The sequence below is a fragment of the Weissella ceti genome, from assembly GCF_018394055.1.
Lineage (GTDB): Bacteria > Bacillota > Bacilli > Lactobacillales > Lactobacillaceae > Weissella > Weissella ceti.
Map to the genome: position 1 here is coordinate 230,686 of NZ_CP074441.1, position 461,373 is coordinate 692,058.

Annotated in this window: 425 protein-coding genes, 29 tRNA genes, 9 rRNA genes, 2 pseudogenes, 4 riboswitches and 1 other annotated feature (2 of these 470 cut by a window edge); of the genes and pseudogenes, 350 read left to right on the plus strand and 115 right to left on the minus strand. The window is 40.4% G+C overall.

Annotated elements, in window-relative coordinates:
• The 19 genes from pyrF to KHQ31_RS01230 all read left to right on the plus strand — a co-directional run.
• Positions 1-481 carry the 3' portion of an orotidine-5'-phosphate decarboxylase gene (gene pyrF / locus KHQ31_RS01140; protein WP_213409193.1) on the plus strand. 245 nt of this gene lie to the left of the window's left edge, so 481 of the gene's 726 nt are visible here — the last part of the coding sequence; the start codon falls outside the window, past its left edge; it ends in the stop codon at positions 479-481.
• On the plus strand, positions 474-1,118 hold the full coding sequence (pyrE, locus tag KHQ31_RS01145) for an orotate phosphoribosyltransferase (protein WP_213409194.1): 645 nt from the start codon (positions 474-476) through the stop codon (positions 1,116-1,118). Before pyrF ends, pyrE begins: the two co-directional genes overlap by 8 nt.
• Before the next feature lie 109 nt (positions 1,119-1,227).
• Positions 1,228-2,472: a glycosyltransferase family 4 protein gene (locus KHQ31_RS01150; protein WP_213409195.1), complete on the plus strand. Its 1,245-nt coding sequence runs from the start codon at positions 1,228-1,230 to the stop codon at positions 2,470-2,472.
• Positions 2,465-3,487, plus strand: a complete 1,023-nt coding sequence (locus KHQ31_RS01155; protein WP_213409196.1) for a glycosyltransferase family 4 protein — start codon at positions 2,465-2,467, stop codon at positions 3,485-3,487. Before KHQ31_RS01150 ends, KHQ31_RS01155 begins: the two co-directional genes overlap by 8 nt.
• Positions 3,488-3,489: 2 nt before the next feature.
• A complete protein-coding gene (locus tag KHQ31_RS01160) occupies positions 3,490-4,512 on the plus strand; it encodes a lysylphosphatidylglycerol synthase transmembrane domain-containing protein (protein ID WP_213409197.1) in 1,023 nt (340 codons plus the stop codon).
• A gap of 90 nt (positions 4,513-4,602) precedes the next feature.
• Positions 4,603-6,699, plus strand: coding sequence for an LTA synthase family protein (locus tag KHQ31_RS01165; protein WP_213409198.1), 2,097 nt, complete (start codon positions 4,603-4,605; stop codon positions 6,697-6,699).
• Positions 6,700-7,244: 545 nt separating this feature from the next.
• Positions 7,245-8,822 (plus strand): 16S ribosomal RNA (locus KHQ31_RS01170).
• 92 nt (positions 8,823-8,914) lie between these two features.
• A tRNA-Ile gene (locus KHQ31_RS01175) sits at positions 8,915-8,988 on the plus strand.
• A gap of 7 nt (positions 8,989-8,995) precedes the next feature.
• Positions 8,996-9,068, plus strand: a tRNA-Ala gene (locus KHQ31_RS01180).
• A 199-nt stretch (positions 9,069-9,267) separates the two neighbouring features.
• Positions 9,268-12,184, plus strand: a 23S ribosomal RNA gene (locus tag KHQ31_RS01185).
• Between the two features lie 93 nt (positions 12,185-12,277).
• A 5S ribosomal RNA gene (gene rrf, locus KHQ31_RS01190) occupies positions 12,278-12,394 on the plus strand.
• Together the 16S, 23S and 5S rRNA genes with 2 tRNA genes alongside form the textbook arrangement of a ribosomal RNA operon.
• A 226-nt stretch (positions 12,395-12,620) precedes the next feature.
• The gene (locus KHQ31_RS01195; RefSeq protein WP_213409199.1) at positions 12,621-13,394 is read left to right on the plus strand and encodes a hypothetical protein; all 774 of its coding nucleotides are present in this window, start codon (positions 12,621-12,623) and stop codon (positions 13,392-13,394) included.
• A gap of 352 nt (positions 13,395-13,746) precedes the next feature.
• Positions 13,747-15,738: a methionine--tRNA ligase gene (gene metG, locus KHQ31_RS01200; protein WP_213409200.1), complete on the plus strand. Its 1,992-nt coding sequence runs from the start codon at positions 13,747-13,749 to the stop codon at positions 15,736-15,738.
• Positions 15,739-15,792: 54 nt separating this feature from the next.
• Positions 15,793-17,931, plus strand: coding sequence for a cation:proton antiporter (locus tag KHQ31_RS01205; protein WP_213409201.1), 2,139 nt, complete (start codon positions 15,793-15,795; stop codon positions 17,929-17,931).
• A gap of 55 nt (positions 17,932-17,986) precedes the next feature.
• Positions 17,987-18,793, plus strand: a complete 807-nt coding sequence (locus KHQ31_RS01210) for a TatD family hydrolase (protein ID WP_213409202.1) — start codon at positions 17,987-17,989, stop codon at positions 18,791-18,793.
• Positions 18,793-19,347 carry a ribonuclease M5 gene (rnmV, locus tag KHQ31_RS01215; RefSeq protein ID WP_213409203.1) on the plus strand — a complete coding sequence of 185 codons (555 nt, stop codon included), beginning with the start codon at positions 18,793-18,795 and terminating at the stop codon, positions 19,345-19,347. The genes KHQ31_RS01210 and rnmV overlap by 1 nt, the downstream gene beginning before the upstream one ends.
• Positions 19,347-20,243 (plus strand): 16S rRNA (adenine(1518)-N(6)/adenine(1519)-N(6))-dimethyltransferase RsmA, encoded by an 897-nt coding sequence (rsmA, locus tag KHQ31_RS01220; RefSeq protein ID WP_213409204.1) that lies wholly within the window; start codon positions 19,347-19,349, stop codon positions 20,241-20,243. Before rnmV ends, rsmA begins: the two co-directional genes overlap by 1 nt.
• Positions 20,244-20,291: 48 nt before the next feature.
• Positions 20,292-21,659: a hemolysin family protein gene (locus tag KHQ31_RS01225; RefSeq protein ID WP_213409205.1), complete on the plus strand. Its 1,368-nt coding sequence runs from the start codon at positions 20,292-20,294 to the stop codon at positions 21,657-21,659.
• Positions 21,660-21,822: 163 nt separating this feature from the next.
• Positions 21,823-22,101: a hypothetical protein gene (locus KHQ31_RS01230; protein ID WP_213409206.1), complete on the plus strand. Its 279-nt coding sequence runs from the start codon at positions 21,823-21,825 to the stop codon at positions 22,099-22,101.
• A gap of 72 nt (positions 22,102-22,173) precedes the next feature.
• Here KHQ31_RS01230 and KHQ31_RS01235 read toward each other — a convergent pair whose 3' ends face one another.
• A complete protein-coding gene (locus KHQ31_RS01235) occupies positions 22,174-22,407 on the minus strand; it encodes a Veg family protein (protein WP_213409207.1) in 234 nt (77 codons plus the stop codon).
• Positions 22,408-22,765: 358 nt separating this feature from the next.
• Between KHQ31_RS01235 and KHQ31_RS01240 the strand changes: the two genes are divergently transcribed.
• Genes KHQ31_RS01240 through KHQ31_RS01250 form a run of 3 tightly spaced genes read left to right on the plus strand, consistent with a single transcriptional unit; the run spans position 22,766 to position 25,372 of the window.
• Complete coding sequence (locus KHQ31_RS01240; RefSeq protein ID WP_213409208.1) at positions 22,766-23,254, plus strand: deoxycytidylate deaminase; 489 nt, start codon at positions 22,766-22,768, stop codon at positions 23,252-23,254.
• A gap of 2 nt (positions 23,255-23,256) precedes the next feature.
• A complete protein-coding gene (locus KHQ31_RS01245) occupies positions 23,257-24,213 on the plus strand; it encodes a thymidylate synthase (protein ID WP_213409209.1) in 957 nt (318 codons plus the stop codon).
• 16 nt (positions 24,214-24,229) lie between these two features.
• The gene (locus tag KHQ31_RS01250) at positions 24,230-25,372 is read left to right on the plus strand and encodes an LCP family protein (RefSeq protein ID WP_213409210.1); all 1,143 of its coding nucleotides are present in this window, start codon (positions 24,230-24,232) and stop codon (positions 25,370-25,372) included.
• Positions 25,373-25,456: 84 nt separating this feature from the next.
• Here KHQ31_RS01250 and KHQ31_RS01255 read toward each other — a convergent pair whose 3' ends face one another.
• On the minus strand, positions 25,457-25,699 hold the full coding sequence (locus tag KHQ31_RS01255; protein WP_213409211.1) for a PspC domain-containing protein: 243 nt from the start codon (positions 25,697-25,699) through the stop codon (positions 25,457-25,459).
• 169 nt (positions 25,700-25,868) lie between these two features.
• Here KHQ31_RS01255 and KHQ31_RS01260 point away from each other — a divergent pair, with 169 nt between their 5' ends.
• Positions 25,869-26,705, plus strand: coding sequence for an undecaprenyl-diphosphate phosphatase (locus KHQ31_RS01260; protein WP_213409692.1), 837 nt, complete (start codon positions 25,869-25,871; stop codon positions 26,703-26,705).
• A gap of 102 nt (positions 26,706-26,807) precedes the next feature.
• Here the strand turns inward: KHQ31_RS01260 and KHQ31_RS01265 are convergent, their stop codons facing one another.
• Together KHQ31_RS01265 and cbpA are read right to left on the minus strand one after the other, a co-directional pair.
• Entirely contained in the window at positions 26,808-27,701 is an 894-nt protein-coding gene (locus KHQ31_RS01265; protein WP_213409212.1) for a YihY/virulence factor BrkB family protein, read from the minus strand.
• Between the two features lie 67 nt (positions 27,702-27,768).
• Positions 27,769-28,395 (minus strand): cyclic di-AMP binding protein CbpA, encoded by a 627-nt coding sequence (gene cbpA / locus KHQ31_RS01270; RefSeq protein ID WP_213409213.1) that lies wholly within the window; start codon positions 28,393-28,395, stop codon positions 27,769-27,771.
• Between the two features lie 261 nt (positions 28,396-28,656).
• Here cbpA and KHQ31_RS01275 point away from each other — a divergent pair, with 261 nt between their 5' ends.
• From KHQ31_RS01275 to KHQ31_RS01480, 42 genes are all read left to right on the plus strand, one after another.
• Positions 28,657-30,240 (plus strand): YfhO family protein, encoded by a 1,584-nt coding sequence (locus KHQ31_RS01275; RefSeq protein ID WP_213409214.1) that lies wholly within the window; start codon positions 28,657-28,659, stop codon positions 30,238-30,240.
• A gap of 234 nt (positions 30,241-30,474) precedes the next feature.
• Positions 30,475-31,041, plus strand: coding sequence for an aminoacyl-tRNA hydrolase (pth, locus tag KHQ31_RS01280; protein WP_213409215.1), 567 nt, complete (start codon positions 30,475-30,477; stop codon positions 31,039-31,041).
• Between the two features lie 28 nt (positions 31,042-31,069).
• Complete coding sequence (gene mfd, locus KHQ31_RS01285) at positions 31,070-34,579, plus strand: transcription-repair coupling factor (RefSeq protein ID WP_213409216.1); 3,510 nt, start codon at positions 31,070-31,072, stop codon at positions 34,577-34,579.
• Positions 34,580-34,583: 4 nt separating this feature from the next.
• Entirely contained in the window at positions 34,584-36,149 is a 1,566-nt protein-coding gene (locus KHQ31_RS01290; RefSeq protein WP_213409217.1) for a putative polysaccharide biosynthesis protein, read from the plus strand.
• 39 nt (positions 36,150-36,188) lie between these two features.
• Entirely contained in the window at positions 36,189-36,458 is a 270-nt protein-coding gene (locus KHQ31_RS01295) for an RNA-binding S4 domain-containing protein (RefSeq protein WP_213409218.1), read from the plus strand.
• A gap of 145 nt (positions 36,459-36,603) precedes the next feature.
• Positions 36,604-36,978: an FtsB family cell division protein gene (locus KHQ31_RS01300; RefSeq protein ID WP_213409219.1), complete on the plus strand. Its 375-nt coding sequence runs from the start codon at positions 36,604-36,606 to the stop codon at positions 36,976-36,978.
• A 55-nt stretch (positions 36,979-37,033) separates the two neighbouring features.
• Positions 37,034-38,008 (plus strand): tRNA lysidine(34) synthetase TilS, encoded by a 975-nt coding sequence (gene tilS / locus KHQ31_RS01305; RefSeq protein WP_213409220.1) that lies wholly within the window; start codon positions 37,034-37,036, stop codon positions 38,006-38,008.
• A 109-nt stretch (positions 38,009-38,117) separates the two neighbouring features.
• Positions 38,118-38,714 (plus strand): hypoxanthine phosphoribosyltransferase, encoded by a 597-nt coding sequence (hpt, locus tag KHQ31_RS01310; protein WP_009495377.1) that lies wholly within the window; start codon positions 38,118-38,120, stop codon positions 38,712-38,714.
• Between the two features lie 59 nt (positions 38,715-38,773).
• Positions 38,774-40,885, plus strand: a complete 2,112-nt coding sequence (gene ftsH / locus KHQ31_RS01315; RefSeq protein ID WP_213409221.1) for an ATP-dependent zinc metalloprotease FtsH — start codon at positions 38,774-38,776, stop codon at positions 40,883-40,885.
• Between the two features lie 147 nt (positions 40,886-41,032).
• Complete coding sequence (locus tag KHQ31_RS01320) at positions 41,033-41,920, plus strand: Hsp33 family molecular chaperone HslO (RefSeq protein ID WP_213409222.1); 888 nt, start codon at positions 41,033-41,035, stop codon at positions 41,918-41,920.
• 113 nt (positions 41,921-42,033) lie between these two features.
• On the plus strand, positions 42,034-43,518 hold the full coding sequence (gene lysS, locus KHQ31_RS01325; protein WP_213409223.1) for a lysine--tRNA ligase: 1,485 nt from the start codon (positions 42,034-42,036) through the stop codon (positions 43,516-43,518).
• A 538-nt stretch (positions 43,519-44,056) separates the two neighbouring features.
• A 16S ribosomal RNA gene (locus KHQ31_RS01330) occupies positions 44,057-45,634 on the plus strand.
• Positions 45,635-45,726: 92 nt separating this feature from the next.
• Positions 45,727-45,800, plus strand: a tRNA-Ile gene (locus KHQ31_RS01335).
• A gap of 7 nt (positions 45,801-45,807) precedes the next feature.
• Positions 45,808-45,880 (plus strand) — tRNA-Ala (locus KHQ31_RS01340).
• A 199-nt stretch (positions 45,881-46,079) separates the two neighbouring features.
• Positions 46,080-48,996 (plus strand): 23S ribosomal RNA (locus KHQ31_RS01345).
• A 108-nt stretch (positions 48,997-49,104) separates the two neighbouring features.
• A 5S ribosomal RNA gene (rrf, locus tag KHQ31_RS01350) occupies positions 49,105-49,221 on the plus strand.
• A 4-nt stretch (positions 49,222-49,225) separates the two neighbouring features.
• Positions 49,226-49,298: transfer RNA gene (locus KHQ31_RS01355), tRNA-Val, on the plus strand.
• A 2-nt stretch (positions 49,299-49,300) separates the two neighbouring features.
• A tRNA-Lys gene (locus KHQ31_RS01360) sits at positions 49,301-49,373 on the plus strand.
• Between the two features lie 44 nt (positions 49,374-49,417).
• Positions 49,418-49,490: transfer RNA gene (locus tag KHQ31_RS01365), tRNA-Thr, on the plus strand.
• A gap of 73 nt (positions 49,491-49,563) precedes the next feature.
• Positions 49,564-49,647: transfer RNA gene (locus KHQ31_RS01370), tRNA-Leu, on the plus strand.
• Between the two features lie 8 nt (positions 49,648-49,655).
• Positions 49,656-49,729: transfer RNA gene (locus KHQ31_RS01375), tRNA-Arg, on the plus strand.
• A gap of 38 nt (positions 49,730-49,767) precedes the next feature.
• Positions 49,768-49,841, plus strand: a tRNA-Pro gene (locus KHQ31_RS01380).
• A gap of 30 nt (positions 49,842-49,871) precedes the next feature.
• Positions 49,872-49,945 (plus strand) — tRNA-Met (locus KHQ31_RS01385).
• Between the two features lie 25 nt (positions 49,946-49,970).
• Positions 49,971-50,060: transfer RNA gene (locus tag KHQ31_RS01390), tRNA-Ser, on the plus strand.
• A gap of 33 nt (positions 50,061-50,093) precedes the next feature.
• A tRNA-Met gene (locus tag KHQ31_RS01395) sits at positions 50,094-50,167 on the plus strand.
• 3 nt (positions 50,168-50,170) lie between these two features.
• A tRNA-Asp gene (locus KHQ31_RS01400) sits at positions 50,171-50,244 on the plus strand.
• A gap of 8 nt (positions 50,245-50,252) precedes the next feature.
• A tRNA-Phe gene (locus KHQ31_RS01405) sits at positions 50,253-50,325 on the plus strand.
• A 41-nt stretch (positions 50,326-50,366) separates the two neighbouring features.
• Positions 50,367-50,438, plus strand: a tRNA-Gly gene (locus KHQ31_RS01410).
• An 18-nt stretch (positions 50,439-50,456) separates the two neighbouring features.
• A tRNA-Gly gene (locus tag KHQ31_RS01415) sits at positions 50,457-50,528 on the plus strand.
• Between the two features lie 18 nt (positions 50,529-50,546).
• Positions 50,547-50,618: transfer RNA gene (locus KHQ31_RS01420), tRNA-Gly, on the plus strand.
• Between the two features lie 4 nt (positions 50,619-50,622).
• Positions 50,623-50,696 (plus strand) — tRNA-Ile (locus KHQ31_RS01425).
• Positions 50,697-50,741: 45 nt separating this feature from the next.
• Positions 50,742-50,829 (plus strand) — tRNA-Ser (locus tag KHQ31_RS01430).
• Positions 50,830-50,925: 96 nt separating this feature from the next.
• Positions 50,926-51,402, plus strand: coding sequence for a hypothetical protein (locus KHQ31_RS01435; protein ID WP_213409224.1), 477 nt, complete (start codon positions 50,926-50,928; stop codon positions 51,400-51,402).
• A 119-nt stretch (positions 51,403-51,521) separates the two neighbouring features.
• A complete protein-coding gene (locus KHQ31_RS01440) occupies positions 51,522-52,574 on the plus strand; it encodes an LLM class flavin-dependent oxidoreductase (protein ID WP_213409225.1) in 1,053 nt (350 codons plus the stop codon).
• On the plus strand, positions 52,564-53,253 hold the full coding sequence (locus KHQ31_RS01445; protein ID WP_213409226.1) for an NADPH-dependent F420 reductase: 690 nt from the start codon (positions 52,564-52,566) through the stop codon (positions 53,251-53,253). Before KHQ31_RS01440 ends, KHQ31_RS01445 begins: the two co-directional genes overlap by 11 nt.
• 314 nt (positions 53,254-53,567) lie before the next feature.
• On the plus strand, positions 53,568-54,422 hold the full coding sequence (locus KHQ31_RS01450; RefSeq protein ID WP_213409227.1) for a helix-turn-helix domain-containing protein: 855 nt from the start codon (positions 53,568-53,570) through the stop codon (positions 54,420-54,422).
• A 125-nt stretch (positions 54,423-54,547) separates the two neighbouring features.
• Positions 54,548-56,026, plus strand: coding sequence for a cytochrome ubiquinol oxidase subunit I (locus KHQ31_RS01455; protein ID WP_213409228.1), 1,479 nt, complete (start codon positions 54,548-54,550; stop codon positions 56,024-56,026).
• On the plus strand, positions 56,026-57,036 hold the full coding sequence (cydB, locus tag KHQ31_RS01460) for a cytochrome d ubiquinol oxidase subunit II (RefSeq protein ID WP_213409229.1): 1,011 nt from the start codon (positions 56,026-56,028) through the stop codon (positions 57,034-57,036). The genes KHQ31_RS01455 and cydB overlap by 1 nt, the downstream gene beginning before the upstream one ends.
• A gap of 355 nt (positions 57,037-57,391) precedes the next feature.
• On the plus strand, positions 57,392-59,125 hold the full coding sequence (gene cydD / locus KHQ31_RS01465; protein ID WP_213409230.1) for a thiol reductant ABC exporter subunit CydD: 1,734 nt from the start codon (positions 57,392-57,394) through the stop codon (positions 59,123-59,125).
• Positions 59,118-60,863, plus strand: a complete 1,746-nt coding sequence (gene cydC / locus KHQ31_RS01470) for a thiol reductant ABC exporter subunit CydC (protein WP_213409231.1) — start codon at positions 59,118-59,120, stop codon at positions 60,861-60,863. The genes cydD and cydC overlap by 8 nt, the downstream gene beginning before the upstream one ends.
• Positions 60,864-60,931: 68 nt before the next feature.
• Complete coding sequence (locus tag KHQ31_RS01475; RefSeq protein WP_264336022.1) at positions 60,932-61,543, plus strand: glycoside hydrolase family 73 protein; 612 nt, start codon at positions 60,932-60,934, stop codon at positions 61,541-61,543.
• A 36-nt stretch (positions 61,544-61,579) separates the two neighbouring features.
• Positions 61,580-62,707 carry an ATP-grasp domain-containing protein gene (locus KHQ31_RS01480; protein ID WP_213409233.1) on the plus strand — a complete coding sequence of 376 codons (1,128 nt, stop codon included), beginning with the start codon at positions 61,580-61,582 and terminating at the stop codon, positions 62,705-62,707.
• 52 nt (positions 62,708-62,759) lie between these two features.
• On the opposite strand, the gene KHQ31_RS01485 is transcribed toward KHQ31_RS01480, so the two are convergent.
• A complete protein-coding gene (locus KHQ31_RS01485) occupies positions 62,760-62,879 on the minus strand; it encodes a DUF4044 domain-containing protein (protein ID WP_213409234.1) in 120 nt (39 codons plus the stop codon).
• 193 nt (positions 62,880-63,072) lie between these two features.
• Here KHQ31_RS01485 and KHQ31_RS01490 point away from each other — a divergent pair, with 193 nt between their 5' ends.
• Positions 63,073-63,288 (plus strand): hypothetical protein, encoded by a 216-nt coding sequence (locus KHQ31_RS01490; protein ID WP_213409235.1) that lies wholly within the window; start codon positions 63,073-63,075, stop codon positions 63,286-63,288.
• A 36-nt stretch (positions 63,289-63,324) separates the two neighbouring features.
• Here KHQ31_RS01490 and KHQ31_RS01495 read toward each other — a convergent pair whose 3' ends face one another.
• Positions 63,325-63,765, minus strand: a complete 441-nt coding sequence (locus KHQ31_RS01495; RefSeq protein ID WP_213409236.1) for a GNAT family N-acetyltransferase — start codon at positions 63,763-63,765, stop codon at positions 63,325-63,327.
• A gap of 223 nt (positions 63,766-63,988) precedes the next feature.
• Between KHQ31_RS01495 and KHQ31_RS01500 the strand changes: the two genes are divergently transcribed.
• From KHQ31_RS01500 to KHQ31_RS01550, 11 genes are all read left to right on the plus strand, one after another.
• The gene (locus tag KHQ31_RS01500; RefSeq protein WP_213409237.1) at positions 63,989-64,333 is read left to right on the plus strand and encodes an MmcQ/YjbR family DNA-binding protein; all 345 of its coding nucleotides are present in this window, start codon (positions 63,989-63,991) and stop codon (positions 64,331-64,333) included.
• Positions 64,334-64,498: 165 nt separating this feature from the next.
• Entirely contained in the window at positions 64,499-64,762 is a 264-nt protein-coding gene (locus tag KHQ31_RS01505; protein ID WP_213409238.1) for a hypothetical protein, read from the plus strand.
• 633 nt (positions 64,763-65,395) lie between these two features.
• A complete protein-coding gene (locus KHQ31_RS01510; RefSeq protein WP_213409239.1) occupies positions 65,396-66,838 on the plus strand; it encodes a 6-phospho-beta-glucosidase in 1,443 nt (480 codons plus the stop codon).
• Positions 66,839-66,853: 15 nt separating this feature from the next.
• The gene (locus KHQ31_RS01515; RefSeq protein ID WP_213409240.1) at positions 66,854-68,173 is read left to right on the plus strand and encodes a PTS sugar transporter subunit IIC; all 1,320 of its coding nucleotides are present in this window, start codon (positions 66,854-66,856) and stop codon (positions 68,171-68,173) included.
• Positions 68,174-68,369: 196 nt separating this feature from the next.
• On the plus strand, positions 68,370-68,732 hold the full coding sequence (locus tag KHQ31_RS01520) for a DUF3397 family protein (RefSeq protein WP_213409241.1): 363 nt from the start codon (positions 68,370-68,372) through the stop codon (positions 68,730-68,732).
• A 14-nt stretch (positions 68,733-68,746) separates the two neighbouring features.
• Positions 68,747-68,956, plus strand: a complete 210-nt coding sequence (locus KHQ31_RS01525; RefSeq protein ID WP_213409242.1) for a cold-shock protein — start codon at positions 68,747-68,749, stop codon at positions 68,954-68,956.
• Positions 68,957-68,965: 9 nt separating this feature from the next.
• The gene (locus KHQ31_RS01530) at positions 68,966-69,520 is read left to right on the plus strand and encodes an NUDIX hydrolase (protein ID WP_213409243.1); all 555 of its coding nucleotides are present in this window, start codon (positions 68,966-68,968) and stop codon (positions 69,518-69,520) included.
• A 7-nt stretch (positions 69,521-69,527) separates the two neighbouring features.
• On the plus strand, positions 69,528-69,788 hold the full coding sequence (locus KHQ31_RS01535) for a hypothetical protein (protein ID WP_213409244.1): 261 nt from the start codon (positions 69,528-69,530) through the stop codon (positions 69,786-69,788).
• Between the two features lie 10 nt (positions 69,789-69,798).
• Positions 69,799-70,488 carry a 5'-methylthioadenosine/adenosylhomocysteine nucleosidase gene (locus KHQ31_RS01540; protein ID WP_213409245.1) on the plus strand — a complete coding sequence of 230 codons (690 nt, stop codon included), beginning with the start codon at positions 69,799-69,801 and terminating at the stop codon, positions 70,486-70,488.
• A gap of 27 nt (positions 70,489-70,515) precedes the next feature.
• Positions 70,516-70,860, plus strand: coding sequence for a cysteine desulfurase (locus KHQ31_RS01545; RefSeq protein WP_213409246.1), 345 nt, complete (start codon positions 70,516-70,518; stop codon positions 70,858-70,860).
• A gap of 271 nt (positions 70,861-71,131) precedes the next feature.
• A complete protein-coding gene (locus tag KHQ31_RS01550) occupies positions 71,132-72,175 on the plus strand; it encodes a LysM peptidoglycan-binding domain-containing protein (protein ID WP_213409247.1) in 1,044 nt (347 codons plus the stop codon).
• A 151-nt stretch (positions 72,176-72,326) separates the two neighbouring features.
• Here KHQ31_RS01550 and KHQ31_RS01555 read toward each other — a convergent pair whose 3' ends face one another.
• Positions 72,327-72,779 carry a class Ib ribonucleoside-diphosphate reductase assembly flavoprotein NrdI gene (locus tag KHQ31_RS01555; protein ID WP_213409248.1) on the minus strand — a complete coding sequence of 151 codons (453 nt, stop codon included), beginning with the start codon at positions 72,777-72,779 and terminating at the stop codon, positions 72,327-72,329.
• Between the two features lie 318 nt (positions 72,780-73,097).
• Between KHQ31_RS01555 and nrdH the strand changes: the two genes are divergently transcribed.
• The 8 genes from nrdH (at position 73,098) to KHQ31_RS01595 (ending at position 80,345) form a co-directional block, all read left to right on the plus strand.
• Positions 73,098-73,334, plus strand: coding sequence for a glutaredoxin-like protein NrdH (nrdH, locus tag KHQ31_RS01560; protein ID WP_213409249.1), 237 nt, complete (start codon positions 73,098-73,100; stop codon positions 73,332-73,334).
• A 73-nt stretch (positions 73,335-73,407) separates the two neighbouring features.
• Positions 73,408-75,579: a class 1b ribonucleoside-diphosphate reductase subunit alpha gene (nrdE, locus tag KHQ31_RS01565; RefSeq protein WP_213409250.1), complete on the plus strand. Its 2,172-nt coding sequence runs from the start codon at positions 73,408-73,410 to the stop codon at positions 75,577-75,579.
• Positions 75,580-75,652: 73 nt separating this feature from the next.
• Entirely contained in the window at positions 75,653-76,618 is a 966-nt protein-coding gene (nrdF, locus tag KHQ31_RS01570; RefSeq protein ID WP_213409251.1) for a class 1b ribonucleoside-diphosphate reductase subunit beta, read from the plus strand.
• Positions 76,619-76,932: 314 nt separating this feature from the next.
• Positions 76,933-77,934, plus strand: a complete 1,002-nt coding sequence (gene trpX, locus KHQ31_RS01575; RefSeq protein ID WP_213409252.1) for a tryptophan ABC transporter substrate-binding protein — start codon at positions 76,933-76,935, stop codon at positions 77,932-77,934.
• The gene (locus KHQ31_RS01580; RefSeq protein WP_213409253.1) at positions 77,935-78,819 is read left to right on the plus strand and encodes an ABC transporter permease; all 885 of its coding nucleotides are present in this window, start codon (positions 77,935-77,937) and stop codon (positions 78,817-78,819) included.
• Between the two features lies 1 nt (position 78,820).
• A complete protein-coding gene (locus tag KHQ31_RS01585; RefSeq protein ID WP_213409254.1) occupies positions 78,821-79,591 on the plus strand; it encodes an ABC transporter ATP-binding protein in 771 nt (256 codons plus the stop codon).
• A 21-nt stretch (positions 79,592-79,612) separates the two neighbouring features.
• Positions 79,613-79,984, plus strand: coding sequence for a fluoride efflux transporter FluC (locus KHQ31_RS01590; protein ID WP_213409255.1), 372 nt, complete (start codon positions 79,613-79,615; stop codon positions 79,982-79,984).
• A 1-nt stretch (position 79,985) separates the two neighbouring features.
• Entirely contained in the window at positions 79,986-80,345 is a 360-nt protein-coding gene (locus tag KHQ31_RS01595) for a CrcB family protein (protein WP_213409256.1), read from the plus strand.
• Positions 80,346-80,406: 61 nt separating this feature from the next.
• Here KHQ31_RS01595 and KHQ31_RS01600 read toward each other — a convergent pair whose 3' ends face one another.
• Positions 80,407-80,748, minus strand: a complete 342-nt coding sequence (locus KHQ31_RS01600; protein ID WP_213409257.1) for a VOC family protein — start codon at positions 80,746-80,748, stop codon at positions 80,407-80,409.
• Positions 80,749-80,872: 124 nt separating this feature from the next.
• Between KHQ31_RS01600 and KHQ31_RS01605 the strand changes: the two genes are divergently transcribed.
• From KHQ31_RS01605 to mreC, 3 genes are all read left to right on the plus strand, one after another.
• Complete coding sequence (locus KHQ31_RS01605; RefSeq protein ID WP_213409258.1) at positions 80,873-81,286, plus strand: JAB domain-containing protein; 414 nt, start codon at positions 80,873-80,875, stop codon at positions 81,284-81,286.
• Between the two features lie 100 nt (positions 81,287-81,386).
• Positions 81,387-82,397, plus strand: coding sequence for a rod shape-determining protein (locus tag KHQ31_RS01610; RefSeq protein WP_213409259.1), 1,011 nt, complete (start codon positions 81,387-81,389; stop codon positions 82,395-82,397).
• Positions 82,398-82,477: 80 nt separating this feature from the next.
• Positions 82,478-83,329 carry a rod shape-determining protein MreC gene (mreC, locus tag KHQ31_RS01615; protein ID WP_213409260.1) on the plus strand — a complete coding sequence of 284 codons (852 nt, stop codon included), beginning with the start codon at positions 82,478-82,480 and terminating at the stop codon, positions 83,327-83,329.
• Between the two features lie 70 nt (positions 83,330-83,399).
• On the opposite strand, the gene KHQ31_RS01620 is transcribed toward mreC, so the two are convergent.
• A complete protein-coding gene (locus KHQ31_RS01620) occupies positions 83,400-84,038 on the minus strand; it encodes a carbonic anhydrase family protein (protein ID WP_213409261.1) in 639 nt (212 codons plus the stop codon).
• Between the two features lie 158 nt (positions 84,039-84,196).
• Between KHQ31_RS01620 and mreD the strand changes: the two genes are divergently transcribed.
• From mreD to KHQ31_RS01645, 5 genes are all read left to right on the plus strand, one after another.
• Positions 84,197-84,811 carry a rod shape-determining protein MreD gene (gene mreD / locus KHQ31_RS01625; RefSeq protein ID WP_213409262.1) on the plus strand — a complete coding sequence of 205 codons (615 nt, stop codon included), beginning with the start codon at positions 84,197-84,199 and terminating at the stop codon, positions 84,809-84,811.
• A 34-nt stretch (positions 84,812-84,845) separates the two neighbouring features.
• Positions 84,846-85,073: a binding site (T-box leader), on the plus strand.
• Positions 85,074-85,131: 58 nt separating this feature from the next.
• Positions 85,132-85,776, plus strand: coding sequence for an amino acid ABC transporter permease (locus KHQ31_RS01630; RefSeq protein ID WP_213409263.1), 645 nt, complete (start codon positions 85,132-85,134; stop codon positions 85,774-85,776).
• An 11-nt stretch (positions 85,777-85,787) separates the two neighbouring features.
• A complete protein-coding gene (locus KHQ31_RS01635) occupies positions 85,788-86,426 on the plus strand; it encodes an amino acid ABC transporter ATP-binding protein (RefSeq protein WP_213409264.1) in 639 nt (212 codons plus the stop codon).
• Positions 86,427-86,436: 10 nt separating this feature from the next.
• Positions 86,437-87,261, plus strand: a complete 825-nt coding sequence (locus tag KHQ31_RS01640) for an amino acid ABC transporter substrate-binding protein (RefSeq protein WP_213409265.1) — start codon at positions 86,437-86,439, stop codon at positions 87,259-87,261.
• Between the two features lie 105 nt (positions 87,262-87,366).
• Positions 87,367-89,028: a formate--tetrahydrofolate ligase gene (locus KHQ31_RS01645; RefSeq protein WP_213409266.1), complete on the plus strand. Its 1,662-nt coding sequence runs from the start codon at positions 87,367-87,369 to the stop codon at positions 89,026-89,028.
• Positions 89,029-89,199: 171 nt separating this feature from the next.
• On the opposite strand, the gene KHQ31_RS01650 is transcribed toward KHQ31_RS01645, so the two are convergent.
• Entirely contained in the window at positions 89,200-89,853 is a 654-nt protein-coding gene (locus KHQ31_RS01650) for a phosphatase PAP2 family protein (protein ID WP_213409267.1), read from the minus strand.
• 102 nt (positions 89,854-89,955) lie between these two features.
• On the opposite strand from KHQ31_RS01650, the gene KHQ31_RS01655 reads away from it, so the two are divergent.
• The 60 genes from KHQ31_RS01655 (at position 89,956) to KHQ31_RS01950 (ending at position 151,753) form a co-directional block, all read left to right on the plus strand.
• Positions 89,956-90,795: a sulfite exporter TauE/SafE family protein gene (locus KHQ31_RS01655; RefSeq protein WP_213409268.1), complete on the plus strand. Its 840-nt coding sequence runs from the start codon at positions 89,956-89,958 to the stop codon at positions 90,793-90,795.
• A gap of 2 nt (positions 90,796-90,797) precedes the next feature.
• Entirely contained in the window at positions 90,798-91,148 is a 351-nt protein-coding gene (locus tag KHQ31_RS01660; RefSeq protein WP_213409269.1) for a DUF1634 domain-containing protein, read from the plus strand.
• A 44-nt stretch (positions 91,149-91,192) separates the two neighbouring features.
• A riboswitch (Lysine riboswitch) is annotated at positions 91,193-91,359 on the plus strand.
• A gap of 89 nt (positions 91,360-91,448) precedes the next feature.
• Complete coding sequence (locus tag KHQ31_RS01665) at positions 91,449-92,936, plus strand: amino acid permease (RefSeq protein WP_405196830.1); 1,488 nt, start codon at positions 91,449-91,451, stop codon at positions 92,934-92,936.
• Between the two features lie 181 nt (positions 92,937-93,117).
• Positions 93,118-94,539, plus strand: coding sequence for a pyruvate kinase (gene pyk / locus KHQ31_RS01670; protein ID WP_213409271.1), 1,422 nt, complete (start codon positions 93,118-93,120; stop codon positions 94,537-94,539).
• 108 nt (positions 94,540-94,647) lie between these two features.
• The gene (gene prmA / locus KHQ31_RS01675; RefSeq protein ID WP_213409272.1) at positions 94,648-95,598 is read left to right on the plus strand and encodes a 50S ribosomal protein L11 methyltransferase; all 951 of its coding nucleotides are present in this window, start codon (positions 94,648-94,650) and stop codon (positions 95,596-95,598) included.
• A 1-nt stretch (position 95,599) separates the two neighbouring features.
• Positions 95,600-96,340 carry an RsmE family RNA methyltransferase gene (locus KHQ31_RS01680; RefSeq protein WP_213409273.1) on the plus strand — a complete coding sequence of 247 codons (741 nt, stop codon included), beginning with the start codon at positions 95,600-95,602 and terminating at the stop codon, positions 96,338-96,340.
• 414 nt (positions 96,341-96,754) lie between these two features.
• Positions 96,755-97,189 (plus strand): division/cell wall cluster transcriptional repressor MraZ, encoded by a 435-nt coding sequence (mraZ, locus tag KHQ31_RS01685; protein ID WP_213409274.1) that lies wholly within the window; start codon positions 96,755-96,757, stop codon positions 97,187-97,189.
• Between the two features lie 36 nt (positions 97,190-97,225).
• On the plus strand, positions 97,226-98,170 hold the full coding sequence (gene rsmH / locus KHQ31_RS01690) for a 16S rRNA (cytosine(1402)-N(4))-methyltransferase RsmH (RefSeq protein ID WP_213409275.1): 945 nt from the start codon (positions 97,226-97,228) through the stop codon (positions 98,168-98,170).
• Positions 98,171-98,220: 50 nt separating this feature from the next.
• Positions 98,221-98,577, plus strand: a complete 357-nt coding sequence (ftsL, locus tag KHQ31_RS01695) for a cell division protein FtsL (RefSeq protein WP_213409276.1) — start codon at positions 98,221-98,223, stop codon at positions 98,575-98,577.
• The gene (locus KHQ31_RS01700) at positions 98,578-100,767 is read left to right on the plus strand and encodes a penicillin-binding transpeptidase domain-containing protein (protein ID WP_213409277.1); all 2,190 of its coding nucleotides are present in this window, start codon (positions 98,578-98,580) and stop codon (positions 100,765-100,767) included.
• Between the two features lie 11 nt (positions 100,768-100,778).
• Positions 100,779-101,771, plus strand: a complete 993-nt coding sequence (mraY, locus tag KHQ31_RS01705) for a phospho-N-acetylmuramoyl-pentapeptide-transferase (RefSeq protein ID WP_213409693.1) — start codon at positions 100,779-100,781, stop codon at positions 101,769-101,771.
• 146 nt (positions 101,772-101,917) lie between these two features.
• Entirely contained in the window at positions 101,918-103,249 is a 1,332-nt protein-coding gene (gene murD, locus KHQ31_RS01710; RefSeq protein ID WP_213409694.1) for a UDP-N-acetylmuramoyl-L-alanine--D-glutamate ligase, read from the plus strand.
• 12 nt (positions 103,250-103,261) lie between these two features.
• Positions 103,262-104,371, plus strand: a complete 1,110-nt coding sequence (gene murG / locus KHQ31_RS01715; protein WP_213409278.1) for an undecaprenyldiphospho-muramoylpentapeptide beta-N-acetylglucosaminyltransferase — start codon at positions 103,262-103,264, stop codon at positions 104,369-104,371.
• A 46-nt stretch (positions 104,372-104,417) separates the two neighbouring features.
• Positions 104,418-105,407 carry a cell division protein FtsQ/DivIB gene (locus tag KHQ31_RS01720; RefSeq protein WP_213409279.1) on the plus strand — a complete coding sequence of 330 codons (990 nt, stop codon included), beginning with the start codon at positions 104,418-104,420 and terminating at the stop codon, positions 105,405-105,407.
• A 126-nt stretch (positions 105,408-105,533) separates the two neighbouring features.
• Positions 105,534-106,907 carry a cell division protein FtsA gene (gene ftsA / locus KHQ31_RS01725; RefSeq protein WP_213409280.1) on the plus strand — a complete coding sequence of 458 codons (1,374 nt, stop codon included), beginning with the start codon at positions 105,534-105,536 and terminating at the stop codon, positions 106,905-106,907.
• 25 nt (positions 106,908-106,932) lie between these two features.
• Positions 106,933-108,207: a cell division protein FtsZ gene (ftsZ, locus tag KHQ31_RS01730; protein WP_213409281.1), complete on the plus strand. Its 1,275-nt coding sequence runs from the start codon at positions 106,933-106,935 to the stop codon at positions 108,205-108,207.
• Between the two features lie 10 nt (positions 108,208-108,217).
• The gene (locus tag KHQ31_RS01735; protein ID WP_213409282.1) at positions 108,218-108,643 is read left to right on the plus strand and encodes a cell division protein SepF; all 426 of its coding nucleotides are present in this window, start codon (positions 108,218-108,220) and stop codon (positions 108,641-108,643) included.
• A gap of 19 nt (positions 108,644-108,662) precedes the next feature.
• Positions 108,663-108,932, plus strand: a complete 270-nt coding sequence (locus KHQ31_RS01740; RefSeq protein WP_213409283.1) for a YggT family protein — start codon at positions 108,663-108,665, stop codon at positions 108,930-108,932.
• Positions 108,925-109,707, plus strand: a complete 783-nt coding sequence (locus KHQ31_RS01745) for a YlmH family RNA-binding protein (RefSeq protein WP_213409284.1) — start codon at positions 108,925-108,927, stop codon at positions 109,705-109,707. Before KHQ31_RS01740 ends, KHQ31_RS01745 begins: the two co-directional genes overlap by 8 nt.
• Positions 109,708-109,715: 8 nt before the next feature.
• Positions 109,716-110,381, plus strand: a complete 666-nt coding sequence (locus tag KHQ31_RS01750; protein WP_264336025.1) for a DivIVA domain-containing protein — start codon at positions 109,716-109,718, stop codon at positions 110,379-110,381.
• Between the two features lie 236 nt (positions 110,382-110,617).
• Positions 110,618-113,410, plus strand: a complete 2,793-nt coding sequence (gene ileS / locus KHQ31_RS01755) for an isoleucine--tRNA ligase (RefSeq protein WP_213409285.1) — start codon at positions 110,618-110,620, stop codon at positions 113,408-113,410.
• A 131-nt stretch (positions 113,411-113,541) separates the two neighbouring features.
• A complete protein-coding gene (locus KHQ31_RS01760) occupies positions 113,542-114,207 on the plus strand; it encodes a histidine phosphatase family protein (RefSeq protein ID WP_213409286.1) in 666 nt (221 codons plus the stop codon).
• Between the two features lie 22 nt (positions 114,208-114,229).
• Complete coding sequence (locus KHQ31_RS01765; RefSeq protein WP_213409287.1) at positions 114,230-114,871, plus strand: tetratricopeptide repeat protein; 642 nt, start codon at positions 114,230-114,232, stop codon at positions 114,869-114,871.
• 1 nt (position 114,872) lies between these two features.
• On the plus strand, positions 114,873-117,377 hold the full coding sequence (gene recD2 / locus KHQ31_RS01770) for an SF1B family DNA helicase RecD2 (RefSeq protein ID WP_213409288.1): 2,505 nt from the start codon (positions 114,873-114,875) through the stop codon (positions 117,375-117,377).
• Between the two features lie 90 nt (positions 117,378-117,467).
• Positions 117,468-118,190 carry a YebC/PmpR family DNA-binding transcriptional regulator gene (locus tag KHQ31_RS01775; RefSeq protein ID WP_213409289.1) on the plus strand — a complete coding sequence of 241 codons (723 nt, stop codon included), beginning with the start codon at positions 117,468-117,470 and terminating at the stop codon, positions 118,188-118,190.
• Positions 118,191-118,300: 110 nt separating this feature from the next.
• Positions 118,301-119,158: an ATPase, T2SS/T4P/T4SS family gene (locus KHQ31_RS01780; RefSeq protein ID WP_213409290.1), complete on the plus strand. Its 858-nt coding sequence runs from the start codon at positions 118,301-118,303 to the stop codon at positions 119,156-119,158.
• On the plus strand, positions 119,143-120,096 hold the full coding sequence (locus KHQ31_RS01785; protein ID WP_213409291.1) for a type II secretion system F family protein: 954 nt from the start codon (positions 119,143-119,145) through the stop codon (positions 120,094-120,096). The genes KHQ31_RS01780 and KHQ31_RS01785 overlap by 16 nt, the downstream gene beginning before the upstream one ends.
• Before the next feature lie 27 nt (positions 120,097-120,123).
• Positions 120,124-120,435 (plus strand): competence type IV pilus major pilin ComGC, encoded by a 312-nt coding sequence (locus tag KHQ31_RS01790; protein ID WP_213409292.1) that lies wholly within the window; start codon positions 120,124-120,126, stop codon positions 120,433-120,435.
• 17 nt (positions 120,436-120,452) lie between these two features.
• A complete protein-coding gene (locus KHQ31_RS01795; protein ID WP_213409293.1) occupies positions 120,453-120,818 on the plus strand; it encodes a hypothetical protein in 366 nt (121 codons plus the stop codon).
• Positions 120,808-121,074, plus strand: coding sequence for a hypothetical protein (locus KHQ31_RS01800; protein ID WP_213409294.1), 267 nt, complete (start codon positions 120,808-120,810; stop codon positions 121,072-121,074). Before KHQ31_RS01795 ends, KHQ31_RS01800 begins: the two co-directional genes overlap by 11 nt.
• A gap of 65 nt (positions 121,075-121,139) precedes the next feature.
• A complete protein-coding gene (locus tag KHQ31_RS01805) occupies positions 121,140-121,571 on the plus strand; it encodes a hypothetical protein (RefSeq protein ID WP_213409295.1) in 432 nt (143 codons plus the stop codon).
• 6 nt (positions 121,572-121,577) lie between these two features.
• A complete protein-coding gene (locus KHQ31_RS01810) occupies positions 121,578-121,730 on the plus strand; it encodes a hypothetical protein (RefSeq protein WP_213409296.1) in 153 nt (50 codons plus the stop codon).
• Positions 121,731-121,818: 88 nt separating this feature from the next.
• A complete protein-coding gene (locus KHQ31_RS01815) occupies positions 121,819-122,811 on the plus strand; it encodes a class I SAM-dependent methyltransferase (RefSeq protein WP_213409297.1) in 993 nt (330 codons plus the stop codon).
• Positions 122,812-122,929: 118 nt separating this feature from the next.
• Positions 122,930-125,350, plus strand: coding sequence for a primosomal protein N' (priA, locus tag KHQ31_RS01820; RefSeq protein ID WP_213409298.1), 2,421 nt, complete (start codon positions 122,930-122,932; stop codon positions 125,348-125,350).
• A gap of 19 nt (positions 125,351-125,369) precedes the next feature.
• Positions 125,370-126,332, plus strand: coding sequence for a methionyl-tRNA formyltransferase (gene fmt, locus KHQ31_RS01825; protein WP_213409299.1), 963 nt, complete (start codon positions 125,370-125,372; stop codon positions 126,330-126,332).
• Positions 126,316-127,713, plus strand: a complete 1,398-nt coding sequence (gene rsmB, locus KHQ31_RS01830) for a 16S rRNA (cytosine(967)-C(5))-methyltransferase RsmB (RefSeq protein ID WP_213409300.1) — start codon at positions 126,316-126,318, stop codon at positions 127,711-127,713. Before fmt ends, rsmB begins: the two co-directional genes overlap by 17 nt.
• Before the next feature lie 46 nt (positions 127,714-127,759).
• A complete protein-coding gene (locus KHQ31_RS01835) occupies positions 127,760-128,500 on the plus strand; it encodes a Stp1/IreP family PP2C-type Ser/Thr phosphatase (protein ID WP_213409301.1) in 741 nt (246 codons plus the stop codon).
• Entirely contained in the window at positions 128,500-130,212 is a 1,713-nt protein-coding gene (gene pknB / locus KHQ31_RS01840; RefSeq protein WP_213409302.1) for a Stk1 family PASTA domain-containing Ser/Thr kinase, read from the plus strand. Before KHQ31_RS01835 ends, pknB begins: the two co-directional genes overlap by 1 nt.
• A gap of 18 nt (positions 130,213-130,230) precedes the next feature.
• The gene (gene rsgA / locus KHQ31_RS01845; protein WP_213409303.1) at positions 130,231-131,145 is read left to right on the plus strand and encodes a ribosome small subunit-dependent GTPase A; all 915 of its coding nucleotides are present in this window, start codon (positions 130,231-130,233) and stop codon (positions 131,143-131,145) included.
• A gap of 26 nt (positions 131,146-131,171) precedes the next feature.
• Positions 131,172-131,831 (plus strand): ribulose-phosphate 3-epimerase, encoded by a 660-nt coding sequence (gene rpe / locus KHQ31_RS01850; protein ID WP_213409304.1) that lies wholly within the window; start codon positions 131,172-131,174, stop codon positions 131,829-131,831.
• Positions 131,831-132,472, plus strand: a complete 642-nt coding sequence (locus tag KHQ31_RS01855; protein WP_213409305.1) for a thiamine diphosphokinase — start codon at positions 131,831-131,833, stop codon at positions 132,470-132,472. Before rpe ends, KHQ31_RS01855 begins: the two co-directional genes overlap by 1 nt.
• Positions 132,473-132,606: 134 nt before the next feature.
• Positions 132,607-132,807 (plus strand): 50S ribosomal protein L28, encoded by a 201-nt coding sequence (gene rpmB / locus KHQ31_RS01860; RefSeq protein WP_009495880.1) that lies wholly within the window; start codon positions 132,607-132,609, stop codon positions 132,805-132,807.
• Positions 132,808-132,958: 151 nt separating this feature from the next.
• Positions 132,959-133,321 (plus strand): Asp23/Gls24 family envelope stress response protein, encoded by a 363-nt coding sequence (locus KHQ31_RS01865; protein ID WP_213409306.1) that lies wholly within the window; start codon positions 132,959-132,961, stop codon positions 133,319-133,321.
• Positions 133,322-133,347: 26 nt separating this feature from the next.
• Entirely contained in the window at positions 133,348-135,021 is a 1,674-nt protein-coding gene (locus KHQ31_RS01870) for a DAK2 domain-containing protein (RefSeq protein ID WP_213409307.1), read from the plus strand.
• A gap of 60 nt (positions 135,022-135,081) precedes the next feature.
• Positions 135,082-137,118: an ATP-dependent DNA helicase RecG gene (gene recG / locus KHQ31_RS01875; RefSeq protein ID WP_213409308.1), complete on the plus strand. Its 2,037-nt coding sequence runs from the start codon at positions 135,082-135,084 to the stop codon at positions 137,116-137,118.
• Between the two features lie 78 nt (positions 137,119-137,196).
• Positions 137,197-138,243: a phosphate acyltransferase PlsX gene (plsX, locus tag KHQ31_RS01880; protein WP_213409309.1), complete on the plus strand. Its 1,047-nt coding sequence runs from the start codon at positions 137,197-137,199 to the stop codon at positions 138,241-138,243.
• A 16-nt stretch (positions 138,244-138,259) separates the two neighbouring features.
• Positions 138,260-138,496, plus strand: a complete 237-nt coding sequence (locus KHQ31_RS01885) for an acyl carrier protein (RefSeq protein ID WP_213409310.1) — start codon at positions 138,260-138,262, stop codon at positions 138,494-138,496.
• Positions 138,497-138,680: 184 nt separating this feature from the next.
• On the plus strand, positions 138,681-139,382 hold the full coding sequence (rnc, locus tag KHQ31_RS01890; protein ID WP_213409311.1) for a ribonuclease III: 702 nt from the start codon (positions 138,681-138,683) through the stop codon (positions 139,380-139,382).
• Positions 139,383-139,409: 27 nt separating this feature from the next.
• On the plus strand, positions 139,410-142,958 hold the full coding sequence (smc, locus tag KHQ31_RS01895) for a chromosome segregation protein SMC (protein WP_213409312.1): 3,549 nt from the start codon (positions 139,410-139,412) through the stop codon (positions 142,956-142,958).
• 17 nt (positions 142,959-142,975) lie between these two features.
• A complete protein-coding gene (gene ftsY / locus KHQ31_RS01900; protein WP_213409313.1) occupies positions 142,976-144,253 on the plus strand; it encodes a signal recognition particle-docking protein FtsY in 1,278 nt (425 codons plus the stop codon).
• Between the two features lie 2 nt (positions 144,254-144,255).
• Positions 144,256-144,597: a putative DNA-binding protein gene (locus KHQ31_RS01905; RefSeq protein WP_213409314.1), complete on the plus strand. Its 342-nt coding sequence runs from the start codon at positions 144,256-144,258 to the stop codon at positions 144,595-144,597.
• Between the two features lie 4 nt (positions 144,598-144,601).
• Positions 144,602-146,041, plus strand: a complete 1,440-nt coding sequence (gene ffh, locus KHQ31_RS01910) for a signal recognition particle protein (RefSeq protein WP_213409315.1) — start codon at positions 144,602-144,604, stop codon at positions 146,039-146,041.
• 102 nt (positions 146,042-146,143) lie between these two features.
• Positions 146,144-146,416 (plus strand): 30S ribosomal protein S16, encoded by a 273-nt coding sequence (gene rpsP, locus KHQ31_RS01915; RefSeq protein WP_213409316.1) that lies wholly within the window; start codon positions 146,144-146,146, stop codon positions 146,414-146,416.
• Positions 146,417-146,585: 169 nt separating this feature from the next.
• Positions 146,586-147,089 (plus strand): ribosome maturation factor RimM, encoded by a 504-nt coding sequence (gene rimM, locus KHQ31_RS01920; RefSeq protein ID WP_213409317.1) that lies wholly within the window; start codon positions 146,586-146,588, stop codon positions 147,087-147,089.
• A gap of 1 nt (position 147,090) precedes the next feature.
• Complete coding sequence (gene trmD, locus KHQ31_RS01925; RefSeq protein ID WP_213409318.1) at positions 147,091-147,828, plus strand: tRNA (guanosine(37)-N1)-methyltransferase TrmD; 738 nt, start codon at positions 147,091-147,093, stop codon at positions 147,826-147,828.
• Positions 147,829-147,943: 115 nt separating this feature from the next.
• The gene (gene rplS / locus KHQ31_RS01930; RefSeq protein WP_213409319.1) at positions 147,944-148,297 is read left to right on the plus strand and encodes a 50S ribosomal protein L19; all 354 of its coding nucleotides are present in this window, start codon (positions 147,944-147,946) and stop codon (positions 148,295-148,297) included.
• Positions 148,298-148,420: 123 nt separating this feature from the next.
• Positions 148,421-149,371 carry a YitT family protein gene (locus KHQ31_RS01935; RefSeq protein WP_213409320.1) on the plus strand — a complete coding sequence of 317 codons (951 nt, stop codon included), beginning with the start codon at positions 148,421-148,423 and terminating at the stop codon, positions 149,369-149,371.
• 33 nt (positions 149,372-149,404) lie between these two features.
• Positions 149,405-149,590, plus strand: coding sequence for a 2-hydroxymuconate tautomerase (locus tag KHQ31_RS01940; protein ID WP_213409321.1), 186 nt, complete (start codon positions 149,405-149,407; stop codon positions 149,588-149,590).
• Between the two features lie 95 nt (positions 149,591-149,685).
• Complete coding sequence (glpK, locus tag KHQ31_RS01945; RefSeq protein WP_213409322.1) at positions 149,686-151,191, plus strand: glycerol kinase GlpK; 1,506 nt, start codon at positions 149,686-149,688, stop codon at positions 151,189-151,191.
• Between the two features lie 112 nt (positions 151,192-151,303).
• A complete protein-coding gene (locus KHQ31_RS01950; RefSeq protein ID WP_213409323.1) occupies positions 151,304-151,753 on the plus strand; it encodes an NUDIX hydrolase in 450 nt (149 codons plus the stop codon).
• A gap of 51 nt (positions 151,754-151,804) precedes the next feature.
• Here KHQ31_RS01950 and KHQ31_RS01955 read toward each other — a convergent pair whose 3' ends face one another.
• A complete protein-coding gene (locus KHQ31_RS01955) occupies positions 151,805-152,449 on the minus strand; it encodes a deoxynucleoside kinase (protein ID WP_213409324.1) in 645 nt (214 codons plus the stop codon).
• Positions 152,450-152,621: 172 nt separating this feature from the next.
• Positions 152,622-152,996, minus strand: a complete 375-nt coding sequence (mscL, locus tag KHQ31_RS01960; RefSeq protein WP_213409325.1) for a large conductance mechanosensitive channel protein MscL — start codon at positions 152,994-152,996, stop codon at positions 152,622-152,624.
• 135 nt (positions 152,997-153,131) lie between these two features.
• Between mscL and KHQ31_RS01965 the strand changes: the two genes are divergently transcribed.
• The 10 genes from KHQ31_RS01965 to KHQ31_RS02010 all read left to right on the plus strand — a co-directional run bounded on the left by KHQ31_RS01965 (position 153,132) and on the right by KHQ31_RS02010 (position 160,902).
• The gene (locus tag KHQ31_RS01965) at positions 153,132-153,974 is read left to right on the plus strand and encodes a Cof-type HAD-IIB family hydrolase (protein ID WP_213409326.1); all 843 of its coding nucleotides are present in this window, start codon (positions 153,132-153,134) and stop codon (positions 153,972-153,974) included.
• Entirely contained in the window at positions 153,967-154,179 is a 213-nt protein-coding gene (locus tag KHQ31_RS01970; RefSeq protein ID WP_213409327.1) for a hypothetical protein, read from the plus strand. The genes KHQ31_RS01965 and KHQ31_RS01970 overlap by 8 nt, the downstream gene beginning before the upstream one ends.
• On the plus strand, positions 154,163-154,873 hold the full coding sequence (locus KHQ31_RS01975) for a CPBP family intramembrane glutamic endopeptidase (protein WP_213409328.1): 711 nt from the start codon (positions 154,163-154,165) through the stop codon (positions 154,871-154,873). The genes KHQ31_RS01970 and KHQ31_RS01975 overlap by 17 nt, the downstream gene beginning before the upstream one ends.
• Positions 154,874-154,909: 36 nt before the next feature.
• Positions 154,910-155,428: a hypothetical protein gene (locus KHQ31_RS01980; RefSeq protein ID WP_213409329.1), complete on the plus strand. Its 519-nt coding sequence runs from the start codon at positions 154,910-154,912 to the stop codon at positions 155,426-155,428.
• A gap of 8 nt (positions 155,429-155,436) precedes the next feature.
• A complete protein-coding gene (locus tag KHQ31_RS01985) occupies positions 155,437-155,865 on the plus strand; it encodes a phosphate-starvation-inducible PsiE family protein (protein WP_213409330.1) in 429 nt (142 codons plus the stop codon).
• A gap of 68 nt (positions 155,866-155,933) precedes the next feature.
• Complete coding sequence (locus tag KHQ31_RS01990; protein WP_213409331.1) at positions 155,934-156,629, plus strand: adaptor protein MecA; 696 nt, start codon at positions 155,934-155,936, stop codon at positions 156,627-156,629.
• Between the two features lie 207 nt (positions 156,630-156,836).
• Positions 156,837-157,673 (plus strand): VOC family protein, encoded by an 837-nt coding sequence (locus tag KHQ31_RS01995; RefSeq protein ID WP_213409332.1) that lies wholly within the window; start codon positions 156,837-156,839, stop codon positions 157,671-157,673.
• A gap of 213 nt (positions 157,674-157,886) precedes the next feature.
• Entirely contained in the window at positions 157,887-159,698 is a 1,812-nt protein-coding gene (gene pepF, locus KHQ31_RS02000) for an oligoendopeptidase F (protein ID WP_213409333.1), read from the plus strand.
• Between the two features lie 86 nt (positions 159,699-159,784).
• On the plus strand, positions 159,785-160,141 hold the full coding sequence (locus KHQ31_RS02005; protein ID WP_213409334.1) for a DUF948 domain-containing protein: 357 nt from the start codon (positions 159,785-159,787) through the stop codon (positions 160,139-160,141).
• Positions 160,142-160,173: 32 nt separating this feature from the next.
• Positions 160,174-160,902 carry a hypothetical protein gene (locus tag KHQ31_RS02010; RefSeq protein WP_213409335.1) on the plus strand — a complete coding sequence of 243 codons (729 nt, stop codon included), beginning with the start codon at positions 160,174-160,176 and terminating at the stop codon, positions 160,900-160,902.
• A gap of 103 nt (positions 160,903-161,005) precedes the next feature.
• On the opposite strand, the gene KHQ31_RS02015 is transcribed toward KHQ31_RS02010, so the two are convergent.
• Entirely contained in the window at positions 161,006-162,106 is a 1,101-nt protein-coding gene (locus tag KHQ31_RS02015) for a M24 family metallopeptidase (protein WP_213409336.1), read from the minus strand.
• A 176-nt stretch (positions 162,107-162,282) separates the two neighbouring features.
• Here KHQ31_RS02015 and ccpA point away from each other — a divergent pair, with 176 nt between their 5' ends.
• A complete protein-coding gene (gene ccpA / locus KHQ31_RS02020; protein WP_213409337.1) occupies positions 162,283-163,284 on the plus strand; it encodes a catabolite control protein A in 1,002 nt (333 codons plus the stop codon).
• Between the two features lie 142 nt (positions 163,285-163,426).
• Here ccpA and KHQ31_RS02025 read toward each other — a convergent pair.
• The 5 genes from KHQ31_RS02025 to KHQ31_RS02045 form a co-directional block, all read right to left on the minus strand.
• Positions 163,427-163,515 (minus strand) — tRNA-Ser (locus KHQ31_RS02025).
• 111 nt (positions 163,516-163,626) lie between these two features.
• Positions 163,627-163,698: transfer RNA gene (locus tag KHQ31_RS02030), tRNA-Glu, on the minus strand.
• A 20-nt stretch (positions 163,699-163,718) separates the two neighbouring features.
• Positions 163,719-163,790 (minus strand) — tRNA-Glu (locus tag KHQ31_RS02035).
• Positions 163,791-163,802: 12 nt separating this feature from the next.
• A tRNA-Glu gene (locus tag KHQ31_RS02040) sits at positions 163,803-163,874 on the minus strand.
• A gap of 21 nt (positions 163,875-163,895) precedes the next feature.
• A tRNA-Glu gene (locus KHQ31_RS02045) sits at positions 163,896-163,967 on the minus strand.
• 173 nt (positions 163,968-164,140) lie between these two features.
• Here KHQ31_RS02045 and KHQ31_RS02050 point away from each other — a divergent pair.
• The 29 genes and pseudogenes from KHQ31_RS02050 (at position 164,141) to KHQ31_RS02185 (ending at position 194,816) form a co-directional block, all read left to right on the plus strand.
• On the plus strand, positions 164,141-165,682 hold the full coding sequence (locus KHQ31_RS02050; protein ID WP_213409338.1) for a helix-turn-helix domain-containing protein: 1,542 nt from the start codon (positions 164,141-164,143) through the stop codon (positions 165,680-165,682).
• A gap of 170 nt (positions 165,683-165,852) precedes the next feature.
• The gene (gene coaBC / locus KHQ31_RS02055) at positions 165,853-167,046 is read left to right on the plus strand and encodes a bifunctional phosphopantothenoylcysteine decarboxylase/phosphopantothenate--cysteine ligase CoaBC (protein WP_213409339.1); all 1,194 of its coding nucleotides are present in this window, start codon (positions 165,853-165,855) and stop codon (positions 167,044-167,046) included.
• A 1-nt stretch (position 167,047) separates the two neighbouring features.
• Positions 167,048-168,217, plus strand: a complete 1,170-nt coding sequence (locus KHQ31_RS02060; RefSeq protein ID WP_213409340.1) for a hydroxymethylglutaryl-CoA synthase — start codon at positions 167,048-167,050, stop codon at positions 168,215-168,217.
• 29 nt (positions 168,218-168,246) lie between these two features.
• On the plus strand, positions 168,247-168,690 hold the full coding sequence (locus KHQ31_RS02065) for a nucleoside 2-deoxyribosyltransferase (RefSeq protein WP_213409341.1): 444 nt from the start codon (positions 168,247-168,249) through the stop codon (positions 168,688-168,690).
• Positions 168,691-168,850: 160 nt separating this feature from the next.
• Positions 168,851-169,723, plus strand: a complete 873-nt coding sequence (locus tag KHQ31_RS02070) for an N-acetylmuramoyl-L-alanine amidase (RefSeq protein ID WP_264336030.1) — start codon at positions 168,851-168,853, stop codon at positions 169,721-169,723.
• Between the two features lie 282 nt (positions 169,724-170,005).
• Positions 170,006-171,313 carry a histidine--tRNA ligase gene (hisS, locus tag KHQ31_RS02075; RefSeq protein WP_213409342.1) on the plus strand — a complete coding sequence of 436 codons (1,308 nt, stop codon included), beginning with the start codon at positions 170,006-170,008 and terminating at the stop codon, positions 171,311-171,313.
• Between the two features lie 4 nt (positions 171,314-171,317).
• Positions 171,318-173,123, plus strand: coding sequence for an aspartate--tRNA ligase (gene aspS, locus KHQ31_RS02080; RefSeq protein ID WP_213409343.1), 1,806 nt, complete (start codon positions 171,318-171,320; stop codon positions 173,121-173,123).
• Positions 173,124-173,178: 55 nt separating this feature from the next.
• Positions 173,179-174,060: a YitT family protein gene (locus KHQ31_RS02085; protein ID WP_213409344.1), complete on the plus strand. Its 882-nt coding sequence runs from the start codon at positions 173,179-173,181 to the stop codon at positions 174,058-174,060.
• A gap of 131 nt (positions 174,061-174,191) precedes the next feature.
• Positions 174,192-174,377 (plus strand): 30S ribosomal protein S21, encoded by a 186-nt coding sequence (gene rpsU / locus KHQ31_RS02090; RefSeq protein ID WP_213409345.1) that lies wholly within the window; start codon positions 174,192-174,194, stop codon positions 174,375-174,377.
• Positions 174,378-174,474: 97 nt separating this feature from the next.
• Positions 174,475-174,918, plus strand: a complete 444-nt coding sequence (locus KHQ31_RS02095) for a GatB/YqeY domain-containing protein (RefSeq protein ID WP_213409346.1) — start codon at positions 174,475-174,477, stop codon at positions 174,916-174,918.
• Positions 174,919-174,998: 80 nt separating this feature from the next.
• Positions 174,999-175,481: an rRNA maturation RNase YbeY gene (gene ybeY, locus KHQ31_RS02100; RefSeq protein ID WP_213409347.1), complete on the plus strand. Its 483-nt coding sequence runs from the start codon at positions 174,999-175,001 to the stop codon at positions 175,479-175,481.
• On the plus strand, positions 175,465-175,869 hold the full coding sequence (locus tag KHQ31_RS02105; protein ID WP_213409348.1) for a diacylglycerol kinase family protein: 405 nt from the start codon (positions 175,465-175,467) through the stop codon (positions 175,867-175,869). The genes ybeY and KHQ31_RS02105 overlap by 17 nt, the downstream gene beginning before the upstream one ends.
• 19 nt (positions 175,870-175,888) lie before the next feature.
• Positions 175,889-176,797: a GTPase Era gene (gene era / locus KHQ31_RS02110; RefSeq protein ID WP_213409349.1), complete on the plus strand. Its 909-nt coding sequence runs from the start codon at positions 175,889-175,891 to the stop codon at positions 176,795-176,797.
• A gap of 32 nt (positions 176,798-176,829) precedes the next feature.
• On the plus strand, positions 176,830-177,642 hold the full coding sequence (gene recO, locus KHQ31_RS02115; RefSeq protein WP_213409350.1) for a DNA repair protein RecO: 813 nt from the start codon (positions 176,830-176,832) through the stop codon (positions 177,640-177,642).
• 130 nt (positions 177,643-177,772) lie between these two features.
• Entirely contained in the window at positions 177,773-177,904 is a 132-nt protein-coding gene (locus KHQ31_RS07860; RefSeq protein WP_264336031.1) for a hypothetical protein, read from the plus strand.
• A 273-nt stretch (positions 177,905-178,177) separates the two neighbouring features.
• Positions 178,178-179,107 carry a glycine--tRNA ligase subunit alpha gene (gene glyQ, locus KHQ31_RS02120; protein WP_213409351.1) on the plus strand — a complete coding sequence of 310 codons (930 nt, stop codon included), beginning with the start codon at positions 178,178-178,180 and terminating at the stop codon, positions 179,105-179,107.
• A gap of 1 nt (position 179,108) precedes the next feature.
• Positions 179,109-181,187: a glycine--tRNA ligase subunit beta gene (gene glyS, locus KHQ31_RS02125; RefSeq protein WP_213409352.1), complete on the plus strand. Its 2,079-nt coding sequence runs from the start codon at positions 179,109-179,111 to the stop codon at positions 181,185-181,187.
• 272 nt (positions 181,188-181,459) lie between these two features.
• Complete coding sequence (locus tag KHQ31_RS02130; protein ID WP_213409353.1) at positions 181,460-182,056, plus strand: HAD family hydrolase; 597 nt, start codon at positions 181,460-181,462, stop codon at positions 182,054-182,056.
• Positions 182,057-182,069: 13 nt separating this feature from the next.
• A complete protein-coding gene (fba, locus tag KHQ31_RS02135) occupies positions 182,070-182,948 on the plus strand; it encodes a class II fructose-1,6-bisphosphate aldolase (protein ID WP_213409354.1) in 879 nt (292 codons plus the stop codon).
• 279 nt (positions 182,949-183,227) lie between these two features.
• Positions 183,228-183,923: an MIP/aquaporin family protein gene (locus KHQ31_RS02140; RefSeq protein ID WP_213409355.1), complete on the plus strand. Its 696-nt coding sequence runs from the start codon at positions 183,228-183,230 to the stop codon at positions 183,921-183,923.
• 354 nt (positions 183,924-184,277) lie between these two features.
• A pseudogene (locus KHQ31_RS02145) lies at positions 184,278-185,883 on the plus strand (L-lactate permease).
• Positions 185,884-185,974: 91 nt separating this feature from the next.
• Positions 185,975-186,145 carry a hypothetical protein gene (locus tag KHQ31_RS02150; protein WP_213409356.1) on the plus strand — a complete coding sequence of 57 codons (171 nt, stop codon included), beginning with the start codon at positions 185,975-185,977 and terminating at the stop codon, positions 186,143-186,145.
• A gap of 162 nt (positions 186,146-186,307) precedes the next feature.
• A complete protein-coding gene (locus KHQ31_RS02155) occupies positions 186,308-187,264 on the plus strand; it encodes a TerC family protein (RefSeq protein ID WP_213409357.1) in 957 nt (318 codons plus the stop codon).
• Positions 187,265-187,370: 106 nt separating this feature from the next.
• Positions 187,371-188,393 (plus strand): lactonase family protein, encoded by a 1,023-nt coding sequence (locus KHQ31_RS02160; protein WP_213409358.1) that lies wholly within the window; start codon positions 187,371-187,373, stop codon positions 188,391-188,393.
• Positions 188,394-188,511: 118 nt separating this feature from the next.
• The gene (locus KHQ31_RS02165; RefSeq protein WP_213409359.1) at positions 188,512-189,027 is read left to right on the plus strand and encodes a tRNA (cytidine(34)-2'-O)-methyltransferase; all 516 of its coding nucleotides are present in this window, start codon (positions 188,512-188,514) and stop codon (positions 189,025-189,027) included.
• 8 nt (positions 189,028-189,035) lie between these two features.
• Positions 189,036-191,759 (plus strand): DNA translocase FtsK, encoded by a 2,724-nt coding sequence (locus KHQ31_RS02170; protein ID WP_213409360.1) that lies wholly within the window; start codon positions 189,036-189,038, stop codon positions 191,757-191,759.
• Between the two features lie 145 nt (positions 191,760-191,904).
• Positions 191,905-192,804, plus strand: coding sequence for an ABC transporter ATP-binding protein (locus KHQ31_RS02175; RefSeq protein ID WP_213409361.1), 900 nt, complete (start codon positions 191,905-191,907; stop codon positions 192,802-192,804).
• Positions 192,804-194,039 (plus strand): ABC transporter permease, encoded by a 1,236-nt coding sequence (locus KHQ31_RS02180; protein ID WP_213409362.1) that lies wholly within the window; start codon positions 192,804-192,806, stop codon positions 194,037-194,039. Before KHQ31_RS02175 ends, KHQ31_RS02180 begins: the two co-directional genes overlap by 1 nt.
• Before the next feature lie 15 nt (positions 194,040-194,054).
• The gene (locus KHQ31_RS02185; protein ID WP_213409363.1) at positions 194,055-194,816 is read left to right on the plus strand and encodes a glycerophosphodiester phosphodiesterase family protein; all 762 of its coding nucleotides are present in this window, start codon (positions 194,055-194,057) and stop codon (positions 194,814-194,816) included.
• 72 nt (positions 194,817-194,888) lie between these two features.
• Here the strand turns inward: KHQ31_RS02185 and KHQ31_RS07865 are convergent, their stop codons facing one another.
• Positions 194,889-195,023 carry a hypothetical protein gene (locus KHQ31_RS07865; protein ID WP_264336032.1) on the minus strand — a complete coding sequence of 45 codons (135 nt, stop codon included), beginning with the start codon at positions 195,021-195,023 and terminating at the stop codon, positions 194,889-194,891.
• A 285-nt stretch (positions 195,024-195,308) separates the two neighbouring features.
• Between KHQ31_RS07865 and KHQ31_RS02190 the strand changes: the two genes are divergently transcribed.
• The 5 genes from KHQ31_RS02190 (at position 195,309) to KHQ31_RS02210 (ending at position 201,142) form a co-directional block, all read left to right on the plus strand.
• Positions 195,309-195,953, plus strand: coding sequence for a hypothetical protein (locus tag KHQ31_RS02190; protein ID WP_213409364.1), 645 nt, complete (start codon positions 195,309-195,311; stop codon positions 195,951-195,953).
• A gap of 153 nt (positions 195,954-196,106) precedes the next feature.
• Positions 196,107-197,906, plus strand: a complete 1,800-nt coding sequence (gene uvrC / locus KHQ31_RS02195; RefSeq protein ID WP_213409365.1) for an excinuclease ABC subunit UvrC — start codon at positions 196,107-196,109, stop codon at positions 197,904-197,906.
• A gap of 101 nt (positions 197,907-198,007) precedes the next feature.
• Positions 198,008-199,306 (plus strand): GTPase ObgE, encoded by a 1,299-nt coding sequence (gene obgE / locus KHQ31_RS02200; RefSeq protein ID WP_213409366.1) that lies wholly within the window; start codon positions 198,008-198,010, stop codon positions 199,304-199,306.
• A gap of 156 nt (positions 199,307-199,462) precedes the next feature.
• Entirely contained in the window at positions 199,463-200,374 is a 912-nt protein-coding gene (locus KHQ31_RS02205; RefSeq protein ID WP_213409367.1) for a TSUP family transporter, read from the plus strand.
• 87 nt (positions 200,375-200,461) lie between these two features.
• Positions 200,462-201,142, plus strand: coding sequence for a YigZ family protein (locus tag KHQ31_RS02210; protein WP_213409368.1), 681 nt, complete (start codon positions 200,462-200,464; stop codon positions 201,140-201,142).
• A gap of 74 nt (positions 201,143-201,216) precedes the next feature.
• On the opposite strand, the gene KHQ31_RS02215 is transcribed toward KHQ31_RS02210, so the two are convergent.
• Both KHQ31_RS02215 and KHQ31_RS02220 read right to left on the minus strand, forming a co-directional pair.
• Positions 201,217-202,065, minus strand: coding sequence for a PhzF family phenazine biosynthesis protein (locus tag KHQ31_RS02215; protein WP_213409369.1), 849 nt, complete (start codon positions 202,063-202,065; stop codon positions 201,217-201,219).
• Between the two features lie 185 nt (positions 202,066-202,250).
• A complete protein-coding gene (locus tag KHQ31_RS02220; RefSeq protein WP_213409370.1) occupies positions 202,251-203,474 on the minus strand; it encodes an MFS transporter in 1,224 nt (407 codons plus the stop codon).
• 135 nt (positions 203,475-203,609) lie between these two features.
• A riboswitch (purine riboswitch) is annotated at positions 203,610-203,709 on the plus strand.
• Positions 203,710-203,785: 76 nt separating this feature from the next.
• Between KHQ31_RS02220 and guaB the strand changes: the two genes are divergently transcribed.
• From guaB to KHQ31_RS02360, 28 genes are all read left to right on the plus strand, one after another.
• Positions 203,786-204,934 (plus strand): IMP dehydrogenase, encoded by a 1,149-nt coding sequence (gene guaB, locus KHQ31_RS02225; protein ID WP_213409371.1) that lies wholly within the window; start codon positions 203,786-203,788, stop codon positions 204,932-204,934.
• 130 nt (positions 204,935-205,064) lie between these two features.
• Positions 205,065-205,661, plus strand: coding sequence for a Holliday junction branch migration protein RuvA (gene ruvA / locus KHQ31_RS02230; RefSeq protein WP_213409372.1), 597 nt, complete (start codon positions 205,065-205,067; stop codon positions 205,659-205,661).
• Between the two features lie 9 nt (positions 205,662-205,670).
• Entirely contained in the window at positions 205,671-206,669 is a 999-nt protein-coding gene (gene ruvB, locus KHQ31_RS02235) for a Holliday junction branch migration DNA helicase RuvB (RefSeq protein ID WP_213409373.1), read from the plus strand.
• Between the two features lie 36 nt (positions 206,670-206,705).
• Positions 206,706-207,749, plus strand: a complete 1,044-nt coding sequence (gene queA / locus KHQ31_RS02240; RefSeq protein WP_213409374.1) for a tRNA preQ1(34) S-adenosylmethionine ribosyltransferase-isomerase QueA — start codon at positions 206,706-206,708, stop codon at positions 207,747-207,749.
• 112 nt (positions 207,750-207,861) lie between these two features.
• A tRNA-Gly gene (locus KHQ31_RS02245) sits at positions 207,862-207,933 on the plus strand.
• Positions 207,934-208,201: 268 nt separating this feature from the next.
• Positions 208,202-209,779: ribosomal RNA gene (locus tag KHQ31_RS02250) — 16S ribosomal RNA — on the plus strand.
• 92 nt (positions 209,780-209,871) lie between these two features.
• Positions 209,872-209,945 (plus strand) — tRNA-Ile (locus tag KHQ31_RS02255).
• 7 nt (positions 209,946-209,952) lie between these two features.
• A tRNA-Ala gene (locus KHQ31_RS02260) sits at positions 209,953-210,025 on the plus strand.
• A gap of 199 nt (positions 210,026-210,224) precedes the next feature.
• Positions 210,225-213,141, plus strand: a 23S ribosomal RNA gene (locus KHQ31_RS02265).
• 93 nt (positions 213,142-213,234) lie between these two features.
• Positions 213,235-213,351, plus strand: a 5S ribosomal RNA gene (gene rrf, locus KHQ31_RS02270).
• A 6-nt stretch (positions 213,352-213,357) separates the two neighbouring features.
• Positions 213,358-213,430 (plus strand) — tRNA-Val (locus KHQ31_RS02275).
• A 112-nt stretch (positions 213,431-213,542) separates the two neighbouring features.
• Positions 213,543-214,691: a tRNA guanosine(34) transglycosylase Tgt gene (gene tgt / locus KHQ31_RS02280; RefSeq protein ID WP_213409375.1), complete on the plus strand. Its 1,149-nt coding sequence runs from the start codon at positions 213,543-213,545 to the stop codon at positions 214,689-214,691.
• A gap of 21 nt (positions 214,692-214,712) precedes the next feature.
• Entirely contained in the window at positions 214,713-215,018 is a 306-nt protein-coding gene (yajC, locus tag KHQ31_RS02285; RefSeq protein WP_213409376.1) for a preprotein translocase subunit YajC, read from the plus strand.
• A gap of 58 nt (positions 215,019-215,076) precedes the next feature.
• Positions 215,077-216,186: a DNA polymerase IV gene (gene dinB, locus KHQ31_RS02290; RefSeq protein ID WP_213409377.1), complete on the plus strand. Its 1,110-nt coding sequence runs from the start codon at positions 215,077-215,079 to the stop codon at positions 216,184-216,186.
• Between the two features lie 54 nt (positions 216,187-216,240).
• Positions 216,241-217,185, plus strand: a complete 945-nt coding sequence (locus KHQ31_RS02295) for a DHH family phosphoesterase (RefSeq protein WP_213409378.1) — start codon at positions 216,241-216,243, stop codon at positions 217,183-217,185.
• Positions 217,185-218,537 carry a DEAD/DEAH box helicase gene (locus KHQ31_RS02300; RefSeq protein WP_213409379.1) on the plus strand — a complete coding sequence of 451 codons (1,353 nt, stop codon included), beginning with the start codon at positions 217,185-217,187 and terminating at the stop codon, positions 218,535-218,537. Before KHQ31_RS02295 ends, KHQ31_RS02300 begins: the two co-directional genes overlap by 1 nt.
• Positions 218,538-218,704: 167 nt before the next feature.
• Complete coding sequence (locus KHQ31_RS02305; protein WP_213409380.1) at positions 218,705-219,301, plus strand: sugar O-acetyltransferase; 597 nt, start codon at positions 218,705-218,707, stop codon at positions 219,299-219,301.
• Positions 219,302-219,599: 298 nt separating this feature from the next.
• Positions 219,600-222,236: an alanine--tRNA ligase gene (gene alaS / locus KHQ31_RS02310; protein WP_213409381.1), complete on the plus strand. Its 2,637-nt coding sequence runs from the start codon at positions 219,600-219,602 to the stop codon at positions 222,234-222,236.
• A 21-nt stretch (positions 222,237-222,257) separates the two neighbouring features.
• Positions 222,258-222,509: an IreB family regulatory phosphoprotein gene (locus KHQ31_RS02315; protein WP_213409382.1), complete on the plus strand. Its 252-nt coding sequence runs from the start codon at positions 222,258-222,260 to the stop codon at positions 222,507-222,509.
• The gene (gene ruvX, locus KHQ31_RS02320; protein WP_213409383.1) at positions 222,510-222,944 is read left to right on the plus strand and encodes a Holliday junction resolvase RuvX; all 435 of its coding nucleotides are present in this window, start codon (positions 222,510-222,512) and stop codon (positions 222,942-222,944) included. It begins immediately after the preceding gene.
• Between the two features lie 16 nt (positions 222,945-222,960).
• Positions 222,961-223,239, plus strand: a complete 279-nt coding sequence (locus tag KHQ31_RS02325; protein ID WP_009765495.1) for a DUF1292 domain-containing protein — start codon at positions 222,961-222,963, stop codon at positions 223,237-223,239.
• Between the two features lie 50 nt (positions 223,240-223,289).
• On the plus strand, positions 223,290-223,565 hold the full coding sequence (locus KHQ31_RS02330) for a DUF1292 domain-containing protein (protein WP_213409384.1): 276 nt from the start codon (positions 223,290-223,292) through the stop codon (positions 223,563-223,565).
• 63 nt (positions 223,566-223,628) lie between these two features.
• Complete coding sequence (locus KHQ31_RS02335) at positions 223,629-224,318, plus strand: helix-hairpin-helix domain-containing protein (protein WP_213409385.1); 690 nt, start codon at positions 223,629-223,631, stop codon at positions 224,316-224,318.
• Between the two features lie 197 nt (positions 224,319-224,515).
• On the plus strand, positions 224,516-226,507 hold the full coding sequence (locus KHQ31_RS02340) for a DNA internalization-related competence protein ComEC/Rec2 (RefSeq protein ID WP_213409386.1): 1,992 nt from the start codon (positions 224,516-224,518) through the stop codon (positions 226,505-226,507).
• Positions 226,508-226,577: 70 nt separating this feature from the next.
• Entirely contained in the window at positions 226,578-227,603 is a 1,026-nt protein-coding gene (holA, locus tag KHQ31_RS02345; RefSeq protein ID WP_213409387.1) for a DNA polymerase III subunit delta, read from the plus strand.
• A gap of 134 nt (positions 227,604-227,737) precedes the next feature.
• Complete coding sequence (gene rpsO, locus KHQ31_RS02350) at positions 227,738-228,007, plus strand: 30S ribosomal protein S15 (protein ID WP_213409388.1); 270 nt, start codon at positions 227,738-227,740, stop codon at positions 228,005-228,007.
• Positions 228,008-228,061: 54 nt separating this feature from the next.
• Positions 228,062-228,316, plus strand: coding sequence for a 30S ribosomal protein S20 (rpsT, locus tag KHQ31_RS02355; RefSeq protein ID WP_213409389.1), 255 nt, complete (start codon positions 228,062-228,064; stop codon positions 228,314-228,316).
• A 237-nt stretch (positions 228,317-228,553) separates the two neighbouring features.
• Positions 228,554-228,991, plus strand: coding sequence for a hypothetical protein (locus KHQ31_RS02360; protein ID WP_213409390.1), 438 nt, complete (start codon positions 228,554-228,556; stop codon positions 228,989-228,991).
• 95 nt (positions 228,992-229,086) lie between these two features.
• On the opposite strand, the gene KHQ31_RS02365 is transcribed toward KHQ31_RS02360, so the two are convergent.
• Positions 229,087-230,268: a DUF998 domain-containing protein gene (locus KHQ31_RS02365; RefSeq protein WP_213409391.1), complete on the minus strand. Its 1,182-nt coding sequence runs from the start codon at positions 230,266-230,268 to the stop codon at positions 229,087-229,089.
• 236 nt (positions 230,269-230,504) lie between these two features.
• On the opposite strand from KHQ31_RS02365, the gene KHQ31_RS02370 reads away from it, so the two are divergent.
• From KHQ31_RS02370 to rbfA, 25 genes are all read left to right on the plus strand, one after another.
• Positions 230,505-232,463: a ribonuclease J gene (locus tag KHQ31_RS02370; RefSeq protein ID WP_213409392.1), complete on the plus strand. Its 1,959-nt coding sequence runs from the start codon at positions 230,505-230,507 to the stop codon at positions 232,461-232,463.
• A 61-nt stretch (positions 232,464-232,524) separates the two neighbouring features.
• Positions 232,525-233,424, plus strand: a complete 900-nt coding sequence (locus KHQ31_RS02375; RefSeq protein WP_213409393.1) for a hypothetical protein — start codon at positions 232,525-232,527, stop codon at positions 233,422-233,424.
• A 197-nt stretch (positions 233,425-233,621) separates the two neighbouring features.
• A complete protein-coding gene (gene tuf, locus KHQ31_RS02380) occupies positions 233,622-234,809 on the plus strand; it encodes an elongation factor Tu (RefSeq protein ID WP_213409394.1) in 1,188 nt (395 codons plus the stop codon).
• Between the two features lie 201 nt (positions 234,810-235,010).
• Entirely contained in the window at positions 235,011-236,720 is a 1,710-nt protein-coding gene (locus KHQ31_RS07915; RefSeq protein WP_319606724.1) for a mannose/fructose/sorbose family PTS transporter subunit IIC, read from the plus strand.
• Positions 236,721-236,949: 229 nt separating this feature from the next.
• Entirely contained in the window at positions 236,950-238,239 is a 1,290-nt protein-coding gene (gene tig / locus KHQ31_RS02395) for a trigger factor (protein WP_213409395.1), read from the plus strand.
• 161 nt (positions 238,240-238,400) lie between these two features.
• Complete coding sequence (gene clpX, locus KHQ31_RS02400) at positions 238,401-239,645, plus strand: ATP-dependent Clp protease ATP-binding subunit ClpX (RefSeq protein WP_213409396.1); 1,245 nt, start codon at positions 238,401-238,403, stop codon at positions 239,643-239,645.
• A gap of 12 nt (positions 239,646-239,657) precedes the next feature.
• A complete protein-coding gene (yihA, locus tag KHQ31_RS02405; protein ID WP_213409397.1) occupies positions 239,658-240,260 on the plus strand; it encodes a ribosome biogenesis GTP-binding protein YihA/YsxC in 603 nt (200 codons plus the stop codon).
• Between the two features lie 59 nt (positions 240,261-240,319).
• On the plus strand, positions 240,320-240,547 hold the full coding sequence (gene zapA / locus KHQ31_RS02410) for a cell division protein ZapA (RefSeq protein ID WP_213409398.1): 228 nt from the start codon (positions 240,320-240,322) through the stop codon (positions 240,545-240,547).
• Positions 240,547-241,053 carry a CvpA family protein gene (locus KHQ31_RS02415; RefSeq protein ID WP_213409399.1) on the plus strand — a complete coding sequence of 169 codons (507 nt, stop codon included), beginning with the start codon at positions 240,547-240,549 and terminating at the stop codon, positions 241,051-241,053. Before zapA ends, KHQ31_RS02415 begins: the two co-directional genes overlap by 1 nt.
• Positions 241,054-241,061: 8 nt before the next feature.
• Positions 241,062-243,446 (plus strand): endonuclease MutS2, encoded by a 2,385-nt coding sequence (locus KHQ31_RS02420; protein WP_213409400.1) that lies wholly within the window; start codon positions 241,062-241,064, stop codon positions 243,444-243,446.
• Between the two features lie 49 nt (positions 243,447-243,495).
• On the plus strand, positions 243,496-243,810 hold the full coding sequence (gene trxA / locus KHQ31_RS02425) for a thioredoxin (RefSeq protein WP_213409401.1): 315 nt from the start codon (positions 243,496-243,498) through the stop codon (positions 243,808-243,810).
• A 332-nt stretch (positions 243,811-244,142) separates the two neighbouring features.
• Complete coding sequence (locus KHQ31_RS02430; protein ID WP_213409402.1) at positions 244,143-244,559, plus strand: hypothetical protein; 417 nt, start codon at positions 244,143-244,145, stop codon at positions 244,557-244,559.
• Between the two features lie 198 nt (positions 244,560-244,757).
• The gene (murI, locus tag KHQ31_RS02435; RefSeq protein WP_213409403.1) at positions 244,758-245,588 is read left to right on the plus strand and encodes a glutamate racemase; all 831 of its coding nucleotides are present in this window, start codon (positions 244,758-244,760) and stop codon (positions 245,586-245,588) included.
• Between the two features lie 9 nt (positions 245,589-245,597).
• On the plus strand, positions 245,598-246,203 hold the full coding sequence (locus KHQ31_RS02440; protein ID WP_213409404.1) for an XTP/dITP diphosphatase: 606 nt from the start codon (positions 245,598-245,600) through the stop codon (positions 246,201-246,203).
• A gap of 2 nt (positions 246,204-246,205) precedes the next feature.
• Positions 246,206-246,724, plus strand: a complete 519-nt coding sequence (locus tag KHQ31_RS02445) for a YfcE family phosphodiesterase (RefSeq protein WP_213409405.1) — start codon at positions 246,206-246,208, stop codon at positions 246,722-246,724.
• Between the two features lie 135 nt (positions 246,725-246,859).
• Positions 246,860-247,468 carry a GTP pyrophosphokinase gene (locus KHQ31_RS02450; RefSeq protein ID WP_213409406.1) on the plus strand — a complete coding sequence of 203 codons (609 nt, stop codon included), beginning with the start codon at positions 246,860-246,862 and terminating at the stop codon, positions 247,466-247,468.
• 4 nt (positions 247,469-247,472) lie between these two features.
• Entirely contained in the window at positions 247,473-248,285 is an 813-nt protein-coding gene (locus KHQ31_RS02455) for an NAD kinase (RefSeq protein ID WP_213409407.1), read from the plus strand.
• A complete protein-coding gene (locus KHQ31_RS02460) occupies positions 248,285-249,190 on the plus strand; it encodes an RluA family pseudouridine synthase (protein WP_213409408.1) in 906 nt (301 codons plus the stop codon). Before KHQ31_RS02455 ends, KHQ31_RS02460 begins: the two co-directional genes overlap by 1 nt.
• 31 nt (positions 249,191-249,221) lie before the next feature.
• Positions 249,222-250,616 (plus strand): magnesium transporter, encoded by a 1,395-nt coding sequence (gene mgtE, locus KHQ31_RS02465; protein WP_213409409.1) that lies wholly within the window; start codon positions 249,222-249,224, stop codon positions 250,614-250,616.
• Positions 250,617-250,758: 142 nt separating this feature from the next.
• Positions 250,759-251,460: a ribosome maturation factor gene (locus KHQ31_RS02470; protein ID WP_213409410.1), complete on the plus strand. Its 702-nt coding sequence runs from the start codon at positions 250,759-250,761 to the stop codon at positions 251,458-251,460.
• Between the two features lie 15 nt (positions 251,461-251,475).
• Positions 251,476-252,603 (plus strand): transcription termination factor NusA, encoded by a 1,128-nt coding sequence (nusA, locus tag KHQ31_RS02475; RefSeq protein ID WP_213409411.1) that lies wholly within the window; start codon positions 251,476-251,478, stop codon positions 252,601-252,603.
• A gap of 23 nt (positions 252,604-252,626) precedes the next feature.
• Complete coding sequence (gene rnpM, locus KHQ31_RS02480; protein WP_213409412.1) at positions 252,627-252,923, plus strand: RNase P modulator RnpM; 297 nt, start codon at positions 252,627-252,629, stop codon at positions 252,921-252,923.
• The gene (locus tag KHQ31_RS02485; protein ID WP_213409413.1) at positions 252,916-253,257 is read left to right on the plus strand and encodes a L7Ae/L30e/S12e/Gadd45 family ribosomal protein; all 342 of its coding nucleotides are present in this window, start codon (positions 252,916-252,918) and stop codon (positions 253,255-253,257) included. The genes rnpM and KHQ31_RS02485 overlap by 8 nt, the downstream gene beginning before the upstream one ends.
• 11 nt (positions 253,258-253,268) lie before the next feature.
• Entirely contained in the window at positions 253,269-255,482 is a 2,214-nt protein-coding gene (gene infB, locus KHQ31_RS02490) for a translation initiation factor IF-2 (RefSeq protein ID WP_213409414.1), read from the plus strand.
• 30 nt (positions 255,483-255,512) lie between these two features.
• Positions 255,513-255,863, plus strand: coding sequence for a 30S ribosome-binding factor RbfA (gene rbfA, locus KHQ31_RS02495; protein WP_213409415.1), 351 nt, complete (start codon positions 255,513-255,515; stop codon positions 255,861-255,863).
• Positions 255,864-255,988: 125 nt separating this feature from the next.
• Here the strand turns inward: rbfA and KHQ31_RS02500 are convergent, their stop codons facing one another.
• A complete protein-coding gene (locus KHQ31_RS02500) occupies positions 255,989-256,315 on the minus strand; it encodes a DMT family transporter (protein WP_213409416.1) in 327 nt (108 codons plus the stop codon).
• A 316-nt stretch (positions 256,316-256,631) separates the two neighbouring features.
• On the opposite strand from KHQ31_RS02500, the gene KHQ31_RS02505 reads away from it, so the two are divergent.
• The 30 genes from KHQ31_RS02505 (at position 256,632) to KHQ31_RS02645 (ending at position 292,330) form a co-directional block, all read left to right on the plus strand.
• On the plus strand, positions 256,632-257,666 hold the full coding sequence (locus KHQ31_RS02505; protein WP_213409417.1) for an alpha/beta hydrolase fold domain-containing protein: 1,035 nt from the start codon (positions 256,632-256,634) through the stop codon (positions 257,664-257,666).
• A gap of 190 nt (positions 257,667-257,856) precedes the next feature.
• Positions 257,857-258,363: a GNAT family N-acetyltransferase gene (locus KHQ31_RS02510; RefSeq protein WP_213409418.1), complete on the plus strand. Its 507-nt coding sequence runs from the start codon at positions 257,857-257,859 to the stop codon at positions 258,361-258,363.
• A gap of 9 nt (positions 258,364-258,372) precedes the next feature.
• A complete protein-coding gene (truB, locus tag KHQ31_RS02515) occupies positions 258,373-259,284 on the plus strand; it encodes a tRNA pseudouridine(55) synthase TruB (RefSeq protein ID WP_213409419.1) in 912 nt (303 codons plus the stop codon).
• Positions 259,285-259,349: 65 nt separating this feature from the next.
• Positions 259,350-259,940, plus strand: a complete 591-nt coding sequence (locus KHQ31_RS02520) for a pentapeptide repeat-containing protein (RefSeq protein WP_213409420.1) — start codon at positions 259,350-259,352, stop codon at positions 259,938-259,940.
• Positions 259,941-259,995: 55 nt separating this feature from the next.
• On the plus strand, positions 259,996-260,928 hold the full coding sequence (gene ribF / locus KHQ31_RS02525) for a riboflavin biosynthesis protein RibF (protein WP_213409421.1): 933 nt from the start codon (positions 259,996-259,998) through the stop codon (positions 260,926-260,928).
• 63 nt (positions 260,929-260,991) lie between these two features.
• Positions 260,992-262,698, plus strand: coding sequence for an NFACT RNA binding domain-containing protein (locus KHQ31_RS02530; RefSeq protein ID WP_213409422.1), 1,707 nt, complete (start codon positions 260,992-260,994; stop codon positions 262,696-262,698).
• A gap of 283 nt (positions 262,699-262,981) precedes the next feature.
• Positions 262,982-263,107 (plus strand): hypothetical protein, encoded by a 126-nt coding sequence (locus KHQ31_RS07870; RefSeq protein WP_264336035.1) that lies wholly within the window; start codon positions 262,982-262,984, stop codon positions 263,105-263,107.
• A gap of 36 nt (positions 263,108-263,143) precedes the next feature.
• Positions 263,144-263,386, plus strand: coding sequence for a hypothetical protein (locus tag KHQ31_RS02535; RefSeq protein ID WP_213409423.1), 243 nt, complete (start codon positions 263,144-263,146; stop codon positions 263,384-263,386).
• 10 nt (positions 263,387-263,396) lie between these two features.
• Entirely contained in the window at positions 263,397-263,687 is a 291-nt protein-coding gene (locus KHQ31_RS02540) for a hypothetical protein (RefSeq protein WP_213409424.1), read from the plus strand.
• Between the two features lie 636 nt (positions 263,688-264,323).
• Complete coding sequence (locus tag KHQ31_RS02545) at positions 264,324-264,959, plus strand: copper homeostasis protein CutC (RefSeq protein WP_213409425.1); 636 nt, start codon at positions 264,324-264,326, stop codon at positions 264,957-264,959.
• Between the two features lie 168 nt (positions 264,960-265,127).
• Entirely contained in the window at positions 265,128-266,018 is an 891-nt protein-coding gene (locus tag KHQ31_RS02550) for a DegV family protein (RefSeq protein WP_213409426.1), read from the plus strand.
• A 48-nt stretch (positions 266,019-266,066) separates the two neighbouring features.
• Positions 266,067-266,912 carry a DegV family protein gene (locus KHQ31_RS02555; RefSeq protein WP_213409427.1) on the plus strand — a complete coding sequence of 282 codons (846 nt, stop codon included), beginning with the start codon at positions 266,067-266,069 and terminating at the stop codon, positions 266,910-266,912.
• A 502-nt stretch (positions 266,913-267,414) separates the two neighbouring features.
• Entirely contained in the window at positions 267,415-269,097 is a 1,683-nt protein-coding gene (dld, locus tag KHQ31_RS02560) for a D-lactate dehydrogenase (RefSeq protein WP_213409428.1), read from the plus strand.
• Between the two features lie 248 nt (positions 269,098-269,345).
• On the plus strand, positions 269,346-269,567 hold the full coding sequence (locus KHQ31_RS02565; RefSeq protein WP_213409429.1) for a YozE family protein: 222 nt from the start codon (positions 269,346-269,348) through the stop codon (positions 269,565-269,567).
• Positions 269,568-269,583: 16 nt separating this feature from the next.
• Positions 269,584-270,462 carry a ribosome biogenesis GTPase YlqF gene (gene ylqF, locus KHQ31_RS02570; RefSeq protein WP_213409430.1) on the plus strand — a complete coding sequence of 293 codons (879 nt, stop codon included), beginning with the start codon at positions 269,584-269,586 and terminating at the stop codon, positions 270,460-270,462.
• Entirely contained in the window at positions 270,452-271,216 is a 765-nt protein-coding gene (locus tag KHQ31_RS02575) for a ribonuclease HII (RefSeq protein ID WP_213409431.1), read from the plus strand. The genes ylqF and KHQ31_RS02575 overlap by 11 nt, the downstream gene beginning before the upstream one ends.
• Before the next feature lie 65 nt (positions 271,217-271,281).
• Positions 271,282-272,118 carry a DNA-processing protein DprA gene (dprA, locus tag KHQ31_RS02580; protein WP_213409432.1) on the plus strand — a complete coding sequence of 279 codons (837 nt, stop codon included), beginning with the start codon at positions 271,282-271,284 and terminating at the stop codon, positions 272,116-272,118.
• A gap of 190 nt (positions 272,119-272,308) precedes the next feature.
• The gene (locus KHQ31_RS02585; RefSeq protein ID WP_213409433.1) at positions 272,309-275,665 is read left to right on the plus strand and encodes a mucin-binding protein; all 3,357 of its coding nucleotides are present in this window, start codon (positions 272,309-272,311) and stop codon (positions 275,663-275,665) included.
• Between the two features lie 399 nt (positions 275,666-276,064).
• Complete coding sequence (gene topA / locus KHQ31_RS02590) at positions 276,065-278,257, plus strand: type I DNA topoisomerase (RefSeq protein ID WP_213409434.1); 2,193 nt, start codon at positions 276,065-276,067, stop codon at positions 278,255-278,257.
• Positions 278,258-278,265: 8 nt separating this feature from the next.
• Positions 278,266-279,186 carry a tyrosine recombinase XerC gene (gene xerC, locus KHQ31_RS02595; protein ID WP_213409435.1) on the plus strand — a complete coding sequence of 307 codons (921 nt, stop codon included), beginning with the start codon at positions 278,266-278,268 and terminating at the stop codon, positions 279,184-279,186.
• 316 nt (positions 279,187-279,502) lie between these two features.
• On the plus strand, positions 279,503-280,108 hold the full coding sequence (locus tag KHQ31_RS02600; protein WP_213409436.1) for a YoaK family protein: 606 nt from the start codon (positions 279,503-279,505) through the stop codon (positions 280,106-280,108).
• Between the two features lies 1 nt (position 280,109).
• Entirely contained in the window at positions 280,110-281,045 is a 936-nt protein-coding gene (locus KHQ31_RS02605) for an NAD(P)-dependent oxidoreductase (RefSeq protein WP_213409437.1), read from the plus strand.
• Positions 281,046-281,462: 417 nt separating this feature from the next.
• Positions 281,463-282,854 carry a hexose-6-phosphate:phosphate antiporter gene (gene uhpT / locus KHQ31_RS02610; protein ID WP_213409438.1) on the plus strand — a complete coding sequence of 464 codons (1,392 nt, stop codon included), beginning with the start codon at positions 281,463-281,465 and terminating at the stop codon, positions 282,852-282,854.
• A 420-nt stretch (positions 282,855-283,274) separates the two neighbouring features.
• Positions 283,275-284,168, plus strand: coding sequence for an AraC family transcriptional regulator (locus KHQ31_RS02615; RefSeq protein WP_213409439.1), 894 nt, complete (start codon positions 283,275-283,277; stop codon positions 284,166-284,168).
• 140 nt (positions 284,169-284,308) lie between these two features.
• Positions 284,309-285,481 (plus strand): MFS transporter, encoded by a 1,173-nt coding sequence (locus KHQ31_RS02620; RefSeq protein ID WP_213409440.1) that lies wholly within the window; start codon positions 284,309-284,311, stop codon positions 285,479-285,481.
• 94 nt (positions 285,482-285,575) lie between these two features.
• Positions 285,576-286,481 (plus strand): ROK family protein, encoded by a 906-nt coding sequence (locus KHQ31_RS02625; protein WP_213409441.1) that lies wholly within the window; start codon positions 285,576-285,578, stop codon positions 286,479-286,481.
• 50 nt (positions 286,482-286,531) lie between these two features.
• The gene (locus KHQ31_RS02630; RefSeq protein ID WP_213409442.1) at positions 286,532-287,989 is read left to right on the plus strand and encodes a glycoside hydrolase family 1 protein; all 1,458 of its coding nucleotides are present in this window, start codon (positions 286,532-286,534) and stop codon (positions 287,987-287,989) included.
• A gap of 359 nt (positions 287,990-288,348) precedes the next feature.
• Entirely contained in the window at positions 288,349-290,196 is a 1,848-nt protein-coding gene (locus KHQ31_RS02635; RefSeq protein ID WP_213409443.1) for a collagen binding domain-containing protein, read from the plus strand.
• 131 nt (positions 290,197-290,327) lie between these two features.
• A complete protein-coding gene (locus KHQ31_RS02640) occupies positions 290,328-291,248 on the plus strand; it encodes an amidohydrolase family protein (protein WP_213409444.1) in 921 nt (306 codons plus the stop codon).
• 170 nt (positions 291,249-291,418) lie between these two features.
• Positions 291,419-292,330 (plus strand): aldose 1-epimerase family protein, encoded by a 912-nt coding sequence (locus KHQ31_RS02645; protein WP_213409445.1) that lies wholly within the window; start codon positions 291,419-291,421, stop codon positions 292,328-292,330.
• A gap of 270 nt (positions 292,331-292,600) precedes the next feature.
• Here KHQ31_RS02645 and KHQ31_RS02650 read toward each other — a convergent pair whose 3' ends face one another.
• Both KHQ31_RS02650 and plsY read right to left on the minus strand, forming a co-directional pair.
• The gene (locus KHQ31_RS02650; RefSeq protein ID WP_213409446.1) at positions 292,601-293,782 is read right to left on the minus strand and encodes an MFS transporter; all 1,182 of its coding nucleotides are present in this window, start codon (positions 293,780-293,782) and stop codon (positions 292,601-292,603) included.
• Between the two features lie 324 nt (positions 293,783-294,106).
• A complete protein-coding gene (gene plsY, locus KHQ31_RS02655) occupies positions 294,107-294,736 on the minus strand; it encodes a glycerol-3-phosphate 1-O-acyltransferase PlsY (protein WP_213409447.1) in 630 nt (209 codons plus the stop codon).
• A gap of 187 nt (positions 294,737-294,923) precedes the next feature.
• On the opposite strand from plsY, the gene parE reads away from it, so the two are divergent.
• The 9 genes from parE to KHQ31_RS02700 all read left to right on the plus strand — a co-directional run bounded on the left by parE (position 294,924) and on the right by KHQ31_RS02700 (position 303,418).
• Positions 294,924-296,957: a DNA topoisomerase IV subunit B gene (gene parE / locus KHQ31_RS02660; protein WP_213409448.1), complete on the plus strand. Its 2,034-nt coding sequence runs from the start codon at positions 294,924-294,926 to the stop codon at positions 296,955-296,957.
• Positions 296,950-299,421 carry a DNA topoisomerase IV subunit A gene (gene parC, locus KHQ31_RS02665; RefSeq protein WP_213409449.1) on the plus strand — a complete coding sequence of 824 codons (2,472 nt, stop codon included), beginning with the start codon at positions 296,950-296,952 and terminating at the stop codon, positions 299,419-299,421. The genes parE and parC overlap by 8 nt, the downstream gene beginning before the upstream one ends.
• A 123-nt stretch (positions 299,422-299,544) precedes the next feature.
• Positions 299,545-299,892 (plus strand): toxin-antitoxin system HicB family antitoxin, encoded by a 348-nt coding sequence (locus KHQ31_RS02670; protein WP_213409450.1) that lies wholly within the window; start codon positions 299,545-299,547, stop codon positions 299,890-299,892.
• Positions 299,893-299,910: 18 nt separating this feature from the next.
• Complete coding sequence (locus tag KHQ31_RS02675; protein ID WP_213409451.1) at positions 299,911-300,255, plus strand: hypothetical protein; 345 nt, start codon at positions 299,911-299,913, stop codon at positions 300,253-300,255.
• Between the two features lie 52 nt (positions 300,256-300,307).
• Positions 300,308-301,129, plus strand: a complete 822-nt coding sequence (locus KHQ31_RS02680) for an SPFH domain-containing protein (protein ID WP_213409452.1) — start codon at positions 300,308-300,310, stop codon at positions 301,127-301,129.
• Between the two features lie 117 nt (positions 301,130-301,246).
• Positions 301,247-302,173 (plus strand): manganese-dependent inorganic pyrophosphatase, encoded by a 927-nt coding sequence (locus KHQ31_RS02685; protein ID WP_213409453.1) that lies wholly within the window; start codon positions 301,247-301,249, stop codon positions 302,171-302,173.
• Positions 302,174-302,257: 84 nt separating this feature from the next.
• The gene (locus tag KHQ31_RS02690; RefSeq protein WP_213409454.1) at positions 302,258-302,866 is read left to right on the plus strand and encodes a DUF3885 domain-containing protein; all 609 of its coding nucleotides are present in this window, start codon (positions 302,258-302,260) and stop codon (positions 302,864-302,866) included.
• A 57-nt stretch (positions 302,867-302,923) separates the two neighbouring features.
• Positions 302,924-303,124 carry a hypothetical protein gene (locus KHQ31_RS02695; protein WP_213409455.1) on the plus strand — a complete coding sequence of 67 codons (201 nt, stop codon included), beginning with the start codon at positions 302,924-302,926 and terminating at the stop codon, positions 303,122-303,124.
• A gap of 117 nt (positions 303,125-303,241) precedes the next feature.
• A complete protein-coding gene (locus tag KHQ31_RS02700; protein WP_213409456.1) occupies positions 303,242-303,418 on the plus strand; it encodes a hypothetical protein in 177 nt (58 codons plus the stop codon).
• A 121-nt stretch (positions 303,419-303,539) separates the two neighbouring features.
• Here KHQ31_RS02700 and KHQ31_RS02705 read toward each other — a convergent pair whose 3' ends face one another.
• On the minus strand, positions 303,540-304,169 hold the full coding sequence (locus KHQ31_RS02705; protein WP_213409457.1) for a TrkA C-terminal domain-containing protein: 630 nt from the start codon (positions 304,167-304,169) through the stop codon (positions 303,540-303,542).
• Positions 304,170-304,368: 199 nt separating this feature from the next.
• Between KHQ31_RS02705 and KHQ31_RS02710 the strand changes: the two genes are divergently transcribed.
• From KHQ31_RS02710 to KHQ31_RS02740, 7 genes are all read left to right on the plus strand, one after another.
• Positions 304,369-305,559 (plus strand): quaternary amine ABC transporter ATP-binding protein, encoded by a 1,191-nt coding sequence (locus KHQ31_RS02710; protein WP_405196831.1) that lies wholly within the window; start codon positions 304,369-304,371, stop codon positions 305,557-305,559.
• Entirely contained in the window at positions 305,559-307,262 is a 1,704-nt protein-coding gene (locus tag KHQ31_RS02715; RefSeq protein WP_213409458.1) for an ABC transporter permease/substrate binding protein, read from the plus strand. Before KHQ31_RS02710 ends, KHQ31_RS02715 begins: the two co-directional genes overlap by 1 nt.
• Positions 307,263-307,449: 187 nt before the next feature.
• Positions 307,450-309,216, plus strand: a complete 1,767-nt coding sequence (locus tag KHQ31_RS02720; protein ID WP_213409459.1) for a hypothetical protein — start codon at positions 307,450-307,452, stop codon at positions 309,214-309,216.
• A gap of 10 nt (positions 309,217-309,226) precedes the next feature.
• On the plus strand, positions 309,227-309,424 hold the full coding sequence (locus KHQ31_RS02725; RefSeq protein ID WP_213409460.1) for a hypothetical protein: 198 nt from the start codon (positions 309,227-309,229) through the stop codon (positions 309,422-309,424).
• Between the two features lie 131 nt (positions 309,425-309,555).
• On the plus strand, positions 309,556-310,071 hold the full coding sequence (locus tag KHQ31_RS02730; RefSeq protein ID WP_213409461.1) for a GNAT family N-acetyltransferase: 516 nt from the start codon (positions 309,556-309,558) through the stop codon (positions 310,069-310,071).
• Positions 310,072-310,507: 436 nt separating this feature from the next.
• Complete coding sequence (locus KHQ31_RS02735) at positions 310,508-310,858, plus strand: iron-sulfur cluster biosynthesis family protein (protein ID WP_213409462.1); 351 nt, start codon at positions 310,508-310,510, stop codon at positions 310,856-310,858.
• Between the two features lie 56 nt (positions 310,859-310,914).
• Positions 310,915-311,607 (plus strand): YjjG family noncanonical pyrimidine nucleotidase, encoded by a 693-nt coding sequence (locus KHQ31_RS02740; protein WP_264336037.1) that lies wholly within the window; start codon positions 310,915-310,917, stop codon positions 311,605-311,607.
• Positions 311,608-311,692: 85 nt separating this feature from the next.
• Here KHQ31_RS02740 and KHQ31_RS02745 read toward each other — a convergent pair whose 3' ends face one another.
• The 3 genes from KHQ31_RS02745 to KHQ31_RS02755 all read right to left on the minus strand — a co-directional run bounded on the left by KHQ31_RS02745 (position 311,693) and on the right by KHQ31_RS02755 (position 313,940).
• On the minus strand, positions 311,693-311,908 hold the full coding sequence (locus tag KHQ31_RS02745; RefSeq protein WP_213409463.1) for a hypothetical protein: 216 nt from the start codon (positions 311,906-311,908) through the stop codon (positions 311,693-311,695).
• A 124-nt stretch (positions 311,909-312,032) separates the two neighbouring features.
• On the minus strand, positions 312,033-313,724 hold the full coding sequence (rnjA, locus tag KHQ31_RS02750) for a ribonuclease J1 (RefSeq protein ID WP_213409464.1): 1,692 nt from the start codon (positions 313,722-313,724) through the stop codon (positions 312,033-312,035).
• 3 nt (positions 313,725-313,727) lie between these two features.
• The gene (locus KHQ31_RS02755; RefSeq protein ID WP_213409465.1) at positions 313,728-313,940 is read right to left on the minus strand and encodes a DNA-directed RNA polymerase subunit epsilon; all 213 of its coding nucleotides are present in this window, start codon (positions 313,938-313,940) and stop codon (positions 313,728-313,730) included.
• A 187-nt stretch (positions 313,941-314,127) separates the two neighbouring features.
• On the opposite strand from KHQ31_RS02755, the gene KHQ31_RS02760 reads away from it, so the two are divergent.
• The 23 genes from KHQ31_RS02760 (at position 314,128) to KHQ31_RS02870 (ending at position 337,595) form a co-directional block, all read left to right on the plus strand.
• Positions 314,128-314,628, plus strand: coding sequence for a hypothetical protein (locus KHQ31_RS02760; protein WP_213409466.1), 501 nt, complete (start codon positions 314,128-314,130; stop codon positions 314,626-314,628).
• A 31-nt stretch (positions 314,629-314,659) separates the two neighbouring features.
• Positions 314,660-315,247: a peptide deformylase gene (gene def, locus KHQ31_RS02765; protein WP_213409467.1), complete on the plus strand. Its 588-nt coding sequence runs from the start codon at positions 314,660-314,662 to the stop codon at positions 315,245-315,247.
• A 5-nt stretch (positions 315,248-315,252) separates the two neighbouring features.
• Positions 315,253-315,534, plus strand: a complete 282-nt coding sequence (locus KHQ31_RS02770; protein WP_213409468.1) for a UPF0223 family protein — start codon at positions 315,253-315,255, stop codon at positions 315,532-315,534.
• A 1-nt stretch (position 315,535) separates the two neighbouring features.
• A complete protein-coding gene (locus tag KHQ31_RS02775; RefSeq protein ID WP_213409469.1) occupies positions 315,536-316,306 on the plus strand; it encodes an inositol monophosphatase family protein in 771 nt (256 codons plus the stop codon).
• A gap of 99 nt (positions 316,307-316,405) precedes the next feature.
• Positions 316,406-318,253 carry a translational GTPase TypA gene (typA, locus tag KHQ31_RS02780; RefSeq protein WP_213409470.1) on the plus strand — a complete coding sequence of 616 codons (1,848 nt, stop codon included), beginning with the start codon at positions 316,406-316,408 and terminating at the stop codon, positions 318,251-318,253.
• A 102-nt stretch (positions 318,254-318,355) separates the two neighbouring features.
• Positions 318,356-319,594 carry an FtsW/RodA/SpoVE family cell cycle protein gene (locus tag KHQ31_RS02785; RefSeq protein WP_213409471.1) on the plus strand — a complete coding sequence of 413 codons (1,239 nt, stop codon included), beginning with the start codon at positions 318,356-318,358 and terminating at the stop codon, positions 319,592-319,594.
• Between the two features lies 1 nt (position 319,595).
• Positions 319,596-319,910, plus strand: coding sequence for a YlbG family protein (locus KHQ31_RS02790; RefSeq protein WP_213409472.1), 315 nt, complete (start codon positions 319,596-319,598; stop codon positions 319,908-319,910).
• Complete coding sequence (gene rsmD / locus KHQ31_RS02795) at positions 319,910-320,461, plus strand: 16S rRNA (guanine(966)-N(2))-methyltransferase RsmD (protein WP_213409473.1); 552 nt, start codon at positions 319,910-319,912, stop codon at positions 320,459-320,461. The genes KHQ31_RS02790 and rsmD overlap by 1 nt, the downstream gene beginning before the upstream one ends.
• Before the next feature lie 2 nt (positions 320,462-320,463).
• Positions 320,464-320,937, plus strand: a complete 474-nt coding sequence (gene coaD, locus KHQ31_RS02800) for a pantetheine-phosphate adenylyltransferase (protein ID WP_213409474.1) — start codon at positions 320,464-320,466, stop codon at positions 320,935-320,937.
• A gap of 3 nt (positions 320,938-320,940) precedes the next feature.
• Positions 320,941-321,993, plus strand: a complete 1,053-nt coding sequence (locus KHQ31_RS02805; protein ID WP_264336038.1) for a SepM family pheromone-processing serine protease — start codon at positions 320,941-320,943, stop codon at positions 321,991-321,993.
• A 158-nt stretch (positions 321,994-322,151) separates the two neighbouring features.
• Positions 322,152-323,489: an MFS transporter gene (locus tag KHQ31_RS02810; RefSeq protein ID WP_213409475.1), complete on the plus strand. Its 1,338-nt coding sequence runs from the start codon at positions 322,152-322,154 to the stop codon at positions 323,487-323,489.
• A gap of 117 nt (positions 323,490-323,606) precedes the next feature.
• Positions 323,607-325,472, plus strand: a complete 1,866-nt coding sequence (gene dnaG, locus KHQ31_RS02815; protein ID WP_213409476.1) for a DNA primase — start codon at positions 323,607-323,609, stop codon at positions 325,470-325,472.
• 10 nt (positions 325,473-325,482) lie between these two features.
• Positions 325,483-326,616, plus strand: coding sequence for an RNA polymerase sigma factor RpoD (gene rpoD / locus KHQ31_RS02820; protein WP_213409477.1), 1,134 nt, complete (start codon positions 325,483-325,485; stop codon positions 326,614-326,616).
• A gap of 202 nt (positions 326,617-326,818) precedes the next feature.
• Positions 326,819-328,042, plus strand: coding sequence for an MFS transporter (locus KHQ31_RS02825; RefSeq protein WP_213409478.1), 1,224 nt, complete (start codon positions 326,819-326,821; stop codon positions 328,040-328,042).
• A gap of 95 nt (positions 328,043-328,137) precedes the next feature.
• Positions 328,138-328,848, plus strand: coding sequence for a response regulator transcription factor (locus KHQ31_RS02830; RefSeq protein ID WP_213409479.1), 711 nt, complete (start codon positions 328,138-328,140; stop codon positions 328,846-328,848).
• A 9-nt stretch (positions 328,849-328,857) separates the two neighbouring features.
• Positions 328,858-330,219 carry a sensor histidine kinase gene (locus tag KHQ31_RS02835; RefSeq protein ID WP_213409480.1) on the plus strand — a complete coding sequence of 454 codons (1,362 nt, stop codon included), beginning with the start codon at positions 328,858-328,860 and terminating at the stop codon, positions 330,217-330,219.
• Positions 330,220-330,288: 69 nt separating this feature from the next.
• On the plus strand, positions 330,289-330,918 hold the full coding sequence (gene udk / locus KHQ31_RS02840) for a uridine kinase (protein WP_213409481.1): 630 nt from the start codon (positions 330,289-330,291) through the stop codon (positions 330,916-330,918).
• 20 nt (positions 330,919-330,938) lie between these two features.
• Positions 330,939-331,580, plus strand: a complete 642-nt coding sequence (gene ytpR, locus KHQ31_RS02845; RefSeq protein WP_213409482.1) for a YtpR family tRNA-binding protein — start codon at positions 330,939-330,941, stop codon at positions 331,578-331,580.
• 19 nt (positions 331,581-331,599) lie between these two features.
• Positions 331,600-332,148, plus strand: a complete 549-nt coding sequence (locus KHQ31_RS02850) for a hypothetical protein (RefSeq protein ID WP_213409483.1) — start codon at positions 331,600-331,602, stop codon at positions 332,146-332,148.
• 133 nt (positions 332,149-332,281) lie between these two features.
• Complete coding sequence (gene murC, locus KHQ31_RS02855) at positions 332,282-333,622, plus strand: UDP-N-acetylmuramate--L-alanine ligase (protein WP_213409484.1); 1,341 nt, start codon at positions 332,282-332,284, stop codon at positions 333,620-333,622.
• A gap of 73 nt (positions 333,623-333,695) precedes the next feature.
• Positions 333,696-334,406: a Bax inhibitor-1/YccA family protein gene (locus KHQ31_RS02860; RefSeq protein ID WP_213409485.1), complete on the plus strand. Its 711-nt coding sequence runs from the start codon at positions 333,696-333,698 to the stop codon at positions 334,404-334,406.
• A 96-nt stretch (positions 334,407-334,502) separates the two neighbouring features.
• Positions 334,503-337,187, plus strand: a complete 2,685-nt coding sequence (polA, locus tag KHQ31_RS02865) for a DNA polymerase I (protein ID WP_213409701.1) — start codon at positions 334,503-334,505, stop codon at positions 337,185-337,187.
• A gap of 201 nt (positions 337,188-337,388) precedes the next feature.
• Complete coding sequence (locus tag KHQ31_RS02870) at positions 337,389-337,595, plus strand: CsbD family protein (protein WP_213409486.1); 207 nt, start codon at positions 337,389-337,391, stop codon at positions 337,593-337,595.
• Positions 337,596-337,735: 140 nt separating this feature from the next.
• Here KHQ31_RS02870 and KHQ31_RS02875 read toward each other — a convergent pair whose 3' ends face one another.
• Together KHQ31_RS02875 and KHQ31_RS02880 are read right to left on the minus strand one after the other, a co-directional pair.
• Positions 337,736-338,062, minus strand: coding sequence for a hypothetical protein (locus KHQ31_RS02875; protein WP_213409487.1), 327 nt, complete (start codon positions 338,060-338,062; stop codon positions 337,736-337,738).
• A 76-nt stretch (positions 338,063-338,138) separates the two neighbouring features.
• Positions 338,139-338,549, minus strand: coding sequence for a hypothetical protein (locus KHQ31_RS02880; protein WP_213409488.1), 411 nt, complete (start codon positions 338,547-338,549; stop codon positions 338,139-338,141).
• A gap of 377 nt (positions 338,550-338,926) precedes the next feature.
• Between KHQ31_RS02880 and mutM the strand changes: the two genes are divergently transcribed.
• From mutM to KHQ31_RS02995, 23 genes are all read left to right on the plus strand, one after another.
• Complete coding sequence (mutM, locus tag KHQ31_RS02885) at positions 338,927-339,763, plus strand: bifunctional DNA-formamidopyrimidine glycosylase/DNA-(apurinic or apyrimidinic site) lyase (RefSeq protein ID WP_213409489.1); 837 nt, start codon at positions 338,927-338,929, stop codon at positions 339,761-339,763.
• Positions 339,763-340,356 (plus strand): dephospho-CoA kinase, encoded by a 594-nt coding sequence (gene coaE / locus KHQ31_RS02890; RefSeq protein WP_213409490.1) that lies wholly within the window; start codon positions 339,763-339,765, stop codon positions 340,354-340,356. Before mutM ends, coaE begins: the two co-directional genes overlap by 1 nt.
• A 20-nt stretch (positions 340,357-340,376) precedes the next feature.
• Complete coding sequence (locus KHQ31_RS02895) at positions 340,377-341,696, plus strand: DnaD domain protein (protein ID WP_213409491.1); 1,320 nt, start codon at positions 340,377-340,379, stop codon at positions 341,694-341,696.
• 3 nt (positions 341,697-341,699) lie between these two features.
• Entirely contained in the window at positions 341,700-342,650 is a 951-nt protein-coding gene (dnaI, locus tag KHQ31_RS02900) for a primosomal protein DnaI (RefSeq protein ID WP_213409492.1), read from the plus strand.
• Positions 342,650-343,753 (plus strand): YibE/F family protein, encoded by a 1,104-nt coding sequence (locus KHQ31_RS02905; protein ID WP_213409493.1) that lies wholly within the window; start codon positions 342,650-342,652, stop codon positions 343,751-343,753. The genes dnaI and KHQ31_RS02905 overlap by 1 nt, the downstream gene beginning before the upstream one ends.
• Positions 343,750-344,514 carry a YibE/F family protein gene (locus KHQ31_RS02910; protein WP_213409494.1) on the plus strand — a complete coding sequence of 255 codons (765 nt, stop codon included), beginning with the start codon at positions 343,750-343,752 and terminating at the stop codon, positions 344,512-344,514. Before KHQ31_RS02905 ends, KHQ31_RS02910 begins: the two co-directional genes overlap by 4 nt.
• Positions 344,515-344,595: 81 nt before the next feature.
• Positions 344,596-345,288: a response regulator transcription factor gene (locus KHQ31_RS02915; protein WP_213409495.1), complete on the plus strand. Its 693-nt coding sequence runs from the start codon at positions 344,596-344,598 to the stop codon at positions 345,286-345,288.
• A gap of 16 nt (positions 345,289-345,304) precedes the next feature.
• Entirely contained in the window at positions 345,305-346,744 is a 1,440-nt protein-coding gene (locus tag KHQ31_RS02920; protein WP_213409496.1) for a sensor histidine kinase, read from the plus strand.
• Between the two features lie 18 nt (positions 346,745-346,762).
• Positions 346,763-347,767 carry a nucleoid-associated protein gene (locus KHQ31_RS02925; RefSeq protein WP_213409497.1) on the plus strand — a complete coding sequence of 335 codons (1,005 nt, stop codon included), beginning with the start codon at positions 346,763-346,765 and terminating at the stop codon, positions 347,765-347,767.
• Positions 347,768-347,838: 71 nt separating this feature from the next.
• Positions 347,839-349,323: a glutamate/gamma-aminobutyrate family transporter YjeM gene (gene yjeM / locus KHQ31_RS02930; RefSeq protein ID WP_213409498.1), complete on the plus strand. Its 1,485-nt coding sequence runs from the start codon at positions 347,839-347,841 to the stop codon at positions 349,321-349,323.
• Between the two features lie 137 nt (positions 349,324-349,460).
• Positions 349,461-350,609, plus strand: coding sequence for a trans-sulfuration enzyme family protein (locus tag KHQ31_RS02935; protein ID WP_213409499.1), 1,149 nt, complete (start codon positions 349,461-349,463; stop codon positions 350,607-350,609).
• 28 nt (positions 350,610-350,637) lie between these two features.
• The gene (locus KHQ31_RS02940; RefSeq protein ID WP_265583742.1) at positions 350,638-350,994 is read left to right on the plus strand and encodes a VOC family protein; all 357 of its coding nucleotides are present in this window, start codon (positions 350,638-350,640) and stop codon (positions 350,992-350,994) included.
• 179 nt (positions 350,995-351,173) lie between these two features.
• On the plus strand, positions 351,174-352,484 hold the full coding sequence (locus KHQ31_RS02945; RefSeq protein WP_213409500.1) for a Y-family DNA polymerase: 1,311 nt from the start codon (positions 351,174-351,176) through the stop codon (positions 352,482-352,484).
• The gene (locus tag KHQ31_RS02950; RefSeq protein ID WP_213409501.1) at positions 352,481-352,876 is read left to right on the plus strand and encodes a hypothetical protein; all 396 of its coding nucleotides are present in this window, start codon (positions 352,481-352,483) and stop codon (positions 352,874-352,876) included. Before KHQ31_RS02945 ends, KHQ31_RS02950 begins: the two co-directional genes overlap by 4 nt.
• A gap of 119 nt (positions 352,877-352,995) precedes the next feature.
• Complete coding sequence (abc-f, locus tag KHQ31_RS02955; RefSeq protein ID WP_213409502.1) at positions 352,996-354,501, plus strand: ribosomal protection-like ABC-F family protein; 1,506 nt, start codon at positions 352,996-352,998, stop codon at positions 354,499-354,501.
• 130 nt (positions 354,502-354,631) lie between these two features.
• Complete coding sequence (locus KHQ31_RS02960) at positions 354,632-355,558, plus strand: DMT family transporter (RefSeq protein WP_213409503.1); 927 nt, start codon at positions 354,632-354,634, stop codon at positions 355,556-355,558.
• A gap of 541 nt (positions 355,559-356,099) precedes the next feature.
• On the plus strand, positions 356,100-357,164 hold the full coding sequence (locus tag KHQ31_RS02965; protein WP_213409504.1) for a YdcF family protein: 1,065 nt from the start codon (positions 356,100-356,102) through the stop codon (positions 357,162-357,164).
• Between the two features lie 429 nt (positions 357,165-357,593).
• Entirely contained in the window at positions 357,594-358,217 is a 624-nt protein-coding gene (locus KHQ31_RS02970; RefSeq protein ID WP_213409505.1) for an NAD(P)-dependent oxidoreductase, read from the plus strand.
• Positions 358,218-358,435: 218 nt separating this feature from the next.
• Positions 358,436-359,884 (plus strand): catalase, encoded by a 1,449-nt coding sequence (locus KHQ31_RS02975; RefSeq protein ID WP_213409506.1) that lies wholly within the window; start codon positions 358,436-358,438, stop codon positions 359,882-359,884.
• Between the two features lie 199 nt (positions 359,885-360,083).
• Complete coding sequence (locus tag KHQ31_RS02980) at positions 360,084-360,932, plus strand: GH-E family nuclease (protein WP_213409507.1); 849 nt, start codon at positions 360,084-360,086, stop codon at positions 360,930-360,932.
• A gap of 18 nt (positions 360,933-360,950) precedes the next feature.
• Complete coding sequence (locus tag KHQ31_RS02985; RefSeq protein WP_213409508.1) at positions 360,951-361,505, plus strand: ankyrin repeat domain-containing protein; 555 nt, start codon at positions 360,951-360,953, stop codon at positions 361,503-361,505.
• A 277-nt stretch (positions 361,506-361,782) separates the two neighbouring features.
• Positions 361,783-362,880, plus strand: a complete 1,098-nt coding sequence (locus tag KHQ31_RS02990) for an alpha-hydroxy-acid oxidizing protein (RefSeq protein WP_213409509.1) — start codon at positions 361,783-361,785, stop codon at positions 362,878-362,880.
• A gap of 260 nt (positions 362,881-363,140) precedes the next feature.
• Entirely contained in the window at positions 363,141-364,616 is a 1,476-nt protein-coding gene (locus KHQ31_RS02995; RefSeq protein ID WP_213409510.1) for a helix-turn-helix domain-containing protein, read from the plus strand.
• 1,026 nt (positions 364,617-365,642) lie between these two features.
• Here the strand turns inward: KHQ31_RS02995 and KHQ31_RS03000 are convergent.
• From KHQ31_RS03000 to KHQ31_RS03155, 31 genes are all read right to left on the minus strand, one after another.
• Positions 365,643-366,752 (minus strand): IS30 family transposase, encoded by a 1,110-nt coding sequence (locus tag KHQ31_RS03000; protein WP_213409511.1) that lies wholly within the window; start codon positions 366,750-366,752, stop codon positions 365,643-365,645.
• Between the two features lie 34 nt (positions 366,753-366,786).
• Entirely contained in the window at positions 366,787-367,221 is a 435-nt protein-coding gene (locus tag KHQ31_RS03005) for a helix-turn-helix domain-containing protein (protein ID WP_213409512.1), read from the minus strand.
• 81 nt (positions 367,222-367,302) lie between these two features.
• Positions 367,303-367,482, minus strand: coding sequence for a type II toxin-antitoxin system RelB/DinJ family antitoxin (locus KHQ31_RS03010; protein ID WP_213409513.1), 180 nt, complete (start codon positions 367,480-367,482; stop codon positions 367,303-367,305).
• 66 nt (positions 367,483-367,548) lie between these two features.
• Positions 367,549-368,082 (minus strand): GNAT family N-acetyltransferase, encoded by a 534-nt coding sequence (locus tag KHQ31_RS03015; protein ID WP_213409514.1) that lies wholly within the window; start codon positions 368,080-368,082, stop codon positions 367,549-367,551.
• 673 nt (positions 368,083-368,755) lie between these two features.
• Positions 368,756-369,430, minus strand: a complete 675-nt coding sequence (locus tag KHQ31_RS03020; protein ID WP_213409515.1) for an ABC transporter ATP-binding protein — start codon at positions 369,428-369,430, stop codon at positions 368,756-368,758.
• 2 nt (positions 369,431-369,432) lie between these two features.
• Positions 369,433-370,497, minus strand: a complete 1,065-nt coding sequence (locus tag KHQ31_RS03025) for an ABC transporter permease (protein ID WP_213409516.1) — start codon at positions 370,495-370,497, stop codon at positions 369,433-369,435.
• A 19-nt stretch (positions 370,498-370,516) separates the two neighbouring features.
• Positions 370,517-371,041, minus strand: a complete 525-nt coding sequence (locus KHQ31_RS03030; RefSeq protein WP_213409517.1) for a TetR/AcrR family transcriptional regulator — start codon at positions 371,039-371,041, stop codon at positions 370,517-370,519.
• A gap of 715 nt (positions 371,042-371,756) precedes the next feature.
• The gene (locus tag KHQ31_RS03035; RefSeq protein ID WP_213409518.1) at positions 371,757-372,290 is read right to left on the minus strand and encodes a GNAT family N-acetyltransferase; all 534 of its coding nucleotides are present in this window, start codon (positions 372,288-372,290) and stop codon (positions 371,757-371,759) included.
• Positions 372,291-372,435: 145 nt separating this feature from the next.
• Positions 372,436-372,858 carry an arsenate reductase (thioredoxin) gene (arsC, locus tag KHQ31_RS03040; RefSeq protein ID WP_213409703.1) on the minus strand — a complete coding sequence of 141 codons (423 nt, stop codon included), beginning with the start codon at positions 372,856-372,858 and terminating at the stop codon, positions 372,436-372,438.
• 30 nt (positions 372,859-372,888) lie between these two features.
• Positions 372,889-373,809, minus strand: a complete 921-nt coding sequence (locus tag KHQ31_RS03045; RefSeq protein WP_213409519.1) for a hypothetical protein — start codon at positions 373,807-373,809, stop codon at positions 372,889-372,891.
• Positions 373,810-373,852: 43 nt separating this feature from the next.
• Positions 373,853-374,305: a thioredoxin family protein gene (locus KHQ31_RS03050; protein WP_213409520.1), complete on the minus strand. Its 453-nt coding sequence runs from the start codon at positions 374,303-374,305 to the stop codon at positions 373,853-373,855.
• The gene (locus KHQ31_RS03055; RefSeq protein ID WP_213409521.1) at positions 374,305-374,913 is read right to left on the minus strand and encodes a hypothetical protein; all 609 of its coding nucleotides are present in this window, start codon (positions 374,911-374,913) and stop codon (positions 374,305-374,307) included. Before KHQ31_RS03055 ends, KHQ31_RS03050 begins: the two co-directional genes overlap by 1 nt.
• On the minus strand, positions 374,900-375,472 hold the full coding sequence (locus KHQ31_RS03060; RefSeq protein ID WP_213409522.1) for a hypothetical protein: 573 nt from the start codon (positions 375,470-375,472) through the stop codon (positions 374,900-374,902). Before KHQ31_RS03060 ends, KHQ31_RS03055 begins: the two co-directional genes overlap by 14 nt.
• Positions 375,473-375,494: 22 nt before the next feature.
• On the minus strand, positions 375,495-376,670 hold the full coding sequence (locus KHQ31_RS07875; protein WP_265583743.1) for a phage tail tip lysozyme: 1,176 nt from the start codon (positions 376,668-376,670) through the stop codon (positions 375,495-375,497).
• 213 nt (positions 376,671-376,883) lie between these two features.
• Entirely contained in the window at positions 376,884-378,938 is a 2,055-nt protein-coding gene (locus tag KHQ31_RS03070; protein ID WP_213409523.1) for a midas domain-containing protein, read from the minus strand.
• A gap of 71 nt (positions 378,939-379,009) precedes the next feature.
• A complete protein-coding gene (locus tag KHQ31_RS03075; RefSeq protein WP_213409524.1) occupies positions 379,010-379,561 on the minus strand; it encodes a hypothetical protein in 552 nt (183 codons plus the stop codon).
• Positions 379,562-379,623: 62 nt separating this feature from the next.
• Positions 379,624-380,424, minus strand: coding sequence for a hypothetical protein (locus tag KHQ31_RS03080; protein ID WP_213409525.1), 801 nt, complete (start codon positions 380,422-380,424; stop codon positions 379,624-379,626).
• Entirely contained in the window at positions 380,421-380,627 is a 207-nt protein-coding gene (locus KHQ31_RS03085; RefSeq protein WP_213409526.1) for a hypothetical protein, read from the minus strand. The genes KHQ31_RS03080 and KHQ31_RS03085 overlap by 4 nt, the downstream gene beginning before the upstream one ends.
• A gap of 512 nt (positions 380,628-381,139) precedes the next feature.
• Positions 381,140-383,488, minus strand: coding sequence for an isopeptide-forming domain-containing fimbrial protein (locus tag KHQ31_RS03090; protein WP_213409527.1), 2,349 nt, complete (start codon positions 383,486-383,488; stop codon positions 381,140-381,142).
• An 11-nt stretch (positions 383,489-383,499) separates the two neighbouring features.
• Positions 383,500-383,901, minus strand: a complete 402-nt coding sequence (locus KHQ31_RS03095) for a hypothetical protein (protein ID WP_213409528.1) — start codon at positions 383,899-383,901, stop codon at positions 383,500-383,502.
• 16 nt (positions 383,902-383,917) lie between these two features.
• Positions 383,918-384,631: a class A sortase gene (locus KHQ31_RS03100; RefSeq protein WP_213409529.1), complete on the minus strand. Its 714-nt coding sequence runs from the start codon at positions 384,629-384,631 to the stop codon at positions 383,918-383,920.
• Between the two features lie 177 nt (positions 384,632-384,808).
• The gene (locus KHQ31_RS03105; RefSeq protein ID WP_213409530.1) at positions 384,809-387,361 is read right to left on the minus strand and encodes an ATP-binding protein; all 2,553 of its coding nucleotides are present in this window, start codon (positions 387,359-387,361) and stop codon (positions 384,809-384,811) included.
• A gap of 89 nt (positions 387,362-387,450) precedes the next feature.
• Entirely contained in the window at positions 387,451-387,948 is a 498-nt protein-coding gene (locus tag KHQ31_RS03110) for an antirestriction protein ArdA (protein ID WP_213409531.1), read from the minus strand.
• Positions 387,949-387,996: 48 nt separating this feature from the next.
• Positions 387,997-388,512 carry a hypothetical protein gene (locus tag KHQ31_RS03115; RefSeq protein ID WP_213409532.1) on the minus strand — a complete coding sequence of 172 codons (516 nt, stop codon included), beginning with the start codon at positions 388,510-388,512 and terminating at the stop codon, positions 387,997-387,999.
• 378 nt (positions 388,513-388,890) lie between these two features.
• Entirely contained in the window at positions 388,891-389,109 is a 219-nt protein-coding gene (locus KHQ31_RS03125; RefSeq protein WP_213409534.1) for a hypothetical protein, read from the minus strand.
• Positions 389,110-389,136: 27 nt separating this feature from the next.
• The gene (locus KHQ31_RS03130) at positions 389,137-390,144 is read right to left on the minus strand and encodes a conjugal transfer protein (protein ID WP_213409535.1); all 1,008 of its coding nucleotides are present in this window, start codon (positions 390,142-390,144) and stop codon (positions 389,137-389,139) included.
• Between the two features lie 89 nt (positions 390,145-390,233).
• A complete protein-coding gene (locus KHQ31_RS03135; protein WP_213409536.1) occupies positions 390,234-390,548 on the minus strand; it encodes a hypothetical protein in 315 nt (104 codons plus the stop codon).
• Positions 390,549-390,647: 99 nt separating this feature from the next.
• Complete coding sequence (locus tag KHQ31_RS03140; RefSeq protein WP_213409537.1) at positions 390,648-391,859, minus strand: replication initiation factor domain-containing protein; 1,212 nt, start codon at positions 391,857-391,859, stop codon at positions 390,648-390,650.
• Entirely contained in the window at positions 391,846-392,202 is a 357-nt protein-coding gene (locus KHQ31_RS03145) for a hypothetical protein (protein WP_213409538.1), read from the minus strand. Before KHQ31_RS03145 ends, KHQ31_RS03140 begins: the two co-directional genes overlap by 14 nt.
• Positions 392,203-392,559: 357 nt before the next feature.
• Positions 392,560-393,921 (minus strand): FtsK/SpoIIIE domain-containing protein, encoded by a 1,362-nt coding sequence (locus KHQ31_RS03150; RefSeq protein ID WP_213409539.1) that lies wholly within the window; start codon positions 393,919-393,921, stop codon positions 392,560-392,562.
• A gap of 161 nt (positions 393,922-394,082) precedes the next feature.
• Entirely contained in the window at positions 394,083-394,694 is a 612-nt protein-coding gene (locus KHQ31_RS03155; RefSeq protein WP_213409540.1) for a hypothetical protein, read from the minus strand.
• A 1,512-nt stretch (positions 394,695-396,206) separates the two neighbouring features.
• Here KHQ31_RS03155 and KHQ31_RS03160 point away from each other — a divergent pair.
• Positions 396,207-396,794, plus strand: coding sequence for a hypothetical protein (locus KHQ31_RS03160; protein ID WP_213409541.1), 588 nt, complete (start codon positions 396,207-396,209; stop codon positions 396,792-396,794).
• Positions 396,795-397,972: 1,178 nt separating this feature from the next.
• On the opposite strand, the gene KHQ31_RS03165 is transcribed toward KHQ31_RS03160, so the two are convergent.
• The 8 genes and pseudogenes from KHQ31_RS03165 to KHQ31_RS03200 all read right to left on the minus strand — a co-directional run bounded on the left by KHQ31_RS03165 (position 397,973) and on the right by KHQ31_RS03200 (position 408,153).
• Positions 397,973-398,599: an NAD(P)-dependent oxidoreductase gene (locus KHQ31_RS03165; RefSeq protein ID WP_213409542.1), complete on the minus strand. Its 627-nt coding sequence runs from the start codon at positions 398,597-398,599 to the stop codon at positions 397,973-397,975.
• Between the two features lie 379 nt (positions 398,600-398,978).
• A complete protein-coding gene (locus KHQ31_RS03170) occupies positions 398,979-400,508 on the minus strand; it encodes an Ig-like domain-containing protein (RefSeq protein WP_213409543.1) in 1,530 nt (509 codons plus the stop codon).
• Positions 400,509-401,131: 623 nt separating this feature from the next.
• Positions 401,132-403,195, minus strand: coding sequence for a DNA topoisomerase (locus KHQ31_RS03175; RefSeq protein WP_213409544.1), 2,064 nt, complete (start codon positions 403,193-403,195; stop codon positions 401,132-401,134).
• 216 nt (positions 403,196-403,411) lie between these two features.
• Positions 403,412-405,123 (minus strand): annotated as a pseudogene (gene ade / locus KHQ31_RS03180) (adenine deaminase).
• A gap of 566 nt (positions 405,124-405,689) precedes the next feature.
• Entirely contained in the window at positions 405,690-405,902 is a 213-nt protein-coding gene (locus tag KHQ31_RS03185; RefSeq protein ID WP_213409545.1) for a hypothetical protein, read from the minus strand.
• Positions 405,903-406,215: 313 nt separating this feature from the next.
• Positions 406,216-406,965 carry a WxL domain-containing protein gene (locus tag KHQ31_RS03190; RefSeq protein ID WP_213409546.1) on the minus strand — a complete coding sequence of 250 codons (750 nt, stop codon included), beginning with the start codon at positions 406,963-406,965 and terminating at the stop codon, positions 406,216-406,218.
• Between the two features lie 151 nt (positions 406,966-407,116).
• A complete protein-coding gene (locus KHQ31_RS03195; protein WP_265583744.1) occupies positions 407,117-407,287 on the minus strand; it encodes a hypothetical protein in 171 nt (56 codons plus the stop codon).
• A 53-nt stretch (positions 407,288-407,340) separates the two neighbouring features.
• A complete protein-coding gene (locus KHQ31_RS03200; RefSeq protein WP_213409548.1) occupies positions 407,341-408,153 on the minus strand; it encodes a DUF916 domain-containing protein in 813 nt (270 codons plus the stop codon).
• A 98-nt stretch (positions 408,154-408,251) separates the two neighbouring features.
• Between KHQ31_RS03200 and KHQ31_RS03205 the strand changes: the two genes are divergently transcribed.
• On the plus strand, positions 408,252-409,202 hold the full coding sequence (locus tag KHQ31_RS03205; protein WP_213409549.1) for a LacI family DNA-binding transcriptional regulator: 951 nt from the start codon (positions 408,252-408,254) through the stop codon (positions 409,200-409,202).
• Positions 409,203-409,624: 422 nt separating this feature from the next.
• Here the strand turns inward: KHQ31_RS03205 and KHQ31_RS03210 are convergent, their stop codons facing one another.
• The gene (locus tag KHQ31_RS03210; protein WP_213409550.1) at positions 409,625-413,149 is read right to left on the minus strand and encodes a bifunctional glycosyltransferase/CDP-glycerol:glycerophosphate glycerophosphotransferase; all 3,525 of its coding nucleotides are present in this window, start codon (positions 413,147-413,149) and stop codon (positions 409,625-409,627) included.
• Between the two features lie 238 nt (positions 413,150-413,387).
• Here KHQ31_RS03210 and trhA point away from each other — a divergent pair, with 238 nt between their 5' ends.
• Positions 413,388-414,041: a PAQR family membrane homeostasis protein TrhA gene (gene trhA, locus KHQ31_RS03215; protein ID WP_213409551.1), complete on the plus strand. Its 654-nt coding sequence runs from the start codon at positions 413,388-413,390 to the stop codon at positions 414,039-414,041.
• Positions 414,042-414,200: 159 nt separating this feature from the next.
• Here the strand turns inward: trhA and KHQ31_RS03220 are convergent, their stop codons facing one another.
• The 19 genes from KHQ31_RS03220 to KHQ31_RS03310 all read right to left on the minus strand — a co-directional run bounded on the left by KHQ31_RS03220 (position 414,201) and on the right by KHQ31_RS03310 (position 431,137).
• Complete coding sequence (locus KHQ31_RS03220; protein WP_213409552.1) at positions 414,201-414,740, minus strand: biotin transporter BioY; 540 nt, start codon at positions 414,738-414,740, stop codon at positions 414,201-414,203.
• Positions 414,741-415,466 (minus strand): biotin--[acetyl-CoA-carboxylase] ligase, encoded by a 726-nt coding sequence (locus tag KHQ31_RS03225; protein ID WP_213409553.1) that lies wholly within the window; start codon positions 415,464-415,466, stop codon positions 414,741-414,743. It lies immediately after the preceding gene.
• Positions 415,466-416,266 carry a carboxyltransferase subunit alpha gene (accA, locus tag KHQ31_RS03230; RefSeq protein ID WP_213409554.1) on the minus strand — a complete coding sequence of 267 codons (801 nt, stop codon included), beginning with the start codon at positions 416,264-416,266 and terminating at the stop codon, positions 415,466-415,468. Before accA ends, KHQ31_RS03225 begins: the two co-directional genes overlap by 1 nt.
• Before the next feature lie 5 nt (positions 416,267-416,271).
• Positions 416,272-417,117, minus strand: coding sequence for an acetyl-CoA carboxylase carboxyltransferase subunit beta (locus KHQ31_RS03235; RefSeq protein ID WP_213409555.1), 846 nt, complete (start codon positions 417,115-417,117; stop codon positions 416,272-416,274).
• Positions 417,118-417,148: 31 nt separating this feature from the next.
• Positions 417,149-418,519, minus strand: coding sequence for an acetyl-CoA carboxylase biotin carboxylase subunit (gene accC, locus KHQ31_RS03240; protein WP_213409556.1), 1,371 nt, complete (start codon positions 418,517-418,519; stop codon positions 417,149-417,151).
• Positions 418,520-418,522: 3 nt separating this feature from the next.
• Complete coding sequence (fabZ, locus tag KHQ31_RS03245) at positions 418,523-418,954, minus strand: 3-hydroxyacyl-ACP dehydratase FabZ (protein WP_213409557.1); 432 nt, start codon at positions 418,952-418,954, stop codon at positions 418,523-418,525.
• Between the two features lies 1 nt (position 418,955).
• Positions 418,956-419,426, minus strand: coding sequence for an acetyl-CoA carboxylase biotin carboxyl carrier protein (locus KHQ31_RS03250; RefSeq protein ID WP_213409558.1), 471 nt, complete (start codon positions 419,424-419,426; stop codon positions 418,956-418,958).
• Entirely contained in the window at positions 419,427-420,665 is a 1,239-nt protein-coding gene (gene fabF / locus KHQ31_RS03255) for a beta-ketoacyl-ACP synthase II (protein ID WP_213409559.1), read from the minus strand. It lies immediately after the preceding gene.
• An 18-nt stretch (positions 420,666-420,683) separates the two neighbouring features.
• Positions 420,684-421,406, minus strand: a complete 723-nt coding sequence (fabG, locus tag KHQ31_RS03260; protein WP_213409560.1) for a 3-oxoacyl-ACP reductase FabG — start codon at positions 421,404-421,406, stop codon at positions 420,684-420,686.
• A gap of 1 nt (position 421,407) precedes the next feature.
• On the minus strand, positions 421,408-422,328 hold the full coding sequence (locus tag KHQ31_RS03265) for an ACP S-malonyltransferase (protein WP_213409561.1): 921 nt from the start codon (positions 422,326-422,328) through the stop codon (positions 421,408-421,410).
• A gap of 2 nt (positions 422,329-422,330) precedes the next feature.
• Positions 422,331-423,293 carry a DUF561 domain-containing protein gene (locus KHQ31_RS03270; protein WP_213409562.1) on the minus strand — a complete coding sequence of 321 codons (963 nt, stop codon included), beginning with the start codon at positions 423,291-423,293 and terminating at the stop codon, positions 422,331-422,333.
• Positions 423,294-423,312: 19 nt separating this feature from the next.
• Positions 423,313-423,552 carry an acyl carrier protein gene (locus KHQ31_RS03275; protein WP_213409563.1) on the minus strand — a complete coding sequence of 80 codons (240 nt, stop codon included), beginning with the start codon at positions 423,550-423,552 and terminating at the stop codon, positions 423,313-423,315.
• 66 nt (positions 423,553-423,618) lie between these two features.
• Positions 423,619-424,590, minus strand: coding sequence for a beta-ketoacyl-ACP synthase III (locus KHQ31_RS03280; RefSeq protein ID WP_213409564.1), 972 nt, complete (start codon positions 424,588-424,590; stop codon positions 423,619-423,621).
• A complete protein-coding gene (locus KHQ31_RS03285; RefSeq protein ID WP_213409565.1) occupies positions 424,591-425,058 on the minus strand; it encodes a MarR family winged helix-turn-helix transcriptional regulator in 468 nt (155 codons plus the stop codon).
• Positions 425,059-425,078: 20 nt separating this feature from the next.
• A complete protein-coding gene (gene fabZ, locus KHQ31_RS03290; RefSeq protein ID WP_213409566.1) occupies positions 425,079-425,507 on the minus strand; it encodes a 3-hydroxyacyl-ACP dehydratase FabZ in 429 nt (142 codons plus the stop codon).
• A gap of 154 nt (positions 425,508-425,661) precedes the next feature.
• Entirely contained in the window at positions 425,662-427,536 is a 1,875-nt protein-coding gene (locus tag KHQ31_RS03295) for an acyltransferase family protein (RefSeq protein WP_213409567.1), read from the minus strand.
• Positions 427,537-427,875: 339 nt separating this feature from the next.
• A complete protein-coding gene (locus tag KHQ31_RS03300; protein WP_213409568.1) occupies positions 427,876-429,222 on the minus strand; it encodes an FAD-dependent oxidoreductase in 1,347 nt (448 codons plus the stop codon).
• A 322-nt stretch (positions 429,223-429,544) separates the two neighbouring features.
• Positions 429,545-430,051, minus strand: coding sequence for a TetR/AcrR family transcriptional regulator (locus tag KHQ31_RS03305; protein ID WP_213409569.1), 507 nt, complete (start codon positions 430,049-430,051; stop codon positions 429,545-429,547).
• Between the two features lie 18 nt (positions 430,052-430,069).
• The gene (locus KHQ31_RS03310) at positions 430,070-431,137 is read right to left on the minus strand and encodes a YdcF family protein (protein WP_213409570.1); all 1,068 of its coding nucleotides are present in this window, start codon (positions 431,135-431,137) and stop codon (positions 430,070-430,072) included.
• Positions 431,138-431,461: 324 nt separating this feature from the next.
• On the opposite strand from KHQ31_RS03310, the gene KHQ31_RS03315 reads away from it, so the two are divergent.
• Positions 431,462-431,842 carry a YxeA family protein gene (locus KHQ31_RS03315; protein WP_213409571.1) on the plus strand — a complete coding sequence of 127 codons (381 nt, stop codon included), beginning with the start codon at positions 431,462-431,464 and terminating at the stop codon, positions 431,840-431,842.
• A 180-nt stretch (positions 431,843-432,022) separates the two neighbouring features.
• On the opposite strand, the gene KHQ31_RS03320 is transcribed toward KHQ31_RS03315, so the two are convergent.
• The 14 genes from KHQ31_RS03320 to KHQ31_RS03385 all read right to left on the minus strand — a co-directional run bounded on the left by KHQ31_RS03320 (position 432,023) and on the right by KHQ31_RS03385 (position 446,718).
• The gene (locus tag KHQ31_RS03320) at positions 432,023-432,652 is read right to left on the minus strand and encodes a TenA family protein (protein ID WP_213409572.1); all 630 of its coding nucleotides are present in this window, start codon (positions 432,650-432,652) and stop codon (positions 432,023-432,025) included.
• Positions 432,639-433,454 (minus strand): bifunctional hydroxymethylpyrimidine kinase/phosphomethylpyrimidine kinase, encoded by an 816-nt coding sequence (thiD, locus tag KHQ31_RS03325; protein WP_213409573.1) that lies wholly within the window; start codon positions 433,452-433,454, stop codon positions 432,639-432,641. The genes KHQ31_RS03320 and thiD overlap by 14 nt, the downstream gene beginning before the upstream one ends.
• A gap of 2 nt (positions 433,455-433,456) precedes the next feature.
• Positions 433,457-434,596: a glycine oxidase ThiO gene (gene thiO, locus KHQ31_RS03330; protein WP_213409574.1), complete on the minus strand. Its 1,140-nt coding sequence runs from the start codon at positions 434,594-434,596 to the stop codon at positions 433,457-433,459.
• Positions 434,586-435,383, minus strand: coding sequence for a thiazole synthase (locus KHQ31_RS03335; RefSeq protein ID WP_213409575.1), 798 nt, complete (start codon positions 435,381-435,383; stop codon positions 434,586-434,588). The genes thiO and KHQ31_RS03335 overlap by 11 nt, the downstream gene beginning before the upstream one ends.
• Entirely contained in the window at positions 435,383-436,039 is a 657-nt protein-coding gene (gene thiF / locus KHQ31_RS03340) for a sulfur carrier protein ThiS adenylyltransferase ThiF (RefSeq protein WP_213409576.1), read from the minus strand. Before thiF ends, KHQ31_RS03335 begins: the two co-directional genes overlap by 1 nt.
• Positions 436,040-436,092: 53 nt before the next feature.
• Positions 436,093-436,290, minus strand: a complete 198-nt coding sequence (gene thiS / locus KHQ31_RS03345; protein WP_213409577.1) for a sulfur carrier protein ThiS — start codon at positions 436,288-436,290, stop codon at positions 436,093-436,095.
• 75 nt (positions 436,291-436,365) lie between these two features.
• Positions 436,366-436,477, minus strand: a riboswitch (TPP riboswitch).
• Positions 436,475-437,104: a thiamine phosphate synthase gene (gene thiE, locus KHQ31_RS03350; protein ID WP_213409705.1), complete on the minus strand. Its 630-nt coding sequence runs from the start codon at positions 437,102-437,104 to the stop codon at positions 436,475-436,477. (Overlaps the previous riboswitch by 3 nt.)
• A gap of 167 nt (positions 437,105-437,271) precedes the next feature.
• Positions 437,272-437,363, minus strand: a riboswitch (TPP riboswitch).
• A 336-nt stretch (positions 437,364-437,699) separates the two neighbouring features.
• Positions 437,700-439,778, minus strand: coding sequence for an Ig-like domain-containing protein (locus KHQ31_RS03355; RefSeq protein WP_213409578.1), 2,079 nt, complete (start codon positions 439,776-439,778; stop codon positions 437,700-437,702).
• A gap of 416 nt (positions 439,779-440,194) precedes the next feature.
• The gene (locus KHQ31_RS03360) at positions 440,195-441,994 is read right to left on the minus strand and encodes a glycerophosphoryl diester phosphodiesterase membrane domain-containing protein (RefSeq protein WP_213409579.1); all 1,800 of its coding nucleotides are present in this window, start codon (positions 441,992-441,994) and stop codon (positions 440,195-440,197) included.
• A 99-nt stretch (positions 441,995-442,093) separates the two neighbouring features.
• Positions 442,094-442,273, minus strand: a complete 180-nt coding sequence (locus KHQ31_RS03365; RefSeq protein WP_213409580.1) for a hypothetical protein — start codon at positions 442,271-442,273, stop codon at positions 442,094-442,096.
• Positions 442,274-442,434: 161 nt separating this feature from the next.
• The gene (locus KHQ31_RS03370; protein WP_213409581.1) at positions 442,435-443,325 is read right to left on the minus strand and encodes a CHAP domain-containing protein; all 891 of its coding nucleotides are present in this window, start codon (positions 443,323-443,325) and stop codon (positions 442,435-442,437) included.
• 332 nt (positions 443,326-443,657) lie between these two features.
• Positions 443,658-444,482 carry a Cof-type HAD-IIB family hydrolase gene (locus tag KHQ31_RS03375; RefSeq protein WP_213409582.1) on the minus strand — a complete coding sequence of 275 codons (825 nt, stop codon included), beginning with the start codon at positions 444,480-444,482 and terminating at the stop codon, positions 443,658-443,660.
• A gap of 124 nt (positions 444,483-444,606) precedes the next feature.
• Positions 444,607-445,527: a GGDEF domain-containing protein gene (locus tag KHQ31_RS03380; RefSeq protein WP_213409583.1), complete on the minus strand. Its 921-nt coding sequence runs from the start codon at positions 445,525-445,527 to the stop codon at positions 444,607-444,609.
• A 282-nt stretch (positions 445,528-445,809) separates the two neighbouring features.
• On the minus strand, positions 445,810-446,718 hold the full coding sequence (locus tag KHQ31_RS03385; protein ID WP_213409584.1) for an ADP-ribosylglycohydrolase family protein: 909 nt from the start codon (positions 446,716-446,718) through the stop codon (positions 445,810-445,812).
• A 113-nt stretch (positions 446,719-446,831) separates the two neighbouring features.
• Here KHQ31_RS03385 and KHQ31_RS03390 point away from each other — a divergent pair, with 113 nt between their 5' ends.
• Positions 446,832-447,260 carry a DUF2507 domain-containing protein gene (locus tag KHQ31_RS03390; protein WP_213409585.1) on the plus strand — a complete coding sequence of 143 codons (429 nt, stop codon included), beginning with the start codon at positions 446,832-446,834 and terminating at the stop codon, positions 447,258-447,260.
• 115 nt (positions 447,261-447,375) lie between these two features.
• On the opposite strand, the gene trmB is transcribed toward KHQ31_RS03390, so the two are convergent.
• From trmB to KHQ31_RS03405, 3 genes are read right to left on the minus strand one after another with little or no spacing between them, the layout of a single operon-like run.
• A complete protein-coding gene (gene trmB / locus KHQ31_RS03395) occupies positions 447,376-448,047 on the minus strand; it encodes a tRNA (guanosine(46)-N7)-methyltransferase TrmB (protein WP_213409586.1) in 672 nt (223 codons plus the stop codon).
• 4 nt (positions 448,048-448,051) lie between these two features.
• A complete protein-coding gene (locus KHQ31_RS03400) occupies positions 448,052-449,131 on the minus strand; it encodes an ABC transporter permease (protein ID WP_213409587.1) in 1,080 nt (359 codons plus the stop codon).
• On the minus strand, positions 449,131-449,814 hold the full coding sequence (locus KHQ31_RS03405; RefSeq protein WP_213409588.1) for an ABC transporter ATP-binding protein: 684 nt from the start codon (positions 449,812-449,814) through the stop codon (positions 449,131-449,133). The genes KHQ31_RS03400 and KHQ31_RS03405 overlap by 1 nt, the downstream gene beginning before the upstream one ends.
• A gap of 132 nt (positions 449,815-449,946) precedes the next feature.
• Between KHQ31_RS03405 and KHQ31_RS03410 the strand changes: the two genes are divergently transcribed.
• Both KHQ31_RS03410 and KHQ31_RS03415 read left to right on the plus strand, forming a co-directional pair.
• Positions 449,947-450,375, plus strand: coding sequence for an HIT family protein (locus KHQ31_RS03410; RefSeq protein WP_213409589.1), 429 nt, complete (start codon positions 449,947-449,949; stop codon positions 450,373-450,375).
• Positions 450,376-450,388: 13 nt separating this feature from the next.
• Positions 450,389-450,676: a hypothetical protein gene (locus KHQ31_RS03415; protein WP_213409590.1), complete on the plus strand. Its 288-nt coding sequence runs from the start codon at positions 450,389-450,391 to the stop codon at positions 450,674-450,676.
• A gap of 135 nt (positions 450,677-450,811) precedes the next feature.
• Here the strand turns inward: KHQ31_RS03415 and uvrB are convergent, their stop codons facing one another.
• The 8 genes from uvrB to KHQ31_RS07880 all read right to left on the minus strand — a co-directional run.
• Positions 450,812-452,824 carry an excinuclease ABC subunit UvrB gene (gene uvrB / locus KHQ31_RS03420; protein ID WP_213409591.1) on the minus strand — a complete coding sequence of 671 codons (2,013 nt, stop codon included), beginning with the start codon at positions 452,822-452,824 and terminating at the stop codon, positions 450,812-450,814.
• Positions 452,825-452,845: 21 nt separating this feature from the next.
• Complete coding sequence (locus KHQ31_RS03425; protein WP_213409592.1) at positions 452,846-453,487, minus strand: YfbR-like 5'-deoxynucleotidase; 642 nt, start codon at positions 453,485-453,487, stop codon at positions 452,846-452,848.
• A 215-nt stretch (positions 453,488-453,702) separates the two neighbouring features.
• On the minus strand, positions 453,703-453,972 hold the full coding sequence (locus KHQ31_RS03430) for a hypothetical protein (protein WP_213409593.1): 270 nt from the start codon (positions 453,970-453,972) through the stop codon (positions 453,703-453,705).
• A 179-nt stretch (positions 453,973-454,151) separates the two neighbouring features.
• A complete protein-coding gene (locus tag KHQ31_RS03435) occupies positions 454,152-455,339 on the minus strand; it encodes a CamS family sex pheromone protein (protein WP_213409594.1) in 1,188 nt (395 codons plus the stop codon).
• 239 nt (positions 455,340-455,578) lie between these two features.
• Complete coding sequence (gene ligA, locus KHQ31_RS03440) at positions 455,579-457,612, minus strand: NAD-dependent DNA ligase LigA (RefSeq protein ID WP_213409595.1); 2,034 nt, start codon at positions 457,610-457,612, stop codon at positions 455,579-455,581.
• A gap of 19 nt (positions 457,613-457,631) precedes the next feature.
• Positions 457,632-459,923: a DNA helicase PcrA gene (gene pcrA, locus KHQ31_RS03445; protein WP_213409596.1), complete on the minus strand. Its 2,292-nt coding sequence runs from the start codon at positions 459,921-459,923 to the stop codon at positions 457,632-457,634.
• 511 nt (positions 459,924-460,434) lie between these two features.
• On the minus strand, positions 460,435-460,620 hold the full coding sequence (locus KHQ31_RS03450; RefSeq protein WP_213409597.1) for a hypothetical protein: 186 nt from the start codon (positions 460,618-460,620) through the stop codon (positions 460,435-460,437).
• A gap of 140 nt (positions 460,621-460,760) precedes the next feature.
• On the minus strand, positions 460,761-461,373 hold the 3' portion of the coding sequence (locus tag KHQ31_RS07880) for an N-acetylmuramoyl-L-alanine amidase (protein ID WP_264336068.1). It continues 266 nt past the right edge of the window; the window shows 613 of its 879 coding nt (coding positions 267-879); the start codon falls outside the window, past its right edge; its stop codon occupies positions 460,761-460,763.

A 461,373-nucleotide genomic window follows, 5' to 3' on the forward strand; every position in this document is an offset into this window, starting at 1 on the left:
TGATTATTTGACGGTTCATGCAGCGGGTGGAAAGCGAATGATGGAAGCAGCGGTAGCTGGAGCAAATGAGGGTGCGCGTACATTGGGAGTGACGCCACCTAAGTTGCTTGCAATTACGCAATTAACATCATTTAGTGAAGCCGAAATGCAAGAAACACAAATGGTAACTGCGTCATTGAATGATTCAGTGGTGCACCTCGCTAAGCTAGCAAAGAGTGCGGGTATTGATGGGACAATTTCATCAGCGTTTGAATCACAAATGATTCATGATGCTGTAGGGGATGATTTCTTATCAATTACACCGGGAATTCGTTTGGCTGGAGATAGTCAAGGTGATCAAAGTCGTGTGATGACGCCAGAACGTGCGGCTGAAAAAACAGCGGATGGTCTGGTAGTTGGGCGATCAATTACGCAAGCCAGTCAGCCGGTTAATGCATATCAACTAGTGGTTAAAGGATTTGAGGGGGTTAAACATGGTTAATTATCAACAAGCAGTCGCGGGTTCATTGTTAGAAATAGGAGCAGTTAAATTCCAACCAAATGAACCATTTACCTGGGCATCTGGATTAAAGAGCCCAATCTATACAGACAATCGTCAAACGATTAGCTATCCAGAGGTACGTGATTTAATCGCAGAAGGATTGGCCAAATTGATTCGTGAAAAGTACCCAGAAGCCAATGTAATTGGTGGGGTTGCAACTGCGGGAATTCCACACGCGGCCTGGGTTGCCCAAGTGATGGGATTGCCAATGATCTATGTTCGCTCAAAGCCAAAAGATCACGGGGCTGGAAATCAAATTGAAGGTCGTGTTGATGAAAACAGTCGTGTTGTCTTGATTGATGACTTAATCTCAACTGGAGGTTCTGTCTTAGGGTCAGTCGAAGCAGTACGCAAAGCAGGGGCGGCTGTTGACGGTGTGGTATCAATCTTCTCTTATGGATTGCCTGCTGCAGATGAAAACTTTGCTGCTGCCAACACTGAATTTGCACCATTAACAACATATGCAGAATTAGTTGCAGTTGCTGGTGAAAAGGGTCAATTAACACCTGATGAAATGGCAACATTAACTGAATGGCGTAAAAACCCACGTGCATGGAGTGATGCACACCAAGCATAATTTTAAGAAGACGCTGAAAAGCGTCTTTTTTTAATGGTTAAATTTACAATGCATGTTCTTTCTTGTTAAAATGAAAGGAATATTATTTTTTTATGAAAGGTGCCTAGTGATGAAAATTGGATTGTTTACAGATACCTACTTTCCACAAGTGTCGGGGGTAGCGACGTCAATCAAGACATTAAAAGAGCAACTGGAAGCGAAGGGGCACGAGGTGTACATCTTTACATCTACTGATCCAAAGGTTAAAAAGCCAACAATTGAACCACATATTTACCGTTTTTCAAGTATGCCTTTTATTGGGTTTAAAGATCGACGTATTACTTACCGTGGTGGCTTCCAAGCATTACAAATTGCCAAGAAGTTACAATTGGACTTGGTACATACACAAACTGAATTTTCTTTGGGCCTAATTGGGAAGTTTGTTGCCCGTCAATTAAAGATTCCAGTGGTACACACATTCCACACAAATTATGAAGACTATTTGCATTATGTTGCGAATGGTCGTTTGATTCGTCCGGCGGATGTGGCATTGATTGCACGATACTTCTTGAACAGTATGACGGCGATTGTTTCTCCGTCACAACAAACATTTGATACGCTAACAAAGTATAAGGTAAAAGCCCCTATTGAAATTATTCCAACTGGAGTAAAAGTGGCGCATAACCAAGCAACAGACAACAGTGATGAACTACGTTCAGAATTAGGGTTGGCACAAGATACACCAGTACTAATGTCAATTGGTCGTGTAGCCTTTGAAAAGAATATTGATCAAGCACTATCAGTCTTCGCTGAAGTGTTGAAGGATGTTCCCGACGCAGTATTCGTTATTGTTGGTAATGGACCTGCCATGGCATCTTTGAAGGATCATGCTGAGGCAATTGGTGTCGCCAGTTCAGTTATCTTTGTTGGAGAGGTGAACCATGATAACGTCTACGGCTACTATCGCTTAGGTGATGTATTCGTCTCAGCCTCAACGTCTGAAACGCAAGGATTAACATTTATCGAAGCGATTACGGCCGATACACCAGTTGTGGCGATGCACAGTGACTACATGGATACAATCGTGGTTGATGACAATATCGGAACGCTGGTTGATGATGGATCAGAAATGATTGAACCAATTGTGCGCTACCTATGTGCTAAGCAACAAGGTGAGACTGTGGGGAATCCTGAGAGTCGCGCTGAAATACTACACGAAATTGACGAGCGTACATTCGGAAAGCGTATTAACGACTTTTACGAATTTGCCTTCTCGCTATACCATGCGGAAGCAGAAACTGATGAAGAAGATGATGACGATGCCGAATACGCACGTTCATTCTTGCATCCTTTTAGGAGAGACTCAAATGATTAAGATTACAATGTTCTCAGCGGCAGAAACAGTTCCAGGTCAAGGGGTTGGGTCTGCTTACCGTGAACTCGTGAATTTGTTGCAACGTAAGTTCCCAGAAGAACTAGAGCTGCAATTTAATACCCTAAAGTCAGCTGATATTAGTCATTACCATACGATTAATTTGCAATACTTCTTAAGTACGTTCTTGCCAAAGCGTGGACGTAAGTTGGGTTATGTACACTTTATTCCTGAAACATTGGAAGACTCAATTAAGCTTCCTAAACCAATTAAGAAAATTTTCTACTGGTACTTGATGACCTTTTACAAGCGTATGGATCATTTGGTAGTCGTTAACCCAACCTTTATCGATAAGTTAGTTGATTTGGGTGTAAAGCGTGAGCGTGTCACATACATCCCTAACTTCGTGGCTAAGGAAACATTTTATCCAATGTCAGCTGAAGAAAAGGTAACTGTTCGGGAAGAATTAGACATTCCACAAGATGCATTTGTTATCTTGGGTGTTGGTCAAGTTCAAGAACGTAAGGGTATCTGGGATTTTATTGCCTTAGCTGAAGCAAATCCTAACTGGCACTTTATTTGGGCAGGCGGATTCTCATTCGGCGCAATGACCGCTGGATATGAAGAATTGAAGAAGGTAGTGGATAATCCACCAGCTAATCTACACTTCCCAGGAATCGTTGATCGAAGCTTGATGAACAAGTACTACAATGCGGCAGATGTGTTCTTGTTGCCTAGTTTTACTGAACTATTCCCTATGTCAGCACTTGAAGCCTTTAGTACAGGGACACCAACGGTTTTGCGTGATATCGATTTGTATCGTGCAATTTTGGATGGATACTATGTGCCAGCTGATGGGCGTCCGGGGATGCAAGATGCATTACAACGTCTATCCGAAGATGCTGATTTTTCTGCAGAACTATCTAAAGAAGCTTTGGCTGCATCTGATCGTTATTCTGAAGCTAATGTTGCTGAAATTTGGCTAAAGTTTTATGCAGAACAAAAGCAAGAGGTATAAACATGTCACGCCGTAATTTAACTATTTTTGTCGTGATGTTGTTATTTGGTGTTTTGATTTTTGCATGGTCATTCCGTGATATTAGTTTGCATCAGTTTATGCTGGATATGCAATCAGCAAATCTATGGTGGTTGTTGGTGGCATTGTTGTGCATGTTAGCCTACTTGCTGCTTGAAGCAGCCGTAGTCAAGCTGTTCATTGACGAAGAAGGACAAAAATTATCATGGCGTGATGCCATTCGTGTCCCAATGGTTGAACAACTAGGAAATGGGATTACACCATTTGCTAGTGGTGGGCAACCGATGCAATTAATTGCATTGATGCAAGCGGGAATTGATGCCGGTAAAGCGGGTTCAATTTTGACAATGAAGTTCATCATCTACCAAGGAATGATTGTTGTAAACTTTATCTTGGCGTTAATTGTGGGATATCAATATATTCACGATAAGCTGCAAGATTGGTCAACAATTGTCTGGTTTGGATTTGGTATGCACGTCATCGTTGTCGCAGCTTTATTGGCACTGATGTTTTTACCACGACTAACTAACTGGCTCGTTGCCGTGAGTTTTAAGCTTATTGGTGTGTTCTCAAAAACTAAGGCTGCTGAATGGCGTCCATCGGTTGATGAACAAATCGAAGGATTTCATCAAGAAAGTTTGGTCATGAAGGCTAACTTACGCTATGTCGTTGGGGCATCAATCATTACATTTATCCAATTGATGTTCTATTACATGATTCCATACTTCATTTTGCTAGCACTAGGTGCGCAAGATGTGGATATTATTTTAATTTTGGCTCTACACATCTTAATTGTAATGGTCATTTCATTATTCCCAATTCCGGGTGGATCAGGGGGCGCAGAAGTTGGGTTTGCGGTTTTGTTCCAACAATTCCTACCAACACATGCGAAGTTGATGTTGGCCATGCTGTTGTGGCGTCTAATTACGTACTACTTCGGTATGTTTGCCGGTGTGGTTGCATTTGGGATTCCAACAACACGTCAAAAGGCGCAAAACCAGCGCTAATTTAGGTTCGATTAATACGCCGTTGTTACAATTGAATATTGGAGCACGGCTTTTTTAATAAATAAACAAAAATAAATGGGGTATATCATCATGAAAAAGGTTGGAGCAGCGCTGAAGCGCGGTGTATTAACAACAACCATGGGATTCTTTATCCTAAATGTTTTCTTGGTGTGGCTAAAGACATACTGGTCATACAATGAAAACTTTTCTTTAGGGGTAGCAGGACCAACACAGCAATTTTTGCTATTCTTTAATCCGATTCCAACAGCAATTATTTTAATTGGTATTGGACTATACTTCCGCGGTAAGGTTGCTTACTGGATTATGCTGTTGATGAACTTAATCCAATCAATTTGGTTGTTCTCAAACATGTTGTACTACCGTGAATTCTCAGACTTCTTGTCAATGAACATTATGACGTCTGGTGGATCAGCTGGGGACAACTTGTCAAAAGCACTAGGTGGATTGATTAAAGTATCTGACTTCTTGGTCTTTGCAGACATTATTATCTTAATTGCATTGCTAGCATTCCATGTGATTAAGATTGATCATGTCCGTGTACGTTTACGTGCATCACTAGCGACGACTGTGTTGGGATTTGTCTTGATGTTTGCTGGATACGGTTTGGCTGAAAAGGACCGTTCTGGTTTGTTGACACGTACTTTTGACAATAATTACATTGTTAAGTACCTAGGTTTGAACGAATATGCAGCCTACAACATTTACAAGACACAACAAACAGCCAAGGTTCGTAATAAAGCCAAGGAAGCCGATCTAGAACCAGTAGAAGCATTTGTAAAGAGTAACCAAACAACACCTAATCCAGAATACTTTGGTAAGGCCAAGGGAAAGAACGTGATTATGTTCCACTTGGAATCATTCCAACAATTCTTGATTGATTACAAAGTGGATGGGGAAGAAGTAACGCCTAATCTAAATAAGTTCTACCATGACCAACAAACATTAGCATTTGATAATGTGTATAACCAAGTTGGACAAGGTAAGACTGCTGATGCCGAAATGATGCTAGAAACAGGTTTGTTTGGAACAGCTTCTGGTTCAGCGATGGTTAACTATGGAACAACCAATACATTCCAAGCCGTACCTGGTCTGTTAGGTAAAGAAGGATACACATCTGCATCATTCCACGGCGCTGGAGCTAGTTTCTGGAACCGTGATAACACATACAAGTCATGGGGTTACGACTTCTTCTTTAGTAAGCCATTTTACAAGTATGCAGAAGATGAAAAGAATAACTATGGTTATGGTCTAAAGGATAAGTTGTTCCTAAAGGAAACGGCTGGTTACTTGGACCAAATGCCACAACCGTTCTATTCAAAGATTATTACTGTCTCAAATCACTACCCATATGATTTTGATGACCAAAATATTTCAATTAAGAAGACAAATACTGGTTCAAAGACTGTAGATGGTTATGTTCAAACAGCACGCTACTTGGACCAAGCTTTCGGTGAATTCTTACAATACTTGAAGGACTCAGGACTGTACGATAATACATTGCTAGTTTTGTATGGTGATCACTACGGTATTTCTGAAAACCACCCAGCAGCTATTGCGACCTTGCTAGGTAAAGACTCAGTAAATGATGTGGACTTAATGAATTGGCAAAAAGTCCCATTCATGATGCATGCTAAGGGACTAAAGGGATATGAAGACCACACTTATGGTGGGGAAATTGATATCATGCCAACGGTTATGCACTTACTTGGACAATCAACTAAGGATAATATTATCTTCGGGCAAGACATGTTGGCCAAGGATAATAAGCAAATTGTGACTTTCCGTAATGGAAATTGGGCAACAGATAAGTACCTACGTAGTGGAAGCAAGTATTACGATATGCGCACACAAAAGGAAATCTTCCCAGATAACAATGCTAAGTTGAAAGAAGAAGTAAAGAAGATTCAATCACATGTGGATCAAACGCTAACAAATTCAGACGCAGTGCAAACAAGTGACCTACTTCGTTTCCACTCTTTGAAAGATTTTTCAGCGATTAAGCCAAGCGATTACTCATATAAGGTAGACGCAACAATGGATAAGTTGAAGAAACTAGAAGAAGATCATCCAACTGTGATGAAGAAGAACAAGGGAAAGACAACACCATATAAGACGGATGCACCGGAATTAGGTGGTAAGCCACAAACAATTAAGGACAGCAAGTAACACTTGTTTTTAAACCCTTATATAGTAATAAGTGATAAACCAATTTGCAAATCGCAAATTGGTTTATTTTTTTTGCAAATATTGTTGACATTTGGCGTTTCAATCTATAATATTAATCAAGTTGTTAAGGGCGCTACGGCGTCTGAAACGACGCTAATTGATTCAAAAAACTTTTTCAAAAAAGGTGTTGACAATTAGCTCGCTCGTCTGTAATATTATACGAGTTGTCAAAGGCAAAACGATTCGCTAACCCTTAGGGGCGCAAGTCATTAGCCGATTCGCTTCTGAAAAAAGTTCTAAAAAACTTTTGAAAAAGCGTTGACATTCATATCGGTTCACGATATGATAATTAAGTTGTTTCAGGGAGATGCAAATCACCTAAACGAAACAACGAAGTAGATCATTGAAAACTGAATATCGTTTCGATGTAACAAATGTGTAGGTCGACCAACTATTAGTTGGTCCAAACATTTGCGAAGTCAATTCGCTAGTAAATTCGTTTAACATCTGTTAAACAACAAAAAAATTGAGTTATACTCAAACTTCAAATTGAGAGTTTGATCCTGGCTCAGGATGAACGCTGGCGGCGTGCCTAATACATGCAAGTCGAACGCACTGTGGTTCAACTGATTTGAAGAGCTTGCTCTGATATGACGATGAACATTGCAGTGAGTGGCGAACGGGTGAGTAACACGTGGGAAACCTACCTCTTAGCGGGGGATAACATCTGGAAACAGATGCTAATACCGCATAACACTAGCAACCGCATGGTTGCTATTTGAAAGATGGTTCTGCTATCACTAAGAGATGGTCCCGCGGCGCATTAGTTAGTTGGTGAGGTAATGGCTCACCAAGACGATGATGCGTAGCCGAGTTGAGAGACTGATCGGCCACAATGGGACTGAGACACGGCCCATACTCCTACGGGAGGCAGCAGTAGGGAATCTTCCACAATGGACGAAAGTCTGATGGAGCAACGCCGCGTGTGTGATGAAGGGTTTCGGCTCGTAAAACACTGTTGTAAGAGAAGAATAGCATTGAGAGTAACTGCTCAGTGTCTGACGGTATCTTACCAGAAAGGAACGGCTAAATACGTGCCAGCAGCCGCGGTAATACGTATGTTCCAAGCGTTATCCGGATTTATTGGGCGTAAAGCGAGCGCAGACGGTTATTTAAGTCCGAAGTGAAAGCCCACAGCTTAACTGTGGAAGTGCTTTGGAAACTGGATAACTTGAGTGCAGTAGAGGAGAGTGGAATTCCATGTGTAGCGGTGAAATGCGTAGATATATGGAGGAACACCAGTGGCGAAGGCGGCTCTCTGGACTGTAACTGACGTTGAGGCTCGAAAGTGTGGGTAGCAAACAGGATTAGATACCCTGGTAGTCCACACCGTAAACGATGAGTGCTAGATGTTTGGGGGTTTCCGCCCCTAAGTGTCGCAGCTAACGCATTAAGCACTCCGCCTGGGGAGTACGACCGCAAGGTTGAAACTCAAAGGAATTGACGGGGACCCGCACAAGCGGTGGAGCATGTGGTTTAATTCGAAGCAACGCGAAGAACCTTACCAGGTCTTGACATCCTTTGACCACGCCAGAAATGGCGCTTTCCCTTCGGGGACAAAGTGACAGGTGGTGCATGGTTGTCGTCAGCTCGTGTCGTGAGATGTTGGGTTAAGTCCCGCAACGAGCGCAACCCTTATTACTAGTTGCCAGCATTCAGTTGGGCACTCTAGTGAGACTGCCGGTGACAAACCGGAGGAAGGTGGGGATGACGTCAAATCATCATGCCCCTTATGACCTGGGCTACACACGTGCTACAATGGCAAGTACAACGAGTCGCTAACCCGCGAGGGTACGCAAATCTCTTAAAGCTTGTCTCAGTTCGGATTGTAGGCTGCAACTCGCCTACATGAAGTCGGAATCGCTAGTAATCGCGGATCAGCACGCCGCGGTGAATACGTTCCCGGGTCTTGTACACACCGCCCGTCACACCATGAGAGTTTGTAACACCCAAAGCCGGTGAGGTAACCTTTTAGGAGCCAGCCGTCTAAGGTGGGATAGATGATTAGGGTGAAGTCGTAACAAGGTAGCCGTAGGAGAACCTGCGGCTGGATCACCTCCTTTCTAAGGAAAATCGGAAACCTACACATTCGCATTGAAACGATATTTAGTTTTGAGTGGTTTACACTCAATGTAATACACGAGAGAAGAACCTCGGGACTGTAGCTCAGCTGGTTAGAGCGCACCCCTGATAAGGGTGAGGTCGGAGGTTCGAGTCCTCTCAGTCCCATTCTAACGGGGAATTAGCTCAGCTGGGAGAGCACCTGCTTTGCAAGCAGGGGGTCATCGGTTCGATCCCGATATTCTCCATTGCCACTCACGTGGCAGTGACTTAGATCTTTGAAAACTGAATAATATTGTAAATTTTAAATTCATTTCAAATTAATTATTTAATTAAATTGAGCCGAAAAAAATACACCGCGTAATTTTTTGAGTTTTTTAAATTAGTTTAAATCGCATGTGGCCTTGAGCCACATACTCAAACTTGAATCATCAACGTAAGTTGATAGGTTAAGTTATTAAGGGCGCATGGTGGATGCCTTGGCACTAGGAGCCGATGAAGGACGGGACTAACACCGATATTCCCCGGGGAGCTGTAAGTGAGCTTTGATCCGGGGGTTTCCGAATGGGGGAACCCAGCTTGTGTATGCAAGTTATCACCTGATGAATACATAGTCAGGTTGAAGGTAGACGTTGTGAACTGAAACATCTCATTAGCAACAGGAAGAGAAAGAAATATCGATTCCGTCAGTAGCGGCGAGCGAAAACGGAAGAGCCCAAACCAATGTGCTTGCACATTGGGGTTGTAGGACTGTCGTTGTGGAGTTACAAAGTTGTTTGTTAGCAGAATCAGCTGGGAAGCTGAGCAGGATAGGGTGATAGCCCCGTATGCGAAAACGAACAACCTCCCGTACAGGATCCTGAGTACGGCCGGACACGTGAAATCCGGTCGGAATCCGCGAGGACCATCTCGCAAGGCTAAATACTCCCTAGTGACCGATAGTGAACCAGTACCGTGAGGGAAAGGTGAAAAGCACCCCGGAAGGGGAGTGAAAAAGTTCCTGAAACCATGTGCCTACAAGAAGTCAGAGCCCGTTAATGGGTGATGGCGTGCCTTTTGTAGAATGAACCGGCGAGTTACGATAACGTGCAAGGTTAAGGTGGAAAGACCGGAGCCGTAGCGAAAGCGAGTCTGAAATGGGCGCTTGAGTACGTTGTTGTAGACCCGAAACCAGGTGACCTACCCATGTCCAGGGTGAAGATGCGGTAAAACGCATTGGAGGCCCGAACCCGTGCATGTTGAAAAATGCTGGGATGAGGTGTGGGTAGCGGTGAAATTCCAATCGAACTTGGAGATAGCTGGTTCTCTCCGAAATAGCTTTAGGGCTAGCCTCGGAATGAAGCGTGTTGGAGGTAGAGCACTGTTTTGGTGCGGGGCCCATCTCGGGTTACCAAATTAAGATAAACTCCGAATGCCAATCACGTATGTCCGGGAGTCAGACAGTGAGTGATAAGATCCATTGTCGAAAGGGGAACAGCCCAGATCGTCAGTTAAGGTCCCTAAGTGTGTGTTAAGTGGAAAAGGATGTGGAGTTGCATAGACAACTAGGATGTTGGCTTAGAAGCAGCCACCATTTAAAGAGTGCGTAATAGCTCACTAGTCGAGTGATTCTGCGCCGAAAATGTACCGGGGCTAAACACACCACCGAAACTACGGGTGCCACGTAAGTGGCGCGATAGGAGAGCGTTCTATGGGCGATGAAGTCAGACCGTGAGGACTGGTGGAGCGCATAGAAGTGAGAATGCCGGTATGAGTAGCGAAAGACAGGTGAGAATCCTGTCCACCGTATGACTAAGGTTTCCTGGGGAAGGCTCGTCCTCCCAGGGTTAGTCGGGACCTAAGGCGAGGCCAAGAGGCGTAGTCGATGGACAACAGGTTGAGATTCCTGTACCAGGTGAACATGTTTGAACGATGGAGGGACGCAGAAGGCTAACAGATCCCAGCTGATGGATATGCTGGGTTAAATCATAAGTCTTAGAGTGAGTTAAATGCTTGCTCTTCCAAGGACAAGTGATGATGAGGACCGAAATAAAGTAGGGAAGTCTGTGATGTCACGCTGCCAAGAAAAGCTTCTAGTTAGTGTTTACCTGCCCGTACCGCAAACCGACACAGGTAGTCGAGGAGAGCATCCTAAGGTGAGCGAGTGAACTCTCGTTAAGGAACTCGGCAAAATGACCCCGTAACTTCGGGAGAAGGGGTGCTCAGCGAAAGCTGAGCCGCAGTGAATAGGCCCAGGCGACTGTTTATCAAAAACACAGGTTTCTGCAAAATCGTAAGATGACGTATAGGGGCTGACGCCTGCCCGGTGCTGGAAGGTTAAAAGGAGTGCTTAGCGCAAGCGAAGGTACGAATTGAAGCCCCAGTAAACGGCGGCCGTAACTATAACGGTCCTAAGGTAGCGAAATTCCTTGTCGGGTAAGTTCCGACCCGCACGAAAGGCGTAACGATCTGGGCACTGTCTCAACGAGAGACTCGGTGAAATTTAAAGACCCGTGAAGATGCGGGTTACCCGCGACAGGACGGAAAGACCCCATGGAGCTTTACTGTAGCTTGATATTGAGTGTTTGTGCAGCTTGTACAGAATAGGTAGGAGCCGTTGAGATCGGAACGCTAGTTTCGAAGGAGGCATCAGTGGGATACTACCCTCGTTGTATGACCACTCTAACTCACATCGCTTATCGCGATGGAAGACAGTGTCTGGCAGGCAGTTTGACTGGGGCGGTCGCCTCCTAAAAGGTAACGGAGGCGCTCAAAGGTTCTCTCAGAATGGTTGGAAATCATTCGTAGAGTGTAAAGGCACAAGAGAGCTTGACTGTGAGACTTACAAGTCGAGCAGGTACGAAAGTAGGACTTAGTGATCCGGTGGTTCCGCATGGAAGGGCCATCGCTCAACGGACAAAAGCTACCCTGGGGATAACAGGCTTATCTCCCCCAAGAGTCCACATCGACGGGGAGGTTTGGCACCTCGATGTCGGCTCATCGCATCCTGGGGCTGTAGTCGGTCCCAAGGGTTGGGCTGTTCGCCCATTAAAGCGGTACGCGAGCTGGGTTCAGAACGTCGTGAGACAGTTCGGTCCCTATCCGTCGCGGGCGTAGGAAATTTGAGAGGAGCTGCCCTTAGTACGAGAGGACCGGGGTGGACGTACCTCTGGTGTATCAGTTGTTCCGCCAGGAGCATCGCTGAGTAGCTATGTACGGATGAGATAAACGCTGAAAGCATCTAAGTGTGAAACTCGCCTCGAGATGAGATTTCCCATTCTTTATGAAGTAAGACCCCTCAAAGATGATGAGGTAGATAGGCTAGAAGTGGAAGTGCAGTGATGCATGGAGCGGACTAGTACTAATGGTTCGAGGACTTAACCAAGTTGAACAAAACGTGGTGTTAAGGCTCAATTAAAGAGTGAAGTAAAATTTACATATTATTCAGTTTTGAGAGACGTAAGTCTTGAATATACCGTGTTGTGATGATGGCATTGAGGCCACACCTGTTCCCATACCGAACACAGAAGTTAAGCTCAATAGCGCCAAAAGTAGTTGGGGGATCGCCCCCTGCGAGGATAGGACGTCGCAATGCAACCGAAAATACCATCAGAAATGATGGTATTTTTTTTGTTTAAATATGAAATAATACATAGAGAGATTTCTTATTTTACAATGTTCTATAAATCGACCACTAATAAAACAGCTAAAGCCTATCAATACTAGGTTTTAGCTGTTTTTTCGTTGTTTTGACGGGTTATTGAGACGTTTGGTAATCTTGTGAAGGGTCACAGGTCGCGGTCAATAACTAAGGGGGCGTTATGGCGAAACAACTTGCGAAGTTCTGTCAGAAGACAATGTTAGTAGTCTGTATGATTAGCTTACTAGTACCAATGGGATTAGAACCATTAGTATCAAGTAACACATTAACGGGGGCGCAGATATTAGAACAGTGCCAGACACATAGGGCAGAAACGCAAGGAACTGAGACACGTAAGATAGATGAAGAAAATCTAGCTGTAATGGAACCAGTTATGCTTGATGTACAACGAATGAACCAAGTACAGAAGCAAAAGGTCGTTAAGACGGTCCATGAGGCAGTAACCGCCTTAAAGCTACCGACACAACAAGATGAATTTGTTTATGAGGAAGCTGTTTTGTCAGTGTTTGATTCAAAGTCAATCAATTATCAAAATGTACAAGGTGCAACAAATACATTGATCAAACAATTGACGGAAAACCACAAGACCATTTTTGATGGTTTGACGGGTGAAAAGATTTTAGCAGCTAAACACGGTGCGATTTCGACATCATTCTTAGGGACTGTATTGGATGTGGCAATTGGTATGGCGTTAGGTGGTGGATTAGGGGCAGCTTTAACCTTAGCGCGTCGCAAGGGCGTGAAGTATGTTAAAAAGCGTTTGATGTCTCGCCTAAAAGGGACATTGGCGAACATTGGATTAAAACGAGCTAGTAAGTTTATTTTAGCGGGATTAGAGATTGCCTTAGGTCACTATAGTCCTGGAAAATATTTAGCACGTTGGGTAGATCGTCGAGATAAAATTCGGAATAATGGATGGATTGAATTGTGGTAATGAAGAAACGTACAAAATTTGGCATTTTATTTTTAGGTAGCGTCATGTGTGTGGCGGGGACACATATATTTGCAGAACATTATCAATTTATGCGATACGTTATCTATGGAGTTTCATCATGGATAATCGTTGAAGCTTTCGCTAAGGAGTAGATATGAGAGATAGAGAAGATAGAGTCAGAAATATTGAGATAAATAATCGATAGCTGTGACCCAGATACCATCAGAAATGATGGTATTTTTTTATCCTGAAACGAAATAAAAAGTCAAGAATTTTGCTATAATAGAGAGTAACCGCCATTTCATGGCAAAAATTTAGAACCTTACTCATTTGTACGGTCGGAGGTAATCACATGACTGAAAATAAAACATTCTATATCACTACACCTATTTATTACCCATCAGGAAAGCTACACATCGGAAACACTTACACAACTGTTTTAGCGGACGCAGAAGCTCGCTACCACCGTTTGTTGGGTGAAGATGTTTACTTCCTTACAGGGACTGATGAACACGGTTTGAAGATTGAACAAAAGGCTGAAAAGCTAAACATGACACCAAAGGCATACGTTGATGGTATGGCTGCGGACATTCAAAAGTTGTGGGATTACTTGGACATCACAAACGATGGCTTCATCCGTACAACTGATGAACAACACGAAAAGGCTATCCAACGTATCTTTAAGCAATTCGTTGACCAAGGTGACATCTACAAGGGTGAATATGAAGGTTGGTATTCAGTTGATGACGAAGAATACTTCACTGAATCACAACTAGAAGAAGTTTACCGTGACGATGCTGGTAAGGTTATCGGTGGTAAGGCACCGTCTGGCCACGAAGTTGAATTGGTTAAGGAAGAATCTTACTTCTTCAAGATGAGCAAGTACGCTGACTGGTTGACAGAATACTACGAAACACACCCTGATTTCGTACAACCACACTCACGTATGAACGAAATGATGAATAACTTCATCAAGCCAGGACTAGAAGACTTGGCCGTTACACGTACAGCCTTCAAGTGGGGAGTACCTGTTGCGGATGATCCAAAGCACGTTGTCTACGTGTGGATCGATGCTTTGTCAAACTACATCACAGCATTGGGATATGGTTCAGATGATGATGCATTGTTTGAGAAGTTCTGGCCTGCAAATGTTCAACTAGTTGGTAAGGAAATCGTTCGTTTCCACGCTATCTACTGGCCAATCATGTTGCACGCTTTGGGACTACCATTGCCAGAAAAGTTGATGGCCCACGGTTGGTTGACTATGCGTGACGGTAAGATGTCTAAGTCAAAGGGTAACGTTGTCTACCCTGATACTTTGGCTGACCGTTACGGTGTCGACGCTGTGCGTTACTACTTGTTGCGCGCAATGCCATTTGGTAACGACGGAATCTTTACACCTGAAGACTTCGTATCAAAGTTGAATTACGACTTGGCCAATGACTTGGGTAACTTGTTGAACCGTACAGTTGCCATGATCAACAAGTACGAAGATGGTGTTATCCCAGCCTTGAACACTGGTAAGACAGAATTCGATGCTGACCTAGTTCGCGTTGCGAACGAAGCTATTGAAGGGTACAACGACCACATGAGTGGCGTACGTACTTCAGATGCGTTGGGTGAAGTTTGGAAGTTGATTTCACGTGCAAACAAGTACATCGACGAAACAACACCATGGGCGCTTGCTAAGGACGAAAGCCAAGCTGAAACTTTGAGCTCAGTTATGGCCCACTTGGCTGCATCATTGCGTGTTGTGGCAATCATGCTACAACCTGTTTTGACTAAGGCACCTGCTAAGATCTTTGAACAATTGGGATTGGCAGAAACAAACTTGCAAATTACTGGTTTGAAGTTTGAAGACCTTGTTTCAGGTGGACGTGTTGTCGCTAAGGGAGAACCAATCTTCCCACGTGTTGACGTTGAAGCTGAAGTAAAGTACATCCGTGAAGAAATGACTGGTGTAAAGCCAGCTGCTGAAACACAAGTAGAACCAACACCAGAAGTAGAAGGAAAAGCTATGATTGAATTTGACGATTTTGATAAGGTTGAAATGCGCGTAGGAAAGATTGTTGACGTCACTGAAGTTGAGAAGTCAAGCAAGCTATTGCGTATCAAGCTTGATGACGGTACTGAAAATGGACGTACTATCTTGTCAGGTATTAAGAAGTTCTATCCAGAATTTACAGAACTAGTTGGTAAGAACATTGCGTTCGTTGCTAACTTGAAGCCACGTAAGATGATGGGCGAATTGTCTGAAGGGATGATTCTATCAGCTGAAAAGGATGGCAATGTTACATTGACATTCTTGCCAGAATCTATCGAAGCTGGATCTGAATTGGGATAATCACTCAGGCCGCCATTTCGATGGGGGCCTGATTTCATTATTGGGAGGATTTTTATGAGTCTATTTGGAGCTATATCATTAGTTTTAATGGCGATTATTGGCGCCAATTTGTTAGCACAAATGTATCCAAAAATCCCACAAGCGTTTTGGCAAATTATAATGGGAATATTAATTGCCTTTATTCCGGGAGTGGGGGCACAGTTAATTATCCATCCGGATTGGTTCTTGGTGTTGATCATTGCACCCTTATTGTTTTATGAGGGGCAACAAACACCAATTAACGTGCTATCTAAAAACTTTGGTTCAATTATTCGATTAGCCGTGTTGCTATCGATTGTTTCAGTCGTTATTGTGGCTGTCTCAGCTGAACAAATCTTATTGTGGCCAATTCCGCTAGCCGTTGCGTTAGCGGCGATTGTCACACCAACCGATGCAACAGCCTTGAATTCTGTTACGGCAGGTGTTGAGGTGCCAGACGACCTACAAAAAGCATTGACGCTTGAATCATTGTTTAATGATGCGGTTGGTCTGGTCGTATTGGAACTAGCCCTACTATGGCTATCTACAGGGCGCTTCTCATTCTGGGAAGGAACATCTGTCTTTATGGTCGCCGCAGTTGGTGGGGTGATTGTCGGAATAGTATTGGCCTTAATCTTGGTCTACATTCGACAACATTTATTGAAGTACCAATTGAACGACATTACGGCCCAATTATTGTTACAAATTTTGAGCCCAATGTTCATTTATTTGATTGCCGATGCCTTACACGTATCAGCCATTATTGCGGTTGTTATTGCCGGAGTTGTGCACAATGAAGAACGTGAAAAGTTACAATTCATGTCAACGAAGTGTAGTAATCTGTCTAACCAAGTATGGACATTGATTTCACACGTCTTGAATGGGGCTGTGTTCGTGTTACTAGGTTCAGGACTAGTTCGTATTCTAGCTGACAATGAAAACACACCTTGGCCAACACTAATTTGGATGACTTGGGTCAGTCTAATCATCTACGCAGTTATGTTAGTGGTACGTTTCTTAGCGCGTATGCGTAACCAACGTAAAGCCAGTGGTGCAGGATTTAAAGAACACAAAGCAGAAAACTACAAAGATGCCATTATCTTTTCAATTGGTGGGGTTCACGGAGCTATGACGATGGCCATGGCTTTGTCAGTACCATTCGTCTTAGAGACAGGTGATGTCGTACCATTCCGTGATGAAATTTTGTTCATTGCAACTGTCGTGATTATCTTGAGTTTGGTTGTGCCTTTGATTGCTTTGCCTCGTATTTTGCCAACAATTAAGCCTGATTACACACCATCAGAGTTTAAAAAGGCACATTTGCGTATGATTCAAGCGGGAATGAAGTTTGTTAAGGCACAGGATGTGCCACAAGCAACCAAAACGCGTATCTATGGTCAATTAAAGCGCCAAATGGGATATGAACAACGTTTTGAAAAGAATGTTTGGACAAAAGCCAACAACCATCTGGCTGATACCAACATCAAAACTATTAAAGAAGCGCTAGCGGATGATCAAATTTCATCAGATGCATTAATCTTGTACCAACGTATGATGGCACAAGAACAACATAAGCTTGGTATGTCACGCTTCCGTATCATGGGACGGAAGTTAATGTTGCATACGATTCATTTCTTTGAAAAGATGATGAGCAAGAATAAACGAAAGAAGCGTCAGCGTGATCGTGTAAAACGTTTCATGCAATTCGAAGAGGATCGTATTAAGCGTTTGCCAGAAGATAAACAACCACAAATGATGGCGCTACTAGATCGTCAACGTGAATACATGAAAAGTGCGACTGAAAATGATTGGAAACAACACCTATCTGACTATCGCGATCATGAACATGAACGTTGGCAACATGCTGCTGATGAATTGAACAATTTGTTGTCACCGGCAGTAGATATGGAAATTGCAGTGTTGGAACAAGATCCGGAAAACACGCAATTGATTATCGCAATGCGTAATATCATGGAACGTCGTCAACACAATGTGGAAACGGCCGTTAAGACTGACAAAGACGCAAACCGTATTATGTTTGCAGCGTTACAAGCTGAACTAAATCAAGTGATTGATAGTGTAGCTAACCATGAAATTCCACAAAGCCTAGCAACAACGCTATGCAGTGAAATTACTGCTGCGCAGGCTTTGATTATGGATACTGAAGAAGGTTAAAAAGACTTAGTGATAACTAAGGAACAGAACAACAACTAATAATGGAGGTAAACAAATGGCGATTTATGATCCAACTAAGCGTCCAGCCGATGGTTACGATACCCACACACATTTGAATGAAGATGTGTTTTGGCATGATGTAGCCGCGTACTGGGCACGTGCACGCGAATTCCGTATCGTTGAAATGAACAATGTTGGTTTCAACCGTGAAGGTAACGAACGTGCGATTGAACTAGCCCATGAATTTGAAGGTATGCATGCGATTATCGGATGGCAACCGGAAGATGTGGCTGCGTTCACAGATGAAGAATTCGAAATTCTAAAAGTCCAAGCGCAAGATGATGCGGTTGTTGGACTTGGTGAAATGGGCTTGGATTACTATTGGGACATAAACCCAACACCTGAAGTCCAAAAGGCGGCATTTTCACGTCAATTGAAGTTGGCTAAGGAATTAAACTTGCCCGTAACGATTCATTCACGGGATGCTTCAGATGATGTCTATGAACTACTAAAAGAACATGACGTTGCAAGCTTTGGTGGTGTCATGCATTCATTCTCAGGGGATGCAGAAGAAGTTAAACGCTTCGTCGATCTTGGCATGTACATTTCATTCTCAGGGATGGTGACATTCAAGAATGCTAAGGACATTAAGGCAGCCTTGCAAGTCGTACCACTAGATCGTTTGCTAGTGGAAACAGATGCGCCATTCTTAGCACCAACACCAATGCGTGGTAAGCAAAATGAACCAATGTTGGTTCGCTTCACGATTGAAAGCGTTGCGGAACAATTGGGGATGACATATAACGAAGTAGCAGAGCTAACAAAGGCAAATGCACATCGTTTGTGGTTGGATAAGAAATAATGATTAAAGAAGTCATTGTCGTTGAAGGGAAAGCAGATACGCAAGCCATTCAACGCGTCATTGACGCCGAGACGATTGAAACAAATGGTTCAGCGCTTTCTGACGAAACACTCCGCTTAATTAAACAAGCTGCGAACACTCGCGGTATTATTGTGTTTACTGATCCTGACTTTAATGGTGAACGATTGCGTAAGATGATTACAGAAATCGTGCCAGACGCTAAACATGCGTTCTTAACAAAAGATGAAGCAGGACGACAAATTAAGCATCACAGTTTGGGCATCGAGTACGCGACTGATGAAACGTTGCAACAAGCATTGGCTCATCTATCAACTGTTGCGGCTGACACATATGAATCTGATATCACAAAAGCAGATTTAATGCGTTTAGGTTTGTTAGCCGGGCCTGATTCAGCGAATAAGCGACAAGCTGTTGCTGAAAAGCTAAATCTTGGCTATGTAAATGGAAAGCAACTTTTGAAGCGACTTGAAATGTTTGGCATTACCCATGCTGAACTTGAGCAAACACTCACACAGATAAGGAAGGAACCTTAATGAACGAACGACCAGATATTGCGACGCCAGTGCGTACGCAAGCCATCATGAACGAATTCGGTATCAATACAAAGAAGTCACTTGGACAAAACTTTTTGACTGATATCAATATTTTGACAAACATCGTTGCTGCTGGGGATGTAACTGAAAATGACAACGTCATTGAAATCGGACCTGGTATCGGAGCTTTGACAGAACAATTGGCACGTAATGCTAAGCAAGTTTTGGCTTTTGAAATTGACGATCGTTTGATCCCAGTTTTGGCCCACACATTGGCACCATACGATAACGTTACGGTTATCCACGAAGACATCTTGCAAGTTAACTTGGCTCAAGAAATCCAAGAACGCTTCGATGATCCAAGTGCACCATTGAAGTTGGTTGCCAACTTGCCATACTACATTACAACACCAATCTTGATGCAAGTTCTACAATCAGGCGTTGATTTCGCTAGCATTGTTGTTATGATGCAAAAAGAAGTTGCTGATCGTATTTCAGCGGCACCGGGAACAAAGGATTATGGGGCACTAACACTTGCGATTGAATACCGTATGAATGCTAAGTTAGCATTCACAGTTTCACGTAAGGCCTTCGTGCCAAATCCTAATGTTGATTCTGCTATTATTGCATTGACACCACGTGAGCCATTGGCTGTTTTGCCTAAGGATGAAGCTAAGATGTTCTCACTATTCAAGATTGGATTTGCAATGCGCCGTAAGACATTGTGGAACAATTTGATTACAGCATTTGGAAAAGATGAAGCAACAAAGGAAAAGCTAACTAATGCCTTGGCAAAGGCAAACATGGATCCAAAAATCCGTGCTGAAAAGTTAACTCTTGAAGATTTTATCAATTTACACAATGCTTTATTTGACGAAGGCGTGTATAGCGCTTAATATAGAAACATAACAATAAAAATATAAATTTTTGAAAGAAGGTATCTCATGGATTCTGGTCCGTCTATAATCTTAAACGTTGTCGTTATTACTGTCATTTTGCTGTTGGCTATTCTGTTCACTCTTACAGAATACTCATTGGTTAAGGTTCGTCCTAGTGCATTGCGTGCAATGCAAGAAGAGGCTGATAAGCCTTCTCCAAAGGTTGAACGTGCCATCTACATGGTGGAGCACTTAACTGAATACCTTTCAACAGCTCAAGTCGGAATTACACTAACTTCTTTGATTTTAGGTTGGTTAGGTGAAAGTTTCATTGCTGGATTGATTATGTCAGCTGACATTCTACCTGCACACATTGCTAAGTCAGTATCATCAATCGCCGCTATTTTGCTTTTCACATTTATTCACGCCGTCTTTACTGATTTGGTGCCTAAGAACATCGCGATTGATAAGCCAGTTCCGGTTTTGATGGCCATCGTGCGTCCGGTTCTATTCTTCCACATCTTGCTTTACCCAATGATTTGGATGTTTGACCGTACAGCTGCTGTCGTAACGCGTATGTTGGGATACAGCCCACATCCAGATGAAGACATTTACTCTGAGACAGAAATTTTGTCACTTTCTTCTGATTCCGTAAAGGCAGGGGAAATTGATCAAGAAGATCTTCAATTCATGAAGCGTGCCTTCGAAATGAATGACAAGGTCGCTGAAGATATTATGATTGACCGTACACAATTGGTTGTTGTCGACGTTACTGACACAATTAAGGATGGGTTGAACACATATCTAGAAGCTAAGTTCTCACGTCTACCGGTTGTTGCAAACAATGACAAGGATAAGATCCTTGGTTATGTTTATGCATACGACATCGTGCGTCAAGGACGTATCAACGATGGTGCGTCACTACGTACTATCTTGCGTAACTTGCCAAACGTGTCAGAAAACCAACCAATTACTGACGTGTTGCAAGAAATGATCGAACACCGTGTTCCAATGGTTGTTGTTAAGGACGAATATGGTGGAACATCAGGTATCGTTACTGACAAGGACATCTATGAAGAATTGTTCGGAACAGTTCGTGATGAAATTGATGATGTTGCCGATGATTTGATCGAAAAGATTGCATCTGATGAAGCAGGACAAATGCACTACAAGGTATCTGGAAAGATGACTTTGTATGACTTTGAACGCTTCTTCCAAGAAACAATTCGTTCATTTGAAGAATCAGAAATGGTTACTTTGACTGGTTACGTATTGGACTTGGACCCTGAACCTGAAGTAGGTAAGCCAATTCGCATTGCGAACTTTGACATTACGCCTTTGGACTTCAAGGACGCTTACATTAATGAATTTGAAGTTGTGCAATATCCATTGGATGTTGCGCCAAGTGACGATGTCATTGGTGTACACGCCTAATTAATAAAAAAGATCGTACTAGTTAGTCTAGTACGATCTTTTTTTATTCTATCGGTAATGTAACTTGATATGTAAAGTGTTAGGTGCAACAAAAAGCGAAGTAAATTGATAAAATAAATGAACAGGAATCTTTATTACGTTTATTCTAAAGGAGGAATATGATATGACATCACTAACCGATATTAGTTTGTTCATTATTATCGCAGGGATTTTTGGGCTGCAATATGTATGGGGGTATTTGAATTTAAAATTTATTCCATGGATTCTACCGGTAGTTATTTTAGGTATGATTGCTTACATGATTTTTAATGGTCAATTTGCTGGTGTGAAAGATATCATCTTTTCGGCATTGGCGTTGTTAATTGCTATGGGAAATTACTGGTCAGGGTTAGATGCCCGTAAGAAGAAGCAAACCCGAAGCAGTACAGATATTGAGGGATAACATAGCTGAAAATCCAGGTAAAGCAAAAAGACCTATGAGATGTATCTCATAGGTCTTTTTACATCACATCGTTTATAGGAATGTGATTTCAATGTTTTCAGTTAGCACATCAGCATAGCTGAATGATGCACGATTAAATTCGTTTCCTGGTTGTTTCAAATCAAGAACAAATACTGCTGGGAAAGTTTCACGTACAACAGCATCGTGTTCAATAGTACGGTGACGACTTTCGTGAGTTACCAATCGGATTTCACCCCCAATGTGATCATCCAATTGTTGTTTGATTTCTGTTAGAGCTAAAGGCATACACATACTTCCTTTCGCGAGACCCTCTCGCATCTCAACTTCTCGGAGTTGACTTATGAACATCGTTTTAAAAACAATAAGCACTTGTATAAGTATAACACAAAACAACTACAAATACAATTGTGTCAGATGTGAGCAGAATGACCTTGGCATAAAAAAATGCGTGAAAACCATTACATAATTTATTTTGTACAAGACGTATACATATAAAAGGATAGATATTCAGTGTTTAAAGTATACTTTCTTTCTGTGTGAAACTGATTCAAGTGAGGCGAAAGGGAGTCATGAAATTATAAGGTATAAATTGGCATAAAAAATGCTATGATAAGGATAATAAATTTTTGAAGAGGTATGACGGATGAGCGAACGAATTGATTGGCCAACGTATTTCATGGTTCAAGCAATCATGACGGCGTCCCGTGGAACTTGCCCACGCTTACGCGTGGGAGCAGTCTTGGTAAAGGACGGTCGTGTTATTGGTAGTGGCTTTAATGGATCTGTTGTTGGAACACCGCATTGTGATGAAGTGGGTGATTTAATGCGTGATGGTCATTGTATTCGTGCTGTACACGCAGAACAAAATGCATTGATGCAATTGGCTAAAATGGGGATTATGGCGGAAGGTGCTGAAATTTACGTAACGGATTTCCCGTGTGTTTACTGCACTAAGTTGCTACTACAAGCCGGAATTAAGAAAATCAACTATCTACGCAGCTATCGTCCAGACGATTTTGTGATGGAATTGATCCAACAAAAGAATGTTGATTTACAACAAGTTTTAGTACACGAATCAGATATGCACAAGTTAGATCTTACTAGCTATGTATTACCAGATGAAGGAGAATAACAATGAGTCAGAATGAACAAATGTATCTAGATACAATCAAAGATATTTTAGAGAATGGAAATGTAAAGGGGGATCGTACAGGTACAGGAACGCGTTCTGTATTTGGTCGTCAAATGCGTTTTGATCTTGCTGAAGGGTTTCCATTGCTAACTACTAAGCGTGTACCATTCAAGCTGGTGACAAGTGAATTGCTATGGTTCTTAGCTGGCGATACAAATATCAAGTTCTTGTTGGAAAACAACAACCATATCTGGGATGAATGGGCGTTTAAGAACTGGGTTGAATCAGATGAATACACAGGGCCAGACATGACCGATTTTGGTCGTCGTGCGCTTGTGGATGAAGAATTCGCAGCAGCATATGATGAACAACGTCAATTGTTCATCGAACGTGTGTTAAATGACCAACCATTCGCTGACAAGTATGGTGAACTAGGTGAAGTTTACGGTGCGCAATGGCGTCACTGGCGCAAGGTTCAAGGTGGCTTCATTGATCAAATCGCGGAAGTGATTGAAATGATCAAGAAAACCCCAGATTCACGTCGTTTGATCGTGTCTGCTTGGAACCCTGAAGCGGTGCCAACACAAGCTTTGCCACCATGTCACTCATTGTTCCAATTCTATGTGGCTGATGGTAAGTTAAGTCTACAACTATACCAACGTTCAGCAGACATGTTCCTTGGGGTACCATTTAACATTGCCTCATATTCATTGTTGTTGCACATGGTTGCGGCACAAACTGGATACGAAGTTGGCGAATTCGTGCACACATTGGGTGATGCGCACGTCTACAGTAACCACTTTGATCAAGTAAATGAACAATTGTCACGTCCAATGGTTGAATTGCCTACACTTTGGTTGAACCCAGACGTAAAGTCAATTTTTGATTACACAATGGACGACATTAAGATTGAAAACTACCATCCCGGAAAGACAATCAAGGCGCCGGTAGCCGTTTAATCAATTGGGGGATATCATGCAAAATTATCCAGAACACGAGCAACAACGTGTCTCAGGAGCTGAACAGCGTGGGCCACGGGAACGGCCACATGCATACCGTAGTCGTCATATTATGTTTGCCGTAGTGATTGTTCTGTTTATCTTCGTTTTAGGATTTGGCATTCGCGCTTTTGTTAATGCGCAAAGTGCTTTGGACAAGGCTTACGAAAAAACAGAGATGAAGAAGACGCGAAATGTTTCAGACTTGCTGAAAAAAGGGGAGCCTTTTTCAGTGTTACTATTAGGGACAGACACCGGTGAATTAGGTCGTAAGTATAAAGGACGTACAGACTCTTTGATGATTGCGACTGTTAATCCTAAGAAGGAAACAACAACGGTTATCTCTATCCCACGTGATACGATTATCGCACCCGTTGGTTATGAGGAGAAATTCCCATTAAAGATGAATGCTGCGTATGAAGTTGGATCAGCTAAAACATCAATGGAAACAGTGCAACAATGGTTGAATGTACCTGTTGATGCGTATATGTTGGTTAACATGGGTGGCTTAGAAAAAATTGTGAATGAATTAGGTGGGATTAAAGTTGTTTCACCACTAACATTTAAGTACAATCCCGATACTGCACATGAAGATAAAGGAAACCTGTACTCTTTTAAAAAGGGAGAGACAACGTATCAACATGCGGGTAAGGATAATGTGATGAAGATGTATACAGAAATGGATGGGGCAGCAGCCTTAGCCTTCTCTCGTATGCGTTATCAAGATCCTACTGGTGATTATGGTCGTCAAAAGCGCCAACGTTTAGTCTTACAAGAAATTGCCAAAACTGCGGTAACCAATCCGATCGCACTAACAAGTAAATCTACGTTAGCAGTCGTTGGTGATTCGACAAAGACAGACTTAACATTTGATGATATTCAACGCATTGCCGGACGTTATATCAGTGCGGCAAAGAATATTAAGACAGATAACTTTACAGGTCGAGAATATAGTAATCTACCGTCAGGATCTTCTGAATTTATTGGGCCAATTGAAAAGCAACGTATTACTAATATTTTACGTGCCCAATTGGAATTGCCTATCGAGGACAGTGGTCCATTGTATGGTGGTGAGGTTACTGCTGCGCAAATTAATGCTTATCAACTACCGTTGCCGTAATAAGTAGGGTTATAAATAAAAATAAACAGGGCCACTAGTGAAAACTAATGGCCCTGTTTACTTGTTTAAGTGACATATAACAAACTATTTGTCTGTGTAGTCGCCTTCTTGGATATTGTCACGATTTGATTGATTGTATGTGTGACGGGTTGGCATGATGATCGCCGCAATGATATAGAAAGCAATCATTGGGAATCCCCATGTAACTAGGAATAGACCGATGAAGATTAAACGCATAACATTAGGATCAATGTTAAAGTAATCTGCGAATCCTCCTAAAACACCGGCAAGAACACGGTCGTTTGACTTATATAACTTCTTTTTCATGAGGGATCTCCTTATTTATTAGTGTATAACAAAGTATATTATATGATAAATAATAACGCAAGTAGCATAAACGTTTTTTAAAAAGCACTAAAGGCAGCGTTTTTTTAGGGCGTTAAATGTTGATTTCTGATAAGGTAGAGGAAGTTATAAAAAGAGGAGATCAATTATGATTATCGAATTATTGAAATCAATGATTATTGGTATCGTTGAAGGAATTACAGAATTCTTGCCAATCTCATCAACGGGACACATTATCATTACCCAAGCCTTTCTGAACATTCCTGGTGGAGACTTGTGGACTGAAGCCTTCGCACACATGTACGAATATGTTATCCAACTTGGGGCAATTATGGCTGTTATTCAGTTATACTTCCATAAGTTGAACCCATTCTCACCAACTAAGTCTTCATTGGAACGTAAGCAAACTTGGAGCCTATGGTTCAAAGTTGCGGTAGGTGTGTTGCCAGCCGTTGTAATTGGTTTCTTGTTTAACGATTACATGCAAGACAACATTTGGATTGTTGCAACAATGCTAATCCTTTATGGTGTCTTGTTTATCGTAATTGAAAACTATTTGAAGAACAAGAACCCATTGGTCACAGACATTAACCAATTGACTTATCAATTGGCTTTGTGGATTGGATTCTTCCAAGTGTTGGCAATTATTCCTGGAACATCACGTTCTGGAGCCACAATCTTGGGAGCCCTTTTGCTAGGGGCCTCACGTTTGGTTGCGGCAGAATTCTCATTCTTCATGAGTATCCCAGTTATGTTTGGGGTGACAATTTTGAAGATGGGAAGCTACTTCAAGGATGGTGGATCATTTACTGGACCACAAGCCTGGGTATTAGCAGTCGGATTCATCGTTTCATGGATTATTGCTTACGTAGCAATCAAGTTCTTGTTGGACTACATCAAGAACAATGACTTTAAGGTCTTTGGTTACTACCGTATTGCATTAGGACTATTCGTCATCTTGTTAGGTGCAATTGGTATCCTACACTAATCGCCAATTAACGATTAGGATAAAACAATAATAAAATGAAAAGGACCGCCTCTAACGAGGCGGTCCTTTTTCGTATGAACAGTAAATTAATTCGATAAAAAGTCAGGCTTTTTCCTTTTTAATATGCATTTTTTGTGAGATTTGCACAATCTTTTGACGACTATTTTTATCAACAGCTGGCCAAATATGATTTAGAATCGCAATGATGGTTGTGCCAAGTAGGCCTACAAATGCTAAGAAATTCATCCAAACCATGGTAATGATCACTGAGTTAATTGCTTGATAGAATGAGTATGCTTGGGTAATAAAGCCCACGTAAAGACTGAACAAGTGCGCCAATCCCATCATACACAATACTTCAAACGTAGTACCAACAACTGCCCACGGTAACCAAGGCTTTTTAGTCGGTAATAACCAATTGAAGAGCGTTAATGTAATAAACAATCCAACGAAAACGATTAATGGTTTAGCAGACTTCAATAGGCGGACAGTATCATCATTAATCGGCAGCACATCCAAAACATTTGATCCAATAGCTGCAAACAATAACAGAATAGCCGCAGTTGCAAGAATTAAAACTAACCAGAAAAGAGATACAAAACGATCAATGATGGCGATATGTTTTGCCGGTACGCCATAGATTTGGTTTTGCGAAGTTCTAATTGAGGCGATTAAACGGGTTACGGACCATAATGTCACTAACAACGAAATTGACAACACACCTAATCCATTTTGAAACAAGATTGATTCAACGATAGGCTGTAGGATGTGTAAAATTGATTCTGGTAAGAATGTTGCTAGGAAATTGATAACGGTGTCTAACTCTAAACCAACAATAGAAAGAAGATTACCAATCACAATTAGCATTGGAAATATTGATAATAAAGAAAAATAAGCAATTGAGGCGCTAGCATAGCCAAAATCGATCCGACAGAAATAATCAATGATAATTTTGACGTATTGATTTTGCCAAATACTATTCCAAACTTTGTGCATGAGTCATCTCCTTTCTTATGATTTTGGCTAGAATATAAAAAACATCAATATAAATTGATGTTAGTGACTACAGATTTTCAAGAGATTCGAGATGGAATCCGCGACGAGATAGTTGGCGAATAATTTTTGATAAACGTGCTTCATCGACTGCCATTGGTAACGTTACAACAACACGTGTTGTGCGGATGTTTTCGTCTGGATCAAATGTTACAAGAGATAGAATATCTGTGTAACGGGCAATGATTTTTGAGATTTTTTCTAGACTACCACGTTCACCATCAGTCAAAATTGTCATGACATAACGACCAGAACTAGGTGTCCATGAGTTTTCAAATACTTCATTTAAACGATTGTTAGTAATAATCCCAATAAAATGATGACGATCGTCTAAAACAGAAATAAATGGTAAATCGCGAAGTGCGAAAATCAAATCAAAGAATGAAGCGTCAATGTTAATAAACTTTGTCATGTTACGCATCAAAGTTGTTACTGGTTGGCTCATGTCAGCTTGCTCTGACAAATGCTTATACAGGTGCAGCTTGTAAATGACACCACGGAACATTTGACCATCAGCGTCCAAAATAGGTAACGCACGTAGGTTTTCAGCTTCTAAGATATCGAATGCTTCTTGTAAAGTCGTATTACTAGTGATGGTAATAATATCGGCACGGGGCTTCACTAAAGTTTCAAGCATTTGATTAAATCTCCTTTTTGTTTTCTAATCTAATTATCATAACATGTTCTTATACTATTTGGCATGTTTGCATGCATCTAAGTAGATTTTTCTCTTAAACATTAGAGAAATCGAACGAAATATGAGAATTATAAGTGTTCACCCGGAAACGCCTGAGAGTAGGAAAGTCGTGCATACAGGTTAAAAATTAGGTACTATTAACACTTGAGTGTCTTTTTAGGCAATTTGGTGTTTTTACATAGAAGTTATTGAGGGTGCAGTATGTTTGATGTGAAATATAAAGAAGTTATACATAAAAGCATTATGTCCATGCTAGTCATTATGATGTTGGCATTTCTATCGACGTATGTGGTGTTTTTTGGACAATATTTTGATTCTAGTGCAGATGGTTTGTTCCATATGAGTCGTTTTGAATCCGTCTATCAAAGTTTTGCAGCCGGACAATGGCCGAGTCGATTTAATTTTATCGGTTTTGATAATCAAGGATCAGTTATTTCAGGGATGTACCCGTGGATTACGTCGCTAATTTTTATTTTGCCACGATTTATTGCGGAGCCGTTTACGGCATTAGCAATTGGCTTCTTCATCATGAATCTTCTAACGATGATATTTACGTGGTTATTGATGCGTCGATTAACCAATCAACGTCTCCTACAATGGTTGGGGATTTTGTTGTATCAATTTAATGGCTACCACTTCATTGTGATGTATTCTCGTGTTGCGATTGGTGAAGCAATTGGATATATGGTATTACCTCTGGTATTACTAGGATTGATTGATATCTGGCACCAACGTAAGTGGGGGTGGGTAACGTTAGGGATAGCTATGGCAATTGTGGCGAATGGTCATGTATTGTCATTGATTTTATGCACAATGATGGTTGTTGTGTTTGAGTTGTATCGTTTGATGACGAAAAAAATGTCTTGGTCTGAAATTTGGCAATTGGTAAAAGGTGCCATGCTAGCCGTTGTATTAGCCGGCTATTCATTGTTCACTATCTTTCAAATTGTGACACAAAACACACTAACGCCACCCACCGTACGTTGGACTACGATGACACCCCTAAACTACATCATCGTTACCGCAACCAATGATTTTAAGGAATATCGTGACACAACGATGGGCTTGGTTATTGGTGTATTGTTAATTTTGTTTTTAGTACTAGCCTTGAAGCAAAAAGAAGGTCGCTGGCGTCGTTGGATCATTGCGGCTAACGTAGTATTGATGGGCTGCTTTAATTTCATTTATTGGCCGGGGATGGTTAACACACCATTAGGAACAATCCAATTTAGTATGCGCTTCTTGATGTTCTCAGGCTTATTCTTAGCTGTTGGAATTGTGATGTATTATCAGGAACATGCATTAACGAACAAACGTCGTCATTGGGTAATTATCACAATGGTTGCCGTGACATTAGGAAGTTTAATCGGAATGATTCGACATGATCGTAAAAATTATGATTACTTGAAACGTGTTACGCCAAGTACGTATGCTAACTGGATTAGTTGTAATCATAGTCGCGACTATGTTGTGCTAGACGATAAGTTTAAGCGACGTGACCATGATATTTCGACAGAACAAGGGCGTAAGGCACTTAATTCTGCGACAATGTATGATCCTAAAATTCGTCAAAAATTTACCTACAAGGGAAGCACGTTCGATTCCGTGGCTTGGGCACAAGAAACAAAGATGACGGGGATGACTAAATTACCTGTTGTTGGGTACAAGGGTGTAAAGTACAAGGTTCTAGTGAATGGCAAAGAAGTTAAGTTTGAATGTAAAGAAGGTCACTTGTTTGTACCGCTAACAAAGGGACATAACGATATTGCTGTCTCAGCTCGTTAGAGCTATTGTGTAAAAAATAATTAATAAAAGCGAGCTCCTTAGGGAGCTCGCTATTTCTTTTGTCTTAGTTTAAAGACCGCCATCTGTTCAATAGCTATTAATGCCTGCTAGATGGCACTTTTTTAAAGTTAGCGGTATAATATGCATAGATAAAGTTCACATGAAATGAAACGGGGAGAGTCACTTGATTCTCCCCCTTTCGTGTAGATATAAACAATTTGAAGAGGAATAAACATGAAATTAATTGTCGGTTTGGGTAACATCGGTCGTGAATACGAAAACACACGCCACAACATTGGATTTATGGCATTAGATGCTTTAGCAGAACGCGAAAGTTTAACTTTTAAGATGGACAGTGCGCACCATGCAATGGTTGCAGACTGGCGTTACAAGGGTGAAAAGATGTTGTTGGTTAAGCCAACAACATACATGAATGAGTCTGGACGTGCAGTTGGACCGTTGATGAAGTATTACGATTTGGAAAATGAAGATGTCTTGGTCATTCATGATGACATGGATATGGATCTAGGTCGTCTACGTATTCGCGCAACTGGTTCAGCTGGCGGACACAATGGTATTAAGAGTTTGATTCAAGCGCTAGGAACGAAGGAATTTACACGTCTAAAGTTTGGTATCTCACATCCTAAGCATGAAAGCCAAGCTGTTATCGACTTTGTACTAGGGAAGTTTACAAAGGATGAAATGCCAGAAGTGATGACAGGAATTGATCGTACAATTGAAATTATTGAAGGATTCGGAGCCGGTGAAGAAGCACAAAAGCTAATGAATCGTTTTAACTAGTAACGGGGGTTACTATTGGGAGGGAATTATGCAACTGATTGACTTAATTGCGCAAAATGAAGACTTACAAACATTAGCGCAAGCATTGCCTGAAGGTGGGCGACATGTTATTTCTGGACTGACTGGAACAGCACGTACAACCTATCTAGGGGCTTTGCATAAACAGGTCGCAGGACCAACACTATTAATTGCGGATAATGCGTATCATGCAGATCAAATTTTTGAAGATTTGGTCGGTTTATTAGGAGAGTCATCAGTTTATATCTTCCCAACTGAAGATACACTTGCGACAGAAACAGCTTTAACATCACCAGATGTATTGATTGCGCGTGTTGGCGCATTACACGCGTTACGTCACCAAGCAGATGCAATCATTGTGACGTCTACGAGTGGTGTGCAACGTTATTTGCCACCAGTTGACATGTTTGATGCTGCTGCATTGACGATTGACTTCGACCATGAATTTGAACTCTCAGAATTACAGAGTCAATTCATGGAGATGGGCTATCAAAAGACGGCGGCTGTTGAACAAGCGGGTGAATTTGCGGTTCGTGGATCAATCGTCGACGTCTTTCCAATGGATGCTGCATATCCAGTCCGAATGGACTTCTTTGATACTGAACTAGATTCATTACGTTCGTTTGATATTGCGACCCAACGAAGCCAGGATAACTTGGAAAACGTGACGATTTTACCGGCAACGGATTTAATTGCGGACGCAGGACGCCGCCAAGCGTTTACAACTGATTTGGAATTGATGCTAACTGAGCAACGTGATGCATTAGAAGGAGCAGCGAAGCGCCATCTAACCGAAGGTGTACAACCTTTGTTAGATATGTTGGCAGACAACCAGATGCCAGGGGCTGTACGCGCATATTTGGATGTCCTATATCCAGAGCAAATCAGTATTTTGGATTATCTACCGACTGATGGAGTGGCAATTTTCGATGATTATCCACGTGCATTAGAGAATGCTGCACAATTTGAAGTCGAAAATAAAGAATGGTTATCAGAACAAGCGGAATCTGGCCTTGTTTTGCAACCTAAGTCATTCGGACTAAAGTTGGCAGAGTTAGCCCGTGATGTGAAACAAGCCAGCGTGATTACGACGACGCTGCAACGTGGAATTGGTAATTTACGTCAAACAAGTTTGACAAACGTCACTGTGCGACCAGCCCAACAATTCTTTGGGCAAATGCCATTGTTGAAGAACGATGTGAGTCGTTGGCAGAAACAAGGATATACAATCTTGTTTTTGGCTAACACACCTGAACGTGTTGAGAAAACAGAAGGCACATTAAATGATTTTGGTGTTGCAACCAATGCTGTGGCAGCTGATGCTTTAGTGACTGAGCGTACGCAAGTGACCGAATTAGCATTGAGTGCTGGATTTGAATGGCCAGCCCAAAAAATGATGGTGGTCACAGAACGTGAACTCTTCCAACAAGTGAAGAAGAAAGCGCCACGTCGACAAACTTTATCTAACGCTGAGCGTATTAAGAGTTACAACGAATTAAACGTCGGTGACTATGTTGTACACACAAACCACGGTATTGGTATCTATGAGGGGATGGAAACCATTGAACGTAATGGGGTTAAACAAGACTACATTACGATTGGTTTCCAAAAAGATGCAAAAATCTTTATTCCGGTGACACAACTAGATCTTGTCCAAAAGTACGTTGGTGCAGCAGAAAAAGCGCCTAAGATTAATAAATTAGGTGGAACTGAATGGCAGAAGACAAAGGCTAAGGTTGCCAAGAAGGTTGAAGATATTGCGGATGACCTATTAGCACTTTATGCTGAACGTGAATTACGTAAAGGATTTGCTTTTAGTCCTGATGGTGATGCACAACAACGTTTCGAAGCAGCCTTTCCATATGCTGAAACACCAGACCAAAGCCGCTCAACAGAAGAAATTAAGCGTGATATGGAGAAGAAACGTCCCATGGATCGTTTGTTGATAGGTGACGTTGGGTTTGGAAAGACAGAAGTGGCAATGCGTGCAAGTTTCAAGGCGGTCAATGATCATAAGCAAGTTGCTGTGTTGGGCCCAACGACCATCCTTGCGCAACAACACTATGAATCATTTGTCAGCCGCTTCGCGGGAACAGATGCAAAGATTGGTGTTTTGTCACGATTCCAAAGCACAAAGCACCGTCGTGAAACGCTAGAAGCGTTGGCGCTCGGTGAAATTGATGTCGTCATTGGCACACATCGCCTATTGTCTAAGGATGTTCAGTTCTCAGACCTAGGACTATTGATTGTCGATGAAGAACAACGTTTTGGTGTGAAACACAAAGAACGTTTGAAGGAATTACAAGCGAACGTCGATGTTTTAACATTAACGGCGACACCAATTCCGCGTACATTAAATATGTCGATGGTTGGGGTACGTGACTTGTCTGTTATTGAAACACCGCCGGCTAATCGTTACCCAATTCAAACTTATGTGATTGAACAAAACGGTCAAACGATTGCGAGTGGAATTGAGCGTGAGTTGTCACGTGGTGGGCAAGTTTTTTACCTACACAACCGTGTGGATGACATTGAAAAGACGGTGGATTACATTCAAACGCTCGCGCCTGAAGCGCGTGTGACGTATGTTCATGGTCAAATGACTGAAACACAACTAGAAGGTGTGTTGGTCGACTTTATTAATGGTGAATACGATGTCTTGGTCACAACAACGATTATTGAAACTGGGGTAGATATCCCTAATGCGAATACATTGTTTGTTGAAAATGCAGATCACATGGGCTTGTCACAACTTTATCAACTACGTGGTCGTGTTGGTCGTTCAAATAACTTGGCCTATGCGTACTTTATGTATCCAGGAACACGTTCGTTGAGTGAAGAAAGTGAAAAGCGTTTAGAAGCGATTCGTGACTTCACAGAACTTGGGTCTGGATTCAAGATTGCGATGCGTGATTTGTCTATTCGTGGGGCAGGTGATTTGCTAGGGCAAAGCCAGCATGGATTCATTAACACGGTTGGTTACGACCTATACATGCAGATGTTGAATGAGGCAGTTGAAGCCAAACGTGGTAAGAAACAAGTTGAAAAGACTGATGCAGAATTGGATCTACAAGTGCAAGCATACTTGCCACAAGACTACATCAGCGATGGACCACAAAAGATTGAAATCTATCAACGCATTCGTAAGTCTAACAAGCCAGAAGAATTTGCTGAAATTGTGGATGATTTGTTTGATCGCTTTGGTGAATTGCCAGAAACAGTGGAAGCATTGATTGAAGTTGGTCAATTAAAGGCAAATGCAGACTATGCGATGATTACGCAAATGAAGCGACCTCGTCAAAACTTGAATCAAGTGGTGATGAGCTTTGACGAAAAGTTTGTTGATATGGCAATGGTCCAAAACGCACTTAAGAAAGCGCATATGCCAGGCCAAGTAAAGCAAATTAACCAATTAGAATTAGTCGTGCCAATCCAAGCGGCACAAAGTGAACTTGAATGGTTGAAGATGTTGAATAGCTTTGCAGCAGAATTACGTACAATTCGAACAAAGGAAAAGTAAGCTTATGGGAAAACAAAAAATGTTGGCTGGGGCAGGTGTCTTAGCGGCAGCTGGAATCTTAGCCAAAATTTTAAGTGCCCTATACCGGGTTCCTTTTCAAAATTTAGTTGGTAATACTGGGTTTTACGTCTACCAACAAGTCTATCCAATTTATGGTATTGGAATGGTCATGGCCCTAAGCGGGTGGCCATTGTTTATATCAAAGGTAATTGCAGAACAACCTAGTGCAGTAGCACGAAAACATGTTGCCTGGCGCTTGTTTTGGTTGTTGACTATCTTAAGTGTTATTGTGTTTGGCGTGTTATTTTTCGGAGCACCGATGATTGCCCAATCGATGGGGAATGACTTACGTCTAATACCAGAAATTCAAGCCGTATCGTGGTTGTTTTTGGTCATGCCATTCTTGGCGGTGGGCCGTGGTTATACCCAAGGTATGATGGATATGGCACCAACTGCGATTTCGCAAGTCTTAGAGCAATTAGTTCGGGTTGGCTTAATCATTGGAATTGCCTGGTATGGTGTCATGCAAGGTTGGTCCGTTTATAAAATTGGTACTTGGGCAATGTTCGCCGCTACTGCGGCAGGATTAGTCGCTGCACTATATCTAGCTTGGTACATTCGTCGTCTACCGAAACAAACGGTGGTTGAAGAAACAAGCAAGTTAGGTTGGCGTCAATTAGGTGGTCGCCTTTGGCGTGAAGGTGGCATTTTAGCGATCGTGGCGGCATTATTAGTGCTGATGCAATTGATTGATTCATTCACCGTAACAACGCTCTTACAAGATTTTGGTCAAACAATTGACCAAGCTGCAATTGAAAAAGGAATTTATGATCGTGGACAACCATTACTACAATTAGGTATGGTAATTGCGACAGGATTAGGAACAACGTTGATTCCGGTGATGCGTGAAAAATGGTTAGCGCAAAATCATGATGGACTCCGTTATGATTTCCAATTAACGATGCGACTAGCCTTAGTAAGTAGTGCTTTAGTTACTGCTGGATTGATTGCAATTATGCCAAGTTTGAACCAAATGTTATTTGCAACACCTGCAGGTAGCAATACGCTGCAGTGGTACATTTTGACGATTGTACCTGCAACACTGATTGTGGTGATGATTAGTATTCTGCAAAGTATCGATCAAAGTCATGGCATTGCGAAGTGGTTAGTTCTAACGCTCTTGTTTAAGTATGTTGGGAATGAATTGTTTATCCCAACTTCGGGTACGACCGGTGCGGCGATTAGTACAGCCTTTAGTCTGGTGCCGATGGCGATCATCGTGTTACGGCGTATTCCAAAAATATGGTGGCAGGGGATGGATTGGTCCCGTTGGACGCGTCATCTGTTATCATTAGTTATGGTTGTTGGCTTCAGTGCCATGGCAGCCCGTAGCTTGTTACACGCTATGGGATTCGGATCACGAAGTATGAGTGTGATGGTAACCATGATTAGTATTGCCGTTGGATTGATTGCTGCATTCGTCGGGATGCGTCGTTGGCCAGTATTTGCACCAACGGACTGGAAGCATATTCCTAAGGGTGAGAAGATTCAAAAGAAGCTCCAAAAATAAATAACAAAACAGTGCAGAAAAGAAAGTAGAGAAAATATTATGCGTTTAGATAAGTTTTTGAAGGTGTCACGTTTGATTAAGCGTCGTACAGTGGCAAAGGAAATTTCAGACCAAGGTCGTATTGATATCAATGGTAAGGTAGCCAAGTCATCAAGCGATGTTAAGGTTGGAGATACATTAACAATCCGTTTTGGAAACAAGACAAGTGAAATTCAAATTGACCGTATTATGGATGTCACTAAGAAGGATGAAGCAGAACGTATGTACACAATTCAAGGTGAAACATTCGCGACAGAATCTGCAGAATAAGGAATCAGTTGGTTTGTTAAGTAAGGCATATTAAGAGTTTATTAAGTAATGTATAAATCTCTTTTAGAGAAGTCACTGTTTTAGGTATAGTTACACTAGATTATTGGGAAAAATCATGAGTGAAACTAATTTTGGGAGAATCCAGATGGCATACATGAACAGACAAACGAATATCCAAGCCTTAAATGATGCTGGACGTAATGAAATTGCATTTCGTCAACAAGAGTTGGCGTACCAACGTGCAATTCATCGTCGTCGTATCGTCATCTGCGGACTAACAATGTTGGTGTTCACCATTGTTTCTATGGTTCAATACCATGGCCAATATGTGAAATACACAGCAGCCGTTCAAAGTAACGCACAAATGCAAAAAAACTTAGAGAAGGCGGAAGCCGATAATAAGCAATACGTGCAGACTGCTAAAGATTTGCAAAAGGACGACTATTTGCAAAAGGTTGTACGTGAACGTCATTTGTACACTAAGGATGGCGAAACGGTATTTAACTTACCAACTAACTAAATGATGAATGAAATGGTCGAGAATTTCTCGGCCATTTTTCTATAAGGAGAGATTTATGCAAACACGCGTGTTGAATGCTAATTTAATCCAGTCGTTACGCCAAAAACAGTTATTTAATAAAGATGATCATGTTTTAGTCGCTGTATCAGGTGGCGAAGATTCACTGAACTTACTCCATTGGTTAACAAGCGGCAAGTTACCTGTGGATGTACAACCCACAGTGAGTGCGGCGTATATTAATCATCAATTACGTGCGGATTCAGCAGATGAAGAAGCATTTGTTCAGCGCGTGTTTGAGAATACGCATAATTTAGAACAGTGCTTAACGCAACGTTTGAGTTGGGACGAACAACCAACTGCAGCATTAGAGGAACTGGCACGAAAAGGACGCTATGACGCATTGATTGAAATGGCTAATCAGATTGGTGCGAATATTTTGGTGACAGCACATCACGAAGATGATCAAGCCGAAACGATTTTATATAAGTTGATTCGGGGCAGTCGCTTATCTCAATTGCAGGGGATGCAAGAGAAGATGCCGTTGTCTGAAAATCTGACGTTAGTACGTCCGTTTTTAGGGCTAACTAAAGAAAATATCCGTACACTTAATAACCATGAAGTGCTTGATTGGGTATCTGATTCTTCCAATGAGGATGTGAGCTTTGCTCGTAATCGACTACGACATGTCATTTTGCCAGAAATGGCGCAAGTAAATACACAAGTGAATCGACATTTGATTGAGTTGGGTGACCAATTAGCGGGCCAACAAGCATTATTAGTACCGGTGCTCGATGATTATGTGCTAAAAATCCAAAAGGGACAGTTTGATTGGCAATTGCCAGTTGAAAGTTGTATTTTGATTTTGCAACATTGGCTAGCGTCTAATGAGATGTTTGATATTAGTGATCGTCAACTCCGCCAGGTGGTCACGTTAATGCGTAATCAGAGTACGAACAACGGGGTTGTCATGCTAAGTGGTGGCCGAAAATTCGTCCGTCGAGGAACGTTGTTGACAATTACGGAGAATTGACTGAAAGCGGACTAAAACTTTCCGTGACAAGTACTAAACAATCGACTTAAATCGTGTTATCTTAGTACTGTGTATCAATTTAAAAAGATGAACTTGAGGAGAAACCAAGATGACGCAATGGGACATGAATAACGATATTGAACGTGTACTTTATAGTGAGGCAGATATTGCGGCCGCTGCAAAGCGTGTCGGAGAAGAATTAGCTGCGGATTATGAAGGACGAACACCAATGATCCTTTCAGTATTGAAGGGGGCTGTATTGTGGACAGTTGACGTTATGCGTCACATGCAATACTCAGATGTCGAATTCATCGACGTTTCTAGTTATCACGGTGGAATTGCTTCGTCAGGTGAAGTAGAACTAAACATTGACTTGCAAACTGACATTAAGGGTCGTGACATTATCATCATGGAAGACATCGTCGATACAGGACGTTCATTGAAGTTCATGATTGAATTGTTGGAATCTCGTGGTGCAGCATCAGTTAAGGTTGCCAGCTTGTTGGACAAGAAGGAAGGTCGTGTTGTTGAAGCGAACGTAGATTACGTTGGATTCGATGTACCAAAGGCTTTCGTTGTTGGTTACGGACTTGATTACAAGCAACTTTACCGTAACTTGCCATACGTTGGGATTTTGAAGCGTGAAGTATACGATACTGCGCACGCTGATTTGGTGGATACAGCAGATATTACATCTGAACACTAAGCATTAATAAATAAAAGAGTGAACAAGAGTAATTGGGCTCTTGTTGAGGGGGACTAGGCATGAAGAATCCACAAGGTAGTGGCAATTTTGTGCGTAATAGTGTGTTTTATGTGGTAGTTGTCTTAGGCCTATTGGGACTTGTGTACTGGGTTGCTGGTCCAAACCAAGCGACACAAACACAGACGATTAACACGTCAACATTTATGACGCAATTGCAAGACAAGAAGGTTAAGAGCATTAGTGTCCAACCAGGAGCAGGGATTTTTGAAGTTTCTGGTGAATACTATGAAGAGCAAGAACCTGAAAAGAAAGACAAGAAGAACGAAAGCAATGCTTTGGGAAGCTTGTTAGGCGAAAAGCAAAACAGCAAGGTTAAGAAGTTCACGACACAAATCGTGGGTAGCGACCAAGTGATTTCAAACGTCCAAAATGAAGCAGATAAGGTGAAGACTGAAGTGACAGCCTTGCCAGAACCATCTAACTTCCTTGGATCACTATTGATGTCAATGTTGCCTATCTTGATTATTGTTGGTTTGTTCTACGTGATGTTTGGACAAATGGCACAAGGTGGTGGTGGTCAAGGTGGCCGCGGTAACATCATGGGTGTTGGTAAGTCAAAGGCTAAGCCTGCAGACCCAGCCGACAACAAAGTGCGCTTCTCTGACGTTGCGGGAGCCGAAGAAGAAAAGCAAGAATTGGTGGAAGTCGTTGAATTCCTACGTGATACAACGAAGTACACAAAGCTTGGTGCACGTGTGCCAGCGGGTGTTTTGCTTGAGGGACCTCCCGGAACAGGTAAGACTTTGCTAGCGAAGGCTGTTGCTGGTGAAGCACAAGTACCATTCTTCTCAATTTCAGGATCTGACTTCGTCGAAATGTTCGTCGGAGTTGGAGCAAGTCGTGTCCGTGACTTGTTTGAAAATGCTAAGAAGGTTGCCCCTGCGATTATCTTTATCGATGAAATCGATGCGGTTGGTCGTAAGCGTGGAGCCGGTACTGGTGGTGGAAACGATGAACGTGAACAAACATTGAACCAAATGTTGGTTGAAATGGACGGATTCTCAGGTAATGAAGGAGTCATCGTGATGGCTGCTACTAACCGTGCGGATGTTTTGGACCCAGCTTTGCTACGTCCAGGTCGTTTCGATCGTAAGATTTTGGTTGGTCGTCCTGATGTTAAGGGTCGTGAAGCAATCTTGAAGGTGCACGCTAAGAACAAGCCATTGGCTAACGACGTGGATTTGAAGATGATTGCCAAGCAAACACCTGGCTTCGTCGGAGCTGACTTGGAAAACTTGTTGAATGAAGCTGCGCTTTTGGCTGCTCGCCAAAACCACACTGAAATCAACGCAGCTGATGTTGATGAAGCGGAAGACCGTGTTATCGCTGGTCCAGCCAAGAAGGATCGTGTTGTTTCTGCTAAGGAACGTGAAGTCGTTGCTTACCACGAAGCTGGACACGCCATTGTTGGTTTGGTCTTGAACGATGCTCGTGTTGTGCACAAGGTGACAATTGTCCCTCGTGGACGCGCTGGTGGTTACGCAATCATGTTGCCACGTGAAGATCAAATGTTGCTATCTGCTTCAGATGCAAATGATCAAATCGCTGGTTTGATGGGTGGACGTGCTGCCGAAATGTTCAAGTGGAAGCAACAATCATCAGGGGCTTCTAATGACTTTGAACAAGCAACACAATTGGCTCGTGCCATGGTTACTGAGTACGGAATGTCTGAAAAGTTGGGAATGGTTCAACTTGAAGGGCCTAACACGCCTATGATGGGTGTAAACTACTCACAAGACACTGCATCAATGATTGATTCAGAAGTGCGTGACTTGACTGCCAAGGGATACAACAACGCCATCTCAATTGTGGCGCAATACGAAGATAAGTTTGATGCAATTGCGCAAGCATTGCTTGAACACGAAACTTTGGATGAAAAGGAAATCTTGAGCTTGTTTGAAACAGGTAAGATGCCCGAATCAAAAGAAGTGAAGTCTGACGATGAAGTTGTACCAATGAGCTATGATGAAGCTAAAGCTGCAGCAAACGAAAAGTTGGTTGAAGCTGAAGAAGAATCAAAGAAAGCACATGAAAATGAATCTGGTGAAGCAATTGAACCAGAAAATACTGATGTGATGCCAGATGCGGACAAGAACCGCGATGATATCTAATCAAGCGTAAAAGCTAGCCAATCTTGGCTAGCTTTTTTGCTTGTCTGAGTAATCGTGCGTATAATGGACTAACGAATGTATGTCTCATCATATGAGTACATTGAAATAGAAATTCTTATATAAAGAAGATAGAAAAGAGTAAACGAGATGACAGATAAGTTGATTCGTGCCGTGACAAATGATGGAGCCTTCCGTGCCATTGCAATTGATGCAACAGAAATGGTGCAAGTAACAAGTAAGTATCACTCAGCATCAACCCTTGGCTTGGTTGTTTTGGGGCGTGCTTTGATTGGTGGGCTATTGCTAGCCAATGCTTTGTTGAAGGACAAGGAACGCTTGGTAATGACTATTAACGGTGGTGGTCCAGTTGGTAAGGTTGTTGTTGAAACGTCTGCCGAAGGACATGTCCGTGGTTATGTCGAAAACCCAACGGTTGAATTGCCGCTTAAGGCTGATGGTCAAGTCGACGTCGCTGGTGCCGTTGGAACAAACGGATTTTTGACAATTACTAAAGACATGGGCGAAGATATGGCACCATTCAGTGGACAAGTGCAATTGGCGACTGGTGAAATTGGTGATGACATTGCCTACTACTTAGCTAAGTCAGAACAAATCCCTTCAGCAGTTGCATTGACAGTTGATGTTACTGAAGCGGGTGTATCTGTTGCCGGTGGATTTATGGTTTCAGCATTACCTGATGCAACAGAAGACGACATCATGGGCTTGGAAGGTGAGTTGCAAAACCTACCATCAATGAGCGACATCTTGGGTGCAAATCACGAACCAATGGATGCACTTAAGGGATTGTTTGGTGATGACGCAGTGAAGTTGTTGGACACAATGCCGGTTGTGCCATACCCAGAAACAACTAAGATGGACTACACAAAGATGTTGGCAACATTGCCAGTTTCGCAATTAACAGAAATGCTAGAAAACGATCATGGGCTAGAAGTAGTTGACCGTTTTACTGGCCGTCGCATTCAATTTAGCGAAGCTGAATTGGCAGCAATCATTGAACAAGTGAACGCACAATAGAAAAGATGATAATCTCAGCCTAATTAACACTTGTAAAAGTCGTAGATGATTGGCAAAATAGGTATTGAGATGATTAATTAACATTAGATATTAAAAGACAAGAGGGGCATGACATGGCAAACCAACCAGAGTCACTTAACGATCAAATGATTGCTCGTCGTGAGAAAGCAGAAGAAATGCGCCAAGCAGGGATTGATCCCTTTGGACACCGTTTCGAACGCACACACACGGCAGCTGAACTACACGAACTATTCGATGACGTCGATGCAGAAGTTTTGGAAGAAGCACAAAACCGTGTGAAGATTTCAGGACGTATGATGACTAAGCGTCGTTCAGGAAAGATTAGTTTCGCGGACATTAAGGACCTTTCAGGTCGTATCCAAGTGTTCGTTCAAAAGCCAGTTGTTGGTGAAGAAGCCTACGAATGGTTCAAGAAGTCTGACTTGGGAGACATTATTGGATTCGAAGGTACAGTTATGAAGACTCGTGCCGGAGAACTTTCAATTAACGTTGAAGTGATTACACACTTGTCAAAGGCTTTGCGTCCATTGCCTGATAAGTACCACGGTTTGACAGACGTTGAAACAAAGTACCGTCAACGTTACTTGGACTTGATTGCTAACGAAGAATCATACGACCGCTTTATTAAGCGTTCACAAATCATCGCAGCCATCCGTTCATACATGAACCAAGATGGTTTCATTGAAGTGGAAACACCAATGTTGCAAAATGAAGCTGGTGGAGCATCAGCTCGTCCATTTACAACTCACCACAACGCGTTGGACATCGACATGTACCTACGTATCGCTTTGGAACTACACTTGAAGCGTTTGGTTGTTGGAGGGATGGAACGTGTCTACGAAATTGGACGTGTATTCCGTAACGAAGGTATGGACCCTAAGCACAACCCAGAATTTACTGTTATGGAATCATATGCAGCATACTGGGACTTTGACGACGTTATGACACAAACTGAAGAAATTTTCCGTGCAGCTTCAAAGGTTGTTTCAGAAGATGCTAAGGTTGTGTACAACGATGTTGAAATTGATCTAGGAAAGCCATTTGCTCGTAAGCACATGGTTGACTTGGTTAAGGAAGCAACTGGAATTGACTTCTGGCAAGAAATGACGCTTGAAGAAGCACGTGCATTGGCAGATGAAAAGGAAGTTAAGTACGAACAATACTGGGGAATTGGACACATCATCAATGAATTCTTCGAAGAATTCGTTGAAGACACATTGATTCAACCTACATTCGTGTACGGACATCCAGTTGAAGTGTCACCATTAGCTAAGAAGAACCCTGAAGACGGTCGTTTCACTGATCGTTTTGAATTGTTCATTATGGCTGGTGAATACGCAAACGCCTTTACTGAATTGAATGACCCAATTGACCAACGTGAACGTTTCGAAGCGCAAGCTGCAGAACGTGCCGCTGGTAACGACGAAGCCGAAGGTGTCGACGATGACTTTATCGAAGCGCTTGAATACGGTTTGGCACCTACTGGTGGATTGGGAATCGGAATTGACCGTCTAGTTATGTTGTTGACTGACGCAGATTCAATCCGTGACGTTTTGTTGTTCCCAACAATGCGTTAATAATAACCAATAATATAGAGAAAACCACGCAATTTAACGTTGCGTGGTTTTTTTGTAAAAAAGATACGAAAAAGCGTTGACTTTTGGTGTCTCAGTCTATAATATTAATCAAGTTGTTAAGGGCGCTACGGCGACTGAAACGACGCTAATTGATTCAAAAAACTTTTTCAAAAAAGGTGTTGACAATTAGCTCGCTCGTCTGTAATATTATACGAGTTGTCAAAGGCAAAACGATTCGCTAACCCCTAGGGGTGCAAGTCATTAGCCGATTCGCTTATGAAAAAAGTTCTAAAAAAACTTTTGAAAAAGCGTTGACATTCATGCCGGTTCACGGTATGATAATTAAGTTGTCTCAGGGAGATGCAAATCACCTAAACGAAACAACGAAGTAGATCATTGAAAACTGAATATCGTTTCGATGTAACAAATGTGTAGGTCGACCAACTATTAGTTGGTCCAAACATTTGCGAAGTCAATTCGCTAGTAAATTCGTTTAACATCTGTTAAACAACAAAAAAATTGAGTTATACTCAAACTTCAAATTGAGAGTTTGATCCTGGCTCAGGATGAACGCTGGCGGCGTGCCTAATACATGCAAGTCGAACGCACTGTGGTTCAACTGATTTGAAGAGCTTGCTCTGATATGACGATGAACATTGCAGTGAGTGGCGAACGGGTGAGTAACACGTGGGAAACCTACCTCTTAGCGGGGGATAACATCTGGAAACAGATGCTAATACCGCATAACACTAGCAACCGCATGGTTGCTATTTGAAAGATGGTTCTGCTATCACTAAGAGATGGTCCCGCGGCGCATTAGTTAGTTGGTGAGGTAATGGCTCACCAAGACGATGATGCGTAGCCGAGTTGAGAGACTGATCGGCCACAATGGGACTGAGACACGGCCCATACTCCTACGGGAGGCAGCAGTAGGGAATCTTCCACAATGGACGAAAGTCTGATGGAGCAACGCCGCGTGTGTGATGAAGGGTTTCGGCTCGTAAAACACTGTTGTAAGAGAAGAATAGCATTGAGAGTAACTGCTCAGTGTCTGACGGTATCTTACCAGAAAGGAACGGCTAAATACGTGCCAGCAGCCGCGGTAATACGTATGTTCCAAGCGTTATCCGGATTTATTGGGCGTAAAGCGAGCGCAGACGGTTATTTAAGTCCGAAGTGAAAGCCCACAGCTTAACTGTGGAAGTGCTTTGGAAACTGGATAACTTGAGTGCAGTAGAGGAGAGTGGAATTCCATGTGTAGCGGTGAAATGCGTAGATATATGGAGGAACACCAGTGGCGAAGGCGGCTCTCTGGACTGTAACTGACGTTGAGGCTCGAAAGTGTGGGTAGCAAACAGGATTAGATACCCTGGTAGTCCACACCGTAAACGATGAGTGCTAGATGTTTGGGGGTTTCCGCCCCTAAGTGTCGCAGCTAACGCATTAAGCACTCCGCCTGGGGAGTACGACCGCAAGGTTGAAACTCAAAGGAATTGACGGGGACCCGCACAAGCGGTGGAGCATGTGGTTTAATTCGAAGCAACGCGAAGAACCTTACCAGGTCTTGACATCCTTTGACCACGCCAGAAATGGCGCTTTCCCTTCGGGGACAAAGTGACAGGTGGTGCATGGTTGTCGTCAGCTCGTGTCGTGAGATGTTGGGTTAAGTCCCGCAACGAGCGCAACCCTTATTACTAGTTGCCAGCATTCAGTTGGGCACTCTAGTGAGACTGCCGGTGACAAACCGGAGGAAGGTGGGGATGACGTCAAATCATCATGCCCCTTATGACCTGGGCTACACACGTGCTACAATGGCAAGTACAACGAGTCGCTAACCCGCGAGGGTACGCAAATCTCTTAAAGCTTGTCTCAGTTCGGATTGTAGGCTGCAACTCGCCTACATGAAGTCGGAATCGCTAGTAATCGCGGATCAGCACGCCGCGGTGAATACGTTCCCGGGTCTTGTACACACCGCCCGTCACACCATGAGAGTTTGTAACACCCAAAGCCGGTGAGGTAACCTTTTAGGAGCCAGCCGTCTAAGGTGGGATAGATGATTAGGGTGAAGTCGTAACAAGGTAGCCGTAGGAGAACCTGCGGCTGGATCACCTCCTTTCTAAGGAAAATCGGAAACCTACACATTCGCATTGAAACGATATTTAGTTTTGAGTGGTTTACACTCAATGTAATACACGAGAGAAGAACCTCGGGACTGTAGCTCAGCTGGTTAGAGCGCACCCCTGATAAGGGTGAGGTCGGAGGTTCGAGTCCTCTCAGTCCCATTCTAACGGGGAATTAGCTCAGCTGGGAGAGCACCTGCTTTGCAAGCAGGGGGTCATCGGTTCGATCCCGATATTCTCCATTGCCACTCACGTGGCAGTGACTTAGATCTTTGAAAACTGAATAATATTGTAAATTTTAAATTCATTTCAAATTAATTATTTAATTAAATTGAGCCGAAAAAAATACACCGCGTAATTTTTTGAGTTTTTTAAATTAGTTTAAATCGCATGTGGCCTTGAGCCACATACTCAAACTTGAATCATCAACGTAAGTTGATAGGTTAAGTTATTAAGGGCGCATGGTGGATGCCTTGGCACTAGGAGCCGATGAAGGACGGGACTAACACCGATATTCCCCGGGGAGCTGTAAGTGAGCTTTGATCCGGGGGTTTCCGAATGGGGGAACCCAGCTTGTGTATGCAAGTTATCACCTGATGAATACATAGTCAGGTTGAAGGTAGACGTTGTGAACTGAAACATCTCATTAGCAACAGGAAGAGAAAGAAATATCGATTCCGTCAGTAGCGGCGAGCGAAAACGGAAGAGCCCAAACCAATGTGCTTGCACATTGGGGTTGTAGGACTGTCGTTGTGGAGTTACAAAGTTGTTTGTTAGCAGAATCAGCTGGGAAGCTGAGCAGGATAGGGTGATAGCCCCGTATGCGAAAACGAACAACCTCCCGTACAGGATCCTGAGTACGGCCGGACACGTGAAATCCGGTCGGAATCCGCGAGGACCATCTCGCAAGGCTAAATACTCCCTAGTGACCGATAGTGAACCAGTACCGTGAGGGAAAGGTGAAAAGCACCCCGGAAGGGGAGTGAAAAAGTTCCTGAAACCATGTGCCTACAAGAAGTCAGAGCCCGTTAATGGGTGATGGCGTGCCTTTTGTAGAATGAACCGGCGAGTTACGATAACGTGCAAGGTTAAGGTGGAAAGACCGGAGCCGTAGCGAAAGCGAGTCTGAAATGGGCGCTTGAGTACGTTGTTGTAGACCCGAAACCAGGTGACCTACCCATGTCCAGGGTGAAGATGCGGTAAAACGCATTGGAGGCCCGAACCCGTGCATGTTGAAAAATGCTGGGATGAGGTGTGGGTAGCGGTGAAATTCCAATCGAACTTGGAGATAGCTGGTTCTCTCCGAAATAGCTTTAGGGCTAGCCTCGGAATGAAGCGTGTTGGAGGTAGAGCACTGTTTTGGTGCGGGGCCCATCTCGGGTTACCAAATTAAGATAAACTCCGAATGCCAATCACGTATGTCCGGGAGTCAGACAGTGAGTGATAAGATCCATTGTCGAAAGGGGAACAGCCCAGATCGTCAGTTAAGGTCCCTAAGTGTGTGTTAAGTGGAAAAGGATGTGGAGTTGCATAGACAACTAGGATGTTGGCTTAGAAGCAGCCACCATTTAAAGAGTGCGTAATAGCTCACTAGTCGAGTGATTCTGCGCCGAAAATGTACCGGGGCTAAACACACCACCGAAACTACGGGTGCCACGTAAGTGGCGCGATAGGAGAGCGTTCTATGGGCGATGAAGTCAGACCGTGAGGACTGGTGGAGCGCATAGAAGTGAGAATGCCGGTATGAGTAGCGAAAGACAGGTGAGAATCCTGTCCACCGTATGACTAAGGTTTCCTGGGGAAGGCTCGTCCTCCCAGGGTTAGTCGGGACCTAAGGCGAGGCCAAGAGGCGTAGTCGATGGACAACAGGTTGAGATTCCTGTACCAGGTGAACATGTTTGAACGATGGAGGGACGCAGAAGGCTAACAGATCCCAGCTGATGGATATGCTGGGTTAAATCATAAGTCTTAGAGTGAGTTAAATGCTTGCTCTTCCAAGGACAAGTGATGATGAGGACCGAAATAAAGTAGGGAAGTCTGTGATGTCACGCTGCCAAGAAAAGCTTCTAGTTAGTGTTTACCTGCCCGTACCGCAAACCGACACAGGTAGTCGAGGAGAGCATCCTAAGGTGAGCGAGTGAACTCTCGTTAAGGAACTCGGCAAAATGACCCCGTAACTTCGGGAGAAGGGGTGCTCAGCGAAAGCTGAGCCGCAGTGAATAGGCCCAGGCGACTGTTTATCAAAAACACAGGTTTCTGCAAAATCGTAAGATGACGTATAGGGGCTGACGCCTGCCCGGTGCTGGAAGGTTAAAAGGAGTGCTTAGCGCAAGCGAAGGTACGAATTGAAGCCCCAGTAAACGGCGGCCGTAACTATAACGGTCCTAAGGTAGCGAAATTCCTTGTCGGGTAAGTTCCGACCCGCACGAAAGGCGTAACGATCTGGGCACTGTCTCAACGAGAGACTCGGTGAAATTTAAAGACCCGTGAAGATGCGGGTTACCCGCGACAGGACGGAAAGACCCCATGGAGCTTTACTGTAGCTTGATATTGAGTGTTTGTGCAGCTTGTACAGAATAGGTAGGAGCCGTTGAGATCGGAACGCTAGTTTCGAAGGAGGCATCAGTGGGATACTACCCTCGTTGTATGACCACTCTAACTCACATCGCTTATCGCGATGGAAGACAGTGTCTGGCAGGCAGTTTGACTGGGGCGGTCGCCTCCTAAAAGGTAACGGAGGCGCTCAAAGGTTCTCTCAGAATGGTTGGAAATCATTCGTAGAGTGTAAAGGCACAAGAGAGCTTGACTGTGAGACTTACAAGTCGAGCAGGTACGAAAGTAGGACTTAGTGATCCGGTGGTTCCGCATGGAAGGGCCATCGCTCAACGGACAAAAGCTACCCTGGGGATAACAGGCTTATCTCCCCCAAGAGTCCACATCGACGGGGAGGTTTGGCACCTCGATGTCGGCTCATCGCATCCTGGGGCTGTAGTCGGTCCCAAGGGTTGGGCTGTTCGCCCATTAAAGCGGTACGCGAGCTGGGTTCAGAACGTCGTGAGACAGTTCGGTCCCTATCCGTCGCGGGCGTAGGAAATTTGAGAGGAGCTGCCCTTAGTACGAGAGGACCGGGGTGGACGTACCTCTGGTGTATCAGTTGTTCCGCCAGGAGCATCGCTGAGTAGCTATGTACGGATGAGATAAACGCTGAAAGCATCTAAGTGTGAAACTCGCCTCGAGATGAGATTTCCCATTCTTTATGAAGTAAGACCCCTCAAAGATGATGAGGTAGATAGGCTAGAAGTGGAAGTGCAGTGATGCATGGAGCGGACTAGTACTAATGGTTCGAGGACTTAACCAAGTTGAACAAAACGTGGTGTTAAGGCTCAATAAAAAATGGATTTAAGACTTGACAGTATTATTCAGTTTTGAGATAATTAAATCTCGTACTGATAATTTAATATCATCGTGTTGTGACGATGGCATTGAGGCCACACCTGTTCCCATACCGAACACAGAAGTTAAGCTCAATAGCGCCAAAAGTAGTTGGGGGATCGCCCCCTGCGAGGATAGGACGTCGCAATGCATCTGGACGTTTAGCTCAGCTGGGAGAGCACCTGCCTTACAAGCAGGGGGTCACAGGTTCGATCCCTGTAACGTCCATTGGGCCGTTAGCTCAGCTGGCAGAGCAGCGGACTTTTAATCCGTGGGTCCTGGGTTCGATCCCCAGACGGCCCATTGTCAGTAACATCATATTCCGCCAGGCTGATATATTTTATATCGCCGACTTAGCTCAGTTGGTAGAGCATCGCTCTTGTAAAGCGAGGGTCGAAGGTTCGAGTCCTTTAGTCGGCATCCTGCGATAACTAATGGTTAGTGGTTCTTATGTCGATAAGAACCGATAGGTTCGATTCCTATTTTTCGTTTTGCCGGCTTGGCGGAATAGGTAGACGCACAGGACTTAAAATCCTGCGATGGTAACATCGTACCGGTTCGATCCCGGTAGCCGGCATATATAACGCACCTATAGCGCAATTGGATAGAGTGTCTGACTACGAATCAGAAGGTTGCAGGTTCGACTCCTGCTAGGTGCATTGTGATAGCAATATCACACTTATAGAATTAAATTGTTCGGGACGTAGCTCAGCTTGGTAGAGCACCTGGTTTGGGACCAGGGGGTCGCAGGTTCGAATCCTGTCGTCCCGATTGTAACAATATAATATATGTTATAAGATTCGCGGTGTAGCTCAGCTGGCTAGAGCGTTCGGTTCATACCCGAAAGGTCGAGGGTTCGACTCCCCCCGCCGCGATTGATATTTTTCTAAAATATCTATTGGAGAATTACCCAAGTCTGGCTGAAGGGAACGGTCTTGAAAACCGTCAGGTCGTGAAAGCGGCGCGTGGGTTCGAATCCCACATTCTCCTTTAAACACGAAAGTGTTTATCCATAATAATTATCGCGGGATGGAGCAGTCTGGTAGCTCGTCGGGCCCATAACCCGAAGGTCGTAGGTTCAAATCCTGCTCCCGCAATTTGGTCGCATGGTCTAGGTGGTTAGGACGCCTGCCTGTCACGCAGGAGATCACGGGTTCGAGTCCCGTTGTGACCGTTTATTATGGCGCGATAGCTCAGTTGGTAGAGCATACGATTGAAGCTCGTAGTGTCGACGGTTCGATTCCGCCTCGCGCCATTTATTTATAAAATTAAATAATTGCATTTATATTTTATAATGCGGATGTAGTACAATGGCTAGTGCTCCAGCCTTCCAAGCTGGGAATGCGGGTTCGATTCCCGTCATCCGCTTTTTTTGAAAATAATAATGCGGATGTAGTACAATGGCTAGTGCTCCAGCCTTCCAAGCTGGGAATGCGGGTTCGATTCCCGTCATCCGCTTTTCTTAAAATTAATAATGCGGATGTAGTACAATGGCTAGTGCTCCAGCCTTCCAAGCTGGGAATGCGGGTTCGATTCCCGTCATCCGCTTTATGGGACTGTAGCTCAGCTGGTTAGAGCGCACCCCTGATAAGGGTGAGGTCGGAGGTTCGAGTCCTCTCAGTCCCATTATTAACATATTCGTGTGTTAATAATGGGTTTTATTATAATGATGGGGACATACTCAAGAGGCTGAAGAGGCGCCCCTGCTAAGGGTGTAGGTCGGGCAACCGGCGCGAGGGTTCGAATCCCTCTGTCTCCGTACGAATTAAAAAACCGATATCTCTACGAGGTCTCGGTTTTTTGTTAAGAAAGTTTGGGAACGCAATAAATAAAAGGAAAGTGGGATAAGTGGTTTATGAGTGAAGAAGATCTGAAAAAGCATGCTATCTTTATGTGCATGGTTACAACGATGATGTCGATTAGTTTTTTTAGTACCTTAGGTGTCTCATGGCAAACAATGATGCATATCTCATTGATGCTATTGATCATGTGGCCAACTGTATTTGGACTAAAAGAATTGATTACCGCACCCATTGTTAAGAAGCTTCATGATCATGTCTTATGTAAGATATCTCATAATAAGCGACACACATATCCATTCTTCACCATCTTCATTAACTCAGGATTAGTGACTTTGCTACTGTTAGTTGTGGCACAAATCTACCCAAACAACTTTTTAGCGACTTTCTTAGATAACTGGGAAAAGAAGTTGATTGTATTAATTCCATTATTTTTTCTTGTCCTACGACCAACAATTGAATGGTTGTTTAACAATGAGAAACATCAACTAGTCAAGTTGATCGAAGAGAAATCAAATATCAATAAAAAGTAAGACATCTAGGGGAACTTAGGTGTCTTTTTTTATATATTTGATATCATTTATAAAACTTGACGATAAATCAGACTTTCTGTACACTTACTTATAATAAGTAATTAAAAAGGGGAAGCGACATGAAAGCAACTGAAATTGAATTGGGATTAGATACTTTTGGAGATTTGGCTAAAGACAATGATGGGAATGTCATGAGCTATGCGGCGTCATTGCGACAAGTAGTAAAAGAAGCTGTGATCGCAGATAAAGTTGGTGTAGATGTTATTGCATTGGGAGAACACCACCGTGACGAATTTGCAATCTCAAGTCCAGAAACAGTACTAGCTGCGATTGCAACACAAACTGAAAACATTCGTCTTGCTTCAGGGGTTACTGTTTTGAGTTCTGATGATCCAGTTCGTGTATACAAACGTTTTGCGACAGTTGACGGATTGTCAAATGGACGTGCAGAAGTTATTTTGGGACGTGGATCATTTACAGAATCATTCCCATTGTTTGGATATAACCTTGAAGATTATGATGACTTGTTTGAAGAAAAGATTGCGATGTTCTCAAAAATCTTGGAAGAAAAGCCATTAACATGGGAAGGTGAATTCACACAAAAGATTACAGACACACAAATTTACCCAAAGACTGAATCTGGTCACTTGAAGACCATGGTCGGGGTTGGTGGTTCACCTGAATCAATTATTCGTGCCGCACGCTACGATTTCCCTGTAATCCTAGCGATTATTGGTGGAGATCCTGCACGATTCCACCCATACGTAGAATTGTATAAGCGTGCCGCTAAGCGTCTAGGAAACCCAATTCACCCAATGGCTATGCATTCACACGGATTCATTGCGGATACGCAAGAAGAAGCCGAAGAAATGGCTTGGGAGAACATTAAGATGGCATTTGATAAGATTGGTAAGACACGTGGATGGGCACCTATGACACGTGAACACTTCAATCGAGAAATGGAATCAGGCTCAATGTATGTAGGAACGCCTGAAGTTGTGGCACAACGTATTGCTAAGTCAATTCGTACCCTAGAAGTCGGACGTTTTGATTTGGTTTACGGAGCCGGAGAACAACCTGCAGCAGCGCGTGAACACATGATTGAATTGTATGGAACAAAGGTTATTCCTCGTGTACGTGAATTGCTTGTGGAGGCTGGATATGCAGAATAAAACGATAGGTATTTTGGGTGCTGGTAAGGTCGGCATTGTTTTTGCCCAATTAGCTATTCGTGCTGGATATAATGTTTTGATTGCTGGATCAGGTAGTGTTGAGAAAATTGATCTAACGATTGAAGTTTTAGCACCTGGTGCGAAAGCGGTGACGGCTGCAGAAGCAGCTAGCGAAGCAGATATTGTGATTTTAGCGTTACCATTGAGTAAGTATTTGACGATTGAACAAGAACCACTTAAGGGTAAGATTGTGATTGATGCTATGAATTATTGGTGGGAGGTGGATGGCTTCCGCGATGATTTAACAAATCCCTTACAATCATCAAGTGAATTGATTCAAGAATACTTGCCAGAAAGTCGAATTGTTAAAGCATTCAACCACATGGGATACCATGACTTGCTAGATGAATCCGTAGCAGCAGGGACTGCCGGACGTAAAGCAATTGCGGTTGCTGGAGACGATAAAGAAGCTGTCGGGATTGTAGAACAGGTTGTGGATGAATTAGGATTTGATCCAGTATATATTGGTGGCCTAGATCAAGGACAGAGTTTAGAACCTGGTAGTGATGCATTTGGTGCTAATGAGACACGTGAAGTGCTATTAAACATGATAAATGCCTTTGATGAAACAGAACGCGGTAAGCAGATTAAAGCTGCGCGAGCTGCAAAGAATAACTAATAGAATTAGTAAACCACTCATTTGAGTGGTTTTTTTATTGTCTTATCAGATATGATAAAAACATTTTTTTGTGACAACTTGTCTAGAAAACTTAAAGACGTTTACTAAGTTATAAAAGGTCATCCGCGTAAAAGATAATGAACGAATTGATTACACCTTGGTCAGGTATTGGTTTTCGGAATTAAGAAAATATACACTCATAGAGAAAGTTGATAGTGATAATTAATCCACCTGTTAACAGTCAATGGCGTGTGCTTGTTGTTTAAGAATGCTTCACATAAACTAAATTCATAAAACGATATCGGGGGGATTGAATGATTGTAGATGGGGCATTATTAAAACAGCGACGAGAACAATTGGGAATATCTCAGGGGCAATTAGCACAGGGGATTTGTCACCAATCATTAATATCACGTTTAGAAAAAGACAATCATATAACCAGTATGACGATCTTGCAAAACTTGTGTGCACGACTACAAATTAATGTATCAACATTGGTTACTTTTGCAGATCAAGAACATATGCCATTGAACGTTATTCGGGAATTAGTAGATGCGCATCAATATACACGAGCGAAAGTATATTTACAGGCAAAGCGTTTAAAGAAGTGTTTACCAGAATTTGCATTACCGGAATATCATTTATTACGTGGAAGGGTTCATCTAGGTTTGAGTGAAATTTCGCAAGCAATGCAAAGTTTACATTTAGCATTAGGAGAAGTTGGGCGTCATCAATCACAGTTAATGGTTGAAATTTTTACTGAAATGGGTGCCGTCTGGTTAGTACAAAATGAAATTGTCAATGCGACAGAATGTTTAGAACGCGCATGTAGTATCATCCGTGATTTAAACGATACACAAACATCGAGCTTAAACATGGTGATTGTTTACACATATCGTCGACAAGCAGAATTGTACATTAAAGTGGGTGATGCGACTAAAGCATTGAAACGAGTTAAAGATGCAATGAATTTATTACCATCTGAAAATGTCTATCATGAGATGGTTGCTTTGCAAGAATTACGAATTCAATGTGCAGATATACTGAAATTAACTGATGATAAAAAAGATGCGATGGTCTTAGCCTATGCCGCGGCTAAGTTTTCACGAGATTCGGAATTAGAAGAAACTGTAAAATCATATCAAGATTTAATACTTACTTCACATTAGTGACGATTATGACACCGTGTCATTTATTTGAGGGTTAGACTAGCTAAAACACTTGATTATGTTTATAATATATTGTATAAGCGCAAAGCTTGGGTATATTTAAAATTGAGTAGGAGGCAAGTTTCATGAACTTGATGACAGGTCTTTCCATGTTAGACTTGGCGCGTATCCAATTCGCGATGACAACAGTGTTCCACTTTTTCTTTGTGCCACTGTCAATCGGATTGGGATTAATCGTTGCAATCATGGAAACTATGTATGTGATTAAGAAAGATGACACATACAAGCGTATGGCAAAGTTCTGGGGACGTATTTTCCTTTTGAGCTTCGCAGTTGGAGTTGTGACTGGTATTATTCAAGAATTCCAATTCGGAATGAATTGGTCACAATACTCACGTTACGTTGGGGACATCTTTGGACCTGCGTTGGCCGTTGAAGCCTTGGTAGCGTTCTTCATGGAATCAACATTCCTTGGACTATGGATGTTCGGATGGGATAAGTTCAATAAGGGCCTACATTTGGCCTTTATCTGGATTACAGCTGTAGGTTCTGCATTCTCTGCATTGTGGATTTTGGCAGCGAACTCATTCATGCACAACCCAGTTGGTTACGAAATTGATAAGGTAATGGATCGTGCCGTTTTGGTCGACTTCCCAGCCTTGTTGACTAACCACCAACTATGGTTGGTATTCCCTCACGTATTCTTTGCAACATTCCTTGCAGGGTCATTCGTGGTTATCGGGGTATCAGCATTCTCATTGCTACGTAAGACAAAGGAATTGAACTTCTTCAAGAAGTCAATCCACGTTGCATCAGCTGTTGCGATTGTTGGAACATTTGGAATTTTGGTCACAGGTGATTTGCACGCATATAACCTACAACATGACCAACCAATGAAGTTTGCGGCTATGGAAGGAATTTCAGAAGACATTGGTGGTGAAGGCATTTCACAACCATGGGCAGTTCTGGCATACACGAACCCAGAAACGCATAAGACAGAATGGTCACTTGAAGTGCCATATCTATTGTCAATCCTTGGAAACCACTCATTGACTGGTTTCAACAAGGGTACTGAAACAATTAACAAAGAATTGCATGAAAAATATGATGATCAATTCGGAGAAGACATGAGTTACTGGTTGCCAGCTAACACATTGTTCTACGCATTCCGTATTATGTCAGCATCAGCTATGGCATTCCTTGCACTAGCAGCATACGCATTCTGGTTCACTCGTGAAAAGGCTGACTTCAGCTTCTTCTACAAGTACCGTTGGATTTTGTGGATCTTCGGATTGGCTACATTCTTGCCATTCGTTGCCATTACATCTGGTTGGTTGGTAACAGAATTGGGACGTTTCCCATGGGTTGTTTACGGCGTATTGACTATCGCCGATGCCGTATCACCTAACGTATCATGGATGTCATTGATGATTTCAAACGTATTGTACTTCTTGACATTCTCTGTTATCGGGGGAATCATGGTCTTCTTGTCACGTCGTGTGATGATTGAAGGACCTGAATCAGTCGATGCAGAAGCAATTGAAGATGCTAAGGAAGCAACAGATCCATATGCAGCAGATTCATTTGAAGGAGGAGCAAAGTAATGACATTTCTACAAATTCTTTGGTTCGTCCTTGTCGGTGTTTTGTTCGCTGGATTCTTCTTCCTAGAAGGATTTGACTTCGGGATTGGGATGTCTGTAAAGACAGTTGCTAAGAACGAAGAAGAAGAAGATGCATTGATTGAAACAATCGGACCTCACTGGGACGGAAACGAAGTTTGGTTGATCACTGCTGGTGGTGCCATGTTCGCGGCTATTCCATTCTGGTACGCTTCGTTGTTCTCAGGATTCTACTTGGTACTATTTATCATCCTATTGGGACTAATCTTCCGTGGGGTATCATTTGAATTCCGTGAAGCAATGCAAACAGCTAAGTACCGTAACCTTTGGACTACTGTATTGGCAGTGTCATCATTCATCGTACCGTTCTTCTTCGGTGTAATGTTTGTCGACGTTGTCCAAGGTATGCCAATCGACGCAAACGGTGACTTGATGGCTGGATTCACTGACTACATTAACGTATTCTCACTAATCGGTGGGGTTGCCTTGTCATTGATTTCATACATGCACGGATTGAACTACATGCGTTTGAAGTTGGTACCTGGTGTATTGACTGAACGTGCTGGAAAGCAACTACGTGTCTTGTACCCAGTCTTGTTGGCCGGTGAAGTTGCCTTCGCTGTTGGTTTGTACTTGAACACAGACTTCTTCACACAAAAGCCTGTTATCACAACAATCTTGCTAGCCTTGATCGTTGTATTGACAGTTATCGGTTGGTGGTCTGAATCAAAGGCTAAGGAATTACTTGCATTCCTTGCTTTGGGGCTAACAATTATGACATTGGTTGGATTGTTGTTCACTGGATTGTTCCCGCGCGTTATGATCGGAAACGACCCAGCAACTTCAATCTTGCTACAAAACGCAACATCAACACCATACACACTTGTATGGATGTCATGGATCGCTTTGATCATGGTGCCAATTGTCTTGGGATACCAAGCATGGAGCTTCTGGATCTTCCGTAAGCGTATCAGCGTTAAGCACGAAAACTAAAATGTTTATTTAGATAAACTAAACCGTCATCCAAATTGGATGGCGGTTTTTATTTTATAAACTTTATACCCATTTATATGACATCTAGGAGGAGTTAAAGAAGTTAGGTGGTCTATGAGTTATCTAATTCATTTGACTGCGTTAGATAGCTTGTGAGAGACGATACAAACGGTTTGTTAACGGGGGTAATTAATCTAAAGTAAGGTGGGGCATTTTTTAATAGCATTTATACTGTATTTATAGGGTAGTAGCGTTTTTGACGGGGCATGAATAGATGCTTATAATAGAATTAGTTCACAAAGGATCGGGCGATGACCGGTCCTTTTTATTCAGTTAAAAGCGCAGGGAGAAGTGTATGATTGACCGTCGAATATTTAAATTTGCAAATGCTAAAAAGGTCTTGTTAGTATTGGCCGGCCTAACAGGTATTCAAGCTATAATTATCGTTCTACAAGGATTGTTTTTGAGTACAACTCTGACAGGACTTTGGAATATGTGGCCACTACAACAAGTGTTATTACCATTGGTTATTTTTGCTGGGGCATTTGTGATGCGTCAATTGTTAGGTGTGGCGAAAAACTATGTATTAGCACCATTCGCTGATAATGCAACGAATGAATTACAAGAAGCGCTAATCAAGAAATACACGAAATTAGGACCATCTGTGATTGCGAAACATGGGACAGGGAAGTCAGTTGTGTTGGCTGTGGAAGGAATTGATCAAGTACACGATTACTTTTCACTTGTGCTGATCAAGCTGTTTGATATGAGCATTATCCCATGGGTGATTTTGGCGTATCTGACAACACTGCAATGGAAAGAAGCGGTGTTCTTGTTTGCCATCTATCCTGTGATTGTCTTGTTCATGATTTTATTAGGATTTACTGCTCAAGCCAAAGCTGACAAAGAATATGATCGTTTTAACCGACTATCAAATCACTTTATTGACACACTACGTGGATTAACAACTTTGAAGCAATTAGGTTTGTCTAAAAAGTACGCCAATAATATCTATGAAGTATCAGAAGATTACCGTAAAGCAACGATCGGAACGTTGAAGATCGCAATTCTATCTAGTTTTGCTTTGGACTTCTTTACAACACTATCAATTGCGATTGTGGCGTTGTTCCTAGGAATGAGTTTGATGAATGGGACCTTGATGCTTTTACCAGCATTAACAATGTTGGTATTGGCCCCAGATTATTTCTTACCAATCCGTAACTTTGCGAATGATTATCATGCAACTTTGAATGGTAAGAATGCCTTGGCCGATATTTTTACAATTTTGGATATGCCAGAACCTGAAGGGCAAGAAACGTACCAACCAACAAATGGACAATGGCAAAAGGATAGTACCTTGTCATTAAAGCATGTTGATTTTAAATATGATGACGGTAGCGAAAATGCACTATCAGATATTAGCTTAGACATGACAGGCTATCAACGTGTTGGACTTGTGGGAACATCTGGCTCAGGAAAGTCTACTTTGTTGAACTTGATTGGTGGCTTCTTAAATGGAAATGGTCAAATTGCCATTGATGGACAAGACGTACCACATTTGGCTCAAAAGAATTGGCAACACATGTTACAAGTGATGCCACAAGATCCTTATATCTTCCATGAAACTGTACGTGAAAATTTGGCGTTCTACGCGACTGATGCTTCGGATACAGACATTATTGCTGCAATTGAGACTGTTGGATTGCGTTCATGGTTTGATGGACTACCAGAAGGCCTAGACACGGTTATTGGAGAAGGCGCTTTACAAACATCTGGTGGGCAAGCACAACGTATTGGCTTGGCTCGAATTATCTTAGACACACAACGTCATGTGATACTACTAGATGAACCAACGGCGCATTTGGATATTGAAACTGAGTATCGTCTAAAAGAAACGATGTTACCAGTATTTGAAGATAAGTTAGTGGTCTTTGCAACACATCGTCTACATTGGTTAGCGCAAATGGATAATATCATTGTGATGCGTGATGGGAAGATTGTTGAACAAGGTACATTGCCAGAATTAATGGCAGCCAACGGCTACTTTGTCGAATTACAAGCAGCAATGCGAGGAGTGGCAAATGACTAAATATAAAGAATTAATCAAAAAAGACAGTTGGGTATTTCCGTACCTAACGAAATATTCAGGGCTATTAGCTTTAGTTATTTTTCTAGGCTTTTTAACAGTATTCTGCGGTGGGGCTTTGATGTTTACATCTGGGTATTTGATTTCTCGTTCAGCGCAACGACCTGAAAATATTCTATTGATTTACGCACCAATTGTTTTGACGCGTGCCTTTGGAATTGGACGTCCAAGTTTCCGTTACTTAGAGCGCTTAGTATCACACAATTGGGTATTGCGTATTGTTTCAAACTTCCGAAAGCGACTATATCAATTAGTGGAAGTTGGAACGAAAAGTATTCAAGCGAAAGTACAAACAGGGCAAGTCTTTAACGTACTAGCCAATGATCTATTTAAAATTGAAAACTTCTATCTACAAATGTTGTTCCCAACAATTATTGGATGGTTAATCTATTTGGCAGGATCATTTGCAGTAGGCCTATTTAGTCCACTAACTGCAATTTTATTGCTATTAGTGCTAGGGTTAAACACGATCTTGTTACCGTTGATTACCGTACTAATTAAGGGCGCACGTGATTTTGAACAAAAGCAATTAGAGGAACGCATCTATACTGACTTAACTGACGCAGTTTTGGGACTACAAGATTGGGTCTTGTCAGGTCGTACGGATGAACTATTAAAGAAACAAAATCGCGACTTCAATCGATTGAATGCTTTAAAAGAAAAAGATAATCATTTCGATTGGTGGCGTGGCTGTGTTGCAGAAATTGTCATCGCCGTAACGGCGGTTATTTTGATTGTGTTCGCGAACGCAACCTTTGGTGGTCAAACTGATACAGTTAGTTGGATTGCGGCCTTTGGATTAGTTATGTTCCCATTAGCCGATTCATTAGTTAGCATTAGTGCTGGTTTTGGTGAGTGGCCACGATATGCTGACTCAATTCAACGTTTAAACAAGTTGGAAGAACAAAGTACGACAGAAGCTACTTTTGATGCACAAGCATTACCAACGGACTACACAATTCAATTTGAGCATGCTAGCTTTGGTTATGAAGCTGATCAACCAGTGTTGACAGATATTAACCTAACCATCCCAGCAAAGAAGCATTTGGCAATTTTGGGACCTTCTGGGGCCGGGAAATCAACATTATTGAAGTTATTGTTAGGGGATGAAACGCCTACAAGTGGTTCAGTAACTGTTGGTGGTCATGTTGCAACAAGTTATCAAAATGAACGTGCTGCCTTGATTGCGGTGTTAGATCAACAACCCTATCTTTTTGCGACTTCAGTGGCCAATAATTTGCGTTTAGGAAATCTACATGCGACTGACGAAGAAATTTGGTCAGCACTAAAGAAGGTCCAATTAGATACATTAGTAGCTAGTCTACCTGGTCAATTAAAGACTCCCATGAATGAAGCGGGAAAGCGTTTTTCGGGGGGAGAACGTCAACGTTTTGCGTTAGCACGTATTCTCTTGCAAGACACACCTATTGTAGTTTTGGATGAGCCAACAGTGGGGTTAGATCCTGTCACTGAATTAGCAGTCTTAAAGATGATTTTCGATGTTCTAGCTGACAAGACAATTATTTGGGTTACACACCATTTGACTGGGATTGAGATGACCGATGAAGTTGTATTTATTGATCATCAAGGCATTAACTTACAAGGAACGCCAAAGCACTTGATGGACACGGAACCTCGATTTGCTAAGTTATTAGCAATGGATCATGGTGATTTGTTATAAAGTTGACTTAATTTTATTTAAAGTCCGAGTGGCTATACTCACAAGACTAAAATAGAATGAGAAGATATATGCAAAAACAAAAATTAACACCTAAATACAAGCACAAACCATATTGGCTATTATTACCGTTAAACTTTCTAATTGGCATGTGCATGCTCTTTGGATTAGTGATCATAGGTGTATCAAACAATGAGGATAAACCGTCTGAACAAGAGTTACAACGTGCTGCATTTTTGACTGAAATTGGGCCTGCTGCAAAACGTATTCAAGCCGCATATGATATTCCAGCCTCAATCATTATGGCGCAAGCTGCCTTAGAATCTAATTTTGGCCAAGCTGAACTCGCGGCTAAATACCATAATCTATTTGGTGTTAAAGCAAGTGCAGGGATGGACCAAGTCACATTAGCAACGCAAGAATTTGTAAATGATGAGTGGCATACTGTGAACGCAGCATTTCGTAACTATCCGGATTGGACAGCATCGATGATTGACCATGCGCAATTAATTCGTAAGGGTACATTGGATAATCCAAATCGATATCAAAACGTGACAGCAACAGGTGGGTATGAAGCGGCTGCACACGGATTGGTCAGTGGTGGTTATGCAACTGATCCAAAATATGCAGATAAATTGATTTCAATGATTGAAACATACGACTTAGACACGTATGATAAGTAAAAGACACAAATTTGACATGAAAGGAGGATAGCCACCATGGCATTTCATTTATTACCAGGTAATACAATTGGTATTATGAGTGATGATTTAACTGGACAAACTTTGGCTCAACATGCGCATGACATGGGATTTAATGTGGCAGGCTTCAGTGAATTTCCTGATGCACCTGTTTTATCTGAAGCCGATGAAGCGTTCATTGGCCAAGAGCAATTAGAAGAGTTTAAAGCTAAATCAGACGTTATTACGTATACGGCCCCGTGGTTGTCTCCTGATTTAATTGACCAACTACAAGGAACAGTACTGCCGCAAGGACTAGATCTTGTATCGATTACTGGTGATCATGCCATTAGTCGTGCGTTTAATGAAGCCTATGCGGTGAATATTTTGCCGTATCGCATTGCGACTTCATTAGATGATGTAGAAGAGTCAGGGCGTATTTTAGGATACCCAGTTGTTGTAAAACCAATCTTTAAGCATAAGCATCATGATGAAACCGTTATTCTACATGGTATGTGGGACCTAGGATTAGTTGCACCTATGGTAGATGGTGGAACGATGCTAGTCGAAAATTGGTTGGATCCTGTTAGGGAATTTTCTGTTACAGCAGTTCGAAGTGAACAAGGGGATGTGCAAGCATTTCCGATTCGCGAAACGAAAAAGCAAATGCAACACTTACGTCAAGCATGGACTGTAGATGATTTGGATGCTGACTTAATTGAAGCAATCCAAGATGTGTTAACACGAATTAGTACAGCGTTAGATTATGTTGGTGCCTTTTCGGTTAACTTCTTCTTCAGTGCCGAAGGTAATCTATACGTGCGTGATGTATTGCCAGGACTACATGCCACAGATGGTGTGTACGAAGGAATTACATCTATCTCTGTCGCCCAACAGCATCTGCGTGCGATTACTGGGCAACCACTTCAAACGATTAAACAGTTTGGTGCAGCAATGTATCTACCTGTTACAGCACGTGAACGTACGAGTGTGATTTGGAACTGGGGTATTCAAGATACTTGGTCAGTGAACTTGTATCGTAACCCAGGGACTGCGTTAAAGATTGGACATGTAAATATCATTGGATCAAATACAAACGACTTGCTTCAAAAAGTGAGTGCAACTCAAGTTTGGAACATTGATAAAGACGAAGAAGATTCTGAATGATAACGTAAAAAAGCGCCACAGACGAATTGTCTGTGACGCTTTTTTGATTCATTTAGAATTGAATTGCTGATAACAACACAACAAGTGAGCTTAGGATCATTAGTGCTAGCATGAACACAACGAACACTTGAATAATTTTTTGCATTGTTGACTTACGCTTTTTAACAGCCATATGTTTGTATCTCCATTTGTCTTTAATCTATATTGTCCAGTATAGCAAACTTTGCCGATGATGTAACATTAGTGTTTTTAGAAGTACTAATAAATAGATATTTACAATAATTCAATAATGCCTATATATTTACAAAATTAAAAATGTCGTGTATTTTAAATAATATAAATCATTTACTATATGAGGGGATTATATGTTAAAAGGAAAGTGGATTGACATTCTTGAAATTGTTTTTGCAGTTATTGTTGTGAATATGTTTGGACGAGCATTATTAGCGTACTTAGATGCGCATTGGGATCTTGGGCTACTAAACATCTTGATTATGTTAATTATGTCAGTAATCTTTGGCTTTGGGCTAGTCGTTACACAAGCAACAATCCGAGTAAAATTACAACAAAGTAGACAATAAAAAAAGACCAGCCTCGGCTGGTCTAACGAGCATTATTTAGCTTCTGGTAGTGGCTAGGTGCAGAATAGGGTATGGACGCCCTTCACCATCAGTTTCTGAACGGCTAACTTGTTCAAATCCTTGCTTGTGGTAGAATTTTACCGCGTTAGGATTGTCTTCGTTAACATCCACAGTTGTGATATTCTTGTCTTCAAACAAGCGTTGGATAATTTGTGTTCCGTATCCCTTCTTAAAGTGAACAGGGTCGATAAACAACATTTCCAGTGATTGATCGTAGATACCAGAGAAACCAATTAGTGCATCTCCGTCGTACCATAGTTGTGCATCAACTTGTGCAAAGTATGATGGAATCTCTTCATGAAGGGCATTGAAGTCTTCTTCAGTTAGAAAGTGGTGTGTTGCTTTAACAGCGCGTGCCCAAATGTCTACCGCAGTGGGGTAAAATTCAGGGGTCATAGGCTTATTTGATACAGTCATATGTATGCTCCTTAAATCGTACAAAATATAGGGGTAATTATACCATATTTCAAAAAATCAACCAATAAATAGTAAGTACATAGAAGAGGGTAAATGAATGTTTGAAGTGTTTAGTATACTTGGTGATTTATTCGCAACTATTGCCGCATGCCTGAATGGGTCTGATATGGTTAAAAACAAAAATAAAAACAAGTAGATTATTGATTGAGAAGGTGGAAGATTTATGATGAAATTAGAGGATTTAACACAATTAGTTGTTGATATGAGTAATGGATTCGAAAGTTTTCCTTTTAATAAAGATATGACCAAACATAAAATTATTTGGCATGTTGTCAAACATCAGCATAATCAAAAAATTTATGGCATGGTGTTTGAAAAAGAGCAAAAGTTGTTTTTAAACGTTAAATTAACGACAGAGCATGGACAAGAACTACGTGAATTACGTGGTGTGACACCAGGGTATCATATGAATAAAAACCATTGGAATACCATTGAAATCAATAATACAGAATTGAGTTATGCTGAAATTAAAGGTGTTATTCAAGAAAGTGCGCAGTTAACGCAATAAGAGATAACGCGCATTGATTAGAACTAAAACGAATGCTTTTTGGCAAGCAAAATCGGTGATAAGAATAATTATTTACGGTTATTTTTAATTTGCAAATATATATTTGTTATAATAGAACGATAAGTTGAAAAAATATTTTCAACACACATAGAGGAGGGCTTCATAGTGGAACCTGAAACACGTTCAAGTCGGCATGAGAATAAACCAAAAGTACACTCACCACACTTATTTTTGGTTCTTATGATCGGTGCAATTGTCATTTTCTTTGCAGGCATCATGATTACATTTGTTCTAAGAACTGATGGTGTGATTAGAGAAGCGCCAGAATCAACGATTTCAAGAGTTGAATCAGAGTCTAAAGCAGCCTCAGAAGCGGCTGCAAATACTGAAATGAGTGCAGACGAAAAAACATCAAATATCGTTGAATAAAGAATTAAAGATACATACAGTTATCCAAATATACATTCGAGACAGCTTTTAATTAATGATGAGTTGGTTATAAAACCACTGATGATTAATTAAAGGCTTTTTTTATGCACAGAATCAAACATTAAAAACTGGCAACTTAATAAAAAATTAATAACTTTGAAAAGGTTATTTGAGAAGGGAATGCATAAAACGTTTAATGTATTATCAGATATGGTTTTGTGTCAAGAAATACGCGAAACATACAAGTCAGCGTTTAAAAATGATAAACGTTTTACCATCATAAAAATATCAAGCCAATAAAAAATAATCGCACTTGATGTTGAAAACGCTTTCAGTGGAGTGATAACATTTAAGTACGCAGAGGCGAATAAAATTTAGGCTGAGCGATGTAGGACATGGGTGATATATCGATACGGTGGATTAATTATAAATCCGACAAAGAACAAAGCTGCTTGGCATTCTGCCATAGGGAGAGGGGTTGCGTTTTATTGATAGAGAGCCCATGAAATTGTAGAAGATGTCTAAAGTGACAATGTCGACCAATATGTCGTTCAGAGCTGTTCATCAACGAACAGCTAATGATTTTGCATTGGCATGAGGCATGTATAGTTTATGAGTAAAGGGAGAAGTATAATGACTGAGAAGATGGATCGCACGATGCCTGATGATTTTCTATGGGGAGCAGCTGTTTCTGCTCATCAATTAGAAGGTGCATGGAATGTAGATGGTAAGGGAGTATCAATTGCGGACGTAATGACTTACGGAACGGCAAAGGTACCACGTCAATTGATGGACGACCCTAACTTGGATGAAAATTTTCCAAATCACCGTGGGATTAACTTCTATGAAACATATCCTGAAGACGTAGCGATGCTAGGTGGTATGGGTATGAACGCCTTCCGTATTTCAATTGCTTGGAGTCGTATTTTCCCACAAGGGGATGAACTAGAACCTAATGAAGCAGGGTTAGAATTTTACGACGGCTTGATTGATAGCATTATTGAAAATGGCATGGAACCTGTGATTACATTGAGTCACTTTGAAATGCCACTGCACCTTGTTCAAGAATATGGTGGTTTTTCAAATCGTAAGTTGGTTGGTTTCTTCACGCGCTTTGCGGAAACGGTTATGAGCCGTTATGGTGATCGTGTAAAGTACTGGATGACATTTAACGAAATTAATAATCAAATTGACTGGGAAAGCAACCATCATATGTTGCAAGACTCAGGAATTAAGAATCATGATGCTGCCGATGCACATCGTTTGATGTACCAGGCATCACACTATGAATTGTTAGCATCAGCGCAAGTAACTAAGTTCGCACATGAACACTTCCCAGAAATTCAAGTGGGTTGTATGATTGCGATGAACTCAATCTATCCTGAAACATCAAAGCCAGGAGATTCAATGATGGCAGAACGCGCGATGCAATCTCGTTACTACTGGGGAGATGTTCAAGCACGTGGTGAATATCCAAATTGGTTGTTGAAGTTCTGGGAACACAAGGGCTTTGATTTGGACATCACAGATGACGACTTGGCAACAATGTACGACAACACTGTGGATTTTGTTGGATTCTCTTACTACATGTCTTGGAACGTTAAGGACATGGGTGATCCTTGGTTTGAATACAATGAAACAGAAAACCACCGCAACAATCCTAACCTTGAAAAGTCTAGCTGGGGATGGCAAATTGACCCAATGGGTGTCCGTTGGTCAATGAACTGGATGTGGGATCGTTGGCAAAAGCCTTTGTTCCTTGTTGAAAATGGCTTCGGTGCGTATGATGAACTAACTGAAGAAGGTGAAGTTCATGATGATTACCGTATTGATTACTTGCGCAAGCATATTGGTGCCTTAGAAGATGCTGTACTATTAGATGGTATTCCAGCATTGGGATACTTGACTTGGTCAGGAATCGATATCATCTCAGCTTCAACTGGAGAAATGGCTAAGCGTTACGGTATGATCTATGTTGATATTGATGATGAAGGCAACGGAACTGGTAAACGATACCGTAAGGACTCTTACAACTGGTATGCGAACTTAATTGCGACTAATGGTCGTGAACTGTAAGCGAAGGAGTTTCTGATGAATAACTTTATCAATAAGAAAATTCTGCCACCAGTCATGAAGTTGGTTAATACCCGACCAATGCAAGCGCTGAAAGATGGAATGGTCTTTCCGTTACCATTTATTATCGTTGGATCAATTTTCTTGATTTTGGCACAATTTCCATTTGCTCCAGTTGCGGACTTTTTTCAAAGTATTGGATTAACCGCATTCTTTAACCAAGCCTACGGTGGAACCTTTGCCATCATGGCTTTGTTTGCAGCATTTGGAATCGCTTATTCTTGGGTTAAGCATGCTGGCTATGAAGCAACAACTGCTGGTATGTTGGCAATTACCGTCGATATTATTTTGCAACCAAGTGTTTTGACAACAGTATCAAGTGCGTTGAACCCGGCAGAAACATCAACGGCATGGCAAGCAACTAATGTGATTAACAAAGCTTGGCTTGGTGGGGAGGGAATGATCCTTGCGATCATTTCAGGTCTATTAGTTGGGTGGATGTACACATGGTTTATGAAGAAGGAAATTACAATTAAGATGCCTGATTCTGTGCCAGCAAACGTGTCTGGTTCATTTACAGCCTTGATCCCAGCGTTTGCGATTGTTACGACAGCGATGATCATTTATGGTGTATCAATGTTGATCGGACAAGTATCATTCGTTGAATTGATTTATGGTTTGATTCAACAACCATTGCAACACGCAACGGACGGCATTGTTGGGGTGCTATTGATTAGTTTCCTACCAGTGTTCTTCTGGTTCTTTGGGGTCCATGGTGCCACATTGATTTCCGGATTGATGATGCCGTTGATGTTGGCTAACAGTGCTGATAACTTGAAGTTGTACCAAGCTGGTAACTTGAGTATGGATGGTGGAGCCCATATCGTGACCCAATCATTCATGGATCAATTTACAACGGTTACTGGATCAGGAATGACCATCGGATTGCTAATCTTTATGTTGATTGGTGCAAAGTCTGAACAAATGAAATCAATGGGAAAGTTGAGTTTAGGACCGGCTATCTTCAATATTAATGAACCAATTTTATTTGGAACGCCAATTGTTTTGAATCCGTTGTTCCTAGTACCATTTATTATGATGCCGGTTGCAGCCGGATTAGGAACATATGGTCTAATCTCTCTAAACATTTTGCCGCCATTAAATGGATTGATGGTTCCTTGGACAACACCAGTTATTATCTCTGGTTTCCTTGTTGGAGGATGGCAACATGCTTTGTGGCAAGCAGCATTGATTGGGATTTCAACATTGATGTACTGGAACTTCGCGAAGAAGTATGACCATACATTGGTTGCCCAACAAGAAAACAAAGCGGCTTAATAAAGCAACTTGGATAAACAAGTACGCAGCATCATGGCAAGTGGGGCTGTGAGTTAAAAAGAATCTCTGAAGATCGGACGCCATTGATCTTCAGAGATTCTTTTTTAATTTTCTACATGTGCCACTATTACAAGGAATTGGTTCACCGGGAACTATGATATAATGGCATATAATACATATAAGAGGAAGTGATGAAATGGCATCGATTGTAGCTTGGCCAATAACTATTTTAATAACCGTCATTATTGGGGGAATCTTATGGGGCCTACAACGTTTTGTTGTGAAAACTGCGTGGCCAGTTTGGCTACAACCAATTGATGTTGCAACCATTATTGCTTGGTGGAGTATTCAAAGTATTTCTTACCAAGTTTGGGGGCATTCATTCTTATTACCATTACTATTAATGCTTGTTTTGTGGGGAATTGCGGTTGCGCTTTATCAGACATTTTTACAACAGACATTTACGGTACAACGTTTTGGACGTCAATGGTTTCGCATTATAAATATTACGACATTCGCAATTTTAGTCATCTTTGCATTACTAGGTTGGCTACTTTAATTAAGGAGATACACATGGAAAAAGTTTTAGGTACAGTAAAGAGCTGGGATAAAGGATTTGGTTTCATCGAAATTAAGGGTGAACCAGACGTATTCGTACATTACTCACAAATTGAAACACAAAACGTTCGTCGTTTAAATGAAGGTCAAAAAGTGGCTTTGATGGTTGTACAAGGATTACGTGGCCCACAAGCTACGGGTGTAGAAGTTATTAAGGAAGGGTAGTTGCCATTTATGGATGAACAATATCGTGAAGAAGTTCTAGAAGAAAATGTGAAATATGATGGGAAAATCATTAAGGTCACACAACAAATCGTTAAATTGCCAAACGGCGCTGAAGCGACACGCGATATTGTCTATCACAGTGGCGCAGTTGCTGTGATGGCGCTGACACCTGATGATAAAATGATTTTGACACGTCAATGGCGTGCGCCGATTAAGGCGATGTCCCTTGAAATTCCAGCGGGTAAATTAGATGAACGTGATCGTCAAAAACCATTGCATGCGGCGGAACGCGAATTAAATGAAGAAGTGCGCATGCAAGCAGCAAGTTGGCAAGAAGTAGCTAACTTCTACACATCAATTGGATTTGCAGATGAGCACATGACATTGTTCTTGGCTACTGACTTGTCACAGGTTGAGAATGAACTACCGCAAGACGATGATGAAAACTTAGACTTGTTATACGTGTCATTTGATGAAATGACTGCTATGTTTGAAGCTGGGCAATTACAAGATGCGAAAACGCTAATGGCATACTTCCACTGGCAAACATTGCGTCAGAAATGAGGGTAAGATGAGTCGTTTAAAGTCTTGGTGGGAAAAAATTCGTCCTGCACGTAAAAAGGCATTGGATGAAATGCCAGAAATTAATGGTCGTCCGATTACACGAGCTGAATATCGCTTGAGTGGAAAGGGCCGTTACGAACTAGATAAAGAAACTGGTCTACTAACAGATGCCGGTAAAACTGATCGATTAAAGCATCGCTTAAATTTAGTAATTGGTTGGCTGGTTATCTTAATTATTATTGTTTACATTTTATTATTCACACTATAGGAGAAAGAACATGCGTTACGGTGTAATTAATGCGATGCCTGAAGAAAAGGCAGCATTGCTTGAAGCAATGACAGATATGGTAAAGATTGAAAAAGGATTAAAGGAATTCCATACTGGAAAGATTGGTAACGCTGATGTCGTTGTCGTCGAATCTGGTATTGGTAAGGTTGAAGCAGCTGTTACAACTGCTTTGTTGATTAACGAATTTGACGTTGATGCAGTTATCAACTCAGGTTCTGCTGGAGCCCTTGGTGCAGAATTGCGTATCGGCGATGTCGTTATTGCTGATAACTTGGCTTATGGGGATGCTGATGCACGTGCATTTGGATACGCCTATGGACAAGTGCCACAACAACCAGCAACTTTTGTTCCTGATGAAACATTGTCAGGTGCTATGGCCGATGAATTTGGTAAGACAGCCAGTGGTAAGCTATACCGTGGTTTGATTTTGACATCAGATTCATTCATTGCTGGACCAGAACAAAAGGATGTCCTACTTGGACACTTCCCACATGCAAAGTCAGCTGAAATGGAAGGAGCTGCAATTGCGCAAGTAGCAACAATGTACAACAAGCCTTTTGCAGTTGTTCGTGCTATTTCAGATAACGCTAATGGTGAAGCCGGTCCTACATTTGATGAATTCATCGTTGATGCAGGACGTCAATCTGCAGATGTATTGATTAACTTCTTTAACAAATAGGCATAAACGTAATAGGAGGTATTGAAAATGGCTTTTGAAACAACAGTAACAGTTCCTGGAGACAAGCAAACATATATTTTTAATCCAAATATGCGTAAGTACGCATTAACAGACTTAGGGTTTATTACTAACAATGCTGGGACATATGTTATGGAACGTGCATTGCAACCAATGAAGGGGCTACAAGCCTCTATTAAGTTGAAGGTAATGGTAGATAAAAATCTAACAGGTATTAAGATTAAGACGATGAATCCAGCTGGAAATGATCGTGTAGACATCTTTAAAAATCCAGATAATGCCGAAATGGTAGAGTTGTACAACTACTACTTAAACGAATTAGTATCACGTGACGTGATTAAGATTGCTGAATAAATCAAAGAAAGAGAATACTTAGGTATTCTCTTTTTCTTTTTCTTAATGAAACAAAAATGTGACATAACATGACAAAATGCTTACTTTTCCTTAGTTTTCCTTTAAATTTTTTGTAGGAAGATTTAGAATAAGTTAAGAATCCTGTTGTCACCAGTAGGTTGTTTGTTGGTAGATGCTAGGATGAAGCAGGCGGTACTGTTAGTATCGTCAAAATGTCGATTCATGAAGCCGTCAAATAGAACGTTAGCTATAACTAAAGGAGAAGCGCTAGATGAATAAAAAGTTGATGTCAACGGTGACCGTTGCAGGACTTGCCACTCTTGGTGGTATTACAGATGCCTCAGCAGACACCAAATACACAATTGAAAAAGGTGACACATTGTCTCACATCGCATTAGAATATGCGACAACAGTCAATCAAATTGCTGCCGAAAATAACATTGCCAACCCAGATTTGATTTTTGCTGGGGACACACTATGGATTAACGGGGTGCCAACACCAGTACGTCCATCAGGCTCAGTAGAAGCACCTGTGGCGCCAGTACAATCTGTACAAGCACCTACAGTTGAAAAGTCAGCAGCACCAAAGGTAGAAGCACCAAAGGTTGTTGAAGTGGAAACACCAGCACCAAAGGTCGAAACACCAAAGGCTGTTGAAGTGGAAACACCAGCACCAAAGGCAGAAACACCAAAGGCTGTTGAAGTGGAAGCACCAGCACCAAAGGTAGAAGCACCAGCACCAAAGGTAGAAGCACCAGCACCAAAGGTAGAAGCACCAAAGGTTGTTGAAGTGGAAGCACCAGCACCAAAGGTAGAAACACCAAAGGCTGTTGAAGTAGAAGCACCAGCACCGAAGGTAGAAGCACCAAAGGTTGTTGAAGTGGAAGCACCAGCACCAAAGGTCGAAACACCAAAGGTTGTTGAAGTAGAAGCACCAGCACCAAAGGTAGAAGCACCAAAGGCTGTTGAAGTGGAAACGCCAGCACCAAAGGTCGAAACACCAAAGGTTGTTGAAGTAGAAGCACCAGCACCAAAGGTCGAAGCGCCAAAGGTTATTGAAAGCCTATCTGTTTACGATCGCTTTTTGAATGCTGGTGGAACAGAAGCGTTGTGGAACGTAATTGTTATGCCTGAATCTGGTGGAAACCCAGATATTGTTTCACCAAGTGGTTACCGTGGTTTGGGACAAACTAAGGAAGCTTGGGGAATGGGAACAGTTGAAGAACAAACAGCAGGAATGTTGAACTATGCTGAACAACGTTATGGTTCTGTAGCCGGCGCCGTGGCATTCCGTTTGGCAAACGGATGGTGGTAAGCTAACTCGCATGTGTTAGTTATATTGACCCAAACAAAAAAGCAGGAAGTACTTGGACATCGTGTCGGGTACTTCCTGCTTTTTTAGTGAAAGGGTAATTGATGTGCCATTAAATTTAAAATGACACGCTTTTATGTATAGAACACAGAGTTTATAGTAGATCTTTGTCCACTAAGCGTTGAATTAGAATGTCATAAATACGTGTGACATCTTGTGGCATACCACGTAACTCAAAGTCAGCCAACATAGGAACACCGTATTTCTTAGCGTAGCGATTGGCAGTAAGGGTGTATTGGATATTAAAATTCTTGTTACCAGATCCAATAATGCCTAAAATTTGACGACTGTTATTACCGTAATCTAAATATTCGCCTAATGCGTTTGTTAGTGTTTCGGTAACACCGCTATCGATTCCGTTACCACCGTCTAAATAAGTGGGAACAAATGCGAAATAAGGAGTTGTTTCAAAATCGTCAGGTGTTGCATCAGAGATTTCTACGGGTGTAAAAGTAACGCGGCCTAGAGCATTGGCGTGTGAAACTAGGCGATTAACAAACGCACGTGTATTTCCTGATTGTGAGATATAAAGTAGACGTATTTCCATGGTAAACTCCCTTAAAGTTGATACATATTACGTTAGAACAAATTGGTCAGAATAACAATGGTAAAAACTAGCTTTTTTTGTTAAAAAAAGCTTGCCAAATGACCTGAATCGTGGTTATGGAAAAACGATTTTCTAACAATGCGTTAGATTTTAAAGAGATTGTAATATTAGCTCTAAACGGCTATATAAAGCGTTTTATTGTGATTTTACATGAAAATAATGAGTGAATTGCCTTGCAATGAGTTAGTTAATTCACTATACTCATTTCTATTGAATAAATTCGATCAAAAATATAAGTAAAAACAGAGGAGAAAAACCATGAATCCAGTAACAATTTATACAAAAAACCAATGTGTGCAATGTATGATGACAAAGAAGACTTTGGCACAATATGGAGTAGATTTTGTTGAAAAGAACGTAGAAGAAGATGCAGAAGCATTAGAATTCTTGCGTGCACAAGGTTTCCAATCAGTACCCGTTTTGTTTGCTGAAGGTATGGAACCTGTTCAAGGATTCCGTCCTGACGTTTTGACAACTTTGGCAAAGGCTATCTAGATTTAAATCGCTAGACTGTTTACATTTGCCTACTGTTATTTAAGTAATAAATTGAGAAATATGAGGAGAGACCATGTCATTGTTGGACCTAGATCAAGACAAAGTAACGTACTTTGACTTAAACAACGAATTGAATATTCCAAAGGATAATACAATTCAATTGGGAAAAGATAAGGAAGCGCTAGAAGCCTTTCTTGCAGAAAATGTTGAGCCCAACACCCTAAAGTTTGCGACTCTCCGCGAACGTTTTGACTACTTGTTAGAAAACGACTTCGTAGATCCAGCGCTTCTAGCACAATATGACTTTTCAGTAATTGAAAAGTTGTACGCTTACTTGGAAGCCGAAAATTTCCACTTCAAGTCATTTATGGCTGCATACAAGTTCTATGCACAATACGCTATCAAGACCAACGATGGCGCTTTCTATGTAGAACGCTATGAAGACCGTGTTGTGATGAATGCGTTGTTCTACGCAGCTGGAAACGAAGAATTAGCAATGCGTTTGGCTGATGAAATGGTTCACCAACGTTACCAACCGGCAACACCATCATTCTTGAATGCTGGACGTTCACGTCGTGGTGAATTGGTATCATGTTTCATCCTACAAACAAGCGATGACATGAACGCGATTGGACGTACAATCAATTCAGCGTTGCAACTATCAAAAATTGGTGGTGGTGTAGGAATCACACTATCAAACTTGCGTGAAGCAGGAGCGCCAATCAAGGGAATTCAAAATGCTGCATCAGGTGTTGTGCCTGTTATGAAGTTATTGGAAGACTCTTTCTCATACTCAAACCAAATGGGACAACGTAACGGAGCAGGTGTTGTATACCTATCTGTTTTCCACCCAGACATCATGGCATTCCTTGCAACAAAGAAGGAAAACGCCGATGAAAAGGTCCGTATTAAGACCCTTTCAATGGGTGTAACAGTTCCTGATAAGTTCTACGAACTAGTTAAGAACAACGACAAGATGTACTTGTTCTCACCATATGACGTTGAACGTGTGTATGGTAAGTCATTCAACTATGTTGATATTACTGCTGAATACGACAACATGGTTGCTAACCCAGATATCAAGAAGACAGTGATTAACGCACGTGATCTTGAAAATGAATTGTCAAAGATGCAACAAGAATCTGGTTACCCATACATCATTAACATTGACACGGTTAACCGTGCTAACCCAATTGCGGGTAAGGTTGTTTCATCTAACTTGTGTTCAGAAATCCTACAAATTCAAAAGCCTTCTGTTATTAACAACAAGCAAGAATTTGATGTACTTGGAACTGACGTTTCATGTAACTTGGGATCAACAAACATCGTTAACATGATGGAAAGTGATAACTTCGAACAATCAATCGATACAATGGTCCGCGCGTTGACATTCGTGTCAGACAACACGTCATTGGACATCGTACCTCCAGTTCAAAATGGTAACCGTCAAGTCCACGCAATTGGATTGGGTGCCATGGGATTGCATGCTATGTTCGCTAAGAACCACATGCACTATGGAGATGAAGAAGCTTTGGACTTTACGAATGCTTACTTCTTGATGTTGAACTACTACACATTGAAGGCATCTAACGAAATCGCCAAGGAACGTAATGAAGCGTTCTACGAATTTGAATTGTCAGACTATGCTAGTGGTCAATACTTCGACAAGTATGTTGAAGCTGATTGGACACCAAAGACAGAAAAGGTGCGCGAATTGTTTGCAAACCACAACTTCCCAACACAAGCTGATTGGCAAGCGTTGAAGGAATCTGTTATGAAGCACGGTATTTACAACGCATACCGTATGGCTATTGCACCAACTGGTTCAATTTCATACGTTAACGATTCAACTGCTTCATTGCACCCAATCATCAACAAGATTGAAGAACGTCAAGAAAAGAAGATTGGAAAGATTTACTATCCAGCACCTTACTTGGATGCGTCAACAATCCCATACTACGAATCAGCGTACAACATGGACATGCGTAAGGTAATTGATATCTACGCAATCGCGCAACAACATATTGATCAAGGAATGTCTTTGACATTGTTCATGCGTTCAACGTTGCCTGAAGGATTGTACGAATGGAAGAATGGTCGTACTGATAAGATGACAACTCGTGATCTAAACATTCTACGTAACTACGCCTTCAACAAGGGTATTAAGTCATTGTACTATGTACGTACGTACACAGATGATATGGAAGAATTCGGCGTTAACGAATGTGAAAGCTGTTCTATCTAAACATAATAAATAAACGAAACAGTCATTGGTTATTACCGATGACTGTTTCGTTGAATTGCAGAGGGGAAGAAAAATGGCCGAAAATTACAAGGCAATTAACTGGAATCAAGTTGAAGATGCGATTGACAAGGCAACTTGGGAAAAACTAACTGAACAATTTTGGCTAGACACACGTATTCCATTGTCAAATGACCTAGATGACTGGCGTCAAATGACATCAATGGAACACAACTTGGTTGGTAAGGTGTTTGGTGGTTTGACCCTTTTAGATACATTGCAATCACAAGACGGAATGACTTCATTGAAGGAAGATAGCCGTACACAACATGAAGAAGCTGTGTTGAACAACATCGAATTCATGGAATCAGTGCACGCCAAGTCATACTCATCAATTTTTGAAACGTTGAATACTGAGCGTGAAATTGATGAAATTTTTGAATGGGTTGATGAAAATGAGTACTTGCAATACAAGGCTCAAAAGATCAACGACATCTACCACAATGGAACACCAATGCAACGTAAGGTTGCCTCTGTATTCTTGGAAACATTTTTGTTCTACTCTGGGTTCTACACACCGTTGTACTACCTAGGACACAACAAATTGAACAACGTCGCAGAAATCATTAAGTTGATTTTGCGTGACGAATCAGTTCACGGAACTTACATTGGATACAAGTTCCAAGTTGGCTTCAACCAATTGTCAGATGATGAACAAATGGAATTGAAGACATGGATGTACGACTTGATGTTTGATTTGTACCAAAACGAAGAAAAGTACACACACGAATTGTACGATGGTGTTGGTTGGTCAGACTCAGTTTTGACATTCTTGCGTTACAACGCAAACAAGGCTTTGATGAACTTGGGACAAGATCCATTATTCCCAGACACAGCTGCGGATGTTAATCCAATCGTGATGAACGGAATTTCAACAACAACATCTAACCACGATTTCTTCTCTCAAGTTGGTAACGGATACCGTTTGGGTGAAGTTGAAGTCATGGAAGATGATGATTACAACTACGGACTAACAAAATAACACCTTGACCAGTCCTGGGCAGAGTGCTATATTAAGTTTATTCTTATAGATTGAGTGGAAACAGACATGACAAATTTAACAACACAATTAAATGGTTGGTGGCGCAGCTAGCGCATTTGAACTGTAGTACGTACAGTTTCGATGCGCGCTTTCGATGAGCGTAAGTATCGATTCTGTGCTGACATGTTTCCGTTAACAACGAAAGGTCCGCATGGGAAGCCAGCGGACCTTTTCTTTTGCCGTAAGAAGAGCCGAGGGCTTATCTTACGGCTTTTCTTTTACAACGGTGAACCCAAGCCAAAGAGGAATCAAGAATGAATACGAAAATTAAAGTAACAATCGCAGGACTAGGACTAATTTTATTAGCAGGTTTATTTACAGAAACACAACCGACGGTCAAAAAAGCAGGGGATGTGGCCCATGTCGGTATCCTACAGTTCACTGCACATCCCGCGTTAGATGCAATTAATAAAGGCATTCTGACAGAACTAGAAGCAGAAGGATATAAGCCAGGTAAGAACTTAGAAATTACCCAATTAAATGCGCAAGGTGATCAATCTAATTTGCAAACGATGGCGACTAAATTGTCATCACAACACAATGATGTAAATGTGGGGATTGCAACACCAGCGGCCGTACCGCTAGCGAATACAATCAAAGATGATCCTGTTGTGTTCGCAGCTTCAACTAATCCTGTAGGTGCTAAGTTGGTTAAGTCAATGAAAGTACCTGGTGGCAATGTGACAGGAGTGTCAGATCAAGCACCATTGCCTGCTCAATTAGCGCTAATGAAATCATTTGTGCCATCATTAAAGACATTAGGTATTATTTACACTTCTTCGGATGATGCAGCATCCACGGAAGCAAAGCGTATGGATGCATTAGCTAAAAAGGCTGGTTTAGCAACTAAGATGTACACAATTAGTTCATCGAACGATTTAAATCAAACCGCACAACAATTGGTTGCTAATAAACAAGTACAGGCAGTATTTGTGCCGACTGACAATACCATCGCTGGCGCATTTTCAACATTATTGAAACAAGCCAACGAAGCTGGCGTACCAATCTTTCCAACGGTTGATACAATGGTCGCTAGTGGTGGTGTGGCGGCGGTATCAATTAATCAAACTGAACTTGGTCGCATGACTGGAAAGCAAATTGTTGAAATTTTAAAGGGTAAAGCACCAAAAAATATGCCTGTTGATTTTATTAAAGAAGGACAGGTTGTTGTGAATGACGAACAATTAAAGCATTTAAAGATGACGGTCCCAACGGCCTATCAAGATGCAAAATCTGTGAAAAGTGAGGGCAAATAAATGGCAATGTTAATATCAGCAATTGGACAGGGTTTGATTTGGGCTGCGGTTGGAATTGGTCTTTATCTAACATTTCGAATTTTAAATTTCCCGGATATGACTGTGGAAGGAACCTTCCCATTAGGAGCTGCAACAGCGGTTGTATTGATTTCTAGTGGTATGAACCCATATTTAGCAACGCTATGCGCTATGGGAACTGGGGCAATTGCCGGTATGATTACTGGTCTGTTGTATACAAAAGGACAAGTACCAATTTTACTTGCTGGAATTTTAACGATGACAGCAGCTTACTCAATTAACTTACGTATTTTAGGGCAAGCAAATCGATCATTGTTGCAAATGCCAACGGTGTTTTCAAATGAAATACTACAAAAATTACCAACGAATTATCCAGTGATTGTCGTTGGATTAATCTTAGTAATTGTCATAATTTTACTATTGAGTGGTTTCCTAAAGACGCAATTAGGACAAGCTTTTGTGTCTACTGGAGATAATGCCACAATGGCCCGTTCAATGGGGATTAACACAGACACAATGACTATCTTGGGACTAATGCTTGCCAACGCTTTAATTGCGTTGGGTGGTGCATTAGTCGCGCAAAATAATGGTTTTGCTGATGTAAATATGGGGATGGGAATCATCGTTGTCGGACTTGCATCAATCATTATTGGAGAAGTCTTGTTCGGTGGTGAATTAACCTTGATGGAACGCTTAATAACCGTAGCGATTGGATCAATCCTATATCGCTTTGTTCTAGTATTAGTACTATATATCGGCTTTAACGCAGACGACTTGAAGTTAGTTAGTGCTATCATTTTGGGATTAGCTTTGATGATTCCAAAGTTCGGCAAGCACTTGAACATCAAATTCCGAAAGGGGGCTTAAGATGAGTGATATGAGTTTAGAATTAATTGATGCAACTGTAACTGTGAACCAAGGGACACCAGAAGAACGCAATATTTTAAATCATGTTAACCTGCAAATTGCAGCGGGTGAGTTTGTGACTGTTTTGGGTTCTAATGGAGCCGGAAAGTCAACTTTGCTAAATGTTATTGCTGGGAGCTTGAAATTGACGAGTGGTGAAATTTGGCTTGGTGGTGAGAACGTCACTAATCTAAATGATCTGCAACGTACGAAAACACTAGCACGTGTATTCCAAGATCCTAAGTTAGGAACTGCACCACGAATGACCGTTGCAGAGAATTTGTTGTTATCGCAAAAGCGTGGTCAACGTCGTGGATTACGTAATCGTGGTTTAACTGCTGAGAAGAAAGCGGAATTAGCCACAATTACTGAAACGATGGGAAATGGTCTAAGCCAACGTCTTGATGTACCAACTGGTAAGTTATCAGGTGGGCAACGTCAAGCACTATCATTCTTGATGGCAACACAAGTTCGTCCAGATGTCTTACTATTAGATGAACATACAGCCGCGTTGGATCCAAAAACTAGTCAACAATTGATGACGCTAACGAATGAAAAGATTCGTGAAGCCAAACTAACAGCGATGATGATTACACATGATCTAAACGATGCATTGATTTATGGTGACCGTTTATTGGTTATTGAAAACGGTGGTATTGGTCAAGACTTTGATGCACTAGAAAAGGCTAAGTTGACTGTGGCTGATTTGTTGGCATACTTCAACAAGTACTAAACGATTAGGGGGGGATAAATCATGCAACACCGAATTGTGACACAAATAATGGCCGTCTTTCTGGGTGGTTTAATTGGTGGCGCGATGCGTGAACTATTAATGTTAGGGATTCGTCTAGATAACTTTCCATTAAATACATTGGTGGTTAATTTAACAGGTGTATTTCTAACTGTGTTGGTAACCACACAATTATGTCGCCGTTGGCATCGATTTAAATATGTCCATGAATTTATGGATGTAGGTGTCTTAGGAGCTTATACGACTTATGGGACAATTATTGTAGATATTTCGACACACCAAGCGTTATTCACAAATAGTGTTTATTTACTACTCACAGTAGTAGGTAGTGTTGTCATGGTTTATCTGGCACGACTTGTTGGACGGGGGCGATAAAATGGTAATGATTATAGTGGCAAGCCTTGGGGCCGCTGTCGGGTCAGTTGCCCGTTTTCTGATTCAAGCACGTTTTACAGCATATGCTGAACGAACTATTTTAGGAATTAATTGGTTAGCAGCATTTTTAGCTGGAATAATGGTGAGTTTACATTTATCACCAGTTCTGCATACTTTGATGTTGGTTGGACTGATTGGTGGATTTTCAACATTTTCGGGACCAATTATTAAACTTGCGGATTCTTTGGGGGATGCCTCAAAACGTTTGAGAGCAATCCGAGATATTGTGATCTTATTTGCGGGTGGAATTATCCTATTCGATTTGGGATATTTGCTAACAGCATATGTTATGGGACATTAGTCAAATAAAAACATAGAAAAAAGACCTAACAAGTGTGCTTGTTAGGTCTTTTTATGTTTACTTATTTATTAGCAATTACGTTGATTTGGTTGCCTTCAGGGTCATCTAAATGGAAGATAACATGGCGACCATCAGGGTCAACAGTCATTGGTTCTGCTTGTTTAACATAATAGTTAAGCAAGTGGTTTTCAACTGTCTCTTGATGATCACGAACAACTACTTCAACGGTGATACGTTCAGTGTTTTCGGCATCAAAAAAGATGTCTTCATCATGGAATGATAATTGACGACTTTCGTTGGCACCGAAAGTTGTTGGTAGATCAAAAACTTCTCGGTAGAAACGAGTTGCTCGTTCAACGTTTTGAACGGGGATGTTTAATGGGGCAAACTTACGAACACGCATATAAGACTCCTTTTAATTGTTATGTTTTAAGGTAAGTATACACGTCTATGAAATGAGTTAAAAGAATTTTAGAAGATTACCGTGTTAGGTACGCTTTAAGGATACTTGTTTATAGGAGGAATCCATGAAAATAACATCAATTGAAGGGTTAGGCAATCAACTATACCGACAATATGGGCATGAACCGCAAGAACATTGTTGGGTTTTGAGTGTGAATACGCAAATGGAAATATTAGACTACGTGCAAGTTGCGTTAGGAACAATAAATCATGTGACGATTCATCCACGAGACGTTTTTCGTCGCTTGGTTTCAGTGAATGCGTATGGATATATTTTAGTGCACAATCATCCAGGCGGAGGGTTAAATCCTTCGGAAGCAGACATGCGTATTCTGCAACAATTTGTTGCGTGTAGTGCGTTAATGCAAATTCATTTATTGGACTTTATGATCATTAGTAAGAGTGGTTATTATAGCGTTCGAACCAAACAGGAATGGCCTGAAATCTCGTTGAATTCATTACTCGATTTATGGACGTAAACTGTCCGTATATGATAAGATGAATGAAGGTATTTTGTTTAAGACATAGTCAGAGCAAATTTAGATAAAATAAATAATTAAAGAAAAGGGAACTAGTGCCATGTTTTCATTTGGAACGCATAATATTGGAATTGATCTTGGGACAGCAAACACATTGGTTTATATCGAAGGAAAGGGTGTAGTACTTCGCGAACCATCAGTGGTTGCTCGTAACATGAAGACGAACGAAATTGTCGCTGTTGGTGAAGCCGCGAAGGAAATGTTGGGACGTACGCCTGAATCAATTAAGACAATCCGTCCAATGCGTGACGGAGTTATTGCTGACTACGAAACAACAGTCGCAATGCTTAAGTACTACCTTGAAAAGGCGATGGGTGGACGTATTACTGGAAAGCCATACGTAACAATTGGTGTACCATCAGGTGTTACAGCCGTTGAACGTCGTGCCGTTAAGGACGCTGCTAAGGTTGCTGGTGCACGTGATGCCTTCGTTATCGAAGAACCATTTGCTGCTGCAATCGGTGCCGGTCTACCAGTTATGGAACCAACAGGTTCAATGGTTGCTGATCTTGGTGGTGGAACTTCAGATATCGCAACAATTTCATTGGGTGGAATTGTTTCTTCACGTTCAATCCGTATGGCTGGAGATAAGTTGGATGAAGCGATCATGACTTACATCCGTCAACACTTCTCAATCTTGATTGGAGAACAAACTGCAGAACGTTTGAAGACAGAAATCGGATCAGCTGACATTGAAGCTGCTAAGAGCATGGCTGGAAGCACTGCACGTGGACGTGATTTGGTAACTGGATTACCAAAGACAGTTGAAGTGCCTGCTGTTGATATCGCAACTGCAATTAGTGATGTTGTTTCAGAAATCATTGTTGCCATTAAGGAAACTTTGGAAGAAACTTCACCAGAAATCGCAGCGGACGTTATCGATCATGGTATCGTTTTGACTGGTGGTGGTGCTTTGTTGAAGAACATCGATGAAGTTATCTCACGTGAAACACAAGTGCCTGTATTCATTGCTGCAGAACCTTTGGATGCTGTTGTAGTGGGTACTGGAGAAGCGTTGAAGTCAATCGACGTTTTGAAGGATACTGAATAATTTCTAATCAAGACGCCCACACGATTACGTGGGGCGTTTTTGTTATCAAGAGTTCTCATTAAATGAAAGGGGGCTGTCGTATGAAAAAACTTTTCACATCTCGACGATTAGTTGTCGGTGTCATACTGGTCATTATTACGATTGGGATGATTACGTTAAGTTCACGCGCACGTGCTAATCAAGAAAATCCAGCGTTACCAGTACGTATTGTCACTGACATTTCTAGTTGGATGTCTGAAGTCGTAAATACGCCCCTAAAGGTCGTAGGTAACGCTACAGAAGCAACGACAAAGTTGTTTAAGACGTATCAAGAAAACGAACGCTTGAATCAACGTATTGATGATCTAGCGGCTACCAAAGTTGAATTGCAAACTGTTCGTAAGGAAAATGATGCCTTAAAGGAACAACTAAAAATTGGTAAGACATTAACAGATTACCAAATGGTTAATGCAACAGTTGTATCTCGTTCACCAAATAATTGGCAATCTGAATTGATTATTAATCAAGGTGCTAAAGCTGGTATCAAAAAGAACATGGCTGTGATGGGTGGCGGAAGCGTGATTGGACGTGTGTCTGAAGTTGATACAACAAATGCGAAAGTCGAATTGTTGTCTGACAATAGTCAAACGAATAACCGCTTTGCTATTCGTATTACCAATAAAGATAGCCAAACCGTGGATGGTATTATCACGAAATTCAATCAAACACGTAACTTGATTGAAATGAAAAACGTAACATCTAATACCAAGGTTAAAAAGGGTGATAAGGTTTCAACGAGTGGTCTTGGGGGTGTGACACCATCAGGATTATATGTTGGAGAAGTTGAATCAATCGATGATGATGATTATGGATTGACAAAGACGATTTATATTAAGCCAGCAACTGACTTTAACAACATTCCGGTTGTTAGTGTTGCGATTCCAGGTGCTTAATAAGCATAAATAAAAATAGGTGACCAGCTAATAATGCTGGTCACCTATTTTTTGTTATAACAATTTAATTTTAATCTTGTTCATAGTATTGAACGACACGTGTGTGTAATGGTTGAATATCACGATTGTTACCAATATAGAATTCTTTAAAGCGTTCCAATTGATCTGCGGATACAGCTAAAGGCTCATCCAAGATATACCATTCAACGTTTTCAGTTAAAGGTGGTGTCGTTAATGAACCAAGGTATTGATAATAGTTACGAGACTCAGGTAATAGTGCCATAATATCTGTTTGGAAAGGTACATCAGTTGGCATGTGTGCAAGAATATCACGTAATGGCGTCTCACCATTCGGCGTAATCTGTAGTAGGACAGCAACGACCCCTAAGCGACCATCCGGTGCTTGGTGGACGAAATGCAATTCGCCATCGAATTGACGCCCGCGTAGTGTGTGTTCACTGGGGAAATGTAGATGACCTTGTTGTGGAGAGAATGGTCGGTGATTTAACCAGACTTGTGGTCCAGTCAAACCAAATTCAATACCACGACCAGTGTCATGAACATAAGGAACAGTTTCTTCGTATTGTAGCTTCAAAGGGGCGTCATAGCCAATTTGATGAGTTTGAGAAGGCTCAATGTTGATTGGTGATTGCATATCACCCGCCACGAATGACCATTCTTCTTGGTGCATATAGTTTAAGTAGGGCATCACAGGTACCTCTTTTACAAAATTTTAATTATGGTATCAAATCTATCTGAAAAAGTCAAAATTCATGTCAGGTAACCCGTCATGAGTAATGTTTGACGGGGTAGACCAGACACGCTAAAATGAATAGATATATGACATAAATTGATGGGGAGAATTGCATGCTTAAATACATTCATACAACTTGGCTTCATGTTATCTTAGCCATTTTGGCCTTGTTTTTGGATGGCGGCATTGCTTTCCAATTTGCAGGGACACTATTTCAATTACCAATCTCAGCAAGTCCATACTTGTGTTTACTAGTCTTACTAATGCCGGTGTTATCTGGAACGAGTAAGAATCAAGTTCGTATGCGCTGGTCATACGGTGTGGCGGCTTTAATTGGTCTTTTGTACGACATTAATTACATTGGTATTATTGGAATTTCTTTTGTTGGTTTCCCATTAACAGTGTGGATTACAGCCAATATTAAAAAATATTTTGCCAATACAATGACCTGGGCATTAGCAACATGGTTCTTGGCACTAACGATTTTCTTAATTTATGATTACTTTGCTTTTAGTATCATTAATATGGCTAACATTAGTTTGCCAGGCTTTATTATTTTCCATCTATTCCCAACTTTGTTGGTGAATTTGATTCTATTCTTCTTGTTCTATGGTTTATTCGATTATTTGTATCGTTCAACACGTCAACTAGACGGTTCTTCATACAGTTTGGAAGGACATCAATTAGATGCGACAATGCCATTGCGACGACGTACTCGAAAATATTAATTGACTTTAAACGTATACTCGCTTATAATTTCTAATTAAAGATATGAACGAACGAGTAACCTAATTGTTATTGCAAAGAGAGTCACGCTGAAGTTGAGAAGTGATCAATGCATTAGGTGAACCACATTCGTGATCATCGACATATTAAACCTATGTCCGGTTAGCACCGTTAACTGCCTTGCCTTGGATACAAGGTGAATGAGTGTTAGGGAGTAATGCCTAACAAAATTGAGGTGGAATCACGAATTTTATCGTCCTCAAGTCATCCATTAGGGTGGCTTGAGGACTTTTTTTATTATCTGAAAATGGAGATAAACGCTATGACATACATGCTTGAAGTATTACCGAGTTTATTAGAAGGATTAAAAATGACCTTAGGTGTATTTATCCTGACACTACTGGGGTCAGTACCATTAGGGATTTTCATTGCATTAGCACAAAAATCACCATTAATGGTCGTGCGTTGGTTAATGAATGCCTATGTTACGATTATGCGTGGTACACCATTGCTATTACAAATTGTTTTTGTGTACTATGGACTTAGCTTAGCTAACATTGTAACTTTACCTCGATTTGAAGCTGCTGTATTAACGTTCGTATTGAATTATGCAGCTTACTTTGCAGAAATTTTTCGTGGGGGAATGCAATCAATCAACAAAGGGCAATTTGATGGTGCGAAGGTATTAGGCTTTAGCCGTGTACAAACGATGCGATACATTGTCTTGCCACAAGTATTCAAGACGGTTATGCCTTCAGTAGGAAATGAAGTAATTAGTCTTGTTAAGGATTCATCACTTGTTTATGTGATTGGTTTGGGTGACTTGATGCGTGCAGGTAATATTGCTGTTGCACGTGATATTACGCTTGTACCATATTTGATGGTCGGTGCATTATACTTACTATTAACAGTATTCTTAACAAGTGTTTTGCGTACGATTGAAAATCGATTGAACTACTATAATTAAGGAGGTCCAACATGTTAGAAATTAAGAATCTAAATAAAAAATATGGAGAACGTGTCATTTTTAAAAACTTAAATTTGACGGTTGAACCAGGTGAAATTATGACCATTGTTGGGCCTTCTGGGATTGGTAAGACGACGTTCTTACGCATCCTTGCTGGATTAATGGCCGCAGACTCAGGTGAAATGCTCTTGGCAGGGCACCAAGTGGATGTGACTGGTAATCGACTAGGCGCCGAAGTCGGTGTTATTTTCCAAGACTTTAATCTATTCCCGCAATATACAGTGAAAGAAAACATTGGTTTGGCACCAAAATTGGTAGCAGGTATGTCTACTGACGAAGTAACAAAAAGTGTCGATACTTTAATGGAACAATTAGACCTCACATCATATCAAGAACAATATCCACATGCATTATCTGGCGGACAAAAGCAACGTGTTGCAATTGCACGTGCTTTAGCAATGCAACCCGGTGTCTTGGCTTACGATGAACCAACATCAGGGTTAGATGAAGCCTCAACTGCGCGTGTTGTTGATGTGATTAAAGACTTGCAAGCACAAGGTGTCACGCAATTAATCGTGACACATGACTTAGCTTTTGCAAATCAATTAAATGGACGTGTCTTTGATTTTGCAACAGATGTTCAACGATAAGGAGGTAATTATGACGACAGAGATGCAGAAAAAGCGCCGTAATAACATCATTTGGAACACCATTTTGGTTCTTATCTTACTGTTAATCGGTGGTGGGCTATGGTATAAAAGCACACAAAAAACTGATTCATGGGTGAATGTTAATCAACGTCAAAAAGTCGTTATCGGATTAGATGATACCTATGTGCCTATGGGATTCCGTGATGATAAAGGACACTTAATAGGCTATGACGTTGAATTAGCTGAAGCAGCCTTTAAAAAATTGGGCCTAGTTGCTGATTTCCAAGTCATTGATTGGTCAATGAAGGAAACTGAATTGATTACTCAACATATCGATGTTATCTGGAATGGGTACACAAAGAATGCTGAACGTGAAGAGAAAGTGGCCTTTAGTGACCCATATCATGAAACACAACAGGTTTTGCTTGTCCGGGAGAATGGCGTAAAAAACATTAATGACATGAAGGACAAGCAGTTAGGCGTCCAAACGGGATCTGCTGGTTTGACGATTTTCTCAGCTGAACCTAAAGTTTTGAAAGACAAACTGAAGCATAAGCCAATTCAATACGATACGTTCGACAAAGCAATTAATGATTTACAAGTTGGTCGATTAGATGCAGTGTTGATTGATGAAGACTATGCGAAGTATTACTTGGCGACTGAAAAGTTAAACGCCAAGTTAACAACCCTTGCGACGAATTACTCAAAGGATTCGTATGGGGTGGGAATGCGTAAAGAAGATAAAATTTTACGTGAAAAATTAAATAAAGTATTAGCAGAATTAAAATCGGATGGTACAGAAGCACGTTTAGCTGAAAAGTATTTCGGTAAATAATTCATATAATAAATGTCTGATGATAAAAGCGACCTTTGGTCGCTTTTTTTATTGGAATGGGCTAAACTGAGAGTACATTAAGACCTTAGATGGCGGAGGAATATTATGAAAAGCGATATTCAAATTTCAAAAGAAGCAACGTTATTACCAATTGATCAAATTGCACAAAAAGCCGGCCTAACAATGAATGAATGGGAACCTTACGGACGCTCTAAAGCTAAGGTTTGGTTAGATGATGAACGTGAACAAACAGCAGATATGGGGAAGTTGATTTTAGTGACTTCTATCAATCCAACGCCAGCTGGAGAAGGAAAGTCAACCGTGACCGTTGGGTTAGCAGATGCTATCGCCAAAGAGCACAACACAATGATTGCTTTACGTGAACCTTCATTAGGCCCTGTTATGGGGCTGAAAGGTGGCGCCACCGGGGGTGGTTACTCACAAGTTATTCCAATGGATGAAATTAACTTACATTTTACAGGGGACTTCCATGCCTTAACTAGCGCGCATAATACGTTAGCGGCATTGATTGATAATCATCTATATCAAGGCAATGAACTACGTCTAGATCCTCGTCGCGTTCTATGGAAGCGCGCCTTAGACGTTAATGATCGTGCTTTGCGTAATATTACAATTGGTCTTGGTGGACCAACCAGTGGTGTTCCGCGTGAAGATGGGTTTGATATTACGGTTGCGTCAGAATTGATGGCTATTTTGACGCTATCTAAGACATTAGATGAATTACAAGCACGAATTAACAAAATTGTGATTGGTTATACGTATGATAAAGAACCAATCACAGTTAAGGAGTTGGGGGTTGGTGGTGCGTTAACAGCATTACTAAAGGATGCCTTGAAGCCTAATTTGGTGCAAACAATTGCGCACACGCCAACGCTTATTCATGGCGGCCCATTTGCCAATATTGCACAAGGAACGAATTCAATTTTGGCCACACGAACGGCGTTGAAGCTGGCCGATTATGTTGTGACCGAAGCTGGTTTTGGTGCAGACTTGGGTGCAGAAAAATTCCTAGATATCAAAGTGCCTTTGCTAGAGAAGCATCCTGATACGATTGTGATTGTTGCAACAATTCGTGCCTTGAAGATGCATGGTGGTTTGGCTAAAAGTGAATTGACAACCCCTGACTTGGCAGCGCTAGAAAATGGATTAGCCAACCTAGGACAACATATTAAGAGTATGAAGCGTTATGGTGTGCCAGTTGTGGTAGCCATTAATCAATTTACTGCCGATACAGATGCTGAAATGAAGTTAGTTAAAGAATATGTGGCACAATTTGATGTTCAAGCGCATGTCGCTGATGTTTGGGGACAAGGCGGGGATGGCGCCACTGAACTAGCGTCCGCAGTTGTTAAGGCAACCAATCAACCAGCTGACTACACACCGTTGTATGCTCGTGATGCACCAGCTGAAGAAAAATTACAAACAATTGTTGAAACCATTTATGGTGGTGCGAATGTTGAATTATCAACGAAAGCGCAACGTCAATTGAAAGACTTTGCCAAGTATGGTTGGGATAAATTACCGATTGTTGTTGCTAAGACGCAATATTCATTGTCAGATGATGCTAATCGTTTAGGTGCCCCAAAGGATTTTACAGTTCATGTTCGTGAATTTGTTCCTAAGTTAGGTGCCGGTTTCTTGGTGGCATTAACAGGAAATATTCTAACAATGCCAGGATTACCAAGTGATCCAGCTGCAAACCATATTTCAGTTGATGCACATGGTGAAATTGACGGTATTTTCTAAGCAATTGTCAGCCGAATTGACTTTGAGCTAAACAATTAATTGATTTAAAATAAGACTGTTTTAACGATGACATAAATAAAAGACCTCGTAGAATCTGGCCGGTTAAGTAATCGACAATTCTATGAGGTCTTTTATTTATTAGAATGGTTTAACGATGATTAGTCGCGTGAATTAGTACCAAGAATTGTAGAAAACAGGCATTTTAATGGCAATGGGGACGTAACGAACATACAGCATTTCACTAGCCTCCAACCACATTACTGCTAAAAACCAGCCAGCTAAAATATCACTAAAAGCAACATTTGGTTGGAAAAGGCTGTACAACATCGTGATAAGCCAAGCCACAACCCAAAAGCTTGCTAATCCCCAACGCCAACGCTTACGTAGGATTGTTAATTCTGGTTGTATAAAAATAACCCAGTAAGAATAAATCAAAGTAACCCAAAAAGGAGCATGAGCTGGATAAGTTAAGCTTAATCCTGCAACGTGATGAGGGATGATTAAGTTAACTAACGAAAGTACAATGAATCCAGCAGCGCTTGTAAAACCAATCCAAGCGGCAGGAATTTTGAACTTAAATCCCCACAAAAAGAATGCCATGAGGAAGATAACGATAAAGGCAAGGAACCCAGTATTAAAACTGTAAATGATGTTGAATAAAAAATTGATCAATTTAGGTAGCATTTTTGTGTTCAACTGTGCGGTAACTGTGTCAAGTAAACTAATCCAAGGATTGTGGAACAACATAAAAAGCGTCAAACTAACAAAGCTGAACGCGCTCAGGCCTAATAGCCATTTTTGTGTTTGTAAGTTACGAATGATCATGACTAACTCCCTAACGAATAGTAATTATATTTAGTTTAAACCATTAAAGGGGTTTATAATTAAAAATACAGAGTTTATTAAACACTTTTTGAGGGAGAAATTATGATTGAACAATTAATTATCATGTTAATCACAGGAATCGCAGCAGGGATTTTTGGGTCTTTGTTGGGATTAGGCGGTGGCATGATTGTGACGCCAATTTTAACTGTTTTTCTGGGAGTTGATATAAAAACGGCGATTGGAGCTAGTATTATTGCAGTTATTGCGACTAGTTCAGGATCAGCGATTGCCTTTTTGAAGGACGACATCGTGAACTTACGTGTTGCAATGTTTCTGGAAATATTTACAACTATCGGAGCGTTGTTAGGGGCAATTCTTTCTGGATATATGAAGGCGACATGGTTGTTCTTTTTATTTGGAGCCTTATTACTCTTCCAAGTCTGGAACATGATTAATAAAATTCGACATCCAAATACAGATGCCATTTTAAATCGTAAAGATCCTATTGCAACTAAATTGCAGTTAAATGGTGCTTATTATGATAAACAACAAAAAGAAACAATCACCTATACTTTGGAACACGTACCAGCTGGATCAAGTGTTATGTTTGGGGCAGGGATTGCATCTGGTTTGTTGGGGATTGGATCCGGTGCGTTTAAAGTAATGGCAATGGATGGTGTGATGAAAATGCCACTAAAACCATCATCTGCTACATCTAATGTGATGATGGGAGTTACGGCAGCTGCCTCAGCTTTAGTATATTTCTTCAATGGTTTGTTACAACCCTTGATTGCAGTGCCCATGGCATTAGGTGTGGTTGCAGGTGCTGCAGTTGGGTCACGCTTGATGCAATATTTACCAGCCAAGCTGTTGCGTTATATTTTTGTGCCGGTTGTCTTAATCATGGCGATTCAATTATTAATGAAGGGATTCGGTCTATAATAATGAAAGAAACACAAGAATCTTTACAATTAATGGAAAAGCGAATTGCAGTTATCATGCGAATTGGTGTGGGGATTGCAATGACGCTGATGATTATTGGTTTGGTTATGTTCTTATGGCAACCAATTACGTTTACCGATACCTCCGTTTCAGCAATTTGGATAAATATGTGGCAAGGTAATGGTGTGGCATGGATGATGATGGGGTTGTTTGTTTTAATTCTAACGCCCGTGTTACGAGTTATCAGTACAATTGTTTATTTTATGCACGCAAAGGATGTAACATACACGATTATTACGACAATTGTATTGTTAATTTTGATTATTGGTATGTTTTATGGCGCAATGCATTAAGGTTGACTTTAGTTCAAGAGCCATGCTATATTCAGTATTGTAAATAAATGAATAGAGGTTGCAGTCAACAAGAGTAATCGATCAAACCGGTGGGTAATGCGATTGATGAAAGGGGCGATTGCCGAAATGACAACATGACAATGTTGTTCGTTGGTCCAAACATTAACAGTGGTTGGATTGTCGCAAGAAATTGCGGAGCGCTATCGATGATATACTATAGGAATGAAACCCTTAGTTTATGCGCTTTTGTATAGACTAAGGGCTTTTTTATTAGCTTATTGGGACAGTGCCTCACATAAAATGGAGGGAAGAAAGATGGAAGAACAAGTAAACAATGGCGAGCTAAAGCGTACGCTTAAGACACGTCATCTATCAATGATTGCACTTGGTGGAACGATCGGAACAGGATTGTTTGTGGCATCAGGAGCAACAATTTCTCAGGCTGGCCCATTAGGTGCCTTAGCAGCTTATGCCATCACAGGGGTCATGGTTTACTTCTTAATGACAAGTCTAGGGGAAATGGCGACGTATATGCCAGTATCTGGCTCATTTTCAACTTATGCCGATCGTTTTGTTGATCCAGCGTTTGGATTTGCGATGGGGTGGAACTTTTGGTTGAATTGGACGGTCACAGTAGCCGTAGAAGCGGCAACTGTGGGTGTGGTCATGCGTTATTGGTTCCCGGATATTCCGACTATCATTTGGTCTATTGGTGTTTTGGTCTTAATCATTGCGATTAACTTGCTTTCAACAAAAGCTTTTGGTGAAGCTGAATTCATGATGGCATTAATTAAAGTTATTGCGGTGCTAGTATTTTTGGCTGTTGGATTTGCCATGATTTTGGGAATTATGACATACAAGCCAGATGTTACCCACAATTTGAGTGCCGGATCACATGGATTTGTTAATGGTTGGAATGGTATCTTGGCCGTGCTAATGGTTGCAGGATTCTCATTCCAAGGAACTGAATTCGTTGGAATTACAGCGGGTGAATCTGAGACACCAGAGACATCAGTTCCCAAAGCAATTAAGCAAGTCTTTTGGCGAATTCTACTATTCTATATCCTATCAATCTTTGTTATTGGATCTGTGATTTATTACACAGACTCTTCATTATTAAATGCGAGTGAAAGTAATGTTGCTGTATCACCCTTTACTTTAGTATTTGAACGTGCCGGATTAGCAGGGGCTGCATCTATTATGAACGCAGTTATTTTGACATCAGTTATCTCAGCCGCTAACTCAGGTTTGTACACATCGTCACGAATGCTTTACTCAATGTCTCGTGAAGGGATTGCCCCTAAGTTCTTTGGTAAGTTAAATGTTGGGACAGGAATTCCTGTGCCTGCTTTGATCGCAACGGTATTCGTTAGTTTGTTGGTGTTCCTAACAAGTGTTGTAGGCGAGCACGTTTACTTATACCTTGTGGCAGCATCAGGTTTGACTGGTTTCATTACGTGGATTGGAATCGCTATTTGTGATTATCGTTTCCGCCGTGCTTTTAAAGCACAAGGCCATGACATCTCAGAATTGCACTATCATGCGAAGTGGTTCCCATTAGGACCAATCTTGGCACTGGTTATGTCTGTAATCATTGTCATGGGACAAGATGTTGCTTCATTCCAAGGAGCAATTAGCGAATGGAATTGGCAAGCAATCATCACGACTTATGCAGCTATTCCAATTTTCCTTGCTTTGTATTTCGGATATAAGGTGAAATATCGAACAAAGTTGCGTCCTTTGACAGAAGTTGATTTAGAAACTGACGCACGTCCATTTAAAAAATAATAAAAATAAGCACCTTTCCAGCCGGAAAGGTGTTTAATTTTTTAAACAAAAAAATACGAAAAAATTGTAAGGGGTTACATTCTAAAAACCTTGTGATTGCCTGTATTAAAACGTTTCGAACTGGTGTACAATAGGTTTTAGTTAATACTAGAAATTGAACCAAAAAGGAGATTTTTCAAAGATGAAAAAGACGAAAATTGTTGCAACCCTTGGCCCTGCCAGTTCTGATGTCGAAACGATTGCTAAGCTTGTAGAAGCTGGTGCAAACGTTGCACGTATGAACTTTTCACACGGTGATCACGAAGAACACCTAGGACGTATGAACGCTGTCCACGAAGCTGAAAAGATGACTGGTAAGACTGTTGGTATCTTGTTGGATACTAAGGGTGCCGAAATTCGTACTACTGTTCAAGAAACAGGAAAGATCGAATTCAACATTGGTGATGTGGTACGTATTTCAATGGATTCTTCACTAGAAGGAACTAAGGAAAAGGTTGCCGTAACTTACGCTGGATTGTTCGATGACGTTCAAGTTGGTGGACACGTATTGTTTGACGACGGTAAGTTGGACATGGTCATCACTGAAAAGGATGACGCAACTCGCGAATTGGTTACTGAAGTACAAAACCACGGTTGGCTTGGTTCACGTAAGGGTGTTAACGCACCTGGTGTATCAATCAACTTGCCTGGTATCACTGAAAAGGATGCTGAAGACATTCGTTTCAGTTTGAACGCAGGAATCCAATACATCGCCGCTTCATTCGTACGTAAGGCTGCGGACGTTTTGGACATTCGCGAATTGTTGAAGGCTGCTGGTAAGGAAGAAGTAATGATCTTCCCTAAGATCGAATCTCAAGAAGGTATCGACAATTTCGCCGAAATCTTGGAAGTTTCTGATGGTTTGATGATTGCTCGTGGAGACATGGGTGTTGAAATTCCAGCCGAAAACGTGCCTTTGGTACAAAAGAAGTTGATCCGCATGATGAACAACGCTGGAAAGCCTGTTATCACTGCGACTGACATGTTGGACTCAATGCAAGAAAACCCACGTCCTACACGTGCGGAAGCATCCGACGTTGCCAACGCCGTATTTGACGGAACTGACGCAACTATGTTGTCAGGTGAATCAGCTAACGGTGCATACCCAGTTGAAGCTGTTGCTACTATGGCACGCATCAACGAAAAGGCTGAATCAGCTTTGGCAATCAACGGTCGTCACTCAGCTGACTTCGAAATTGACAACGTAACAGAAACTGTTGCTGCATCAGTTGCGAAGGCTGCTAACTCATTGAACGTTAAGGCTATCGTTGCCGCAACTAACTCTGGTTACACAGCTAAGTTGATCTCAAAGTACCGTCCAAACGCTGACATCTTGGCTATGACATTTACTGAAGAAGTACAACGTTCATTGACAATTTACTGGGGTGTTCAACCAGTTATTGCAGAACCAGTTGCAACTACTGACGAAATGATCGAATCAGCTAAGAAGACTGCTCTTGAATCAGGATTGGCAGAAAAGGGTGACACAATCATCGTTACTGCTGGTATTCCTGTTACAACTTCAGGAACAACTAACTTGATGACTATCGTTACAATCGACTAATTATCAAGCTATATAAAAACCACCTAACTTTGGTTAGGTGGTTTTTTGTATGTCTTATTCGTGCTAAGATAGTAGCAATTAAAACAACCGAAAAAGAGGATGAAATCCATGAATTGGCAAGAAGTAACAGTGACAACACAATCTGAATCTGTTGAAGCAATTAGTAATATTTTGATGGAAGCGGGTGCAGAAGGTATTCAAATTGAAGATGCAGCTGACAAGGATAATTACGAACCAGCTGATGAAACAGTTTGGGTGGAATGGGACAAGCTTGATCGCTTAGAATCTGGCGCAGTAGTATCAGGATTCTTCCCTGGTGACATCCAAGTGCGTGAAATGTTGGATGAACTACGCGTTAAGGTATTGGGATTAGCTGAATTTGGTTTAGATCCTCTACCTGGGACTGTTCAAATGGCGGATGTTAAAGATGAAGATTGGGCGACTGAATGGCAAAAATACTATCATCCAGTACGTATCACGCGTGATCTAACTGTTGTGCCTAAGTGGGAAAAGTACGAAGTTACAAATGCAGACGAAAAGTTGATTGTCTTGGATCCAGGTCTAGCCTTTGGAACTGGAACACATCCAACAACACGTTTGATGTTGCAAGCGCTAACATTTGTGATGCGTGGTAATGAACGTGTCTTGGACGTTGGTACTGGATCAGGTGTTTTGGCCATTGCAGCCAAGCATTTAGGTGCTGATTACGTCTTGGGAACGGATATTGATGAAGTTGCAGTTCGTTCAGCGCAAGGGAACTTGGACTTGAACCCAGTTGCTGAAGACATTGACGTACAAGTTAGTGATCTATTGAAGGATGTTGAAGAAAAAGACTTTAATGTGGTAATTGCCAACATGTTGTCAGAAGTCTTGTTCCCATTGATTCCAACATTGCCAGAAGTATTGCTACCAGGTGGTACATTGTTGTTGTCAGGAATTTACGAAGATAAGATTGAAGCGATTAAGGAATTGTTGATTGCACAAAATTATACAATCGATGAAATCTTGCAAGCCGGACCGTGGTTTGGTGTGATTGCACGTCGCTCAGTGGAGGGTTAACATGCAACGCTATTTTTTGACGGAAGAACCAGCGGATCAACGCTTTGTTTTGCCAGAAGATATTGCACATCATTTCATGACAGTTTTACGTGGTGAAGTTGATTCGCAAGCTGAATTTGTTTTACCTGATCGCCAGCGTGTTGTCATTGCAAAAGTTGTTTCTGTTGATGGTGAACAAACCACGATGGAGATTGTCTCTGAACGCCAAAGTGATGTTGAATTACCAGTGGATGTGACTTTAGTATTAGGTCTAACTAAGGGTGATAAACCCGAATTGGTGGTTCAAAAAGCAACAGAATTAGGGGTTACAAACATTGTGTTTGTTGAAACAGCTTGGTCTGTTGTGCGTTGGGGCATGAAAGTTGATAAGAAGTTAGCCCGTTTGAATAAAATTGCTCAAGCAGCTGCAGAACAAAGTCACCGTTTGCACATTCCGGAAGTGACGTATGTGCCAAAGATTTCAGCATTAGAATTGCCAGAAGGTGAACGTATTGTCGCTTGGGAAGAAAGTGCGAAACAAGGTGAGGCAAGCCAACTAGTTAAATCATTACAAGGTTTAAAAGCGGGTAGCCATTTAACAGCATTGGTTGGACCTGAAGGTGGTTTGTCACCTGAAGAAATGACGGAATTAGCGGCATTAAACTTTAAGCCAGCTGGATTGGGACCACGTATTTTACGTGCTGAAACGGCGCCCTTATATATCTTGAGTACCGTAAGCTTTGCGCTAGAACTAGAGCGCTAAATTACAGAATAAGAAGACGTTATCAATTGATAACGTCTTTTTTTTGTATATTTGAAATTTCATTAGATATGATTGAGTATTCTTAACAAATAACAGGGTTTATTTAAGGTTTTATCTCCCACCAAGGAAACTGATGGGCTGAAATACGCCGTTTAAAAGGGTTTTAAAGGAGTTGTTAAGCTTTTTCTCTACTCTAAAGAAAATCTTAATAATTCTTAAGGAATTGAGTGGAAAGCCGATATGACGGGCTTTATCAAGTGGTATACAGATGACACATTGTGGTGGGTGGTGGGGAGTGGTGGTAGAAAGTGGTAGAAAGTGGAGGAATGTGGTAAATTATTACTATTGAAACATGAGAAAGAGTAGCATTGGGATCAAACTGTTATCACTGACTTTGAAAGGGGGACTTGGGCGATGTTCATGGGAACGTATCAACACACAATCGACACGAAAAATCGTCTAATTATCCCGGCAAAGTTCCGTAATCAATTGGGAGATTCCTTTGTTGTGACACGATGGATGGATCATTCATTACGTGCCTACACCCAAGAGGGATGGATTGAATTCTCAACGAAGCTTCGCAAGTTACCCGAAACAAATGCACAAGCGCGTCAATTTAAGCGTTTTGTGCTGGGTGGTGCGCAAGAAGTCGAGTTCGATAAACAAGGTCGCATTAATTTAGCGCAAAATTTGCGTCAATATGCGGAGATTGAAAAAGAAGCAACAATATTTGGATTGGGTGAAGACTCATTCGAAATTTGGAGTGCTGAACGTTGGCAAGATTATGAAGATATGACGGCAGACAACTTTGATGCTGTGGCAGATAGCTTGGATGGCTTGGACTTCTAACTCATTTCAATATTAAAAGGTAAAAAAGGTAAATAAATGGCAGAATTTGATCACACGACAGTCTTGTTACACGAGGCAATTGATAATTTGAATGTACAACCAGATGGTACTTATGTTGATGCCACACTTGGTGGTGGAGGACACTCAGGTCTCTTGGCAAGTCAATTAACAACTGGAAAGTTGTGGAGCTTTGATCAAGATATTACAGCGATTCGTTACAACCAAGAAAATTTGGCTGATGAATTAGCTGCTGGGAAGATTGATTTTATTCAAGATAACTTCCGTAACTTGGCTGCTGATTTGGCAGAGCAAGGTGTGTTTGGAATTGATGGAATTGTCTATGACCTGGGTGTTTCATCACCGCAATTCGATGATGGACAACGTGGTTTTTCATATAACTACGATGCGCCATTAGACATGCGTATGAATCAAGATCAAGAACTAAATGCGCGTACAGTTGTGAATGAATGGTCATTCCATGAATTGCTACGTATTTTGAGTCGTTATGGTGAAGAAAAGTTTGCGAAGCAAATTGCACGTGCGATTGAACGCCAACGTGAAATTGCGCCAATTGAAACAACGTTTGAATTGGTTGAAGTGATTAAGTCAGCAATTCCAGCGCCGGCGCGTCGAACTGGTGGTCACCCAGCTAAGAAGAGTTTCCAAGCAATTCGTATTGCGGTTAACGATGAATTAGGTGTGGTTGAAGATTCATTGCAACAAGCTCTAGAGATCTTGAACGTTGGTGGACGTATTGCAGTGATTACTTTCCATTCATTGGAAGATCGTTTGGTTAAGACAATGTTCAAGGAAAAGACAAGTATTCCAGAATTACCAGCTGGGTTGCCAATTATTCCGGATGAAATGCAACCAGATTACAAGTTGGTTTCACGAAAGCCGATTTTGCCTGGCGAAGTTGAAATGGCTGAAAACCACCGTGCTCATTCAGCTAAATTACGTGTAATCGAACGTTTACGATAAAAAAATAATGTCTATCTAAATAATCTGATATAGCGAGAAAGGAACAGACGATGGCTGCGATTCCACAATATAAAACAAATCCAACTCCAAAAAATCAACCGCTTAAAAAGCGTCATGTGCAACGTAAATATGCGGCGCCTAAGTGGAATTTAATGGACAAGGTAATGGCAGGCGCAGTAGGTCTGACCATTCTATGCATGATGTTGTTAGTTATTTCGATGGCTGATAGAGCCGCATCAGCAAACAACACATTATCAATGACAACGGCTCAATATGACAAACTTGAAAACGAAAATAACGACTTGAAGCAAGAGATCAATGATTTATCTAGTCCTGGTCGTTTAGAGAAGATTGCCAAGAAGTATGGCCTATCAATGCAGAACAATAATGTTAGGAATGTAAAATAAATGGCAGATAAAAAACGGACACCTAAAAATCAATTAGATCGTAATAGTCGCAATGCAGGGAGAATCCTAGTATTGGCCATGCTACTCGTCTTAATTGTATTGGGTGGCCGTTTTTCTTATGTAGCCATCACACAACAGGTGCGTGGTCATGACTTAGGTAAAGTAACCCAAAAAATTTATCAGAATCAAAATATTGATCGTGCCCGACGAGGAACTATTTTTGACGTCGATGGGAATGTGATTGCCGAAAATTCAACGGCATACACAGTTATTGGAGTAATTGATGAACGTCAAGTTGGTTTGGATGGATCAAAACAATATATTGCACCAGAAGATGATAAAGAAGTTGCTAAAAAAATGGCCAAGATTTTAGGTGATAAACCTAAGTACTATGAAAATATCTTGACCGATGGACGAAAGAATAAATTGAGTCAAGTGCAATTTGGTGTACGTGGCCAAAGCTTGAATGCCTCTAAGTATAAGGCACTTAAAAAATTAGATATTCCAGGAATTGACTTTTCAAATAACCTAGTACGTTTTTATCCAAATGGTTTCTATGCATCAGATTTAATTGGAATGGCGCAAAAGAAAGAAGACGATAAGACCGGTATTAGCCAATTGAAAGGAACAATGGGAATTGAAGCGAATTGGGATAAAGACTTGTCAGGTAATGATGGTATTAAAACAACCAACATGCCAAAGAACGAAGAAGCCAAATTGCGTAATGCTGCCGCAGAAAGCGGACACGATATTTATACAACGCTAAACAGTAACTTACAAAAGTTATTGGAAGGGCAAATGGACAAGCTAGCGAAGGAAACAGTCCCATATTCTGCTACTGCAACTGTGATGGATACACAAACTGGAAAGATTGTTGCCCAAACACAACGTCCTAGTTATAATCCAGAAACTGGAAAAGGAATTGGCGATTTGTGGTCCAATGAATTGGTTGAAGCCCCATATGAACCAGGATCAGTTATGAAGGGGATTATGGTAGCTGCCGCAATTGAAAACGGGACTTGGAAACCCAATGATACATTCGCCTCTGGTCGTTTACGAATTGGTGATAAAGTCGTGAATGATTGGAACGAAGGACAAGGTTGGGGGAGAATCACTTATAGTGAAGGTCTAGCTCGCTCATCTAACGTTGCAATGGCAAAAACCGTAGAGAAAATGGGAGCTGATGTCTGGCGTGATTATATTGATAAATTTGACTTTTTGAAGTCAACTAATTCCGGTTTAACAACTGAAGAGGCTGGAAGTATTCAGTATAAGTATCCCATTGATCAAGCAAGTACAGCCTTTGGACAAGCCATAGCTGTTACACCAATTCAAATGTTACAAGCTTATTCAGCCATTGCAGGGAATGGAGAAGTCCTGAAGCCACAATTTATTGAAAAAATTGTTAATTCAGAAAAAGATGAAGTCCTATTTCAAGCGAAGCGTCAAGTTGTGAGTCATCCGATTAGTGAAAAAACTGCTAAAGCAACTCGTAAGCAATTAGAAGATGTTATTTATTCACCGGCTGGAACTGGTAAGGAATATGCAATTCCGGGTGTTCGTACGAGTGGTAAGTCGGGAACGGCCCAAATCTCTACAGCCAATGGATACAGTATGCCTGGAGATACATCTAATGAAATTCATTCATGGATGGGGATGGCCCCAGCTGATAAGCCACGCTATGTCATGTACATTGTGGTTAAGAAGCCAACCAAGAATGGTGGTAATATCAATAAGTACTTAGCAGATGTATTTGTGCCCGTTATGCAACGTGCCTTAACGATGTCAGAGGATGATAATAAAATTATTGTCAGCAAAGACCAAGAATTTAAGGTGCCAAATGTAACAGGTCTGGGGACAAATGAAGCAAAGAAAGTATTAGAAAAATCAGGATTACAATCAGTGGTGATTGGTGATGGACCAACGGTTAAACAACAAAATCCACCGGTTGGGCGTAAAACGTTGGCAAATCAGCTAGTTGTCTTACAAACAGACAGCAACTCAGTGACCATGCCGGATATGCGTGGTTGGTCTAAGAGTGATGCTCTTGCTTGGGGAAAATTAGCAAATTTGGAAATCCGAACCAAGGGTGAGGGATTTGTCACCAGTCAGTCAATTGATGTTGGGACAGAACTGGATGATAGCGTTAAAGGAATTGCAATAGAATTGAAAATGCCTAAGGGTAATTAGAGGAGTAAATGATGGTTGTTTGGATGATTGGTTTATTAGTTGGTATTGTGGCTTCATTAATTGCGGTACCAACAGTTCGTGAATATTTTAAGAAGAAAAAAGTTGAGCAATTAGTGATGCGTACTGGTGAATTTGGACCAGATCATGCAGCTAAGGCTGGAACACCAACAATGGGTGGTGTTGCATTTATTGCGGTTGTAGTTCTTGGATACATCGTTGTTGGATTTATGACAAAGTCATATGATGCGACAGCTTGGGCAACCTTAAGTGCTATTATCTTGTATGCAATTGTTGGTGCGATTGATGATAGTGTTAAGATCTTCAACAGTCGTGATGAAGGCTTGCGTTTCATTCCTAAGTTGAGCGTTGAAATTATTGCAGCAGTATTAGCTGTTGGTATCTTATACGTAAATGGATTTGAATTTAGTTGGCCAATGCCATTTGGTCTAGATCCAATCCAAAACATTGCGCTATACACAATGCTAGTGATTGTGTGGCTAGTTGGTTGGTCAAATGCAACTAATCTAACAGATGGACTTGATGGATTAGCAACAGGGGCAAGTATCATTGCCTACACAGCCTACCTAATTATTGCGATGCAATCAGGTAACGCATCAATGATGTTGCTAGATGCTTTGATGATTGGTGCATTACTAGGATTCTTTATGTTTAATCATTATCCGGCATCTATCTTTATGGGTGACACAGGGTCACTTGCCCTAGGAGCCGGGTTAGCATTGAACGCGATTGTATTGCACGTTGAATGGTCATTATTGTTGATTGGGATTGTTTTCTTTGTGGATACATTGTCGGTGATTATCCAAGTTGGAAGTTTCAAGCTACGTGGTAAGCGTGTTTTCTTGATGACACCAATTCATCACGGATTTGAAAAGGGTGGTCTAACAGGAAACGTTGAGAAGCCATGGAACGAATGGCAAGTGGATGCCTTCTTCTGGGGAATGGGCTTGCTAGGGGCAATCGTCTACTTCGGATTATTCCACTAAGCTACTAGTCAGAAGATTTAAACCGGGAGGAAACTCCCATACATATTGTACGATCGCCTGAATTATTGGGAAGTATGCCAGGCATTCCAGAGGACTTAGCCTCTGTACATACAGAACTCACTACAGAGAAAGGATGTTAAAGAATGATGAAAGCATTGGTAATTGGATTTGCACGTTCAGGTGCCGCCGCTGCGGCATTGTTACAAGCCGAAGGTGCACAAGTCGTTGTATCTGATCCTAAATTAGACGCAAATGATGACAAGGTAAAAGAATTAGAACAAGCCGGGGTGGTCTTTACAACAGAACAAACAGAAGATTTGTTGGAGCACGTAGACGTTGTGGTAAAAAATCCTGGAATTCCATACCATATTCCTATTTTACAAGCGGCAATGACTCGAAACATTCCGATTGAAGTTGAAGTGACTCGTGCCCAAGCCTATATCAAGGGACCGTGGATTGCATTGACTGGTTCAAATGGTAAAACAACGGCTACTAAGATGATTGCCAGTGTACTTGAACGTAATGCAGATGCAACACATCCAGTTAAGGTAGCGGGAAATATTGGTACACCGGTCAGTGAATTAGCAAGAACGCTGTCTGCAGATGATACATTGATTACGGAATTGTCATCATTTCAATTGATGGCAATGCCAAATGCACAACCTAATATTGCGGTAATTACAAACATCTTTTCATCACATCTCGATTTTCATGGTACGCGCGATGAATATGTTCGTGCTAAGTTGAACATTACAATGCATCAAAAGCCAACGGATTTCTTAGTGATGAATTATGACCGTCCAGAATGGATTGAGATGGTGAAAGAATCACCGGCACAAATTGTGCCATTTAGTCGTCAAAATGTAACCCAAGATGGAGCGTATCAATTGGATGGGCGCCTATACTTCCGTGATGAGATGATTATGGACGCTGATGAAATTGGTGTACCAGGTGATCACAATATTGAAAATGCATTAATTGCGATTGCGGTTGGTAAATTGCGTGGTGTTGACAATGAAAAAATTGCGAGTGCTTTACGTCAATTTGGTGGCGTTGAACATCGTTTGCAAAAAATTGGCATTTATGAAGGATGTACGGTCTTTAATGATTCGAAAGCAACTGATATTGAAGCAACCGAAAGCGCATTGTCTGGCTTTGAACAACCGGTAGTATTGCTAGCAGGTGGCCTTGATCGCGGAGACGATTTAATGCGCTTAATCCCGGCAATGCAAGGGAAGGTGAAACAAATGGTTGTCTTTGGTCAAACGGCAGAGCAATTGATCACCGTTGCCGAAGCGGCTGATATTAAAGTCGTGAAGACACAGGATGTCACAACTGCAGTACCATTAGCTTTTGAAAATAGTCAAGCGGGGGATGTGATCTTACTATCACCGGCAGCAGCTTCATGGGATCAATATCCAAATTTTGAAACGCGTGGTGATATGTTCATTGACGCAGTTAAACAATACGTAAAATAGAAAGGAAACATTATGCGAATTGTAGTATCAGGTGGTGGAACCGGAGGGCATATTTACCCAGCCCTAGCAACAATCAAAAAAATGCAAGAGCGTGATCCAGAGCTAGAAGTACTATACATTGGTGGTGAACGTGGTCTTGAAAAAGATATCGTTCCTGCAGCAGGTGTTAACTTTAAAGCAATTGCAATCCAAGGATTTAATCGTTCAGCGGTGCTGGATAACTTTAAGACAGTTAAGTTATTCTTAGCAGGAACAAATAAAGTTCGTAAGATGCTCCGTGAATTCCAACCAGATGTTGTGATTGGAACAGGTGGTTATGTTTCTGGGCCTGTCCTATATGCGGCGCAAATGTTGAAAATTCCAACGGTTATTCATGAGCAAAATTCAGTGGTCGGTGTGACAAATAAGTTTTTGTCACGTAAAGCGACCAAAGTCGGTGTAGCCTTTCCGGCGGCTATGAGTGCTTTTAAAAAGGGACAAGCCACAGTTGTTGGTAATCCACGTGCACAAGAAGTCGTTGAGGCAGGTGGAGATTTTGATTGGAACGCATTAGGTCTTTCAGAAGATTTGCCAACCGTCTTGGTTTTTGGTGGATCACAAGGTGCATTGAAGTTAAACCGCGCGATGTTGGATTCAGCAGTTCGCTTTGCTGAACGCGATTACCAAGTTATTTTTGCGACAGGAACAAACCGTTTTGAAGAAGTAACGGCTGAGATTTTGAACGAAGAAATTACCATTCCAGCAAATATGTCAATTGTGCCGTACATTAGTAATATGCCGGCATTGATGCCGTTGGTTGATTTGGTTGTCGGTCGTGCTGGAGCAACAAGTTTGGCGGAACAAACAGCGCTGGGTAAGCCTATGGTTTTGATCCCAAGCCCATATGTGACGAATGATCATCAAACGAAGAATGCCCAAAGCTTGGTCCAAGCTGGTGCAGCAACAATGCTTACAGAAGCTGAGTTAGCGGGTGATACATTATTTGAAGCTGTTGATAACATTATGTCAAACGTACCAACACGCCAAACAATGGCTGAGCAAGCAAAGAAGTTGGGTGTGCCTGATGCGGCGGATCAATTTGCAAACCTTGTTGAATCAACGTTGACAGACTATCAAGCATAAAATATAAAATTATTATTTAGAAAACAAATCGTTAGGAGGCCAACAGATGACGAATGAATCTGATGAAAAACAAGAACAGAATAAAACATCGCATATTCAAGACCATCTGAATCAATTGTTGGCTGAAAAAGATGGCCTAACGAATGAGGAAGATGCCAAAAGTGAACAAACTGTGGCATCAGTACATACAACTGAGCAAGAAAAACAGTCATTTGGAACACGGATTGTTAAAAGTATGCGTTCGTTTTTTAGTGATGAAGATGGTGGAGGCTTCCGTTTTGTTACACCCGCAGAACTGAAGGAAAGCGTAGAATCAGTAGACTGGCGTGGGCGTTGGACGCTAAAGAATTTAAATGATATGGAGCGCCAAGGGTTACTAGTCATAACTGGTCTAGTTGTTGTTGCGTCAGTTCTTGGCTTTTTAGTCTCGCCACTTGGATCTATTTCTACGTATAACGTGAAAGGGAATCAAGAAGTCTCAACCAAAAAATTATTGTCAGAGCTGCACTTAGACCAAGGCCAATCTTCGTTGCTATTGCTAACCGAATCACGGGCATTGGCAAAAAAAGCACATGACATGGATCCACAAATTCAAGATTTGAAACTAACTTTGAAGTCACCAACAGTAATGGACGTTAAAGTAGTAGAAATTCCCAGTGTTGGGTACCTAAAGGATGGGGGGAAATATATTCCGCTGTTGGCTGATGGTACACGTTTGACCAAAGAGGCTAAAAAATGGCCGGATGAATCTTTCCCAGTTTATACGGGATTTAAAGATGATGAAAAATTTGACAATGTCTTACGTTCATTTGGAACATTATCATTAGCATTGCGTCAAGCAGTATCAGAAGTTATTTGGTCACCGACAAGTGAAAATAGTAGTCGTTTAGTATTTATAATGAATGACGGAAATCAAGTTTTAGCCAACTCAGAAAACTTTGAAACAAAATTCAAATACTATCCTGGAATGGCAACGCAATTGAAGAAAAACGGTGTAATTGATTTGCAAGTTGGTGCTTACGCAAAACCCTATTAATTCCAGTGTTTAATCTTATTATTTGTACACAAAGCCTAGTGAAATCAAGGTTAAGTATGGTATTATCATAGAGAAAGTTTTATTTTCGAATGGACTAATGGTGAGTATGTAAAAAGGAGGGGACAAATGGCCAATCATGGGATGATTGTAGGGCTCGATGTAGGAACTAACACAGTTAAAGTTCTTGCAGCCGATGTCCGTGATCAACAAGCGAATATTATCGCTGTCGGTCGTTCTGTTTCACATGGGGTGAACAAAGGTGTTGTTGTTGATATCGACGCAACAGCAAATGACATTCGACAAGCGGTCGCACAAGTGAATGAACAAGCAAGTGAAGCGGTCACGGAAGTGATTGCTTTATTGCCTGTAAAAGATATTCAAATGAGTCATGTAGAAGGAACTGTAACGGTCGAAGAAAGCCAACACATTTCATACTATGACGTTGAAGCAGTTGTACAAGAAGCTTTGAAGGGGCAAGTTAGTCATGATCGTGAAGTGATTGAGATGTTCCCAGAAGAGTTTATCGTGGATGATTTTGATGGTATTCAAGATCCAAATGATATGGTTGGAATGCGCCTGGGAATGCGAGCCACTGTATATTCAGCGCCACGTAATCTAGTACGTAACTTGCGCCTAGCAATCGAAAAAGCAGGATTAAATGTTCGCGACATGGTACTAACACCAGTTGCGGAAGGGAAAACTATTCTTAGCGATGCTGAACAAGAATTTGGAACTATTTTGTTGGATATGGGAGCTGGACAAACAACAGCAACGGTTATTCAAGATCGCATGACCAAATTCATTACAACGTTCCCGGCTGGTGGTGACAATATCACGCGTGATATTAGTACAGTATTATCAATCGGTGGTTATGACGCAGATATGTTAAAGCTAGATGCCGGTGTGGCTTTGGTTGAACAGGCTAACTCAGAGAATCAATTAATGATTCAAAAAGTAGGAGAAGATGAACCAGAACGTATTTCAGAGAAACATCTTGCTGAAATCATCGAAGCACGCACGATTCAAATTCTAAGCAAGTTACAAGAACCTCTGGCAGAAGCAGAAGCGCTAACTGTTCCAGGAGGCGTAACGTTAATTGGTGGCACATCTACATTACGTGGCATGACCGATGCGGTTAGTGCTGTGTTTGGTACAAAGGCACGCCAATTTACACCTGATGATATTGGCTTACGTCATCCTGGTATGTCAGGTGTCTGGGCAGTTGTTCAATATGCCGCTTTGCAAACACCAGTTCAACTGATTGTTAAACAAGCGTTATATGGATTGCCGCTATACGTTGTGGGTAAGCCGCAAGTTGGTGCGCCGTTCAAAGCTGAACGTAAGGCATTCTTTGAGCCAAAGCAACCAGCACGTACAACCCAAGCAACACCAGAAAACGAAACAAACATTGAAACTAACGAAACAAATACAGATAATCAAAATGATGAAGAAAAAACAGGTGCTCGCGCCGTTAACTTCTTAAAAGGATTTTTTGATTAACAGGTAAATAAACGAGGAGCTCAGTATGGATTTCCAAATGGATACAGGCGCAAGCCAAGAATATGGTGCAACAATCAAGGTGATTGGTGTCGGTGGTGGTGGTGGAAACGCCGTTAACCAAATGGTAAATGCCGATGTTGAAGGCGTTGATTTTATCGTGGCAAATACTGATGCGCAAGCATTGGAAAGCTCAGCCGCAGAAATCAAGATTCAAATCGGAACAAAGGCAACCCGCGGACTTGGTGCTGGTGCAAAGCCAGAAGTTGGTGAAACTGCTGCCAAGGAAAGTGAAACAGAAATTGCAGAAGCCCTTGCTGGCGCAGACATGGTCTTTGTTACAGCTGGAATGGGTGGAGGTACTGGAACAGGTGCCGCTCCTGTTATTGCACAAATTGCTAAGGAATCTGGTGCGCTAACAATCGGTGTGGTTACACGTCCATTCTCATTTGAAGGACCAAAGCGTGGTAAGGCTGCTGCTGAAGGTTTGGCAAAGTTGAAGGAAGCAGTAGACACATTGATTGTTGTTTCAAACAACAACTTGCTAGAAATCGTTGATAAGAAGGCGCCTATCATGGACGCTTTCCGCATGGTCGATGATGTCTTGCTACAAGGTGTGGCTGGTATTTCAGACTTGATTACAAAGCCAGGAATCATCAACTTGGACTTCGCTGACGTTAAGACAGCGATGGCAGATCAAGGAACTGCATTGCTTGGAATTGGTAGTGCCACTGGTGAAAACCGTGCGGCAGAAGCCACTAAGCAAGCCATTGCTTCTCCATTGCTAGAAGCTAAGATTGAAGGCGCAAGCAATGTCTTGCTATCAATCAAGGGTGGAATGGACATGTCATTGTTCGAAGCACAAGAAGCATCAGAAGCCATTGCACAAGCTGCTGGGACTGATGTGGACATTATCTTCGGTACAACAATTGATATGGAAGTTGAAGGCGAATTGGTCGTAACTGTTATTGCTACAGGTATTGATAAGCCAAAGCAACAACCTGTTCGTCCTGAAATTAACTTGGGTGCAACAGCAACTCCAAGTCCATTTGAACAAATGTCAGAACAACAAGTCGCACCACAACCTGTTGTTGAAGAAACACGTCAAACAACTGCTGCTGACCCATTTGAAAACTGGAACATGTTGAACAAGGCTGGAAACACACCAGCACCAGAACAACGTGTCGCAGAACAACCAGCTACGCAACAAGCTCCTGTAACACCACAAACAACAGTTTCTGCTGGTGAAGAAGAATTGGAACAACCTCCATACTTCAACTGGAACAAGCGTAACGAAAAGTAGGTAAATAAATATGGCATTTAATATTAAAGAATTATTCATCCCTGCGGATGAATACGATGAAGAGGTCGTCGACCAAGCTGGTTCTGATAATATGGAAAATGCTGATGTGAAAGAGCCCGTTAACCGAAGCAAGAAAGTGCAACGGAACGTCATCAGCATGGACGGTAATCGTGCAGCGCCATCTAAGATTGCGCTATATGAACCACGCACATATGCTGACGCGCAAACAATTGCAACGCAAATCCTGCAAGGGGAAGCGGTTATTGTTAACTTTGGTGGTATTGACGAACGTAATCAATTGCGTGTCTTAGACTATATCGCTGGAGCAGCATTTGCAGTTGATGGCATGGTTGAACGTGTGGGAGAACAAATCTTCCTAGCGACACCACATAACTTCGAAATTACTGGATCTATTTCACAAAATCCGAATCAATAAATAAGGAGAGACAACACCAATGGGTATGATATTTTATGGCTTAAGCCTAGTGCTACAAGCATTTCAAATTATTATTGTCGTTTGGGCGTTGTTATCTTGGCTCCCTGGTGGTCAACAATCTGGTTTTGGTCAAGCACTAGGGCGTTTGGCTGATTTGGTTGTTGGACCAATTCGTCGTATTTTGCCAACTGTGGGCATGTTCGACTTTTCTCCGCTAGTCGCAATTTTATTGCTACAAGGAGCTCAATACGGTCTAGTTAATATCGCACGGACGGTCCTTTATGGATGAGCTTAAACAGCATTTTCGTCCAAGTGAAGTAGCTTTTGTGAATCAAGCTCAAGGATGGGTTAATCAGGCAAGTAAAGAATACCGGCCAATTTTAACCTCGTTCTTAAATCCCCGACAACGTTACATTCTCACCACTTTAGTTAACCGTCAAAATGAGCTTCGTTTAGAAGCAAATGGGATTTTTTCCGATGCTGAAAGTCAACGTGTGTTGATTATGCCTGATTATTATGAGGCACAATCATCAGACTTTGACATGACGTTGATGGAAATTGAATACGCACAAAAGTTTGCGACTTTGCAACATCGAACAATTTTAGGTGCACTAGTCCATAGTGGCCTAAAACGAGAGAGCTTTGGCGATATCGTTGTTGATGAAAATCAACGTTGGCAAATCGCGGTATCAAATAGTATTGCACCGTTTGTGCAGCAAAATTTGGTGCGATTAGGCCGCCAGAAAGTTAAAGCTATTCCTGTAAATGATGATCAAGCAATCACGTTGGTTCAAGATTGGGTCGAATCAGATGTCACTGTAACATCATTACGATTAGACACGCTCGTTGCCCAAGCGTATCGTTTGTCTCGCACACAGGCTAAAGAATTAGTCGAACGTGGACTTGTCAGAGTCAATTGGACGGAAATTATTCAACCTGACTTTACAGTTGCAACAGGCGACATGTTGTCTGTTCGTGGCTATGGTCGTGTACGTTTAGTTCAAGACAACGGTATCACGAAAAAAGAAAAGCATCGCTTGACGATTGCTGTTATTCAAAAGTAGAGGAGTAAATGAAGATGATCACCCCACAAGAAATTCATGCAAAGCAATTTACTGAACGTTCAAATAAATGGTTTGATAAGTCTGAAGTAACAGACTTCTTGGATCAATTGGCGATTCAATTAGAAGAAATGCAACAAGAAAACAACAACTTGCGTACACGTGTTAGTGATGCTGACCAAAACTATGCACAAGTTGAAGAAATGAAGCAATCTGTTAACTCTTCAATCTTGATTGCACAAGAAGCAGCGGAACGTTTGAAGCGTCAAACTGAAGCGGAAGCAGAAGCTACGTTGCAACAAGCGCAAATTGAAGCGCAAAAGATTGTTATGGAAGCCAATGTTAAGGCCAATGCTTTGTTGACTGAAAGCCAAGTTGCAAATGAAGAATTGGCAAAGCACCATGAAGGATTAGAAAACGAAATGGCTGCCTTTAAGTCACACGTTGAATCATTGATTGGAAATGTTTCAGAAATGCTATCTTCTAAGGATTGGGCTGAATTCCAAACTAAGGGACGTCAGGCAAGTCTTGCTATCGTGCCAGAAATGGAAACACCAGTTTATGAAACTGAAGCAGCTGTTGCTGAAGCGCCAGTAGTCGAAGAAGATAAAACTGAAACTATGGTTATCTTCCCGGATTTGGAAGAAAATAACGAAAACTTCTTGAATAAAGACTAATAATTCGTTATTCTTCTATATGTAGTTCTTTAATCAAACGGTAGTTAGTATTCCAGAAAGCGACTTAGGGATGGTGTGAGCCTAGGATGGTGCCGCTAGCTATTTATCAGTAAAGAAAATATTTGAATAAAACTGTTGAGGCGACATTGTCGCAAAAACGGGTGGTACCACGTTAATTAACGTCCCGGGTCAGTATTATACTGGCCTGGGACTTTTTATTTAGAAAGGGTCTCGTAATGAAAATTAAAGAAACGCTGAACCTAGGAAAGACAAAGTTCCCAATGCGTGGGAACTTGCCACAAACTGAATTGCAACGTGAAAACGTTTGGTTCGAAAACAAGGTTTATGAAGCACGTCAAAAGTTGAACGAAGGAAAGCCTTGGTTCATGTTGCATGATGGACCTCCATATGCCAACGGAAACATCCACATTGGACACGCAATGAACAAGATTTCTAAGGATATCTTGGTACGTTACAAGTCAATGAACGGCTTCAATGCACCATTCGTGCCTGGTTGGGACACACACGGTTTGCCAATTGAACAACAATTGACAAAGGCGGGGAAGGACCGTAAGAAGGTTGGACCGGTTATCTGGCGCAAGATGGCGGCTGAATTTGCTGATAAGCAAGTTAAGAAGCAAAAGGATGACTTTAAGCGTCTAGGAATTTCTGCTGAATGGGATAAGCCATACTTGACTAAGGACCAAGACTTCGAAGCTGCTGAAGTTCGTGTCTTTGGTAAGATGGTTGCTCGTGATTTGATTTACCGTGGTAAGAAGCCTGTTCTTTGGTCATGGTCATCAGAATCTGCTTTGGCATTGGCTGAAATCGAATACCACGATGTTACATCAACATCAGTATCATTCTCAGAACGCGTTGTTGATGGTAAGGGTGTCTTGGATAACGATACATACTTCGTTGTTTGGACAACTACACCATGGACAATTCCAGCATCACAAGCGATTGCTGTTAACCCAACATTTGAATATGTTGTGGTAAAGCCTGCTAACTCAGACAAGAAGTTCGTTGTTGCGAACGCTCGTTTGGCTGGCGCAGCCGCTGACTTCGGTTGGGAAGAATACGAAATTGTTAAGACAGTTAAGGGATCAGACATTGATCGCGTAACTGCACAACACCCATACTTGGATCGTGAAATCTTGGTTATTAATGGAGATCACGTTACTGATGAAGCTGGAACCGGACTAGTTCACACAGCACCCGGATTCGGTGAAGATGACTTCTACGCAGCGCAAAGCTACGACTTGCCAGTTATCATGAACGTTGACGGGCAAGGTAAGTTGACTGCGGAAACTGGTGAAGATTTTGCTGGTGTCTTCTACGAAGATGCGAACGAAATTTCATTGGCTAAGTTGGCTGAAAACGATGCCTTGGTTAAGGCACAAGAAATCACACACAGCTACCCATTTGACTGGCGTACAAAGAAGCCAGTTATCTACCGTGCGGTACCACAATGGTTTGCATCTATCGAACCATTCCGTCAAGAAATCTTGGATAGCTTGGATGAAGTTGACTTCCAACCTGCATGGGGAAAGAAGCGTCTAGGAAACATGATCCGTGACCGTGGCGATTGGGTTATCTCACGTCAACGTGTTTGGGGTGTTCCATTGCCAATCTTCTACGCAGAAGATGGTACACCAATCTTGGATCCCGCTTTGATTGATCACGTGGCGGACTTGTTTGCAGAAAACGGTTCAGACATCTGGTTTGAAAAGGAAGCGGCTGACTTGTTGCCTGAAGGCTACTCAAATGAACACTCACCAAATGGTGTGTTCACTAAGGAAACAGACATCATGGACGTCTGGTTTGACTCAGGTAGCTCACACGAAGGTGTGTTGAAGGAACGCGAATACTTGAATTTCCCAGCCGATGTTGTGCTTGAAGGTTCTGACCAATACCGTGGATGGTTTAACTCATCATTGATTACATCAGTGGCTGTTAACCACAAGGCACCTTACAAGCGTGTTATCTCTCAAGGTTTCGCCTTGGACGGTAACGGAGACAAGATGTCTAAGTCAATTGGTAACACAATTGTGCCAGAAGAAATCGTTAAGGACATGGGTGCCGAAATCATCCGTCTTTGGGTCACTTCTGTAGACACATCCGCTGACGTACGTGTATCTAAGGAAATCTTGGCTAAGACTTCTGACACATACCGTAAGATCCGTAACACAATGCGTTTCTTGTTGGCTAATACAGATGACTTTAACCCTGAAACTGATGCAGTGGCATTTGCTGACATGACACCAGTTGACCAATACTTCTACACACGTTTCAACGAATTCGTACGTGAAGTGAAGGCTGCCTACGATGCTTACGACTTCCAAGCAATTAACAAGTTGATCATCAACTTCATCAACGTTGACTTGTCAGCGTTCTACTTGGACTTCGCCAAGGACATCTTGTATGTTGAAGCACCGAAGGGACAACTACGTCGTTCACTACAAACTGTCTTGTACAAGATTGTGGTTGATATGAACAAGTTGTTGTTGCCAATCTTGCCACACACAGCAGAAGAAATTTTCGAATACTTGCCATTTGAAACAGCAGACTTTGCCTACCTAACAGAAATGGCTGAAGTCGAAGATCTAGGTGATACATCAGCCTTGATCGCTAACTGGCAACAATTCATGTCATTGCGTGATGCAGCCAACAAGGCTCTTGAAATCGCACGTGATGAAAAGTTGATTGGAAAGCCTGCTGAAGCAGCGCTAACAGTTTACTTGACTGATGCACAGGCTGAATTGCTAAACGCTCTTGGCCAAGATGTACGTGGACTATTGCTAGTTTCACAACTACACCTTGAAAACATTGCGGACGCACCAGCTGAAACAGCCGTCTTTGACGACTACACAATCGCAGTGGCCCATGCTGAAGGTGAATTGTCACCTCGTGACCGTATGTACCACACTGATTTGGGTGCTGATGCTGACTTCCCAATGTTGTCAGCCCACGAAGCACAAATCGTGCGTGAAAACTACCCTGAAGCATTGGCTGAAGGGCTAGAATAAGCTTTAAACGCTCCTAGAAATAGGGGCGTTTTTTGTTATCAACTAAAAGAAATTTATGTCGAAAAGCGGAACCTGTGGCATAATTGAACTATATATACAAAGCGAGTTTTTGCGGAAAAGGATGAACAAACATGACGAAGTTATACTTTATTCGCCACGGTAAAACAGAGTGGAATCAAGAAGGACGTTTTCAAGGTAAAGATGGTGATTCACCATTACTGGCGGAATCCTTTGAACAAATTAAGTTGTTAGGGGCATCTTTGAAAGATGTAACATTTAAGCATGCTTTTACGAGTCCAATTAAGCGTGCATGCGACACAGCTGAATTGACACTTAAAGCGATGGACGCAACTGACGTTCCTTTGACCAAGTTACCAGGATTAGCTGAATTTGGGATGGGTGTCTGGGAAGGCATGCGGTTTGTGGACGTAGAAGCTGGTTGGCCTGAAATGCTATACGCATACCGTCACCAGCCCAATCTATTTGATGCAGCGCAAGTTGATGGTGCAGAATCATTTGCCCAAGTGCAAGGCCGCTTTACTGAAGCAGTTAAGCAAGCTGTAGCTGAATTTGGTGGTGAAGATGTTAATTTGATTTTCTTTAGTCATGGGATGTCTTTGACTGCTGGAATGGCCGCATTGGTTAAAATTCCATTGGCAGAAACCCGTGCACGTGGTGGATTGTCAAACACAAGTACATCAATTCTAGAAACTCATGATGGGGAAACCTTTGTAGAATTGACACGTAATGACACAACATATTTAAACTTAGGAGATGACCAAACAAATACGGTCTAATCCAACTTGAAGGAGAACGGCAATGACAAATGCAATGGAGAAAAGTATCAGTGAACTTGTCCAATTGATTGAGCAAGATGAAAAGAATTGGTCAGCGTATGTTGATCTGATTGGGGCGTTAGTTCTTGCAAATGCATTGCCAGAAGCAGAAGAACTGGGCTTAAAAAGTTTGACTTTGTTTGCAGAGACACCAGAAGCGACCCAACATTTATTGTATGCGGTTGGGAATGTCTATTACGCTGCCGGTGCATATGATCGCGCCCAACATTTTTTTGATCAAATTACGAACCCAGAGCTACATTCAGACGCTTGTTTGATGCAAGCACAGAGTTTATATGGTCAAAAGAATTATCAAAAAGCCTTAGCCTTTGCGCTAACTTATCATGAAGATAAGCCAGAAGATATTGATGGTCTAGTGCTATTAGGCCGAATCTGGTTAGCTTTGAATGATCTGGCAACTGCAAAAACATTATTTGACCAAGCACTAGCCCTTAATGCAGATGATTATGCAGCGAACTTTGCACGTGGGGTGGTTGCGGTTGCAATGGATAAAGAACCGAATAATGCCTGGCTAACACATGCACAAGCGCTTGATGCCGCACAATACAAAGCAGACGCTGAACAATTAGACGCCTTATTGACTGCAATAACAGGAGGTATCTAATATGACAGGGGATGCTACACAAGCTACGGTACAAGGACGTGTCGAACATATTGTATTTGCCGCACAAGATTCTTTCTTTAAAATCTTGGCCATTGAAGTTGATGATAATAACTTTGATTATGATGATACCGTCTTAACTGTGACGGGAAATTTCGGTGATATTCAAGTTGATGGTGAATATGAATTCTTTGGTCGACTAACAACGCATGCAAAGTATGGCCGGCAATTCATTGCAGACAATTATCAACGTATTTCTACCGGAACGATTTCAGGATTGGTCCAATACCTATCAAGTGAACGTTTTAAAGGAATTGGAGAAGCAACGGCACAAAAAATTGTGGATGAGCTAGGGATTAACGCCGTCGAATTGATTCTAGATGATATGTCTGTGCTAGACACACTTGATGTCAGTGATAAAGTCAAAAAGACGTTATACCAACAATTGCAACAATCTGATGGAATGGAACGTGCCATCTATGCCTTGAATACATTTGGTTTTGGAACAACAATGGCTACTAAAATCTATGAAAAGTATCAATTAGAAACATTGCAAGTTCTAAAGGCTAACCCCTATCAATTAGTTCAAGATATCGACGGGGTTTCATTTAAACGTATTGATCAAATGGCCCAAGAACAAGGGATTGCTTTTGATGATGAACGTCGTATTCGTGCTGCTGTTATTGCTGCATTGAATGCGGTGACATTTGATTCCGGCGATACCTTCATTGATGTGAATCAATTAAAGCAAGCAACGCAACGTTTGTTAGGTAGTCGCGTGAGTGCTGAACAAATTGAAGATGCATTTGAAAACTTATTGGCCAATGAGTACATTGTGCAAGAAGGTGAACACGTCTACATCGAAGCAATTTATGAAGCAGAAAAAACGATTGCTCAAAAGATGCTGCGCATGACCAAGTACAATAAAGTGTCATTTGATCGTAAGACCGTGGTGAAAGAACTAGGAATCGTTGAAGGGAATAATAAATTTGCTTATGATGAAGATCAAAAAGAAGCGATTATTTCTGCCTTAACAAACCGTCTGTTTATTTTGACAGGTGGACCCGGAACGGGGAAGACCACTATTGTTAACGCAATTGTATCAACGTACAAACGTTTGCTACGTGCCGAAGGCATGAAAGAAGATGCGGTGCAAGCGAATATTTTGCTTGCAGCACCGACGGGTCGTGCCGCTAAACGTTTGTCAGAAGCGACGGGGATGCCAGCGTCTACGATTCATCGTTTATTAGGAATTACTGGGCGAGAAAACTTAGATGCGTTAGACATTGAACAACTTGAAGGACGCTTATTAGTTATTGATGAGATGTCGATGGTTGATACGCAATTGTTTGCCTTATTAGTTGAAGCCATTGCAGCAAACATGCACGTTATCTTGGTGGGTGACAAAGACCAATTACCTTCTGTTGGACCAGGTCGTGTCTTTTATGACTTGTTGGCAAGTGGTCTATTGAGTTATCGCGAATTGGAGATTATTCACCGCCAAGGTAAAGGGTCAACGATTATTGAATTGGCTAATGAAGTAAAGCAAGGGCGCCTACCAGGTAATCTGACTGAACGACAACCGGATCGTTCATTCTTTCCCGCCTCTGGTAACCAAGTACGAGATATTGTGCAAAAGATTGCAGAGACTTGGCAAAAGCGTGGCTTTAGCGTCGCTGATATGCAAATTTTGTCACCGATGTATCGTTCAGCAGCTGGTGTAACGGAATTAAATGAAGTAGCCCAAGAAATCTTTAATCCATTAACGCCTAAAAAACGTGAAATTGTGATTAAAACTGGGGAAGCACCCACGAGTTTCCGTGTCGGTGACAAGGTCATGCAGACGGCTAATGATCCAGAAAACAATGTCTTCAATGGTGATATTGGATATATTAAGACAATTATGTATGCCAAGGACAAAGAGAATGATGCTAAAGAAGACATGGTTACCGTTGAATTTGATACAGGGTTCGTTGATTATCCACGTCAGAACTTGATTCAATTACGTTTGGCTTATGCAACGACAATTCATAAGGCACAGGGTGCCGAGTACAAATTAGTCATTATGCCAATGATCAATGCCTTTTCACGCATGCTGCAACGAAACCTTTTATATACGGGATTAACGCGTGCTAGTGAATCGTTGGTATTGATTGGTGAAACATCAGCTTTTGTCCAAGCAGCACAAACTGAAGGTATTAAACGACAAACAACTTTGAAGGAACGTTTGTTGCAATCTGATTTGGGTGAAGTTGTAGAAGTCGCTTCAACGCCTAAAAAGGTTGAGCAACCAAAGGTGGCACAACCTAGTGCATCAGAAGAACAGACTAAGACTGAGCGTCCACAATCAGTAGAACGCAATGTTGAACAAGTAAAGACACAACCAGCAACGTCTGCACCTGAAGCAGAATATCAAGGACTATTAACGGCTGAAATTATTATGGCAGAGATTATTGATCCTAATATTGGGATGATGGGGATGACACCAAGCGATTTTAAAGATGTTTAGTATCGCACAATCTTCATGAAAAACTAGGCACATAAACCGAATTATGATAAAATAAGTTGATAAAATTTTCGAAGGAACGGGGTTTTTGATATGTCAGGACACAGTAAATGGCACAATATTCAAGGACGTAAGAACGCCCAAGATGCAAAGCGTGGAAAGATCTTCCAAAAGATCTCACGTGACCTATATACAGTAGCGAAAGATGGTGGGGCAGATCCTGCTTCAAACGCTTCATTGCGTTTGGTTATGGACAAGGCTAAGGCCGCTAACATGCCTAAGGAAAACATCCAACGTGCATTGGACAAGGCGTCTGGTGCTGGTGGGGCAAACTACCAAGAATTGACATACGAAGGATACGGACCAGCTGGTTTGGCCGTATTGGTTCAAGCATTGACGGATAACACAAACCGTACTGCTGCGTCAGTTCGTTCAAGTTTCAAGCACTTCGGTGGGGAACTTGGAGCTACTGGATCAGTTGCTTACCAATTCGAACGTAAGGGATACATTGAAATTCCTCGTGACGAAGACACTGAAATCGATGAAGACCAATTGTTTGAAGACATGCTTGAAGCAGGTGCTGAAGACATGAAGACTTACGATGACCAATTTGAAATTTACACAGAACCTAAGGCTTTCCCTGAAGTTCGTGATGCCTTGACTGAAAAGGGCTACACTTTGGTTAACGATGAAGTGACAATGATTGCTGAAAACCCAATGGAAGTTCCAGCGGACAAGCAAGAAACATTGGCTAACTTGGTTGATGAACTTGAAGCAAACGATGACGTTGTTGCCGTATTCACAACTGCTGAATAATTAAATTAACGTTATTAAAAGAAACCTTGAATGGATGAAAATCTGTTCAAGGTTTTTTTGTACATTCTTCTCTTTACGTTTGCTTTTTATGGAGTGAAAGGAGGAGAAGTATGAAGACACAAATTCAGGAGTTGGTTCAAAAAGCCTATGAACAACAGGCCAGTGATATTTATATCATCCCCGCTGTTAACGGGTATCGGATAGGATTTTACACACGCACCGGGATTGATTGGCAAGAGATTATTCCGCAGCAAGACGGCGAGCATTTGATTCGTTATTTGAAATATAAAGGGGGGTTAGATTTGTCGGATGGCCGGCGTCCACAAGATGGTCGAATTAACTTTGATTTAGCAGAATGCATGATCTATGGACGTATTTCATGTGTGGGTGATTATCAATTGCAAGAAATGTTGGTACTACGACTCGTCTATTCGCTACAGGCGAAGTGGTTAGAATGGGCAAATATGGCCGAACTAGATGCTTTAGGGCAGCAATTGCAGGTCACAAATGGCTTGATTTTATTTGCAGGGAAAATGGGCAGTGGTAAAACAACGACCATGCATTATATGCTGCAAACATATCTGCGAAATCAATTGGTACTCACGATTGAGGATCCGGTTGAAATTGTTCAACCGACTTTCATGCAACTAGAAGTGAATGAGTTGGCTGGTATGGGATACGAACAGCTCCTCCGTGTCGCTTTGCGTCACCATCCAGAAGTACTTGTAATTGGTGAAATTCGTGATGTAGTCACCGCTATTTGTGCAATTAAAGCCGCGCTAAGTGGACATCTTGTGTTAGCAACGATTCATGCCAAATCCGACGAAGATATTCAAGCTCGATTAGAAACATTAGGAGTAGAACCTGGTTTAGTCCAACAAGCCCTAAGTGCCAGTATTTTTACAAGTAAAGTTGCTGAAACACAAACGGTGTCAGTAGAGGTGAATCGTAAATGCAGCATGCTGTGAAACGATGGTCGCGTAATCAAGAACAACAATTCTTTGCCAATGTAAGTGACCTACTCAGTAATGGGTATTCACTTCATCATGCTTTAGGTGTTATGCAAGCAACGTGTCCAGCTATTCAACAAGATTTAACTGTCATTCAACAATGCTTAAATGAAGGACAGACCTTAGCCGTGAGCCTCGACACATATATCCGTCCCAATCTGCAGGGGGAACTGGCTTTAGTTGAATTGCATGGTTGTCAATTAGCCTTATTACATGCGATTAGTGAGCGTGAACGCCAATATCAACAACAATTTAAACGACTACAAAGTGTCATTTATTATCCAGCACTATTGTTGCTGATGTTGGGGATGGTTGGTGGTTATATTGCCATGGTTGTTAGTCCACAGTTAGGTGCAACATTATGCACTATTCAAAATTACAGTATTTGTGCGGCTACATTGATTGGCTTAGGGGGCTTGTGGGGATGGTATAAACGGCAATCACAATTATCAAAATACCAATGTCTAATGCGCATCCCCATTATCGGTCCGATTGTACAACTATTTGTTCAACAAGCCTTATACATGCAACTGGGGTATTTATTGCAAAGTGGTGTCGGCTTACGGGATGTTGTGGAATATTGTCAGCGCCATACCAGCTATTGGTTATGCGAACTGATTAATGAACCAGTTAAAAACGCCTGGGAACAAGGTGAGACGTTAGAAACAGGCTTAAATCAGGTTCAGTATTTAGCATTGGAAGCGAAACTATTGTTTATGCGTGGCAATTCTTTAGCTCAAACGGGACAAGATTTAATTCAATTAGCCAGGTATCTACAAACCCGACAAGAACAGCGGATTCAAATGGGCGTTGCCCTAGTACAACCCATCTTTTTTTTGTGTGATTGGTGTAGGGATTGTGGGATTGTATATGCTACTGTTACTACCAATATATGATCAAATGTTTACTATGGGAGGAATGAAATGACCAAAAAACGGCGCGGTTTTACTTTAATTGAAACAGTCACAACCTTGTTTATTGTGTCCTTATTGGCCATGTTAATTATGCCTAATATTGCCAATGTCCAACAGACAGCAAATAAACGCCAAGCCGAAGCAATGGTGCATATGATTCAAGGACAAGTTGCTTTATATCAAGAAGAAAAACACGAGAAATTAGTTTCCTATAACGAACTCATTTCGGCGGGGTATTTAACTGACGCTCAAGTACAAGCGGCAGAAGCCGCCAAAATTCGTCTGCAAAATGGCCAAGTTGTCCAAAGTACAACTAAGTAATGCGTAGGGGATTCATTTTGCATGAATGGTTGATTGCATTAGCAATTATTGCTGGAATGGGCGCATGTGTCCCGGTGGCAGGACCGTATATTGAAGCTCTCCAATGGCAGCAATTTAAGCAAACAATTCAACAAATCCAACACCATGGGTTAATCAATGAACGATTGCATCCCCATAAAAATTACCTTTGGATTACCGATAATGTCGTGCAACTTAATCGTGGGTTACCTAGCTATCTGCCAAACGGTTGGCGAGCAGAACGTCCAACTCGGCTCTTAATATCAAAACAGGCGCCACAAGCTGGGACGATAGTCTTGACCAATGGACAGTATAAGAAGCGACTAACCTTTCAAGTCGGGAGTGGTACTTTTGATGTTCAGTAAACGACAAGGATTTATCCTGTATGAAGCAATTTTAGGGTTATCAGTATTTTGTTTGGCTATTCAATTATGTATGGGGATGTTGCAAAACTGTCAACGAGAAATGATTTTAGAAGAAACACGACTAGCCAGTTTAAGATCCCATTTTGAGCGGTTGGACAGTAAAAGTAACGAAACAGATAAAAAAGGACAGCAAAAACGCACTAAGGTTTATCGCACAAAACGTGAAATACTGCATTCAAAAATACGTGTAGATTAAGATATCACGTAGTGTGTATGGGGAGTGAGGCAAATTAATCCTGATGAAGGCTAGGCTAAGCATCGATGCAAAAATTAAGACGAGGAAGTATTTTACTTGAGTTAATAGTCGCCTTGTTGGTATTTGGAGGCATCATATCGTTAAGTACACATATGCTGGCGTATCTCCGACAAGATGTGCAACAATTGACCCGTCAGGCACGAAAACGGGAGGTACAAGATTTAGTAGATCGGATTGCAACGTTGGGTAAAAATATGACGCGGATTGGGACTACAACTGGGGAAGCAATACGATTTGATAATGCGAAGCATGAACGTTGTGATATCAAATTACATGGTAATCGATTAATCTATCAAAAAAAGGGTGCTGGGTATTATGTTCTCGCGACGAATGTTAAGACTGTCTATTTTACGGTTAAAGATCATATCGCTTTATACATCAAAGTTGAATTCGAAGATGGTGTCTGTGAAAGTGGACAATTCAATATATGGAGGTGATTAATTATGATCACGACAAAGCGGCGTGGGTTTATTCTCATCACAAGTCTGGGATTGAGCGCTTTAATTGTCATTTATACATTGGGTGTTTTACCAATGAAGCATCATGCTTTATTAAGTATTCGTGAACAACGGCAAAGCTTAGAAAAACGACTATAATTGTGTCCGCACTTAATGATTAGGCATTGAGTCATGCCAGAAAATTGTTACAATGGAAGTAACTATACTGACTAAAGAGGGTGATGCTATGTTTGAAGCAATCGAAAAAACAATCAAGCAACTACAAAAAGTACAAGAAATGATTGGGGAAGTTGTAGAAGGCCCTGCAATTGAAGCACATATTGGTGTCTATGAACTATTGTTGGGACAACCTGACATCTGGTTTACTGACTTGCCAGAAGATGTGCAAATAAAAATTCAAGACGCATTGAACGAAAGTGGTTTCTTTGACTTAAATGCAGAACAACGTCGTCAAGTCTTGCAATTACAATTGGTTGCGACAATGCGTGCTGATGGATTGCCTGCCAACTACCAAGTCACACCTGATGCAATTGGTTTGTGGTTTACTGTCTTAGCAGAAACATACTTTGCTAAGCAAGAAACAGCCCAAATCATGGATGTAACCGTGGGGACAGGAAACTTATTGGCAACTGTTGCATTGAGCTTGCAACAAAAAGATAAAGAAGTTATCGCCAGTGGGATTGAAAACGATGACACAATGATCACCATTGCGAGTGGTGTGGCAGCATTAACTGAGATGGATTGGAATTTGACCCATGCAGATGCGATGACTGTGTCAGCACCAAATCAACAAATGATTATTGGGGACTTGCCAGTTGGCTACTACCCAGGTGAAGTAGCTGATGATTTTGTCACAAAGGCGACTGAAGGGCGTTCATTGGTGCACCAAGTATTGATTGAACAAGCTATGCGCCAACTACGTGTAGGTGGATTAGGACTATTCCTAGTACCTGTTAATGCGCTAGAAAGTAAAGACTTATTGAAGTACTTTGCGGACGAATCAGTTCACTTCCAAGGAATGGTGCAATTACCTGAAAAGTTGTTCACTGACGCAAAGCAAGCTAAGAGTATCTTGATGTTGCAAAAGGCTGGCCAAGGGACGCAACAAGCATCCCCAGCCATGCTAGGGCTTGCGCCTGAAATGCGTGACTTAGCTGGAATTCGTGATTTCGTGAAGCAACTACAAACTTGGATGATTGAAAACAACATTCAAGCCTAAAAGAACCGTAAACAGTTGATAATTAAGGGATAACAAGCATATTGTTATCCCTTTTTTTTCGTTTCGAGTAGTTTTTTGGTATAATAGTAAAGTGTACCGAAAAAGGAGGATTAATTGTATGCAAGCTAAGATTGTAGTTGATGTACCAACCATGCAAACTAATCAACCTTATACCTATCAAATTCCAACACATTTGGCGGAAATGGTAGAACCAGGTATGCGTGTTATCGTTCCTTTTGGAAAAGGTAACCGCCGTGTCCAAGGCTTCGTGGTGCAAACGGGCATCATCGAAACCGACATGACTAACAAAATAAAAGAAATTGATGAGGTGCTGGATTTAGCACCAGTATTAAATGCTGAATTGTTGCAATTAGGTGAATGGATTGCTAAAGAGACATTTTCTTTTCAGATTAATGTCTTTCAAGCGATGCTACCTAATGTTATGCGCGCGAAGTATTCTAAGACATTGCAGTTAATAGAAGGCGTTGAATTAACTGATTATCCTGAGATTGCCGATTTGTTTGTGGATCGTTATGAAATCCCATTTGATGCGGATGAAGTCGACCCAGAACTTTGGCCCTTGTTGCAACGTCTACAAAAGAAACAATTGATCCAATTTGGGTATTACGTTGATGATCGCGCCCAAGCCAAGTTGGTCACAGCTTTACGTCCTGTGCAAGACACCATTTTTTATGAAAATGAATTGGGGAAGTTACGGGCAAACGCAGTGAAACAAGCCCGATTATTACGTTATTTAATGACGTCAGAACCGGTATTTGTGCCACAACGTGATGTGATTGCGAATTTGGAAGTTGATTACGCCAGTATTCAAAAAGCTGAAAAGAATGGTTGGCTAGAGCGTACCGAGATTGAACAATATCGACTACCTAAATTGACAAGTCCAATTGAGCCAACTGAACCATTGGTATTGAACCCAGAACAAGACCTGGCGTACCAAGCAATTACGCATAGTTTAAATCATGATGCCAAGACATTCCTATTAGAAGGAATTACTGGCTCAGGAAAAACAGAAGTTTATTTGCAGAGTATTGCGGCAACGTTAGCACAAGGAAAGACAGCGCTAATGTTGGTGCCTGAAATTACCCTGACGCCACAAATGGTCCGTCGTGTGAAAGGCCGCTTTGGTGAACGTGTTGCGGTGATGCACAGTGGTTTGTCTGATGGTGAACGCTTTGACGAATGGCGCCGTATTGAGCGTCAAGAAGTTGATGTTGTAGTGGGCGCGCGTTCCGCTGTATTTGCCCCATTAGAAAACATTGGACTAATCATTATCGACGAAGAACACGAATCGACCTATAAGCAAGATGAGAATCCACGCTACCATGCACGTGATGTTGCATTAAAGCGTGCGGAAACTTATCAAGCGGTGTGTGTTCTGGGATCAGCGACGCCGTCATTAGAGAGTCGTGCACGAGCCCAAAAGGGTGTTTATGAATTACTAACGTTGACAAAACGCGCAATGAATAACCCGTTGCCAGCAACGACGGTGGTCGATATGCGTGAGGCGATTAAAGTGACGGGGGATGATTTATTCTCACCAGAACTTTTAACGGCTATTCAACACCGGCTTGATCATCAAGAACAAAGTGTCTTGATGTTGAATCGCCGTGGTTTTGCTAATTTCGTCACGTGTCGTGATTGTGGTGAAACGCCTTCTTGTATCAATTGTGATCTAGCCTTAACCATGCATGCGCAACAACGTCAATTAGTGTGTCATTACTGCGGATACAGTCAACCGATTCCAACGGTTTGTCCATCGTGTGGATCGAACCGCATTCGACCATTTGGAACAGGGACTGAAAAGGTCGAACAAGAATTGAAGGAACGTTTTCCAGAAGCGCGAATTCTTCGAATGGACGCTGATACAACACGTCGTAAAGGCGCAAGTGATGCATTACTGGAAACCTTTGGTTCGGGTAAAGCTGATATTCTGTTAGGAACCCAAATGATTGCGAAGGGGTTAGATTTCCCTAATGTCACGTTAGTGGGGGTCTTAAACGCTGATACAACATTAGGATTGCCTGACTTTAGAGCCGCTGAGCGAACTTTCCAATTATTGACGCAAGTATCCGGTCGTGCCGGTCGTGCCGATAAATTAGGTGAGGTTGTGATTCAAACCTTTAATCCAGAGCACTATGCGATTCAATTCGCACAGTTACATGACTATGAAGGTTTTTATGGTCAAGAGATGAGTTTACGTCGTGAGTGGCGTTACTCACCGTACTATTACACGGTGCAAATTAAAATTGGGCATCAAGACGAAGCCCATGCGGCTAAAGTTGCGTACCAATTAGCTGAATGGTTAAAGCCGCAAATGGATGAGCAAACAATTTTGTTGGGCCCATCAGCTGGTTCAGTTGCCCGTTTAAAAAATAAATATTATTACCGTTTAGTCTTGAAGTATCGTCACGGGGACCATCTGTTCCACGCCTTGACGGAATTAATGCAAAAAGGCCAAACATTACAAAGAGAGCAAGTCACCTTAGTCATTGATCGCGATCCGGTTAATTTCATATAGGAACATAGAAGGAGTCAATATGACACAAAAGATTATTTTCATGGGTACACCTGATTTTTCAGTGCCAATTTTGAATGCACTTATCGCCGCACCAGAATATGATGTGATTGCGGCTGTGACACAACCTGATCGTCCGGTTGGGCGTAAAAAGGTGCTACAACCAACACCGGTGAAGGCTGCTGCATTGGCTGGTGATGTCCCTGTTTTCCAACCAGTGAAATTAGGTGGATCAGAAGAATTAGATCAATTGATCGCCATGGAACCGGATTTGATTGTAACAGCCGCCTATGGACAATTCTTGCCAACGCGTTTCTTGGAATCTGCTAAGATTGCCGCAATTAATGTTCATGCGTCATTGTTGCCTAAGTATCGTGGTGGAGCACCTATTCATTACGCTGTGATGAATGGGGACGCCAAGACTGGTGTATCAATTATGTACATGGTGAAGAAGATGGATGCGGGTGATGTTTTGGCGCAAGCTGAAATTGCAATTCCTGAAAATGCGACAACTGGTGAAATGTTTGCTGAATTGAGTACACTTGGTCGTGACACATTGTTGGCGACTTTGCCGGGCTTGATTGCAGGTGATATTGTCGGAACACCACAAGATCCAGATGCTGTGAGCTTCTCACCAAACATTGCGCCAGAAGAAGAAGTGCTAGACTTCAATGGATCAGCGCAATCAGTGCATAATCATGTGCGTGGATTGAATCCATTCCCAACTGCACACACAACCATCAATGGTGTGCGTACAAAGATTCAAAAGACACATTTGCCAGCCGAAGCAACTGATTTGCCAGCTGGAGCAATTGTTAAGAAGACGAAAAAAGAACTATGGTTAGCTGCTGGGGATGGACAAGTCATCGCGATTGATGAACTTCAACCAGCTGGTAAGCCAAAGATGGCCGTGGCCGCATACTTAAATGGACATGCGTCATTCAACGAAGGAGATATTGTAATCACTCATGACGAATCAAAGTAATGGTAAGATCCCACAATGGGAAAAGAATAATGCACGTGCACTAGCCGTTCGTACCCTTGAAAAGGTCCAAAACGGGGCTTACTCAAACCTACAATTGAACGCTATCATCAAGAAGTCAGAATTAGATGGCCGTGATGTGGCCTTCATGACAAACATGGTGTACGGCGTTATTCAACATCGCCTAACATTGACTTACTGGTTGAAGGACTTTGTCGCTAAGCCAGAAAAGTTGGACCCTTGGGTTCGTGAATTGTTGTTGATTTCAATGTTCCAAATGGTGTACATGGATAAGGTGCCTAAGCACGCTATCTTTGATGAAGCGATTGAATTAGCTAAGCGTCGTGGTCACGCTGGACTACGTAAGTTTGTGACTGGTGTCCTACACGCCATTGATCGTAAAGGCTTGTCTGATTTCTCAGAACTAACTGATTTGAAAGAACGTCTATCAGTACAATACTCAATGCCTGAATGGTTGGTTGAAAGCTTCTTGAACGATTACGGTCAAGAACGCACAGAAGCTTTGTTGACAAGCGTAAACGAAGCGCCAAAGCAATCAGCGCGTGTCAACACAGTGATGAACACGGTTGATGAAGCGATTGAAACATTGACTGATGAAGCGATTGAAACATTGACTGCTGAAGGATTTGAAGTTGAACGCTCAGCAGTTAGCCCAGTTGGTTTGTTATTGACTGGTGGTCACGTCGCTAGTTCTGATGCCTTTGCGAATGGTCTTGTAACGTTACAAGACGAATCAGCTATGTTGATGGCCCCAGCCCTAACCATTGAACCCAACATGCAAGTTTTGGATGCAGCTGCTGCGCCAGGTGGAAAGACAACACAAATTGCAACTTACTTAGACCCAGAACAAGGTGGTAAGGTGACGGCACTTGATATTCATGAACATAAGGTTGCCTTGATTGACGACAATGCGGCGCGTTTGGCTGTTGCCAAGCAAGTTGATGCCCGCTTGTTGGATGCCCGTAAGGTTGATGAAGTATTCGAAGATGGTTCATTTGACCGTATCTTGGTCGATGCACCATGTTCAGGATTTGGTTTGCTACGTCGTAAGCCTGAAATTCGTTACGACAAGTCAATTGATGACAGCAAGAACTTGCAACGTATTCAATTGGCGATTCTTGATGCCGTTTCACGTAAGGTGAAGGTTGGTGGCGATGTCGTCTACGGAACTTGTACCATTTTGGCAATTGAAAACACAGACGTTGTGAATGCTTTCTTGGCTGATCATGATAATTTTGAGGTTGTGCCAACTATGTTGGAAAATGATTTAGATGTTCGAACAGCAGATGGTAGTGTCCAAATTTTACCAGATGACTTCGGTTCAGACGGATTCTTTATTGCCACACTACGTCGAACTAAATAGTTCGATATAACTTAGTAATAAACGCGTTACACAGAAAGGAACAATCATGAAAATTTCATATGCGACAGATATTGGCCGCGTGCGAACAAATAATCAAGATTATGTCGGTGTGTACATGAATCAGTTTGGTGCCCAACTGGCCATCGTTGCTGATGGGGTTGGCGGAAGTCGTGGTGGCGATGTTGCCTCAAATATGTTGGTAACGGATCTGGGCGAACGCTGGCAAAAAACAGATTTCTCAAGTGCGAATGAAGCACATGAATGGATTTCACTTGAAACAAGTGAAGCCAATGATCATATTGTGGAAGTGTCTAAACAATCAGAAAACTTAGAAGGCATGGCCACAACAATGGTGCTTGCAGCCATTTTTGAAAAGTCAGCTTTGATTGCAAATATTGGGGACTCACGTGCTTACTTGATTCGACAAAATGTACTGCATCAAATTACGGAAGATCACAATTTGGCTGCAGAACTTTTGAAGCAAGGGGCCATTACAGAAGAAGAAGTTGAGGTTCACCCAGGTCGTAATGTGATTACGCGCCAACTTGGTTTGGATGACATGGTGGACTTAGACTTGTTTGGCGTTGAATTAGAGCCTGATGATTTATTGTTATTAACGACGGATGGGATGTTAAAGCATTTGTCAGAAGAAACAGTCATGGACACAATTAAAGAAAACTCAGATCTATCAGCAAGTGTTGAACAGCTAATTTTGCAAACAAATGCAGCTGGAGGAACAGATAATGTTACTGTGCTGTTAGGACACCAAGAAAGCGAGGATCAATAATGAATGCTGGACATTTAATTGGTGATCGTTATCGTGTGATTTCTCGACTTGGTAAAGGTGGGATGGCAAATGTCTATCGTGCCTACGATACGATTCTAGAACGTGAAGTTGCTGTCAAGTTTATGCGTTTGGATTTGAAAGATGATCCAATGGTACAAAAACGTTTTGAAAATGAAATTCGCTCGTCTTCGGAATTAGTGAATGAACACATTACGCAAGTGTATGACTATGGTGAGGAAAATGGGAGCCAATACTTGGTCACTGAATTCGTGGATGGTAAAGACTTGAAGCGTTATGAGTTGACTGAAAGCCCCATTCCATTGACTAAAATTGTTGATTTGATGTCACAAATTTTAATCGGAGTTGAGGCTGCCCATGATCAACGCATTATTCACCGTGATTTGAAGCCACAAAATATTTTGGTTTCAAATGAAGGCGAAGCTAAAATTACTGATTTTGGCATTGCACGTGCGCAATCTAGCTATGGCATGACCCAAACAAATACTGCGATTGGTTCAGTCCACTATATGGCACCAGAACAGGTCCGTGGTGAAACAGCCAGTGTGCGTAGTGATATCTACTCATTAGGAATCATGTTATTCGAGTTATTAACTGGGGATGTACCATACACTGGTGAAACATCAGTTGCAGTTGCAGTTAAGCACACAACAGAAAGCATGCCATCTGTACGAGAACAAGATCCGCGTATTCCTCAAGCGTTAGAAAATGTGGTGTTGAAAGCTACCGCCAAACATCCGGCAGATCGTTATGCGAGCGCGGCGAAAATGGCGGAAGATTTAGCAACAGTGTTATCACCAGAACGTGTGAATGAAGCGAAGTGGGTTGCATCACATACTGATGAAGATGCGACGGTCACAAAAGTGTTGCACTTATCAGGTGCCGACCATAATGGTCAAGCAACACAAATGACAACTACAATCGCAACGCAAGTCGTACCAGAAGCTGTTGAGTCTGTGGCCACACCCTTTGTGGACGAAAATAATCGTCAACCTAAAAAATCAGGTAAACGTTGGTTCATCTGGTTAACATGCTTGCTAGTATTGGTCTTAGCTGGTTTTGGCTTTGCAGTTGCTAGTCAACCACAAATGTATACTGTGCCGGATGTTAAAAACATGAGTGTGACAGAAGCGAAGCAAACGTTGGCAGATAGTAACCTTGATTTGGGGGATGTGACGCAAGAATATTCATCCACTTTAGAAAAAGATATGGTTATTGGTTCTACGCCGGGTTCAGGTAAAAAGGTGCGTAAGGACGCCAAGGTGGACTTAGTGATTTCTCGTGGACCTGAGCAAGTCCGTTTCGGGGATTATGTGAACGCGAAGTATTCCGATGTATCAGAAGATTTGAAACGCAAAGGTTATTTGATTGATCACGATTATTTGTACAGTGATGTATACCCGAGTGGTTATATCATTAGTCAAAGTATCCAACCAGATGCTAAAGTGATTCCAGCCGATACCAATGTAACGTTTGTGGTATCTAGTGGTCCGATGCCCGTGGCACCAACCTTGCCTAAGGCCGATTCTGATAGTGAATCGAAGGAATCATCTGAATCAAAGAGTAGTAAGAAATCTGAATCAAAGTCTGAATCTAAGGCCACTAAAGAAGACGATTCCGATGACAAGTCTGATGTAGACACACCCACAGAAACAGACAAACCCAATAAAAAAGCAGAAACAAACAAAGACTAATTAAAGAAGGAGGAACATATGCCAAATTATCATGGACAAATTCAATTATCATTAGCTGGCTTCTATGATGTCATGACTGATGATGGTCAATTGATTCGTACACGTGCACGTGGAAACTTCCGTAAGCGTGATATTAAGCCAATGGTTGGTGATTTTGTTGAATTTTCAGTAGAACCACCCCAAGATGGATACATTCTAAGCATTGATGAACGTCGTAACAGCTTAGTTCGTCCACCTGTTTCAAATGTCGATCAAGCATTCGTTGTAACCTCAGTTAAAATACCTGAATTCTCAACAAATCTGTTGGATCGTCAATTGGTTGCTTTGGAAGAAAAAGACATCGAACCAGTGATTTATATCTCTAAAACTGATTTGTTGTCACCAGAAGAATTTGCGGAACTATCGGAAATTATTGATGGGTACCGCGCGGCTGGTTATGACGCAATTTTGCCCGACAGTTCATTTGATGAAGCAAGTCTGGCGGAAGTAAAAGAACGCATGCCAGGTCAACTAACGGTCTTGATGGGACAAACAGGGGCTGGAAAGAGTACATTGTTGAACCACTTGGTACCAGGTCTAGAACTAGAAACTGGCGAAGTGTCTGAAGCATTGATGCGTGGAAAGCACACAACTCGTCAAGTTGGTTTGATTGAAATGTTTGACGGTCTAGTGGCCGACACCCCTGGATTCTCAGCGTTTGAAGTCTTTGATATGGATGCGCGCGATTTGACGCACTATTTCCGAGAATTTAACCGCTTGAGCCCAAACTGTAAGTACCGTGGTTGTGTTCATTTGAATGAACCAGCCTGTGCGGTCAAAGAAGCATTAGAAGCTGGCGAGATTATGCCTTCACGTTATAAGAATTACACAGAATTTTATGATTTGATTGAAGGCCGTCGTCCGGTTTATAATAAACACGATAAGAAACATTAACTTTTATTCTGAAAGAGGTAGAAATTATGGCTATTAAGGTTGCTCCATCAATTTTGTCAGCAGATTACATGAACTTGCAAAAGGACGTTGAACTAGTTGAACAAGCTGGTGCAGAAATGCTACACATCGACGTTATGGATGGTATGTTTGTCCCATCAATCTCATTTGGTCCAAACTGGGTTAAGGGATTGAAGGAATTCGCAAACATTGAATTGGACGTTCACTTGATGGTTGAAGAACCTGGACGTTACGTAGATGTCTTTGCTGATGCTGGTGCCGATATTATCGGTGTACACTACGAAGCCACACAACACATTCACCGTGTGCTACAACAAATCAAGAACCGTGGATTGAAGGCCGAAGTTGTTATCAACCCTGGAACTTCTGTTGAATTGTTGGCCCCTGTTTTGGATATGGTTGATCAAGTATTGATCATGACTGTTAACCCAGGATTTGGTGGACAAAAGTTCTTGCCATCTTCAGTTGCAAAGATTGCTCGTTTGCACGAAATGAAGGTTGAAGGCGGATACGACTTCGACATTCAAGTTGATGGTGGAATTAACGATGAAAGTGCTAAGCTAGTTTACGATGCTGGTGCAACTGTTGCTGTTGCTGGATCATACGTTTACGATAAGGTAGACCCTGCAGCCAAGATTGCACGTTTGAAGGAAGTTACGGCTAACTAATGCAACGCATTCGTCTGTTAGCAGGTGGCCCAACCACAGAATGGCCAGCTGAACTTGCTCAGGGGCGTTTAGAAGGTCCTTGGGCAGGCGCAGACCGTGGTGCCTTACGTCTGTTGGAATTGGGGCATCAGCCAATTATGGCTGTCGGTGACTTTGATTCATTAACAGAAGCAGAGGCGGCAGTTGTTTTGCCACAAATTCAAGATGTATTTCGTTCAAATCCGGAAAAGGACTATACAGATACGGAACGTTTAGTACGTGAAGTAGATGCAATGTACCAACCGGATGAAATTGAAATCTATGGTGCAACTGGTGGACGAATTGATCAATTGTTATCAAATTTGTTTGTCTTTGCAACGCCTGAATTTCATGATATTGCACCTAAAGTGCGGTTAATTGATCGACAAAATGACATCCGTTTCTACTTACCTGGTGAGCATGCTATTGCTAAAACGCCAGGAATGAAGTATGTTTGTTTCATGCCCTTGACGCCAGTTGAAGAGTTAAACTTAATTGATGAGAAGTATCCATTGCGTTGGTCAGGCAATCCATATGCCTGGTCTTCAAATGAATTTACGGCTCCAATTAATCATTTTAGCTTTAAAACTGGCGTGGTTGCGGTGATTCAAAGCCGTGATTAAAAGAAGTTTCCTGTAAAGTAAAAATACTTTACACAAAACCCTTGCACAAGGGTGATTGGTTTGATATTATTATTCAAGTAAATAAAAGCACTGAATGTAGAAATTTAAGAGCTTAAGATAGGAGGGGTTAACTTATGGCAGTTGATGCAATTACTGGAAAGCGTACTCGCTTTGGTAACCAACGTTCACACGCCCTTAACTCAAGTCGTCGTAGCTGGAAGCCAAATTTGCAAAAGGTAACCGTTAAGATTAACGGTTCTGCACCAAAGAAGGTTTACTTGTCAGCTCGTACTTTGAAGGCTGGATTGAAGAACGGTTCAATCGAACGTGTTTAATAGATAAAGCTACCAATTTTGGTAGCTTTTTTCTTTTTATAGGGTAAAAGTCTTATTTCACCGAAAAGTTCCGGTAATCTCGTGACATTGTTTTACGTCCGATTTAAGGATGTGATAAAATAGACTATAGTCTAAATGGAGGTCATTAAACATGGCAGTTAAAATTCAAATGAGTCAAGGAACGATTGAAATTGAAAATGATGTCATCGCAACGATTGTGGGAGCGGCTGCAACAGATAACTATGGTGTTATTGGAATGGCCAGCCAAAACCCTTTGCGTGATGGCTTCAACCAAATTTTGAATGGGGACAACTTCGCCAAGGGTGTTGTTGTGCGCCAAAATACAAATGGGGTCGCCGTTGATGTTTACATCATCACTGGCTATGGGATGAAAATTTCTGAAATTTCAAAGAGTGTACAAGCACGTGTCAAGAATGATTTAAACGTGATGCTTGGCATTATTGCAGATGAAGTTAATGTTATTGTGCAAGGTGTGCGCATGTTAGAAGATTAATGCCAACACCATAAGGAGTTTAAATCGTGGAAGTTTTGACGAATATTACTGATGTTGAATTCAGTAAGATGATTAAAGCTGCAGCCGGTGCGTTGCAGGAAAATGCTGAAAAAATTAATGAATTAAATGTGTTCCCTGTGCCGGATGGTGACACAGGAACTAACATGATGCTTTCAATGGCTATCGGTGCTGAATACGAAGAATCAGAAACTGGTACAACAGTAGGCCTATTAGCGAAAGCAACATCAAAGGGATTGTTGATGGGAGCACGTGGTAACTCAGGTGTTATCTTGTCACAAATCTTCCGTGGTTTTGCAACAAGCGTTGCTGACAAAGAAGTTTTGACAGCCCGTGATCTTGCAGACGCCTTCATGGGTGGTGCTGAAACAGCGTATAAGGCTGTTATGAAGCCAACTGAAGGAACAATTTTGACAGTTATCCGTGAGGGGGCTGCTGCGGCTAACCGCTCAGCCAACCAAACTGATAACGTTATCGAAGTGATGCATGCAACTTTGGAAGCTGCTGAAAAGGCGCTAGCCTCAACCCCAGATCTATTGCCAGTTTTGAAAGAAGTTGGTGTTGTGGATTCAGGTGGACAAGGTTTGACAATTGTTTTCCAAGCATTCTACGCTGCATTGTCAGGTGAAGAAGTGTCATACAAGGTTGCTTCAGCAAACCTTGATGCACAAGTGAAGGAAGTTCACGGTGGTGCGCAAGCTGCCATTAACCCTGAAGACATTGAATTCAGTTACTGTACTGAAATCATGGTCGGAATTGGTGAAGGAACAACTTACACTAAGGACTTCGACTACGATGAATTCTACGCTCACCTAGCAGACCTTGGAGACTCATTGTTGGTTATCAACGATGATGATGTCGTTAAGGTTCACGTTCACACTGAAAACCCAGGAGCTGTTATCTCATGGGGAACTGAATTTGGGGACTTGCAAAAGGTTAAGGTCGACAACATGCGTGAACAACAAGTTGACGCAACTGGTGGACAAGCTAAGAAGGCCAATGCACATGACAAGAAGGAAGCTGTTGATCTAGCGATTGTTACAATTGCTAGTGGAGCAGGATTTAACGACTTGTTTACGGCAGCTGGTGCAACTGTTGTGCTTGATGGTTCAAGTGCCCCATCAACGCAAGACTTGGTTAAGGCCGTTAACGCGACTGGTGCCAAGCGTGCGATCATCTTGCCTAACGATAGCAATATCTTTATGGCTGCTGATCAAGCAGTTGAATTGACTGATATCCCGACAGCTGTTGTACGTACACGTACAGTGCAACAAGGATTGACATCAATGGTTGTTGGTTACAACCCTGAAGGTGAACTAGAAACAACTGTTACGGCTATGACAGGGACTCTAACAGACATCCAATCAGGTGCTGTGACAACTTCTGTTCGTGACACAACGTTGAACGGTTTGGAAATCCACACAGGTGATGCCATTGGATTGCTAGACGGTAAGATCATTGTTGCTGTTCCAGATGCAGACATCATGGAAGCCGCAAAGCAATTGATGGCTGAAATGCTAGACGAAGATTCAGAACTAGTAACGATTTACTACGGTGAAGAATCAAGCCTAGAAAAGGCGCAAGAACTTGAAGATTACGCCGTTGAAGTTGATGAAGAATTGGAAGTTGAAACATACGAAGGTGGACAACCACTTTACCCAATTTTGATGTCAGTTGAATAAAGCTAAAAAATGTAAAGAGTTAGCCTTGGCTAGCTCTTTTTTTGTAAAGTAGGTGAGTATATGATGAGTTTAATGGACTCAGTTGCTGAACTGAGTGGTGTGGGACCCAAACGTGAACAAGCGTTAAATGCGTTAGAAATCTATACAATTGCTGATTTGTTGAGTTATTATCCGAAGCGCTACACAGACTTAAGTGAGAAAACACCCGCCGAAACACAAAACGGTGAAAAAATTACGTTTAAAGGTGTTGTAACTTCAGAACCAGTCATCGCACGCTTCGGTCGAGCGAAAGCGCGTGTGACTTTTCGCTTAACTGTATCGCCGGACACGATTAGTGTGGCCTTCTTTAATCAACCATGGATTGCCAAGCAATTAGAAATTGGCCAAGAAGTAGCTGTTTATGGGACTTATGATAAGGCCCGTCAAAGTTTGAGCGGGATGAAACTAATGACCACTGATGCGGAAGATAGTCTGCAGGGCGTTTATCCATCATCAAAACAAATCAAAGCAGGAACAATTAAAGAATTAGTCCAACAAGCCTTGGGGCGTTATGATCAATTAATTCGTCAGGAATTTGTGCCTAAAGCCATTCGTGAACAATTTAAATTGATGGATCATTACACAATGGTGCATACGATGCATGAGCCACAGGACGCCTATACCTTGGAACAAGCGCAACGCACAGCAAGTTTTGAAGAATTCTTTATCTTCCAAATGCGTCTACAGTTAATTAAACAAATGAATCAAGCCAATCAAGGGCGTTCGGTGTTATTTAATAACGACACATTGAAATCCTTTATTGCCACGCTGCCGTTTGAACTAACTGATGCGCAGAAGAAAGTCGTGAATGAGATTCTCCGTGATATGCGTCGTCCGTTACATATGAACCGCTTGTTACAAGGTGACGTTGGGTCTGGTAAGACCGTTGTTGCAGCACTAGCGATGTATGCTGCAATCACAGCTAACATGCAAGCGGCAATGATGGCGCCAACGGAAATTTTGGCACAACAACATGCTAAAACAGTTGGTAAGTTTTTTGATCCACAAGAAGTGCGCGTGGAGCTATTGACTGGTTCAACGAAAGCAGCAGCGCGTCGTCAGATTCTAGCGGATTTAGAAGCGGGTGAAATTGATATTTTAATTGGAACACACGCGCTAATTCAGCCAGATGTGGCTTTCCATAACTTAGGATTAGCCATTATTGATGAACAGCATCGGTTTGGGGTTAAGCAACGTGCCGCTTTGCGTGAAATTGGGATGAATCCAGATGTATTAGCCATGACGGCGACACCGATTCCACGTACATTGGCGATTACAGCCTATGGTGAAATGGATGTGTCAGTGATTGACCAACTACCAGAAGGACGAAAGCCAATTCAAACGAAATGGGTACGTCATCATCAATTGGAAGAAACGCTGCAATTTGTTCGTGGCCAACTAGATGAAGGCGCCCAGGCTTATGTCGTGACGCCATTGATTGAAGAATCTGAAGTGCTAGATGTTCAAAATGCACAAGCGATGTATGAAGAACTACAGGCAGAATTTGCACCCAAATATAAGGTTGGTCTTTTACATGGTCGAATGACGAATGATGAAAAAGAAGCTGTGATGGCGGCCTTTAAAGCTAATGAATATCAAGTCTTAGTTTCAACGACTGTTATTGAAGTTGGAGTGGACGTACCAAATTCATCGGTCATGATTATTCTGGATGCGGATCGCTTTGGTTTGTCACAATTACACCAATTACGCGGGCGTGTTGGTCGTGGTTCAAGGCAGTCGTACACATTCCTAGTGAGTGATCCAAAGACACAATATGGAATAGAGCGAATGGATGCGATGGTTGGCACAACCGATGGCTTTGTATTGGCCCAAAAGGACTTAGAATTACGTGGAGCCGGTGACATCTTAGGTAAGCGTCAATCAGGGGTGCCTGAGTTCCGCGTGGGTGATCCAGTGCAAGATATTCAAATGATGTCTGTGGCCCAAGAAGAAGCGATTACTGTCGTTAGCCAACCAGATTGGGATAAAGATCCAGAAATTGCAGGACTAGTTGAATTGCTCGATGAGACCATGGTTCGTTATCGAAACTTTGACTAATGGGCGCCCAGTTTATATAATTAAAGTTATTAATCAAAAGAGTTATTGAAATTTCGCAGAAAAGGTTGAGGAAAAGACATGTTTAAAATTGCAGTTGATGCAATGGGGGGCGATAACGCTCCGGCAGAGATTGTTGCTGGTGTAGAACTAGCGCGCGATGCCATGCCTGATATGGCGTTCCAACTTTACGGTGATCAAGCACAAATTGAAGCCGTGTTAGAAAACAATGATCGCATTGAAATTATGCACGCTGAAGAAAAAATCGAAATGGCTGAAGAACCTGTTCGCGCCATTCGTAAGAAGAAGCAAAGTTCATTGGTTTTGGCTGCGCAAGCGGTTAAGTCTGGTGAAGCGGATGCTTTGTTCTCAGCTGGAAACACAGGTGCCTTGTTGGCAGCGGGAATCTTTATCGTTGGACGTATGAAGGGAATTGACCGTCCAGCTTTGATGACAACTTTGCCTGCCTTTGATGGGCCACACCAAGCATTTACAATGATGGACGTGGGTGCCAATGCTGAAAATAAGGCAACGCACCTTTACCAATACGGTATCTTAGGCTCATTCTATGCGCGTGAAATCTTGAACTTCGAAAACCCACGTGTGGGACTTTTGAACAACGGAAGTGAAGCGGATAAGGGTGATTCATTGCACAAGGAAGCACACGTCTTACTAGCCCACGGTGGTGAAGCTGGCTACCTAAACTTTATTGGTAACGTTGAATCACGTGATCTATTGCAAGGGGCTGCGGATGTTGTTGTGGCTGATGGCTTCTCAGGTAATGCAACCTTGAAGGCCATTGAAGGAACAGCGAAGACAATGTTGCGTGTGCTAAAGAGCACAATCATGGATGCCGGTTTGCGTGAAAAGATTGGTGGCGCTTTGTTGAAGCCTGGTCTAAAGCGTGTAGCTGCTCGTTTGGATTATTCTGAATATGGTGGTGCTGTGGTGATTGGAACAAACCAACCGGTTGTGAAGACCCACGGTTCTGCTTCTGGGCAAGAAGTTATGAACACAATCAAGCAAATCCACACAATGTTGGATGTTGATTTGACTGGAAAGATTCAACGTTTTGTGACGGATCACGCTGATGAATTGGCTGCCCGTCCTGATACTGAAGAAAAATAATTAAGGAGTCTCACACATGAGTCGCGAAGAAATTTTTACAAAAGTTGCTGGTTTGATTGCAGATCATTTTGAATTGGATGCAGACAGCATTCAAGGATCAATGGACTTGATGGTTGACGTTGATGCTGATTCAATTGACTTTGTTGAATTGGTTTTGGAAATGGAAGATGAATTTGATGCTGAAATTTCTGATGACGATGCCGCAACACTAAAGACTGTTGACGATATCGTTAACTACATTGCTAGCAAGTAATGATTAAAAAGACATGACCATTTGGTCGTGTCTTTTTTTGTGCGCCAAGATCATCAAAGCATCCCCAAGTAAATGAAAAATAAAGGGGGTTTTTAATGGTGGTATTTTTAGTGAATCCCGTAATCTAATGCTGATTTCTGATATAATTAAAGGTATCTATAAATTGAAAATGGGGGTAGTTTAGATGTTTGATGCATTACAAGCAGACTTAGCAACAAAGTATGATATTCACTTTAAGAATGAGGCGTTACTAGAAGAGGCATTTACACAAGCAAACTATATTAACGAGCACCCAGAATACTTGGGAAAAGATTACCAACGTTTAGAATTTTTAGGCGATGCTGTGATGCAACAATCCACAGCTGTTTATCTATTTAAGCGTTACCCTGAATGGGATGAAGGTCGCTTGACAGAGTTGCGAATCTCAATGGTTCAAACACGATCATTTGCAATTTTGTCACGTGAGCTACATCTTGATGAATACATTCGTCTGGGCCGTGGTGAAGAAATGTCAGGTGCGCGTTCAAGAGATTCATTGTTAGAAGATATCTGGGAAGCATTCATTGGTGCTCTTTACTTGGACCAAGGTTCTGATACAGTGATGGCATTCTTGGAAAAGATTATGTTTGCTAAAATTGACGAAGGATTCTACGAACAATTTGTGGACTACAAGTCAAAGCTACAAGAACTTTTGCAAAAACAAGGTGCGGTGGTCATTAAGTACACAAAGATTGCGGAAGAACGAATTGAAAACAATAATCAATTGTTTACAGTATCAGTGACATTGGATGACAAGGAATTAGGTACAGGACAAGGTAAGTCTACTAAGGCTGCGGAAAAAGATGCGGCACGTCAAGCATACCAACGTCTGAGTCAAGAGGCATAATTATTAGTCGTTAGCGTTAGGGAAATCATGAAACTTAAAAACTTAGAAATTAGTGGTTTTAAATCTTTTGCGGAACGTACCAAAATTGATTTTATGCCAGGAATTACAGGTGTGGTTGGACCGAACGGTTCAGGTAAATCAAATATTATCGAAGCCATTCGTTGGGTCATGGGAGAACAATCTGCCCGTGGGCTACGTGGTGATAAGATGGCTGACGTTATCTTTGGTGGAAGTGGTAAGCGTTCGCCATTGAATCGTGCCGAAGTCTCAATTACATTTGATAATTCCGATCGTTATTTAAAATCAGAATATAATGAAATTCGTATTTCACGTACGTTGTATCGCAATGGTGATTCAAAGTATCAAATTAATGGGACGACAGTTCGTTTACGTGATGTTCAAGAACTATTCATGGACTCTGGATTGGGACGCGAAAGCTTCTCCATCATTTCACAGGGACGTGTTGAAAGTATCTTCAGTGCTAAACCAGAAGAACGTCGAACAATTATTGAAGACGTTGCGGGGGTATACAAGTACAAGAAGAACAAGGAAAAGGCGACCAAAGAATTGGATAGCGTGCAGGATAGCCTGACACGTGTTGAAGATATTTTGTTCGAACTAGCTCAACGAATTGAACCATTGGCAGAACAAAGTGCCATCGCCCAAGATTACGTGGATCAAAAGGCGAAGTTTACAACGCTTGATCAAGATCGTCTGGTGTTGTCATTGAATACTTGGCACTCAGAGTTACGAGAATTAAAAGATGGTGTGATAGCGCAAGCGCAACAACGTCAACAAGCGACTGAAGATGTTACAAGTACTGAACAACAGTTGCGAGAACATCAAGCGCAACAAGAAGCGCAAGAAGAAAAGTTAGCTGAATTGCAACAAGCTTTGTTGGCATGTACAGCACAAGTTGAACGTTTGAGTGGTGACTTGAATCTCCAAGCCGAACGTCAAGCTAATCGTGAACAAGTACGTCAAGAATTAGAAGCTAAGTCAGCGAATGATACGGAAGATTTGGCTAACTTGGCTAATTCAATGGCAGCATTAGTCGAACAGATGAATGCGACCAATGATGAAATTAACATGCTAAGTGCTTCTTTGAATGACCTGCGCGTTTCACACCCGCAACAAAAAGTCGCACAATTGAATCATCAAATTGAAGCAGTACGCAGTGATTTGGTTGAAACATTGCAGGCGTTGGCAACTGCTAAAAACCAGCAACAACATTTAACGCAAGAAAACCAACGTCAAGGGGCGCAAAGTGATCGTCTGATTCATCGCCAAGAAACACTCCAAGCCCAAGCGCAAAATGCCCAAATGACGCAAAACGAATGTATTGCCGCTGAAGAAGCAGCACAAGCTGAATTAGCTGGTGTGCAAAGTAGTTTGGACGATATGAAGGCTACTGGTAAAAAGCTACAAGATACATACCAAGAAACACGTAAGCAATGGTATGAAGGCTTGAATGTGCAACAACGTTTAGAATCACGTCATGAATCATTAGTTCGTTTGACTGAAAACTATGACGGTTACTACCAAGGGGTTAAGCGTTTGATGCAACAACGTGAAAACTTTACGGGAATTCATGGTGTCGTGGCAGAAATGATGTCAGTGGCGCACGAAAACCAAGTCGCAATTGAAACAGCCCTAGGCAATGCCTTGCAACAAATCATCGTTGATACAACGCAGACAGCTAAAGATGTGATTCGCTACATGACACAACATCGTTTTGGACGTGTCACCTTGCTGCCAGTTGAAACGATGCAAGGTCGTCAACTGCGTCCAGATCAAATTGCGACAGCGAAAAACCAAGCAGGATTTATTGGCATTGGATCAGATTTAGTAAAGACTGAAGAAACCTATGCTAAAATCATGGAGAATTTGCTAGGGACAACTATCATTATGGACACCATGGACCATGCGGTTGTTGCGAGTCGTGCTTTGCAACAACGTGTCCGTATTGTCACGTTAGATGGTCAAGTCATGAACCCTGGTGGATCAATGACTGGTGGAGCGAATAGGCAAAACGGTAACGGTCTACTAGCCCAACAAAGTGAAGCTGACAAGCTACTTGCTGAATTAGAAAAGCAAAAGCTAGTTGTGCAAGAACTAGAAGAAGCAGTGCGTGTAGCGGAAGTAAAATTGAATGAAGCGGCGGAAACGTACCAAGCTGCGCAAAGTAATGTCATGACGATGCATGAACAAGCACAACAATGTGCGACGAACTTGCAAGTTGGGGCAGAACGTTTAGCGCAATTAGAAAAAGAATTAACAGCCGTTAATTATGAATTGCGACAAATTCAAGCGACGACAGAAGATGCGGATCTAGCATCTAATCTGGATAACATTGCGAAGTACACGCAAGAACAAGACGACTTGCAAGCTAAATTGGATAACCTGCAAGAGCAACGTCAACAAGCTGAACGTGATGTTGAATCAGTTGATGAAGCGATTGCGACCATGCAGACAACGATAGCGACTGCGAAGGCTAATCTGGCTGCGCAACAAGATCGGTTGAATGATTTTGAACGTCAAGAAGCGAAGTTGCTAGACATGCAGGCCAATACAGCCCAACAATTAGCAGATTTGACGGCTAATCAAGCAGACGTTGAAGCACGTATTGCGCAAGAGTTACAAGCAGCGCAAGAACGCCGTACACAATTACTGCAAGAGCAAGAAACAACGGAAGCAAGTTTAGTTGCAAGTAAGCAATTAGGTAGTGAGCTGCAAATCACCTTGCAACGTATGCAGCATCAATTGCAACAACAACAAGGGGATGAGAATGCCCTGCAAGTTAAGTTGACACAGCGTACAACCCAATTTGAATTAGCCCAACAAGAATTGTTGGATAACTACGAACTAACATTTGATCAAGTGGTGGGTACATCAGTTACTGATAAGGCTTTACCTGAAATTCAACAAGAATTGAAGTTAATCAAGCGTGGTTTAGCTGATATTGGGGATGTTAATATTGGTGCGATTCAAGAATATGAAGAAGTGAAATCACGTCATGACTTCTTGCAACAACAAAAAGATGATTTGATTTCAGCACGTGGTAACTTGCAACAAACGATGGATGAAATGGATCAAGAAGTGGAACGTCGTTTCGCAGAAACATTCCATGCTATCGCAGCGGCCTTTGAGTCTATTTACGTGAAGATGTTCGGAGGTGGGCAAGCCAAATTGATTTTGACTGATCCAGATAACCTCCTAACAACAGGCGTAGATATTAAAGCCCAACCGCCGGGGAAGAAATTCCAACAAATGAGTTTGTTATCAGGTGGAGAAAAAGCCCTAACGGCAATCAGTTTGTTGTTTGCGATCTTAGCTGTCCGTCCAGTACCATTCGCGGTGTTAGACGAAACGGAAGCTGCCTTGGATGAAGCGAACGTTGATCGATTTGCGGAATACTTGCATGAAGTGAATGACAATACACAATTTATTGTGATTACACACCGTAAGGGAACCATGACGAATGCCGATGTCCTATATGGGGTAACGATGCAAGAGCCAGGAGTCTCAACGATGGTATCTGTTGATTTAACAGATGTAGCCACACAAAATAATTAGAGAAGAGGATACTAAACATGGGATTATTTGATTTTTTTAAAACACCAAAGGAACCAGTTCAACCTAAAGTAGAAGTTGAAATTTTGTATCCACAAGCATTAGCACAACCAGAAGTTGATGTAACACCCGTTGTTGAAGTGGTTGAATTGCTACCTACACCAGGAATGGCCGTAGAAATTAAATTACCAACACAAACCGTTGCAGCAGAACCAGCGATTGCTGATACTCTAGAAACAGAAACAGAAACAGAAACAGAAACAGAAACAGAAACAGAAACAGAAACAGAAACAGAAACAGAAACAGAAACAGAAACAGAAACAGAAACAGAAACAGAAACAGAAACAGAAACAGAAACAGTTGTTAGTGATACAAATCTAGAAAATGGTTTGAAGAAGACACGTAAGACTTGGTCAGAACGTTGGAACCAATTCATGGCGAATTTCCGTTCAGTCGATGAAGACTTCTTTGATGACTTGGAAGAAACGTTGATTGGTGCCGACGTTGGGGCACAAACAGCGTTGAAGTTGACGGATGAACTACGTGATGAAGTGAAGCTACAAAATGCCAAGAGCAAACAAGAAGTTTCAAAGATCATCATGGATAAGTTGATCGAACTTTACCAAGCCCAAGGTGTTAACGAAGACACAAGCATGCACTTTGCGCCAGAAGGGCCAACAGTCATTATGTTTGTTGGGGTTAATGGAGTTGGTAAGACAACAACGATTGGTAAGATGTCAGCGCGTTACAAGGCTGAAGGTAAGAAGGTTGTCTTGGCTGCGGCCGACACATTCCGTGCGGGAGCAACAGAACAATTAGAAGAATGGGGACGTCGTAATGATATTCCTGTTGTGAGTGGTAAGGCACAAGCTGATCCAGCTTCAGTTGTCTACGATGGTGTTCGTACAGCTATCGATACAAACGCGGATGTATTGTTTGTCGACACAGCTGGACGTTTGCAAAACAATGTGAACTTGATGCAAGAATTGGCTAAAATGAAGCGTATTATCTCACGCGAATTGCCAGCCGAACCACAAGAAGTCTTGCTAGTATTGGATTCAACAACTGGGCAAAACGCTTTGCAACAAGCCCGTTTGTTTAAGGATTCAACTGACGTAACAGGAATTGTCCTAACAAAGCTAGACGGAACAGCCAAGGGTGGAATCATCTTGCCAATCCGTAATGAATTACACTTACCAGTTAAGTGGGTTGGTTTGGGTGAACAAGTGGGTGATTTGCAACCATTTAAGGCTGATGAGTTCACTAAGGGCTTGTTTAGTGGTTTAATTGAGGAGTAGACATGGAAATTGAAAAGACGACGCGATTAAATGCGCTATTTGATTTCTATCAACCACTTTTAACAACACGTCAAAAGGATTATCTACAACTGTATTATGCGGATGATTTCTCATTAGGAGAAATTGCGGAAGAGTTTGACGTGTCACGTCAGGCGGTTTACGACAACTTAAAGCGTAGTACACAATTACTGGAAGATTATGAAGCTAAGCTACACATGTTTGAAGATTACTTGAAGCGTGAAGCAGCAGCGACAGAACTAACAGATTACATTAATGATAACTATGCCGATGATGCACAACTAGCTACGCTAGTCGCAGAATTGGGATTGCTAGAAGAGGAGTAATGCGATGGTATTTGAAGGATTAACAGAACGCATTCAAAATGCGATGACAGGTCTTCGTCGTAAAGGGAAGGTTACTGAAGCTGATTTACGTGAATCATTACGTGAAATTCGTATGGCCATGTTGGACGCCGACGTTAACTACACAGTTGTTAAGGAATTTATCCGTAACGTCCGTGAAAAGGCCGCGGGTGCTAAAGTCCTTGATGGATTAAACCCAGCCCAACAAATCGTTTCTATCGTTAACGATGAAATGGTTGCGATGATGGGAGAAACTGACGTCCCATTGAACAAGTCACCAAAGATTCCAACTGTTATTATGATGGTTGGTCTACAAGGGGCTGGTAAGACAACAACAGCTGGTAAGCTTGCTTACAAGTTGAAGGAAGAAAACAAGGCGCGTCCATTTATGATCGCAGCCGACATTTACCGTCCAGCCGCCATTGACCAATTGAAGGTCCTTGGATCACAAATGGATGTGCCAGTCTTTGACTTGGGAACAGACGTTGACCCACGTGAAATCGTGCGTCAAGGTATGGAAGCTGCGCGTGAAGCGAAGGCTGACTACGTCTTCATTGACGCGGCTGGTCGTTTGCAAATCGACGAAGCGTTGATGCAAGAATTGGCTGACATTAAGGAAATCGCCCAACCAGATGAAATCATGTTGGTTGTTGATGCGATGACTGGGCAAAACGCCACAGAAACAGCTGAAGGATTTAACGCTCGTCTAGGTATCACTGGGGTAACGCTAACTAAGTTAGATGGTGATACTCGTGGTGGGGCTGCCTTGTCAATCCGTGCCGTGACTGGCCAACCAATCAAGTTCGTCGGTCAAGGTGAAAAGATGACTGATTTGGATGTCTTCCATCCAGATCGTATGGCAAGCCGTATCCTTGGTATGGGTGATATGCTGACTTTGATCGAAAAGGCCCAAAAGGACTTTGATGAAAAGCAAGCACAAGCTACAATGGAAAAGATGAAGGACAAGACATTTGACTTCAATGATTTCCTAGACCAAATGCAACAAGTGCAAAACATGGGACCAATGGAAGACATCTTGAAGATGATTCCGGGGATGGCTAACAACCCAGCTTTGAAGAACGTACAAATCAACGACAAGGACATGGCACACATTAAGGCGATTGTTTACTCAATGACACCCGCTGAACGTGAAAACCCAGACTTGTTGAACCCTTCACGTCGTCGTCGTTTGGCTGCTGGTGCTGGACGCCCAGTAGTTGAAGTTAATAAGCTAATCAAGCAATTTAACGAAATGAAGAAGATGATGGGTCAAGTTATGAACGGTAACATGGCCGGGATGGAACAAATGATGGGTGCCATGGGAATGGGCGGTCAAGGTTCTGGTATGAAAGGCAAGATGGCTAATATGGCGATGAAGCAAATGGCTCGTCGTGTCCAAAAGGCCAAGAAGAAGCGCAAGCGCTAATAAATAAAAACTTTTTTACAAGTGTAAAGGAAAAACACTTTACACGCATGGAAAGTCCTGTTATATTATTACTTGTAGAAAAATTACTGGAGGAAATTACACATGGCTACAAAGATCCGTTTGAAGCGTATGGGTTCAAAGAAGCGCCCATTTTACCGTGTTGTAGTGGCTGACTCACGTGCACCTCGTGATGGTCGCTTTATCGAAACTGTTGGAACATACAACCCATTGACTCAACCTGCTGAGGTTAAGTTTGATGAAGAAGTTGTACTTTCATGGTTGAGCAAGGGTGCTCAACCTTCAGATACTGTTAAGAACTTGTTCTCTAACGCTGGTATCATGAAGAAGTTCCACGAATCAAAGCTTGCTAAGTAATTAGTTGCTTGATTTAAAAAAAGAGTTACTCATCTGAGTAGCTCTTTTTTTGTGCCTTTATATCAGTAAATAAATCATAACCAGTATCTTTTGCCAGGTATCTAAAATGTCGAGATAAGCATTTTGTGCTATACTGAGATACATAATTTAAACGCATGAAGGAGCAATTATGACTTTATATAAAGTAGGAAATATCGTGAACACACACGGTATTCGTGGCGAATTGAAAGTAATGGCAACAACTGATTTCCCGGAAGAACGTTTCGTTAAGGGGCAAGAATTGGTCATTGATGGACAAACACCTTTGAATGTCACTATTCAAACAGTTCGTCAACACAAGCAATTCTTCTTGATCTCATTCAAGGATATGCAAAACATTAATGACGTTGAAAAGTACAAGGGTCGCGAATTGATGATTGATGGGGAAGAACTTCAAGATCTTGATGACGACGAATTCTACTACCACGAAATCGTTGGTTTGACTGTTATCGATAACGAAAACGGTGAAACACTTGGAACGGTTAAGGAAATCATGGAATTACCAGCCAACGACGTGTGGGTTGTTAGCCGTAAGGGACATGATGACATTTACTTGCCATACATCGAATCTGTTGTGACAGAAATCGATTTGGATGCCAAGACAGCTCATGTCACACAACTAGAGGAAATCTAACATGCGTATTGATGTTTTAAGTTTGTTCCCTAATATGTTTGCGCCAATGCGTGAATCAATTATTGGGAAGACAATTGAAAAGGGCTTGGTTGACTTTAACGTGGTTGACTTCCGTGATCACACAGACAACAAGCACAATAAAGTAGACGATGAAATCTACGGTGGTGGACAAGGAATGCTTTTGATGCCACAACCAATTTATGCAGCAATGGATGCCATTGAAGCAGAGGCAGGTTCACGTGGACGTGTTATCTTGCTAGACCCAGCAGGAGAAACATTTACACAAGCCAAGGCTGAGGAATTGGCTAAGGAAGAACACCTAACATTTATCGCTGGACACTATGAAGGATACGATGAACGTATTCGTGACTTGGTGACTGACGAAATTTCACTAGGTGATTTCGTGTTAACTGGTGGTGAACTAGGAGCCATGACTGTGATTGATGCAACTGTTCGTTTGTTGGATGAAGCATTGGGTGATCAAATGTCAGCCGTAGATGACTCATTCTCAACTGGTTTGTTGGAATACCCCCAATACACACGTCCAGCTGACTTCCAAGGTAAGAAGGTTCCAGAAGTCCTAACTTCAGGACACCATGCAAACATTAAGAAGTGGAAGCAAAAGGAATCATTGCGTCGTACATACCTACGTCGTCCTGATTTGTTAGACAATTATGAATTGTCAAAGGAAGAAGCAAAGTTGTTGGCGGAAGTAAAAGCGGAAGAATCTGCAGAATAATTCCTTGCACTTTAATTCTAGAAGCGGTATATTTGTATATGGTTCTTTGGAACCAAAAATAAAACCCAATGATCCGCTGGCCGAATGGTGAAAGATTGTTGATGAGGAGATTAACATGCGTCAAAATGCTTTGTTGGAAAAGTTAACTGCATCACAACTACGTACGGACTTGCCTGAATTCCGTGCCGGAGACACTGTACGTGTTCACGCTCGTATCGTCGAAGGATCACGCGAACGTGTGCAATTGTTCGAAGGTGTTGTTATTAAGCGTCAAGGGGCTGGAATTCAAGCTACTTACACTGTTCGTAAGATTTCAAGCGGTGTTGGTGTTGAACGTACATTCCCTCTACACTCACCACGTGTAGACAAGATTGAAGTAGTACGTTACGGTCGCGTTCGTCGTGCCAAGTTGTACTACCTACGTGCATTGCACGGTAAGGCTGCTCGTATTCCTGAAGCACGCCGTTAATCCTAGGATTAACAAGAGCCATCTCAGCAATGAGGTGGCTTTTTTATTTGATTTTGATAAAAGACTAGCCCGAAATACAAAAGTATTGCATAATGAATTAATGACTAAAAGTGAGGTGTCTTTATGGACTTTCTACATTTGAAAACTTGGCTAACACGTATTGCAGTCTTTATTTTCTCAGGCGTAATCGTGGCCATTGCGATGAACAATTTTTTGATTCCTAATAACATATTCTCAAGTGGCTTTAATGGGGTGGCGCAATTGATGGCGCTATTCATCGAAGCCGTGTTCCATACTAGTGTGGACGTTGGGGTTATCATCATGATCTTTAACTTGCCAATTCTATTGATTGGGTTAAAGTTTGCGGGTAAGCGATTCACATTGATTTCATTTATGAATAGCTTCTTCATCTCATTCATGATGATTGTCATGCCAAAGGGATCAGTCGTTGATCATGAACCCATCCTAGCAGCCTTGTTTGGTGGTCTGTTGGTTGGAATTGCCATTGGATTAACATTTAAGTTTGGTTTCTCAACTGGTGGGATGGACATCATTGCGATGGCTGTACAAAAGGCCACTGGGAAGTCAATTGGAAGCATTAGTATGTTTATCAATGGCGCCATCGTTATTATTGCTGGAGCCTTTATTGGTTGGCAAAACGCGATGTACACAATTATTGGTATTTACGCGACATCAGTTGCGATTGATTCAATTCACACACGTTATCAAAAGTTGACCGTGTTTATTGTGACACGTCGTGCAAATGAAGTTGCGGAAGCGTTGCAAAACCGCTTGATTCGTGGAATCACAATCATGCCATCAATGGGTGCTTTCTCACACGAAGCATCATCAACATTGATGATGGTTATCTCAAAGTACGAAGTTGCGGAAGTGACTGAAATGACGAAGCTTGTTGATAAGGATGCCTTTATTAACATCGTGGAAACTGTACAAGTACCACAAAACTTCTACAATGAAGACTTACAAGCCCAAATCTTGAAGGAACGCCAAGCGGCGCGTAACCAAATTGATGCGGCTTTGAGTGTTGATGAAGCCGTTGAACAAGGTCAATAAAAATTTAATTTAAAATAATTAGAGGTAAATGATATGCCATTTGTACACGTAGAACTTGTTGCTGGGCGTTCTGATGAACAATTGAAGGCCATGATGGCTGATATTACAACAGCTGTTGAAAAGAACACAGGTGCCCCACGAGAGGCGATTAAGGTTATTGTTAACGAAATGGCCCCAGATCGTTTTATGGACGGTGGAACTTTGCGTTCAGAGAAGTAATTCAGTACAATAAAGGAGTTAGTCTTTTGACTAACTCCTTTTAATTTTGTGAAAATAAGTACATAAAAACTGATAAGAAAAGTAGGAGTAACTCCATGGCTGATCAATATATTCTATCTATCGACCAAGGTACGACTAGTACACGAGCCATTTTGTTTGACCATGATGGTCAAGCAATAGCTAGTGCACAAAAAGAATTACCACAAATTTTTAAGCAACCGGGTTGGGTTGAACATGATGCAGAAACAATTTGGGATGACACGCGTCAAGTCATGGCGGAAGTCATCATTAAAACAAATATCGAACCGTACAAAGTGGCTGGGATTGGTGTAACAAACCAACGCGAAACAACTGTTATTTGGGATCGTATCACTGGTGAACCAATTGCGCCTGCTGTTGTTTGGCAATCAAAGCAAAGTGATGCATTTGCTCAAGCGTTGAAGGATGCGGGCCATGCTGAAATGATCTACGACAAAACAGGTCTTTGGGTCGATGCGTACTTCTCAGCAACTAAGATTATGTGGTTGTTGGACACTGTACCAGGTGCCCGTGAGCGTGCTGAACGTGGTGAATTATACTTTGGTACAATTGATACTTGGATTCTATACAAGCTAACAAATGGTCAAGTACACGCAACTGACGTATCAAATGCGTCACGTACAATGATGTACAATATCCACACGCTTGAATGGGATCAAGAGCTGTTGGATTTGTTTAACATTCCAGCAGCAATGTTACCAACTGTTAAAGATTCATCTGGCTTCTTTGGACACACGGCTGATTTTGCCTTCTTTGGATTACAAGTACCAATTTCAGGAATTGCCGGAGACCAACAAGCGGCACTATTTGGGCACAAAGCATTTGAGGCAGGAGATGTTAAGAACACGTACGGAACTGGTTCATTTATCATGATGAATACCGGTGATAACATTCCGCGTTCAGATAATGGTCTTTTGACAACCATCGGATACGGATTAAATGGCCAAGTAACTTATGCGTTGGAAGGATCTGTCTTTATTGCTGGGGCAGCAATTCAATGGTTACGTGATGGATTGGAATTGATTTCAGATGCCCGTGAGACTGCTGAATTGGCCACTGTATCACGTGAACGTCATCCAGAACGTATTTACATGGTTCCAGCCTTTGCTGGACTAGGAGCGCCCTACTGGGATCACAACACACGTGGGGCTATGTTTGGACTAACACGTGCAACTTCAAAGGCTGACTTAGTTCGTGCAACCATTGAAGCATTGGCCTATCAAACAAAGGATGTTTTGGTGGCAATGGAAAATGATACAGACTTGCACGTGGGAAGTCTGGTCATTGACGGTGGTGCTGCTGCAAATACTTATCTGCAACAATTCCAAGCAGACTTGCTAAATGTGCCTGTGCAACGCCCAGCGCATTTAGAAACAACGGCATTGGGAGCAGCATTCCTAGCTGGTGTAGGTGTCGGGTTCTGGAAGGGACTAGATGACCTACCAACTGCAACTGGTAGTCAGTACAGCGAACCAGATACAGATCGTGAAGAAGAAATGACTAAGGCGTACAAGGGATGGCAAAAGGCTGTCACGGCTGCGCGTACATTTCAAGTAGATTAATATTGATTTAGAAACTACAAGATCATTGCATCTTGTAGTTTTTTTGATGATATAATCATGCTAAATGGTAGAGTGTTTAGGGTATTATCAGGCAATATAATGGGAGAGCTAGATGACACATTTTAAAAATTTTTCTGCAGTATACGCACTAATCTTTGATGATGCAAAAGAGCATATTTTAGTCCATGAACGTGTTAATACAGGAAAACGAGATGGATATTTAGACGTCGCAGCGTCTGGGCACGTTGATGAAAACGAATCAATGTCAGAAGCTTTGATTCGCGAAATTAGAGAAGAAATTGGCCTTGAAGTCAATGTCGAGGATTTGTCATTTGCGGTCATGATACATCAAAAATATGGCACATCCGAGCTGACTTACTACAATGGCTACTTTGTCGTGAATAAATATGAGGGGACGCCTCAAGTACAAGAACCCCATAAAAGTGCAGGCTTACAGTGGGTACCAATTAATGATCTACCAGATAATTTTATTCCAGACCGGAAATTAGCTTTAGATGCATATTTTAAAGGCATTCCATATCTGGAAAATGGATGGAAATAACAAAAAACGAGACCGACATAGTTGTCAGTCTCGTTTTTTCGTACGTATCGATTACTTGTTTTCAGTATCCAATTCAGCTAAACGCGCATCAATTTCAGCCAAAATAACGGCTTGGTTTTCTGGATCTTCAAGATCATACTTTTGCAAATCAACCATCATCTTAGGTGAGGCATCATATTCTTCATACCATTGTTGGTAAGCAGTCCACATCTTGAAGTAGTAGTCGCGCAATTCTTCGTTATCGTCGAATTGTTCGTAATCACGACCACGCTTCTTGATACGGTACAAAATTGTTTCGAAGTCAGCGTTCGCAAAGACCATCAAGTCAGGGCGACGCTTATCCATTGTTTGAAGTTCACCCATCATGTTGTCTAGCAACTTCATGTAGACGTCCATTTCAGCGTCAGAAATGTTTCCTTCACGATGGTTTTCCTTCGTGAACAAGGCATCTTCGTAGATTGAACGATCAAGAATGTTGTTATCTGCGGCCAACGCCTTCTTGATCATTGCAAAACGCTTGTTCAAGAAATAAATTTGTAGCAAAAATCCGTATTGCTTTGGATCTGCGTAGTAAAGAGGGAGAACAGGGTTTTCGCCAACAGGCTCAAAAAACGCTTCCGTTCCCAAATGTTCTGCCAATAGACCTGTTAATGTTGTCTTACCGACACCAATCATCCCAGCTGTGATAATCACCATGGTCGACCTTCTTCTTTTAAAATTTCGCTTTGATTATGTGAATGAATCAATTCGTTGTTCTTATCTTAGCTAAAAGAAAAGTGGAATACAATTCTTGACATTAAAAAAAGGTACTGGTTCATCGAACCAATACCTAGTTTATGCGATTTGTTACAAGTAACAAATTTAAAAATTAGTTTTTACGTGCCAATTCATCACGGATTTCAGTTAGCAATGCAACTGTAGGATCAATTTCTTCTTCTTCTTCAACTGGCTTACGAATTGTGTTCAAAATCTTTACCATCATGAAGACAACAAATCCAGTCAAGACGAAGATGATCGCATTACTCAAAAATGAACCAATCTTCACTTCAGCAGAACCAACAAGCCAAACGATGTCGTTCAACGCAATTGAACCTGTCACAATACCAATAAATGGCATGAAGATATCGTTAACAAGTGATGTTAGCATCACTTGGAATGCGCCCCCAATGATAACGGCAATAGCCAAATCCAACATACTTCCTTGTGTAAGGAAAGTTTTGAACTCTGAAATAAACTTACGCATAATAAACTCCTTAGTATCTAGAATATATAGTGAAATATAACTTTATCAATTTTAAAACAAATGAGCCTAAATGCCAAACTAAACCTTAATTTCTGTTAAAATAGATATTAATAGAACAATGTTGGGGGAATTGAAATGACTTATAAAATGTTGGTTTCAGATTTGGATGAAACATTATTGAATAATGATGGCAGTGTGCACGAAGAAAATGTTCGTGCGATTAAGCAAGCGATTGCACAAGGATTTAAGTTCGTGCCAAATACGGGACGTGCATTTAGTTCAGTCCAAGCGTTATTGAAGACGTTAGGTTTGTATGACCAAGCTGGGCAATACGTGATTTCATACAATGGTGCAGCCATTGTTGAAAACAAAGGGAACGAAGTGTTGGTAACACGTGGGATGACGTTGCCATTGGCACAACAAATTCTAGATGCTGGATTGATCAATGATACGGTAGATGCACATATCTATACCGTTGATACATTGTTTATCTACAATATCTCTGCATCTGATGCCAAGTACATGGCCGAACGTGGTGTTGCTTACAAGGAAGTACAATCATCAGATTTGACATTCCTTGAAAATGAAGCGCCGGTGATGAAGGTTATTTTTGAACATGAAGACGCTGACGTACGTGAAGCCATTAAGGCTGCCGTATTAGCCGCTGTTGGGGCTGAAACAGTCGAAGCAACATTCTCATCAGGACGCTATATTGAATTCAACATGGCCGGTGTGGATAAAGGAAGTGCTAGCCTAATGTTGGGAGAACGACTAGGGATTAAGCAAGATGAAATTATTGCGGCTGGTGACAACAACAATGATTTGGCGATGCTAAAGGCTGTCGGATTAGGGGTCAGTGTCGCAAACGGAATTCCAGCAGTACAAGAAGCCGCAGATGTTGTCACAGAACGAACAAATAATGAAGGTGCAATTGCTGAAATTTTGGATCGTTTTGTATTGGATGGTGCACATGATTAAACTTGTTTATTTCCTATCAAGCATGCTAACCGTGTTTATTTTGGTGAGCGTAGCTTTGTTTGGTAATCAACATGGGTGGCCACCGGTGATGTTCATGAGCATGATGTTTATTACGGTTGTTGGGATGACTGTGTTGATGACCTTGACAACAATCATCTTACAACGTCGTAAAAAGGAGTGTGACGATTATGACGTCGAAAATTAACTGGATGACAGGGCTCTTGTGGGTTGTAACCGGTATTATCCTAGATTTTTCGATTCAAATTTTCGGTGTGACGGGAAGTAAAACGTTAGCAGTCTTGCTAGGGCAACCTGTAAATGGGCTAGTCGCGACTGGTTTACTGGTGGTGATTGTGGCTGTGTTGACAGTTGCGGTGACAAAAGTATTACTATACGCAGTTAGACAAGCGGATCCCGACTTACGTCTGCATACTGTCACTTGGGAGAAGTTAAGCTATGTGTTTGTTGGTTATCTAGCGATCATTTTTGGTCTAATGTTCATTAATTTAGCCCGTGAATTCGTGGTTGGGCACATTGCAATTGCGAACAATCAATTAACTTTGCAAAACACATTTAGCCAAGGAATCTACGGGATTGTATTTGTAGGTTTCCTAGCAGTTGTCGTTGCACCGATTGTGGAAGAGTTAATTTTCCGTGGCATCGTGTTGAACTATTTCTTTACGAACAAGGGTTGGTGGTGGAATATTGTGCTATCAGCCGCAATGTTTGGTTATTTCCACGTTTATTCAGCTTTTAATCCATTTGATTTCTTACAATATGCCCTAATGGGTGGTGTCTTAGCGTATGTTTACAAAAAAACACAACAAATTCAATATGCGATGCTTACGCACGCACTAAATAATGCTATTTCTTTCTTTGCGATGCTATCTATGCTTTAGAAATTTGGCATAGCTGAATAATAGAGGAGGTCTATCATGACAGAATATCTTTATACAACATTTGGTAGTGAAGAGGTGCTACAAAGCGTACGTGAAGCAAATTCTTCACGTAACTTGATGCTAACTGTGGATGATACAGATCCATTGCGTTACCAATTACTAGATAAGACAACTGAATCATCAATTTTTAACACGCCAACGAGTTATGAAATCTTGTCACAACATGGACAAGCACAAGAAATTCGTGGTTGGATGAATTTTACATTTATTACTTTATCAGACCAAGAACGTGCGAATTTTATTCGTCGTTGGGAAACATACCAAGCGCATGGTTTTGATAATGTGAGTGGATTTATGAGTGGTTTCTTATTACAACGTACAGATGAACCTAGTCAATTTGCGATCCTAACAACATGGACTTTGAAGGACTACTGGACAATCTGGGATGATGAAACAGAGACACCATTGACAATTTATGAAGCATCACCATTGCGTTATGGTGTGCGCCACAGTCAATACTCATTTGCTGCATTTACGAAGCAATCGTTAAGTTAAGGTATATTATGAAAAACATTGTTAAAGTATTTTACAGCCATATTCTTGAATGGGGAATGTTGGCATTAGGAATCATTTTGCTGGGATTTTTCTTCCGTGATACGGTCTTGCTTGCCAAGCTTGTATTTACAGCAAGTATGCCAGCTGATTTCTATACAATTAGTGAATTGATTCTAGAAACGTTTTTGTTTTTTGAGTTTATTGTCTTAACACGTGAGTATGTCGTGACTAAGCACATTTCACTAAAGAACTTTATGTACATTGGAATTACAGCGATGTTACGTAATCTGTTGGTTAATCATGCAGATGCAACAGAAGTGCTGATTCAAGCCTTGGCAATTGTAGTCCTTTTGCTTGGTTTGATGGGATACAGCTGGATGAACCAACATTTGCGTCACTTACAAAATTCTGATGAACGTGATACCATTGATTTTTAAATAAACATGTAAGTGATGTTATCGAACACACAAAAGTGGTCCAAACAATCACTGAAAGGAGCAGCTAAATGGATTTTGAACGAATTAATGAAGATACGATTCGCGTCATGATGACACAAGAAGACTTGTCAGATTATGATGTTGTCGTAATGGACTTGCTAGAGAGTCAAGAGAAGATGGAGCGCTTCTTTTATGCAGTATTGGAAGATGTGGACACTGATCATGACTTTATGGATAACGATGCGGTGACATTCCAAATCTTACCAAGTGGTCAAGGGTTAGAGCTATTTATCTCTAAGAACCTAGAAGACCCAACAGGGATGCAAAAGGCCGTTGCCAAAGCATTACATCAGCGTGAAGGTGTTGAACCAGACGATGATGTCAAGGAAGAACTCCTAAATCGTTTGCTAGGTTTTGATGATGCAACACCTAATAAGGATGAGCGTCAAACTGAAATTGCAGATGACATGGTGGATACACAAATCCAAGTTGAATTTGCCAGTTTCGAAGACGTGCTTAATTTTGCCCAAATGCAACCTAAGCTTTATGCTGAAGAACAATTGTTCCGTTATCAAGACAAGTATTACTTGGTCATGACGTTCGCAGATACGCATGATATGGCAACAATTAAAGACAGTACCGCGATTGCACGTGAGTATGGAACGGTTAGTCCGATTTCAGCCGACGTCTTGCAAGAGCATGGTGAACAAATTTTTAATCAAGAAGCGACATTGCAATTGCGTCACTATTTTGAACAAAATTAAATCAATCAAAGAAAATCGCCTTAGGGCGATTTTTTTATTTACATATTAAAGTCTAAAACCTTAATTTACGGACTTTCTATCTTGTGTTATCCTTACTTTATGTAAGTTAACGCATTGAGTGAAAGAGACTTACTGAATAGGCACAATAATAAACAGTTGATACATAAAAGAAAGATGCACTGATAAGTGGATTACGGAGAAGAGACCATGAACGTCAAAGAATATGAAATTGCTCATCTGACGATACTAGCGCACGATGAAGTTAAAATGCGTGCTTTTTATCGGGACTTGTTTAACGCTGTGGAAGAACAAACCGGTGACCAACAATATAGCTATGCATTCACAGCTGGTGAAGCGCCATTTCTAACATTGCAATTTGGTGGACCAGCACAATCAGAACGACAAGAGGGAATGTATCACTTTGCGCTATTATTTCCAAATGCTGCTGAATTAGGAGCCTTAGTACAACGTTTATTAGCGGTACAGTATCTGATTGGCGCAGGTGATCATCAAGTGAGTGAAGCAATTTATTTAGATGATCCAGATGGGAATGGGATTGAACTATATCGTGATCGTCCAAGTGACAAATGGGCATGGCATGATGGGCAAGTAGAAATGGGAACATTTGATGTCGATATTCATGGCTTATTGGGTAAAGTGAGCCGCGTATGGGATGGTTTTCCTACGGGGATGAAGATTGGTCATTTGCATTTTTCAGGTCGTGATTTAGCTGTTGCGGATAACTTCTTCAACAATGTACTACAGTTAGATACTGTGTTAGATTTACCAGAAAATGCCCATTTCTACTCACATAATCGTTATCACCATCATCATGCATTGAATATCTGGGCTGGTCGTGACTTAGTTCCTAAAAAAATGGATGAACAAGGTTTAATTGCTTGGCAAGTAAATGTTGATTCGGAATATTTTGACACAGTTCGTTCAAACTTAGACAATGTGACAGAAGTATTTGAAGAAACAGTAGATAAGCTTGTGATTCAAGATGTTGTTGGTAGCAAGCTGACAATCGTTCGCAAGAACTAAGGCATAAGACATTAACATAAATCATAAGCATGCCACTATGAACAATTTGTTTTTAGTGGCATTTTTGCTTATATATTTGAAACGATATCTGTATAAATACCTAATAATAGATAATTAGACCAATTTTCATGCTTTACAAGTAAACTCTTTAAGAAGAAAATTATCAAAAATGTTACAATACTATCAATAAATAAAATAGTGGAGGATCAAACCATGAGCCAAGAACTTTTACAACGAGATGAACTTCCAACGACAATGACGTGGGACCTATCAACAATTTTTCCAAATGATGATGCATGGGAAGATATGTTTGAAGATGTTGCTGAACGTCTAGAATCAGCAGACTACTTTGCTGAGACAGTTACGAATTCAGGACCACAACTATTAGGGGCACTACAATACGGATTGAACCTAATGCGTGATTTAGAAAAGGTCTATGTATATGCATCAATGAAGAGTGATCAAGATACAGCCAATGGTTACTACCAAGCTTTGAACAATCGTGCTGAAGCATTGGCAGCACAAGTTGGAGCAGCGATTGCGTTTTTTGATCCAGCCATCTTGGCTTTATCAGAAGATGAATTGGCCGCATTGTTTGCTGAAACACCTGAATTGAACCAATTTGAACACTACTTTGAAAGTTTGTTGACGCAACGTGGTCACGTACTACCTGCAGAACAAGAAACATTGTTGGCTGCTGCGGGGGACATTTTTGGTGCATCACAACGCACATTCAGTGTCTTGGATAATGCGGACATTCAATTTGGGCGTGTAGAAAATGCTGATGGTGAATGGGAACAACTGTCAAACGGTGTTTACTCAAAGTTATTGGAATCAACTGACGGACGTGTTCGTCGTGATACATTCCAAACATTCTACGAATCATACATTGCACTAGAAAACACATTGGCTTCAACATTGGCTAGTCATGTAAAGGGCCACAACTACATGGCCCGTGTGCATAACTACGAAACAGCACGTCAAGCATCATTGGCAAACAACCATGTGCCAGAAGCTGTTTATGAAACATTAGTTGATGAAACTAACAAAGCATTGCCATTGCTACACCGTTATGTTGCATTGCGTAAGCGTTTGTTGGGTGTTTCAGAACTACATTCATACGACTTGTACACACCAATCTTGGGTGAACCTGATTACGCAATTGATTACACATCAGCGCAAGCAACTGCGCTAGAAGCATTGCGTCCGTTAGGGGATGATTACTTAGATATCGTTAACAAGGCATTTGATGAACGCTGGATTGACGTGCCAGAAAACAAGGGAAAGCGTTCAGGTGCTTACTCAGGTGGTTCATATGACACAAACCCATTCATTTTGTTGAACTGGGTGGATAATTTGAACAACTTGTACACATTGGTTCACGAAATGGGACACAGTGTACACAGTTACTTAACGCGTCAAAACCAACCTTATCACTATGGTGATTACCCAATCTTCTTGGCTGAAATTGCATCAACGACAAATGAAAATCTCCTAACTGACTACTTGTTGGATACCATTGAAGATAAGGCGTTGCGTGCCTTTGTCTTGAACCAATACTTAGACGGTGTGAAGGGAACAATGTTCCGTCAAACACAATTTGCTGAATTTGAACAATGGATGCACCATCAAGATGCACAAGGTGTACCGTTGACTGCGGACGTCCTAAATGAAGCATACGCTGAATTGAACCAACGCTACTACGGTCCAGCCCTTGAAGTTGATCCAGAAATTGCGAATGAATGGTCACGTATTCCACACTTCTACTACAACTTCTATGTCTTCCAATACAGTACTGGTTTTGCAGCCGCAACTGCGATGGCTCATGAAATGAAGACAAAGGGAACTTCAGCAGTAGATGCCTACAAGCAATACTTGAAGGCTGGTTCATCAGCGTTCCCGATTGATGTTATGAAGAAGGCTGGCGTTGACATGATGCAACCAACTTACTTGCAAGAAACTTTCGATATTTTTGAAGAACGCTTGAATGAGTTTGAAGCATTGGTAAATGAATTAGATATGTAAGCGCTCTGTATTTTGCAGGTATTGGCTTGTTCCGTACTCGATAAACATGTAAAATTAAGCGTATAAAAGGTAATGGAGGACTTTGTATGACACCGGGAGAAATTGCGTGGCTGATTGTCGCGGTTGCGATTTTGTTGTTTTTGGGATCAATTAGCTTCTTGATTTTCCGTATCACACAACCATTGAAGAACGTCTTGAAGGACGTGGACATCATTGCACGTGAAGCGGATGATTTGTTGGCAAACACAAATGTTTTGCTAGAAGATGTTAATGGAAAGGTTGAAGTATTAGACCCAGCCTTCCAAGCGGTTGCGGATTTGGGCGAATCAGTTTCTGGTTTGAACGACGCAGCACGTAACTTAACAACACAAATGGGTACAAGTAACATGTCAAAAATGGGATCAATGTTTGCTACATTTAATGGCATGCGTAAGAGATCATAAAAAACTTTTACAGGAAATTGGAGGGGTAAAACATGGCACACGGATTTATTAAGGGATTGCTAGTTGGTGGTGCTGCAGCTGCAGCTGGTTACGCAGGATACAAGATGTTGAATGAAAACCAAAAGAAGGAAGTTAACCGTAAGGTAGCAGAAACAACTGATGCTGTGGTTGAATACATTCTTGAAGCTGAAGCTATTGCAAGTGCAACTTTTGCCGCTGCAAAGGAAAAGGCCGAAGATTCATTTGAAGATGCAGGTTTGGAACGTAAGCTTGACTCATTGAAGGGGCAAGCAGAAGGTTTTGTTAACCAAGCAATGGATAAGGCACAAGCGTTTAAGAATGATGCTGATTTGGTTCAAGCTGTAACTGAAGCAGATATTATTCTAGATGCAAGTGACTTGGCTGAAGATGCTATTGCACCAGAAAAGGTTGAAATAGAAGTGCTTTTGCCCGAAGCTGAACTAAAGGCAACTGCTAAGCAACAAGTTAAGAGTCTTGCTAAGTCAGGAAAGAAGCCATTGTCTGAATCAAAGAAGACTGGTTTAGTTGCTGAAGTAGAAGATGAAGACAAGAACAAGTCTGCAGCAAAGTCAAAGTCTACTAAGAAGTCAAGCACACCTAAGAAGAAGGCGTCAAAGACATCAAAGGACACATTGGCTAAGACAGACCGTCCAGCTTTGTCATCAAGCGAAAAGTCATTGGCTGATACTGACAAAAAGGGATTAGCTGAAACAAAGAAGGCTGATAATTCAGCTAAGTAATTGATACACCAATATCATTACTAAAATGAATACAAAAGAGACACCTAGCTATGAGATAGTTAGGTGTCTCTTTTTCTTTATAAATTGATTTTGATCATTGAATTTAATCGATAACCAATAGTTCTTTAGACGTGTGTGTAAATGATTCTGAACCAGTTTCAGTCACGACAATTGAATCCTCGATACGAATTCCTAAATCACCGGGGATGTAAATTCCAGGTTCAATTGAGAAAGTCATCCCAGGTTCTAGAATCACGTCATTGCCAGCGGCAATTTGGAGTGATTCGTGCACTGATGCACCCAAACCATGACCTAGACGGTGAACAAAGAAATCACCAAAGCCACCTTCAGTAATGATATCGCGGGCAATCTTATCTAGACTACCAGTTGTAATACCAGGTTTGACAGCGGCTTGTGCTTCGCGTTGTGCCTTTAAGACAAGCTGGTAAAGATCACGTTGACGGAATGAAACTGAATTAAAAGCGACTGTACGTGTTGCGTCAGAAACGTAACCATCATGAATAGTTCCTAGATCAAATAGGACCATTTGACCACCCTTAAGCTTGGTGTTATTTGTTGCACCATGTGGATCAGCGGCATGAGGACCAAATTGCACCATCGTGTCGAACGACATGCCAGTAACACCGCGCATCTTTAACTTGTATTCAAGTTCGGCTTGGACACTTAGTTCTGTTTTACCAGCTGCTAAGGCGGCGAAACCATATTCAAACGCTAAGTCAGCATCACGACCAGCTGCGTGCATCTTAGCAATTTCGTCAGGGGTCTTGATCAAACGCATGCGTTCAATGATAGGTGACAAATCAGTTGTGAACTTTAAATCAGGAAAGGCTGTTTGCAAAGCACTAGCCTTATCCATAGTTAATTGTTGTTTCTCAACGGCCCAACGGGTTGTATTTGTTGTTACATCTAAGATATGTTCACGAATCAATGCAAATGGATTTTGCGCATCTTGATAACCATAGACAGGGTATGGCCAACCACTTTCTTTTACGGCTGATACTTCTAGGGCAGGCGCAAAGATAAATGGGTCATGTTGTGGAAAAACAATTAGGGCCAAAATTCGTTCAATTGGGTCTGATTCGAATCCAGTCAAATATGCGATTGAATGGAAGTCAGAAAAGTAAGCAACGTCAACGCCTTCAGCGTTTAGCAAGGTTTGAATCTCTGTTAAATGTGTCGTCATATTGGAGCTCCTTTTGTGTTATTTATCTCTATTGTACTCTTTTAATTAAAAAATGTTTGTGCTAAAATTAACTTTTGTCTTTGAAAATACATATGAAAACATGATATACTCATTAAGTAAGCGCTTTCTGAAATACTCCCCCAGACAAAAATCTTAGGGAACAAGGAGAATCGATAATGGAAAAACAAACAGTAACAATTTATGATGTAGCGCGTGAAGCCAACGTTTCAATGGCGACAGTGTCACGTGTTGTGAATGGGAATGCTAACGTTAAGGCGGGAACAAAGGAAAAAGTTCAAGCCGTAATTAAGGAATTGGGATACCGTCCAAATGCAATTGCACGTGGATTGGCCTCTAAGCGTACAACGACGATTGGTTTGATTTTGCCAGACTTGGCTGATCAATACTATGTTGAACTTGCACGTGGAATTGATGATGTTGCGAAGATGTACAAGTACCAAATCATCTTGACTAGTGCAGGGGAATCAAACGAAAAGAACCTAGAAGTTATTGATAACTTGTTGGGTAAGCAAGTTGATGGAATTATCTACATGGGTAACCATATTGATGCAGCTGTCGACGAACGTTTGGACTCTATTGATGTGCCATTGGTATTTGCTGGATCTGTTGATGAAGAAAACCAACATCCATCAGTTAACATTAATTACGTGCAAGCCTTTGAAGATGCGACACACTTGTTATTGAAAAATGACCATGAAAAGATTGCCTTTATTTCTGGTGATTTGGAACACGCCATCAACAAGGATCACAAGTTGAAGGGGTATCAAGCAGCTTTGGCAAAGAAGGGATTGGATTTGGATCCAACACTTATCTTCCAAGGAAGCTATGTTTACGAATCTGGTTATGCAATGGCTAAGGATATTATCGCAACCGGCGCAACTGCTGCCGTCGCAGTAAATGATTCCATGGCAGCGGGTGTCTTGAATGGTTTGACTGATGCTGGGGTTAAGATTCCGGCTGACTTTGAAATCATCACAAGTAACAATACTGCGTTGACTAGCATGACACGTCCACAATTGAGTTCAATCACACAACCAGTTTATGACTTGGGTGCGGTTGCCATGCGTGTGCTAACAAAGTTGTTGGATCGCGAAGAATTGGCTGAAAAGCAAATTGAATTGCCACACGGCTTTATTGAACGTGCGTCAACAAATTAAACATATATAATTTAAAGAGATTCTTAGCGTTTTTAATGTCTGAGGATATCATGATATGAAAAAAGCCCTCAAATCGCTGAGAATGCGATTTGGGGGCTTTTTTGTTTATCTATAACACGAGGAGACTCCGATAGAATAGAAAAGGAGACAACGGGATTTGAACCCGTGCGCCAGCTCAACACTGGTTCGGCGGATTTCGAGTCCGCTGCATTACCACTCTGCCATGTCTCCATAATTGAATAGATACATTATAACGAGGGGGAGAAAGTGATTTCAAGTATGGAAAAGGAAAGTGTTAGGAGATTTGAGCAAAAAAAAACAACGCCTAAGCGTTGTTTGCGATAGTCCATCAGGGAATTGAACCCTGGATGCCGGTGTGAAAAACCGGAGTCTTAACCACTTGACCAATGGACCAGGTTTGTTTAAAAACAAAATAGCTCATCAGGGAATTGAACCCTGGATGCCGGTGTGAAAAACCGGAGTCTTAACCACTTGACCAATGAGCCAAAATAATACAATAGTCCATCAGGGAATTGAACCCTGGATGCCGGTGTGAAAAACCGGAGTCTTAACCACTTGACCAATGGACCAATATTTTGTTTTTGAAACAATAGCTCATCAGGGAATTGAACCCTGGATGCCGGTGTGAAAAACCGGAGTCTTAACCACTTGACCAATGAGCCAGAAACGTTTTTGCGTTGTTTGTTTTAACAACAGGAATTAATATATCAAGTTTTTTGATGAATGACAACCCTTTTTTCAAAAAAAAATTAAATCTCTTAGTTGCGTAATTTCTTTTTCTTGCTTACACTGATAACAAAGTCAAAAGTGTGTAAAAAAGGGACTAGGGAAAATTATGAATCTTTTACGTTGGATGTTGGACCGACATGAACAAGAAATATTAGAATTGCATGACTATCTGATATTACATGAAGGGGAAAAACTGTTGCTTAAAACGGTGATCGAAGAGTTGGGATGGTCACGTTATCGTGTTGTAACAGCTTTTAATAGCTTGATTGATGATTTAAATTTGGTTCATCAACATGCTGTTTCCGAAGAAAAATTTGTTTATGACACGAAATATATTGAAGTAAAAAAACAAAATCAAGCAGCAGTTCTAGAATTGGAACATTATTATCGCCAAAATTCGGTTGTTTGGTGGTTCTTAATTGACAGCTTGCTGGAAAATGTTACTTCATATGAGAATTTTGCGGTTAAACATAATACAAGTGTGTCGGTTATTCGTTCATCTAAAGAACGTGCAACTGAAGCATTAGGTAAGCATGGTATTAAAATTACAAAGAATAACCATTTGGTTGGTGATGAAGCAACGCTTCGTACTTTCTTTGTTCATATTATGAATCAATATCATAGCTATACAGAAATGCCGTTAAATGAAATTGAAAATGCGGAGATTGAAGAGATTGTCGATGCAATCATGGATATTTTTGACATTGAAAATCGTCAATCATTACGTCAATCATTACGTACGCAAGTGATGATTCTGTCAGTTAGAATTCGTAACGGCCATTATTTGCGTGACGCAGATTTACCAAAATTTGTGCGTCCTTGGCAAGACTGGCCAGAAGAAGATCAAGAGAAATACAAGGCATTCCGAGAATTGTTCCAAGAATTGTTTGAATTACCAGAACATATTGAACGTACGGAAGTCCTATTTTCTATCTTGGCACTCTTTGTCAGTGGTGTCGTTCGTAGCGTGCCACGTGCAATGATGACTGATAAGGTCGGAAATAATTTTTCAGAAGATCGAAAGCGTTTTGTTTCTATATTTGAACAATTCTTTGGTACTGAATTGCCAACAGAATATCAAAAACAATTGGGGCTAGCGATTGTTGGACCAAATATGCGTCAAGCGTACTTTGAAAGCACGTATGATCGTAAAAAGACTAGTATGCAATTTTTGGAAGAAAACTTCCCAGTGCAATCTCATTTTGTTGATTGCGTGATGGAGGACTTTAAGCGTCAACGCTTAATGTGGACACCAAATGCAGATGAAAAGATTGCAAATCTTTCACAAGAACACTTTAATGCGGTGGTTGCGATTATTCCTGCAAACATGATTTTGCCAAAGATTCATGTTTCTTTGGATTTTGTGTATTCACCAGGACTAGAAACAGTCTTGCATCGTATTTTAGAAAGCCAATGGCAAGTTAATTTTGTCTTTAACGAGAGTGACGCACCGGATTTCTACATTTCAGATATGGAATTAGATTCATTTGATGCCTCAAAAGCCTTTGTCTGGACAACATTTCCAGATGCAACTACGTTGAGCCAATTTATTAAAGAAGCAATGTCATTGAGTGAAAAGAAATTCTTGGCCAGTCGCCACGTGTCTGATTGGGACGAATTAAAAGAAAGTATTCATGTTGAAATTTAAAGCGTGAAAAAAAGCACCAAACCATTTCTGGGTTGGTGCTTTTTCTTATTTTTAAGTTTTTTTGTCTAGGATAGTGTGATGTATTTCAGGGGATTAAGCTTAGCGTTTGGCGTTTATCAAAAGCGTGGTAGAATATAGAAATAGAAATATTTTAGATAGGAGATCATTGTATGTTTAAAGATAAAAAAATTGTGGTTATGGTCAGTGGCGGTGTAGCTGCATACAAAGCCGTTATTTTAGTACGTGGACTCCAGAAATTAGGGGCACATGTTCGTGTTGTCATGTCACAAGCGGCAACAGAATTTGTCACGCCAAAAACATTCGCAGTATTAACAAACGAAACCGTCTTAACAGATTTGTTTGCATCACAAGATGAACAAATTGGCCATATTGATTTATCTGATTGGGCTGATTTGATGGTTGTGGTACCGGCCACTGCTAATATTATTGGGAAAATGGCCAATGGGATTGCGGATGACGCCATTAGTTCTGTTCTAAGCGCACGACATGTGCCGACATTTGTAGCACCAGCAATGAATGTACACATGTTTGAAAACTCAGCCTTACAACGTAATTTAGCCTTGCTTGAAGCCGATGGCGTCCATATTATTGCGCCAACGACAGGCCTATTAGCTGAAGGCTATGAAGGGAAAGGTCGCTTACCCGAACCTGAAGAAATCATTGCACAAATTGACGCTTACTTAAACACAGAACAACGTTTAGTCGGTAAGCATATCTTGATTAGTGCAGGGGGAACTATTGAACCAATCGATCCAGTACGATTTATTGGGAATCGTTCATCAGGTAAAATGGGTTATGCATTAGCGGATGAAGCTCGTAAAATGGGCGCAGATGTAACTCTTGTATCTACTGTAGATCGTCAAATTGATTCGTCAGTACATGTTATTCATGTTGAATCAGCAACTGAAATGGAAGCTGCTATGCAAACGGCATTGCCGAAGATGGACGCAGTTATTATGGCAGCGGCTGTTGCGGACTTCCGTGTTGCTGATGTTGCCGACCACAAAATTAAAAAGACAGATGATTCTGATACAATGACTTTATCATTGGTGAAGAATCCTGATATTTTAGCTGGACTAAGTCAACTGAAAACAACACAAATGATGGTTGGTTTTGCGGCTGAAACACAAAACGTGATTGATTATGCACAAAGCAAACTGGCAAAGAAAAATGTTGATATGATCGTTGCCAATGATGTGTCACAAGAGAATGTTGGCTTTGCACATGATACAAATGCTGTTAGTCTAGTAACGAAGGATAAGGTAGAAAACTTACCTTTGGCTGACAAACATGATATTGCCCGCGCTATTTTAACGCGTATTAGTGAAAGGTTAGAAAAGTAGCATGAATATTGGAATTGATAAAATTAATTTCTTCTCCCCAAATCTATATGTAGATATGGTGGACTTGGCAGAAGCTCGTGGCGAAGATCCAAACAAGTATTTGATTGGAATTGGTCAAACACAACAAGCTGTTATTCCAGCCACACAAGACATTGTGACAATGGCGGCCAATGCAGCTGACAGCATGTTAAGTGATAGTGACCGTGAAGACATTGAAGAAATCATTGTCGCCACTGAATCAGGGATTGATCAATCAAAGTCGGCTGCTGTTTATGTTCAAAGTCTACTTGGGATTAATCGTTTTGCACGTACAATTGAAATGAAGCAAGCATGTTATGCTGGAACTTATGGACTAATGCATGCGCGTGATTTTGTCGCTGCACATCCGGATAAAAAAGTGCTCGTTATCGCAAGTGACATTGCACGTTACGGCCTAGAAACGGGTGGTGAAGTGACTCAAGGTGGTGGTGCTGTTGCAATGTTGGTATCAGCAAACCCACGTTTGGTGACAATTAACCCCGATAGTGTCTACATGACTGCAGATATTATGGATTTCTGGCGTCCGAATTACACAAGCGAAGCGGTCGTTGATGGGAAGTTCTCAGCTAATATCTACCGTGATTTCTTTGGCGAATTGTGGAATCGATACAAGGAAAAGAATGGGGCATCATTAGATGAACTATCAGCCTTTGTTTATCACCTACCATTTACAAAAATGGGCTTAAAGGCATTGCGTGACATTTTGCCAGAAGTCAATGAAGACAAGCAGGCAGAATTGTTAGCAGCGTTTGAAGATAGTCGTGACTATAACAAGCAAATTGGTAACCTGTACACTGGGTCAACTTACTTGAGCCTATTGTCATTGTTAGACAACACAACAACCCTTAAGGCTGGTGATCGTATTGGCGTATTCTCATATGGATCAGGGGCTGAAGGTGAAGTGTTCTCAATGACTGTACAACCTGAATTTAAAGCTGCAGTATCAGAAGTTGCTTTCAAGGACATGGTTGCAGCACGTCAACGTGTATCAGTGGCAGAATATGAAACAATTTTTAAGTCAGTGCTATCAGGTTCTGCAGATCGTGAACTAGATATTAGTTCTGATCCAGCACGATTTGTATTGCAAGGATTAAAAGAACAACAACGTCAATACGTTGATCAACAAGGTTAATAACAGAATAAATAAGGAGTACGTATCACATGACAAAGATTTACCTAGCAGGACCATTTTTTGATGAAGACCAAATTGATCGTATCAGCCGTATGGAAGAGGCTTTAACAGCTAATCCAAAGGTAGCATCATTCTTTAGTCCACGAAAAGCAGAATTCAAAGACTTGGTAATGGGTACGCCTGAATGGGCAGCGGCTGTATTTGATATTGATCGTACCAACATTGATGCTGCTGATGTTGTCACAGCTGTGATTGACTACGAAGGAACTCATGTTGATCCTGGAACTGCGTGGGAAATTGGATATGCTAATGCAATTGGTAAGCCAGTTATCTTGGTAAAAGAAAAGCCAGCTGGTAGTGTTAATCTGATGATGGGTGTCCCAGCACATGCTGTTTTGACAGATGTAGCGGAGATTGAAACATATGATTTTGATGCCATGCCTGTAAGTTCATGGCAAGGTGACATGTTTTAACCTTTATTTTAAATAAAAACAAAGAATCTTTGACAAACGGAGTGAAAAAGTTCCGAGTTAAGGGTTCTTTTTTGTAGCGATTAGATTAAAATAGAATAATGAATTAAGTACGGGCGGATATGGTGATATCTAGTTGGGAACGTGCGGAGAAGGGGTTCTTGTGGGGGAGAAGATTAAACAAAAGTTAATTGAATATACAATTCCATTGTTTATTTCAAGTATCATGATTGGTTTAGCTGCATGGCTAACCATGTTTTTGTTGTATCAACAACAAGTAACGGTGCAGGTTAATGAAGTGCCAGTACGAGCAGAACGAGGGTACAAAGCGAAACAATTGGGAACCTTGAAGCAAGGCGAACACCTGCAAATTTTGCAAACCAAGGATAATTGGTATGAAATTCGTCGCGAAGATGAATCAAAGGGATGGGTTGCGAGTTGGTTAGTTGAACGTAAGCAACCTCTTGATAAGGTAACGCCTATGTCAGAAATGACAGTTGTTATTGATGCCGGTCATGGTGGAACTGACCCAGGTTCATCAGCGAATGACGGATCTGAGGAAAAGAAGTACACGCTACAAACCGCATTAAAGATGCAAGCTGATTTAGAAGCACGTGGTGCCCATGTGGTTATGTCACGCCAAGGGGACACAGATGTCCTGTTGAAGACAATTGCTGAATTACCAAAGAAGACGGCGGCTGACTTGTTCGTTTCAATTCATTTTGATGCGGTTAAGAAGAACCAAGCCCGTGGATTTACTACTTTCTACTATCATGATGATGGTTCAATCGAATTTGCTGAAGCGATTAATAATGAACTAGAAAAGCGTGTGCCAGACAAGATGCCTAATCGTGGAAATGATTTTGGGGACTATTATGTCCTTCGTCGTAACACGGTGCCAGCTGTCTTGATCGAAGGTGGTTACATTGATTCTGATAAGGACTTTGCCTACATTAAGGATGAAAAGTATCAAAACAATGTGGCTGATAGTGTAATCGCTGGAATTGATGCATTTACAGCTAAAAACGTTAAGTAGTAGCCTTGACGTCTACTCAAGGATATTAGATAATAAAAGACGATATATAACCAGTGAAGAAATGAATTCTACACGTTACATTTTAAGCGAGCAGGGGATGGTGAAAGCCTGTATTGTGAATGTAGAAGGGACACTTCTGAGGTCGCGTTGCGCGGATGTACACCGTTATCGTACGTTGAGAACCAAAACAAGGTGGTACCGCGCGTGAATGCGCCCTTGATAACAATGTTGTTGTTATCGAGGGCTTTTTTTATAGCCTGGTGCCGTGAAAGGACTTTAATTATGGCAAAATCAAATTTTCAAAAGCCAAAGGGAACAGCTGATCTGTTGCCAGGAGAATCATACAAGTGGCATTTCGTCGAAGAAACAGCCCGTCTATTGTTCTCTGATTACCAATACCAAGAAATTCGCACACCATTGTTTGAAAACTTTGATGTCTTTGCGCGTTCAGCAGGAGACACTTCAGATGTTGTAACAAAGGAAATGTATGACTTTTACGATAAGGGTGAACGTCACATTGCCCTTCGTCCAGAAGGAACAGCTGGAGTAGTTCGTTCATTCGTTGAAAACAAGTTGTTTGGGCCTGAATTCCAAAAGCCATACAAGGCGTTCTACATCGGACCAATGTTCCGTTACGAACGTCCACAAGCAGGGCGTATGCGTCAATTCCACCAAATCGGTGTAGAAGCATTGGGTTCAGAGTCACCAGCCCTTGATGCAGAAACAATCGCCATGGCCGTTGATTTCTTCCAAACACTTGGATTGACGGACTTGAAGGTGACGATTAACTCACTTGGTGATCCAGAATCACGTGAAGCTTACCGTCAAGCTTTGATCAACTACCTACGTCCATTGGCTGATGAATTGTCAGCTGATTCAAAGCAACGTTTGGAACAAAACCCACTACGTGTTTTGGATTCAAAGGATGCACATGACCAAGAATTGGTTGCGGACGCACCATCAATCTTGGATTACCTAACACCAGAAGCACAATTGCACTGGGATAAGGTCCAAACTTACTTGGATGCATTGGGGTTGGATTACGAAATCGATGCAAACACAGTTCGTGGACTTGACTACTACAACCACACAATCTTTGAAATCATGACACAAAGCGCAGTACTTGGTCGTGGTTGGACAACGATTGCTGGTGGTGGTCGTTACAATGGGCTTGTGCAAGAATTTGGTGGACCAGAAATGCCGGGTGTTGGATTCGGTATTGGACTAGAACGTTTGATGCTTTTGTTGAACGACATGGACGCTAACTTGGGGATGGCACCAAAAGTTGATATCTTTGTGGCTAATCAAGGTGAAGGAACTGATGTTGCAGCGATGCAAATGTTACAAGCAGTTCGTTCATTCGGTTACAGCGCTGAACGTGACTACCAAGACCGCAAGTTGAAGGGACAATTCAAGGCAGCTGATCGTATGCAAGCACGTTACATGATTATCATCGGTGAACGTGAATTGGCAGATCAAGTCGCGAACTTGAAGGACTTGGAAACAGGAGCCGAACGCACAGAAAAGCTAACTGACTTGTACACTGCATTGCCTGATTTGTTGGAAACAACTGTAATTGATGGAGAATAATAAAATGAAGCGAACTAACTATGCTGGACTAATTGATGAAACATACCTAGGACAACACGTTACACTAGATGGTTGGGTGCAAAAGCGCCGTGACTTCGGTGGTGTTTTGTTCGTTGACTTGCGTGATCGCGAAGGACTAGTGCAATTGTCATTCTCAGACGAAATCAACGCAGAAGCGAAGGCAATTGCGGATGATATCCGTACTGAATACGTGATTGAAGTACAAGGAATCGTTAAGGAACGTATCGAAGGGGCACAAAACCTAAACCTACGTTCAGGTAAGATTGAAGTCCAAGTTGACCACATCGAAGTTTTATCAGCTGCAAAGACAACACCATTTGAAATTGAAGATGGCATTGAAACGTCAGACGAACTTCGTTTGAAGTACCGTTACTTGGACTTGCGTCGCCCTGAAATGCAACGTAACTTGTTGATTCGTTCAAAGGTTACTGCAGCGACACACGAATTCTTGGATGACGCTGGATTTATCGATATTGAAACACCAATCTTGGCTAAGTCAACACCTGAAGGAGCCCGTGATTACCTAGTGCCATCACGTATCTACCCAGGTTCATTCTACGCTTTGCCACAATCACCACAATTGTTTAAGCAATTGTTGATGGGTGCTGGATTTGACCGTTACTACCAAGTTGCTCGTGCGTTCCGTGACGAAGACTTGCGTGGAGACCGTCAACCTGAATTTACACAACTAGACCTTGAAACATCATTCATGTCACAAACTGAAATCATGGAATTGGTAAGCAACTGGGTTGCGCACATCATGAAGAAGACAGTTAACTATGACTTGAACGTTGACCAAATTCCAACATTGGAATGGGCCGAAGCCATGGAACGTTTTGGAACAGACAAGCCTGACATGCGTTTTGGTATGGAACTACAAAACTTGACTGACTTGATGGCTGACTCAGACTTTGGTGTGTTCTCAAACGCTGTTAAGGCTGGCGGACAAGTTAAGGCACTCGTTGTTCCTGGGGGAGCAGATAACTACTCACGTAAGGACATCGACAAGATGGCACAATTCATCGAACGTTTCGGTGCAAAGGGATTGGCATGGTTGAAGGTTTCTGAAGCGGGAATCGAAGGACCAATTGCTAAATTCTTGACTGAAAAGGCAGATGACTTGTTGGCACAAACGCAAGCACAACCAGGAGACTTGTTGTTGTTCGCTGCTGACCAACCTGGTGTTGTTGCGGCAAGTTTGGATGCTTTGCGTCGTTCAGCAGCTGAAAAGTTGAACTTGATTGACGAATCAAAGTGGGCCTTTGCCTGGATTACGAACTGGCCACTATTTGAATACCAAGCTGAAGAAGATCGTTGGATTTCAGCGCACCACCCATTCACAATGCCAAATGAAGAAGATTTGCCATTGATGGATACTGTAGAAGGTGCTCACAAGGCCAAGGCACAATCATATGACTTGGTTTTGAATGGTTACGAACTTGGATCAGGTTCAATCCGTATCCACCGTATGGATGTGCAACAAAAGATGTTGCAAGCGCTTGGATTTACACCTGAATCAGCTAAGGAAGCCTTTGGCTTCTTACTAGAAGGTATGGAATTCGGCTTCCCACCAATGGGTGGTATCGCACTTGGTTTGGACCGTTTGGCAATGTTGCTTGCTGGACGTGACAACATTCGTGACGTTATTGCGTTCCCTAAGAACTCAAAGGCCACTGAACCAATGACTGATGCACCTACACCAGCAAGCCGACAACAAATCGTTGAAGATCTTGGCTTGGTTTCGCCAGTGTACTCAGAAACTGATGCACCAAACATGGCTGAAGAGTAAGCAAATCGATTTATTGATGATCTAATGCCTACTTGTGAGTGAAAATGGGGGAAACATGAGCTCGATTATTAAGTTTTTTGATCGCCATGAATCAGCTTCTCGTGTCTTTACAGCCTTACTATATGCAATCACTTCTGCGGTAGCGTTGAATTTCTTCTGGATTCCTGGAAACATTTATTCATCTGGATTCACTGGACTAGCGCAAATTGTGAACACGATTAGTAATCGCTATATGGGCTTCGACATGCCGATTAGTGTGTTGATTATCTTATTGAATGCGCCATTGTTGATTTTGGCGTATATCAAGATTAGTAGGCGCTTTGCCTTGTTTACGACAGTTGCCCTAGTGGGTGCGTCTATCTCAATTCACTACATTACCGGACCAGCAGTACCATGGAGCACAGATCCATTAGTATTGGCCATCTTTGGTGGTGCCGTGAATGGATTTGGAACTGGAATGGCTTTGCGTAACGGAATTTCAACGGGTGGCTTGGACATCATTGGAATTGTCGTGCGTAAAAAAACGGGCATGCGTATGGGGGCAGTTAATCTGACCTTTAATGCATTCATCGTTTTGACCGCCGGCTTCTTATTTGGACCACAATTTGCACTTTACACAATTATTAGTTTGGTTGTGAATGCCAATGTGCTTGATGGTGTGTATACACGTCAACAACAATTGCAAGTGATGATCGTGACAGATAAGCCAGCGCAAGTCATTGAAGTCGTACAAAAAGAATTGCGTCGTGGTATTACAATCGTGCACGGAGCCGAAGGTGCATATACACATGCGCCAAAGGAAGTATTGTTCACTGTTATTTCAGCGTATGAACGATATGAATTTCGTGATGCATTAGCAGAAGCTGATCCACATGCTTGGGCGTCTACATGGCGCATTGAACGTACAATTGGGCGATTCTTTGAGCCTAAATTGTAATCCCAAATTAATTTAATCAAGTCAGTGTTTTTCTGTTTGACATTGACATTTAACCTGTATAGAATAGTAAAGAACAAAGTGTGCAACGTTAAATGGTTGAATTTTTCACACGGGAAGGGAGGGTAAACATTATGACTATGACTGTTGTTCGTAAGAATGAGTCACTAGATGATGCACTTCGCCGTTTCAAGCGTGGAGTTTCAAAGGATGGTACTCTTCAAGAATACCGTAAGCGTGAGTTCTACGTTAAGCCATCAGTTCAACGTAAGTTGAAGGCTGAAGCTGCTCGTAAGCGCAAGAACAAGAAGGGACGTTAATTCGTTCTAGCCGGACTACCGTTGGGTGGTCCGGTTTTGTTTTATATTCTGTTAAAATTAACTTATAAAATGTTGTATCAAAGAAAGGAATTTAATCATGTCATTAATTGAAACACTATCAGCAGATATGAAGACAGCCATGAAGGCTAAGGACAAGCAAACACTTGGTGTTGTGCGTATGTTGAAGTCAGCATTGTCAAACGAACAAATCAAGTTGGGAGCCGACTTGACAGAAGAGCAAGAAATTGCCGTTGTATCACGTGAAATGAAGCAACGTGTTGAAGAACTTGAAGGAAACCAAGCTGCTGGTCGTGATGACTTGGCAGAAGAAGTTCAAGGTCAAATGGACGTTTTGAAGCGTTACTTGCCAGAACAATTGTCAGACGAAGAAGTTGAAGCCATTGTTGTGGAAACAATTGCGCAAGTTGGTGCTTCAAGCAAGGCTGACTTGGGAATGGTCATGGGCGCATTGATGCCTAAGGTTAAGGGGAAGGCCGACGGTAAGTTGGTTAACCGCTTGGTTATGGAAAAGCTTGCCTAATCACGGAATAAGACATGTTCCCGATACAGACAGGTGCGGTATAATAATAGTATTCAGGAAATTAATGGAGGAATAAGTCAATGGATGTTGCAATGATCGACCAATCAACCCCTGGGTTGACGACTGAACAAACTGCTTTAGTTACTGATATTTTAGATTTTGCAGGTAAGTTTCTAGAATTACCAGAAGATACTGAAATGTCAGTAACATTTATGCATAATGATGAAATTCAACGTTACAATCGTGAGTACCGTGATAAGGATCGTGCTACGGACGTTATTTCATTTGCCATCGAAGATGATGACGAAGATATGCCGTTGATGTTTGATGAAGACATGGAAGCTGACTTGGCCAAGAATCTTGGTGATATTTTGGTTTCTGTGGACAAGGTTGCGGAACAAGCTAAGGAATACGAACATTCATATGAGCGTGAACTTGGCTTCTTAGTTGTTCATGGTTTCTTGCACTTAAATGGATATGACCATACATTAAGTGAAGCCGATGAAAAGGAAATGTTTGGCCTACAAACAGAAATTCTGGATCAATATGGACTGGAACGCTAACGAGCACCAAACTGAAAAAAACACACGATTTCTACAAGCCTTTGGTCATGCATGGGATGGCGTAAAAGTGGTATTAGAACGAGAACGTAATATGCGTTTTCATCTGCTAGCAACCATTTTAGTTGTCCTAGGAGGTTTGTGGTTAGGTATTGGCCGTTCAGATTGGATCTGGATTACCATTGCAGTGTTTATTGTCGTCGTGGCAGAATTTACTAATACAATGGTAGAAGCCATCGTCGACTTGATTGTCGGAGAAACATACGAACCGTTAGCGAAAGTTGCCAAAGACGTCGCTGCTGGGGGAGTTTTGGTTTCTGCAGGTACGGCAATGATTATCGGTAGTTTAATTTTTCTACCATACATTTTCCAACTATTTGGTTGGAAATAACGAAAGTTAAGGAATAAATATGAGCGAACAAGCATTTAAGTCTGGTTTTGTGGCCATTGTTGGACGTCCAAACGTTGGAAAGTCAACTTTGATGAACGAAATGATTGGTGAAAAGATTGCCATCATGTCACCAAAGGCGCAAACAACACGTAACAAGATTCAAGGAATCTACACTAATGATGAAGGGCAAATCGTATTTATCGACACGCCTGGAATCCACAAGCCACAAAACGGTTTGGGTGACTTCATGGTGAAGACAGCGATGTCATCACTTGGAGAAGCTGACATGATCTGGTTTGTTGTGAACGCAGACCAAAAGCGTGGAGCCGGTGACGACTTCATTATTAACCGTTTGAAGACAGTGGACACACCAGTTTACTTGATCATCAACAAGGTTGATTTGGTACACCCACAAGATTTGTTGGTTATCATTGATGACTACCGTCAACAAATGGACTTTGCTGAAATCTTTCCAATCTCTGCGTTGGATGGAGATGGTGTGCCACACTTGTTGGACTTCACTATGGGAAACATGGAAGAAGGCCCACAATACTACCCTGAAGACCAAATTACTGATCACCCAGAACGTTTTATTATGGCTGAATTGATCCGTGAAAAGGTTCTACAATTGACACGTCAAGAAGTGCCACATTCAGTTGCGGTTGTTATCGAAACAATCGAACGTGAAGGTGATGCTAAGTTGCACATCCAAGCAGCGATTGTTGTTGAACGTCCAACACAAAAGAACATCGTTATTGGTAAGCAAGGCTCAATGATCAAGGAAATCGGAACTCGTGCACGTAAGGATATCGAACGTCTAATGGGTGAAAAGATTTTCCTTGAACTATGGGTTAAGGTTGAAGATCGTTGGCGTGATAAGCCACAATCTTTGAACGCCTTTGGTTACAACGAAGATTCAGAAGTTTAATATAAACATGCCGTGTTTGGAAGGAGGGGCACATGACAGAAGTATTTGATGCGATTGTGATGTATCAACGTCCTCATAAAGAACACGACTTGATGGTTAAAATGTTAACGAGAGAACATGGTAAACGAATGTTTTATATTCGTCATGGGAAATCGAAAAGATATGCGTATGCGGCTGATGTATTACCGTTTACCATTGGACAATATGAAGGAACGATTAATGCCACGGGACTAAGTTTTATGAATGATGTGAAACAAAGTCACGTTGCACGTGTTTTTCTAGAAGATGTCAATAAATCTGCCTACATGACTTACATCATGGGGTTAGTGGATGCTGCGTTTGTAGATAATCAACCATTAACGAATTGGTATGATGAGGTCGCTTTAGCGATTGAAAAGATGGAGACGGGCCTTAGCCCGATGGCCTTAGCCAATTATTTTGAACTAAAGCTCTTACCTGCTTTTGGTGTGCACGTCGATTGGGAACGTTGTGTGATATGTGAAGGAACAACGCCTCAAATGGACTTTTCAATGACACTAGGTGGGCTTTTGTGTGCCAAACATTTTGGTCAAGATGAACATCGTATGCATATTGCGCCTAAAGCGCTATATATCTTAAAACAATTTAGCCAAGTGCATTTAAAGCAGATGCATTCGTTAAGTGTTAAAACAATGACCCTACAAGAAATGAGTCGTGTATTAGATGCGATTTATGACGATCAAGTAGGGGTTCAATTAAAAGCGAAGTCTTTTATCAAACAATTGCAGAGTTGGGACCAACGTTTACAATCGAGAACGCCTACCTCTGAAACGACAGATAAAGATGATAGTAGTGGACATGCTTAATATGATTAAAAATCCCTGAGGAGGAATCCTTAGGGGTTTTTATTTTATTTTCATAAAAAGTTTTAAATTTTAAATTTGACGAAATATCTTACTTTCGATATAATTAACGTCATAAACAAAAAGGAGATTTATGATTATGAACCCATGGCTAGACATTAACCACTGGCAACACATTGGAGTTGGTATTTTGATGGAAATCAGTACTTGGACTTTCTGGACTGCAGCAGCTGTTGAAACTGGATTCCACGCCATCTTTGGTTAAGCAATTCTGCTTGACTTTTACAAGGCTTCCCGTAAAATATTAAGTATATGCATTGAGGATAGAAAAAATTTTAAGACCTGTATGAGCGAGTTACCAATGGTGAGAGGGTAATCATGGTTGATGAATGGGGAGCTATCTGAGCAACAACTTAAATTAAGCTGCCAGTCTAACTGGAAGTAGGGTGGAACCGCGATACATATCGTCCCTACATCAATCACGCAATGTGGTTGGTGTAGGGATTTTTTTCTGCACTGCCACAGAAAGGAACTAATAATGAGCACAAAAATGAGTGTCCAAGATATTATTTTAACTTTGCAAACATTCTGGGCTAAGCAAGGTGCCATGTTGATGGAAGCCTACGATACTGAAAAGGGTGCGGGGACAATGAGTCCTTACACATTCTTGCGTGCCAATGGACCTGAACCATGGAATGCAGCTTATGTTGAACCATCACGTCGTCCCGCGGATGGACGTTACGGGGATAACCCAAACCGTTTGTACCAACACCACCAATTCCAAGTGGTTATGAAGCCTTCACCAGATAACATTCAAGAATTGTACTTGGAATCATTGGTTGCTTTGGGGATCAACCCATTGGAACACGATATTCGTTTCGTTGAAGACAACTGGGAAAACCCATCAATGGGTGCCGCTGGTATCGGTTGGGAAGTTTGGCTAGATGGAATGGAAGTCACACAATTTACGTACTTCCAACAAGTCGGTGGAATTCCTGTTGATGCAGTTACTTCTGAAATCACATATGGTTTGGAACGTTTGGCATCATACATCCAAGACGTACCAACTGTTTACGATTTGGAATGGGGTAACGGTGTTCTTTACGGGGATATCTTCAAGGAACCTGAATTTGAACACTCAACATACTCATTTGACACATCAGATGCAGACATGTTGTTGCGTCACTTTAATGAATACGAGGCTGAAGCAAAGCGTGCGCTAGAAGCCGGTTTGGTTCACCCGGCGTACGATTACATCTTGAAGGCATCACACACATTCAACTTGTTGGATGCTCGTGGAACTGTGTCAGTTACTGAACGTGCTAAGTACTTGAGCCGTATCCGTAACATGGCCCGCACAGTTGCGAAGGCCTTTATCGCTGAACGTAAGAAGCTTGGATTCCCACTATTGAAGGATGAAGCATTACGTGAAAAGTACCTACCAGCTCAAGAAGAGGAGGCTAAGTAACATGGCAGATTTTCTATTAGAAATTGGACTAGAAGAAGTACCAGCGCACTTGGTTTCACCAGCGCGTGAACAATTGGTTGAACGTACTGAAGCATTCTTAGCTGAAGCACGTTTGGGATTTGGGAAGGTCGAAGCTTTCTCAACACCACGTCGTTTGGCAATCTTGGTTCGTGACTTGGCTGACAAGGCTGAAGACATGGAATTTGAAGTGAAGGGGCCAATCAAGCGTGCTGCTGTGGACGCTGATGGTAACTACACTAAGGCTGCGGAAGGATTCGTTCGTGGACAAGGTATGACAACTGATGACATCATCATCAAGGAATCAAACGGAAACGAACACATCTTCGTTGCGAAGTTTGAAGCTGGTCAAGTTGCAGCGGATGTTTTGCAAGGATTCAACACTGTTGTTGAAGCAATGCAATTCCCAACTGAAATGCGTTGGGGACGTCACAGCTTCCAATACGTTCGTCCGATTCGCTGGATGGTTGCCTTGTTGGATGACAAGATTGTGCCATTCAACGTTTTGGATGTTGAAACTGGACGCACATCACGTGGACACCGTTTCTTAGGACAAGATGTTGAAATTAAGTCAGCAACAGAATACGTTGCTGCGCTTGAATCAGTTGCTGTTTTGGCTGATGCACAAGCACGTAAGGACACAATTTGGGCACAAATCGAAGCGATTGGGGCATCAAATGGTTGGACTGTTGTGCCTGATGCCGACTTGTTGGAAGAAGTTAATAACTTGGTTGAATTCCCAACAGCCTTCAATGGTAATTTCGATGCAAAGTACTTGGATTTGCCGGATGAAGTATTGATTACTTCAATGCGCGAACACCAACGTTTCTTCCACGTTGTTGATGAAAATGGGGCTTTGTTGCCACACTTTATCTCAGTACGTAACGGAAACGACCAACACTTGGACAACGTTATTGCTGGTAATGAAAAGGTTTTGATTGCCCGTTTGGAAGACGCTGTCTTCTTCTACGGTGAAGATCAAAAGCATGATATTGCTTACTACAATGATAAGTTGAAGAATGTCTCATTCCACGCTAAGTTGGGATCAGTTGCTGATCACACACGTCGTGCGCAATTAATGGCTGCCTTGCTAGCAGATCGTCTAGAACTAGACGAAGATGCACAAGTGAAGCTGGCTGAAGCTGCATCAATCTACAAGTTTGACTTGATGACTGGAATGGTTGGTGAATTTGACGAATTGCAAGGTATCATGGGTGAAAAGTACGCTTTGTTGTTCGGTGAAGCGCCTGAAGTAGCTGCTGCAATTCGTGAACACTACATGCCAATTAGTGCAGGTGGGGAATTGCCAGCAACTGACCTAGGTAAGATTTTGGCTTTGGCTGATAAGCTAGATACATTAGTATCATTCTTCGCCGGTGAAATGATTCCTTCTGGATCAAACGACCCATACGCATTGCGTCGTGCTGCTTCTGGAATCATGAACATTCTTCGTGCTAACGACTGGACATTCGACTTGAACGAATTGTTGGTTGAATACGTATCAGCCATTACTGAAAGTGAAGACCATGTTGGTTTGCCAGAAGAGGTTGTTGCACGTTTGGTAGCCAGTGTGTCAGATATCAATGATTTCTTGACAGACCGTGTTATCAAGGAATTGCAAGATCAAAATGTGCGTCATGACGTGATTAATGCCGTGACACAAGCTGGTCTAACAAGCACAAGTCAAATGTTTGATTCTGTTGCAGCGTTGTTGGCTCATCAAGATGATGCTAACTTCCGTGATGGTGTTGAAGGATTAACACGTATCATGCGTTTGACAACTAAGAACTCAACAGATGCAGAAGTATCTACTGACTTGTTTGAAAACGAAGCTGAAGCAGCGTTGTATGAAGCAACAGTAGCTCTTGATGCAGAAACAACTGATGACATGTTGGTTGATTTGTTGGCTTTGTCAGATAAGATTGCCGCTTACTTCGACGTAACAATGGTTATGGTTGAAGATGAAGCTGTGAAGCAAAACCGTTTGGCAACACTTGCAACTGTAAGTGAAATGGCCGGACAAGTTGCTAACTTCATGGAACTAGATGTGAAGAGCAAGTAATTTGTTAGTTTAATAGATAGACCAAAAGGACGTAGCTGATAGCTAGGTCCTTTTTTCGTTGTCTTAAATCAGATATACCAATATTGTGAAAAAATTTAAAATAAGTTAAACGTTGATGTCATGCGGAATATGCCAATCATTTGTGAAAAACTCTGAATTTTAGTAAGTAGTTTTCGTGATTGACTGTTTACAAGATACGAAAATTGTTGAATAATAGACATATATTTGAAAATTGTAAGCGTTTACCAAAAAGTTGTAATGGAGGAAATAACATGAATAAGCCAAAGTTGTATTTAGATATGGATAACGTGTTAGTAGATACATTGCCCATTTTAAATGCTTATGCAGAAGAGCATCCTGAAGTGGCAAAGCCAGACCGTGTAGCTGGTATTTTTGCAGACCTACCGATTAAGCAAGGGGTTAAGGATGCAGTTGCTACGTTGAATGAATATTTTGATCTTTATATCTTATCAACAGCACCTTGGCATAACCCAAGCGCTTGGCAAGATAAAATTGTTTGGTTAGAGAATCAATTTGGTGCAGGGGAAGGTAATCCTTTCTACAAAAAGGTTGTGATGGCGCACGATAAAGGGCTAGTTCATGGAACTGGTGGTATTTTAGTTGATGATCGTCCATACCACGGTGCAAGTGCATGGTCTGATACAGCTGCTAATAGTGAATGGATTCAATATGGTTACACTGAGCATCTGACTTGGGAAGACAAGTTAGTGCCATTCTTAGTTGAAGTTGCAAAGAACTATCAAGAGACAGCCAATGGCTCAATCAGTGAAGCAATTAAAATGAGTAATATTATCACTGGTCCTGTCCATGGTGATTTAGTTCATTTTGAAAAGGCAAATTGGGAATAAGGGGGAGATAGACATGATTACAAGTAGTACAGAGATGTTGAAAAAGGCGCGTGCAAATGGCTACGCAGTACCAGCATTCAACGTAAACAATCTTGAATGGGTCAAAGCGATTTTGATGGCGGCTGAAAAGACGCAATCACCAGTTATTATTCAAGTAACTGGTGGCGCTGCTAAGTACATGAGTAGCTTCAAAGTTGCTCGTGACTTGGTCGTAGACATTCATGATGCACTTAAGATGACTGTTCCTGTGGCGATTCACGTTGACCACGGAACATTTGAAGAAGTGCAAGAAGGAACGGCAGTTGGCTTTACGTCTGCCATGTTTGATGGATCATCATTACCAATTGATGAAAACGTGCGAAAGACAATGGAAGTCGCTAAAACAATCCATGCCAAGAATATGTCTTTAGAAGGTGAAGTAGGGACTATTGGTGGTGAAGAAGACGGTATCGTCGCTGATGGTGAAATTGCACCAGTAGCTGATGCAGTTCGTATGGCCGAAGCAGGTGTAGATATGCTTGCGGTTGGAATTGGAAATATTCACGGCCCATATCCAGAAGATTGGAAGGGACTTGATTTCAAGCACCTAGAAGACATTTCTAAGGCTGTTAAGGCAGATACGGGGAAAGACTTGCCATTCGTATTACACGGTGGCTCAGGTATCCCTGATGAGCAAATTCAAAAGGCGATTTCTCTTGGTGTTGCCAAGATTAACGTGAACACGGAAGGGCAATTAGCGTTCCATAAGGCTACACGTGAATTTGTCCTTTCTAACAAGGATCTAGAAGGTAAGAACTACGATCCGCGTAAGTTCTTGTTGCCAGGAACTGAAGCGATTGAAGCCATGGCAGTTGAGCGTATTAATGTGTTTGGTTCAGCAAATAAGGCGTAATTAATTAAAATTAGTAAGCATCAAAACTATTGAGTTGGAAACATACAAATATATTGCGTCTTGGACCAATATAAGTATGATTCATCACAAGGTTTTGATGCTTTTTTATATTGTTTCGCAAATAACTAATATTTAATAAGAAAGTGCATATGATTTGTTTCGTTTTTTAATAAATAAAAGTATGTTTAAATTTGTTTGGTTGTGATATTATGAACAAGTTGAATCGATTTAACGATGAAACATCTTCGTTTTTAAATATAAATTAGGGGTACACATACGATGACACGTAAGATTTTTGGGGAAGTAGTTGGAACTGCTTTGTTGATTTATCTGGGAACAGGATTGGTTTTGTTTGGTGGCGTATATGCAGATTTGTTAGGTCCAGCGCTTGGTTGGGGGCTAATGTTTACCATGTTGGTTTACACATTCGGGCCATTATCTGGTCCGCATTTGAATCCGGTGGTTACTCTGATGGTATACCTTACAAAGCGTATGCCAGGTCAGGAAGCCGTTGTTTATTTCATTAGTCAACTTGTGGGTGGACTACTAGGAGAACTAGCATTGGTTGGAACGTACAATGCCTTTTTGTCAAAGCAAGGGATCAGTTGGGAATCAGCAATTGCAGAACATCATCTAGGTAGCACGATGCATCCTAATTTAACCTCTGGTGCAGCATTCTTTGTGGAAATGATGATTACGACAATTCTATTGACGGTTTTGTTGGTCTTCATGAATCGTTTGACGAATGAGTTTGCCGGACAATCTCCAATTATTGTTGGGATTACTGTCTTTGCATTGGTAATGTTCAGTGGTAACTTGACTGGAACATCAATGAACCCAGTTCGTTCTTTGTATCCCGCATTATTTGCTGGAGGGACCGCATTAGAAATGTTATGGGTATACCTAACAGCGCCATTTGTGGCCGTGATTTTTGCGATCTTGATTGATAAGTACATTTTGGCGGATGATAAATAATTAAATGAATTTATGATAGGTGATCTTTCTAGATCACCTATTTTTATTCGTGTGACGTTTATGGAAGAGCGCAATGACTGTGTCAGATATTATCGACAAGAAAAGCAACGTTCAATAAAACGTTTTAACAAAAATATATTGCGTAACAATATAAAAAAGATATATAAAGATAAAACCGTAGAATGTTAATAATTCTACGGTTTTTCTGTTGTTTTTAAAATATTTAAACGCTAAAGTTGGTCATTATAAAGTTTTTTTGCTTTTTTTAAATAAACACCTATTAATGTATGCGGTTTCATGTATAATAAAACAGGTAATTAAAGACATAGATATGTGAATGTTTAGGAGGGAATTATGACAATATTAATTTCAATATTGCCAATTATTTTGCCAGTTATTCTATTAGGGATTTTGAATATGCCGGCGGTAAAAGGGATGTCAATTAGTGCACTAGTTGTGACATTGGCTGCGTTTTTCTATTGGGGAGTACCAGGGAATGCAATTGGTGCGTCGATTTTGCAGGGGATTCATAAGAGTTTGCCGATTGCCTGGATTTTGCTAGGAGCAATGCTTCTTTTGAAGGTACTACAACACACAGGTGCTATTGATCGAATTAACCTAGGGTTCATGAACCTAACACAAGACATGCGTCTACAAGCTGTTATGATTGCGTTCTTGTTTGGTTCATTGATTGAAGGGGTATCTGGATTTGGAACACCAGCCATGGTTACAGGTCCATTATTGATTGCGTTGGGATTTAAGCCATTGTCAGCGGGTTTTCTTGGCATTGGTATCAGATTCTACAGCTGTTTCATTTGGAGCCGTGGGAACGCCATTAACGGTTGGATTAAGTAATGCAGTGCCTGCTAATGAATTGGGACAAGTGGCAGCGCAAATTACACAAATCGAATTGTTTGTTGGAACATTCTTACCATTGATTTTGATTGGAATGTTGATTATGGTCTTACCTAATCAATATAAGACAAACCGTTTGAAGAGTTTGTTGGAAGTGACACCATGGTTGATCTTGATTGGATTAACATACACGGGAACTAGTTACATGGTTGTTCACTTTATCGGCTACGAAATGGCATCTATTATTTCACCATTGGTTGCAATTGGTGTGAGTGTGCTAACGATTAAGTTGGGCATCTTGGTACCTAAGTCAGCCAAGGAAAACCCATGGCGTCAAGATGCTAAGACTGAAGAAAATGAAACAACTGTACACAGTGATATGCCATTGCTACTAGCTTGGATGCCATACATCTTGGTGGTGGTAGCATTGCTAGCAACGAAGTTTATTGCACCATTGAAGGCGTTTATTAACACAGCATTTGATTTGTCATACCGTAACATCTTAGGCTTTGAAACCATTAAGTCAGATTGGTTAATCTTAGCTAACCCAGGAACAATTTTGATCTTGGTAGCGATTATTACGCTGTATCTACAAGGTGGTCGCTGGCGTGCGTTCCAACCTAAGGCTGTTGATGTGATCAAGGGAATGAAGGGAACCATGACAGCCTTGGTTGTGACGCTGATCATGGTTCAAGTCTTTACAAACTCTGTTTATAACACAAATGACTTGGTAAGCATGCCACTATACCTAGCCTCAACATTAGCTGAATCATTAAGCGGTGTTTGGATTATGATTGCTCCAGTATTGGGTGCATTAGGGTCATTCATCACAGGAAGTGCAACAGTATCTACATTGACATTCTCATCAATCCAAGAAAATGTGGCTGTAGGAGCTGGGTTGAACCAATACCTAATCTTGGCATTGCAAGTTATTGGATCAGCAGTTGGTAACATGATTTGTATCCACAACATTGTTGCAGCGGGTGGAGCTGTTGGCCTAAGTGGTAAAGAAGGAGATATTCTTCGTAAGACAATTATTCCAGCCGTTATTTACATCAGCTTATTGATTATTGTTGGTCTAGTATTTGGGATGTTTGTTGGATAATAATTTGAACATTTAGTTACTTTTGCTATAATGGTAAACATCAAGTTACCAATGTTAATACACAGGTCGATATTAGACCGGCGGGAGTGCTATGTTAATTTTTAGTTTTATTGGAATATTCTTTGGCTTCATCTTCCTAGGAGCAGGTGCTTACTTTTGGAATACTGAGCTAGTTGCTAAAGAAAACAAAATTGAATTCGTTATGATGGGAATTGGTGTCTTGCTACTATTGCTTAGTGCATTCATGATGTTCCGAACATAATGAAAAAAGATAAACAATATGATTCACAACAATGTGAGTTGTATTGTTTTTTATTTATATAGAACGTGTATATTTAGTTTGGTTTAAGTTTCACTCGTTACTTTCAATAGGTTAGGAATAATTGTGGAGATTCCTTGTGTCAAAATGAAAGATGAGTATTTCATGGAAGTTAGTATTGGTTATTGGATTGGATTTTTTGCGTTTGTGTTAGTTATGTTGGCCTTGGATTTGGGGGTCTTTCATAAAAATAATGAAGCACCAACAATGAAGTCATCCTTACTTTGGAGCGCGTTTTGGATTGGTTTGGCATTCGTCTTTGCGGGTGGTGTCTGGGCAATCGGGGGATCAGCTCCAGCAATTGACTTTGTGACAGCGTATCTGTTGGAAAAGTCATTAAGTATTGATAACTTGTTTATCTTTATTCTAGTCTTCACATTCTTCGGAATTGAAGCGAAGTATCAACACCGTTTGTTGTTCTGGGGTGTCTTTGGGGCGCTAGTTATGCGTGTCATTTTCATCTTCGGAGGTGCAGCATTGCTACACCAATTCGCTTGGTTGATGTACATCTTTGGAATTTTCTTGGTCTTTACTGGCTTCAAGATGTTCTTCGAAAAAGAGGGCGACCAAGACTTGAATGACAGTAAGATGATCAAGTTCTTCCGAAAGTTATTGCCACTAAAGGAAGATGTTAAGGAACCGCATTTCGTGGTTCGTGAAAACGGGAAGCTATATGCAACGCAATTCTTGCTAGCATTGTTGTTCATCGAAGCATCTGACTTGTTGTTCGCCGTTGATTCAATCCCAGCTGTATTGGCTGTGTCACAAGATACATTCATTGTTGTGACATCTAATATCTTTGCGATCATGGGATTGCGTTCACTTTACTTCGCCTTAGCAGGTATCTTGCCAATGTTCCGCTACATTAAGTACGGATTGGCTGGAATTCTATCATTCATCGGATTGAAGATGATTATCAATGAAGGAAGTAAGATGTTCGATTTGCCATTCTATATCTCAAACGTTGTCTCATTGACAGTGATTGTCGTATTATTGGCAGGTTCAATTGGTGCATCAATTTGGGCAACCAAGCAAGAAGAAAAAGCAAAGCAACAATCTTAATTGTTAATTTGGAAAAAACAGCCTTCGGGCTGTTTTTTTATTAGTGAAAACGCTTCAAAAAAATGATATACTAAGTTTATATTTTAAGAGATGAGGGGTTTTTGTTATGTCAGAGAAGATTTTATTTGGAACTTACACGAAGTCAACATCAAAGGGAATTTACCAAGCAACATTTGATGATGCCACAGGAGAAATGGGACCTGTTGAATTGGTTGCTGAAGTAGGATCACCAACCTATGTTGCCTTGAGCAAGGCCAACAAGTTGTACGCTGTTGACCGTAATGGTGATCAAGGTGGGGTTGCTACTTTGGATTACGCAGAAGGAAAGGCAACAATGGAACAAGAAGTTCTTGAACCAGGAGCCTCAGCAGCCTACGTTGCAGTTGATGAAGATCGTCAATTCGTATATACAGCCAACTATCACCGTGGTTTGGTGCAAGTTTTCAAGATTGAAGCTGATGGGCAATTGACTGAAACTGACCGTTACCAAGCTGAAGGTAAGGGACCTCGCCCAGAACAAGGATCATCACACATGCACTTCTTTAACGTTGCGCCTGATGGTCGTTTGGTCGCTGTTGATCTTGGTTCAGACAATGTTGTGACATTTGACTTGTCAGATGACGGTAAGTTGACTATTGCGAACACATTTGTCACAGAACCAGGTTACGGACCTCGTCACATTCGTTTCAGTGCTGATGGCAAGTATGCTTACCTACTAGGTGAACTATCATCAAAGTTGACTGTTATGACATACAACGCCGATGGTTCATTCACACCATTGCAAGTTGTTTCTACAATCCCAGCTGATTGGACAGAACACAACGGAACTGCTGCGATTTACTTGTCAGATGACAACCGTTTCTTGTACAGCACTAACCGTGGTCACAACTCAATGGCCGTGTTTGCGATTCAAGAAGGTGGTGCAAAGGTTGAATTGATTCAATTGATTAGCACAGAAGGTGACTTCCCACGTGATTTCGCCTTGTCACCATCAAACAAGTTCTTGATTGCTGCCAACCAAAATACAGATAACGCCACAATTTACGAACGAAATGCTGAAACAGGAATGTTGACGCTAAAGGAAAAGGATATCTTTGTTCCTGAAGGTGTTCGTGTTGTCTTTATCTAAGAGCTAAAGGCTTTAATAAGATTCAATCAATAGCACGGATGACAATGTCATCCGTGCTATAATTTTTTTAAATGAGTATTTTTACATAAATAACTCGACACCGTTGGAGGAAAGATACATGAGCACGAATCACATTGTTTTATTTGAACCACAAATGCCAGCTAACACGGGAAATATGGCCCGTACGGCTACTGGAACAAACACAAAGCTACACATCATCGAACCAATTCCTTTTGAACTAGATGACAAGCACGTTAAGCGTGCAGGATTAGATTACTGGGATACTGTGGATATTACCATTCACAAGAACCTACCAGCTTTTATGGACACATTGAGCGAAACCGATCAACTATTCTTGATCTCAAAGTTTGCGCCACAATCATACCACCAAGCTGATTACACAAACCCCGACCATGATTACTACTTCATGTTTGGGAAGGAAACAACAGGGTTACCAGAAATGTTCATGAAGGAACATGCTGAAAAGGCCTTGCGTATTCCACAAAACGATACTCACATTCGTTCTTTGAATGTGTCAAATACAGCCTCAATCATTATCTATGAAGCATTGCGTCAACAAGGATTCCCGAACCTAGATCTTACGCATGATTACGACTACGACAAGTTGAAGTAGGAGGGGTTATGGCTGCGAAAACAACGAAAACAAAAAAGCCAGCGGCCAAGCGCAAAACAAGCAAAAAGAAAACACAGAATGATTGGTTGTCTCAACACTGGGGGCAACTAACAGCGTTAGCTTTAACGTTATGTACTGTGTTTGCGATTTTGCAAGTAGGACTATTAGGTAAGTTCTTTGCGAATTGTGTTCGCTGGATCGTCGGTGGAAGTTATCAATTCCTGCTTTTGATTGCTTTGATGCCTTTATTAGTCCTAGTGGCATATGCCCAATGGCCTAAGCGTTTCAAGACACATCATTACGTTGGATTTGCGATCTTCTACGCAGGTATTATGTTGGTGAATTCAATTTTGTTCTTTTCACCAAAGCATATGTACATTGATTTAGCATCAAAAGTGACACAATTCATTAACCAAGACTTTGCCAATCATTCTAGCGCTACACCGGTTGGTGGAGGAGTCTTGGGGGCTCAATTCTATGAATGGACGCATATGATTGCTGGAAACTTCGGCGCTTGGTTAGTTGCTATCTTGATGTTGATTGGTGGATTTGTTGTGATGTTCAAGGTACCAGTACGAGAAGTATTCGATAACTTCTTTACCCTTGCGGAAGGGACTGGGGATTTTGTGCAAACACAAGCAAGTCAAGTACATGATGTGGTAACAGAGAAGGTAACAACTTTCCGTGAAAACCAACGTCAAAACATGACAGATGTGTTTAAAGATAATCCTTTCAGCACAGAAGCTGAAAAGGCCGAAGAAATATCTGCTAGTGCAACCAAGGGTGCAAGTATCACGAAGAGTAAGAAGCGTAAGCCGGACTTCGAACAGGAAGTAACGACAACAGGCGCTGATTATTCACCGCCTGAAATTATTGCACCGGAACCACAAGTCGCTAAGGTACAATCTGCTCCAGTGACAAAACCACAAGCAGTACCGGTCACAAATACAATGAAGTCTATGGATTTGCCACCATTGCCGCCAGAACCTATCTATGATGATGACTTTGTTCCTGGGGATGTGATTCAATCTGCTGATGAAATGGTTGATCCAATTACGATTCAACCTGATCTACCAGAAGCCGCAATTGATGATACGTTATCACATGCAGCAATTTTTGGTCATGATGATGCAAAGACATCACCTAAGACAACGGCCAAGCCAAATAGTTTTGGTCACGTTGAACCTACGACGCAAACGATGCCGACTGTAGACGTCGATGCAAGTGGATTAGGGAATGTTATTGATGATCGAGACTATGATCTACCAACAACAGACTTGATGACAGAAATTGGTTCTACTGATCAATCAGCTGAACGTGATGCATTGAATGAAAAGGCGCGTCTACTGCATGAAACATTGAAAAGCTTTAATATCAATGCAACCGTAGAAAAGGTTGTGCTCGGACCAACGGTTACACAATACGAAATTAAGCCCGCTGTTGGGGTTAAGGTATCTAAGATTCAAAATCTTGCCGATGACCTTGCCCTAGCATTGGCAGCTAAGTCATTACGTATTGAAGCGCCAATTCCTGGTAAGAATGTTGTTGGAATCGAAGTTGCCAATGATCAACAAGCAACTGTTGGTTTCCGTGACATGATGGATGAAGCGGGCATCGATACTGAAAACCCATTGGTTGTGCCAATTGGTCGCGGAGTAACAAGTGGTGTCGTTAAGATGGACTTGACGAAGATGCCACACTTGTTGATTGCCGGATCTACTGGATCAGGTAAGTCTGTTGCCATCAACGGTATTCTAGCGTCAATCTTGCTACAAGCGAAGCCAAGTCAAGTGCGGTTGATGTTGGTTGACCCAAAGAAGGTTGAATTGTCTGTTTATAATGACATCCCACATTTGATTACACCAGTTGTGTCAGACCCAAAGAAGGCGTCATTGGGATTGAAGAAGGTTGTTGCTGAAATGGATCGTCGCTTCAAGGTTTTGGCTGAAGAAGGGGTCCGTAACATTGATGGATACAACCGTTTTGTGCAAAAACATAATGCCACAAGTACTGAATCTGTCTTACAAGAAATGCCATACCTAGTCGTTATTATCGACGAATTGGCTGACTTGATGATGACATCTTCGGTTTCTGGCGATGTTGAAAATTCAATTGTGCGTATTGCCCAATTGGGGCGTGCCGCTGGAATTCACATGATTGTTGCAACACAACGTCCGTCAGTTGATATCATTACTGGATTGATCAAGGCCAATGTGCCATCACGTATGGCCTTTGCTGTTTCATCTGGAATTGATTCGCGAACTATTTTGGATTCTAATGGAGCTGAAAAGTTGCTAGGACGTGGAGACATGTTGTTCTCGCCAATTGGTTCAAGCGGACCACAACGTGTGCAAGGAGCCTTCTTGAGTGATGAAGATGTTGAGAATTTGACAGACTTCATTAAAGCACAAGGTGAGGCACAATATGATGATGCAATGACTGTATCTGAAGCTGAAATGCAAAGCCTAGAACAAGGTGATTCAGGGGATGGGAATGATTTAGATGAGCAATGGGACGATGTACTTGAATTTGTACTTCGTGCGAATGGCGCATCAACGTCATCTATCCAACGTCACTTTAAGATGGGATATAATCGTGCAGGACGTATTGTTGATGATATGGCTGATCGCGGCTTGATAGGGGGACCGAATGGTTCTAAGCCACGTGAAGTACATTTCACCGCTGAAATGTTGCCATCATTACGACGTAATGCGCAAAACAAACCTATGTAATTAAGAACCAGATATCTTAGGATATCTGGTTTTTCTTTTTGATTATTTGTTAAGGTTACATACTAAATGTCTCAAAATTTAAAAGTATGAACTGATAAATGGTATAATTAGGCAAAATATATGAGAAGTGAAGGGAGTAGTCACAGTGATTGAATTAACACACTTAACAAAACACTTTGGCGACAAAGTTGCGGTCAATGATCTAAACCTAACGATTCAACCAGGTGAAGTGATGGGACTGATTGGACAGAATGGTGCGGGAAAGACGACAACTTTCCGTATGATTTTAGACTTCATTACGCCAACAAATGGAACAGTTCTATGGGATGGACAACCACTTGATGCGCACAAACGTCAAAAGCTAGGTTTCTTGCCAGAAGAACGTGGTCTATATCAAAAGCAGACAATTGAAAATCAAGTGGTCTACTTCGCTGAATTACATGGGATGAAGCGTCAAGATGCTAAAATTGCGTTACGTGATTGGATGAAGCGCCTAGACGTTGTTGGGAAACCAGAAGATAAAGTGCAATCTTTGTCAAAAGGAAATGCGCAAAAAATCCAACTCATCTCAACGGTTATTTTTGAACCAGAATTCTTGATTTTGGATGAACCATTTTCAGGATTGGATCCAGTGAATACCGAACTGATGATGCGTGAAATTAAGCGTTTGAAGCAGAATGGGGCTAAAATTCTATTTAGTTCACATGATATGTCAGGAGTTGAACATCTTTCGGACAAAATCACAATGTTGCGACACGGAGACACGGTTTTACAAGGAACGCCCGTAGACATCCGCGAATCATTTGGACGTAGTGAAATCTACCTTGAGTCATCAGTTACGAATGAACGTTTGCTTCAAATCAATGGCGTAGATAACATTGAAAATGAAGGGGCCGGACGTAAGATTCATTTGACCGATCCAGAAGTCGGGAAAGATGTCTTTAAACTTGTGGCTGAAGATGGATATGTACCAGTCTTTGCGCAAACACCACCGACAATGGATGAAGTTTTCCGTCGTGAAGTCGCTGCAGGAGGTGATCAATAATGTTTATGAGACAATTATGGTTAGTCATGAAGCAAACATTTATGACCCGTGTTAAAACAGGTGGTTATTGGATGTTGGTGCTATCACCTTTGTTGATTGTTGCGTTTATTGGCGGTATAACATTTGTGACGAATGCAATGAACAGTTCTGATACGCCAACTGTGGCAGTAGTCAATCAACCTGCATTGACGAAGGTTCTAAATGCAGATAAAAATTTAGATGCGAAGTTAGTAGATGTTTCATCTAAAACGGCTGCTGAAAATGATTTAGCTGCTAAAAAGATTGATGGTTTGTTGACTGAACAAGATGGGAAATACACGTATTCATATACATCAGAATCACACACAATTGATCAAAATAACCTTCAGGTGTCCCTGAACCAATTTACGATGATGAATAAAGCGCAGGGTCTAAAGTTGACGACTGAAGAATTAACATCTTTGATGACCCCTCCCGCACTAAGTATGGTTATGCAAAGTAACAAAGGGCAAGCTGATGGTGGATTAGCAAAGGCTGCTAATTTTGCATTAGCTGGGGCGTTAGGTATTCTTATTTTTGTGTTTTTGAGTGCTTATGTAAGTATGATTGCCCAAGAAATTGCGAACGAAAAATCATCACGAATCATGGAGATTTTGTTGGCAATGACTTCACCAGCTGTACAATTTTTTGGTAAGATTAGTGGAATTGCCTTATTGGCGATTTTACATGCTGCGATTTATGTTGCTGTTGGAATTGGGGTCGCTATCGTTGCGCCCAAAAATGAAATGTTGCTAAAAGCAAAGTCAGTTGTTGCCGGTGTCGATTGGGGCTTTGGTGTGATGACTATTGCGATTGTGTTTGTAGCCATCGTGTTATATATGGTCTTGACTGCCATGATTGCAGCAATGGTAAATGATTTAAGTCAAGTGCAACAAGCAGTGTCACCAGTGACATACTTATCAATGATTAGTTATATGTTAACGTTTATGTTGAGTGGTAACTCACATAACATTATTTTGCAAGGTTTGTCATACTTGCCGTTCTTCTCACAAACACTAATGCCTGCGCGTCTAGGTTTGCAATATGCAACTATGACAGATGCAGCTGTTGCGTTGATACTAGAACTTCTAGCATTAATTGTGTTGGGATACTATGGATTACGCGTATACAAGAAGAATGTGTTAACGTATCAAGAGGGAAGTTTGTTTAAGCCGATTTGGCGAGGAATGACACGTATATTTAAGAAAAAGATTTAAGAGGAGTAGGAACATATGGCATTAAAAATTTTAGCCCACCGTGGATTGCCTGCAAAGTTGCCAGAAAACACAATGCGTGGTTTTCAAGCAATTGCAGACTCTGATGTGATGTGGATTGAAACTGATGTGGCAATTACAAAAGATGGGAAGTTGATTCTGATTCATGATGATTTTTTGGATCGTACAACTGATTTAACTGGTGAAGTGACGGCGCTAAATTGGGATGAAATGGCAAATGCTGACGCTTCAGCGAGATATGGTAAGAAGTTACGTGGGGAACACTTACCAACAATGGATGAATTTATCGCATTTATTAATGAGCAAGGTATCAACATTAACTTTGAATTGAAGGGTGTCTCTGGACCGAATGGCTTGCAACTATCTAAGCAATTGGTCCGCCAAATGATTACGTACTTAGAACAATTAGATCCCATTGTTGAAGTGCAAATTTCAAGTTTTAATCCAATTTTGTTAGGGATGATGCGTCAGGCGTATCCGAATGCAACTTATGCATTACTATTTGATAAAAATACATTTACGCCAGACTGGCCAATGCTTGCACAAGCTTGCGAAGTAACAGAAATTAGCGTAGAAGACACTAACTTAACAGCTGACACTGTTGCTGAAATTTTAGATCAAGGCTATCTGGTGAATGTCTGGACTGTAAACTCAGGGCGTCGTATTAAAGAGTTGTTCAGTTGGGGCGTTACAGGGGTGTTTACCGATAATGCACCAAAGTTTTTGAAGTTAGCAGATAAATTAAATGCCACTAAATAATTGAAGATAAAAATCCGCTACGAATCAAGCGACTCGTAGCGGATTTTTATGTTTATTTACGACAATTATAGGTTATTTGTCGTCATTTTTCTTGGTACCAAGAAAGCGCAATTTGTCATCTTGGTTAGGTGTATCTAGCGTGGGAATGTCAAAAAGATCATCCATATCACGACTATGTGTATCGTTACGACGCGTTAATAATCCCATAAGGAATCCTCCCAAATATTGTATTTAATTTAGTATAACACCATTTTTGGTTTTTCAGAAAAGACCAGATAATGGTATAATAACTAAATATACAAACAATAGACTTAAATTATCGTCGATTTTTAACGATATCAAGATTAAATCGTGATATTAACCGCTATCTTATTCATGGGATAGCGCTTTTTGTGTGTTTTATGCGTTAGATAAACGCATCACAAATGTAGAATCAAAATATTCATTACGTCCAGATAGGAATGACGCTAAAAGCTAGAATAGGAGCTATGTATGAAAGTTGTGTTTAGTAAGTACAAAAAACACATGCTGGTTGGAACTGTTGTTGGAGTCATCTTGCTAGGGGCAGGATTCACTGCAATGAATTTTTCAAAGTCTTTGGTGAGCGATGCTGCAGAATTTGAACTGCGTTCAGGTGTGAAGGTTACGTCTGAAAACCAAACTGACAATGCAGAAGCTGCTAAAAAGAGTGAGCCGGTAAAGCCAAAGCCTGTATCAAAGAAAGAAGCCATGATTAATGCTTTTAATGACAAGCTAAGTTCTGAATTCGGTGTACGAGTGGATTATGCCAAAAAGAACTATCCAAACTTTGTCTGGGCACGTTCTATCAGTAAGGTCGAATATGCTGATAAGCCTATGCCTGGTGTGAAGATTACATTAAGTGAATCAGGATCTAAGTTATCTAAGGGTGATTTATTTAAAGTGACAGAACATGCGCATAATTTTGCAACTGGGGTCTTCTACAATGTTGCCAGTTCTAAGCATAAAGAGTTTAAGGATACTGATTTAGAAAAGCTTTTTGACATGGATAATCGCCAAAAAGAAATTTACGCTGTTGTTGTAGATCAAAAAGGGAAAGTATTACATAAAACTAGTGGGACAACACGTGTCTTTGTTGAAAAAGACTTTAAGAAATAAGTACATATCATTGCATATGTTTAGACCATAACTTGGTAGTTACTCTGGGTTCGATTCCCACTATGGTCTGTTAAAACGCCCACAAGGTAGAGAAGATAATAACTGAATTAAAAGTGATATAATAAAGACAAATGTTTAACGGAGGAGGCGTGTATGGCATCTACCCATATTGAACAAAAGTTAGCGCTTTTACCTGATCAACCGGGATCTTATCAAATGAAAGATATCAATGGGAAGATTATCTATGTTGGTAAGGCTAAAAATTTAAAAAATCGTGTGCGTTCTTACTTTAAAGGTGAGCACACAGGGAAAACGGCACAATTAGTTGAAAATATTGCCGATTTTGATTTCATTGTGACATCGTCAGAAAAAGAGTCGTTGTTATTGGAAGTAACTTTGATTCAAAAGTATCAACCGTACTACAATATCCGTCTTAAAGGTGGAACGGGCTATCCCTACATCAAAATCACAAATGAACGTGATCCAAAGATTGAATTAGCCAACGAAGTCAAAAAAGATGGTGCACATTATTTTGGGCCGTATCCAAACGTATATGCTGCGCAAGAAACACTACATTTCTTACAAAAGACCTATCCATTACGTCGATGTAATGGATACCAAGGGCGCCCATGTTTATACGCTAATATGGGCCAATGTTTAGGACCATGTTATCGTGTTGTGCCCGTTGAAGAATATGATGCACAAATTAAACGTATTCAAGCGTTCTTGAATGGACGTACCAAAGAAGTAACGCAAGAATTAAAAGAGAAAATGATGGTGGCTTCAGAAGAAATGGCTTTTGAACGGGCTGCTGATTTGCGGGATCAACTGAAGTTCATTGAAGCAACAGTCGAAAAGCAGAAGATTATTTCAAACGATGGAACACCACGTGATTTAATCAACTACTATGTTGATAAGGGCTGGATGTCCGTTCAAATCTTCTTTATTCGTCAATCACGGCTGATGAAGCGCGAAAAACGGGTGTTTGCAATTGTGGAAGAGGCAGAAGAAGAGCTAACACGTTTTATTCTGCAATTCTATCAACGTGATAATACGGTGTTGCCAAAAGAATTGTTGGTACCTGCTGGTCTAGATGTAAAAAATATCGGTGAAGTCTTAGGTATTCCTGTCCGTACACCACAACGTGGTGAAAAGCGTCAATTGTTAGAGTTGGCAGAGAAGAATGCCAAAATTGAATTAGATGAAAAATTCCGTTTAATGGAAATGAACGTTAACAAGACAAGTGGGGCATCACAAGAATTAGCTGATGCGCTTGGTATTGATGAGATTCATCGGATTGAAGCGTTTGATCATTCGCATATTAGTGGTCAAGAAATGGTATCAGCCATGGTTGTGTATGAAGATGGGGTCCCTAATAAGAACCTATATCGTAAGTACAAGACCAAGACAGTTGAACATGCGGATGAACGTGCTGAAACGATGGAAGTTATTCGTCGTCGTTACAGTCGCTTGCTGAAGGAACATGCTGAAATGCCGGATCTAATTCTCATGGACGGTGGTGAAATTCAATTGAATGCAGCCAAAGAAGTTATCGAAGATGAATTAGGGTTAGATGTACCGGTTGCGGCGATGGTTAAGAATGATCATCACAAAACGGCCGATTTGCTAGTTGCGGCAGGAGAACCACCGGTCGTCTTAGATCACAAGTCACAAGGATTCTTCTTACTACAACGTATCCAAGAAGAAGTGCACCGTTTTGCGATCACATTCCATCGTCAATTGCGTTCTAAAACATCATTAGGGTCTCGTTTAGATGAAATCAGTGGGGTTGGACCTAAGACACGTCAAAAACTTTTGACAACCTATGGGTCATTGAAGAAAATCAGGGAAGCTCCCATTGAAGATTTGCAAAAACTAGGCGTTAGCAAGAAGGTTGCACAAAATATTAAAATCTCCTTACAAGCAAGTGATACAGATTCTAGTATAAAATAGCTTTCGCTAGTTGGAATTTACCGTTATATACTGTAAACTAGAAGTTACTGAATTTCGCGTGTAAACTTAACTCTGCAATAAAAGAAAGTGAGGTCATAAACATGGCGTTTGTCGACCAAGTTAAAATTAATGTTAAAGCAGGAAAGGGTGGCGATGGTGCCGTCTCTTTCCGTCATGAAAAGTATATCGATCGTGGTGGTCCTTTTGGTGGTGACGGTGGTCACGGAGGAAATGTTGTGATGGTCGTAGACGAAGGTCTACGTACTTTGATGGATTTCCGCTACAAGCGTATGTTTAAGGCGCAACCAGGACAAAACGGTGCAACTAAGGGAATGACTGGACGTTCAGCTGAAGATTTGATTATTCGCGTGCCACAAGGTACAACAGTAACTAATGCTGAAACTGGTGAAATCTTTGGTGACTTGACTGAAGCTGGCCAAGAATTGGTTGTTGCTAAGGCTGGACGTGGTGGACGTGGAAACATGCGTTTTGCGTCATCAAAGAACCCAGCGCCTGAAATCGCTGAAAACGGTGAACCCGGTGAAGAATTTGAAATCGGACTAGAACTTAAGGTTTTGGCCGATGTTGGATTGGTTGGATTTCCATCTGTTGGAAAGTCAACATTGTTGTCAGTTGTTACTGCGGCTAAGCCTAAGGTGGCGGAATACCACTTTACAACATTGAAGCCTAACCTAGGAATGGTTCGTCTTGATGATGGACGTGACTTCGTTATGGCTGACTTGCCTGGTTTGATTGAAGGTGCCTCAGAAGGTATCGGTCTTGGAATTCAATTCTTGCGTCACGTTGAACGTACACGTGTTATCTTGCACATGATTGACATGTCTGGAATTGATGACACACAAGATCCATTTGAAAACTACATGAAGATCAATGCTGAATTGGAAGCATACGATCCAATGTTGTTGGAACGTCCACAAATCATCGTACCTACGAAGATGGATATGCCAGATGCTGCTGAAACACTAGCAACATTCGAAGAAAAGATGGCTGAAGCTGGTATCGATGCTGATATCCGCCCAATCTCATCTTTGACACGTACTGGCGTGGAAGACTTGATGCAATACACAGCCAACCTGTTGGATGAAACACCAATGTTCATCCCTAAGGATATGGAACCACAAGATGAGACTGCCTTGTACGAATTTAATGAAGATAAGCCAGCCTTTGAAATTGCACGTGAAGAAGACGGAACTTGGATCCTTTACGGTGAAGAAATTGAACGTCTATTCCAACGTACAAACACAAACTTTACAGAATCAATGATGCGTTTCGCGCGTCAATTGCGTTACATGGGTGTCGACACAGCTTTGCATGAAGCTGGTGCCCAAAACGGAGATACTGTTCAAATTCTTGATTTCCAATTCGACTACGAAGTTTAATCAGAAATCAATTAAAGACGCTTATATTAACTCTCAAGTTAGTATGGGTGTCTTTTTTGTTTGCGCAGGGTCTGCGAATCGGTTAGAATTATTAAATGCCTTTACTAATGGTATAGCCATTAGTGAAGAAAGCGCTGATTGAATGTGAGAGTACATATGAACGAAGAAATGATTTTAAATATCTTGAAATTTGTGTTGATTGCAGCCTTGATTGGAATTGCAATGATTATTGTTTACCAAATTCGCAAACGTAAAGTTGAAGTGCGCGAACGTTTTGGTAAAGGGTTCTTAATTGGATTGTTCGCTGATTTTGGTGACACATTAGGAATTGGTTCTTTTGCGACAACGACAACAATCTTTAAGGCCACAAATTGGTTAGATGATGATCGTAAGTTACCGGGAACTATGACTGTAGCACATGCCATTCCGGTATTCATGGAGGCATTGCTATTCCTAACAGCTGTTAAGGTTGAGGCATTGACGTTGATTTCAATGACATTAGCTGCGGTTGTCGGAGCGTTTGTTGGAACTCGCGTTACGGCTAATTGGAACGTACGTAAGGTGCAACGTTTCTTGTCAGTTGCTCTTGTTGTGGCTGCGGTTGCGATGTTGATTAAATTGATTTTCCACCCAGGAATGGATGCATCTACTGATATTCATGGCTTACACGGATGGTTGTTAGTGCTGGGGATTAGCGTCAATTTCTGTTTGGGTATCTTTATGACGATGGGATTGGGTAACTACACACCTGAATTGATTTTCTTCTCACTTGTGGGGATGAATCCATTGGTTGCGTTCCCGATTATGATGATGGATGCGGCGATGATCTTTATGACATCAGCGGTGGCGTTTATCCGTTCTGGTCGTGTTGAATGGCGCGGAGTACCAGGAATTATCATTGGTGGGGTTATTGGTGTGTTATTAGCGGTACAAGTCGTGAACTACATTGATATTACAATGTTGTCATACTTAATTGTTGGTTTGTCAGTATACACAGCATCAACACTTTGGCGTGACTCAAAGAAGCCATTACCGGAAGCAACTGACGAAAAGACGTCTTTGCATTAAATATGAAATGGTTAGATTAAAGTCCTGACTTTTGTCAGGGCTTTTTTTGATGTTATACTAATTAAAAATCAAAGAGGAGTGGTGACAATGGCAAATGAACAATATTTAAATCTAACAATTTCACCACAAGTGGCAACGTGGGAACAAGATATTAAAAAGTCACAGTTTATTCTAAATGTGGCTCGGATTAGTAACGAAGAAGAAGCACGTGAGTTTGTTGCAACAATCAGCCAACAACATCGTAAAGCGAATCATAATGTTTGGACATATGTATTAGGTGATCATGATGAAGTGCAACGCTATTCTGATGATGGTGAACCAGCTGGAACTGCAGGGGTACCGATGTTAGAAGTGTTGAAAAATAACCAAGTACATAATGTTGTTGCGGTAGTAACGCGTTACTTTGGTGGAATTAAGCTCGGTGCTGGCGGTTTAATTCGTGCATATGCGGGAACCGTTGCTGATGGATTAGTCGACGTAGGGTTAGTTGAACTAGTGACACGTCAAGCAATTATCATTAGTGTCGGCTATCCTTCATACGATAGTTTGAAGTATTGGTTAGACACAAACGAATACATGATTAGTGATACGCAATATACAACAGGTGTGGATGTTACTGTTCCAGTATTGCCTAGTGATATTGAATCATTTGAAGCGCAGGTTAGTGACTTGTTGAATGGACAAGTAACGTTTGAGCATGGGGATGAACAATTGTTTGAAATGCCACATGACCGTAATGTAAGTGCGGCGACTTCATCATTGAAATAATGCGTTTGTAAAACAAGTTTCAAAAAATCTTATAACCAAAAGAAAAAGACCAACATATGATTGTTGGTCTTTTTTTAGTGCACAGTTAAGGTACGTAATTCAGTGAAATTCCCCGTACCGCCTACTTGAACACGAGTTATCTGATGTTTAGCGTCGGTTGTAAGATGGACTTTTATTTCTGAAGGTGCATTTAATTCATATCCTTGCTCAAAGATATAGTCGTTTTGACGTAGAATATCATGATTGTAAAGATACGAGGCCAATGCAGCGTTAGATGTACCAGTAGCTGCTTCTTCATTAATATCATACAAAGGAGCGAAGTTTCGGCAAATAATGCGATTGCCTTCAATGGTGAATAAATGCATACCAATGACGTTATATGTGGCACTAATATTTTCAATTTCTTGGAAGTCAGCAGTTAACTGACTTAGTGCGGCGAAGGATTTGATAGGTACCATAATATCACGTAAGCCAGTTGAAACAATTTGGATGGGGTAGGCACCCTCTAGCAGCGCTAAGTCGAATGAATTGGAAATGCTCTCTGGAACGAGGGATACATCAAAGATGGGGGTGTTTTGCTGCATTAAAATAGTGGATTCGTGAATAGTAATATCTAGAATGCCGCTATTGGTTTCAATTCTATACGTATCCTTCGTTAAGTTACCTAAATAATCGAGTGTTGTAAAAGTTGCAATTGTTGCGTGCCCACAAAGATCAACTTCTTCCTTGGGTGTGAAATATTCTAACTTGTAATCAGCTGATGAGGATGACGTGACAAAAGCAGTTTCAGCGAAACCTAGTTCGCGCGCGATTGACATTTTTTGTTTGCTTGTTAGTTTAGTATCCATGAAGACAACCCCGGCTTTATTTCCGCCAAGATTGTCTTTGGTAAATGCGCTTGCGATATATACTTTAATATCCATCTTGAATTCCTCGCTAACGATTGTTTGTCGTAATGATAAAAAGCTCATGTTTAAATCAACTATAACATTTATTGGTCAAATTAACGCTAGAGATGATCCGAGGTTGTGTAAGAAAAAATAAAACAGCCCTGATTAGTTTAGGTTACCAACTAATAGGGCTGCTTAAGTATAAGTGATTTGTTCAATTAAGCTGCATTACTCAAATCAACGTCTTTAGTTACGCGGCGGAAGACAAATGCTGTAGCACCAACTAGTAGTGCAGAAGCAATGAAAATCCCTTGGTAACCGAAGTAGAATGCGACTGCTGTTCCAAACATTGGACCAGCAACTGATCCAATCGCTTGGAATGATTGGTTATATGCGAAGATACGACTTGTAATCGCCTTAGGTGTTGTCTTAGACAATAGTGTCTGGACCGCAGGTAACATTGTGGCATCGGCAATTCCAATCAAGAAACGGAATAGGGCCAATTGCCAAACAGCGGTTACGAAGGCGGTAGGAACTAGTACTAAGACGGTTAATAGGAAGCCTAGCATGACCATGCGTTGCGTACCAACTTTATCACCTAACGCACCAAACTTTGAGGCAACCAATAGAGTCGCAATACCTGGCATCGCCGCAACGACCCCAGCTAAGAAAGTAACACTAATTGGTGTGTTGTTTAGTTGACGGACAAACAATGAAATAATTGGTGTGATTGAGAAGTTCACAATTTGAATCATCATTGTTGTAATGAACAAACCTAATGTTAAACGTGCATGAGGTAATTGTTGTACAACTTGCTTAAGTGATGGTGCGTCTTCTTTTAATGTTGGGACGAACTCTTCGTGAATACCAAACAACACAAGTAGGAAGACTAAGAAGAAAATAACACCAGTCACAAAGAAGGTCATTCGGAAACCTGTCAAACTGGCAAGTGTTCCACCGATGAATGGACCGATTAATTGCCCAGCAGTTGTTCCAGTTACGACAACTCCCATGGCATATCCGGTATGATCTTTAGGGGTTTGTGTGGCAACTAAGGCAGTTGCGTTGGAAATGAATCCACCGAACACACCTTGAATGGCACGTAACAAGATTAAATGCCAGACTTCAGTTGCTGTTCCCATCAGTGCGAAAATAATTGCCATTCCTAATGATGCGCGTAGCAACATTAGCTTACGTCCTTTGGCATCTGCTAAACGCCCCCAAAGTGGAGCGGTGAATGCAGTTGTTAGGAAGGCGATTGAAAAGATTACCGCACTATAGAAGTTTAGTTGATTAGTTGTGAAATCGCCTAATGTGTCAATATACAGTGACAAGAAAGGCATGACTTCACTAAAGCCGATTCCCATCATGAAGACACCGAACCAGAGGATCATCAAATTTTTCTGCCAAAGCTCAGTTGGCTGTTCTCGATGTCTGAACATACGTTACCTCCATATTCAAATTTTTATAATTTATTACTTACTATTTTAGGCTTTTTAATTAGAAACAACAAGCATCAACAAAGAGTTAGCATAAAAGGGTTGCAAAAAAATTGAAACAAGGTAATATGTGTAACAAGACTTTTTAATATAAATGCAGATTTAATTGTTGGAAAATGGCCAACAAGTCTCTACCACCGACCGAATTTTGGTGACAATCCGCAAATGTTTCGTGTACACTTATGCGTCATTTGTAGGATTTTCAGCGATTTTGGTCAAGCACTTAAAACTTACCAAACCCGGAGGATAAACATATGACTTTTGCAGCAGATAAGGTAACAAAACTAGGATTAACATTTGACGACGTACTTTTGGTGCCAGCAGCATCAAACGTATTGCCAAATGACGTAGATTTGAGTGTTGAACTAACACCAACATTGAAGCTAAACATCCCTGTATTGTCAGCTGCGATGGACACTGTTACTGAAGCTCGTTTGGCTATTCGTATGGCACAATTGGGTGGAATGGGTGTTATTCACAAGAACATGTTGATTGAACAACAAGTTGCTGAAGTGAAGAAGGTTAAGGCTGCTGCGATTGAATACGGAACTTTCCCAAATGCTGCTACTGACGAAAACGGGCAATTGATTGTTGCTGGAGCTGCTGGAATTACTTCAGATACAATCAAGCGTATTGCTGCTTTGGTTGAAGCTGGTGCCAACGCAATCGTATTGGACTCAGCACACGGTCATTCAGAAGGTGTTTTGCGTAAGATTCGCGAAGTTCGCTCAGAATTCCCTGAAGTAAACATCATTGCTGGTAACGTAGCAACTGTTGAAGGTACACGTGCTCTGTACGAAGCAGGTGTTGACGTTGTTAAGGTTGGTATTGGACCTGGTTCAATTTGTACAACTCGTGTTGTTGCCGGAGTTGGTGTGCCACAATTGACTGCTGTCTTGGATGCTGCTGAAGTAGCTCGTGAAATGGGTAAGTCAATCATCGCTGACGGTGGATTGAAGTACTCAGGTGACATCGTTAAGGCCTTGGCTGCTGGTGGAAACGCCGTAATGCTTGGATCAATGTTGGCAGGAACTGCTGAAGCACCTGGTGAAGTATTCACTGACGAAGCAACTGGTGAACAATTCAAGTCATACCGTGGTATGGGTTCAATCGCAGCCATGGAAAATGGTTCAAAGGACCGTTACTTCCAAGGTGAAGTTAATGAAGCGAACAAGATGGTTCCTGAAGGAATCGAAGGACGTACAGCCTACAAGGGATTGTTGGATGATGTTATCTTCCAAATTCTTGGTGGACTACGTTCAGGAATGGGATACACTGGCTCACATTCAGTTGCTGAATTGATTGAAACAGCACGCTTTGTTCAAATCACAAACGCTGGTTTGCTTGAAAGTCACCCACACGATGTTCAAATTGCTAAGGCAGCGCCTAACTACGCGAACTAATAAATGAAATAATTAATGAAGGTTGTCGCATCAGCGATGACCTTTTTTCTTTGGTTTGATTTGTGTTCGTTTAAACTTAATATCTGCTATACTATTATTATCTGATGTTTTGAGAAGAGGGGAACAACATATGTACGAATATTTAAAGGGAACGATTGAAGCGGTAACGCCTAGTTACATCGTGGTTGATGTACAAGGGGTGGGGTACCGTGTCATGACTGCGAACCCATATGTGTTTACACAAAATCAACCAACAACCGTGTATGTGGAACAAATTGTACGTGAAACTGAACAAACTTTGTATGGCTTCGCGACACTAGATGAAAAGACATTGTTCCAAAAGTTGTTGGCAGTATCAGGAATCGGCCCAAAGTCAGCGTTAGCGATTCTAGCAAGTAATGATCATTCAGGATTAGTACAAGCAATTATGGATAACAACGTAACATTCTTGACTAAGTTCCCAGGAATTGGAAAGAAGACAGCGCAACAAATTATTTTGGACTTACAAAATAAGTTGGCCGATTTACCATTCCAAAGTAACGTTGAAATTACACTAGATGTTCCTAAGCCTGAAGAATTAGAAGGTGCATTGGGTGAAGCGATGTTAGCGTTAGAAGCGTTAGGATATGCCAAGCGTGATTTGAAGTCAGTTGAAAAGCAATTAAGCAAGATGGATTTTGCCACAACGGCTGAATACGTAAGTGCTGGATTGAAGTTACTACAATAGAGGTAAGTTATGCCAGATGATTTATTGCGGGATGTATCCGCTGATATAGAAGAAAAGTCATTACGTCCAACGCGTTTGAGTCAATATATTGGACAACCAGCGTTGAAGAAACGAATGAACATTTATATCGAAGCAGCCAAGCAACGTTCTGAAACATTGGATCATGTGTTGTTTTATGGACCGCCAGGACTTGGTAAGACAACGATTGCGATGATTATTGCCAATGAAATGGGTGTTAATATTCGGACAACGACTGGACCAGCGATTGAAAAGTCAGGTGATTTATTAGCCTTGCTAAATGAGTTGGCACCAGGGGATGTTTTGTTTATTGACGAAATTCATCGTTTGCCAAAGACGGTCGAAGAAATGTTGTATTCTGCAATGGAAGACTTTTATGTTGATATTATTGTGGGTGAAGGGCCTACTGCTCATCCAGTTCATTTTCCATTGCCACCATTCACATTGATTGGGGCAACGACCCGTGCGGGGATGTTATCACAACCATTGCGTGACCGTTTTGGGATTGTGGAACATATGAATTATTACTCTAAGGATGAATTGGCTGAAATTGTTACGCGTTCTGCCGAGGTCTTTGGGACTGAGATTCAACCTGAAGGGGCACTAGAATTGGGATTACGATCACGAGGTACACCACGTATCGCTAATCGTTTACTACGTCGGGTCCGAGACTTTGCTATGGTACAAGGGTTAGATGTCATTGATAATGGGATTGTTGATTTTGCTCTAGATATGCTAAAGGTCGATAGTCGTGGGTTAGACCAAATTGATCATAAAATTCTAACGACGATGATTTCCTACTATCAAGGGGGACCAGTCGGTGTAAATACAATTGCAGCGAATGTGGGGGAAGAAGTTGATACGATTGAATCAATGTATGAACCATACTTAATTCAAATTGGTTTCTTGCAACGTACACCACGTGGGCGTGTTGTTAGTGCAGAAGCGTATGAACATTTAAATCTACCATTTCCAGAAATGAAGAAATAACGATCTAGTATTATAGAAGAAAATGAGAGAAGATAAATGCGAACAGATTATACATTAGATGACTTTGATTACGATTTACCAGAAGAACTAATTGCGCAAACACCATTATTGGATCGCTCAAGTTCTCGTTTGTTAGATGTTAATGCTGTGACGGGTGAAGTTGCAGATAAACACTTTTACGATATCGTCGACTATCTGAATGAAGGGGATGCACTTGTGATGAATAATTCACGTGTCTTACCTGCTCGTTTATACGGAACACGTCCTGGTACCGGTGGTGGGGTAGAAGTGTTATTGCTACGCCAAGATAATGGTGATGTATGGGAAACACTGATTAAGCCAGCTAAGAAGTATAAAGTTGGGCAAGAAATTGTGTTTGGAGATGGACAACTAACCGCTGTGGTCACAGAAGAGTTGGAACACGGTGGTCGAATGGTTGAATTCCGTTATGATGGCATCTTCTTAGAAATCCTAGAATCATTAGGTGAAATGCCATTGCCACCATACATTAAAGAAAAGTTAGATGACCAAGAACGTTATCAAACTGTTTTTTCAAAGGTCAATGGATCTGCGGCTGCCCCAACTGCAGGACTACATTGGACACCAGAACTGTTAGCCAAGGTAGAAGCAAAGGGTGTGAAGATTGTTGAATTAACGCTTCACGTAGGTTTGGGAACATTCCGACCAGTGGAAGAAACCAACCTGGAAGATCACAAGATGCATTCTGAATTCTATCAATTGTCACAAGATGCGGCAGATACATTGAATGAAGTGCATGCAAATGGTGGTCGTATCGTTGCGACAGGGACAACTTCAATTCGTACTTTGGAAACAATTGGTCAAAAAAACGCAGGGCGCTTAGTGGCGGACTCTGGTTGGACAGATATCTTCATTAAGCCAGGATACCAATGGACGGTTGTTGATGCATTTATCACGAACTTCCATTTGCCTAAGTCAACGTTGGTGATGTTGGTTGCAGCCTTTACAGGGCGTGAACACATTCTAGGTGCGTATGAACATGCAATTGCACAAGGATATCGCTTCTTTTCCTTTGGGGATGCGATGTTTGTACACAAATAACACGAAAAATAAAACTTTTTAACAAAACGCTTGACCAAACGTTGTCAGCGCGGTATATTATTACATGTCCTAACGACAGCAAGTTGTTTCGGCGCTAAGTTAAAACGTTTTTGCGGATGTAGTACAATGGCTAGTGCTCCAGCCTTCCAAGCTGGGAATGCGGGTTCGATTCCCGTCATCCGCTTTGCAGAAATGCAACGATGAAAAATAACTTAAACAAGTTGTTGACATTCATCGCATACCGATGGTATGATAATTAAGTTGTCTCAGGGGGATACAAATCACCTAAACGAAACAACGAAGTAGATCATTGAAAACTGAATATCGTTTCGATGTAACAAATGTGTAGGTCGACCAACTATTAGTTGGTCCAAACATTTGCGAAGTCAATTCGCTAGTAAATTCGTTTAACATCTGTTAAACAACAAAAAAATTGAGTTATACTCAAACTTCAAATTGAGAGTTTGATCCTGGCTCAGGATGAACGCTGGCGGCGTGCCTAATACATGCAAGTCGAACGCACTGTGGTTCAACTGATTTGAAGAGCTTGCTCTGATATGACGATGAACATTGCAGTGAGTGGCGAACGGGTGAGTAACACGTGGGAAACCTACCTCTTAGCGGGGGATAACATCTGGAAACAGATGCTAATACCGCATAACACTAGCAACCGCATGGTTGCTATTTGAAAGATGGTTCTGCTATCACTAAGAGATGGTCCCGCGGCGCATTAGTTAGTTGGTGAGGTAATGGCTCACCAAGACGATGATGCGTAGCCGAGTTGAGAGACTGATCGGCCACAATGGGACTGAGACACGGCCCATACTCCTACGGGAGGCAGCAGTAGGGAATCTTCCACAATGGACGAAAGTCTGATGGAGCAACGCCGCGTGTGTGATGAAGGGTTTCGGCTCGTAAAACACTGTTGTAAGAGAAGAATAGCATTGAGAGTAACTGCTCAGTGTCTGACGGTATCTTACCAGAAAGGAACGGCTAAATACGTGCCAGCAGCCGCGGTAATACGTATGTTCCAAGCGTTATCCGGATTTATTGGGCGTAAAGCGAGCGCAGACGGTTATTTAAGTCCGAAGTGAAAGCCCACAGCTTAACTGTGGAAGTGCTTTGGAAACTGGATAACTTGAGTGCAGTAGAGGAGAGTGGAATTCCATGTGTAGCGGTGAAATGCGTAGATATATGGAGGAACACCAGTGGCGAAGGCGGCTCTCTGGACTGTAACTGACGTTGAGGCTCGAAAGTGTGGGTAGCAAACAGGATTAGATACCCTGGTAGTCCACACCGTAAACGATGAGTGCTAGATGTTTGGGGGTTTCCGCCCCTAAGTGTCGCAGCTAACGCATTAAGCACTCCGCCTGGGGAGTACGACCGCAAGGTTGAAACTCAAAGGAATTGACGGGGACCCGCACAAGCGGTGGAGCATGTGGTTTAATTCGAAGCAACGCGAAGAACCTTACCAGGTCTTGACATCCTTTGACCACGCCAGAAATGGCGCTTTCCCTTCGGGGACAAAGTGACAGGTGGTGCATGGTTGTCGTCAGCTCGTGTCGTGAGATGTTGGGTTAAGTCCCGCAACGAGCGCAACCCTTATTACTAGTTGCCAGCATTCAGTTGGGCACTCTAGTGAGACTGCCGGTGACAAACCGGAGGAAGGTGGGGATGACGTCAAATCATCATGCCCCTTATGACCTGGGCTACACACGTGCTACAATGGCAAGTACAACGAGTCGCTAACCCGCGAGGGTACGCAAATCTCTTAAAGCTTGTCTCAGTTCGGATTGTAGGCTGCAACTCGCCTACATGAAGTCGGAATCGCTAGTAATCGCGGATCAGCACGCCGCGGTGAATACGTTCCCGGGTCTTGTACACACCGCCCGTCACACCATGAGAGTTTGTAACACCCAAAGCCGGTGAGGTAACCTTTTAGGAGCCAGCCGTCTAAGGTGGGATAGATGATTAGGGTGAAGTCGTAACAAGGTAGCCGTAGGAGAACCTGCGGCTGGATCACCTCCTTTCTAAGGAAAATCGGAAACCTACACATTCGCATTGAAACGATATTTAGTTTTGAGTGGTTTACACTCAATGTAATACACGAGAGAAGAACCTCGGGACTGTAGCTCAGCTGGTTAGAGCGCACCCCTGATAAGGGTGAGGTCGGAGGTTCGAGTCCTCTCAGTCCCATTCTAACGGGGAATTAGCTCAGCTGGGAGAGCACCTGCTTTGCAAGCAGGGGGTCATCGGTTCGATCCCGATATTCTCCATTGCCACTCACGTGGCAGTGACTTAGATCTTTGAAAACTGAATAATATTGTAAATTTTAAATTCATTTCAAATTAATTATTTAATTAAATTGAGCCGAAAAAAATACACCGCGTAATTTTTTGAGTTTTTTAAATTAGTTTAAATCGCATGTGGCCTTGAGCCACATACTCAAACTTGAATCATCAACGTAAGTTGATAGGTTAAGTTATTAAGGGCGCATGGTGGATGCCTTGGCACTAGGAGCCGATGAAGGACGGGACTAACACCGATATTCCCCGGGGAGCTGTAAGTGAGCTTTGATCCGGGGGTTTCCGAATGGGGGAACCCAGCTTGTGTATGCAAGTTATCACCTGATGAATACATAGTCAGGTTGAAGGTAGACGTTGTGAACTGAAACATCTCATTAGCAACAGGAAGAGAAAGAAATATCGATTCCGTCAGTAGCGGCGAGCGAAAACGGAAGAGCCCAAACCAATGTGCTTGCACATTGGGGTTGTAGGACTGTCGTTGTGGAGTTACAAAGTTGTTTGTTAGCAGAATCAGCTGGGAAGCTGAGCAGGATAGGGTGATAGCCCCGTATGCGAAAACGAACAACCTCCCGTACAGGATCCTGAGTACGGCCGGACACGTGAAATCCGGTCGGAATCCGCGAGGACCATCTCGCAAGGCTAAATACTCCCTAGTGACCGATAGTGAACCAGTACCGTGAGGGAAAGGTGAAAAGCACCCCGGAAGGGGAGTGAAAAAGTTCCTGAAACCATGTGCCTACAAGAAGTCAGAGCCCGTTAATGGGTGATGGCGTGCCTTTTGTAGAATGAACCGGCGAGTTACGATAACGTGCAAGGTTAAGGTGGAAAGACCGGAGCCGTAGCGAAAGCGAGTCTGAAATGGGCGCTTGAGTACGTTGTTGTAGACCCGAAACCAGGTGACCTACCCATGTCCAGGGTGAAGATGCGGTAAAACGCATTGGAGGCCCGAACCCGTGCATGTTGAAAAATGCTGGGATGAGGTGTGGGTAGCGGTGAAATTCCAATCGAACTTGGAGATAGCTGGTTCTCTCCGAAATAGCTTTAGGGCTAGCCTCGGAATGAAGCGTGTTGGAGGTAGAGCACTGTTTTGGTGCGGGGCCCATCTCGGGTTACCAAATTAAGATAAACTCCGAATGCCAATCACGTATGTCCGGGAGTCAGACAGTGAGTGATAAGATCCATTGTCGAAAGGGGAACAGCCCAGATCGTCAGTTAAGGTCCCTAAGTGTGTGTTAAGTGGAAAAGGATGTGGAGTTGCATAGACAACTAGGATGTTGGCTTAGAAGCAGCCACCATTTAAAGAGTGCGTAATAGCTCACTAGTCGAGTGATTCTGCGCCGAAAATGTACCGGGGCTAAACACACCACCGAAACTACGGGTGCCACGTAAGTGGCGCGATAGGAGAGCGTTCTATGGGCGATGAAGTCAGACCGTGAGGACTGGTGGAGCGCATAGAAGTGAGAATGCCGGTATGAGTAGCGAAAGACAGGTGAGAATCCTGTCCACCGTATGACTAAGGTTTCCTGGGGAAGGCTCGTCCTCCCAGGGTTAGTCGGGACCTAAGGCGAGGCCAAGAGGCGTAGTCGATGGACAACAGGTTGAGATTCCTGTACCAGGTGAACATGTTTGAACGATGGAGGGACGCAGAAGGCTAACAGATCCCAGCTGATGGATATGCTGGGTTAAATCATAAGTCTTAGAGTGAGTTAAATGCTTGCTCTTCCAAGGACAAGTGATGATGAGGACCGAAATAAAGTAGGGAAGTCTGTGATGTCACGCTGCCAAGAAAAGCTTCTAGTTAGTGTTTACCTGCCCGTACCGCAAACCGACACAGGTAGTCGAGGAGAGCATCCTAAGGTGAGCGAGTGAACTCTCGTTAAGGAACTCGGCAAAATGACCCCGTAACTTCGGGAGAAGGGGTGCTCAGCGAAAGCTGAGCCGCAGTGAATAGGCCCAGGCGACTGTTTATCAAAAACACAGGTTTCTGCAAAATCGTAAGATGACGTATAGGGGCTGACGCCTGCCCGGTGCTGGAAGGTTAAAAGGAGTGCTTAGCGCAAGCGAAGGTACGAATTGAAGCCCCAGTAAACGGCGGCCGTAACTATAACGGTCCTAAGGTAGCGAAATTCCTTGTCGGGTAAGTTCCGACCCGCACGAAAGGCGTAACGATCTGGGCACTGTCTCAACGAGAGACTCGGTGAAATTTAAAGACCCGTGAAGATGCGGGTTACCCGCGACAGGACGGAAAGACCCCATGGAGCTTTACTGTAGCTTGATATTGAGTGTTTGTGCAGCTTGTACAGAATAGGTAGGAGCCGTTGAGATCGGAACGCTAGTTTCGAAGGAGGCATCAGTGGGATACTACCCTCGTTGTATGACCACTCTAACTCACATCGCTTATCGCGATGGAAGACAGTGTCTGGCAGGCAGTTTGACTGGGGCGGTCGCCTCCTAAAAGGTAACGGAGGCGCTCAAAGGTTCTCTCAGAATGGTTGGAAATCATTCGTAGAGTGTAAAGGCACAAGAGAGCTTGACTGTGAGACTTACAAGTCGAGCAGGTACGAAAGTAGGACTTAGTGATCCGGTGGTTCCGCATGGAAGGGCCATCGCTCAACGGACAAAAGCTACCCTGGGGATAACAGGCTTATCTCCCCCAAGAGTCCACATCGACGGGGAGGTTTGGCACCTCGATGTCGGCTCATCGCATCCTGGGGCTGTAGTCGGTCCCAAGGGTTGGGCTGTTCGCCCATTAAAGCGGTACGCGAGCTGGGTTCAGAACGTCGTGAGACAGTTCGGTCCCTATCCGTCGCGGGCGTAGGAAATTTGAGAGGAGCTGCCCTTAGTACGAGAGGACCGGGGTGGACGTACCTCTGGTGTATCAGTTGTTCCGCCAGGAGCATCGCTGAGTAGCTATGTACGGATGAGATAAACGCTGAAAGCATCTAAGTGTGAAACTCGCCTCGAGATGAGATTTCCCATTCTTTATGAAGTAAGACCCCTCAAAGATGATGAGGTAGATAGGCTAGAAGTGGAAGTGCAGTGATGCATGGAGCGGACTAGTACTAATGGTTCGAGGACTTAACCAAGTTGAACAAAACGTGGTGTTAAGGCTCAATTAAAGAGTGAAGTAAAATTTACATATTATTCAGTTTTGAGAGACGTAAGTCTTGAATATACCGTGTTGTGATGATGGCATTGAGGCCACACCTGTTCCCATACCGAACACAGAAGTTAAGCTCAATAGCGCCAAAAGTAGTTGGGGGATCGCCCCCTGCGAGGATAGGACATCGCAATGCATATATGGACGTTTAGCTCAGCTGGGAGAGCACCTGCCTTACAAGCAGGGGGTCACAGGTTCGATCCCTGTAACGTCCATCACGAAACCACTCCTCGAGAGTGGTTTTTTTGTCTATTCAGGACAAAATTATTTGATATACTATAGTAATACTGATTTTAGGCGTTAGTCTAGAAGGAAGAGGGAATCAAAATGGCTGAAGATTATGCAATTAAATATGAGCTTCTTCACGTTGAAAAGGATACGGGAGCTCGTTTAGGAAAGATTACAACACCACACGGTGAAGTGATGACACCAATGTTTATGCCGGTGGGAACACAAGCAACTGTTAAAAACGTGTCACCACGTGAACTAAAAGAAATTAACTCACAATTTATTCTGTCAAACACTTACCATCTATGGTTGCGCCCAGGTGATGAATTAATCGCTGAAGCAGGTGGATTGCACAAGTTTATGGGATGGAATGGGCCTATTTTGACTGATTCAGGTGGATTCCAAGTTTGGTCATTGGCCGCAAACAATAGTATTAAAGAAGAAGGGGTAACTTTCAAGAACCATTTAGATGGAAGTGAAATGTTCCTATCTCCTGAAGTGGCAATGCGTATCCAAAATAACTTGGGTTCAGATGTGATGATGCAACTGGACGAAGCAATTCCATACTTTGAAACATATGATTATGTGAAAGAATCTGTGGAACGCTCAGCGCGCTGGGCTGAACGTGCGATCAAAGCACATAAGCGTCCACATGACCAAGCTTTGTTTGGAATTGTGCAAGGGGCTGGATTTAAAGACTTACGTAAGCAATCTGCGGATGCGCTTGTAGCCATGGATTTGCCTGGATATGCCGTTGGTGGTCTATCAGTTGGAGAATCAAAGGAAGAAATGAATCGTGTGCTGGACTTTACAGTACCTTGGTTGCCTGAAAACAAGCCACGCTACTTGATGGGAGTGGCTGCGCCAGACTCATTAATTGACGGTGCCATTCGTGGAATTGATATGTTTGACTGTGTGCTACCAACACGTGTTGCTCGTAAAGGAACTTTGATGACAAAGTATGGGCGTATTGTGATTACCAACGCGAAATACAAGAACGACTTTTCACCATTGGATCCAGATTTAGACGATTACGGATCAACACACTTTACCAAGGCATACTTGCATCACTTGTTTAAGGCAAATGAACTATTGGCACAGAATATTGCCAGTGTTCATAACCTACGTTATTTGTTAAAATTAATGGAAGACATGCGTACAGCTATTGCGGAAGATCGCTTGCTTGATTTCCGCGCAGAAGTCATGGAAAACTATGGTTACAATAAAGCCAATGCACGTTTATTCTAAAACCCTCGGAGGATTTTGATCATGCAACAACAACTACTTTTAATCGCTCTTATGTTCGGAGCAATGTACTTCTTTGTGATTCGTCCACAAAAGAAGCGCCAAACTAGCCACCAAGAAATGATTAACAACTTGAAGGCCGGTGCCAAGATCATCACTATCGGTGGTTTGCATGGCGAAATTAAGTCAATCAACGAAGAAGCAAAGACTTTCTACTTGGATGCGGATGGTGCCATCTTGAAGTTCGAAATGTCAGCAATTCGTACTGTTGTGCCTGCAGAAACAGCTGTAGAAAACAACGTCGTTGAAGACGATACAGAAGAAAAGTAATCTTGAAGAATTCAAAGTCACCAACGACTTTGAATTTTTTTGTTTCTAGGAGGTGAGTATGGCTGACTTATTTGAAATTCCAATTCAATTAGAAACTCACCGGACGATTCTACATGTTGATATGGACGCCTTTTATGCGCAAATTGAAATGCGTGATCATCCTGAATATCGAGATCAAGCAATTATCTTGGCACAAGATCCACGTAAAAATGGTCATCGAGGGGTCGTTGCGACAGCGAATTATCATGCTCGTCAATTAGGCGTGCATTCTGCTATGAATGCAAATGAAGCATTGAAATTAGCACCAGATGCACTATTTGTGGAGCCGAATTTCACAAAGTATCAAGCAGTATCAGCACAAGTTCGTGAAATTTTTAGTCGTTTAACACAGAAAATTGAACCTGTTGCGTTTGATGAAGCGTATTTAGATATCTCTGATTTAGAGGGGAATCCACTCCATTTAGCACATAATTTGCAGCAAACAATCTATGAAGAACTATCTTTAACTTGTTCAGTAGGTGTCTCATTTAATAAGTTTTTAGCCAAACTGGCTTCCGAGCATAATAAGCCAGCCGGGTTTACGTATATCCAAGAGGAAGATATTCGGTCATTTTTAGATCCTTTACCAATTGAAGATATCCGTGGCGTAGGGAAAAAGACCGCTGAAAAAATGCATGAATTAAACATCGAGACTGGATACGATTTATATCAAGTGGACCAAAGTGTATTACGTCTTGAATTCGGTAAACTTGGCTTTAGTTTGTATGAACGAATTCGTGGCATGGATTTAAGACCAGTTGAATGGGAGCGCGAACGTAAATCTATTGGTAAAGAACATACGTATGGTTCAGTCGTTGATACGGAAGAAGAAGTCCTACAAGAATTGAAATTAATCGCAAGCGAGTTAGCAGATAACTTAGAACGTAAAAAAATGCATGGGCAAACACTGGTGTTAAAGGTTCGAAGTGATTCTTTTGTTACACGAACGCACCGGGTCTCATTTAATGATCCGGTGGAAAACGACAGCTATGTTATTTGGCGCTTGGCACAAGATATTTGGGAAGATTTAGGTGGCTATCAGGAACCATTACGACTAATTGGATTAACGATGACGAACTTAACCCCAATAACGTTTAAAAATATTAGTCTACCTTTATATCAGGAGTAGCGTTAAATATGGTATACTAAAGGGAAAATTGTTCAGTAAAGGAAATTAGAAAATATGAGTGCGCAAACACAAATCATGGCTCAAATTGAAGCCGCTTCAAGCATTGTGATTCACCGTCATCAACGTCCTGATCCAGACGCGGTTGGTTCACAACAAGGGCTTGCTAACATTTTAAAGACTACTTTCCCTGAAAAGAAAATTTATTCTGTAGGGAAGCAAGTTCCAAGCATGGCTTGGATGGGCGAAATGGATATTATTCCAGATGAAGTCTATGATACGGCGCTTGTAATCGTGACTGACACGGCCAACGAACCGCGTGTTGACGATCGTCGTTATGATTACGCAAAGACATTGATTAAGATTGATCACCATCCAAATGACGAACCATTTGGTGATTACTCATGGATTGATGACACAGCGTCTTCAACATCTGAAATGATTTACCGTTTCTACGATGAATTTTCTGATAAGTTAAAGATGACTCGTGAAGGGGCATCATACCTATATTCAGGAATTATTGGTGACACTGGCCGCTTCTTGCACGCCACAACACCAACAACAATGGAAACCGCTGCGGCATTGATGCGCTTTGGTTTTGATTGGACAGCAATGACACAACGTATGGACACTATTACACCTGAAGCAGCCAAGGGGACTGGTTACGTCTATGACCACATGACACTGACACCAGAAGGTGTGGGTTACATTATTCTTGAACATGAAACACTAACCGAATTTGGTTTGGGTGATTTCAGTACAGCATTTATCGTGCCAGTACTTGGAAGTATTGATCAAGCGAAGGCATGGGTTGTCTTTGAAGAACAAGAAGAAGGCTTCTATCGTGCCCGTTTGCGCTCACGTAATATTGTAATTAATGATATTGCGAAGCGTCATGGTGGTGGTGGACATAAGTTTGCTTCTGGTGCAATTGCAGAAAACATTGATGAAGTACATGACATAATCAATGAGATGAAAGAGACAGTTAAGGAGCAAGCCTAATGGCTAAATTTACAGATTATAACTTACGTCCCGAAATTTATCGTGGACTTGAAGCAATTCGCTTCACAACACCAACTCCAGTTCAAGAACGTTTCATCCCAGTTGTCCTACAAGGACGCTCAGTGGTGGGACAATCACAAACTGGTTCAGGTAAGACACACGCATTTTTGATTCCGATTTTCCAAAAGTTGAACATTGAAGCAAAGCAAGTGCAAGCAATTATCACAACACCTTCACGTGAATTAGCACAACAAATTTACGATGCTAGCCAAAAGATGGCTGACGCCTTCCCAGAAGACGCACGTCCAAAGGTAGGGGTATACGTTGGTGGAACTGACAAGGCACGTCAAATCCAACAATTGCAAGCGAACCAACCACAAATCGTGATTGGAACACCTGGTCGTATCAAGGACTTGTACAAGAGTGGGGCTTTGAACATCCACACTGCCAAGACTTTGGTTATTGACGAAGCGGACATGACAATGGACCTTGGGTTCATGCCTGAAGTTGACGCAATTGCGGGTGCATTGCCAGAAGATCTACAAATGTTGGTCTTCTCAGCAACTATTCCACAAAAGCTACAACCATTCTTGAAGAAGTACCTATCAAACCCAGTTGTGGATGAAATTCCAACTACAACAGTTATTGCCCCTACAATCGAAAACATCTTGTTGGAGACTAAGGGTAAGGAAAAGGATCAAGTGATTTACGATCTTTTGACAATGGGAGATCCCTACATGGCTTTGGTGTTCACAAACACTAAGGAACGTGCCAAGCAATTGTCACGTAGCCTAAAGGAAAAGGGATTGAAGGTTGCGGAAATTCACGGTGGCATTCAACCACGTGAACGTCGTCGTACAATGAACCAAATTCAACACTTGGACTACCAATATGTCGTTGCGACTGACTTGGCTGCCCGTGGAATTGATATTCCAGGTGTATCTTTGATCATTAACGATGGTATTCCAAATGACCTAGAATTCTTCGTTCACCGTGTTGGACGTACAGGACGTAATGGTATGGAAGGTCGTGCCATCACATTGTACTCACCGGATGAAGAAGGTAAGGTTGCGGAAGTTGAACAACTAGGTGTTCACTTCGAACCGATGGAATTGAAGAAGGGTGAATTGAAGCCTGGATTTGACCGTCGTCGTCGTAAGCAACGTTCAAAGTCATCTGAAAAGCTAGATCCAACAATGATTGGAATGGTTAAGAAGAAGAAGAAAAACATTAAGCCTGGTTACAAGCGTCGCATCAAGAACGAAATCGCTCGTGATGCGAAGTACAAGAAGCGTATTGAACAACGTCAAACTGACCGTGCAACACGTAAGGCTCGTAAGCAACAAGGTTAATCAATCAAGCTGACTTAGGTCAGCTTTTTTTGTGCCTGAAAACCCAGATGGTCCAGACCATTCGATACCATCAAAAGTGGATATTCAAAACTTTTTAAGGTTAACTATGCTATACTTGTAAAAAAATATTAGTACATAAGTAAGCATTCGGGAAAAGGGGCAAAACAATGAAGGCGCACTCGCTGTCAGATAAAGAAAAAGCAGAAATGGGACAACTGTATAATTTCGATAAATCTAAGGAATTGAAGGAATTACGTTTAATCGCGCAGAACCGTTGTTTCCAGTTTAATCAACTCTTGCCAGTTCAAGTTGATGCACAACAAGCCTTGTTATCAGATTTCTTTGCGCAAGCAGGGGATGATTTGACTATTATGGCACCATTCCATTGTGATTATGGTGAAAATATCTTTGTGGGTAAGAATTTTTATGCACAATATAATTTGGTTATCTTGGATGCAGCCACTGTTAAAATTGGGGATAATGTGGTGGTTGGTCCTAACTGTACATTTACAACGTCAGGCTATCCGTTAGATGTGGAACAACGTGAATCAGGACTTGAATATGCCTACCCAATTACAATTGGGGATGATGTTTGGATTGGAGCTAACGTGGTGATTAATCCGGGTGTAACTATTGGGAACGGTGCGGTGATTGGTTCTGGTGCCGTCGTCACACACGACATTCCAGAGAACGTTGTTGCAGCCGGTAATCCAGCTGATGTTATGCGTGAACTCCGTTATGAAGATAAGCTAAAATATCAATAAACGACTGTAAAAGAGTATGCAAGCTAACAAATGTGTGTGGTATAATAAATTTGTTGGATAGGAAATTTAGTTAGTAGAATTCAGAGACGTTGCGGTTGGTGCGAGCAACGCTACTTAAATTTCTTGCTCCCAATGGCATGACCGACTATGAAAGTAGTCCGCTTATCAGCGTTAACGATCTATTAAGAGGTAATGATGACAGACAATCATTGCAAACAGAGTGGTACCGCGTTGAAGCGTCTCTGATTTGTAGTGGTTTTCTGTCTTTTTTTATATATTTAAGAAGTGAGGCCGCATTATGAAAGAATTATCATCCGCACAAACACGCGAGATGTTCTTACGTTTCTTTGAAAGTAAAGGACACAGTATTGAACCGTCACAACCATTGATTCCAAAGGACGACCCAAGTCTATTGTGGATCAACGCTGGTGTGGCAACATTGAAGAAGTACTTTGATGGAAGTGTTATCCCTAAGAACCGTCGCATTACAAACGCCCAAAAGGCGATCCGTACTAACGACATCGAAAACGTTGGGCACACTGCTCGTCACCACACATTGTTTGAAATGATGGGTAACTTCTCAATTGGTGATTACTTCAAGGAAGATGCTATTCCATTCGCTTGGGAACTATTGACTAGCCCAGAATGGTATGACATTGATCCAGAAAAGCTATACGTTACTGTGTACCCAAATGACACAGAAGCTAAGCGTATTTGGCTAGAAGTTGTTGGGATTGACCCAACACACGTCTACGAAGAACCAGATAACTTCTGGGATATCGGTGAAGGACCATCTGGACCTGACTCAGAAATTTTCTTTGATCGTGGATCACGCTTTGACCCAGAAGATGAAAAGGAAAACTACCCAGGTGGTGAAAACGATCGTTACCTTGAAATCTGGAACATTGTGTTCTCACAATACAACCACTTGCCTGGTTTGACAGACAACAAGGACTACCCTGAACTGCCTAACAAGAACATTGATACGGGGATGGGACTAGAACGTTTGGTATCAGTATTCCAAAACGCTGACACAAACTTCGAAACAGACTTGTTCATGCCAATCATCAAGAAGGTTGAAGAACTTTCAGGTGTTAAGTATGGTGAAGATGCAGAACGTGACGTGTCATTCAAGGTTATTGCTGACCACGCACGTGCCGTAACATTTGCTATCGGTGATGGTGCTTTGCCATCTAACGAAGGTCGTGGATACATCATCCGTCGTTTGCTACGTCGTGCCGTTTTGCACGGTCGCAAGCTAGGAATTGAACAATCATTCATTAACGAATTGGTCCCAGTAGTTGCTGACATCATGCACGCATACTACCCAGAAGTTAAGGAAAACGAAGAATACATCACTTCAATCGTTGTTGCCGAAGAAGTTCGTTTTAACAAGACATTGACTGCTGGTTTGGCCTTGTTGTCAGACGTTATGGCTGATGCCACTGACATGATTGATGGTTCTGTTGCGTTCAAGATGTATGACACATACGGATTCCCATACGAATTGACTGTTGAAGCGGCTGAAGAAGCAGGTTTGACTGTTGACCGTGCAGGATTTGATGCTGCTATGAAGGAACAACAAGAACGTGCACGTGCCGCTCGTGGAACACAAGCTTCAATGGGTGTGCAAAACGAATTGTTGACAAGCCTAGACACACCTTCAACATACGTTGGTTGGTCAGAATTGGTTGTTGAAGAAGCACAAGCTGTTGCCATCATCGTTGATGGTGACTTGGTTGATGCAGCTTCAGAAGGAACTGCGCAAATCATCTTCAACACAACACCATTCTACGCAGAAATGGGTGGACAAGTGGCTGACCACGGTGTCGTACTTGATGCTGAAGGTAACGTTGTTGCCAACGTCTTGGACGTTAAAAAGGCCCCTAACGGACAACACTTGCATGAAGTTGAAGTTGTGTCAGAAATTGACAACAACGGTGTTTACCGTTTGGAAGTTGATCAAGCATACCATGCTGCAATTTCTAAGAACCACACGGCAACACACATGCTTGACCAAGCAATCCGTAACATCTTGGGGGAACACTCATCACAAGCTGGATCATTGGTTAACGCAGATGGTCTACGTTACGACTTCACTTACAATGGAGCCGTTCCAGCTGAAAAGTTGGCTGAAATTGAAGACCTAATCAACCAAAAGATTATCGAAAACTTGCCAATTTCATGGGTAGAAACTGATATTGAATCTGCTAAGAAGTTGGGAGCTGTTGCTGTCTTTACTGAAAAGTATGGTGAAAAGGTTCGTGTTGTTTCCATTGGTGACTTTAACATTGAATTTGACGGTGGAACGCATGCGTTGTCTACTGCTGAATTGGGAATGTTCAAGATTACTAGTGAACAAGGAACTGGAGCAGGAATTCGTCGTATCGAAGCCGTTACAGGTCAAGGTGCCATGAACTTGTTTAAGCAACACGATGCATGGTTGAACAAGGCCGTTGAACAAGTTAAGGCCCCACAACTAAGTGAAGTAAATGACAAGATTGCAGCACTTCAAACAGCTTTGAAGGATGCAGAACGTCAAGTACAAGCACTTGAACAAAAGTTGGCCAACCAAAGTGCCAACGATGCGTTCACACACGTTGTAGAAGCTGGATCATTCACATTGATTTCTGCTGAATTGGCAGTTGAATCAATGGATGCCTTGCGTGCAACTGCTGACAATTGGAAGCAAGAATACCCATCTGACGTCTTGGTCCTTGCGGCTAACTTGGGTGATAAGGTAAACTTGTTAGTAGCAGCATCACCAGACGCTATCAAGCAAGGTGTTAAGGCCGGTGACCTAATTAAGGCTATCGCCCCAGCAATTGGTGGTGGTGGTGGTGGTCGTCCAGATATGGCACAAGCAGGTGGTAAGAACCCTGCTGGTATCTCTGCCGCATTTGAACAAGCAAACGATTGGTTAGCTGCGAAATAACAGCTAGGAAAGAGGTGTTTTATGAACTCGCTAGATCACACAACTTTATTCAATGTAAATCGTAATGAAGATCACGATGTACGTAAGATGTTGGAAACAGTATACGAAGCACTTGAAGAAAAGGGATACGACCCAACAAGTCAAATTGTTGGTTACTTGATCTCAAATGACCCTGCATACATTCCTCGTGTGAACGATGCGCGAAACATGATTCGCAAATTCGAACGTGACGAAGTAATTGGTGCCTTGGTTAAGAACTACTTGGGGAAATAAATGGGACGCTTACTAGGTTTAGATGTTGGTTCACGAACTGTAGGTGTTGCTGTTTCTGACGTATTCGGTTGGACATCACAAGCACTTGAAATTATCCGTATCAATGAAGATGAAAAAGAATTCGGTATTGAACGTATGAAGGAAATTGTTGCTGAACAACAACCAACTGGATTCGTATTAGGACTACCCAAAAATATGAATAACACATCAGGTCCTCGTGTTGAAGCTGCTGAAGCTTATGGGGAACTGTTAAAAGAAACATTTGGTTTACCTGTTGATTATCAAGATGAACGCTTAACAACGGTTGAAGCGGAACGTATGTTGGTTGAAAAAGCCGATGCGTCTCGTAAGAAGCGTAAGCAAGTTATTGATAAGCTAGCAGCGGCCTTGATTTTACAAAACTATCTTGACCGTAAGGGACCTTTGGTCAAGTAATTAAAGGAGCTATAACATGAGCAATGTAAACGAAGAACAAGATATTATCTCATTGTTTAACGAACAAGGAGACGAAGAATTATTTGAAGTGTTGTTCTCATTCCACGATGATGACTACAACAAGGATTACATCTTTGTATACCCTGCAGGCGCTGACTTGGATGAAGGTGTTGACATCTTCCCATTCATCGTTAACAGCAAGGATACTGAAGGTACATTCGACGAAATCGAAGATGACGCCGAATTTGAAATGGTAAGCGAAGCTTTGAACCGTTACTTGGACGAAGCTGAATAAGTAAAATTGAGCCACTGTTTGGTGGCTCTTTTTTGTCAGGAGATATAAATATGCTTGATGCACAAAATGAAGAAATCTTTGTCCTAACAGACGATGACGGAAATGAACAAACATTCGTTGAAATGTTCTCATTTGATTCAGAAGATTATGGTAAGTCATACATCGTATTGGCCCCAGACGTAGACACAGGGGAAGACGTAACTGTTTTGCCGTACATCTACAACCCAAATGATGAAGATGAAATGCTACAACCTGTTGAGACACAAGAAGAATTCGATATGATTGAAGAAGTTATGAACACTTTGTTCGCTGATGGACACATCTAATCAAATAATTTGAATAACCAATAAAAACCGCGTCTTTATCTAAATGGTAAGGAGGCGGTTTTTATGTTGGAATATTTACAAAATAAAGTAACTGATTTTGTTGGCAAATATCGTTGGTTTCTCGTGGCACAGCTAATTGTGATTGTTTGTTGTGGGCTGTGGGGTCTTAATAGTACAAAAATTATTGAGACCAAGCAGAATGAGACAGAAAATTTGCGGGTTAATACCTTAGAAAATTTAAATGGAGATAAGTCAGGCACGATGATCGAGCAAAGTAGCCAATCAACCGAACGGAGTAAAGAAAAGGCGGTAGTCAATAATAATGATGGATTAGGATTTGTGGATATTAAGGGCGCTGTTCACAAGCCAGGCATTTATCAAGTATTACTCACTGAACGTATTGTCGATGCGTTGAAAAAGGCAGGTGGTGTGACATCTGATGCAGACTTAGCACAATTAAATCAAGCAAGTAAAGTAGCAGATGAAATGGTTATTTACGTCCCGAAAAAAGGTGAGAATATAAGGGGGATGCTGGGGGGAACCTCAGTACAAAGTACAGAAGATGCGTTAGTCAATCTAAATACCGCATCTGAACAAGAGTTAATGACCTTACCAGGGGTAGGACAAAAACGTGCCCAGGATATTATAGCTTATCGAGAAGATAAAGGATTTCAGGCAGTATCAGATTTGGGACACGTTCCTGGTTTTGGTCCTAAAATGTTAGCGAAGTTAGAGGCTTTGGTGCAAGTGTGAACAATAGTTTCTGGTTTTGGTTAAGTATTGTTTGTGGAAGTTTGAATTTAGGGTTCTTGAACACTAACATCTATGGTGTTTGGTTACTATCGATATGGGCCTTTATTGTGATTTGCTATTACTTCCCGAGTAAAATTAACTTGAGTGTCGTCATTGTTGTGCTGTGTGTGACATGGTGGCAGTATCGAGAATATCAATTGGCACAACAGATAACTAAACAAGGAACGTATAACACAACTCTGACGTTACATCGTGATGATTTCAAATGGCAGGCTGGTTATTTAACTGGTACAGCTAAGTTGAGCTCAGGGGAAATGGTTAAAATAAAAGGCAAAACGGCGATGCCGCCTGATGAGATGACAATGGAATTATCTGCGGAGATTAGTTGTACGGCAATTGAATCTAATCGGAATCGATTCAATTTTAATCCGCAACAATATTGGCATACGAAAGGGATTGTATTAGAGGTGTTGCTCGTACGTAATGTCATATGGCAATTAAATAATGACGGGGCGCTGGAAGCATACGTTAAAAGTATTCATTATAATTGTGTGCAGTGGTTTGAACGACTGCCAGCAGGGTTACGAGACTATGGTCAAACACTATTGCTTGGATACACACGTTCAGAATTTTATGAAGATAATAAAGGGATTCAGCGTTTAGGACTGGTTCATTTATTTAGTATTTCAGGTTTTCAAGTGACGTTGTGTTTCAACATCTGGTTCACGTTGGCACGATATTTTCGACTCTACCGAGAAGATGCACAAATCGGGTGGTTTGGTGGGCTACTGTTTATCTGGCTATTTGCTGGAGGTGTTCAAAGTCTGATCCGGGCCATTTTAGCGAGCGGTGTAAGTACGTACAATCAATTAACCCACAAACTAATTTCGGGTGTAGACGTATGGGGTATCGTGCTAATTGGTAGTCTGATTATTGAACCCGGTGTATTACATCAACTGGGTGGTCAATTATCATTTCTATTGAGCTTTGGCTTGTTATGGTTGCACAAAGTTTCTTTTTGGCAAGTGAATTTGATTTTAAATCTATTAATTGCCCCCTTGTTGTTAGTGCATACGTATGCTTGGCAGCCAATTGGCGTTTTAGTTAACTTTTTTGTGATTCCAATCTTCGCGTTTATCGTAGTGCCAATAGTGTTTGTGGGCGTTCTGGCGAGTATATTACATTGGCAAATGATTCGAGATTGTTGTGAATCTGTGGTGTGTTTTGTCCAATATGGCATCAAGTTAGGTGATGCCATACCTGGTGAAATTATGAGTGGGCAACCTGTGTTGTGGTGGGTAATCATAACGATTGGGTGTACGGCTTACATGTTAGTGAAACACAATTGGCAAGCCTATGGGCTAGTTGGGGCTTGTTATGGATTCCTGATATGCGGTGTTGGTGCACCAAATCAGACATTTGTAGCCTTTATTGATGCTAAACAAGGTGATGCAACTATCTGGCGCACAAAGGCGCAGGAAGTATATATGATGGACGTGGGTGGTCAATTTGATCGTCCAAACGATCGACACAAGAGAAAGCCAAATGTGGTCGCCAATCAATTATGTACAGTCTTGAAAGGGTACGGGATTCGAAAAATTGATCATCTGATTTTAAGTCATCAAGATATTGATCATATCGGTAATTTTGCGAGTCTCGTAGAAAAATGCCATGTACAGAATGTCTATGTTCCGGCGGGGATGAAAGCCACTAAAAATTTTAAAACATTGATTCAGCCGTTTTTGACAACAAATACCAGCGTGCACGAGGTGTTGGCTGGCCAGAAAATAGGTCGTGCGAGTGTCATTCATCCATTCAAGATGGGGATGGGTAAGAACGAAGATTCAATTTCGATTGTCCATGAAGTTCTGGGGAAGCGATTCTTACTGACCGGTGACTTGGACGTTGCTGGTGAGGAGACAATGTTAAAGCAGTTCAATCTTGGACGAATTGATGTACTGAAATGTGGTCATCATGGCTCTAAAACAAGTACCTCTGATGCATTGTTAGATCGTATCCTGCCAGAAGTGAGTATCGTGAGTTCTGGCAAAGATAATCGGTTTAAACATCCACACGAAGAAGTATTAGCGAAATTACGAAGGCATATGATTCCACTTTTGAATACGGCAGAGGTGGGAATGATTTATTATGAAGATCAACGATGGCAGACAATGCTGAGGAAAACTTAGATAGCGATTGTATTATCGCGATTGATGTGGCACGATAAAAGAAGTGATTAAAACAGTTGGGGAGAATGGCATGGCGATAACGTTAAAAGAACTAAAGAAAGATTTGGCTAATCAAAATAGCGCTCCAGTATACTTAATTCAAGGTACGGATCAATATTTGTTGGATCAGACACGTACATTGTTTACAGACTTGATTCCTGAGGAAGATCGTACGATGAATTTCGCGCAATTTGATATGCGTGAAACTAATTTAGCTGTGGCTTTAGATGATGCACGTGCAGTACCTTTTTTCGGGGATAAGCGTGTGGTGTTAATCGATAATGCTTATTTCTTAACGGGTGAAACAACGCGCGGTAAGATTGAACATGTGCCAGAAGAATTGATTAATTATGTGCAACAGCCAGAACCGCAAACCATCTTGGTTATTTTTGCGCCATATGAGAAGTTAGATGGACGTAAAAAGGTCACAAAGTTATTGAAGGAACGCGCTGGCTACCTAGCGTTTGGCGAATTAACTGAACGCGATATTCATCAAATTGTGCAACAACGCGTTGAAGAAGCGGGGTACGTTATAGTACCTGCTGCGGAACAAATGTTGTTTCAACGAACAAATTTGTCATTAACGCAAATCATGATGGAATTAGAAAAACTATTACTATATACGTATGACACGAAACAAATCACGGCAGAAAGTGTTTCTGAAGCAGTCACAAATACTCTTAGTCAAAACATCTTTGATTTGATTGAGGCACTGTTAAATCAGAAATTGCGTCAAGCGGTGGAGTTGTATCACGAATTGATTTTAAATGGTGAAGAGCCATTAAGATTACATGGTGCTATGATTGGACAATTCCGCTTATTGCTACAAGTTAAGTCAATGACACTTAGTGAACAGGGGATAGCAACCGCTTTAAAGGTTCATCCATATCGTGTTAAGTTGGCGAAGCAAACAGTACGTAAGTATAGTTATGGCGCCTTAGCGCAAGCCTTTTTGGGGTTAGTCCAAATGGAAGAACAGCTGAAATCAACAGCTCGTGATCCAGAGTTGTTATTTGAATTATTTGTTTTGCGTTATCAAGAAACATCTGCAAAATAAGACTTGAATTCACATAAGTGTTTCGTTATACTAATTAAGTACATTTGTACATGACCTCATACGATGTTTGACGGTTCACCGTCGTTTTACGTTGTATGTGGCGACTAATAAATTATGAAAGGTGGATATCCAACATGGCAATTTCTGCACAACGCAAGAATGAAATCATTAAGGAATTCGCACGTCACGAAGGTGATACTGGTTCAGTTGAAGTTCAAGTCGCAGTTTTGACTGCTGACATTAACGAATTGAACGCTCACATGTCAGAACACAAGCATGACTTCCACTCACAACGTGGGTTGATGAAGAAGATCGGTCACCGTCGTAACTTGCTACGTTACCTACGTGATAACGAAGTACAACGTTACCGTGAATTGATCCAAAAGCTTGGATTGCGTCGTTAATTTTTTAATTAACCCGTACGTATTTTTTGACACTTATCTCCGGAGGAAAAAGCGATGCCAATTATTGAGTCATCAATCCAACGTGCCCGCTTGAACAAGGTACAACGCGAACGCAACGTTCAACAATTGAGTGCTTACCGCACTGAAGTGAAGAAGTTCCGTAAGGCTGTTGAAGCTGGATCAGACAATTTGCAAGAATTGTTTGCCAACGCCTCAGCTGCTATCGACCGCGCTGCATCAAAGGGCTTGATTGCTAAGAACAAGGCTTCACGTGACAAGTCACGTTTGTCAGCTTTGTTGAACAAGTAATCAACGTTGATAAAAAAAGAAACAGCTAACTTAGGTTAGCTGTTTTTTTGTGCAGTTTTTAAGTATACCATTAGTAAAATAATGTTATTGAGTTTAAAAAATCGAATTGTTATACTAAGTTAAGTTTAAATTTCAATATTTTTAACTAATGGGTATGTTGAGGTCATGCTCATAAAGAATGTTTGAAATGGCGACGATTAGGGGATATGAGAAAAATGTTTTTATGGGGGGAGCCTAATGGAACGTACAATATTGTTAGAGTTGGAGCAATATAAGGACATGTTGGATGAAGAGTTGATTACACATGATCAATATAATGCGCTTGAGAAAAGCTTGTTGTCGTTGGAAATTAGCCATCGATTAATGGGGAGTGTATCAGAAGAGTGTCTATCTTCAGTGAAAAATGATATGGTACTTGCAACTGAGTCATCAGTAGAAACGCGTGCTGAGCATCATCAAAAAAGTATGTTTAATTTTGAAAATGTCATGTGCATGTTTTCGGTGGTTTTTGCAGTTATTGCAATTTTTTTGGTACCGGTCTTTTTTGGGACGATGGGGATGATTTTAGGCGTGTTAGTTCGTGATAAAACGCGCGCAATTGGAAATGCGTTGATTATTCTGAATATTGGAATGACGATGTTAGGAATGGGTGTAGGGACCCTGTCCGTCTGGTAATGGATACACAATCAACATAAACCAGCTCGTTAATTATTATTAACCATAAAGAAAAAGCCTTAGAGGACTCTCCTCTAGGGCTTTTACTATACATCTTATAATTTCGTACTTGATTCTTTATCCAATGAAACGATGTTGGCTTGGAACGATGAAGCAGGTAATGCGATACTGCTCAAATGTGAAAGTAGCAAGATTAACCAGAAGAATGCCAATGCACAGGCTACGATTTCAAAACCAGTTAATGACAAGAAGTGGAACTTTTGGAAGAAAATTGTGACCACGACTAGTGCGCCTCCAATAGCATAAGACATGTAAATGAATTCACGCCCCGCATTAGGCAAGAACCATTTGATGCCAACAATCATTAATAGAATAATAACCACCAATGTCTGGGCAACGTAATCATGCACAACATTTGTCCATCCAGGATTGTTTGGGAACAAACCAACACCAGCCAGGGTGATGGCTAATAAAGCAAATAAGATACGTAGTGCGAATAAACGACGGTTGTGGGTCATGCTGGCTTTTAGACTAGTAAATAGGTAATCAACCAAAGTTAACATAATCAAACCTGAGAAAATCAAGGTGAAGTTGAAGTACATCGCGTTTTTAACATGGTCAGTACCTAAATAACTAAAGTTGAATTGCCACCAATCAGGCTGTCCACTGGTTAGCATTGAGAATAAAATACCACCGAATAAAGTTGCGACTAACACACCTGTGATTGTTGAAAAATCAATGTTTCGTGACGCAATCATCAAAATGTATGAACTAATACCAACGATTAAGCCAATTAAAATGGCTGACGTGTATTGATCCAAATGTAGGCCAATGAAGGCGCGTGAGAAAATACGGAAGAAAATCGCAACGATGGCGAAATATAGAATGCCGTAGGCGAGGGTCAATGTGAAAATATGACGCCAACGTAAATTCCATTTTTGTTGGGTACGATTCTTGGCTAGGGTGATTAAGAAACCACCACAACCAAAGAATAAACTCAAATAAATTGAAATTTGTGCAATTGAATTGGCGCCTGATAGTGGCACCTGTGGGGTTTTTTGAATCAAAAAATTGATGAACGCCAGAATCCCGCTAATAATAGCAGCAAAAGCAAAGTATCGAATTAATACTTTTTCATCATGACGATCAGTATCGATGTTTTCGAATGTGATATTGCCGTCTGCATAAATCGCAGTTACGTGGGTATCCTTTTTGAAAGCACCTTTGTCAACCATCTCTTGTGGAATCTCCAAATATAGATGTTCCTTTGTGTCCATGGGAGGCACTCCTTTTCTAACTCGGCATAATTGCCCGTCTTTTATACAATCAAAATTAATTATATATGAAGATAAACCTTTAGGGAATATGAGTTATGCGTTGAACGTTGATTTTGTACAATCGTTGCTTGCCTATTGGTTAGCATCGCATTTTGTGCTATATTATAAGTTAATAAAAGGAAGTTGGGATTTTGATATCCTGTTAAAAATAGACTACAGAAAAGAATAGGGAAATTATGAACACGACATTAAACATTATGCCGTTTGGTGGTGTCCGTGAAAACGGAAAGAACATGTACGCTGTAACGGTAAACGAAGACATTTTCATCTTGGATGCAGGGTTGAAGTACCCTGAAAGCGATCTATTGGGTGTGGATGTCGTTATTCCAGATTTTAACTACTTAGTAGAACATGCTGATCAAGTACGAGGAATCTTCTTGTCACATGGACACGCAGATGCTATTGGTGCTTTGCCATACTTGTTGAGCAAGATGCAAGTGCCAGTCTTTGGGTCAGAATTGACATTGGAATTGGCAAAGTTGGCCGTGGAAGCTGAACCTTTGGCTAAGGGATTTGATGACTACCACGTCGTTAACGAAAACAGTGAAGTTGCGATGGATGCAGTAACTGTATCTTTCTTCAAGACAACACACAGTATTCCAGAATCATTGGGAATTAACTTGGAAACACCTGAAGGCCAAGTTGTCTACACTGGGGACTTTAAGTTTGATACAACAGCAACACCAACATACCAAACTGATTTGGCCCGTCTTGCCGAAATCGGAAACAAGGGTGTTATCGCATTGCTAGCCGATGCTGCTGGAACAGCTAACACAACTGTAACTGATCACGAAATTGATTTGGGCAAGTATGTGCTTGAATCATTCCGTGCACATGCAACTGAACGTATTATCGTGGCAACAGTTGCCTCAAACATTCTACGTATCCAACAAGTCATTGATGCTGCATTCAAGACAGGACGTCGTATTGTCTTGTCAGGAAATGACATTGAAAAAGTTGTGCGTACTGCCTTGCGTTTGAATAAGCTAGACTTACCAATGCGTGAAAATGAATTGTTCGTCTCAATGAAGAACATGGATAAGTTGGCGCCTGAAGAAACAGTAGTTCTTGAAACTGGGCGTATGGGAGAACCTATCCGTCATTTGCAACGTATGGCACAAGGTGAAGACCGTAACATGCAAATTCAAGAAGGTGACTTTGTATTTATTGCAACAACACCCGCAGTTGCAATGGAAGGTTTCGTTGCCCGTACACGTGACGTTTTGTTCCGTGCTGGTGCCTCTGTACAACAAATTAGTACAGATAAGAAGTCTTCAGGACACGCCAGTCGTGACGACTTCCAATTGCTATTGAACTTGTTGAAGCCGCAAAATGTAATTCCCGTACAAGGTGAATACCGTGTCTTGAATTCAGCAGCTAAGGCAGCTTACGCAGTTGGTTACACACCTGAACATGTTTTCTTGCTAGAAAACGGAGACCGTTTGAACTACTCAGAAGGTCAAATGGAATTAGGTGGGTCAATCCAAGTGACATCAACCATGATTGATGGATCTGGAGTTGGTGATATTGGCTCAATTGTCTTGAATGACCGTCGTATCTTGTCAGAAGATGGTGTATTCATCGCCGTGGTGACAATCGACCGTAAGAAGAAGAAGGTTGTGGCCAAGCCTAAGTTGGATTCTCGTGGATTCGTCTACGTGAAGACATCTCGTGACTTGATTCGTGAAGCAAGTGAACTTGTTGAGAAGACTGTTACCGACGGCATTCAAAACACGAAGGAATTTGATTGGTCAAACTTGAAGAACTCAGTGCGCGATGTATTGGGGAAGTTTTTGTTTGAACAAACACACCGTAAGCCAGTGATCTTGCCAGTTATTATGGAAGCAAACCAAAATGGTCGTCGTCGTAAGAAGACACCAGCTAAGAATGCTAATAACAATAACGCCCAAAAGAAGCAAAACAATGGTGGAAATGCGAAGGATGGTCAAGCAAAGCCAGCCAAGAAGCAAGCACCTAAGAAAAAGCAAGCGCCAAAGGCACAAGGAAACAAGCCAGCGGACCAAAACAACCAAAATAACAAGCCTGAAGGAGCAGCTCCAAAGAAGCGTCGTCGTCAACGTAAGCCAAAGGCTAAGACACAAACGCCAGCTAATGAAGCACCAAAGGCAGAATAGTAAACCAGCTGGGATCTTATTTCTTATAATAAGGTGCCAGCTTTTTTACAAGGAGAAACCAATGACCATTGCAGAATTAGAACAAAGTGGCCAAGTTGCATATCAAGAGCAGGACTATAATAAAGCAGTTGAATTATTCGAGGCTGCCTATGAAATGAAACAAACCATTGCACTTAATCAACAATTGGTTGCGAGTTTAGACGCAGCCGAACAATTTGAACAAGCTTTTCGGATTATGACTGAGCTCTCTTGGGCAGCATATACAACATTGGATATGCAAACACAGTTTATTCATATAGCGCTTCATGCGAAACGACCAATTGCGGCACGAAAGATGTTGCAACAGGTGATGACAAACCATGACGCATTGGAAAGTGAAATAAATGGGCTTGAAGAGAAGTTACGAGTGGAAGAAACGGTTAAAATCAAACAAATGACCCGTGATTTCTACCATTTAGGGGATGCTAGCTTAAATGATCAGAAACAACGCTTAACTGAGTTTGAACAATTGCCACTTAAAGAATATGAATTTGGTGCACAAGGAGTGTTAACGGATCCGTTTTCAAGTGCATTGATTCGTTCAACTATCTTTGACAGTCTGCAACGATTGGGTATCAACCATACAATCGATATGGTATCTGTGCTTGGTGAAACACAAGTAATTGTTCCTGCTGAAGTTGGACCGCTAACCAACATGCATACGTATCAAGCGATTATGCGTGTGTTAGATAATATAGAAGCGGACCTAGACCCAATGTTATGGCAAGGGGTACGCCAACAGGCAGAAGTGCTGTTGCAAATCATGTATCCGTTTCTTGATGATGGCATTGAGGATCCAAGGGTTTGGGTCCAAGACTTGTTAGGTTTATTAACAGGGATGAATGAGGGGCAATCAAGTCCAAAACAGCAGCAATGGTTACAAGCGAGTTTAAAGGCAATTGAAGAAGCTTTCGGATTTTAAATGAATTCATTTTGCCTAGTTTACAAACCGCATAATGTTTTATATAATTATGTCATCTTCTCAAAGGAGTGTTACTTTTTGCATGCATTTTTTGTGTGTTTTGGGTTTCATTCCATTTGGGAATGTTGTATACTTAAAAGCAAGCATGAAAGGTTAATCCCAAGGGGTTAACTTGCGAAATTTAGGAGGATAAGCTTTTGGCTAAAGAAAATTTTGAGCGCACTAAGCCTCACGTTAACATTGGAACTATCGGTCACGTCGACCACGGTAAGACAACTCTTACTGCTGCAATCTCTAAGGTTTTGGCCGACAAGGGACTAGCACAACAACAAGACTTCGCCGCAATCGACGCTGCGCCTGAAGAACGTGAACGTGGTATCACGATCAACACTGCACACATCGAATACGAAACTGAAGCTCGTCACTACGCGCACATCGACGCCCCTGGTCACGCGGACTACGTTAAGAACATGATCACTGGTGCTGCCCAAATGGACGGTGCTATCTTGGTTGTTGCCGCTACTGACGGTCCTATGCCACAAACACGTGAACACATCTTGTTGGCACGTCAAGTTGGTGTTGACTACCTAGTTGTCTTCTTGAACAAGACTGACTTGGTGGACGACGAAGAATTGGTTGAATTGGTTGAAATGGAAGTTCGTGAACTGTTGTCAGAATACGATTTCCCAGGGGATGATATTCCTGTTCTTCACGGTTCAGCTTTGAAGGCCCTTGAAGGTGACGCAGCTAACGTTGCAGTTATCGAAGAATTGATGGACACAGTTGACTCATACGTTCCTACACCAGAACGTGAAACTGACAAGCCATTCTTGATGCCTGTCGAAGACGTATTCACAATCACTGGTCGTGGAACTGTTGCTTCAGGACGTATCGACCGTGGAACTGTTAACTTGAACGATGAAGTTGAAATCGTTGGTTTGCACGAAGACGTTCGTAAGACTGTTGTTACTGGTATCGAAATGTTCCGTAAGTCAATGGACCAAGGACAAGCTGGAGACAACGTTGGAGCATTGTTGCGTGGTGTTGACCGTTCAGAAATCGAACGTGGTCAAGTTTTGGCAAAGCCTGGATCAATCCAAACTCACAAGAAGTTCTTGGGTGAAGTCTACGTATTGTCAAAGGAAGAAGGAGGTCGTCACACACCATTCTTCACTAACTACCGTCCACAATTCTACTTCCACACTACAGACGTTACTGGTGTTGTTCAATTGCCAGAAGGTGTAGAAATGGTTATGCCTGGAGATAACGTGACATTCGACGTTGAATTGATCGCTCCTGTTGCCATTGAAAAGGGATTGAAGTTTACTGTTCGTGAAGGTGGCCGTACTGTTGGTGCCGGAACTGTTTCAGAAGTCTTGGACTAATCTGAATTTTCAGTAACGAAAATCTTATTAGCTTATAGCAATATGAGTTAATTAAAAAAACCGTTTGATTCTTATGAGTCAAGCGGTTTTTTTGTGCTTAAAATACAGATACGACCCTTGAAAATGTTTGCAACCGCTTTCATGAAAGTCTACAATGGAATTGTATTAATGTTTTAGAAAAATGAATAAGGGGATAGGTATATGTTAAGTACTATAATGATATTTATTATCGCGTTACTTGCCGGTATGGAAAGTGTGCTAGATTCGTGGCAATTCCATCAACCGATTTTAGCTGCAACGTTAATTGGGATTGCGTTTGGGCATCCGATTGAAGGATTGATGTTGGGAGGATCCTTGCAGTTGATTACCTTGGGATGGATGAACGTTGGGGCAGCCATGGCACCAGATACGGCGCTTGCGTCAATCGCCAGTGCTATTCTGGTTACTGGGCCAACTCAATTGTCAGTTAGTGAAGGAATTGCGATTGCGATTCCATTAGCGGTCGCAGGACAAGTTCTGACAATCTTCTTGCGTACACTTTTGGTGTCATTTGCGCATATGGCTGACGATTATGCCAAACAGGGAAAAGCAAAGGCAATTGAAGCACTTCACTTTATTGGACTAGGGTTGCAGGGCCTACGTGTAGCAATTCCAGCAATGTTGATTTTGGCGTTGCCGGCTGAAGCTGTCACTAACGCAATCCAATCAATTCCACCAGTGATTACAGGTGGGTTGCAAGTCGCAGGTGGCTTCATCGTTATTGTTGGGTATGCGATGGTTGTTAATATGATGGCATCAAAGACGCTTTGGCCTTTCTTGTTCTTGGGATTCGCTTTGTCAGCTCTGACAGAATTGAATTTGACCGCGATGGGAATCATTGGCGCGGTCTTGGCGTTGATTATGACGCAACTAACACATTATGACAGTCAAGACATGTCTACCGATGATGATCCGCAACTAGCTGGTCAAAATGGACCAGTTAGCTTGTTGACGCGTAAGGATCAACGTCAGACATTCTTACGTCAAGGTTTCTTGCTAGGATCATTCAATTATGAACGTATGCAAAACATGGGCTTTGCGTACATTATGATGCCAACTTTGAAGCGTTTATACGCTGATAAGCCAGTAGAGTACGCACAAGCGCTACGACGCCATTTGGAATTCTTCAACACACAACCATACTTAGCAGCGCCAATTGTTGGTGTGTCTATGGCGATGGAAGAACAACGTGCACAAGGGGCAGAAATTGATGATGCCACGATTTCATCCGTCAAAGTTGGGATGATGGGGCCGGTTGCTGGAGTAGGAGACCCCTTATTCTGGGGAACATTACGTCCCGTAATTGGTGCCTTAGCAGCATCTTTCGCTGCGCAAGGATCAATGATCGGTCCGATTTTATTCTTCGTCGCCTGGAACGTGATTCGTTTAGCAACCTTATGGTATGGACAAAAAGTTGGATACGAACAAGGAACGAACATTGGTCGTAACTTAGCCGGAGGTTTAATGCAACGAGTCACACAAGGTGCCTCAACTATGGGTATGTTCATGATGGGAGTATTGGTGCCTCGTTGGACGACAATGAATTTCCCGTTGATTATCTCAACGATTAAGACCGATGCAAACCAATTCATTAACTTTGATGGTATCCAAGCTAAAATGGCTGAAGGCACATTGAATGGATCAGACGTTTTGGATATTGCTAATCAAATGATGAGTGGAAAGGTCTTTGATGCAGAAAAGGTAACGACTCTAGGAGATTTGTTTAATCAATTAATTCCAGGGTTGATGCCAATGATTGCATTGTTTATTGTCTTAGCACTACTACGAAAGCGCGTATCACCAATTACAATTATTTTTGGCATCTTTGCCATTGGAATTCTTGGATTCGCTTTGGGAATTTTCGGCATTTAACATTAAAATGAATTTGAGGAATGTCTAGGTAACTAGCATTCCTTTTTGTTTGGTTGAAGGTATTCACAGTAAAGTCGAGATAAATCAGGTGTTTAGTAAGTATTAATCAGTGAATTCACGACATTTTATAGTTCGACGGTACAAATGTTCTGGCTAATCTGCTATAATTATCTGGTATGTAAGATAGTAATTAAATCATAATTCAATTGTGATGTGGAGGAATTTATAAATGGCAAATGCAGTATTCACTAAGGGTGATGGAAACAACGGAACGTTGACATTCGACGTACCAGTTGACGTATACGAAAAGGGAATCGACCAAGCGTTCCAAGACGTGAAGAAGGACGTTTCAGCTCCTGGATTCCGTAAGGGAAAGATGCCTAAGCAAATGTTCATGCAAATGTACGGTGAAGAATCACTATACAACGAAGGTTTGAACAAGGTTTTGCCAGAAGTTTTCGACAACGCAATTGTTGAAGCCGGTGTAACTATGGTTGGACAACCTAAGATCTCAATCGTTTCAATGGACAAGGGACAAGACTGGAAGATTTCTGCTGAAATCGAACTTGCACCTGAAGTTGAATTGGGAGACTACAAGGGACTAACTGTTTCTAAGGTAGACTCAACTGTTTCAGAAGAAGAAGTTGCTGCTGAATTGACACGTTTGCAAGAAGACCAAGCTGAATTGGTATTGGTTGAAGCTGCTGCTCAAGACGGTGACACTGTTGTTATCGACTTTGATGGATCAGTTGACGGTGTTCACTTTGATGGTGGAAAGGCCGAAAACCACAGCCTAGCTTTGGGATCAGGATCATTCATTCCTGGATTCGAAGAACAATTGGTTGGGGCAAAGGCTGGGGACTCAGTTAACGTTAACGTTACTTTCCCTGAAAACTACCAAGCAGAAGACTTGGCTGGTAAGGACGCTTTGTTCGAAGTAACTGTTCACGAAGTTAAGTCAAAGGAAACTCCTGAACTTGACGACGAATTCGCCAAGGATGTTGATGAAGAAGTTGCTTCATTGGCTGAATTGAAGGCTAAGATCGCTGAAGGGCTACAAGCTCAAAAGGATGCTGAAGCTGAAAACAAGAAGGAAGACGAAGCTATCAACGCAGCCGTTGATAACGCTACTATCGTTGGTGGATCATTGCCACAATCAATGATTGACGAAGATGTAGAACGTCAAATGAACCAATTCTTCGCTTCAATGCAACAACAAGGAATTACACCAGAATTGTACTTCCAAATCACTGGAACTTCTGCTGAAGACATGAAGGCACAATACGTTGAAGGTGCAGACCGTCGCGTTAAGACTAACCTTGTGTTGGAAGCCATCGTTAAGGCAGAAAACATCCAACCTTCAGAACAAGAAATTGCTGCTGAAGTTGCTTCATTGGCTGCACAATACGGTATGGAAGAAGAAGCTATCCGTAACGCATTGTCAGACGACATGTTGGCACACGACATTGCTATCAAGCAAGTTGTTGCTGAAATCGTTAAGTCAGCGGTTGAAAAGTAATTTAACCTCGCTTAACTTGAAAAAGATCCGGACTTGTCCGGGTCTTTTTTGTTTCTATAATAAATGAGAAGTGTTATGACATACCCTTAGCAATTAGCCCTAGGTCTGTTATAATTGAAGGTAACCGTATTAATAACACGAAAAAATAAGGGGGTAGCAGTGTGTTTAATCCTAATGATGATACAACAGGCATTGCTTACTGTTCTTTCTGTGGTAAGTCATCCGATGAAGTAAAGAAGTTGGTTGCTGGCCCAGGAGTTTATATTTGTAATGAATGTGTGGCTTTGGCCCAAGAAATTATTGACGAAGAAATCCAACAAGATGCGATGGATCTAACCCTAGATTTGAAGACACCACGTCAAATCGTGGATACTTTGAACGCGTATGTTGTTGGACAAGATGATGCAAAGCGTACGCTTGCTGTGGCTGTATACAACCACTACAAGCGTGTTAACGCAATGCTAGAAAACACTTTGGACGAAGACGGTGTTGAACTACAAAAGTCTAACATCGCCATGATTGGACCAACTGGTTCAGGTAAGACATACATTGCCCAAAGTTTGGCAAAGATTTTGAATGTGCCATTTGCAATTGCTGATGCCACGACATTGACAGAAGCTGGATACGTTGGGGAAGACGTTGAAAATGTTATCTTGAAGTTGGTACAAGCCGCTGATGGTGACGTTGAACGTGCTCAAACTGGAATCATTTACATCGATGAAATTGACAAGATTGCCAAGAAGGCTGAAAACGTGTCAATTACGCGTGACGTTTCTGGTGAGGGGGTCCAACAAGCGCTTTTGAAGATGATTGAAGGAACAATGGCTAACGTGCCGCCACAAGGTGGACGTAAGCACCCGAACCAAGACTTTATCCAAGTTGATACAACAAATATCTTGTTTATCGTTGGTGGAGCCTTCGCAGGGATTGAATCAATCGTTAAGGAACGTGTTGGAGCCAAGGTGATTGGATTTGGTACAACTAAGGAAGCTGGCAAGTTTGATGATACACAATCAGTGATGTCTCAAGTATTGCCAGAAGACTTGATGCGTTTCGGATTGATTCCAGAATTCATTGGTCGTTTGCCAATTTTGACTGCGCTTGAAGAATTAACTGAAGAAGACTTGGTTCGTATTTTGACAGAACCAAAGAACGCTTTGGTTAAGCAATACCAAGAATTGTTCAAGCTTGAAGATGTAAAGTTGAGCTTTACAGATGATGCACTAGCAGCGATGGCTCATTTGGCCATTGAACGCGAAACAGGTGCCCGTGGACTTCGTTCAATTATGGAAGAAGTGATGCGTGACATTATGTTCGAAGTGCCATCAGAAGATGATATTAAAGAAGTTATTATTAACGCCGATAACGTAACGGCTCACACAAGCCCAAAGGTTATCAAGAAGTAAGAGGAGAGCACTATGCAAGTCCATAACGTGGATCTTAAGATTTCGGCTGTACGCCCAAATCAATATCCAGATGACGGGTTCCCAGAAGTTGCCTTGGTTGGTCGTTCAAATGTTGGTAAGTCATCATTGACGAACACGTTGATCAATCGTAAGGCTTACGCCCGTACATCTTCACAACCAGGTAAGACACAAACTTTGAACTTCTACAACGTTGAAGACGCAGTTTACTTTGTCGATGTGCCTGGATACGGATACGCTAAGGTATCTAAGAAGGAACGTGAAAAGTGGGGACAAATGATTGAAACCTACTTGTCACAACGTAAGCAATTGCGTGGTGTTGTTTCTTTGGTTGATGCCCGTCACGCACCATCAGAAGATGACATTAACATGTACAACTGGTTGTTGTACTACAACATTCCAGTCTTAGTTGTTGCGACAAAGGCCGACAAAATCTCACGTGGAAAGTGGAATCAAGCTGAAGCTATGATTAAGCGTGAATTGGATTTCGATCCGAGTTCTTCAGAATTTACAATGTTCTCATCAGAGACAAAGTATGGAAAAGAACGTGTGTGGGAATGGATTGAAGCCCGCATGGAAGAGCCAGAACGACAATAATTAAGAAGTACCTGAGAATATTCTTGGGTACTTTTATTTTAAAAAAGAGGAGAAATGATATGAACAAGACACGTTATAAGGGAACTATTTTGGGCGAAGAAGTTGTGATTTCTGGAACAAAAGAAGAAACACACATGGATGCAGTTTTTGAAATTGTGAACAAGCAATTGAAGGAATTGTCACACATTAACGAAAACTTGAGTCGTGAAGACATGTTGACGCTAATTGCGATTAACGCGGTTTCAGACCAAGTAACCATGCAAGCAGAAATGGACGCTGAAAAATAATGATCTTATCAATTGTCATTGCCTTAATGCTAGTGATGAGCTTTAAGACAGGATACTACTATGGGTTTGTCCGTAGTATTGTCCGCATGACTGGTCGTTTTGTTGTATTGTTGTTTGCGACAATCTTAACGCTACCAGTTAGTACCTGGTTAGCAACAACAGTATTTAATGAACCAGCTGCAAATTTCTTGTTTAAAACAATTACTTTCGGTGTGTTGATGACGTTTGGTGGCTCAGTTTGGCACCGTTTTGAACGTGTGATGCACATCTTTAACAAGATTCCGTTGATTGGTTTCTTTAACCGTTTGACTGGTTCAATCGTATACGTTGCATTAGCATACCTAATGATCTATATCCTATTGTTGGTGACCAAAGATTGGTCAATTGATTGGTACCAAATCCAATTGCAACATTCACACCTTGCACAATGGATGTTGAATGAAACACCAACGTATACAAATGGATTAACAGATTGGTTAATGACGCAAATCCGCCGAATCGGATAGGCTGAATTATGAATGAAAAAATTTTAAAAACGTTAGAATATAATGCGGTGAAGCAACAAATTCAACCGTATGTCGCAACTGAATTGGGAAAGAAGTTGCTGCAACAACTAGAACCTACATCTGACTTAGATACAATGCGTACTTGGCTAGCTCAAACATCAGATGCAAGTAAGGTATTACGTTTCGAAGGTGGTTTAACAATTCCACGTTTGGAAGATGTGACACCACACATGAAGCGTGTTGAAATTGGTGCCGCGTTGAGTGGAACTGAATTGGCACAAGTTGGTCGTGTCTTGTTTACCACAGGGCAAATGCATGTTTTCTTTGAAAACTTCATTGCTGATCGTGGGGATGATTTGCCAGCGTTGAAGCCATACTACACACGTTTGGTGACCATGCCTGAATTGACGAAGCAATTGAATGTTGCGATTGATGCAGATGGTCGTGTAACTGACGAAGCATCTGTTGAACTACACCGTATTCGTCAAGCAATTACTGGTACTGAAAATGGTATCCGTCAACGTATGCAAGACTACACACGTGGTAAGATGGCGCAATACCTATCAGATCCAATTGTGACGCAACGAAATGATCGTTATGTTGTGCCAGTTAAGGCAGAATACCGCAGTAAGTTTGGTGGGGTTGTGCACGATCAATCACAAACTGGTCAAACGTTGTATGTTGAACCAGCTGATGTAGTAGACATGAATAACCGTCTACGTGAAAACATTGTGAAGGAACGCCATGAAGAAGCGCGCATCTTAGCTGAATTATCAGCCTTGTTAGAACCAGTGGCACAAGATATTACGGCTAACGCTGATATCTTAGGGCAATTGGACTTCGTAAACGCGAAGGCACGCTACGCCATGACAAGTAAGTCATTGGAACCCGAAGTGAGTGCTGAAAACAACATTCGTTTGTTAGAGGCGCGTCATCCATTGCTAGATATCAAGAAGGCTGTGCCGAACGATATTATCTTAGGTGAAGACTATCAAGCCATCATCATTACAGGGCCTAACACTGGTGGTAAGACAATTACCTTAAAGACCCTTGGGTTGCTACAATTGATGGCACAATCAGGTTTGTTTATTCCAACGGCAGAACACTCAACAGTTGGAATGTTTGACCAAATTTTCGCCGATATTGGGGATGAACAATCAATTGAGCAATCACTATCAACGTTTAGTTCACACATGGTTAACATTGTGTCTATTCTTGATAATTTGACGGCTAACTCATTGGTTCTATTTGACGAATTGGGAGCTGGAACTGACCCGCAAGAAGGGGCCGCTATTGCGATGTCTATCTTGGATGCGGTTGGTCAATCTGGTGCCTATACCGTGGCCACAACTCACTATCCTGAGTTGAAGGTTTACGGCTTTAACCGTACAGATACCATCAACGCGTCAATGGAATTTGATGTTGAGACTTTGCGTCCAACTTACAAGTTCTTGTTGGGAATTCCTGGGCGTTCAAATGCCTTGGAAATCTCACGTCGTCTAGGTTTGGATAGTACGATTATTGATAATGCAGCATCATTGGCTGATGACGAATCACAAGAATTGAATGATATGATTGCAGACTTGGTGGCACGTCGTAATGCCGTCTTGACGCAACAAATCGAATTGAGTGATCAAATCGCTGAAAACCGTCGTATGAAGAATGAGTACACAGATAAGCTTGAAAAGGTTGATACTGTCCGTGCGCAAACCCTTGAAAAGGCCAAGCAAGAAGCGAACCATATTGTGGCAGATTCAAAGAAGAAGGCTGACCGTATTATTAGTGATCTGCACAAGATGCAACGTGATGGTGCACAAATCAAGGAAAACAAGTTGATTGATGCGAAGGGTGCCTTGAATGCCCTAGAACAAAAGCCATCTGCGGAAAATAACCGCGTTCTTAAGCGTGCTAAGCAAGCTAAGGACCAAGGAATTGCTAAGGGTGACACTGTCTTGGTTACTGAATATGGACAACAAGGAACTGTTCTACGTGTCCTAAAGAATGATCAATACGAAATCCAAATGGGGATTTTGAAGATGGTTTTGGCTGGGGATGAAATCCAAAAGCAAGCTGCACCTAAGGAAACACCATCAGCACAAAAGTCAAAGAAGCGTACAGCAGTTAAAGCCACAACTAACAAGGCTGTTAACCGTCAAGAAGCTTCTGTGACATTAGACCTACGTGGTCAACGTTACGATGCTGCGATGCAAAAGTTGGATCAATTCATTGACCGTGCTTTGTTGAACAACTTGTCTTCAGTGGAAATTATCCACGGTAAGGGGACAGGGGCAATTCGTCAAGGGGTGACGCAATACCTTGGTTCACACCGTGGCGTAAAGTCATTTAGCTTTACGGGTCCTGACCAAGGGGCAACTTACGCTGAGTTGAGCTAATTTAAAGGCAAGCGTATAATAATAACAAGAGAAAAAAGGAGGAAATATTATGGCAACTCAAGATATTACTGATGTAAACTTCGCGCAAGCAACAAGTGAAGGGGTTACTTTGACCGACTTCTGGGCACAGTGGTGTGGACCTTGTCTTATGCAATCACCCGTCGTTGAGCAATTGTCTGAACAACGTTCAGATGTTTCTTTCTTGAAGATGGATATTGATGAAAACCCAGAAACTGCACAAGGGATGGGTATCATGGCAATTCCAACTTTGATTGTTAAAAAGGATGGGGAAATCGTTGAACGTCTAACTGGTTACACGCCAGCGGCTGAATTGAACCGTATCCTGGATGAATACGCTAAGTAAGAATATGATCAATAATTGACCGTGTTTTAGTTCATATACTACATTTCGGTCAAGAAAGAACGGCTTGTACCGTTCGCTCACCTAAGATATATCGTCGAAGGTGGTTTACAAGTTAAGGGCAACCAGCATTTTTGCTGGCTGCCTTTTCTTTTTGTTCATTTTTCGAAACGGTAGTATTAAGGCAAGCGTGTGACAGCTATGACATGTGTTATAATACCGAGATATAGTACAGCTGATGCTTTTTAAGCGAGAAAAAAGTTGTATTGTGTAAACTTAATAACAATAATGTAACGATTAAATCATACATAACGAGAAAATTGGAGAAAAACTAAATGAAACGATTGAAATTAGCGTTAATTGCGTTGGTAGTCGGAGGGATGTTGATGCCGGCGTTACCAGTAGATGCTAAGATGCGTGGTGGCCGTATTACTGCACCGCGTTCAACGATGCGTCAAAAGCAAGCCTTTGGTACTGGTGATCGTCAAAATAAGACCGGCCAAAAGCAAGCAAACAAGAATGATCAAAAGCAACAAAATAAGCAAACACAAAAGTCACCAAGTAAGATGGGCGCCTTCTTCTCTGGAATTGCGGGAGCCATTTTTGGTGGGATGTTATTCCACTGGTTAGGCGGATTGTTTGGTGGCCAATTTGGTGGCTTCTTCATGATTCTGCTAGGTGTACTGTTGGGTGTTGTCATTGCGCGCTTCCTAGGACGTAAGAAGCGTCGTAACGAACAAGATTATTATTAATAACAAATGAAACCAATTTCTAGCCTGTTTATGTAGGCAAGGGATTGGTTTTTTACTACTTCATGTAATCCGCTATTTAGGCAGCTTATTTAAACATCATGTACAGGACACGCACAGTCATGCGTAAATCGTATGATATAATGGAAAGATATAAACAGAAGCATTACCATTGTAGGTGATGAGAAAGTGGGGCGCGGGATGGATAATCGTGCGATTGGTTACTTTGATTCAGGTGTCGGTGGTTTAACTGTGGTTAAGCAAGCCTTACATCAATTACCAAATGAACAAATTAAATATATTGGTGACACAGCCCGTATGCCGTATGGACCTCGTACGCCGGAAGAATTGAAGCAATTCTCAATGGAATCAGCGAATTTCTTGGTGGGACAAGACATTAAGTTGTTAGTGGTGGCATGTAATACCGCGACTGCGGAAGCATTGCCAACCTTGCAAGAAAAATTGGACATTCCAGTCGTTGGTGTTATCCATCCAGGAATTCAAGCTGCTTTGGAGGAAACCACTAATAATCATATTGGTTTGATTGCGACACAAGGGACAGTAAAGTCAAATGCTTATTACAATGGTTTATTAGCCATTCAACCACATGCGAAAGTGACGCAATTAGCAACGCCTGAATTAGTTCAAATTGCAGAACATTGTGATCTGTCACTACCAGAAACGCATGAAGCGATTGAGACCGCAGTGGCCCCATTAATCGATTCAGACATTGATACGTTGATTATGGGGTGTACCCATTTCCCATTAATGGCTGATAGCTTGCAACGCATCTTTGGGGATGATGTCACTTTGGTTGATGCCGGGGCGGAAGCAATTAATATTGTGGAGAAGATTCTGGATGAACAACATGCCCGTCATGAAATTGTGCCAATGGTAAATCACCAAGATGATAGTTATTTCACCACAGGTGATGTAACGGCCTTTGAAGAAATTGGAACCAAGTGGTTAGGATTGCCCATCAATGTGGCGCAATTAACAATCAATGCGCATGGATTAGAGAAAGTAGACTAGGTAGAGATAATGACTGAAATGAATAAGATGATCTTGGCAACGAAGAATGCTGGTAAGTTGAAAGAATTTCAAGCCTTTCTAGCGCCGCACAATATTGAAGTGGTGAGCTTAGCTGATTTTGACAATGTTCCTGAAATTATCGAAGATGGCACAACGTTTGAAGAAAATGCCGCGATTAAGGCTAAAGTTATTTCAGAACACTTCCAACTACCCGTTGTGGCAGAAGATTCTGGTTTGATGATTGACGCGCTTGACGGTGAACCGGGCGTGTACTCAGCGCGCTATGCTGGTGATCATGATGATGCGGCCAACATTGCAAAGGTTCTTGAAAAGTTAAATGGTGTTTCAGAAGCAAAACGTACAGCAGCATTTCACACAGCCATTGTTGCGATGAAGCCAAATGGTGATCGTTTGGTTGCCCATGGCCAAGTAGATGGCCTTATTTTAGAAGCTGAGCGTGGAGAAGATGGTTTTGGATATGACCCAATTTTCTTCTACCCACCATACAACAAGTCATTTGCGGAATTGACGACTACTGAAAAGAATCAAATTTCACATCGTGGACGTGCGTTGCAAAACTTTATTACTGAATTACCAACTTGGTGGGAGGTATAAACATGGATTATCTAATCGTTTCTGACGCACATGGTGACATTGGTATCTTACGAGAATTATTTACCCATTACCGTTCTAAGGTCAGTGCCATGTTTTATGCTGGTGACTCAGAACTAATGGCCAATGATCCAGTTTTTGCAGGGGTGCAAACAGTTCGTGGGAATATGGACTTTGATGCTACTTTCAAGAATGAACGTGTTTACAATGATGAAATGACGACCATTTTTATGGCACATGGTCACCTATATGACACAAACTACACATTAACGAATTTATTACGTGCTGGCCAAGCGAATCACGCCGATGTCATTGTGACTGGACATACCCATCAACTAGGTGTGGAATGGTTTGATAATACGTTGATTCTAAATCCAGGCTCAATTAGTGCGCCACGCGGTCAATATCGTGATATTGGTGGGACGTACGCAATTTTATCAGTGACTGAAACAACAATTGGTGTTACTTTTTACAATCGTCAAATGCAGGCGGTGCCTAACTTGTCATTTAACTGGAAAAAATAACACACATTTTAATTAAAGTGCCAAAAATGCTGAAACGATTGGGGATTCCTCAGTCGTTTTTTGTGATTATGGCGCACTTAAAGCCGATATTTGGTACAATAGGGAGATGAATAATTAGTGAAAAGGAGATTTGTTATGGATAACAAAGATTGGGAACTCCGTCTTCAACCGTATGAACAAACATTGGATGAACTAAAGGTGAAGCTACGTGGTATGCGTACAGAATTTAATTTGGCAGGGGTACAAACACCTGTGGAATTTGTGACTGGACGTGTGAAGTCAGTACCAGCCATTATTGAAAAGTTAGACCGTCGTCATATCGAATTGGACCGTTTGGAACAAGATATGGAAGACTTGGCCGGTGTGCGTATTATGACGCAATTTACAGATGACATTTATAAGGTGGTTAATCTATTACGTCAACGTAAGGATATGACCATTTTAGAAGAACGCGACTATGTGATGAACGCAAAGCCATCTGGTTACCGTTCATACCACATTGTGATTGAATACCCATTGCAATTGATTACGGGTGAACGTTTGGTTTTGGCCGAAATCCAAATCCGTACGATGCAAATGAATGTATGGAGCACAATTGAACACGAAATCAATTACAAGTACGAAGGCGCTGATCCTGAAAACATGAAGGAACAATTGAAGAAGGCTGCAGACTTATCTGCAGAAATTGATTCAATCTTTGCGGCGTTACACCATGCGGAAGCAGCCCAACAGGCAACGGAGTAAACACATGAAATTGTCGATTTATAGTAATGACACACCAAAATCAAAATCAGCAGAGGAAACTTTGCGCGCAACCATTGCGCAATACATGCCATGCAGCATTGTCTTTGATGATCAACATCCAGATATTGTGATTGTGATTGGTGGGGATGGGACACAATTGTCCGCCTTTCATCATTATGAATCACAATTAGACAATGTGCGTTTTGTCGGGATACATACTGGACATTTAGGTTTTTATGCAGATTGGCAAGTCTTTGAAATTGAGGACTTAGTTAAGAGCTTGGTGCAAGATGAAGGTAAAGAAGTGACATATCCATTGTTGGAAGTCACGATTCACGCGGTAGATGGACAAGAAGCAACTTGGTTAGCATTGAATGAAGCCACGATTAAATACCATTTCGGTACGTTGGCTGCGGATGTGCAACTAAACGGTGGTTTCTTTGAAAGTTTCCGTGGGGATGGTTTGTTGGTTTCAACGCCAACAGGATCAACCGCTTATAATAAGGCGATTGGTGGGGCCGTGATTCATCCAACGCTGGAAGCAATGCAGTTAACGGAAATTGCCTCTGCGAATAATCGTGTCTACCGGACGTTAGGAGCACCAATCGTATTGAGTCATGCAGATGATGTACGTATCGTGGTCGATCCAGCAACAACCAAGCCAGATATTGCCGTTGATAATATCTTGGTGCCAATGGACAACGTTGAATGGATTGCATCACGCGTGGCAAAGCAGAAGATTCGCTTTGTTGAATACCGCCATATGAATTTTTGGCAACGACTACAAACTAGCTTTATTGGCTCGGAGGAAAATTAGTGGCGAGTTTTGAATGGACAAATACAGGGGATGAAGCCCTGAAGATTAAAACCTTTTTAGCACACCAAGGTGTATCACACCGTATGTTCTCATTAATCAAACGTGGTGGTGGATCTGTGCTATTGAATGGAAAGCAAGTACGCACGGTTGACGAAGTACAACCAGGTGAAGCAGTTAAGATTAACTTGCCAGCTGAAGAATCAAATGAAATCGTGGCGATGTCAGATGAACCACTAAGCATTTTGTACGAAGATGATAACTGGTTACTAGTTGATAAGGTAGCGGGGATTACATCAGTGCCTGGTAAAGCTGATCGCGAACACACAATGGTTAACCGTGTAAAGGGATACCTTTACCGTAGCGGGTCTACTGACTTGGTGCCGCACGTGGTGACACGTTTGGATCGTTTCACGTCAGGAGTTGCCTTGCTGGCTAAGCACCGTTTCGCCCATGGTTTGCTAGACAAGCAATTGCAAGAGCATTCAGTTAATAAGCGGTACTATGCTTTAGTTGATGGTGTCTTAGCAGATGATCATGGCATTATCGAAGGACCAATTGGTCGTATGGACGATGATTTCATTCGTCGTGAAGTACGTCCTGATGGTCGTGAATCAACAACAGAATACTGGGTTAAGGCACGTATGGATAATCAAACATTGGTTGAAGTGCAATTGCATACTGGTCGTACACACCAAATTCGTGTGCATTTCCGTCACATCGGACATCCGCTGGTTGGGGATGAAATTTATGGGGGACCAATGGACCGTGGGATTACACGCCAAGCTTTGCATGCCTTCTCACTAACGTACTATGATCCATTTGATCAAGTTGAACGTAATGTGAAGAGTCCAGTACCAGAAGATATTCGCGCTGTTTTGGGTGAACACGCAGATTTAATTAAGTAACAGATGTAAAACAGGAGTTGGGAGGCTGAGTATGGCAAACGAGACAAATGATCCAATGGACATCACAGAAGATCTACGTGATGAAATTAGTGAACAAGCGCAACAATTAGTCAATGATATTCGCAATGGACAAGAAGCAGCTTTTAAAGCTGGTTTTGAAGAACTGCACGGATTTGACCAGGCGCAATTTTACTTGAACTTACCATCACATTTCCGTCAACAAGTGATTGATTGGGTTGCACCCACTGATATGGCTGAAATCTTTGACGAAATGGACATGGATGAAGTTGACATTGATGAGCTTTTGCAAGAAATGTCACCACAATATGCCGCTCAAATGATTGATCAGATGTATTCTGACAACTCAGTTGACTTGTTGACGGGGTTGAAGTCACAAGACCTAGATATGTATCTGGACTTGATGCCAAATAAGGATGCCCAAGAAATCCGTCAATTGTTGGAATATAAAGAAGACACTGCCGGGGCGTTGATGGGACACGAATTCGTGTCGGTTAACGAAAAATTGACGATTAAAGAAACAATGGAAGCGGTCAAGAAAGCCGCCGAAGAAGCCGAGCAAATCACGTATATCTATGTTGTAGATGATACAGATGATTTGGTCGGGGTTGTTTCATTACGTACGTTAATTTTGGCCCAAGATCAAGCGTTAGTTTCTGATGTAATGGACACCAACATCATTTCAGTTGAGCCAGATGAAGACCAACAAGACGTTGCGCGTATCATGGCCGACTATAACTTTACGTCATTACCCGTTGTGACTGATAATAAGCTGCTTGGAATTATCATGGTCGATGACATTGTCGACGTTATTGATGAAGAAGCGGCCGAAGATTACTCACGTTTGGCCGGGGTTGACGTTGTGAACATGGAAGGTAATCCATTAAAGTCAGCGATGCGTCGTTTACCATGGTTGATTGGTTTGATTTTCCTTGGAATGGGAACCGCATCCGTAATTGATGGTTACAATGACTTGGTACAAATTGCGCCAATTCTAGCCGTATTTATTTCATTGATTACCGGAACTGCAGGTAATGCAGGGACACAATCATTGGCCGTGGCGGTTCGTCGTCTGGCTTTGAATGAAACGTCAAATCTATGGCGTATGTTGTTAACAGAAGTGTTGATTGGGTTAATCATTGGTGTTTCAGCTGGGATCACTATTTTTGCAGTGGTTTCTGTTTGGAAACAAAACACACTATTAGGTGTGGCTGTTGGATTAGCAATGGCCGCTGCCATCCTGGTGGCCAATGTGGCCGGAGCCTTTATTCCGTTGATTATGGATTCAATTGGTGTTGACCCAGCGGTCGCATCAGGACCATTTATCTCAACACTATCTGATTTGACGTCTGTCATTATCTACTTCAATATTGCTAAACTGTTTATTGATTACTTTAGTGCTGTGTAATTTGCACCACTTGCAATTGTATGGTATACTTATTTTGTTGAAAATAAACTCTTAATTGAGTGGCCGAGTGAAAGCTCGACCACTTATTTTTTTGGAGATTTATACAAATGAATTAGGTGATGCAGCGAAAGGAGCATGTGCGATGAGTGAAATTATTAATCAAGTACGTGACGTCTTAGAACAACCATTGACCGACGCTGGCTTTGATTTGTGGGACCTAGTCTACGAACCACAAGACGGTGATATGGTATTGCGCGTTCTAGTTGACCGTTTGGAAGGCTCAATCAGCATGGATGATTTGGTCTTGTTGACAGAATTAATTAGTGATCAAGTGGATTCAATCCAACCAGATCCATTCCCAACAGCTTACATGATGGATGTTTCTTCTCCAGGAGCAGAACGTCCGCTAGTACGTGATCATGATTTTGCTTGGGCCATGGAACAAAAAGTCGTTGTGAAGTTGAAGATGCCTGTGGACAAAAAAGACGAGTTTGAAGGTGTCTTGGTTGCCATGGACGATGAAACAATCACAGTGATGATGCCAGTTAAGGGTAAGCAACAAAAGATTGCGCTTGACCGTGCCAACATTAAACTAGCCAAGATGGCTTTGAATCAAGACCGTATCTTAGAAGCGGACGAAGATTTTGCCTGGGCTTTGAATAAGTTTGTGCATGTTTCTACCTATAAGAAGATTGATGGCGTGAAGGACTTTATGGGTGAACTATTAGCGTTTACTGATGAAGACTTGACGATTTCAATGAGTGATGAAACGGGAGAAGATGCAACAGAAGTTGTTCTTCCACGTGACGTCATCGCGAAAGCGCGACAAACAAATAATTTCTAATTTTGGAGAAAAACAATGAGCAAGGAAATGTTAAACGCTCTTAACATTCTGGAAACAGAAAAGGGCATCAAGAAGGAAGTCCTAGTTGCGGCAATTGAAGAAGCCCTAACAAAGGCTTACGAAAAGCACTATGACGAATCAAGCAACGTTGAAGTTGTCTTTGATCAAAAGAAGGGTAACGTTAAAGTTTACTCAGTTATGAAGGTTGTTGAAGATATCTACGAACCTTACGAAGAAATCACTTTGGAACAAGCCTTGGAAGTTAACAAGGGTTACGAAATTGGTGATGACGTTAAGTTCGAAGTAACGCCTTCAGACTTCGGTCGTTTGGCAGCGCAAACTGCTAAGCAAATCATCATGCAAAAGGTTCGCGAAGCAGAACGTAACATTGTGTACGATAACTTCATCAAGCACGATGGTGAAATGTTGACTGGTGTGGTTGAACGTCAAGACCCACGTCACCAATACGTGATTTTGCCTGGTAATCAAGAAGCGGCTATGGAACAAAACGACCAAATGCCAAACGAAAAGTACGTTATGGGTGAACAAATCAAGGTATTGGTTTCACGCGTCCAAAACGAAAAGAAGGGTCCACAAGTCTTCGTTTCACGTACTGCGCCAGGTTTGGTAAAGCGTTTGTTCGAAGCTGAAGTTCCTGAAGTATTCGATGGAACTGTTGAAATCAAGGCAATTGCTCGTGAAGCAGGAGACCGTGCGAAGGTTGCGGTTTACTCACACAACGAAAACTTGGACGCCGTTGGTACAATGGTTGGACAACGTGGACAACGTGTACAAGCAATTGTTAACGAATTGAGCGGTGAAAACATGGACATCGTTGAATGGACTGAAGACCCAGCACAATTCATTAAGAATGCCTTGAACCCAGCTGAAGTTATCGACGTGATCTTCGATCCATCTGACGAACGTGCCGCAACAGTTATTGTGCCTGATTACCAATTGTCACTAGCAATCGGTAAGCGTGGACAAAACGCTCGTTTGGCCGCTCGCTTGACTAACTTCAAGATCGACATCAAGCCAGAAAGCGAACGTGCCGCTGTTGTTGAAAACATCAACAACCCAGCACCTGCTGCTGTTGAAGAAGATGTTTTCGCAGATGTTGAAAACGACGTCTTCGGAGACTAGGACTAAGTCAGAGGAGGAATATCATGAAACCACGTAAGGTTCCGATGCGCAAGGATATTGTCACCGGTGAAATGGTGCCAAAGAATGATTTAGTACGAATTGTTAAGACTCCTGAAGGGGAAGTTCAACTTGATCCAACAAACCGAGCAAATGGGCGTGGCGCATATATTTCACTTGACGTCGCAGTAGCGAATAAGGCCAAGAAGAAGCGTACATTTGATCGAGCTTTTGATACAACACTAGATGATAAGTTCTATGATGACCTTATTGCCTATGTTGATCATCAAGCAGCTCGTAAGGAGCTGTTTAGCAATGACTAATGAATCAACAGAAACAAACGAATTAAATGAATTAGATAAGCAAAAGTTACTTAACTTGTTAGGCTTGGCCCGCCGAGCTGGTAAGTTGGTAACCGGGGAAGACTTGGTACTAGGTGCCATCCGTAATGGTAAAGCAGCATTGGTGTTTTTCGCCGCTGACGGTGGTCAAAGTAGTTTGAAGAAGTTTTCAAACAAGACGACATCATACAATGTGCCGTTTACAACAAGTTTGACACGAATCGAAATCGGAGATGCCACAGGGCTTGCACGTAGTGTGATTGCTGTTGCTGACCGCGGTTTTGCTAAGAAAATGCGAGAATACTTAAATAAATAGGAGGATGTTACATGACTAAGCGTGTTTATGAATTAGCCAAAGAGCTAGATGTTACATCAAAGAAATTGGTCACAGACGCCCAAGCAATGGGAATCGATGTGAAGAACCACATGTCAACATTGGACGATTCAGATGCAACTAAGCTTGCAGGTTCAGTGAAGGGTGGAAACAAGTCAGCTGCCCCTAAGAAGGAAGCTGCACCAAAGAAGACTGAAGCACCTAAGGCAGCCCCAAAGAAGGCTGAAGCTAAGCCAGCTTCAAACAACCAAAACCGTCCTGCTGGACAAGGTCAAAACCGTAACAACAACGGTGGAAACCGTGGTGGACAAGGTCAAAACCGTGGTGGTTGGAACGGAAACGGAAACAACCAAAACCGCGGTGGTAAGCGTGGTAAGAAGGGTCAAAACCGTAACCAACGTAACAACAACGAACCTCGTAAGGAAGCTCCACAACGTAAGGAACAACCATTACCAGAAGTGTTGGTTTACACTATCGGAATGAACGTGCAAGATATTGCTAAGTTGATTCACCGTGATGCAACTGAAATCATCAAGAAGTTGTTCATGCTAGGTATTATGGTTAACCAAAACCAAAGCTTGGATGCTGACACAATCGAATTGTTGGCAACTGACTACGGTATTGAAGCCGAAGAAAAGGTTACTGTGGACCACTCAGACATCGACAAGATCTTCGAAGAAGAATTGAACAACGATGCTGACTTGGAAGCACGTGCACCGGTTGTTACAATCATGGGACACGTTGACCACGGTAAGACAACATTGCTTGACTACCTACGTAACTCACACGTTACTGATGGTGAAGCTGGTGGAATCACACAACACATTGGTGCCTACCAAACTCGTCTAGATGGACGTACAATTACGTTCTTGGACACTCCTGGTCACGCGGCCTTTACAGCAATGCGTGCCCGTGGAGCGGACATCACAGACATCACTATCTTGGTTGTTGCGGCCGATGACGGTGTTATGCCACAAACAATCGAAGCGATTAACCACGCTAAGGCTGCTGGTACACCAATCATTGTTGCGGTTAACAAGATTGACAAGCCTGGGGCTAACCCAGACAACGTTATCAACCAATTGATGCAATTCGAATTGATCCCTGAAGAATACGGTGGGGACACAATCTTTGTTAACATCTCAGCTAAGTTGGGACAAAACATTGATGAATTGCTAGAAATGGTTCTTTTGACAGCCGATGTTTTGGACTTGCAAGCTAACCCTAACCAACGTGCTGCTGGATCAGTTATCGAAGCGCGTTTGGACAAGGGACGTGGACCTGTTGCAACTGTATTGGTGCAACAAGGAACAATGAACGTTGGAGACCCAATCGTTGTTGGTAACACATTCGGTCGTGTTCGTACAATGAGCGATGATCACGCACGTCGTGTGAAGTCAGCGGTACCTTCAACGCCAGTTGAAATCACTGGTTTGAACGAAGTACCATCTGCTGGTGATCGTTTCGTTGTCTTTGAAGATGAAAAGACTGCTCGTGCCGCTGGTGAAGAACGTGCTAAGCGTGCTTTGCTTGCTGATCGTAACCGTAACAACGTTGTTTCTGTTTCAGACTTGTTCGACAAGATGGCTGAAAAGGAAATGAAGTCAGTTCCTGTTATCATCAAGGCCGACGTACAAGGTTCAGTTGAAGCCTTGGCTGGATCATTGCAAAAGATTGACGTTGACGGTGTTAAGGTTGATATCATTCACCGTGCCGTTGGTGCGATTAGCGAATCAGACATCACTTTGGCAGAAGCTTCTGGTGCGATTATCGTTGGATTCAACGTGCGTCCTACACCACAAGCAAAGTCACAAGCTGAATCAGAAAACGTTGATATTCGTCTACACAACGTTATCTATAACGCTATCGATGAAATCGAAGCAGCCATGAAGGGTCAATTGGATCCTGAATACAAGGAAGAAATTGTCGGAACTGCTGACATTCGTGAATTGTTCAAGGTTTCTAAGATTGGAACTATCGTTGGTGGAATGGTTATGTCTGGTAAGATTACTCGTGAATCTTCAGTTCGTTTGATCCGTGACGGAATCGTTATCTACGATGGTAAGTTGGGATCACTTCGTCGTTACAAGGATGACGTTAAGGAAGTTAAGAATGGTTACGACTTCGGTTTGACTATTGAAAACTACAACGATGAAAAGATCGGTGACGTTATCGAAGCGTACGAAATGGTTGAAATCAAGCGTTAAGCTTGAGGCATAACATAAGGAGGCGCTCAAATGGCACAACAAAATCACCGTGTTGGACGTTTAGAACAAGAAATTCAACGTGAAGTGAACGATATTCTTTTGAAGAGTATCCGTGACCCTCGTGTTGAAGATGTAACAATCACTGGAGTACAAGTTACTGGTGATTTGCAACAAGCCACAATTTACTACAGCTTGTTGTCAGACCTTGCATCTGTTAACCAAAAGGCTGCTAAGGGTCTTGAAGCCGCTAGTGGCTTGATCCGTAAGCAATTGGGTTCTCGTCTAACAATTTACAAGACACCTGAATTGAAGTTCGTTAAGGACGAATCAGTCCAATATGGTAACCATATCGATGACTTGCTTCGCCAATTGAACAAGTAATTTATAATTAAGCGTTATCGTTTCTATAAAGAGCGGTAGCGCTTTTTTAGTACAAGTAATACAAAAACACGCCCGCTCAAGATAGAGTAGGCGTGTTTTCTTGTATATAGGTTGTTTTATGACGATTAGTGCCCTGATCCAAAGACGTTGACCATGATAACCCCAACAACGATAAAGCCAATACCAATAACTGTTGGTAGATTCATGTGTTGGTGGAAGAAGAAAACAGAAATGAAGCTCAAGACAACAATTCCAATGCCACTCCAAATGGCATAGGCGATGTTAACTGGCATATGGTGAACTAATGCCATGGATAGGCAGTAGAAGGCAACACCGTATGCTGAAAGTGAAATAGCAGTTGGTACCAACTTAGTAAAGCCAGCCGCGTAATTTAGAAATGATGTTGCAATTAACTCCGCAACAATTGCGATTGCAAGATATAAGTAAGCCATGAATGTTTGTCTCCTAGATTTATGTAAATAATTGGGTATTAAATATATGTCATTGTTTCAGTGGATTATTAATTGAAAATAATAATATACCATAAAACAAATCATTTGAAACGCAGTGAAATTTAAAAGAGGATTATCCTTGGGATTATGACATTGTTTTGTGATTAATCGTTGTTTTAAGTTGCGTGCAATAAAAAGATAAACATATACATATTGTCAGAAATTAACGCGCATAATTAAATGTAAGCGATTTCTATGTTAAGATTGTATAAATTTATTGCTTATGGGAATGCAAAAGAAAAGCGAGGACTGACAAATGTTAGAGACTGTATACAACCGTGAATTGGGAAACTTGGTTAAGTTGGTACCTAATGAGTCTAAGAGTGGTGTCTTAGATCCACGCGCACGAGAAGAATTGATACAAAGTATGATGACCGAACCAGTGGAAGCACCAACCGGAATTCCTGACGTAGAAGAGCTACGTGCCAGTATGGGATGGCCAGATTCAAAGGACATCAGTAAACATGAATTAGTCATTGAAAATCATGAGACAAAGTATGGTGTTCATTTCCGCACATATGTGAAGAAGACACTGTTAGATAAAAAAGTCCCGGTGGTATTCTTCTATCATGGTGGTGGTTTCTTTGGTGGGTCAATTGATAATGTTGAAAATCCGGCTCGCGCAGTCGCTTACTTAGGTGATGTCATGGTTGTTTCAGTAGATTGGGCGTTAGCACCTGAAAATCCAGCGCCAATGGGGTTGATTGAAAGTTATCAAACGTTATTGTGGGTATTGCGTGATGGTGGCTTTAAGATTGATACCAAACACGTTGCAGTGATGGGCGACTCAGCTGGTGGCAACTTCGCCTATACATTAGGCTTGGTTGATCGTGCCTTTGGAACGAATGTGATTACCAAAATTGTATCTTTGTATCCAGTGACATACTTAGGAAATGGACCATTAAAGACCCAACTTCATAATTTAGCACAATATGATATCGCAGAAGAAGATAAGCAATACTTGGAGCCTTACATCAATGGATTCAATGGCAGTACTGGTTTAATTGATTTCTGGTACATGAAGGAATCAAATGCAGAGATGCCATTCCTATCGCCTATTATGGCAAGTGAAAAAGCTTTGAAGGACTTACCAGAATCCTTATTGATTGTCGGGGAATATGACCCACTTCGTTTCGAAGGGGAGGCAATGTGGCAAAAGATTAAGTTAGCTGGTGGCAAGTCTACTTACATTCGTTATAACGGTATGACACACGCCTTTATGGATAAGGTGGGAGATTTTGAACAAGCAGATGATGCTATTGCAGAAGTAGCAAAGTTTTTGAAGCCATAAAACATAGATGAATTGAATAAGCGTTTGAAACAGGTGACTTATTAGTTGCCTGTTTTTTTAATACCTCCACGCATAAAATAGCATGTTGTGATGGATTTAAACAAATAGTGCCAATCGGTATCCTTGCCACTTTTAGCGTGTTTTTGTGATAAAATAGTAGTTAACTGTATAGACTGAGAAGGAGAGTATCATGCGTTTACGACCATTAGAAAAAAGAGATTTGCCACACATTTACAAACAAGAAAATGCCCGCCGAGTAATGGCTTTGTGGTTTGAAGAACCCTACACATCATTTGATGAATTAGAATTGTTGTATGACAAGCACGTGCTTGACCAATCAGAACGTCGTTTCGTAATTGATATTGATGGTGAATTTGCTGGGGTGGTTGAATTGATGTATATCGATTATCTGCACCGTAATACAGAAATTCAAATTATTGTTGATACGCCTTACCAAGGACAAGGTTTGGCACAAGAAGCGTTAGCAGCTGGTATTGAATATGCGTTCCAAGTGATTAACATGCACAAGGTTTATCTGTATGTGGATGTTAAGAATGAAGCAGCGATTCATATTTACAAGAAGGCTGGTTTTGCCTTAGAAGGTACACTAAAAGAACATTTCTTCGCAGAAGGACGTTACCACGATAGCCACATGATGGGTATGTTGTACGCGGACTACATGGCGACTAAAAACTAGGAGTTAGACATGGACGGAATTTTACCCGTATACAAAGAAACAGGCATGACATCACATGATGTTGTGTTTAAGCTACGTAAGATTTTACGTACCAAGAAGATCGGCCACGCCGGAACACTTGATCCAAGCGTTGATGGTGTATTGCCTATTGCAATTGGTAAGGCCACAAAGACAATTGAATTCCTACAAATGGGTGGGAAAACATACACTGGTTCAGTGACATTCGGTTTTGCTACAACGACAGAAGACCTTGATGGGGATGTGATTAGTTATGAACCCCTAAAGACACCTTTTACGGATGAACAAATTGCAGATGCAATGGCTGGTTTGGAAGGTGATATTATTCAAATTCCACCAATGTTCTCAGCTGTTAAGGTGAATGGTCGTCGTCTATATGACTACGCCCGCGCTGGTGAAACAGTGGAACGTCCTAAGCGCAATGCAACTATTTTCCACTTTATTCGTACTAGTGATGTTGTCTTTGATGCTGAAAAGGGCCTACAAACATTCAACTTTGAAGCAAAGGTCTCAAAAGGAACGTACATTCGTACATTGGCTGTAGATCTAGGTGAAGCACTTGGTGTACCAGCAGTCATGAGTCAATTAACACGTCAATCAGCAGGTGGTTTTGAACTGGCTGAAAGTCATTCATTGGCTGAAATTGCCGACAAAATGGCGGAAGAAGAAAGTCTTGGTGACTGGTTAGCACCATTAAGTCAAGCGGTAGCGGAATACCCACAAGTCGAATTGGATGATGAGACTTGGGCTAAGGCACAAAATGGTGTTGGTTTTGGATCAGAAGTTGACGATACAAAGGCCGACCGTTTAGTTGTGACGTACAAGGGTGACGTTAAATCAGTCTATACATGGTCAGACAGTAAGCAAATGTACCGACCATACCGTACGTTCAAAATTAATTAAAAACGTTTAGAGCGGCTTAAAACGGGAATTATAGATTAGAACAGATAACGAAGGAGAGTGACGGAATGGAAATACGTGATGCTCGATTGGGAATTGATGATATCGAATACGGCAACACATACATTGACTGTCACTTTACGTATTCAAATCAAGCAGTTCGTTTAGAACAAGTGACCTTACAACATTGTAGTTTTGACCAAAGTGATTTTAGTCAAAGTGAGTGGCAAGATTGTGTCATTGAACAATGTGATTTTTCACAGGCTGATTTTAGTGAAGCAATCGTTTATCGATCAACTTTCAATCAAACAAAGTTGATGGGGGCTAATTTTACAAAGAGTCGTTTTAAACAAACAACAATTAAATCTACGATGGCGGACTATGCAATTTTTGCGGAGAGTGATTGGCAAGCCGTAACATTTAAAGATGTTAATTTGCGGGACACATCATTTCAAGCAACTAAGATTCGCCAGGGGCTAGAATTCATTGATTGTCAGTTAGATGATGCGGATTTTTATGAGACACCACTTAAAGGTGTGGACTTTAGCCGCAGTCATTTCACCTCAATTCGTTTTACAATGGCGCAAGCACAAGGTGCAATTATGAGCGCGGAACAAGCGATACAAATCGCTTTAAATCAAGGGATAACAGTAGTGTAGAGTTATTAAATGAACGTTTGTTTACTTAATGAACGTAAGAAAGTGAGGATCAAAAATGGAGATTGTTAAGCTACATCATCCAATTGATCATGGAATGATTTCAGACGAACCAGTCGTCTTAGCAATGGGTTTTTTTGACGGTATGCACGCTGGTCATCGTCAAGTTTTGGCAGTAGCCAAAGCAAAAGCAGAAGAATTAGGACTTAAGCTAGCAGTGTTAACATATGATCATCATGCGTCAGTTGTGTTTAAGACTTATCCAACACCATTACAATACCTAACGACGCTGCCACGTAAGTTAGAGTTACTTGCCGAAGTTGGGGTTGATAAGACATATGTGATGAACTTTACAGCAAGTTATTCATCACAAGCACCACAAACATTTGTCGACAATTACATTGTGGGCTTGAATGCCAAAGTTGCAGTTGCAGGTTTTGATCACACGTATGGGTTGGTTGATGCAGATATGGCGCATTTACCAGAATACAGCCACGGTCGTTTTGACGTGATTGAAATTCCAAAGGTATTGAGTGATGGACGTGAAAGTGCCTCACGTGATGCACGAGCATTGTTAGATGAAGGTGAGCTACCAACATTGAATACTTTGTTGACACGTCCATACCAAACGTCAGGGACTGTAGTACATGGTGAAGCGCGTGGTCGTGAATTAGGTTTCCCAACCGCTAACATTGAGACACCTAGTCTGGAACGTTTGCCAAAGGTTGGTGTATACGTAGTCCGGTTGCGCATTGGTGATAATTGGTATCCAGCAATGGCGTCAATTGGCTACAACGTTACTTTTGGTGAAAATCGTCCTAAGACGGTCGAAATCAACATTCTAGACTTTAACCAAAATGTCTATGGTGAAGCGGTCAACGTAGAATGGTTATTGTATCTACGCGGCGAGGTAAAGTTCACGTCCGCCGAATCCTTGATTGAACAATTGCATCAAGATGAACGTGATACACGTGCATACTTTGCTGACTAAGAACGAAACAGATAAAGTCACGACTTTATTGATTAAAGAAAATACATGAAAGAGGTGGGCTAAATGTCATTTGATGGTTTATTTACACATGCCATGATTAATGAACTAAACGAAAAATTGGCTGGTGGACGCATTATGAAAATCCACCAACCATATCCAAATGAAATTTTTTTGGTGATTCGTAGTAATCGTAAGAACTACCCACTCTTATTGAGTGCGCATCCGTCACTAGCGCGTATGCAAATTTCAGAAATTAAGTATAAGAACCCACAAACAGCACCAAACTTCGCGATGATGCTACGAAAGCATCTTGAAGGGGCACAATTACTACGTATCGAACAAGTTGAAAACGATCGTATTGCGCGCTTGGTTATTTCTGGACGTAATGAAATGGGTGATGCTGAAAAGACAGTCTTGATTTTGGAAATGATGGGACGTCACTCAAATCTATTCCTTGTAGATGGTGAATCAGATCGTATTATCGATTTGATCAAGCACGTTCCAGCAGATCAAAATCGTGTGCGTACATTGATGCCAGGTGGGCAATACATTTTGCCACCTAAGCAAGATGTGGTGAATCCATACACGGATTTAACTGGATTGGCGAACCTTATTCTAGATATTCCTGATACAGCTGAATTAGCTAAGGCTATTCAAAAGCGTTTCCAAGGGTTTGCACGTGATTCAGCGCTTGAATTGGCAACTGTTGTGCAACAACCTGGCGATGCAATGGCGCATGCTAAGGAATGGTTAGCTCATTTTGAAAAGCCAGAACCAATGATTGTGACGGACGAACAAAAAATGACGTTCGTACCATTCAAGTGGTTAACAGTACCAGGACAAACACGTAGTTATGAAACACTAAGTGAATTACTAGATGCTTATTATTCTGGTAAGTCAGAACGTGATCGTGTTAACCAACAAGCGTCAAATGTGTTACGTGTGGTTCGAAACGAATTGAAGAAGAACCTAACGAAGATGGAAAAGCAACAAAAAGAATTGGATGCAGCTGCAGGGGCAGATGAATTCAAGGTTAAGGGTGAATTGTTGACGACGTACATGCATCAAATCGAACGTGGGATGACCAGTATTGAATTGCCAAACTACTACGATAACAATGAACCTTTGACAATTCCGTTGTCTAACCAATTGGGACCATCTCAAAATGCGCAACGTTACTTTACGAAGTACAATAAGTTGAAGGCATCTGTTAAGTTCTTGAATGAACAACGTGCAATTGCACAGACAGAAGTGGATTACTTTGAAAACCTATTGGCACAAATTGAAATTGCGAGCCCTAAGGATATCGAAGAAATTCGTCAAGAATTGGTCCAAGGTGGTTATTTGCGTGAACAAACCAAGAAGAAGCAAAAGCCACAAGCAAGTCAACCAGAAAAGTTCTATGCCACTGATGGTACGTTGATTGAAGTAGGAAAGAATAACCTACAAAATGAACGTCTATCAATGAAGACATCAGCTAAGTCTGATATCTGGATGCACACTAAGGACATCCCCGGTTCACACGTTATCATTCATGATGATAACCCTAGTGATGAAACACTAACTGAAGGGGCTATGTTGGCCGCGTACTTCTCAAAGGCCCGTGAATCAGCGCATGTACCAGTTGATTACTTGCCAGTTCGTCGTTTGCGTAAGCCAAACGGGGCGAAGCCTGGTTTTGTGATCTTCGAAGGACAAACAACAATTTCAGTTACGCCAACGATTGCCGCAATTGAACAATTGCGTGCGAATAAGCCGGCTGCTGAATAATGCATGATTCGCGATGCAGCGCTTAATGGTGTTGTTGATTGTAAAATTTAATAAGTAAGAACCTAACGTAGGCAGCTAATTTCCATTTGAAATCAGCTGCCTTTTGTTTATGTTTTGATGTAGAGAAGCAAAGCGTTAAGCAGATTTGTTTACAATTAACGTCAAAACGTTACCAGGAAATTAAAACGCAGATACAGGCAGTTCTTAATATGGAATATAAACTTACTCATGTAAATAAAAAGAAAACGTTTACAAAAAACGCGTATGCGAGGAGGATTAAGTTATGAATATTAAGAAAATTGTAGTAACATCTATTGCAGGGTTGATGCTAGGAGGAGCGCCCTTAGTATCTGTTGCTAATGTATCAGCGTCAGGGGTAACAACCACACACACTACAGATACTATCTAAGGAGCTGATAAGTTTACACAACCAGAAGCTCGAGGAATGAAGAAAAAGGCGATTGTGTGGGCATTGAAGAATAGCTCGGGAATTACTAAGATTTTTTCACCGCTACTATCAAAACAAAACATGAAGTACTTGAATAAGCATGCTTGGGAAATTGGAGATAAGCTAGATAAACTTGATAAATACGGTCAAGATAAGTTGGCTAGTTTCTTAATGACTCTAGGTATTCCATCAACCGCATCACGTACTATTGCATTTATTGTCTTTTTTGTAGCTTTCTAGGAGGGGTACCATGAATGAAGTAGAACAAGCAAAAAATAAATATCATCATCAATTATTGTTGATTATTGCAACATCGGTAAATAAAGAAGAGACACGTTTTTTTCAAAATGTTGTTGCGTTTGATTTGGATGAAGAAGATTCAAAAAATATTCTTAGATTAGTGCAGTCTGAAGACATAAATGGATTAATATCATTCATGGATAAACTAAAGAGCGGCTATGAAATTGAGTATTTGTTAAAAGATCTTATAGCTCAAGAATTATTAGATGAATCAGCGCAAAAATTGTTAGATTCAATTTAGATAGGGTTCAATGGTACTGACAACGAGGGGGATAATTACGCGTGTACAGCAATCAATAAAAATATGGTAATCTATGGATGCTTATTTTGTACGGTGTTTGGAGTGTCATTTTTCTTAACTGATATTTTTGATAAGGTATACATGGTTAGATGGGTTTTAATCATATTGTTTATTGCTTGATGTAGTGGAGATTTCTTCCGGGAAGTAAAGTGTCAGAAAAGAATACATAAATTGAATAATGAAATAAAAATCCTTAGATATCTGATAATTAAAATCAGGCGTCTAAGGATTTTTTGTGTTCTATTGTAGATTTTGATGGAAATATAATAAGAAGAACAAAGAACTAGTTCGTCGGCCCTGTGTTGAAGTGAGACATGTAGTTATGGATCGCGCTAAAATGTTTAGAGGTTGAAATACTACAGAGTAATACTGACAAGTAGGATAGAAATACATCGATGAATGGCATAAGTGAATTTAACCCAATAGATATACTTTGGCAAATATTGCGTAAATAGTTTGTGTTTCTGTGTGGGACTGCCAATTATCTAGATACCTTAAGCCTAATTTTTGTTAATTCACGCCAAAGTCTGGTATGCTGAATGAAAGAAAGCGCATACACATAGACGAGGAGAGGTTATGATTCGAGAAATCGCAGTGGCAGATATTGAAACAATTGAAGCAGCTATCAAAGCTGGTGTTGAACGAGTTGAATTGAGTGCTGATTTATCGGTTGGTGGGATTACACCGTCAATTGATACGGTTTGTGCTGCGCTAACGTTAACAAATGCAGCCGGGATTGATCTAGTTGTTATGGTGCGGCCGCGTGGTGGTAACTTTGTTTATACGCATGCTGAGGTGAATGAGATGATGCTGACGTTGAAGGCTTTTAGAGCAATTGGCGTCCATTATGTAACGTTTGGCCTGTTGGATGCACTCGGGCATTTGGATCGCTGTAATATGGTAAAACTCCTTGAAGCAGCACAACCCATGCAGGTTGTCTTCCATATGGCATTTGATGACATCCCCGATACTTATCAAGAACAAGCCTTAACATGGTTAGCCCGTAATAAAGTTATTCGGGTCTTAACGCATGGTGGCCAGTTAACAGAATCTATTGATGATTGCATGGATCATTTATCTGACATTATTAAATGGACGCCGCAGGGGATGGCAATCTTACCTGGTGGTGGCATTACCTATCTGAATGCACCAGCAATTGCCAACCAGTTACACGTTAATGAAGTTCATGGTAGTCGAATTGTGAAAATGTAGTGATCGTTTAATCTTCTTTGAAATTAATATCGAAAACAAATTGTTAATGACGTAACCTATTTGTTTTTATTTCATAGCGTCTTTATGGTATTATATAGGATAAGGGCAATACGCCAGACACAACTGTGTAAAGCATGTTGTGATTTAAAATTATAAGGAGATTTTGTGATGACACTCGCAATCGTAACTGATTCAACTTCATATTTGACAGAAGATGAAGTTAAAAAGTTTAACATCAACGTGATGCCAATTCCTGTTATTATCGACAATAAGATGTATAAAGAAGGCGTTGACCAAACGACTGATGAATTTTATGAATTACTAGCATCATCAGCTGAATTTCCTAAGACATCTCAGCCAGCCACAGGGGAATGGCTAGAATTGTTTGAGCAATTAAAGGCTGATGGATATGATGAAGCATTGGTAATCAATCTATCATCAACTATTTCTGGAACAGTTAATACGGTGGCTAGTTTGGCTGATGCCGTTGATGGATTTAAAGTACATAGTTATGACTCAAAGCTAACTGTACGTATTATGGGCTTGCTTGTCTTGAAAGCTGCGCAAATGGCTGCTGAAGATAAGAGCCTTGATGAAATCCTTGATGTATTGAACCAATTGACACCAACAATTGATGAATACTTTGTAGTGGATGATTTGCAAAACCTAGCTCGTGGTGGTCGTCTATCAAACGCGTCTGCTATTTTGGGATCAATGTTGAAGGTTAAGCCGATTTTGACTTTCGATAACGAAACAAACTACACTTTCGATAACGAAACAAACTACATTGTGCCATTTGAAAAGGTGCGTTCAATGAAGAAGGCGCTAGGTCGTGCAGAAGAATTGTTCGTCCAAGCCAAGGAAGAAGCGGATTACCCACTACATGGTTTGGTTGTTCATGCGAACAGTCCAGAAGCTGGTGCAAAGTTCCGTGATGCCATGCAAGAAAAGTATCCTGATGTGCCATTTGACTTGTCTTACTTTGGACCAGTTATCGGTACACACTTAGGATCTGGTGCAATTGCACTAGCTTGGATGCGTGAACCCGACTCACTATAACTATCAATTGAGATGCATTAATCGCAGAAATGATGAGGATTTAAAATAATGGCAAACGTAAAAATTGTTACTGATTCAGCTTCTATGATTCAACCGGAAGAAGCCGCAAAGTACGGAATCACAATCGTCCCACTAACTGTGATGATTGATGGTAAGATCTACCAAGATAACGTAACCATCACACGTGAAGAATTCATGGAAAAGATGGCCGAAGCAGAAAACCTACCAACAACATCACAACCTTCATTGGGTGTCTTCACAGATGCATACGAAAGTATCATTGAAGAAGGTGTTGAAATTGTGTCAATTCACTTGACTAAGGGATTGTCAGGAACTGCCAACGCTGCTGAACAAGCGGCTCGCATGGTTAACGCCGACATCACAGTGATTGATTCTGACTTTATTGACCGTGCCGAAGGATTCCAAGTTTTGGCGGCAGCTGAAGTTGCGGCTAATGGTGGAACTAAGGAAGAAGTCTTGGCAGCCATTAAGGATGCCCATGATAAGACAGAACTTTACTTGACTGTTGCTGATTTGCACAACTTAGTTGCCGGTGGTCGTTTGTCAAAGACTGCTGGATTTGTGGCTGGTTTGATTAACATTCAAATTGGGGCACATGTGCAAGAAGGAAACATTAACGTTGAAGTTAAGGGCCGTGGGGCTAAGTCTACAAAGAAGTACTTGAACGGTGTCTTGGAAGAAATGAAGAACATTGAATCTGGCATTAAGGCTGCTCACATTTCACACGCAGATGCGTTGGATAAGGCCGAAGCATTCGCTGCTGAATTGAAGGAAGCTTTCCCAGAAGCAACAATCACAGTCAGCCAAACATCACCAACAGTTTCAACTCATACTGGACCAGGTGCACTTGGTTTCAGTTATGTTGCAAACTAATTATTGATTGTAAATAGGCAAAGTCCAATTGTGAAAACGGTTGGACTTTTTTGTTGTCTTTTTTATCCGTGTATAATAAAAGTATATAATTTCATCCTAATACTAGACGTTAAATCAAAAGAAATAAGACGTGGTATGGATTATAAATAGTGTCCGTCTACATCGTACAATAAAGTTTTTTTCACAAATTTTTTTAATGGTACATACCGGTTTGTTTGGTTTTTAATAATTTCAAAAAACGGGCGATTTGCACTAAAATGACTAGATTATGTCTTGTTTTTGTTTTAAAAATTTAAAATAAATCAAGGTAAAAGGTTGTGTTTTGTTGTTATTTTTAAAGTTTTAGACGGTTTTTGGTCAGTGATCTGCTTGACAACAATAAGGAAAACGTTTACATTTATATGGTCTGGTACGTCGTATAATCAGCGTTCGGCGTACATTACTATTTATTTTATATGTGATTGTTTAAATATTAGGGAATCGTAAGGATAGGGGAGAAAAAATGTCAGTTTTATCAGAATTAAGTGCTGTCGTTGGTAAGAAGCACGTTATTAGTAATGAAGCCAAGTCTCTACGTTACCGTAAGGGATACCGTTCAGGTAAGGGACCTGCTTTGGCAGTGGTCCAACCAGGAACAATGATGGAATTATGGCAAGTTCTACAAATCTTGCACAAGAATAACATTGTCATCATCATGCAAGCAGCTAACACAAGTTTGACTGAAGGATCAGTCCCAACAACTGGGTATGACCGTGAAGTTGTGGTTGTTAACGGAATCCGTATTGCCGGTGTACAATTGATTAACGAAGGTCACCAAGTTTTGGCTTTCCCAGGAACAACTTTGTTTGCTTTGGAAAATGAATTGAAGCCATTGGAACGTGAACCACACTCAGTTATCGGATCATCAACGTTGGGTGCCACAGTTATTGGTGGAATTAACAACAATTCAGGGGGAGCCTTGGTTAACCGTGGACCTGCCTACACAGAATTGGCCTTGTATGCACGTATTAATGAAGATGATGAATTGACTTTGGTTAACCACTTGGGTATTGAACTAGGGGATACACCAGAAGAAATCATTACAAACCTTGAAAACCGTGCATTTGACATTGATGCAGTGCCAGCGTCAGAACATGCTGCCCACAACAAGTCATACCGTGAACGTGTTCGTGATGTGGATGCTGATTCACCAGCTAGTTACAATGCAGATCCAAACCAATTGTACGAAGTATCTGGGGCGTCTGGTCACGTGGCAGCCTTTGCAGTGCGTTTGGACACGTTTGAAAAAGAACCTGAATCAAAGATGTTCTATATTGGAACGAACAACACCCTAGTACTTGAGGAAATTCGTCGTCAAGCGTTGAGTGAATTTAAGACAATGCCAGTTTCAGGGGAATACATGCACCGCGATGCATACGATATTGCCAAGAAGTATGGTAAGGACTCATTGGTTGTGATTGACAAGCTAGGAACTGACTTCTTGCCATTCTTGTTTGGGATGAAGGCTGATGCAGAACGTATGTTGGATCACATTCCATTCTTTAAGCCATACTTCCCAGACCGTTTGATGCAAAAGATGAGTTACGTTTTGCCAAACCAATTGCCAGCAAAGATGGAAGATTACCGTAATAAGTATGAACACCACTTGCAATTGAAGATGTCTGGGGCAGGAATTGAAGAAGCACGTGAATACCTAACAGCTTTGTTCCAAGAAGCAGAAGGTGACTTCTTTGAATGTACACCTGCAGAAGAAAAGAAGGCATCATTACACCGTTTCGTTGCCGCTGGAGCTGCCATTCGTTTTGAAGAAGTGCACCAAGATGAAGTTGATGATATCTTGGCACTAGACATTGCTTTGCGTCGTAATGATCACAACTGGTTTGAAGTTCTACCAGAAGAAATTGATAAGCAAATCGAACACAAGTTGTACTACGGTCACTTCTTGTCACACGTTATGCACCAAGACTACATCGTTAAGAAGGGTGTTGACGCTAAGAAGTTGAAGGAACAAATGCTTGAAATTTTGGACCAACGTGGAGCCATCTACCCAGCTGAACACAATGTTGGACACATGTACCATGCTGCACCAACATTGGTCGCGCACTACAAGAAGAACGACCCAACTAACAGCTTTAACCCTGGAGTTGGTAAGACAACAATGCACAAGTACTGGCAAGAATTCTAATTTCTTGTTTCGTAACGACTTGCGTTTAAGATAATAGCCAAAAGTAAAAGCCATTAAGAGATTAAATTCTTTCTCTTAGTGGTTTTTTTGATGGGCGTAATCCTATTAATTACCCTAACAACATCTAATTGAGCAATTTATCCGCAACAACAAATCAAGCATTAAACGTAAATCTCACTGACAATCGCTTATTTAAGGTGAAATGTGCTAAAATTAGTCAATACATTTGATTATGAAGGAGGCTAAGTATGCGCCGTCCATTTTACAGCTGGCTGATGACAGAACAGAATCCAATTGCACTCACTGACGTGCAGCAATTCGCAAATGGTGCATTCTATGACTTGCAATTTCCAAAGCAAAGTCAAGATTTCGATGAAATTTCTAATTACTTAGAAGTTAATGCACCATATTTACACAGTATGACAACCTTTGATGAGGCTTGGGAAATGTACCAAGCGTCTGAAGGATAGGAAAGGATTTACACACATGGCACAAATTATTCAATGGTACCCAGGTCACATGGCGAAGGCCTTCCGTTTGATGCGCGAAAACATGAAGCACGTAGATATCGTGTTTGAATTGGTTGATGCACGTATTCCGGTTTCTTCACGTAACCCAGAACTTGATAAGGTTTTGGGAAACAAGCCACGTTTGATGATTATGACAAAGACTGACTTGGCTGACCCAGATCGTACAAACGAATGGCTACGTTACTTCCGTCAAAACGACATGAACGTTGTGGCCTTGGACACACGTAACCACAAGACACCACAAATTATCACAAAGGCAGCGCGTAACGTCTTGGCAGATAAGTGGGAAGCGTTGGCTGAAAAGGGTGTTAAGGATAAGGCTATCCGCGCACTTGTGGCGGGGATTCCTAACGTTGGTAAGTCAACATTGCTTAACCACCTTGTGACAAAGAACGTAGCCATTACTGGAGACCGTCCAGGGGTTACTAAGAAGCTACAATGGTTGAAGACACCAACTAACCTTGAACTTTTGGACACCCCAGGGGTGCTTTGGCCAAAGTTTGAAGACAAGCGTGTTGGGCAACACCTAGCAATGACTGGGGCCATCAAGGACCAATTGATTAACCTAGACGATATTGCGTTGGTAACGTTGAAGTTCATGCGTGATTATCACCCAGAGGCGATCGTTGAACGTTACCACTTGCCTGAAGACGCGTTTGAAACAATGTCAGACGTTGATATCTTGTTGTTGATCACAAAGAAGCTTGGCTTCAAGGATGATTACAACCGTGCAGCTGAACGTATGTTGATTGACTTGCGTCGTGGTAAGTTGGGAACATACACAGTTGAATTGCCATCTGACAACATTGGTGAGGTGCAAGAAGATGCCGACTGAGACAATTGCGAGCATTAAAGCGCAATTAGCAGCAGGTGCATCTGAAGCAGATTTAGCTCGTTGGCGAACAGATGAACGCCAAGGAGTCCAAAAACTGTTAGTGCAACAAGAAAAGAAGGCCGCTAAGGCGGCGGCTGACGCCAATGCTTTTCAAGAACGTCTATCATTTGAACGTGATGCTTGGCAACGTGGGTTAACGGTAGCTGGTGTTGATGAAGTTGGGCGTGGACCATTAGCAGGACCGGTTGTTGCGTGTGCAGTGGTAATTGATGACACATTTGATTTAATCAGTGTGCATGATTCAAAGCAATTATCACAAGTTAAGCGTGAAGCACTGGATGCAGATATCAAAGAACAAGTGGTAGCTTATGCATTTAGTGTTATCGATGCAGACATTATTGATGATGTGAATATCTATGAAGCAAGTCGAATTGCAATGAAGGAAGCGATTGAAAAGCTGCCAACGCAACCAGATGAATTGTTATTAGATGCAATGACGGTGGATTTACCACAACCACAAGAAAAGTTGATTAAAGGGGATGACCGTAGCATTAGTATTGGTGCGGCTTCAATCCTGGCAAAAAACTATCGTGATGAATTGATGACTAAGTACGCCGAACAATATCCGGGGTATGGATTTGAACAACATGCCGGATACGGAACCAAGCAACACTTAGAAGCGTTAGCAACATTAGGTGTGACACCGATTCATCGTAAGACCTTTAGTCCGGTCATGAAGTATCTAAACGATTAATAATCTAACAAATAAAAAATCATGTATGATTCACCGTCCTTTCTTACTAAAGAGAGGGGATAGCGATGAACGTACATGATTTTTTATTTTGGCTTGTTTCCTTAGGATCATTGTCTCCGAAGAAACGAACGCAGTTATGGCAGTTAGGTTACCAACTAACCGATGACGATCGTGCGAAGTTAGTATATACATTAAGTAGGCAAGGTAAAGTACAAGCACCTAATCAATTATTGATTGATCAACTGAAAAGCCAACAATATGTTTCCATTTTAGATGATCATTATCCACGATTATTAAAAGAAATCGCCCAGCCGCCGTTGGTTTTATTCTATCGGGGCGATATTAGCTTGTTGAAGCAAAAAAGCGTCGCAATTGTTGGATCGCGAAAGCATACAAGTTATGGTGCTATGCTGATTCAGCGCTGGATTCCAGAAATCGTTAAAAAAGATATTGTAACGATTTCTGGTGCTGCAATTGGTGTGGATGGATTGGTTCATAAGGCTACTTTAGCAGCGAAAGGAAAAACGATTGCTGTATTGGGGCATGGATTTTCTCATGCATATCCTAAAGAGCATTACGGTTTATTGCATATGATTGCTAAACAAGGTTTGGTTGTTACCGAATATGCACCGTGGATGGTACCAAAGAGTTGGCGTTTTCCTGAACGAAATCGAATTGTTGTTGGATTAACCCAGGATGTCTGGGTAGTTGAAGCGCAGTGTAATTCTGGGTCTTTAGTAAGTGCAAATATTGCATTAGATGAAAACCGAGAAGTTTGGTGTGTGCCTGGCGATATTTCGCGCACACAATCACAAGGGACCAATCAATTGTTTCAAGATGGTGCGAATGTATTATTAGATGTTTTTTCACTTGTTGAATCAATTGAAAAAGCTGATGGATAATTCCGTGTATCTACCATAATTAATGAAAAACTGAGCAAAAAGAATGGGGAATTACCCGTTTTTTTACTCAGTTTTTTCATTGACTTTGCTTTAAGCTTACTTTAAAGTTGTAAATTGAGTTACAAAAATATAATGAATAAAATATATCTTTGTCGTGAAATAACATTTTTTATCATCAGGGGGGATGACAATGGATCATAATTTCAAAAAAACACGTTTCAAAATGTACAAGTCTGGAAAGATGTGGGTGGTCATGGGAGCAACCTTTTTGGGAGTTAACGTGACAACTACGGCATCAGCCGATGTTAATGCAGCTTCTAAACAACAAGCTGGTAATATTCACAAAGTTGCAGATGCAAAACAAGACACCAAATCAGCTGAAAAGATAGTACATATTAAGCCAACTGAGCAAGGCGACAAGCCAAAGGCAGACATTAAAAAGTCAGAACGTAAGGTTGCTGACAAACTTAATGATGAAGCAGTACATAAGGTTAATGATAAGCAAGTACATAAATTAGCTCAAAAATCTAAGTCTACACATAATGAATCAGATAGTAAAAAAGTTACAGAAGTAGCTAAGAAGAACGAAAAAATTGGATCAAAACTAGCTAAGCATGATAATCGCGATAAAGATAAGCATTCTGATCACGATAAAAACAAAGACAAGAATAACCAAGGATTAACAATTAGTGACGCTGATTATCCACAACAAATGGATTTGGGTAAGTTCGAGAACAAAGCCGAATACAAATTCCAAATGTTGATGAGCTCTGATAAGCGCCGTAAGCTAATTTTGACGTCAAATCGATCTGCAGATGGTGTTATTCATGTGTACTACATGGTTTGGAACGGTAGTCGTTGGGATCACAAAAACCAATACACATTAGAAAAACACCGTTCAGTTTCTCGTAGTAACGGTTACTACAATGAATTTACAATCCATAATGATGATTTTGGTGGATTGATTCAATTTACGGATCGTTGGTCTCGAGCCTTTGACTTTGGAGCGTATGATCCTAATCAATTGGTAAATAATATTACATTCTTTGTGCCTAAGGTTATCCAACAACGCGTTCATTATGTGGATGAAGCGGGAAAGACAATCTCAGAACAATTAATTCAAAAAGGATTGACTGGACAAAAGTACACGACACCACGTCCAAAGAAGATTGAAGGATATGACATCGAAGAACCTAAGAATGCGGATGGTACGATGTCTCAATTTGGAAAAGTTGGGGCTAAGTACGAGCGTAATTTCCACGATGGAACAAAGATTGTCTTTACTCAATTAGATGAAGACGGAACAATGCAAGCAGACGTGTTTGATAACAATGACCCGTATAACCGAGGACAACGTGCATCACACTCTGTCATTGTTAAAAAGGGTGAAACAGCTCGCGATAAGTACTATAAGTTTAATAGCTGGGGAGTCCAACAACGTAATTACTGGTTGTTAATTGTTAATCCATACGTTCAGCAAACACAAGATATTAAGTACGTTTATAAGAAGCGTACATTAGAGAAACAAGTACATAAGGTTAAGCGCACAGTAAAACCAGTTGATAAGCAAGGTAATCAAGTTGCACCAGATATTGTCGAAGAAGTTACCTTTGAACGTGAAGGAATTAAGAACAATGTAACTGGTGAAATTGAATGGAATGATTGGACATCTACTAATGATACGTTAGGGGATGTTAAAGCGCCTAAGGTTGAAGGAATGATGCCAGAACGTCAAGTTGTACCTGGACAAAAAATCACGCCTGATATGACAGATTTCGTTGAACATATCGTTTATGATGATAAGATTTCAGAAGTTAAGGAATCAAAATCAGTTGAACGAGTAATCAAATACATAGATAAGCACGGTAAGGAAGTCGCGCCATCAACGAAGGAAATCATCGAATTCAACCGAACAGGAACAAAGAACGATGTAACTGGAGAAATCGAATGGAACGACTGGATCGCTAGTGAAGAAGGATTCAAGTCAGTAGATTCACCTAAGGTGAATAACATGACACCTTCTCGTCCGAAGGTTGACGGAATCACAGTCAAGCCTGGCGATAAGGATATCTACGAAGAAGTTATCTACGAAGATAACCACTCAGAAGTATCAGAATCAAAGAAGGTTGAACGTGAAATCAAGTACGTCGATAAGCACGGTAAGGAAGTCGCGCCATCAACGAAGGAAATCATCGAATTCAACCGAACAGGAACGAAGAACGATGTGACTGGAGAAATTGAATGGAACGACTGGATCGCTAGTGAAGAAGGATTCAAGTCAGTAGATTCACCTAAGGTGAATAACATGACACCAAACCGTCCAACTGTAGATGGACAAAAGGTTCAACCAGGCGATAAGGATATTAAGGAAGAAGTTATCTATGAAGATAACCATTCAGAAGTATCTGAATCAAAGAAGGTTGAACGTGAAATCAAGTACGTTGATAAGCATGGTAAGGAAGTCGCGCCATCAACGAAGGAAATCATCGAATTCAACCGAACAGGAACGAAGAACGATGTGACTGGAGAAATTGAATGGAATGACTGGACATCAACGCAAGATGGCTTTGATACGATCACGTCACCAGAAGTAGAAAACATGACACCTTCTCGTCCGAAGGTTGATGGAATCACAGTCAAACCAGGCGATAAGGATATTAAGGAAGAAGTTATCTACGAAGATAACCACTCAGAAGTATCTGAATCAAAGAAGGTTGAACGTGAGATCAAGTACGTCGATAAGCATGGTAAGGAAGTCGCGCCATCAACGAAGGAAATCATTGAATTTAATCGAACAGGAACGAAGAACGATGTGACCGGAGAAATTAAATGGAATGACTGGACATCAACGCAAGATGGCTTTGATTCAGTGGATTCACCTAAGGTGGATAACATGACACCTTCTCGTCCGAAGGTTGACGGAATCACAGTTAAGCCAGGCGATAAGGATATTCAGGAAGAAGTTATCTACGAAGATAACCACTCAAAAGTATCTGAATCAAAGAAGGTTGAACGTGAAATCAAGTACGTCGACAAGAACGGTAAGGAAGTTGCCCCATCAACGAAGGAAATCATCGAATTCAACCGAACAGGAACGAAGAACGATGTAACTGGTGAAATTATCTGGAATGACTGGACATCAACGCAAGATGGCTTTGATTCAGTGGATTCACCTAAGGTAGACAATATGACACCAAACCGTCCAACGGTAGATGGACAAAAGGTTCAACCAGGTGATAAAGATATCTACGAAGAAGTTATCTATGATGTGCAAGTTTCTGAACTTCCTGCACCAAAAAGTCATGAACGTGACAACAATCGTGGAGACAAGCAAGACAAGCAAGACAAGCAAGACAAGCAAGACAAGCAACGTAAGACTGATAAGTCTAACAAGCAAAAGACTACGACGAACCAATTGAAGTCAACACAAAAAGAATTGCCAAATACTGGCGAACGCGAAAATGAAACAATTCGTGTAGCGGGTATCATCGGACTATCTGCCATGATTGGTATGATGGGGAAGGCGATGACCCGAAAGCGCAAGTAATTTGCCATACATGTGTAAGAACATCTATCGACCGAGAGATTGTGTCGTTAGATGTTTTTTCATGTGATACGTTGATTTTAGAGATGTTACAAAGGCATATTGGTTGTTTTTCGTCATTTGTTTAAGGAAGAAAGAATAATATCAGATCTATAGTTAATAGCGGGTGGTCGAAACAATGTGTTTTTCAGTTATTTAATAGTAGGAAAATGTCATAAAAAAACAGTTTCTTGTCTGACATTGTGTCAATAATGTTGCAAAACATTAGCTAGTCATGCTACATTATTCAATTGAATGGTGTAAAATGAAAAAGCCTAACGTAATAAAAGGCAGATTAACACACAAATTACATCAATATAATGAATATAAAAAAGACAATTTAAAAGAAAGAGGTACGTGCAAATGGCAGAAAAAGTAGCCAAAGAAAAAAAAGCACCCGTAAAACGTGCCGCAACAAAAAAGAAAACAACCAAGGGTAAGAATCTGGTTATCGTGGAGTCACCATCTAAGGCAAAAACAATTGAAAAGTACTTGGGAAGTACTTATAAAGTTGTTGCTAGTGTGGGACACGTTCGTGACTTGCCTAAATCACAAATGGGGGTTGATGTTGAAAATGAATATAACCCAAAGTACATTAATATTCGTGGTAAAGGTGATCTAATTAAGTCGTTGAAGAAGGAAGCTAAGGCCGCTAAGAAAGTGTACTTGGCATCCGACCCGGACCGTGAAGGAGAAGCCATTGCTTGGCATTTGTCTCACATCTTAGATTTAGATATTGAATCAGGTGAAAACCGTGTTGTCTTTAACGAAATTACAAAAGATACAGTTAAGGATGCATTTAAGCACCCCCGTTCAATTGACATGAACTTAGTCGATGCGCAACAAGCACGTCGTATCCTTGATCGACTAGTTGGGTACTCAATTTCTCCTATTCTATGGAAGAAAGTTAAAAAGGGATTGTCAGCAGGTCGTGTTCAAAGCGTTGCCCTAGGCCTTGTTATTGACCGCGAAAAGGAAATTCAAGCGTTTGAACCAGAAGAATACTGGACATTGGATTCAGAATTCAAGAAGGCTCGCACGAAGTTCAAGTCAGTATTCTGGGGTGTAGATGGTAAGAAGACAGCACTACCAGATAATGAAACTGTTCAATCTGTTATGGCTCGTATCGACCGTGAAGCACAATTTGAAATTTCAAAGGTCGAAGCTAAGGAACGTAGTCGTAAGCCACAATTACCTTTTACAACATCTACGATGCAACAAACGGCTAACAACCAATTAAACTTCCGTGCGCGTAAGACAATGATGGCTGCGCAACAATTGTATGAAGGAATTAATTTGGGTGGTAAAGATGGTTCAGTTGGGTTGATTACGTATATGCGTACTGACTCAACACGTCTTTCAGATACAGCTAAGAATGATGCTGCTAAGTTTATCCATGATGAATATGGTGAAGAATACGCTGCAACAAAGCCAGCAACTGGTAAGTTACAAGAAGGGGCGCAAGATGCCCACGAAGCAATTCGTCCAACTTCTGTATTCCGTACACCTGCTTCAATTAAGGATAAGTTGACAAATGATCAATTCAAGTTGTACCAATTGATTTGGTCACGTTTTGTGGCTTCACAAATGACACCTGAAATTTTGGATACAATGGCAGTGACTATTGAACAAAATGGTGTGCAATTCCGTGCTAATGGATCAAAGACTAAGTTTGCTGGGTTCACAAAGGCTTATCCAGCAGCTAAGGAAAAGGAAAACAAGTTGCCGGACCTACAAGTTGGTGACATGGTGGACCTTGTGCAAACAAGCCCAGAACAACACTTTACTCAACCACCTGCGCGTTATACTGAAGCCGCGCTAGTTAAGGCGTTGGAAGAAAACGGTGTTGGCCGTCCATCAACATATGCGGCAACTATCGAAACGATTCAAAAGCGTGCCTATGTAAAGATGGATGCTAAGAAGTTTGTGCCAACTGAAATTGGTGAACTTGTTCAAGCTACAATGGATGAATACTTCCCAGACATCACAGATGTTGCCTTTACAGCTTCTGTCGAAGAAAAGTTGGATGATGTTGAAGAAGCCAAGGAGAAATGGGTTGAAGTTGTTGATGAATTCTACAAGCCATTCTCTAAGGAATTAGAAACAGCCGAAGCTGAAATGGAAAAGGTTGTTCTAAAAGACGTCCTTGCAGATGAAGATTGTGACGTCTGTGGTGCACCTATGTTAATCAAGTTGGGTCGCTATGGTAAGTTCAAGGCGTGTTCACGTTTCCCAGACTGTCGTCGTACAGAGACTATTGTGACTGAAATTGGTTTGGCATGTCCAAAGTGTAAGGTTGGTCAAATTGTTCAACGTAAGACACGTCGCGGTCGTACATTCTATGGATGTTCACGTTACCCAGATTGTGACTTTGTCAGCTGGGATAAGCCGACTGAAAAGACACTTCCTGATGGAACAACACCTAAGGAAGGTGAAGAAGCTGCAACAGATGCTAAGGATGATGCCAAGGCAACAAAGAAAACAGCTTCAAAGTCTAAGACAACTAAAAAGCCGGCTGCTAAAACTAAAAAAGCAACTAAGACAACAAAGAAGTAGGTTAGATAATGCAAGCGCAAGCGTATATTGATTTGTTTATGGATTATCTACGCGTAGAACGTCAATATTCTGAGGATACGCAAGCTGCATATGCCGCCGACTTCAAGCATTTTGTTACTTTCTTAAAAGAAAGTGGTGTGGATGATCAAGTTGACTTAATGGCTGTTACAGCGAATGACGTTCGTGTGTATTTATCTTATTTATATGAACAAGGGAATAGTTCAAAGACGATTGCTCGTCGTGTGAGTTCATTGCGTTCTGGTTATAATTTCTGGGAACGAAATCAATTTATTGAGAGCAATCCCTTTGCTAATGTCCAATTAAAAAAATCAGGTCGTCATTTACCTCGCTATTTCTATGCGAAAGAAATGACGAGTTTGTATGAAACATTGCAAGCAGATGCCAGTCCAATTGGACAACGTAATCTTGTAATTGTGGAAATGCTGTATGGAACTGGTGCACGTGTGTCTGAGATGGCGAATATGCAAATTAAAGACATAGACCAACGTGCCAGAGTTGTGACGATTATTGGTAAGGGGAACAAGACACGTATTGTGCCTTTTGGTCAATATGCAGCAGATGCCTTAGATATTTATCTAAATGATGGACGTTTAGTATTGATGCAAGCAACCCATGCAGTTCATGATACGTTATTAGTAAATAAGCGTGGTGAACCAATTACACCAGCGGGAATTGAATACGTGTTAAAAAGTGTCGCTAAAAAATCGGGGTTAACGCAAGATGTGTCAGCCCACATGTTTAGGCATACGTTTGCAACAGATATGTTGAATAACGGTGCTGATTTACGTACAGTGCAACAATTACTGGGTCATTCAAGTTTGAGCACAACGCAAATCTACACACACGTCACAACTGATAGTTTGCAACAAAGTTATCGTAATTTTTTTCCACGTGCGACTGATAAGTAATAAGTTGCTACTAAAGAGTCTTTAGAAATGAATGTTTCTGAAGGCTTTTTTTGTTACGTTGATGAACGTGCTCGAAGTAGAACAATCAGTTAATATTTACAATAAGTATCTAATTGATAGTACGATGAGATGACCAACTAAGACAAAAGAATGCGAGATATTTAAAACTCTTGATACGTTCAAAAAAATTTATGTATGTGTTGCTGATTTAAGGAATTATATACTGGGTGTATGATGGGTGGGGAAACTAAATATAATGCTCTAATGTAAATTGCGACGTATTTGGTGCGTGAAAATGTGTGAAGTAGGGTGAGTAATGAAGAAACAAGAATTGTTTAACATGATTATGGTTACGATGTTTGCAGGGATTATAGATGCAAATATTTTTAACCATAATCAGGCGATGAGTTCACCGCAAACAGGGAATTTAGTTCAATTGGGATCAGGAATTGCCCATGGGTCCATTGAGACCATCATAAATAGCGGCATGATTTTATTATCATTTATTATTGGTGTTTTTATCATGCAAAAGTTGAAGAATCATGAAGCTAAGCTGTATATTGGGCTTAATGTATTAGCGTTGTTGGTGATGCAAGCTAACATGGGAAATGCAGTAATGATTGTGGCATGTAGTGTCTTACTGGGAGCGCAGTTAGAGATGTACCGGAAAGTGTGGGGTGTTGCAGTAAATAGTACGATTATGACTGGTAATTTGCGAAAGGCTGTGGAACCATTTTCCGGGCAGGCGCCATACAATAAATTTAATGCTTACTTGCCTTTAATTGTCATTATCAGTTTCTTGCTAGGGGCAATTATCGGTAGTATAGAAATAATAGTATTAAATCTTAGTATTGTTAGCTACAGTATTTTAGTTAATATTGTGATTCAAATCATCACAATGAGAAAGGTGAAGGGACAGTAATATGTATAAAGTGGTTGTTACGACAGAACTACCCAAAGAAACGATGCATCGTTTAACAGAACAATCTTTTGAGGTTGTTTATGCTTTAACAAAAGATGTTTTAGAAAAAGAAATTATTGATACCGATGTGATTATTTCTGCTGTTAATGTTGAATTAGATACTGAACTATTGCAACGTGGTCAAAAATTGAAATTTATTGCTAATATTGGGGCAGGATATTCAAACATTAGTACTGAAATTGTTAAAGAAGGTAACGTCAAGGTCGCCAACACACCAACGCATGATGCTATTCAATCAACGGCAGAATTGACAGTCTTGCTATTGTTGGCGGTAGTTCGTCAATTAAAAGCAAGTGAGCAAATCGTTGAGCAGAATAACTTTGAAGGTTGGCGTGTGACTGGTTACTTAGGTGGACACCAAGTCAGTGGAAAAACAGCAACCATTATTGGATTTGGTCGGATTGGGCAAACAGTTGGTCGCTTACTTGCTGCCTTTGACGTTGAGGTTCAATATGTGGATCCAATCCCTGCTAAAGAAACGCATGCAAAGCGTGTAGACTTAAATACTGGCTTGCAAACAGCGGATTTTGTGATTCTAAATGCTTCATTGAATGAAGATAATCATCATATGATTGATGCAGATCAGTTCAAGTTAATGCAAAAGCATGCATATTTAGTTAATGCTGGCCGAGGACCATTAATACATGAAACCGCCCTTGTTGATGCGTTAGATAAACAAGAAATCGCGGGTGCCGCACTAGATGTACATGAATTTGAACCTGAGTTTACTGTCGCCTTAGAAAATCGTAGTAATGTTGTTTTGACTCCACATATAGGTAATGACACATATGAAGCACGACTTGAAATGGCTAATAGCGCTTTAAACCAAGTGATTCACTTTATAGAAGGTGAGTATACGTCAATTGATTTTGTCTAATAATTCATAATAGGTACGATGAAAAGCATCTCAATCGAGGTGTTTTTTATTAATATCAATTTATTGATAAGGCTATAAATTTTGAGTTAAGTAGTTTTGAAAGATGAGGATTTTTCTGAATGTGTGAATCATCAATTGATGAAAACAAAGGATAAAAATAACTTTTCAAATTTTTGAAATTCACAAAGTCGTTAAATGCTGATTTTTCACAAAGTTTTTCAGTTCTTTTTAAGGGTGTTTGGTATATACCGAAGATGTTTTTTGGGTGTTTTGGTGAAGTTTATGCGATTTTGTTTATACTATTTCAATTAAAATGAAATGTAACCGGTTTCTTTTTAGATTGTGAAAATGCTATAATCATACATGTAATAAAGTTTGATCGCTTTAAATATATTAATTTTTACAGGGAGTAAGGTTATGGGGATTCGCGAGTTTTTTAATCATCAAGTTAAGCCAAACATTGGGTTAACTACTGCAGAAGAGCGTAAGCGTTGGCTAAAAGAATTTTTGAAGACATTCTTTGTTATCTTTATCGTTTATGCAGGAATGTACTTGATTCGAAACAACTTTAAAGCTGCGGGACCGTTGTTGATTGAACAAAATGGTTTCACGACCACTCAATTAGGGGTGATCGGTGTTGCGTTTTCATTCACTTATGCGATTGGGAAGACCCTACTAGGGTACGTAGTGGATGGACGTAATGCGAAGAAGATTATGTCATTCTTGTTGGTACTAGCGGCAATTATTGTTGGTATCATGGGAATTATCTTGTTTGAAACAAAGCAATACAGTGCTTTCCTAATTATTCTTTGGGGATTGAACGGATTCTTCCAAGCCCCAGGTGGACCAGCTTCATATTCAACGATTTCTCGTTGGACACCTAACAAGCAACGTGGTCGTTGGCTAGGATTCTGGAACGTGTCTCACAACTTGGGTGGTGCCGTCGCCGGTATGCTAGCTTTGTGGGGAGCCACAACATTCTTTGATGGAAATGTTGCTGGGATGTTCATTGTGCCCGCAGTGATTGCTGGAGCAATTGGTATCTTTGGAATGTTCTTTGCGAAGGATGACCCATCAGAATTGGGTTGGGATGATGCTGAAACAATTTTTGAAGAACCAACAGCGCCTGAAGATGCCGCATCTGAAGGAATGACAAAGGGTGAAATCTTTAAGAAGTTTGTTGTGCGAAACCCAATGGTTTGGATTCTAGCCACAGCTAATATCTTCGTCTACATTGTTCGTATCGGAATTGACAACTGGGTGCCAGTTTACTCATCACAAGTGCTTGGTTTTACAAACAGTCAAGCCGTGCAAACATTGTTCTACTTTGAAATGGGTGCGATTTTAGGTTCCGTTTCATGGGGATTGATTTCTGACTTCCTAAAGGGACGTCGTATGGCGACTGCCATGATCTCAGTTGTCTTGGAATTCTTAGCAGTCTACATCTATTCAATTGTGCAAACACCAATGGCATTGTATGCCGTATTGTTCGTACTAGGTTGGTTGGTCTTTGGTCCACAACTTTTGATTGGAGTTTCAGTTATCGGATTCGTGCCTAAGGCGGCAGCGTCAGTAACCAACGGAATTGTGGGAACATTCGCTTACTTGTTTGGAGACTCATTGGCAAAGGTTGGATTGGGAATGATCGCCGACCCAACCGGAAGTGGATTGACTGTTTTGGGACGTACATTCCACGGATGGGGTGATACCTTTACAATCTTCTATGTCGCATTGCTAATTGGTGGTATCTTGATGACCATTGTTGCGTTTGCCGAAGAAAAGAAGATTCGTGCAACGTCATTAGATTAAGTAGTGGAAAAATAGCTTTAAATAATTAACTAACACATAAAAGACGGTTGTTCTATTATAGAACAATCGTCTTTTTGTATATGTAGAAATTTATGACATATTGTATCTGATTAAAATGTGATGCTTTTACAACTTCTGAATCATTTTTTAAATCTTAAAATTAGGTTGATGTAAATTAAATAAAAGGATCTATTTGAATTAATGTTTTTGTTATAATAAAAGGTGTAACTAGCTACGTTTTTTTGTAAATTTAGAAAGTTGTGTGATATTTCTAAGGCGATGGGACGGAACCAGAAAAGATTGAATCTTTCTGGTTTTTGCGCCGAATAAAAAGTGTATGGCGTGATGTTGTACCATGAAATGCGCAACGAAATTGTTAGTAGGTGTGGTAGGGAAACATTATAAAGAGGGATACATAATATGGTAGAAATTTATAAGCATGAAGAACTTTTAAATCACGAACGTGTTGAGCGTGCAGATTTTGATTTACCTATGCATTGGATTCATGTGCATAATAACGAACCTGGCTGGATTGTGCCGGATCATTGGCACGAAGAATTAGAAGTTAGTTTTACGGTCAATGGTTCCCTAAAAGGGTACCGAATTAATGGAGAAGAATTCAATACGCGTCCAGGCGATGTCTTGCTGGTACGACCAGGTGATGTACATTGTGTGGCAACTCAAGCACCTGATCCAGAACGAGATATTTTGACGATTTTTTTTGATTCCAAAATCTTATTGCAAGATGTACCAAATATTAAGCAATTAAAATTTTATCTTCATCCTAATTCAGTCAATAAAGAAGAAGCAAAAAAATTACAAACCGATTTGATGGCCTTTTATCATGCGATTCATCGAGATGAAACCGATCCAACTCGTAAATTAGAATTGAAAAAATTAATGTATGATTTGTTGCATCGTATTGTCACATCGTTTGGCTATGTCAGTGAAGACAGTAATTTGCGAATAGATAGTACAGGAATGTCATCAGAATTAATGCAAGACATTGTGCAGTACATTAAAGAACATGTACAAGAAGATATACGCGTGCAAGACTTAGCGGATGAATTTAATATTTCACCTAGTTATTTGACGCGTAGCTTCAAACGTTATCTTGATCGGACACCGACAGCCTACATTCAATTAATGAAGATAAATGTGGCAACACAGTATCTGATTAATACGGATCATTCGGTCCAATATGTGGCGGATTTATCTGGATTTGGTAGTTTACGTAGCTTTGAAAGAGCTTTTAAAGAACAGTATGATCGTACGCCAACAGAATATCGTCGCGAGAGAAAAATCAACATATAAAGACTAACGGTCATAAAATGGCGTGTTTTTCGTCATAAAATGACAAATGAAACACATTGAAAGCGTTTACAATTACCTTGTAAGTTACTTAGGAGGGAAAAGATATGAGTACAAATACATGACAACCACAAGATGGCTTCATGTTTAAAGTAGCGATGTTATCAATCGCCTTACTATTACAGATTCCGGCGGTTATTTCACCAACACTACCGTTGATTGGGGCTAGTTTCCCAGAACAAAGTCTGGCGCAAATCGAAATGATTAGTACTATTTCAAACTTTGGAATTTTGTTGTTTGTTCTATTGAGCGGATTTGTAATTCGTTATTTAGGAACATACAAGACGATTTTAATTGGATTGATTTTGGCGTTAGTTTCTGGAATCGTGCCAGTGTTTAGTGATAACTACACGGTTATCTTGGTATCACGTTTCTTGTTGGGTGGTGGAATTGGATTGTTCAACGGACTTTCATACAGTTTGATTCTTCGTATCTACACTGGGGACACACAGAAGCAATTGCTTGGCTTCCAAGGAGCCGCAGCCACATTGGGAATGACAGCGTTAACATTCGTTGTTGGTGGTTTGGTTGGATTTGGTTGGCACACGGTATTCTGGGTATACCTAATTGCGCTACTACCATTAGTTTTGATCTTGATCTTCGGACCACAAATTGGTCGCTTGGCCGATGCGGCTGAAGGGGTTGATGAACAACCTAAGGTCAAGGAAAAGACAAACTTTGGTGTGATGCGTTATGGTATCCAAGCCTTTATCGTCTTTACGTTTTTTGCGGCTACACAATTGAAGATTACAAGTGTCTTGACTGATACTGGGTCTGGTGATGCAGCAGTAGCTGCTTCATTGCTAGGAATTGCAACATTAGTTGGAATCTTGGTTTCAATTGCTTACGGGTCAATTTACAAGCTTTTCAAGCGTTACACGATGACTGCTGGTTTGATTGGAATGGGAATTGGTTTAGTTCTGATCTCAGTTGGTACTAGTTTGCCAGTGATTGCCCTAGGACAAATCTTGTTGATGGGAACATTTGTTATCGTTGCACCAAGTTTGTTTGCAGGAGCGGCTGAAGTACAACCAGAAGGATCTGACAACTTAACATCTATCGTATTGCTTGCCTGGATTAACATTGGTGTATTCTTGGCGCCACGTACATTGGCTGCTATTCAAAGCATCTTTAATGTATACGATGCGGGTTCAGCCCAATTCGTCCTACGAATTGGTGGTTTCATCTTACTAGCGTTGGCAATTTACCTTGGCGTAAAAACAATGCTGTCTAAGAAGTCTGTAGATAACGCATAATTAATGAACTAACAGAAATAAAAACAAACAGTGTTGAGAGTGAATTCTTTCTATAATAAATAAGATATCTCAGGCATTGAAGGGAGACAAAACTATGAGTTTGGATTATCTAGCAATTGATATCGGTGGGACTAACCTTAAATACGGAATTGTTAATCGTGCGGGAACATTAATTGAAAAGCACACAACGCCAACTAATGAAGAAAGTTTAGATGCATTTGTTGCCCAATTAAAGGGTATTGCAGATGAATTTAAGGATCGTATCAAAGGAGTTGGAATCAGTGTCCCAGGTAAGGTCGATCAAAACGATGGTGGAACAATTCACGGTGGTGGAGTTTTGCAATTCCTTGATGAAGTGAATCTACCAAGACTGCTTGACCTAGACATCCCCGTCGCAGTTGAAAACGATGGAAAGTCAGCGGCATTAGCTGAACTTTGGCTAGGAACTTTGAATGGCGTTAAAGATGGCGCTGCCTTAGTACTTGGAACTGGTGTTGGTGGAGGTTTGATCATCAATGGTGAACTATATACGGGTGGTCATTTCCAAGCTGGTGAAGTAAGTCTAGGGTCTCAAAGTACGTCAATGACCACAGAATCATTGGTTGGCCGTATTGGGAGTGCGGTTATGATGGTTGAACGTGTGGCAACGGCGTTGGATCTACCTGACAAGCATGATGGTTTGGCCGTATTTGAAGCTATCAATGCGCATGATCCAGTGGCTTGGCCAATCTTTGAAGCTTACGCTGAGGAAATTGGTTTGATTATCCACAATATTCAAGCCATTATGGATTTGGATCGTTTCGTTATCGGTGGTGGTATTTCTGCCCAACCGATTGTGGTTGAAACAATCAATGAAGCGTACATGCGAATTTTCAATACACATTTCGCTATTCGTACGACACTAACACCACCAGAAATTTTGCCTAGTCGTTTTAAGAACGATGCCAATATGTATGGGGCGGTCTATCGTCTATTGTTAGAAGTGAATCAAGAAGTGTAAATTACTCGGGATCAAGCATAATGCTAATCAATCAATAAAGGAGCTTAACTATGACTTATCAAAAGCAAGTACCAACTGGTTTTCCATCTGATTTTCTATGGGGTGGTGCAACAGCGGCCAACCAAATTGAAGGTGGCTGGAATGTTGATGGCAAAGGAATTAGTACTGCGGAAGTAATTCCTAAAGCGGAAGGACGTAAGTCTAATCTAGGTAGTGTCACTTTGGAATCAATCCAAAAAGCGATTGAAGACCCAACTGATGAAAATTACCCTAAGCGTCGTGGAGTTGATTTCTATGATCGTTACGAAGAAGATATTGCGCTTTTGGCAGAACTTGGTTTGAAGGCATTCCGTTTCTCAATTGGTTGGGCACGTATCTTCCCGGAAGGGACAGAACTAGAACCTAACGAAGCCGGATTAGCTTTCTACGATCGCATTTTCGACTTGTTGGAAAAGTACAACATTGAACCAGTCGTGACTCTGTCTCACTACGAAATGCCAATTAACTTGACACTTAAGTACAATGGTTGGTTGAGTCGTGAAACAATCGAGCACTTCACACGCTTCAGTGAAACAGTCTTCAAGCGTTACCAAAACCGTGTGAAGTACTGGATGACCTTTAACGAAATTAACACAGCGCAATGGGGATTCCACACAACTGGGGCCGTAGATTCACACTTGTCACCAGATGAACAATTGCAAGTACGTTACCAATCAGTGCACCACCAATTTGTGGCGAGTGCGATTGCCGTCAAGCAAATTCACGCCTTGAACCCAGATGCACAAATCGGAATGATGTTGGCTCGTATGCAAACATACCCACTAACACCTAAGCCAGAAGATGTGCGTGCCGCCCAAAAGAGTGATCAATTGAACTTGTTCTTTGCAGATGTTCAAGTACGTGGAGAATACCCTAACTACATGAACCGTTACTTTGCAGAACACAATGTGAATATTGAATTCGCGCCAGAAGATGAAGCGCTATTGAAGGAAGGTAAGGTTGATTACCTAAGCTTTAGTTACTACAGCTCAAGTACAACGAGTGTGACTAAGGAAGACGTTACAGACGCTAATATGGCGGTTGCTGGGGTTAACTCATACTTGAAGGCATCTGAATGGGGATGGCAAATGGATCCGATCGGCTTGCGTGTCACTTTGAACATCTTGTGGGATCGTTATGAAGTGCCATTGTTTATCGTTGAAAACGGTTTGGGTGCCGTTGACGAATTAACTGACGACAAGCAAGTGCATGATGATTACCGTATTGACTACTTGCGTCAACACGTGCAACAAATGGAAGAAGCGATTAAGGATGGTGTTAACTTGATTGGATACACAATGTGGGCCCCAATCGACATCATTAGTTTCAGTACATCAGAAATGAGTAAGCGTTATGGTTTCATTTACGTTGATCAAGATGATGAAGGAAATGGAACGCTTGATCGTTACAAGAAGGATTCATACTTCTGGTACCAAAAGGTGATTGCCTCTAACGGAAAAGAAGTGTAAATTGGTATAGATAAAAAGTAAGCAAACTAAACGTCGTTAACTATTTTTTCGGATAGATTATTCTATCTGAAAAAGTTAACGGTGTTTTTTGGTTAAAAATATTACTTTTAGAATAAATTACTTTTAGTTAGGGGGTTGCGGAAAAACACTTTAAAATTTTAAAATACAAAAGCATGTTGATTTGTTTTTAACATAAAACAACTGTTTATTAACGTTTGTATATATCATTTAAATTTCTTGTGTTTTATTTTTTTAAAAACGTTTAAAAAAGTCGGGTCAAATCAGGAATTAATATGGTATATTTTTTTCTAACGATGTGACAACGCATCAAATACATAAAACACATAGTAGGTAGACATATGAAGATTAAAAAAATGATTATGTTGGCTGCGGTAGGGATGAGTTCTCTTGCTGCGCCAGTTAATGGTATAGCTAGTTCTCAAGTTGTTAGTACTGCTGATCAACGCATTGTAAAGAAGATTTCTTACACAACCCAAAACAATGCGGATGCTCGTAAGGATGAAAACGTTAAAATTCGCGTTGACTTCAGTGAAGACTTCCGTAACCACCAAATTAAGCCGGGTGATAAGCTGGTATTTACATTACCAACCCAGCTTAAGGGTGTTAATAAGACAATTCCGTTGGAACAAGACCAAAAAGGGATTTTTGGGTCTGTTGTGATTACGAATGGACAAGCTGTTCTTGAATTTAATGAAAAAGTGAAGGCGTACGATCACATTCATGGGTTCTTTGAAATTGGAACACGTGTTATTGCAGATATCACGCCAGGTTCAAGCGTACAAGTACCGATGAACTTAGGAACATCTGTACACGTACAAAGCTTGAAGATTACGAATCCGGTTGGAGGGGACAACCCGAATCCGCTTAGCTACAAGGTTGGAACGCAAGACATTGATGATCCAGAGCACATCAAGTGGTTCATTAATTTGAATTCAACCAATGCGCGTATCCAATCTGACATGGTCATTACTGACACTGTTGGTAAGGGACATAAGTTGGAAATGGATTTATTGCGATTCCACGATGGTCATTTCACAGAAAAGAATTACAAGCAAGCTGTTGTAGATGGTGATATGACAGTTGACTACATCAATGAAACTGGATTTAAGCTAACGATCAAGCAATCAAAGGCTGGTGGGACACTTAAGTACACCACTAAGATTGATGCTAACGCACATAAGCAAAAGGAAATGCCAAACTACTTTAAGGTTCAAGCTAACGCCGAAGGACACCGTGAAAGTGTTTGGGAAGGTAACCGCTCAGTGAAGAACATCCTAGCGCTTGAGGGTGGTATTGATGGTGATCAAGAAGAACACCACGCTACTGACGGTATACAAGATATGCCTGAAGAAAACGTTGATGATATTAAAGACGTTGAAGAAGGACATGTTAATGGATCAAACGTTAAGGATGAAACAAACAAGCTAGACAACACAAAACCACGTGTTGAAAACGGCGTTAACGTTCAAGAAGAAACATTGCCTGAAGAAAACGTTGAAGGCATCAAGGATATTGAAGAAGGTATCGTTACTGAGTCTGATATCCAAGACGAAACTCACAAGTCTGAAAAATTGCCATTGATTGAAAACAATGGTGACGTTATCGAAGAAATCACACCAGAAGAACAATTGGAAATCATCGAAGAAATTATTGAAGAACACACTGATGTGAACGAAATCGGAGATGAAACACATAAGGTCGAAGAATTACCATTGATTGAAAACAATGGTGAAGAAGTCGAAGAAGTCACGCCAGAAGAACAATTGGAAATCATTGAAGAAATTATCGAAGAACATACTGATGTGAACGAAATCAAAGATGAAACAAACAAGATTGAAGACAACACACCTTGGATTGAACATCACATTGATGTAATTGAAGAAGTTGTCCCTGTCGAAGAAGTCGAAATTATTGATCCAATGAAGCCAGCGCCAAAGCATAACGTAAAGCCAACACCAACACCAGATGTTAAGCCAATGCCAGCGCCGAAGCCTGACGTAAAGCCAACCCCGGCACCAAAGCAAGAGGTTAAGCCTACTCCAGAAAACAAGGTAGTAGATACTAAGAAGAAGTCTGAATTACCAAACACAGGATACAAGAACGATAACATTCTAATCTGGTTTGGATTAGTAGCACTACTTGCTGCAGCCGCTTGGTTGTTCAAGAAGTCAAAGACACGTAAGTAATATAAAGGACACCATTCACATATTGTGGGTGGTGTTTTTTCATGTCTTGACTGTAACTTGTTGTTTGATTGGCTTTTGTGTATGGTTAAATAAACGAAAGAAAAAGATGGAATATCGATGGAGGAGATGGGATGAAAAAGATTGATGGACATCTACATTTAGTACGTAGTATTGCAGGGTTTAACGCAAATGGTCGTTTAAATCCACTAGGAAAAGGACGTGCTGTATGGGATACCGGCGAAGAACTCCAATTGATTCCTGAAGGATATGGGGATGAGGCGTTTCTTGTGGAGGATGCAATCAAGTTAATGGCAACGGGTGGCGTTGAACGTGCTGTCTTGCTGCAAGGATCGTTAAATGGGTATCAGAATGCGTATACGTATCAGGTGACACAGTCCTACCCAGAGCGCTTCGTAGGGGCCTTTGCGATTGATCCATATACTCATAACGTTGAACAAATCGTTAAGCATCACGTTGAAGATCTAGGTTTTCGTATCATGAAGTTAGAGATGAGTGAGGGTGGTGGGTTACAAGGTTATCATGAAGCTTTCAATCTAGCAGAAATGTCAGTTCTCCAAAATGTGTTTGCGTATTTAGCAACTTATGAGGGCGTAACGGTGGTTGTGGATTATGGGGATGGTGATCAAACAAGCCATCAACCAGAAAGCATCGTTAAATTAGCGGAACTTTATCCAAAGATGACATTTGTGGTGGCACATTTATCGTTTCCACATGTCGACCAATTAGAGGAATTACAAGAAACGTTGGAGTTGTTTAAGCCATTTAACAATATTTATTTAGATTTATCTGCTATTCAAGACATCGATGATGATACTGAGTATCCATTTCCAAAATCGCAAAAAGTTGTTCAATTAGCCGTCGATATTGTGGGTTCTGAAAAGTTGATATGGGGTTCTGATGCACCATTATCAGCCACTTTTAACCCATATGAATCCTTAGCAAATTGGTTAGAAGATAGTGGACTTTTTACAAAAAAACAATTAGAAGATATGTATTTCAACACTGCTGAAACAGTATATTTTAAGCGTTAATGGATGTGTATATAAATAAACGACTATTCATTTACCATATTGTTGAAATCGGTTCCAACGTGATTGGAATAGCATTATAAGTATACCAATGACTTTTGAGATATGGTTCACAATATGGTATTATGGAAGAAAGATAAAAGACATTGGGTAGGACCGGAAAGAGGTTGGACATGGCAGTAAAGTTAGATAATGGTAGTATTGTTGTCACGATTTCTGAACAAGGCGCAGAATTGCAAAGCGTCAAGAATAAAGAAAGTGGCTTAGAATATATGTGGGAAGGTGACCCAGCTATTTGGGGACGTCACGCACCTAATCTATTTCCAATCGTTGGTCGTTTAAAGGGAGATCGATACAAGTACCGTGATAAGACATATTTTATGACTCAACACGGATTTGCTCGTGACAACGAATTCGATTTAGTTGAAAAAACAGCATCTACGGCACGTTTCCGTTTGACAGATAGTGAAGAAACACGTGCTATTTATCCATTCCGTTTTCAGTTTGACGTATTATATCGTTTGACAGAACAAGATACATTGGGAATTGTATACATTGTGACAAACATTGACCGTCATGATATTTTCTTCTCTGTCGGTGGGCACCCTGCGTTCCGTGTTCCTTTGAGTGTTGAAGGGGCTGAAGAAACTGCCGAAGATACATCAGATAGTTTCTCAGATTACTACATTAACGTTGATCCTCGTCGCACTTACCAACAAGCTAAGTTGGTAGGTCCACACTTGGATAACAACATTGAAGGGTACTTTGATGCGAACATCCCCATGCGTTTACGTCGTGATGACTTTAAGGATGATGCAATTATCTTGCGCTTAGATGAAAACCCAACTTCTGTGGTTCTTTCAAAGCGTACAGAATCACATGGAGTCACAATGCACCTACAAAACGCGAAGTATGTTGGACTTTGGACACCATATGCGAAAGATGCACCATTCGTATGTATCGAACCATGGTGGGGAATTGCGGATACAGTAGACGCAGATGGTGATTTGACACACAAGTTTGCGATTAACAAGCTTGCGCCAGCGCAAACATTTACAGGATCATATTCACTAACATTCTTCTAAATCTTTATATGTACAGAAATGTAGTATTAGACGTACGTAGCATTAGAGTATGGATATTGATGTATGTTTAAGAGTATGTAATTTCAAAATTAAATCAAATAATATAGCACTCAAACCTGATTCTCGCGGGTTTGAGTGCTTTTTTGTATGGGTGCATATATTTAAAATATTGAATGTGTTTTTTGTGTGTTTGAAGATAAAAGAAAAAACTTACCAGAAATAGATGAAATCTAAGTCTGATAAGTTAATGAAGTGACAATATGACGTTAATTAAACGTCTTTTAAGTGCTTTTTTAACGTAATTCCAACACCAATGGCAATTAACACCATTAGAATGCTGAATAATGGTGTGGCTGATAGACCAATGCTTGAAGACACTAAGCCACCAATTGTTGAACCAGATGCAATCCCGATGTTAAAGGCTGAAATGTTCAATGAAGCAGCAAGGGTCATATCTTCAGGGACGAGTTTATTTGCTTGATCCATAACCATTAATTGTAGACCAGGCACTGTCATGAAGGCGAATAGGCCCATTAGAAGTACTGCAACTAATCCTAACCAATGCATGCTTTGCACGAGCCATAAGATGGCCATCACACCAACGAGCCCAATCAAGATACGAATTAGAACTGTTAAAGTGTCATTGTTTGCCCACTTACCACCAAGTGTGTTGCCAATCGCGACCATAATACCGTAAACAACGAGGATAATCACAATCGCAGACATTGACCAACCCATTTGGGTATTCAAAAGAGGCGTTAGATAAGTGTAAACCACAAAGGGGGCACCATAACCAAAAATAGTCATTAATAAGACTGAACGAATAGCAGGTTGTTTAAGGACACGCATAAGCCCCTTTGGATCTGCCTTACCTGGAATAGGAAGTGACTTTGGAATTAAGAACGCATTCGCAATCAAACCAATCAAGCCAATAATGGTAATAAAGATAAATGACCATTGCCAACTAGTTTGTTGACCAATAAAAGTACCAAGTGGCACACCAGTCACGGTTGCGACCGTTAGACCAGTAAACATAATTGCAATAGCACTCGCACGACGATGTTCAGGTACAACTGCGGCCGCAATTAATGATGAGACTGACATGAAGAGCCCATGCGCTAATGACGCGATGAAACGACCAACTAATAAGATCATGAAGGTAGGTGCAAAGGCCGTCACAATATTCCCAAGAATAAAAATGGTCATTGTCAAAATCATTAAGGTACGACGATTAAGTGTCCCGGTTAGTAACGTTAGTAAAGGCGCGCCAATCACGATACCAATTGCGTATAACGATACCGTTAAACCAGCTTGTGATAATGTGATGTTAAAATCTTGTATCAGCATCGGAATTAAACCGACACTAATGAATTCAGTTGAGCCAATCGCAAATGCGCTAATGGCTAAAGCTAACAAGGTAAGGTTAGCCCGTTTATTTGATAAAGCAGTCATGATGTTCTCCAATCAATTGATAAATTACTTTCATTTTATAAGTGTGGGTTACTGAATGTCTAGTAGGTACTTTGACGAAACATAGGCACCAAAAAGTAACTATGAACTTGTATATCACCTATGAACTTGTTTATCACTTATCTAATCTAACTCATGATTTTGGATAGGAAGATGCGTTATGACTTAAACCCGTGGACATAATAAAAACGCCTCATCGCAAGTGACAAGACGTTTTAAGATTTTATTCATAAGTGAGCAACACAATCAATGTGTTTGGGGATGCTAACAAATGAATCATGCAATTGTAGGTGTTAATTGACGTGCTTACTTCTTTGATGCCCAGTAGACTAAACCAAAGGGCACTTTGCTTTCTGTACCGTGTAGAATACGCTTAATGTTTTCACGGTGACGGTAGAAGACAAAGATTGTTAGTAGTAGGGCAATGATAAATAGGACCCAGTCACCAACAATCGCTGACGCAACTGTGACGATTGCGAAACCAGCCATTGAAGCAATTGATACGGTACTTGTTAGGAAGATACCTGATACGAAGATCAAGCACGCAAACCAGAACATTCCAGGGTTATACATTAGTAGTACACCAACTGATGTCGCCACCGCCTTACCACCCTTGAAGTTAATCCAGAATGAGTAAGTGTGTCCTAGGATAGCTCCTAGTCCAACTGCGAAGAACCACCAAGTTTCCCCAGCGGGTAGTGGGCCCCAGATCAATGCCATTGTGGCACCAGCGCTTCCTTTAAGAATATCTAGAATCATTACTGATGTACCAGCCAAAGGACCTAGATTACGGAATGTATTTGTCGTACCAATATTACCTGAACCCATTTGAAGCAGATTCTTCTTGAAGAATACGCGACCAATCCAATAGCCAACAGGTGTGGCACCAATAATATAAGCTAAAACAAAACTAATTAAAAAATGAATGATAGTCATTCTAAACTCCTTTTGACGTTTACACGTTTTTAACTCAGTGCCTTCATTTTAGCATGACTTAGCAGTTTAGCGCGTTTTTATTTGTGTAAATGTTGGTTTGTTCTTGCCCACCTTTCAACATTAGGCTAATATGTAACTTGAATGTTGAAAAATTTCGACACTAGTTATCAGTAAAAGGGGAACGTCCATGACAAACAAAAACACTTATTCGGATGATTCCATAACAGTCCTTGAGGGACTTGAAGCGGTGCGTAAGCGCCCGGGGATGTATATTGGGTCAACTGATGGGAAAGGACTACATCATTTAGTCTACGAAATTTTTGACAATGCGGTCGATGAAGCGTTGGCAGGATTTGGTAACGAAATCAACGTCACGATTCATGCGGACAATAGCATCACCGTTGTGGACCATGGGCGCGGGATGCCAGTGGGAATGCACGCATCTGGTAAGCCAACACCAGAAGTTATTTTGACGGTGTTGCACGCTGGAGGTAAGTTTGGACAAGGTGGCTACAAGACGTCTGGTGGATTGCACGGAGTGGGTTCATCAGTCGTTAACGCGCTATCTGAAAGCTTAACAGTGACGATTATTCGTGACGGTGTAAAGTACCAAGAACACTTCATTAATGGTGGACACCCAGATGGGACACTTGAAAACTTAGGCAAGACTAAGGCCGGTAATGGAACAACCATTACATTTAAGCCAGATCCAACTATCTTTTCAACAACTATTTACAATTTCAACACACTTGCTGAACGCCTACGCGAATCAGCCTTTCTATTGCGTGACGTAAAAATTACGCTAACCGACGAACGTGCCGGTCAAGAACAAGAAGAAGTGTATCACTATCCAGAAGGAATCCGTGCGTTCGTTTCTTACTTAAACGAAGAAAAAGATACACTTGGGGATGTTATGTACTTTGATGGGACTGACAAGGGCGTTGAAGTCGAAGTAGCTGCGCAATACAATGACGGTTACTCAGAAACAATGATGTCATTCGTTAACAATGTGCGTACACCAGATGGTGGAACCCATGAAGCGGGATTGCGTTCTGCATGGACGAAGGCCTTTAACGAATATGCCCGTAAGGTGAACTTGTTGAAGGAAAAGGATAAGAACCTAGAAGGAACTGATGTTCGTGAAGGTCTATCTGCCGTTGTTTCTTTGCGTATCCCAGAAGACCTTCTACAGTTCGAAGGGCAAACTAAGGATAAGCTAGGGACACCTGAAGCGCGTTCAATCGTTGATGGTGTTGTGGCAGAACAACTTGGTTTCTATTTGATGGAAAACGGGGAATTCTCACAAAACCTAATTCGTAAGGCGATTCGTGCGCGTGAAGCGCGTGAAGCAGCCCGTAAAGCCCGTGAAGAGTCACGTAATGGTAAGAAGAAGGGTAAGCGTGATCAACTCCTTTCAGGTAAGTTGACACCAGCCCAATCAAAGAATGCCAAGAAGAACGAATTGTTCCTAGTCGAAGGAGACTCAGCCGGTGGGTCTGCCAAGCAAGGTCGTGACCGTAAGTTCCAAGCTATCTTGCCATTGCGTGGTAAGGTCTTGAACACTGAAAAGGCTAAGTTGGCTGATATCATGAAGAACGAAGAAATCTCTACAATCATCTACACAATTGGTGGTGGTGCCGGAGCCGACTTCAACATCGAAGATATCAACTACGACAAGATCATTATTATGACCGACGCGGACGATGACGGAGCACACATCCAAATCTTGTTGCTAACATTCTTTTACAAGTACATGCGTCCACTGATTGAAGCCGGTAAGGTATATATCGCTCTACCACCTTTGTATATGCTACGTGGTAAGGGAACTGGTAAGAAGAGTCAAGTTGAATACGCTTGGACAGACCGTGAACTAGAACAAGTGAGCGATAAGATGGGGCGTGGCTACACATTGCAACGCTTTAAGGGACTTGGTGAAATGAATGCGGACCAACTTTGGGCCACAACAATGGATCCAGACCACCGTACATTGATTCGTGTCATGATCGATGACGCCATGGTCGCTGAAAAGCGCGTGACGACATTGATGGGTGATAAGGTTGAACCACGTCGTAAGTGGATTGAAAACAACGTTGCCTTTACATTAGGGGATGAAACTGATTCATTGCTAAATGATGCAACACATGAAGGAACAGGCGAAGAAGTGGCCATGCCATTAGACTTACCTGGTCTAGATGACGATAAGGGGGATGCAGATGCCTGATTCAAGTCATATTGAAGAGCTTAGTCTTGAAACTGTCATGGGTGACCGTTTTGGTCGTTACTCAAAGTACATTATTCAAGAACGTGCGTTGCCAGATATCCGTGATGGATTGAAGCCCGTACAACGTCGTATCTTGTTTGCGATGCATAAAGATGGAAATACGTTTGATAAGCAATTCCGTAAGTCAGCTAAGTCCGTTGGTAACGTAATGGGTAACTTCCACCCGCACGGTGATTCATCAATCTATGAAGCCATGGTGCGTATGTCACAAGACTGGAAGCTACGTGCACCATTAATCGAAATGCACGGAAACAATGGATCAATTGATAATGATCCGCCAGCTGCGATGCGTTATACCGAAGCACGTTTGTCAAAGCTTGCTGGGGAAATGCTACGCGACCTAGATAAAGAAACTGTCGACATGGTTTTGAACTTTGACGACACTGAATACGAACCAACTGTGCTTCCTGCTCATTTCCCAAACCTATTGGTGAATGGAGCAACAGGTATCTCTGCTGGTTATGCAACTGAAATTCCACCACATAACTTGGGTGAAGTGATTGATGCCTTGGTACACTTACTAAGTCATCCAAATGCACCGTTGGCAGACTTAATGGGCTACATTAAGGGGCCTGACTTTCCAACTGGTGGAATTATTCAAGGGTTAGACGGAATTAAGTCTGCTTATGAAGATGGTCGTGGTCGTATTATCGTGCGTTCACGTACTGAAGTGAAGCCACTTAAGGGTGGAAAGTCACAAATTGAAGTGACAGAAATTCCTTACGAAGTGAACAAAGCATCACTTGTTAAGAAGTTGGACGAAATCCGTTTGAACAAGGATGTGGCCGGAATTACCGAAGTGCGTGACGAATCTGACCGTGAAGGTCTATCAATCGTGATCGAACTTGGCAAGGAAGCCAACGTCGAAGGTATCCTAACATACCTATTCAAGAAGACTGACTTGCAAATTGCTTATAACTTCAACATGGTGGCGATTCACAACCAACGTCCTGAACGTGTCGGTTTGAAGCAAGCCTTAGCCGCTTTCTTGGAACACCAAGTTGAAATCATTACCAAGCGTACTGAATTCGACTTGAATAAGGCGTTGAACCGTCAACACATCGTAACTGGTTTGATTAAGATGATGTCTATCTTGGATCAAGTTATCGCCGCAATTCGTGCCTCAAAGGACCGAAAGGATGCGAAGGCTAACTTGGTACAAATGTTTGACTTCACTGAAGTACAAGCCGAAGCAATCGTGACGATGCAATTGTACCGTTTGACAAATACCGACGTTACCCAACTTGAAGCTGAAAATGCGGAACTAAGTGCCAAGATCGAGCACTTTAACCTGGTCCTTTCAGAGCCAAAGGAATTACGCAAGGTTTTGCGTGATGAACTGAAGGCCATCAAGAAGGAATACGCAACACCACGTTTGTCTACGATTCAAGCTGAAGTTGAAGAATTAAAGATTGACCAAAACGTAACTGTTGTGACTGAAGATGTCATGCTATTGGTATCTAAGGCAGGTTATGTGAAGCGTTCATCAATTCGTTCATACAATGCGTCGGGGGATGATAATGGTTTGCGTGAAGATGACGATGCTGTCTTCTTGCAAGAAGTTAACACACTGCAACATGTCTTCATGTTGACGGATCGTGGAAATGTGATTTATCGCCCAGTTCATGAAATTGCAGAAATGCGATGGAAGGAACCAGGAGAACACTTGTCACAAACAATTACAAGTTTGAATCCGGATGAACTAATCATTGATGTTAAAGTGGTAACGGATGTTGATAAGTTAGCTGGTGAGTGGCTAGTTGCAACTCGTAGTGGTTTGATTAAGCGGACACAATTTGCTGATTTGGCCCCACGTAGTAACTACCGCAAGAAGGCAACGCCATTCATTAAGCTAAAGACTGAAGATGACTTAGTTGTTGGTTTGCAATGGTTTATGCCTGAAGAACACATTGGCTCAACGGTGCTTTTGACATCATATCAAGGTAATGGTTTGCGCTACGATGTCAGTGAAGTCCCAACTACTGGGGCACGCACGGCTGGTGTTAAGGCTATGAGCATTGATCTTGAAGATGATTACATCACTGGTATGGGAGTTGCTGATAAGGGTGATGACCAAGCCTTAGCGTTGGTCACTAACCGTGGTGCCTTTAAGTGGATGGCGCTTTCAGAAATTCCAACAACTAGTCGTGCTCGTAAGGGAGTTGCGATTATGCGTGAATTGAAGAAGGAACCACATCGTGTGGTTGCCTCTGCAGTTTTGGATCAAAAAGCGCCAACACCATTAGATGTATTAACAGATAAAGATAAGATGTTTACAATTAATCCACTAGATCATCCATTGAACCAACGTTATAGTAACGGAAGTTTTGTGATTGATGCGGCTGTAGATGGTGCACCAATTGCGATGGAAAAGATGGTTAGTGTGCCTGTTTTAAAGGCTTAAAAGTAAAATAAATCGCTTAAAGACTTTGATTTCTTATGAAATCAAAGTCTTTTTTTGAAATTTCAACATTTTCATAAAAACAATGTGATATTACAGTGATAGCATATGTGCTACAATTAAGTCATGGAAGAGAAGAAATACAATGGTTTAATATCACTACGTTTAGACAAAGACTTACACAAGCGTGTAGCTGAAGCTGCCGAGGCCGATGATCGAAGTGTTAATAACTATATTTCATTGGCCTTGGAACGCCAATTGACACCAAAAGCTGTTGCTAAAGAATCATTTGAACAACGTCAATTCGTTGGTCGTACGATCCCAGGCGATCGAATTACACCAGAAAACGGATTAGTGTTGGTAGATGGGATTTATTACCGTTATTTGATTGATGGTAATGGAGAAGCTGACACAACACATGACTATGTGATTATTGAGGCGAATGGGAACATCTTAGTCTTACGTGAAATGTAGTTCAGAGAGGAGTTTTGTATGGCACTTTTAGACATATTAACAACGTTAATTGAAGATCTCGATTTTGAAGGTGAAGATGAATTTACAGAGCAACCTAAGCAATCTGTTAATCATGCACAGCAAACACGTTCAATGACGCCACCGCCTTCACGTGTGAATGATAATCACCGTGGGGCTGTCCAACCAGGGACAGCGTCTTACATAGCCAAAGATGGTGGCTTTGGCCAGAATAAAAACGCTAAGAAACAATACAAGCGTCTACAAAAAGGAGTCACACGTGGTCCGGGGAAGAATCGTCAGGATAACCTACGAATTGTCGACCAGTTGAAGCCATGGCTAACGGATGGTGTATCTAAGCCATAAGACGTGGACTTGTTATTAAATATTGAGTAGTTAAAAGAAAAGAGGAATTAAGATGCCATTAGGAATTGCAATCGTACCCCAAAATAATGTTGGTCTTCGTGAAACACTAGGTCGTTACACAACAACAGTTGATTCAGGTTTGAAGTTTTACATCCCAATTTTCCAAAAGATTAAGAACGTTAGTTTGGCGATGGAACCATTGCGTTTGCCAAATTACTCAGTGATTACAAAGGACAATGCGGACGTTTCAGCCAGTGTTACTTTGAACTATCACGTCACAGATGCTGTTAAGTACATGTATGAAAACACGGATTCAGTTGAATCAATGGCTCAATTAGTACGTGGACACTTGCGTGACATTATTGGACGTATGGACTTGAACGAATCATTGGGTTCAACAGCCAAGATTAACCAAGAATTGAGCATCGCCATTGGAGATTTGACGAACACTTACGGAATCAACGTTGATCGTATTAACATTGATGAATTGACACCATCACGTGCCATTCAAGAAGCCATGGATAAGCAATTGACTGCGGACCGTGAACGTGTTGCGGCAATTGCGGCAGCCGAAGGGCAAGCCCGTTCAATTGATTTGACAACAAAGGCGAAGAACGATGCGTTGATTTCAACTGCGCAAGCGGAAGCGAACGCGACAAAGACACGTGCCGACGCTGAATTGTACCGAATCGAAAAGGTCCAAGATGCCTTGAACAATGCTGACGATCGTTACTTCCAAAACCAATCAATTAATGCATTTATTGAATTGGGTAAGAACCCAGCCAATACAATTGTTGTGCCAAGCGAAAAGGTTGGTGAATTTGGACAATTGCCAGTGGTTGGTAAGTTGCTTGAAGAAGGTATGAAGAAGTAATAAATCCTTGAAAAGTCCTGTTGATACAGGGCTTTTTTCTTATGAAAGCGTTGAACTATTAGATAGATAAGCTATACTATTAGTTAGACACAATAAATGAATTGGAGAAACATGATTATGGCAAACATGCTTGTTTTCGGACACAAGAATCCTGACACAGATACTGTTGCATCAGCAATGGCTGCGTCATACTTGATCAACCACATCTACCACCTAGATTCAGAAGCAGTTGCTTTGGGAACACCAAACGCTGAAACTGAATTTGCTTTGAACCACTTTGGTTTGGATGCACTTCGCGTTATTGATAACGCAGATACAGAAGAAGTATGGTTGGTTGACCACAATGAAACTGCACAATCAGTTGATAACTTGGCTGATGTAACAGTTAGTGGAATCTTTGACCACCACAAGATTAACTTCCAATCAGCTGCTCCAATGTGGTTGATCAACAAGCCTTTGGGATCAGTAGCAACTGTATTGTTCTACGAATACCAAAACGCTAAGTTGGACATTCCTGCTAACTTGGCTGGTATGATGGCTTCTGCGATCATTTCAGACACATTGTTGCTAAAGAGCCCAACAACAACTCCAATGGACAAGCCTGCGCTTGAAGCATTGGCAGAAATTGCTGGAATCGCTGATTACGAAGCATACGGACTAGAATTGTTGAAGGCTGGAACAGACCTTTCATCACGTTCTGCAAAGGACTTGATTGATGGAGACGCAAAGTCATTCGACATGAACGGTCAAACTGTTCGTATCGGACAAGTAAACACAGTTGACGTTGAAGAAGTCTTTGCACGTCGTGATGAAATCGTTGCGGCAATGACTGAAGAAATGACTGCTGACAACTACGACACATTCATCTTGGTTGTAACAAACATTCTTGACTCAGATTCAGATATCTTGGTCTTGGGTGAAAACTTGGCAACTGTTGAAGGGGCCTTTAACACAACTTTGACAGACGGACGCGCATCATTGCCTGGTGTTGTATCACGTAAGAAGCAAGTTGTACCACCATTGACTGACGCTTTTAACGCGTAAGCCTAAATGAAAGACAAAGTCTTGATTCAGTTAATGCTGATTCAAGGCTTTTCTTTTTGTAACATAATGATTGAGGAGTGGGGTATGACGTTACTTGAACAATATTGGAATACGCCATATATTAGCGATGAAATTGACTGGCCAATGATAGATATTGAGTTTGCTGCCAACATTTCACCGTTCAAAGCACATAATACAGATACGTACAATGAAGAGATGTTTATACAAGCTACCTTACAAATGACAGAGCGATTCCAGAGCTTATTTCCTGAGGATACTGAGGTAGAAATAATCTTTAATATCCAACTAAACGAAGGGTATGACAGTTTAAATCGTGTTTTACAAGCAATGAACGTATTTGGTCCCGCTAAGCATAGTGTTTCTTATACAGAGAGATTTGCAGATCCGGTAGCAAATCAAGATATGGAAGCGGAATCAAAACAATTCTTTTTCGATAGTCATGTGGAGACTATTTTAGCTTCAGATATTTTTAAAGCGATTGCGAACAAGGATTTTCCGGATCGGTTACCGCAATTGTTTTCAAAAGAAATCGGCGAAGACTGGCAGGTGTACTTTGTTACGGCTGAGTTGATTTATTTCCCGTATGATGATCGTGGAGCAAACGTTATTTTTAAATCAATTGAAAAAAGAAATCGATATATTGCTGAAAATCCGGATGTTTTTATGGTGTAAGCGCTTGCTATATTTATTTTAGTCAGGTTAAAATAAATATATTGGGAGGACTTACGTATGGATAATAAAATGAGAGCTAAAATGACAGCCGTTATTATCGCAACTTTGATTGCGACGGCAGTATTTTTTCTGATAAAACCTAATTTGAATCGTTCAACCCATGAAGAACCAACCCAGGTCTTGCTTGAGAGTCCCATTGATGAGACAACAGCACAAGAGAAAGAAATGATATCTAGTGTGCAAGACGACAAAGATTAAGTTATTGTGCAATAAACTCTTTGAATGCTATAAATAGTGTTTGAAGGGTTTTCTTTTGTGAATAGCGTACTAAATAGGTGTCAATATATGAGAGAAAACGAATGGGAGTGCAAGTAAATGACATTTAAGCGAGCCTTTATCATTGGTTTTTCAGCCAGTTTAGTATCAAGTTTAACCGCTTGGGGCATAGGTGATTCACTCACTCGTGGTTGGAAAGCAGTTTGTTGCGCTGGAATTGGTGCATTATTTGGATTTGCACTAGATAAATTTTTATCCGGTGTGTTTAGTTCGTAAGCCTGAAAGAACATTCGCAGCATTCTTTTGAATACATAATAAAAACCACCAGGACCTTAGTTCTGGTGGTTTTTGTTTATTTAATTTGTTTTACGTAACTCGCTACGACATGTATTTAAATCTAATCGTTTAGATTGAAGAGGAACGCTTCAACTTTCGCAGCTGCGTTAATATCACCAATAAAGTAAATTTTGTCACCAGGCTCTAAGGTTGCGTAGGGGCCAGGTGAGATTGTTAATTGTTCATGGCGTAGAATCCCAACTAGGGTTGTTCCAGTCATGTACCAAAAGTTTAATTCACTTAAACTCTTACCGTAAGCGTCTGAAGGTTCAATCAGATCCAATTCAAAAGGCGTAAGTGGATTTTTATGTTGGAAAGACTGAGATTGGTTAAAGAACTTTGTCAAACTATCTTGCATACTACGTAATGTTGCTTGTTGTTCTGTAATTTGGTTCATCAAATCTGTTTTCAAATCAGTCAAAGTGTTTTTATCATCTTCTGCGCTAATAAAGTCGACTGCTTTTTCATACGATGTAATCACAGTACCGCTACCTTGACGTGTCTCAACGATTCCAACGTCCATTAAGACGTTAATCGCACGTCGAGCGGTTTCAGGAGAGACGTTATATTTAATGGCCACAGTAGAACGGGCCTGGACTTTATCACCAATATTTAAATTTTTGTCCACGATATCATGTGCAATATTGATTGCAATTTGGCGGTATCGAGGTGTTTGTTTAACTAATGCCATATGCAACTCACTTTCTTTTTCTTACATATATGTATTAACTAAATTATACGGCGGAAATTAAGTTGTGCAAGACCTAAAAATTGAAAAACAGAAAAGTTCAAGCGGGTAAACCGCTTTAAATAGGCATTTGACAATGTGACAACCATGTGTTTAACTAGTAGTTGTCACTTAGGGGGATAAATGAAGTTGGGAGGAAATTATGTCAAAAGTGAAAATTGAACACCTAACCAAAATTTTTGGTAAAAAGGTGAAGCCAGCTTTGAAGTTGGTAGAAGAAAATGTTTCTAAGACAGAAATCTTGGAAAAGACTGGTTCAACTGTTGGTGTATATGATGCCAACATTGAGATTGAAGAAGGTGAAATCTTCGTTATCATGGGTCTATCAGGATCTGGTAAGTCAACGTTAATCCGTTTGCTTAACCGTTTGATCGAACCAACATCAGGATCTATTTTCCTTGATGGAGAAGATATCTCTAAGATGGATAAGGAAGCACTCTTGAATGTTCGTCGTCAAAAGATGAGCATGGTCTTCCAAAACTTTGGATTGTTCCCACAACGAACAGTTCTAGAAAACACTGAATATGGATTGGAAGTACAAGGTGTTGCTAAGGAAGAACGTCAAGCCCGTGCCGAAAAGGCATTGGATAACGCGAACCTATTAGCATTTAAGGATCAATATCCTAGCCAATTGTCTGGTGGTATGCAACAACGTGTCGGGCTTGCTCGTGCGTTAGCTAACGACCCAGAAATTCTATTGATGGATGAAGCGTTCTCAGCGCTTGACCCATTGATCCGTCGTGATATGCAAGATGAATTGTTGGAATTGCAAGAACGTTTCCGTAAGACAATCATCTTCATTTCCCACGACTTGAACGAAGCATTGCGTATTGGTGACCGTATTGCCATCATGAAGGATGGTAAGGTTGTCCAAGTTGGTACTGGTGAAGATATCTTGACTAACCCAGCAAATGATTACGTACGTGCGTTTACAGAAGATATTGACCGTTCAAAGGTTTTGACTGCTGAAAACATCATGATTCAACCATTAACAACTAACATCAGCGTCGATGGACCTAATGTTGCGTTGAAGAAGATGGCAACTGAAGAAGTTAGTGGATTGGTTGCGGTTGATCGTAACCGTCAATTCAAGGGATTCCTAACTAGTGATGCAGCGCTTAAGGCACGTCGTGAACAAATTCCGCTAACTGATGTGTTAGTAGATATGAAGACAGTTTCACAAGATATGTTGGTGGCTGATTTGATGCCATTGATTTCTGATTCACCGTCTCCATTGGCTGTTGTCGATGGTGGACGTTTGAAGGGTGTGGTCATTCGTGGTCGCGTGCTTGAAGCCTTAACCGAGAATTTGGAAGAGGAGGATAACGCATAATGGATTATCAAATTCCAATTGCCCAAACTGTTGAAAATATTGTTGATTGGATGACATCAAGTTGGGCTGGATTCTTTAATGTCATTCAAGCTGGTGGTCAAGGGGGAATGGATGCCATTTCAAACATGTTGTTAGCAGTGCCTGCATTGTTGATGATTGCTGGAATGACTATTTTCGCTTTCCTTGCCAGTGGTAAGAAGTACGGTTTCCCGTTGTTTACATTGGGTGGACTATTGTTGATTTGGAACCAAGGTTTGTGGTCAGATTTGATGCAAACAACAACATTGGTTATGATTTCAAGTCTTGTGGCGATTATCATTGGGGTTCCATTGGGAATCTGGATGGCTAAGTCAGATACAGTTGCTAAGATTGTGCAACCATTGCTTGACTTCATGCAAACAATGCCTGGATTCGTTTACTTGATTCCAGCCGTTGCCTTCTTCGGTATCGGAGTTGTGCCGGGTGTATTCGCATCATTCATCTTTGCTTTGCCACCTACAGTGCGTATGACTAATCTAGGTATTCGCCAAGTGCCAAAGGAAATGACTGAAGCGGCTGATTCATTTGGATCAACACCAAAGCAAAAGTTGTTTAAGGTTGAATTGCCACTAGCCAAGTCAACAATCTTGGCTGGTGTTAACCAAACAATCATGTTGGCATTGTCAATGGTTGTTATTGCCTCAATGGTTGGGGCACCTGGTCTTGGACAAGGTGTTCTAGCAGCCGTACAACACGCTGACGTTGGTAATGGATTCGTTAATGGACTTGCCTTGGTTATCTTGGCAATTATCATTGATCGTTTCACACAAAAGTTGAACCCTGAAAAGGCGCCAACAAATGATAAGCCAGCTGCGTGGCGTAAGTGGTTGGGTTGGTTGACAGCCGCTGCTTTGGTTATTGGTGGTTTGAGCAGTGTCTTTGCCTCAACTGACCAAAATGACAAGCATGTTAACTTGGCATATGTACAATGGGACTCAGAAGTTGCCTCAACAAACGTTTTGGCCGAAGTTCTACGTGAACAAGGAATTGATGTGACAATGACACCGTTGGACAACGCTGTTATGTGGCAATCAATTGCGCAAGGGCAAGCCGATGCGTCTGTATCAGCTTGGTTGCCTAACACACACAAGCCACAATACGATAAGTACAAGTCAGATATTGGTGTGATTGGACAAAGCATGGAAGGTGCCAAAGTTGGACTAGTTGTTCCTTCATACATGGACGTTAAGAGCATCTCTGACTTGAAGTCACAAGCTAATAAGACAATTACTGGTATCGAACCTGGTGCCGGAATTATGACTGTTGCTGAAAAGACGATGGAAAAGTACCCTAACTTGAAGGGCTGGGACCTACAAGGTTCATCAACTGGTGCAATGACTGTTGCGCTAGGAAAGGCTATTCAAAACAAGGAAGAAATCGTGATTACTGGATGGACACCACACTGGATGTTCTCAAAGTATGATTTGAAGTATCTAGAAGATCCTGAAGGAACAATGGGAACTGCTGAAACAATCAGTACTATTGCTCGTAAGGGATTGGCAGATGACCAACCAGAAGCCTTTGATATTATGTCTAAGTTCAACTGGACATCAAAGGATATGGAAAAGGTTATGTTGGCTATTCAAGATGGAAAGTCTCCTGAAGAAGCTGCCAAGGATTGGATCAAGGATAACCAATCTAAGGTTGATGAATGGACTAAGTAATAATACGATTAAATAAATTGAAGCCTAACGCACATACGTTATATATGTGCGTTAGGCTTTTTATGTACAGTTCCCGCTATTCTTGATAAAATTGAATTTGTGTATCCAGGATAGAGTATATGAAACAACATTCTGATTTGTATATTTTGCTGATTAAATTTTTAAAACATTCTATAAGGAGTAATATATGTTTCAGCTGATAAAAAAATGGTGGCCAGAGGCGATGTTAATCGTGCTACCGGGGTTATTGATGTTACCACTGATGCTAACACATCAAATTCATTATAAAGTGGACCTATGGTTTCAAATGATGCGAATTCAGGAGATGAATGGGTATTTTCAGAATTTTACGTGGCCAGGATTAGGTAATATCTATTCATTTGGTCAATCAGGACAATTGATCCAAGGTATGTATCCTTCCTTTACATTAGGGATACTCGTATTGGTTACGGGATTCTTGGGAGCGATGAATCAAGTTTATGCCATTATTCTATTGATGATTATTTTGATGAGTATGTCATACTATTGGTTCTTTAATAAAATGTTGAAAAATGAAGTGATTTCATTTTTCTCAGCTATTATCGTTACGTATCCAATGGCGTTTATTTGTGCCATTGAACGTGGACAATTTGGCCTAGTATTAGCCAGCGTTTTCTTGCCCTTGGTATTTTGGGGATTTTACAAAATGCAAGACACTGATGACAAAACAGCTTATTGGTGGATTGGGTTAGGCGTTGGTTTAATCTGGCTAACGCACGTGTCATCAGGAATCTTCGTTGTCGTACTTGTTATGATTATGGGAACTGTTGATTTAGTTCTTGGACGTAAAAACTTTTTGAAGTATGTTTACTCTGGAATTATCGCCGGTGTTATTGCTTTACCAACGTTATTAAAACTAGTGACACTAAAGAGTAGTATGTTAGGTGTTGTAGAATATGGCTTAGATGCGAAAATTACATTATTGAATATCTTTAGTCCACTTTGGACTGGTGGTCGTGATTTCATGACCGTTTTGCCGATGGTTGGTCTAATCTATGTAATTGCAACCGTGTACAAAAATACGAAGTTTAAAGGATTGAAAGCAACAGCCATTATTATGGCACTAATGTGTAGTACTGCCGGATACCTTGTATTCTTTAGGCCACTACAATTTCCAGACCGTTTTTTGGCATACGCATTGCCATTAGCAATGTTTGTCATGTTGTTAGAACTGCCAACCATGATGAAAAAATGGTCAAAAGAAAATCAACGTATTTTATACCTAGTACTTGTCTTTATGGCAATTGTACCCGCAGCCAATAGCGCATTACGTGTTCGTGATTTTGTGACGAAGCATCCAACGTGGCAAAGTGAACAAAACTTCTTGCGTACACGTACGACTGCAGATAAGGATTCATTGTTAGATCAAAAATTCCGATTTGCTCGTACGTATACTGATTACACGCCAATTCAGCAACAAAAAACGGCTGAAAAAGGTGCTGAAGCCTACATTGGTTCAAAACAAATGCGAGATGTAAATGAAGCGCAATCCGTTCGATTAACTGGATTTGATAGTTCTGAAATTAAAATGAAAATACCGAACGCACCCAAGCATCTGGATAATGAAATCGCAGCCAAGAACTATGTGATTCCTTATCAACCAGCCACAAATATGCATGCAGAAAAACGTACCCTAACAATGGATGTAAACGTAAGTAAAAAAGGACTGTATGATTTGCCGTTTTGGATGTACCCACATATTAAATATACTGTCTTAGTAGATGGACAAGCAGTAACACCACATGCATCAAATCAAGGGCGCATGAGTGTGCCGTTGAAAACGGGGAAGCAAACTGTATCCATCACACAAAACTTACCAATTTCAATCATTGCAGCATATATGATCAGTTGGGGAATGTTAATAGTAGGCGTTTATTTCCTCGCACGTCCTAAAAACCGTAAACAAGGGGCGTAAAGAAGTGATTATGACAACTATTAAAAAATACGCTGGTATTATTTCATTGACAAGCTCGCTAATATTGTTGGGATTGTTGTGGTTATCTGTTGCTATGGACGATACTAATGTTCGATTAATTACAACAGGTTACATGATTGTCTATTTGATGTTTGGTAAGTGGTTAAAAAAGCAACGTCAAGAAGAAAAACAAGAAAATAAAAATTAATCATTATCAAAAAATTTAGAAAGAGTCAGTTTAACTGGCTCTTTTTTTGTTGTTTTTAAAATGAGTCCTTTGGTAAAGTGAGTAGTTTTCAGGTATAATATATATAAATGATTAAAAAGGGGATACAACGTATGCATTTAGTAGAAATGGATTCAACAAATGAAACATATTGGTGGTCAGTCTATGATGCTGCCTTCCCACCACATGAAAAATTGCCATTTGATCACATGAAAAAGATGGCTCGTCGTGCTGAAGAAGTGCACATGGCAGTGATCATCAATGACGAACAATCAGTCGGGATTACATTGTATGTCACATTAGCAAACGATGAAGTGTTTATTCTATTCTTGGCGATTGATCCAGCATTACAAGGACAAGGTATGGGAAGCCGTGTCTTGGACATGTTGAAGACAACATACCCAGGTGGTGTGATGCTTGAATGTGAGCAATTAGGTTTGAAGTCAGATAATGAATTGCAACGTGAACGTCGTTATGCATTTTATCAACGCAATGGTCTGCTAGATTCAGAATACATTACGGATAATCCGGCAGGGACTTTCCATCTAATGCGTTCAAATCCTGCGATGACAACGGTTAGTTTAAAGGATGCGATGTTATTATTAGGACTAGAAACAAAAGTATATTAATTAACGAGGGATATTTACGATGCTGCAGTTCAACGACATAGGCCTAATATATGCCATTATCTGTGGAATAAACGTCTTACTTGTTATCTTATGTATAAGACAAATCCGAGTAAATGTTATTCAACGAAATTGGACTTCAGCTTTAGTGTTCTTTTTGAATTTAGTAGGCTTATTGTTGGTCTTATATGTATTTGGTGAATCTGCGCATTTGATTTGGTTTTAACAAGTAGTCGTTTAAGAAAAGACAATCATTATGATGAGTATCTGGAGTACTACTCGCGAGATAAAGGCGTCAGCTGTGACGTGAGTCTTTGCTTATAAGTATGATACAGAGTATTTCGATGAGAAATGCTTTGTTAATAACATTTCGTCTTTCACGATAGAATTGTCGTGGATTTTATCAGATTTTAAATGATGTATAGGAAAGAGGGAAATCATGGAATTAACTTTTAAGGATGCCGCAAAAGAACGCATTGAAAAGCGTTTGAATGATGACACAAAGCTTGTATTGGACTTTGATGATGGTGTTGGACCATTTTCAGATGCAGCTTCATGCACATTGGACGTTGCGTTCTCACTAGTACTTTGTCGTCCTGACCAACTAACAGCTGATTACGACGAACATTTCACAAGTAACTTGGGTGATGTGTACTACAAGGGCTACGCTGACACACAACTTGATGGACACATGATTGTTGATGTTGACAAGATGTTGCGTTACAAGTTGAGCGGTGACAGTGGGGTTATCGACCCTAATATGTTGCTTCGCGACGTACAAGCAAATTAATAATGTAAAAAGACCCATTTTGTTAATTAATGGGTCTTTTTTATTAGGAAATGGATATGATGAAATATAAATATTTGATTTTTGATTTAGACGATACATTGTTGGATTTTCAAACAGGTGAACACGAAGGTCTAGTGAAGGTTATGTCAGACGCGCAAGTACCTGATATGACGGATGCTCTTGCCAAATATGCGGTCATTAATCGTAAACTTTGGCAAGCGTATGAACAAGGTGACATTACCAAACAGCATATTCAAAACACGCGTTTTGAGGCTTTGTTGGAAGAACTTGGCATGGACGGTGATGGGCTTGCTATGGAAAAGGCATATCGCCAAGAGCTAAACAATAATAATCATGTCTTACCTGGCGCAGAAGCGTTATTACAAAAGCTGAAGGAACAAGGATATATCTTAATAGCTGGTACAAATGGTGAAACACAAACACAGAAATCTCGTTTGAAAAATACTGGCTTTGGACAATACTTTGATCAAGTCTATATATCAGATGAGTTAGGTGTCGCAAAGCCAAACATTGGGTTTTATGAACCAATTTTTAAAGCGAATGCTGATATGAACACAGACAACACCGTCATGATTGGTGATGGGATTCCATCGGATATGCGTGGCGGTATTAATGTAGGCCTTAACACTATCTGGGTTAATTTGAAAAATGCGACATTGCCAACTGATATGAACGTAACGTCTGAAGTCCATTCATTAACTGAGTTGGGACAATTATTGGGTGTATAACCATTTCATAGGTATATATAAACAACCAGGTTGAAGAGCTAAAAAAAGAGCCGATACGATTATGTATCGGCTCTTTTTTGTGAAATTAGTCAGCCAATTCGTTCATCAACTTCTTAACTTCAAGTGTTGAAAGTTCTTCAACAACTTCTTGTAGGGCTTCAAAGTCTTCGCGATCCCATGCGCGACGCAACTTCTTGTTCAACATCTTTTCTTCCAAGGCAGTTTGGTTAGCTTGGAACAAACGGTAGGCTGCGTAACCAGTTGCACCAGCAACGGCAGCAGTTAATAGTAACTTCTTCATAATGAAAATCCTCCTGTGTGTATACTTATATTTTATCATGACTTTATAAATAATACGATATGAATTGGAAAATAATAAAAACCCCTTAGTCATTGACTAGGGGGTTCATTTAATCTTGATAATGTTAATCGCGATTGATCATGATGAACATAGGTAAGATCAATGGACGACGGTGTGTCTTTTCAAACATGAAACGTTGTAGATGAGAAACAACTGCATTACGCAAGCTGTGTTCACTAGCGTTTTGTTCACGCATCGCACCAAGAAGGGCATGGAAAATTTCCTTACGACCTTCAGTAATCAATTCTTCAGATTCACGCATGTAGATAAATCCACGAGATAGGATATCTGGACCAGCAGTGATTTCTTGGTTCTTCAAGTCAATGGTTGCTACAACAACAACTAAACCGTCTTGAGAAAGCATCTTACGATCACGTAAGACAGCCGCTCCAATATCACCGATTCCATTACCGTCAACATATGTGTCTTCAGCAGGGAAGTGATCAGCAACACGGGCAGAATCAGCAGTCAAAGCTAAGACGTCACCGTTATCCAACACGAATGTGTTTTCTTTTTCAACACCGACATCATGAGCCAAACCTTCGTGCACTTTAAGCATACGGTATTCACCGTGAACAGGCATGAAGTACTTTGGCTTAATCAATGACAACATCAATTTTTGTTCTTCTTGACCACCGTGACCAGAAGCGTGGATGTTATTGATCTTTCCATGAATAACAGTTGCACCAGCTTCTTCTAATTCGTTGATAACACGGTTAACAGAACCGGTATTACCTGGAATAGGAGAGCTAGAGAAGATAACTGTGTCATCTGGTTGAATCTTGATTTGCTTGTGAGTTCCATTTGCAATACGCGCCAATGCGGCCATTGGTTCTCCTTGAGAACCAGTAGACAAAATCAAGACTTCGTTAGGTGGAAGCTTGTTGATTTCATGTGCATCGATTAGCATTTCTTGTGGAATGTCCAAGTAACCTAGGTCCATACCGTTCTTCACGGCACTTTCCATTGAACGACCAAAGACAGCAATCTTACGTCCGTGAGAAAGGGCAGATTCAACGGCCATTTGCACACGAGACATGTTTGATGCGAATGTCGCAAAAATAATACGACCTTCGATTTCATCAAACAACTTGTTGATGGTTTTCCCAACCCATCGTTCTGACTTTGAAAATTCATCTTTTTCAGCGTTAGTTGAATCAGACATCATTAGCAAAACACCTTCAGAACCAATACGAGCCATCTTTTGTAGGTTTGGCAATTGGTTAGTAGTAGGTGTTAAGTCGAACTTGAAGTCTCCAGTTTCAACGATAGTTCCAGCAGGTGTCTTAACTGCAACACCAAATGTGTCTGGAATAGAGTGAGTTGTACGGAAGAATTCAGCTGTCATGTGTTCAAATTCAAGAACAGTATCTTCATCAATTTCATTAAGGGTAACATCACGTAACATATTACGTTCGTCCAACTTGTTGCGAATCAAAGCCATCGCAAGTGGGCCAGCGTAAACAGGTACATTTACTGCGTCCAAGAAGAAGTGAATTGCACCAATGTGATCTTCGTGTCCGTGGGTAATAATCAAAGCTTTGATTTTGTCACGGTTTTCCTTCAAAAATGTGTAGTCAGGAATAACATAATCGATTCCTAACAACTCATCTTCGGGGAACTTAACACCAGCATCAATGATGATAATTTCATCACCGAACTGAATCCCATAAGTGTTTTTCCCAACTTCGCCTAAACCACCAAGGGCATAGACGGCCACTTCGTCAGGACGAATGGCTAGTTCTGATTTAGTCATAGATTAAAACTCCGTCAACTTAAAGTCAGCACTTTGTTGTTCGTAAGCCAAGGCCTTTTCTGAAAGTTGTTCGATGTGTTCGATGTGGTGAGCTGTTTGTGATTCAGCTTGCACACGAACAGTTGCTAGGTCAGGAGCGTCAACATACATTGATTGTGTTTCTTCACGCTTAGGGTTTTGAGTCTTTGTTTCTTGATAATATACTTTGAAAATCATAATGATTTCTCCTTTAAAATAATTACTTGTATCGTACATACTTATTTATCTATTTTATCAGACTAGTTGCGTAATTACTAGATACGAACGACTTCCGTCTTTGAATAAATTTAGGGTCTTTTAGAGACAGCAATGCTATGATAAATAATGAGTTAGCGATAGATGAATAGAAGGTGAGGTACTCAACATGAGTTGGTTATTTATTTTAATAGCAGTTGGTGTCATTTTAATATTTTCAGTCATTAGATTAATGAATCAACGTTCAGCAGAGCAGCGCTTGCGTGACTCGCAAACGCTTGTGAATGAAGCAATGCGGATTGTTTTACCCAGCCTAAGCGAAAAGCTGAAACTGGCAGATAACGGGGCAGTAAAATCTGCCTTGGTGTCAGATGCATGGGGACGTGGTATTTTGGCATTTGAATTTACAATGCCAGTCACAGCACAAGTGTCAAAAGAAATTATCTACTATGAACTAAGCACAATTTTAAAGTCATATGCCACCGGGCATGAAATTGAACGTTTAAGTGATAATGTACCTGCGTTCGTTGTGTCTGATATTTGGTACGATGAAATGGCATCTACTTTGCACGTAGATGTAGCTCATGTCTTAAATGATGCTACCTATGGATACTTGGCAGATTTAAAAAAAATAAATCAACACCAATTTGACGTCAAAAAGAGTGTATAATTAATAGCATTAAAACTAAGGAGGCAATGATATGTATTTAATGGATGATATCGTCCGCGATGGAGACCCTGTGTTGCGCCAACAAGCAGCGCCAGTTGTATTTCCACTTTCAGATGAAGACCAAGAAATTAGTGAAAATCTACTTGAATATTTAATTGCAAGTCAAGATCCAGATGAATCAGAAGAATTAGGACTACGTCCAGGTGTTGGGATTGCGGCACCGCAAGTCGGAATTTCAAAGCAAATGACCGCAATTCTGATCCCAAATGATGATTTTGATGAAGACCAAGAAGAATCAGATGAAAATGATCCTTACGTATTTGCTGGTGTTATTTATAACCCAGTAATTACTCGTCAATCTGTTAAGCAAACAGCTTTGGCAACAGGTGAAGGTTGTTTGTCAGTTGATGAAGACATTCCTGGATTTGTTGAACGTTCACAACGTATTACTGTGCGTTACCAAGACGAAGAGGGTGACACATACGAATTAAAGTTGAGCGACTATCCAGCGATTGTTTTCCAACACGAAATCGATCACTTGCACGGAACTTTGTTCTACGATCATATTGACAAGGAACAACCTTGGGATCGTAAAGAACGTACAAAGTACATTGGGTAATTCATATGGCTGACAAGATGTTTAATTATCCATTCTTATCAGGATGGTCAACTGATGATGTGATTAAAGTAAGTCACTTGTACACAATGGTGTCAGATGCTTATGAAAAGAACGTTAATCGTGAACAATTACTAGCAGCCTATGCAGATTTTAAGACTGTTGTACCGTCTAAGTCTGAAGAAAAGCAACTTGATCGTAGTTTTGGGCAAGTTTCTGGTTACTCAATTTACCGTACTGTGCAAACAGCACGTAATTTAACATTTAAGACATTTAAAATGGAGCCTTAATATGCTGGATTTACAAACAATTGATACAACTGTTCAAACATGGATGGCTGAAATGCGTCACCTCGTTTTAGCGGAATTAGATAAACCACGTGAGATTTCCCATAAAAAGGGACCTAAAGATTTAGTAACAAACGTTGATCGATTGGTTGAACGTTTCTATGTCGAAAAAATTCACGCGCTAATGCCTGATGCTAAGATTAAGAGTGAAGAAGGTTTTGGCGATGATGTTCAGGACATGTCAGGTGACGTTTGGTTTGTAGATCCGATTGATGGAACCACTAATTTTGTTGCGCAAAAACAAGAATTTGCGAGCATGTTAGCTTGGTACCGTGATGGTGAGCCCATGATGGCATGGATTATGGACGTCATGGCCAATGAATTGATTCATGGTGGGCCACATTCAGGCGTTTACTTAAATGAACGATTATTAACTAACGTGCCAAACATACCATTAGAACATGGATTAATTGTTGTTTCAGGATCACGTTTATTACGTGGTGAAATGCATTTACCAGAAATTGCGCGTGCCTCATTAGGCTACCGTGTATATGGTTCAGCAGGAATGACATTCATTCATATGTGTTTAGGCCGTTCAGTTGGATATTTAACAAACATGCAACCTTGGGATTTTGCTGCAGGAATTATGTTGGCAGAAGCTTTAGGTTTCAAAGTCGGAACTGTTGACGGTGATGCAATAAATATGCTATTATCGGGAACAGTCCTTGTGGCCACTCCACTTGCATTTGATCAGATTGTTTCAATCAATGATTAATTGAAAACTATCCTACAATTGTCATAAACATATTGTGACGATAGGGAGTGTGCCCAAATTAGCGATTATAATTAACAGAGGTTTAAGGAGAACAGAATTTTGGCAAAACGCGAAAACTTACGTAACATTGCGATTATCGCCCACGTCGACCACGGTAAGACTACTTTGGTTAACGAACTTTTGAAGCAATCAGACACACTTGATATGCGTACTGAATTGGGCGACCGTGCGATGGACACAAACGACATCGAAAAGGAACGTGGAATCACAATCTTGGCTAAGAACACAGCCGTTAAGGTTGGAGACCGTCAAATCAACATCATGGACACACCTGGCCACGCCGACTTCGGTGGTGAAGTTGAACGTATCATGGGAATGGTTGATGGAGTTCTTTTGGTTGTTGACGCCTTTGAAGGTACAATGCCACAAACTCGTTTTGTTTTGAAGAAGGCCTTCGAACAAAACTTGACACCAATCGTTGTTGTTAACAAGGTTGACCGTCCAGGAGCCCGCCCAACAGAAGCTGTTGACGAAGTTTTGGACTTGTTCATCGAACTTGGTGCCGATGACGAACAACTAGAATTCCCAGTGATCTACGCTTCAGGAATGAACGGAACATCATCATTGGACCCAGATGTTGAATCACAAGAACACACAATGGCGCCTGTTTTCGATACTGTTTTCGAAACAATTCCAGCTCCAGAAGAAAAGTCAGAAGAACCACTTGCATTCCAAGTTGCTTTGCTTGACTACAACGACTTCGTTGGACGTATTGGTATCGGTCGTGTGTTCAGTGGAACAATCAAGATTGGTGACCAAGTTACAGTTATGAAGTTGGACGGATCAAAGGCTAGCTTCCGTGTTACTAAGTTGTTTGGTTTCATCGGTTTGGACCGTGTTGAAATCGAAGAAGCTAAGGCGGGAGACTTGATTGCTGTTTCAGGTATGGACGAAATTTCAGTTGGTGAAACTGTTGTATCTCCTGATCACTTGGAAGCTTTGCCAATCTTGCGTATTGACGAACCTACTTTGCAAATGACTTTCCGTACTAATGACTCACCATTCGCTGGTCGCGAAGGTAAGTTCGTTACTGCACGTCAAATCGAAGACCGTTTGGGACGTGAATTGCACACTGACGTTTCTTTGCGTGTTGAACCAATCGAAGGTGAAGCAGGAGCATGGCTTGTATCAGGTCGTGGAGAACTTCACTTGTCAATCTTGATTGAAAACCTACGTCGTGAAGGCTTCGAATTGCAAGTTTCACGTCCAAAGGTTATCTTCAAGAACATCGATGGTGTTGACTCAGAACCTTTCGAAACTGTTCAAATTGACACTCCTGACGAATACACTGGATCAGTTATCGATTCATTGGCACAACGTAAGGGTGAAATGCGTAACATGGAACCAACAGGAACTGGAACTACTCGTCTAGAATTCCTTGTTCCTTCACGTGGGTTGATTGGATACTCAACTGAATTCATGTCATTGACACGTGGATACGGTATCTACAACCACACATTTGAAGCATACGGACCACTAGTTAAGAACTGGAACCCAGGTCGTCGTAACGGAGCTTTGGTTTCAATTAACCAAGGATCAGCTACTAACTACGCTATGATGGGTGTTGAAGACCGTGGTGTAATGACTATTCACCCTGGTGATGACGTCTACGAAGGAATGGTTGTTGGTATCAACAGCCGTGACAACGACATCTCAGTTAACGTTACTAAGGCAAAGAACCAAACTAACGTTCGTTCATCAAACAAGGACCAAACTGCTTCTATCAAGGCTCCTAAGGATATGACTCTTGAAGAATCACTAGAATTCTTGGATGAAGACGAATTGGCTGAAGTAACACCAGAAAGCGTTCGTGTTCGTAAGCAAATTTTGAACACAAGTGAACGTGAAAAGGCCGCTAAGCGTCGTAAGATGTCAACTCAAGGCTAATTTAATGATCTAGAATTAAACTGCTTTCCCTCGGGATAGCAGTTTTTTCTTTTGTTTTTATGATAAAATAGGACAATATATACTCGTTAAAGGAAGGCAATCATGAAGAAAAGAAAGCGACAAAAAAAAGCGAAAAAGCCGATTAATTTTGGGCATACTATTCGCAATTGGCAACAGCGATTCAAGTTTTTTGATGGCTGGCTCTTTTTAGGTATTGTTATTGTCATGATGTTTGGGTGTGCAATGGTGTATACCGCTAGTACGAACATGGCGACTGGAAGTGCGTTAAATTTCTTCATCAAACAAGCTGTATTTGGTGTTATTGCGGTGATTGCATTAATCACGATTTATCTTTTCCCGATCAATTGGGAGTCAGAGCAATATCGTTTCTTTGTTAATGCACTCACAATTCTATTGATTTTTGTGCTGTTTATTACATTGATGTTTGGACCAGTTACCAGTGGTGCCAAAGGATGGCTTTACTTTATGGGATTTGGTTTTCAACCTGTTGAATACTTTAAAATCGCCTTGATTTTGTATTTGTCATGGCGTTTCTCAAAAACCGTGCGCAATTATAAAGCTATCCCTGGCGGCAAGACACTACGTGCTAAGCTATGGAGTGTGCAAAACTTAACTTTTCCAGTTGCGGGAATGGGCTTAACTGCTTTAATGCCTGACTTAGGTGGGACAGTTATCTTAGGATTAATTTTTTTGATGATTTCTTTTACTGCAGGAGTAGGCGTTGGTTATCTATTGACACTAGTTTTATTGATTATTGGAACGCTGCTTATTATGCCAATTCTATTGCCATTACTTGAGCAATACGGTTTCTTGCAAACGTATCAATTAGCTCGTTTTGAAGCTTACATTGATCCATGGTCTGTGGGTGATGGCGCGGGACATCAATTGATTAATTCATACTATGCACTAAGTAATGGTGGTTTTTTTGGTCGAGGCCTGGGAAATAGCATTCAAAAATTAGGCCTATTGCCAGAACCAAATACGGACTTTATTCTAGCGATTATTGGTGAAGAATTAGGCGCTATAGCTGTCTGTGCGCTCTTAATTTTCATGGGAGTCATCACATTACGCTTAATGTGGTATGGCATTAATACCCGAAACCTACATTATCGTTTGATTTTGTTTGGTATTGCTGCTTATATCATTATCCAAATCTTTATTAACTTGGGTGGAGTAACCGGTCTATTACCAATTACTGGAGTTACGTTCCCATTAATTTCTTATGGTGGATCATCACTATTGTCATGGGGGCTGACCTTTGGCTTGGCCTTTAATATTATTGGTAAACTACGTCAAGAGGCGTATGAACGAGGAGAATAACATGTCGTTTGAAAAAACAAATCGACGTTCATTGATTGTATACTTGAAGAATGTACGACAAGCACGTCAATTACGTCGTTTTGGAATCGTTAACTACGTTTCTGAAAAAATGAATTATGCAACCATTTATATGGATGAAAAAGACATCGCAAGTAAAAAAGCTTTGATTGAACGATTAGGTTTTGTTGATCATGTAGTTGAATCAGAATGGCCTAATGTGGATACAACAGTTGGTGGTGAAAGTGATGGCATTGATTTCACTGTTGTAGCAGATGAAGAACTAGCGTTAGAACCGGCGGAAGACGAGGACCTATAATGCGAATTGTAAGTGGTACATTTGGTGGCCGTCGTCTAAAGGCGGTTCCAGGGACAAAGACACGTCCTACAACAGATAAAGTAAAAGAGTCAATTTTCAACATGGTTGGACCCTATTTTGATGGTGGCCGCTCATTAGATCTATATGCTGGATCTGGTGGTCTATCAATCGAAGGAGTTTCACGTGGGATTGACCATGCGGTATTAGTTGACCGTCAATTTGAAGCGATTAAGACAATTAAAGAAAATATTGCGGTCACAAAGGCTGAAGACCAATTTACAGTGATCAAAAGTCGTGCAGATCAAGCAATTGAACGACTAGCTGGCGGTGAAGCCTTTGATTTGTTGTACTTCGATCCGCCATATGCAAAGCAAACAATTGCTGAAGATGTTAAAAAATTAGCAAACTTGGGATTAATTGCAGAAGATGCCATTATCATTGCGGAAACCGACCAAGTTGCCGATTTACCAGACAATCTATCTGGATTTACACAAATTAAGCAAAAAGATTACGGTATTACTGTAATCACGATTTATGAAAGTGAGAACTAGATATGAAACGCGCACTTTTTCCAGGAAGTTTTGATCCATTTACAAATGGCCATTTAGATATTGTGACGCGTGCGTCACATATGTTTGATGAAGTTGTCATTGGGATTGGTATTAATTCAGCAAAGACAGCAATGTTTACTGACAGTGAAAAAGTTGACCTAATTGCTTCAGCAACTAATCATCTAACGAATGTGCGTATTGAACTGATGCAAGGATTAACGGCCGAATTCGCCAAAAAGATTGATGCAGAATTCCTTGTCCGTGGTATTCGAAATGAACAAGACTTTTTATATGAACGTAACATTAGTGAGATGAATCATTTATTGACTGAAATTGAAACGGTATTTTTCATGGCACGACCAGAAAATCAAATGCTTGCTAGTAGTGTGATTAAAGAAGTTGCTAAAGCAGGAGGCTCTGTTGATAAATTCTTACCCGCACACATTGCGACAGCCTTGAAAGAGAAGATGAGTTAACGGATGCGTAAAATAATTAATTATTTTGAAATCCATGGGCTAAAGCTAATGCTAGCTTCGCTGGTTATTATCATCATTAGTATTCTTTTACCGTTACCAGTGTATGTTGAACAGCCTGGATCAGCCAAAGACTTATCAGATAACGTTGAAATCTCGGATAAAAAACCGGATTTGAACGGTGAATATATGATTACGTCAGTTGGCATTAAACGTGTTAATATTTGGGGCGTTGCATCTGCAATGATGTCACCACATAAAACACTGTTGTCTGAAGATGATGTGTTAGGTGGGGCAACGATGCAACAAGATCAAGCATTAAATGCACTATATATGAGTGCATCAATTAATCAAGCTAAAGTGAATGCTTATCATGAAGCCAAGATTCCGTACAAGCGTGTGTTTCAAGGTATCTATGTCTTGAATATTCAAGCAAATTCAAACTTTTCTGATGTCTTATCATTAGGTGATACGATTACTGCCGTTGATGGTAAAAAATTTACTAATACGGTTGATTTTCAAAAGTATATTCAATCGAAAAAAGTTGGTGAGAACATTAGGCTAACCTTTGAACATGCTGGTGAGGAACAAACGGCCACACGCAAAACAATTGGTATTGGTGAAAAGCAAGCTGTTTCAGGGATTGGAATTGCGTTAGCTGAAGATGCATCAATTGAAGGGAGCCCAGACATTGATGCAGACATGGGGTCAATTGGTGGTCCATCAGGTGGCTTGATGCTAACGCTTGAAATGACGGATGCGTTAACAGACCAAGATCTGGCACGTGGCCGTAAAATTGCGGGCACTGGAACGATTGATAATGATGGAAATGTCGGTGAAATCGGTGGTATAGATAAGAAAATCATTGCTGCTCGTGACGCTGGCGCAACAATTTTCTTGGCGCCATATGTTGCATCTACAAAAGCTTATCGTGAAGAAACCGGAAATACGCAAACAAACTATGAAGTAGCAAAAGCAACCGCTAAAGAATATGCACCAGATCTAACGGTTGTGCCGGTTAAAACCTTAGCTGAAGCAATTTCTTATTTACGCAAATAGTTGACACGGTTTTTGTATTTTGATAGGCTAGAATGGTTAGTTCGTACAGATAGCATGTCTTATACATGCCGAAGAAAGAGGCGAGACACTACACCGGTTTTCGGGGTAGCGTCTTTTTTTGTGAGAAATAGCGAAAACAAGCGAAGGAAACTTATAATATGAATAAAAAAGATTGGCACGTTCTAGGTGCCGTAATTGCTGCCGGCTTGATGAGTTTTGGTGGTGTTCTAATCGAAACAGCGATGAACGTGACGTTCCCGCATTTGATGCAAGAATTTAATACTGATGCAAGTGGGATTCAATGGGTGACAACGGGTTACTTGCTAGCCATTGCCATCGTTGTGCCAATTTCCGCTTACCTAATCCGTAACTTTTCTATTCGTAACTTGTTCTTAGTTGCGGAAATGATGTTCTTGATTGGTTTGACAATGAACGCTTTTTCACCAAACATGATGATGTTGTTGTCAGGGCGTGTTTTGCAAGGGATTGGAACAGGTATCGCCATTCCATTGATGTTCCACATTATTTTAACGAAAGCACCACTTGAAAAGCGTGGAGTCATGATGGGAATCGGAACAATGACAACTGCCATTGCGCCTGCTATTGGACCTACGTATGGTGGTATTTTACTTAGTTCACTAGGATGGCGTAGTATTTTCTGGTTCTTGATTATCATCGTGATGGTATCACTATTTATTGGGTTAAAGAGTATTCCTGCAGAAGATGTTAAGTGGGATGAGAAGTTCAACACCGTTGCCTTTTTAACATTGGCAGCAGGGCTTTCAATGTTATTGTTGTCTGTTGAACAAATGTCATTGAAGTGGTTGCTACTAAGTTTTGTCGCTTTGATTGGTTTCTACTTTGCTAACAAGAAGCGTATGTTGTTAAACCTAACAATCTTCAAGTTTAGCCAATTTGATATGTTGATGTATTCACTATTGGTGTACCAAGCATTATTCTTGGGATTGTCATTCGTGTTACCAAATTACCTACAAATGGGTATGGGAGCTACATCAACTGAAGCTGGACTATTCATGTTCCCAGCAGCCGTTATTGGAACAATTTTGGCGCCGGTTTCTGGACGCTTGTTGGATTTATTCGGACCAAAGTGGCCAATTACAATTGGATTAACAATTGCTACTGTCGGAACAGTCTTTATGGCGCTTGCTTTCCAAAGTCTGAACTTTTGGACTTTGATGGCTGCGCAATGTTTCATGATGATTGGAACGGGATTGTCATACAGTAACTTGATGGCTGTTACACTTGGAAGTCTACCCGAAGAATTGAAGGGTGACGGAAACAGTATCGTAAATACAGGTCTACAATTTATGGGTGCCAGCGCGACTGCGATTGTTGCTCAAATTTTGGGTAGTGCCACACAAAACGACGCTGTTAATGGTGTAGTGATTGGGGCACAACAAGGAGTCGTGTTCCTAGCGGTTATGATTGTTGTCTCATGGTTGCTATTCTTAGTTGCACGTCGCAATCTAGCTTAATTAAATCAACGTTAGAAAGACCAATGTTTAAACATTGGTCTTTTTTTCAACTCTTTTCAAAATACATCTTTAAGCGTATAATAGTAGGGACTGAAAAGAGCAAAGGAGGAAATGTCAATGGCCACACGAATTCCAGAAGCCGTAGTTACAGAGATTCGGGAACGCGTTAATATTGTTGATGTGATTTCTCCATATGTTCAATTAAAAAAACAAGGACGTAACCTGTTTGGTAATTGTCCTTGGCATGAAGAACGTACACCGTCATTTTCGGTGAATGAAGAAAAACAAATTTTTCATTGTTTCTCATGTGGCCGTGGGGGAAATGCTTTTAGTTTCTTAATGGAACTAGAGAATCTCTCTTTCCCACAAGCCGTTGCAAAGGTTGCTCCTTTGGCGGATGTGACACTGGACGCGTCTTATTTATCAGACACAAAGTCAGAGTCTGTAGATCCACAAATTAAGGCACTACGTGAATTATATGATGATGCGAATAAGTTATATCATCACTTATTAATCAATACTGCCGGTGGAGTAGATGCATTAACCTATCTACAACAACGTGGTCTTGATGATCAAACGATTGATGCATTCATGCTGGGGTATGCCCCTAAGAATGATGTGTTGTTGGAATATTTCCAAGGTAAAGGTGTTGATTATCAATTACTACGAGCATCTGAATTGTTCGTTGAATGGGATGATGGATCATTACATGATCGTTTCAATGATCGTGTCTTATTCACCATTCGTGATCAAGCAGGACATCCGATTGCATTTTCAGGTCGTCGTCTAAGTGCCGATGATCAACAACCAAAGTACATCAATAGTCCAGAAAGTCTATTGTTTAATAAGTCTCGTGAACTTTTCAATCTAGATTTAGCGCAAAATGATATTAAGCAATCAAAGCACGTTATCTTGTTTGAAGGATTCATGGACGTTATTGCAGCGTTTCAGGCTGGTGTACGTAATGGGGTTGCCTCAATGGGAACGTCATTAACGGTTGATCAAGTCCAACGTCTTGATCGCATCGCCACTGACATTACAATTGCATATGACGCAGACGCTGCCGGTCAAAAAGCCACAAAACGTGCCTTAGACTTGTTAAGTCACAATAGTCGTATGCAAGCAAGCGTGGCACATATTCCAGACAATCAAGATCCAGATGAGTATTTACGTGCTCATGATGCAAATGCATTTTTGGATTTAATGACCCGTCATACGGAAGACCCCATTTCATTCAATATGCGTTTCCTACGCCAAGATCGTAATTTGAATAATCAAAACGAAGTTGTTGGCTATGTGAATGATGTATTAGGTGTTCTAGCAAAGTTAGATTCTAAAGTGATGCAAGATATGTATCTGCATAAGCTATCTGAAGAATTTAACATCAGCTTAGATGCCTTAAATGGGCAAATGCGTCCCATGCAATTGCGTAATGTCGTGGATCGTGGAGAGTTTATCGAACCTCCAGAAGAGCCAGTGGAATTTGGTGAGCCAGTTGATTCTAATTGGCAACGCTTAACCGAACATCGTCAAGAAACACGAACGCAAAAAGCTGAACGTATGTTATTAGCTTGGATGTTACGTGATCCAGATGTTTGGTTGATGGTAACACAACATCCTGACTTTAGTTTTGCGGATGTATCATATGAAACCTTGTATCAATTAACTTCGGCATTCCGTGCCGAAGGGCACACACAAGGGGCTATTGATCCGCAAGCATTAATGGATTTTGTCCAAAAACCAGAATTAAACCAAATTCTTGCGACGTTTAGTGCAATTCCAGACGACTTATTCCAAGATACGGATCAGGTTACGGCATATATGCAAGTAATTATGATGGATGAGCCAATGGCTCAACGTATTACAACTATTAAACAACAATTAGCTGATGCCCGCGCAAGGCACGATACAACACTAGAAGCTCAATTGAGTGTCGAACTTGTTAATGCGTTACGTGAGCAACAGTTAGCAAAGAAACAATAGGAGATCTTTCATGACTGAAGAAAAAGCACAAAATGTAAGTAACTTCTCAAAGGCAGACTTAGACAAGGCTGTTAAGAAGATTATTAAAGAATTCAAAAAAGACAAAGAAATTCGTGAAGATCTATTGGAAACAACTTTGTTGAACCCTTTGAAGCTTGATGAAACACAAGTTGAAGAAGTGTATGCTGAAATCGAATCTTCAGGTATCTCAATCGTTGATGAAAATGGAGAACCTACAGAACGTGCATTGAAGAATCGTAAGACTGCTTTGTCTGCTAAGGAATTGAAACAAGCGGCTGATGCACCAACTGGAATGAAGATTAATGACCCAGTTCGTATGTACTTGAAGGAAATCGGACGTGTGTCACTTTTGACTGGTGAACAAGAAGTGCACTTGGCTGAACGTATCGAAGAAGGTGATGAACTTGCCAAGCAAGAATTGGCCGAAGCTAACTTGCGTTTGGTTGTCTCAATTGCCAAGCGTTATGTTGGTCGTGGAATGCAATTCTTGGACTTGATTCAAGAAGGTAACATGGGATTGATGAAGGCCGTTGAAAAGTTTGACTACCGTAAGGGGTTCAAGTTCTCAACATATGCCACATGGTGGATCCGTCAAGCGATTACTCGTGCAATTGCTGACCAAGCTCGTACAATTCGTATTCCTGTGCACATGGTTGAAACAATCAACAAGTTGATTCGTATCCAACGTAACTTGCTACAAGACCTTGGACGTGAACCAACACCTGAAGAAATCGGTGCGGAAATGGATATCCCAACTGAAAAGGTTCGCGACATCTTGAAGATTGCTCAAGAACCTGTTTCATTGGAAACACCAATCGGTGAAGAGGATGATTCACACTTGGGAGACTTCATTGAAGACAATGAAGCCATTTCACCAGCTGATTCAGCTGCATACGAAATGTTGAAGGTCCAATTGGAATCAGTTTTGGACACATTGACACCGCGTGAAGAACAAGTTTTGCGTTTGCGTTTCGGTCTTGATGATGGACGTACACGTACACTTGAAGAAGTGGGTAAGGAATTCGGCGTAACACGTGAACGTATTCGTCAAATTGAAGCAAAGGCCTTGCGAAAGCTACGCCACCCATCTCGTTCAAAGCAATTGCGTGATTTCTTAGACTAAGCCACGTGATTTTTTACGTTAAGTAAGTTAGAATAATAGATAATGAAAAGAACCAGCATTTCGCTGGTCCTTTTTTATTATATGCAACTATTTTAAGTAACATTATTGTGGCAAAATCTTGTGTATATCGCCTAATAATGTTTGTGAAACGAGTAGTAGGATAACATTGAAAATGTAAATATATGGGAATGGAGGATGTTGTATGAATACACAAGAAAGACAAGATAAATTGGCCGACTTTAGTTGGCCGGTACTTATCTCAAATTTCTTCTCAGTTTTTGGAGAAGGGGTATACCGATTTGGTTTAAATTGGTTCATCGTATCTACATACGGTGATGCGCGTTTGCTTGGATGGCTGACGGCATTTGGATTTATTGTTTATTTGGCCAACGACATGTATGTTGGGGCCGTATTAGATCGCTTTGATCGTAAGAAAGTATTGGTGGTGGCCGATCTGTTCGGCGGAATAGGATTGTTGATTTTATCAATGTTCTTAAATCCCGATTCACCACAACTATTTATCTTGTTTGCACTAACGTTTATTATGAACGTTGATATCTCTTATGCATATCCAGCCGGACGTGCTGTATTACCTGATGTTATCAAAAGTCGTTCAATTCCGCGTTTCAATGCTTTCGTCAGTGCAGCCTTTTCAGCTGGTCAAGCCGTGGGTCCACTGGTGGGTGGATTCTTATTGCATCTAAATTGGATTAACCTACAAAGTTTCATGATTTTGTATGGTTTAATGGTTGTGTTGACTGCCTTAGTCAATATGATGATTAAATCCGTTCCGGAAGAAAAAGAAGATAAAGAACCCGAACCATTTATTGAAAGCTTAATTGATGGTTATCGTTATGTCGCACGTAAGCCAAAATTGTTTGAATCAATGTTGCTAACGGTATGGGGGAACTTCTGTTTTGAAGGATTCATCATCGCAATGCCATTTTTGATTCAGCGTGTCTATGGTGGCTCAGCCACGGACTATTCAAGTGCATTGACAGTTGCAGCTGTTTCTGGAATTGTTGCGGGCTTAGTCTTGGCTCAAAAGCCGGCCTGGAATAAAATACGAACACTTTACTGGGATTTTTATGCATTAGGTGTAGTATTCGTATTGGCAGCGTTTGTGAATACTTTGTGGGCATTAGTCATTGTGATTATCGTAAATGGACTAATGCGTGCATCATTTGTGATTAAGATTAATACCGTTCGACAAGAAGATAGTGCACCTGAGTACTTAGGGCGTGTCTTTGGAATTTCATTCTTTGCCACTGACTTATTTGTTCCCGTCATTACGATTTCATTTGGTTATGCAATCAGTGCCGTTGGATCTTGGATTCTATTAATTATTGGAATTATGTTATTGGCTGGATTTGCTATCATTCGCATTTATTGTCATCATCGCGAAGTTAAACTAGGCCTAAGTTAAAACGTCTAAAAACCACTCATTTGAGTGGTTTTTTTCGTATGTCACAGCTTTTTCATGGTAAAATAAAATTAAGAGAAATATGTAGGAGACGTGCCATGACAAAAGTATTAGTCGTTGATGATGAGCCAGCACTGGTAACGCTGACGACCTACAATCTAGAACAAGCAGGATATACGGTTATTTCCGCTAACGATGGGCAAAATATTCTCACAACGATTCAATCAGAAGCGATTGATTTGGTCTTGTTAGATGTGATGTTGCCATACAAAAGTGGGATTGAGCTATTACGTGAAATTCGGGCTGAAAAATTAACGGTTCCAGTAATTCTATTAACGGCCTTAGATGCTGAAGTGGATAAAATCGTGGGTCTTGAAATGGGCGCTGATGACTACATTACTAAACCATTTAGTCCTCGTGAATTATTGGCCCGTATTAAAGCGATTATGCGTCGCTTTGAAGCTGGCAAAGAAAACACGAAACAAGCATCTAATATGCAAGCCTTTGATTCATTGACGATTAACTATGATCACATGTCTGTCACGAAACATGGTCAATTAGTAAAACTTACCCCAAAAGAGTATGAGTTGTTAGTATACTTGACCAGCAATGTTGGTCGTGTTTTAGAACGGGAAACAATCTTACATGGTGTCTGGGGATACAGCGATGCTGGGTCTGACACACGAATGGTTGATATGCATATGTCCCATTTACGCGATAAAATCGAAGACAATCCAAAACAACCACAGTACCTACGTACGGTGCGTGGGATTGGTTATCGTTTTGATTTACCAAACGCGTCGAAGTAGGGCCAAATTATGAAGAAATTAGTCTATCATTTTAGTGTAACTTTCATTGTGTTTACGCTTTTAAGCTTAGCCATGAGTTATTTATACAGCATCGTCAAAGTGGATTTTAATTTTGACTGGGGTTATGTCATATTTTCAACTGGTATTTTGAGTTTAGTATTCGTCCTTTGGACGACCTGGTTACGACATCAACGAGCCCGTCATTTAGAGATATTTATCCAAAAGTTGCAAGCGATGCAAACAAATAGTACTTCAATGGGGCAAGTATTACTACGACCAGATGAAGAATTTGCGCCACTAGCAACCGCGGTTAATGCTGTGCAACAAAGTAATCAGCAACGCTTAGCACTATTGCACCAACAATCACAAAAGTTAGCTGCGTTAGTAAATAATATGCCCTTAGGGGTATTACGGATTAATGCACAACGGCAAATTGTTGAAATCAATCCTTTAGCTTTTGACTTACTACAACTTGACCGACGTGTTGTAGGCCAACCATTCGATAATGTCTTCAAAACACATAAGCTGGTAACGTTAGTGAATCAAGCTTTTACCCAACAGACTGATGGCCGCGAGCGTATTTCAGTTGATCCATATTTGATTGATATTTCTGTGATTCATTTTCAGGCTAATCCACGCGAGCAAAATATTCTGGTGTTGTTGTATGATGTAACACAACTCACGCAAATTCAGGATATGCAGGCAGATTTCTTAGTTAATGCTTCTCATGAATTGCGTACACCATTAACCGCTTTGTCTGGATTTACCGAAACTTTATTAGCAGGAGCCAAAGATAATCCTGAAACGGCAACACAGTTCTTAGAGATCATGCAAGGGGAAGTTGATCGTTTAATCAGCCTAACCGAAGATATCTTGACCTTGTCTCGAGTACCTAAAACAGCCGTTGCTGGGCAATCAATTCATTTAAAATCATTAGTCGATGAGATTTTGAATCAGCAAATTAAGTTAGCAGATAAATATGAGGTAACCTGCTACAACGAGGTAACAGAGGATATCCAGGTTTGGCAAGATGAACAAGATTTACGTCGTATCTTGCTAAACTTAGTGGTGAATGCAATGAAGTACAATCGCCCCAATGGTGAAGTTCACATTCGTGCATCTCAAAACACAGAAGGCATGACATTAATCGTTGAAGATTCAGGCATTGGTATTTCTAGTGAGCAACAAGCGCGTATCTGGGAGCGTTTCTATCGCGTCGATGAGTCACGAAATCAGAAAATTCCCGGAACTGGATTAGGATTATCAATCGTTTCAGAAATTGTTGAAAACCGTTTTGGAAACATTGAACTTACGAGTCAAGTTGGCGTAGGTACAACAATTACAGTTACTTTACCTAAGTTAATTAAATAAGAATGAACAATCATTCTTTAATAAAAGCAATATTTAGAAATAATTAAAACAATAAAAGAGGCAGATATCATGGAAAAGAAGCGTCCCGTATTAATTGGAGTTACTGGTGGTTCAGGATCAGGAAAAACAACAGTAAGTAAGAACATTTTTGAAAAGCTTGCTGGTGAATCAGTCACAATGATTCCACAAGATGCTTACTACAATGACCAAACAAACATGACAATGGACGAACGTAAGGCTGTTAATTACGATCACCCGGACTCATTTGACACAGCATTGCTGTCTGAACATTTGAAGCAATTGTTAGATGGTAAGTCAGTTGAACAACCAACTTATGACTACAAGGATTACAACCGTGCGGAAGAAACAGTCACAATCGAACCAACTGACGTGATTATCGTTGAAGGGGTGTTGTTATTCGTTGAACCAGAAGTACGTGACCTACTAGACATTAAAATTTACGTTGACACCGATGATGACATTCGCTTTATCCGTCGTATGCAACGTGATTTCGTTGAACGTGGTCGCTCAACTGAATCGGTGGTTAACCAATACCTAGAAACGGTTAAGCCTATGTATCATCAATTCGTTGAACCAACAAAGCGCTATGCCGATATTATTTTGCCTGATGGTGGTGAAAATATTGTTGGAATCGGGATGATTGAAGCGCAAATTCGTGCTATTCTAGAAGATAAGTAAACAAATACAAGGAGACCTATATGTTGATTGCAACTTATAACCAAGTTGGTATGGGAAATGTCTTGATGCTTTTGACAGCACAAGCTGAAGGGACTGTAACTGCAGAACAACGCGGAGATGTTGTTCGTTTGATGGACGCCCAAAACCAAGTGGTTGGATTCAATATCTTAAATGCAACTGACCACATCGATGGCCTAACAGGTGCCGGACAAGTGAACTTGTCAGAAATGCAAGTGGCAGCGATTAATAATGTGATGAAGGCGAGTGATTTTTCTGATGAAGTCGTCGCTGATACTGATCCAAAATTTGTGGTTGGATACGTTGATAGCGTAAAGCCACATCCAGACTCAGATCATCTACAAATTACAGATACATTGGTTGGGGACGACGAACACGTACAAATCGTTTCCGGTTCACCAAACATGAAAGCTGGTATCACAGTTGTTGTGGCGAAAGTTGGTGCGATGATGCCATCAGGTTTGATCATTTGGCCTGGTGCACTTCGTGGGGAAGCTTCCAATGGGATGATCGTTTCAGGACGAGAACTTGGATTGCCAAATGCACCACAACAACCAGGTGCAATGATCTTGCCAGATAACTTTGCGCCAATCGGGACACCATTTGATCGTACATCAGATGAAGCCCAAGCGATTTTTGACTAAACAGATAGGGAGAAAGCGTATGGCTGAACAACGACCAATTGTCTACTTTCAGCGACTAATGGGAAATTACGATCGACAAGTTGCAGAAATTATGAAGGCAAAACGTGAATACTTAGTATTCGCCGATGAAGAAGACGTCTTGGAACCTGTAACCGTTGACCGTGAGCCAGTGATGGTTGAAGTATTGACACCAAAGCCAGTACCAACACAATTAAAGCCTAAGCCAATTGTTGAATTAAACGCGCCACTTGAAGAGCGCGAGTTAGAATCAGTTGAAGACCCACAAGAAGAACCAGAAATGGCGCCTACTGTGGTTGAACCTGAACCAACACCCATTGTTCAACCGGCAGAAGTTGTTACACCGATTGTGATGACACCAAAGGCATCAACTGAAGTGAAGGCCGTTTCAACAAGCATGCCTGAGCCAAAGCCTAAGCCTAAGGTAGCTGAAAAGAAGGTTGAAGAAGAAGCACCAAAGACTAAGCCAATGACTGGACTAGGGTTGAACCTTGATTCAATTTTTAACGAGGAGTTCTCGGCAGAACAAACAGGTTACTTTGGTAAATAATGAAAAGACTAGGCAACTAGTCTTTTTTTGTATCTTGCGATCCATGAAATGTCGGCGAAAGACTAATAATATGGCGTTTTTTTTGGTAAGATAGAAGTACAAGTATCACGAATTATGACAGTGGAGAGAAGATATGAACAAAGAGACAATGTATTATTTTATTGGAATCAAGGGTTCTGGTATGAGCTCACTTGCACGTATTCTGCATGACCAAGGATATCAAGTATCTGGTTCAGATATCGATGAATACACATTTACCCAAAAGCCATTGGAAGACGCTGGTATTGAGATTAAATCATTTGATCCAGCTAATCTACATGCAGGTATGACCGTTATTCGTGGAAACGCGTTTGATGATAATCACGTGGAAGTTGCGGCAGCACTAGCAATGGGTGATGCTATTACACTAATGACATACCCAGAAGTTGTGCAATCTTTGATTGAACAATTTACATCAATCGGTGTTGCAGGAGCCCATGGTAAAACATCTACAACTGGGCTATTAGCCCACGTGATGTCTGGAATCGCACCAACATCATACCTTATTGGTGATGGTAGTGGACGAGGTGTGCCAGATGCACGTTTCTTTGTCTTTGAAGCCGACGAATATCGTCGTCACTTTGAAGACTACCGTCCAGACTACGGAATCATGACCAACATTGACTTTGATCACCCTGACTACTTTTCAGGCATTGACGATGTTCGTTCAGCGTTCACAGATTACGGAAACCATGTAAAGAAGGCTATCTTTGCTTGGGGTGATGATCCACATTTGCGCGAACTAGCAATTGAAACACCAATGTACTTCTACGGAACAAACCCTGAAAAGGATGACTTCTACGCAACAAACATTCGTCGTTCAACAACAGGTTCATCATTTGATGCTTACTACCACGATGAATTCTTGGGTAACTTCGAAGTACCATTGTTTGGTCAACACGGAGTCTTGAACTCATTAGCCGTTGTGGCGGTCAGCTACTTCGAAAAGATGGATGCCGACTTGGTTAAGGAAGAATTAGCGTCTTTTAAGGGTGTTAAGCGCCGCTTTACAGAAAAGCAAATTGGCCCCGTGACCGTCATCGATGATTACGCACATCACCCATCAGAAATTAAGGCAACAATTGACGCAGCACGTCAAAAGTACCCAAATCGTAATATCGTGTCTGTTTTCCAACCACACACATTTAGCCGTACGATTGCGTATCAAAGTGAATTTGCTGAAACACTGGACTTGTCAGACGATGTTTATCTGACTGAAATCTTTGCGTCAGCACGTGAAGAACGTGGAGATATTCAATCAAAGGATCTAGGGGATAAGATTAGCAAGTTCCGTGGCATTGTTTCACCTGAAAATGTGTCACCATTGTTGGATCATGAAGATGGTGTCTTCGTCTTTATGGGGGCCGGTGATTTGCAAAACACTGAATTCGCTTTTGAAAAGCTATTGGCAAATACACAAAATAACCTACAATAATGCATTTCCGCTAGGTTTAAGTTTCATTTGCTAATATATATAATAAGAATTGAATAGAAATGAGGAGTAGTATATGGATAATTATAATTACGAAAATCCACGTGTTGTGAACCAAGACAGCGCTGGATTAAATGCCTTCTTCCGTAAGGTATACACTTACATGGGATTGGCTCTGTTGGTTACATTCGTGACTGCATACATTGGTGTCACAGTATTTCCAGTGCAAATTGCGGCCATCTTTACTAGCACAGCATCATCATTGATTATGCTAGCTATCATGATTGGATTTGTTTTCTTGTTTAGCCGAAAGGTTATGACAAATCCTGGAGCAGCCTTTGGTATGTTGATGGGATTCGCCGTTTTGAACGGGGCAACATTCGCTGTAATTGGTTTGACTGTTGATATGACATCAATCATTTACGCTTTCCTAACAACTGTTTTCTTGTTCGTTGGAATGGCTGCTTATGGATTCCTAACAAAGAAGTCAATGGCTTCAATGGGAAGCATCTTGTTCGGAGCGGTAATTGCTTTGATTGTGGCGAACATCATCAACTTGTTCTGGTTTAACCAAACAATGTACCTAGTTGTATCTGTAATCGGTGTTGTTGTATTCGCTTTGTACACAGCCTACGACATGAACATGTTGAAGGAAATGTACTACGAATTCGGGCAAACTGATGCACGTACAACACAAGGGTTGGCAGTATCTGGAGCTTTGTCATTGTACATGGACTTCATCAACCTATTTATTTACCTAATCCGTCTATTCTCAAGTCGCGATTAGTCAATGAAACCCACGTCTTTACGTTAAAAGACGTGGGTTTTCTGTTATGATGGATATAACGAATAAAATGATGATTACATCAAGAAAGAGTGTATGATGGCTAAACCAACTTTACTATTAATCGACGGAAACTCACTTGCATTTCGTGCGTACTTTGCATTGATTAATCAAGTCGAACGTTTTGTAAGTCACACTGGATTGCACACAAACGCATTGGTAGGATTCAATAATTTACTAGATGGTATTGTAGATCCTTTCCAACCTGATCTAGCGCTAGTTGCATGGGACGTCGGTAAGACAACTTTCCGTACAGAAAAGTTAGAATCATATAAGGGAACTCGTAACTCAACACCTTCAGAATTAGTGGAACAATTTCCATACTTACGTGAAATGGTTGAGCTACACGGAATCAAGAGTTACGAATTAGCTAATTATGAAGCCGACGACATTATTGGAACAACGGCGCGTATGGGAGAAGCAGCTGGTTATCAAGTAACCATCGTAACTGGAGACAAAGACTTAACTCAATTAGTCACAGATAACACAACGGTTCGGGTGACTAAGAAGGGGATTTCTGAAATTGAAAAGTATGACCCTGCTTTAGTTGCTGAAAAGTTTGATGGGCTTGTACCCGAACAAATTATTGAACTAAAGGGGCTGCAAGGGGATACATCTGACAATTACCCAGGAATCGCTGGAATTGGACCAAAGACGGCGGTTAAGTTGATGAAGCAATTTAATACGATTCCAGAAATGTATGAACGTATTGATGAATTGAAGCCATCAAAGCAAAAAGAAAAGCTTATTGCTGGGGAAGCAGATGCCCGTTTGTCCCGTGACTTAGCAACCATTCGTACAAACGCACCCGTTGAATATGCATTGGAAGATCTTGCTTATCGTGGACCAGACTACGTGAATATCGTACCGTTCTACGAACAACTAGATTTCAAGTCAAACTTGGCTAAGTTAGCAAGTCAAGGACACGTGGGTAGTCAAACCGAAGGGGAAACACCTACACAACAAGACATTGCATACACCGAACTAACAACAGCGAACTTAGATTTGTTGACGAAGTTCACGAAAACAATTAGTGTTTTTGTGGAATTGGATGATGCTAATTATCACACTGCCGCACCAGTTGGGATTGTGATTGGAAATGATGATGAAGGGTATGTTGTAACCCGTGATGTGAACATGTTGATGGAGTCACCTGAAGCAAAAGCATTATTGGCAGACGAATCTATTAAGAAGAATGTCTTCAATGCGAAGTCAACGATGATTACATTGGAACGCTTGTCACTACCAATCGCTGGTATCCAATATGATCTACAATTGATGACTTATTTGACTGACACTAACGACAATTCAACAGATTTGGGCATTTTAGCGCAACAACATGATTACTACGGTCTACAACCCGATGCCGATGTTTACGGGACCGGGGCCAAGTTCGAAATTCCTTTGGATGACGATGTGTTCTTTGCGCACTTAGCACAAAAGGGACATGTACTTGGTTTTGTGCCTGAAAAGTTGGCGGAAGACTTAAAGTCACGTGAACAATTTGGTCTGTACGAAGAAATGGAATTACCACTAACAACCGTTTTGGCTAAGATGGAAATGGCTGGTATTACCGTTGATAGTAACCTATTGTACGAAATGGGAAGTAAGATGATTGAGCGTTTAGCTGAATTAGAACAAACCATTTACGCGCAAGCTGGTCACGAATTTAACATTCAATCACCTAAGCAATTAGGTGTGATCTTGTTTGAAGAAATGGGTTATACGCCAATTAAGAAAACAAAAACTGGTTACTCAACAAGTGTTGAAGTATTAGAACAAATGGGTGATGTACCGATTGTGGAATCAATTTTGGCCTACCGCCAAATTGCAAAGATTAAGTCAACATACGTTGATGGACTACTACGTGTGATTCATGGTTCTGATTCAAAAGTACACACACACTATGAACAAGCCCTAACACAAACTGGTCGTCTAGCCTCAAATGATCCAAATCTACAAAATATTCCCGTACGCGTTGAAGAAGGCCGCCGTATTCGTCAAGCATTTACTGCTAGTCACGAAGACTGGGTCATTATGACATTTGACTATTCTCAAATTGAACTGCGTGTGTTAGCTGATATTACTGGTGATGAAAACATGCAAGCCGCATTTAAGAGTGGGGAAGACATTCACGCAGATACAGCACGTCGTGTCTTCGGCTTAACACCTGACCAAGAAGTTGATTCTGATATGCGTCGTAAGGCAAAAGCCGTTAACTTTGGGATTGTCTATGGTATTTCCGACTTTGGACTTGCTAAGAACATCAATGTATCACGCGCTGAAGCCAAAGATATGATCGAAAAGTACTTCGAACAATACCCAGGTATCAAGCGCTGGATGGATGAGATTATCACTTTTGCGCAAGAAAATGGTTATGTTGAAACGTTGGCGCATCGTCGTCGTTACTTGCCAGATATCAAGGCTAAGAATTTCAATGTCCGTAGCTTTGCGGAGCGTACGGCGATGAACTCTCCAATTCAAGGTTCTGCGGCGGATATTATTAAGATTGCGATGTTGAATGTACAGAAAGCATTAGATGATGAAGGACTTGAATCAAAGATGCTACTCCAAGTACATGACGAATTGATCTTTGAAGTGCCGCGCAATGAAGTAGCGCGTATGCATACTTTGATTCCAGAAGTGATGGATTCTGCGATGGCATTAAATGTGCCGTTAAAAGTTTCTTCTCATGAAGGATCAAACTGGTATGATGCCAAATAATATAAGTAAATAAAACCAGGAAGCAGTTACTTTTGGTAACGTTTTCTGGTTTTATTTGTTCTTTTTATCCTGTTTTTATATATAATATGTCAGAATTATTGGCATTTTATTTGAACTTTCTTTTTATAAGCGTTACAATATATGTATACCAAGTAACATATACGGTATTAACACAACATACAACGCAAGGAGGATAGTATTATGGCTTTAGACGAAAAGATGGATGGACTAAAGGATCAAGCAACTGGTAAGGTGAAGGAAGTTTCAGGTGCAGTTACTGGAGATACTAAAACCGAAGTTGAAGGTAAGGCTGAAGGACTATTGGGAAAAGCTAAGAATGCTGCTTCTGATTTGAAGGACAAGGCTGCCGACGTTGTAGAAGACGTTAAAGAAAAGTTTGATAAGTAGTCTATAAAACTTATCCCACTCACAACGATTCATTGCCCCCTATAAATGAAGTTCGCGAAGATTGGGATAAAAAAACACGTAGCCAAGAGGTTACGTGTTTTTTTGTCTTTGCAGAAGTTATATGAATCATGTTAGTAGGGCTAGTTAATAAAAGTTGTATTCTTTGCTTTCCAGTCTTCTAACTTAATGCTTACCCAGAATCCATAAATACCTAGGGTAATAATTATCAATAGTAGCCACTTTATCCAATTTACAAATAAACCAATCGCTGAGCCATTAAAGCGCATACGATGTCCGTCAATAACCGTATGATTAATTTTCCAACCATATACTAAACAAAGTGCCCAAGGGTACAATAATCCAAATGAACAAATCGTCAAAATGCCACCAAGAAGTGACCACCCAATCAACGCAAACAGACCACCGTCAAAAAAAGATTGACGACCATATTTCATCTCAGGTCCCATAACAAATCTCCTAAACATATTTTTTATGAAACTTTATTATACCGGAAAATCAACCTAAAAGTGATCATTTATATCCTTAATTTAAAGTTGTATACATCCGTGGATTATTAACTCTGAGATCTTTTTTAATGTGCTTTTTTGCATCCACATTCTCAAATACTGATAAGTCACCAGGGTATTCTCGAATAATTGCAAAGGCATATTTAGCGATGTCTTCTTCAGTGAGATGATGTTTGTCTAGTTTTGAACGAGCGATGACAACATTAAGCACACGATTGTGTTGTTCAAATTCCACAATGGCCGCAGCATATTCTTCGTCATCAATATGCGGGTGAAATTCTTTAAACCAATGATTTAATGCGTGAACTTGTCTATCAGCTAGATGATTAACATCTTTTGGCGCATTTGGCTCACTACCGATGGCAAAGTACATTACCAATAAAATAACGACTGAAAAAATTAAGCCGCTAATTTGGTCCTTATTCATATGTAAACTCCTAATATGTTTGTAACTCTTAATATCTATGTATGTCATTAAGTAGGGAAGGGCGTCGTGTCTAAATTAGCACGCATTTGTCTATTATAGAGCATAAAGTGTTGTTATTTTAACTTTTACATGAAAACTTTAAAATAACATTGAAAGCAGAAGACATGTTTCAAACATAGGAGCATACGAAATAGCATTTAGGATATTGTTCAGTTTATAATCACGTCGGTGTCTATATGGGATAGGACAGGGCTTTATGATATAATGAGAACTATTAAAATCTAAGTTTTGCACATAAATTGCAATCAAAACGTATCCATATAAAGTCAAAGGGAATGACCAATGGATAGACGTTATCGCTCAGAGAGGAGAAACACATGCCTGAACTACCCGAAGTCGAAACTGTCCGTAAGGGATTGAATCGTTTAGTCCAAGGAAAGACAATTGAATCCGTCGAGGTGCGCTGGGATAAAACGATTTCAAATATGAGCCCAGAAGAATTCGATGCTGAGATAGCAGGTCGTGTTATTGAAGTTGTTGAGCGCCGCGGTAAGTATTTATTGTTCCGTCTTTCTGGTAAACAAACCATGGTATCGCATTTACGTATGGAAGGTTCATACTACACGATGCCTGCGGGAACTGAACCTGGTAAGCATGACTTAGTGACTTTCAAATTAGATGACGGCGTTGATTTGTTCTATCGTGATACCCGTAAATTTGGGCGTATGACTTTAGTGCCAAATGAGGCCGTCATGACGGTTGCTGGATTAGCTAAGATTGGGCCTGAACCAACAGTAGAGGATTTGAGTCTTGAATATATGACCCAAATTTTCGGTAAATCAAAGACAGCCATTAAGCCTTTCTTATTAGACCAAAGTAAAATCGCTGGGATTGGCAACATTTATGCCGATGAAGTTTTATGGCAAACAATGATTCATCCACTGACAAAAACCAACGATGTTACGCCCACAGAACTGGCAGAGTTACGCCTAAACATTATTAATGAAATGGCACGTTCAATTGCCCATCACGGAACAACCGTACATAGTTTTACTGATGCCTTTGGTGAAGCTGGTGAATTCCAAAATGAACTTGAAGTATATGGCCGTAATGGCGAACCTTGTCTGCGCTGTGGGACACCCTTGGTAAAGATAAAAGTTGCACAACGCGGAACAACATTCTGTCCCGTTTGTCAGATACAAAAGGAGTCATAATGTATAAGCTAGGATTAACGGGTGGAATCGCGACTGGAAAGTCTACCGTTAGTGATTATTTACGTCAACAAAACATTCCAGTTATTGATGCAGATGCCGTATCACACGACGTCCTGAATACGGATCAACGCGTCTTAACCGATTTGCGTGAAACTTTTGGCGATAACATTTTTATTGACGGAAAATTATCACGACCACAATTGGGTAAAATCGTCTTTGGTAATCTAAAAGCCTTAGACAAACTAAACAAAATTACGCATCCTCGTATTTTTGAACGTATTAATGAAATCGCTGAAGAATTAGCTTTAGCTGGCAACACGTTTATTGTGTACGATTTGCCTCTGTTGTTAGAATCCCCAAGTCCGGTCACATTTGACGGTATTATGGTCGTGACAACCAATGCAGACCATCAACTAAAGCGCCTAATGGCGCGTAATAATTTATCACCAGAAGATGCGCAAAAGCGCATTGATTCACAAATGCCCATCGCTGAGAAAGTGAAACTTGCAGACTTTGTCATTGACAATGATGGATCAATTGATGAGACCTATAACCAAGTGCAACAAGTACTAGAACAAATTACACATGCATAAAGAAATCTGAGGAGGTCAGTATGGCTGCTTTTGCTTTACATCAACGTTATCATTTACAGCACTCAGCTGACTTAACTACCGAACAAATCACGGCTTTAAGCCAAGTATATCTACCAATTATTGGTCACGATGCATTTGTCTTATATATGTACTGGCAAACAATGCCAAAGCAAGCCGGTTTATTGAACCACACCCAATTGATGAATATGACCAATTTAGGTCTAAAAACTTTTGAATCAAGTCGCCAACAATTAGAAGGGTTGGGGTTATTAAAAACCTACCAACAAGACTTATCAAACGATACACAGTGGACATATGTTTTACAATCACCCATGACAATGCCACAATTTTTATCAGATCGTTTATTGACAAGCTTGTTAACCCATTATGTTGGTGAAACGACCGTGCAACAATTAGTTACGATGGTACAAAGCCAAGATGTAGTCCCATCTGGTAAAAACGTTTCGCGTTCATTTTTCGATATTATCGGAGATAATGCTTTTACACCGCTACAACAAGCACCAATGAATCATCAAGTCACGCCAACAGTGACAAAAGTATCTACTAGCAACCAACTTGATCTTAAATTGATGAGCCAAATGTTGGCATCTTTTGCTGTGCCAATGACTGAATTAAAGGCCAAAGAAAATGAACTCCTGATTGAAAAGAAGCTATACGGTTTGTCAGACACTGAACTAGTCCGATTGATTCAACAACATTTAACGGTTGATCATACAATCGACATTACCGCATTGCGTAAGACACTACAAAAGGGTGTCACAACGGGACAGAAGAAACCTTTGTCATCAGTTCAACTCAATACACCTGACACAGAAGTAACGACAGAACCTAGCGTGCAACCGAAAAATGCAGCCGAAGCGTTAATGCAACAAGTCCGAACGGCTAGTCCCATTAGTTTCTTACAAGCATTGCGTAAGCATAATAACGGATTCATTACAGATGCCGAAGTTAAATTATTAAATGACATTGCGCAATTGAATACACTTCCTAACGAAGTGATTAATGTGTTGTTGTATGAATTGACTGTTACTCAAAAGAAAACAACGATTAATCGCAACTATATGCAAGCAATTGTTAATGATTGGGCACAAGCACAGATTAAGACTGCACCAGCAGCCTTCGAATATCTAAAAGCTCGCTCAACAAAGCAACGTGAGCAGATGCAACAGCCTAAAACTTACTATAAGCAACCAACTCGTCGTCATGTACAAGAAAAACGCCCCGATTGGTCAAAACAAACTGTTGCGAAAGTTTCATCAGCTGATAAAGAAGCAGCAGCTAAGTTAATGGCTGAATTCCAAAACGAGAAAAAGGAGTAACCTATGGCAGATCAACAACTGACTAATATGGGTGATGCACTAAAGACTATTCTAAGTACGAACAACTTAGGCGGTCGTTTTGCAGCCATTCAAGAAAAAGTACTATCTGACACTGAAGTGGTTTCATTTTTAGAAGCACACGCAGACCAAATTACCCCCGATATGATTCGCCGTGATTTCTCAGTCCTGTTTGAATTTGTCGATCAACGTGACCGCGCAAAAAATGGTCAATTTGTCGTTCACCGTGGGTATAAGCCTGTCTTGTCGTTCAATGAACATCAAATTACGGTTCTTTACCAACCAGATGAAGAAACAATCAACAAGCGATTGCATGAACAAACAGGTAACATGGTTAAAACAGTCGCCATGTCTGACAAAATGGTTAGTCGCGCTAGCTTAAATGATTTTTCAGTTGATGATGATGATCAAGCGCTGGCGTTAGTTGGTGTATTAAACTTTATTCGTCAATATGATCCAAAGTCACCAACCTATCAAAAGGGACTTTATTTGCAAGGTCCGTTTGGGGTTGGTAAGACACATTTGATGGCAGCCATGGCCAATGCATTTGCCAATAAGGGTGTGCCAGTTACATTAGTGCATTTCCCGAGCTTTATTAACGAACTAAAGGCAAGTTTTGATAAGCCAGGTGTCAGTTTAACTGATCAATTAGCCGCTATTAAACAAGTGCCAATTCTTGTCTTGGATGATATTGGCGCAGAATCATTATCTGCTTGGAGTCGTGACGATATTTTCGCCGTTATTTTGGAATATCGTATGCAAAACGAATTACCAACATTCTTCACATCAAACTTTTCAATGGCAGCCTTAGAAAAAGACTTCTTACCATTCTCAAAGGATGGTCAAGAACCTTTGAAAGCTGATCGATTGATGCAACGTGTGCGTTTCTTAGCCTCAGAAACACCAATGCACGGAACAAATAAGCGTCTACCTTAATGACTCATCCAATCGTTAAACGTTTACGTCCTTGGCTGTTACTAATCTTAGTAACGCTAGGGGCGTTTCTGTTTTTAAAGCACGATACATATTTGTATCAACAGCCAGTTGCGACGATCACTGAAGTCAAAACGACTGAGGCAAGTGATACCAGTGATCAATTTGGTAATCAGGTGCAACAATTTGACCAAGCAATTAAAGCCAAAATCATGAACGGTAGTCGTCATGGCACGATGATTCAATTGAATAATCAGTATGACAGTTCATTAGCACTGACAACCGAATTGAAAGCAGGGCAGCAATTATTTATTCGTGAAGGTGATAAAGACATCTGGCAAATCCAAAATACTAAGCGTGACTACATTTGGTTGCCCATTTTAGTCTTTATTTTGGGATTAATGGTTATTTTGTTTGGCAAAAGTCGGCAAAAATTACTTATTTCAACATTAATGAACGTTTGTTTATTTATTTTGTTCATCTTTTTAGACTTAAATCTAGGGAATTCAAGTATTTTTGCTGTTTTTATTGGTTTCGCCATTTTGGCAACACTATTAACAACGGGTATTTTACTAGGTTTTCGTTCCCATCTGACGTGGATTATTAATGCGACGGTATTAACAACCGGGTTAATAACCACATTGTTAGCCTTAATCGTATTCTGGCTGACCAATGAAAAGGGGATTTACTATGAGCACATGGATTTTGTAACACAAGATCCGGCAAGCCTCTTTTTAGCCGTTACATTGGTTGGACTACTGGGTGCATTATTGGATGAAGCAACTGATATGACGGTCGCGATTGATGCATTAGTACAATCGCGTCCGGATATGAGTTGGCAAGCTATTGTACAGGCTGGACGTGAAATAGGACAAACTATCTTTGGATCACTTAATAACGTTCTACTGTTGATTTTTATGGCCGAACAAATCCCGCTAGCAATTCTGTATTTGCGCAATGGTAATTCATGGGATTATACGTTTGCTGCGACATTGTCACTAGGTTTAATTCAAACATTAATTAGTGCCATTGGTATTGTTTTGACCGTCCCAATTGGACTAGGCTTCATTTTAATTTTCCGTCGTTGGTCAGGAGGTAAACTATGAGCGTCGCCTTGAGTTTAGGGTTTATTCTATTAATTTTAATGTGTGTCATTGGTGGTTTTAAGGGCTTGGGGGCGTTCATTAGCTTAGGTCTCAATATCATTATGCTGATTATTGTGATGACTTTATTGAGTTGGGGGTTCAATCTCTACATCGTTACTGGTGTAGGGGCTATCTTGATTCTAACCGTCACGATTTTAAGTTCTGGTACTGACGAAGATACTGCGATAAATGCCATGGTTGTGAGTTTAACGATTATGTTGATGCTAATGCTCGTCATCGTTCCAGTGATTCATTGGGCCCAAGCATATGGTTTTGCTGGTGAGCACGCCTCAATGCTTGAGAGTCTATCGTTAACAATTCCAGTTAACTTTATGAATTTGAGCATTGCTGCTGCGTTATTAGCAACATTAGGGGCTATTTCTGAAGCAAGCGTTGCCTTTTCTTCAACATTAACGTTTATCTATAAGGATGTAGAGCAGCCTAATTTAACAAAATTGTATGAAGCGAGTCGACAAGCAGGTTTATCTATCGTTGGGACAGCCGTTAATACTGTCTTATTTGGTTTTTTCGCTGAATTTTTAGGTGCGGCATTGTTATTCGCTAAACTACAGTATACTTGGGCCGAAATCATTAATGCGAAGTTGTTTGTCGCAACGATGTTGTCCGTCTTATTTGCAATTTTAGGTGTGTTATTAGTTTTACCAATGACATTACTGTACTTTTATTACCAGCACAAAGATTCAACACGTAAATCAGCTTAAAGCCGCATATCTAGCATAAAATATGCTAAAATAAGTGGGAATACAGGAATCAGATGGTTCCAAGAAAGCTTGGGTAAAGAGATGACCAATAAAGTATTGATTATTGAAGATGAAGACAACTTGGCACGATTTGTGGAACTAGAACTTCAACACGAAGGTTATGAAACACAAATTAAGGACAATGGTCGTGGGGGCCTTGATGAAGCGCTAGCCAATGACTATGATTTGATCTTGCTTGATTTGATGTTACCTGAACTAAGTGGGCTAGAAGTGGCTCGTCGTTTGCGTGAAGTTAAGAACACACCAATCATTATGATGACCGCTCGTGATTCAGTTTTGGATCGTGTTTCTGGTCTAGACTATGGGGCCGACGACTACGTAGTAAAGCCATTTGCTATTGAAGAATTACTAGCCCGATCACGTGCGCTACTACGTCGTATTGATATTGAAACAGTAGAACATGGTGCTACCAAGAGTGTAGTGACTTACCGTGATCTAACCATTGAAAAAGAAAATCGCATTGTCCGTCGTGGGGAGGACATCATTAACCTGACAAAACGTGAGTATGAATTACTACTTATTTTGATGGAAAATGTCAATGTGGTGCAATCACGGGAAGAATTACTTAAGAACGTTTGGGGTTATGACGCAGATATTGAAACCAATGTCGTCGACGTATACATTCGTTACTTGCGTAATAAGATTGATCAAGCAGGCGCACAAACATCTTACATTCAAACAGTTCGCGGAACTGGTTACGTTATGCGTCAGTAGACAATAGGGAGAACTAATGGCTATTTTAAAAACCATTACAAAAAGAGCACCTGATGACCGGCCCATTTCGCTACAACGTAAATGGACATTCGGTTCTATCATTGGTGTTTTTTTTGTATTCATTACATTCGCCTGGTTTCTAATCACTGCATTTTCTAATCAACTGATTCAAACCGAAAAGGTGAACTTAACCGCATCAATGGAGACTGTTGCGACTGAATTACAACGATTTAAGACAGATGACCTAACTGTTAATAATGTTGATAAGTTGAATGAAACGATGTCTCCCGCTGTCCAACAAATGACACGGGCTGACTATCAATTCACGATTTACAATGATTCAGCGACACAAATTTATCCCTTCAAACAAAACGAATATCCGTTTAAAAAGGGGACTAGTTTTGATTTAAAGCAAATTAACCATAATTACGAATCACGATTAGTCGCTGAACAACCTTTGTACAATCGTGGGGGAGACTTAATTGGTTATTTGCAAGGAGTCAACACACTAGCAACCTTACATGCAACGTTTAAGCGTATTTATTTGATTATCTTAGTATCAATTGTGTTAGGGCTGATTCTACTGTCTATTTGGAATTATTGGCTGGTCAACTATCTGACACAACCGGTTAAGGCGATGACGAATCTTGCGGATGAAATACGTCGTGATCCCAATTCACCAGAACGGGTCACGATTACAACACGTCATAATGATGAATTAACCGGGTTGGCCTCACTGTTAAACAGCATGCTAGATCAAATTCAAAGCTTTATCTCACAACAACAACGTTTCGTCGAAGACGTCTCGCACGAATTACGTACACCCGTTGCGATTGTCAAAGGACATATGGAATTGTTGAATCGTTGGGGAAAAGACGATCCTAAGATTTTGGCAGAATCAATTGAAGCCTCGTTACAAGAAATTTCACGTATGCAAGGACTTGTCCAAGAAATGTTAGATATGACTCGGGCTGATCAAGTTGAATTAGCATTCAAAAAAGAGAACACTGATGTACGCCAAGTCGTGCAAACCGTGTTTGCGAACTATCAAATGATTACGCCTGATTTCACATTCTATCTTGATGATGACTTGAACAAGCCAACGTTTGTGAATATGAGTCGTGATCATTTAGAACAGATTCTAATTATCTTGACCGACAATGCCGTTAAATATAGTCAAACACGTTTAGAAATCCACTTTGCAATGGCTAAACATGGTCATTTCGTGGAAATTGCAATCCAAGACTTTGGAGAAGGGTTAACACCAGAAGATGCTGATCACGTCTTTGATCGTTTCTTCCGTGTTGATAAAGCCCGCTCACGTAAGCAAGGTGGTAATGGGCTAGGATTAAGTATTGCCCAAAAGCTTATTGAAGGATATGGCGGTCAAATTTGGCTCGAATCCGCTATCAACGAGGGGTCAATTTTCCATATCAAGTTACCCATTAACAAATAATAGGAAAGAAGTAGTTATATGATTATTCGCCACGCGATTCTACACATTATTGATAAAGATTCTGGTAATCTAATCGCATCACAAGATGAAATGTCATTAGATACACCAACGGTGCATGATTACTTAGCCGGTATCATCAACAAATTTGACCAAGGTGATTTTAAGCCTGGTCAATTAACTGATGCCGACTACTTAGGCCAAATGATTAATGCCGAAAGCGATGTTTCATTCGTTGATCGTTCAACGCAATTAGCTGAGAAGCTATTCGCTATCATTGCCGCAAGTCCGGATGTCCCGGCGGGTGATCTATTTTTTGTGGAATATGCCGAAGGACAAGATGATTTCTTTGCCATTTTAAAGATGAATTTGGCACCGCATTACACCCATATGGTTGACTACCGTGAAAACGACTTGGTTAACCAAGTCATCTTAAATCAAGCGATTTTGCCAGATCCAAGTCAACGTATCCAAGAAGGTGTGGTTGTGAACTTGATGACTGGTGAATTCCAACTAGTCGAAAAGCAATACATTATTGATGGTCATCGTGTGAATTACTTCTCTGAAAAGTTCTTAGAAGTTGACCCTGAAGAATCTACCAAAGATAATATCAAAGCCATTAAGCAAACTGTTAAAAAGGTTGCGAACAAATTTGATATTCCTGAGCACGAAGCTTTTTCAAAAACACAAGATGCCATTCTAGATAGTATGCATGATAACAATGGTGATGTGCGAACAGCCGATATCGCTGATGCCGTATTTGCTGGTAATGTTGCTGCAAAGACTGCTTACAACGAAATTGCTACAGATAAATCACTTGATGAAACATTCTCTGTGCCAAATCAACAAGCGTATGAGAAGAAGTATCAAGTGCAAAGATTCAAATTGGATTCAGGAATTGAAATTGCGATTCCGACGGAACTATATCAAGACAAGACAAAGGTTGAATTCATTAATAATCCTGATGGCAGCATGTCCTTAGTCATTAAAGATATCGAATCGATTATTAATAAATTCACTTCGTAATGCATTGCATTATTGTCGCCATACTGTAAAAACGGTATACTTGAAAGAAGTTCGAAAATAGGAGAGTAGTAATGGATAATAAAAAGATTCGTCTTGGCGCGTTAGTCATGATGATGTTTACAACCATTTTCGGTTTTGGAAATGGTCCAGTTGCCTTCATGCAAATGGGATACGCCGCTATTATTTGGTACATCTTGGGCGCATTGTTCTTCTTCTTGCCAACATCAATGATGTACGCAGAATTTGGAGCATCGTTTAAGGATGCCAAGGGTGGTATCTATTCTTGGATGGAACGTTCATTAGGGAAAAAGATTGCCTTTATCGCAACGTTTATTGGTTTGGCTGCATGGTTTGTGTGGATGATTAACATCTCACAAAAAGTGTGGATCCCATTCTCAACAATCTTTGCTGGTAAGGACACAACCCAAACATGGTCAATCTTGGGACTTTCAGGAACACAAACAGTTGGTTTGCTAGCGGTTATGTTCGTTGCCACAGTTGCGTTCTTCGTAACACGTGGGGTTGAAGGTATTTCACGTATTTCATCACTTGGTGGAATGTTCGTTATGGCCATGAACTTCATCTTGGTTGCCGTTGCGGTAATCGTGTTGTTCGCAAATGGGGGGCACTTCGCTGAACCTGTTTCAGTTGAAGCCTTCATCGTGCCACAAAACCCAGCCTTCCAATCACCAATGCAATTGATTTCATTCGCTTTGTATGCTGTCTTTGCTTACGCTGGTTTGGAACAAATGGGTGGGTTGATGCCGGAAATCGATAAGGCTGAAAAGACTTATCCACGTGCGGCTTTGATCGCCACAACAGTTATTGGAATTGGATATGCGATTTCAATTTTGCTATGGGGAGTTACAACAAACTGGTTGAACCTTTCAAACATGGAATCAGCCAACCTAGGTAACGTCACATATGTGTTGATGAACAACTTGGGAGTTGAACTTGGTAATGCCGTTGGTATGTCAACAGCCGGAGCCGTGACATTGGGAGCTTGGTTCTCACGTTTTGCTGGACTAGGTATGTTCATGGCTTACGTTGGTTCATTCTTCGTGCTAACATACTCACCATTGAAGTCATTCATCCTTGGATCACCAAAGGAAATCTGGCCTAAGTCAGTCACTCGTTTGAACGAAAACGGTGTGCCTCAAGTTGCGGTTTGGATTCAAGCATCACTTGTTATCATCTTCGTTTTGGCGATTTCATTCGGTGGACAAAACGCCGGTCAACTTTACTTGATTATGACAAACATGGGTAACGTTTCATCAACACTTCCATACGTGTTCTTGGTTGCTGCATTCCCATTGTTTAAGCGTTTGAAGGATGTTGATCGTCCGTTCGTATTCTTTAAGTCAAAGGCATCAACAATTATTATCACTTTGATTGTTGAAGCATTAATCATCACATCAATTGTGATGACAGTGTTGCCACCATTCTTGAAGGGTGACTACTTCAACGCAGTTTGGACAGTTATCGGACCTGCATTCTTTGCAATCTTGGCCTGGTCATTGTACGCTCGCGCTGAACGTAAGCACGGGAAGCTTTAATTTATAAAAGATATAAGCACTTAAACTTAACAAAAGTTTAGGTGCTTTTTCTATGTCTACAACACATGTTCTTACTTTTTTAAAGTGTTTTATGATATAATCATTTAAAATAAACGAAAAGAAGAAGGAGTGTGCTCATGAAATTTGAAACAAATGCAATTCATGCCGGCATTCAACATGATCCTGAAACAGGAGCTGTTGTTCCAGCAATTTATCAAACATCTACCTACAAACAGGCAGAACTAGGTGGCACACCTGAATATGAATATACTCGTGGTGAAAATCCAACGCGTTTTGCAGTTGAATCTGTTATCGCTGCGCTAGAAGGTGGTGAATATGGTTATGCCTTCTCATCTGGAATGGCCGCTATCCACGCTGTGATGTCTGGTTCACTAAAACAAAATGACCATTTAGTTATGGGAAATGACGTTTACGGGGGTACTTTCCGTCTAGTATCACGCATCTTAACAGACTTGGGTATTGAATTCACAGCCGTTGATACTGCAGATACAGATGCAGTATTGGCAGCTTTACGTCCAGAAACTAAGATGATTTTCTTGGAAACACCTTCAAACCCATTACTACACGTCACGGATATTCGTGCTATTTCAGAAGCGGTTAAGGCTAAGAACCCTGAAATCGTAGTGGCTGTTGATAACACATTTGCCTCACCATATAACCAACGCCCATTGGAACTAGGGGCTGACATTTCTGTTTCTTCTGGAACAAAGTATCTAGGTGGTCACTCAGACGTTGTTTCTGGATTTGTTGTGGTTAATGATTCAGAATTAGCGAAGGGCATTAAGTTCATTCAAATGTCTGTTGGAGCAGTTTTGTCACCACAAGAATCATTCTTGGTACAACGTTCATTGAAGACTTTGGCGCTGCGTGTAGAGCGTCATAACGAAAACGCACAAATCTTGGCTGAATTCTTGAACAATCATCCTAAGGTTGCGAAAGTATATTACCCAGGACTCGTAGGCACACCCGACTACGAAATCGCTCGTAAGCAAATGTCTGGCTTTGGTGGAATGATTTCAATCGAATTGAATGAAGGTCTATCAACTAAGGACTTTGTCGAAGGCTTGGATGTCTTCATGTTAGCTGAATCACTAGGTGGAGTAGAATCATTGATCGAAGTACCTGCTGTGATGACACACGCATCAATTCCTAGCGAAATTCGTCGTGAAAATGGGATTTCAGACGAACTTGTTCGTATTTCTGTTGGGATTGAACACATTGATGACTTACAAGCTGATCTGGCAAAGGCCCTTGATCGTTTGTAAAATCCATCAAGCCTAAAATGGGAGTGGTATGATGATTGCTAAAATGCGAACGATGCTATATGTGGATGATGTCGAAAAAGTTGCGTCATTTTGGATTAATCTAGGCGCTGTTGAAATTGAGCGTACAGCTTTGCCGGATGATTCTGTAAATCTTGTTGTACAATTATCAGATCAAGTCGAACTATCATTCTTTACCAAGAGTTTTATTGAAGCATTTTCACCTGAGGTATTGGGAAACACCCCATCATTAATGCTATTCACTGATAAACTTGTTACGCTACATGCTAAAATTCCAAATGCACTACCGATTACAACCCAAAACGGGCTTGAATCATTCGCATTTCCGGATCCAGAAGGCAATTACTTTGTCTTTGCTTCAATGTAAAGTAGAAACTTAAATACAATTATCGACTATCATCGATAGACACCCTTTGAATACGGTAAAAGTATATCTTTTATCTGTTATTCAGAGGTTTTTTTATTTGTTATTAACGTTTCATTCGTTTATAATTAGGTTTAACTTAACCAGACGGGGTTTCATTAACTTTAAAAGGAGGGCCTAATATGTCATTACCCACAACGGATGAACCACGCCGTAAATTAATGGTTATCGATAGCAAGAGTTTCTATGCCAGTTGTGAGTGTCTTGCATTAGGCTTGCATCCTCTAAAAACCATGCTGGTCGTTATGAGTACACAAGATAAACGCACTGATGGGTTAGTTTTAGCTTCATCACCATTGGCTAAGACGGTCTTAGGGATTACAAACGTTACACGTCGTAGTGCTGTGCCTAATCATCCGGATTTGATTATCGTTCCGCCACGTATGTCTTACTATATTGCGAAAAACAAAGAAATTAACGACATTTTTCGCGAGTTTGTGGCAGAAGAGGATTTGCATATGTACTCCGTTGATGAATCAATTTTAGACTTAACTGATTCTTGGCAGTATCTACAATCTAAATATGGTTCAGATTTAACGATGGCCAAGTTGGCGCGTATTATTCAATTACGAGTTCGCGATGCTGTGGGTGTTTATTTGATGGTAGGCATTGGTGACTCACCCGCAATGGCAAAAATGGCCTTAGATATTGGGGCAAAAAAATCAAAAACGTTCATTGGTGAGTGGTCGTTTGAAACAATTCCGGAATATCTTTGGCCTATTACTGATTTCGATAAAGTTTGGAGTATTGGCACTAAAACAGCCGAGAAGTTACAACGTTGGGGCATTCATAGTATGGGCGACCTAGCTCACACCAACCCATATGAATTGCGCCAAAAATTCGGCAAAGTGAAAGGCGATGCACTTTATGCGTTAGCCTGGGGTGTCGATCGTAGTCGAATTGCGCACAAACATACACCGAAAAATAAAAATTACTCGAATAGCCAAGTGTTACCAACCACATATACTCAAACCGAAAAAATTGCACAGGTTATTCGCGAAATGGGCGAATTATTAGCTGGACGACTTCGTTCACATCAACATGCTGCACAAGTTATTTCATTGTTTGTTACTGATGGACGCTATACATCAGACAGCTCTGGCTTTTCAGCACAAATGAAAATCCCCGCTACAAGTCAAACGAGGCAAGTTGTGGCAGCACTCATGACTATCTTTAATGACCATTATCACCGGACTCCCGTGAGATATATTGGTGTATCTGCGGACCAAGTCATTCCCGATATTGGTAATCAAATTGACTTGTTTGACGGTGCCACCGCAAATATTAAACAAACTGATTTAGATGCGACGCTTGATCATGTGCGCCAAAAATTTGGCAATACCGCTGTGTTTAAATCCAGTTCAAAATTACCAGGAAGTACTTTATTACAACGAGCTAATTTAGTTGCTGGTCATGAAGGAGGGGAATCATGATGAATTCAACGCTGTCAGAAGATGACATTCGTTTATTTTTTAAACAAGATTATCATGATCAAGGTATGGCAAAATGGCAAGGTTTCCGATTATCTGAACATACCGAGGCCGTATCACAATATATGGCCTCTGAAAAAGAACAACAAAATGCCCAGTATCGACCCGAAATGACACCGCTTGAAATTAGCCAGATACTCGCAAAAGCCTGGCAAAAAAAATTATTCATTCAAATTCAATTAAGTGCACAAACAACGGAAGGACAGATTAAGCCAATCCAAGCCGGCAAAATACAAGGGTTCACGGATGATGATACGCTTGTACTTAACCAACAAGAAATACCAATCAATTCGATTCGTTGGTGTGCATTAATCGAAAAAAGTCAGACAATATGATAGGTATCTGATATACTTACTCATTAGTCTATAAATGATTGGGGTGATTCCAATGAAGAATGTTATCTAAAAGCATGATACATGCCTGTTAAACAGGCGTCATACATTTTGGAGGACCTATGTCGAATATAATCATTAAAAATATGTCATTTGCCTATGATGGCGGTGATGCTATTTTTAATCAAGTGAATTTAAATCTTGATTCATCTTGGAAACTTGGCCTAATTGGCCGAAATGGCCGTGGTAAAACCACGCTCTTAAAGATTTTACAAAACAAACTTGATTATCAGGGAACAATTGAAACCAGCGTCCCTTTGAAATACTTTCCAGCAAATATTTCTGATGATACGGTCTCAGTACAAACGATTCTCAATCAACTCGTCCCCATTGAATATCAATGGATGGTTGACCGTGAACTATCTTTACTGGGCCTTGATTTGGCAGACATCTTGGATCGTATGTTTGCAACATTATCTGGTGGTGAACGTACCAAAGTTTTGTTAGCAATTAGCTTTATTGATGATGAGCACTTTATTTTATTAGATGAGCCCACAAATCATCTCGATATCAATACGCGAAGTCAAATTACAAGTTATCTAAACGCAAAAAGTGGCTTCATTGTCATTAGTCATGATCGTTCATTTTTGAACGCTGTTATCGATCATGTCGTGGCAATTGAACAAACACAATTACGTTTGTATCAAGGTAATTTTGATGTCTACGAACACGAAAAAGCTTTACGCGACCAAAGTGAACAAGCGGAAAATACCCGACTAAAACGTGATATTAACCGTTTAACTGAAACGGCGCGTGAAAAAGCACAGTGGAGTAATAGTCGAGAACAAAGTAAGTCAGGTAGTCGCACCGAATTTAATAGTAAGAATCGTGGTGATAAAGGGTTCGAAGGCGCCCGAGCTGCACGTACAATGAAACGCTCAAAGAGTCTATTGAAACGCAAAAATGATGAGGTAAGTCAAAAGGAAAAACTCCTAAAGGATATTGAAGTATCAGAACCACTCACAATGGCACCGCTTCAGTCACCGCATAGCGTTTTGTTATCTGTCTCAGAATTATCGATTGGCTATACTGACCGACCATTAATTAATCCCGTATCATTTGAGTTGTCAACAGGCAAGGTCCTTGCCTTAACGGGTGATAACGGAACGGGTAAATCTGCGTTAATTCGTGCGTTACTTGAGCAACAAGACTTGATTGTCTCTGGTAGCTATCATTGGGCAAGTCAGCTAATCATTAGTCAGGTCCAACAAGACACCTCTGGATTGAGCGGTACACTAGCGGACTTCAGTGAAACGCATCATCTAGTTCTTGAAGAATTACTTGGCACGCTCTTTAAACTTGGTATTCCACGCCAAGTATTTACTCAACAGTTAGAACAGATGAGTGAAGGGCAGAAGAAACGCGTTGAATTAGCTAAGTCATTATTGACGCCAGCTCATGTATTTATTTGGGACGAACCACTAAACTATCTAGATGTATTTAACCAAGAGCAAATTGAAGAGCTTATTACCCAAGTGCAACCAGCAATGTTAATCATTGAACATGATCAAACATTTTTGAACACCATACATGCACAACAAGTTGCGTTAGAGGCATTCACTGATTAAAGTTAAAGACTCAGAATACTCAAAGTCCCACAATCATTAGACTGTGGGGCTTTTACTTTAGGCATGTATCTCTAATTAAAAGTGATATGATGTAAGTAACTTATTAAAAAGAAAGAAAGAAGGCCTTATTATGGCAATTTTCGTATTATTAGCATTTGTTTCGGGCTTATTTCTATCGAATCAAAGTCCCATTAACACGCGACTAGGTTATCGCTTAGGATCACCTTTTCTATCAGCATCTGTGTCGTTTACCATTGGAACTATTTTTCTAGGTTTGATTACTTGGATCCAAATTGGTGCGTTATTGCCCAGCGGTGCGTTTGTTATTGAACATCCCTTATGGATTTGGTTAGGTGGGGTATTAGGGGCGATTTTTCTAACCTCAAACATCTTGTTGTTTCCACGGATTGGGGCGGTTAAGACCGTTGTTCTACCATTAGTTGGGCAAATTCTAACTGGACTAGCCATTGATACCTTCGGTTGGTTTGGTGCTTCAGCTACAAGTTTCTCATTAATCCAAGCACTAGGTGTTCTAATTATGTTTGCTGGACTATTTCTAACTGTACTTACAAAAAACAATAGTCAAAACACTGATGCCACCAATCTGACAACCAAATTATGGATGATTTGGGCGGTGATGATTGGGACGTTTTCAGCCATGCAACAGGCAATTAATGGTCATTTAGGTGCCTTATTAAATTCACCGGTTCAGGCAGCATTCATTTCATTTGGCATTGGCATGATTTTAATTATCATTGTAACCGCCATTTTGGTGAAACAATTGCCAACAATGCGTGCCATTAAACAAACGGAACCTTGGGCATATGCGGGTGGAATTCTGGGTGCTTTATTCGTCCTAACAACCGTTATCAGTGTTCCTCAAATTGGAACAGGATTAACCATCATGGTTGCCTTACTAGGACAATTAATCGGCTCAATATTTGTTCAACAATTTGGTTGGTGGCATTCAAATAAAGCAGGTGTTCAACGTAAACAAATTATTGGGATTTTGATTATGCTAGTCGGCATTGCGATTATTAAGTTTATTGGTGCCTAGCATTTTATGCTTCATTCGTTGCAAAACAGTGACTATTAAATGCGCACGGTTTGCGGGTATTCCTTGATAACATGGTATTTTGAACGTATTTAATGTCGTCTAAACATGCTATAATCAACGTACAAGTTAATAGGACGGTGGCTAACTTTCATCGAAAGGTGGTGATGTGTATGGTGTAATTACCCAACTCATCAGAATCTGTAGAAAGGAGTTAGCTAAATATGTCTCTAGTAGAGCTTATCAATGTATTGATAAACCTCGCTAGTGCGTTGTTACCTTGGCTGATGTATTTCGACCAACGTAATGACAAAAAGTAGACACAAAAAAACCGCCTCTATATACTTTGACGAGTAAGGCGGTTTGATTATCAAATTAACAGCCACCGTTAAGGTTAGCTTGCGGAAAGCTCACTGTTGGTAGCAGTGGGCTTTTCTTTATGTCTAAATTATACCATGGTTAATTCGATTAGACAAAACGACTCATCCACAGTTCCGTAATTTATCCTGTATAATAGTAAGGGATTATTTAGAGGAGAGACACCATGTACCCATTTATACCATATGCCTTAGTGATTAGCGTCTTCGTGACTTGCATTGCGCTATATATGAGCTACCGCTCAAATAAAGTCCGCTTATTAAACGGTATGTTATTAACATTCTTATTAGGAGAAGTGGGCTTACTAACAATCGTTGCCTTAACAGCATTAAACAATCCACAAGTAACAATGCTTTTTGTTTTGTTATTCTTGGTAATTTTCATTCCGATTATTATTGTGATGTCGTGGGCAGGGGTTTTATTATTGATTAACGCTTTCTTTGTTCTACGAAAAGAAAGTCATTCGTTAGGTAATCTATTAACGCTATTTTTGGGAATTGGCATCCTATTATTACCTGTAATTTTGAATTTATTTGATGCGTTGTTCCCGTATTGGCTTGCGCAAGGTATTCGTAGTTTAACCGGGGCATTAATCGGCTACTTTATCTTTTGGCTAATTAGTTTTGTGATGTCATTTATCTTGTATGTCTTATTCCGACCTAAGTACAACCAAGCATACATTATTGTGTTAGGCGCTGGCTTAATTAATGGTCGTGAGGTCTCAGGCTTACTAGCATCTCGAATTAAACGTGCGATGCAGTTTGCCGACAAACAAGAACAAAAAGGGAATTCACGCCCAATCTTGATTATGTCTGGTGGACAAGGGGCAGATGAAGCGTTACCTGAAGGTGAAGCGATGCGTCAATATGCAATTGATCAAGGGTATCCAACTGACCTTGTAATTGCAGAAAAAGAATCCACAACAACCTATGAGAATATGTTGTTTTCAAAAGCCATTATTGAAGAAAAAGGGCTGCCCTTAAATAATGGGTTGTTTTGTACCAGCGACTATCACGTCTTTCGAGCTGCTGGTTACGCCCTCCGTGTTGGTTTGAAAATTGATGGGATTGGGGCAAAAACAAAAAATTACTTTGTCTACAATGCCTTTATCCGCGAATACATCGCAATTTTAGCTAACCACAAGAAGTTTCATGCCATTAGTTTAGCATTAATCGCTATTTCAATTATTAGTTTGTCAATCTTTATGGGGTATACAACAAATTGGCAATAATAGATTACCTATTATTAATAACTGTGATTAACAGCCATCCTATCCAAGGATGGCTGTTTTTTTCGCGCATTCATTAGTATGTGATTACGTACACACAGAAAATAACTAGTCGTTGTCATGGCAGGCGTGACCGCTGCTTCTAATATATTAAAAGGAAAACTCGCAGATTTCTATTTATTATGTTTGGTCCTGGTGAAACTAATGAAGCTCATGTCATTAATGAATATGTGTATAAAGATATGTATCTAAATTTTATTGAAATTTATATTCAATTATTTTTACATGCAAATAACGCTTAAACATTGCGAAAGAATATGCAGAGCACATATATTCATCAAAACAAGGCTTATTGTGATACCAAGTACCACGTGAATCTCAAAACAGTTCGTGTACACTTACTTTAAAGAAGTTAAAAGAGAGGTGTTACGAATGAAGAAAAAAATTGGAGTTCTTGGTGCTAATGGGAAATTAGGAACCGTGATTATTGATCGTTTATTGGAACAAAACGCGGAAGTGACCGCCATTGTACGTCATCCAGAAAACTTAACTCAGAATGTACCAGTGCTTAAACGCAGTTTGTTTGATTTAACAGCTGAGGATATTCAACCATTTGATGTAATTATCAGTACGTTCTCTGCACCAAATGATGATATTGAGCAAACTATTACCGCAGTTGATCATCTGACAGCAATTTTTGATAATGGAACAACACAGTTGGTTTTTGCCGGTAGTGTAGGTCCATTATTAGATGAGCATCAAACACGCGTTGCTGACACTGAATTGATCCAAGAAGAGTATCGTGAACGTGGTAAATTAGCGTTAACTGCCTTTAAACACCTAGAGGGCACTAAGTCTTTTGATTGGTTGTATATGGCACCACCACTATTTTTTGATCCTGAAGGCGCTTATACTGGAGAATATGCATTTACTGGTCAACACTTAAAATATAATGCACAAGGGTTAAGCTATATTAGTTACCTAGATATGGCTGCTGCGATTGTAGAAAAACTTGCGTCAAAAGAAAACCATGAATTAATAGGGGTTCATAGTTAAGAGACACTTCTTTCAAATTGAGCAGTGTTTATTACTCGTAATAAACATTGTTTTTTTGTATAAAATGGCCATTAATGGCTTTAAATAAGTTAAGTAAACATTCATTCTTTTTATATGACGACTTAGTTATGTTGACAACAATCCAATTCTTATTAGAAAATATAGTTATAGCATATGGTTATGAATTTTCGTTTATTTATGTAGAGGAGGCTTCAAATATGTCAGACAATCAAACACTTACCACAAAAAGCGGTCAACCCGTTGCCAACAATGATCATGCTTTGACCGCTGGTCCACGTGGACCGCTATTGATGCAAGACTATCAATTGGTTGAGAAGTTAGCACATTTCAATCGTGAACGCATTCCAGAACGGATTGTCCATGCCAAAGGATCTGGTGCAATGGGGACATTCACTTTGACACATGACATGTCTGCATATACCAAGGCGGATGTCTTTAACGGTGAGGGTAAACAAACCGATGTTTTTGCTCGTTTCTCTTCTGTGGCGGGTGAACAAGGTTATCCAGATACTCTCCGAGACGTTCATGGTTTCGCGGTACGATTCTATACTAATGACGGAAATTATGACATTGTTGGAAATAATACGCCGGTCTTCTTCATCAACGATCCTTATAAATTCCCAGACTTCATTCATTCACAAAAACGCGACCCACGTACAGGGCTGCGTGATGATAATATGCAATGGGATTATTTTGCCCATTCTCCAGAAAGTCTACACCAAGTGACCATCTTATTCTCAGATCGTGGTCTACCGTATGGTTATGGCTACATGCATGGATACGGTTCACACACGTATAAGTGGGTGAATGCCGATGGGGAACAATTCTGGGTGAAATATCACTTCAAGTCAAACCATGGTATCAAGAACATGTCACCACAAGATGCGAAATTAATGGCTAGTGAGAATACTGATTGGCATCGTCAAGAAATGTATGCAGCCATTGAAGAGGGTGATTATCCATCTTGGACACTGAAAGTACAAGTTATCCCGTATGACGAAGGTCTTGCCTACAAACATGATATTTTTGATGTCACAAATGTTGTATCACAAAAAGACTATCCGTTAATTGAAGTCGGTCAATTTGAATTGAACCGCAATCCTGATAATTTCTTTAAGGATGTCGAACAAGCAGCTTTGGCACCTTCAAACTTGGTCCCAGGTATTGAAGCATCACCAGACAAAGTATTGCAGGGACGTTTGTTCGGATACGCCGATGCACAACGCTATCGTCTAGGTGCTAATTATCAAGATTTAAAGGTTAATCAACCACATCAACCCGTTCACACCTATGAACGTGATGGACACATGACAACCGATAATAGTCAGGGTGACGTAAACTATGCACCTAATAGCCATCAAGGTCCTTTAGCTGACCCACATGCAAGTATTCATGGTGATGTTGTAAGTGGCCAAACTGGTGCATACGAACCAGTAGATCCTGATTTTTACTCTCAAGCAGGTGATCTGTATCGTCTAATGTCTGAAAATGAAAAGGAAAGTTTAACACAAGCAATTGCTGATTCACTAGGACATATTGATTCTAAGGAAAATCAACAGTTACAGATTGCTTTGTTTGCCAAAGCTGATCCAGACTATGGTCAACGTGTCCATGATAAAATCATGGCACTATCTGATAACAAATAAATAGGGTAGTTTACTATTTGCCAAAAACAGTTAATACTTGATTCATCATCAAGCAATTGACTGTTTTTTTTAATCATTAAATCTATCTTGAAAAAATTGCATTAAATTAAATCAATAAATAGTAGACCCAATGAAAACATAATGTTACCTTAAGTAAGTAGATGCTTTAACGCATACATATTATTAAGGGAGAAAACATATGCATATTTGTAAGCAACAATACTTAAAGTTATATCTTAAATTATTAACCTCATTCATGATTGGTGTTGCATCCTTACTAATTGGAACAATCACCATTGATGCAGCGCAAACTACGGCTGCACATAAAACACCAACGGTTAAAAAACACGTACTTGATGACTTAGCGCTAACTGTTCATCAACAGAATACGACTCCACAGTTAGCGGTTACCAACGTTTCGCGAAATAAACCTGCCAAAAAAGTTGCTGCTAAGAAAAAAGCTCCTAAGAAAGTAGCTCCTAAAAAGAAAGCCACTGTTAAGAAAAAAGCCCCTAAGAAAGTAGCTCCTAAAAAGAAAGCCACTGTTAAGAAGAACGCTCCTAAGAAAGCTGCTCCTAAAAAGAAAACTCCTACAAAGAAGAAAAACACAAAATCTATTCGTAAACAGGTAAAGCCAAAAACAACCAAGAAAAAGAAAGCAGCGCCTGTTCGTAAAAACAAATTAGCGCCACTATATAATGCTCCCTTTATCAAAAATGGTAAGCCTCATGGTCGCCCTCAATTGACGGGTGCCAAGCGTTTAGCCTTTGAGAAAAAAGTTTATAATTGGCAAATTAAAAACAGCCCGGATGGTAAGTTACGTGATCCTTATCCTCCACGTGAAATTTTGCATTGGAAGCCCGGTCAATCACGTAAAAACAAAGTTGATTTCGGACATAAGAAGCATCATGAATATAAGAAGTGGTTTGATATGTATAAATATCGCAAAATTACATTACAACAATTCAAAGCTCATGAATTTGACCCAAACAACTTCTATATTCAAGCAATAGGAAAGAACCGTAGTCGTATTTACGAAGCAAAATAAGGTTCTTTGGGAGGGCACATGATGGAACTTAGTACAATTGCCAATTTAAGTGTCATTGAGTTTAAACAAGCAGTCATTCAGGAACAAGCATATAACTTAGTAGATGATTATAACGGATCTTCATTGTTGCAACTTGTTATTTCTCAACAAGAATCGGATGGATATCAGGCTACTGACATTTATGATAAATCTGAATTTTTACTAATGCACGGCGCTAATATCAATCATCAAAGCGATGATGGGCGAACTGCCTTGCATGATTTCTTTTTTGAAGTTCCACGACCAACTGTAGAACATGAAAATAAAATTGTTGATCTATTGTTGAGTCATAAAATTGATGTTAATTTACAAGATAAGTTTGGTGCAACCGCATTTCAATATGCCATAACGAACAATGCACTTTCTACTAAAGAGAATGAAACGATGTACACAAAGATGTTGCAAGCAGGGGCAAATTATACATTGAATGATAATTTCAATCATAATATATTGTACTATTGTCATGAATTTTCAGAACGAAAAGCAGTTCTATCTTTGATTGAAATGTATGGTCAATACTCATTATCTGATTAACAAAAATTAAAAGCAGTCTAATAAACATCATGATGAATGTTTGCTAGACTGCTTTTTTTATTTTCTATGGAAACACGGGAAAACTCTAAATATTTATAAGAAATACAATTGCAATCAACTTCCACATCCGAATTTCATAATATAATCTGATATAGATAGATCAACTAAGAATATATACATACTTTTCGATAATGGTCTGATTAGCGTCTTGCTAAATGCAACTAAAAGCGCTATCATTAAATTAATATGATGGTTATACGAAACAGGAGATAGGGACATGACATATAAAGCGAGTGAGCTTGAGGGGAAAATTTCGTTTGTCAACACGAAAGATTTGGAACGCGAAGCAGCAAAGGTAATTCCTGCTGGTGGATATGGTTACATTAATAGTGGTGCTGGTGATTTAATCACATTACATGAAAATGAAACTGCATTTGAACATGTAAAAATTGAACCAGGTGTTCTACACGGCGTTGAAAATCCAGATACGCATGTTGTCTTTGATGGCATGCATCTAACTGCACCAATTATTATGGCACCTGTTGCCGCACATGGATTGGCCAATACCCAAGGTGAAATTGCTTCAGCTGCTGGAGTGGCACGTTTCGGTACTATTTACACAGCTTCATCATTTGCTACAAAATCATTAGAAGAAATGCGTGAGGCTGCTGGACCAGAAGCCTCACAGTTTTTCCAATTCTATATGTCTAAAGACAATGCAATTAACGATCAGATTATTGCAGCTGCGGAGGAAAGTGGGGCACGTGCTATTGTGTTAACTGCTGATGCAACAGTTGGTGGAAATCGTGAAGCTGACAAACGTAACGGATTTACTTTTCCACTTGCTATGCCAATTGTGCAAGCTTATCAAAGTGGCGTAGGGCAAACAATGGACGCAGTATACAAATCAGCCAAGCAAAAGTTAAGTCCAGCAGATGTCAGCTATATTACTTCGCGTACTGATCTACCAGTTTACGTTAAGGGAGTTCAAAATCCGAATGATGTCGAACCAATTCTCGCCGCTGGGGCGGGAGGAATTTGGGTTTCAAATCATGGTGGTCGTCAATTGGATGGTGGTCCCGCTGCATTTGATTCATTAAAGCGAATTGCCGACGTTGTTGATCACCGTGTGCCGATTGTCTTTGATAGTGGGGTTCGTCGTGGACAACACGTCTTTAAGGCATTGGCATCTGGGGCAGATCTAGTCGCAATCGGTCGGCCAGTTATTTACGGCTTAGCCCTTGGTGGAAGCGTAGGTGTTGAGCAAGTCTTTGATTTCTTCCAAAATGAATTACAATTAGTCATGCAATTGGCAGGTACGCAAACAATTGATGATGTTAAAAATTTCCAATTATTGGCAAACCCATATGCTTAATGCCTGACAATAAATAAAACAAAAACAGCTAAAGAGAACTTTAGCTGTTTTTGTTTTTAAATGGCATATCTCATAACATATGTATAATTTTAAAATTAATACTTCCTGTAAAACCGGTTCTATGCGATATATTAAAGACGCAATTAAATTAACGAGATCATCATTCACATACCTTATAGTGCCTTTGATAATCACTTAGATTTATGTGAATAGTATACGATAAATTATCGGCTTATTTAAAGAAAGTAGGATTAGATATCATGTGGTTATTAAGTAATCGTGAAACAAGATGTATTTTAGTACAAAATTATTTAACCTCACACGCAGGTACAAAAATTAGTTTACAAGCACTAGCAACAGAACTAAATATTTCGCGCTATAACATTCAGCAAGCCCTTGAAATACTAGAATCTATCTATCAAGCTGAATTTTCTGATGATGTACCTAGTTTTACGTTCCTCGATCAAAACCGCAGTATCCAAATTTCGGCCGTTCAAATGATTAATGTAGAACCAATAAAAAAAATATTTCTAAATGATTCAACTAAAATGGCATTGTTAAATATTTGTTTTCTAGAACAACATCACTCAATTGACAGCGTATTATCTGCAACCAACATTAGTTATACATTATTGCGTAACTATATTAAAGAAATGAATCGATACTTATCTGACATGGATATTTATATCTCGAAAAAATTCACTTTAGAAGGAAATGAAATAAATATTCGCCGACTAATGTTTGAAACATATTATCTTCATTTTGATTATGAAACAGTGTCACTGGAAGATTATTCTTTTACTAAAATCCCTTGTTTAAGCGATATATTACCCGAAACCGTCAAGCTATCACCAACACGAAAGAAAGCTTATCGTATCACTAATATTATTTGGTCACTGCGTTTACAACATAACCATACGATTTCAAATGAACTTCATTTTATTGATTTAAACAAAGCGCAGGCACTACAGCCTGATGTTTACAATATTATTTTGTGTGCATATGATCGTTTGTATGTGGACCTAACAGAAGTAGATAAGGCAATGGAATTAGAATGCGCATTATTAACGTCTATTTTAATGAATGATATTCCAGCAGAAGTCGTACCAAAGTTATTAACTTCTGAAATGAACCATCAATTACAAGCTATTTCAAATATTATACAAGCTGAATTCACCAAATTATTCCACCAAGAAATGACAGATGATGAAACAAGAGAAATTGGTCAAAAATTAGTTATCACTAATTTACAATTATTATTGATGCATCATACTATAATTGCTCATCCAACGTATAAAACTGTTGGTTCTACGTTATACACCATCTCACAGGAACTTTCTGAACACACGGTGACAGCTATCATCGATCATCTTAACGTCCATAACTTGGAAAATATTAATAGCATTACAATTGAATACATGACTGTTTTACATCATTTTTTAATTGCAACGCAGGGGAAATACTTACCCATAGCCTCAGTACACATCGATATGATAGATTTACCCAATTTAAAGGATGAAATCACATATATCTTACAGCATCATTCCTTAATTAACGTCAATATTCTTAAAGATTCAACTCAAAATGCCGATATTATTATTTCAGACACTTCAGTTTACAATGCACATAGTCAAAACATTGTATGGCGCGATTTACCAGACGATGAAGATATATGTAATTTCCATAAAATTGTAATAAACATTATAAAGAACAAAGTGAAAAACCATCGAAAATAATTGGGTGGGGTTTATTTGAATTGTATTGATAATTTCCGAAAAGACAAAAACTGGATAGATTCAATTGAAACGTAATAATCTCTACTAATTGATAGATAACTGGAATGTATTCTAGACAACAAAACGATATTTGATAATCATAAAATACCTAGCACAATTCATGTGGCACGGGATATCACTTACAGTTGATCGTATATCAGAATTTATGGTATTTAGTACAGAATTAACGTTTTCCAACGAAACGTCGTTATAGTAATTATTCGAAGGACAATACGGCCACATGAATATAAAAGTCGTCTCAGTGCGTTTAATTAACACTTAAATTACATAAAACGACATCAAAATAAAGATACTGGATAAGTACGTAATAAGTATTTAGATCCAGGAATGATAATTAATTCAAGATAAACACCGGCGTATTTTTTAAGAAATATGATACGCTTATTTAAGTAGTTCAAAAATATAATAAAAACATGTGTACAGAATTTATAAACCAAAACTGCATTAAATAAACAGATAACATGATTAAATGCGGTGAATTTAAAAGATTATAGGGCGCTGTTTAAAACGTTGTTAAGTTTATACTTGACAAATGCCTTCTTTATTTAGCTTTTTATAATATATATTATGTAAACTAGATGAGGTGTAGGAAATTGCAACCCCTAATGCCAATCTTTTTTACGAATGTAAGAATTTTGTTATCAAAACCCTTACGCCCCTAGTGAATACAGGGTTTATAAAAGTTACAAATTAGCTACATGGTGTATTTAATTATATCGAATGATTAAGAAATCAAATAATGTCACTAAATACCAGGTAATATACAGCCTTTAGGAATTGCCACATGTATTTATATTTAAATTATAAGGACTTATACCTAATTGAAACTAAAAGCGGAACAAAATGACATTCATTTTCAAAGTGTTCACACTTTTTTTCTTTTTGTTCAATTAATTTAACATGTTTCCACACAATATACAATAAAAAAACAACCATATTTCTATGATTGTTGATATGTTTAATGATTTAATTTGATTTATGTCTTCGATCCCAACGTAAGGTTTCACTATGATAAAGCATATATGGTGTTTTACCATTTAATGCTTGTACCATAGGTTTATGATTTAGCTTCTCCGCAATTTTAAACCAGTCATCAGGTGTCATTTCGTCATAATCAGAATACCCTGCATAGACCCGTATAAGTCGATTACGTTGTTCATTTGTACCACGTTCATATGGTGAATACGGGTGTGCAAAGTACGTTTTTTTACCATATTTCACTTGAATAGACTCTAAAAACTGCCATGAGATAAACTCTGAACCATTATCAAACGTAAATGATTGCACATAATTTTGATATTCTGATAAAAACAACTCAATAGCACGAATCATACCCACGGAAGTCCGGTTTTTAATCGGTAATATCACGGTATAACGGGTTTTTCGTTCTACCAGAACTAATATACTTGATTTTTTATGATCACGAGAAATGACTAAATCACCTTCCCAATGCCCAAAATAACGTCTAGTCTCTACGGACGCTGGTCTTGATTCAATAGATAACCGCTTAACAACTTGAACAGGATTACTATCAAGCTCATCTTTAAGTTGTTTTTTCATAACGTGCCCCATAATTTCCCGCTCTGACACGTTTTTAGGTTTCTTATGCGACCAATGATTAGAATGCCCGTATGCTGAACGATCAACCACAATATAACCTTTCCGAATATAGTTACGAATAGTGGACGCAGACAAAGGACATTTCGGAAAGCTAGAAACAAAATCTTCTGGTGACCAACCTTTATCATTTAAATACTCTTCAATTTGGGTTTTCCAATAAAACGTTAGTTTTCTAGCGCCACCATGAACGGCATGCTTACTAAGTTTATATTGTTGCGCAATAGTAGCTGAATACGTTAATAATCCATGTTTATTGGCTAATAAAGCGTCATTAGACAACTCATTAACATTAACCGTTGCCCCTTTCTTCAACTCACGCCATATAGTCGATTGACTACGTCCTAATAAACGTCCAATTTCAGCCGTAGAAAGTTTATTATCATTCCAATAATGTTGGATCATGATACGTTCTTCATAAGTTAATCTCTTGCGAGATTTTGATTCAGTTGACTCCATATTTACATATCCTTTAATCAGGAAATATACATACTTAAAAATCTAAATACCCATTTTTAATATAAATTCGTATCATACGAGCACTTATAGGGATTTCATCAGCGTATTTTTGAACGATTTTTTCTGGCGACATGCCTAATTTTAACTTTTGTTCTAATTTATACTTTAAAGCTGGCGTAAAATGATGTTGCTCTAATCGAGAGTTTAAATGGTATTTATCTACAAACGCCTGTGCAAATTTTGGAGAATAGTCAACATACTTACGATAAAACAACAACCAATCTAAATCACGGTCAGATAAACCTTGATTATAAGCATTATTACCACGTTCTAATTCAGTCTGAATACATTGTTCAGAACAATCTAAATAACGGGCAATCCGTTTTATTGACCAGCGTTTCTCCCATAAATTAGATAGCTCTCGGCGTTCTTGATAAGTGAATGAACATTTACCTTGTTTATTTTTCATAATTATACCACCTTAAAACAAAAAACAGCTATCCTAAACTAAATCAAACTCTGATTCAGTCTAGATAACTGCTTTTATCGTTTATTTTTCGTTATTTTCGCCTGTGAACACGTTGTCAAAAGGTGTTTTACCGGTATTAGCAACTTGATGTAACATGATCCGAATTGCTCCTTGGATTGTTATACCTTGTTCAGCAAAAAGTGCGTCAGCCTTCTTTTTAACATCTGAATCTAAACGAAGTTGTAGTAACTTTTCAGACATAGCAATATTCCTTTCATAATTTACAGTTTATGAGCTGTATTTTCAGTATACATTAATTTCTTAATGCTATTGTGTTATTTCATATAGTACATGTTGTTCTAACGGATGACCTTTATCCAATTTTGGATGATTAAAAGTTCCTTTGTAAGCCATTCCAATTCTTTCCATTACTTTTTCAGATGGCTTATTTTTCACTGCTGTAAAGCTATATATTGCGGAAAGATTTAATTCATTAAATCCGTATTTGATAACTCTTTCAGCACCTTCTGTTGCATATCCATGGTGCCAGTACCCTTTTAATAACCGCCAGCCTATTTCTACTTCACCAAATATTTCAGATTCAAAATTAATTTGAAATAACCCAATTATACCGATAAAAGTATCAGAATCTTTCAGATAAACTGCATATTTAGAGTAACCGTATTTATTTTGTTGCTCAATTGCACTATCAATGTAGGCTATTGATTCTTCTGCACTCATGACTTCTGGAAAATATTTCATCACGTCAGAATCGCTATTCATACGAATAGTTTCATTGCGCACAGCTTGAGTCAGTTCTTTAAAGCCTAAACGTTCAGATTCAAACAAATAATTAGTCATAATTTCCTCCATGTACAAAAGGATTATAACATATAACCCTTTTGTACATTTATCATGTGTGAGTGGCCATTAATTCAGCAATTCGTTGTTCAAATTCTAAGAATTTTTGTCGTAATACCTGATAACTGACATTAATCTCCTGTACAATAGCAAACACATCGCTCCCCATTCTACCACTTTTAAAAATTTCAATACTATAAGACGGTTGATTAACAATCGTACGTCCTAATCGGATTAACTGTTCTACCCAGAAACGAACATTGGGGGATTTTCAGGTGTTTTAGAGGTATTAAATGCATTTGTTACATATTTGTAATATAAAACCCTTTAATATCAACGGGTAGACCGCCTTCCTCTATAAGATATTATGGACATATCTGTGTCATTTAGAGTCACTGATTTTCAAAGTACGCACCAAGAAACCAAGTTATGTGTCCACGATTTGGTAATTTTTCTTAAAAAACAGCTTTAACTTAAAAATCCTGACTGGTATCTTTGATGATGACCAATCAAGGTTTTTGTTATTTAGATTTCATGTTTTTAAGTTGACGTTGGCCCTAACTCTGATTTTATGATGCGTACTTGCGAGTGTTTCTGCGTCTAAAACATATCTCATAGGCTTATTTTCCAAATGTTAATTTTATATACTTTGATTGGAGGCAATTCCCCATCGTTATTTTTGTTGAGATAACTTTCCATCAACCAACTCATAAACATGATCTGCATACTCAAGTAGTCTCTGATCATGTGTTACTGTAACAACTGCTTTTTTTTGAGTATGTGCGATGTCATGTAACATTTCTCCTACCTTCATTACTCTACTAGTATCCAATGCCGCTGTTGGTTCATCGGCCAATATAATACTAGGATTTGGAAACATTGCCCGCGCAATGGCAACTCTTTGAGTTTGGCCTCCAGAGAGTTCATTTGGATATTTCGATAACAGTGAACGAATATCCAATTGATCTATCACAGTTTCAAAATTACGATCGCTCATATTGTTAGTTTTCTTGACTTTAGTAACTAAATCAAATTGCTGTTGCACTGTAAGATATGGTACTAAGTTATAAGATTGTAGTACAAATCCTATATCGTTTAGTCGTAATTGTTCTAATTTTTTAGGCGTGTACTTTTCAACTTTTTGATCATTCAATAGGACTTTTCCGCTTGTTGGAGTTTGCAACCCCCCTAATATAGTTAACAACGTGCTTTTACCAGATCCTGACGGCCCAATAATCAATGTAAGTTCACCTGACTTTGCCTCAAAGTCAATGTTATTTAGAGCTGTTACCTGATTGCTTCCTGTTCCAAAAACTTTGGAAATATTATCTAACTTTAATGATGTCATGGTTATCCTCCGATTACGCTAACTGGATCAATCTTAGAAATAATTCTCATAGGAATAAGCGCACCTAGTAATCCGGTGATTAATATTCCGCCAGCAATCAGTAATGTGAATTGCACATCGAAATGCATCGGAACAGACTCCGGAATAACAAGACTTACCACAAATGTTGTTATCAAGCCAATTAAAATAGAGAAAATCATAATAATCCCTGTTTCATTAAACGTATTTTTTAATAAGTATCCTGTAGGTACACCTTGAGCACGTAAGACTGCTAGATTTTTAATCTTTTGTGTTGTTAAAATGTATAAGAAAATTGTAACCACCACCAATGAAATAATAACTAAAAATGCAATCATAAATGTGAAGGTTGCATTTTGTGCACTATATCCCGGCAGCTTATTCATAAATTCATCAATCGATAGTAGAGTTAAATCTTTAGAAGCTATCTCATCATTGCGTTTCTGATTGGTCGACAAAACCCCGCTCCCCACAAAGTACTTATCAACACCTTTTACCTTGTGCCATTGATTTAATGATCCGTAAACAACTGGTGCCATATTATATTCGGCATTTTTGACAAAGCCCACGACCTTGTAGGACTTATCAGACTGACCTAGCTTAACTTCATCATTTAACTTAATATTTTTAATTTTGTCCGATAATACGATTTCATTATCCGCTTCGGCAGGATGTCCATTGACGTATACTAACTTCTTATAGAGCTCTTGATTTGTTTTTACCCCGACATATTGGACTGATGTCGTTTGATCATCGTCCCCTATTTTTAGGTTTGTTGGCGTGATACCAACTTGATAGTCCCCGCGTGACATTTTCATTTTATTAAATTGTTCTTCTGACATTAAAGATTGCCCCATGTTACCATTAGAATCTTTAGTTAGGATAGCAGACTTGGTTTGCCACGTCTTTAATGCCGTTGTATTTTCATTAGCTAATCCCAACGCTAATGAAGTTAATATAAAGATTAAAAATGTAATCAGACTAATAACAGAAATGATAAGCCCATATCTCATTTTATTTTTTTTAATCTCATTTATTGCTAAATACATATTTACGCACTCCTTTGTACTAGTCCTTAATCACAGTTGGCAATTTTTTAATGTTTGCTACGATGTCTTCTTTTTTATCTGAAGACAAAAAGTATTCTTGTATCAGCGCATGTAACGTTGTCCTAAATACCCATTCTGATAGATTTTCCATTGAGGAACTTTTAAAATGAGATATAGAGTTTGGAGAAGTATCAGAGCATTGATAATGCGTATATAACAACGATTTATTTAGTGTATAATATAAGCGCCAAAATGAATAATCTACAGGGTCCGTTAGATTTTCTAAAAATGCAATCGTTGATTTGATTTGATTTTCTTCATTCATTTGTCGTACCGTAGCTAAATAATCATCTAAGATCCAACAATAAGCGTCAAATATATCTTCAAAGTATGTGTAAAACGATGCTCTGGATATATTGGCTGATTTTGTAATTCTAGTAATGTGAGCATTGTCCAATGAATATGTTGAAAATTCATCAATTAATGCATCATGTATAGCATTGCGCTTATCAAGTTGTAAATTATAGAGCGCCTTATTAACCATATTCTTGTTCTTTCCTTTCTTTTAATCATTGAGACATTGACAGGGTGTCAATGTCTCAATGTTAGCATATATTGACACCCTGTCAATGTCTCAATGCTTTACAAATAATAGAGGAATACCCTATTCGTCCGATAAATATCTTGTATAACGCCAGGGTGCATTATCTATTAAATATTGCTGTTCAGGCTTTCCTAACGATTTTATCAATAGTCTCCCTAACCAGACTATTGGCGCCTGTTTTGCAAAGCACGTACTAAGAAAACAAGTTATGTATCCACGATGTGGTAATTTTTCTAAAATTAAAAACCCTGATTGGTATCTATGATGAATACCAATCAGGGTTTTTGTTATTTAGTTTTTTAATTTTTAAGTTGTCGATTTCGCCTAACACTAGTTTTATGATACACACTTGCTGGTGTTTCTGCGTTTAAAACATATCTCATCGGCTTATCATTGATTAATTGTGTGACTTAATCCCAATCTAATTGAGTCATGTTGTTGTAGCCTTTATAACCAACATAATGCCTAATAAACTTATTTTTCTGCTCATTAGTCCCGCGTCTTGTGGTGAATTTGGGTGTGCAAAATACGAGTCTTTACCATAATAAATCTGTATACGTTCCAAAAAGTCCCATGAAATGAACTCTGTACCATTATCAAACATAATTGATTATACGATGTCTTTTTAGTATACATTACTTTCCTAATGCTACTGCTACTGTGTTATTTCATACAGTACATGTTGTTCTAATGGATGACCTTTATCCAATTTTGGATGATTAAAAGTTCCTTTGTAAGACATTCCAATTCTTTCCATTACTTTTGCAGACGGCTCATTTTGCACTGCTGTAAAGCTATATATTGCGGAAAGATGTAACTCATTAAATCCGTATTTGATAACTCTTTCAGCGCCTTCTGTTGCATAGCCATGGCGCCAGTACTCTTTTAATAACCGCCAGCCTATTTCTACTTCACCAAATATTTCAGATTCAAAATTAATTTGAAATAACCCAATTATACCGATAAAAGTATCAGAATCTTTAAGATAAACCGCATATTTTGAGTAACCATATTTATTTTGTTGCTCAATTGCATTATCAATGTAGGCTATTGATTCTTCTGAACTCATGACCTCTGGAAAATATTTCATCACGTCAGAATCGCTGTTCATACGAATAGTTTCATTGCGCACATCGTGAGTCAGTTCTTTAAAGCCTAAACGTTCAGATTCAAACAAATAATTAGTCATAATTTTCTCCTTGTAAAAAGGGACACTTATTTTTATTGCTCATTAATTAAATACCCACTTTAAACTGATAATCAACGAAATAAATGCAAATAAGACGCTATAAACACTCATTTTAGAGGAGTTCAAGGAACAAAATCAAATCGTTTCATATATGTTCGTTTAATTCTGACATAAAATTTCGAACATATTGTTCAATTTCATCACGGGTAGTCCTAAAAGAATGTAATATTTCTTCTTCTGTTCCAGTTGATTGAGCTGGATCATTAAACCCTTGATGAATACGAGTTACTGTTGGTGGCAAAATAGGGCATCGGTCATTTGCATCTCCACACAATGTAATAACATAGTCACTAGTACGTAGTATGTCATCATCAATCAAATCGGACGTTTGTGATGATATATCTATATTGGATTCTTTCATGACTTGAACAGCAATAGGATTTAGTCCATGTTGTTCAATCCCCGCACTTTTGACGGTTACATCACGTGGTGCATATTTTTTAGCAAAACCTTCCGCCATTTGGCTTCGACAAGAATTTCCTGTACACAAAAAGTATATTTGCATTATGATTCTCCTTTTAAATCTTACTTAGAAAGCTTATTCCGACATTAATTCAGCAATTCTTTGTTCAAATGCTAAGAATTTTTGTCGTAATACCTGATAACTGACATTAATCTCCTGGACAACAGCAAACACATCGCTCCCCATTCTACCACTTTTAAAACGTTCGATACTATAAGACGGTTGATTAACAATTGTACGTCCTAGGCGGATTAATTGTTCTACCTGTAATCGAACATTATAAATAGCGATATTCAAATCATCATCTGCGACTAACGCTGACACGGTTTTAAAGTGATCAATATCATCAAGTAAATCTTCCATTTCAGTTTGATAGACGGCATACGTTAAATCAAATCTAACCATATCGCCTTGTTCAACAGACGCCATAGCTATTATTTGTGGATTAATCTTTTCCTGTAAAGCTTGAAATTGACGGTTAACATCAACTAATAACCGCAACTCCATGTCTGAACGTCCAAGTGATGAAAATAACTGGGCTTGCGTATACTGCAATACTTCTTGATAATCAGCTTTGAAGTGCTTACGAGAACTATTTAACTCATCTTGAAACTCATACAAACGTAAATCATAAAAACTGGTTTTGTTTAGATTTGGAAGCATGTGCAATTTTAAAACCATATCATCAACACGTGTATCAAAAATAGCAACGTTTTTATAAAGTTCACGTAATACATCAAGCGACCCTGCAATATCAATAAAATCAAGTAAATCAGCTAGACTTTTCCAATAATTGGCGTGATCATCACTACTATGTGTCGCATAGTTCTTCAATTGTTGTAAATAATCAGCCCCTGTTTCCACAGGATTATTAACGAGTGTATAGGTCTCTTGCAAAAATGCTGTTGAGAACGAATGATATATCTTTTTCCATACAAAAAAAGTGCTGACACGAGTAGTATCAACACTTTCTGTAACTAATTCTGGCGTACTCATCTATGGTTACCCCCTTAGTTTATATGCAATTGTGTAGTTATTATTATAGCGCTGTGGTAGATGTACTTTGATAGAAATTATCATCATGTTCAATAATCATATTTTCCATAAGCGACGTAGCTGGCGCATTTGAAAATGTACCGTTAACGTTGATTAACGTTGGTACTGATTTAATATCAAATTTCTTCAACAACTGGCGATTTTCTTTACCTTTGATATTGATAAACAACGTGTCTTTCTTAATTAGATTACGTCCCATTAATAGTGGCATAGCTTTTTGACATGCGGAACAGTCACTATGATAAAAAACAACCTGTTCATTATTATCAACCGCATTAGTCACTTGTTGCGCAGACACTGGTTTAGTATCAGATAGTACCTTATTGTACTGACCGAAACCAAAGCCGATTAAAACGAGTAGAATTGCTACAAATCCCAGCCAACCTTTCCATGTTAAATCACTAAATATATTTCCGTTACTTTTTGTTTTTGCCATTACTGGTCTCCTTTCAATAATCCATACATATATTGAACATCAGTCAATTTTCCTAATTCTTTATCATAGGTCACGTTATAAATAGCTGTTGATTCATGTTCATAGTCGGTATTACGTAAAACACTATCCACCATAACTTGCCCACTTAATTGTCCGTTATAATCTGCCTGAACGTAAAAACGTGCTTTCGTATATTGAACAGTTATACCTGTATTATCTACATAATTTTCGCCAGTCAATTGTCGATCAGTTTTAAATAACTTACTATCAATTACTTTATTAGTCGCTACATCGGCTTTAACAACACGTTCTTTACGGGCATTATAACTTGCTGAACTATCATAAGTACGTACCTGTTTAAAGAATGTATCAATCACTTTATCAGCACTTTTCGTCACATAATCATGTTTATAATTAATCAGTTCTGTTTCAGAAATTTGATTGAGTTTGGCTCGCTCATGATCAATCTGTTGTTTATTTACAGCATATTCTAATTTTATTTCCCCAAGTTTTTGTACTTGTTGCGCTTGCCAGATAAATAAGCCCCCAACAGTTAATAACGCACCAATACTGATTACTTTCCACCATTTAGACTTATTCATTTGCATGTGTTGTTAACTCCCTTTCTGCCCGTAAATCATCTACCAAACCAGATTGGACGTTGTAGTGCATTTGTAAAATGATTTTGAGTTCGTGCTTGTCCACAGGTGTCAAAGTCACTAGATAATTAATCCCGTTCTTCTCCACTTGCATTCGTCCCATGTTCGAGACACGATATTGTGGTGTCTTGGTCTGCTTGTTCCAAACTGTTGGCATACGTTCAGCGCTAATTGTTTCTAATACCTTTGGCGTAACGTGCGTTGATACTTTTTCCTTATACAATTGGAGTTCCTTATCATTTGCAAACGATGTGTTGTACATCAATAACGCAACATCTTTTGTTTTACGGTCAAAATCAGTTAAATCAACTTCTTTTGTAACAGTCTTTTTAGCAGTGAGTGACCGAATATCATTGTCAATTTTTTGCTGTTCTTGACGTTGTTCAATCATATTTTCGCGTAAATCAGCAGTTGTGTGTTGCGCATGTATACCTTGGTAAGCAAACCAACTACCCAATCCTACATAAAACAATAAAAAGCTCATTTTGAGCACTCTGTCTTTTTGCATTAGTTGTTATCCTTTCTCATCATTACTTGCCTGAAATAAACGTCAATCCTTGACCACTAGGAATTACACGGAATGATACTTGTCCTGAACCAGGGTTCACAACGTTTGCTTCACTCACTAAGAATGATCCGTCATCTTTAACTGCTTCAACAAACGCAATGTGTCCATATGGGGCAACTGACCCAAATTGTCCGCCTTTAAAACTAACAGCTGTACCAACTTCTGGTTTATTCTTGGTTACTGTGTACCCAGCTTGACTAGCTGATGTACCCCAGTTACCACCGTTACCGCCGATCCCTGAGAACCATTGAATAGGCGTACCTACTTGCTTCATACGGTTATAGACGTACCACGTACACTGTCCAAAAGGATACTTATTGTCAGAGTAGGTCACTGAACGATCGCTATCAAATTTAATCTTATCGATCCAGTCTTTTGGTACTTTATTAACCGCAGCCCCTGATTGTTGTCCACCAACGGTACCACGATTATCACAACCTAATCCGTTGGAAGCGTCTGTCATGGCTTCGTTTTCTTCTTTTGAGTTTTCCAAACCGTCTTGTCCAAGGTCTGAATGATCGCCAGAAACAGCATAGTCTAATTTCAACGCTTGCTTAATAGATTGCGCGTCCGCCAACACTTGTGCTGTTTTTCGTTGCGCTTCATCAGTATCTGCTAGTCCTTCATAACCAGCAGACCAGACACGTTCAGCGTCTGCCATACTAGTTGTGGCTAAGAACTTCTTATAGACATGATTGTACGTACCACGTAATTCAAACTTAACCAATTTCATTTCATTTTCCATAGTAAGTGTTCCCATGTCTCCTGCCTTAATTGAGCCTTCTGACACGATACGATTACCATTTACAGTATTTGACCAACCAGACCATTGGAAGATACCCGCAACACCACCACCAGGATTATGAGCTTTGGGATCAAAATTAGATTCCTTATATCCAATCGCTAAAACAACTGCGGTCTGATCGCCTGAAAATCCCATAGCTTTAAGATGTTCTACTGCATACATCATATTCTTATATACTTGACTATCTTTCTTTGTCCAATCGCCATTACTACCTTGTCCAGGAGATTGTGAATCAAGGACATCACAATTTGATCCAGTCGAACCGAACAAAGCACCGACAAATAAGATAAAGACTAAAAATAGTCCCATAATTACAACACCGGCTTTTTTCAACACTAGTCTCCTTTTTATAAACAAAAAAGACACAACCTAAATAATTCAAGGTGTGTCTTTGCTTTTTATTGTATTAATATCAAAGGTTCAGGATAGAATCGCCGTTCCGAACCCCCGTTTTTAGGGTTTGGGTACGCTTCTTGTAGCGTTCGTAAAACGTCAGCTCGTGTTTTACCCGTTGCATAAAGCGTGCCACTATTATACCCGATTGCCTTAAACATGGTTAACCTCATCATTCGTATGTGTTGTATTTTCGACATCTGATTGCTCGATAGAATCAATCTTATGACTTTGTGTGTTATCTATGTTTGATGAATCATATTCAACATCTGACGAAATTTGCGTGTCTGAAACATTGGACACATCATTATCTATGTTTGTATAATCAGAATTGTGTACTGGTTGTTCAACATCTACTTGTTCTAGTGTCAAATTAGGTGATTCATCTACATTGTTTGGCATATCCACATTTTCATGCTCAAAATTGGTGTTTTCTTGTGTGAACTCCATATCTTCGTTTGTTTCCAGGTCTTCAATATCTTCATCATCAGGGAAGTCAGTTTCTTCGTCTTCTGGAATATCAATATCTTCATCATCAAGGAAGTCAATTTCTTCATCTTCTGGGACATCGATATCTTCGTCATCAGGGAAGTCAACTTCTTCATCTTCTGGAACATCAATATCTTCATCGTCATGTGAATCAATATCTTCATCTTCTGGAACATCAATATCTTCATCGTTGTCAGAAGTATCGATTTCTTCTTCGTCTCCGTTATCAGGTTCATCATCTAAACGTTCATAATTTTCTATATCCTTATCTTGAATATCATCTTGTGAATCCATTGCTTCTAGCTTTTTCAGATCATAATAATTTGGCTTTGTTCCATCTCCCTTTTTATATGGATCATCAACATGCTTTTCATCAAGACCATCAATTACATTACCCATTCGTCTATTTAGGTCACTTATAGATCTATCGACAAACGGTACATTTGTAACTAAGCCACCTGTTATCACTGACAAGATTTTATTCTTGTTTTGCCATACCAAATAAAGAAGAACGAATTGTAGGATTGTTCCTACAATTAATCCAGCAAGTCCAGCAAAACCAACGGTCAATCCTGTACCTAACATTTTAGAAACAATTACTTCTGAAATTAGAACGACCACAATACTTAATACGACTAGTCCCTTAGCCACAAAATACGTCACAATTTTACTGATACCCGTAATCATTGACTTGTTGTACTTTGGGAAAAATGAAATTAGAGCTAATACAGGTAAGAAAATAATCAACGCCATAATCAACATAGCGATAACCCAATTAAAGAGACCTATCAAAATATAAGGAGCTGCCTTTAATGGAATAATGATTAGTCCGACAACAGAAACAATAAATTTAAATGGGCCAGAAAACTTATTAAAATAGAGTTGTTGATCCTTTAAATTCTTGTAACTATCTCCTTTCAACTTATCAACATCTTTATCTTCTAACGGCTTATCTTTTAGAAACTCCTTTGTCATGTCAATTGTTGGATTAGACATACCAATAGTACCTAAGCTCCAAAGAGAATAATAACTTTGGTTGAAATATGATTGGCGAACCTGATTACTTGCATTACCTGATGTTTCCTTATTTCCAGCAACCAATCCAATCTGTCCTGCGTTTTTATTATCCTCCAAATTACCTGATACACTCTTTGCAACAGTCGCTCCAATTTCCGTAGAAATAGTGTTCATCGTGGTTGTAATCACAGGTGCGAATATAAACCATACAACAGACCCTGCCACTAATAAGATTGTTAAAATGAGTTGCTTAATAGACGCTGTACGTCCTTTTGTAAAGAAATACAAAATAGCTATTAAGGCACTCAATGTAAATGCAGTTAAGAAAATCGTACCTGATAATCCAGTAAATAGACTTTGTGAAATATTGGTAACCCACAAAATCGTGTCGTTCATTGCAACTGGATTAAACAAAACATCAAGTAATTTATCGCATACCGTATATAAAACAGTATCTAGTCCCCAAATCATGTCTGATAAAGCAAATGCTGGTACAAGCGCAATATCAGTCATGCCCAAAGACATATGATATAAACGGAAATTGGCAATCTTATCTAGTACGAAGTCCATATCTCCTGTTTCAACAGCGCTAATTAGTTTATTTGATTCATTTGCAGATCCGATCACCATATTAAATATCAAGGCTATCAAAAAAGCGCTCAACACAAGAAGTATTGAACGCTTAAAATATTTATTTTTCATTCTTAATTCTCCCATAAATAAAAAAACAATCACTAGTATTATTAGTGATTGTTCATTCGTTACATGTATTATTAAAATTTATAATTGTAAATGTTTTCAACTGTTGCCTTAGGATTTTGATCAATTTTATAATTCTTTACTTCATACAACTTATTGCCAACGGTTTGCTTGACTTCGTCATCATCATCAACGTCAGATGAACGTGCAACACCGCCTAATGAAATTGACGGTTTGTCGACTGAAAAATCTACTGACCAATAAGATGTAAAGTATTCATATTTCACGTTGTCAACTGACTTTAAGTGTCCCATTTCCCCACGTTCATTTGTAAGAGTTTCAACAGGAGTTTTCATTTTAACTATATATTCATTATCATTACCATTTTTATTAGCAAAAACAGTAGCGTCAACATTATCCTTCGTGCGTGGCATTAATAGTGTTTCTTCTGCATTTAATGAATTTTGTTCTTTATTATCTGTATCAATCACAAGTTGTAATGCTGTTTGAATATTGTCTTGTTGCTTCTTTTCTGCCTTTTGCTTTGCAATAATTTGCCCACCAATTAACAGACTAACAACCGCAACAACAGCTAACCCAATCCACAACATTTGTTTCTTACTCATAATCGAAATATCCCCTAATTCACTTGTATTTATATACTAATTATACCATAAACACACTTGTATCAGTGGTTAATCCCTAATTTTAGATTCCTTTTCTTTGGTAAATCATCAGTACCATTACCCAGATTCCACGTAACCGTGCCATAATCTGTTTCTTCTGTAATTACATTCAAGCGTTCAGCGTACTCACTCAATCCATTTTGTCGTTTGGTTTCAGCAATAAAATCTTCTATGAAACGTATATCATCAGTGTCTTTGCATATAATATCAAATCCAACTGACGGTTCAGTAATTGAAGATTGAACTAATCGTTGCCCATATGATAAATCATGATATTTAAACCAACTTGCACGATCCCGAATAGTTAACTTGTCCGTAGCAAATTCATATTCGTGTGGTACATATCCAGACCTGTTACGTTCCCACAAAATTACAACAGGTGGTGTCCAAATATCCTTATAGAGTAATCCACGTACATCTTCTTCTGCTGACATCTGCATACGGATAAATGTATAAAATAAAATAAGAAGCCAGACCAAAAGTAATGCACCAACCAATAAGCCTGACAAACTCTTTTGAAAATCATCAAACCAGGATAAAGGATATTGCTCATTCAACTTACTTAACCCAAATAGAATTAATCGACCGCCATATTTAATCACTAATGCCGATACAATAAAAGGTAATACCACGGTTAAGATATTTCTTACCACCCGTAATCCTGCTGTAAAAACACTATCAAAAAGTTTCCAAGGATATTGCTTGTAAATCCGCCAATAATCTCGAACTTTTGGTTCATTAATGTTTACTGGGGTATCAAACTTATGTTCATATTCAAGATATGGTAAATATTGTAATCTCATTGTTCGTCTCCTTTGACTTGATCTGCTTCAAATTTTTCATATAGTTGCTTCACTCTTAATTGTAGTTCTTGGTCTAAGGACACAACATTATTAACAAGTTGTACTTCCGTTGTCGTGTGCTTACCACGTGAATTTTTTTCATAATCACGTACACCAAATGTGTTGTCATCAAACTGTACAATCTCTACGCCGTATTGTTTCATAGCTTAAACCTTTCCTGTAATTCTAATCTCACTTTGTGATATAATGTTCAAGTACGTCGAACGATAATATTTTTGGCACTATATATTCACAAGCCACTCCGACAAATTTTTTCATTTAACCATGAGCTTTTGACGTACTGACGCACCAATTCCCCCATAGTTGGTGCGTTTTTTTGTGTCTGTGTTTCCACAAACAAAAAATCCAGCCCGAGTATGACCCCGATAAAAGCTGAACTTTTTAGCTGGATTATTTTGATATACTTAAAACGTGGATCATTTGGCAAATATTATCGTAAATTCTACGATGAAATTTGTTAAGTGGTTATTCATTGCTTGGCTCATTTTGGGCGGTAGCCTTATGGGCATTGCTTTAATTAGCCAATATACGATTTTTTCAATGATGAAATAATATCATTTCATTATTAATCCTTTTTAATACGATACACACGCCAGTAACTACTACCATTAGTTGCTGGTTTTTTAGTTATTCAACAATTAATGTGTCATTAATATTATCCCCGCTTCTTAAAGTAAACGTAGCCACCAACAGTACTAATTAACCCAACTACTAATGTAACAATTTTCCAACCATTAACCTTGCTACCAGTATTAGGTAATTGTGGTTCTGGCTTTTGTTCAGGTGCTTTCAACTTAACATCAACCTTGTTTGATTCAGTTGTCGTTTCGTTTTGTGCCTTGTTGGCTACGTTGTCAATTGCATATGAACCGTCCTTTTGCTTATAAGCCGTTAGATCAGTTTTTTCGTCAACGTGAACTCCCAGACGTACTTGAATTTGATGACCACGATAGTCCGTCATCTTTTCAGGATTCAAAGTCGCCGTAACCTTATCAGCTTGTTCAAAGTCCTTTGTAATATCAGTTTGTGTGGTCTTGTCCACAATTTGTACTGTATCCAGTGACAAGCCCTTTTCTAGGGTGTCAGCTACCTTAAATGTTTTTGTAAGTTGTCTCTTTTCATTCAAGACATCAATCTTTGTATCCAGTACGTATCCAAACTTTTGCCCCTTTTCAATGAATGCTCCGCTCTCATCTTTGGCGTCATCAAGAGCTTGTGTCTTAGTATCTGCGATTGCCTTTTCCCAGTTATCAATCACTACTTTCTTCACAATTGGTGTAGTCTCGCCAGCTGGGACAACGGTTACTTCATTACCTGGAATCTTTTCACCATTCACAGTCATATAAACCGTGTTAGGGAATACCAAATGTCCGTCTTGTTCATACTTTGATAGATCGGCATTTTCCTTGATTGACACTTCTAGTTGCATATAAACGGTCTTATTGGCGTACTTAGAACCGTCCTTAGGCGTCCAAACAACACCTGTCCCTTCAACGAATTTTAGTGTGCCGTCTGCTGTAATATCTTTACCTTGTGCATTATTTAACTTGACAACACCACCTTCAAACTTAAAGACATCTTCTAACGGATCAACGATTGAAACCGTCTTAATATCATTACCCTTACTATCAACTTCGGGAATCTTAGCCGTTAGTCCATATGAAATCTTATCCGTAATCTTCACATTATTATCTGTGACAACATTTCCGTCTTGGTCAACTTGTGCCTTGACTGGTGCTTTTGGCGCTTCAATGTCCCAAACGACCTTGGTCTTTTCAAACGTTCCTGTTGGTGCGGGCAATGACGGGTCAATCGTTGTACTTAACGTTGCCCAAGTGCTTGCAGTAGACTTATTATTTTCACGTTGCGTATAGAAATGAATATCTTGCCCTGTCCCTTGTAGGTTTAAGGCAACTGCTCCAATGATACGATGTAGACTTGTCGCATTATCCCAACCTTTCCATGCTTTTGGTACAACATTGTCTGTAACAGTTTGTTCATTACCTTCATTTGTTACGTCAGCGTATGCCTTTGTACCATGTGCTTGAATACTTGACCCAGCTAACTTAGTTAAAGTACCACCCTTGACTAATTCAACTGATTCAACGTGGTAAGCAGGTCCTGTTTTGGTTAGTTTTCCACCTGAATACGTTTCGCTGTAACGTGCATTCAGTGAACCAATCGTAAAGTAAGCCGTCTTATCCTTAAATGAAATTTCGTTACCTTGCTCATCATAGTATTTAACACTGGCTGTAATCCCATTTGAATTGTTATACCAAACCGTATCTGTCAAATCATTAAAGATATAGATAGTTGGGTGTGCATTTTGATTACCTGTATTATTCTTTTCCAAATTCTTGTAGGTATAAATCGCCTTAGCAATCTTCTTGCCACCGTAAGAAGCGTCAATGTTCGTATACGTTGCCGTTGCGATATTCCCGTCTACGGCGTTATTGGCTTCCTTTGCTTGGACTTGATAAGCATATTGACTATCAACGACCCTACCAGCTGACCCACTAATCACATTTGAAAAGTCATCATGTTCAATCTTAACGGCTTTTGTTTTAGCATTCACAGCGGACAAATCTAGCTTTGTATTTGGTGCTTTCTTGATCAATAATTCTTGTTGAATATCTTGTGGCTTAGTTCCTTCTAGTCCAGTATCAGAACCTGCCCAATCTCCGAATTCCTTGATTTGCTTATCCAGCACCTTTTCTTGTTTGTCACGGGCTTGTTCGCCGTCTTTCATAGCCTTGTCAAATTCAGCCTTATTAGACACTTTGACCGTCTTTTCCTTAACATCAATCGACATACCTTGCTTCTTAGCGTCATTGATTTTTTGATCAACGGTCTTATAATCGGGTTGTCCAATTTTTTGATTTGGCTTAGTGGTATTCTCATCAGCGTGCACCAATCCATTAATAACGGGCATTGCTGTTCCTGCACCAACGCTTGTCATACCAACGATAACCATTGCTTTTTTCAAGTTTTTATTTGAAACCATGTCTTTCTCCTTTATATCTGTTCAAGTGATAATAATGTCCATTGATACAGAACATCATTGTGTTTGTACGCCGTAGTTGGCGCTAATCCAGCATTATTATTTATGCCTTGATTGACTTGTTGAATCAGTTGTTCGAGTGCGTCGACTGCATATAAGCCTAGTGAACGCATGCTTTGTGTAGAGACTGCTAATTGTTTACCAGCCAATAGTCGCCCATTAACAGGAATCACACCCGCAACTTGAATACCTGTATTAAAAATACCCAATGAAACAAATAACATTGTCGTCTCATCAGGTATCTCTGCTTGAATATTTAATTGTCCCCAGTTATCTGGTAATGCTTGTTCAACCGCATATAGTCCCTTGGGTGCCATACGTTGTAGGTCATACGTTAAGAAGCTATTTAAGTACACGTTTTTCTCCTTTCGATTACGAAACGCCAATCAGTTCGCCAGTCACAACAACTCGATCAAGTGCGTCATAAAAATTAGGATATTCTAGGTAACAAGTGATTAACGTTAATTGCGGTGTTTTCTTATGCTTTTTTTGGTCTGCGATTAGACCTTTTGTAGTTCGGCTAAGCCTTTGCCATGAATTTAACGCATACTTGTATGTCCTATCTCCGTCAGTGACATAAGCAATTGGTCTCTTAGAAACATCGATTTGTGTTTGCAAAGGACTAAACAACGTGCGATTATCCGCAACATTGTGCGCACCAATCGCATAATTTCCTGAACCTATTTTTTGATTTGGCTTGATTGTACCTGCCCCATAAGCAAGCACATAATTACTACTACCTTCATAGATTTGGGTTTGAATCGGGGTTTGAACACCATTTTGGACGGGAATTGAAATAGCCCCCCGTGTGATTAACGTCCCCGTACCATTTTTGTGTGCCAGAAGTTCCGAGATATTTGAAACTGCGGTATTATCATCGCCATACACAATATCTTTATCGCCTTTATTAACCGCACGTTTTGTAGGTAGATCAGTAACTGTATTTGTTTGAATGACATACCCCATGACGTAAGGTTTTGCCCATAACTCATACCCAATCGCCCCACTCAACACCAAAATAACTAACGCTAAAATTCGTCCGATCCATTTATTTTTCTTAGACGGATTACGTACTTTTTGTTGCATACTATCACCTTTCTACTTCAACGAAAACCGTAGACTAATACCAGCACTAAAGCGAAAATGATTGTGCCAATTTGACATATCCTTAATATAGGCATATCACTTGAACTAAACAAATTATCTAAATGAGCAATAATAAATACCCATAATAAAAATAACGCTACATAACTAACCATTTGTCTAATTAAACTTTTCTTCTGCCTTAGCAGATTCTGAACGCTCAATCGTCTTAAATAATTCAGTAAATTCAGGGAACATTGAATGAATCGCTAGCTTACCAACACGTCCGTAGACATCTCGGAACAAGCATTCTCCCTTAATAAAACTTTCAAACCATTCTTTATTTCTATCACTAGACTTTAAGCCAACATAATCTAAAATGGCGTCTGTTTCGGTCGGTTCATTAAAGGCGAATACGACCCCAACTTGTCCGTGATCATCTTCTGAACTGATATCCGCAATCGACTGTGTTGAATAAACCAACGCATTATTAAAGGAACGACCAACACGCTTAATCGACTTTAAAATAGCACGTCCCATTGATGACGTTTGGAAAATCCATGCTTCGTCAATAATTTCAAAGGTATACTCTTTCGGATTTTCACGTCCAAACTTATCCGCAAACTTACCTAGTGCAAACATGGTTGCCAGTGAGTTACGTTGCATATCTGTATAAGTCGCTGGATCATCTTTTTCATTTGGCAAGTCTAGTCCCGCAACTTCCAGAATATTGATACGTGTCTTGAAACTAACCGAATCATTTGAACCGTCAGAGAAACTTAGGCGTAGAATACCACCAGTCACACGATCTTTAATCGCTTCTGCCATTTCTTTAATGTCATCCTTAGTAGCTGATTGTTTCATAACGTCCAACACAGTCAACATACCCACTTGCTTGCCTGCCCATTTTTGCTTAATCACATCTTTAATCGCTTTTTCTAAATGCGTTTTCATGATTTGATTATTCAAAGGAAAGACTTGCGAGAACATCGCTACGGCAACGTCATACGCTGGATCTGCATCAGGTTCAGTAATTTCGTAACTTTGACCTAACCCCGACATAAAAACAATGGGATCTAAGACGCCCCAGTTTTGAGAATCGGTTTGATCCAGTGTTGTGAAGTGAAATTCATTAATTAAGTCCATTAATTCAGGATATTTACTTCTAAATGAGGGATTACTAGTTGCAATATCAAACCACCCTTTAATTTCTTGTTTAGGGTCGATATATAACAATTTCCCTTTCATCATGGCTTGATACATCATAATTAACTTAACTAGAAATGACTTACCCTTACCTGTTTCTCCTGTAATCGAAATATGCGGACTATCAGTGGCTGCGCCTTGTAACCCTTGATTAGAAACTGATGGATTCAATAATACTAAGTCTTTTGATGAATAAACACTTTTCTTTAAACTTTCACTACGAATCGTATTAGATACACGGCCAATTACAAAACCTGTATTGTTTCCTAGTTGATGAGAAATGCCAAATAAGTTTTCAGCCAAACCGTCTTGTGACGCATATTGTAACCAACGTTTCTCGCCAAACAACGAATAGCCGGGAATAAAGCGATAAAATAAGTCGATTTGTTGCGCACTAGCTGTACTTAGTTCGACCTGACGGTCTGCCATCATTTTTTTAAAAGATGATACTCGCTTACGGATTTCCTGTATATCTTTGCCATAGACCACATATACTGCCATAAAACGGAAATATTCATTATCACGATCAACACCATTTTTCATTTGATTCAATAAAAACTTAGTCATTTTTCGCTTGTCTGAACGATCCATTTGCCCAGCAATATATCCGTCTTTATCTTCTGACCCAATTTCCTTTGTCAAAGCGGAAAGTTTTCCTTTCAATGTTCCAAAAAGACCTGATTTTTGTTCGGTCATAACTTTCATACGCAGTTCAACTGGAAATTTCTTAGCTTGTGCAACTTCATAAAACAAACTATTTTGTAAGTCAACGGGTGTTTCAGACACAGGCAACATAGCCACATAACCAGAACCATTTGTATTTTTCATATAAATCGTGCCACGCTTAGTCGCATTCAGTGTTGTATCTGAAATGTTTTCTAAAAAGTGATCGCGACTTTCAGTTTCAACTGAATGCTTAATCCCACGCATAAATCCATATCGGATAAAGTAAGCTAATTGATTCTCTGTTAAAGCTTGTCCACCTAGTGGCGCTAGAATATTTTCAGCTTCCGTATTACTATCCACATATGACTTATAAAAGTCTTCAGCAATTTCAACTTCATATCCTATACCACTCGCAATGGCTTGGGTAAATTGATTAATAACCGACTTAACCGATGAACGAATAGATTGATCATATTGAAATGACTTCAACTTGACACCCACAATATAATAACTTTCAGTGATAGTATCAAACTCTTTATTCAGGAGACTAATTTGCTTAGAAGCGTAATGTTTCGCCACATGTTCCACATCAGGTGCAAAATCGTTTGATAGTGATGTTTCGCCAAAAAAACGTTCTTCTAAATCAAATTCTTTTGGAATAAGAGTTAATTCAAATTCACCATACTTAGCGAGTCTTTTATAAATAGCAGATAATTTTAATTTATGCGCTTCTTTTTGTTTGCTGTCATGATTTGAAATACTAATACTTTTTACTCGAAAATACCCCCATACGTCTCCGTCCTTATTCACAAGTAAGTTCTCATGAATGGCACGCATTGGGTTCTTTAATTTTGTTCCCACGATCATTCCCCTTTCTGGTACAAAATAAATATCCAGCCCGAGTGCGACCCCGTAATTAAAGCTGAACTTTATAGCTGGATTGTATATATTTAATTACTTTGAACGTAGTATCCGTCTAGCTCCATATAGTCACCAGATAGACGCAAGTCACGTCCAACCTTATCCCAATCAATATAATTTAAAATATCTTGATTAGACATGACAAACGTATTAGCGTCCCACCCCATTTGTTCTTGTAGTTCCATGGCGAAATTACGGTCATCGGGTGCTTCAATAATCGTCAGTTGATCAGGATTAAAAATTCTTTTCCAAGAACCCTCGTACACATTGTCCACAATATTGCGAATGACATTATCTGATAAGGTACTCAACGTACTATTTGACAATTCACTAATCACTTCATTCAAGTGTTTTGTTTCAAAGGGATACGTTAGATCAAATGGCATATTATGATCCGCAACTTCAACTTCGTGTGACCCAATCCATTGGGCTATTTCCGTTGCTTTAAAAGGATAATTAAATGTACGTGATTCATTATTGCTTGTTTTGACTAAGGTAATGGTTAATTCGTCTGCATTAAACGACATAGGTTTTTCCTTTCTAAACTAAAAAGCTACCAACACAAAAGTTAGTAGCTATACTGATTCATATAAATAATATCCGGGTATTTTTGTAATGTAATCTTTACGAGTAATCGTTAATTTTTGACCAACTAACTTAAAGTTAAACTCACCATTTTCAGTCAAGTAATTTCTCTGGTCATCAAGGTACGTTGTAATGAACTCATCTTCTGAATACTCCAACCAATGATAAAACTCAAACGCAAATTCTTCGTCAGTATTTGCAGGAAAGACTGTCCAATCCAACAATGCAATTCCTTTATAAGATGACCCATAATGCTTTTGCAAAAATGATTTTACGGTCTCAAATGGCATACTACTTAAAATACTACATGTAATAGACTGCATACTTTCAAATAACGCTGGATAGTCGAGTGATGCTGATAAGTCAAAAGGTAAGTTATGATCAACAATTTCGTATGGCTCTTCTTGTAGCCATTCCGTAACGAATATTGGATATAACTTTACATCTGAAAATGTTTTTGTTTCGCCTGTTTTAGACTTACGAAACGTAATTGTGAAGTCATTCATTTAATCTGTACCTCATCTTCGGTATAGAACACTTGTATATCATGACAAATTGTCTTATCAGGTAAGTAGAACTGCCACATGTATTTAAGATATTGCCACACATACTGGTGTACTTTTAAACCGTCAGGATTAACCATATCATGGATTTTATATACAATAAAAGGCGGAAATATCACAGACGCCAATACAAAATTAGGCATGGTTTTCCAAACAAAGTACACAAAGGGTAAGTTTACAAGAAACGCTAACAATACCACCACAAAATTTTCCAATGAAACTGCATAGGTAATCCCACCAAATTTTGACGACGTGCGTCCACGTAATGTGTAACTATGTCTAAACAATAAACGATAGTTATAGGTCTCTCTTTTCATACCCTTAACTACCAAATACCATACGCATAAGATTAGAAATCACACGCATAATCATTTGTCCTTGTGTAATCAATAAGTAGACGAATCCACCCACACCAGCCAAGATGAAAATGTACTTGAAATCCTTTTTAAAGAATCCAACCAATCCACCAACGACTAGGGCGATGATCAATAATGATCCACCTTGTTGTTGTACCCATTGTTGTAATCCAACAAAACTCATAAGCTCTTCTCCTTACTTCTATAATTTTTAGTGTGTAAACTTAACGACAAAATATGTGCCGTCTTGCTTCTTCAATGACAAATCAAACTGTTCAGCGTGAATAGCCCCAGTTGTTGTATCTTCTAACTGTACAACACCCGATACACGTGGTTCACTAGGCTTACCAGATGTTTGCGTATCTGTAACTGCCTTAACCTTGTATGCACCATTCAATCCCACAGGATTATTCATCACAAATTCCATTTCCTTAGTTGGAGATGAAACATACTTTTCTAAGAATTTCGTAGTAAACGTGTTTACTGAATCCACGTCAGCCGATTCAAGATCAGACTGTTCGTTTGTATTACGAACCAAACTATCAGCAATGTGTCCCACCGTTGATTGTTCAGTCGTCATAAACGGAAACGCAACCACTGTATAACGATTATTCTTTTCAGCATATGGAATATTCAAGAAAAGTGTTTGTGTCTCATGCACATCAACTTTACTCTTCTTTTTATGCTTGCCTTTACCACTCTCAACTTCCTTAGTACCCGTAGTTGTCTTTACAGAAACCTTCATTTGGGCAATTTTAGCGTCATTTTCAACATAAAGCGCCACTAATTCGGAGCTTTCGAGCGATTGAGCTTTCCAATTGTCCATAACAGATAACTTAGAGACATCTAAGTCAGTCGCAAAGTACGGCTTTAAACTGTCCAGCCATTTTTGATAATCGCCAGTCTCTCCCGTACGAGTTTCAAATACAGATAGAAATTCATTTAAATAACGCCCCAATGACGGGTTATATGCCAACAAACCAGTTTGTGCCTTATCTAGCTTGTCTTCATAACTCTTTTGTTGCGACCTTAAATGCCGATTTTGTTCCGTGACATTTGAGACTTTCAAAAATGCTAATGGTCCACTAATCACTAACAAGCCAATCAACGTACCCATGATCCAGCGAGTTCTCTTTACAGAAATCTTGCGTGTTTTAGGTAGTCGCTTAGCTTTTAGCTTTTCAATTTTCTTAAACCCAAAAATCTTAATAATACTCACGTTCCTTTCAAAGTTTTTACTGAAAACACCGCCATTTAGGCAATTAAAAAACAACCGTTCATTTATGAATAGTTGTTTTAGATTAATATTTAGTTCTTTTCTGACTTCAAGAAACGATCTGCCTTTGCAACTGCTTCTTCAACAGCCTTTGAGACGTTTTGAGCGTTCTTAACAATCCCAGAGTTCTTAGCAATAAAGCGCAAGTTCATACGCATTGCCTTTAATTCATCTGCAAACAAATCTTCCAACATTGGATCTTCTGCAATCATTGCGTCCAATTCAGCTGTCCCAGCATATAGCTTTTCTTTGTCTAGCTTAGCCATACTTGCCGTGATTTGATTAGCGTGTTCTTGTGTTTCTTGTAGTGCCTTCTTCAATCGTGTTGCTGATACTTGTCCTGCCATAATAATGGTCTCCTTTTTTCACTGTAATTTATAGTTAGAATTTTAATACATTAACTTTGAATACCCACCCGCTTGTTTTCAGTAACCCGTGTTCTATGATTAATGTTGTTTTTCAAATTCATTCGCTAGTGTGTTTTCTTCTTCAATTTGTCGATTTAATGCTTCTAATAGCTTTTCATGTTTGGGAGATAATTCAGCTTCACGCATAAACTCCATAACATCGGATAATGCACCTGCTTCATCTAGTAATTTCAAAGTCGGAGCTACTGAACGTTGAATCCATGCTAGTGACCTTTCCAAACTAACTTCTTCTGGCAATGTTTCAAATACAATTTCCTTAGCGTGTAAGACGAAGTAATGCCATTGTTGAAAGACAGGTCTATCTTCTGCTTCTACATAGTCATCACGTGCTTTAATTTTGGGATCAATATACTCATAAAACGTAATATACCGATTGAAATAACCATATACGGTTGGGATTAAGTCATCGCTCACAATCCAATCATGCACAACTTGCATAGCTTTACGAGTATCGCCAATCTGTAATTCATACCGATTAACAATACCTAAATCACTTTTAGTTGTTCCTAACTTACTCGCAACTTCTTTGTCCTTTTCATAAAATCGAAAGAACACATTACCACGCTTACCAAACTCTAACGTCCACCCGTCATATTCATTACCATGAATAATTGGCTTACTTCTAAAACGACTTTTGTAGTCCTTATTCATGGCTAACTTAATCAAGGTGTCAATGTCGAACCAGCCCCGTGGTTGAATGTAATCATTGATCGCCATGTCAATACGAGTCACTTTTCCTGAATATTGCATTGTTGCGACATAGAGCAAGTCAACCCAAGTGCGCTTTTGCTTTTGTAACAGAAACTCCATAGACCGACAACCACGTCCAGATATTTGTAGTAACGCCCCGATTTCATCAACATTTTCAGAACGAGTAAATACTCGAATATAGAAAAAACCAGAGTAGTTAAGCGAAGCCTTGTACAACATGCTTGCATTACCACCACTGGTTGAAAAATCGTCAATATTCATGCCTAACACGTCCGAAATAACTTTTTCAGGTGTTAAAGTTTCAAAACTGATACGTAAGTAATCGAGCGCAATTGCCATAGTCCCGTTAAAAGACGTAAAACTTAAATGAATACGCTCCTGAACTTTTTCAGGTATTTCATTTGCGCCTGATTCATAACGGGCATACGTTGTCTTACTAATATCTAAGTAGGCTGCCATTTGCCTAACAGACCATTCACGTTCCACACGATACTGTTTTAATTGTTCAGACGTTATCATATTCAAATTCCCCGTCATCAATTTTAGCTAAGCCAATCGTTGCTGTTGCACGCAATCGTTCACGCCATTCACACCACAACTGAACTACCTTAGCTTGCCCGTCAAATGAAAGACTTGATTTATAAAAGTTAACCACGTCATATCCATTTTCAACCGGCGTAATTGATTCAACGGACATAGTACCTAACAAATCAGGTAATTCAGCTGGTAAAGTCCATATATTAGCTAGACAAGTAATTTCAGCCCCTTGCGGGTCAATTAACGTAAAAATGAACTGATCACTTTCTGGCAAAACCAGTAAATGCTCTAATCCGAAAAACTTATATTCTACAATTTCACTCATTATTTAACCCTTTCTAGTCGTGTCCCATATTCAATCAAATGGGACACTTGCTAAAATCAACGTCAGAGCTATCATATCAACGTTTAGCGCTGTTTTTTGCTTATTTTTAAGCCCCCCTATTAGGTAAACGGGGGCTGGACGATAAAGTAAAGTTGCTGATAACGCCACGACCGCAAGAACATCGGCATTTCCGACACAAAAAAAGAGAGTTTGTACCCCTTAACAAGGGTGTGGTGTCGCCTAACGGCGACACCTTACACCCAGTTCCTAACGTCACTATTGTTAAGGTCAACACTCTCTAACTTCTTTTGCTTTGTCTACAATACCGCTGTTTGTCGTAACAGCAACTAAACTTCATCATTCAGTTTTTTCTGTATTTGTGTTTTCTGCTAATTGTTCGCCTAGCTTGTTAAAATATGCTTTTGCTTTAAAGCCCCGTGGAATCAACGGAGCAAAGAATGCCCGTGGTAAATCAGGTGACATTTGGGCATAGCCCCAACCTTTCAACTTCTTTGATAGGTTAACAAAATCATTTGGGTCAGCTTCTGGAAACATCATCGTTAATCCAGCAGACTTCATCTTTCCTAACGTTACACGGAATTGGAATTGATCACGAGCCCCAGAACCGATACTATCAGCGTCAGGACGTTGCATAGCCACAATCAAGAAAAACCCAAGTTGACGACCTAGCATAACAATCTCACCCACTTGTTTCTTCAACTGTTCTTGTTGTTTCCACTCCAACTTACTTACAAACGCTCCAAATTCATCAAACACAAAGAAACTAGGTTTCAATTCAAAATCACGATAATCGCCCATACCGTCATCGTTTTTCAGAATTTCAGTATATTCTTCTGCACGTAGATACATCTCATCATAAAACTTTGTAAATGCCTTTAAAATACGGTCATCAGAGTAAACCACTTTACCTTTCAAACCCGTTGTTTGTGCCAAACTAGCTAAATCAGTCCGTTTTGGATCAGCAACCATTAAATCAGCACCTGATTTCAAAATACCAGAAATAATTGAAAACAAGAAAAATGACTTACCAGAACCAGTATCCCCAGCAACTAACATATGTGGTACTTTGGCAAAGTTCCATGTAAACCCATCCATGATTTGAATAGAATCACTTTTAATCTCCATATCATCTAATGGCACACGTGCCTTTTCAGGGAAAACTAAAAATTCATGTATCACAAATCCGTCTTCTGCCGTTTCATCAGACTTTGTAGAACGTGTAGACATCACAATTTCACTCGATAAGATCCCGTCTTTAAATTGTTTTTGAAATTTATTACCGTCTTGTGGTAGATATAACTGAAAACCAGTCGGCAAAAATTTAACATACAGACGTGGATAATAAACAAGCTTTTTCTTTTGCTTACCATCTTTATTAACGACTTTTTCAGTATACAACTGTTTATTTTTAATACTGGTTGCCACTAAGGTCATCTTATAAATCTTGCCCCAAAATCCCATATCATAACGTTTCGCACGGTAAAATGCCCATAACACTAACACCGACACAAAATACGCCAAAATACTAACGATTAAAATAACATAATTGATATTAAAAAAGCCAGTCCACAAATAATGGTAACTGGCAATTGATAATTGAATAATAGGAACAATCAAAATAGGCAACGATAACGACCAAATCATTTTAGCTGGCAATCTATCAAAGCTATAAAAAATACGAAAGCCACGTTTAAACATGTACTATCCACCTACTTTCAAAGGATTGATTATCCCTTCTTTCCTTCTTGCTTTGTTTCAGGCTTGTTAGGTGTAGATACCTTGGCGTTAGCCTTTTCAACGTTGGTAGCACTTACCAAATGAGACCAGTTACGAACATCAGGCTTAAAGAAACGAATGCGTCATTCTGTCAATTTAATATCATCTCCCATTACAAAATCATTTTCAATTTGACTTAGCAATGGTAATGGCATGTCCACAACAACTGTTTCGTTCTTTTGCTTATCATGCACACTCAACTTAACAACGTCTTCCTTAATAGCGTCCATATCTTCACCAGTACGAGCTGCTTGACGACGTTCATTAGACTTTGCTTGTGAGAATCCAGTCTTAACACCAATGAATTGTAGTTCTTGTCCAATGTATTGATTAACAGGGATTTCATAATCGTTATCAGAAAATGTGACCATAATATCTGATCCACCAGTTACTTCGTCTGCCCAGCGTGATTTTTCATCTGAATCTGCCTTAACCAATTTTCCAGTCAATACACCTGAATTGGCGTCTGTATCACGACCAATCCCTGATGATGTAATTTCAGCATTAATTAAACGAACTTCTTCCATAAAATTAAAGTCTGCTGGGTTAAAGTTATCTTGTTTCTTCACGGTAATTAGATGATTACCAAGCACCTTTTCAGCACTTAAAGAGATAAAATCACCATTTACACCCCCATACTTCAACTTTCCAAGTGTATTTTCAACGTTCAAAGGTAGATCCATAAGTGTCAACATAATAAAATTCTCCATTTTCTTTTTTAAAATAATTTGATTTACTGCAAAATAAAAACCGACTATCTAGTTGATAATCAGTTTTGTTAATTGATATTCTATTCGCCTGCTCGGTATAATTAATACGTCATCGCAATATGCGTTAAATTTATTATTAAGGAAAAAACATGAAACACGTGAAAAAACCACCTATCCAAGTAACAATGCTCCCTAATGAGAAAACACCATATAAATTTACATATACAAAAAAATATATTTTGAAGTTATGTTTAACTAGTTTTCTTTTGTCATTTATTATTTCTATGCCACTATCTTTTACTGAAAACCTATCAAACACAATTGTAACATTATGGATAATGATGATAATAATTTCATTAATTACGACAATAAGCATTATATTAGTGTATTCTGTCGTAAACAAATCTCTAAATCGTTCTGTTGTCGGCTATTGCCTTATACTGTTCTCGATTGTTTGTTTCTTATTATCTGCATTTGTTGCTCTTCCTGCAACTACAAATATGCACATAATCTCTGTATTTTATATTTTCATAACGGTAAGTGTAACTTTACACATATTAACATTAGTTTGGGATTATCTTGATACTGTTGATATTCAAGAACATAGTTATTTAGGTAAAAACCTAACAATCTTAACTCCAATTTTGTTGAGTTTTGGACTCTTATTGGTTACCATATTAACTTTCTTCAAAAAATAATAAACGCAGTAGTAGTCTACCAGACCCCATTAAATGGGCTATCCCCTATTGAACTACATTCGTACAATAAGGAATGACTTAGATTCTTCAATCCAAGTTTCGGCTTTATTGATAAAGGGGTCAAACTGTTCTCTTTTTCGTCCGCAACACCCCTAGAAGCAAGACCTATTGTGTTCAGTGATATTTTAGATGTATAATGTTCTTTGCTAGTGGCATTATACATCTAAAATGTTTGAACAGGTTTTGTTCTTATTTTATTTATTTGTCAAAGATCAAGTCGGCTGATTTAATCAGTCGGCTTTTTCTTTTTGTCCCATAACTAAGAAAAAGCACAGAAACGATAGATTACAAACACGTTACGAATTAGTAACTTCGTTCTCTATCACTTCTATGCTTTTAATATTAATATTTTGGTTGCAACCCCTAATGCCAATTTTTTTGAAATTGTAATGTATTTGTAACCGAAACGGATCTACCCCTAGGCATTATGCGGATTTAATTAATTACAAATCGACTACAATGTGTATTTCTAACGAATATATCATTAACAAATTAAGAAACATTCGTTACCAATAGCACTTTAGAAGTTACTATATCTATTAATATGTAGTTTGTAAGTGTTAAACGTTACTGGAAACTAAAACTAATTTCTTTTTTAAAATAGTTAGTCTGTTACATAAAATAAAAACTGATTATCACGTAAATGATAACCAGTATGGATTGATATTATATTCGCCTGCTCTGTATAATTAATACATCGTCGCAATTTACGTTAAGTCTATTTAAGGAATTACGGATTATGAAACAACACAAGAAAAAACCAATAGAAGTAAAATTAATTGAACCAGAAGTACCAAAATACATATATAATCCATCAAAAACAACAAATGATTTTATGATCGCAACATTTCTGTTATTAATCATGATGTCAATTCCATATACAAATAAAATGTTATATATAATAAAATTAAATGATAATCATGAAATAATTTTAAATTACTTAATACTAGGTATTATGGCGATTTTATCAACGAGTATAATGCCTATTACCCGATCAAAAAAGATAACTATAAAGGAAAAAACTAAACTATCCTTCAAAGAAATAAAAGCAACGCACCCAATATTGTTTACATTGCTCATTGCAACAATGTGTATCCAACAACTTATATATCGTTCAAACGGAATATTGTATGGTATATCTTTTTTCATGCTTTTAATGATAGAATGGTATTTCTTGATTTGGATAACCCACTATATATTCCAATCTATTGATTATTTCTGCAAAGTTGATATAAAAAAACAAAATATTATCATATCAAATACTCTAACAATTCTACCAATAATAATTTCGTTTATTGCATTAATTGTTTCACTCCTAAAATCCTAAATAAACGCAATAGTAGTCTATCAACCAGTCATTAAATGACATATCCCCTATTGAACTACGTTCGCACGATAAGGAATTACTTAAATTCTTCAATCTAAGTTTCGGCTTTATTGATAAAGGGGTCAAACTGTTCTCTTTTACGTCCGCAACACCCCTAGAATAAAAGGATTTACGGTTGTTCAACTACATGTTATACTTATCCATATTCTACATGCATAAATATCTGTAAATGAATGAAAATCTTTTATTCTTTTTATATTTATTTATCAAAGATCAAGTCCGCTGATTTTAATCAGTCGGCTTTTTCTTTTTGTCCCATAAACTAAAGAAAAAGCATAGAGATGATAAAGAATATAAACATTACATTTATGTAACGCATTTCTCTATCACTTCTATGCTTTTAATATTATAGTTTTGAAAGCACGAATATTTATCACTAACCTTCTAGTAACTCATACTATGAATCTCTTTTATGCATTTTAGATTTAAAAATTCTCTTGATTATTTGCGCCTGATTCAGAATTGCTTTGTTTTTTATGACGTTATATAAACGCATTGAGACATTATTTCAAACTATTTCTGTGGATACTTGGTTATCTTGTTTATTGAGGACGTATTTCAGAAACAGCTCAAACTCACATATTGTGCCTGTTAAATCCAGTCACAGTTTGATAATTAACTGATGCCATTGTTTCAGCGTATTTCTGATAACTATTAACTTTTCACAAGTTACTTGTGGTGACTCTCAATTGATTATTTAAAGCGTGTAACTCATCAAAAATATTTTAAATATTTGGGGCTATTGTTGTTATTGCGATCTTAGAATTAGTGTAACAACACATAAATGAATGCAATCAACAAACTGATACCTTCCGCTAGAGACATTGTCAGCTAACTCCTTTCTACAGATTTTGATGTGTTGGTTTTTTGCACCATACGCACCACCACCTTTCGATGAAAGTCAGCCACCGTCCTATTAACTTGTATCCTCAGCTTATCATGTTAAATTTATAAACACAATCTAAAAACTCCTCTAATCATTGATATGACAGTGTTCATACGTATCTCAAAGACTTTAAATCTATCCTCAAGAATATGAATTGTATATTTAATAAGCTAGATTAACTAATAAAAAACCACCCAAATTTGAGTGGTTGGTATAATTATAAACTTATAATTTATTTGTCGTATACACCCATTGGTTGATGCTTGTTTCCTGAATTGATTTCATCCATAAACGCATCAGCATAGTCAGCATAACTAATATAACTCTTACCATTTTCATCCACTCCCAAGTTCTCACCTGAGAAATAATGATGTCCAGTATGTGGTGCATCAAATTGCATGTCCAATGGTGGTGTCATGTAAAGCCAATTAAATGACGTGTCATTCTTCAACAACTCATATGCCGCAACTTCATTTTCAGCCAAAGGCTTAATGAATGCTGGTAAATCAGGTGAGTCAATCACACGTGAATGATCTGGTAAATATGAAACTCCTGCTCCACCAGCAATAATCAATCTCGTCTTTGTACCTTGAAAGATATCCATCAACTTTTGCATTGAAGTGCTAAATTGCTTCAAGTCATCTGATGGTGCATTGTAAGCATTAATCACAACGTCAAATTTTTCGATATCTTGAGTGATTAAATCAAAAAGATCTTTTTTCTCCACTACTAAATCATTGGTATTCGTTAGCTTTTCTGGATGACGGACAATTGCAGTTGTCTCATATCCTTCTTTCAATGAACGCTCTACTAATAGTGATCCTAGCTTACCAGTTGCACCAATAATTCCTACCTTCATTTTTGCTGTCCTCCAAATATTTTGTAATGTATTTGAGCTCTTTCAAGTTCCATATTTAATTATACGCCAAAGAACCTTTAAAAAAACTAAAAACAAATACAACTGTATGTATATATGAACGCATGAATATTATTAAACTGAACATATGCCTATTGGCTCAATAGTTATCGATCAGCGATATGGATATTTTAAATAAAAGCCATTCTTAGACGTTATATAAACGTACTCAGAGATGTTTTTGAATTTAAATCAAGGTATTTATCCATCTACAAACGCTGATGTTTTCTTACCTATTTAATTTAAAAAGCACTAAGTAACTCATCTTTGGGTTACTTAGTGCTTTTCTAATTATTTATTTACGAGCTATAAATTCAGCTTATTATCGCTTACGGTAATATACAAGTCCTAGCGCAAAACTTAACATAACACTTCCAATAACTGTCCACACATCTGTCGTTGTATAGCCAGTTTCTGGTAATGCGTCCGTGTTTATTTTGTGTTGCTTGTTTACGTTATTCCCTTGATTTCCGTTTACATCATTAGCCATAACGTTTGATGATTGTCCATCTTGCGCTGTGTTGTTTTCCGTAGATTCAACGATTTCATTAGACATTGCTGAATCCTTGTTTTCTGGTTCTGTTACAGAACTTTCATCGGGTGTTACTTCATCCTTATTTTCTGGTTCTGTCACAGAATTTTCATCAGGTGTTGTTTCATCCTTGTTTTCTGGTTCTGTTACAGAGTTTTCATCAGGTGTTACTTCATCCTTGTTTTCTGGTTCTGTTACAGAATTTTCATCAGGTGTAACTTCATCCTTGTTTTCTGGTTCTGTCACAGAATTTTCATCAGGTGTTACTTCATCCTTGTTTTCTTCTGTTACAGTATTTTCATCAGGTGTTACTTCATCCTTGTTTTCTGGTTCTGTTACCGGCGGTTCTACCTTATCACCAACACTGCTTCCACCACCAGCAGTGTTTCGTGTTTTCTTTCGAACTGTTAATCCAACCTTGTTCGCATCATATCGAATCCAAGCCATGTTGTCATATTCTGCCGCTTTACCACTATCAGTAACACGGGTCTTATAACGCACTAGCAACTCTTCATCAGGCATTACTTTATCCATAGTAAATCCAAATCCACGATCATTGTCAGTAAATGTTACTGAATAACGTGATGGATCTACTGCTGTACTTTGTCCATTTTTACGAATAACAAACTCAAATGAATCCTTAATATAATCTAATCCGGCTCCAAGTTCGTCTCCGCCTTCAATGTTTTCCATCAAAGCGTTGAAACCATTGTAGTTAAGTTGTAGTTCGTAATTGATGATTGTTTGATCTTTAGGATCCATCTCTCCGAATTTACTAAACTCACTGGCTTCATATTTTACACCTTTTTGAAGAACGTTGTGTTTTTCAACAGTTCCTCTAACAGGTAATTGTACTTCTACAGGACCATCAGTCACGCCAGATTCATTTTGGTCCCATTTCGTTGATACGAAAAATGAACCGCGATTATTCTGCTTTTCTGTTGCACGATCTGTAAAAGTCAGCTTCAACTTACCAGTGCCTTCTTCAAATGATGCTTTAGCCACAACCACGCCATCAGCATTCTTAATGTCAAAGTCACTAAGTTGAGACACCTTCAATACTTTTGGCAATTCTACTGACATAGAATCCCCAGGTTTCACTGTATCGGGGTATGCAAAATCATACGATAGACGGAAATCTTCTAAATCTTTCACTTCGATTCCACTATCTAATACATTCTGATTTGCGCTATTTATTAATGTTACGTTCGTCAAAAATTGTGAACCGTAATCAGTGGCTGCAGATGCAGTAACATTAATACCAAAAATCCCAAATAACAATAAAACAATTATAAACAATGTTTTCTTAAAATGACTCATTGCCTAAATCCTCCATGATTATTTAATTAAATAGAAAAACATACACATCACTCGGCATCCTAGATATGACATACACGTGTTTTCAAAATATATTAAAAAACAAACCTTAAACGAAACTTACAGAGAAAACAAAACAAATTATTAATATATACTTTTGCATATTTAATTACTCATGTTTTTTTATTGTTTTTTCCAAGAAAACATATTTTTTATCTATAAAAATTATCAAAAAACCCAATTTTAATCATTTTATTTTTTATAAAATACATAAATAACATCTTTAAATATCCTTTCTATTTGAAAAAACAAAAACCCGAACAATTCATCTTATAAAAAGAAAACAGGAAAAGACATACAATGTAAATCATTTCCACAAAAACGAAACCCGCTTATCTCTTTGGTTTCGTTTTTAATTTTTTAAAATATAAAAAGTTGTAAAAAAACTAGAAATACGATATATATCAAAAAACAAACATTGATTCCTCAGTATGAGCGCAATATCGAGTCAACATCCATATATACCATTCGGACATCCCCACCCACATACAGAAAAAAAGGGACCATGCGCTTGCATAGTCCCTTTCATGTTACTTATCAAAAAATTGAAGACAGTCCTGTTTACATTAAACAAAGTCGCCATTAAACCCAAAAGTCTTTTTTCCTTTATAGGTGTAATCAGTCAATTTGCCACGATATGTGTATTCTCGTTTAGTACCTTTACCTTGAATATCAATTTCCTTCCCTGATAGCAAGTCATTGATTTCATTTGCAGTAAACGTATGTTTTCCCCATTTAGCGTTAAAAGAAACTTCTTTACCAGTAGGTGTGTACATCCCCGTTATTTTCTCTTTTGGTACGTGTTTTTTGGTACGTTTAGTAGGTTTTGCAAAGTGATCAGCGAGTGATTCCGCATTTTTTAGAATCACAGGCATATCGTTTTTGATGGTTAATTCAATTGAGTTTTGTGCATAAGCCATACTTGTTTCTTGACGACCAACCTCTTTAAAGATATCAAAAATACGTTTCGTAATAGATGGATTAGCAATAAACGTGCCTTTTACAAGATATGCAGAGATAGCCCCTTCATTCGTAAGTTTTATTTTACCCTTCGTATCTATAAAATAGGCATTTTTACCACTTGAAAGATCTGAAAATGTAGATGTTCGAGTGGCTCCTGTTCCAATATCATACTTTTCAAGAAAGGTCTTTAACCATTGCCAAGTGGGCTGTTGTGGTTTTGGATTTTGTCCTTCATGAACAAACATATTGGCAGTATTCCCAATCCCATCACTGGTTTGATCTTCTTTCTCAGCATCTCCATCTTGGTAGACCAATTTCCAATTCATATGAACAGGCATATTTAATACAGATGTGAACATCGGTGCTTCTTGAATATTTGCTTTAATTTGACGGTAAACATAATCTTCAGCGAACATCGCTAAGAAATTCTTAGCTAACACTTGATATATACGTGCGGCAGATGCTCCGAACTTCTGTAACGCATCTAATGACGTTGGCACCTTTTCACCAGGACGATTAGCCCCATGTGCTCCTTCATCCTTAATATGGGTCTTTCTGGCGGTGCGGTGTGTTAATAGCGTCGTTGGCACACCCACAACCCCTGCAATTTGATCAACCATTGGTAAGAGGTCCATAAATTGTTCAGTGGTAATGGTACGATCTTCTGTACGTGGGTATGAAACAATTTGTGCTTCATACATTTTCTGATAGGTTGCTAAGACATCTTTTGCCTTGAAACCTTCTTTGGCTAATACTGCGGACAGTGATGACAGGTCCAGTAATTTTGGTGGTGCTTGGCGTTTTTCTTGGTCCGCAACAATCTGTGGTGTCCCGACTAGTGGATAAGGACCACTGGTCATGTCTGTTTCAGCAGCTCGTTTATTTGGAAAACGAAAAGGAATTACGTCTAATCCTTTCGTTGAGCGGGTATACACATTTCCCTTATTATCCTTATAGCGAGCTTCATAGAAAGGAACCCGTTGATAGTTTTTAATCGCTTCTTCTTGTTCATAGACCTTGTAGATCATTGCCGACTTTAAACGGCCTTGACGAGAGAGCAATTTATAACCTTGTTGCTCGGCTCCCTTTGTCGCAATACGGGTAAGTTGCATTGACGCAAAATCCCAACGACTACGTGCCATCCCCATCAATAGGTCACCATCCTGTGTTGGGTCACTGACATCACGTAACGCATGAAACGCTTTTTGGATACTCTTGGCCGATTCATCCATAAAATCAGCACGTAAGACTTGACCACGCCAACCAATTGCTTGAATCGCTTCCCATGCCAACAATTCACCTTCACCGGATGGATCATTATCCGTCGCAATCACTAAAGCGTCTACTTGCTTCGCTTGTAGTTTTAACTCATCTAATAACTTTTTAGTTGATTCAATCTTACCCGTACGGAGATTCTTGGATTTAATGTACGTGTTCTTCCAAGCAAATTGTGATAAGTCCCAAGGCAAGTATTCTAATCGCCAACTAGCTAGTTGTTCCTCTAAGGCCTTTGGTACTTGCTTCTCTGGTCCATGTAGTTGCATCACATGTCCGCGCAAACTCGTTAATTCATAATCGAAATCCAAATAATGACCTTGCTTACCTCCCAAGGCCTTTTCAAAGTTTTTTCGGGCGCTTGGTTTTTCGGTGATAATCAAATATTTCATTGCCAATTGCCTCCCATACATAGTCTCTTACAGTTTCTGACGTTACTGTATTATTTATCCATTGTACTATGAAAAACACTGAATTTGGTTATTCCTCTAGTTGGAAATCATGGTCATATGTTCAAACAGTCATATAAAAAGACCATGTTTTCACATGGTCTTGCTGGCATATATATTTTCGCTTAGCCATTAACATTATGGCTTATAGCGTCATTGTTAACCATTCAAGTCAATAAAATCAAACACATCAAAATCAAATAACCCTTGGTCTGTTAACTTTAGATCTGGGATCACAGGTAACGCCATAAAGGACAGCGTTATAAATGGGTCAAAGGGAACATCGCTGGGATCACAGGTAACGCCATAAAGGACAGCGTTATAAATGGGTCAAAGGGAACATCGCTGATTTGTGTAAAGGCCGCTTGTAACGCACCATATTGTTCCGCAACAATCTCAAATGGCGCGTCTGACATGACGCCACCAATACTCAATGGTAGAGCAACAATCGTATCAGGATCAATAACCACGACCAAACCACCATTCATTTCGCGCAATACATCTGCAGCTTTGAGCATCGCTTCGTCGTCTACACCAGCAATAATCACATTATGTGAGTCGTGGGCCACTGTTGCACCAATTGCACCTCTGGTTAAGTTAAATCCACTGATAATTCCCGTAGCAGCCCCCAAGTCATGATAACGTTCTGCCACGACCAATTTTTGAAATTGTGAATTAGGTATGAATTCACTTTCCATATTGGTCGGTACCTGTGTTACTAGATGCTCCGTTGCAATATGATTGGGTACAATCCCAATCACATTTGTTTGATTACTCGTAATTGGTACGGACAACTGTTCTTTAGTCAAGGTAAAGTTTAGTGGTGTCACGGGGGTTTGAATAGTTGATGCACTCCTCTGATTCTGTTCACTCACCCAGCAACCATTGACCATTGTATCTGTAATCACAAAGTTCGCTTTATCTTGGAAGACAATTAAGTCAGCCACATATCCGTCATTTAATGCACCGACATCCCGCAACTTTTCAGCTTGAGCTGCATTGTAACTAGCCATTGTTAAGACCATTTCTATTGGCAAGCCCTCTTCCAATGCAATTCGGACACTATCATCAATTGAACCTTTATTCAAAAGATCCACAACTGTTTTATCATCTGTTGCAAAGCTAAAACGACTAAAATTATTTGACGTAACCGCTGCAAGCACAGCCTTTTCATCTTGTTCAACTGTTCCTTGACGAATCAAAATATTCATCCCCGCCGCTAAACGATCATGAGCTTCTGCCACACTGGTTGTTTCATGATCTGAGCTAATCCCTACTTGTCGATAAATTGAGAGCTGTTCTCGGTTTAACCCCGCCCCATGACCATCAACTTGTTTATTGTACGCCAAAGCATCTGTAATCTTAGTCACCATATCGATATCTTGATTAGCCACGGCTGGAAAATCCATTACCTCCGCTAAGCCATTCACACGTTCATGCATGTAAAATGGCTTTAAATCAGCTGCTTTCAGCGTAGCCCCAGCATGCTCAAAAGGCACTGCTGGTACAGAAGAAGGTAACATAAAATGAAAATTAGTTAGACTATTTTCAGCATCGTCCAGCATAAATTGAATACCCGTTTGTCCATTAACACTGGCCAATTCGTGTGGATCAGCGACACCAGATGTTACACCATGCATCGCTAACAAACGCCCTAGTTCAGCTGGTCGTAATAAACTACTTTCGATGTGCAAATGCGCATCAATTAAGCCTGGTGCAATATATGCCCCCTTAGCATCATAAACCGTATCAGCTCGCAACGTGTCACTTGCACCACGCATGATAATCTTTTCTCCCTCAATCCACAACTCTGTATTTTCAAATTGTTGTGTAAAGACATCTAAAATTTTCGCATTAATGATATGTAACATTCTAATTTGTCCTTTCGTTCCCCAAAAACTCATTACCAGTAGAATTGTTACTTAGTATACAGCGATTACTCAGATTCACCTATTAAGATTTTTCTCATTATTAGAAAAACGTTTAACCAACTAACCAGCCCATCCGAAAAACAATTTAACATACATTAAAAATACCATTTTTCGTAAAACATGCGAAAAACAATCTCTACATAAATCACTTTTATATACTATGATCAATGAAGAACGAATAACAATTATCGTTGTCACATTGTCAATATGCAAGCAATCAAACATGTTACATATAGGTATTTCATTTAGCCATGTCAAACAAGTGACCTTACACCACTAACGCAACATTTAACTTTTCAGCCTATCTAACGATGCTTCATACCGTTTTCGCTGATCATCTGACATAAACAAACTCACAAACAACTTATCTGTATCACTTAACGCCTCCCAAACTTTTTTCTCTTTCTTCGTTCGTAAATTCACTTTGATGACTTTAGTAAGTTTTAATCGATCTGATTCATTCAATTGCGTATATACATCTGATAAACTTTGCACTTGTGTTACCGTTAAAGCAACATATCATCGAGCATATTTTGAACAATTTGTTTTTTTACCACTGTTTCCGTAATTAAATGACTAACAATTTCCACCTTTAACGCTTCATGTTTTTCACGTTCAACTTGATGTCGTTTCGTCATTAACGACTCATTGATACTACGTAGTTCTATTGCACTAACATCATCGCCAATCTGTTTTATATTTTCGTTTCCAACTAACATATTCGTCCCTCGATACTCTTTTACATTTTATTTTTCACACTCTTAATGCAATAAATCGATTTCACTGCACGTAAAATATTTATCTAAAATCATGTATCCTGATACACAAAAACACCCTTAAAGAAAAATCTTTATGGGCATTCATTAAATGTCTGTTCATTGTGCTCATTCAAATCGAACTCGCGCATAATAGTATGGGGTGAAAAGTAAATAATTGTGTTATGTGCACCAATCCCCTTATTAAGGTTAATAAAGGCTGGTCTTGTTCCCTAAATTTCTAGGTGTCTTCTATGTGTCAGTATGTTGTCATTGCTTAAATTGGGGCTGCTTCTAGCTTCCAATTCAATGTAACTTCATATTCTTTAGCCAATGGCGTAACGCCAGTTTGTGCATTCATTGTTACACCATCAGTCGTATTGGTCTCTGTATCTGGTGTTCCAAATTGACCAAAGGTCGTTCCTTGTCCAGCCCCAACTTCAGCGTTCATAATAGTACTGTCACCATTACCCGCATTTAGCTTTTGCTCATACGATGTCACACCATTCGTTAATTCTTGACCATCAAAGCCCATCACTTTCGCCTTTCCGAATGAAATGTATGATCCAGGCAAAGGCGTCTGCGCATCATCCTTAGTCTTGAATTCTCCGTCTTGGCTTACCTTCAAATGCCATCCAGCCGCAGTTCCACGCATGTCAGAAATTTGCATATATGGTGCAATTTTATTTCCAGCAGAGGTGTCGATCAACTTAGCATTGATGTTCTTACCCATCTTATCAACTTTTTGTTCACCGAAATCCATATCTGATAGATATGTAATTTTCAGCAAGGCTTCGCTTTCTGTACCTTGATTGTCACCCGGTGTTTCTGGATTCTCTGGATCTGTCCCTGGTACTTGCGGCTTTTCTGGATTAGTGTCCGCAGGTTTAAAGAGCACCTTCGCAGTTGTTGCCGCATCTTGACCCTGTGCATCGTAATTTGCTGCTTGTGCAGAAGGTGTTGCCAGTAAAGTACCAGCAAATGTAAGTGCTAATGTAGTTAATAGTCCCATTGAAGTCGTCTTCATAAATTTTCCCTCTTTCTTTGTTATACATACGACTGTGTTCTAAAACATCTCCCAATTGTTTACTGATGATTAATCGAGCATCACCTCCTTTGCAAGATATCGTTTGTACCTTTATCTTGTTTAAATGAATAAGTCGCTATAGATCCTGGCTTTAATCATCTAATTGATGCTCTTTTTGTTTTGCTCGCATTTTAGGATAGGCGTAACCTAGACCAATTACCACCGCAATCATGAATAACCCAATCAACCAGTACCATAAATTATCTTTGTGAATCGTTACATCTTGATCATTAAAATGTGTTGCATCATCATCTGAAATCACGAGCTCTTTTTCAAAGTGCCATTTACGATCTTTATTTTTAATATCCAACTTAACTAGATATGTGCCCGGGTCCCATTTTTTTGATCCCCTAAAGGCACAACCCAATCAAACAAACTGTATGGGGCAATATTATGGTCCTTTTCTTCGACATCTAAAACAGTCTTCTTCGTTTCTTTATTAATTACAACCACTTGCGCATCTATGCCTTTAATAAAATCACCGCCTCTGGCTGATAAAGTCGTTTTCAGGGCGTTCCGTTTGTTCCACTGTGCCAATGCAACCTTGTCTAAGGTCAATTGAGGTTTACTTGGTTTATCTTTCTCACTCACCACAAAACCAACAACATATGAATATTTGTTCAACACAGTTGGACTATTTGCATCCTTCTCTTGCTTGTCTTTTCCGTCTGTACGTTCTGCAAACGTAAATCCACCAGACACAATACCCTCAAACGATTTCTTTGGCATCTGCAATTGATATTTAATGTCTTTCTTTGATTTTGGTGGCAAAACAATAACCCTTGGCCCCCTAATCGTTTTATCGTCCATTTTTACGGGCAAATTATCAGTCGATCTTAAGGTACTATTGCCATAATCAACTTGCATTTGTTTATTGGTTTTTGCCGTATCAGTGTATACATCAACAGTAACCTCATGATTACTTTCATTTACGACGCGAAATGTTAAATCTTCAACTTGTGTTGGTTGCATTTGTAAATTAAAATAACCATGGAATATTCCTTTTTGGCTTTTAGATGGCAAGGGTGTCACGCCAATAACACTCGTTGCCTGACCTACTACAGTAGTTGTCTGCAACGTTGCTAATAATAAGCCAGCTAGTACTAATATTTTTGTTTTAGCTTTCATCTGAAACTCTCTCCTTACAATCCGAATATCACTATAAAGTGATTGTGATTTGTAGAACCCGTTCTATAGCAAGCGTTTTTCGAAAGGAATTTATCAATATGTCAATTAACGAAATTGCCGCCCTTGCAAATGTAAGCAAAGGGACTGTGTCACGTGTCATCAACAACAAAGGATATGTCAGTGAAGCGACTCGTAAAAAGGTCGAAGATGTGATTCGCGAAAACAATTATGTACCTAACCAATTAGCGCGTAATTTAAGTAATGGTAATTCAAAAACTGTCGCCATTATGTGCCCATATCCTGGCTATGAATGTATTACACGCGGTATTTTAGCGGCCGCCTGTGAAGCTGATTATGCGGCTGTCTTCTTTGAGACACATCTCAATCCCGAAAAAGAGCGCCATATTTTAAACTTATTAAAAGAACATTATTTCGATGCCCTAATTATCTTGCGTTGTTCTCTCCCTTATTCAGAAATTGAAGAGTATCAAACTGAAAAAAATAATATTGTAACGTGTCAAATGAATGACTCTGATAAAATTTCGACCCTAGCCTTAGATTTCACATCGTTGCAAACGAGCATTACGAACTTTATTAAGTATCGTCAAGAAGACTTCGGGATTGTTTTATCTCGCGATGCGATTATGGCTGATGAAATTCAAACGACGATGCATGCAACTTATAATGAGTTACAAGCTGACAACCAATTCGTTTATCAAATCGAACCAGGGATGGCTGGAGGAATCGATTTCGCCGAATACATCATCGAGAACAATGAAATGGCTACTCTCCCAGATGTCATGTGGTTTGATGATGTAACTACGGCTGCTGGTTTTAAGCAAACATTCCAATTTGCCAATTTAGATGTTCCAGATATTATTGTTTTAGGTGTCAGTCCTTTAGCTCAATTTGCGCAATTCATTACCTTGAGTTGTCATGAATATAAATATGGACAATTAGTTTACAATTTAATTGGTCAACCAATTAGCAAAGAGCTCCTAACATCTAATGTCACTTTGCCCTCTAAGCTTAATCCTGAATTAGCTTAGTATAATTACTACAGTCATCAATCCCCCATAACTAGATATGATTTGATAGTTATGAGGGTTTTTATTATTAAAGTGTTTATGTACCGTCATGTCACTTGCGAAACATACGATTTTATTATGAATAATTTTAAAAAATTGTATCTTATCTTGACTATTTAACATGACTACTACATAATTATGTTTACGAAACCAAATTAGTGTTCTTAAAATTTCACCACTAATGTGTGATCGTTATCCAGACGGATATATACATAGTTATACAATAGTTGCATGCAGCTATTTGAACCACCTTCCCCCGAGGTGGTTTTTTTGTATACGCATATCTAATTTTTCAGTATGTAAGAGTCGCTTGCATACAAAAAAGCCTACCTATGATCCTTCAGGTAGGCTTTTTATTTTAAATTAAAAATTGAACGGCTTACTTATTTGGTCGCATCCTCTTGCTTAAACAAAAGATCAACCATACGTTGTGATGCTTTACCGTCATCCATTGGTGTATACGTTGCACGGAATGTTGTCCATGCATCCCCAAATAATGTCATATAATCATCCGCATGATTAATCGCATCCGCTAATTCTTGTTGCGAATTCACGATCCAACCAGGTGCAGTTGGCAAATATGGCATTAATCCACCACGTGTTTCTTCATACAATGCTAAGTCTGGGACCAAGAAGATCATTGGTTTACCAGTTTGCGCATAATCAAAACGTAATGATGAGTAGTCTAATACAGCCATGTCTGAGGCAATGATCAAATCAAGAATTTCTGGGTATGCCGTCACATCAATCACATTGTTGGCATCAACAGTATCCCCTGCACGACGATTCATCATGTGTCCACGAATCAACAGTACGTACTCATCTCCTAACTGCTTTGCTAATTTGTTGTAATCAACAAAATCCACACGATGTGAAGCAAATTCAGTGTCAGATGCATAGTCACGGTAAGTCGGTGCATAAAGCACAATCTTCTTATCCATCCCAATGTGCAAACGTTGACGTACTTGTTTATTAATATCCGCACGTTCAGTGGCACGATTAGCATCAACTAAAATATCATTTCGGGGATGCCCAACTTCTAGCATCTTACCATAGAAGTTAAAGCTATCTTGATATAATGGCGTCGCATATGGTGCTGGTGACAAAATAAAGTCCCATTGCGCTTCACGATCTTGGAATGATTTAATTCGCGCTAAAGTGTATTCTTTATCTTCATAGAATGCACGCCCCATTTGCTTATAAGGATACCCGTGGAATGCTTGTACAATACGTTGGCCAGGCTTCTTATGCATATAATTAATTTGGTGCACATTTTCAACTACAGTACCAGCCGTAGCCAGAATATCAAACCATTCTGCCGAATTGATGATGACACGATGTGTTCCTGCTGGCACGGCAATATGTTGGTTTTGGACTGCCCAATAAATTGTTAAATCCTTATCTGGACGTTTTAGAATCTCTTCCGTCAACGCAACCGCATTATCAGTTACTGATTCACCATAATAAGTACGGAACAATACTTTTTTGGGGTCAACCGGCTTTGATGAATTCAAGTATTCTGACAATAAACGACTCCAACCGTAGCCACCCTTATCTTCGTCGGGCATCTCATTAAAGAATTGAACACGCAATTTACGCTTGCTGTAATTAAAATCGATACGATGGTTATGAATAGCATCGTGATATCCATCAAATGGCAAACTTTTAACGAATGCTTCATCGTAGAATGTATTAAATTCTCGATTTCTTAAATTTTTAAATGAAATCGTGTATTGCGTAATTGGCAATGGTACTTCTTGACCAAAGACACTATGCGTCAATGCAACCTCTACATGATTTACTTGTTCACCATTTAAATGGATGCGTTGCTTAATCTTAGCCTTTTTCGCGACAACATCCACGCACACATCCAGTCCCTCCGCGGGAACATTTAATGCGCGTACATCCATGTGTAAGGTATTATCCGTAACTTGTGCATGCTTGACCTCAACAACCGGTGCGACCATTAATTTAGCATTGCCAGTGGGCAAATTAGTCATTGCCACGTTGTGATCAACGATGGGATTTTGGGTGTCAATTAAACTCAAAACCGGATTGCTTTGTGTATCTAACAAATTAAATTGCCAATTTTTTTGTTTTGGACGATGCTTTGTCAAAATATCTTTCAAAATATGATACAGACGACGCAACTTTTTAAGTGAAACGTGTACAGTATAGACATTTTCCTCATCTGAACTGTTGAGTTGTAATTTAAGCTTTTTCTTATGGCGGCCAATCGACACCATTTCGGCTGCAGCAAGTGGCACGCCTGACGTGATTTTAAAGCTTAGCTCAGCATCATTACTTGTTTGCAATTCAACTGTTGCCACTGGTACATATTCCAGGTAATAAAAACCACTCTTAGATGTTTTGTCTTTTTTTAGACAAATTTGGTTAGTCTTTGAAAGTGGTACATTTTGCCAGCGACCTGTTGAATTGTTTCGTACACGATTCACATCCGTAATGTATTCCTGACCACCTACCGAAATAACTACTTGTAGTCTTACACGTGTCTCGAGTTGTTGACACACTTGATTTGGCACCGTAAAACGATAGAAATTATCCGAATAATCTGCCCACCACTCTTTGTGCTCACGAATTGTATCTGGTTTTGCAAATTGAGCACTTGGTGTTAGTTCGAATAAGACATTGTCTTGTTCACCAGTTGGCTCAATTTCAACTAATTGCAGACGTACGTCATATGAAAACTCATGATCATCCAGCTTTGTTACATAGGCTTGAATGTCTAGATCTACACCATCTTCACCCGCATCAAATCCGCTAATAAACGCACGTGGCTGAAAATTCTCTGACAATACATGACCAGTCGAGCTAAACTCTCCAATATATTTCAAAGGAGACCAATCAACTACAGGTTGTCCTTGTTGACTAATCAATTTCATTTTGTAATTTGAAATGTTTGTTGCTTCTAATAAGGCTGAGAATGTCTCAACATCACCCTTTGCTAACAATTGATAGGCAACATCTACAATCGCATCTAATTGTGACTTATCAGCTAACAAATTATAAAATTGTGGCAACGCCTTAAAAATTAAAGCATTGTATTCATCGCTAACCTTATTGAATTGACGCATAATGTAACGGAAATCATTATTCAAATTTTGAACTAATCGCGCAGTTTTAACATGTTCATCTGCGTTTTCTGACAAAATTTCTAATGTTAGTTGTGCCGCATTCAGTCGTGCATATAGATCGTCGACCGTTACTTGGTGCGAAATAGATTCGTCACGTTGTACCCAGTGCACTTTATATGCACCAATTAAATCAATCCCATTCTTGGCACTCGCATACATTTTCGCAGTAAATGGTTGGTCTTCATATAAGATACCATCAATAAACGTTAGCCCTGCTTGTTCATAAAAAGATGCACGAATTAGTTTTCCCCATGCAGTAGATGCTTGTAGCACATTAGGAAATTCTTGCACTGTAAAGTGCTGCTTGGTTTGTGAAAACAATTGTTGCATCCACGCTCCTGGCAAATTGGTTTTCTTTGGATATTCTAAATCATATCCTGTAATCGCAACGTCTGACCCGGTTAACTCCAATGATGAAAATAACGTTTCTAAGGTATCATCTTCCATGTAATCATCTGGATCTATGAAGAACAAGTACTCACCACTTGCTGCTTCAACTCCAGCGTTACGTGCACTTGATAACCCACCATTGATCTTATTCACAACACGAACACGTGTATCTTTTTTCGCTAACTTTTCCGCAATCTGTTGTGTATTATCTTTTGATCCATCATTTACAATGATAATTTCGATGTTTGACAATGTTTGTTCCAAATATGATGTCACATTATCTTCTAGAAAATCAGCTGCATTGTACGCTGGTACAACCACACTTACTAGACCCGAAATGTACTGTTTAGTCGTTTCATTCATGAATACTTCACATTCCCCTTTGTTAACTGTAGCTCAGGTTTCTACTCTTGAAAAAACCTGTCTAATAGTTGAATTATACCATATCCAGGTAATCAAAACGTGTAACTTATGTGTCCCACAGGCCTCACTTATGAAAATAAATGCCCATATTGTCAAAACGGTCCACAAAATACTAAACGTGCTTAACAAATTGCCAGAACATGATAAACTGGTATTAATTGAGCACAAGGAGAAATTTATGCAAACCAACACACCAACGTCACGCTATATCATTACTAATGAAGTTTTCAATGCAATCACACACGGACTAGGCGTGCTACTCAGCTTGGTTGGGATGAGCTTACTTATGTTGAAAGGTGTGGCATTACATTCAACCGTTTATATTGTGTCTTATGCTATTTATGGCACAACCATGTTTTTGTTATTCTTATGTTCAACTTTATTTCACAGTTTCATTTTCACTCGTGCTAAAAAGGTCTTTCAAGTCTTTGATCACGATTCAATTTATTTACTCATCGCTGGTAGCTACACGCCGTTTTGTCTTCTAAGTATTAAGGGATGGTTAGGCTGGAGTTTATTCACAGTTATCTGGTTATTAGCAATAATCGGTATTGTTTACAAATCATTAACACTACGACACACGCACAAAATCTCTAACATCTCAACGCTTATCTATATTATTATGGGCTGGTTATGTTTAATTGCTATCAAGCCGCTCTATGACGCATTAAGTATTGAAGGTGTTGCTTTGCTAGCTGGTGGTGGCGTGGCCTATACAATTGGAGCTTTCTTTTACAGCCTAGCTAAGATTCGCTACATGCATGTTGTTTGGCATTTCTTCGTCCTACTAGGAGCATTTTTGATGTTTTTATCTGTGTACTGGTACACTTAATCGCTTCCATATACCCTTGACTCACACATTTTCACGTAAGGATATGAACCTTCATATACATGACAAATAGCACAACAAAAAAGCAGGCAAATCCTCACTGAGTTAAAAGGATTTGCCTGCTTTTTGTCGTCTAAATAACTAAATGTACGTTCATTTAATTTAAATAACGTCTTTGACAATATTTGTTAATATCTTACGCTGCGCAATAATCTTTAGAACACTCATAACGGCCGCTGTCTTGACAAACATCATCAAAACAAATGGGAAAACGCCCATTTGCAACCCTGCAATCAAAGATGTGTGCATAATGTTTGCTAACCAAATGCCACCAATGAATAATTGTAACGTTCCAGCTAGCAATAAACTCACCGTTACAGTTAGCCATTCATTCTTGGCTTGTCCCAATCGTCCGACAATCAATGGAAAGGCTAGTAATCCAATTAGATAACCACCTGTTGGCCCAGCAAACACCGCCCATCCGCCATGCCAATTGGCAAACACCGGTAATCCAAACCCACCTAACAAAAGATATGCCGCCACAAGCAACAAACCATTTCGACGTGACAATAGACATACCGCCATTGGGATAATAAAAGTTTGCATACTAAAGGGAACAATCCCTAATGGCACTGTCATTGGCGCTAACACCAGTACCATACTTAATAAAATACCTGTTAATGATAATTCTTTTACATTCATTTAATCTTCCTTCTTTTCCAACACATTCACATGTACTAACTCACCTGTATGAATAATTTTTTCACCTGATCCTGTCATGATGATTAGACCACCTCGTGAATCAATACCTTTAGCAATACCTGATATTACGTCATGACCAACTTCAGCCTGTATATGACGTTCTAGTACCATACAACTCTGTCGATAATGTTGTAAGATCTCATGATCGGAAAGTACAATACACGTCATTAACATCTCTTGGATATCTAGCATTAATTGCTTTGGATCTTGCATATACTTGTCGTTCAATATCCCCATCTTATTTTTCAAATCAGATGGGATAACTTGTGCATTCACATTTAGTCCGATACCAATTAGAAAGTAAGTCATATCCCCACATGTCTGCTTTTCAATCAAAATACCTGCGACTTTGCGATTTTTCATATACAAGTCGTTGATCCATTTAATCCCCACACCTTGATATCCATGAGCCGTTAAGGTACTAACCAACGCAATTGCTGTGGCATGCGTTAATAATGTATCTGAGCATTTTAACTGTTGGACTGGTAAAACAATCGTCATATACAAACCGTTGTTTGGTGAATAAAAAGGACGCTTAAAGCGTCCATAACCATTAGTTTGTGTTTTAGCAAATAAACAAGTTGGTGTACTGATTAAGCCAGCATCAAGTTGTCGTTTCGCTTCATATTGAGTTGAGTCTAGTGTCTCAAAAAACAATGTTTGCATTAGAATTTCCTAAAACGTGCTTGACGATCAATTACCAGTTCATCACCAGTCAAACGTTGTAATTGTTCCACCTCATCAGTTAACCAACTACGTAAGTAACGTAAAATCTTTCGCGGTCGCATGTCAGGTACAATGTGGTCAATCACCCCTTGTTGCTGCAATACGCCAGCTGTCAACCCCATGACATCAGCAGCTTCATTAGCTCTACTAGCATCACGCCAAAGGATTGAGGCAAAGCCTTCTGGACTTAATACTGAATAAGTCGCATGTTCAAACATGGCGACCCGATTGGCCACGGCAAGAGCTAAAGCTCCACCAGACCCACCTTCACCATAAATCACACTAAGGACTGGTACTTTTAAATCCATACTAGTTCGAATGGCATCTGCAATCGCACCACCTTGTCCCATTTGTTCTGCGCTCTTACCAGGATATGCTCCAGGTGTATTTACGAACATAATGACAGGTCGGTTAAATTTATCCGCTTGTTGCATAAGGTGCACAGCTTTACGGTAACCGGCTGGTTGTGGCGATCCGTTGTGTGTCTTTAGCTTTTCAGCTAAATCCTTACCTTTACGGGTCGCAATGACTGTGACTGGAACATCCCCTAACAATGCTAATCCACCAATAATACTATTATCTTCATGACCGCGATGATCACCATGTAATTCCACAAAATCATCAAACACTTGTTCAAAAAAGTCATAGCTATCAAAACGATCTTCACGTGCCTTCACAACTATTTCAGCCGCTGTCAGAGGCTTTTTTGTTGGTATCAGAGTTTCTTTTAAGCTCTTCATCCGTATTACCCCTTTCGTGTCGGTTGGTGTAATGTTACTAAGCGAGCAATTAATGTTGATAGGTGTTCTCGTGACACCACTTGATCAATATGCCCGTCACTTCGTAACATTTCAGCACGTTGAAAATCTAATGGTAGAGTCTCATGCATCGTTTGTTCGATTACTCGACGCCCAGCAAAACCAACCATTGCATGCGGTTCTGCGATGATTACATCACCGTCCATCGCAAACGATGCGGTCACACCGCCCATTGTCGGATCAGTTAAGACCACTAGATAAAACAAACCAGCTTTTGCATGATTATTAATGGCTCCTGAAATCTTCGCCATTTGCATCAGAGACAAAATACCTTCTTGCATACGGGCTCCACCAGACGCTGTAAATAACACCACTGGCAATTGATGAGACGTTGCATATTCAAATAGGCGAGTGATTTTTTCTCCAACCCCTTGGCCCAGTGAACCCATAATAAAATGCGTATCCATTGCACCAAGCGCAACTTGTGCACCTTGAATGTCCGCAATTCCGGTTACTACAGCTTCCTTCATCCCCGTCTTTTTTTGTAATTGTTGGCGCTTGGTCTCATAACCAGGAAAATCAACGGTTGGTCCGACCACATCAGCATCTAATTCTGTAAATGTCGTCGCAATTTGACCAATTCGTTCAGTTGCTGTTAAGCGAAAACCATAATCACATTCTGGACATACTTTCAAAACCCCTAATTGCTTTTCGTATAATCGTGTTCGACAGTACGGACAATCAATAAACAAATTGGTTGGCATTTGATCATATAAGGTTGTGTCACGTGTCACCTTTGTTAATTTAGTTGAACGTTTGAGGAAATCTAGCATGAGATATAAGCCTCACTTTCATTTAATTCCATTATTTGGCGACATTCGCTTGCCAACGCGGCATCACTTCAGATTCCACGTAAGCAATATTGAATGTCCCCGCTTGTACTTGCGGGTCGTCTAATAACCAACGTTGGAAATCAACATTGGTTTGTAGACCATCCACGATGACTTCATCCAAGACCCGACGCATACGGATTAACGCTAATTCACGAGTTGGTCCCCAAACTAGCACTTTCAAAATCATCGCATCATAATAGGGTTGCACATTGTCACCAGGATACAAAGCTGTATCAAAACGTACATTTGGTCCTCCAGTTGGTAAGTACAGATTTTGTACAGGTCCCGCACTTGGTAAGAAACCTTTCTCAGGTTGTTCTGCATTAATTCGACATTCAATGGCGTAACCATTTAATTGAATGTCAGCTTGCTCCCAAACCAAGGGTTCACCCGCTGCAACTTCAATTTGCAATCGAATTAAATCAATACCTGTTACTAACTCTGTTACAGGATGTTCTACCTGAATACGGGTATTCATTTCTAGGAAGTAAAAAGCACCCGTGTCATCTTGTAAAAATTCAATGGTTCCAGTATTTTCATAATCAATTGCATGGACAGCATTAAGCGTAATTTGCCCCAGTTCAGCACGTTGTTCATCACTAATCGCCGTTGCTGGTGATTCTTCAATTAATTTTTGTTTATGCCGTTGTAAAGAGCAGTTACGCTCTGGAAAGTAAACTGCGTGTCCATTTTGATCCCGACAGACTTGCATCTCAATATGACGGACATTCGTTAGGACCTTCTCCACATACATACTGTTATCCCCAAATGATGCTTGCGCTTCACCTTGACCAGTCACAAAAGCCTCAGCCAACAAATCCGGGGAATCTACAAGCCGAATCCCTTTTCCACCACCTCCGGCTGCTGCCTTCAATAAAACTGGGTAACCAATTTTAGCCGCAACCGCCTGTGCTTCTTCAACAGTTGAGACGGTTCCATTTGAACCTGGAATCACAGGGACATTGGCCTCTTGCATTGCTGCACGCGCATTAGCTTTGTTTCCCATCAAGGCAATCACTTCAGCTGAAGGCCCAATCCATTTAATACCTACGGATGTGACCATTTCAGCAAACAAATCATTTTCTGCTAAGAAGCCGTAACCTGGATGAATCGCTTCTGCACCCGTCATTAGAGCAGCACTCAGAATATTTTGCATGTTCAAGTAACTGTCTTGCGGTTGAGGCTCCCCAACCGCAATTGCTTCGTCTGCCAATTGCACATGTAAGGCATTTTCGTCCGCCGTTGAATAAATCGCAACTGACTCGATACCCATTTCTTTTAATGTTCGAATAATGCGGACTGCAATTTCACCACGGTTCGCAACCAACACTTTCTTAAACATCAGCTATTCTCCAATCACAAAAGTTAGGTCAGCAGTTGTGGCTTTCTTACCATTTACAGATACAACGCCCTTACCCTCACCAACAGCACCACGCATACGTGTCAATGTCACTTCTAATGTTAATTGATCACCAGGTGTTACGCGTTGACGAAAACGTGCCTTACTAATACCACCTAAGTAAGCCGTCTTACCAGCAAATTCTGGCATAGAAAGAATCGCAATGGCCCCTGTTTGAGCCAATGCTTCTAACATCATGACACCAGGAAACGTTGGATTACCGGGAAAGTGTCCTTGAAAAACTTCTTCATTAATTGACACATTCTTAATCGCTACCGCACGTTCACCTGGTTCTAGTTCTGTCACACGATCAACCATCAAAAATGGGTAACGATGTGGCAAAATATTTTGAATTTCTTGTACATCTAAAGTAGTCATATCATGCCTCCATTGGTGTGACTTCAAATAGGACATCGTTATAAGCAACAACATCATTATTTGTCACACAGATTGTTTGAATTGTTCCGCTGATTGGGCTAATAACCGGGGTCATCAGCTTCATTGCTTCAATAATCGCCACTTGTTCACCAGCTTGAATTGTTTGACCAACCGTCACAAATGGTTCTGCATCTGGACTTGGTTGCAAATGAACCGTCCCCACTAATTCAGCTTTAATATTGGCAAGTTCTTCATTGTTGGCCGATTCATTGACCGTATCAGTCTGGGAAACCATTGGCACTTGTGGCATATTTTCTTGTGCTTGTGGCATTGTTGATGTTCCCACATTGCCATGCCATTCATTTTTACTTAATGTCAACGTAACTTGCGCTGCATTCAAATGAAATTCACGTAAATCACTTTGTTCAAATTGCGTCATTAAACGCTCAACATCTGTTAGTGTTAAATCCATTTAGGCCTCCCACTTTTTAAAGACCAATGCTGCATTATGACCACCAAAGCCATAATTTGCAGACATTGTGTATTGCACGTTTTCAACAGGCGTTGGTTCAGTGACTAACTTAGCCCCTAGGGTTGCTGGATCTTGTTCTGTTACCCCCACATTAGGTGGGAATTCATTACGTAATAAGCTACCAACCGCTGCAATCGCTTCGATGGCACCAGCGGCCCCTAATAAGTGACCAGTCATCCCCTTAGTTGAAGACACGGCAACACCTTGTTCCCCAAACACACGTACCAATGCATTAGCTTCAGCTAAGTCATTCGCATTGGTTCCTGTTCCATGGGCATTCATGTAATCAATCATATCGGCTGACACGTTTGCGTCTTCTAACGCTAATTGCATCGCTGCCGCTGGACCAGTACCATCTGGCGTTGGACTTGTTAAGTGGTAGGCATCTGAATTAGCACCATAACCAATCACTTCTGCCAAGATGTTAGCGCCACGAGCTTGTGCATGATCTAGTGATTCTAGAATCATCACGCCCGCTCCTTCTCCCATCACGAAACCATCGCGATTGGCATCAAATGGACGTGAAGACGCATCAGGATTGTCACTTGTTGACAAAGCTGTCAACGCAGCAAAACCTGAAATCCCCATTTCATTAATAGTCGCTTCCGCACCACCTGTAATCATGACGTCTGCACGGCCATCCTTGATACGCCAAAAGGCTTCACCGATCGCATTTGTGGCAGAGGCGCAGGCGGTTGATAAGACATAGTTAACACCTTGCGCCCCATAACGAATTGAAATGTTACCTGATAACATGTTGGGAATCGAATTTGGTACAAATAACGGACTTACACGTGCCGGCCCTTTATCATGTAACTTAATAACTTGTTCTTCAATGGTTGTTAGTCCACCAATTCCATTTCCCATGATGACCCCAACACGACGTGCGTCGATTGTTTCATCGGTCATATCTAGTTTAGCTTGCTCAAGAGCTTCACCCGCAGCATGAACACCATATTGAGCGAACAGGTCCATCTTACGGGCTTCACGTTTACCAACACGTTGGTTGGTATCAAAATCTTTGACTTCACCAGCAACAGAAATACCTGCTGCAGTAGCATCAAATTTAGTGATTTTGGCAATCCCACTAACACCCTTAAAGAGATTATCTAAATAATCTGCTGTATTATTTCCAACAGGTGTCAAAGCACCCATCCCTGTAATTACAACTCGTGACATTATTGTCTCCTCTCACCACTAGATGTGTAATCCACCATCAACCGTGATTGTTTGTCCTGTGATGTAGTCATTTTCAATCAAGAACTGGGTTGTTAACGCAATTTCGTCTGGTGCACCAAAACGATGCAATGGAATTTCGTCTAACAAGACTTCCTTGTGCTTTTCAGGCAGTTGATCAGTCATGTCTGAGACAACCATTCCTGGGGCAATTGCATTTACACGCACACCACGCATAGCGCCTTCACGCGCCAAAGATTTCGTCAAACCGATCATTCCAGCCTTTGCCGCCGCATAATTCGTTTGGCCAACATTGCCCATTAGTCCAACAACCGAAGCCATGTTAATAATGACACCAGCACGTTGATGCATCATGTGCTTAAAGATGGGTTGTGTAACATAGAACGTTCCCTTTAGATTGGTATCAATTACACGATCAATATCATCTGTGGGTAGTCGCACCATTAAGCTATCTGCAACAATCCCAGCGTTATTGATCAAAACATCAATTTCAACGTCATTTGCATACAGTTCATCAATTGCTGCTTTAATACTAGCTTGATCTGCAATATCACCTGTCATTACTAATGTATTTTCAGGAAATTCACTCAATAAAGTGGCACTTGGCATCTTACGGCCATGTAAAATGATTCGTGCCCCTGCTTGACTTAAACGCTTAGCCACCGCTAAGCCAATTCCACGAGTAGATCCAGTAATCAAAACTGTTTTATCAGTTAGTTGCATATTATTGCTCCTTAAATTGCTGCACACTTGCCCAGTCTGACAATGATAGTCCTGATATGTCAGGATGTAATTGTTGTGCAAACTTCAGCAATGTCCCATCTGGGCCAATTTCAATGACCCGGTCTGGTTGTGTATCAGCGGTTAAATTCTTAAATGCTTCTGCAAAGAAAGTCGGTGTTGTCATTTGCGTCGTCAATGTTGTTGTGACACTCAATTCGAACGGTTGTTTCGTTGTATTTGAGTACACTGGATACATTGGTGTCCGTTGCACAACACTCAGCAAGTCTTCACGAAGCGCTAATGCTGCGCTACCCATGTATGGTGTATGAAACGCTCCTGCAACGGGTAGGCTAATACAGCGTACTTTAGTTTGTGTTTGCACATATTCACTAAAAGCTTGTAGCGCTTTTTCCGTCCCACCAACAACAATTTGTTTCATGGTATTGTAGTTAGCCAAATACACTGGTACATCTTGCGCTTGCATAGCTGTAATCGCGGCCAAAATTTGGGCTTGATCTTTTCCTAAGACAGCCATCATTTGTGTTTCTTCTTGCTCACTGGCAATTTGCATGTAGTGCCCCCGCTTTTGTAACAAACGTACGGCATCATCGAACTCAAACACACCGGCAATTGTTAATGCCGTATATTCCCCTAGACTCAAACCAAGTAAACTCACAGGTTCCTCTAATTGATCCTTAACAAGGGTATAAATTCCCATTTCATGAGCAAAAATAGCAACTTGCGCATATGCTGTTTGTTTTAACTTTTCTGCGTCGGTTAGAACAACTTTGTATAAGTCATATCCCAATACTATGCTGGCTTGATCAATGACTTGTTTATAAACAGATTCATTTTCATATAGGTCAACACCTAATGTTGGCATTGCTGCCCCTTGGCCACCTAACAATAATGTTGTTTTCATAGTTAATCCTTTGAATACTTCGTTAAAATCCCGCTCGCATCTTGCCATGTTTCTGACAAAATATCTTTCACCGGCTTAATTGAATCAATCATGCCCGAGATTTGGCCAGCCATGAAGGCTCCCTCATCTTTGTTACCATCAACAACTGCTCGACGTAATGACCCGTTTTCTAAGTCTTCGATGGCTTGTGCATCGGGCTTAGGTTGAGTAATTTCAAAACGTTCTTGTTTAATGAATCGCTTTGCCATCTTGGTCTTCAACACACGGGCACGGTTTCCTAATAATTCACCAGTGACAACTGTGTCAATATCATTCGCCTTTAAGACGGCAGCTTTAAAGTTTTCGTGAATTTCAGATTCTTCAGAGGCCAAGAAACGAGTTCCCATTTGGATACCACTAGCACCTAAGGCGACTGCTGCTGCTGCTCCACGCCCATCCGCAATTCCACCAGCTGCAATGACTGGGATATTCACAGCATCGACTACTTGTGGCACTAATGTTATGGTTGACAGACTACCAATGTGTCCACCCGATTCAGCACCTTCAGCAACAACGGCATCCACACCCTTTTTTTCCATCATACGAGCAAGCCCGACTGAAGGGACAACAGGCATGACAATAATGCCATGTGAATGTAGTTCTTCAAGGAATGGGGATGGATCTCCAGCACCAGTCGCAACGACTTGCACACCTTCTTCAATCACCACGTCAAAAACTTCTCGAATGTGACGTGACATCAACATAACATTTACCCCAAATGGGCGGTTGGTTACTTCACGTGCGCGATGAATTTCGGCACGCACTTGTTCAGCGCGCCAATACCCTGTACCAATAATTCCTAAGCCCCCTGCTTCGGACACTGCTCCAGCCAAACGACCAGTTCCGGCCCAAGCCATTCCACCTTGAATAATTGGGTAACGCATACCTAACTTCTGAAATAGCGGGTTGTCTAATTCTACTTGCATCGTGATTACCTCGATATGATTAAGCGGCTAGTGCTTCGGCGATTTTCTCTACCAAGCTTTGAACAGTTGTAATGTTTTCCGCAACAGCCAATTGAATATCAAATTCGTCTTCAACTTGGTTCAATACTTCGAACAAGTCCAATGAGTCGGCATCGATATCGTTTGCCATATCAGTTGTCAATGTTACTTCGCTTTGTTCCAAATCAAATTGTTCCATCAAAATTGCTTGTACCTTGTCAAAAATCATTTCGTTAGTCATGTGTCTATTCTCCATTTATTTCATTTATTAAAAAGTATATGTTATTAACTATATGGGTAAATTTTTTTAGATGCGAATTACTAGCGCACCTACGGTTAATCCACCACCAAAACCAGCCAAGACAATCGTCTGTCCCGTCTTTAGCAAACCATTTTCATTCAATTCGTGTAACAATAACCCCACACTTGCCGCACTGGTATTTCCGTATTGCGCCATGTTCATTGGAAACTTCTCTATTGATTGGTCCAAATGGTTCGCAATACTTTGTATGATTCGTGCATTAGCTTGATGACAAATGAAGTAATCAACTTCATCTATTGTTACACGTGCTTTTTGCAAGGCAGCTAAAATTGCTTTCGGCACCTCTGCTGTCGCAAAGTTATACACTTGACGGCCATCCATATTAAACGCAAATGGATATTGTGTCTTATGTTCAAAAAATGGGCTTTCTTGTGCAATTTGCCCAGCTGTTAAGAAATGGCCTAACTCACCAAAACTTGATAAATGTTCTGCCAACAAGCCGGTCTCATTGTGTGTCTGTGATATTGCGACTCCGGCGGCACCATCACCAAACAGTACAGCAGTGCGACGGTCTTCCCAATCCACTAAGCGACTTAACGTTTCGGCCCCAATAACCAGACCTTTTTGATAACGTGTCTGCAAAAGCATTGTTGCAGTACTAAGCGCATAAATAAATCCTGCGCAAGCTGCGCCCATATCCATAGCAAAGGCATTATTCGCGCCAAGCCGGCCTTGTACTCCAGCGGAAACACTAGGTGTCAATGTGTCGGGTGACATGGTTGCAACGATGATGAAATCTAGATCTTCAGCACTCCATCCCGTTGTGATTAATAATTTTTCGGCAACACTAACAGCTAAATCTGTTGTTGTTTCATGTGTTGCAACATATCGCTGCTGAATACCGGTCCGTGTTCGAATCCATTCATCTGATGTTTCAACCATTGTAGCTAATTCATCATTTGTTAAACATTTTTCGGGGACCACTGAGGCAGTTGCATTAATTGTTAATTTTTCCATCTATTCTTTGATAGTGGCGTGTAATCCTTGCAAATGATTTTCAAGTTGGCTAATCGCCTTCCCAATAACCTGCGTTTGTTCATCAGTTAATGAATCTGTTAATGAATGTGTTAAATCACGATGAAATGCTTCATGTGCACGATATACAGTACGACCTCGATGTGTTAATCCTAGCTTTACTTCACGTCGATCAGTTTCTGAACGTTGACGTTCTACATAGCCTTTCTTAACCAACTTATCCAACGCTGTAGTCATTGCACTTGGCTTCAAATGAACCAAGCGTGCAATTTCTGTGGCGTTGGGGAATTCATACATTGAGATTGCTGCAATAATGTGCATTTCTTTTAAGCTAATGTCTCGAAATTCAGACCCTTGCAAAGAGACTTCTTCAATCCACATCACGTTATTAAAAACATCCACCAGATTCTTATTCATTTGTTCAAACGCGACACGCTTAGATTCCACCATTATGCTCTCCATTTCTAACTTCACTGTTGGTCAGCAACCACAAACATTAATTCTGCTTCAGTTGTTAATTGACCGTTCACAGTGACGTTTACCATTACGGTACCCATATTTTCTCTTATTGTACCAAATTTAACGGTCATATGGAGAACATCACCCGGTTTTACTGCCTGGTGAAAATCGGCTTGATTAACACCAGTCATGTATGCCGTTTTATGGGCGAACTTTGGTGAATACAAAATCAAGATTGATGCTGCTTGTGCCATTGTTTCAATTATCAATGTACTTGGCATCGTCATACTTGGCTGGTTTGCAAAGAACGCTTCGTTAGCCGTTACATTCTTAAGCGCCACCAGACTTTCGTCCGGTACCATTTCCTGAACCCGATCTATAAATAAGATTGGGTATCGATTGGGAATGATGTCCATAATCTCTTGGACTTGTAATTCCATATCGCTGCTCCTTTTTATTTCGATTATCGAATTATTCGATAGAAGAATAATATTACACATTCCGAGGATGTGTCAACAAAAAACATTCAAAAAACATTTTATTACACAAAAAAAGACACTCGATGATTCCATCGAATGCCTTTATATCAAGCGTTTAATTCAGATTATTTTGTTTTAGAATTGCATCTGTAATGGCATCTGCATAATAGACTTGTCCTTTTTCATTTGGATGAACATGATCATCATAGAACCAGTCTGCTTGTCCTTCACTAGTTGAATACCAATCAATGACAGTTAAATTATCATACTTCTTAGTCATTTTATCTAACATTTCATTCACATCAGACTCCCAGCGACCCGTAGGTACACGAACATTCGCCCAGTAAACATGTCGATTGCCCAACAATGTCATAATTTCGTCGAATTGTTCTTCTGTAAATGATCCATTTGTTCCTAAAATCATCAAAACATTGTCTTGAATACCCTTTGTCTGCAACATTGAGGTGATAATCGGTCCAGTTGCATATAACTGACGACCAACATCTGCATCCATCACGATATTTGGGAAATTCTTCTCTAATGTAGGTAAAGCATCTAGTGCCATTGAATCACCGATTGCGGTCAATGGCATATTCTTTGTAAATGCTTTTTGTTCAGCCGTTAACTTAGAGTTTTCTTTGTCCGGCTTTTCTTTAACAATTAAATTACCATAAGCATCATATTCTGGTTCTTCTGGTTCTTCTTCAACTATTTCTTTTTCTTTCGACTTGTCAGCTAGCTTCTTTGTTTCTTCTAGATGCTTCTCAAATTCACTTGGTTCTGTTTTCACAACAGGTGGCTTAGCAGCCAGCGCAAAGCCCATCATCGTAAATAGGAATACACCCAGGAAGAAACCTGCACGCTTTGTCTTTTTTACAAAGAAGAAATCGTGCATATAGTGTTTTACATCAGTCCACGTCACACGACGTAATGGATGTTCAAACAAACGGTATGACAACTCACTCAATATTAAAATAATCGCAATCTCAATGATTGCATTAATAAATAAATGGTCATTCACATTAGTTATTTTAGCATCGTAGAACACCATAACTGGTGATTGATACAAATAGATACCATAACTACGCGTTCCGACCCATGAGAAAAATGGATTTGACATGAATCTATTCATATTGGCGGCTGGATGAACCACAGCAGCAACTAAAATTGCAGAAGCTACACTGACAAAGAACATACCACCACGGTAAACAAATCCATCATCATAGGTTAAGACTCTGAATGCATAAATAAGATATCCTAATGCACCTAATCCTAATAAATTAATCCCCCAACGACGAACACCTGAAATTTTATCCGCCAACAATGCACTTGGCCACATAAATGCTAACCAACATCCAATTAAGATTGAAAACATCCGCGTATCTGTTCCATAGTATATACGTGTAGGATCAGCACCCGGTACGTACATAATGGCCATCAATAGCGCTGAAAATACAATCAAACATGCAATGGCACGACTGGCACGCGTTGCACTACGTGCTTGGCGATAAAAGATAATACAGATTAAAGGCCAAATTAGATAAAATTGTGCTTCCACAGCTAGTGACCAAATATGTGTAAATGGTGATGGTGTTCCAAATTTATCAAAGTAAGACATATTATTGGAAATTTGCCACCAATTATTCACATATAAGACACTACTAATCACGACTTCACGTAAATCTTTTAATAGATCCCGTTGGAATAGCAAAATATAAGTTGAAGCACTTGCAAGTAGCACTAGCAGTGCTGGATATAAACGTTGGAATCGACGAACATAAAAACGACGTAAGTCAATTTTTCCCTTAGCGATCCATTCTTGGTTCAACAAATCAGTAATTAGATAACCAGAAACAACAAAGAAGATTGTTACCCCTAAAAATCCCCCCGGTAAAGCCTGAGGAAATAAATGATACATAATAACCCCTAGCACTGCTAGGGTTCTAATTCCGTCTAACCCAGTGATATACCTTCGATTGTTATTTGCCATGACATTTGACCCTTTCTAAAATTCCTCACGTGTATTTCGTGTTCCTCATGAGGGTGTTTAGACCATTTGTCATGGTGTCCCTATTTGTAAATCACTACACTTTAAACTTAATCACATTACTTTCTATTAAACACCAATTGTCCAAAACATGCTATTAAAATTAAAAAAAAAATCGACTTTCTCTGAATTCCAAAGCCTAGCATTAAAACTACCTTAAAGCGTATATATCAACGAATTGGCAGCATTTTTGAATTCAGATTTTATTCACATAAAAAGCACCTCCAAATTATATTGGCAGGTGCTTAATTGTTTTCTAATCAAATATATAAAATGTAACAATTATGAATTTGAACGAGACATCAAAACCGCCTTAATGGCTACTGATGATACGTAATTCAATGGTTGCGCAAAATTTGGTTGGAAGAAGAAATCTGATAAGGCTAATTGATCAATCGTCATTTTGTTTTCAATCGCAACTGAAACAACATTCGCAGCTTGTGAGATATCATGTTTGGACATAAATTCAGCACCAATAATACGATGTGTTGTTTTGTCCCACGTTAGTGAACACTTCACCTTTTCCGTTGTTAACATAAAGTCTGGACGGTAATCTTCTTCAATGATTGCTGTTTCTGCTTCAAGGCCTTTCATTGCAGCACTTGTTTTATTTAATCCAGTAGATGCAAAGGCTAGTTCATATAATTCAACCGCTGACGTTCCTTGTGTTCCAGGATGTGTAAGACTTGGTTTAACAACATTGTGTCCAATGACCATCCCTTGACGAATCGCATTCGTCGCTAATGGCATGTATTCATGCGTTTGGGTCGGCGTATAAAAGACCGCACTTGCGTCCCCCGCTGCAAACACACCTTCCACACTGGTTTCCATATAATCGTTTGTCACAATTGCACCATTGGCTAACATATCAACTTGACCGGCAAATAAGTCTGTATTTGGTGCGAATCCAATGCTAAGAACTGCCATGTCAGCGGCATAGGCCCCACGATCTGTTTTTACAATAATTCCATCATCTGTGTCTTCAAACCCAATCACTTTTTCATTCAGAGCCAAGGTTACCCCATGTGATTGAAAGGCCTCTTCGTAAGTTGCTGAAAATTCTTTTGATGCTGTTCGTGACATCACACGATCTGTTGCATCGATTAAGGTAACGTTTTTTCCTTTGCGAGATAATTGTTCCGCCAATTCCGCACCAATGTATCCAGCACCAATTACTACCACACTTTCCAAGTTTGGTGTTAATTCACGTAGTTCATTTGCATCTTGCCATGTCTTACTAAAATAAATTTTATCACTATCAATGCCTGGTAGCGGTGGCACAATTGCCTTTGATCCAGTTGTAATGACAATTTTATCAAAAATTTCAGTTGTAACGTCCCCTGTTACTAGGTTTTTAATCACTAATGTTTTCGTTGCTAAATCTGCTTGTTGTACATCTGTTTGCATATGCATATGAATCCCTTGTTCAGCCATGGATTCAGGTGATTCATAAAACATACGATTTGGGTCTGATACTTGGTCCCCAACCCATAGAGCGATTCCACAAGACAAGAAAGATACATTGTCATGACGTTCAAATACATGGACTTCCGCACCCTCTTGCTCTGAAATAATTGATTTCGCAGCAAATACTCCTGCGTGTGTGCTACCAATAACGGCTACTTTCATGATTTTATCCCCCGATAATATATACATGTCATTAACTAATTTGATGACACCCGAATATTATCATGAAATGGTTATTTTTTACAAGTAACTTTTTCACTAATCAAAACGCCTGAAAATGCATATAATTACAAAACAAATCAAAAAACCTGTTTAAATCAATCTTAAAAGCATTGATTTAAACTCGCAAGTTTGTGAACTTGTGAATTAAAACCCGTAACAAAATGCTTATTTTATCATTTTTAAAAACAATCCTTTTTGTGATTTCACATATTTAAAAACAAAACAAAAAGCACTGGACAAAATATCCAGTGCTTGAATTCGGCTATGATAACCATTGATTAATTTTTTTATATGTTCCCGTAATTTCTTCTTCACGACTTGGGTATAAAAAGAACTTACGCATTAAGTCATGACCAGCTGTCATTGCTAGCCACCCTTTAATTTCTGCATCACTTGCGTCTGGTTTCAGCAAACGCGGTGTCAATGAGGCCGCAAATTCTTGATCATGTAGCGCTAAAAATTGTTCGTTTATCTGATAGTATTTTTGTAAAAAATGATAGACGTCAGGTTCATCTTGAACCATTGCAATGATTGATTCCAAATTACGATGTCCATGCACATGACGCATCATCTTACCAAATACCCACTTATAAGCATCATTAATATCAGCGAAATATGTGTAGAACGAACCGCGTGAAATCTCTGCACGCTTAATGATTCGAGCTACTTGCGCATCAACTAGCGCATATGTTGTAAATTCCGTCACCAAAGCATCATAAATTTGGGCCTGCTTATTTGGCTTCAGATTATCAAATGTCTTCGTTACCATATATGTCACTTCCTATGTTTACATTACCACGAAAATAATGTTAAAGATGATCAACCCCGTCAAACTAATTGCATGAAATAACTTATGCCCTGACAGTAAAGCAATATATTCACGCAATAATGCATTGTACACAAAGTATCGTCGTGTTCGTGCGCCAATCCCATCAATATTCAAACCAGCTCGGCGTGCATTTCCCGCCGCTCGAAAGACATGATAGTCACTCGTTGCAAAAATACCACTATCGGTTGGTAGATCAAGACCTTCAACGATTATCTTCGAATAGATCATATTTTCTGTGGTTGTTTTTGACTCTTCTTCTGCAATTAACAACTCCTCTGGGTATCCTGTTGTTAAGGCATATTCGCGCATTGCGCGCCCTTCTGGGATTTCTTCATCTGGTCCTTGTCCTCCAGACAAAATAATATACGGACGTTCGCCCGTCTTCTTATATTGACGATTTGCAAATTTTAAGGCCACATCAATTCGTGATTTTAAGAGATTAGATAATTCTGTTCCGTTTAACAAACCTGCGCCCAACACAATGATGAATTTTTGATTCAACTTAGGTCGGAAAATGACATATAGCAAAAATGACAAGCTAAAGTTAATCATCCAGAAAACGAAATAACCAATAATCACACCACTGATAATACGTAAGCCGCTTGCCCACATGTAATGTAAGTGTGCATCAAACCAATCAAACAAAAATGGCGACAAAATTAGATAGATACCAATAATCAATGTGAGTGAGTTACTTAGCGTATGGGCTTCACGACGCCAAACCAGAAAGGCATTCCACAACAGTAAAAAACCCAATATCATTGATAGTGCAATAATAACCAGCAATACGAACAAAGCTAGCATAAACCATGCACCAACTACTAATTCGTTCCCAAAACTCACAATTAGACCAGTCATACTAACCCCAAACGATAGAATGAAAATGGTGGCTAATCCGCCATTCATCAATCGAATCTTATTTGACTTAAAACTAAAATACAACATTAGTCCAATAACAACTGTCACGCCCCATGTCATTAAGACAAACGGCGCATATTGTTGCATTGTATTTTGCAATTCTTCCACTACGTATCTCCCATCCATTCTTCATCTAAATATTATACTACAAATTAGTCGTTTCTTATGGGAGATACTACCACACATCTTTAGTAATTGCCGGCTCTTGATGTTTAAAATCATCTAACCAAATATTTCACTCTTTATATAGAAGAAAAAAATTCAAAAAAGTTAAAAATCAACTAGCCGCCTCTTTTTATAAACTCATAAACAGAAAATTTTTCACACATTCATTCTATTCATACGCTTATCGTTTACCATTATCTCTTTAAAAACATTTGACATAGTATTATTTATCGTATAATATTATTTTTACACGAAAGGGGTACTATCATGAAATTATTTAAAACTATCGCCGTTACAGCTGTTCTTATTGCCGGACTTGGTTTCGGTGTCTCACAACTAACCAAGAACTCAAACAGCGAATTCGCTGGTATTGTTGATCAATTAAACCCATTCCTTAAGACAAGCACTGTATACGTTAAAATTAATGAACCCGCATATATTGAAGAACACGGAAACGCCCAATATGAACAAACAGCTGTTGATGCCCAAGGAAACACACGTCCTGTTAGCTACACCGGTATGGGCGTGTTGAAAAAAGATCACTACCTTGCCCTAACAAACAAAGGTGCTCATGTTGAATCATATGCAGAAGTGCAACCTAATGAAATTCCTACGAAAGCTTTGAACGTTCTAAAGACACAAAATTAATGCTGCTTTAATTGATATACACAATCAAATTGTTATTGTTGTCATGACAATATACATATACAAAAAAGGATCTAGATGATATCGTCTAGATCCTTTTTTACACTTTCTTTCACTATCTACTAAAGTAAATCATCACATACTTAACCATCTATTGCATGCTTACTACCGCAAATGATGAAGCTAATATGCAGCATCTGCTGCTTTTTGCCAAAAAGCAATTTCATGTTGATATGATTTGACATAAATATCAACATAGCTGAAATCTGTTAAAGTTCGTTGTTGTGGATTAGCAAGATAGTCATTCAATACTTGCCAATATAGCACCACCCAATCATGGTATTTTTTAGAAGTATAAAAATCAAACCAAGCTCGATAGTTTGTATTCACTTCTCCTGTATCAAGTCCCGCTTTTGCAATTAAATAATAAGATTCCACACATGGAAGCAAAGATAATACCCCCGCTAGGACATCCCCCTGACTTGTCTGTTCAGCCATGTGAGCTAGATAAGATTCATTATGTTGCCCTGGTTTAATTTGCGCAATATTTTCTGGATTGGCTTGTAAAGCAGCATGAGCGTCACTTTCATCTGATAACATTCCCGGCAATTGATACCCTTGCATAATCAGCTGATTATAGACACGTGTACTATATTTAGTAAACGTTTCAACATAGTAATGGTCTTGTGCAATATAATAATCTCGCTGTGCTTGGGTTAATTGTCCGGCTGCTAAATTCATCACAAATGGCATCTCATGGATTTGTCCCATGTACTTATCTCGGATAATCTTTAATTCATCAGTTAATGTCAAAGCTATTCCCTCCCGCCCAATGATTCAATGGTCCATGACCCGCACCAACAATAATTTCATTCTGAATGACATCATTCATAAAACGACGTGCACCAGGCATTATATCTACCAATTGGTGGCCATGGGCTAGCCCTGCTGTAAGATAGGCTGACAATGTGTCTCCAGTTCCATGGGTGCGTTGTGTCTTGACTCTGTTTGCTTCATACCAAAACACGTCGCCATCTACAGTAAGTAATAGATCTTGTACAATCAGTCCCTGACCATGGCCCCCTTTTAATAGAATGTTCTTTGCGCCTAAAGTTTGTAACTTTAACGCGACAGCATGCATGGATGCTTTATCCGTTGCCAATTTCCCGGTTATAACTTCAGCCTCTAGTAAGTTAGGCGTTAGTAAAAATGTATGTGGCAATACATACTGAACTAGCGCATCAATAGCAGAATCACTAAGTAATTGTGCACCACCTTTAGCGATCATGACGGGGTCCACAATCACTGGGATATCTTTTGCTACATCACTTATGAGTTGCCCTACCGTTTTAACAATATCTGCATTAAATAAAGCCCCTGTTTTTATTGTTTTTATTGATAAATCTGCCATCACGGATGACATTTGCGCCTTAATCATATCTACTGGAGTTGGTAGTATATGCTGCACTCCTAAGGTATTTTGTGCTGTTATTCCAGTAATGACTGTAGCGCTATAAGTACGCAAAACATCAAACGTCCGTACATCGGCATTAATACCGGCACCACCACTTGAATCAACTCCCGCAATGCTTAAAACTTGTGGTATTTCTGACATCCCTATTCTCCTACTTGCTCTTGGTAACGATCAATGTCAAAGGCATCGAGCCAATGTCTTGGCACTGATTCACCAAGTACCAGTGACGTTATCATCCTTCCCGTTATTGGTGCTAATAAAATGCCATGGCGTTGGTGCCCATAAGCATAAAATAATCCTGGATGATTGGCATATTCACCAATCATTGGTAGTCCATCTGCAGCGGTGTTATTTGGTCGTAATCCTGCCCAGGTTTGATTAACTGTTAAATGTTCAGTCAATCCCGGCGCAACATGGTTTACCTGTTCTATTAAATGCCGAACTCCTGTTAGTGACACCGTTTTTGACCAGTCATTGCTACGTTTAGTCGCGCCTATAATAACCTCATCCCCATTTCTAGGCACCATATAAAACTCCGAGTGATACAACGTGTACGTGAGTTGTGGTCCATGATTAGTTGCTGCAATGACCTCACCTTTCATGGGATATGTGGTGTTATGCTTGTCAGATAAATCTACCTCAATAATGTCAGATCCTGCTACGCCAGTGGCAAGAACCACTTTCTCAGCCAATACAGTTTGCCCATTTGTTAAAGCTAATCGATAAGCTTCCTTCTCGAATTGAATCGATTGTACACGGGAGGCTTCCCTAATAACTACGCCCGCTTGCTCCGCAGCACGCGCAAATGCTTTTGCAACTTGCATAGGGAGCACACTAGAATCAGGCAGATGCACAGCACCCAGCATATTTGTACTTACATATGGTGCCATGGTAACTAAATCCTTTTTTGATAACCATTGTAAGTGTTGTTCTTTAACAAGTACTGCTAATTCATCATATTCATTCTGATTAAATGCTAACTTGATTAGTCCATTTTGTCGTAACCCAATATCAATTCCGGTTACAGCGCGTAATTGTTCTGCCAATATCGGATACATCGCTTGGCTTTTTTGCGCAAAATCAAATACACCGGCTTCTGAAAAAGTCCGATATTCAGAATATGCCCCCAACATGCCTCCGGCCGCTTGCGTAGTACCTTTACCAACTTCATGTTCTTCTAGTAAGACTATGGCTAAATTTGGACTAGCCTGACTTAAATGATAAGCAATCGATGCCCCAATAACACCACCACCTACAATTGCCACATCAACTTTAACCTGCATTACCCTTCTCCAAATCACTAAATAGTTTTTGCCCACTCATTGGAGAGGAGGGTACGGCGCCAGTATGGGCATCTAATACTCGTCCTGCTTTTGCCAAGTATGCCTTACGCCCAGCTGAGATACCATCATGAAAAGCTGCAGCCATCAATGGAATATTATTGGCTGTTGCAATAGCCGTGTTAGCCATAATCGCATCAACCCCCATTTCCATTGCTTCAGCTGCTTGACTTGGCTTACCAATCCCAGCGTCAATAATGACTGGTACTTCAATATTGTCCACAAGTAGTTGAATCATGTCCTTATTCGCTAAACCACGATTACTCCCCAAGGTTGAGGCTAACGGCATCACCGCTGCAGCTCCAGCAGCAACTAATTTATGCGCTAACACTAAGTCAGGCATCATGTACGGCAGTACAATGAACCCTTCTGCCGCTAATACCCGTGTTGCTTTTAGCGTTTCTTCGCCATCAGGCATAAGGAATTGCCGATCCGGCATAATTTCAATCTTTACCCAGTCACTACCACTCAATGCACGAGCCAAACGTGCAATACGAATAGCTTCTTCTGCATTTGTGGCACCAGATGTATTCGGTAATAGCGTTACTCCGTCCGGGATGTATTCTAGAATATCTGATTCATGCGCTTCGTTACGCTTCAATGCCATCGTGATCATTTCCGCTCCTGCATGATCGACAGCAGCTTTAATCAAGTCATACGAATATTTACCTGATCCTAAAATAAATCGTGAATCAAAAGCATGTCCTGCAATAATTAGTTGATCGGTCATTAATTTTCTCCTTCTAGGTTTTCCTGTGACAATAACAACTGCAATATCATATTCACTTGATGCCCAGCAGCGATCATAACCCGACCAGCCATTAAACCTTCTTTACCCGGATTAGTTTGGTCCCCTGCAATGTAAACATTCTTACGGAACTTCTTAGTTTGAATCGTATTAGATGAATGTAAGCCAGCCATACCATTCCCCATTACTAATGGCTTATTGGGATAAGTTGCTTCACTCGTACGTAACAACATCGCTTTAGCATCTGGTACATCAAATGCTTCAACCATGACATCTGCATCCGCAAATAACTCTGCCACATTCTCATTAGTTACTTTAACTTGATGAATCGTAATATTGATAAATGGATTCATTTCCAAGATGTTTTCACGCAATGCCATAACTTTTGGCATGCCAATCTGACTTAACTTATACTGTTGGCGGTTAAGATTACTAAAATCCACAACATCAAAATCAATTAAAGTTAAGTGTCCTACGCCAGAACGTGCTAAGCCAATAGCAATGTTTGATCCCAAGCCGCCCGCACCTGCAATTACGACATGTGCATCTACCAATGCTTCAGTAGATCCGGCTACGTTGCGTTCTTTCATCCCATGCCAAATGTCTTGCGCGGGGATGCCTTGCATGTTAATCGTCATCTTCTATTCTCCAATTCATATTTCTGTTTTAACGATTCTGATTCATTTGGAAATCAGCCACCCCCAACGAATGACACAACTTCAATCGCATCATTTTCTCCTAACACAACATCTTGAAAGTCATCCTCTTTTAAAATACGACCATTTAATTCCACCACTACGTGTGTCGTATTCATGACTTCTCGTTTTTTAAGCATTTCACTAACGGTTAATCCTTCTAAACCAGTGATTAATTGTCCATTCATGCGCATAAGCGTATTGCCTCCAAAAAATAAAATAAAAAAGCACGTGCTTCCATAGTGAAAGAACGTGCTTAGGTTAATACCGACCTAATTGCACCACTTTCCTACGCTAGTTTTAACTAGATCAGGTTCTTGGAATCCAAAGCATTGGCTTTATCTCAGCCGATCACTTCTTTCGGCACTCCCAGTGGATTTATATATGTGGCATGTTAATGTTTACTTGACGTAACGCCGTAACCGTCTTCTCAATATCATTAGACAACATAATCTCACTTACTACAGCTACACCATCAATTGGAAAGCCCGTAAAGGTATGCACATTGTGTGTTTTAATTCCCCCAATAGCAACCACTGGTATTTTGACGGTTTCGCCAATATCACGCAGGGTTTCGGGGGATGTTGGTCGTGTAATAACTTTAGTTTGGGTTGGAAATATTGCACCAACGCCTAAGTAATCCGCCCCCTCGCGTTCCGCCTCAATCGCACGATTCACGCTTTTGGCTGACACACCAATTAATTTATTAGGACCAACTAATCGACGCACGATAGATATCGGTAAATCAGCGTCACCGATATGCACTCCAGCCGCATCAACCGCTAACATAATATCTACGCGGTCATCAATAATTAGTGGTACGTGATACCGATCAGTTATTCTTTTGACGTCCATAGCTAGCTCAAAATAATTACGCGTGGACAGCGATTTTTCGCGCAACTGGATAATGGTTACACCGGTTTGGCACGCCTCCTCAATAATTTCCAAAAATCGACTTGGCGAATACTCATATTGACCAGTCACAAGATACAGTTGATACGGATTCATCATTTCACCCCACTCCAAAGAAAAAAGCACAACACGTTAAAAGCGTTGTGCCTGAATGTTCATAGTGTAGCGTTAAGAATAAATATTGCTAAACGATCGTCACTGCTCGTGTTTATACATATGCTTCGAATTATTATTTTGAAGATATGTCGCTAAAGTGTACACCGTCATATTTATTGTTAGCTTCCTACGCTAGTGTTAACTAGATCAGGTTCTTGGGTATAATCTCAGCCACATTTGGGCACCCCAGCTTTTAACAGGATTAGTTTAGCAATTATTTCAAAGTTTAGCAACAAAAAAAGATACAAACAATAAAGAATAGACATTCATTTATAAACGACTATTCATCCATATTAAGGACATATACGTACATTTCATACATATATAAACACCAATTCGTATCCTTAAACTATAGAAAAAATCACAGCACTCAAACAACTTACAACTACCAAATTCAACAAATATGTCGAGAAATCAAATATACATATTACTCTATTTTTGATGTTTGGATATTATTACAAAACAAAAAAGCCCTAAAGCAATTGTACTTTAGAGGCTTTCATGAAATATTTAATTCGTTTCAATTAATCGGTAATTACTTACCACGACGAACCATTACTAATCCTGCGAATACAAGACCAAGCAAACCAAGAATAGTCAAATTGAAGTTATCAGCTGAACCAGTATTTGGCAATTCTGCCTTCTTTGTTTCAGACTTCTTCGCTGTAGTCTTCTTAGGTGCTACAACCTTTTCTTCTGACTTACCATTTAACTTCGGTGCTGGAGTTGGCTTTACATGTGCCTTAGGCGCTGGAATTGGCTTAACATCAGACTCTGGTGCTGGTGTTGGCTTTACATGCGCTTTTGGCACAGGCATTGGCTTAACATTAGGCTTCGGTGTTGGTGTTGGCTTAACGTCAGGCTTTAGTTCTGGCTTAATTGGATTGATCTTGTCATCTTCAACTACTTGCCCATCAATATGTTCTGGGGTAATTGGATCGATAACGTCAATATCTTCTTCTGGAATAATTTCTTCCGTTGGGTCGATATGTACTTCTGGCTTTGAACCGTGAATACCATCTTCTAGGTGGTTTTCTTCGATAATTTCATCGCCTGTTTCTGGAACGATTGGGTCGATAACGTCAACATCTTCTTCTGGCACAATTTCTTCCGTTGGGTCGATATGTACTTCTGGCTTTGAACCGTGAATACCATCTTCTAGGTGGTTTTCTTCGATAACTTCATCACCTGTTTCTGGAACGATTGGGTCAATAACGTCAACGTCTTCTTCGGGCACAATTTCTTCCGTTGGGTCGATATGTACTTCTGGCTTTGAACCGTGAATACCATCTTCTAGGTGGTTTTCTTCGATAATTTCATCACCTGTTTCTGGAACGATTGGGTCAATAACGTCAACGTCTTCTTCGGGCACAACTTCTTCCGTTGGGTCGATATGTACTTCTGGCTTTGAACCGTGAATACCGTCTTCTGTATGTGGTCCTTCTGTATCTTCATCTGCGTCATCTGGAACGATAGGCGCAATTTCATCTACAATTTCGTCCGCAGGAAGTTCTTCTTCCTTTGGTACGTTATGTACGTCTGGTTTTGAACCATGGATACCATCTTCTAGGTGGTTTTCTTCAACACTTTCAGTACCCTTGTCCGGCGTAATTGGGTCAATGTCATCCGTTGTTTCTTCAGGCATTGGATCAATCGTACCTTCAGTTCCTTGGTTCAGATTATCAACACCTTCGATTTCACCTGACATTAGCAAGTTCGCTACACGGACGTTATCTGAAACTGATTGTGGGTTGTTATTTCCTGCTGCAAAAGAGACTGAGAACTTATTTGTTAGTTCCTTCATCTTCTCTCCTGCACCTGTCAAACGAGTCTTGTATTGGATTGAAACAGTTTCACCGTCAACTAGCGCTTCAGGCACGGTTACAGAAAACTTGTTTCCCATGACTTTAACCTTTGGCACTGTAACTCCAGGCTTACCACTAATTGTGAATGAGTCATCCACGTATAAGTGACCTTGGCCAAGTGAATCCGTTACATCAATGTTACCAGTGATGTGATCACGGTTCGCATTGATTACAATGTACCAGTTCAAGACAGTCGGATCATTAAGGTCAACATTTCCACCCTTGTATGCAGGACGATGTGGTTGAACAGGACCAGTATTTGTCTTATGCCCCTTAACCTTCAGCGTTGGCACGTTTTGGACTTTTGTCCCCAAAGACATGTCAAGTGTGTTTTCTGAATCCTTAGCCAATCCTTGCTTAACTTGCAAGTTAAAGGAAAGCTTACCCTTGATATGCTCTTTCGCAGACACTTTATCAGTAAACTTCACAACTGCTCGTCCGCTTTCCACGGTAACAATTGCGTAGTCTTCTAACTTCATGCTTGTCTTAAATCCTTCAAGCTCCTTAGGTAAATCAAAAACCATTTCATCGCCAGCTTTGAATGTATGACCATCCTTTTCACTAAATCCGATCTTTACGTTTAAGTTTTCACCCTCCCAGGCTTCCGACTTGTCAACAGTAATTGAATCCACAAACAGATCCTTATTTATTTGACTAGCTTGTACTGTATTGCCAGTAAACATCACTAGAACACAGGCAAGCATAGCCATCAACCACAATAGTGGTTGATATTTTTTGTTTTCTCGCATTTAAAACAATCTCCTTCAAATTTCGATTTTTTGAAATTTGCTGATTATTCACGAGATATAAATTGCTAATTAACAACCTATACATAATCAGCAACGTTATTAAACTTATCGTATTTTTATCACTAAGTCTAGTTTCAAAATTTAAATTCCTTTAAAAAAATCGCATATAAGACCGGAAACGCCATTAAATCAAGACTTTACACTTGTGAAGTCATCTTATTTTTAATTTTTCTTTTTATTATTAAAAACAAGTGACATATATACAACTATCATTTAATTAGTCAAAAACACCGAAACAACAGCAACATAGGCACGTAAACCATTTAGTTTCATTTAAGGTGTTAAAAAAAGGTAATTCCATTAACACAATGAAATCACCTTCTTTTTGAATATTTAAAAATTAAATTTCACAAACATTAACCAACTGTACCACTTGAGATATTAGGCATCGTAATAATATAATCTTGAATTCGTTGGGCATACGTTGGATTCTCTTGTTCTTCTTTAATTTCTTCTTTTAACGTCGTTAATTCATCAGTAATTAATCCATCCACATGATAAGACATCATGCGACGCATCGTATCCCCATCATTAATCGTCCAAGCATATACCTCACGTCCCGCAGCACGCGCTTTAGATGTAAATCGCTTGTTCAACGTTGTTTCTTCCATTGTATATGCATCCGCATCCGTATGTGGGTAAATAAAGTTATACGGTAAAATATATGAAACGTACAGCAAAGGTGCTTTTTCCTTCACACTTGCGACCACATTATAATCTAATGACTGCACTTCATGGCCATAAGCTAGCAGTGTATCTTCATACTTATCCAAAAAACGCTGCATCATATCGGGTGAGTCTTTTTTAGATGTCTTAATTTCTACAAGTAATTTTTGATCTAAATCATTAGCAACTGCTAAATATTGATCAAAACTAGGTAAGGCTGCAGTAAATCCGTTTTCATGGACCTTCATTTTTTGTAGTTGTGCAAGCGTAAAGTCTTGTGGTGCCCCATCTACACCCGTTAAAGTCTTCAAATTAGGGTCATGCATAACCACAAATTGCCCATCTTTCGTTTCTTGAATATCCATTTCAACTAAATCAGGCGCTAATTTGCTCGTTCGCTTCAAGGCAGGAATCGTATTTTGTGCGCCATTTGGGTTTTCTACCCCATCTACACCTCGATGTGAAATTGTTTTAGGGATGGACTCACCAATACCTAACATGAAAACCACATTAAACCCAATAATAATCAATCCTGCTAACGCAATAACTGTAACAGACGTTGTCTTCATCCAACGAGCGCCCCGCCAAGATACAAGCGGTTCTGATTTAGTCATGTATGGATATAGCGCTGGGTGAGACAACAGGAATGACAAGATAACCATTGAAGCCCAAGCACCAAAAAAGACATTCAAGATTTGGATTAATGACAAATTAGCCACACCACTAAACAAGGCAATTGAATTTGAAAGTTGATCAAATCCTATTTGAGAGAAATATACAGCCGTAAAGGTAATAATGCGTGGTACTGTCGTCAACATCCCTAACGCCCATAATTGAATTGCAAAACGCCAGAATTTACGATGAGTAATGGCCGCACTAATGCTCACCGCATCTTTAGCTGCCAAATTACCTACCACCATTAAAGGCAACACGAAAATCCAACGAACAGCAATATACCCAACCACAATAGCTGCAATTAAGATACCTAGACTAAACAGTATATTCTGCATCAAAAAGTCTAATATAAATGTCGGAATAACAATTTTCCCTAACAACTGACTACCAAAAACAAGTTGCGTTGCTTGCATAATCACTAAAAAGTAAGCTAACAAGAACAGCGCCGAAGTCCAAGTTTGATTACGGACCGTTTCCCAACTCTCTTTAACCAACTGTAGGACATTAAAACGACGTTGCTTAATCTGACGCATTCTTAATAACAAATATGAAAACTGCATAAAGACTAGTGAAAGCAGCAATATAAATAACAAGAGCAACAATATCGTCGCAATTGGTTTCTGAATTAAGATATCTAAATTTGTATATGAAATATACGGGATATCTTGTAAGCGTAAAATCCATGACGCTGCGCCATTAAAAAACGCAATCGCAATTTGCAACACAATATTTAGACTGATAAACAACATCAAATAACTGGCCCATTGCCGTCCAAATTCTTGTGTACTAGATTTAAAATGTTTTAAAATCCCCATATTTCCTCTTCTTTCATCTTATCAAAATTGACTCGAATACTGTATTAACCCTATTATAACGCAAAAAAAGGACAGCCTCTGACGAGACCGTCCTTTTCTTTACTTAGATAAACGCGCAATTTCCTTTTCAATCTCCTTAAGGCGACTTGTTAAGTTCTTTTGACGTTCTTCAAAGTCTAAGCTACGACCGTTGTTTGAGTATGTCGCAACTAGCTTGCGTTGTACTCGTGAACGGTGGCGCTTTAGTACTTGAATCTTAAACCAGTTGTTTAAAGACATAAGCATACCTCCCGTTTTCTTGTCTTAACAGACTATTATTTTAGCCATTAAGCATTAATTCGAAGTTAAAGTAAGTAAACCTAACTCGTAATATTCAACAGTATAACATATTTTTAGTAAAAAAGCATCTAATTTTACATTAGATGCTTACGTTTTAACTATTAAAAGTGGATGATTCCAGCGATATCATTGTTTACCCAAACAGTACGTTCGTGGAAAGGCTTTCCAGCAAAGTTTCCTTCTGCCATTTGGAATGAACCATCAGCATTAACTGAAGTAATGTAACCAACGTGACCGAACCCTGCATACCAACCTTGTGACTTAAATGATACAACTGATCCTACTCGAGGTGTCATTGAAACATTAACGCCACGGGCTTGTGCGTTAGCCGCCCATGATTCAGCATTTCCAAGGAATTGGAATTGTGAAACATTGACACCACGTTCAGCCAAGATGTTCGCAACGAATGAAGTACATTGCGCTGCTGGGTAGCTGTAACCACCATTGTAGAATCCATTGATTCCAGCTTGGCGAACATTAACTGACTTCACTTGCGTGTTAGCATCGTTAGTTGTTTGCTTCTTTGGCGCAGCTGGCTTATCTTGCTTTTGAGTTGTTTCTGGCTTTGTAGTAGGTGTTCCCACAGATCCACTCAAAGCTGACTTCTTAAACCAAACAGGTTCTCCAGCCATTGTTAGGCTCAAGTTATCACCTTCACTGTAACGAATATCGTAGTTTCCATTTGAGAAAGTGAAGTGTGACCCTTCAGTAAGAGTTTGCTTTTCACTACGGTTTCCATTCGCATCCGTAACAGTCAATGGATCAACTGGAATCCAGTTATTGTAGTCAATTGTTGGGATAGCTAGTGGGTTCGCAACGACGTACCACTTACCCATGTGTTGTACTAGACGATCAACCTTGTATACACCTTCAACGTTCATTGAAGAAGTGTTAGCAGATGCTTCATCAGCAGTTCCCATTGTTGCTAAAGTTGTTGCCCCTACCATAGTAGCTAACATTGCTACCGTCTTTTGTCCCTTTGTAGTAATCATCGTGTTTCCCCTTAAATATCTATCTCTTAATATGTCTTTAACTATACATAAAGTTCTTTACGATTTCTTAACATTTATTAATCTTTATGACTACAATTTAGAAAACCTTAATATTTAAGTTTTTTCACAAAACAAAAAACCAATATTAAACATAAGTTAAACAAAAAGCTTAACGCAAGCTTTAACGAGCTTTATTATCGACTATACCAATTCAAAATAATTCAGCCGCCACTCCTTAAATGTTACGAAAACATTACAAAACAAGCGTTTAATGTCTTTTTCTCGTTAAAAAAAGACATTAATTTGCATTAATGTCTTAAGAAATTCTTTACTTAATTAATATTTAACTTTTGAATAATTGTATCCAATACACCATCATGATTATTGTCCGAAACAGCATTTTCAAACTCATTAATTAAACGTTGTTCACCGTTCGGCATTGAAATTGGCATGCCAACAAACTTAAGCATTTCGTAATCATTCATACCATCTCCAAAAGCCATGACTTCTTCAGGTTGAACATTAAAAGCATCCAACAAATATGTTAGTCCAGTGGCTTTATCAACATCTGCAGGAATAACATCAACAGATCCATATCCTGATGTCGTTGCACGCAAACGACCTTCAAATTTATTATTGAAAACCGCAATCAAACGATCCGCTTCTTCAGGAAGACAGTCAAACGTAATTTTATTAATACGATCATGCTCAAAATCAGCCAATGCCTTAACAAATTTTAGATTTGGTAAGTATGATTCAAACAATGGAAAGCGTTCCCCTACTCCAATGAAATCTTCATGCATGTAGTTATCTTCTTCACCAGTGTAGACGATTCCTGCACGCCAAGTGATGTTTTCACTTAACAATGTTTTAGTGATATCTTCAATATCGCTTGTCTCTAATACAGACTTACGATATTGCTTTTGATCAGCATCAATGACAACCCCACCGTTATTAATAACGTAATCATAACGCCCATAAAAATCGGCAAAAACACGATCAACAACTCGCTTATCGTTTCCAGTCGCAATGACAAATCGCATGTTATGCGCTTCAAAGTAATCCAAGACACGATCGAACTTCTCTTTGTTAATGTTTTTTTGATCATCAAAGAATGTACCATCTAGGTCTGTTGCAACCATTTTAATTTCTGGCATATTTAACTCCTCATCTCATAACGTAATTGACTAAAAGTATAACATACCTAAATCAGCATAAAAAAACCTAATATTTAAAGATAAACAAAAAACAGCAACTAAAAAGTCGCTGTTCCTAATTTTATTAAGTTGTTTCGTCAAAATAAATACCGTTCTTTTGACCGTTTTTAACATGATATAGCGCTTGATCCGCCGCATTAAATGCTTTGCTCAAGTTATGATCATACAAACGATTGTCACTCACTCCAGCTGAAACCGTCACATTCAAATGACACACTTCTTGTCCGCGATATTGAATCGTACTACGAATGACATCGAACAAAGTTCGCAAATATGTCTTACTCATTGGAGACTCAGAATCCATAGACATAGCTACAATAATTTCGTCCCCACCAAATCTAAAAATTTGCTGATTTTTGACATGCGATTGATTATTGAGCACATCGCGCAACATGCGAACAACCATCTTCAACACTTCATTTCCCACCACATGTCCATGCAAATCATTAATTGCCTTAAATTGATCAATATCAACAACCATCATAATGATGTTTTCTTCTTGTGCAGGCCCTGACAAAAACTCATTAAACGCACGATAATTTTGAATTTCAGTTAATTCATCTGTATACATAACCTCTTCTTGAAAGAGAGCATTCTTTTTCGTATAGTGTGCTAAACCTGCAATGTACAAGCCAAACATCGTATACACAACAATAATGAATAAAATATTATTGATTGTTGTCATGTGTGGTAAAAAGAACATCAATTCCATGATTTCTAAACTCATAAATGCCACTGTCAAGAACGTAATTTGCCATTTCAAGCGTGTAAATTGACCACTAACCCAACAAATCACATTAATGATAAGCCACAAACCAAGCAATAATTCAATCGAATGATCAACTGTCCATCCACGATAAAACCATAACGCAAACGCGAGAACCGTTGGTGTGACAATCGACAACCCCTTACTTGCACTTTTGTTCATAGTTGAGACTAATGCAATCATGATTGGCATATAGACAAAGAAAATAAATCCTATCATATGAAAAGTTAAAATCAAAATAATATAAACAAAACTTGTTGCAAAAATGATCTCAATTATACGTCGTACACGCATCGAGACAAATCGTGTATTTAATTGCGTCACAAAAAATATAGACATACTCATACTGAGTATGAAAAACAATATTAAAATCCCGTTAGCAATAGCTCTAAGCATTCCACCTACCTCATTATGTAAAAAAACGCCTAAAGGCGCTTAAAAATTAATACGTTACCCTCCCAAGCGTTTAACGTTCCCTATTTTTACCCCTTCAATGTGCACTTAATCTAAGTCAAATACACCATGTCGCTTAGCAATTGTTAGAATTCGCGTCACAAATCCCATCCCTTTAGCAGTCAATTGCATACTCTCTAGTGGTTCTGCACCATACATGATGCCCGTCATTGCTCCTAACAAGGGTAGCATACGTTGTGGCGCACCTTTTAATTCTGAGGCTAAATGCAATGCACTAAACTTATCACTAGTATTTAATAATACCCATAAAGTTGCCTCTAACGTGTCAACCACATCAGCACTAGCTGTAATGTCATTAACAGATAAACTCTTAAAATCCGGTGTATTTAATGTATCAAACGCACCTAAGTCAGCTGCAAAAATTGGATGCTTAGCATAGTATTCAAAGGCCGAACTCATCGCTTCATCTAATGCAACTTCTAACGTTTCACCACTTAACAATTGGTTGACAATCATCGCATACAAACCAACTGCCATTAACGTACGAGGCGTATTATGTGTCACTCCACAAATTTGATGTAAGATTAACATTGCCGGATCTTTCGTCACAAAATCTTGACCATATTCTGAACGCAAATAAAGCACTACAGGTGTGATACGTAGTAATGCGCCATTTTCAGAATCCTCTGGCGCTAGACTACCTGATGAAAATGGATCCCGATTATCTAAATAGTGTAAGATTGCTTGTTCCGTGATACGACCTGGAACTTGTTTCTTCCGTAGAGCAGTATAATCCGCATGTAGGTACCAATATGTAAACTGATCCATCAAGGCTGCTAAGTTGTACCCACGAGACAAACTACTGATTGTGGCCAGCGTTAAAGAACCAGCTGCACGCCAATCAGCTTGTGGTTGTCCTTCTAATTCTTGAACAAGCAAATCTGCTTGTAATATACCCAAAGTAATATTATCTAAGTCATTACGCGTTGATATCATGCTTGCTCTCCTCAACTCTTATTAAAAAATTTTAACATGAATTTCTAGTCATTGGCAAATCACCCGACATTGGCTATAATTTTAATTATTGAAAGATATAGATTAGGAGACAAATGGATACAATGGTTAACTCAGAAAACGCTGCATTCCCCCTTGAGGTCTTACGTGACCGTTTATTACCCAACTTGTTTCAAGAAAACGAATCAGAAATCTCTTACTGGGCTGGAAAAAGCCTTGCGCAAACAGAAACATTTTCCAGCGATGCGCAAATTATTGAATTCTTCGCTGCAGCTGGATTTGGTGAATTAGAGGCCCTAAAAACTACTACTACACATGCCGATTGGCGCCTATCTGGTCCAATCGTCACAGCTCGTGCTATCGATGGTCGCGAAGCATCATTTAGTTTGGAAGCCGGCTTCTTGGCCCAAGCGATGGAAATGGTGTTAAACCGATCAGTTGAAGTTACCAGTGAACTAAGCCGTAAAAAAGACTATGTTAAGCTAACTGTCCTAATTGGTCTACCAGACGACGAATTAGTATAAAGTAAATAATATGATTAACTCACTACCACAATCGTTAGTAGTGGGTTTTTCTTTTGTTCGCAAAAAGAGCCATGATTAGCAATTTAATCATGACTCTTTTTGCGACAACTAAGGATTACTTAGCTGACTTAAAAGCTCCTTGGAACTTGTAGATTGGGAATCCACGTTCTGAGAACTTTTGTTCATATTCAGTTTCAACGTTGTCTACCATCTTATCTGCATCTGCGTGCAAGTCCAATGAAATACCACCCGGTAGGAAAGTAATGCCGTATTGCGCAAATGAGAACAATGAGTATTCAAACAAACCACGGTTGTCAGTCTTGAATTCTAGTTCTCCACCATCTGGCAAGATGTTTTCGTAACCTTCAAGGAATGACTTGTAAGTCAAACGACGTGTTTCGTGACGTGACTTTGGCCATGGATCTGAGAAGTTCAAGAAGACCTTAGCAACTTCACCCTTTTCAAAGTATGTGTCAACTCCGGCACCATCACCGTAGATGAACTTCAAGTTAGGTAGTTCGGCTTCATCTTCATCTGCCTTACGGGCCGCAACAGCAACCGCAGATTCTTGAATTTCCATTCCGATAAAGTTAATTTCTGGGTACTTCTTAGCCATCCCCACGATAAATTGACCCTTACCAGTTCCAACTTCGATGTGAATAGGTTGTTCCTTAGCAAACAAGCCTGCCCACTTCCCCTTCATATCTGTTGCTCGCTTTTGTGTTACCACTAGATCAGCATGGTCATCAATCCATGGTCCAGCCCACATTTTCTTTCGTAAACGCACGTGTTTATCTCCTTTTGAACATGTTTTCCGCTTTGCGGTCTGAGTATAAGAATACCAAAGCTATGGCCCACAAAACAAGACCAAATTCAATCATTAAGATTGATTTTATTGTTAGACCAGCGATTAAGCCCATCATCAACCACAAAAATAGCATCATCCCCATTAATGGTCCTGCCACTTGGTGAAAAGCACGCTGTCGTTGTTGCATTGTTACGGGAATTAAATGATCAAAGACGCGTTGTTGGTAGGCCAACATAATTGGCAAGATTTGGATTAAGAAGACATACATTAATCCCATCAATGTCCCTATTAACAACCATCCTTGCAGTGTTACAAGTAACACACCACCCAAAACCGTCATCGTGCCCCATAATTGGAGATAATCATTCGTACGGAAAAAACTTGTAATGTAGAGTGCTGTTAATCCGCGCCCATTTGGCCAATGCCTAATCATCCAATCTGACCAACGATTTGGTTTCACAGTTGCCTTTTGTTCTGGGATATCCACGAACCAACTAAAGACATGAACAATCTTTTGAACACGCTTTGTCTCTAAACTTGCAATGCGACGCCAATTTAACAAATCAGACTCTGTATACTGTTCAAAACGTCCAGCTCGAACATATAACCAAGTCATATTGGCCAGTGCTAAAGCAACACTACCAATTACGACACTTATCAACCAGCCAATATGCATGTGCAATTGTAGCCACACGACCGGAAACAACACTAACAAAATAATTAATTGGATAACCGTACGGATAGCTAAACTATACATCAAACCGAAATAACGTAATTGACGAAGGTCGCCTTCATTGCCTAAGAAATAAATGGCGTCTTCTTCCTTAACAAAGGTCGCTGGGCGGCTTAAGATCATCCCCGTTAATAACGTAAGGCCAGTAATCACGAATTGATTAAGCAATGTCACTTGCATTGAACTTAAGAATTTTTGATAACTAACTAATCCCGCCCCCATCAAGAATATCAGCGCCAGAATAGCGTGATCGTTAAATACATAGCGTAAATATTTAGAAAATTGTTGCCATTGACGTTGCCAACGTTCTTTAAATAACTTGCCTGCCATTAGCGTGCCTCACGTGGATCGACATAATCGACTAGCTTACCGTGACTTGTGACTTGTCCGTGTTCCAGATAAACAAAGTTGTCCGCCAATTCTGCTAATTTTTCAACCATGTGTGTTGTAACGAGAATACTTGCGCCAGTTGCCTTTTTTTCTGCCATCAAGGCTAATAAATGGTCAACCGCCACAACATCTAACCCCAAAAAAGGCTCATCAATGATGTACAACTTAGCATCTAGTGTAAAAGCCATCACAATCATCAACTTTTGCCGCATCCCCTTAGAGAAATGCGTTGGATACCATTGTTCTTTATTATCTAAGCGGAACAGATGCAATAATTCCTTCGCTCGCATCCATGCGCTGTCATTGTCCAAACCATACGTATCAATCATTAATTGAATGTGTTGTTGCACGGTTAGTTCAGGATAAATAACGGGTTGTTCAGGAATATAGGCAATTTGCTTCTTGTAAGCAATTGGATCTTCAGTTAAAGTCACACCATTCAACGTAATTTGACCACGAGTCGGTGCCAATAAGCCAATTAAATGATTAATTGTCGTTGATTTCCCAGAACCATTAAGCCCAATCAAAGCCATGACTTCCCCAGATGCAATTTCAAAAGACACATCTTGTAAGACATTTTGTTGGCCATAACCACCAGACAAGTTTGATACTACGAGACTCATATCTATCCTCACTTTTCATCGTTGTTTATATTTCTATTTTACACTAATTCAAATCGCTTCGGTTTTTGGTTTTACTGCGTGATTCCTGTATAATTAGCATTAACATTATAGTTGATGAGGGAGAACTGATTTATGCAAACTGAAGCTGATATTTTTGATTTGATTGTCCAAGGTGAAATTCCTAGCTACAAGGTCTACGAAGATGAAGACGTTCTTGCTTTCTTGGACTTGAGCCAAGCTACACCAGGCCACACTTTGTTGATTCCAAAGCAACACGTGGCCGATATCTATGGTTACGATGCTGACTTAGCAGCCCGTGTGTTGACTAAGATTCCAGTTGTCTCACGTGCTATCCGTGACAGCGACCCATCAATCATTGGTTTGAATGTTTTGATGAATAATGGAGCCCCTGCTGGGCAAAGCGTCTTCCACTCACACGTTCATTTGATTCCACGTTACGAAAACGATGGTCTAAACCTACCAGCTGACGTTGAAGCACACGAAACAACGCCTGAAATTTACAAGGAACGTGCCGCTAAGATTGCCAAGCAATTTAACTAATTAGGAGGTCAGTATGCGATTTTTCTCTAACTTATTCAAAGGTGCTATTGCCCGTTTTAAGGCATGGCGTAATCAAGTCACTCACCTACAGTTATCAGTTAAGAAGTTGAACAAGGCAACTGCTGATCTAAAAGCTTCTCTACCTACTGTAGAAGAATTCGCGCAAGATATGGAACGTAGTTCACGTAAGTTAAATTACAAAAACAAGCCCCATCTTGATCGCATTGAAGATGCTAATGCACGTATCCAAGCTAACTTGGCACAAATCCAAAACATCTTGAGTCGTCAAAAGACAAAGTAAACCATATAAAAAGCACGAACCATTCTATGACCTTCCGACTTACTGAAGGCTTGAATCGTTCGTGCTTTTTAATTTGGTATTTAGTTTATTCGCCCATCACGACGAACACACTATTCGCTTCTATCACTAAAGAGCTTACTTGCCCATTTGTACGCGTAATTCCATCACTGTATCACGCAAACTTGCGGCTTCTTCGAAATCCAAACGTTTAGCGGCTGCACGCATTTGTTCTTCCAAGTTTTCAAGCGTTGCTTCTTGATCGGCTTTCGCCATATCCTGAAAGGCAACTTGCGTAAAGCTTTCTGATTTATTACCAGATTCCACGCTACGTGTTACTTGAATGTTTTCACGAATTGGCTTAATGATTGTTTGCGGCGTAATGCCATGTTCTTCATTATAAGCCATTTGAATCTCACGACGACGTTGTGTTTCATCAATCGCCGCTTGCATTGAACGGGTTGTCTGATCTGCGTACATCAAGACATGACCGTTTTGATTACGGGCGGCACGACCAATGGTTTGAATCAAAGAACGTTCATTACGTAAGAATCCTTCTTTATCCGCATCCAAAATCGCTACCAATGATACTTCCGGCACGTCGATTCCTTCACGCAAAAGATTGATTCCAACTAAGACATCAAACTTTCCCAAGCGTAAGTCACGAATAATTTCTGTTCGTTCTAACGTCTTAATGTCTGAATGCAAGTACTTAACCTTAACCCCAACATCTTCTAAGTAATCACTTAAGTCTTCGGCCATCTTCTTCGTCAATGTCGTCACAAAGACACGCTCGTCCTTTGCGACACGTTCATTGATTTCGCCTAGCAAATCATCAATTTGTCCCATAACTGGACGGACTTCAATCGTTGGATCTAGCAAACCAGTTGGTCGAATGATTTGTTGGGCAATATGGTCAGGTGTCACACGTTCAAGTTCGTAGTCACCTGGTGTCGCAGACATGTAGATAATTTCGTTGAAGTGTGTCTCCACTTCATCCAACTTCAATGGACGATTGTCTAAGGCACTTGGTAGACGGAAACCATAATCAATCAACGTTTCCTTACGTGCACGGTCACCCTTATACATACCACGGATTTGTGGCATTGTAACGTGGGACTCGTCCACAACAATCAAGAAGTCATCCGGGAAGAAATCAAGCAAGGTAAATGGTGGTTCACCTGGTACACGACCATCCATGTGACGAGAATAATTCTCAATTCCGTTGGTGAAGCCCATTTCTTGGATCATTTCCAAATCGTATTCAGTACGTTGCTTCAAACGTTGTGCTTCAAGCAACTTCCCTTCATCTTCAAACTTCTTCAATTGTTCATCAAGTTCAGCTTTAATTGTCTTAACCGCACGTGAACGAATATCGTCATTCGTCATAAAGTGGGTCGCCGGATAAATCGTGATGAAATCTGTTTCCAACGCAATTTCACCTGTTAAGGCATTAATTTCGCGAATACGCTCGATTTCATCCCCGAAGAATTCCACACGAATTGCACGAGAATCAGATGATGCCGGGAAAATTTCCAAAACATCCCCGCGTACACGGAAACGACCACGTTGAAAATCAATGTCATTACGGGCGAATTGAATATCAACTAGCTTACGCATAAGCTCATTACGATCTAGTTCTTCTCCAACCCGTAGATTAATGACGTGATCACGGTATTGTTCCGGGCTACCTAGCCCAAAGACAGATGAAACAGATGCGACGACAATGGTGTCATTACGTGAAAGCAATGATGCAGTCGCCGCATTACGTAGCTTGTCAATTTCATCATTAATAGATGAATCCTTTTCAATATACGTATCTGATGAAGGTACATATGCTTCTGGTTGGTAATAGTTATAGTAAGAAACAAAGTATTCAACCGCATTATTTGGGAAGAAATCTTTGAATTCACTATACAACTGTCCCGCCAATGTTTTGTTATGTGATAAGACCAAGACTGGTTTATTCGCATTTGCAATCACGTTGGAAATCGTAAACGTCTTTCCAGTTCCTGTTGCTCCCAACAAAATTTGCTCTTTCACATGATCTTCAATACCAGTTGACAATTGTTTAATCGCCGCCGGTTGGTCACCAGTTGGTGAATACTTCGACACTAAGTCAAAGGTCTGATCTTTTGTTGGTTCTTGCATGATAAACCTCCCTTGTGATGCCTACTTATTTGCAGGCATGTACATATCAATATAGATTTGCTTCAAACGGTCTGATCCTGGAAATTGTTCATTCAAAAGTTCGGGTAAGACTTCACGAATAAAGTACGCCACACTTGGCATATCTCGGAATTCATGAATTGTCTTCAAACTTTCACGATAAATTTCCACAAAGACGCGTTCTGGATTTCCCTTTTGTAGTTCTTCGTATGCTTCATACAACAAGTCAATCTTGTCCGCTACTGACAAGATGCGGCCTTCTAATGTGTCATCTTTCCCCTCGTGTAGACGACGCTTGTAGATTGCTTGTAATTCCGCTGGAATTTCAGCTTCTACGAAGTTGTCTGATAGGTTATCTTCCACATCCGCCAACATTTCGCGTAGAACTGGGGATGCATACTTAACTGGTGTGCGAATATCCCCAATGAAACGTTCTGAAATGTCATGGTTCAAGGCCTTTTCATAGACCATACGCCAGTTCACTTCATTGCCATTTAGTTCTTCTAAGTCACCCAAGAATTGCGCGGCTTGTGTTACCTTCCATGAGTGCGCAGCCACTGAATGTGGTTGGTATTTGAAATACCCAGGTGCGCGAGAAATCATTTCTAATTCATTTAACCCTGACAAATATTGATGCATTCCCATTACTTATGTGCCCCTTTTCTTGTGTCCCTATGATTTTACACTCCCATTGTACCACAAAATTTGGCGTCCGCTTGTGAGATAGCTAACAACGAAATCATTCAATCTCTAGCGCATATCAAACTCCCATATAGATCAATACTCAGTAAACAAAAACACGCTATCATCTATGTAATAGCGTGTAACTTTCATATTTAATTTATAAGCGTAAGTGTCACTTATTTAGCTACTGTATTAGCCGTCATTTCTGTTATGAACGCCTCAATAGAATTTACAAATATTGTATCTTGAAAATAAGGATCATATTCAACGAGCGTTTTGTCTTTTGGCAGACGCAATAAGTGAGTCGCATAATCTTTAAAACCCGATTGCTTCAAGTATGTCGCGCATTGGGATACATGTCTCATAAATTCTGTACCTGCTGGTAAAGAAAAAGCATATCCAAACATTTGATTATCTTTTTCACCAATAAACGCCATTGTTGTCATTATCGTTCGCCTCCTATTCCATTCTGGGATACTTCAAGTATCCATTTTTCTTGTTCATGTCGCGAATGTTCTTTTAAATTTCCTGTTTCCCACTTGGCATCCCAAATTTGTAACTCCCATGGAAAACTATTAAAAAAACACGCTACCTCTCAAGAGATAACGTGTTTCCATAATATTGATTAGTAAGATGCCAAAATGTTAGTTGTGTACTTATCGCTGTCTGCAGGCTTTGTAATAAAGGCTTGCATACCAGTTGCGGCATTCATACGAATTTGCACTGGGACGGCATTTGGCAAGTAGCTTGGGGCATTTTGTGCCACATAAGCAGCAAAGTTTTCAATTTCAGTTGCAGAATAGAATTGGGTTGTGATGTTCACGTTCAACCCTTGCAAGTTACCGTCTGAGTAACGTGCTTGTCCTGTCACAGTTGAAAGATTTGGGAAGAACTTTTCAATCAAATCAGTAAAGTTAGTAAAACTACCATTCAAGTCCGTTCCAAGTGGTTGTTCATCCTTACCAGGCATTGCTGGTTGCATTGGGAACACTACTGTTTCATTCTTCAATGTCTTAAATTCACTGACTGAGTTTCCAGAAGTTGATTCTGTCCAGCTGTAGAAGTTACCACCAGATAATGAATCGTCCTTACCTTGTGCGTACAAAGCAACAACGATGTGTGTATCCTTGTTAACACCTTCTAGCTTACGGTAACGAGCGACTACTTCTTGTGCAATTCGTTCACCTTCACGTTTACGATCAGCATCGCTAATGTCCTGCTTAAACTTAGGACCGTACTTTTCCTTTTCGTAAATGTCTTGCGTGTTCATCGCAAGACCAATCACAATTCCATCAAGTTGAACGTCGTTTCCACGTTGGACCATGAAATCTTGTTCTTCGATTGTTTGCAAGTACATTGGGATACGCTTGTCGTCAGTCTTACCGTTATCCTTAGGATTTAGCCCTTCAGCATTGTCCTTTGATTGACGGTTCAACCACTTTTCAGCTGTTTTCGCATCCAAGTATTGACCTTCTTGGAAGACATACTTACTAGTACTGAAGTGATCCTTTGAAAAATCAAGCAATCCTGTTTGGAAGCTAACCATGTTCAATTGGTTGGCATTTTGCGCAGCCGTAATTCCACGAGCCTTGCTTGTCACATAACGACCATTTTGAATAACCGTCTTGTACGCACCATCACCCTTGGCTGTCACTTGGACATCCTTGGAATCTTTCTTAGCTGTTTTTGGTGTGCCAAAAGCATTCCCTGCGTTTTGTGAGAAGTAATTACTAAAGAAAACAAGTACACCCATCAGGATAATAATTACACCACCAAATAATATCCACTTTAACCATTTTCCATTGAACGGCATCCCACTTCTCCTTTTTCACTGTCTACACATTTGTAGATCTGATTTATCACTTTATATACGAACCTTAATTATACAGCACTTCTCAAGTACGATACAACATCAACCCTTGAGAATACTTTAAAAACACCCTATTATTGGCTGTTCTGTTCAACGAGCTTGGCAAAACAAAAGAAAAAGGAATTGATTAAGATCAATTCCTTATCTTCATTTATAAATCTAAAACATAAACCCAAAGATACTTAAACATCCATTTGTTCTTTTAGATTTTGTTCAGTCCAAATTTCGATTCCTAAGTCTTGCGCCTTAGTCAACTTTGAACCTGCATCTGCTCCAGCAACTAACAAGTCCGTCTTCTTAGAAACAGACCCAGCCACGGTCGCTCCTTGGCTTTCTAACCAATCACTCGCTTGTGTACGCGTCATTTCCGTTAACTTACCAGTTAGTACGACCTTCTTACCAGCTAAGACACCATCTGTATTAACGATAATGTTTGAGGCAAAGGCCATATTCAAACCTAGTGCTTGTAAGTCAGTAATCAATTGTTGCGCTAATGGTTCAGCAAAGTATTGTTCAATGCTTTCACCAATCACCAACCCAATCCCTGGAATTTCAGCGATTGATGCCGCATTAGCTTGCATCAAGTTTGGAATGGTTTCAAACTTTTGCAACAAGATTTTCGCGACCTTAGCTCCAACATTACGAATACCTAATCCAAACAATAGCTTGTCAGCAGAGTTTTCCTTTGACGATGCTAATGCTTGTAATAGATTATTCGCCGATGTCTCACCGAACTTTTCAAGTCCGACCAATTCATCCATTGTTAATCGGTATAAGTCCGCAACATCATGTACCAAATCTTTTGCCACTAGTTGGGCAATGATCTTTGGCCCTAATCCATCAATGTTCATGGCTAATCGTGATGCAAAATGCGCCAAGCGTTCTTGCATTTGCGCTGGACATTGTGGGTTGATACAACGTAAGGCCACTTCACCATCAACGTGCACTAAGTGTTCGTGACACTCTGGACACTCCGTTGGCACCACGTACGCTTCACTATCAGCGTCACGCTTTTTCAAGTTCACAGCACGAATTTCAGGGATAATATCGCCTGCCTTATGCAAGTAGACTGTGTCACCCAAGCGGATATCTTTATCAGCAAGATATGTTGGATTATGCAATGATGCACGTGCTACAGTTGTTCCTGCTAATTGAACAGGTGTCATAACCGCAGTTGGTGTAACAACTCCCGTACGCCCGACTGTCCATTCAATATCTTCCACAACTGTTTCTGCTTCTTCAGGCGGGAACTTGTAGGCAATTGCCCAACGTGGAACCTTAACAGTATTCCCAAGTTCTTCTTGTTGATGGAAGTCATCAACTTTAACGACGATTCCATCAATACCATATGGCAAGCCATCACGATCATCAGTGTGACTTGCAATGTAGTCTTCTAGTTCTGGAATCCCTGCCGTAATGTGTGCACTTAATTCGTTAACTGGTAATCCCAATTCCGCAAAGCGCTTAATCACATCTTGTTGTGTTGTTACACCAAGGCGTTGTTCCGGTTCCACTGCTTGATAAAGGAAGGCAGACAAGCCACGTTCTTTAGTCACCTTTGCATCTAATTGACGCAATGAACCCGCTGCCGCATTACGGGGATTAGCGAATGTTGCTAATCCTTCTGCTTCACGTTGCTCATTCAACTTAGCAAAAGCTGCCTTAGGCATGTACACTTCACCGCGGACTTCAACAGTGATCGGTTCGGTCAATTCGGCTGGAATGTCTTTGATTTGTTGCACATTACGTGTCACATCTTCTCCGATACTTCCATTTCCACGTGTTGATGCTTGTACAAGCTTTCCATCAACATATTCCAAGCTAATTGCTAAACCGTCAATTTTCAATTCAGCATTGTATGCCAAATCATGGTGGAATTGCTTTTGTGTGGTCGACATCCAGTCAGAAAGTTCTTCGATGCTAAAGACGTCTCCCAAAGACAACATGGGTACCTCGTGTGGTACCTTAGCTAGTTCTTCTTTAACTGCTGATCCACCAACTTGTTTTAGAATTGAATCATCAGAAATCAAGCTTGGATATGCTTCGCTCAAGTGCACAAGTTCCGCGTATGTCTTGTCATACTCTGAATCTGCCACACTTGGTGCATCTTGTTCATAATATTCTTGCGCCCAGCCCTTTAATTGGCTTTCTAGCTTTAGAATGCGGTTCTGAGCATCTTTTTCATTACTAAATGATTGTTCATTTACATTCGTCATGGTTAAAAACTCTCTTTATTTAGTCTTCTACTTTAGTGATTGGCGCAAATGATGCCAACAAACGCTTAATCCCGTCGTTTGGGAACACAATATCTAGTTCAGTGTTATCCCCTTCACCAGAAATCTTAACGACACGCCCGATTCCCCATTTTTTGTGTGAGACACGATCGCCATCTTTCCATGACTTAGCCGCAACTTCAGTATTCTTACCACTCACAGTTGGTGCCGTAGCACGTGCTGTTTGATTCTGCGCAACACGAGAACGCCCTGAGAAAGTTGTGCCTGTTGCTGTTTGCGTACGACGAGCGAATGGATAATCACCACCACCATTTGATCGACCTGAGAAACCAGTACTGATTGGTTCAGGTGACATAATCAAATTGCTATCAATTTCATTGATGAAACGTGATTGTGGATTCGTTAATGTCTTACCATATAGCAAACGAGAAAAGGCGTTTGTGATAAATAACTTTTCCTTGGCACGTGTAATTCCAACATAAGCAAGACGACGTTCTTCTTCCATCAACTTTGTTTCGTTGTTGGCACTTCCCAATGGGAACAATGTTTCTTCCATTCCCACCAAGAATACGACTGGAAATTCAAGCCCCTTCGCCGCGTGCAAAGTCATCAATGTCACTTGGTCATTCGTTTGTTCATCAACATTATCCAAGTCAGACACCAACGCCAATTCTCCTAGGAAATCAACGTACTTTGAGACACTGTCTTCAGATGGTTGATAATTTTGATCGAATTGCGCCGTTACTGACAAGAATTCGGCCAAGTTTTCTAGACGACCTTGGTTTTCTGGTGTTGGGGTTGCCTTCAATGTCTTTTCATATTCTGACTTGTCTAAGATTGCCTTAGTTAGGTCAGAGATACTCAAGTCTTCTGTCATGTTAGCGCGTAAGTCATTAATCATGGCGGCGAACTTCATCAATTGATTAGCTGCACGCGCTGTCAAACCAGGTACTAAACTAGCATTCATCGCTGTTTCCAACAATGTCCAGTTGTTTTGGTTGGCAAAGGCGCGGAACTTTTCTAGACTGGTTAGTCCAATTCCACGCTTTGGTTCGTTAACGACACGCAAGAAACTTTCGTTATCGGCTGGATTCGTAACCAATGAGAAGTATGCTAAGACATCACGAATTTCTTTACGGTCATAAAACTTTGACCCACCCACAATCGTATATGGCATGTTGGCTTTCACCAACGTTTCTTCCATTCCACGAGATTGCGCATTTGTACGGTACAGAATAGCGAAGTCCTTGTAATGACGGCCATCTTCTTCGATACCTTTTTTAATTTGGCTGATGACATACGCTGCTTCATCACGGTCACTTTGGGCACGGTAGTAGGTAATCTTTTCCCCTGCACCATTATCAGTCCACAAGTTCTTCGCAATACGTGCATCATTGTTTTCAATCACGCCATTGGCTGCGTCCAGGATTGTTTGTGTTGAACGGTAGTTTTGTTCCAACATAACTGTCTTGGCATCTGGATAGTCCTTTGTGAAGTCCAACATGATTTGCATGTTAGCCCCACGCCAACCATAGATTGACTGGTCAGAGTCACCAACAACCGCCAAGTTACGATGTAGGCCTGACAATAGTGTTACTAGACGGTATTGGGCATCGTTGGTGTCCTGATACTCGTCGACGTGGACATATAAGAACTTTTCTTGGTAGAACGCTAGTACTTCAGGTTCCTTTTCCAACAATTCAATAGTAAGCATGATTAAGTCATCAAAATCGACTGATTGCGCCAAGCTCAATTGGTGTTGGTATTCCTTATAAACCTTCGCCACAACATCTTCAAATGGACCAGATGCGTCTTCAGCGTACAACTTAGGTGTCAAAAGAGCGTTCTTCGCATTGGAAATCGCACCTTGCACACTGCGTGGGTCGTACTTATCGGTATCGACCTTCATATCCTTCAAAATACGCTTCACTAGACTCTTTTGTGCACTGGAATCCACAATCGTGAAATCCTTCTTATATCCCAAGCGATCAATGTCACGACGAAGAATGCGAACTGCCAACGCGTGGAAAGTTGATACCCAAACAGCATCCGCATCTTGTTGTGAAACAAGCGTTCCAATACGTTCCTTCATTTCACGTGCAGCCTTATTCGTAAATGTAATCGCCAAGATACGCCATGGCATAACATTCAAATCTTGGATTAAGTGGGCAACACGATGTGTCAAAACACGTGTCTTACCTGATCCGGCACCGGCCATAATCATTAATGGTCCTTCGGTGGTACTTACGGCCTCGGCCTGGCGTTCATTCATGCCATCTAATAATGACGTCATATTCCCCTCCTTGAGATGTCTCTCTTGTATTCATTCAACACATGAACACAAACCCTATTTTATTTTGTTAATCATCATATTTAATCAGCTCATTGGGTAATGAATACATCGCCTCAAAATGAGCCTATAAACACAATACAGTTCTTAAATTATATCATAGATACAAAGGTCCCGAACCCATCACAAAACATCTAAGCCAATAAAAAAAGAGTAGCTAACACTACTCTTTCAATGGATTCAATTACTTCTTCCCTTTATAAAACTTGTACACCGGATATGTGATAGAAACAAAAATGAACACCGTAATCAATAATGCAAACATTTGAAATGACATCATACTCTCCTCAGATTCCCTAAAAACACTATGTAATATCTTTATCATAGCAAATTTCAAACAAATTACAAAACAAGTTCATATTTTTAATTTTTAAACATGATCTAACCATCCAGATGAAACAAAAAGACCTAATCACATGCATGATTAGGTCCCTATCCAAGATTTAGCTGTATATTACAATCCAAACTTGCTCTTTACGTTATCAACCGCAGCTTCTGCAGTGTCCTTCGCCTTTTCAACAAGTTCTTCGTTGTTTTCCGCAAAGTCCTTTGCCTTTTCAACCAAGTCATCCCCGTTTTCAGAAACGAAATCCTTGGCAGAGTTAAACATATCGTTCAAATTAATATCTTTTAAAACCATTGGTATATAGCCATCCTTTTATAGAAGTTCCGCACAAGTTCCGCACCACAATTTCATGCGTTGCGCACGATGATACGAAAAAAGACCCTGTTGCCGATAGAGTTAATTCTACCAGTAACAGGGTCTTTTTGTATATTTAATTATAATTCCATGAACTTGTCCGCATTAAACCAAACAATGCCATATCCAGTGTAGTCAATTCCGACTCCATTTGACTTAACATCGTACTTGTCAATTTTACCATGATTGTAACCATGGGCGAACTTAACCATATCGCCAATTTGAGTATTAGCTTGGTTTCCGCGTGTCATGTTATCAACGATTGCCAACGGAATCCCGTTGTTAGTCCAATCTACTCGACGTGATCCAGCCAAGTCGTAGTTAACGAATTGCCAGATACCATTCACCTTCTTGATCGCATCAACACGGAATGTCTTGTATGCAGTAAATTGGTTGCTGAATAACTTGAATTGTTCAATAGCCGTATTAGCTTGCTTTTGCTTCTTAGGCTTGTAAGTTGGCTTGGCTGAGCTGCCTGCCATGCATGACTTGATACGTTCAATGAAGTAGTCTTGCACAGCGGTATTGTCACCGTGCAATTCGACTGAACGATGTGGACATGCAGTCGCACTGAATTGCTTGTGCAACTTAACGGTCTCACGATTAGCTGGCAAGTTGTAACGCTTCAGAACTTGTGCAGCCAGCTTCAATGCAGCTTCTTCATTCTTCTTGAATTGAGCAAGGTCTCCCTTT

Excerpts from the sequence above, each read along its gene's own strand:
- KHQ31_RS02990 (WP_213409509.1), top strand. The coding sequence starts at position 361,783 with ATGACATATAAAGCGAGTGAGCTTGAGGGGAAAATTTCGTTTGTCAAC.
- KHQ31_RS02105 (WP_213409348.1), top strand. The coding sequence starts at position 175,465 with ATGGACTGGAACGCTAACGAGCACCAAACTGAAAAAAACACACGATTT.
- ccpA (WP_213409337.1), top strand. The coding sequence starts at position 162,283 with ATGGAAAAACAAACAGTAACAATTTATGATGTAGCGCGTGAAGCCAAC.
- KHQ31_RS02470 (WP_213409410.1), top strand. The coding sequence starts at position 250,759 with ATGAGTGAAATTATTAATCAAGTACGTGACGTCTTAGAACAACCATTG.
- KHQ31_RS02370 (WP_213409392.1), top strand. The coding sequence starts at position 230,505 with ATGAACACGACATTAAACATTATGCCGTTTGGTGGTGTCCGTGAAAAC.
- KHQ31_RS01535 (WP_213409244.1), top strand. The coding sequence starts at position 69,528 with ATGAGTCGTTTAAAGTCTTGGTGGGAAAAAATTCGTCCTGCACGTAAA.
- KHQ31_RS01455 (WP_213409228.1), top strand. The coding sequence starts at position 54,548 with ATGAACTTGATGACAGGTCTTTCCATGTTAGACTTGGCGCGTATCCAA.
- coaD (WP_213409474.1), top strand. The coding sequence starts at position 320,464 with ATGAAACGCGCACTTTTTCCAGGAAGTTTTGATCCATTTACAAATGGC.
- KHQ31_RS01490 (WP_213409235.1), top strand. The coding sequence starts at position 63,073 with ATGTTAAAAGGAAAGTGGATTGACATTCTTGAAATTGTTTTTGCAGTT.
- glyS (WP_213409352.1), top strand. The coding sequence starts at position 179,109 with ATGGCAGATTTTCTATTAGAAATTGGACTAGAAGAAGTACCAGCGCAC.
- KHQ31_RS01995 (WP_213409332.1), top strand. The coding sequence starts at position 156,837 with ATGAACGTCAAAGAATATGAAATTGCTCATCTGACGATACTAGCGCAC.
- tilS (WP_213409220.1), top strand. The coding sequence starts at position 37,034 with ATGCAAACACGCGTGTTGAATGCTAATTTAATCCAGTCGTTACGCCAA.
- KHQ31_RS02170 (WP_213409360.1), top strand. The coding sequence starts at position 189,036 with ATGGCTGCGAAAACAACGAAAACAAAAAAGCCAGCGGCCAAGCGCAAA.
- yajC (WP_213409376.1), top strand. The coding sequence starts at position 214,713 with ATGCAACAACAACTACTTTTAATCGCTCTTATGTTCGGAGCAATGTAC.
- KHQ31_RS01745 (WP_213409284.1), top strand. The coding sequence starts at position 108,925 with ATGGATGAGCTTAAACAGCATTTTCGTCCAAGTGAAGTAGCTTTTGTG.
- metG (WP_213409200.1), top strand. The coding sequence starts at position 13,747 with ATGACTGAAAATAAAACATTCTATATCACTACACCTATTTATTACCCA.
- KHQ31_RS03220 (WP_213409552.1), bottom strand. The coding sequence starts at position 414,740 with ATGAATGTAAAAGAATTATCATTAACAGGTATTTTATTAAGTATGGTA.
- KHQ31_RS01990 (WP_213409331.1), top strand. The coding sequence starts at position 155,934 with ATGGATTTTGAACGAATTAATGAAGATACGATTCGCGTCATGATGACA.
- KHQ31_RS03175 (WP_213409544.1), bottom strand. The coding sequence starts at position 403,195 with ATGAAATATTTGATTATCACCGAAAAACCAAGCGCCCGAAAAAACTTT.
- KHQ31_RS02935 (WP_213409499.1), top strand. The coding sequence starts at position 349,461 with ATGAAATTTGAAACAAATGCAATTCATGCCGGCATTCAACATGATCCT.
- KHQ31_RS03370 (WP_213409581.1), bottom strand. The coding sequence starts at position 443,325 with ATGATTACTACAAAGGGACAAAAGACGGTAGCAATGTTAGCTACTATG.
- KHQ31_RS01965 (WP_213409326.1), top strand. The coding sequence starts at position 153,132 with ATGACTTATAAAATGTTGGTTTCAGATTTGGATGAAACATTATTGAAT.
- KHQ31_RS01585 (WP_213409254.1), top strand. The coding sequence starts at position 78,821 with ATGAGTGATATGAGTTTAGAATTAATTGATGCAACTGTAACTGTGAAC.
- KHQ31_RS03045 (WP_213409519.1), bottom strand. The coding sequence starts at position 373,809 with ATGAGTACGCCAGAATTAGTTACAGAAAGTGTTGATACTACTCGTGTC.
- KHQ31_RS01680 (WP_213409273.1), top strand. The coding sequence starts at position 95,600 with ATGCAACGCTATTTTTTGACGGAAGAACCAGCGGATCAACGCTTTGTT.
- KHQ31_RS01450 (WP_213409227.1), top strand. The coding sequence starts at position 53,568 with ATGATTGTAGATGGGGCATTATTAAAACAGCGACGAGAACAATTGGGA.
- glpK (WP_213409322.1), top strand. The coding sequence starts at position 149,686 with ATGGCTGATCAATATATTCTATCTATCGACCAAGGTACGACTAGTACA.
- KHQ31_RS03415 (WP_213409590.1), top strand. The coding sequence starts at position 450,389 with ATGCGATTTTTCTCTAACTTATTCAAAGGTGCTATTGCCCGTTTTAAG.
- KHQ31_RS02875 (WP_213409487.1), bottom strand. The coding sequence starts at position 338,062 with ATGGGACCTGAGATGAAATATGGTCGTCAATCTTTTTTTGACGGTGGT.
- KHQ31_RS01940 (WP_213409321.1), top strand. The coding sequence starts at position 149,405 with ATGCCATTTGTACACGTAGAACTTGTTGCTGGGCGTTCTGATGAACAA.
- murI (WP_213409403.1), top strand. The coding sequence starts at position 244,758 with ATGGATAATCGTGCGATTGGTTACTTTGATTCAGGTGTCGGTGGTTTA.
- KHQ31_RS03200 (WP_213409548.1), bottom strand. The coding sequence starts at position 408,153 with ATGAAAGCTAAAACAAAAATATTAGTACTAGCTGGCTTATTATTAGCA.
- pyrE (WP_213409194.1), top strand. The coding sequence starts at position 474 with ATGGTTAATTATCAACAAGCAGTCGCGGGTTCATTGTTAGAAATAGGA.
- KHQ31_RS01815 (WP_213409297.1), top strand. The coding sequence starts at position 121,819 with ATGTTTGAAGCAATCGAAAAAACAATCAAGCAACTACAAAAAGTACAA.
- KHQ31_RS01255 (WP_213409211.1), bottom strand. The coding sequence starts at position 25,699 with ATGAAAAAGAAGTTATATAAGTCAAACGACCGTGTTCTTGCCGGTGTT.
- KHQ31_RS01655 (WP_213409268.1), top strand. The coding sequence starts at position 89,956 with ATGATTGAACAATTAATTATCATGTTAATCACAGGAATCGCAGCAGGG.
- KHQ31_RS01775 (WP_213409289.1), top strand. The coding sequence starts at position 117,468 with ATGTCAGGACACAGTAAATGGCACAATATTCAAGGACGTAAGAACGCC.
- KHQ31_RS02620 (WP_213409440.1), top strand. The coding sequence starts at position 284,309 with ATGTTTAAAGTAGCGATGTTATCAATCGCCTTACTATTACAGATTCCG.
- KHQ31_RS01580 (WP_213409253.1), top strand. The coding sequence starts at position 77,935 with ATGGCAATGTTAATATCAGCAATTGGACAGGGTTTGATTTGGGCTGCG.
- rpsP (WP_213409316.1), top strand. The coding sequence starts at position 146,144 with ATGGCTACAAAGATCCGTTTGAAGCGTATGGGTTCAAAGAAGCGCCCA.
- KHQ31_RS02805 (WP_264336038.1), top strand. The coding sequence starts at position 320,941 with ATGCGTAAAATAATTAATTATTTTGAAATCCATGGGCTAAAGCTAATG.
- KHQ31_RS03170 (WP_213409543.1), bottom strand. The coding sequence starts at position 400,508 with ATGAGTCATTTTAAGAAAACATTGTTTATAATTGTTTTATTGTTATTT.
- recD2 (WP_213409288.1), top strand. The coding sequence starts at position 114,873 with ATGACAGGGGATGCTACACAAGCTACGGTACAAGGACGTGTCGAACAT.
- zapA (WP_213409398.1), top strand. The coding sequence starts at position 240,320 with ATGAACAAGACACGTTATAAGGGAACTATTTTGGGCGAAGAAGTTGTG.
- accA (WP_213409554.1), bottom strand. The coding sequence starts at position 416,266 with ATGAAGAGCTTAAAAGAAACTCTGATACCAACAAAAAAGCCTCTGACA.
- KHQ31_RS02880 (WP_213409488.1), bottom strand. The coding sequence starts at position 338,549 with ATGAATAAGGACCAAATTAGCGGCTTAATTTTTTCAGTCGTTATTTTA.
- thiD (WP_213409573.1), bottom strand. The coding sequence starts at position 433,454 with ATGTCAGAAATACCACAAGTTTTAAGCATTGCGGGAGTTGATTCAAGT.
- KHQ31_RS01635 (WP_213409264.1), top strand. The coding sequence starts at position 85,788 with ATGTTAGAAATTAAGAATCTAAATAAAAAATATGGAGAACGTGTCATT.
- KHQ31_RS01160 (WP_213409197.1), top strand. The coding sequence starts at position 3,490 with ATGTCACGCCGTAATTTAACTATTTTTGTCGTGATGTTGTTATTTGGT.
- def (WP_213409467.1), top strand. The coding sequence starts at position 314,660 with ATGTATTTAATGGATGATATCGTCCGCGATGGAGACCCTGTGTTGCGC.
- KHQ31_RS03080 (WP_213409525.1), bottom strand. The coding sequence starts at position 380,424 with ATGAGATTACAATATTTACCATATCTTGAATATGAACATAAGTTTGAT.
- KHQ31_RS02150 (WP_213409356.1), top strand. The coding sequence starts at position 185,975 with ATGTTAATTTTTAGTTTTATTGGAATATTCTTTGGCTTCATCTTCCTA.
- KHQ31_RS07870 (WP_264336035.1), top strand. The coding sequence starts at position 262,982 with ATGAATATTAAGAAAATTGTAGTAACATCTATTGCAGGGTTGATGCTA.
- KHQ31_RS02210 (WP_213409368.1), top strand. The coding sequence starts at position 200,462 with ATGGCAAATGAACAATATTTAAATCTAACAATTTCACCACAAGTGGCA.
- rsmB (WP_213409300.1), top strand. The coding sequence starts at position 126,316 with ATGACGAATCAAAGTAATGGTAAGATCCCACAATGGGAAAAGAATAAT.
- nusA (WP_213409411.1), top strand. The coding sequence starts at position 251,476 with ATGAGCAAGGAAATGTTAAACGCTCTTAACATTCTGGAAACAGAAAAG.
- KHQ31_RS02770 (WP_213409468.1), top strand. The coding sequence starts at position 315,253 with ATGGCTGACAAGATGTTTAATTATCCATTCTTATCAGGATGGTCAACT.
- KHQ31_RS02215 (WP_213409369.1), bottom strand. The coding sequence starts at position 202,065 with ATGGATATTAAAGTATATATCGCAAGCGCATTTACCAAAGACAATCTT.
- ftsY (WP_213409313.1), top strand. The coding sequence starts at position 142,976 with ATGGGATTATTTGATTTTTTTAAAACACCAAAGGAACCAGTTCAACCT.
- KHQ31_RS03050 (WP_213409520.1), bottom strand. The coding sequence starts at position 374,305 with ATGGCAAAAACAAAAAGTAACGGAAATATATTTAGTGATTTAACATGG.
- KHQ31_RS01975 (WP_213409328.1), top strand. The coding sequence starts at position 154,163 with ATGACGTCGAAAATTAACTGGATGACAGGGCTCTTGTGGGTTGTAACC.
- KHQ31_RS02915 (WP_213409495.1), top strand. The coding sequence starts at position 344,596 with ATGACCAATAAAGTATTGATTATTGAAGATGAAGACAACTTGGCACGA.
- KHQ31_RS01320 (WP_213409222.1), top strand. The coding sequence starts at position 41,033 with ATGACAGATAAGTTGATTCGTGCCGTGACAAATGATGGAGCCTTCCGT.
- KHQ31_RS03125 (WP_213409534.1), bottom strand. The coding sequence starts at position 389,109 with ATGAGTTTTGTTGGATTACAACAATGGGTACAACAACAAGGTGGATCA.
- KHQ31_RS03385 (WP_213409584.1), bottom strand. The coding sequence starts at position 446,718 with ATGATATCAACGCGTAATGACTTAGATAATATTACTTTGGGTATATTA.
- KHQ31_RS02520 (WP_213409420.1), top strand. The coding sequence starts at position 259,350 with ATGGAAATACGTGATGCTCGATTGGGAATTGATGATATCGAATACGGC.
- KHQ31_RS01660 (WP_213409269.1), top strand. The coding sequence starts at position 90,798 with ATGAAAGAAACACAAGAATCTTTACAATTAATGGAAAAGCGAATTGCA.
- fabF (WP_213409559.1), bottom strand. The coding sequence starts at position 420,665 with ATGTCACGAGTTGTAATTACAGGGATGGGTGCTTTGACACCTGTTGGA.
- KHQ31_RS02140 (WP_213409355.1), top strand. The coding sequence starts at position 183,228 with ATGACACGTAAGATTTTTGGGGAAGTAGTTGGAACTGCTTTGTTGATT.
- KHQ31_RS03115 (WP_213409532.1), bottom strand. The coding sequence starts at position 388,512 with ATGAATGACTTCACAATTACGTTTCGTAAGTCTAAAACAGGCGAAACA.
- KHQ31_RS02450 (WP_213409406.1), top strand. The coding sequence starts at position 246,860 with ATGGATAACAAAGATTGGGAACTCCGTCTTCAACCGTATGAACAAACA.
- KHQ31_RS01700 (WP_213409277.1), top strand. The coding sequence starts at position 98,578 with ATGGCAGATAAAAAACGGACACCTAAAAATCAATTAGATCGTAATAGT.
- priA (WP_213409298.1), top strand. The coding sequence starts at position 122,930 with ATGCAAGCTAAGATTGTAGTTGATGTACCAACCATGCAAACTAATCAA.
- cbpA (WP_213409213.1), bottom strand. The coding sequence starts at position 28,395 with ATGCTTGAAACTTTAGTGAAGCCCCGTGCCGATATTATTACCATCACT.
- rnc (WP_213409311.1), top strand. The coding sequence starts at position 138,681 with ATGTTTGATGCATTACAAGCAGACTTAGCAACAAAGTATGATATTCAC.
- KHQ31_RS03165 (WP_213409542.1), bottom strand. The coding sequence starts at position 398,599 with ATGAAGGTAGGAATTATTGGTGCAACTGGTAAGCTAGGATCACTATTA.
- KHQ31_RS02785 (WP_213409471.1), top strand. The coding sequence starts at position 318,356 with ATGAAGAAAAGAAAGCGACAAAAAAAAGCGAAAAAGCCGATTAATTTT.
- KHQ31_RS02190 (WP_213409364.1), top strand. The coding sequence starts at position 195,309 with ATGAAAGTTGTGTTTAGTAAGTACAAAAAACACATGCTGGTTGGAACT.
- ruvA (WP_213409372.1), top strand. The coding sequence starts at position 205,065 with ATGTACGAATATTTAAAGGGAACGATTGAAGCGGTAACGCCTAGTTAC.
- KHQ31_RS03210 (WP_213409550.1), bottom strand. The coding sequence starts at position 413,149 with ATGAATGAAACGACTAAACAGTACATTTCGGGTCTAGTAAGTGTGGTT.
- hisS (WP_213409342.1), top strand. The coding sequence starts at position 170,006 with ATGGCAAAATCAAATTTTCAAAAGCCAAAGGGAACAGCTGATCTGTTG.
- KHQ31_RS01435 (WP_213409224.1), top strand. The coding sequence starts at position 50,926 with ATGAGTGAAGAAGATCTGAAAAAGCATGCTATCTTTATGTGCATGGTT.
- KHQ31_RS01485 (WP_213409234.1), bottom strand. The coding sequence starts at position 62,879 with ATGGCTGTTAAAAAGCGTAAGTCAACAATGCAAAAAATTATTCAAGTG.
- KHQ31_RS01290 (WP_213409217.1), top strand. The coding sequence starts at position 34,584 with ATGGGAAAACAAAAAATGTTGGCTGGGGCAGGTGTCTTAGCGGCAGCT.
- KHQ31_RS01205 (WP_213409201.1), top strand. The coding sequence starts at position 15,793 with ATGAGTCTATTTGGAGCTATATCATTAGTTTTAATGGCGATTATTGGC.
- KHQ31_RS01835 (WP_213409301.1), top strand. The coding sequence starts at position 127,760 with ATGAAAATTTCATATGCGACAGATATTGGCCGCGTGCGAACAAATAAT.
- KHQ31_RS02305 (WP_213409380.1), top strand. The coding sequence starts at position 218,705 with ATGAAGGCGCACTCGCTGTCAGATAAAGAAAAAGCAGAAATGGGACAA.
- rnpM (WP_213409412.1), top strand. The coding sequence starts at position 252,627 with ATGAAACCACGTAAGGTTCCGATGCGCAAGGATATTGTCACCGGTGAA.
- trhA (WP_213409551.1), top strand. The coding sequence starts at position 413,388 with ATGCAAACCAACACACCAACGTCACGCTATATCATTACTAATGAAGTT.
- KHQ31_RS02330 (WP_213409384.1), top strand. The coding sequence starts at position 223,290 with ATGCTTGATGCACAAAATGAAGAAATCTTTGTCCTAACAGACGATGAC.
- dld (WP_213409428.1), top strand. The coding sequence starts at position 267,415 with ATGTCAGTTTTATCAGAATTAAGTGCTGTCGTTGGTAAGAAGCACGTT.
- queA (WP_213409374.1), top strand. The coding sequence starts at position 206,706 with ATGCGAACAGATTATACATTAGATGACTTTGATTACGATTTACCAGAA.
- KHQ31_RS01855 (WP_213409305.1), top strand. The coding sequence starts at position 131,831 with ATGCAACGCATTCGTCTGTTAGCAGGTGGCCCAACCACAGAATGGCCA.
- fabZ (WP_213409566.1), bottom strand. The coding sequence starts at position 425,507 with ATGGAATTACAAGTCCAAGAGATTATGGACATCATTCCCAATCGATAC.
- mgtE (WP_213409409.1), top strand. The coding sequence starts at position 249,222 with ATGGCAAACGAGACAAATGATCCAATGGACATCACAGAAGATCTACGT.
- thiF (WP_213409576.1), bottom strand. The coding sequence starts at position 436,039 with ATGACGATTAACATGCAAGGCATCCCCGCGCAAGACATTTGGCATGGG.
- KHQ31_RS03265 (WP_213409561.1), bottom strand. The coding sequence starts at position 422,328 with ATGAAAACAACATTATTGTTAGGTGGCCAAGGGGCAGCAATGCCAACA.
- KHQ31_RS03360 (WP_213409579.1), bottom strand. The coding sequence starts at position 441,994 with ATGGGGATTTTAAAACATTTTAAATCTAGTACACAAGAATTTGGACGG.
- KHQ31_RS01165 (WP_213409198.1), top strand. The coding sequence starts at position 4,603 with ATGAAAAAGGTTGGAGCAGCGCTGAAGCGCGGTGTATTAACAACAACC.
- KHQ31_RS02605 (WP_213409437.1), top strand. The coding sequence starts at position 280,110 with ATGTATAAAGTGGTTGTTACGACAGAACTACCCAAAGAAACGATGCAT.
- KHQ31_RS03250 (WP_213409558.1), bottom strand. The coding sequence starts at position 419,426 with ATGGATTTAACACTAACAGATGTTGAGCGTTTAATGACGCAATTTGAA.
- KHQ31_RS02775 (WP_213409469.1), top strand. The coding sequence starts at position 315,536 with ATGCTGGATTTACAAACAATTGATACAACTGTTCAAACATGGATGGCT.
- KHQ31_RS02710 (WP_405196831.1), top strand. The coding sequence starts at position 304,369 with ATGTCAAAAGTGAAAATTGAACACCTAACCAAAATTTTTGGTAAAAAG.
- yjeM (WP_213409498.1), top strand. The coding sequence starts at position 347,839 with ATGGATAATAAAAAGATTCGTCTTGGCGCGTTAGTCATGATGATGTTT.
- KHQ31_RS03020 (WP_213409515.1), bottom strand. The coding sequence starts at position 369,430 with ATGACATCATTAAAGTTAGATAATATTTCCAAAGTTTTTGGAACAGGA.
- KHQ31_RS03205 (WP_213409549.1), top strand. The coding sequence starts at position 408,252 with ATGTCAATTAACGAAATTGCCGCCCTTGCAAATGTAAGCAAAGGGACT.
- rsgA (WP_213409303.1), top strand. The coding sequence starts at position 130,231 with ATGCCAAATTATCATGGACAAATTCAATTATCATTAGCTGGCTTCTAT.
- KHQ31_RS01790 (WP_213409292.1), top strand. The coding sequence starts at position 120,124 with ATGACCAAAAAACGGCGCGGTTTTACTTTAATTGAAACAGTCACAACC.
- KHQ31_RS02015 (WP_213409336.1), bottom strand. The coding sequence starts at position 162,106 with ATGACGACACATTTAACAGAGATTCAAACCTTGCTAAACGCTGAAGGC.
- KHQ31_RS03145 (WP_213409538.1), bottom strand. The coding sequence starts at position 392,202 with ATGAGTGAAATTGTAGAATATAAGTTTTTCGGATTAGAGCATTTACTG.
- KHQ31_RS02585 (WP_213409433.1), top strand. The coding sequence starts at position 272,309 with ATGGATCATAATTTCAAAAAAACACGTTTCAAAATGTACAAGTCTGGA.
- yihA (WP_213409397.1), top strand. The coding sequence starts at position 239,658 with ATGCAAGTCCATAACGTGGATCTTAAGATTTCGGCTGTACGCCCAAAT.
- KHQ31_RS02640 (WP_213409444.1), top strand. The coding sequence starts at position 290,328 with ATGAAAAAGATTGATGGACATCTACATTTAGTACGTAGTATTGCAGGG.
- KHQ31_RS01760 (WP_213409286.1), top strand. The coding sequence starts at position 113,542 with ATGACGAAGTTATACTTTATTCGCCACGGTAAAACAGAGTGGAATCAA.
- KHQ31_RS02430 (WP_213409402.1), top strand. The coding sequence starts at position 244,143 with ATGAAACGATTGAAATTAGCGTTAATTGCGTTGGTAGTCGGAGGGATG.
- KHQ31_RS02895 (WP_213409491.1), top strand. The coding sequence starts at position 340,377 with ATGGCTGCTTTTGCTTTACATCAACGTTATCATTTACAGCACTCAGCT.
- KHQ31_RS02630 (WP_213409442.1), top strand. The coding sequence starts at position 286,532 with ATGACTTATCAAAAGCAAGTACCAACTGGTTTTCCATCTGATTTTCTA.
- KHQ31_RS01480 (WP_213409233.1), top strand. The coding sequence starts at position 61,580 with ATGGCATTTCATTTATTACCAGGTAATACAATTGGTATTATGAGTGAT.
- ytpR (WP_213409482.1), top strand. The coding sequence starts at position 330,939 with ATGTTGATTGCAACTTATAACCAAGTTGGTATGGGAAATGTCTTGATG.
- pepF (WP_213409333.1), top strand. The coding sequence starts at position 157,887 with ATGAGCCAAGAACTTTTACAACGAGATGAACTTCCAACGACAATGACG.
- KHQ31_RS02455 (WP_213409407.1), top strand. The coding sequence starts at position 247,473 with ATGAAATTGTCGATTTATAGTAATGACACACCAAAATCAAAATCAGCA.
- dprA (WP_213409432.1), top strand. The coding sequence starts at position 271,282 with ATGAACGTACATGATTTTTTATTTTGGCTTGTTTCCTTAGGATCATTG.
- dnaI (WP_213409492.1), top strand. The coding sequence starts at position 341,700 with ATGGCAGATCAACAACTGACTAATATGGGTGATGCACTAAAGACTATT.
- KHQ31_RS01545 (WP_213409246.1), top strand. The coding sequence starts at position 70,516 with ATGGCTTTTGAAACAACAGTAACAGTTCCTGGAGACAAGCAAACATAT.
- KHQ31_RS02180 (WP_213409362.1), top strand. The coding sequence starts at position 192,804 with ATGTTTATGAGACAATTATGGTTAGTCATGAAGCAAACATTTATGACC.
- coaBC (WP_213409339.1), top strand. The coding sequence starts at position 165,853 with ATGTTTAAAGATAAAAAAATTGTGGTTATGGTCAGTGGCGGTGTAGCT.
- KHQ31_RS02095 (WP_213409346.1), top strand. The coding sequence starts at position 174,475 with ATGTCATTAATTGAAACACTATCAGCAGATATGAAGACAGCCATGAAG.
- KHQ31_RS01600 (WP_213409257.1), bottom strand. The coding sequence starts at position 80,748 with ATGCGTGTTCGTAAGTTTGCCCCATTAAACATCCCCGTTCAAAACGTT.
- KHQ31_RS02790 (WP_213409472.1), top strand. The coding sequence starts at position 319,596 with ATGTCGTTTGAAAAAACAAATCGACGTTCATTGATTGTATACTTGAAG.
- parE (WP_213409448.1), top strand. The coding sequence starts at position 294,924 with ATGACAAACAAAAACACTTATTCGGATGATTCCATAACAGTCCTTGAG.
- KHQ31_RS01640 (WP_213409265.1), top strand. The coding sequence starts at position 86,437 with ATGACGACAGAGATGCAGAAAAAGCGCCGTAATAACATCATTTGGAAC.
- KHQ31_RS03450 (WP_213409597.1), bottom strand. The coding sequence starts at position 460,620 with ATGGTTTTAAAAGATATTAATTTGAACGATATGTTTAACTCTGCCAAG.
- KHQ31_RS03435 (WP_213409594.1), bottom strand. The coding sequence starts at position 455,339 with ATGCCGTTCAATGGAAAATGGTTAAAGTGGATATTATTTGGTGGTGTA.
- KHQ31_RS07865 (WP_264336032.1), bottom strand. The coding sequence starts at position 195,023 with ATGGGATTATTAACGCGTCGTAACGATACACATAGTCGTGATATGGAT.
- KHQ31_RS02950 (WP_213409501.1), top strand. The coding sequence starts at position 352,481 with ATGATGAATTCAACGCTGTCAGAAGATGACATTCGTTTATTTTTTAAA.
- KHQ31_RS02050 (WP_213409338.1), top strand. The coding sequence starts at position 164,141 with ATGAATCTTTTACGTTGGATGTTGGACCGACATGAACAAGAAATATTA.
- hpt (WP_009495377.1), top strand. The coding sequence starts at position 38,118 with ATGACGCAATGGGACATGAATAACGATATTGAACGTGTACTTTATAGT.
- KHQ31_RS03405 (WP_213409588.1), bottom strand. The coding sequence starts at position 449,814 with ATGAGTCTCGTAGTATCAAACTTGTCTGGTGGTTATGGCCAACAAAAT.
- KHQ31_RS02060 (WP_213409340.1), top strand. The coding sequence starts at position 167,048 with ATGAATATTGGAATTGATAAAATTAATTTCTTCTCCCCAAATCTATAT.
- rpsU (WP_213409345.1), top strand. The coding sequence starts at position 174,192 with ATGACTATGACTGTTGTTCGTAAGAATGAGTCACTAGATGATGCACTT.
- KHQ31_RS01300 (WP_213409219.1), top strand. The coding sequence starts at position 36,604 with ATGGCATACATGAACAGACAAACGAATATCCAAGCCTTAAATGATGCT.
- KHQ31_RS03015 (WP_213409514.1), bottom strand. The coding sequence starts at position 368,082 with ATGACTAATTATTTGTTTGAATCTGAACGTTTAGGCTTTAAAGAACTG.
- KHQ31_RS02830 (WP_213409479.1), top strand. The coding sequence starts at position 328,138 with ATGACAAAAGTATTAGTCGTTGATGATGAGCCAGCACTGGTAACGCTG.
- thiE (WP_213409705.1), bottom strand. The coding sequence starts at position 437,104 with ATGAATCCGTATCAACTGTATCTTGTGACTGGTCAATATGAGTATTCG.
- KHQ31_RS02925 (WP_213409497.1), top strand. The coding sequence starts at position 346,763 with ATGATTATTCGCCACGCGATTCTACACATTATTGATAAAGATTCTGGT.
- trpX (WP_213409252.1), top strand. The coding sequence starts at position 76,933 with ATGAATACGAAAATTAAAGTAACAATCGCAGGACTAGGACTAATTTTA.
- KHQ31_RS02300 (WP_213409379.1), top strand. The coding sequence starts at position 217,185 with ATGGCTAAATTTACAGATTATAACTTACGTCCCGAAATTTATCGTGGA.
- pknB (WP_213409302.1), top strand. The coding sequence starts at position 128,500 with ATGAATGCTGGACATTTAATTGGTGATCGTTATCGTGTGATTTCTCGA.
- KHQ31_RS03380 (WP_213409583.1), bottom strand. The coding sequence starts at position 445,527 with ATGATAGGATTTATTTTCTTTGTCTATATGCCAATCATGATTGCATTA.
- KHQ31_RS02825 (WP_213409478.1), top strand. The coding sequence starts at position 326,819 with ATGAATACACAAGAAAGACAAGATAAATTGGCCGACTTTAGTTGGCCG.
- KHQ31_RS02740 (WP_264336037.1), top strand. The coding sequence starts at position 310,915 with ATGATGAAATATAAATATTTGATTTTTGATTTAGACGATACATTGTTG.
- KHQ31_RS02365 (WP_213409391.1), bottom strand. The coding sequence starts at position 230,268 with ATGGACACAAAGGAACATCTATATTTGGAGATTCCACAAGAGATGGTT.
- plsX (WP_213409309.1), top strand. The coding sequence starts at position 137,197 with ATGTTTAAAATTGCAGTTGATGCAATGGGGGGCGATAACGCTCCGGCA.
- KHQ31_RS01765 (WP_213409287.1), top strand. The coding sequence starts at position 114,230 with ATGACAAATGCAATGGAGAAAAGTATCAGTGAACTTGTCCAATTGATT.
- KHQ31_RS03335 (WP_213409575.1), bottom strand. The coding sequence starts at position 435,383 with ATGACCGATCAACTAATTATTGCAGGACATGCTTTTGATTCACGATTT.
- KHQ31_RS03275 (WP_213409563.1), bottom strand. The coding sequence starts at position 423,552 with ATGACTAACGAAATGATTTTTGACAAGGTACAAGCAATTTTGATGGAA.
- lysS (WP_213409223.1), top strand. The coding sequence starts at position 42,034 with ATGGCAAACCAACCAGAGTCACTTAACGATCAAATGATTGCTCGTCGT.
- KHQ31_RS02920 (WP_213409496.1), top strand. The coding sequence starts at position 345,305 with ATGGCTATTTTAAAAACCATTACAAAAAGAGCACCTGATGACCGGCCC.
- fmt (WP_213409299.1), top strand. The coding sequence starts at position 125,370 with ATGACACAAAAGATTATTTTCATGGGTACACCTGATTTTTCAGTGCCA.
- KHQ31_RS03060 (WP_213409522.1), bottom strand. The coding sequence starts at position 375,472 with ATGCAAAAAGACAGAGTGCTCAAAATGAGCTTTTTATTGTTTTATGTA.
- udk (WP_213409481.1), top strand. The coding sequence starts at position 330,289 with ATGGAAAAGAAGCGTCCCGTATTAATTGGAGTTACTGGTGGTTCAGGA.
- KHQ31_RS01935 (WP_213409320.1), top strand. The coding sequence starts at position 148,421 with ATGGACTTTCTACATTTGAAAACTTGGCTAACACGTATTGCAGTCTTT.
- KHQ31_RS03160 (WP_213409541.1), top strand. The coding sequence starts at position 396,207 with ATGAAACAACACAAGAAAAAACCAATAGAAGTAAAATTAATTGAACCA.
- KHQ31_RS02005 (WP_213409334.1), top strand. The coding sequence starts at position 159,785 with ATGACACCGGGAGAAATTGCGTGGCTGATTGTCGCGGTTGCGATTTTG.
- rpsO (WP_213409388.1), top strand. The coding sequence starts at position 227,738 with ATGGCAATTTCTGCACAACGCAAGAATGAAATCATTAAGGAATTCGCA.
- ileS (WP_213409285.1), top strand. The coding sequence starts at position 110,618 with ATGAAAATTAAAGAAACGCTGAACCTAGGAAAGACAAAGTTCCCAATG.
- KHQ31_RS01275 (WP_213409214.1), top strand. The coding sequence starts at position 28,657 with ATGTTTGATGTGAAATATAAAGAAGTTATACATAAAAGCATTATGTCC.
- mfd (WP_213409216.1), top strand. The coding sequence starts at position 31,070 with ATGCAACTGATTGACTTAATTGCGCAAAATGAAGACTTACAAACATTA.
- KHQ31_RS01595 (WP_213409256.1), top strand. The coding sequence starts at position 79,986 with ATGGTAATGATTATAGTGGCAAGCCTTGGGGCCGCTGTCGGGTCAGTT.
- KHQ31_RS02965 (WP_213409504.1), top strand. The coding sequence starts at position 356,100 with ATGTACCCATTTATACCATATGCCTTAGTGATTAGCGTCTTCGTGACT.
- KHQ31_RS07860 (WP_264336031.1), top strand. The coding sequence starts at position 177,773 with ATGATTATGAACCCATGGCTAGACATTAACCACTGGCAACACATTGGA.
- KHQ31_RS01665 (WP_405196830.1), top strand. The coding sequence starts at position 91,449 with ATGGAGGGAAGAAAGATGGAAGAACAAGTAAACAATGGCGAGCTAAAG.
- ffh (WP_213409315.1), top strand. The coding sequence starts at position 144,602 with ATGGTATTTGAAGGATTAACAGAACGCATTCAAAATGCGATGACAGGT.
- KHQ31_RS01650 (WP_213409267.1), bottom strand. The coding sequence starts at position 89,853 with ATGATCATTCGTAACTTACAAACACAAAAATGGCTATTAGGCCTGAGC.
- KHQ31_RS01230 (WP_213409206.1), top strand. The coding sequence starts at position 21,823 with ATGACATCACTAACCGATATTAGTTTGTTCATTATTATCGCAGGGATT.
- KHQ31_RS02810 (WP_213409475.1), top strand. The coding sequence starts at position 322,152 with ATGAATAAAAAAGATTGGCACGTTCTAGGTGCCGTAATTGCTGCCGGC.
- KHQ31_RS02690 (WP_213409454.1), top strand. The coding sequence starts at position 302,258 with ATGACGTTACTTGAACAATATTGGAATACGCCATATATTAGCGATGAA.
- rimM (WP_213409317.1), top strand. The coding sequence starts at position 146,586 with ATGACTTTATATAAAGTAGGAAATATCGTGAACACACACGGTATTCGT.
- uhpT (WP_213409438.1), top strand. The coding sequence starts at position 281,463 with ATGGGGATTCGCGAGTTTTTTAATCATCAAGTTAAGCCAAACATTGGG.
- KHQ31_RS01785 (WP_213409291.1), top strand. The coding sequence starts at position 119,143 with ATGCAGCATGCTGTGAAACGATGGTCGCGTAATCAAGAACAACAATTC.
- pcrA (WP_213409596.1), bottom strand. The coding sequence starts at position 459,923 with ATGACGTCATTATTAGATGGCATGAATGAACGCCAGGCCGAGGCCGTA.
- KHQ31_RS03375 (WP_213409582.1), bottom strand. The coding sequence starts at position 444,482 with ATGCCAGAAATTAAAATGGTTGCAACAGACCTAGATGGTACATTCTTT.
- KHQ31_RS01780 (WP_213409290.1), top strand. The coding sequence starts at position 118,301 with ATGAAGACACAAATTCAGGAGTTGGTTCAAAAAGCCTATGAACAACAG.
- holA (WP_213409387.1), top strand. The coding sequence starts at position 226,578 with ATGGCGATAACGTTAAAAGAACTAAAGAAAGATTTGGCTAATCAAAAT.
- KHQ31_RS01240 (WP_213409208.1), top strand. The coding sequence starts at position 22,766 with ATGAGCGAACGAATTGATTGGCCAACGTATTTCATGGTTCAAGCAATC.
- murC (WP_213409484.1), top strand. The coding sequence starts at position 332,282 with ATGAACAAAGAGACAATGTATTATTTTATTGGAATCAAGGGTTCTGGT.
- smc (WP_213409312.1), top strand. The coding sequence starts at position 139,410 with ATGAAACTTAAAAACTTAGAAATTAGTGGTTTTAAATCTTTTGCGGAA.
- KHQ31_RS02980 (WP_213409507.1), top strand. The coding sequence starts at position 360,084 with ATGCATATTTGTAAGCAACAATACTTAAAGTTATATCTTAAATTATTA.
- KHQ31_RS07915 (WP_319606724.1), top strand. The coding sequence starts at position 235,011 with ATGTTAAGTACTATAATGATATTTATTATCGCGTTACTTGCCGGTATG.
- KHQ31_RS02945 (WP_213409500.1), top strand. The coding sequence starts at position 351,174 with ATGTCATTACCCACAACGGATGAACCACGCCGTAAATTAATGGTTATC.
- thiS (WP_213409577.1), bottom strand. The coding sequence starts at position 436,290 with ATGCGCATGAATGGACAATTAATCACTGGTTTAGAAGGATTAACCGTT.
- KHQ31_RS02315 (WP_213409382.1), top strand. The coding sequence starts at position 222,258 with ATGAACTCGCTAGATCACACAACTTTATTCAATGTAAATCGTAATGAA.
- prmA (WP_213409272.1), top strand. The coding sequence starts at position 94,648 with ATGAATTGGCAAGAAGTAACAGTGACAACACAATCTGAATCTGTTGAA.
- obgE (WP_213409366.1), top strand. The coding sequence starts at position 198,008 with ATGGCGTTTGTCGACCAAGTTAAAATTAATGTTAAAGCAGGAAAGGGT.
- KHQ31_RS03410 (WP_213409589.1), top strand. The coding sequence starts at position 449,947 with ATGCAAACTGAAGCTGATATTTTTGATTTGATTGTCCAAGGTGAAATT.
- nrdH (WP_213409249.1), top strand. The coding sequence starts at position 73,098 with ATGAATCCAGTAACAATTTATACAAAAAACCAATGTGTGCAATGTATG.
- KHQ31_RS02725 (WP_213409460.1), top strand. The coding sequence starts at position 309,227 with ATGACAACTATTAAAAAATACGCTGGTATTATTTCATTGACAAGCTCG.
- KHQ31_RS01515 (WP_213409240.1), top strand. The coding sequence starts at position 66,854 with ATGAATAACTTTATCAATAAGAAAATTCTGCCACCAGTCATGAAGTTG.
- KHQ31_RS02545 (WP_213409425.1), top strand. The coding sequence starts at position 264,324 with ATGATTCGAGAAATCGCAGTGGCAGATATTGAAACAATTGAAGCAGCT.
- KHQ31_RS01210 (WP_213409202.1), top strand. The coding sequence starts at position 17,987 with ATGGCGATTTATGATCCAACTAAGCGTCCAGCCGATGGTTACGATACC.
- KHQ31_RS02335 (WP_213409385.1), top strand. The coding sequence starts at position 223,629 with ATGTTGGAATATTTACAAAATAAAGTAACTGATTTTGTTGGCAAATAT.
- KHQ31_RS01540 (WP_213409245.1), top strand. The coding sequence starts at position 69,799 with ATGCGTTACGGTGTAATTAATGCGATGCCTGAAGAAAAGGCAGCATTG.
- KHQ31_RS02445 (WP_213409405.1), top strand. The coding sequence starts at position 246,206 with ATGGATTATCTAATCGTTTCTGACGCACATGGTGACATTGGTATCTTA.
- KHQ31_RS01495 (WP_213409236.1), bottom strand. The coding sequence starts at position 63,765 with ATGACTGTATCAAATAAGCCTATGACCCCTGAATTTTACCCCACTGCG.
- KHQ31_RS03300 (WP_213409568.1), bottom strand. The coding sequence starts at position 429,222 with ATGAAAGTAGCCGTTATTGGTAGCACACACGCAGGAGTATTTGCTGCG.
- KHQ31_RS03355 (WP_213409578.1), bottom strand. The coding sequence starts at position 439,778 with ATGCGAGAAAACAAAAAATATCAACCACTATTGTGGTTGATGGCTATG.
- KHQ31_RS02705 (WP_213409457.1), bottom strand. The coding sequence starts at position 304,169 with ATGGCATTAGTTAAACAAACACCTCGATACCGCCAAATTGCAATCAAT.
- KHQ31_RS02185 (WP_213409363.1), top strand. The coding sequence starts at position 194,055 with ATGGCATTAAAAATTTTAGCCCACCGTGGATTGCCTGCAAAGTTGCCA.
- KHQ31_RS02615 (WP_213409439.1), top strand. The coding sequence starts at position 283,275 with ATGGTAGAAATTTATAAGCATGAAGAACTTTTAAATCACGAACGTGTT.
- KHQ31_RS03085 (WP_213409526.1), bottom strand. The coding sequence starts at position 380,627 with ATGAAACAATACGGCGTAGAGATTGTACAGTTTGATGACAACACATTT.
- KHQ31_RS01265 (WP_213409212.1), bottom strand. The coding sequence starts at position 27,701 with ATGCACAAAGTTTGGAATAGTATTTGGCAAAATCAATACGTCAAAATT.
- KHQ31_RS02565 (WP_213409429.1), top strand. The coding sequence starts at position 269,346 with ATGCGCCGTCCATTTTACAGCTGGCTGATGACAGAACAGAATCCAATT.
- fba (WP_213409354.1), top strand. The coding sequence starts at position 182,070 with ATGATTACAAGTAGTACAGAGATGTTGAAAAAGGCGCGTGCAAATGGC.
- uvrC (WP_213409365.1), top strand. The coding sequence starts at position 196,107 with ATGGCATCTACCCATATTGAACAAAAGTTAGCGCTTTTACCTGATCAA.
- KHQ31_RS01620 (WP_213409261.1), bottom strand. The coding sequence starts at position 84,038 with ATGCCCTACTTAAACTATATGCACCAAGAAGAATGGTCATTCGTGGCG.
- nrdF (WP_213409251.1), top strand. The coding sequence starts at position 75,653 with ATGGCCGAAAATTACAAGGCAATTAACTGGAATCAAGTTGAAGATGCG.
- tig (WP_213409395.1), top strand. The coding sequence starts at position 236,950 with ATGGCAAATGCAGTATTCACTAAGGGTGATGGAAACAACGGAACGTTG.
- KHQ31_RS03090 (WP_213409527.1), bottom strand. The coding sequence starts at position 383,488 with ATGGTTTCAAATAAAAACTTGAAAAAAGCAATGGTTATCGTTGGTATG.
- KHQ31_RS01500 (WP_213409237.1), top strand. The coding sequence starts at position 63,989 with ATGATGAAATTAGAGGATTTAACACAATTAGTTGTTGATATGAGTAAT.
- KHQ31_RS02760 (WP_213409466.1), top strand. The coding sequence starts at position 314,128 with ATGAGTTGGTTATTTATTTTAATAGCAGTTGGTGTCATTTTAATATTT.
- KHQ31_RS03010 (WP_213409513.1), bottom strand. The coding sequence starts at position 367,482 with ATGTCTGAAAAGTTACTACAACTTCGTTTAGATTCAGATGTTAAAAAG.
- murD (WP_213409694.1), top strand. The coding sequence starts at position 101,918 with ATGAAAGCATTGGTAATTGGATTTGCACGTTCAGGTGCCGCCGCTGCG.
- KHQ31_RS02555 (WP_213409427.1), top strand. The coding sequence starts at position 266,067 with ATGGCAAACGTAAAAATTGTTACTGATTCAGCTTCTATGATTCAACCG.
- KHQ31_RS02600 (WP_213409436.1), top strand. The coding sequence starts at position 279,503 with ATGAAGAAACAAGAATTGTTTAACATGATTATGGTTACGATGTTTGCA.
- KHQ31_RS01225 (WP_213409205.1), top strand. The coding sequence starts at position 20,292 with ATGGATTCTGGTCCGTCTATAATCTTAAACGTTGTCGTTATTACTGTC.
- KHQ31_RS02065 (WP_213409341.1), top strand. The coding sequence starts at position 168,247 with ATGACAAAGATTTACCTAGCAGGACCATTTTTTGATGAAGACCAAATT.
- KHQ31_RS03135 (WP_213409536.1), bottom strand. The coding sequence starts at position 390,548 with ATGGCAGGACAAGTATCAGCAACACGATTGAAGAAGGCACTACAAGAA.
- KHQ31_RS02205 (WP_213409367.1), top strand. The coding sequence starts at position 199,463 with ATGAACGAAGAAATGATTTTAAATATCTTGAAATTTGTGTTGATTGCA.
- KHQ31_RS02625 (WP_213409441.1), top strand. The coding sequence starts at position 285,576 with ATGAGTTTGGATTATCTAGCAATTGATATCGGTGGGACTAACCTTAAA.
- KHQ31_RS01605 (WP_213409258.1), top strand. The coding sequence starts at position 80,873 with ATGAAAATAACATCAATTGAAGGGTTAGGCAATCAACTATACCGACAA.
- KHQ31_RS02440 (WP_213409404.1), top strand. The coding sequence starts at position 245,598 with ATGACTGAAATGAATAAGATGATCTTGGCAACGAAGAATGCTGGTAAG.
- KHQ31_RS01150 (WP_213409195.1), top strand. The coding sequence starts at position 1,228 with ATGAAAATTGGATTGTTTACAGATACCTACTTTCCACAAGTGTCGGGG.
- KHQ31_RS01555 (WP_213409248.1), bottom strand. The coding sequence starts at position 72,779 with ATGGAAATACGTCTACTTTATATCTCACAATCAGGAAATACACGTGCG.
- KHQ31_RS02530 (WP_213409422.1), top strand. The coding sequence starts at position 260,992 with ATGTCATTTGATGGTTTATTTACACATGCCATGATTAATGAACTAAAC.
- KHQ31_RS02540 (WP_213409424.1), top strand. The coding sequence starts at position 263,397 with ATGAATGAAGTAGAACAAGCAAAAAATAAATATCATCATCAATTATTG.
- KHQ31_RS01295 (WP_213409218.1), top strand. The coding sequence starts at position 36,189 with ATGCGTTTAGATAAGTTTTTGAAGGTGTCACGTTTGATTAAGCGTCGT.
- KHQ31_RS02745 (WP_213409463.1), bottom strand. The coding sequence starts at position 311,908 with ATGAAGAAGTTACTATTAACTGCTGCCGTTGCTGGTGCAACTGGTTAC.
- KHQ31_RS02670 (WP_213409450.1), top strand. The coding sequence starts at position 299,545 with ATGGAAGAGAAGAAATACAATGGTTTAATATCACTACGTTTAGACAAA.
- rpmB (WP_009495880.1), top strand. The coding sequence starts at position 132,607 with ATGGCAGTTGATGCAATTACTGGAAAGCGTACTCGCTTTGGTAACCAA.
- trmD (WP_213409318.1), top strand. The coding sequence starts at position 147,091 with ATGCGTATTGATGTTTTAAGTTTGTTCCCTAATATGTTTGCGCCAATG.
- KHQ31_RS02550 (WP_213409426.1), top strand. The coding sequence starts at position 265,128 with ATGACACTCGCAATCGTAACTGATTCAACTTCATATTTGACAGAAGAT.
- KHQ31_RS01630 (WP_213409263.1), top strand. The coding sequence starts at position 85,132 with ATGACATACATGCTTGAAGTATTACCGAGTTTATTAGAAGGATTAAAA.
- thiO (WP_213409574.1), bottom strand. The coding sequence starts at position 434,596 with ATGCAGGTTAAAGTTGATGTGGCAATTGTAGGTGGTGGTGTTATTGGG.
- KHQ31_RS01805 (WP_213409295.1), top strand. The coding sequence starts at position 121,140 with ATGCAAAAATTAAGACGAGGAAGTATTTTACTTGAGTTAATAGTCGCC.
- rsmD (WP_213409473.1), top strand. The coding sequence starts at position 319,910 with ATGCGAATTGTAAGTGGTACATTTGGTGGCCGTCGTCTAAAGGCGGTT.
- ligA (WP_213409595.1), bottom strand. The coding sequence starts at position 457,612 with ATGACGAATGTAAATGAACAATCATTTAGTAATGAAAAAGATGCTCAG.
- KHQ31_RS01520 (WP_213409241.1), top strand. The coding sequence starts at position 68,370 with ATGGCATCGATTGTAGCTTGGCCAATAACTATTTTAATAACCGTCATT.
- KHQ31_RS02685 (WP_213409453.1), top strand. The coding sequence starts at position 301,247 with ATGGCAAACATGCTTGTTTTCGGACACAAGAATCCTGACACAGATACT.
- rnjA (WP_213409464.1), bottom strand. The coding sequence starts at position 313,724 with ATGACTAAATCAGAACTAGCCATTCGTCCTGACGAAGTGGCCGTCTAT.
- mutM (WP_213409489.1), top strand. The coding sequence starts at position 338,927 with ATGCCTGAACTACCCGAAGTCGAAACTGTCCGTAAGGGATTGAATCGT.
- alaS (WP_213409381.1), top strand. The coding sequence starts at position 219,600 with ATGAAAGAATTATCATCCGCACAAACACGCGAGATGTTCTTACGTTTC.
- KHQ31_RS03305 (WP_213409569.1), bottom strand. The coding sequence starts at position 430,051 with ATGGTAACGAAGACATTTGATAATCTGAAGCCAAATAAGCAGGCCCAA.
- aspS (WP_213409343.1), top strand. The coding sequence starts at position 171,318 with ATGAAGCGAACTAACTATGCTGGACTAATTGATGAAACATACCTAGGA.
- nrdE (WP_213409250.1), top strand. The coding sequence starts at position 73,408 with ATGTCATTGTTGGACCTAGATCAAGACAAAGTAACGTACTTTGACTTA.
- KHQ31_RS02940 (WP_265583742.1), top strand. The coding sequence starts at position 350,638 with ATGATGATTGCTAAAATGCGAACGATGCTATATGTGGATGATGTCGAA.
- KHQ31_RS02635 (WP_213409443.1), top strand. The coding sequence starts at position 288,349 with ATGAAGATTAAAAAAATGATTATGTTGGCTGCGGTAGGGATGAGTTCT.
- cydB (WP_213409229.1), top strand. The coding sequence starts at position 56,026 with ATGACATTTCTACAAATTCTTTGGTTCGTCCTTGTCGGTGTTTTGTTC.
- KHQ31_RS02730 (WP_213409461.1), top strand. The coding sequence starts at position 309,556 with ATGCATTTAGTAGAAATGGATTCAACAAATGAAACATATTGGTGGTCA.
- tgt (WP_213409375.1), top strand. The coding sequence starts at position 213,543 with ATGGCTGAAGATTATGCAATTAAATATGAGCTTCTTCACGTTGAAAAG.
- mraY (WP_213409693.1), top strand. The coding sequence starts at position 100,779 with ATGGTTGTTTGGATGATTGGTTTATTAGTTGGTATTGTGGCTTCATTA.
- KHQ31_RS01740 (WP_213409283.1), top strand. The coding sequence starts at position 108,663 with ATGGGTATGATATTTTATGGCTTAAGCCTAGTGCTACAAGCATTTCAA.
- KHQ31_RS02835 (WP_213409480.1), top strand. The coding sequence starts at position 328,858 with ATGAAGAAATTAGTCTATCATTTTAGTGTAACTTTCATTGTGTTTACG.
- polA (WP_213409701.1), top strand. The coding sequence starts at position 334,503 with ATGGCTAAACCAACTTTACTATTAATCGACGGAAACTCACTTGCATTT.
- KHQ31_RS02985 (WP_213409508.1), top strand. The coding sequence starts at position 360,951 with ATGATGGAACTTAGTACAATTGCCAATTTAAGTGTCATTGAGTTTAAA.
- KHQ31_RS03185 (WP_213409545.1), bottom strand. The coding sequence starts at position 405,902 with ATGTTAGTTGGAAACGAAAATATAAAACAGATTGGCGATGATGTTAGT.
- dnaG (WP_213409476.1), top strand. The coding sequence starts at position 323,607 with ATGGCCACACGAATTCCAGAAGCCGTAGTTACAGAGATTCGGGAACGC.
- KHQ31_RS03035 (WP_213409518.1), bottom strand. The coding sequence starts at position 372,290 with ATGACTAATTATTTGTTTGAATCTGAACGTTTAGGCTTTAAAGAACTG.
- parC (WP_213409449.1), top strand. The coding sequence starts at position 296,950 with ATGCCTGATTCAAGTCATATTGAAGAGCTTAGTCTTGAAACTGTCATG.
- topA (WP_213409434.1), top strand. The coding sequence starts at position 276,065 with ATGGCAGAAAAAGTAGCCAAAGAAAAAAAAGCACCCGTAAAACGTGCC.
- ftsH (WP_213409221.1), top strand. The coding sequence starts at position 38,774 with ATGAAGAATCCACAAGGTAGTGGCAATTTTGTGCGTAATAGTGTGTTT.
- KHQ31_RS01750 (WP_264336025.1), top strand. The coding sequence starts at position 109,716 with ATGAAGATGATCACCCCACAAGAAATTCATGCAAAGCAATTTACTGAA.
- recG (WP_213409308.1), top strand. The coding sequence starts at position 135,082 with ATGATGAGTTTAATGGACTCAGTTGCTGAACTGAGTGGTGTGGGACCC.
- ftsL (WP_213409276.1), top strand. The coding sequence starts at position 98,221 with ATGGCTGCGATTCCACAATATAAAACAAATCCAACTCCAAAAAATCAA.
- KHQ31_RS03400 (WP_213409587.1), bottom strand. The coding sequence starts at position 449,131 with ATGGCAGGCAAGTTATTTAAAGAACGTTGGCAACGTCAATGGCAACAA.
- KHQ31_RS02715 (WP_213409458.1), top strand. The coding sequence starts at position 305,559 with ATGGATTATCAAATTCCAATTGCCCAAACTGTTGAAAATATTGTTGAT.
- pth (WP_213409215.1), top strand. The coding sequence starts at position 30,475 with ATGAAATTAATTGTCGGTTTGGGTAACATCGGTCGTGAATACGAAAAC.
- KHQ31_RS02325 (WP_009765495.1), top strand. The coding sequence starts at position 222,961 with ATGAGCAATGTAAACGAAGAACAAGATATTATCTCATTGTTTAACGAA.
- KHQ31_RS03025 (WP_213409516.1), bottom strand. The coding sequence starts at position 370,497 with ATGTATTTAGCAATAAATGAGATTAAAAAAAATAAAATGAGATATGGG.
- KHQ31_RS02535 (WP_213409423.1), top strand. The coding sequence starts at position 263,144 with ATGAAGAAAAAGGCGATTGTGTGGGCATTGAAGAATAGCTCGGGAATT.
- ftsZ (WP_213409281.1), top strand. The coding sequence starts at position 106,933 with ATGGATTTCCAAATGGATACAGGCGCAAGCCAAGAATATGGTGCAACA.
- KHQ31_RS02010 (WP_213409335.1), top strand. The coding sequence starts at position 160,174 with ATGGCACACGGATTTATTAAGGGATTGCTAGTTGGTGGTGCTGCAGCT.
- KHQ31_RS03295 (WP_213409567.1), bottom strand. The coding sequence starts at position 427,536 with ATGGCAAATAACAATCGAAGGTATATCACTGGGTTAGACGGAATTAGA.
- KHQ31_RS03235 (WP_213409555.1), bottom strand. The coding sequence starts at position 417,117 with ATGCTAGATTTCCTCAAACGTTCAACTAAATTAACAAAGGTGACACGT.
- KHQ31_RS02155 (WP_213409357.1), top strand. The coding sequence starts at position 186,308 with ATGGAAGTTAGTATTGGTTATTGGATTGGATTTTTTGCGTTTGTGTTA.
- KHQ31_RS01970 (WP_213409327.1), top strand. The coding sequence starts at position 153,967 with ATGATTAAACTTGTTTATTTCCTATCAAGCATGCTAACCGTGTTTATT.
- KHQ31_RS02085 (WP_213409344.1), top strand. The coding sequence starts at position 173,179 with ATGAGCTCGATTATTAAGTTTTTTGATCGCCATGAATCAGCTTCTCGT.
- ftsA (WP_213409280.1), top strand. The coding sequence starts at position 105,534 with ATGGCCAATCATGGGATGATTGTAGGGCTCGATGTAGGAACTAACACA.
- infB (WP_213409414.1), top strand. The coding sequence starts at position 253,269 with ATGACTAAGCGTGTTTATGAATTAGCCAAAGAGCTAGATGTTACATCA.
- ruvB (WP_213409373.1), top strand. The coding sequence starts at position 205,671 with ATGCCAGATGATTTATTGCGGGATGTATCCGCTGATATAGAAGAAAAG.
- KHQ31_RS01645 (WP_213409266.1), top strand. The coding sequence starts at position 87,367 with ATGAAAAGCGATATTCAAATTTCAAAAGAAGCAACGTTATTACCAATT.
- KHQ31_RS03005 (WP_213409512.1), bottom strand. The coding sequence starts at position 367,221 with ATGAAAAATAAACAAGGTAAATGTTCATTCACTTATCAAGAACGCCGA.
- KHQ31_RS01155 (WP_213409196.1), top strand. The coding sequence starts at position 2,465 with ATGATTAAGATTACAATGTTCTCAGCGGCAGAAACAGTTCCAGGTCAA.
- KHQ31_RS01195 (WP_213409199.1), top strand. The coding sequence starts at position 12,621 with ATGGCGAAACAACTTGCGAAGTTCTGTCAGAAGACAATGTTAGTAGTC.
- trxA (WP_213409401.1), top strand. The coding sequence starts at position 243,496 with ATGGCAACTCAAGATATTACTGATGTAAACTTCGCGCAAGCAACAAGT.
- KHQ31_RS02910 (WP_213409494.1), top strand. The coding sequence starts at position 343,750 with ATGAGCGTCGCCTTGAGTTTAGGGTTTATTCTATTAATTTTAATGTGT.
- ruvX (WP_213409383.1), top strand. The coding sequence starts at position 222,510 with ATGGGACGCTTACTAGGTTTAGATGTTGGTTCACGAACTGTAGGTGTT.
- KHQ31_RS01950 (WP_213409323.1), top strand. The coding sequence starts at position 151,304 with ATGACACATTTTAAAAATTTTTCTGCAGTATACGCACTAATCTTTGAT.
- ybeY (WP_213409347.1), top strand. The coding sequence starts at position 174,999 with ATGGATGTTGCAATGATCGACCAATCAACCCCTGGGTTGACGACTGAA.
- KHQ31_RS02860 (WP_213409485.1), top strand. The coding sequence starts at position 333,696 with ATGGATAATTATAATTACGAAAATCCACGTGTTGTGAACCAAGACAGC.
- recO (WP_213409350.1), top strand. The coding sequence starts at position 176,830 with ATGACAGAAGTATTTGATGCGATTGTGATGTATCAACGTCCTCATAAA.
- KHQ31_RS02755 (WP_213409465.1), bottom strand. The coding sequence starts at position 313,940 with ATGATTTTCAAAGTATATTATCAAGAAACAAAGACTCAAAACCCTAAG.
- KHQ31_RS01235 (WP_213409207.1), bottom strand. The coding sequence starts at position 22,407 with ATGCCTTTAGCTCTAACAGAAATCAAACAACAATTGGATGATCACATT.
- KHQ31_RS01905 (WP_213409314.1), top strand. The coding sequence starts at position 144,256 with ATGGAAATTGAAAAGACGACGCGATTAAATGCGCTATTTGATTTCTAT.
- KHQ31_RS02850 (WP_213409483.1), top strand. The coding sequence starts at position 331,600 with ATGGCTGAACAACGACCAATTGTCTACTTTCAGCGACTAATGGGAAAT.
- KHQ31_RS03315 (WP_213409571.1), top strand. The coding sequence starts at position 431,462 with ATGAAATTATTTAAAACTATCGCCGTTACAGCTGTTCTTATTGCCGGA.
- KHQ31_RS03070 (WP_213409523.1), bottom strand. The coding sequence starts at position 378,938 with ATGAAAAATAAATATTTTAAGCGTTCAATACTTCTTGTGTTGAGCGCT.
- KHQ31_RS02165 (WP_213409359.1), top strand. The coding sequence starts at position 188,512 with ATGAGCACGAATCACATTGTTTTATTTGAACCACAAATGCCAGCTAAC.
- KHQ31_RS03110 (WP_213409531.1), bottom strand. The coding sequence starts at position 387,948 with ATGTCGTTTAATGCAGACGAATTAACCATTACCTTAGTCAAAACAAGC.
- KHQ31_RS01985 (WP_213409330.1), top strand. The coding sequence starts at position 155,437 with ATGAAAAACATTGTTAAAGTATTTTACAGCCATATTCTTGAATGGGGA.
- coaE (WP_213409490.1), top strand. The coding sequence starts at position 339,763 with ATGTATAAGCTAGGATTAACGGGTGGAATCGCGACTGGAAAGTCTACC.
- KHQ31_RS02485 (WP_213409413.1), top strand. The coding sequence starts at position 252,916 with ATGACTAATGAATCAACAGAAACAAACGAATTAAATGAATTAGATAAG.
- fabG (WP_213409560.1), bottom strand. The coding sequence starts at position 421,406 with ATGCAACTAACTGATAAAACAGTTTTGATTACTGGATCTACTCGTGGA.
- KHQ31_RS03100 (WP_213409529.1), bottom strand. The coding sequence starts at position 384,631 with ATGCAACAAAAAGTACGTAATCCGTCTAAGAAAAATAAATGGATCGGA.
- KHQ31_RS02995 (WP_213409510.1), top strand. The coding sequence starts at position 363,141 with ATGTGGTTATTAAGTAATCGTGAAACAAGATGTATTTTAGTACAAAAT.
- rnmV (WP_213409203.1), top strand. The coding sequence starts at position 18,793 with ATGATTAAAGAAGTCATTGTCGTTGAAGGGAAAGCAGATACGCAAGCC.
- glyQ (WP_213409351.1), top strand. The coding sequence starts at position 178,178 with ATGAGCACAAAAATGAGTGTCCAAGATATTATTTTAACTTTGCAAACA.
- KHQ31_RS02160 (WP_213409358.1), top strand. The coding sequence starts at position 187,371 with ATGTCAGAGAAGATTTTATTTGGAACTTACACGAAGTCAACATCAAAG.
- KHQ31_RS02295 (WP_213409378.1), top strand. The coding sequence starts at position 216,241 with ATGAGTGCGCAAACACAAATCATGGCTCAAATTGAAGCCGCTTCAAGC.
- KHQ31_RS02970 (WP_213409505.1), top strand. The coding sequence starts at position 357,594 with ATGAAGAAAAAAATTGGAGTTCTTGGTGCTAATGGGAAATTAGGAACC.
- mscL (WP_213409325.1), bottom strand. The coding sequence starts at position 152,996 with ATGCGTAAGTTTATTTCAGAGTTCAAAACTTTCCTTACACAAGGAAGT.
- KHQ31_RS03075 (WP_213409524.1), bottom strand. The coding sequence starts at position 379,561 with ATGAGTAAGAAACAAATGTTGTGGATTGGGTTAGCTGTTGTTGCGGTT.
- KHQ31_RS02680 (WP_213409452.1), top strand. The coding sequence starts at position 300,308 with ATGCCATTAGGAATTGCAATCGTACCCCAAAATAATGTTGGTCTTCGT.
- KHQ31_RS01980 (WP_213409329.1), top strand. The coding sequence starts at position 154,910 with ATGACAGAATATCTTTATACAACATTTGGTAGTGAAGAGGTGCTACAA.
- KHQ31_RS02645 (WP_213409445.1), top strand. The coding sequence starts at position 291,419 with ATGGCAGTAAAGTTAGATAATGGTAGTATTGTTGTCACGATTTCTGAA.
- KHQ31_RS02375 (WP_213409393.1), top strand. The coding sequence starts at position 232,525 with ATGACCATTGCAGAATTAGAACAAAGTGGCCAAGTTGCATATCAAGAG.
- KHQ31_RS03190 (WP_213409546.1), bottom strand. The coding sequence starts at position 406,965 with ATGAAGACGACTTCAATGGGACTATTAACTACATTAGCACTTACATTT.
- KHQ31_RS01245 (WP_213409209.1), top strand. The coding sequence starts at position 23,257 with ATGAGTCAGAATGAACAAATGTATCTAGATACAATCAAAGATATTTTA.
- uvrB (WP_213409591.1), bottom strand. The coding sequence starts at position 452,824 with ATGCAAGAACCAACAAAAGATCAGACCTTTGACTTAGTGTCGAAGTAT.
- KHQ31_RS03000 (WP_213409511.1), bottom strand. The coding sequence starts at position 366,752 with ATGGAGTCAACTGAATCAAAATCTCGCAAGAGATTAACTTATGAAGAA.
- KHQ31_RS02505 (WP_213409417.1), top strand. The coding sequence starts at position 256,632 with ATGTTAGAGACTGTATACAACCGTGAATTGGGAAACTTGGTTAAGTTG.
- KHQ31_RS02650 (WP_213409446.1), bottom strand. The coding sequence starts at position 293,782 with ATGACTGCTTTATCAAATAAACGGGCTAACCTTACCTTGTTAGCTTTA.
- ribF (WP_213409421.1), top strand. The coding sequence starts at position 259,996 with ATGGAGATTGTTAAGCTACATCATCCAATTGATCATGGAATGATTTCA.
- KHQ31_RS01865 (WP_213409306.1), top strand. The coding sequence starts at position 132,959 with ATGGCAGTTAAAATTCAAATGAGTCAAGGAACGATTGAAATTGAAAAT.
- KHQ31_RS03425 (WP_213409592.1), bottom strand. The coding sequence starts at position 453,487 with ATGGGAATGCATCAATATTTGTCAGGGTTAAATGAATTAGAAATGATT.
- KHQ31_RS02500 (WP_213409416.1), bottom strand. The coding sequence starts at position 256,315 with ATGGCTTACTTATATCTTGCAATCGCAATTGTTGCGGAGTTAATTGCA.
- KHQ31_RS02695 (WP_213409455.1), top strand. The coding sequence starts at position 302,924 with ATGGATAATAAAATGAGAGCTAAAATGACAGCCGTTATTATCGCAACT.
- KHQ31_RS01955 (WP_213409324.1), bottom strand. The coding sequence starts at position 152,449 with ATGGTGATTATCACAGCTGGGATGATTGGTGTCGGTAAGACAACATTA.
- KHQ31_RS01800 (WP_213409294.1), top strand. The coding sequence starts at position 120,808 with ATGTTCAGTAAACGACAAGGATTTATCCTGTATGAAGCAATTTTAGGG.
- mreC (WP_213409260.1), top strand. The coding sequence starts at position 82,478 with ATGAAAAAACTTTTCACATCTCGACGATTAGTTGTCGGTGTCATACTG.
- KHQ31_RS03280 (WP_213409564.1), bottom strand. The coding sequence starts at position 424,590 with ATGGAAAAATTAACAATTAATGCAACTGCCTCAGTGGTCCCCGAAAAA.
- KHQ31_RS01525 (WP_213409242.1), top strand. The coding sequence starts at position 68,747 with ATGGAAAAAGTTTTAGGTACAGTAAAGAGCTGGGATAAAGGATTTGGT.
- dinB (WP_213409377.1), top strand. The coding sequence starts at position 215,077 with ATGGCTGACTTATTTGAAATTCCAATTCAATTAGAAACTCACCGGACG.
- rplS (WP_213409319.1), top strand. The coding sequence starts at position 147,944 with ATGCGTCAAAATGCTTTGTTGGAAAAGTTAACTGCATCACAACTACGT.
- ylqF (WP_213409430.1), top strand. The coding sequence starts at position 269,584 with ATGGCACAAATTATTCAATGGTACCCAGGTCACATGGCGAAGGCCTTC.
- rpoD (WP_213409477.1), top strand. The coding sequence starts at position 325,483 with ATGACTGAAGAAAAAGCACAAAATGTAAGTAACTTCTCAAAGGCAGAC.
- KHQ31_RS02420 (WP_213409400.1), top strand. The coding sequence starts at position 241,062 with ATGAATGAAAAAATTTTAAAAACGTTAGAATATAATGCGGTGAAGCAA.
- murG (WP_213409278.1), top strand. The coding sequence starts at position 103,262 with ATGCGAATTGTAGTATCAGGTGGTGGAACCGGAGGGCATATTTACCCA.
- KHQ31_RS03270 (WP_213409562.1), bottom strand. The coding sequence starts at position 423,293 with ATGCAAGTAGAATTAGACAACCCGCTATTTCAGAAGTTAGGTATGCGT.
- KHQ31_RS02360 (WP_213409390.1), top strand. The coding sequence starts at position 228,554 with ATGGAACGTACAATATTGTTAGAGTTGGAGCAATATAAGGACATGTTG.
- xerC (WP_213409435.1), top strand. The coding sequence starts at position 278,266 with ATGCAAGCGCAAGCGTATATTGATTTGTTTATGGATTATCTACGCGTA.
- KHQ31_RS02415 (WP_213409399.1), top strand. The coding sequence starts at position 240,547 with ATGATCTTATCAATTGTCATTGCCTTAATGCTAGTGATGAGCTTTAAG.
- KHQ31_RS01590 (WP_213409255.1), top strand. The coding sequence starts at position 79,613 with ATGCAACACCGAATTGTGACACAAATAATGGCCGTCTTTCTGGGTGGT.
- cydC (WP_213409231.1), top strand. The coding sequence starts at position 59,118 with ATGACTAAATATAAAGAATTAATCAAAAAAGACAGTTGGGTATTTCCG.
- rpe (WP_213409304.1), top strand. The coding sequence starts at position 131,172 with ATGGCTATTAAGGTTGCTCCATCAATTTTGTCAGCAGATTACATGAAC.
- pyk (WP_213409271.1), top strand. The coding sequence starts at position 93,118 with ATGAAAAAGACGAAAATTGTTGCAACCCTTGGCCCTGCCAGTTCTGAT.
- rbfA (WP_213409415.1), top strand. The coding sequence starts at position 255,513 with ATGGCACAACAAAATCACCGTGTTGGACGTTTAGAACAAGAAATTCAA.
- KHQ31_RS02960 (WP_213409503.1), top strand. The coding sequence starts at position 354,632 with ATGGCAATTTTCGTATTATTAGCATTTGTTTCGGGCTTATTTCTATCG.
- KHQ31_RS02905 (WP_213409493.1), top strand. The coding sequence starts at position 342,650 with ATGACTCATCCAATCGTTAAACGTTTACGTCCTTGGCTGTTACTAATC.
- guaB (WP_213409371.1), top strand. The coding sequence starts at position 203,786 with ATGACTTTTGCAGCAGATAAGGTAACAAAACTAGGATTAACATTTGAC.
- KHQ31_RS01510 (WP_213409239.1), top strand. The coding sequence starts at position 65,396 with ATGACTGAGAAGATGGATCGCACGATGCCTGATGATTTTCTATGGGGA.
- KHQ31_RS03225 (WP_213409553.1), bottom strand. The coding sequence starts at position 415,466 with ATGCAAACATTGTTTTTTGAGACACTAGACTCAACTCAATATGAAGCG.
- KHQ31_RS02575 (WP_213409431.1), top strand. The coding sequence starts at position 270,452 with ATGCCGACTGAGACAATTGCGAGCATTAAAGCGCAATTAGCAGCAGGT.
- KHQ31_RS02975 (WP_213409506.1), top strand. The coding sequence starts at position 358,436 with ATGTCAGACAATCAAACACTTACCACAAAAAGCGGTCAACCCGTTGCC.
- KHQ31_RS02700 (WP_213409456.1), top strand. The coding sequence starts at position 303,242 with ATGACATTTAAGCGAGCCTTTATCATTGGTTTTTCAGCCAGTTTAGTA.
- KHQ31_RS02735 (WP_213409462.1), top strand. The coding sequence starts at position 310,508 with ATGGAATTAACTTTTAAGGATGCCGCAAAAGAACGCATTGAAAAGCGT.
- KHQ31_RS02220 (WP_213409370.1), bottom strand. The coding sequence starts at position 203,474 with ATGTTCAGACATCGAGAACAGCCAACTGAGCTTTGGCAGAAAAATTTG.
- KHQ31_RS03055 (WP_213409521.1), bottom strand. The coding sequence starts at position 374,913 with ATGCAAATGAATAAGTCTAAATGGTGGAAAGTAATCAGTATTGGTGCG.
- KHQ31_RS03140 (WP_213409537.1), bottom strand. The coding sequence starts at position 391,859 with ATGATAACGTCTGAACAATTAAAACAGTATCGTGTGGAACGTGAATGG.
- KHQ31_RS02130 (WP_213409353.1), top strand. The coding sequence starts at position 181,460 with ATGAATAAGCCAAAGTTGTATTTAGATATGGATAACGTGTTAGTAGAT.
- KHQ31_RS03150 (WP_213409539.1), bottom strand. The coding sequence starts at position 393,921 with ATGTTTAAACGTGGCTTTCGTATTTTTTATAGCTTTGATAGATTGCCA.
- KHQ31_RS01475 (WP_264336022.1), top strand. The coding sequence starts at position 60,932 with ATGCAAAAACAAAAATTAACACCTAAATACAAGCACAAACCATATTGG.
- KHQ31_RS03365 (WP_213409580.1), bottom strand. The coding sequence starts at position 442,273 with ATGTCTTTAAACAACTGGTTTAAGATTCAAGTACTAAAGCGCCACCGT.
- KHQ31_RS02510 (WP_213409418.1), top strand. The coding sequence starts at position 257,857 with ATGCGTTTACGACCATTAGAAAAAAGAGATTTGCCACACATTTACAAA.
- accC (WP_213409556.1), bottom strand. The coding sequence starts at position 418,519 with ATGTTTAAGAAAGTGTTGGTTGCGAACCGTGGTGAAATTGCAGTCCGC.
- KHQ31_RS03030 (WP_213409517.1), bottom strand. The coding sequence starts at position 371,041 with ATGGTTAATAAGGCGCTCTATAATTTACAACTTGATAAGCGCAATGCT.
- rsmH (WP_213409275.1), top strand. The coding sequence starts at position 97,226 with ATGGCAGAATTTGATCACACGACAGTCTTGTTACACGAGGCAATTGAT.
- mraZ (WP_213409274.1), top strand. The coding sequence starts at position 96,755 with ATGTTCATGGGAACGTATCAACACACAATCGACACGAAAAATCGTCTA.
- KHQ31_RS02675 (WP_213409451.1), top strand. The coding sequence starts at position 299,911 with ATGGCACTTTTAGACATATTAACAACGTTAATTGAAGATCTCGATTTT.
- KHQ31_RS03155 (WP_213409540.1), bottom strand. The coding sequence starts at position 394,694 with ATGTTGACACTTATGGATCTACCTTTGAACGTTGAAAATACACTTGGA.
- cydD (WP_213409230.1), top strand. The coding sequence starts at position 57,392 with ATGATTGACCGTCGAATATTTAAATTTGCAAATGCTAAAAAGGTCTTG.
- KHQ31_RS01810 (WP_213409296.1), top strand. The coding sequence starts at position 121,578 with ATGATCACGACAAAGCGGCGTGGGTTTATTCTCATCACAAGTCTGGGA.
- KHQ31_RS01735 (WP_213409282.1), top strand. The coding sequence starts at position 108,218 with ATGGCATTTAATATTAAAGAATTATTCATCCCTGCGGATGAATACGAT.
- KHQ31_RS01250 (WP_213409210.1), top strand. The coding sequence starts at position 24,230 with ATGCAAAATTATCCAGAACACGAGCAACAACGTGTCTCAGGAGCTGAA.
- rsmA (WP_213409204.1), top strand. The coding sequence starts at position 19,347 with ATGAACGAACGACCAGATATTGCGACGCCAGTGCGTACGCAAGCCATC.
- era (WP_213409349.1), top strand. The coding sequence starts at position 175,889 with ATGAGCGAACAAGCATTTAAGTCTGGTTTTGTGGCCATTGTTGGACGT.
- KHQ31_RS02720 (WP_213409459.1), top strand. The coding sequence starts at position 307,450 with ATGTTTCAGCTGATAAAAAAATGGTGGCCAGAGGCGATGTTAATCGTG.
- fabZ (WP_213409557.1), bottom strand. The coding sequence starts at position 418,954 with ATGACTACTTTAGATGTACAAGAAATTCAAAATATTTTGCCACATCGT.
- KHQ31_RS01550 (WP_213409247.1), top strand. The coding sequence starts at position 71,132 with ATGAATAAAAAGTTGATGTCAACGGTGACCGTTGCAGGACTTGCCACT.
- mreD (WP_213409262.1), top strand. The coding sequence starts at position 84,197 with ATGCTTAAATACATTCATACAACTTGGCTTCATGTTATCTTAGCCATT.
- KHQ31_RS03430 (WP_213409593.1), bottom strand. The coding sequence starts at position 453,972 with ATGACAACAATGGCGTTTATTGGTGAAAAAGATAATCAAATGTTTGGA.
- KHQ31_RS02870 (WP_213409486.1), top strand. The coding sequence starts at position 337,389 with ATGGCTTTAGACGAAAAGATGGATGGACTAAAGGATCAAGCAACTGGT.
- truB (WP_213409419.1), top strand. The coding sequence starts at position 258,373 with ATGGACGGAATTTTACCCGTATACAAAGAAACAGGCATGACATCACAT.
- KHQ31_RS03285 (WP_213409565.1), bottom strand. The coding sequence starts at position 425,058 with ATGGTGGAATCTAAGCGTGTCGCGTTTGAACAAATGAATAAGAATCTG.
- plsY (WP_213409447.1), bottom strand. The coding sequence starts at position 294,736 with ATGACTATCATTCATTTTTTAATTAGTTTTGTTTTAGCTTATATTATT.
- rpsT (WP_213409389.1), top strand. The coding sequence starts at position 228,062 with ATGCCAATTATTGAGTCATCAATCCAACGTGCCCGCTTGAACAAGGTA.
- KHQ31_RS01720 (WP_213409279.1), top strand. The coding sequence starts at position 104,418 with ATGACGAATGAATCTGATGAAAAACAAGAACAGAATAAAACATCGCAT.
- abc-f (WP_213409502.1), top strand. The coding sequence starts at position 352,996 with ATGTCGAATATAATCATTAAAAATATGTCATTTGCCTATGATGGCGGT.
- KHQ31_RS01530 (WP_213409243.1), top strand. The coding sequence starts at position 68,966 with ATGGATGAACAATATCGTGAAGAAGTTCTAGAAGAAAATGTGAAATAT.
- KHQ31_RS01440 (WP_213409225.1), top strand. The coding sequence starts at position 51,522 with ATGAAAGCAACTGAAATTGAATTGGGATTAGATACTTTTGGAGATTTG.
- KHQ31_RS03390 (WP_213409585.1), top strand. The coding sequence starts at position 446,832 with ATGGATACAATGGTTAACTCAGAAAACGCTGCATTCCCCCTTGAGGTC.
- KHQ31_RS01445 (WP_213409226.1), top strand. The coding sequence starts at position 52,564 with ATGCAGAATAAAACGATAGGTATTTTGGGTGCTGGTAAGGTCGGCATT.
- KHQ31_RS01885 (WP_213409310.1), top strand. The coding sequence starts at position 138,260 with ATGAGTCGCGAAGAAATTTTTACAAAAGTTGCTGGTTTGATTGCAGAT.
- KHQ31_RS01610 (WP_213409259.1), top strand. The coding sequence starts at position 81,387 with ATGTTTTCATTTGGAACGCATAATATTGGAATTGATCTTGGGACAGCA.